The following is a 461,373-nucleotide window of genomic DNA, read 5'->3' as shown; positions in this document are numbered from 1 at the left end:
AAAAAGGGTCAATTGAGATACAGCAGCGCTTCGGAAATCAGTGAGCATCACGCCAGCACGTTGATAACGGTGCCCTGGGAGAAATATCGTATCAAATGCCTTTATAGCCGCGTTGATAATATCCCGTGAATCCTGAGCGGGTACAGCAAGCTCTGTTACCGCCTGGTTCTTATAAAACACCTCATTTTCTGAGAAAGGGCTGGTACTAATGAAAACTGCTACCCGTTTACAAAATTGATGCTCTGCACGGAGTTTTTCTGCTGCACGTTCAGCATGAGCGCAAATGGCCTGATGCAGGCTGACTTCGTCAGACGGTTTTTCTCCAAAAGATCGGGAGCATATGATTTGTTCTTTTGGGGCAGTAAATTCTTCTAAACCGAGGCAAGTAGTGCCGTTCAGCTCTCTGACCGTGCGCTCAACAACTACTGAGAACTGTTTACGAATGAATGAAGGTGACAGCTCAGCCAGCTGAAGTGCATTGGTAATGCCCATAAATTGTAATTTTTTACCCAGCTTCCGTCCGATACCCCAGACCTCCTCAACTGGTACTAAAGCCATTAACTTACGCTGACGCTGTCTGTCACTGAGATCTACCACACCTCGCGTTGCGGGCCAGCGCTTACTTGCATACTGAGCCAGTTTGGCGAGCGTTTTTGTAGGGCCTATTCCCACTCCCACAGTCAGATGTGTTCTTAGCTTAATCTGATCACGTATTTGATGGCCAAACACCTCAAGCGATAACAGATTACGCATACCCGTAAGATCACAAAAAGCTTCGTCGATACTGTAAATTTCCACACGCGGAGTCAGTAACTGCAAAATAGTCATCACTCTGTCTGACATATCAGCATTTATGTGGAATGCAATTTAAACAAAAAAAATGAGCAACTATTCCTCATGGACTGAAATCCAGAGCCCCACTTATTCAGCCTTAAATTGCTGCAGTTTACCTCCGCTCAGAGCATAAAGAAGTGAACTGGTAAGACATAGCCGGAAAATCGATTTCCCTGAGAGGGGGTTATCTGCCACGCTTCTTCTGAAGCCCTTAAGCGGGCAATGAGTCTTATCCCTTACCACCCCCTATGCAGGAAAAATGATGATAAAAAAATACAGGATCCCGGGACTGACCGCGGTGGCGCTTCTTCTCATCAGCACCCTCGCCGGTGCCGCAGAGGCGCGCTGGACGTTTGACGGCGATATCCACAACAATTCTCTTGCTGTCAGTCCCGATGAAAAAACGGCGGTGGCCTCCTACAGTGAGCGCCCTGACGTGGTGGTTTACGACCTGGTTAACGGCAAAGTCAGAAAGGTGCTGAAGGGATACGTCACGCCCCGCAATGCGCTTTTCTCCCCCGACGGGAAGGCTGTATATCTTTCAGACAGCAGCCTCGGCGTGGTCAGAAAAATCAGCACCGGGACGCTTGACGTGGAGACCACGCTGCCGCTGGGGGCCGGGGCATTCGGTACAGCCATCAGCCGTGACGGTCAGCGTCTGTATGTGAATAACGAAGCCGCCAGCACACTCTCGGTGTATGACCTGACCCACAACCGGCCCGTTTCGGTTGTGACGGGTTTTGCTCAGCCCCGTCAGGGCATCAAAATCAGCCCGGACGGCAAAACCGTCTACGTCACCAACTTTAAGGGCGATAAAATCACCCTCGTTGACGCCGTAACGGGTGAGATTCGCGGCGAGATAACCGGCTTCAGCAAGCTGCGCGCCATTTCTGTCAGCGCCGACGGCCGCACGCTTTACGCGGCTAACAGCGGGAGCAACACCATCGCAGTGGTTGACACGCAGAAGCGCGCCATTACGGCAACCATTCCCGTGGGGCAGGACCCTTACGGTGCCGCCCTGACACCGGATAACCGCTATGTTTACAGCGGCAACCTGGGTGACAACAGCCTCTCCGTTATTGATACCGCCGCCGGTAAGGTGGTCGCCACTGTTACCGGACTGGATGCGCCCCGTCAGGCCATCGTTTTCAGTAAAGACAGTGCCCGCGCGTGGGTGCTGAATAAAGACCTCAGTATTTCGGTGGTTGACCTGAAACAGAACCGCGTCACGGCCACGATTAAAAGCCCGCCGAAGGCCTGATTCAGTCCCTCCCTCACTCCGGTGCAGTAACAGTCTTTCGCAGGGTGAGGGAGGATAAACCACTTTTACAGATTTATTTTAGCTGAATAACCTGTTTTAAAGATTTACGTCTGCATGCCTATACTGTTTCTGTTTACACAGGAGATCCCGGCATGAACGATAAAATATTTACCCTGCATAACGGAGCACGCCCGCTGAGCGCGCTGAGCAGCCCGAAAGAGGCCATACGTCAGTTCACGCCAAACTGGTTCGCCGCCACCATGGGAACCGGTATCCTGTCGCTGTCTCTGGCGCAGTTCCCCTGGCCGGTTCCGGGATTGCGCCTCGTCGCGGAAGGGCTGTGGATGTTTAACATCCTGCTGTTCAGCGTTTTTGCCGTGATGTATCTGGCCCGCTGGGTCATGTACTTCGGTGAGGCAAAGCGCATCTTCGGCCATTCAACCGTGTCCATGTTCTTCGGCACCATCCCGATGGGCATGGCGACCATCATCAACGGCCTGCTGGCGTTCGGTCTTCCCCGGTGGGGCGCAGACGTCATTCCGGTGGCGCACGCCCTGTGGTGGCTGGACGTGGCGATGTCGCTGCTGTGCGGCGTGTGTATTCCTTACATGATGTTTACCCGGCAGCAGCACAGCATTGACCAGATGACGGCCGTCTGGTTACTGCCGGTTGTGGCTGCCGAGGTCGCGGCGGTCAGCGGCGGCCTGCTGGCGCCGCACATTGCCGACACCCACGCGCAGCTCGGCATCATTATTACCAGCTACGTGCTGTGGGCTTACTCCGTACCGGTGGCGCTGAGCATCCTTGCCATCCTGCTGCTGCGTATGGCCCTGCACAAGCTGCCGCACGAAAGCATGGCAGCCTCAAGCTGGCTGGCCCTGGGGCCGATTGGCACCGGTTCGCTCGGTATGCTGGTCATCGGCGGCGATGCGCCCGGGGTGTTTGCCGCGGCGGGCATGCCGGAAATCGCTCACATCGCGCAGGGCGTGGGGTTCGTTGCCGGCATTCTCTTCTGGGGCTGCGGCCTGTGGTGGATGCTGCTGGCCACGCTGATAACCGTGCGATACTTTCGTGAAGGCATTCCGTTCAACCTGGGATGGTGGGGCTTTACCTTCCCGCTGGGCGTGTACACCGTCGCCACGCTGAAGCTGTCCACCCTCGTTGACCTGGCGTTCTTTAAAGGCTTCGGCGCGCTTCTTGTCGTCATGCTGGCCGCCATGTGGCTGCTTGTCGCTGTGAAGACGGTGCGCGGGGCATGGAGCGGGAAACTCTTTGTTTCCCCCTGCCTGGCAGGCCTGGACCGGAAGTCGTGAGTGAAACCTGCACGTCGCTGCTGGACCCCTTTCTGCGCGAGGAGCGCCTCGCGGCGATTACCGCGCCGCACGTAGCCGCGCTGAATCGCTGGGTCAGCGGGCAGCGTCAGGCCGGCGTGGAACTGCCGTGGTTTGATCCGGCCGACGGCGGGACCGAGGCCGGACTGCTTGTCCTGCTGCAGTCGCCGGCGCGCAGCAGCCCGTCACCCCGGTTCGTTTCGCGAGATAACCCGGGGCCGGCCCAGCAGAATCTGGGGCGGTTTCTGGCGGAGGCCGGTATTGCGCGCCGGGACAGCGTGCTGTGGAATACGGTGCCCTGGGTCAGTGACGGGCCGCAGAAACGGCCCTCAGCGGCGGACATCCGCAGCGGCTGCGCCTGGCTTGAGGGCGTGCTGGCGTATCTGCCCGCGCTGCGCGTGGTGGTGCTGGCCGGTGCCGTAGCGGCGCAGGCCCGCGGGACGGTCAGCTGCCTTCGCCCCGGCGTCACGGTGCTGACTATGCCTCACCCCAGCCCGCTGTCGCTTTGCACAAGCCCGGCAGTGCCGGAAAACATCCGCCAGGTGCTCCGCGAGGCACGCACTGCGCTGGCGGGCTGAGAGCGCCGCCGGAATAATACTGACAGGTTTTGCAACCGGCTCTATACTCACAGTACAGGGTGATGGCGTTCCACCCTTCCCAACCGCTCCGTTCAGGAGCTGATGACGCCTGATGTGACTCTTGATTTTCAGGAGGTGCGTCAGGCCGTCCTTACTTTCCTCCCGGCCTGCGTACTTCCCTCTATGGGGAGAGACCTGTGATACACGTTTTTGGCCACATTAATCCTGACAGCGACGCCATCTGCACGACCGTCGTCACCGCACACTGGCTGACCGGGCGCGGAATGGATGCCCGCGCATGGCGTCTCGGCGAGGCTAACCGGGAAACCCGCTTTATCTTTGACGCCGCCGGCCTCACGCTGCCGCCGCTGCTCGCTTTTCCGCTAAAGGATGAACGGGTCTGGCTGGTCGATTTCACCGAACCGGCACAGGGGCCTGACGACCTGCTCCGGAGCAACGTCGTGGGCATCACTGACCACCACCGGCTGGGCGGGCTGATAACGCAACTGCCGCCGGAGGTACATATTCGCCCGGTTGGCAGCAGCGCCACGCTGCTCTGGCTGCTGATGGACGCAGAAGCGCGCCGCATGCTGCCCCCGACGCTCGCCGTGCTTCTGCTGGGCGCACTCCTGAGTGATACCGTGAATCTTCGCTCGCCGACCACCACCGAAGACGATATCCGTTCGGCGACCGAACTGGGCGCACTGTCTGGCGTAAACCGCAGAGCCTTCGCCCGTGACCTCCTCACCGCAAAAACAGACGTCAGCGGCCTCAGCGCACAGCAGCTGCTGGACAGGGACCTCAAGGCCTTCGTCATTGCCGGCACCGACGTGCGCATAGCCCAGATTGAGGTCAGCTCACCGTCACAGGTTGCCCCCGTGATGAACGACCTGCTCGCAGCACTGGCGTATCTGGCAGACCAGTCGGGAGCTGGCCTGGCGGTGCTGATGCTGACCGACATTCGTACCGGGTTCTCAACGCTTTACTTCGCCGGGCGGGAGAGCGTTAACGTCGCCTCCTGCTCCGTACCGGGCATGCTCAGCCGCAAAAAGCAGCTTCTGCCGTGGCTTGAGTCCCGCCTTAACCAGAACGGAGGTTCATTATGACCTGCTACACCCACGCACTGATACTTGTGAACGATAAAAACGACGGCACTCTTCTGCTGAAACGGGCGGTCGCGCTGGCGCAGCCGCTCGGCATGAAAATCACCCTGGCGCACATCAGCGACGACTACCGGGAGATGAACTACGTGTCTGACAGCCTGATGGACGACGTCGTGTCGGAGGAGGTGCTGAAAGGCAAAGCGTTTATGAGTGAGCTGGCGGCCTCCGTGCCTGAGACGGTAGACACTCGGGAGCTGGTGACCATGCGCCGCGTTGAGGACGTGGAGAAGTGCATCGCGGAGCTGGGCGTGGACCTCGTGCTTGCCGGGCACCGAAACCGCTTTATGGGAATGCTCACCTCCCGCTCGGCGGACTACATCAACCACCTTACGGTGGATGTGCTTATCACTCACCTGACTGACTGAACCGGGAGAAACACCATGCGCTTTACACTGGATAACGTAACCGCCCGTGAAATTCTTGACTCGCGCGGCAACCCCACCGTTGAAGTTGAAGCCCGGACTACGGACGGGATGATGGCGCGCGCCTCGGTGCCTTCCGGGGCCAGTACCGGCTCGCGCGAGGCCGCAGAGCGCCGCGACGGTGACGCACACCGTTTTGGCGGTAAAGGCGTGCTGGATGCCGTCAGGGCGGTTAATACGGAAATCTGCCAGGCCGTGCGCGGCAGCGACGTGCGCGAACAGCGTCAGCTGGACAACATCATGCTGGCGCTGGACGGCACGGAGAACAAGAGTCGCCTGGGTGCCAATGCCATTCTGGGCGTGTCGCTGGCGGTGGCCCGGCTGGCGGCACAGGCCTCCCACGAGCCGCTGTGGCGCTACCTGGGTGGCCTGCAGGCGAACCTGCTGCCCGTGCCGTGCATGAACATTATCAACGGCGGCGTGCACGCCCGCGGTCAGGGCGCGGACTTTCAGGAGTTCATGATAGCCCCGCACGGCGCACCCACGCTGCGCGAGGCCGTACGTCAGGGCAGCGAGGTCTACCAGGCGCTGCGCCAGATCCTGCTGGACAACAACCTGTCGGCGGCAGTGGGCGACGAAGGCGGTTTTGCGCCCGCCGTGTCGTCAAACCGCGACCCGCTGGCGTTTATCGTACAGGCCATTGAGAAAGCCGGATACCGGCCCGGAGAAGACATCAGCATCTGCATGGACCCTGCCTCAAGTGAGTTTTTCGCAGACGGCAAATATCATCTGCGCACCGAGGGCAGCGCGCTGAGCGCGGCGGAAATGACGGCATACTACGGCGAGCTGATGGACCAGTTTCCCGTCATCCTGCTGGAAGACGGCCTGGCCGAGGACGACTGGGCGGGCTGGAAGCATTTGCACCGGCAGCTTGCGGGCAGGGCCGAACTGGTTGGTGACGACCTGTTTGTCACCAACGTGAAGTATATCCAGCGCGGCATTGACGAAAACCTCGCCAGCGCCGCACTGATTAAACTCAATCAGATAGGCTCGCTCAGCGAAACGCTGGACGCCGTGGCGCTCTGCCAGCGGCACGGCTGGGGCGCGTTCATGTCCCACCGCAGCGGGGAAACCACGGACACGTTCCTTGCCGACCTGACGGTGGCCCTGCGCGCGGGACACCTGAAAACCGGCGCGCCGTGCCGCGGCGAACGCGTGGAAAAGTACAACCAGCTGATGCGCATTGAGCAGGCGCTGGGTGACGATGCGCACTACGCGGGGCTTCATGCGTTTGTGCGCCGCACGTAGCACATCCGCCGGACGGTCCCCGTCCGGCACAGAAGGAATGCCTGTGGCCTCTGCAACGCTGATCCTTTTGCGTCACGGCGAAAGCCAGTGGAACCGGGAAAACCGTTTTACCGGATGGACAGACGTGCCGCTGACGGTCAGGGGGCGGCAGGAGGCCGACCGGGCCGGTGACGCGTTGCGGGCAGCGGGCCTGATGCCCGACCGGGTCTTCACCTCGGTGATGACACGCTGCGTTCACACGGTCTGGCGGGTGCTGGACCGTCTTGACCGCAGCTGGACGCCCGTGGAAAAGAGCTGGCGACTGAATGAGCGCCACTACGGGGCGCTGCAGGGGCTGAACAAGGACGACGCTGCCCGGATAATGGGGGAAGAGACTGTCCGGCTCTGGCGCAAAAGCTTCAGCGGCATTCCGCCCGCGGACGCGGAGGCTCCGGCGCAGCTGCGTCGGGATCTGCGCTACCGCCGCGTTGCGCTGGCCGACCTGCCTGCAACGGAAAGCCTGGAAATGACGCTGCGCCGCGTCATGCCGTACTGGCAGCATGCTGTGGTACCGCAGTTACGCTGCGGAAGTTCCGTTCTGGTTGTGGCGCACGGCAACACGCTGCGCGCCCTGACCGCCTTCCTGGACGGCATGCCTTACGACAGCGTGGCACAGCTGCACATCCCGACCGGCGTGCCGGTCGTATATCAGATGGATGCGGCCGCCCAGGTCGTGTCCCGTGATGTTCTGAATATTAAAAAAAAGGAGTGAACGTGAATCAGCTTTTTGCCGTCATCACCGGCGGTGCTTTAGGGTGTGTTATCCGCTGGCAGCTGGGCGCGCGCCTGAATGCGCTTTTTCCGGACCTGCCGCCGGGGACGCTGCTGGTCAACCTGCTGGGTGGATTTATCATCGGGGCGGCCCTGGCGTATTTTCTGCGCCATCCCGGCCTCGATCCGGCCTGGCGGCTGCTCATTACCACCGGGCTGTGTGGAGGAATGACGACCTTCTCCACATTTTCAGCTGAGGTTTTTGCCCTGCTGCAGTCAGGCAGCTATGCCTGGGCAGCCGCCTCGGTGCTGATACACGTGCTGGGTTCGCTGGCCATGACGGCGGCCGGATTTTATATCATGACGCTGTGTGGTTAACCCGGACCGTACGGCCTTTAATCCAGGCGAGACCTCAGTGCAGCGACCGCTGCACTGAGGTCAGACAGTTCAGTATATTGTTCAGAAGCGCTCTCTGCGGGCCTGACCCGACAGGGTTTACGCCTGTAATGCTTCTCGTAAATCCGGGGCACTGTCGTGACAGAGTTTCAGGTCTGTCTGTTCTGGTAAAGGTCCCAGCGATTGCCATAGATGTCCTCAAACACGACAACCATTCCGTATTCTTCCTCCCGCGGCTCCTGACAGAAGTGGACGCCTTTTGCATTCATAGCATTGTAGTCGCGCCAGAAGTTGTCGGTCTGCAGGAACAGAAAAACCCGTCCGCCGCACTGATTGCCGATAAAGCCTTCCTGCCGATCGTTCGACGCGCGGGCAAGAAGAATAGCACAGTCGCTGTCAGGGTCCGGCGTCACCACGACCCAGCGCTTACCCGGCTGCGGCGTGTCCTCAATCAGGGTAAAGCCCAGCTTATCGGTGTAATACTCAATTGCACGATCGTAGTCATCGACCACAACAGCCACATACCCCATACATCGCTTCTGTTTTCTCATCTGCTGCTCCATCAGTTACGGCATCACGCCCGCTATAATCAGATTTATATCAGATACGACGTTCGGTCGTCTGTACTGACTCTGCGCTGACACCCTCAGGCCGGACATTGTAAGCATCTGATCCGTCAGGATTGTGGATCCAGTCTTGTAAGAACCCGCTCAACCTTTTCAGCATCCTGCTCCAGTATGGATCTCTCATCGGGAGTGAGCGGAACCTCTTCGAGGTAACGCCGGATGGATGCTTTACTCTCCATTATCAGCCCGCGCGCGCTGTCTTTAAGCAGGTTAAAATCGCAGCCGATGCAGGCCATCCGGTGCTGACAGCTGCTCCAGAAAGGGTTCGTGCAGTATGAGTCACCCAGATCATAGTACGTCGCGGGTCCGGTCAGACTGGCGGCTTCCGGATCGTGGTCAATCAGCACGCTTATCATATGAGAGACCCTGTCGGCTTTGACGAACGAAGCGGCCAGCTGAGTCGGACGTATACGAATATAATGCAGGGTTGACTGTGGGGATGAATGGCCGGACCACTGCATCAGCTCATGTAAAGACATCCCCCCGGCAACACTGGCCAGTGCTGTAACGGCAGAAGCACGGCCGCGGTGGCTGGTAATGGGACCGCGTGAATCTTCCACAGACATACCCGCTCTGGCGCAGAGAAGCGGAATGACAGTGAGATTTATTATGTTTCTTCCCACCGGTTTACCCCGGTTCTGAAACAGATAACGAACTTTTTCACCGGTGCGTTCATCCGTAAATGCTGCCTGCTCCTGAGGACGCTCACTGAGCCAGATATCGACATATTTTTTCACAACAGACGAGACTGGCTTAACAAAAGCTTTAGACGTTTTGCCGGCTGGTACGCTGAGATAGCACAGAGTACCGGCCGGGACAGGGCTGCTGTTTTCCTGCAGAATGTCATCCACCTGTGGGGTAACGCAGTTCATTGTCAGGCGCAACAGCTCGTTCTGTCGCAGCCCGGCATGCGTCCAGATAACCGCCATAGCCTGAAGCATAGACAGGGGATAATGAATTTCGCTCAGCAAATCTTCCTGACGCAGGTTCAGACTCGCCCAGACCAGTCTGAGCCAGACCGGATCATCAATAACGCGGGGGCTCACGCCCTGACGAAACAGCGGTGTATCAGGCGTGGACAGATGGCGGGCCGGACTGAACTTTAATCGCCCCCATCCCCAGCTTTCATAATCAAGCATAAAACGGCGAATGGCATAAACAAACCGGCTGCGGGAATGCGGCATCAGGGGTTCTCCTGAGCGTTTTGATTGTCTGCCCCCTTTCTTTGTATCCAGTGACAGCTCGTCTACTTTCAGTCTGCCGACCATTGCAATAAAGCTGGCGCAGGTTTCCATTGTCCAGTCAGAGGGCTCGCATATTTCCGGCTTTTCCCGGGCAAGCCACAGGCCACAGCGGAGAATAAAACTGTACTGAGTTTCTCTGGAGCGGGGGCGGAGTACCGACGTTTCCCGCCACATCCGGCACCACCGCGCCCAGTCAGGTGCGATACCTTGTGTTGGCTTTTCATGCCATTCCTGATAGTTACGCATTCTCAGGGGGCTCTCTATAATTCCCATAGCAGCAAGCGCACAGGATATTTTCCCCGTAGCTCTTGCGATTCCCCGGTCGTGGCAGTTCTGCCCCCGCCACAGGAGGTCTGTCGTAAAAGTTTCAAGACGCGGGTCGTTGTTCATCAGCATCAGTACACCCAGCATACCGGACATATTGTGCTTCTGATTCTGCCCGGCATATCCCATTGAGATCAGAACGTCTGTCAGCCGGTTAATTTCATGACTGACAATACTCCGGCCATATATAGCACTGGCGTACAACGACGGTGCGCCATGCACTGGCAGGCTGAGCGGAGAAGAAAACGGACCGAGATGAAAGGCAAAAGCAGCAAGCAGGGGCCTGCCGGAACAGTGTTGCTCACAGAGCGTTAACCATCTTTCCTGCGTCCACTGCCAGCAGGGCTGACCCGACCGGTGCGTTTCTGCAAGAACGGCAAGGAGGGTAATTCTGGCAAGTCTGACACTGATACTGCTTCGTGAGGCAATGTCCTGCAGAGGCAGCAGCAAATATGGCAGGGAATCTGGCCGATCGAGCGCAGCAGACCGCCGGTAGCCTGTACGTATCGCGTCTTTTTCCTCAGGACTCAGCGCATCGCTCAGCTGATAATCTGTGCGTTTGAAAGGTATATAAGTGACTGTGTTTTTTTTTCCACTCATCAGTAAGCCCCCGCCTGAAAAATAAGGCCAGCGATTTTCCTGTCGGTTTCAGCTACGGCTGCGGTTATCCGGCCAGACAGATCGGACCCTGACAGATGGATATAAATCTGTGTGGTGCGCGGATCTCTGTGTCCAGCATAAGTCGCCAGCTCATGCAGCTTCCAGCCGGCCCGAGCCAGATGGGTCAGGCGAAGATGGCGAAAGGTGTGGGTTGTAATCTGTGGAAGCCCCGTATCCAGAGCCCATCTGCGCACGGTTTTACTCCAGCTCCACACAGAAAGAGGAGTGCCGTAATTACGATCAGAAAATGAACGGAACAACGCCCCCTGTGTCCGGCCAGCCCGCTTCAGCTGCCGGAAAAGGTTTGCCAGTACCGGCGTAATGTCCGGACCATAGCACACAACCCTTTCACGCCGGCTTTTCGTTGTTTCCGGGCGGATACGGATCAGGCGATGAGCAGGGTCGATATCCTCAAGCGTCAGGGCTGTCACCTCTGCACGGCGGAGTGCACCAAAATAGGCCAGTGCGAGCATCAGCCGGTCCCGCAGGGAAGCAGCTGAAACATGTTTAAGAAATCTCAGCCATTGTTCATTGTCAGGTATTACAGGTAAGCGGGTGATACGCGGGACAAGCCCCCGCCCGGTATAAATGGCACCCGGTAAACCCGCGCGGGGTAGCGGATTGAGACTGCATATATCCTGATAAACAAGAAAGTCATACCAGAGACGGATAGCAGACAGGCGCAGCTGGAGCGTGGCACTGGCCGCAGGGTAAGGCATGCCAGGCAGCTGAGGGCGGATGTAGGCGGCGAGGTCTTCAAACCGGGCTTTTTCAGGTTCAATTTCGTTCTCGCTGCAGAACGAAAAGTAATGATGAAGGGCGCTACGGTAGGCGGTGAGTGTGCCCTGCGCCCGCCCGAGATCGGATAACAGTTTCAGCCAGCGCTCTGCCAGCAATAGGCTTTGTTCATTCGGTGGGATCAGCATCGTGTTCTCCTCTGACAGCAATATCGCTGCTCAAAGTTTACTCACTCAATGTTGCATTCCACTTAACTTACTATAAGCTGTAATTACTTGAAAATGCTAAAACTCCCTTTCTCTCAGCCTCACGACCAACCTTGAACCAGGGATCGCCCATTTTTAACCCAAGTGATTTTGCTGCTGAGGAGCGGGCTATTATGCAGCCATCGTTATTAGACAGCACCACCACAGGTTTGCCACGGAGATCGGGTCTGAAAACCGTCTCGCAGGAAGCGTAAAATGAGTTAACATCGACCAGGGCGAACACTATTAAGCGTCCCTGAACTTGAATGAATGCACAAGATGGCGTACCACACCGAAGACAACTGTTTCGATGTCATCAGTCAGGGGTATTGCTGAATATGCGGGATTAGCTGGCACCAGGGCAGGAGAGGGCAACAACTGCAGTCGTTTACAGGTAAATTCTCCATTTACAGCTGCAATGACAATATCACCGTGCTTGGCCTCACGAATACATTCAACTATAAGTAAATCTCCGTCTCTGATGCCGGCGTTACGCATTGAGTCACCTTCTGCCCGCACCAGGTAGGTGCTTTCCGGATAGCGAATACAAAGGTCATCAAGGGAAAGACGCTTTTCGACATAATCCTGAGCAGGAGAAGGGAACCCACATGAAACCCCATCACCAAACAACGGAACGCATGCCAATGATGAATTGCTGCCTGTAAGTCTGGCGATCGCTGCCATCATCAAAAGCGGGGTGCTTGCTGAATTTTTCTGCGAACTTTTATCCCAACACATCGTCTGTTCTAAAGGTATTGGCATAACTCGCCCCCCTCAACTTATACTGTTTATAAATACAGTATAATAATTCATTTTCAACGATGACAAGCTGTAACTATCTTGAAAACAGTAACCTGATGAGTATTAAAGAATTAATCAGCGTTCACAGTTAGGTATCATGGATGTTCGTAATTGCTCAAAAATTCCGCTATAGTCGGATGTACACTCCCTTAAATAGGAGATAAATATGTTTAAGACTCAAGATGAACGAGCTTGGCAGCGGGGTTATTCATTAGCCCAATTTTGGAAGAAAATCAAAAGGCAATTTTTCCGTCTTGACCGCCGATGTGTTAGCTGGGCCATGAGCCGTAATATGCCAAAATGGGTAGGACGCCTACCAACCGCAGGGTTGCTTATTTTGTCTGTGATCGCTCTAACTCTGGGCGGTTTTGTGATTGTATCCTCGGTGCTAGTTTTTTGCGGCCTCGCCATAGCGAGTTCTTTTGTGAAGGGTGGGGTATCCAGCACTGCGGATAAAACTGACAGCAGTGACTACGCTATGGAAAGCGCTCGTCATGGTCAATACGATGCGCCTTACCAACCACCAGGGGAGGATTGAAGTCACGGTGGCTCTCATCACCGCCGTGACGTTCTTTATTATCTCGTAGTTTTGCTGGTTATCGTATTAGCCGCTGCATCACCTAATTTTCCTCCGCTATTCTGAGCTGTCTCAGTACCTTTTTGGATTGCGTTGCTCAAGGCTACAGCGACGTTTACCCCTGCCCATGATAATGCCCCTAACCAAACAGCAGGTAGTACGAGAAACATAGTGCCCATAACCAGATTCATAATCAGGTCATCGGTACTGTTCTGCAGCCCTGCCATATTAAAGCGGCTGTGAGTGTCTGAACTGTACAATGCAGTTAACAGCCAGCTGTCCAGCCATCGGGCCAGTTCCCACCAGAACGTGAGGAAGTTCAGGGCGAACATCACAAAGGTCAGCGTAATAACGGTCTTGAACTCGTAAGCAGCAAACGCCAGGATCAGCGGTAACATGACATAGACTGCCATCAGCAGGATGGCCTGCACCATCGGCAGCGCCTGCCGCATCGCATCGAACGCCGGGAATGCGGCCAGACTGCCCAGAGAGGCCCCGGCAACAGAGGCCACACGCGCCGCGGCATTATCAAGGGTAAAATCAGCGTTGCCGCCATAGCCGGCATACACATGCCCCGTCTGTGAGACCGTCAGGCTTTCCGGGCTTACCAGGCGACGGATGACGGCTTCCTGGTAGTCACTCTCATTAAAGCCTGACATTTTCATGGCGGCCGAGATGCGCAGCCACATATCCGGGTCAGCTTGGTCCTTCACGCGGGCTTTCAGACCGGTATCCGCACTGCTCCACCACTCGCTGCAGGTGGGATACCCGCCTCTGCCGGTATTGGGCCGGCCGCTGTCCCGGCTGTCGGCCCACGGGAACGCTGCCCGGGGCAGTTTCGACTGCAGTGAGGGATAGTACCGGCTCAGGAAGGTACTGCTGCCGATCCATTCGATATCACGCAGTGTGCTTTTGTCCTTTGTCTGCCCCTGGTCCTGCTGCTTCCAGAGATAGAGCGCGACGGAGTAACAGTCGTTGGTGAAGTCCTGCAGCTCCTGCGCCAGCGCTTTGTTATCGATGCGCGTGTGCTGCACCTCAAAGCGGATTTGCCGCATGTCCGGCCGGCAGGGGATGGTCGCCACGGCCGCCTGGGTGACCCCTTTTGAGAGTTTATGAATCAGCACCCACCACACCGGTGCTGCGGCCGTCTGGTCGTTGAGACTGGAGACCACGCCGGCATAACCGCTTTCATCCGGCGCTTTCGGGGTCCAGACGCCACAGGTTTTAGCCCGGGTCGTGTCGTACTGCATTGTGCTGAGGCTGACGTTAATCAGCGGCACACAGCAGGCAATCATCACCAGGAACCCGGCATACAGCGCGTTTTCAATACGGGGCAGCGACAGCATCCCCTTGTTACCTTCATCCTCCCCTTCTTCACGAACCCGCATCCAGATACCCACCACCTTAAAGGCCAGTGGCAGAACAAAAAGGCCGGTACCCAGCAGGACGTTCCACAGGCCATTGTTGATGACCCAGCCGAGCAGCGTGAGAAAATACTCAAGATAGCTGTTTGTTGTCATCGTCAGACTCCCGGACCGGTAAACATCGCGTACTCACATAACGCGATAAAAAGCACACTGACCACGCTGATGCGTAGCAGCGGCCGCCGGAACTCCTCCCGAAAACCCGGCGCATGCCGGATTTTCCAGAGGCCCCAGGCAACCAGCGCATACAGCGCCAGTCGCCATAACAGCCAGCCGTAACGCGTCGACTGCATCCAGCGCCGGAATGCAGCAGCCTCCCCCGGATGTTTCATGGCGGTGTCAGCCACCATCAGCGAGACCACCATGAACAGCGCCATGCAGGCCAGAAAGATGCCGGTGCGGGTCAGGACTTTCCTGACAGTCATTTTATTGTGCATGCCTGTTCCCTCATTCGGCCTGTTTCGGCGTGGCCATCTGATTGAAGCGGCTGTCAGTATTGTCATCAGCCTGGGTCTGCGGGTTGGTTTCAACACGCTGGTTTTCGCGCTCGATAATGGTCAGTACAGAGTTGCGTGACAGCTCGCGCTTCATCTCCATCTCGGTTTTGAGCGCCGCGATTTCACGGTCCAGCGACTCAATGCGCTCACCGGCAGCACCGATTGCTTTTGGCTGGGCGGCGGCATTAGGCTCTGACATGCCGGTGACCATCATGCGGCGCATCAGCAGGGCCGTTTCCACCGTGTCAGACATGGCCAGCTCGCCGGCAAGGCGGGCGGTCAGGGCCGCATTATCCGGATCACGCTGCAGGGCTTTAATCACGCCGGCCGTCACCGGCAGCCCGCCGGTTTTCAGCTTAGCCAGATTCTCCGCCGTGGGCTTCTCCGTACCATTAACCAGTTTAACCAGCTGCTCCGCGTTGGCTTTCGTTGCGTCTTCCAGCAGGGGCGCAAAGCCGGTGCCGGCAACGGTCGTCCCGGGCTGGTTCTCGGCATTACCACTGGTGCATTCGCTGGCGTTGGCACAGGTGCGCATGGATTTGTCGCCCAGCACCTTCACGGTCATGGCAGCCGCCTCTTCCGCGCTACCGAATTTAGAGCATGCGCCGCCGTTACAGCTGCTTTCGCCCACCGTTGAATTCGCCGTGACCGGCAAACCGTTCATCATGTTGTAGCCGGCAGCGATCAGATCATGGGTGACCCGGATGGCGGGCTGGCCCGCGCCGCCACGTTTTTCTCCCCCGATCCAGTTGCTGCCCGACGCACCGGTGACTTTCCGCCCCGCCTCATCGGCCCGGACCGCGTCACTGTCTCCGCTGTTCACAACAGATTTGTATTCGTCCATCATGGCCTGCTGTGTCCAGTTACTGCTGTCGCTGAAGTCCATCATCTTTTTCGCCATGTTCTGGCAGTTGAGCTGCGCCTTGTCGAATGACACATTGGCCTGAAGCACACCGTTGGTGAGCATGTCATACAGACCGGGGTTGGCCCGCTGAATGACCATCGCCGGCAGACTGGCCACCGCACCCGTTGCCCCCTGAATCACGTCGCCCATCAGGTTCTTAAAGCCGGACGTGACGCCGTTGAGCTGGTTGCCGACGGTGGTTTTCAGGTCGAAGTTGCCGCACATCATGTCACTGCTCCAGCCGGTGTTCAGCCCCAGCTTCTGCATATTGCCGCGCGTGGCCGGCTGGGAAATGACCGACCCGCCGCCCAGGGTATAGAACAGTTTGTCAGACACGGCACCATCCACGGACTTGCCATAACCGATGGCGCTGTTGTTCACCTGCGGCAGGGACATGCCGAGGATGGTGTTGTCATCATCGGCTGCGTGTGCCGCCGGAAGAACCGTCAGCAGGGAGCCGGTCAGCAGCAGGCTAACGCGAACGGCTGAAAATGAAGGTGTTTTTTTCACGGTTTTCCTCATCAGATATCAGTGCTGCCCAGAAATGTCTGCCCGCGTCGTTTGCAGCAGCTGTAGGGCTGCCAGAGCGCAAAGGCTTCGTTGTTATCGCTCGCGGCGGTGTGGCTCCCGTCCGGGAAGACGGCACATGACTGTGTCATGTGGGGAGCAAGCCGCTGCCATTTGTGATTGCGCGTGCCGGTGTTTTCCGTGACCGCCCCCGGTGGCCAGTACCCGTCATGGCGGTTGCCCTTAAGCGCCTGATACACATGCGGCTGCCCGGCGCGGGTGATAATGTCTGCCACGCGCTGTGCCACCACGGCAGAGGCTTTGTCATCATCGGTCTGGCTGACAAACCCAGAACGGGGATAGACGTTGCCCCACATGTTCGCTGCGGCCTGACTGCCGATTTCCCGCTGGCCGGGCACAAGCGCTTCCGGATAGAGGGACTCCGGTACGCCCGTGCGCCAGGCCGCCGAATCCAGCGTACTCAGGAAGTAAGGCATTAACGGGGTGGCGGCAGTATCACAGGAATAGCCCGGAATACTGCCGCCAATCAGGGACGTGGCCGGGTGGCCAATCGCATCGGCATACTTGAAACGAACAGCGGACTTGCGCTGGCCGGGATTTTTCATGTCGGCCGGATTAGCTCCTCCGGCAGAAACACCGGAAAGCCCGCTGGTCACGGCACTCTCCAGCCCGCCGGCAGTCTGGCTGACAACCGCCATTTCCTGCCACGGATTACCGCCCGGCGCGACATAGGTCGAAACGACTGTCTGAGGAATAAAGTGGGTGACTTTGACCGACGTGCGCACCTTGCAGCCAAAGGGGGTGCAGAACAGCCAGTAACAGATGCCGCTCACACGCCAGCTGATACAGTTTTGCGACACGGCGCTGGCAATAATCTGCGCAGTGTTAAGTGCGGCTACAGCAGCTGGCGCGGTTGCCGTACCCAGTACGGTGGCTACCGCCAGCGAGCACACTGTGGTTTTAATGCGGGAGGGTTTTGTCATCACTGGCCACCTCCCCGGTTACGCAGGGAAGTGGCCGCGTCAACATCCGTGGTGCCGTACACCACATCGCGGTCATCGAATACCACGGCCGGCACTTTTTTAATGCCCAGCTCCCAGGCCCGGACCACCTGGCGATAAGAATCATTCAGCTGCTGCTGTTTTTGTTGCCAGGCGGGAGACGCCATAACCTGCCTGACCTGTGCCTCAGCCTGCTGCGGGTCTGCAGGCAGTTCTCCGAACATGTCGGTCTGCAGCCGGTCAGGGCCATCAAGAAGGACCACCGGCACGCCCGGGGGCAAATTTGCCGGCAGATGCTGGCTGTCAGTGAAGAGAACAGTGCCGGCCAGTACGGATGCCGGCAGCAGAGCCGGCAGGAAAACAAGGGAGGTCAGTTTCATGAATCGGGACTCCGTCAGACTGAATCGCCTGACAGCGTGCCCGTGGCCGTTCAGAAAAGCCGCATTAAATTCTATACCCGAACAAAAAAATTAATCAGCGAATCTGTAGCTTTTGCAATAGGAAATGATCACAACCATTTAGCTAATGATATAACTACAGACGTAAGCGTCACATATAGACCGTATTATCGCTCACTCAGAGGTGTATCAGCTCAGACTTAAACTAACAGTATTCCTTGAGCGAAAATTTGACGTAGATCTGTAGTCACAATCACCGTGAAGTCAAAGCAAAAAAACGCCATAGACGATTCATTAATCTGGCTTTGAATTTATTATCTAACTTAATAACATTAATCAACTGAATAATAAGCATAGTTTCTTTCTGTGAAATCAATAATCACGATACTTTGTGAGCCATTTCTGCTGATAACCACTCGGCAAGGTGCCCTGCAATTTGGTGGTGGTTTCCCTCGGGATTACTGACGAAATAATGGGCTGAACCGGATAAAACATTGTTTAAAGGGGTATATAACAACCCGTTTCTCAAAGCATGTTCTGCCATCAGATCACTGACAATAGCCACACCCTGTCCGGCAATCGCAGCCTGAATCACATGAGTCTCATCGGTGAACCGTGGCCCTGCGTTAATATCCAGCTCTGCTGGGCCAAATTCATCTCGCCAGCGCTGCCAGTCCGGAGCGGGTTGCGGCACACGGCGACCATCAGTATGGAGCAAGGTGGCTTGCAGTATATCCTCTGCCGTTTTCAAGGACAGCTTTGGGCTGGCGATCAGCACGAATCGATCCCGGTAAAGCAGGCGTGGTGACAACTGCTCATCCGGCTCAGTTCCGTAGCGCAGAGCCATGTCAATATTCCTGCTGCGCAAATCCACAATGCAGTCATCGGCATGCAGTCGCAGATCTATTGTGGGGAACTCGCGCAGCAGCGCTGGTAATCGCGGTACCAGCCAATGAGTGATCATAGCGGTGGTGGCGGTTAGTGTCAGAACTCTTGGGCGTTGTACTTCAACGATTTCTGAAACCGCATTCTGTAGCAACCGGAAGGCCTGACTGGACGCCCGTTGCAAAATCTTCCCGTCAGCAGTGAGCTCCACCTTACGTGGTGTTCGTTCAAGTACGCTAACCTCTAACAGGTTTTCCAGCAGTCGGATTTGATGGCTAACAGCTGTTGGTGAAACGCCAATTTCTTCAGCAGCCAGTCTGAAGCTTTTCAGTCTTGCTACAGCATCAAATACTTGTAGTGAACGTAGAGGCGGGAGTCTTCGTGTCATGGTGAGTTTTTTTCATCTTTAGCTGAAAAGTATGATTTTGATTAGCTATACAACATCAATATATCTTTTTAGATGCAGTACAGCAGATGAAAATTATTCATCGAATTACTCAGGAGATGACGATGTCTACATCAGTGGTAAAACAACTTCGCTTAGTAATCACCACAGAAGATTTTGATAATGCGCTTTCTTTCTATCGCGATAGCCTTGGATTGACGCAAATTAATGCTGTCCCACCTGATGAAGGTAGAGTAGCAATACTTGAGGCTGGCAAAGCTACGCTGGAATTGGTAGAGCCAGCGACAGCTGCTTACATAGATGATATTGAAGTCGGTAAGCGAGTTTCCGGCTGGGTACGGGTAGCGTTTGAGGTGGAAGACATTAGTTCAACAACCGCAACTCTGGTGGAGGGGGGGGCGCGTATGCTCTCGGAACCAAGGATGACACCTTTTAATTCTTTCAATAATCGACTGGAAGCGCCAGCCGGATTACAGTTAACACTTTTTCAACCACTGTGAAAACAGGTTTGCCGGGATGGCGGGTAATAGTTCTCTTACCTCGCTATTAGTATCCGGAACGTCTGCTCTTGGCACAGGCTATGTGAAAACTGTTTTGGTCGCTTAAACTGCCAAAAACAGGGCTAAAAACTGCACGCATACGTAAAATTTGGCTCAGCTAACCAGTACCAGTCGAGCAATTCCAGATTTTGCGTAGATGCGCGCACTTCAGTTTTAGGTCAGGGTTTTCACACAACCTGGGCACAAACGGCCTGTGAGATTAGATTTAACTCTGTGCCATACATAGCGGTGTCAGATTAAATCTGAGCTAATACAGAAGATGTGAGATCGGTTTTCCACGGCAGCAGATCGCGCAGCCGGTTAACAGGCCAGTCCTGGATATGACCGATGACGTAACGCAGCCACGCCTCCGGGTCCACGCCGTTAAGCCGGCAGGTGCCGATAAGGGAGTAAAGCACCGCGGCCCGCTCACCACCGCTGTCCGAACCGGCGAACAGCCAGTTTTTCCGTCCCACGGCAACACCACGCAGCGCGTTATCCGCGATGTTGTTGTCTATCTCTGCCCAGCCGTTGCTGCAGTACAGGTTCAGCGCGTCCCACTGCTTCAGCAGGTATGCGAATGCCTTCGCCGTATCTGAGTGCCGTGACAGCACCGTCATCTGCACCTGTATCCAGTCGTACAGTGACTGCATCAGCGGGATGGTTTTCTCTTTCCGGACCGCCAGCCGTTCATCTGCAGGGCTGCCGCGTATTTCCGCCTCAATGGCGTACAGCTCACCGATGCGATTCAGCGCTTCGGTGGTGATGTCAGTCGGGTTACGGACGTGAACATCGTGGATTTTTCGCCGGGCGTGCGCCATGCAGGCCGCTTCCATGATGCGACCGTCTTCGTACAGCGCATTATAGCCACCGTAAGCATCCGCCTGCAGGATGCCGCTGTACCCGGCAAGATGCTGTTGTGGATGAACGCTCTTACGGTCCGGTGAGTATGCGAACCACACCGCCGGCGGCAGCTGCGAACCGGCGTTGCGGTCATCCCGCACGTAGACCCACAGCCGGGCAGTGCGCGTTTTGCCGCTGCCCGGCTCCTGAACCGGTACCGGGATATCGTCGGTGTGCACTTTGCCCGGCATCAGCACGTACTGTTTCAGAAGGTCATACAGCGGCTCCAGCAGTTCACTCACCGCACCCGACCAGCGCCCCAGCGTGGCCCGCCTCAGCTCCACGCCCTGACGGCGGTAGATTTCTGACTGCCGGTAGTGCGGCGTGTGCTCTGCGAACTACGCCGTGACGATTCGGGCCAGCAGGCCGGGACCGGCGTAGCTACGCTCTATGGGTTTGGAGGGCATCGGGGCCTGAACGATGTGGTCACAGCTGCAGCAAGCCAGTTTGGGCCGCTGCGTTTCGATAACCTTAAAGGCGCTGCTGATGAGCTCCAGTTGCTCCGACACGTCGCAGCCCAGCGGGCCGAGGTCCCCACCGCACGCCGGACAGGCGGTTTCTGCCGGGGACAGTATGCGTGTTTCGCGGGGCAGTAAGGCAGGAAGTGGTTTGCGGGAGGAAGACTGGCGCAGCGGCTGCGGTAGTGCCGGGTCATTCTGTTCACCCAGCACTTCCGACATCTCCTCCTGCAGGGCGCTGATGCGCTCTTCAGCTTCGCGTACCTGACGCGCCGTTTTCTCACGCAGCTTTTCGGAGCTTTTGCCGAACTGCATGCGTTGCAGCTTAGCGACCAGCGCCTTCAGTCGGTTAATTTCGCTGGCGTACGCCGCCACCCGCTGTGAGAGCAGGCGGTTGTACTCCGCCATTTTGCGAATTGTGTGCTGCTGCGTATCCAGTAGCGCCCGAAGCCGGGCATTTTCGTCGGAGAGTGAGTTTTCCATGCAGCCACATTACTCCGGTTCAGATGCGCAGACCAGGGCATTCCGTCCGCTGCGGATGTTTCCAGTTAATGCCTTCCAGCAGCATGCCCAGCTGCGCGGGAGTCAGATGGACTTTCCCGTCGCGGGTCACCGGCCACACGAAGCGCCCCCGCTCCAGCCGTTTGGTGAACAGGCATAGACCGTCGCGGTCGGCCCACAGCACCTTTATCATGCCACCACGCCGCCCACGGAATATAAACAGATGCCCGCTGAACGGGTCCGTGCGCAGTGTGTTCTGCACTTTCGCCGCCAGCCCGTTGAAGCTGCAGCGCATATCTGTCACGCCAGCGACCAGCCAGATGCGTGAGCCCGCCGGAAAGTTAATCATACCTCACTCTCCCTGAGTTCGCTGACCAGTGCACGCAGCAGCTCCGGCGTCAGTGGCCCGGTCAGACTCAGGGTGCCGCCCGGCAGTGCCAGTTTGCAGCTGATGACCGGCGGCTGGTCTGGTGATACGGCCCCGTTGTGTCTGGATGGCGGCGACAGAGGCTCCACGGTGACAGGAATGAGAGTGGCTCTGCTGGCCGGGTCCAGCAGTCCCTGTCGATGCAGGTTACGCCAGTTGAAGAGCAGGTTATCGTTGATGCCATGCTCACGTGCAATTTGTGCCACACAGGCGCCCGGCTGCAGAGTTAAATCCGCCATGCGGATTTTGAACTCCAGTGGCCAGTCCGGACGGCGTTTTTTGACAGGCAGGTTTGTTTCCAGATTGAAGGCGTACAGCTCCTCCTCCAGACGCTCAGGCGTATATTCATCCGGCAACGGCCAGTTAATACCCGTGCGGCGAAAACGCTTGAACATTTTATGCGTGGCGGAAGTACTGATGTTCAGTTGCTCAGCGATTTCACGGTAAGTCAGGGCGTCGTTAAACCGCAGGCTGAGTGCAGTAATGATCCAGGGTCTACTGGTGTAAGGCGTGTTTCTGTCCACGGTAGTGTCCATGTTCGCGAAAGTGTCCATGGTAGGAAATACGGGGGAAAATGAAAGACGGTCTGAACGATACGCTTACCTACAGACGGTTAAACCCGGCATAAAGTACTAATCTGTAATTAATCAACTAAATTGCCAGAGGTGATGATGAATATCAGGTATCTGTATGGAAAGGAAAAGATTCTTGGCCCCGTTATCCGCGACGAGGCTCCGATACGGCTGTGTGACCTGACGCATTATTCACGCAGGTGAAACGAAAAGATGCGCGATAATGAAATGGAAAAAATTTTCACTCCGGATCGTTATCAAGTTGCTATAAAAATTAATGGGCACACCCTTAACCCTGACGATATGACTGCAGATCCCATGTTTACGCTATCGCCTCGTCATTGTTATTGTATATGTTTGAGTAATCGGCAAGATGAGCCAGAACTCTATGCTGCTTTTAAAGCTGATATCTGCATCGCATTCGACGTTGATCTCCTCCAAGAAAGACTTTCTCTTTTAGACCATAGATTCCCGGGTACTGAAATTAAAGGGAAAGATGTGATCTATTACCATCCAGAAACGGCACCAGACAGCTTCACTCCTGAAGAACTTGTTTTTTTTAAACCAAATATATTTTCTCATGAAGCAGAGTATAGGATTGCGCTATTTTATCCTCTAAACAAAACAGGGTTTGCATACGAGGGAGGAGTTTTACCTTTCAAAATGGAAGGTGAATCAATGTTCATGGATATTTCCCATCAGCAAAAAGGATTTATAAGTGAATGCGTTAAGAAGGTTATGCGAAGGAAATTTTCTTGACCTCGTAGTCAATTTTATGACGTTACTTAGCAAAAAAAACCGGCCCTGAGGGCCGGTATGCAATATTGTTATTTTCTTTTTATAATCATGCCCCTGGTGAAGGCAAGTCTGTAGTTATACGTCAAGTCCGTTGATCCACAGCATCAGATACACCAGGTCAGCCGAATCCGGCACCGTGATATACCAGCGCGGATGCGCATACTCCTCTTCCTGCGGCCAGCTTGTCTGCCCTGTCACGGTGATAAGGATGTTCACCGCCTGCTTCAGCTTTCCCTCAAGATAGATGGCCACGCTGCTGCTGAGTCCCACCCGGTGCGGGTGACAGGTCATTCTGACCGGGCCGGTCATTCGCTGTTTGATCATTGCCCGCAGCCTCATAAGGTGCTGATGGGTCGCCGGGAGCACGCCGGGCTCTCCCTGGGGCAAGAGGGTGAAAAGCGCGCCGCCACTGTGCTCATGAATGGCGGGTTCAGGGTACTTCAGTGTCATCATACCGTGGCAGGCTCCTGTTGATTCTCCGTCAGACCGCGCAGACGGTCCAGATTCAGTGCGAGGCGTTTTGCCGCCTCCAGTTCGCTGCAGTTAAACTGATTCATCAGCGCCCGGCGTTCGGCTTTCTCTTCTTTTTCCGTCATACCCAGAGCCAGGAAGAGACTGGGCGGCACGGCACGAAACAGCGCCTCGATCCGTTTCGCCAGTACCACGCCCTCGGTATAACAGCCCGACAGTTTACTGGCGGAAAGCAGCACCGATTCCTGCTCCGGCGTGAGCGCGCGGAAGCGGCTGATATCTTTCACCTCCTCCGGGGGCATGGTCAGACAAATCCACCATTCCGCCATGTTCAGCATTTTTTCGGCAATATCCGGGTAATCTTTAAGGTTCTGGGTGGCCAGCCACAGCCAGGCCCCGAGCTTACGCCACATCTTGACCACCTTGGTCATGTAGGGCGACAGCAGCGGGTTGACCGTGACGATATGTGCCTCATCCACCGTGAAGACAATATCCCGGCCCAGGAACTGGTCACGCTCCGCGATGTTGTTAATCATGTTGGTCATCGAGACCATGGTCAGGGCCATCTGCGCCTCATAACCCTCACGCGCCAGATGCCCCAGGTCAACCAGCGTCACGTCCGCTTCCGGCCACAGAGCCCCTTCGCGATTGAACAGCTCCGCTTCAAAGCTGCCGGCCTGGGTGAACATGCCCAGGGATTCCGCCATCTCCGCCGCTTTCGCCTTGCGCTGGGCATTACGGACATTAATGACGCCCTCATCGTTGTCAGAGGCAATGTCATACAGCGCCTGCTGCAGGTCAGACGGCAGCATCTGCCGTCCTTCTTTATACGTGGCATGCGCCGCCATCAGCAGCGCCTCACGTATCATCGCCCTGTCGGCACGCTTCAGGTCAGCCTCTTCTTTCGGGTCGCCGCCGGTGATCATCATGCGCGCGGAGATTTCCATTTCACCGAGAATGTCACGTTTGTCATCCTCGCCATCGTCGTCCGTCTCGATATCCGGCAGGTCGCTCTCATCCACGGCCTGGGCGGCCAGGCCTTCTTCCACCAGTTTATGTGCATCGGCAAACGGCGGCAGGCTGACGCCGCTCCCGGGTCTGACGCTGATTTTATTCACCGTCAGCCCGAGGCTGTCGAAGAAGTCGGCCAGCAGGCCGAACGAGTTCCCGGCCTCCGCAATAAACAGCCGCGGACGGTGGACGGCCATCAGCTGGGAGAGCGCGGCACACAGCGTGGCCGACTTGCCCGCCCCGGTCGGGCCGAACAGCAGCAGATGCGCATTCTGGGTACGGTCATGCTTGTTGAGCGGATCGAAGGTCAGGATATCCCCGCCGCGGTTGAAAAAGCTGAAGCCGGGATGCCCTGTACCCGTTTCCCGCCCGGTCACCGGCAGGAGACCGGCCAGGTGCTGAACCCAGGTCAGACGGGTATACCAGTGTTTTTTGTCACTGTCCGGGTTAAAGCACATCGGCAGCGCCCGCAGCCAGCTGTTCAGCGGCCCCTCTTCGAACTCCGGGCGGACCGGCTGCAGGCCCGCCCCGAGCAATACAGTCGACAGCGCCAGCCGCTTGCGCTTCAGGCTGGTCATGTCATCACCGCGCAGCAGGAAGGTGATCCCCGCCCGGTACAGCTTGTGCCGGTTGCCCAGGTACTCTTTGACCGTCTTCACATCCTGGCGGACGCGGCCCGACTCGGTATTCTCCCCGACCGCGTTTTTCGACAGCCTGTTAAACTGCTCTTCGAGCCGGTCCTGGGGCTGGACCACCACCGTCATGCACACCATGGTCCCTTCCGGAAACATATCCATCAGGGCATTGATTTTCTTTTCACCCCGGCTTTTCTCCCCGGTCAGCGTGCCAGGCTCCGGCGGTGTACGCAGTTTTTCCACCGACACCGCGCAGTGCGGCTTGTTGTCAATCCACCACACGCCGTTTTCCGGGTCGGAGACCGGCGGCGTGAACCACAGGGTTTCGGCAAAATCATTGCTGACCGGCACGGTGCCTTCAGGCGTCTCGCGCGGGTCTGCGTAAGCAGCCTGGCGATAAAGCGTGGTTTTATCCACCCAGTCCGGTGACGGATTGAACAGCCGCAGCAGCCAGCCATGCACCTGCAGGCCGTTCTGACGGCTGCAGCGGATCCCCGCCCCACCCAGGGCATTCACAACCCGGTCGCACACCTGGTTGAGCATCGCCACCGGCGGCATCGGATCCCGGTTTTTTCCCAGCCAGCGATAAATCACCATCCGGGTGCGGCGCTGCTGCCCGCGCCACGGCTGCCCGGTGATCAGTGAGTCGGTGAACAGGCCTTCAGGCCGGGAGATACTGCGGATATGACGCTCCATTTCCCCCAGCCAGGCGTCGGTAAACGCCGTGCGCTGCGCATGCGGTCGGACATACCCGCGCAGCCTGTCGAGGTACGCGTCAGTGTCGTCCTCGTCCTGGCAGAAGAACTGCACGACCCAGGGATTCACGTCATGTTCATCAAAGCTGTCCTGAAGCGCATCCTCCACCGAGTCACGGATCTGCTCCAGACGGTCTTCTGTCCGCCCTTCGGTGGCCACCGGCGTCACATCATAAACCGCCCCCACCGACACACCGTCATCGAGCAGGAGACACTGCTCTTCATCGAGAAACTCCGCCCAGGGCAGAAAGTCAATGATGGAGGGACTGACATGATAAATTTTTGCCTCATCCTGGCGGGACATTTTCCCGGGACGCGTCAGGGGCTGGCGGCCCTTCACGCCCGTGCTGAGGGTCTCATCGGCCTGAACGGACTGACCGCCATCAGCCGGCGTCTGACGGTCAGGGGAGGTGGTGCGGGTAAACAGTGAAAACATTACAGGGCCTCCGTGCGCTCGCCAGGCATGGCATACTGCGTCTGGCTGTAGAACGGAAACACGGTGCTGTATCCCGGCACCGGCGTGTTACCGTCGGCAAGGTGGGGATACAGATACATCACCATGTCAGGGTTAGGCAGCCGGGGAAACTGCTGCGAAATTTCACTCTCCTGAGTCCGGCTGTAGCTGCGGTCGGCCTGCGCGTTCGCCTGCGTTTCACTGCCCGTCAGCGGACGGCGCAGCGTGTCCCGGGCCTCTGCCGACTGGCGGGCGGTACTGCCGCCACCGTCCGCGCCGTTCCACAGCTCAAGCATGGTGTTATCGCCCGCCGGCAGCATTTCCTCCTTGGAGGTTGAGCAGCCGCTGAGCACTGAACAGGCCAGAGCCAGAATGAAAACTGTTCTGTACATTACCGGTATCTCCTTTGTGAGGCGGCCGGATCGTAGCCGCTACAGATAAAAATAAATGCACTGACATTCAGCAGATGCGCCAGCTACTGCAGGGACATATAAGGGCAGTGAAGCCGGCGCGAAAGTTTCGGGCTGTACCACGACACGGCACAGTCGCAGGCACTGAGCGGCAGGGAAAACCGGCCGGTATCCAGTAAAAGCCGGCCCCGCTGCCAGCGCAGTAAAGGCAGACGGGCAGGCAGCAGCGCCACCGGGCGCAGCTGCAGGACGGCCGTCGGCGAGGGCCGCACCTCAATGTGCCAGCCCGCGCCATCGCTGAACGTCCGGCACACGGATGACATCGGCAGAAGCGTCATGTGTCCCGTCATGGCAGTCACTCAGTCCAGTCCGCCGCTGTCGCTGACGCCACCGGGCAGGGTGAAGTCGTAGCGCACCCTACGGCCCTTGTCTTCATAATCAATGGCCAGCTGACGGGTGATATGCACCGCGAGGCGGGCCCCCGGCGGCACATAAATGGCATCAAACGTCATCCCGTACCGCTGCTTGATCCAGTCCGTGGTCTCCGACATGCCGCCGGAGATGGCTTTGCCCAGCGCTGCCTGTCCGGCGTCGCCGGTCATGGTGGAGGAAATCCCGTTGACGTTGTTCTGCGTGGTGTACTGCCCCTGACTCAGGGCATCTCCTGCCGCACCGGCTGCTGACAGGCCAAAGATAGTCGGCAGATACGTGGAAGCGTTGGATTTGCGTTCGCCCCCGATGCACGGAATGCCGTTTTCATCCGAAATCCAGCCGATACCCCCACCGGTGCCGGTATCCTGTTTGGCCTGAGCGTTATTATTCTGCCCGCCGCTGTTAACGGCCTCCGGTTTCGGGAGGGTGCGCACCGTACCGTCGGAAAAGACAAACGTGACGCTGGTCACCTGGCCGCGCACGCAGGACAGCGTCCAGTCACCGCTGGCCGTCCCGGAAACGATGGCCCCTTCAACGTCCGGCAGCTCGATGCCGTTTGCTGTCAGGTTATCCTTACCGATGAGTACTTTGAACGGGTAGGGATCGGTCACGGTGCCGTTGATGGGCACGCGGCCAAGCAGTGCCGTCATGGCGCGGCTGCCGACCAGCGTGGAGTTTTCCGGCAGGGTGTACACCGGCTCGGCACTCTCTTCCGCCCCTTTCTCATTGGTGTGCCCCTTCACTTTCTGCTCATAGGCCGCTTTCTGGCGGGTCAGCTCATTGTCCCCCAGAAACGAAGTCGGGAACTGAGATGACGCCTTGCCGCTGGCCGCATCACGCGGATCCGTCTCTTTCTGGTCCGTCGGCGTGACCCACATCATGCCGTCACTGCCCTGAGATGCCGCGCCCCCGGTGCTGCTGCCCATGCCATCCAGGCCCAGCCCCAGCGGGATATCGCTGTCTGCCGCCTTTTTCCCGGCGTCGGGCTGTTTCAGCTTGTCGGTCAGACTCTTGATCTTCGCCGTCAGGCTGAGCTGCTCATCCTGCAGCTGTGCCTGGCGTTTGTCGTACTGCTCACGCAGACCGTTGACGGCCTCATTCACCTGCCCTGACACGTCCTGATTGCGCTTACGCAGGCGCTCGTTCTCCTTCACTAAATCAGCGTTCTGTTTATCGAGCGTTTTCTGACGGTCACGCACATCGTTCAGCCGGCCGATGAGCGTGCGCAGCGTGTCCTCCGGGGTGTCGCCTTCCACGCCCAGCGCCTTCAGCTCATCCGGCGAGAGGTTTTGCAGGGCACCGCCGCTTTGTTTTGCCTGCGGCTGCTCTGCCGGTTCGTTTTTGCAGCTTTTGAGCCCCACGGCCAGCCCGGCAATCACCACGGCCGGCACGATGACTTTCACCAGGGCATTGGATTTAATCTGCATGGCGGGCCTCCTGTTTTACTGCACGGGCCGCTTTACGCAGCGCAGATGGTTCGGCGATGAAGGCGCTCTCCGGACGACCGGCGGTCACCACATACACGGTGGTGGTGTCTTCCGGCGTGCCGGCAGGACCGACCCAGCGGTGCTGGAAAGTGGCGGACACAAACTGCCCCTGCAGCGCACGCGGATCCAGAACGACCTTACGGCCGCCGGTGTTCGTGAGCCTGAGGGCCACCACGCTGCGGTTTGCCGCCCCCCAGGCCGCCAGCGGCGTGACCGTCACTGGCTCTGAAGGGTACAGCGTGCTGACGCGCCGGGGCAGATGCGGGTTGACCGGATGAATACCGGGCACCGCCTCAACCGTACGGGCCGGCGCATACAGGCTCTGGGCGGCATAGCGGGTCAGCAGCACCGGAATGGGGGCGCTGTAGCGGATTTTTTTCCGCCTGGCCTGCGTGCCGTCATCGCTGCCGGTGGGGGCTGACGGGCCTGATCCGGAAGCGCCCCGGTCTGCACCACCTGACTGACCAGCCGCATCAGATGCCTGGCTCAGCGTGCTGACATCACCGCTGTAGACCAGCCGGACCGGTTCGGCCGGCCCTTTTTCACCGGCGGCGAGATCAAACAGCAGGACCTCGCCGCTTTCCACATCCTGCAGCTGCACCCGCGTCTGCGGGAAGGCGCTGTCGGCTTTCAGGTAGACGGCCCCACCGGTGCTCTGCACCCGGAGTTTGCCGTTAAGCGCCGGCGGAAACCCAACGCGGACGTTTTTGTCCACAAAGACCACCCGCTCCTGCCCAACCTTCAGGGGGATCTGCAGCGGAATACGCTCCCATTTCATCAGCTCATCTGCGCCGGCAGGACGTGATACCAGTGTCGCCAGGGGCAGCAGGGCGAGGGACAGCGCCATCAGCCCGGCGCGGGCGTGGGGATTTTTACTCATCACTGAAACACTCCTGACTTCTCCGGTTTGGGTGCAGGCGGTGCCGCCTCCAGACGCTGGGGCACACCGGCATAACAGTCCAGCGCCAGACCGAACGGGTTGCGCTCCGCATCCCCTTCCCAGCGCACCACTTTCAGCGGGTAACGCACCAGGGCGCGTTTGACCGGCTCGGCGTGGAAATATTCATCGGCCACCACGTCCAGGCGGGCAATCCAGTGATCGCGATCCTGTACGGTCACACTCTGTGACTGGTAACCACGGCCGGGCAGTTCATACACCACGCGCACGCGGTCGGTGAGTTCGCCGGCGTCACCGCGCTTCTTCGCGTCCGCTTTCAGGAAATCCTGACAGGACGGCGTCAGATACGGCGACAGCGCATCGATTTTGGCGGAATAGTCCACCTCGCCATTTTTCGGCCAGGCATTGAGCTGCTGAAAAATGTAAAACGCAAAGGAATAGACCGTCGGGGGCGGCACTTCCCACCAGGGCCGCGTGCTGCCGGAGCGTAAATCCGGCGGGTTATGCACGGTCAGCTTGCTGGGTGCCAGCATCCAGCCGGCACAGGTGAATAAAAGGAAAAAGGCGAGCACGGCGCAGGCGATGCGCAGCGTCTGAATATGCTGGTCGCGGTCTTTTACCGCATGGCGATAACGGCTCATGAGGCTCTCCTGTTACGTTTCACTGACCAGCCCCGGGCATCCACTATCAGTTTCGGATTGCCCATTCCCAGCCGGCGTTTTTTGGTCTCCAGTCGCTGCCAGAGCCAGTTCTCGGGCTTACCGCGCTTGAGCCTGGCCATCCAGCGGCCGCCAAACCAGACGAGCAGCAGCGGCATGACCAGCAGGCCGGTGGGAACAACAACCCAGCCGGCCAGCGGGATAAACGGCAGTGACAGGAGCAGACCCACTCCCGCGCCGGCAAGGGCTGCCAGCCCCATCTCATGGGTGGTAAACCCGCGAAACACCACGGGCTCACTGTTGAGACGGTCAGGGAGAAAACGAATGGTCTGCATCGTCGTGGACTCCTACAGCAGAATGTCGGCAGACTTGCCGACCAGCCAGATAACGGTAACCAGCAGCACCACGCCCACCACGATAATGGAGCCAAATTTGGTCCAGGTGGCCCGCTCGTTACGGACTTCGGTAAACGTGTGCAGGGCAGCAATGGCGACGCTGATAAAGGCAACGGCGGCCACGACCAGCCCGCCGATGACAAGACCATCCTGGATGTACCCCTTGATTTGTCCGGACAGGCCGCTTCCGCCGCCTGATGTGGGGGGTTCAACCTGGGGTAAATCAGCGAAGGCCGGTTTGCAGGTGAGCCAGCCCAGAATAGCCAGCGTACCGGCGCGGGTCAGCGCACGGCTGCCAAGACGGCGCAGGCGGGCAACAACAGACTCAGATTGGTGCATGAAATGTATCTCCTGAAATGATTTGAATGCGTTAACTGGCGAACATCCAGATACACGCGAGCAACAGCAGCACGACGCGGATAACAAAGCGCCCCAGCGCCGCATCCCGCACTTTGGTATTACTCCACCCGGTCCAGACATCCGACAGCCCCCACGCGGCCCACAGAAAAAGAAACGCTATCAGTGCCCCGATGCTGAGCAGATTAAGAATGCTCAGGTCAAGGCTGCCGGAGCCGGCCTTAAACGCGTTGGTTTGCTCGGGTGTCATGGGCATCAGGGCCGCTCCCGCCGGTAATTACCGGCCACAAAAGACGGGTCACGCGGTTGCGCGCGGGAGGGTTCCAGATAGCGGTCAATGCCGCTGCGGATGGTGTTGAGATCGGATGTGGCCTGACGGTAATCAAAGAAAAAGCGGCCACGGTCGGCCGGGTCGGCCTGTGCAGCCGCCACGCGGGCCCGTTCAAGCGACGCCTGAACCTGGTCCAGCTGACGCTGAACAGACGCAAGCTCGTCTTTCTCGGATGCCTGTGCAGCAGCTGACGCCAGAAAGGTCAGCAGCACCAGGCCGGTGATGCCCGGGACACGACGGTTGCGCCGCATTGCCGGACGATTTGAGTTCATACGCACCTCCAGAAGGATTAAGGGGTGCGGACAGGATGCGGAAGAGGGAGCGCCAGGTCAGCGATAAACCCTAAACAGGAATTTCAAAATTAATTGCAGGTCAGTGCTGCGTGGGGGATGAGCTTACAGAATTGGCGGTTCACTGATACTGACGCGCCATGAACAGTCGTTTCGTGGCTTGTCTGCTGACGGCAGGCGCGCAAAACAGGTTTTGCACGCCTCCGTCCAGCGCCGGTTAAAGATAATGAAATGAGCGCCTCCTACCCTAACAAGGCGAGGCGGTAGCATGGAATTTACGGGATAAATTGCGTTACAAACGAAATTAAATTGCTTTCCAGCTTTCTGGATTATGTCGCACAAAAGGGCTGTATTCAGGAGCCTGGAGCTTCAATGTCTTGTCTTCGTTAAAATCATCTTCTCTGTTAAAAGGGATGACGGGCCATTCATGTATATTGGCTAGTCTGTTTTCAAAATCTTTAACTTTTTCATCGAGAAACTGCTGCTGGTTTATTTTTGCTTTTCCATCGAGGCCACCCCGCACACCATATATTAGGTAAGGTTCCAGCATGCTGTAACCTATGTAATGAAGCGCATGTATGGGTGGCCATAACATCAATCGCATGTCCCCATGACGTCCATTGTGACCACAGGCATTTTCAGGCGCACCGGCAGTAACGGAGAGTAAGGCACGCTTACCTTTCATTACGCCATTCTCATGTCGGTGTCTGCTGTCATAAATTCCACCATAAACAAACACCCGATCCATCCATCCTTTCAGGATGGCGGGCATACCAAACCACCAGAAAGGAAAATGCAGAATTAACAGGTCAGAGTTAAACAATAACTCAATATGCCTCGCAACCTCATCGGGTAACTTTTGCTTTCCCCAGTGATGGCGCTGCTCTAGCAAAGCATCAAACCTCACTGAATCCTGCCTGTCCGGGTAAAAGGTTTTATCCTCGCGAGGTTCAAAATTTTCACTATATAAATTGACTGACTTAACCACTGATCCTTGCTTTTCAAATACGCGGGCGGCTCTGGATGCCAGGAATGAGTTAAATGAAACCGCCTCAGGATGAGCAGTGATAATCAGTACATTCATAATGGACCTCCTTAGTGACTTTTCACTTTTATAATGTTTTCTTTTGGTTTTGCATTCAATTACGCACTTTGAGGTAACTACTCATGGCATATCCAGGAAACGTTTACTCCGCCAAGTGTTCAGCACGCGATGCCCTGGCACTTATATCAGGAAAATGGGTAATGCTTATCCTTCCTGCCTTAGCAGAGGGGCCTTTGCGCAACGGCGAACTGATGAGAAAAATTGAGGGCATCTCACAAAAGGTACTTACTCAGACTCTGCGACAGCTCGAACGACATGGTCTGGTGTCCAGAAATGATCACGGTGAAAAGCCCGCATGCGTGGAGTACAGCCTGACCAAAGTGGCAGACTCACTAGTAAGTACACTCGCCGCTCTTGACCGCTGGGCCGAGATTAATTTTCCTGAACTTGACGCGGCAAGAATACGATATGATGAACAACTTTCGCAGGACAAACCAGGGAGTTAAAATGTCGAGAGCATTAAAAACTGAATATCATGGCGTGCGATACAGAGATGCAGAGACCCAAAAGGTGGTCGAAAGCTTTTTCCCTGAAAAAGCAGACCTGAGAAGGAGTTGCCTGGCGGAGAAATACGGTATCCTGAAACAGGAAAATTTTTCAATTATGCCAGACCTTCTGGAGCCGATACGGACAACAGAGGACGCTTATCTCCGGTTGCACTTACTTTCACTAAAAATCTGTCTTCCAAACAGCTTTAATCTTGATGGGTTATTCGACTCACTTCCAAACGTGGCATGGACATCAGCAGGGCCTGTTTTACCGTACGCTGTTGATAAACTCAGGACATTAGTTGCCAGGGAATATCATCACCTGACCGTTTTTGCTGTTGATAAATTCCCCCGCATGCTTGACTACATTATACCTGAAGGAGTGAGAATCGCTGATGGTGACAGAGTGAGACTTGGTGCTTATCTTTCAAAAGGCTCCACGGTTATGCATGAGGGATTTGTAAACTTTAATGCAGGTACCCTCGGAAAATGTATGGTCGAGGGGCGCATCACGCCCGGGGTTACTGTCGGTGATGGAAGTGACATCGGTGCAGGAGCATCAATTATGGGGACACTTTCTGGAGGGGGGCGGGAAATTAACTCTATTGGCAATAACTCACTTCTTGGCGCGAATTCGGGTACCGGGATTTCACTGGGCAATAACTGCATAATAGAAGCGGGCCTATATGTCACTGCCGGCACTAAAGTATTATTACCTGATGGGAAATATGAATATGCCCGTAATCTCTCAGGAAAAGATAACCTTTTATTCCGCAGAAACAGTAAAACAGGTGTAGTGGAAGTACTACCTTCCGACGCATCTGCATGGGGTGGTATCAATAAAAGCCTGCATACCAACTAAGCACCAGACCAACAGGATAATTTAGCAGGATGCTCAACCTCACATTACTGTCCCAGGCAGGGGTAATGCGAGGTTGTTATAAGCAGTTTCGCAATTAAAAATTTCAAATAGTTTCGTTATTTCCGCGCCTCCCTTTTTATTGAGTAAAGTAAACTAGGTGTCGCATCTGGCACATCGTGAATTTCTCTTACGTACCTGAGACCCGATTTTTTAAGTACGTTTTGTGAAACCAGATGATGCGCTCTTACGGTGGCAGATATTTGCTGAAGGTTCAGTTCACTGAACCCATAAGCAACCAGAAATCGGGCAAACTCTGTTGCGTAGCCTTTTCCCCACGCCTCTGTTTCGAACCTGTAGCCCAGATTATTGACAGTTACGCACTCAAAGCTTCTGACGGTAAGTCCGCCAAAGCCTATTGTATGCCCGGGAGAGTCCTTTGCTATGATTGCCAGGTTTCCGAATCTGAATTTGAACCAGTGTTCGGTCCATTTGTTTAGAACATTTCTGGCGTAGCTTATGTCCGGATACCGGCAGTGCTCATAGACAGCCTGCGTGAACAGCTGAGTGAAGTTGAAAGAACGAACGGTCGGATTGCTGATATTGAACGGCGCATACGCGAGCTGAGCAGAGATGACCCCGGCGTAAAAGCCATCAGTGCCATTCCCGGCGTGGGCTTCCTGACTGCCACTGCTGCGGTCGCGTCAATGGGTAGCGCGGACGCATTCCGTTCAGGCCGGGAGTTTGCCGCCTGGGTGGGGCTTGTCCCGAGGCAGACCGGAACCGGCGGGAGGATACAGCTGCTGGGGATCAGCAAGCGGGGCGATAAATACCTGCGAAAACTACTGGTCAACGGTGCGCACAGCGTCATACAGAATGCCCGCGAGCCGGGGGCCTGGGTCACCGACCTGCTGAAGCGGAGACCGATAAACGTTGCCTCCGTGGCGCTGGCCAATAAAATGGCACGAATAATATGGGCTGTGCTGGCGCACGGCAGGCCCTACCAGAAGGAAGCGGCTCTAAACTGAGCACTTACTTGCGAAGTCACAGTGTATAAGCAGAACGTCAACAGGTTGCGCAGGCAGTGTATGTAATGACAGAGCAGGTCAGACCGTGATTCACCAGGCCTGAAAAAAGTATCGAACTCCGGGTTCGCAGAGATAATTGAGGCGTGAGTCAGCGGATTTCATTAGGGTCAGCAGCCGCTTTCGCAGCTGCGTGAAGACCGGATATATAGCCGCAATCGTCCTGTCCGTCATCAAGTACAAAGCCTGGCAAACGGGAGGCGCTCATATATACTTCTTGAACAAAGCCATGGTCACGGCCACAGCAATCCCCAGCAGGAAAGCCATCTGCAACAACAGCACGGCCACAGAAGACGGTTCACGCGGTTGCGCGCGGGAGGGTTCCAGATAGCGGTCAATGCCGCTGCGGATGGTGTTGAGATCGGATGTGGCCTGACGGTAATCAAAGAAAAAACGGCCACGGTCGGCCGGGTCGGCCTGTGCAGCCACCACGCGGGCCCGTTCAAGCGACGCCTGAACCTCGTCCAGCTGACGCTGAACAGACGCAAGCTCGTCTTTCTCGGATGCCTGTGCAGCAGCTGACGCCAGAAAGGTCAGCAGCACCAGGCCGGTGATGCCCGGGACACGACGGTTGTGCCGCATAGCCGGACGATTTGAGTTCATACGCACCTCCAGAAGGATTAAGGGGTGCGGACAGGATGCGGAAGGGAGAGCGCCAGGTCAGCGATAAACCCTAAGCAGGAATTTCAAAATTAGTTGCAGGTCAGTGCCGCGTGGGGGATGAGCTTACAGAATTGGCGGTTCACTGATACTGACGCGCCATGAACAGTCGTTTCGTGGCTTGTCTGCTGACGGCAGGCGCGCAAAACAGGTTTTGCACGCCTCCGTCCAGCGCCGGTTAAAGATACTTCTTGAACGAAGCCGTGGTTACGGTCACGGCGATCCCCAGCAGGACAGCCGCCGGCAGCAACAGCAGATTGGGATAAACCGCAGTGGGCCAGGAAAGATACAACATGGCGGGCACCACAGCGGCCGGTTTGACCAGCTTCTTGGCATGATGATAGACAAACGAACTTTCATACCCCGCGCCGTACCGCCGCAGATCACGCCGCCCCAGCCCCTCAACCAGCGCCACCACCACGACCAGCACAAACAACGGCACGGACAGCACCAGGATGGTGACGCGTACCAGGGTGATAATGCTGATCCATACCGTGGCCAGCAGATATTCACGCAGGTAGCCGGCGAGCCAGCCGCTCCAGCTGTTGATTTCCCGGGTGACGGCATTGTCACTGTGCATCTGGTGCGCATACTGCTGACGGACCCAGTCCAGGAAGCCACTGTCCACAAAGGCCCACTGATAGGCAGTGGTCACCCAGCGCACAACCGTCACCGATGGCTCAGACAGCAGCAGGCTGCGGGTGAACTCCGTGGACAGCCATCCCAGCTCGGTGTTCATGACCGCTTCACTGTGCGCCGCCCCGGCCTCCGGCCAGAAGAATGCAATGCCGATATATTCAATCAGCAGGCTCAGCAACAGCGAGGACAGTACCACACCCACCAGAGCCCATGGCCAGCCCCAGAGCAGGTTATACAGCATGCCGTGTTTGCGCTCCGGCAGGGTCTGCTGCTGTGGGGGACGTTTTACCTCAGCCATTCTCCCCTCCTGTGACCGGCACGTTCAGGGCCGGACCGTCCCGCCACCAGGATTCGCCGCTGTGATAGCTGCGCCGCATCTCCTCCGCGATTTTCTCAATACTTTCCGGCATCAGCACATCATCAGCATCGCCGGCAGGCAGCGGCATCCGGATTTTCCACAGCTGCCCGCCTTCCAGCAGGGCAAACGCCTGCCCTTTCGGCAGCGTCACGATATCGGCCGGCTCCAGCAGCGGGACTTTTACCGTTCCGACGCGGTCCTGGGTGCTTGAAGTGAAGTCCTGGTCTGCATTGACATCTGCCGTGTCCTGGTGCCCGGAGACCAGCGTTTTGGTGTAAATTTCCACCTGCGGCAGCTGCGTGGTCAGCAGTTCGGCGGTGCGGTTTTCCCTGACACGCAGCATAATCAGGTTGTTGAAGTTACCCTGAACCTGGGCCGTCTTGGCCGCATTCCCGATGCGTGCCTCAATATCAGAAGATGTCTGGGTATAGGCCGTCACCTGCATGCCGGCACCGCCCCCTTTGTTGATGAGCGGGATAAACTCATCTCCCATCAGCTCGTTAAACTCATCGCAGTGCAGGTTAATCAGGGACTTCCCTTCTTTCCCGCCCGGCAGGCCCGCGTTGATACCGTGTTTATAAATGTGACCGGCCACACTCACCAGATCGGCGAACATGGAATTGCCCACCGCGCTCGCTACCATACTGTCACTGAGCGCATCAAGTCCCACATAGACCACGGCCTTTTTACGGATGATTTGCTCCCAGTCAAATATGGGCCGTGAGTCATCCATATCGAGATAGTCAGGGGCCAGCAGTTCAGCGGTCTTGCCGGTGGTCAGTTTTTCCAGCAACGGCAGCAGGGATGCCACGATTTTGTCAAAGTAAGTGCGGTCATAACGCACTGCTGACCGCAGCCCGTCGAGGATGGGGTCGTAGAGCTTCTTACCTTCTTCTGAACTCAGGGCAACCTCAATGGCCCAGATGCGTAAGGCGTCCGGCTGCCCCTGCATGTTGCGGGGCACGTCGTCCTCTCCCAGCACCTGCTGATTATTCTCAATCTGCGTCTGCAGCGCCGGCAGTTGCTCGTGAATGATTTTCTCGGCGTAGCGGATATAGAGATCGGCGATATTGTTCACGTAGCGCATAATCAGCGTGTAGTCAGGGCGTTCCCCCAGGGCAACCAGCGCACGGGCAATAATGTTGACGAAACGCCAGGCAAATTCACGAAAGGCGGCATTATTGCCGTCCCCTGAAAGCTGACCGGCCACGCGGGACGCCACCTCTGACACGCGGCCAAAACGCCCGACGGCATTATAACGGGCTGACATTTCAGGCCAGCCGAGATGAAAGATATACAGCTCATCCCCGCGCCCGGCCCGGTGGGCCTCTGCCCAGACGCGTTTCATCAGGTCTGCGTCCCCTTTCGGATCAAACACGATGGTGACTTCACCCCGCCGGATATCCTGTGTGACCAGCAACTCTGCCAGCCGGGTCTTGCCGACGCGCGTGGTGCCGTACACCACCGTATGGCCAACGCGCTCCCCCAGGGCCAGGGTGACATCTTTTTCGTCGGGTTCGATGCCGTGCAGCGCCGGATTCCCGCCCACCGGCGGTAATGGCCGCACCGGGTTCAGCGGTGTATCAGCACTCAGCAGCTTGCCCAGCCAGGGCAGGCGATGCTCTGTCAGCATTTCGAGCTGACGCGCCGCCAGGTAAAAGCGGTTCGGCTGCAGATAGCGGGCCACTTCCGGGCGCAGCGTATCCTGCAGGCGCTGGGTGTGTTTCTGGGTCCAGCGGAAACCCCGCCCGAGAAACAGGCGACGATGGCTGACGGGGATCTGTTTAGTGCTCATGACATAGCGCGGCAGGCGGCGGAGATTCCGGCGGTAGCGAATAATCTTCATCCCCTGATGGGTGCGGGTGACGGCCAGCGCCGCAAACCCGGCAGCAGTGACATAGCTGACTGACGGGGCCAGGGCAACGGCCCACGGGGCCTGGACACAGACATACGCTGCCATGCCCGATACCACGGCGGTATTCAGCTCCACGGCCGGACGCAACAGGGCTTCAATCACGTAACGGTTACTCATCGCCTGCCTCCTTTATGATTTTACCGTTGGCCATACGGATATACGCCCCCTTTCCGGCACCGGCTTCCCTGCGGGGCAGACAGTGGTAATGCAGGGCATTCGCCAGTAAGCGCCAGAGCACATACAGAACATTCGACAGAAAGAGAAAAACGAACCATACGGCCCGCAATGACAGCAGGTAGTTATGCACAGCTGTTTCCGTGGTGACGGCTGTGACGGTGCAGGCTGCCGGCTTTGCCTGAGGCGGAGCCGCATTATCACGCACCGGGCAATCCTCCCACATGTAGTGTCCGGGCGGCGCATTGCGCCATGCCGTTGCTTCCTTCTGCAACTGGTCGTTCAGGTCACTGACCGGATGACCGAAGACGAGCCAGGCAAGCAGAATTACACCGCCGAAAGTGGCAGGCAGGACCACGGCATGACGGAATAAACAGAACACAAGCCACAACGCGTAGCGCAGGCTGTTCACGATGATATTCATAAGGGATTCCTCAGAGATACTGCCGGACGTCCTGACCGGCAAGAATGGCCAGCAGGCGTTGCCCGCTGATGATGCGCAGGCGCGGTGACGTCGTGCGAAGGGTGCGGCTCATCTTTCCGGTACGGCCCGTGTGGATAAACAGCCCCCGGCGGCCCGACTGCAGGAGAAGCCGGTCGAAGTCCTCAACATGTGCGGGGGAAACAGCACGGCTGTACCGTTTGGCCTGGATAAGCCAGTGCTCGCCGTCGATGATGACCTGGCCATCAAGGCCGCCGTCACCGCTGTAGGAGGCATTACGCACCACGGTCAGCCCCTGGCGTTCAAAGGCAGAGAGCAACAGCTCTTCAAAGACATAGGGGCTGATTTTGCGCAGATAAGTCAGGCGCTGGCCGTCTCCCGGCAGGCGGGTCAGTTTATCCAGTACCCGCCCCGCCGTTGCCCGGTATCGCCGGTGACGGCGGGCGCTGGCGTTTTCCCGCCGGCGCAGGTTCAGAAGGAGCATCACCACCAGGAAAAGAGCGATCAGTATGACCGCCCCGTAAGGATGAGCCATCAGCAGACCATTGAGCGGTGTCGCTACCATTACGGCCTGACCTGCTGCGTCAGGCCGGTATCGGTGATGAGTACCGGATAATGCGCAATCTGCAGCCGAAGGGCCAGCTCGCTGCCGGAAGCCGGGACCAGGCTGACACCGGGTGCCAGCTCGCGCAGCTCGCGCACGGCAGCCATGTCCGTGACGTTAACGATCATCCCGGCCGCATGCTGTTCAGCCAGCGCGCCGGCATTGGCCTTCAGCCATTCACGGGACAGAGCATCATCCCCGATCAGAAACAACGCCCCGATGCCGGGCAGCTGCAGCGGCCGGTCGGGAACGCTGCCCGGGCGCAACTCCGGCGTGAATACCGGCAGCATAGCGGCCTCGCCCTGCAGCACGGGTGTCGGGGGTGAAGATGTGGTGTCGTTTTCCGTGCTCATGCCGGGCTGTTTATTGACGGCCTCAAAATACGGCGCAGCATCTTCACCGCCCAGATCAGCAATCACGTTCAGTTCAGCATGGCCGGTCAGGGGAAGGAGGGTAAACAGCAGTAAGGACAGCGTTTTCATCAGGGTTATCTCCCGGGTTCAGTCCAGACGAAGCCTGGATCGGGGGTGAGCGCAGCAACCGAACGGGGCGCTTCAGCTGCCGGCGCAGAAATGCGGGGTGCAGGGCTGATTTTTGCCAGATGCCCTCTCACAATGGCGCGGTAACGTGCAGCAGGCTGACCACCTGCGGGATGGTGGTAGCAGCCGGCCGCATCCAGCCAGCTGCCTGGCTTACGCGCCCAGCACTCACGCAGAATGGTGGCGGCGGCGTTCAGGTTGGTGTAAGGGTCAAACGCATCCCACGTCGAGGCAAAATGGTGACCGTTCCAGCCCAGATTGACCTGGGCAATACCGACATCGATGCGCTTAAGCGGGTGACGCTTCATAAAGACCTGCAGCGCCTGCCAGGCCTGCAGGCGCGTCTCATAGCGATACCCTTTGCCTGCCACATTGATGGTCCAGGGCCATGGCCGTACGCCGCGGGGAAGTTTGCGCGAAGACTCGCTCAGTGAGACCGAGTAAAGCGCTTCCGGGGGCACGCCGTGCGCCGTGGCCACGCGGACGTAACCCTCCGGCACCGTCTGGTCAGCATGGCCGTCAGGGACGGCCGCCATCAGTACACCCAGCGCCAGCGCACCGGTCAGAATGCTGCGATTGCCCATTTACCGTCTCCCGCCTGCTGCAGTAATACCGGCATCAGGCCGTTACCAAAGCGCATCCACCGTCCGCCGTCGTGGTTAAGCGTGACCTGGCGCTTGCGGACCTTTTCCACGGGAATGTGATGGTCCCGTGCCCAGCTGCGCAGCACATCATCACTGCCCTGGCTGTCAACCAGATAGATGTCCACCGGCCGGTTGTCAGCCAGCACGGCAGACAGTTTCGCGTCGCAGGTGGCGCAGTCTTTTGATCTGACGAACAGTGCCAGCCGGCCGCCACTGTCGTGCGCCACGCCGGAGGCGTTCCCCATATTGACCGGCAGTGCGCCCGGATACAGGCGCTGCCAGGCCGCGTTCACTTCACGCTGGAAATCAAGCTCTTTCTGGGTACGGGCAAATTCTTCCTTCACCCACTTTTCCGCAAACTTACGGCGCTCTGCCGGCGTCTGCGCCTCAATACCCAGGGTGGAAAGCGGATCGAGACCCGGCGACTGGATACCCCGGGGACCCTTCATCAGCTGCTGATACCGCTGGTAATCGTCGGCACTGAGTCCCCACTGACCGGCCTGCTGCTGCTGGTTTTGCTGTGCGGAGTCGGCCCGTTGTGTTGATGCCTGCTGACTGACATCCGTCTGTCCTGAAGTGGTCGCAGCCTGGGTCAGGGGACTCAGCAGCATGGCGGCTAAAAAGGTATGTTTCAGTTTCATCATTCGCTCCGTTATTCTGCCCTGAGTACGGTCAGGCGGCCGTTAACACGAAACGTCGCCTCACCGTAACCGGCACTGACCAGCGTCCAGCCGGCAACGGTTTCGCCCGTCCCGACCAGTGTCACCTGCGACAGGCTGCTGTAACCCCGGGGAGCGATGGCCGCCCAGGAATCATTCCCCCGCGTCTCCACGCCCGTCAGCACAAAAGGCGCGTTGCGGGCCACGCGAAGGGACGGAGCAGCACGACGTGTGTCAGCGGGACGGGGCTTTTTTGCCGCAGGTTCAGTTTTTTTAACCGGTGCGGCGACAGGTGTGGCAAGTGCCGGCTGTGACTTCAGCGCTGTCAGCTGCTCAGTGAGCGCACTCAGGCGGGTTTCCAGCCCCTGCTGTGCTTCCTGAAGGGTTCGCAATGACTGACGCACGGCGTCATCGCTGCCGGTCTGTTTCGCAACAGCGCTGAGCCGCTGTTGCACTTCGCCGAGATTTTTCCTCGTATCCTGCAGACCGGTGCTGAGCGTGGTCACGTCAGACTGCAGAGCTGCGACCGTCTCAGCAGAGGTCGCTGTACTGCCCTGCGATTCAAGACGCGTCAGGCGCTCATCGAGATTCGAGATGCCCAGTGTGAAGGCGGTGTAGCCCAGCGCCAGAATGCCGGCCAGCGCCACACCACCGGCAGTGCCTAGGATGAAGCGGCGGCCGGGACGCCAGCTGAATTTTTTTCGGGCCGGCGCGGGGTCCGTATTGAAGGGTTGCTGTTCGCTCATTTTCTCAGAAACCCTCCGCTGACAGGTTTAACAGGGAAGGACTGCGGGGCGCTGATGGCCGGTTGTGACACGGCTGACGGCGCAGGCGTGGACCAGGTACTGACCGGCGGCGGAAGCTGTGAGACCGGCAGCTGATAGCCGTCGCGCAGGCTGTGGCAGACCACCCGCTGAACATCATCCACCTCAAGCTGCCAGGCCGGACCGGCCAGGACCTGCAGGGCAGTACGCAGGCGCATCGGGCCCAGCTGGTACTGGACCGCCGGCAATGCCTGGCGGTAAAGCACGCCGTTGGCAGAGCCCGTCGCGCACAGGGAATAACCCGACTGGCGCAGGGCATAACGCAGCGCATCCGCCACAGTAGGGTGCAGGGATGAGGGGATACGGATATCAATAATCTGGGAAAGAGGGTCACGCTGGGCCGCCTGCGGATCGGTACTGACCAGCAGATAACGATCGTAGCGCACCACTTCCGGCGTCCGCGCATACTCATCCGGCGTGACCGGCTGAACGTTGCGGGTGACGGTGGTGCCGGGTGCCGGGTCGGCAGGCGCACGCTGTTGCAGCTTTTGCGGCTGGGAAACACAGCCCGCAAGGAGCAGCAGGGAAAGAGCCGCAGCAAGCCTGCCTGGTGAAAATATGTTGTGAGAGGTATTACGTTTCATCCGGAATTTTCCTGTACAGTGATAAAACAGCCCTCACTGTGCGGAATCGGTCCGGTTTCACTCAATTAACAACTGATTTTCCGTGGATAAAAAAAAACGCCACCCGAAAGGATGGCGTTGCGGTGAACCAGACAGTAATCAGTCCGGGTAGAATTCGCTGCTGAGAATTGCATCTGTTGCCCAGATGCTGTCCTCAGGGAAGATATCGAGACCAATACCCGTTTCTTTAGAAGCATCGGCGCGGGCGTCAAACCAGACATCCGCAAGCCATTCAGGATCAGAAAGCGCGTTTTTGAGGCTCGGCGTCTTGTTAAGACGACGGACAATCAAATCACGCTGTCCTTTAATGGTTAACTCCCAGCTTTTACCACGATGGGTAGGCTGAAACTTCCATTTAAGTAGGTGGGCCAGTAAGACAGCCATACGGCTGGCCAGCTCACGCTTTTCACTTTTGCCCACGTCTTCAATCTCCTCGGCGATGTTCTCAATATCAATCTGACTGAGCTTTCCGGCACGCAGTAAAGCTGCCTGTTCACTGGCCCAGGCAACTACGTCTGAATCGTAACGTGCGCCCATACAAGCCTCCGTTAGTCAAAAAGTGAAGAAACCGCCGGAACAGATATGCTCCGGAGATAGCATAAGATGCAACAAAAAAAGTTGCTTCCTGAAGTTTGTCAGAGACAGTCATTACAGTCAAAGCTCCGTTAATTCAGAGTGCATGGATTGCCGATTTCGGTACACCATACCCGAAGCCAATGAACGGTATATCATCGTCAAAGTCCATCGGTGGCGCACCGGCACTGCTGCCTGAAGCCTGCCCGCTGTGAGTCGGTCCTGAAGGTTGCTGTGGCTGCCCCCAGTCATGCCGGGAAGACGTATTCTGTCCGCTGCCGGACTGGCGGCCGCCAAGCATCTGCATGGTGCCACCAATGTTAACCACCACCTCTGTGGTGTATTTCTCCTGGCCGGACTGATCGGTCCATTTGCGTGTGCGCAGCTGGCCCTCGATGTAAACCTGGGAGCCTTTGCGCAGATATTCACCCGCAATTTCTGCCAGCTTGCCGAAAATAACCACCCGGTGCCATTCGGTCATTTCTTTCTGTTCACCGGACTGCTTGTCGCGCCAGCTCTCAGACGTGGCCAGAGAAAGGGTGGCAACTGCACTGCCATTGGGGATATAACGCACTTCAGGATCCTGGCCGAGATTACCGACAAGAATCACCTTGTTAACGCCGCGTGAGGACATAATCATTTCTCCTGTAAAGAATAAAGAAACACCCCGCGAACGGGGTGTGTCAGGTGCGCATCAGAATGAGTTTTCTGCGTAGTTTTGTTGTGCGGCAGAGCCATTCTGCGGCGGCACGGAGTCAGATTTTTCAGCCTTGTAGACCATGTCCTGGCCTATTTTGATCCAGTCCACCTTTATCAGGCGGGCTTTCAGACTGACACGCTGTTCGCCGGCATGCTCGCCCTTGTTCAGCGTAAATATGTCCGTGGACGGATTACTCAGGTTAAAGCCCAGCAGGACTTTTTTGTCTTCATCGACGGCCTTCTGGCAGCGGGCAATAAGGCTTGTAGCCTCTTTACCTGCGACAGAAATGTCAAAACGGACGTAGGCCGGATTATCAGTCGGACCACTCAGTGCATTGATTACGCAGCTGAGGAACGAGCCATTCTGATGGTTAACCTGACGGATGTTGCTGAGATACCCGATGCCTTTGATAGTCAGGTTGAAGTACTCAGATTTTGCAGATGCAGAAGTATTGTTTGCAGACATGATGTTTTCTCCATGGAGGTAAAAAAAGGTACGACGGAGAAACCATCTGCCCTGACGGGAGTGGTTTCCCGTCGGGGGTCAGGATTAGCTGAATCCTGAGAGTCTGATATGTTGAAAGGACCTCAGTCACTGTGCAGTGACATTCGTTTCCAGAGGTTAAACGAATTTACCACCCGCAGGTATCCTCTCTCAGGCTGCGAGGATTTTCCGGCCACCCGAAGGTGTTTCTCTCAGACCGGTGAAACGTTAGATGGCAGTCACCCGAAGGCGTTTCTCTCAGACTGCTGAAACTTTGGCTGGCTGTAAAAAACAGCGGTAAGCACTGTTGATTTTTAAACCAAACAAGCCGTGTGTCAACCGGTATATAAGACAAGCAAATGAAAACGGCGCTGCATAAGCAACGCCGTGAGGGCTGTACCAGACCTTAAAGTATCTCACTACTCCGGGGATCCGTTCCCGACGCGGTTTTCACGGAGCGCATGCGTCTTACAGTTCCTGCCAGATGTGCGATGGCAAACTGTTGTGCCGGTTGCCAGATCAATCCCGTTAAAGTTAATCTGGCTGCCTCCGGCAAGGGAGTACATATCGAAGCGTAGTCACATTAGCAGAACCCGACCCGGTGTTGTACAGTGAAATAACTCTTCACGGAGTTGATGATTCGGTTTTTGTCCCTGTTGCTGCTTTTTTACGCTTTGTGGTCTTTTTCCCGTTGGTGTTAATAATACCCTTGCAGTCCGGGTAACGCGTACAACTCCAGAAATCCCCTTTTTTACCCTTTCGTTTACGCGTGGGCCCCTTGCACAGCGGGCAGGGAGGTGTGACGGGAGCAGTGATTTTCACATTGTCCTGGCGGCCTTTTTCGACAAGGTGACGCGTCCACTGCAGTTGCTTTTGCATAAAGGTGGCAAGCGACATTTTCCCCTGAGAAATATCATCCAGTGCCTGCTCCCACAAGGCAGTCATACCCGGACTCGTCAGCGTTTCCGGCAGCGCAGCAATCAGTTCACGGGCCATCTGCGTTGAGTGGATGTGCTTCCCTTTTTTCTCCAGATAGTGTCGTTTGAAGAGAGTTTCAAGCACGCCCGCACGCGTCGCCTCAGTGCCCAGACCGGCGTTATCACGCAGCACTTTCTTCAGCTTCGGGTCACTGACGAAACTGGCCGCGTTCTTCATGGCAGCAATCAGCGTCCCCTCCGTGAACGGTTTGGGCGGACTGGTTTTCATATCCTTAACCTCAGCACCGGTGACAGCGCAGATATCCCCTTTAGCCAGCGCCGGCAGCGCCATACTGTCCCCGTCTGCTTCCTCTTCATCGTCATCTTTTTCAGCCTGGAACAATGACTTCCAGCCTGTCACCACACCGACTTTCCCGCGTGTACGGAACAGCTGGCCACCGATATTGAAAGAGGCCTCCGTCACGTCAGATTCCTGCAGCGGAAGGAACTGGGCGAAATAATGCTGGCGAATCAGCTGGTAGACTTTCAGCTCATCGGCGCTGAGGCGCGACAAATCAAATGCCTGCCGGGTGGGAATGATGGCATGGTGCGCGGTGATTTTTTTGTCATTCCAGACACGCGAGACAAACTGCCTGTCCAGCTGATTCAGTACCGGGGCCACAGCCGGATCGGATTTTGCCACTGCTGCCAGCACGTCGGGAATTTCCTGCTGCATGGAGGTTGGCAGAAAACCGCAGTCTGTCCGGGGGTAGGTGGTCGCTTTGTGGGTTTCGTAGAGGGACTGGGCAATGGCGAGCACATCATTTGCGCCCATGCCAAATTTTCGGGAACAGACCTGCTGAAGGGTGCCAAGGTCAAAACAGAGGGGTGCCGCCGTTTTCTCCCGCTTCTGTGTTACTTCCAGTACTGCAGCCCTGCCCTGCTGCTGACACAGCTGCCCCACCGCCCTGGCAGCCTGGGGATTGATGCAACGTTTTTCCTCATCACAGTACTGCTCAACGGGCGCCCAGCCTGCCCGGAACCGGACGCCCTCTTTTTCAATAATTGCATGTACCTGCCACCAGGGCTTTGGCACGAAGGACGTGATTTCATTATCCCGGTTAACCACCATGGCAAGCGTCGGCGTCTGTACCCGCCCGACGGACAGCACTTCTGACACCCCTGAGTCACGGGCTTTGAGAGTATAAAGGCGGGTCAGGTTCATGCCGATGAGCCAGTCAGCCTGGCTCCGGCCCTTGCCGGCATCATACAGCAGGGCTGTTTTTTCTCCCGGAAGAATACTGCTCAGTGCTTCCTTCACACTGGCCTCATCCAGGGCTGATAACCAGAGCCGTCGCACCGCGCCACTGTAGCGGCAGTATTCCAGCAGCTCACGCGCGATAACTTCTCCCTCGCGGTCGGCATCGGTGGCGATGACCACCTCAGATGCCTTTTTAAGGAGCTTACTGATGACGGTGAACTGCGATTTTGTCTGCTCCTTGACGACCATTTTCCAGGCCTCAGGCAGTACAGGCAGAACATCGGCACGCCACGGCCTGCCATACTGCTCGCCATAGGCTTCAGGGCTGGCAGTTTCAAGCAGGTGCCCAATTGCCCAGGTCACCACGGTATCCCCCCCGCTGATGAAGCCCTGCTCACGCTTGCTGATGCCCAGCACGCGTGCAATATCTTTTGCCTGGGAGGGCTTTTCACACAAAAAGAGTTGCATATAGTGCCTCCCGCATCAGCGTTTTTCACCTGCCGCAACCGCGCGGACATCATTCATCAGCTTCGTGACCCCGGAACCGGCCAGACGCTGTGATGACGATGAGCGATAGACGACATACAGCCTGCTGCCGGACCCGTTTTTCTCGATCTCGATATCCAGGTGATCACGCCCGTTCCAGTCTGAGCCCATTTTGTAGTAGCTGCCCGGCATGGCGTCCCAGACCGGATGTGCATCATCTTCAGCCGCTGCTTTCCAGTCCCCGTCATTTGAAGCCTGCCGCAGTGCCTCAAGCTCCTGCGTGGAGATAAATTTGTAATGCCGCTTCAGGCGGGCCGCTGCGGTATCCACATCGACCGGTACGGAGAACGTTTTATCGACGGACTGCATGGCCTGTTGCCCCGCCGGGCTCATCAGCGGCATGCTGCCACTTTCAGCACTGCTGCTGCTACCCAGAGTCCTGGTCAGGTTTGCAGCTGTGTCACTGACCTGTTTATTAATCGCAGCCCAGTCCGTTGTTGCGCACCCGCTTAATAAAAAGAAGGCGGCAGGAAGAAACAATAAGCGGATCATATTATTTTTCCTCTGGCAGGGGTTTCCGTAAAGGAGGAGAAAAAGAAGAACGCTTCTTACCAGAGAAGATTTCAGGATCGGGTGATCCCAGCTTTTCTTTGGCCTGAAGTGAGGCAGGCGTTTGGGCTGCAATGTCAGAACGATTTACTTTGACGGTTCGGTACATTCGCAAAACGCCATATACTTTACGAATGAGGTGAGCACCATGACTCAGTAGTTCATCACGCTGGGTGCGGGAAATAAGACCATAATGGGCAGCCTGAAATGCTTTGAGCGCCATCTGATCATAGCCGACGAGTACCCAGACACATCTGTAACCCAGCGGGGAGCGGCTGAACACGCCTATATTAAGAGGTGATGTGGAAACAATATCGGAAAATGATACCGCGGGGGGAACAGACTTCAATATGACTTCAAGCTCTTCAACCCGTTGCTGGATATGCTCGCCAGCTGCATTCAAAAGCATCTCAACTTTATACATCGCCTCATCTGCCCACGGATTATCTTCAATAGAGTCCTGATAGATGACGCCTGAGCGCTTGATCGCCTGTGGCATACTCATAATGGCATACCGTCCTTTCTTTTCCCCCGCCTTTGACTGGGATTGCTGGCGACCTTCCCAGAGACGGATAGCATAATTTGAGTGGATCTCGATTTTCAGGGAGGAGGTGAGTCCTCCCGCTTTATCGCTTCGCGTTTCATTTTCTGTAGTCATACAGCCATCTCCTGTTAGATCCCGGTCAGGTTCGACCCGAGGCACTGATACTCTTCAGGTAAGATGTTCCGGACAACAAGAAACCAGATCCGTAAAGAAGTGAATTCTTGATTGAGAGAGGTGAAAACATTGGTCAAAAGTAACCAAAACATGACTTTGGTGACCAATTAGATACAGCCAACGGTAGCGATGTATATTTTTTACACAGTGCGGCTACTGGCGGTACTGTACGGTTTTTAGCCACTGCTGCCACTGGCAGCACTGTGCGTTTTTTAGTCACTGCTGCCACTAGCAGCACTGTACGGTTTTTAGCCACTGCTGCCACTGGCAGCACTGTACGGTTTTTAGCCACTGCTGCCACTGGCAGCACTGTACGGTTTTTAGTCACTGCTGCCACTGGCAGCACTGTACGTTTTTTAGTCACTGCTGCCACTGGCAGCACTGTGCGTTTTTTAGCCGCTTCTGCATAGGGTAGTTTTTTTTCCGCTCAGCTTTTTAGCTTACTGCGAATATCCTTGACCAGATTGCGGATATTTTCCTCTGATACCGGGCGGGCAGAGGTGTGTGGTTCTGGCTTCCACAGCTGCTGTTCAGGACGCCGGGCGGATTTCTGTCCGGCTGGCTCAGGCAGATCATCAGCCTGACGGGGCGCATACAATCTGCCCTCACGGGCCTTTTTCATCACGGCCAGCAACCAGCCAACCGGATTACTGAGCCGCTGGCGTGACATCACTTTCTGCAGACTGAGCAGTACCAGTTCCGCCTGCTCCTCAGGCAGTGCCTGCAGCTGGGCAGTCAGCATGGCAAGATCTTCTGCCGGAATAAGTTCCTTCAGGCTGTCAGGCAGCACAGATTTGCCCGGTACGTACGTATTTTTATTCACACTGTGTGTGATACTACGTACGTAATGGTTCGGTTTCCGAACCCGGTCATAACCACCTGATTTTACTGGCAGTACGGATTCCGAACTCAGTGAATTTCCATACAATTCAGTACTGAGTTCGGTTTCCGAACCCGGTTTTCTGGCGGCATTTTTTTGGCGGCTCTGACTGAGTCCGGATTCCGAACCCGGTGAAGGATGGGGTATCCGGCTGTGACGTTTTGCCATCTGGCTGGCTGTCTGTGGATGGCCAAGGCGCGATTCGATCAGCGCAAGATGGCTGCGGTAATGGCGCATGGTGGGGTCATTTTTTATATCGTCGAGCACTTCGCGGGCGGTCTGGCTGACGGTGCGGTTTTTACTCAGGCAGGCGTCTGCCACTGTGTCCAGAAAACGGGGATCGAGCGCTTCCGCATCGCTGAAGGACAGCGGCTCATCATGCTGGGCGTAAATATTACCCCGCACCCGTCCTTTATCATCCCGCACGCGTTTGCAGAGACTGAGCCAGCCGGTTATTCGCAGCATCAGCAGGACGCGGCTGACCGTCTCCCTTGAAGCCTTTCCTTTTCCGGGCGAGGCAAGCTGAAGCTGGAGTTCGTCATAGCTCGGGAAAACCGCCCCTTCATTATTCTGTGCATACAGGCGGATCATCATCCAGCCCATCTTGTCCAGTGGTGACAACCGCGTGTCGAGCAACAGCCGGCGGGGAATGGCATCATGCACATTGCCGGTAAACAGCAGGCCATTACGTATCCGTCCCTCGTCCCGCCGGGGGTTGGCCGCAAGACGGGCATTCATCTTGTCCAGCGTGTAAGCTATCAGGCTTTCTGCAGGCAGAGTCATTATTCTTCCTTTTCTGGCCACCCTCGCGGCCGTTCTGTTCTGTCAGTATGCTTAGTACTGCACCCGCGTACGGGTGCAGGGTAAACAGACTGGCATGCCGCTATTTCCGTATGGCGCTGTTATAGCGTTCGTGGCTGAGAAGAAGCCACGTCCGGCCTTCGTTGCGGCTCAGCAGCCGCCAGAACGGACCCAGATCGATTTTGTAGTAACCACACCCCTTTTCATCAAGCCGGGTGTAATTACGCGCCCCCTGACGGAAGCGGCGAACCTGGCGTAACGCCTTCTGACAGCACTGTGGCGGCGTACCGTGAGGGGCACGCAGACCCGGCGCAACCACCCTGTATTTCATGCCGTTTTCCTTACCGCCGCCCGGGCAGGGGGCGTCTGCATCTCCCGGGTACGGTGCCAGCCGCGAACGGCGTGCCAGACCGACGTCAGCGAGACGTTCATCTGTTCTGCAGCCAGCATCATCACGTCCAGCCCGTCAGCACTTTCCGCGTCGTCAACACCTGACTTCTGCCACTGTCGCCAGAGCGCAGCATTATCGTCATCACCGAGTGCATTACCGCGCCCCGGGCGGACATCGATACCGGCAATACGCCGGCGGGCCGCCACGTCTGTGCTCGACAGCCCGAAATAGTGCGCCATCAGCTCAATGGAGCCGCCCAGCGCCAGCGCCCGGTCGATTCGCTGAAGGCGTTTCTGTTCCGTCCGGGCCTGGTGCAACATGCGCACCAGATTGCCGTGATTGATGCCCACACTGATGATCGACACCTCACTGCCGGAAAGGTAGTGCAGCTCTTCGAGCGAGAGCCCCTGCAGCATCTGCATTTCTTCCCGGTTAAGCCCCAGTGATTCGCAGCGGCGCAGATAACCACTTCTGAGATCCATTACCAGCTGCATCAGAAGCCCGTTCGCAGCCTGAGATAAATTGTTCATCATTCCCCCTTAATCCTCACGGTAACCGATGGCTGCCGGATTCCGGCCGCTGACACCCTGATGAAGACGGGCATTCTGCCCGGCCTCGTACCCCTGATAACGTGCTGTATCTGCCCCGCGACACGCTTTCAGCTCACGGGTTGTGACTGTTTTCATACTGCGGCTTTCCAGCCAGTGGCTCATCACCTGCTGCTCTTCGCGGCTGAGGTCAGCCGCCGATATCACCTCACGCACCCCGCATACCCAGCCGTCGCGGAACTGTTCCGCTCTCGCCCGGCGCGTGGCCAGCTTAAGACGTTTGTTCTGGGTTCGGAGATAAGACGTTGTGGCATCCTTGAGCTGGCGCGTCAGCACATCAAAGGCATACGCCGCTATCTCCGGTTTTTCACTGAACCCGTAAAAGGTCACGGCGCGGCGAGACCCGGCAGATGTCTGACGCCATGAGTAATACGCGCGGCAGCCGAAGGCATGACAGACACCCCACACCATGCTCACCATCCATTCCGGGATCTTTTCAGCCTCTGACGGGGCCGTGCAGGAAGAGACTTCCCGGACGGATGACAGGCCGGCATCAAGTTCGGTGATGCCATACCGTGACATCAGCTTTTGTGCCCGCTGTAGTGCCAGCCCGGCCTCATGGGAATTGCTGTTGCTGCGGCCCAGCTCCAGCAGTTTTCTGACCAGGTTCAGCAGCCGCAGCTGTCGCTGTGGGTTATTCATCAGTCTTCTCCTCTTCAGGCGTCACGCCGCGCTGCAGCTCCCGCAGACGGCGCATCACACGCATCAGGCGCAGCAGCTTCATGGCATCATCATCGTTGAGTGCGGGGGTTTCACGCTCCCCCGGCCCGCCGGTGAAAAGCACCGCCAGGTCACAGACACCGGCTGCCGGATGCACCGCAGGCGCATCGGCGGTCAGGCCCAGCAGGAATGCGGCCGCTTCAGAACACACCTCACTTGCCGCGCCGTAACCGGCGGATATATCGCTGTCGCGTTGCGGCAAAATTTCATCTTCACAACCCAGGACTTCCCCCAGCTCCCATGCCAGACGAAAAGCGGTATTCTGCAGGTGTTCGATATCATCCTGATGGGCTGGCACATGCCAGAGGCTGTCATTAATGAGCGGCGCATCATCCCGGGTGACCACTTCAGGCTCAGGTGTCAGCAGGGAAAGCAGGCAGTCTTCACTGTTGTCCTCTTCTCCATGTTCTTCAGAGAAAGTAACCAGCCCGCTGACCTCCCGGCCCTCACCTGAAATGACCGGCGCGGCATCGTACATATCCGGCTGAACCTCATGCCGGGGGGTGTCATTAACTGGTGTTTCAGAAGGCGATGACACATTGCCCGGAACGGGCGTTGCAGCTGGGACCTCAGGACGTGAAGCGGTAACAGGCAGCGGGACGCCGTCATCCTCATCTGACACGGTGGCAGGCAGGGCGGGTTCAGGCTTGTCTGCGGCGGGCAGGGCAACCGGCTCCGGGTCACCAAAGTGATGCCGGCGGTTGCGTTCTTTAGGATCGAGTTCCATCATCCAACGGTCATAGTCCAGCTCCGGGTGCGGCAACGCCTGGAGTAAATCACCGATCAGCTCATCGCGGAACATCTCCTGAGACCACAGTTCCGGCGAGTTGAAACGGCCACAACACTGGCCAAAAACGTCGCTGAAGGATTTTTCGCTGACATCTGAAAGCAGGCAAAACGCATTCCACACGCGTTCAGCATCATGCCGGAGCGCCAGCAGGGCCGCCACCTGCGGCCTGCCGAGCCCGGACTCCAGCAGGTCAGGCATCCACGGATAAAGATATTTCAGCGCGTCTTCCATGCGGCTGATTGTTGAATTATGAACCGGCAGGCCTTCACGGGTCAGCAGCTCGGACAACTGACGCAATGAAACTGTTTTTCCCGCCTGCTCTTCATAGATAGCGCGGGCGCTGTGGATACCCTTTGCCTTTTCAATAAAGCTCAGGTCCCCGCGCACCTCATTCTCTGCCAGATGGCCAATAACGCACTGCAGCCGTCCCGGCCATGGTTTGAACAGCACGTGGACGCGGAAAAACCGGTCTTCGCCGGTCTCCTGCCACAGTTCGGACAGGATCTGATAACGGGTATTCCCGCCGTCGCTGAAAATGTAGATATCGGGTTCACCATCCGGGTCACGTGTCACCTTGGGCACGGTGTCCAGCCCGCGCGAGCGGATGGACGCCTTGATATCGTCATAGCGCGGGTTGCGTGACGTCCGCGGATTATCGGGATTGGGGCTTAACTGGTCGAGCGTCAGCACCATGGGCATTTCAGCTGCCGGCATGACGCTGATATTGCCGGCTGCCTGCGACTGGCGTCCCGGCTGCAGCATGGCCGCCCCCACATCAGAACGTTTACGGCTCATGCCTCTTTCCTCCCGCTGTGATAACCGAAGTCATAGCTGCCTTCCTGAAAGGCCGAAAACAGCGTATAACGCCCGTCAAACTTAATTTTCACTGTGCCGGTTGGCCCCTGCCGCTGCTTGCCGACAATGATTTCAGCCACCCCGGTATCAGGGGTCGTGGGGTTGTAAACCTCATCCCGGTAAATAAACATGATGAGGTCCGCATCCTGCTCCAGCGCCCCTGAATCACGCAGGTCGCCATTGTTGGGCCGTTTATCGGGCCGCTGCTCCACCTGGCGGTTAAGCTGGGAAAGCGCCAGTACCGGGCAGCCCAGCTCCTTGCCAAGGGCCTTGAGCGAGCGGGAAATTTCTGAGATTTCCTGGGTACGATTCTCCTGCTCAGGTGAACGGACAAGCTGCAGATAGTCCAGCATGATGAGAGAGGGACGGCCGTATTTACGGACATAACGCCGGGCGCGGGCGCGCAGTGTGGCCGGAGTCTGGTAACTGGTGTCATCGATAATGAGACGGTTTTGCCACTCAATGATGCGACCGGTGGCCTCAGACACCCGGGCCCAGTCCTCATCGTCCATATTGCCGCTGCGAAGCCGGCTCAGCTCCACCCGGCCTTCCATCGCCAGCAGGCGCATCATCAGCTGCTCTGCGGGCATTTCAAGGCTGAACACAAAGACGAAATCGTCAGGTTTTCCTCTTACGGCCGCGGTGCAGGACGCCATCGCCAGGGAGGTTTTACCCATTGACGGGCGTGCAGCCAGAAGCGCCAGATCGCCGGGCTGCAGACCACAGGTCATCGCATCCAGCTCACTGAATCCGGTCGGTGTCCCGGTGAGGCCGTCGCTGGCGGTCATGCTTTCCAGCTGCGTCAGCAGTTTATCCAGCGCCTCGTTAACACCGGTCTCACTGTTGAGCTGCATGGCGCCCTGTTCAGCAATGTTGAACAGCTTACCTTCGGCCGACTCAAGGATGCCCGCCGAGTTCGCTTTCGGGGCCTGTACATCGGAAAGAAGACTGTTACCCACCGTCATGAGCTGCCGCAGGCGGCTTTTCTCCGCCACCACCCCGGCGTAAGCCAGGATATTGGCGGCGGACGGCGTGTTTTTACTCATTTCAGCCAGATAGGCGAAACCACCACAATGAATCAGGTCACCCCGGGTTTCCAGGCGCTCAGTGATGGTAATGAGATCGAGCGGCAGCCCCTCGCCGGCCAGCTCAGCCATTACCCGGAAGACCATGCGGTGCGGCCGGGAAAACAAATCTTCCGGGGAGATTTGCAGTATCACCTCATCCCACCGGTCGTTATCAAGCATCAGTCCACCGAGCACGGCCTGCTCAGCCTCATAAGAGCAGGGCATTATCATCTCAGACATGGCGCACCTCCCGGGTCAGAACGTCACTGAAATGGCTCTGCCACTCCGGGAACAGTTCACAGGCGAGGTCGTGCATGGTGACTGCTGCGGCCGGACCTTTGCGCCGCGTTTTGTATTCCAGACGATGCACGGGCTGCTGCTTGACGTGCCCGAGCTTGAAAATATCCAGCGCCTCGATACGGGTGTCGAGCAGACGATAAACGTCCCGGTTGCCCAGCGCAGTGGCATCGTAATGTTTTCCATTAATGATGGCGGCAAGGCCGTCCATCGCTTCACGGTCCAGCAGGGTGTTTTCGATGCAGTTGACGAGAATGGAAATATCCGGGAGGCGGATACCGTAATTTTCATAGGTTTTCAGGCGGGTAAGCATATGGAGGGAACCGCGGATAAATTCGCGGACGTCCGGCAGAATGGGTTTTACCACCCCCATCACGTTCCCGGACGATGACAGGAGAGACAGCTCGGTCATGACGCCTGTTGCACCTTTTGAATCCACAATAATGGCGTCGTAACGGCTAAAGAAAGGATGCTGAAGTATATTACGCAGTCTCAGACGACCATCAGCAGCATGGAGCATCGCCGTCGGCAACAGCTCGTCCGGGTCATTGGAGTAGATGACATCAAGATTTTTTATGGCGGCCTGTGAAATGCACTGCATGTGGTCACTGACCATCTGCATCAGCAGCTCATAGAGGCCGAAAGGCGCTTCGTGCTCCAGCGCAAAGATACTGCTGGCAGTCGGCTGGGAGTAGTCCGCATCGACAAGTAGGGTGTTCAGGCCGGCATCAGCAATAAAGCCAGCAAGGTAAGCAGCAAACGTGGATTTGCCTTCTCCACCTTTGGGAGAGATAACGGGAAGTATTTTCATTTTGCACATCCAAATCAAGGTTTTGGATGTATGCCCAAATGAATAATCACATCTTTATAACAAAGAGGCTAAATCTTTAACATTTCGGCAATGGGATTGAAAATCCCCGTGTCCTTGGTTCGATTCCGAGTCCGGGCACCATCATTTAAAGAACCCGCCTTACGGCGGGTTTTTGCTTTTTACCCGAAAAGAAATGGGCTTCCAAAAAAGTCTGTCTCAACAAATTTTTAGCTGCATCGGTAGTATGTGGTTTAATTTTTATCAATATTCACTGTTATTGTTATAGTGATTTATTTGCTCAAAATCTTAAGAAGATTAGCCAAATTTCCCTCGGTCCAGAGCAAGCGTTCCCTCCTCCCTCATATCTTTCAATACCCGACTGATCGAACTTTTAGATAAATAAGAACTGTTTTCAATAAGGTACATCACAGAAAATCGTCTCTTCAAATGTTCTGGTATTGTCTGCCAGCGTTCAATGAGCGCCCGAACTTCACTCGCTGAGGTGTCCCGGTTGAGTGAAATATGCTGCATTAAATTCGTATACTCTAATGCCAGGATAGCCATCGCATCATCTAACATGCCATGCTCTTTCACGCACTGCCAAAACACATCGTAGCTGACGTGCTTTATTTTTCCATAGTCCACCCGTTCAAGATATAAGGGCATATCTTCCCTGTAAGGTGTGAATCCCGTCACAAGAGGAGCAGACACAATGCTCATTATCTTATTCCCCTCTCTCACTTTTATAAAAAAATCTCCGTCAGTAAGAAGGTATACGACACGCTGTCCTTTTTTTGAAAAAGTATATCTCCGCTTTCCTCTGGAGATTTCATCAGGCTCTGAGTTAACGGCAATGGGCATCAGTAACTCAATGAGTTTCTTATTACTTTCATAGGAATCAAACATATATAATCCAGATGTTATCTGTGTAATTACGAATAAAAATTTAATTTTTTATAATCATACGTGGCAATGGAAAATCTTACCGATCGCACTCTTCTCAATTATTCATTGATTATAAAACGAGCCTGAATCAGAAATTTCCCGCCTTGCCAGATATCAGTGACAAATGCCCAATAACGCGACAGGCATGCTATTGCTGTATGCATCCGGATAAAATAAAATCATTCCGTGATAAGTTGACTCCATAAACTTCTCCATCGTGATATCTGTATAACAGTCTAAAACGACCAGGATCTGAGCTAACTAAAGCAAGATATTTATTTTATGTTCTTTGTTGCAAGATAAGAACAAAAAATTAACAATCCTTTCTAAATCATCTTAAAAAAAGGTTAGAGATCCTCCCATGTAAGAAAAACTTCAATAGTATGCCATTTTCATGACGATTTTCCTCATCTTGAAGAAACATTCTTATAGTCAGTTTGCATTAAATGTTATACTCTTTCTTAAAATAATTATTCTTTTTATTACTACAATGTTTGACAGGTTAATAACTTCAATGAGAAAAAGGAAGTTGGAATTCTTGAATGGCGCTCACACATCACTTTAGATAAACATTTAGGAAATTTTTAGTAAACTTTTGGATAGCATTAATGTAAAACCAGACAAATACATTTGAGTACATAAGGTACTCCCTACCACCCTGCCTAACCAGAAATTTACACAGGAAAAAATAAATAAAAAGACTCTGTTTTATTACCTTATATGTTAACACTTAGTGGCGCTTACCCCTTACAGGAAAAAATTAAAACACATAAAAAACAATAACATAAGATTCAGATAATTTCTAAATGTACTCCACAACGTCTTTTAACCCTATGAATAAGAAAGAAACTCCAAAAATATCCTAAAACTTATACAAACAGCCAATAATGAAATTTTTATGGCGTAAATTTCTCGTAAGCAAATTTAAGTCTGCTATTGCCAATCCCGCTTATAGATGAAAGAATGATTTCTGATACAAAATGAGCTTATAATGAGGAGGTACTCGATTAAAAAAATTCATTACTTTCCATTTAAAAAAATATAAATTCATCTATAAGATGAACGGCCGCCTCATGCCTTTTGATAAAATTGGATGAGAATGTTGGGTTGTTCAACGCGTTAAAATTACCTTTTATTTTAATAGAGAGCCGCTACTTGCTAATGAACGAATGTGTATCGAAAAAAAACATAAGTAATATTTAATTTTAAACCTTAGAATATTCAAAAGGTAAGCTTTACTTATGTAGTATAAAGTACCAGGAGAAATAATACATATGGAAGATGTAAAAAAAATTGTAAACGTTGTTATTTACTATGACTTTGTCATTTTTGATAATGCAATTTGTGAGTATATAAAGAAAAAAGTTGAACCAGATGCTATATCTGTAACTTCTCATGCCCAGCACCAGGAGCTCATCAAAAAAATCAGCAATGGGGAAGTTGATATAATATTTACTGATTATAACTTCCTCTACAAAAACTGCACAACAAGTGAGCTATTGTTTTTTCAGAATTTATGCACTAATAACAATGTCAAGATATTGGTTTTTGTGCAAATAAAAAACAGAGCAGTTATTAAACAAATAATTAATAGAAAATTTAATGCGATTATCGGTACTCAAGATGATATGGGAGAATTTCAGAAAGCAATTCACCATTTAACATCAGAGAGTACACAACCATTTATTTCGAAGTCGATTCAGAAAATACTACGCGAATCAACCGATGATCAGGGGAAAAACTCACTCACGTCTAAAGAATGGGAAGTTTTTTTCCTGGTTACGCAAGGGTATTCTCTTTCCGACATTGCAGCAAAGAAAAACAGAGCGATTAGTACAATTGCTACGCAAAAACAGAATGTCATGAAAAAATTAGACATCAAGACTAATGCTGAACTGCTGAAGTATGCTTATATGAATGGAATGTTATAAATATGAAAATATGGAAATTTTCTTTACTCACTGTGCCAGCAATTTTTTTTGTTTCGAACGTTCATGCAATTACACTACAGCAATCTATTTTAGCTGCCAGTACTTATGACACCGAGTACCGGGCCGCAGCTAATTTGCATGATGCTGAAGGCCAAAAAAGATATCAAGGCTTTGCAGGGTTACTACCTGAAGTTACTTTAACAGGAACATATTATAAACAGGACCAGCCAGGTGCTTCATATGCTGCTGGTATAAAAAGGCATAACTACAGTGTAAATGTCGCTCAGCCAATATTCGATATTTCGCGTTTTGCCGCATGGAAAAGAGCCGATGCTACGGCTGACCTGGCTGATGCAAACTTTTTACTTTCTCAGCAAAAATTAATACAAGATGTCAGTAAATCCTGGTTTACTGTTATTTTTTCACGTAAGCAGTTGGCAACGCTGCAGCAAGAGGTAAAAGCGTACGAAATTCAGTTAGAGAAAGCAAAACGAGCCATGCAAATTGGTGATGGTACCCAGTTAGATGTTGATGAAGCTGCAGCTAGTTTTGATCGTTCCAGAGCAGAGATGATTTCTGCTGAAAATGAACTAAACCATGCCAACATTGATTTTAACCGGTTAACAGGGCTGGCTGCGGATGAGATAAAAGAAACAAATATGCAATGTCTCTTTCATCCTGTTAAAAGATCGCTAAAAGAGACCGTTGCCCGTTCTAAACAAAAAAACCTGAATATTGTTGCTGCGTTGCATCGGCTTGAAGAATCAAAATCGGATGTAATTAGCGCTACCGCGGCACATCTACCCGTGGTCACTCTGCAGGCTAACTATGGCGCTAACTGGAGTCGTGCCGAAAACGAGAATGGACTTGACGTTCTTTTTGGAAGTACATCCAAAACCAGAAATACTTATGTAGGTATCAATGTTTCGGTACCCATATTTGCAGGTGGAAGATATCTTTCTCAGAGCTTTGAAGCGGCAAGCCGGCGTAATCAGGCACAAGAATTAATGCATGATGCCCAGCGAAAAGTTGCACAGGATACACAGGTTGCCTGGTATGGGGTAAATAATAACCTTGAAAAAATTTATGCTTATCAGCGTTCAACGTTATCTGCAAAAAAGAAACTTGATTCAACAGTCTACGGGAAGGAAGTTGGCTTACGAACTCTGGTAGATGAATTTAATGCGGAGAAAGAACTGTTCAAGTCCTTGCAGGACTTAAATGAAGCAGAAAATAATTTTGTGCAGCAAAAAATCAGTCTTGCATCTTCAACAGGAGATTTAGATTATTCGACGTTGCATGATTACACCTGTAATTAAAAACTATCTAATGGAACTTATATGAGTAATAAGCTATTCAGGGATGAAGCATTAGAGGCTAATCGCTCCAAAGCAGTAGGAAAAGTTGCACTCTATTGCCCCCCTTACAGATGGATTCACATTTCTTTGGTCGTCATTGTTACGCTCATTGTCGTGCTGTTTTGCTTCTTTGGAAGCTATACCAAACGTGAAACGGCAACGGGAACGTTGTTACCTGTTAATGGCGTGATGAATATAATGTCGGTAAACAACGGTACAATCACTGATTTGAATATGGTAACAGGCCAGATCGTAAAAAAAGGTGAACCTCTCGCTACGATTTCGTCAGAAATTGCCACACAATATGGTCAGACTCGCGTCATGATTGCTGAGCAGCTTACGCGTCAATCTGCAGGTCTGGAAAATGAACTAAAAAATCTGCAAACCCTGGATGAAGAAACCATGCGGGGGCTCAGTGACAAGAAAAAAATGCTGGAACAGCAGCTAAATCAGCTTGCTCAAATGCGTTCACAACGCCTTTCGCAGGTTAATCTTGCCAGAAAACAGGTTGATAAATTTCAATTGATGCGTGAAAAGGGATTCGCATCGAATAGTCAGGTCGAGCAACAACAATCGGCTTTACTGGATGCAGAGTCTCGTCTTTTAGAAGTTAACAGACAGCGTATTGATATACAGCAACAGCTTACTCAAACGCAACAGCAAATAAGGGAACAGCCTGTTAACACGCGTAATAAAAAAAATGAAATAGAGCGACAGCTTTCCAGCGTGAAACAATCGTGGATGGAAAATGAATCACGCCGGGCCGTAAAACTTCTGGCTCCGGAAGATGCCATTATTGGTTCTGTTTTAGTTAAACCAGGACAAATTGTTAACGCCGGCCAATCTGTAGCTTCTTTATTGCCTCAGAATGGCGATCTTGTCGCCCGCATTATGGTATCCAGTAGAGCAATTGGATTTATTAAAACTGGTCAGCGTGTTGTACTTCGATTTCAGGCTTACCCTTACCAAAAATTTGGGCAGCAATTTGGGTCCGTCGCAGAAATATCTCGCGTATCACTTTCCCCTCAGGAAATCACCCAGCTGACTGGTGCAACTCAACAGGTCCAGGAGTCATTTTATCAAGTGCGGGTAAATCTGGATAAACAAGTTATCAGTGCCTATAGCAATGAGATCAAATTGCAGCCGGGCGGTGCAGTAGAGGCCGATTTTATTATAGACAAACGCCATTTGTATGAATGGGTACTTGAGCCTCTTTATGCTTTGGGTCGTCAGACGTCTATTTGATTAATTTTACGGGTTTCGCTAATAATGAAAAACTTTAAAGACTTACAATTTTCCTGGCGTAAAAAACTGCCTGTGTTGCACCAGACTCAGGCAGCTGAATGTGGCCTCACCTGCGTAGGTATGATTGCGGGTTATTATGGCTATAAAACCGATATCATCACGCTTCGTCGTTCACATGCTACGTCATTAAAAGGTGCGACGCTGGCAGATGTTATGCAAACAGCCAATAATATGGGCTTGTCCGGGCGTGCATTACGCCTTGAGCTGAACGAACTTAATAAGTTACAGCTTCCTTGCATACTGCACTGGGATATGAATCACTTCGTTGTGTTAAAAAGCGTATCGAAGAATAAGATAACCTTGCACGATCCGGCTCGTGGCAAATGTGAGATTCCTCTGGATGAGGTATCCTCTTCTTTCACGGGCGTAGCGTTAGAACTTTATCCCAACTGTAATTTTGAGCAGAAGCAGGAAAAAACGCAGCTATCCATGCTGAAATTGTTTTCCAATGTTTCCGGAATTGGTTCTGCTTTTGTGCAAATAATGGTGCTATCTGTCGCCCTGGAAGTGTTTGGACTTTTGTCACCTTTCTATATGCAGTGGGTTATGGATCAGGTACTGGTGTCAGCGGACCGCGATCTCTTAACGCTACTGGGCATTGCCTTTATCTGCGTCATCTTGCTGCAAACGGCTATATCGGCACTTCGTTCATGGGTAACGACATGGTTTTCGAGCCTGCTAAGTATACAGTGGTCAACTAATGTCTGTACCCATCTTCTGGGATTGCCGATGACCTGGTTTCAGGAAAGGCATATTGGTGACATTGTTTCCCGATTTGGTTCTATTTCAACAATACAGAATACGCTAACTACACGTTTCATCAGTACCATCCTTGATGGTGCAATGGCTGTGATCACGCTGTTTGTTCTGTTCAGCTATAACGTGACGTTAACCTATATCGTCTTAGCGACTGTTGCTGTGTACACCTTGTTAAGGGCAATCTCATTTCGTCCTTTCCGCCAGGCAAATGAAGATCAGCTTATCGCTTCAGCAAAAGCGCAGTCACAGTTGCTTGAATCGATCAGAGGCATGCAGGCTGTTAAACTGAATAATAAGGAAGAGATTCGTGTATCAAGCTATGCCAGTGAATTAGTTCAGGTAACGAATAAAGGCATTCAGATCCAGCGTTTGTCAATTTTTTTCACCGTTCTGCAGGGTCTGACTTCAGGGATTAGCCGCATTGCCTTGATATGGCTGGCGGCGATACAGGTGCTGGAAGGTAATTTCAGCGGTGGGATGTTAGTAGCCTTTATTAGCTTTTCGGATCAATTTATCTCGCGCATGACTGGCCTGGTCGACGCCGTCATTGACTTTACTATGTTACGCTTACACGGTGAACGTCTGGCGGATATCGTTCTGACTGAAACCGAAGAGAACACCGCAAACCAGGTTAAATTTCAAGAAGATGGGTCACCTTGCGGTGTTGAAATTAAAAATATTAAGTTCAGGTACTCTGAATCAGAACCTTATATTTTGAATGACACCAGTTTTACCATTCAACCTGGTGAATCCGTGGCTATTGTTGGTCCTTCAGGCCAGGGTAAAACGACACTAGCCAAACTTTTATTGGGCTTACTTCGCCCTGAGTCGGGTGAGCTTTGTATCAATGGCATTGATATTACCAAATTGGGAATGAAATATTATCGCGATCGCATAGGTAGCGTAATGCAGGACGATATACTTTTTGCTGGTTCTATTATGGATAACATTTGTTTCTTTGATACCGTTTACCATGAAGAAAGGGCCATGGAAGTCGCAAAACTAGCCCGAATCCATGAAGATATAGTTGCCATGCCAATGGGATATAACAGTCTGGTGGGTGATATGGGCTCGTCATTATCCGGCGGACAAATTCAGCGCGTATTACTGGCTCGAGCGCTTTATCGTCAGCCGCAATTACTGGTACTGGATGAAGCAACCAGCCATTTGGATGTCGCCAGAGAATCAGCAATCAACAGTGCAATTTCTCAAATGAACGTTACCCGAATTATTATTGCACACCGCCCAGAGACTATTATGAGTGCCGACAGGATTATTTATCTTGAAAAAGGTGAAATTAAACAGATAGAAAAAGAAACGCTTTTCCCGAAAAAATAGATTTTATACTATTGTTGTGCGTTTCAATTTCAAGCTATTATTACTTCCACGGAACAGGTTAGTTCTGAATCACAAACAAATTAAAAGGGAAATTTAATGCGTCAGTTAAACACATTTGAAATCAATGAAGTATCAGGTGCAGGTTTTTTTAGTTCTATCGGAGCTGCCGCGCTTGGGACAGTTATGGGTTTGGGGACCGGTGTTATTAAAGGTGGCATAGCTGGAGGTAACACGGGTGGTGTATTAGGCGCCGGGATTATTGCGGCCGGCGTTGGTGTAATCGTTGGTGGCATAGCCTATAGCCTTCAGGGTGCCCTTTATGGCTTGGTTAATGATTGGGATAAGACACTGGAATTGTTTAATACCAATACTGAATACTTCCTCGACTACTCTAATAATTTACCTAAATAAAATTCAGGTTAATAAATGCGTAATATTCATAAAAATGAAATGGAAGTGGTTGCAGGCGGAAGTTTAACCAGCGATATCCTGGATTATTTTAAGGGGAGTGATTCTTCTGAAAATAACAAGGACTGGACCAGCCCATCGACTGTTGTATCTCCGGCCATCGGCCAGGGTGATAAGTTCGGGAAAGTTGTTGTCGGCGCGCTGGTTATTGCCGCTACTATCTTCTCAGCTGGACTTAACGGAGTTTTCGGTTTAATGACCCGAAAGTGATGACTTATGACTGATTAATAACCAGTCAATGTCATCTGTAAAAAAGGACTAAGTTCTGGATTCCCTCCAGCTCTTATCAAGTAATATTGTAAAATATGAAATTATTAAGGATTTTAAAATGAAAAAGACACTTATTGCATCAGTACTGATTTCGGGTATGGGTTTCGCTGCATTTGCTACTTCAGCCGCACCAGCAGGCACCATTACCATTAATGGTAAACTGACTGCTTCTACCTGTTCTGTAAAAGTTGATGACAGTGCGAACGGTGATGCAACTATTACTCTGCCTACCCTTTCTACCGCTAATTTGGCTAAATCCGGTGAAGTAGCTGGCGCAACCAGCTTCGTCATTAAAATGACCGACTGTACGCCTGCCACAGGTAATGTACGTGCCTATTTCGAATCAGGTGCTAATGTGGATTCAGCTACTGGTCGTCTGAATAACGCTGCTACCGGTGATTCAGCAGCTCAAAATGTTCAGGTACAGCTGCTTAATGACAGCGATGTTGCTCTGAGTGCTGGTAGCGATTCCCAGCGTAGTAATGCAGCAACTGCACTGGCTTCAGGTGCAGCGAGCATGACTTATCAGGCACAGTACTATGCAACTGGCGCTTCTACCCCTGGCGATCTGACTACTGCGGTAACTTATTCTGTAGATTACGAATAAAAACCCCGTAAATGAAAATCGGGGGGGCACCCCCGATTTTATTAAGGATAATTCATGTCAACATCAAAAACAAAAAACACACTCCCTCTTTTTTCTCTGCTTTTACTTTCTTTTTTTGCTAACAGTGTTTACGCAAATGTTATAATTCATAGCACCCGGATTATATATCCTGAAAATGAGAAGGAAATAGTTGTTTCTCTTGAAAACAAAGGGACCAAACCCGCACTTGTCCAGTCATGGATCGATGATGGAAATACTAATGCCAAAATTAAGCAGATGGATGTGCCTTTTATCATTCTTCCGCCTGTTTCTCGCATCGAACCCTCTCAGGGTCAGAGCCTGAGGATTTCGTATACAGGAAAATCGTTACCAGCAGACAGGGAGAGTGTTTTTTGGTTTAATAACCTGGATATCCCGCCTGCATCGGAGAATAAAAGCGGCAATGAAATGCAGATGGCATTCCGCAGTCGGATTAAGCTTTTTTTCCGCCCGAACGCTATCAAAGGTACGACTTCAAATGAAGCTGTAGAAATGCTCCTTGTTACCTACCCAGATGAAAAACGGAAAAAAATAAATATTCAAAACAACTCACCTTTATATATTACGATATCATCCGTTGATATTTTACGTGGCGAAAAGACAGTAACCTCGTTAGAAGGAAAAATGATTCCACCTTTCTCCAGTGAATCATATGTTACGAAAGAAATTGCGTCAGGTGAAGGATACACTACTGTAATTAGTTACATTAACGATTATGGCGCAAAGGTAAAAAAGAAGTTTAATTAAAGAATTTAAATTATCTCATCAGGGATGAAGGATAAAGGCATGCTGTCCAGCGAAAAATTCACCTTATCGAAAATAAAAATACTAACTAGTGCCGCCTTTGCTTTTTTGTCATTACAACAATCTTACGCTCTGGCTGAAATTAAATTTAACCCTGACTTTATTAACAATACTACCGGACAGAGCGTTGATGTTTCTCGATTTTACGGTGAGTACAAAGTCCAGCCAGGTGAATACACCCCAGATATCTATCTTAACGGAAAATTAATTGGCCGTAATCGGATAGTTGTAAGTGATGTTGGAGGAAGGTCAGCTGTCTGCGGCAGCCTGTCACTTATTGAATTGAGCAGGATTAAGCTAACCACTTTCTCTGAAGAGGATATTGCTCGCCTGAAAAACTTGTCGCAATGCATTCCCTTTTCTCAGCTCGTATCAAACTCCAGCGCCGAATTAAACTTGTCGACTATGCGACTAAATTTATCTGTTCCTCAGGCCCACATCAATCAGCAGGCGAGAGGCTATGTGCCGCCTTCAATGTGGTCCTATGGTGAAAATGGCCTGTTTGCGAACTACAACACCAATTATTTTGAACAGCACAATGGTAAACAGACAACCCAATCTTTCTATGGTGATTTTCGCAGTGGCATTAATTTAGGGCCATGGCTGCTTCGCCACTCTGGCGCATTACGTTGGAACGACACTAACGGTAGCCATTATAATGTTTTCAGCACAAATATTCAGCGGGATATCGTGCCGTTAAGTTCTCGTCTTTTGCTGGGTGATGCAAACACTTCTGGTGAAATTTTCGACACGTTCTCCTTTAGGGGTTTACAGCTGGCTACAGCCGATCAAATGCTGCCTGATTCACTGCGTGGATATGCACCGGTTGTAAGGGGAATAGCTAAATCTAATGCCAGAGTCACTATACGGCAGCGTGACAAAATTATTCATGAAACTACGGTTCCGCCCGGCGAGTTTTCAATCAACGATCTTTATCCTACCGGCTACGGCGGAGACTTAGAGGTAACGGTTACAGAGTCTGATGGAACCCAATCTTCTTTCTCCGTACCCTATGCTTCTCTGGCTCAACTATTGCGCCCGGGACAACATAATTACAATCTGGTAATAGGGCAGCTACGTAATTTTACTATCGCCAGCCAACCTTATATTGCCCAGGCGACCTACAAACAGGGTATTAATAATCTCATTACTGCCTATACCGGTATAACCGGTACCGAGCATTGGAGTTCTGCTGTGGCAGGATCTGCCCTGGGCACAAGCATGGGTGCTTTTGCTTTAGATGTTACAGGTACACGTTTTAATTACAAAAATGAAACCCATAATGGTGCGAGCTTAAGAGCCAGCTATAGCAAATTTCTTGCTGCTACCGGCAGCAGTGTTTCACTGGCGACCTATCGTTTTTCATCATCTGGTTATCTGGATTTATATAATGCAGTTTACCTTCAAAATAAACTTGAAAGAAATGATAAATCCTGGTCATTCAATGATATGAACCGGCCTAAAAGCCGCGTCTCATTAACGCTGTCACAAAACCTCAGTGAAGATTGGGGACAACTTTATATCAGTGGCTATCGCGAAAATTATTGGAATAAAGATAAAACCAATACGCAATACCAGCTCGGCTATAATAACCATTATAATTCAATTAGCTATGGTTTATCGGTTAATAAAAACATTACTAATAGCGGGTCAGAAACCCAGTACTTGCTGAATTTTACCCTGCCATTAAGCTCAGGAAAACATGCTTCCAGTGTTAACAACTATACCACGTTCGATAAAAACGGCTTGAGCACCCAGCTTGGACTTAGCGGTCTTGCTGGCGAACGCGATCAATTTAATTACAACGCAACGGCAGGCAGAGACTATAACAATAATTATTCAGGTAACATCAGCGGCTCCACGCTTTTGCCTCAGACCACGCTGAATGGCAGCTACTCCAGCGGCAAGAACTATTATGCATTTTCTGGTGGTGCAAGTGGAAGTATTGTTGGTTACAGCGATGGCATTGTCCTGAGTCCTTATAGCAACCTCAACACCATAGCTATCGTGTCTGCGAAAGACGCGGGCGGGGCAAGCGTGAAAGGGTATACCGGTGTTGTACTTGATAGTCGCGGTCAGGCGATAGTGCCTTATCTGAATCCTTATCGAATCAACCGTGTCTCCCTTAACCCCAAGGGCTTGCCTTATGATGTCGAGCTACAGAGTACCAGCCAGCAAATAGCTCCGCATCAGGGCGCTATTGTCAAAATCACTTACCCGACACAGCGAGGCCGCATGGTGCTGATCCGTGCCAGCCTGCCAGATGGCGATACGCTGCCTTTTGGTGCCTCAGTGACCAATGAAAGCGGTGATGACATCGGGGTCGTCGCGCAAGGCGGGCAGATTTATGTACGCCTGGCAGAAGATAAACAACGTCTGACGGTACATTGGGGTGCCAAGGACATACCCGGCTGTAGTTTCGACGTCAGTCTGGAAGGCTCTGGCGCTCGCTCCCAACAGAGCTTTGACCGGCTGAGCCGGGTTTGCCAGCCGCTGTCACATGATACGATTCCCCAGACTTCAACAGCCATAACGGCAGTAGCAGGTCTTATCGGCAGTAAAAATACTGCAACACTGCTCAGGGATTGAGACAATGAATGTATACCAAACCTTAACGTTTATCCGCCGGTGTGCGTTGATCCTGCTGATGACAACCTGCTCCCAAGCCTGGGCAGAACTGAATTGTGATTTTGCCAGTGGCTATCAGGATACAACAGCGCTTGACTTTAATCTGATCCCAAATCAGATTCAGACCGACATGCCCATCGGCACCGTGCTTTACAGTAAAACCATGCATTTGTCCCTATGGTGCGCAAAAAAGGTGACGGGAAATTTCTGGGAAGAAGAAAATGTCTATATCAACACCAAAAACCTGTCTAATGCCCTGGGAAGTAACAGCGGCTTAACGATTTTTGTCACCGTTAATGGCGACAGAAATTATACCGCACGTCGCTTCGATCTGGGTATTAGCACAGCTATTCCCTATGTTGCAGGCCTTAGCACGGATACCTATCTTAATTTTGAACAAGATATTTTAATAGAACTGGTCAAAACAGGCGAGAATACGACTTTAAGCCCTAAAAGCTCACAGATACGCGTTTTTGATGTAGGTTCAGTCGGCGAGGGTAGTCTCCAGTTCAATATGAAGAATACCGCCAAACTCACCTTTACGACGCAAACCTGCGAAGTTACCGGCGATGGAAACTATACATTTTCCCTTCCTTCGCTGGATATCAGCCAGGTTTCCGCACAGGGTCAGATTGAAGGCTTCAATCACGATTTCAATGTTGATTTGACCTGCAACTCCAGCCTCTGGAGCACGTTAGGTATTTATATGAGCCTTACCGGACAAGGCATTACTGGTCTGGAAAAAGAAGGTATTTTCTCTTTCAAAGATCTGTCGACCGGTGAAGTTTCTGACGAAATCGCGGCACAGATTTTCCGTCAGGATGGTAGCAATTGGCTGCCGGTTACGCTTGGTGAAAAATTTAAGTTTGCAGAATTTGGGAGTGGTTTTTCTACCGTTTCTATCCCACTTCGAGCTGGCTATTACGCGCTAAAGAGCAGTCTTTCACCAGGGGATTTCCAATCCATTGTTATCTACACAATTAGTTATGAATAATAATAAAGGAACCAACTATGTCTAATTTGATGAATTTTTCCTGCCCAGAGGGCACGTTTACTCTGCCACAGGATGCGGCATTTCACACCGTGAATATTATTGCTTTCCCTGATGGGAGCAATATCACCATCAACCGCGATAAATATGCGCAGGGAAGTACTTTCGCTGACTATCTGGCGGGACAGATGCAGAAGCTTAACGGCGGGCTGCCGGGTTTCAAATTGCTCAATGAGGAGACACTCCCTGCTCATGCTGGTTTTACCGAAGCACATGCGCTGGGTTTTACCTTTATGAATCAAACCACGCCACTGTGGCAATTCACGGCGCTGGCACAAGTCCGTCCCGGCGAGCTGATGCTTTTCGCCGCAACCTGTCCAAGTGAGCAAAATTATAATCTGATGCGTGACAGAATCCTCACCAGCGTTAGCGACTTTACCCGGCAGTAAGGTACTTAAGTTTAGGCGCGGTCAATCCCCGCGCCTGCTTACCCTGTTGTAAAAACTTTTCATTACTCTTAAGTAGATGGAAAATCCAGCAGCGCCGCGATCAGAGATGCTCTGGTGAATATTCTCAATGACCCTGAATAAGACGACGAGCGGAAATGAATCGTTGTGACTCTACTCTCCCCTGGCAATTGTTACCGCTTCGTCAATTTTTTGCCGATTCACTGACAACGTTTTTTTCAGATAAATGCTGAAATCTATCGCTGGCTCGCTTCTGGCGCGTCTGTTTGTGTCATCGGTTAGCGTCACAACTTGCCTGGCAACGAAAAAAAACGCTATCGGGCTTGATTGCTGACTGCAAAAGATAATACTGTATTTATATACAGTCATCTTACGAGATAACCCCATGAATTTTCTTCGACCTCCTGAGGTTCAGGCACTGGTGCAGCTGCCCCTTTTTTTGGCACGTGTTCCCTGCGGCTCGCCCTTTTCAGCCCAGGACTATGTCGAGCAGCGGCTGGATTTAAACGAGCTGCTCATCCAGCGGCCTGAGAGCACCTATTACATTCGCGTCAGCGGCGATTCAATGAAAGATGCTGGTATTGATGACGGCGATTTGCTGGTGGTCGATAAGAGCCTGACAGCCGATCAGGGCGATATCGTAGTCGCCGCCATCAACGGTGAATTTACCGTCAAAAAACTCCAGCTGCGCCCGGATGTGCGACTGCTGCCGATGAACGATGCCTGGGTGCCGATTATTCTACAGGCGGAAGAGCAGCTGGAAATTTTTGGCGTCGTCACCTTTACCATCAAAGCGATGGAATAACCGGAGAGTGGATATGTTAAAGAATCGGGTTTACAAGCCCTGCCAGACTGGCGAGGTCGATCGCACTCTCTCTTCCTCCAGCCATCAGGTGAAGTTTCTGTTCAGCAGGCTACAGGATTTGGTGCCGACCAACCAGGACTGCTACCTCAGCGCCTGTAACGGCAGCCTGTGCATTATCGATCGTTACCGTCCGGCCGTGGCGGGTAGTCGTGTTCTGATTGATATCGCCGGTCGTTGTGAATGGGCGCGCGTTCGACGTAGCCCTGAACATATTGTCACCGAACAGGGAAGAGTCATTACCGGTGAAGAATTAAAAGAAGTTACTATTATTGGCGTTGCAATCCATGAAGTGGTACCGACTTTTCGGCCCGCCACGCAGCGTTGATCGTTCAAATCCCGAACCTGGATTGTTTGCTAACCCCATCGCTATCAGCATGTAATACCGGTTTTACTCGCTCCTGCGCGGTACACTCAAATTTCCATTCTGCGCGGCCAGGGGTTGGGATGGCCTGCGAACAGCAACGTTTAGCAGCGGTTTTTTTGATGGCGCAAAGTTCAGGAAGCCATCCTTTTCCGTCAGCTGGTTTAGCGGCAAAGACAGACAAGAACAACGCCCGACCACTGGCCGGGCGCTTCTGCCGAAATTATTTCGCGTAAGCTTCGGTAGAAATGGTCAGCTTCACGTCATCGCCAACGGAAGGGACATATTTATCCAGCTTGAAGTCAGAACGTTTGATGGTGCCTGTTGCATCAAAGCCAATCGCCTGCTTTTTCACCATCGGATGCATACCTTGCTTGTTCAGCACAGCATGCAACACCACCGGCCTGGTGATGCCCTTGATGGTCAGATCGCCGTGCACGTCCAGTTTGTTGCTGCCAGTGCTAACGACTTTGGTACTTTTAAAGGTCGCCGTAGGGTACTTGGTGGTATCGAAATATTCCGCGCCTTTAAATTCGCTGGTCAGTGCATCGACGTGTGTGTCAATCGTGCCAACCGGAATAGAAACGTCGACTTTGGATTTGCCCACGCTGCTGGCGTCGTAATCAATGTTGCCGGTGACGTTAGACAAGTCCGCCGTTGGATGAGAAAAACCAAAGTGGTTCCAGGAAACGACAACTGAAGTATGGCCCGGATCCATGGCATAGGTTTCTACCGCTGCCGCAGAAAACTGCGAATAGAGGGCGGAACTGATTAATAGCGGTAAGGTAATTTTTTTAATTAATGACATGCGATTTGCCCTTATTTTCACAAAGTGTGTCGATGATAGTGCAAGATAAGTCGCCGGGCCGATAGTGAAGATATTTGACCAGGTCTGTCAAAAAGATTAGACAAGTCTCATCAAATTGCCTGCTTAACCGCTTTACAGGGCGAATAAAGTCGCGCTACAGCGGTAAGACATAGCCAGGTCAAAGCGCGTCGTTCCTCTTCTGTTGTTTCGAATAAAATGCTTAATAATTTTTATGTTTTTTACCCGCTGGCTGATAAATCATCGGTGATGGAACAAAGCCCGCTAGCGTTGCGTGGTAAAAATCTGGCGTATTTATCGGGGACCATTTTTTCCGGGCAGTTTCTCTCTTCTTTTATGACCTGAATCCCAGGAAAGAGAGGCCGTGTCTTTGTGGCAGCGGCGATTATCGCCATGCTGATGGCGATGCTGCTTTGAGGATGGTTAAAAACGCCGGAAGGGAAACAGCGGGAGAGACAGTCTCTCCCGTAAAATATTTAAGCCTGAGCAACAAATGCCCTGACCACATCCTGCCATGGCGTAACCGGATGACCCGTTAGCTTGCTCAGAGTATGGCTGTCATCAAACAGCGCGCCCTTCGCCGCATTGGCATCAGAGTCAGCCAGCATCTCCGCCAGCGCATCCGGCAGGACTGCGCCTTTCAGCGCGGCGGCAAACTCTGCTTCCGGCAGATCAATGTACTGGATCGCTTTGCCGCTCGCTTTGGCAATTTCAGCGGTGAACTGCGCGAGCGTATAAGCCTCGTCGCCTGCCAGTTCAAACGTTTTGCCAGCCACATCGTGGCGGGTCAGTACGACGGCAGCCGCTTCGGCATAATCCTGACGGCTCGCCGACGCAATTTTTCCTTCGCCCGCTGCGCCAATAAAAGCGCCATGCGCCACAGCTGGCGCGATACTGGCCGCATAGTTTTCGGTATACCAGCCGTTACGCAGAATGGCATAAGGGACACCGGAAGCAATTAAAGCCTGTTCCGTTGCACGATGTTCGCCACCCAGCCCCATGCTGCTGCTGTCCGCATGCAGCAGGCTGGTGTAGGCCAGCAGCTTCACGCCCGCCTCTTTAGCCGCAGCAATGACCGCTTTGTGCTGCACTTCACGCGAGCCGATTTCGTTGGAGGAGATCAGCAGCACCTTTTCAACGCCAGTAAAAGCATTCAGTAAGGTATCAGGCCGGGTGTAATCCGCCTGACGAACCTGCACGCCCAGCGCAGTCAGGTCGGTGGCGTTTTCCGGGGTCCGGACGGCTGCAATAATTTCTCCCGCGGGGACTTTTTCCAGTAAAGCTTTAATCACTTGTTGACCCAGTTGGCCAGTCGCGCCAGTAACAGCAATCATGATGCTCTCCTTGTAGCTCAATAAAAAACGGTTCACCGGCAGCGCCGGAGAAATTGCTTTGACCCGACCAGCCTATGTCATACACTAACTAAAAGTAAGTACTTACAGGAATGTTAGTGTGGAAAAAATCTCATCAGCCTGTTCGCTGAGCGAAAAATTTCGCCGGGGTGAACTGCTTAATACCAACTGCCCTTCACGGGATATCCTGAAGCGTTTGACCAGCCGCTGGAGTGTGCTGGTGCTATTGGCCTTGCAGGACGATACGCTGCGCTTTGGCGAGCTGCGCCGCAAAATCGGCGGCGTCAGTGAAAGAATGCTGGCCCAGACGCTACGTTTTATGGAAGAAGATGGCTTCGTCGAGCGTATCGCTTATGAAGTCGTCCCACCGCACGTGGAATATCGTCTTTCGCCGCTGGGCCATGAAATCCGGGGACAGGTCGTGGGCCTGGCCGACTGGATTGAAATGAATCTGTTCCAGATAATGGAACATCGCCGCGATTTTTCCGCCCCCATTGGCGAATAAAGCGTCAGTTATTTGACGGGTCAATCACCACCAGCCGTCCTTCCTTTGCACTGAGCAACGCGGCATCCAGCACTTCCAGCGTGCGTATCGCCTGTTCGGTCGTTACGGGCGGTTCGCCATTTTCGCGAACCGCCGCGGCAAACGCCTCGTAATAGGCATGATAGCTCCCCTGCGCGGACGGGATCTTCTCGGCGCTGCCCGCCGTATATAGCGTTCCCCAGTGTTCCGGTTGTTCGTAGCCCCATCCGGCCGGATCGTCAGCCGGACGTTTACCGGCAAAAATCGCCTGTGCCTGCACGTCGGTGCCCTTTGCAACATAGCTGCCCTTGTCGCCATAAATCCGTAAATCTCGGGCGGAAAGGTGATTCAGCTTGCTTGACGAGATATGCGAATGTACGCCGCTGGTATGGACGAGCGTGATCACAAAGCTGGCATCGGTTGGGCCTTCCGGACGCGCGATCAGATCGGTTTGTGCAAAAACGGATTTTACCGGCCCCAGCAGCCAGACCGCCTGATCCACCAGATGGCTGCCCATATCGCGCAGCAGGCCCCCCATTTCACCGCTTTCGAGCGTGTCCGGATCGTCAAGATCCATCCGGTTGTGTAGCCGCCAGAGCTTGCCGACCCGCTGTTGCTCAAGAAGCTGACGTAGCGTTTGGATATCCGCATCAAAACGGCGATTGTGATAAACCCCTAAAATAACCCCTTTGGCTTTGGCCGCCGCCGCCAGCTCGCGCCCGGTTTTAGCATCTGGCGCAAACGGCTTGTCGGCTATTACGGCCACGCCGGCCTCAATCGCCTCCAGCACCAGCTCGCGGCGGGTTTGCGGCGGTGTGGAAATGGTAACGATATCCACACCGGCGGCCAGGAGTTCAGTGAGGCTGGCATAAATCGGAACATCCGGAAAGTCGGCTTTGACACGCTCAATCGTGGCGGGCGCACGCGCAACGATGCCTGCCAGCTCCAGACCTTTAGCGGCGTTGATAAAAGGTGCGTGAAAATTCTTTCCGCCGGTGCCGTAGCCTACTAATCCTATCTTCATTGTTTGCCTCACCTGATGATTGCTATTTTTCATTTGTTATAGGTATGGCACATAATTTTCATTACTGACATCGCATCACGCTTTTTCGCAGCAAACAAAAAAGGCCTTCATGATGAAGGCCTTCAGACTGCTAATAAACTTAAAGCGCGGGGAACACAAGCCTAGCGCTGAGGCGCGGCATCCGGATACATCGTAAGCAGGCGACGCGTAACGCCGTTCGTCCAGCCAAAGCCATCCTGTAGAGGATATTCCCCGCCTCCTGCCAGAACCGGTGCGCGTCCGGCAACGTTATACTTCTCCACCATCTTGTGGTGGCGGTGATAAGTTGCGCCCGTCACCTGTAGCCAGCGGGTGGCAATCTCTTTCGCCAGCAGCTCCTCGCCGTAGTTATTCAGGCCTTTGATCGCCATCCATTGCACCGGCGCCCAGCCGTTGGGTTTATCCCACTGCTCACCGGTTTCTTCAACCGTGGACAATACGCCGCCCGGCGCAAGCAGATGCGTACGAATCGCGTTTGCCGAGGAAGTGGCCTGTTCCAGACTTGCCATACCAACATACAGCGGCGTCACAGAAGCTGCTGAAAACGCCCCTTTCTCACGCTCCCGCCAGTTGTAATCACGGTAGAAGCCCGCCTGCGCATCCCACAGATATTTATTCACCGTTTCGCGGCGCCGCATCGCTTTCTGTTGAAACAGCTCGGCAGTTTCAGGGTCGTTTTTACTGGCCGACAGCCGTGCAATCGTCGTTTCAAGCTTATAAAGAAACGCGTTTAAATCGATTGGCACGATACTGGTCGTCTGAATACTTTCCAGCCGGCCCGCTTCGCTTAACCAGCGTGAGGAGAAATCCCAGCCCGATGCGGCACCTGCGCGCAAATCGCGGTAAACCTCGCTGGAAGGACGTGCCGAATTTTTCGCGGTTTCCACGTCTTCAAGCCAGGATTCGTCACGCGGCGTGTCCCGATCGTCCCAATAGCGATTTAACACCGAGCCATCCGATAACATGACGGCATGACGATAAGCTTCGCCAGGCAGCAGCGACTCAGCACCGTCCATCCAGAACGCATATTCCTTTTTCAGCTGCTTCAAATACCGGTGCGCCTGGCTAACGCCATCTTTTTCAAACAGCTCAACCATTAATGCAAACACCGGCGGCTGAGAGCGGCTGAGATAGTAAGTCCGGTTGCCGTTTGGAATATGGCCATAGGTGTCGATCATCCACGCAAAGTTGTCCGCCATGTGGCGCAGAAGATCGTTCTGCCCGCCTGCGGCGAAGCCCAACATGCTGAAATAAGAGTCCCAGTAGTAGGTTTCGCCAAAGCGACCGCCGGGCACAATGTAAGGTTCAGGCAGCGGCAGCAGAGACGAGAACTCAGCGCTTTTTTCTGGCTTACGCGTCAGAACCGGCCACAGCGAGTCGATATGCTCGCCCATACTTTTTTCCGGATCGGAGACGTAGCGGCTGTCGTTAACTTTCGGGAGATCAAAATGCTCCAGCACGAAAGCCAGCAGATCAAAATCCTCGCGTTCACGCTGAATAAAATAGCGGTAGAGGATCCTCTCCGGCTCGATTTTCGGCGCACAATCGGCGAACGTTTTACTGTCGGTGAAGATGCGTGAAGACTGTACGGCTTCGAACAGTTCCTGGTAACGGTCAGACGGTGTCAGAATGTCTGGTGCAGGCAAACCACGGATGGGTTCCGGTTGAGGCTCAACCGCGGCGTCCGGACCCGCCTCATAGTCGTGATAAAAGGCGTCATATTCCGTCTGATTATTGTCAACTTGCAGGTCATTATGATTAAAAGTGATAAAAACCTCCTGAGGCCGATGATTGACAATCTCGCTCGGTATATTTTCATAAACAAGTGATCAGTATAGTACTGTCGTCTCATCCTGCAAATTGTTCATTTTATTACCACTGATGAGATAATATTACGAGAAATAAACAGCATCGCTAACGAACCTATTTTCCTCTTATCGCTTCAGTCCGTTAATTTCGCCCTGAGCTGCTCAGCGGTCAGGGTAAAATTGATGCAAAAACACCGTAAACGAAGCAGGCTGCCGATGTGCAGCGCCCGCTTTCTCTACGCAAAATCAGCCACGATCCGCGTAAAGTGAGCCTTAGCCGTTCAAAATAGCGGCATTACCAAAATGAAAAGGGTTATGATGAAAAGTCATGTAAAAATATTCAGATTTCCCATTTACATTATATTTAAACAGTCGAATACTAATCGGGCCAAAACGTGGCTCAGCCCGCGTTACATCCGGCATATATAAGTTTATCTGATAGCAAACCAGACTCATAAATCTTAACTAAGGAATTATTGTGGCACCCGTAGTAAATAAATCCGCAGCGTTGCACTCGGAAAGTCTTTCTGAAGAAGATGACAGTTTACTTTCTCCCGTTGATAATACCGCACCGATAAATAAAACCTATATTACGCGTGGAACCCGCCGGTTCATCCACGCTACGCTGGCGTTGTTCTGCGCCGGATTGTCCACTTTTGCCGTACTTTACTGTGTGCAGCCAATCCTCCCCGTGTTCTCGCAAAGCTTTCATCTCACCCCGGCGCAAAGCAGCCTCTCTCTTTCCGTGACGACCGCGATGATGGCGCTGGGCCTGCTGGTTACCGGTCCGCTGTCGGATGCGATTGGTCGCAAATCGGTGATGTCAGTTTCGCTGTTGCTGGCGGCCTTCTTTACGCTGATTTGTGCGACCATGAGCAGTTGGGAAGGCGTGCTGGCAATGCGCGCACTGACCGGGCTGGCGCTGAGCGGCGTGGCGGCGGTGGCCATGACCTGGCTTAGTGAAGAGCTGCATCCCGGCTTTCTCTCTTTTTCGATGGGGCTGTATATCAGCGGTAACTCAATTGGCGGATTGATCGGACGGCTCTCTACCGGCATGCTGGCGGATCATTTTTCCTGGAATGTTTCGCTGTTTGTGGTTGGCCTGTTTGCGCTGGCCGCCGCCGCGCTGTTTTTCCGTTTGCTTCCGCCTTCGCAACATTTCCGCGCCAGCTCGCTTCGTCCTCATAAGCTATTAGTGAATTTTATGTTCCAGTGGCGCGATATGGGACTGCCAATGCTGTTCCTGGTCGGCTTTATTCTGATGGGCAGCTTCGTCACCCTTTTTAACTATGTCAGCTATCGCTTTTTATCTGCGCCTTTTTCGCTGAGCCAAACGGTAGTCGGGTTACTGTCTGTGGTTTATCTTACCGGGACTTACAGCTCACCCCGGGCGGGCGTTATGACGGCGCGCTATGGCCGTGGCGTCGTGCTAATGGGGTCACTGATCATGATGTTAACAGGCCTCGTTGCCACGCAGTTCACCTCACTGCTGCTGGTCCTGCCTGGTCTGATGCTGTTTGCCGCAGGGTTCTTTGCCGCGCATTCGGTCGCCAGCAGCTGGGTTGGGCATCGTGCCCGTCGCGCTCGCGGCCAGGCTTCGTCGCTCTATCTCTTCTTCTATTACCTTGGCTCCAGCGTCGCCGGTACGCTGGGTGGCGTATTCTGGCACGGCTACGGCTGGGCGGGCGTGTCGGCCTTCATTGCCGTGATGCTGCTTGCCGGGCTGGTGCTGGCGAATAAGCTACGCCAAATCCCCGTGCTGGTGAAAAAAGTTCGCTAGTTTTGCGGGCGGAGAGCGATCTCCGCCCGTAATAAGTCACTTCTTTTATCTCAACAGGATGAGGTAACCTGAAAGCCAATATTGCCAGAAAAAACCTGCCAATTTACAGCCGGATCGGGAAAAATAGCCTCTGACAGGAAGTTAAAAAAGGGGGTCACATGGAAGACGTCATTTATACGCCGCCGCTGGAATCCATTGATTATTATGGCTATCCATTAGTTGCGGGAACCTTTAGAGTCGGGGAACAGCTCTACGTCATGGTGTTTAAAGAAATAACCAGTCATGCCGATATGCGCAGTAAAAGTTACGATATCAATGTCCCGGAATTTTTCTTCCCGCCAAATGGCATGGTTGAAATCCAGTTTGATGCTATCAGCGATCTAACCGGTGACAACTTTGGCCGTTTTCAACACGTTGAAGTAAAGGATACCAATCCTGTAGCGCTTCTAAGGGTAGTAACCCTGCTGACGCAGCACTACACTCAACGAAAACCCGGTGGTTATTTATTCTATGCAGCAGTAAGCTATCTGGATGCCGGACGTCATACGGACCTTAAACTGGTTTATGACAGAATGCTGGGATTTGCCCAAAGAAAGAAAAACCGGCCAGCGAAGAGCATATTGCCAGATGGCTGGCGGGCATATAATAATTTGAGTACAGACGGGAGGGGTTATGCCATCATCTGCTAAAGGCACTGTTTACAATGAAGTTATGGCTCGTCAGCGTCTCGTCATGCAAGTAGCTTCTCAGGTTATCGTGAAGCAAAAAATAGCAACAGGCGAGATTGAAATTGTCGACGGTAGACTGGTTGCGGGTAAGAATTTTAAAGATGCTAAAACGCCCGTTCGTTCTGGACGTCGTGCTCTGCTTAAAGCCAGATAAATAATCCCGCCAAAGGCCCCGAGCGGGCCTTACCCCACCGCTGACGATTTACTTCCCTCTGTTCAGCCATTAAGCTAGCGCCACCTGAAATAACCTCTTTTTCCGCCCTGCATCCTCCCCCGGGCACGCGTAAGGAAAGTATCTATGGCGCTTCATCTGTGGCTGGCTTATACCGGGATTATTGCCGTACTGATTGCGGTCCCCGGCCCGACGGCACTGCTCAGCATGACTCACGGTTTACGCTATGGACGTCGCCGTGCGCTGGCGACAGTGGCGGGCGGCGTGCTGGCGGCAATGACGCTGATGACCGCTTCCGCATTAGGTTTAGGCGCTATCCTCGCCGCTTCAACAACGGCTTTTACCGTGCTGAAAGTGGTGGGCGCGGCCTACTTGATCTGGCTGGGTATCAGCGCATGGCGTGATAAAAGTGCGCCGGAAAGCGTGGTTCTTGCCGGTCAGCCCGCAGAGATGCCTGGCAGCCTGAAACTCTTTCGTAAAGGCTATATGGTAGGGATCAGCAATCCAAAAGATCTGCTGTTTTTCGCCGCTTTGTTTCCCAACTTTATTGACGCCAGCCAGCCTCACGCTATCCAGTTCGCTACGCTGGCTGTCACCTGGGCAGTATTGGATCTCAGCATGATGTTCGCCTATGCCTGTGCCGGTCGCCGTTTGTCGACGCTGTTTGCCAGCCAGAAGCGGCTGCGTTTGCTGAACCGGACGATTGGCAGCCTGTTCGTTTTCGCCGGCAGCGCGCTGGCGATCTCTGCTCGTTAACATGCGTGACGTAGCCAATTTACAGGCGATGGTCATCTTCGCCAGAGTGGTAGAAACGCTGAGCTATACCGAAGCGGCGAAGCTGCTGGGCATCTCTAAATCCTCCGTCAGCAAAGAAATTTCCGCGCTGGAAGTGCGGCTGGGTACCAGGCTGCTTTTGCGCACTACCCGCAAAATCGCCGTAACCGACGTCGGCATGACCTGGTATCACTACTGCGCGCGCATTCTGAGTGAAATCAAAAGCGCCGACCTGTTTATCCGTCAGCAGCATGAAGAGCCAACGGGTAGCCTGCGCGTCGTCGCGCCGGTGACGTTCGGCTGCCAGTGTATCGTGCCGGTACTGAATCAGTTTGTGGCAAACAACCTGCACGTCAGCGTCGATCTGGATCTAACCGACCGGCCGGTGATCGACGATAATGTCGATCTGGCAATCGTGATCCGCCGGGATCGCCCTGAATACGATCGCTGTCAGCCGCTGATGGATATCAGCTGGGGTTTATATGCCTCGCCGGACTATCTTCAGCGTTTTGCGCCTGTTACCACGCCTGATGATTTGCCTCGCCATGACTTTATTCTGTTCCGCGGCCCGGCTCATACGATCTCTCTGCCGTTTCGTCGCGATAAGCAGACGCGGAATATTGAAGTGCGTAGCCGTTTCCGCGCCAATAACAGTACTGCGCTGGTGAATTCGGCCATTGCAGAGACCGGGATCGCCTATCTGCCTGACTATGTGGCACAGGAAGCGGTTAAAGCGGGTAAGCTGAGCCAGGTGCTGCCGGAATGGGAAATGGATGTTTATCAGTCCTGGATACTGACGAAAAACGATGGCTTTACGTCACCTCGTGTCAGGCTGTTTATTGCAGAGTTACAGAAGGCATTGGGAACAGATAAAAAAAGGGCGGAACGCTAGTTCCGCCCTTCTCATTTAGTAATAGTTACCGTGGCGGTAATCCCAGGTGGTGAAGATGTCCGACATCATCGACATGATCTTGTCCACATCCAGCCCTTTGCGGATCAGCACCGGACACGGCGTGATGTTACGCTCGCCTTTCTGTTCCGGCACCAGTTTGCCATTCTCATCAACCATTGCCACCATTACGCCCTGCTCATAGCGGGTCTTTTCAGACTCGTTAGGCTGGATAGATTTCACATAGTCGTTAGCCGCGATAATCAGATCGGCCTGCGATTCGATGCGCTCGCCGATGCCTTCGACCAGGCCACGGTTGCCCTTGCCTGATGGATTAGCCGAGCTGGCAAAGGAGAATTTACCGTGGTTTTCCCACAGTTCTTTTGCCAGGTTTTCGCCAGGAATACCAAATTTAATCACGAAACAGCTGGTCTGACGGCGATCCATCATCAGCTCTTTCGAGCCATCTTCCGGAATACGCGCCACGGCTTCTTCTTTCCATGGCAGGATGCAGCCCAGCAGCACGTCTTTGTCCCAGTGCTGCTGATACAGCGCTTCGATTTCCGGGTTCAGCTGCGCCAGCTCTTTCAACTGATCCAGGGAACCACACAGCACCACGCCCGGCTTGTTGCGGTTGCGCTGCTTGGCGTCGAATTTACGCTCCAGCCCTTTTGCATCAGACGTCATGATGATGTAGCCCACTTTGGTTGGGCAAACGATCATACCGCCGTCGGCAGACAGGATTTCTACTGCTTCTGGCTGTAAGCCACCGTTCCACTGAATCGTTTTATTGCTCATGGTCGCACCTAATCTTAGAGGGTAATTTCGTTGGTCAGTGTTTCAGTCTGGCACAGCATTGAAACGCTTGCGGTGACGACGGCTGACCGGTTGAAACCATCCTAACCTCACCCTCTTTTAACGCAACAGTAAAAGCACTTATTCCCATATTGTTTCCATCAGGAAACAGTTGTTGCAGGAAAGCGTCAGTGAGTGAGTGCGACGGGCAGGGAAATAATGCAGAGCGATCTTGTTGGACACGGGCATGCTGCGCACGTATGCGCAGCATCCTGACTATCAGCCTGGAATTAACCGCTCCGCCTTCAGCTTATCGAACAGTTCGACAAAAGCATCGCGTGTACATTTATAGCCGGTGAAGCCTGCTTTACGGCTCTTACTGACGTCGGTAAACACTTCCATCGGGCGGCCCAGATCGGCGTCGGTATGCCACCAGGAAACCAGCTTGCTGATGTCGGCTTCCTTAAGATTGAACTGCTGCGCAACCGCTTTCCACTGCTCCGGCGCGGCATCCATGCGGCCTTCCAGCGGCTGCATTTCGTCCGGGAACGGCGCGGCTTCGATACCGAAATAGTCGGCAATCTGGCCCCACATCCATTTCCAGCGGAACACGTCACCGTTGACCACGTTGTAATCCTGGTCCTGCGCCGAAGGGGTTGTTGCCGCCCATTCCAGCTGCTGTGCCAATACGTGTGCATCGGTCATATCGGTCACGCCTTCCCACTGGGCTTTTGAGCCAGGGAAAACAAAGGGCTGTCCGGTCTGCTTGCACAGGCTTGCATAGACGGCCAGCGTCTGGCCCATGTTCATGGCGTTGCCCAGCGCAAAACCGATGATGGTATGCGGACGGTGCACGCTCCAGGTGAAGCCATATTTTTCGGCACCGGCAAAGACTTCATCTTCCTGCGCGTAGTAGAAGTTATCGACCGGCTGGCGGCCCTGCTCTTCACGGAACGGCGTTACGGGCACCGCGCCTTTGCCATAAGCATCAAACGGGCCGAGGTAATGTTTAAGGCCTGTAACCAGCGCCACATGCCCGCCCTTCAGGCCATCGCCCAACGCTTCAATGACGTTGCGCACCATCGCGCCGTTAACGCGGATATTCTCTTTTTCATTTGCCTGACGTGCCCAGACGCTGAAAAAGACTTTATCGACTTTCACGCCGTCTAACGCTTTACGGACGGATCCCTCATCAGTCAGATCGGCCGTCAGCGCCGTACAACCCGCAGGCACTGCGGTGCGTCCGCGTGAAAGGCCATAAACCTGCCAGCCGTCGCCGGTCAGTTTTTCCGCCAGTGCAGTACCAATTACGCCGCTTACGCCGACAATAAGTGCTCGCTGTTGCATCTTTTTTCTCCACTGATATTGAGTAACATTAAGCTTAATAGAGAAATTAAGTCTTATTTCAGGTATAAATTCATAACATTTCAGAATTCGAGTCATCAATCATGAGCAGCCAGGATCGGCTAAAAGGCATTACGCCTTTTGTTGCAAGCGTGGAACACGGTAGCTTTACGGCTGCCGCTGAACATCTGCATTTGACCAGTTCGGCGGTGAGTAAAAGCGTTGCCCGGCTGGAAGCGCGGCTTGGCTCAAGGCTGTTTGAGCGAACAACGCGTAGCCTGGCCCTGACCGATGCCGGACAGGCTTTCTATGAGACCTGTACGCGAGTGCTTAGTGAACTGGCGGAAGCGGAATCGGTACTGGCAGCGCAACGCACCATCCCGGTCGGTAGATTGCAAATCGCCGTGCCAAACACCTTCGGGCGTATGCACGTCGTACCGTTAATAACGCAATTCTGTCAGCAAAATCCAGAGATGCAGATCAACCTTACGTTTTCCGATCGCTTTGTCGATCTGTTTGAAGAAGGCGTGGATATCGCTATACGGATTGGTGGCCCGGCAGAATATCCGCCTTCGCTCGGCTATCGCTATCTGGGAAAAGAGCGTCTGCTGTTTTGCGCCGCTCCCGATTATCTTGCCCGCCACGGGACGCCAACGTCCCTGACGGATTTGGCCGATCATCGCGCCATTGTCTATTACCGCGTCGACGGTAGCATCAGTCCCTGGCATGTTACCTCGCCAGATGGTCGAACGGTGGCCAGAACCGTGCCGCACCGTATGGCGCTTGGCGATGGAGAAGCCCAGGTTGCTGCGGTCATCGCAGGCCTAGGCGTGGCGCAGATGGCCAGCTGGCTGATGGAAAAGCCGCTAGCCAGCGGTGAACTGGTGCCGATCCTGCCAGAACTGGCGGTAGAGGGTTTACCGCTGTACGTCGTCTGGCCGCGTAAGAAACAGCTGACGCCAAAAGTCAACGCGCTGCTGAGCGCGCTGGATCGGCTAAAAATGTAATCAGGCGTCAGGCTTATTGACGTTAACGCGCCATGGAATGCCGAATTTATCCGTCAGCGTACCAAAGCCGAGTGCCCAAAAGGTCTCTTCCCATTCCAGCGTCACCGTCCCGCCGTCCGAAAGGCGATCGAACCATTTTTTCCCTTCAGCGGCGTCGTGACTGGAAAGACTAACGGCAAAACCGGTGTAGTTTACTGCTTCGGCGCTATCGCTCAGCTGTAGCTCGCTGTCGCCGACTTGCAGCAGGGCATGCATGATTTTGTCGTCCGCCGGTTTTTCTCCACTGGCACGATTTTGCTTCTGCGGCTGCTGCTGTTTTTCAGGTGGGACATCGCCCCAGGTTATTTTAACCTTCAGATGAGCATCGATCGCCTGCTGATAAAACGCGATAGCTTCTTCACAGTTGCCCGCAAAGTACAGATAGGGTGAAATTTGCATAACCTCTCCTTGAGTGATCGTTGCTGCTGGAGAATAAGCAGTAAGGAAAGGGTAGCAACGCAGCCGATAACTGCCTCTTTTCAGCGCAATGTTTTCTTTTTTCAGTCTCTTCCTGGTCAGGAAGCGAAAAAGGATAAAGCGGAATGGCTCCGCTTTATCCGCCCGAAATCAGGCCGTTTTCATTCGCCTCGCAAAAAGTTTTTCCGCCAGTTTTTCCAGGATGATATAGCCGACGCAGGCGACTAAAAATGAGTTAAGGGTTGAGACGCCCCACGTCACATACAGGCCAACGTAGCCGCCGAGCAGGCTGGCAAAAATCGCGGGCCAGCCGCTAAAAATAGTCTCTTCCGGTAACGTGCCTGTCAGCCTTGTCACTCTGAGAGGAAGGCTGTATTTCTTCAGCAAAAAATATTCCGTCAGCATCACGCCCAGCACGGGTGGAACAATGACCCCGAGCAGGTTCAGGAAATCTACAAAATGATCCAGAATGCCAAGCACCGACAAGGTAGTTCCCAGAATGCCCAGCGCCAGCGTGACCGGCTTGTAGTGAAGCTTTAAACCACTGGTGCTTTCAACAGCGTTGATCACGCCAAGCGCAGATGAATAGAGGTTTAAATCATTTACCCTGAGGGTAGAGAAAATGACCGCAAACAGGCCAATCGTTCCTGAAGCAATGGTAATAATGGACATCACATCGCCGGTATTAAGCTTGCGGGCAATAAAAATAGCCAGGCCATTAATGATAAATTCACCCAGGCAGATGGTGGCCACTGTAATTCCCAACACATGGCTGCCGCGCTTTGAATAACGCGTCAGATCGGGCGTCATTAAGCTGGCCAGAATAGCGCCGCCAACCACCAGTGTGATACCGGCATTAACCGACAGCATCTCTTTGCCGGCGGTTGTTGCCGCAACGGCCGCAACATGATCGGTGGCCAGCGTTTGCCAGGAAATCCAGGCAATTAACGCAATAAACACCGGAACGGCTATCCGCGCCGTAAATCTTAGCGCTTTAAACCCAAAGGCCACCAGCACGGTTAAAAACAGGCCGGAAATTGTCGCCGCGCTCTGAAAACTCAGCGTGTCAGAAAATGCCGTGCTCAGCGATTTAGCAAAAATGGCGTTCTGAATACCAAACCAGCCCAGCAGGCTTATTGCAACGACGATGCCAATAAAAGCCGAACCGATTCGCCCAAAACCACACCAGCGCGCCAGCATACTGCCTGACAATCCCTCTTTCATGCCGATGTAACCAAAGCCAAAGGTAATTAAGCCAAAGAGCAGACTGCCTGCCAGAATAGCGGTTAGCGCGGCAGATAAACTCATGCTGTCACCGAGTACCGCCCCCAACATAAATTGATCGAGTGCGGTAAGCATGCCCATATGGACAATAGCCACGCTGAGAAACGACACGCGGCTGCTTTCCGGCACCCGACTCAAAGGAAAATCATTAATTTGCATTGTTATCAGGCCTGTATCAGATAAAGTTGATCCCTTTCTTAATAAGACGACCAGGGATATAGTTTTCAAGGTTATGGATGACGCAGTACTCTTCAAATTGCTTTAGTGAATGCACATTGGCTTTTTGATAAATGGTATATATTCGGTTCTCAATTGTTTTGGCGCTGGCGCCGAAAATATTGGCGATTTCTTTGGCCGTATACCGTTGCAGCATCAGAAAGATAATATCAAGCTCGGCGGGGGTAAACTCTTTATTATCGGTAACGGTGGTCAATACGCTGGGCTTTTTCTGATTAAGGAACTTAAGGGGCGTCAGATTATCAAGCGGCTTCGCGTTCCAGAGGGTTCCGATGCAGTTGCCATCATTATCAAAAACGGGTAGTTTTTCGCTGACATAAGGGGAAAGGCTCTCTAATCCGTACCAATAATGGGTTTCAATCACGGTGACACGATCCTGCGCCTCTTCTGTGCGGCGATCGTGCTCCTGTAAATCTTCCGAGCATTCTGCCCATTTGGCCGGGAAATCCTGATCCAGCGCGCCCTCAACAGAGAAGGTGACGGGCGTATGCGTATATAAGTATGCCGCCTTATTCATATAGAGATGTCTTGACTCAAGGTCCTTGATTCCCCATGGCTCGCTAAGATGCTCCATCATGGAAATAAAACCCCGGAAGTAACTATACTTATCGTCCTGCGACATACTTTTTCCGTTTTTATTAAAACGCTTTTTTCAGATAATAGCGTGTATGTTTTCCAAGGTAGCCATCCATGCTGCCATAAGCCTGATAGCCCAGTTTTTCATAAAAACCCTTTGCCTGGAAATCAAAGGTATCTACGTACGCCATCTGGCATCCTCGTGCTTTTGCAACCTCTTCTGCCTTAAGCATCAGCTGGTTTCCTCTGCCCTTCCCCCGCTCCTGTTCACCGATCCACAAATATTGTATTTCCAGTCCCTGCCACCAGGTTCTGGCCACCAACCCGCCATAAATCTGATTGTCATCATCTCGCAACGTGAGGAAAAGCGGCGTTATATCCACATCATCAAATTGACTGTTGTGCTGCCACAGGCTGTCAATAACAAATTGCTCATCCTGTTCAGCAGGCGTATCCGTTACAACGATTTTCATTACTGCTCCGTTATTAAATTACCATCCAAACGTAGTCGAATAACATTTTATCGTCGGGAATTCAAGGGGGTTTTCTACCGTATCATTCAGATTATATTGTTCGCTATTATAAACGGAGAAGCAAAAGCGGATATGCTGTTTTTTTTGTCTGTTTCCAGCACCAGGGACACTATAACTCTACGAAATAATATCACGCATTAATTATTATTATATTCCGATAAAAATAAAAGAAGTTAACAGAAAAACAACAATTACGCGCCATCTGGCGCGTTTCTTTTTTATATACAAAAAAATAAGACTGTTAGTTTATACAGCTTAATGGAATGAACCTGTCTGTCGGCAATTTCAGTGCGGGACATTAAAAAGAAAAAAACAGCGTCAGGCAGGGAAAATATCTCAGAATGGATGAGAAAATACGGCCAGTAAACTGGCCGTATTCAACATTATTTCACTTCAGTCAGTTTCTCAATATCGACATTGCCCTGTTCACCCGCCACGTTTTTACGCGCTTTCGCGACGTCGCTGGCGCTGACCTGAGCTTTCGCCGTATTGCCCCAGCTGGTACGGATAAAGTTAACCACATCCGCAACCTGCTGGTCGTTCAGCCGCCAGCCAAAGGCCGGCATGGTGACAGCAGAAGGCGCACCCTTCACGCCGGGCAGCGTCGCCCCGCTAAGCACGATATGGATCAGTGACGTTGGATCTTCGGCCAGCACGACCGGGTTGCCACGCAGTTCCGGGAAGAAACGCTTGTAGCCGCTGCCGTCAGTTTTATGGCAGGCACCGCAGCTGTCGACATACACCGACGCGCCCGGCTTGCTGTCGTCGCCTTTCCACAAGGCTTTGGCAACCGTATCGTCCTGGGTGAAACCAACCTGATTAGGATCGCGTGCACCCAGTGACTTCAGATAACGCGCAATTGCCGTCGCATCTTCTGCGCTCAGATGCTGCAAGCTGTGCTGGACGACTTCCGTCATGCCGCCAAACACGGCGGTATGATCGTTGCGGCCCATGCGCAGGAACTGCACCAAATCGTCTTCGCTCCAGCGGCCAAGTCCGTCACGGCTGTCGCCGCGCAGGTTGTTCGCCGTCCAGCCATCAATCGGCGCGTTGCTGCCGGAAAGATAATCGCTGCCTTCGCTGTCGTTCAGCGCTTTTTCCTGCATAGTCAGGCTACGCGGCGTATGGCAGGCACCGCAGTGGCCCAAACCTTCCACCAGATACTGACCGCGCGCCAGCACCGCATCCTGGCCTTTCACCGGCTGGAAAGCTTTCACGTCTGGCGCAAACATGCCACGCCAGATGGCCAGCGGCCAGCGCATCGACAGCGGCCACGGAATGTCGCTCTTCTGGTTAGCCTGCTCAACCGGCTGCACGCCATGCATAAACCAGGCATACAGCGCCTGCATATCTTCATCGCTCACCACGGCATAAGAAGGATAAGGCATGGCCGGATAAAGCGTGTCGCCATTCTTCGCGATGCCATGACGAACCGCTTTCTGGAAATCGTCGTAGCTGTAATCGCCAATCCCGGTTTTCTTGTCCGGCGTGATGTTGGTGGAGTAAATATTGCCAATCGGGGTTGCCATCGACAGGCCGCCAGCAAAGGGCTTGCCACCCATTTTAGTATGACAAGCCACGCAGTCACCGGCTCGCGCCAGGTATTCGCCGCGCTTGATCTGCTCAGCACCGCTCTCGTCCGCCACGGCGGCAAAGGTGGTCATGCCCAGTAACAGGGCAGGGATCATCATTTTCATCATGGATATCCTTATGCCTGCACCAACGGACCGGGGTTTTTCAGATACTGTTCACGAATCGCTTTGGCTGACCAGTAAGTCAACGCCGCCACCATGCCGGTTGGGTTATAGCCCAAACCTTGTGGGAAGGCGGATGCGCCCGGAACAAAGACGTTTGGCACATCCCAGCTTTGCAGATAGCGGTTCACCGCGCTGGTTTTCGGATCTTCACCCATGATTGCGCCGCCGTTCATATGCGTGGTTTGATAAACGGTGGTGTCAAAATGTGCGCCTGGCATCTTAGGTGCGCCGCTAATCAGCTTGGGATTCATCGCTTCAGCGATTTTGTGCATCCGGCCGTGCATAAACTGCGACATTTTGATGTCGTTTTCCTGCCAGTCGAACGTCATGCGCAGCAGCGGCTGGCCGAAAGCATCCTTGTAGTTCGGGTCGAGATCCAGATAGTTATTGCGATAGGACTGGTGTGCGCCGTGAGCATCCATTGAAACATGATGCGTATAGTGATCGGCCACTGCCGCTTTCCATTTGCTGCCCCAGTTTGGCGTGCCCGGAGGCGTTGGCAGACCGGAGATTGGCTTCACGCCGGCCTGGTTTACCCACATCGGCGAACCGCCAACGAAGCCATATTTGCCGTGATCGAAGTTGTCGGCGTTGAAGTCATCCACGCCCACGCCTGCGCCGCCCGCACCGATAAAGTTGTTGGTGAAGACGTCTTTATCAAAGAAGGCTTTAATGGTGGAGATGTTCTGATAGGCGAAGTTACGACCTACCGTGCCTTCGTTGGTAACCGGGTCATACGGCTTGCCAATACCGGAAAGCAGCATCAGGTGCACGTTATGGAACTGGAACGCCGAGAGGATAACCAGATCGGCAGGCTGCTCAATCTGACGTCCCAGCGCGTCGACGTAGGTCACGCCCGTTGCGCGTTTTTTATCAGCGGTCAGGTTAACGCGCAGCACGTTGGCGTTTTCACGCAGTTCAAACTTCGCTTCCTGACGCAGCGCTGGCAGCACGTTAACGTTCGGTGATGCTTTGGAATACATGTAGCAGGCGTAGCCGCTACAATAACCGCAGAAGTTGCACGGCCCCATCTGCGCGCCGTAGGTGTTGGTGTACGGGCCAGACGTGTTGGCGGAAGGCAGATCGTAAGGATGATAGCCAATCGATTCTGCTGCCTGGGCAAACAGCTGTGCGGAATAAGTGCGTTTTTGCGCGGGCAGCGGGAATTTATCGGAGCGGTCTGGCGCAAACGGATTGCCTTTGCCCTGCCCGATGACCTTGCCTTTCACGCTCCACTCGGAACCGGACGTCCCGAAAACTTTTTCGGCCTTATCGAAAAACGGTTCCAGCTCGTCGTAAGTCACGCCAAAGTCCTGAATCGTCATGCCTTCAGGAATAAATTTTTTGCCGTAGCGCTCTTCGTAATGGCTGCGCATCCGCAGTTCGATAGGATCGACACGGAAATGCACGCCCGACCAGTGCAGGCCTGCGCCACCGGTGCCGGTGCCCGGTAAGAACGCCGCCAGTTGACGATATGGCTGAGCGGTTTGCGCCGAGTTGTGGCGAATGGTGACGGTGCTTTTCGACAGATCCTGGAACAGCTTTTTACGGATGTTATAGGTGAGTTCGTCGATAACCTGCGGATAAGCGCCATCAGGATAGGTATCACGGTGCGGGCCGCGTTCCAGCGCAACCACGTTCAGGCCCGCTTCAGTCAGCTCTTTGGCCATGATCGATCCCGCCCAGCCGAAGCCGACGATCACCGCATCCACTTTTTTCATTTCGTTTGCCATGCTTATGCTCTTTCCCCACGAATCGATACCGGTGGGAACGGATAACGCTCGCCACGCTCAACCCAGTCCATAAAATCAGCGCGTGCGCCAGGGAAGTTAATCAGCGTCCAGCCGACCATGCCCTGATTACCGCCGTGGATAGGATCGCTGAAGAAACCTTCACGGGTGTTTTGCAGCAGGAAAGTGAAAAAGACTTTCGCCGGAACCTGTTTGAATTCCACGCTGCCCGCTTCAAAAGCCTGAAGCAGCGCATCCTGCTGCTCCTGAGTCAGCTGAGCAAACACCTTGCCGTGCTGCGCTTTTGCCACGGCATCGGCATCGGCAAGGCCAAGACGATAAATATCGCGCGGCACCAGCGGCAGCTGATAGCCCAACGCCTTATCCGCATCCGGGTGGAAAGGCCCCTGCATATACCAGTTAGAGCCGGTGGCATAAGGGGTGTTCATCTGGCGATCGATATATTCAGGCACGCCTGCTTCCAGCGCGCCCGGGCCACGATCGTCGGCAGGGATCAAACGCGCGACGGCAGCCTGAACAAAAGCGTATTCTTCTGGTGTAAACCAGGTGGGCTGATAGTCACGGGCTTTTTGCGGGCCGGCAGGCGGGGTCTCTTTTGCGCCAGCTGGCGCCGCTGCGGTGAGCGCGCCAATTCCGCTCGTCCCGATCGCCATTGCAGGTGCTATCGCGATCGTTTTCAGCAGAAAGTCCCGGCGGGAACTTCCAGTTTTTTCTTTCGACATTACATTGCCTTCTTAAACTTCGCCTGGTCAAAAAGCGGTTAAGGGTTCACGGTTGCGCTACTGTTTTTGTTATGAAAAGCGGGTATTTTGATCCGGATCAATGTTACCGGTAACAATATCCGGCATTTTAACAGGTCTTTTTGCAAAATTTGAGCACTAAGAAACAAAATGGCACAAATTCATTAACAATTAATGATTTTACAAAACGTTCTCTTCGCTAAAGCCAAATTACCGATTCAGGGCCAGTTGAAAATAAAAAATGGCAATTTTTTTAGTATAGTTATGCCTGACAAAAATGCTTATCAGAGATTAGCCAGCTCGATTGAACAGGCTGGATTTTTCTTTATCGATCGTACTTTCCAGTGCCGGAAAAGCTTCAGGGCCAAAATGCAGTAAATTATGGCCCTGAATACCCCTTTACTTCTATAGCACAACCCCGTTCTTTCCAGGCTGAGGAGTGACAGCAACCAAACTGGTAGAGATAGAAGCCTCCTCATTCATGCCCTGCGGGGAATCAAACAGCTTTAATCGTGTTTCTGATGGCTGCGGACGGCCAAAATAGTAGCCCTGGAACAGGGTACAGCCCTCAATTTTCAGCTGTTCGAACTGTTCACTGCTTTCTACACCTTCCGCCGTGATTTGAATATCCAGGCTGCGGCTCATCCCGGTAATCGCCCGGATGATCGCCAACGCTTCACGGCTGTCTTTCATATCGTTAATAAACGACTTGTCGATTTTGATTTTGTCGAACGGGAACGAACGCAGATAGCTTAATGACGAATAGCCGGTGCCGAAATCATCCAGCGCAATGCGCACGCCGAGCGTTTTCAGCTTTTGCAAGGTACGAATATTAACCCGGGTATTATCCAACAGCACCGACTCGGTGATCTCCACTTCCAGACGGTGCGGCGACAGGCCGGAATCCTTTAGTGCGGCTTCCACGACGGATACCAGTGAACTGTTCTTGAACTGCAACGGTGAAAGATTCACCGCCACGCTCTGGTCTTCTGGCCAGGTAGAGGCTTCCCGGCAGGCCTCATACAGTGCAAAAGCACCCAGCGTATGAATCAGACCGGTTTCCTCCGCCACGGGAATAAAATCCAGCGGCATAATCAGCCCCTGCTTGGGGTGATGCCAGCGCATCAGCGCCTCATAGCCGATGATGTCGTAGCCCTGTCCGTTCGTGATCGGCTGGTAATACAGTTTAAGATGGCGGTTGGTCATCGCTTCACGCAGGTCGGTCTCAATCATCCGACGCTTGCTGGCCGCCTCGCCCATTTCATGCGAGAAATGCTCGAAGCGATTGCGGCCGTTGCGTTTGGCTTCGTACAGCGCCATATCCGCGCAGCGCAGCAGTTCGTCAGGCGAGGTCAAACCGCCCGCAGCAAGGGAAATACCGATGCTCAACCCAACCGACAGGTTGTGACCATCCACATTGAACGACGGCCGGATAACTTCAATCAGGCGCTGCGCCACCGCTTCGGCTTCATCCTGATGCGTCAGGCCAGGCAGCACCACGGAGAATTCATCGCCACCGTTACGAGCCAGCGTATCCTGTTCACGTAGCGCGCTACGCAGACGGCCTGCAACCGCACGCAGCAGATCGTCACCCACCTGATGGCCCAGCGCATCATTGACGTTTTTAAAATTATCCAGATCCAGACAGAGGGCGGCGGTGATTTTACTGGTATCAAAATCAGTACGCAGCGCTTCATTCAGGCGCTGGCTAAACAGCACGCGGTTTGGCAGGCTGGTCAGGTTATCGTGATGCGCCATATGGTGAATACGGGCATCGGCCGCCCGCTGATCGGTAACGTCATCCGCAATCAGCAAAACGTAATTGGTGCGCGCATCGTTGCCGTGAATCAGCGAAGCAGAGGCATTAATGATTTTTTCACCACCGCGGGTGCGTAACAGCTGCTCATTGCGATGTACGCCTTCATTACGCTGGGCTGCCGTGGCGAGCTGCGCAAAATAGCTGCTGAGCTCTGAAGGCATGCAGTCGACCAGCATTTTGCCTTTTACCTCTTTTATTTTCAGGCCGAGCAGCTGTTCCGCTTTGTTATTCAGCAGCAATACTTCCCGCGAGACCACATCTTCCACAATCACGCAGGACGGAATATTAGCAATAATGGTATCAAGAAATGTCGACAGCGAAGCCATTTGCGCGCTGTTTTGCTCCGCTAAATCCTTCGCTCGCAGGATCTGCTGCTCGTACTCGCGCACTTCTGTACAGTCACGGGTAATTTTGGCATAGCCAATCAGCTTGCCCTCGTCGGTATAAATCGACTCAATCACGACATGCGCCCAGAAGGCACTGCCATCTTTTCGATACCGCCAGCCCTGATCTTCAAACCGCCCGGTCGTATGGGCGATGTGCAGATTGGTTTCCGGCGTGCGGGCCAGTCGATCCTGGGCGCTGTAGAAGCAGGAAAAATGTTTGCCGACGATCTCTTCTGCCGTATAGCCTTTGGCGCGATGAGCCCCGGCGTTCCAGTTTACGACCTTGCCTTTGGGATCGAGCATATAGATGGCGTAGTCGCTTACGCCTTCAACCAGCAGGCGGAACACCTGCTCTCTTTCACGCTGTTCGCGCAGCACGCGTTGTTGTTCGGTACAGTCGCGGGTGATTTTGGCGTAGCCAATCAGCTTGCCGTCGTCGTCATGCACGGCATCAATCACCACGTGCGCCCAGAACGAGGTGCCGTCTTTACGATATCGCCAGCCCTGTTCTTCGAAACGCCCCGTGCGGTAAGCCGTTTTCAGATTCGCCTGCGGCAGTTTTGCCTGCTGATCTTTCTCGCTGTAGAAACAGGAAAAATGTTTGCCGACGATTTCGTCGGCGTTATAACCTTTCGAGCGCCTTGCGCCTTCATTCCAGTTAACGACGTGGCCTTCAGGGTCAAGCATATAGATGGCGTAATCCGTCACGCCCTCCACTAACAGGCGAAATTTTTGCTCCTGCGCCCGCTGCTCGGCGAGCCTGGCCTGCTGCTCGGTGCAGTCACGGGTGATTTTGGCAAAGCCAATCAGCGTTCCTTCATCATCCTTTACCGCATCAATCACTACGTGTGCCCAAAAGGCGCTGCCGTCTTTCCGATAGCGCCAGCCTTCCACTTCATAACGCCCGGTTTCACGGGCAATAGCGAGGCCACGCTGCGGCAGATTTTTTGCCCGATCGGCGGCGCTGTAGAAACACTCAAAATTTTTGCCGATGATCTCTTCTGGCTGATAGCCTTTGGCCCGGATGGCGCCTGCATTCCAGTTCGCGACAATGCCATCAGGTGTCAGCATATAAAGTGCGTAATCAATTACGCTCTGCACCAACAACCGGTACATCACATCATTATTTTCGTTCATTCTCTTTTCGCCTGGTTGTTGAGTGCTGCCGCCCCAAAGGAAGCTCCGGATGGCAGACAGGCCACGGCTCGGGAAAATTCCCTTACTGCCCAAAGGTGTTTTACCGGTTATCGGCCTGATTAAAATAATATTCAGCAATAATTTCTGGCCGCTTTTGGCCGCTGATATGTCGCGTTCGATGGTTAAGTCAAAACGTGCCCGGGCAGAGAGGCCGGGCAAATTGTAACCCTCTGCCTGAAGACGGTAACGACCAGAAACAACCCCACTGAGACAGTTAACAAGGAATGACGTTATAAAAACAAAAAAAGCGGAGTTTTTATGTTCAAATCTTTTTTCCCCCGTCCCGGGCTATTTTTCAGCACCGCCATTTGCTGGAGTTTGCTCGCTATCCTGATATGGTTTGCTGGCGGCAGCCACTGGCTTTTTCAATTTTCCGCTTTCGCCCATTCGGCGACGATGCCATTGCCCAATAATGCGCTGAGATTTATCGCGCCGTCGGAAGTGGCGTTTTATGTCTATTATTTGCTGGCAGCCGGTCTGTTCGCGGGCTTTTGGTTTGTCTTCAGCCCACATCCCTGGCAGCGCTGGTCAGTGCTCGGCTCGGCGCTGATTATTTTTGCCACATGGCTGTCGGTACAGATGGGCGTCGCGATAAATGCCTGGTATGAACCCTTCTACGATACGCTTCAGCAGGCGTTAACTCATGCCAATACTGTAAAAATTACCTCTTTATATCAGCAGCTTGGTGGATTTCTCAGTATTGCACTTATTGCGGTAATCATTGATGTACTGAACCTGTTTTTTATCAGCCACTACGTGTTTCGCTGGCGCACGGCCATGAACAACTACTACATGGCGCACTGGTCAGAACTGCGAAAGATTGAAGGTGCGTCTCAGCGTGTGCAGGAAGATACCATGCGTTTTTCATCCACGCTGGAAGATATGGGCGTAAGCCTGATTAACGCCATCATGACGCTGATTGCTTTTCTGCCGGTGTTGGTGGCGCTGTCAAAACACGTCGCCACCGTGCCGCTGCTTGGCAGCATGCCTTATGCGTTGGTTATTGCCGCACTGGCCTGGGCAGTGTTGGGGACCGGTTTACTGGCGATAGTGGGCATCAAGCTGCCCGGCCTTTCTTTCCGCAATCAGCGAGTGGAAGCGGCTTATCGCAAGGAGCTGGTCTACGGCGAGGATGATGCTCGCCGCGCCAGCCCGGTGACGGTGCAAAACCTGTTTTTATCGATACGGAAAAACTATTTCCGCCTCTATTTTCACTATCTCTACTTCAACATCGCCCGCATTCTTTATCTTCAGATTGATGCGGTATTCGGCCTGGTCACGCTGTTTCCTTCTATCGTTGCTGGCGCGATTACCTTCGGGCTGATGACGCAAATCCTCAATGTCTTTGAGCAAGTGCGTGGTGCTTTTCAATATTTGATTAACTCCTGGACCACGCTGGTGGAGCTGCTCTCCATTTATAAACGTTTACGCGGTTTTGAGCGTGCGCTTGAGGGCAAACCGGTTCAGGAAGCCAGCGCGGAAAACACGCGTTCCACAGCGTAAGCGCCCGGCTCTTTTACCCCGTTCAGGCTCTCTTTATTCAGATAGGAAGAGCGGCCAGCCTGCGCCGACGTCATCTTCGCGGTTTCGTCGGCACCTTCTTTCGCGGCGCTTGCCGCCCCTGCCACGCCTTTTCCCGCCACCAGTGCGGCAAAGGCCGGATGCAGCGCATCAATCATCGTACGATGGCCCAGTTTGGCACCGCCGTAGTGCTGCATGCGATCCAGTCCCCAGCTCAGCGCCTGTGACAGTGACTCACCTTCTTCCAGCTTTTGCCCGGCAGCCGTAAACATAATCGACATCAGTACGCCGCTGGAGCCCCCCATCACCACCGCCAGCTCCTCGCCAATTAACGTCAGCAACAGTGAAGGTTCATTGAGCGGAAGCGTACCCGCCTCCAGCGCTTTCAAGACTTTCGCCGCGCCAGCAGCAAAGGTCGAACCGGTATCGCCATCGCCAACGCGCGCATCAAGCTGGTTTAACTCCTCTTCCAGCGCGACCAGCGTGCGGCAGACGGTTTTTACTACGCCTGCCGTCTGAGTATTGTCAGAAGGCGTAACCTGCTGCCTGCGGGCAACTTTTTCGCCTTTAATGGTGTTCAGCGGCTGGATTTCTACCGCAGGCTGCCAGCCACCCACTTTGACGGGTGCCAGCAGCGCTGTTTGCAGATAATCCGTTAAACGCATTGTTGAAAGCGAAAAGCCTTTCATGTCCAGCGCACTGACCAGCGTAGCCGGACCAATCAGCAGCTTAACGTTTTTTCCCAGCGGCGAATGCAGGGCTTCGCGGGTGAGTACGGCCATTTCCAGCGAAGAAAAGCCCCCAAGATTATTAACCAGCAGCGCGATCTTGCCGTCGTCCTGACCGGCAGCCAGTTTTTCCGCCAGCAGCGCCACGATTTCGCGGCTGTCCTGGGTTTTGAGCGTGGAAGCGCCGGGTTCGCCATGGATGCCCATGCCCAGCTCGCTCTCGCCAGCTTTCACCCGCTCATCCTGCTGCTCGCCAGGAACATGACAGCTGCTGAACGCCAGACCAATACTTGCCGTGGCCGCAATCGCTTCGTTCGCCGCTGCGGCTACCTCTTCCAACGATTTTCCTTCTGCTGCGGCATAGCCCGCTATCTTGTGGATTAGCGCGGTACCGGCAATGCCACGCGGCTGCGGATTATCGGGCAAGGCGATATCGTCTTTCACCATCACCAGCTCTACCTTAAAACCCAGTTTTTTTGCTTTTTCTGCGGCCAGGCCAAAATTGAGACGATCGCCGGTGTAATTTTTTACGATCAGCAGGCAGCCTTTTTCACCGGTCACGTTGATGATGGCGCTAAGCACAGCGTCCACGCTCGGCGAGGCAAAAATATCGCCGCAGACAGCAGCGGTCAGCATCCCCTCGCCAACAAAGCCCACGTGCGCCGGTTCGTGGCCAGAGCCGCCACCGGAAATCAGCGCCACCTTTGATTTATCCCAGTCATTACGTACGACCACGCGAATATCCGGGCCGACGTCCAGCAGGCTGAGCGTGTGATGAGGATGACTGAGCAAAGTGCCTTCAATGGCCTCGCTGACCAGCTCGCTTTTCTGATGCATAAAAAACTGACTCATAAGACTCGTTTCTCCGCCAGGTAGTAGGTGATATCGTCCGAGTGACTAACTGTAGCTGAATAATGAGCCGGGCAGCGCGCATAAAAGGCGCACCAGCGGAAAGCGAAAGGATTTGAAGCGGGGAGAATTAATTAAGAATTATCCTTAACGACATCGCTAACTAATATATCTCTACATCCCCTCATTACTGGAATAATATCCTCTCATTTTAACTTCTATCGCGCAGCAGTCCTGTAAAAGCGCTATTTAAGAGAATTCCTGGTCCAGAAAATCAGGGCCAAAATTAGTCAGGATTATAAAATTAAAGATTGCCGTATTAATCTTATTTACCAGAAACTGCGAAATTTAAAATTGCAGTCTCATACCTCCTTCATATAAAGTTGCTTCTATTAACCCTCAGGCCTGCAAAAAAGAATCTGCATTGTTTTAGACTAAGATAATAATTATTCTCATTAAGTAAGTTAGTCTGGCCGGTTCGTCTGTATAAAAACAATTTCTCATGCCAACACCAGGGCATTTCATGAAGCGGGCCGCAAGGCCCCTTTTTTTGTCATTTTTTCGACACAGGTTGTCAGTTTTGGCCAGCCATTGCGACCTTCCCGGCAGAATAATGATCGGTCTTCCGGGGAGAACCCGATGCTGTTGCAATGTTCCGGGGATTGCTGTTGCCGTGCGGATTTAAAGAGAGAGCGGGCCAGCTTCTGATTGCCGAACCCGCTTTAGTGGACAAAACCGGGGCTTAGCGAAAAACGCTAATCGCTTCTACCAAACGTGTGGCCTGATGCGTCATACGGCCAGAAGCCTGGGCGCCCTCTTCTACTCGAGCCGCATTCTGGTGAGTAATGTTATCCAGATCTTCTACCGCCAGGCTAACTTCGCTCAGCGCGGTAGCCTGCTCAGAGGTGGCCGCACTGATTTGCGCAATCAGCGAGGTCACGTTCTGCACCTGAGAAACAATATTTTCCATCGTCTTGCCCGCATCGTTAACGTGAATGCTGCCGGACTGCACTTTTGCCGCACTGCTCTCTACCAGGTTTTTGATTTCGCTGGCCGCTTTCGCGCTGCGCTGCGCCAGCGTGCGGACTTCGCCGGCGACCACGGCAAACCCCTTCCCCTGTTCGCCAGCACGGGCAGCTTCAACCGCCGCGTTTAGCGCCAGAATATTGGTCTGGAAGGCAATGCCATCGATCACGCTGGTAATATTGGCGATCTTCTTCGAGCTGTCGGCGATTTCCGCCATCATGCTGACCATATCTTTCATCGCCACGCCGCCCTGGGTCGCGGCATCGCTGGTGCTTTTCGACAGCGTATTTACCTGCTGTGCGGTTTCCGTATTGCTTTTTACCGTGGCGGTCATTTCATTCATGGTTGCCGCTGTCTGCTGGACATTGGCCGCCGCCTGCTCGGTACGCCGACTCAGGTCATTATTGCCCTGGGCGATAGAATCACTGGCGCTCAGGACGTTAATCGCCTGCCCGCTGACGTCGTCTACCAGCCAGCGGAACATCAGTCCTAGCTGACCAATTGCCCGCAGCGTGGTGCCCACTTCATCTACGCGATCCATCTGATCGACCTGGTGGCTGGCACCTGTCGCGACGCTCAAAGCCTGCTTACACAACCGTTCGAGCGGGCGTGAAATCTGCTGTTCCAGCCAGGCAGAGGCCAGAAGCAGCAATACGGCCATCACCACGCTGAAGATCGCCAAGGGCGAATGCGTCAGGCCCAGCGTCCAGACGCCTGCAACGGTCAGCGGCCACAGGGCCATCATCGTGCTGCGAATTCGCCAGCGCAGCGGCAGCGTTTTAAACAACGAAGCCCAGCGCATGGTGCCAGTACGAACCAGCAGACCCTTATGAAAACGCCAGCCTTTACGCTTGCCGTCACGGAATTCTTTGTAGAGTTTTTCCGTTTGCTGAATCTCCTGTGCGCTCGGTTTGGTGCGCACAGACATAAAGCCCTGAACCTGGCCATTCCGCACAACCGGAATGGCATTCGCCCGCACCCAGTAATGATCGCCATTTTTACGGCGGTTTTTCACCAGCGCCGTCCAGGGTTCACCCTGTTTCAGCGTGGCCCACATATCAGCAAAGGCTTCCGGCGGCATATCCGGGTGTCGCACCAGGTTGTGAGGTTGCCCGTTAATTTCGTCCGGCGTGAAGCCGCTAACTTTAATAAAAGCATCGTTGGCGTAAGTGATACGGCTGCTGGTGTCGGTTGTCGACATCAGGGTGGCCTCATCATCAAAGGCATATTCCTGCTGTGTTACAGGTAAATTGGTGCGCATGGGGTAAATCCTTGAAGCGGTGACCAGGATTGGGCTTTGGTTAAATGAGTTATCTTTTGTTATGTTTTCGGCGCGCTAACCGCGAACTTTAGCTTCATAAACTAAATTTTGTCACTCAGGTTACAAAACAGGCATTGCCCGATTACCGCACTCTGTCTGAAGATGAACCGGTTCCAGCTTCTTTTTTAACCATTCAAAAAGTAAGTGGTTATTCTGAAGGGAAATTTTAGGATCTTTTGGATAAGGATTGTAGATGACAGACAACAGTACAGATTTCGCTACCCACCATTACTGTAATAATTGAACCTTAGCTTTCCTCTTAACAATCATCACGGATAAGCGCATTCAAACGTAAAAATAGCCTCAGCATGGTTGATTTCGATAAGAATTTTGCACTGATCCTTTCCACGAAGCCTTGTATGATGCATAAATAATTGAGCCACCTATTAGACACTTGAAAAAATAAGAGGAAATGATGCCAGTTGAACTCCCTCCAGAACATTTATGTAGCCTCCTGAAAGAGTTATGTCTTCTGCCAAATGAAACAGAGTGGGTTGAATTTAAACATAATGCAGATGTTGATAAAATCGGTGAGTATATTTCAGCGCTAGCGAATTCAGCAGCGTTGTTAGGAAAACAAAATGCCTGGCTTGTATATGGTGTTGATGATAAGAGTCATAACATTGTCGGTACATCATTTAAACCTTCAGTACAAAAACATAAACAGCAGGAAGTCGAAAGCTGGCTCTTACAAAAAATTTCCCCAAAAATTCATTTCCGTTTTTATGAATTTTCATTTTCTGATAGTGAATTACCTGTTGTAATTCTGGAGATTCAGGCAGCCAGTCATACCCCTGTGCAATGCGAGGGTATTGAATATATCCGGATTGGTTCCTACAAGAAAAAATTAAAAGATTTCCCTGAGAAAGAAAGAGCATTGTGGCGGAAATTTGATAAAACCCCTTTTGAAAAACAAAGGGCCGCAGAAAATCAAACGTCTGAAAACGTATTACAACTATTAGATTACCCTTCCTATTTCGAATTAGTCGGTTTGCCATTACCTGAAGGCAGAACGGGAATTCTTGATGCATTAAAATTAGATAATTTGTTGGAAGCAGCGCCAGGCGGACACTGGCATATCACTAATCTGGGTGCAGTTCTGTTTGCCCGTAAATTATCAAGTTTTCAGCATTTGAGTCGGAAAACCGTACGACTGGTTTTATATAAAGGGGATGGCCGCATTGACACTATTCGTGAAATAGAAGAACCCAAAGGCTATGCTGTTGGTTTCTCAGGTTTAATTGATTATCTTGAAACTTTATTACCGCGTAATGAGCATATAGGTAAAGCTTTCCGTAAAGAAGAACCTGTGTACCCTGAACTGGCTATTCGCGAACTGGTTGTAAATGCGATAATTCACCAGGATTTTTCTCTGACAGGTACTGGCCCTATGATTGAAATTTTTCAGTCCAGAATGGAAATCACTAATCCTGGAATACCTTTGGTATCTACAGACCGTTTTCTGGATTCTCCTCCTCAAAGCCGTAATGAGGCATTGGCATCTTTTATGAGACGTATCAGTATTTGTGAAGAACGCGGGACGGGGGTGGATAAAGTGGTTTTTCAAACTGAACTTTACCAACTTCCTGCGCCTATTTTCGAAGTGACTGAAAATCATACCCGAGCCGTATTATTTTCATACAGATCTTTTTCTGATATGGATAAAGAAGATCGTATCAGGGCATGCTATTTACACTGCTGTCTGCGCTATGTGAGTAGAAAACATACTAACAATACGTCACTACGTGAGCGATTTGGGATTGAACAAAAAAACCAGGCACAGGTCAGCCGTATTATTAAAGATACGGTGAATGCAGGTTTTATCCGTCCTTATGATCCAGATGCAGGGACTAAAGCAATGCGCTATGTTCCATGCTGGGCATGAGTTGCTTGATCGTTGCATGATAACAATGCGCACTTTCAACTATATTATGATGTTAGCCTTTGATATATAGCATTTTTTATTTTTTGGTTTGTTTGATCCCCAGGATGGCTACAGAAAAAAATTTGCTTGACCGTTGCTTGATTGCACAAGCCATTCCCCATCTAAAAAAAACATAACTCACTGTATTAAATAACTTTTATTACAGTGAATTGCTTGATCTATAAGTGTGTTAAGTTGATATAGCGCCCTGCCAAACGGTTTAAAACTAACGGTCGCCACACAGACCGGGTTTCCCCGGCCTGCCTCACCGATCAGAAGGTCCACCGCACCCCCGCGGTGTAGCCCCAGCCTTTCGCGCCGTTGCTGTCGATCTCTTTGCGGTAGTCCGCCTGTGCGTAGAGCGAGACGTCGTTTCTGAAGGTGGTGGTGCCGCCCACGCCCACTTCCCACATCTGCCCGAACCTGCCGCTGTTAAAGGTATGGTCAAGGTTATCCACGCCTTCTGCTCCCACGGTAGTTTTCGCCTTTCCGCCCCAGCCTTTGAAGTAGTTAGCCTGTACGTAAGGCGTGTACTGCCGCCCGCCGTCGTCGCGCCAGCTGCGGTCCAGCTTCGCCCCCACCCGGCCCACCGTCTGGTTGTAGTCATCATATTTCACCGTCAGGTTCTCCTTATCGGTGAAGTTGTCCAGCCCCAGATGCAGGTACATCAGCTGCGCCTGCGGCTCCAGCCGCACGCCGCTGCCCAGCTCAAACGGATAGCCGCTTTGCAGCGAGGCCGTCCAGCCTTTGCCTTTGATTTTCGCCACCTCTTTCTGCCGCGCGATGTCCGTTTCGCCCCGGTGCCAGCTGTAAGAGAGCGTGCCGTCCAGATACAGGCCGCTGTCGCGCAGCCAGGTGCCGTAGAGCGCCAGGCTGTCGCTGTCGAAGGTGGTGCTGCTGTAGCCGTCCGCCGCGTCCGGGCGCAGCCGCGTGTTGCCGCGCGTGTAGGCCACGCCGCCGCGCAGGCTCTGCCCCTCGCCGTCGAGGCGCAGCACGTTGCCGCCCACCTGTAGCGCGCTGTAGTCCAGGTCAACGTTGTAGCCGAAGTCCTTAAAGTTCTGGCTGGTCTGGTAGCGCAGGTTCGAGCCGCTGTAGCGCAGGAACATCTCGCCGCCGTCGCCCGCCGGACCGCCCTGCTGATGGCGCAGCTCGCCCAGACGCTGCTGTAAGTCACCGAGAATGGCCGCCGTGTAATACGCCAGGCCGACCGGCGCGGAGATATAGGACGGCACCTGCGGCACCACCGCCGCGCGGCTTTCTGAACCCGTCTGGCAGGCCGCGCCGTTTTCACAGACCAGGTTGTTGGCCAGACGGTAGTCCCAGAACGCATTACCCGTGCCCGCCACCTGACGCTGCGCTGCGTCGCTGCTGCCCGGCGCGAAGCTGTACAGCCCGTAGCTCCACGGCCCGGCGGCCAGATAGCCGCCCTTCAGCGCAAAGCTGTCGGTGCCGGCGTTGCCCGCCACCTGCGCCAGCGAGATCCCCTCGTTCGCATTGGTGATGCTGTTCAGGTTGCTGTCGCTCAGCGTGCCGCTGCTGGTGGCGGCTGGCAGAACCTCAATAAAGGTGGTGCCGTTCGCATCGCCGGTGACGCGCAGCGTGTCGCTGCGCTGAGCAGCCAGCGCCCCGCCGCCGTTCAGATCGCCGTTGAGTCGTAACGATCCGCCGAAGGAGGCCAGCGAGCCCTCGATCGTCAGGGTGTCGCCCGGCAGCCCCGTGCCGTTGGTCAGATCCAGCGTGCCGTAGTTGTTCACCGTCAGCGAGTCATCCGTCGCGCCCGCCAGTACCGGGTTGATGCCGTTGCCGGCGTAGAGCGTTGAGGTGCCGTCGATGTTGATGGTGCTGTGCGCCAGCTTCAGGTTGTCGGTCAGCGTCCAGTCGGTGTTGAGGAAGTTGATGGTGCTCCAGCCCGCGCCCAGGTTGACGCCCCGGCTTAAATCGTCGCTGGCGAAGGAGCCGCCGCTTGCAGCGATCTTACTCAGATCGAGCGTGCTGCCCTCGCCGCCTGCGGTGGTGATGTGGCTGACGTTTGCCAGGCTGACGTTCTCCACATAAGCCTGATTATCGACGCCGCTGCCCATGGTCACGCTGCCGTCCAGGGTGCCGCCGGTCAGCGCCACCGTGTCGGTGCCTTCGCCGGTATTGACGTCGCCGGTCACGCTACCCGCAAGCAGCGCGATCTGGTCACTGGTTGCCCCACCGGCCACCAGCAAAATATCCGGCGACTCGGCACCCAGGGTGCCTTCGTTTATAAACACCGTGCTGCCGCCGCGCAGATCGATAACCGGCGAAATGGTACTGTAGGAATAGATATCACCGCGGTTAACCACCTGGCTGGCGGTGCTGGTGACGATGGCCGAGCCGCCGTCTTCGGTGCCTATATAGATATTGCCTTCCGAGATGACCCGACCGGTGGTATTGGCGCGGATCCCGGTGGATCCATACATCGCAAGAATGGCATAGCCGGATCCAACCACGAAATCTTTATCTGACGTTGAGCCATCGGCGTTGGCAAAGGTTACCCCCGTTCCGCCATCATGAACTTCAATAAAAGCGCCGCCGCCCGGCAGTGATGTGGAAGAGCGGATTGCGCTCCCGCTACCGCCGACATAGATCGACATCCCGGAGAGCGAGATATTACTGGCTCCAGTGCTGTTGTCGATACCATCCCCCCCGCCGTACACGTAGAGTGAGGTGTCGTTAATGGTAAGCGACGCATCTTTATCGAGCACAACGGCATCTGCGCCGTCATAGGCAAAAATACCATTACGGAAGATGCCCTCACCAAACAGAGTTAAGCCGCCGTTTTCACCGACGCGTATCGCCGTACTGTTGGCACCGGTAGCGCTCAGCTGACCGCCGTCAAAAAAGTATTGGTTGTTACCCGTTCCGGCATAGATACCGGTGCCTGAGGTTGTCGATATCGAACCACGGTTAAAAATCGTGCCGCCATCGTGCAGGGAAACAGCGGTGCTGTTCGCGCCGGTCAGCGCGATGTTTCCCCTGTTACTCAGGATATAACCCACCTCAAAACCGGTTGTGTTGTTACCTTCGCCTGAAACGGTCGAATTGTTGGAGATATAGCTGTAATTGGCATCGCCCCAGGCGCCCACCGTATTATCGCCGCTGAGGACAACCGGGCTGTTCACATCCACCTGCGCACCATTCAGCGCTTTGACGGCCGCTGCGCCTTCGCCGGTAACGGTAAAGCGATCGGCTAAGGTTGCATAACCCGAATTGGCAATAATCCCCGTGCTGTTCGCGCCGCTCAGCGTGACGTCGCCAGCAAATAACGTTGATAACGTGCCACCGTCCAGCTGATAGAGCGTCGATCCCGCCGTGCTGACATCAACATTTGCGCCGTTACTGACCAGCGTGGAGGAATATCCTTTCGCCTGATAACCGGTCTGATTGGCATTATTAAAAGTAAGCGAACTGGTGTTGCCGATGACGATCGTCCCGCCATCCTGAGCGATTGCACCCGTGGCATATTCACCGTTCAGATTGAGGATGCCATCCTGAGTGAATGTCGCTTCACCGCCAGAGACAACCGCCCCGCGTGACGGAGCCAGAGAAGTCCCGCCGTTGACGTTAATCGTGCCGTCCGACCAGGCGTTTGAGCTGGTGTTGCTGGAGATAACTTTTATCCCGGTGGCGTTGTCGCCATTGAGGTTAATGGTGCCGCTGTTACCGACCCGGCCGCCGCTGCCGGAATCAATCACCGCCATGGCGATATTTTCCTCCGGCTCCAGCAGCGCCCTGCCGTTGACGTCAATTACGCCATTGTTCAACACCTGAGCCAGTGCGCCGTCAGTTACCTGAATAGCGGTGCTGTTCTGCACCCGGGAACCGATGACGATCTGACCGTTATTTTTGACGCTGCCGTTCCCGTTGATCTTCACGCCATAGCTGCCGTCGGTCTGGTTCAGCACCACGTTGGAGGTGTCATCCGTCACGCTGTTCTGTGGCGTGCGGCCCAGATAAATAATCCCGTTGGTGCCGTTGATAAAGCTGGAATCGTCGGTCGTTAGCCTGACAGCAGAGCTTGAACGCCCGCCGGTGAGATCCGCTACGCCAAGGTTAATATTGCCGTTATTGATAAAGCCGCCGCTCTCCAGCCATACCGCTGCGGTTTCGCTGACAGGCTGGCTTTTTGCTGGCTGATAGTTAATTACGCCGTTATTGGTGAAACGGCTGGTTCCCTGCACCAACACCGTTTTGTCGCTGTAGTCCACAATGGCCGTATTGTTGTAGCCTCTTACTGAGGTATCAACGCCGGTGCCATCTGCGTTATTAAGAAAACCGCCGTTGATCACGCCGTTATTGATCCCGGTACTGGCATTCAGCAGCTGTAGCGCGTCGTTCAGGGTATAAGTGGCACCCGTGCTGGAAACTTTGCCGTTGATGATCGCCGTGGCACCGTTGTTAGCGCGTACCGCCGTGTCGTTGGCATTAATCACCTCCAGCGTTTTCCCTGCCTCCACCGTCACCCTGGCTTTAGGGCCATCGGCACTCAGAACAACCAGTTCACCCATCTGTTCAGACATTTTTTCATCGTAAGGCTGATCCTTCATCTGATAAACAATGTCGCCGCTGGTGATGGAAACGGCTTTGTTAAATTCTTCGTTGTAGCTGCTGGCATTGAGATTGCCGTTGCTCAACTGCTCAATCAGCCAGTCATTATAAGCTTTGAGCTGACTGACATTGGTGACCGTAAAGGAGGTGGTGGCGTCATCCCGTGTCGTTACCGTGAAGGTCCCTTTGTAGCTGACCACATTATTCACGGCATAATTAAGATAAGGCCCGCCATAAGGCACCGTGCCTGCGGTAAAATTAATACGGTTATTCGATCCCCAGTTGATCTGGCCGCTTCCGGTAGCGACAAACAGCTGGCTCTGCTTGGCCGCCATGCTCCAGCCGTTGGTAGCGGCGGTGGTTAACGCGTCCTCCTCGCCGATATCGACGTTGATGGTGCCGTTGCTGACCTGGGCCACACGGGTATTAATGTATTGTTGATTTCCCGAGGAATAGTAATCAGGTACAACGGTGTCGTTACCCACAGGCGTCAGCGCAGTGATATTTGCCGAATTAAAAACGGGGACGTAAATTATGCTGGAAGTGTCAAAATCGTACACGCTCACCGTAGAATTTTGCGGCCCAAGATCGAGACGAGCAGCGCCAAGCAGGGTGAAATCCAGGCCGCCGGACCAGCGTTTAGCGCCCAGCGTGGCGTTTTCAAAACCGCCGATGCCAGCATCGAATTGCTGAATGCCGCTGAGCGTTTGCGTTGAACCATTGCAGACGCAAAAAACCCCCACTCTGTTGTCGTTGGCTCCGGGAGAAAAAGGTTTCAGCGTGGCGGCCTGCACGGCGGGAAACATCAATCCCTGCGCGGCAATCAGGCTTATAAATAAGGGATGTAATTTAAACAAGGATAATTCCTCCACAAAGAAGAATAAAAACCGTAAAAAAGGCAGCAGAAAACAAGAACCAAAGGTTCTTTAAAAAAAGTATCTTCGACATAACGCCGAGGATTAAATGAGTAATGGCATAACATCACTTCAGGAGAAAAACGTCTATACAAACTTATGGAAACAACCGGCAATAAAATGAAATTAAGAATAATACTGCACACTTTCTTATAAAGACTGGATCTTTAATTTATTACCATACTGTTTACTATCATCAATTTGAGTTAAGTGTTTAGTGTACCCATAAATTAAAATAGCCCATTATGCCTAAGCTGATTATCATAATGCTTTACTTGCAGCAGAATAGATTGATGGTTAAGCCTGTCAGCGCATATGCCTGTGGCAAACTTATGCAGAGCAAGAATAGTTAAAAAGATAGCGCCGTTGTTGAAACTGGCTGAGCTATTAAGCTTCACCCTGAAGCTGAATAAAAATAACGTGATACAACGAAACGGTTTTCTGAAGGCAAAAAAAATGGCCCCGAAGGGCCACTCTTTACTCAGGCATCGCCTGACCATGAACGAAACAATCAGGAAGCGGAAGCCAGATGCTTCATCTTTGCTTCATAGGCCTGCGCCTGTTTAGCATCGAACTGGTTTTCCCACTTGGCAATCACCAGGACCGCCAGCGCATTACCGATTACGTTCAGCGCGGTACGAGCCATATCCATAATACGGTCTACGCCCGCAATAAACGCCAGGCCTTCCAGCGGAATACCGACGCTGCCCAGAGTTGCCAGCAGTACCACGAAGGAGACACCCGGCACGCCAGCGATCCCTTTCGAGGTCACCATCAGCGTCAGCACCAGCACGATTTCCTGACCAATCGAAAGGTCAATGCCGTACAGCTGAGCAATAAAGATTGCCGCGATGCTCTGATACAGCGTGGAGCCATCCAGATTGAAGGAGTAGCCGGTTGGCACCACAAAACTGGTGATGGACTTGGGCGCACCGTAAGCCTCCATCTTTTCCATGATCCGCGGCAGCACCGTTTCCGAGCTGGAGGTGGAATAAGCGAGGATCAGCTCATCTTTCAGAATACGCATCAGCGTAGTAATCCGCAGATTACAGAACCGCGCCACGGCACCCAACACCACAAAGGCGAAGAACAGAATGGCGGCGTAAACCAGGATAACCAGCTTGGCCAGCGGCCACAGCGACGCAAATCCGAAGTTAGCAATGGTCACGGAGATCAGGGCAAACACGCCGATTGGCGCATAGCGCATGATCATATGCGTCACTTTGAACATGGTTTCCGAGGTTGAACGGAACACGTTCAGCAGCGGTTCGCGATGTTCCGACGGCAGCGATGAAAGCCCCAAACCGAACAGTACCGAGAAGAAGATAATCGGCAGCATGTCGCCTTTTGCAATCGCCGCAAAGATATTCTGCGGGATCAGCGAAAGGAGCGTTGTCACCAGACTGTGCGCGCCACCCTGGACCTGCGCCGTTGTCGCTTCATACTTAGAGATGTCCACCGTTGCCAGCGTCGACATATCAATGCCGTAGCCAGGTTGAAACACATTCGCCAGGGTAATCCCTACCACAATGGCAATGGTGGTTATCACTTCAAAATAAACAATGGTTTTGACGCCAATGCGTCCCAGTTTTTTCGCATCGCCCACGCCGGCAATACCGACGATTAACGTGGAAATCACAATAGGCACGACGATCATTTTGATCAGGTGGATAAAGATATCCCCGGCCGGACTCAGAATGTTAGCGATTAACCATTCACGATCTGACGGTTGATTATGCAGTATCGCACCAACGATGATCCCCAGTACCAACGCCGTCAATATTTGCCAGGCAAGGCTGAATTTTGCAGCTTTCATAATAGTTTTTTCCTTAACAAAACCCGCTCTCCGCATGTGCTGTGCGGAGTGAATCACTCTCAAGGGAGGTCAGGCCTAAGCCGGCTAATTCGCGGATAATGGATGGTTGATACCTGATTTGCAGGCGCGTAATCAGTACCATTTTCACGGGTATAAATGCAACCCTAAGTGATATATGGCTACTATATCGTCAGCGTGCAGGATAAAGCTCTGGAATTAATCACAATAACTAACTTGTTGTTATAATTAGTAATATTTAGCTTATTTAACGCATAGCTATGCACTTTTTCGCAATACGCCGTAACCCTGGCAAGGTTTAATTGTGCTAAAAATAACCAGCTTGTTTTGGCTCAGGAAAGCAAATCTGGGTGTTGTTTACCTCCAGGTAAACAGTAATAAGACAAATTTTTAATCGTTTTGATCGTCTGTTGCACTGGCGTGATCTGTGGCGCAAAAAGCAAACAAAGCCCGGCGGCTCGCTCCATCCAACCTTTGATTGACATATTATTAACATCTTCAAGGAGAGTAGCCATGAGCCAACAACACCGACATCCTGTGCCCGCGAACATCGCGGAAACTACCCTAATCAATGCTCAGCAGTACCAGTCGATGTATCAGCAGTCTGTCCAGGACCCCGATGCCTTTTGGGGCGAACAGGGCAAAATCCTTGACTGGATTAAGCCTTATACCCAGGTAAAAAACACCTCGTTTGCACCGGGTGATATCAATATTCGCTGGTATGAAGACGGTACGCTGAATCTGGCCGCAAACTGCCTCGATCGCCATTTGCATAACCGTGGCGATCATCCGGCGATTATCTGGGAAGGTGACGACGCCAGCGAAAGCAGAACATTGACCTTTCGTGAACTGCATCGTGACGTTTGCCGTTTCGCTAATTCATTGAAAGAGTTGGGTATTAATAAAGGCGACGTGGTGGCTATTTATATGCCGATGGTGCCGGAAGCCGCCATTGCCATGCTCGCCTGCGCCCGTATCGGCGCTGTTCACTCGGTTATCTTTGGTGGATTTTCGCCAGAAGCCGTGTCTGGCCGTATTATCGACTCCAATGCCAAACTGGTTATCACTGCCGATGAAGGCATCCGCGCTGGCCGCACTATCCCGCTGAAAAAGAACGTAGATGACGCGCTGGCTAATCCTGCCGTCACCACTATCACCAACGTTGTGGTGTTACGGCGCACCGGCACGGATATCACGATGAGCAGCCGCGATATTTGGTGGCATGAGCTGATGAATAAAGCCAGCGCGCACCATCAGCCGGAAGAGATTGGCGCGGAAGATCCGCTGTTTATCCTTTATACCTCCGGATCGACCGGCAAGCCCAAAGGCGTACTGCACAGCACCGGCGGCTATCTGGTGTATGCCGCGACCACTTTTAAGTACGTTTTCGACTACCATCCTGACGACGTTTACTGGTGTACAGCTGACGTTGGCTGGATCACCGGCCACAGCTATTTGCTGTATGGGCCGCTGGCCTGTGGTGCCACCACGCTAATGTTTGAGGGCGTACCGAACTGGCCGAAACCGAGCCGGATGGCAGAGGTGGTGGATAAACATAAAGTAACGCTGCTCTACACCGCGCCAACGGCTATCCGTGCGTTGATGGCCGAAGGCGACAAGGCCATCGCCGGAACGGATCGTTCCAGCCTGCGCATCCTGGGCTCCGTTGGCGAGCCGATTAACCCGGAAGCCTGGGAATGGTATTACCAGAAAATTGGTGACTGCCGCTGCCCAATCGTCGATACCTGGTGGCAGACGGAAACCGGTGGTTTTATGATCACGCCGCTGCCGGGTGCCACCGAACTGAAAGCCGGTTCGGCGACCAAACCCTTCTTTGGTGTCCAGCCTGCGTTAGTGGATAACGAAGGCAATGCGCTGGAAGGCGCATGCGAAGGCAATCTGGTGATTATCGATTCCTGGCCGGGCCAGGCTCGCACGTTGTATGGCGATCACGATCGCTTTGAACAAACCTACTTCTCCACCTTTAAAAATATGTATTTCAGCGGCGACGGTGCACGCCGTGATGAGGATGGCTACTACTGGATAACCGGCCGTGTCGACGACGTCCTCAACGTTTCCGGCCATCGTTTAGGCACGGCGGAAATTGAATCGGCGCTGGTTTCGCATCCTAAAATAGCCGAAGCGGCGGTTGTCGGTATTACGCACAATATTAAAGGCCAGGCCATTTATGCCTACATCACGTTGAACAGCGGAGAGGAACCGTCAGCCGAACTCTATACGGAAGTTCGTAACTGGGTACGCAAAGAAATTGGCCCGATTGCCACACCGGACGTGTTGCACTGGACCGACTCTTTACCCAAAACCCGCTCCGGTAAAATTATGCGTCGTATTTTGCGTAAAATTGCTGCGGGCGACACCAGTAACCTGGGCGATACCTCTACGCTGGCCGATCCTGGCGTGGTGGAAAAATTACTGGAAGAGAAACAGTCAATTAAAATGCCCTGAGGCCGTTTAGAATAAAAATGATTCACAGCGTAATTTATCCGAAAAGATAATTACGCTGTTTTTTAATTTATCCAATATCCATACCGATTTTCAAAGCCGTTAATCAATCCGATTAATAATAATCCTGATTATATCTCTGGAGATACGATGATGAATGACATTATTTATCAACGGATAGAAAAAAGCGCGCGTTTTAAAGAGCTGGTAAGGAAACGCCAGGCATTTGCCACCCTGCTCTCGGCAATTATGCTTATCCTCTATGTCGGTTTCATTCTGTTAATTGCTTTTGCGCCCGGCTGGCTGGGTACGCCGCTTGATGCCAACACTAACGTTACGCGCGGCATTCCCATCGGCGTTGGCCTGATCGTGATCTCTTTTCTTCTCACCGGTGTTTACGTCTGGCGAGCCAATGGCGAGTTTGACCGCCTGACCCGGGAATTGTTGAATGAGGTGAAAGGATGAAAATACGCTCGCTTTATTATGCGCTGCCGGCACTGCTGCCCCTGTCCGCCTCCGCCGCAGATGCCATTACCGGCGCGGTGCAGAAACAGCCAACCAACGTTGAAGCCATCGTGATGTTTTTGCTGTTCGTGGCAGCAACGCTGGGCATTACTTACTGGGCTTCAAAGCGCACCCGCTCGCGTAGCGATTACTATACCGCTGGCGGTAATATCACCGGCTTTCAAAACGGGTTGGCGATGGCGGGCGATTTTATGTCCGCCGCCTCTTTTTTGGGGATCTCGGCGCTGGTTTATACCTCAGGGTATGACGGGCTGATTTACTCGCTGGGCTTTCTGGTCGGCTGGCCGATCATTCTGTTTCTGATCGCCGAGCGCCTGCGCAATCTGGGACGCTATACCTTTGCCGACGTCGCCTCTTATCGCCTGAAACAGATGCCGATCCGCACGTTGTCCGCCTGCGGTTCGCTGGTGGTCGTCGCGCTGTATCTGATTGCGCAGATGGTTGGCGCGGGAAAACTCATCCAGCTGTTATTCGGCCTGGATTATCACGTGGCCGTGGTGTTGGTCGGCATTTTGATGGTGCTCTATGTGCTGTTCGGCGGCATGCTCGCCACCACATGGGTGCAGATTATTAAAGCCGTGCTGCTGCTGTTTGGTGCGAGCTTTATGGCGATTATGGTGATGAAGACCGTAGGCTTCAGCTTTAATAATTTATTTACTCAGGCCATGGCGGTGCACCCAAAAGGTATTGCCATTATGCGGCCCGGTGGACTGGTTCACGACCCGATTTCAGCGCTGTCGCTGGGGCTCGGATTAATGTTCGGCACGGCTGGCCTGCCGCATATTCTGATGCGGTTCTTTACCGTCAGCGATGCCCGTGAGGCGCGTAAAAGCGTCTTTTACGCCACCGGTTTTATGGGCTACTTCTATTTCCTGACCTTTATCATTGGCTTCGGTGCCATTTTACTGGTCGGCGCGAATCCGGCCTTTAAAGATGCCAGCGGGCTGCTGATTGGCGGTAATAATATGGCGGCAGTGCATCTGGCGGATGCGGTAGGCGGCAGCCTGTTCCTCGGTTTTATTTCGGCAGTTGCCTTTGCGACCATTCTGGCGGTCGTGGCTGGCTTAACGTTGGCGGGCGCTTCGGCGGTTTCCCACGACCTTTATGCCAGCGTGGTGAAAAAAGGCCAGGCCACGGAAAAACAGGAACTGCGCGTCTCGAAGATTACCGTGCTGGTGCTGGGCGTAGTGGCCATTGCGCTGGGCATTCTGTTTGAAAAACAGAATATCGCTTTTATGGTCGGGCTGGCCTTCTCCATCGCCGCAAGCTGTAACTTCCCGATTATCCTGCTGTCGATGTATTGGTCAAAACTGACCACGCGCGGCGCGATGATCGGCGGCTGGCTGGGATTAATCACGGCGGTGGTGCTGATGATTCTCGGCCCGACGGTTTGGGTACAGGTGCTTGGCCATGCGAAGCCGATTTATCCCTATGAATATCCGGCGTTGTTCTCAATGCTGGCGGCGTTTATCGGCACCTGGCTGTTTTCGGTGACTGACCATTCGGCAGAAGGTCAACAGGAACGCCAGCGTTTTCAGGCGCAGTTTGTTCGTTCACAAACCGGGGTGGGAATAGAGAGCGGAAAGGCGCATTAGGAAAGGTGTCTTTAAAGGCGGATCCTGCGATCCGCCTTTTGCATCAGAAGTGCAGCGATGCGCCCACAAACGGGCCGTCGGCAATCACGTTGTCTTTACGACCGTCTTTACCGTTCATGGTCATGTACTGATAGCCAACATGAACATCTACCAGCGAAATCGGCTGGAAGCTGACGCCAGCAGACGCTTCCTGGTAGTTATCAATATGGCTGGAGAACGCGTCCGGCGAGTAGTAATACTGGCCATACACGTTAAACATGTGGGTAACAGGTACGTTAACGCCAAGGCCAACAGCAACCGCATAACCGTCTTTCGTATCCTGCGGATTGGTGGAGATGGCTTTCACGCCCGGCGACAGGAACACATCACCCAGCGCGACGTTGTAGCCCAGACCCAGGCTGCCCATGCTGCCGTCGTGGTCGCTGCGCAACCAGTTACCTGAAAGCGCAAAACCCGGTGACGTCGTCCCCAGTCCGGCATGCAAATTGGTGTAATCACGGCCCACATCAATACCGCCTTCGATAGCCTGCGCTGAACCTGCCAGCACCAGTAGCGCCAGAGCGCCTGCGGTCGTTGCCACTGCTTTCATTTTTTATTCTCCTGATAAATTTACTCACGCCGGATTCCGACGGCTTGTCAGCGTAGACCATCATCATGCTTTTTAACATGAGAATCTGATGAATTAAGCCCAGCGTTTAGTCAACGTTGATAACAGGTGAATAACAAAACAGAGCGTCAGACGGCTGCCCACATAATATGGCCAATGACGGGGGCGACGATCACCGTGACAATGCCGGACAGCATCATTACCAGGCTGGCAACCACGCCTTCCTCCTGACCCAGCTCATAGGCGCGTGCGGTGCCCGCACCATGCGAGGCGGCCCCGAAGCCCGCCCCTTTCGCCATGCCCTGCTTCACGGCCAGCCGGATAAACAGTACATCGCCTGTCGCCATGCCAAACACACCGGTGATCACCACAAACAGCGCCACCAGATCCGGCTGGCCACCAAGCTGCTTAGCCGCCGCCAGCGCAAAAGGCGTGGTGATGGAGCGTACCGCCAGACTGCGCTGGATCGCTTCCGGTAGCGTCAGCAAGCGTGCCAGCCAGACAGAGCTACATACGGCCACCAGCGTGGCGGTGATCACGCCCGCGGTGAGCGACATCCAGTGACGGCGAATAATCGTCAGATTCTCATACACCGGTACGGCAAAAGCCAGCGTCGCCGGGCCAAGCAGCCACAGCAGCCAGTGGCTTTCGCCAATATAGTTCTGCCAGGAGATATGCGTCAGCAACAGTAGCGCCACCAGTACCATCGGCGTCATCACCAGCGGCATCAATAGCAGTTTATGCCAGCGGCGGTAGAGCCGTTTGTTAAGGAAATAAACCAGTAGGGTCGCGATCGGGCACAGGAGGCTGATCAGGAGGTTATTCATCATCTTTCCTCTGTTTACGCGCTGCCCGGGCAATTTCAAAACGGTACACGCGATCGACCACCAGCGCAGTGGCTGAAAGCACTAACAGCGTGCTGATACCGATCACCAGCATGATGCGCCAGCCATCCACCCGCAGCAGCTGTGAGTAATTCACCACGGCCACCACTGCCGGAACAAAAAACAGCAGCATTTCGGCAAGCAGCCAACGCGATCCGGCTTTCACCCAGTTCAGCGGCAGCACACGCAGCATAATCAGCGCCAGTAACAGCAGCATGCCGACGATGTTGGCGGGTAAAGGCAGATGCAGCCAGTCGACCAGCGTCTGAGCCGCCAGGAAAAAAACAATATACAGAACAACCTGTAAGGGAACCTGAACGTGTCGTAACCAGCGTGTGCTTTGCGGACGTATTGCCAGTGCCATGATGGCCTCTCTCTGAATAATGCGTAAAGAGAGTATAAAGGCGTAACAAAGGGTGAAAAAAATGACTTAATATTATTCAAACTATGCCTTACAGGAATGATTATGGACGTCCGTGCCTTGCGTTATTTCGTTGAAGTGGTGCGCCAGCAAAGTTTTACCCGCGCGGCGGAACAGCTGTACGTGACCCAACCGACTATCAGTAAGATGCTGCGCCAGCTTGAGGACGAGCTGGGCTGTACGCTGCTGATCCGCGAGGGACGCAGGCTACATCTGACGGACACCGGTCAGGCGGTCTATCAGCGCGGTCTGACTATTCTGCAAGAGTTTAAACAGCTGGAAGCCGAAATCAGCGATATCAACGACTTAAAAACGGGCGAGCTGCGGCTGGGCATCCCACCGATGGTGGGCATGCAGATCGCGGGATCGATTTCGGCATTTCGCCAGCGCTATCCCGGCGTCGAGCTGAAAATTTCCGAATTTGGTGGCCTCACCGTACAGCAGGCGGTGCTGTCCGGCACGTTGGACATTGCGCTCACCGCGCTACCGGTTGCGGACGATCTGCCGTTAAACGCGCTGCCGCTGATGAGCCATCCGCTTTGCGTGCTGGTTCCGCGTACCCGTGAATGGCTGCGCCGGACTCACGTGCCGTTGACCGAACTGGCCAGCCATCCGATCCTGATTTACAACGAAGAATTTTCCCTTAACCGTCAGCTGATGCGCGCTTTTCAGGCCAGCGGCTTCGCGCCACAAATTGCCGTTCGCAGCGGCCAGTGGGATTTTCTGGCGGCGATGGTGCAGGCGGGCATGGGCGTGGCTATTCTGCCAGAGCCGATTTGTCAGCGGCTGGATAAAACCCATCTGCTGTGGCTACCGCTGGAGTCTGAACTGGTCTGGAAACTGGGGCTGATCTGGCGCGAGGGCAGCTATCTGTCGAAAAGCGCTCAGGCCTGGATCGCCTGCTGCCGTGAATTCTGGCCGGGCGAGGCGCCAAGGCTGTCGGTGTAGCAAAACTCTACCAGTTAAGGACGCACAGAAGCACTGCTAGCTGTAAGTGCTGCGAGAGGCCTCTCAGAAACAATTAAAAGCAGTAAAACGTCTGAAACCGCTCTACGTTAGTAAGGCCCTCATGGCTAAGCGCAACGGGAAAAGCGCTTGGCATTGCTCATTTGTTGGTCCAATATAGGTACGAATTAATTAAATCGTACCGGTTTAATCTGTAAGAGGAAAAACCCATGTATAGTTTTACGGCCAGCGAGGCAAAAATCCAGTTTGGTGAAGTACTCAACAAAGCGCAGCGTGAGCCCGTTTTTATTACCAAAAACGGCAAGGACTCCGTGGTGGTGATCTCAGCGGAGGATTATGCAGAGATTGAAGCCATTAAAATGGCTCACCTGCGTGCGATTGTAGACGAAGCAGACCGCGACATTGAAAGTGGAAATCTGGTAGACGGCCCAGATTATTTTGCTCAGCTAAGGGAAAAGCGCGCAGTCAATGACATATAAACTGACCAGACCTGCAATACGGCATATGAACGCTATCTCGGACTACACGCTCAACACGTGGGGAATCATCAAGGAAGAACAATACATGCGCCAGTTGCAGGCCTGCATGTCGCAATTGGGGACAAATTCTATGCTGGGAACACCCCGTGACGATGTTCGCCCGGGCCTTCGTTCCTTCCCCTGTGGTCGGCACAAAATTTACTTTCGCCAGGCGCCGCACGGCGTGAATATTTCTGGCGTGCTGCATCAAAGCCAGGATCCAAAGAAATATCTCTAAGCCAGTAAGAATGGTTAACTACTCTTCCAGCTTTTGTACTGAAGTATAGATAAAGCCGCGAGCCTCAACCCGCGGCTTACAACCTACTCTTCTTTCTCAATCAGCAGCGTTTCCAGCAGATCGAGATCGTGCAGCATCTTCTGCATGGTTTCATTACTGATTTTCTGCGTTGCGCGCAGGTGGTACAGCTCGCCACGTTCGGCACGCAGCGCGGTCAGACGGAAGCGACGTTCCAGATTCTCCGCATACTGCGCGCGCTCCAGATCGTCCTTGCCGTCCACGCGGCGACGCATATTACCGATCACGCGGGAACTGACCTCTTTTACCAGTTCCGAATCGATATTCTCTTCGGTATCGGCAATCAGCCGCTCTTCCATCTTGTAGAGGCTTTCGATGGCCGTTCCCGCCATCACGGCACGCGCCATCTGCATTTCATGACGGTGAGCGGTTTTATCCATGCCCGCCACGCCGCGCAGCAGCAGCGGCAGCAAAACGACGCCAACCAGCAGTGAGAACAGGATGACGCCGGTGGCCAAAAATACCAGTTCATAGCGCGCCGGGAACGCATCACCATTAGTCAGAAACAGCGGTATCGACAGTACACCCGCCAGCGTGATGGCTCCGCGTACGCCAGCAAACGAAGCGATCAGCAGCTCGCGCAGGCTGTAGCTGGAAAACTCCATCGGCTTCTTTTTCAGCCAGCGTTTGCTGATCAGACGCATCGTCCACAGCCAGGTGAAACGCACCACCATCAGCGCAGCGTAAATCAGCACTACCGACAGAACCAGCATCCACAGATCGACATTCGGATCGGCATCGGCCTGAGAAACGGAAATTTCCAGAATGTCCGGCAGTTGCAGGCCCAGCATCAGGAACACCATGCCGTTAAACACAAACTCCAGCATCTGCCAGACGCTGTTCGCACGCAGACGCATCGCCAGCGGCGCCTGACGGATAATCCCGGAGCGGGTAATGGTCATCCCGGCAGCAACAGCGGCAAGGATACCGGACACGCCAATATGTTCGGCAATCAGGTAAGACGCAAACGGCAGCAGCAGCAGCAGAACGGTTTGCGTAGCGGGATCGTCACCGCTCCAGCGGCTGAGCAAACGCAGCGATTTGCCGTACAGCCAGCAGATGGCGATACCCGCCAGCAGGCCGCCGACGGCCACTTTCACAAACTCCAGCGAGGCACCAGAAACGGTGAAAACCATGGTTCCCATCGCGACAGCGACGGCAAATTTCAACGAAACCAGACCAGACGCATCGTTCATCAGCGCCTCGCCTTGCAGAATCGACATGATCTTCTTGGGAATACGCCCTTCCCCCACGATGCCGGACAGCGCCACGGCATCGGTTGGCGACAGCACGGCAGCCAGCGCAAAAGCAGGCAGCAGCGGAATGCCCGGCACCAGCCAGTAGATCAGGTAGCCAATACCGACAACGGTAATCAGCACCAGCACCAGCGCAAGACCGATGATTTCCCGACCGTGGTTCAGGAATTCACTGGTCGGCGTTTTCCAGCCGTCGGCAAACAGCAGCGGCGGGATAAACAGCACCAGGAACAGCTCCGGGTCAAAATCGACATGCAGGCCAAACGTCGGCCAGGCGAGCAAGGCGCCCATGGCGATCTGTACCAGCGGCAGAGGGATTTGAAAAGGGATAATGCGGGCGGCAACGCCGGAGAGCGAAACCACCAGCGTCAGGATCAGAATAGTAAAAAAGATTTCCATGTTGTCCTTACATAGCTTCCAGATAGCAACAAAAGTTCCGGCTTAAGAGTGAACACTCTTCTCTGATAGTAAACAAAAACGGATAGGGTTGAAAAACCTGAAGTGCGTTATCGGCAATTAAAGAGGGAAATTTAGAACAAAGGCCGGCTGGCACCGGCCTTAACGTTAAATCAGATAGCCCAGCCGCCCGCGTAAAACGCCACCAGCGCAATGGCGATAACGACAGTCCCCACGTTGAGCTTGCGCCACTCACCGGCAAAAATACGGCCAATCACCAGCGAGCCGAAACCGAGCATGATGCCGGTAACGATGTTACAGGTTAGCACGATAAATACCGCAGCCAGCAGGCCCGACATCGCATCGACAAAGTCGCTGAAGTCGATTTTCGATACGTTACTCAGCATCAGCAGGCCGACGTACATCAGCGCAGGTGCGGTAGCGTAACCCGGTACCAGGTAAGCCAGCGGCGACAGGAACAGGATCAACAGGAACAGCACGCCAACCACAATCGCCGTCAGGCCGGTCTTACCGCCCGCCGCCGTTCCCGCCGCCGATTCGATATAGACCGCCGCCGGTGACGCGCCAACCAGACCCGAGAAGATGCTGCTTACCGAGTCGGTGGTCAGCGCCTTGCCGCCGTTAATAATCTGGTTGTCTTTATCCAGCAGGTCGGCCTGCCCGGCAACCGCACGGATTGTGCCGGTCGCATCAAACACCGCGGTCATGACCAGCGCCAGAACGCTTGGCAATACGGCCGGTTTCAACGCGCCCAAAATATCCAGACTAAACAGCAGTGAATTCCCCTGCGCATCTTTCAGTGAAGGCATGGCAAACAGGCCCTGGTATTTTACTGCCGGATCGAAAATCAGGCCCAGTGCGGAAATTGCGATAATCGTTAGCAGAATCCCGCCCGGCACGCGCAGCTTTTCCAGGCCAAAAATTACTGCCAGACCCAGCAGCGACATCATGACCGGAAACGACGCGAAGTCGCCCAGCGCCACCGGCAAACCTGGCGCCGGATTTTTAACCACCAGGCCAACACCATCAGCCGCAATCAGCAGCAGAAACAGCCCGATGCCGACGCCGGTACCGTGCGCCACGCCCATCGGCAGATTACGCAGGATCCACGCACGAATGCCGGTCGCGGAAATTACCGTAAACAGCACGCCCATTAAAAACACGGCGCCAAGCGCAACCGGGACGCTGATGTGCTGCCCCAGCACCAGGCTGAAGGCGGTAAACGCGGTCAGAGAGATGGCGCAGCCAATCGCCATCGGCAGATTAGCCCACAGGCCCATCACCAGCGATCCGAAACCGGCTACCAGACAGGTTGAAACAAAGACGGCGGTAGGAGGAAACCCGGCTTTACCCAGCATGGAGGGTACAACGATGACCGAATAGACCATGGCGAGGAACGTAGTGAGGCCCGCTAAAATCTCCTGGCGAACCGAACTGCCGCGCGCAGAGATTTTAAACCAGGCATCCAGCGATCCGCTGGCCTGAGAAGGCGTAGACATAGTGAAAATCCCCTGAATTTCTTATGATTTATCGATGCGTGACGCAGGAAGCTCAAATCGGGTTCAACGTTACCATCCTGGGTGGCACTGTTCACTGATCGAAAAATCCTCCATGCGAGGCGGCGATCGGAAAAAAGGCAAACGTTTAACTGCGACGCGCATAATGCCTTTTCAGAAAGGCAAACGATTATCCTGCCTTTAAGCCTGCATTTTCAACTGCCGATCGCCGCTATTTGCACAAGCCTGACACATCGCGCTGAAATATTAAGCAGCTCTGACTCTACCCAGCGGTTTCATACCGCTGTAATAGCACTTTCTTATGACCGCCGGTCCGATTACAGCGACATGAAACAAAGCGTGATGGCAAGGCAAAAAGCATTCAGTCGAGTTTTACTTCACCGCCTTTTTGCAAAGCACGCTGCCAGGCCGCGCGATTTTGCACCTTAGTCAGCCAGGCCTGGATGGCCGGGCTGTCGCCTGCGCCACCGCGTGCACTCAGTGCCTGTAGTGGGAAGCTCATTTGAACATCAGCAATGCTGAAGGTTTGCCCGGCAAACCAGGCATTGCTGGCCAGATGCTGCTCGATAAAATCGCGGTGGGTGGCGAGCTGTTTATCCAGCCACGCTTTTTGTACGCCTTTAGCAAACGCGTTGCCAACCGGCCTCAGCAGCCACGGCACCGGCGGTTTCCCCATGCGGCCGAAAATCAGCTTCATCACCAGCAGCGGCATCAGCGATCCTTCGGCATAGTGCAGCCAGTAACGAGACTGAAGGCGCGCATCTTCATCATTAAGTTTCAGCCGATTTTCTGCGTCATAATGTTCGGCAAGGTACTCAAGGATCGCGCCGGATTCGGCAATCACCCGATTTCCATCGGTGATCACCGGGGATTTCCCCAGAGGATGCACTTTTTTAAGCGAGTCGGGCGCCAGCATCGTGGCTTCGCGCTGGTACTGCTTAATTTGATAAGGCACTTCCAGCTCTTCCAGCATCCACAGCACGCGTTGAGATCGAGAGTTATTCAGATGGTGAACGGTAATCATGACCTGTCCTTGTGTAAGAGAAGTGCTATCAGTATAGACAGCTTTACTCCCGCTCTGGCTCAAGCAGGATGGCGCCGGTACCGCGCTCGCTAAGCTGGTCACCTGGGTTACGCAGCGGGCAGTCTTCCATTGATAAACAGCCACAACCAATGCAGCCATCCAGATCGTCCCGTAGCCGGGTGAGCGTGCGAATACGCCCGTCCAGCTCTTCCCGCCATTTTTGCGTCAGTACTGCCCACTCTTTTGGCGACATACGCTTGCCGGGCGGAAACTGCATCAGATGTTCGCCAATGGTCGCCAGCGGAATACCAATGCGCTGGGCAATTTTGATCACCGCGACGCGACGCAGAACGTCACGGTGATAGCGACGCTGGTTGCCTGAATTGCGAAAGCTGCTAATTAATCCTTTGCTTTCATAAAAATGCAGTGCAGAAACAGCAACGCCACAGCGCGCGGCCACGTCGCCGGGCGTCAGTTCGCGCTTATCTGCCGAATGGCGACTTTTTTTCATTTTGACCTTTACCTCAAGTTAACTTGAGGAATTATACTCAGCAGCCATTGAGAAGGCGAAATGTCATTTGCCACTGCGAACACCCTTAACCGCCCACCAGGCCCAGGGAGAAGAAAAGTATGCATGATGAGATCATCCAAACTCTGACCGACTGGATTGAAAGTAATCTGGATAAAACGCTTTCTGTTGATGAGGTTGCCGCTCGATCCGGCTATTCGAAATGGCATCTGCAACGCATGTTTCGTACCGTCACCCGGCAGACGCTGGGGAATTACATTCGTGAACGCCGTCTGACGCTGGCGGCCGAAGCGCTACGCCAGACGCAGCGGCCGGTTTTCGATATTGCTATGCAGTATGGTTACGATTCGCAGCAGACGTTTTCCCGCGTGTTTCGTCGGCAGTTTTCCCAAACGCCTACCGCATATCGTCACACTATGCGCCGCGCCTTAAAGCGTCAGGTCGGCTATAACTTTGACTGTAGCGAATTCCAGCCCGCCTTTGAAAACGCGGTGAAAAGCAGCGATTGCGCGCTCTGTAACTGACCGGGCAGGCATGGCGTGGTCTCAGGCGCCATCCCGACTGACCACGCCATGCTCGTGCTGGCCCCAAAAAGTCGGGGAAAAATACCAGCCGCCGCCCAGTTCTTTGATGTGGTACATCGCCGCATCGGCCTGCGCAATCATCGCCTCACCGGAACTGTGATTTTTTGCCAGCGCCACGCCAATACTGAGCGACTGCGTAACCAGCGTTCCATCTTCCAGCGCGATCGGCTCGCGCATGGCTTCAATCACGTTTTCCGCTACCCGGCCTGCCTGATCGCCGCTGTCGATGGACGACAGCAGGACGGCAAACTCATCACCGCCGAGTCTGGCAACCAGATCGTCCTTGCGTAATCGTCCCCGCAGACGTTGTGCGGTAGCGGCCAGAACCAAATCTCCCGCCGCATGGCCATAGCGGTCATTCACTTCTTTAAAGCGATCGCCATCAATAAACATCACGGCCACCTGTCCCGCCGCCAGCGGATTACTCAGCTGTTTATTCAGCTCCTGTTCAAACGCGGTACGGTTAGGTAAACCGGTCAGGGCATCATGGCGAACCTGATGAGAGAGCGTATCGTTCTCCCGCTGCAAATGACGCTGCCAGTCGGACATTTCATCAAGCAGGCTATTGAAATCCCCGCTCAGCTTGTTCAGCTCTGCAATAGAGGAAGAAGGCACGCGACGGGAAAACGCGCGCTGTTTACGCACTTCGTGGGCGACCGAGGTGATATTTTGCAGGCCAGACACAATGCCCGCATGCATGCGCTTCGATAAATAGAAGGAAAGCATGGCCGACAGCAGCATACTGCCGCTCAGCCATTTCAGCGCCTGAGTCAGGTAATGCCAGACCCGGCCTCCGTCACCGGTCAGCCAGACCTGCCCGACTTCTTTCCCACCGTGCATCACCGGCACCTGGATGGGCTGTGGAAACAGCCAGTGCGACAGCAGGCTGCAAGCGAAATGGTGCGTCCCTTCCGCATAAGACTGCCAGCTGGTCAGCAAGTGATGGCGGGCATCAAGGATCCTGGCCTGGCCAAATTCGGTCTGTCCACCGATATCCTGCAACAGCAGCTTTGCAGCTTCTGCGTCGCCCGCTACCACGGCCTGCTGCACGCTGTAACTGATGGTGGTGGCAATCAGCTGAAGATTGTTATCCGCATAGCTGCGCAAGGCCAGCAGCGCCAGCACCAGCAGCGAGATACCGCTGAACACCAGCGAAACCACAATAATCACCACATGAATGCGCCGCAGTGATTTGCGTAACGTTGGCAACGGTTTTGAAGATTTCGCGGTAATATTATCCGCAGGATAGCCCTGTTGCATGCTTCCTCCCACACCGACTGAACGGCAAATTAGCTACGTTCACGCAGCGTCTCAACATCGATAATATGACCGTATTCGTCATGATGAACCTTCAGAACATCGTGACGGTTTAGCCGTTGAACGTCTTCAGGAGTAATCGCAAAACTCTGTGCCACTTCCTGTAGCGCCAGTCCGGGACGGCGGTTGCGGCGCTCAACCCGCAAGCGTCTTTGGTTGTATTGGGCCCAGCTAATTAACACCGGCGCATTAAACAGGGCGATAACCTGCTTATCCTGAAAGGGCTGATAGCAAACACTCATGCTCCTGATGTTTGTTGCGCCATAAAATGCGGTCGGGAAACGAAACGCTGGGCAAATTTCAAGTAAAGAAAAGGCTCCTGCATTCCGCAAGAAGATGAATTTTAGAATTTTTTATCGTGAAAAATCCTACAACCCAACGACAGGTTGTACAACTTTTCAAGTGTCAGATTCATCCCAAAGAAGCCAGTAAACGGCTAAAAGCATCGGGAGAGAAGGAAACGATTAAGAGAGAAAAACGTTTTAACTGGCAAACAGAAAGAAATACGGCTAATTAACGAAAGCGATTATCATCAGAAGTCTCAAAAAAAGCGCATTATGAAAATGTGAAAGAGATTATTGATAATGTTTTTTGGCGTCCTTTTCAGCTGTTATTCCGCGCAAAATTTGCGTTAACGGAAATAACTATCGAGAAAAAAACGTCTCTACAGACAAATAAAAAAGATAACCCCCGGAAAATAAAAGTGTATTAACCACTAAGGAGAAATAACCATCATACCAGGGCTAAAATTTATTCAACGTTTAAAAATGGGGTGATATAATGTGACCATCATCACACTTATATGACCTTTTGTGTCAGTTCAGATGCAAAGCTTCCCTGACAGCTTTACGTCCGGACAGGTGATGCCATTTTTAATGTCAGGCAAGATTTTCGCGGAGTCAGAAAAAGATATGGGTACATTAACCGCTAGCCTGGTGCTGATGAGATGGGAACTGGTTAGTGCAGTAATGATGTTTTTCGCCAGCACCTTTAACGTGAAGTGCCGTCAACGCAGCCGCAACGGCATGGCCTTCATATTCACCGGTGTCGGCATTGGCATGTCATGTTGGTTTGTTACCGGCCTGCTGGGTATCACCCTGAGCATGGATAACCTGTCTAACTTCTGGCATATCACGAAAGATGTATTCGTTGATGTGATGAGCCACACGCCAGCAGATTATCCCCTGCCTTAAACACCAACGAGCCGCTATCTCTGAGAGTGCGGCTCGCCGTTATGGCCTTAAATCTTCTTCAGTACGCCAGGTAACGCCGCCTCTTCGCCGACCGCTTTAGCCAGTGCTTTCGTTTTACGTTCCTGCAACCACATATCGCCCATGATTTTATCCAGGCCTTGCTCCAGACCCGTTACCATGCCTGCGCCCGGCGTGAACGTCAGTTCACCGAAGTAAATCTGTCCTTCGCTGATATACCAGTCAACGCGGACATAGTCGAAATCCTTCGCCAGCTTTTTGCTCAGATCCAACGCTTTTTCCAGCGTTTCCATTTCCGGTGTGATATCCAGGCCGGTATCACGGATCTTATAAAAGCAGGATTTCAGCGTGTTTACGTAAAAATTCATCGACAGCGGCGAGTTACCACAGCGGTTGTAAATCACCTGTAATACATACTCAAAGCTGCCATCTTTCTTGTTGAACATGTGAAACTTGTAGTCAACCGCAGCAAAATTACCGTCACCGACATACTGCTCAACCAGAATACGCGGCTTGATATAGCGATAGTGAATTTCGCGAGCCTCGTGCGAAAAATCCTTTGCCAGCCACTCTTCACAGCGCTTGATCAGCAGCTGCTTCTGGATACATTCAGGTTCTTCCAGCAGGATTTCCACCATGCCGGAACCATGATTGGGCTTCACCACCGTATTCTTCAGGCTCTTTAAGCCCAACAGAGTGATCGGATCCGCCGTTTCATGCAGTAGCGGGATCAGATATTCATCACCAATGGTTTGCGCGATGTAGTCGCGAACCAGCAGTTTATCCGACAACAGACCATAACGGGCGTGGTCGCCGGTGACGAACTTACGATACAACACCTTCTCATTAAACAATTTTGGCTGGTGTAAGTTGGGCAATTTTTTAAATTTATGCAGATAATAAATTCTGTCCTGGTAAGACCAGGGCATTTTTTTGAAAAGGAACATAAACCCTTTTCTTAATTCTGCTTTGAGTTTTGACATTTTTTACCTCATTTGCAGGCTTTTTAGTTGTGTGAGGAATGCTGTGTCGGGCATGAAAGCCACGCCCTTAATAGTTACCTGGTGTCATACGTGTGGCTCTCGACCGCAACGCGACAAACTCCCCTGGCGCTTACGCTTTGCAACTAAGGAGAAAAAATTCCCATCAGTGCGACAACAAAACGTTAAAGCAATGGTGTAGCTCAAACACATTCAGATTTGTTGAGGTGATACCGACAAGCATCGCCGGTATCGTCCACGTCAATCCTTCAAACTTTTTTTTGCACTTTCTTGCTGCATACCTGGCGACAATGTGGCTGTCTGATCATGCTGTAACCACATATTACCCATGACCTGATCCAGACCATGTTGCAGAACCGGCATCAGACCTGCGCCTGGCGTGAAGGTGAGTTCACCAAACCAGACTTCGTCGCCGTTGATGTACCAGTCGACACGGACGTAGTCGAAATCGCTGGCCAGTTCTTTGCTCAGCGTCAGGGCTTTTTCGAGTGACGCTCTTTTGTCACTGATATCTAACCCGGTATCGAAACGTTTGTAGAAACAGGTATCCAGATTATTCACGTAGAACAGCATCGATAACGGCTCGTTGTCACAGCGGTTGTAGACCACTTGCAGAACGTATTCGAAATGCCCATTACCTTTGTTGAACATATGAAACTTGTAATCGATCGCGGTCGATTTATCGTCGCCGATACGCTTCTCAACCAGAATTTGTGGCTTGATATAGCGATAATGAATTTCACGCGCTTCAAACGAGTAATCACGGGTCAGCCACTCTTCGCAGCGCGCAATCAGCTTCTTTTTCTGCACAAAATCCGGTTCATCAACAAACACTTTCACCATGCCCGAGCCGTGGTTAGGCTTAATCACCGCATCCTTCAGTGATTCCATGCCCAGCAGAGTGGTGGGATCGTCGGTGGTGTGCAGAAGCGGGATCAGATATTGCTCGCCGATTTTTTTGGCGATGTGTTCCCGAACCAGGATTTTGTCTGACAGCATCGCGTAACGGTCGTAATCACCTTTCACGAATTTGCGGAACAAAACCTTCTCATTGAAAGATTTGGGATGTTGGATGTGCGGAAGACGCTTAAACCGGTGGAAATAGTAAAGGCTGTCCTGACAACGCCATGGCATTTTGTGAATGGCGTTTAAAGCAACTTTTCTCATCTGTTTTTTAACGTTCAACATTTTGATTCACTTATAAATTTTGTAGTTGAGTGAGGAAAGCTGCATTTTCAAAATGACGCCATTCTTAAAGAAATAATTCATCAGGGTCAGTGATAGCAGCTCGGTCACCAGTACGCTCCATGCGGCGCCTGTTAATCCCCAATAGCGAATGAAAAACCAGTTGGTCATCACGCTAATTGCTACCAGCAAAACAATTTTCACCAGCAGGTAATTAAAGCCGCCCTCTTTCACCATATAACGATAAGCTATTGTTCCTAAAGCGGAAAAACAGGTCGCTATTGATAACAACGTCACTAAATGACCGGATGCTGCATAGTCATGTCCATAAAGCGCGCTGACGATCTTTTCGCCAAACAGGGCGACGACCAGCAGCATGAATAATGAGACGGCAATGACGTAGCCATTGAGTCTTGAAGCCAGTTTTACTGCCATGTCACCACGTTCCCGGAATATTTCGGAAAAGCAGGAAGTAATGATCGCTACCGGAATAAAAATCCATGAAGCAGAAATAGTATTGGCGGCGGTAAACAGCCCCAACTCATGCGCGGAGCCCACGCCAACTAAAAAGAACTGCGCCAGCTTCACCTGAATCGAGATGAACACGCTGGAAATCGCCAGCGGCAATCCTGCATGAAGCAGGTAACGCAGATAGCTACGATGTTTGCGCTTTGACGGCGCAATAATATTGTTTTTCCGATAAAACGTTTTGCGCTTGATCAGATAAGGCACCAATGTGACTGCAATAATTGATAACGACAGCCAAACTGGATTGAGCTTAAACCAGGCCACGCTGAAACTGATGGCAAAACTGATAATCATTCCCGTTGCGTTAGCAATAGTGTTCATACGTGATTCAAGACGTACGTTGTTATAAACACTAAAAATATCTTGCGTAACAAAGATGGAAGACATGAACGATGCGATGGCGAAAATCAAAAAATTTTCACGCATCATCAGCCATACATATATCAATACCGGCCCGGAAAGTAATAATAACAGCACCATACGAAGCTGTTTTGCCACGGCCATCAGCCGCATTCCTTTGGCCGTGTTTTTACTGATGCTTTTAAAAAGTATGGTTTCCGTACCAAAAATGGCTACAGTTTGCACAATTGAAAAAAGCGAAGCTGAGAATGCAATTTGCCCAAAGATAGCTGGACCAAAAGCCTTTGCGACGTAAGACGTAACAAAAATCACACCAAAAACCGAGACAACCTTCTCTGACATCATCCAGGCAGCGTTAGAGATGACACTGTATTTCATTGAAGCTTCCTTTGTAGAACTAATAACTTATAACAACAGTCAATACATCCTTGTCTACAACAGTGAAAAGTGAAGAAGCCTGGACATACCTGGCGAAATATAAATCCGGGAAGTTATTTTACAGGCAGTAAAAGCCCGCTCTTATTTAAAAGATTTTTTATTTTAACTTATCGTCAATTGACGATTGTCTGATTATCCCTGGACTTGATTGTAAGTAACTAACTCACAGATGCCTGCAATCTGGTAAACATTCTGGCACAGATTTTTTTCTCTGCATCCGGGAGCATTCTGAATTACTCACTGGCCTTACTGCTGGCACGAATTGAATTTATAACAAAAACCGACATACCGAAAGCTAAGCAGGCCCTTTCGAAATAAAATAGGAGAAATCCCATGATGATATTTATTCATAATCCCTTAACTTAAAGCCTGCAATTCAAATCGCGCACTTAAAGCCGCTGACCTAATTCTGGGAACATTTAGATCCATTAATTAGTGCAGCCATTCTCATCACTTTATAGTTAAGAAAGGTAATAGCATTTATGAGAAAGTCACGATATACAGAAGAGCAAATCACCAGTGCCATTAAAGCATCTGAATGCGGCGTGAAGGTTAAGGAGATTTGTGAAGAACTGGGGATTTCCGAAGCGACCTTCTATAGCTGGAAAAAGAAATATGCTGGGTTATTCTCTGAAGAAGGCAGGAAAATCAAAGAATTAGAAGAGAAGGTGCACAATATGGAGCGCGAGCTGCATATGCTCTCTTCAGACAAGGAGATGCTGCAAAGCGTGCTAAAAAACTTCTTTACTACCAACGATAAACGTCAGGCAGTTAATTTTTTGCAGGATACTTTTGATATCGGAACCCGCCGTAGCTGCCGTTTGTTAGATATTAGCCGTAGCGTTTATCATTATCCTTACAACTGTGAAAATCAGTAATTGAGACGCATTAAGTCTTTTTTTTTCCACCTCCAGGACCAAGTTTAAATATTCTCATTGTTAATTAGAAAGTTGAGTCGGAATTAAAGGAGACGCTATTTTTTGATGAGTTAATTCTCAGCAACGTCCCTTATCTGGCTGAAGAAAACGCACCTTTTTTATAAAATATCAATATTTTCAACCTGTTATGAGCGCATTTATCTTTGCCAGCAAAGATAAATGCGCCAAAAATGACATTAAGACCGCTTACCGATAAGCCCAAAAAAGGGCAATCTGCTTTAGTACTGTTTATCGTTCCGCGTTTAAGAATGGTTTATAAAGCTGATCTGTCACTGTTAACACATTCGTAACCTCACCGAAACCAATCCTGTAAAACCGCCGCATCGCTGCAAACTTACCGTTTCCCCCGTGACTGGCAATACCAGAAATTATGCAATAAAGCTTAATAATACCCCCTATAACGACGATTAAATGTACAGCGCAGTAAACCTTTATTGTGGCTTTCTAATGTATTAGTCATTTCCCCGGCGCATTTCCAGGCACTTTGTTCTGTTAACATTTGAGTTAATACTGGTTTGATATTACAAAACGCGTCTCAAAAATGAAGAATTTTGTAAACAGTAGCGCTCATTGACTGTCCTGAAAAAAGCCTAAATGTCATTAGCGATTATTCTTATGGCGGAACAATTGTGAGTTATGCAAGGCATGTCATGTTGTTTCGGGGAGATTGCTTCACTGAGAATAGACTGAAAAGTGCGATATTAGTCACAAATCTATATGTCGCCTTGCGGGAATACGACCAGGCTGAATCTGAAACAGGGCAAGTTATCTGCCCTGTCAGAATGAGACATTTATCGGGGAATAATTGCCTTTTTTAAGACCGGCTGCGGCTTGATACGCGTGGCGACAATAACGCCGGTTATCAGACAAAAAATACCGCAAAGCGTGGGCAGCGTGGGCCAGCTCTGACGCAGCAGAAAGGTATAAGCCAGCCCGGCAAGGGTTTCAAAAACGATCAACGGCCCCACCAGCACCGTTGGCAGACGCTGGCTGGCCTCGTTCCAGCACAGCGCACCAAGCCAGGAGCAGACCAGGCCAATCACCGCCATCAGCGCAATAAAGGTGCCTGGCCGCGGCCCGAACGGCAAAGCAAATGCCGGCTGGCTGAAATGAAGCTGTATACTCACGAGGGCATAACCCACTACTGCCAGTGGTAGCGTTGCCAGCCCCTGTGCCGTTGCCCAGGTTGTGGCCTTTCTTTCCGGATGCTCCCGCAACCAACGTGCATTGCGTAAGGGATACCAGGTCCAGCAAATCACGGCCATTATTGCCAAACCAATACCGCTCAGATAACGCAACAATGCGATCTGCTGACCGCTTTGCTGCCATTCCGCCACGTTAACAAAACCCAGACCCAGCACGATCAGCACCAGGACCGGTACAAGCTTACGCCATGCCAGTCGTCCATTATGGTGGCCATATAGCAGATTGGCACTTATTGCTATCACCACCGGCAGCGTCCCGATAATCATTGTCGACACAGGCGCGCCGGTACGCTGGATCGCGTTAGCCAGGCAGGTGTAATAAATGAGGTTGCCGACCAGCGCCAGCTTGAGGGCTTCAATCCAGTCGCTGTAAGTGAGTTGACGGAGCCTTTTGCGATCGCGCCATGCCAGCGGCAACGCTATCAGGCCAAACGCCACATAGCGCCCTACCGACTGTAGCGCGCCCGGATAATCTGGTACCAGTAAGGGGCCAACGAAAATCAGTCCCCACATCAGCCCTGCGGCCAAAGCAAATAACACACCCGCTAACATGATAATCCCAATATAAAGAAGAAAAGGCGATTATCCGTGGTGTCCGGGCAGAAAGATTGTAGGAGATTGCGCTTTGCGGCTTTCAGCCACTTGCTTCTGATACCGCACCGGCGTGGTGCCATAACGGGCGGCAAAGCTGCGGGTAAGATGCGCCTGATCGGTCAGCCCCGCTTCTGCGGCAACGCTGGCGGCAGGCATGCCTGACGTTAACAGCTGTTTGGCGCGCCAGAGACGGAAAGCCATCAGCATTTGGTGGGGCGTCACATGATAATGCGCTTTGAACTGGCGCTGGAAATGATAAGGACTGAGTGAGACCAGCGCGGCCAGCTCGTCCAGGGTGATCGTTGCTGCAAGGTTGTCACGCAGATAGTGTTTAACCATATCAAAACGATGGCCGCCTTCAGCAGGTGCCTTCATCGCCATTCGCGCATGTGGCCGGAGCAAATCTGTCAACGACAGCATCAGGCTATCTCGCGCCAGCGGCGCCTGCATTTGCCAAAGTTGAGCCAGCAGGTTAGCAAGCTGCACGGCACGCGGCGGATCAAAACGAACCGCCTCGCTAAACCACCAGCCGCGCTCACCCGTTAGCGATTCAAGCAGCGTCGGGTCGAGATAAATCATGCGATATTGCCAGCCGTCCTCGCTGGCAGACTCTCCCGTATGCAGCTCATCAGGGTTCATCAATACCAACGACTGCGCAGGGGCTACGTGCTGTGCTCCCCGATAGCGAAAACGCTCGGCTCCCGTTTCAATCATGCCGATACCAAAGGCTTCATGCGTATGAGGCTCAAAAGCGTGGCGGGAAATATGGGCATGATAAAGTTCCACGCCAGGCAAGTCAGGCAGATGCCTGAACCGGGCGCGGTCTTTTTCATAGCTGAACTGAGCCGGAACTCCCTGCAAAACGCCTCCGAAAGGGACAATTAGATCTTAACACTACGATGTTAGTTCAACTCTTCCATTCCACAATGGAAAACTGTGATGTTAGATGCTGCAACAAATGTTCATCTTATGCAGTGAATTTGCTTTAAGTAGCGAAAAGGTTAAACATTTTCTCAACCAGTTTAAAATAGGCGTAACTTGAGAAACGGCATTTATCTGACGTTGAGATTGACAGTGTTTCACTGACATTTTTCAAACGGAAATGCCGAACATGTCTGATACTGCACTCACCCCTCGTCAGGAGACGGGCCTGACTTTATTTCTGTCGCTGGTGACCGGTAAACTCAAGCCAGGCAAACTCTGGTATGAACGCGAGTACCGGATTAAGTATCTGATGCGTTCTCTGCTCTGTCCGGTTCAGACCATGAAGCTGGCAGAGAGCATTACGGCTGAACCTGTCATGCGTGAAATTCTTAGCGTACAGCACACGTTGCCGAGTAAAATTCATCGTCCTTATCTCTATGGCAGCCTTCCCGTCGCTCAACGTGTGAAGGCGATAACCGATCACTATCAGTTCGCCAAAAACCTGCCTTTTCCCCGCTTTCGTCAGGCGCTTCTGACACAGCAGGGGGCGGTCTTACTCAGCTTTAGCGGTAAGCATGGCGAGCCGTTTTCTATTACCCTGGCCTGTACCGGACGCTGTGAACGAGAAGGTGAGGTGAATATTTACTTTAGCTGGGGCGAGACCAAACTGGCGATAGTGACTTTTTCCATTACCGAGCAAAACGGTAATCTGGTGGCGATAATCGGCGGCATCCAGGGCGCTCATCGCGATACGCCGCATGAGCTGATCCGCGACGCGACCAAAGCCTGTTACGGCCTGTTCCCAAAACGTCTGCTGATGGAAACGCTGGCTTTATTCTGCACTGCAACAGGCGTGAAACAGATCCTGGCGGTCAGCGACAGCGGCCATATTTTCCGCAGCCTGCGCTATCGCTATAAAAAGCAACGTCTCTTCCATGCTCATTATAATGAGTTTTGGGAAACGCTGAACGCCACGCCGTTATCCGATAAGCTGTATAACGTGCCGCTTTCGCTTGAGCGTAAACCGCTTGAGGAGATCGCCAGTAAAAAGCGTTCAGAATACAGGAAGCGCTATGAACTGCTGGATTCACTGCAACACCAGTTTGCGCAGCACAGCGTTTAAGACCATCCAGAGGGATTGTTAGCGTATGAGCTTGCCTGACTGAGTGCAGTCAGGCAGCGACTCAACGATCTTCTTTAGCCACGTCGTCAATCTTCCAGCCATTCCCGACCTTATGCATAGTGACTAACAACAGCTGCCGATCGTCAGGATCGTCACCCAGCATCACGTCGCCTGAGGCACTTTCACCATTAATGGTAAAGCGGCCAACGCTAACATGATCTACCCAGCTGTCGCTGTAGTCCTGGTCCTGTAAAAAGTAATCATCATCCATGCCGTCGGGGCTTTTGATCAATACGTTGATTTTTTGCAGCAGCTGCGACGTGACGTACTTGTTGAGCAGTGGATCGTGCTCGTCTATCGGACTTTCTTCCTTACTTAGCGCGTTCAGATACCAGCTGTAAAAGTTTTTGCCGATCGTCTGAGGATCGTTATCCTGTTCCGCCGCGCCAGCGTTCCAGGCCAATAGCGCCATGCCCAGCGCCAGTAACCATTTTTTCATTATGCTATCTCTGCCTGTTGAACTGTGGCCCTGCGGCCTGCCTGCTTCCGTGCAAAGCGTAAAATTACCCGGTTAATTTACCTTTTCATCGTACGGGAAGAACGCACTTTTTAGTAAATGTTTATACTGGGGTGGCACGCAGCCAGCGGAGCATCACTTCTGCCAGCGCCTGTGGTTGCTCCAGCGGTACCATATGTCCAGAATCGGCGATGATTTCCAGCTGCGCATGAGGAATATGTTCATATAACGTGCGCGATTCCTGCAACGTACGCATCCGATCGTCTTCTGCGGCAACCACCAGCGTGGGGCAGGCTATCTGGCTCAGCTGGTCGGTATCGCTGCTGCGCGTCATCAGCAACTGGCGGCACCAGGCCTCTTTCCCCATCCTCAGGCTCATCTGGTGGATCTGAGCTTGCAGCTGCGGATTGTCGGCATGCTTCTGGCTTAGCGACAGCGCAATAGCCTTCTGGCCCAGCCCGTGAAATTCGCCTTTAGAGGCCTGCAACGCTTTTGCGGTCGCCGTTTTGAAAGATTGCGTTTGCGCACTGTCCTGCTGGCTGGAAGTGGCGATCAGGATCAGCCGCTGCACGCGTTCAGGCGCCTGCCGAATCATTTCGCGCGCGACAAAACCGCCCATGGAAAAGCCTGCCAGCGTAAACTGCGGCGGACACTGTGTCAGCACCTGCGCGGCCATCTCCTCCAGCGTGCCCGCCTGCGAAAGATCGCCGTAAATTACCGGCCCCCATTCCGCCAGTTGCTCACTCATCTCAACCCACAGCCCGGCGTCACACATGACGCCCGGCAGTAAAACCAGCCCTGCCATAACCCTCTCCCGTTCGTTTACCCGGGGCGATAATAACATTTACGCAACAATATGGATGAGGAATTTGCGGGGGGGTCGCCTGTCATCATGCTGTGATGCCAGCGGAAAAATGCAGCGCTTCGGGTTCATGTGACCATAAAAAAAATTGCAATCGCATTTTCTGAGCTTGCTCTTAAGATATATCATAGCTATTTTCAGATGAGAATGATTCCAGTTTAGCTATCACCCTGAAGAGAAAATCCATGAGTCAAAAAGCACAAAATTCCGATCCCCGCCTGCCGCGCAGAGTCCGTAACGAGCTGCGTTTCCGTCAGATCTCCGTTGCCAGTAAAACCCGTGTCGCTAACTGCTTCTGGCGCATTGCTTTTACCGGCAGCGATCTGGACGGTTTCAATTCGCCCAGCTTCGACGATCACATCAAACTGTTTTTCCCTGATGAAGCCACCCACGAGCTGCCGCTGCCACAAATGACCGATGAAGGCGTTGTCTGGCCAGGCAATATTCGCCCGACAGCGCGTGACTACACGCCACTGGCGTTCGATGGTAAAGAAAACCTGACCATGGACTTTTATATCCATGAGGGCGGCGTGGCCAGCAGTTGGGCCGATCGGGCGCAGCCAGGCGATCGTTTAGTGATTGGCGGGCCACGCGGCTCACAGATTATCCCGGAGGATTACGCCTTTCAGATCTATTTGTGTGATGAAAGCGGGCTCCCCGCCCTGAAGCGCCGTCTGCCCGCAATTCAGGCAGAAGCGCTGCACGTGCTGGTCTATGCCGATGAAGCCACGGGGCGTGATTATTTAGGCGACACCCGGCAGCTCAATATCCACTGGCTGGGCAATGGCAAAATGGATCTTGCCACCTCAGGCGACATGATTGGCACACTGGATAAGATTTCTCTGCCTGACGAAGACTATTTTATCTGGCTGACCGGCGAAGGCGAAACGGTGAAAATGCTGGGCGACTATTTTATCCAGCGCCGCGGCTGCGATGCCCGTTTTGTTCATGCTAAAGCCTACTGGCATCGTAAGCCTGCTAAAGAGTGATGTCGCAGGGCGACCCGTATGTGCCTTTTAACAGAAGATGATCGCTGGTCGGGGCCGCCGCACCGATAAGGTCAACGCAGAAAATCTGCCGGCTCGACGGATCCGGCTTTTTTAAGATGTTCGCTGCCCCGACGGCAAAGGCCTGTCTTCCTCATGAAGAAGTGACGTCTTCATCCGCGGAGGGGATCAGCATAATCATCTTCAGCGCACGATTGCTGGTGAGCTGCCAGCTGACATGACGATAATGCAGCTTACCTGACTGAGCATGCTGGAAAAACCGCTCGCCGCCTTCACGGCTAATCACCTGCTGTAGTGACCACAGCGCCTGAAACTGCTCGCTCTGCTGGCTCATTTCATTGACGAAAGCATTCAGGTTTTGATCGTTGGGGAAATGCATCGTATCCGCCCGCAGCTCTGCGACAATCCGTCGGCATCGCGCTTCCCAGTCGATAACCAGCGTGCGCGCCAGAGGATGCAGAAACATAAACTTCATCATGTTTGGCTGCGCATCATTGTCCAGCCAGCCCTGAAACAGCGTCTCCGTGCGTGAGTTCCACGCCAGCATATTCCACGTTAAATCCAGCAAATAGCAAGGCTCAGCCAGCTGATTAACCGCTGCCAGCACGGCCGGATCCACCCGTGGAACCGGCGCTTCCTGCGGGTCATTTTGCCGGGCCAGTCGGAAAAGATAATCCCGCTCGACGGGCTTCATTTGCAGCGTAGCCGCGATGTTCGCCAGCGTATGTGCCGATACCACAATTTCTCTGCCCTGCTCTATCCAGGTGTACCAGGTGGTGCTGATCCCACTTAGCAACGCCACTTCTTCGCGACGCAACCCGCGCGTTCTTCTGCGGGCAGCGACCGGCAGACCAAGCTGGTCTGGTGAGGTGTTCTCCCGCTGGCTGCGTAAAAATGCGCCCAGCGCTTTAGGGCCGGAAAGCTGGGTCTGACTCATGGGTAGTGGCTCCTGATACCAGTATAACCACTCATATTGTACCTGTTTAACGGCAGTCGTATAGTCATCTTCAACGCACCGTTATCCTCAACTTCAGGAAAAAACCATGAAAAACAGCCATGAAGATTTGGTCGAAAAACAGTTTGGCGATCGGGCAGGCGCTTACCTGCAAAGCCACGTTCATGCACAGGGCGCTGATTTAGTCCGGCTGAGCGAATGGCTGTACGACAGCAAGGATGCGACGGTGCTGGACATCGGCTGCGGCGCGGGTCATGTAAGTTTTACCGTTGCCGGGCAGGTGGCTGAGGTTACCGCCTACGATCTCTCGGAAAAGATGCTGAAGGTTGTTGGTGAAACGGCGCAGGCCCGTGGGCTGCACAACGTGATGACTCGCCAGGGACCGGCTGAAAACCTGCCCTTTGAGGCAGGTCGTTTTGATGTGGCGATCAGCCGTTATTCCGCGCATCACTGGCATGATGTCGGCCTGGCTTTACGCGAAATCAAACGCGTACTGAAGCCCGGCGGCAAATTTATCCTGATGGATATCGCTGCTCCCGGCCATCCCGTACTGGACATCTGGTTGCAGACCGTGGAAATGCTGCGCGATCCTTCGCACGTGAAAAATTACTCTCAGGGCGAGTGGCTGAGGATGGTGAATGAGAGCGGCATGATGGTAAAAACCCTGGTCGCCGATCGCCTGGATCTCGACTTCACCGCCTGGGTTGAGCGGATGAAAACGCCAGACGCACTGGCCAGGGCAATTCGTCTGCTGCAACAACAGGTATCCGATAAGGTCAGAGCACACTATACGATGCAGGATGACGGCTCGTTTAGCACCGATACCATCATGTTTATGGCGCAATAGCATCAGTCAGCCTGCCACTGCTGGCTCCCTGCATTGCCACGGCCGGCGACAACCCGCAAGACGCTATGGTGGTTAGCGCGTCAGGTTTTGAACAATGGCTGGAAGATGCCCCTGCGCCATTTTGCCGGTGAAATAGCAACTCCCAGTAAGGTAAGCCATAGTTGTTATCTGCGAAGGATTATTCGCTTTTTGGCTTATCAGGAGTAGGAAAATGAAAATCGCCTGTCTTGGATGGGGTTCACTGATTTGGAAAACAGGCGCGCTACCGGTATGCGGTCGCTGGCAGGAAGATGGCCCAAAGGTACCCGTAGAATTTTGTCGGATAAGCGATGGTGGCGAACTGGCTACCGCTCTCTGTCTTAACGCCACGCCGGTCCCCGCGTTGTGGGCATGGCTTGCCGTTGAGGATTTGCCGCTGGCTTGCCAGGCGCTGAAGGAACGGGAAGCCATTCCGGAACAGCGTACCGACGGCGTTGGCTCGTTGATTGTGACGAAAAGGCCGGTTGGCATGCTGGCAGAATGGGCGTCTGCCAGAGGCATCGATGCCGTTATCTGGACCAACCTGCCTGCAAAAGACGCAGCAACAGAAGGACGTATCCCTTCGCTGGAGGAAGCCGTAGCCTATCTTGAGGGTCTGTCGGGTGAAACGCGGGCGCATGCGAGAAATTATATCGAAAGCGTTCCGGCACAGATCAATACTCCCTACCGCCGGGAGATCGCCTCTGCATTGGGCTGGGAAAGTTAGCGTCACCTGCGACAGCACAGATTGTCAGTTGTAGCCTGCTCTCTCTGCTGGTAGGGTTCGGTTCGCGGTTTTTCGAGGAGTGAGAAGCCGGTTAGCGGTCAGAGACGGTTAATTCTCCTCGATAAACGGCTTCGCTGAATAAATGATGCAGTAGTGGCGGCCCTTAAGGCGCGCTTCTGCCCCTGAAGAGACGTTTTTAATGACAGCTACAGTGAGTCAGCTTTCCCGCCACGATATTAAGACCATTATGCTTTCGCTGCTTGGCGGTGCGCTTGAGGTCTTTGATTTTATTATTTTTGTTTTTCTTTCTACCACCATTGCTACAGTCTTTTTCCCCGCCGACACGCCGGAATGGATCCGCCTGCTGGAAAGCATGACCATTTTCTCCGTTGGCTATCTTGCCCGCCCTGTAGGCGGCCTGTTAATCGCCCACTTTTCCGATCGCTATGGCCGCAAGCACATGTTTAATTTCACCGTGCTGTTTATGGCGGTGCCCTGCCTGGCGATGGGACTTTTGCCCGGCTATGCACAAATCGGTTACTGGGCGCCGCTGCTGCTGCTGCTGGCTCGTCTGGTGCAGGGTGCTGCGCTGGGGGGGGAAGTCCCTAACGCCTGGGTTTTTGTCTCGGAACATACGCCAGCCAGCCACCGCGGCCTGGCGCTGGGCATGTTGCAGGCGGGTCTGACGTTCGGCTATATGCTGGCGGCACTGACCATCATGTTAGTGACCCGTACCTTCAGCGCGGATGAATTAACACAATGGGCGTGGCGTATTCCGTTTATTGTCGGTGGGGTATTGGGTTTTATCTCGATTTGGCTGCGTCGTTGGCTGCGGGAAACGCCGGTATTTGTGGCGCTCCAGCAGGAAAAAGCCTTATCGCCACGTTTGCCACTGGCGGAAATTCTGCGCGAGCACCGCAAAGCCGCGATTCCGGCGATGCTGCTTACGGCCATTCTGACGTCGGCGGTGATTATTTCTGTGGTGGTATTGCCGATTGTGCTGCAAAAAACCTGGCATATGGACGCAGCAACCACCTTTGAAATCAGCTGTGCCGGTATTTTTGCGCTGAACGTGGGTTGCCTGATTGCCGGAAGACTTGCCGATCGCTTCGGTGCCTGGCGAACCGTGGCGCTCTATTCCTTACTGCTGGCTGCTGGCGTTACCCTGATGAATGCAGCGATGGGCAGCAGCACGCACATTATCCTGTTCTGCTACTGCCTGCTGGGCCTGTGCAGCGGCGTGATTGCCGCCGTCCCAGCGGTGATGGTGCAGCTGTTCCCCGCACAGGTGAAAGTGACCGGCATCTCGCTAATTTATAATCTTTCTTATTCGCTCTGTTCAAGCGTGCTACCGCTGCTGCTGCTGTCGCTTTACCAGTATGCGCACTGGACGTTGACCAGTTTTGCCTGGCTGGTGGCGCTGGTCGGCGTGATGACCTTTACGCTGTATCGCAAGATCGCGCTGTTCAACTAACGCGGAAAAACGGGAGGGCGGCGCACTGCTTCCAGGCTGTGGCGTCCGCCCGTTTCGACGCAGTTATTCATTAGTACTTTGAATATTTCTGACGGGCAGACAACCGCACCTGCTTTAAAAGAGGCTGAAAAGCGCCCATAAAAAAACCCGCACAAGGCGGGTTTCTTACTACTATCACTTTTCACTTAACTGCTCAGACTGTTGTCTTCATCGCTATCGTAAGCTCGGTGATACTAGTGGATCTTACAGCGCAACAACGTTAGCAGCTGATGGACCTTTAGCACCATTTTCGATGGTGAATTCAACGCGCTGACCTTCGTCGAGGGTTTTGTAGTCATTACCCTGGATTGCAGAGAAGTGTACGAATACATCTTTGCTGCCGTCCTGTGGAGAAATGAAACCGAAACCTTTACCCGCGTCAAACCATTTTACTAAACCAGTCATTTTACCAGACATAGATATTTCCTTAATTTTTTGAGCCACATAGTGCGGCGGAGATGGCCTGTATTTCAGAGAGTTACTTATTTGGCACTTAGGAGGAGGCTCAGAAGGAAGATATCTTTGGATAACGCTTGCGCTGAGGACTGCTTTACTAAAACTGCTTTCATAAGGTCTGTGTTCCAAACCGATGACGCTATTAAGACATGCCTGGATTTATTAAGCAACGTTTATTTTTATTAATATTTTAACGGACGGCATCGTACAAAAAACCGCCCGGCTTTACCTCCGTAATCGGCTTGTGTAACATAGCCCACAGACATCAGGGCACGCCCTCTTGCGTAAGCGTTAACGTTAACCAACGCACTATCAGCAGATTTTCTCTGCTCTTGTGCGAACGGTTTAATGATCAAATCTACCCCCACGCCCTGTTCCGCCTTTCTTTCCAGTTCTGGCTTTTTCCTGTTTGTTTTGCTAATCACCGCCGCCAATCTGCGTGCGCCGATAACGGCCACCGGCCCGATCCTCGAAGATATCCGGCTGACATTCAGTTTGTCGGCAACCGAGGCTGGCCTGCTGAATTTTATCCCTTTAATGATGTTTGCTCTGCTGGCACCGGTCGCTGCCTCGCTGGGTAACAAAGTGGGGCTTGAAAGAACACTTTGGGCAGCGGTTTGGCTGATCGGGCTGGGATCGTTGCTGCGGATCCTGGGCAGCGCGACGGATCTGTGGCTGGGTACCACGATCCTCAGCGCAGGCATAGCCACGGCAAATGTCTTGCTTCCCCCGCTGATTAAGCGGGATTTTAAAGAGCATACGGCAAAGTACTTTGGGCTTTATGCCTCAACCATGGCCATTACCGCCAGCCTTGCCAGCGGTATCGCGGCTCCGCTGGCAAGACGGACTGAGATGGGATGGTTTTTGTCGGCAGGTATCTGGTTGCTGCCCGTCATCATCGCACTGGTTGCCTGGCTGCCGCTGTTGAAAAGCGGCTCCACGTTATCTTCAACGATCGCTACGTCCGTTCCCCTAAAATCGCCGTGGCGTTCCGCGCTGGGCTGGCAGGTGTCGTTGTTTATGGCACTTCAGTCGATGGTGTTTTATACCCTGATCGCCTGGTTCACACCGTTTGCTGAGTCGAACGGGTTTAGCCAGGTATCGGCAGGGTGGCTGCTGTTTGTCTATCAGATTGTCGCGGTAGCCGCCAACCTCGCCTGCATGGTCGCGCTGAAGAAGCTGCCCGATCAGCGCCTGATTGGCTTTCTGGCTTCGCTTGCCATTCTGAGTGGGCTGGCCGGACTGCTGTTGTTGCCTCATCTTGCCGCGCTGTGGTTGATCATTGCTGGTCTGGGCGCAGGCGCTTCAATGGTAACCTGTCTGTCGCTGTTCAGCCTGCGGGCGGCCGACCATCGTCAGGCTTCGCATTTATCCGGGATGGCGCAATGCGTTGGCTATGGCTTAGCCGCACTGGGGCCGCTGGGGTTTGGCTTCGTGCATGAGCAGTCAGCTGGCTGGGCATTACCCTTGCAAATGCTGATTGTCGTGAGCCTGCTACAGCTGATGATTGCGCCACTGGCGGGCAGAAAAAAAGTGATTGGCTAACAGAACAAGGAAAGCCGTCCCGAAGGACGGCTACCGGGCTACTTGCCTGCTGTGTTGATTGTCACCGTGATGGAATTGCCAGATATATGCCAGCCTCCATTCCCGGTGGACAGCCACACACCAGATACAACGAGCACAATACAAATGTACCGTTTCATTGCGCGGTCCTTGTTCAGACCGCTTCACCATGCCACCACCGGAGATACCAAGATGAATGCAAGCACTTGGGTGTGCTTACGTTTACGGCCGTTGGAATTCCTTTTCCAGGTCCGGTGCCCGCTTGCTTAAGGCGGCGAAAAGGCCCGTTGGGATTGTACACTAAACCAGCAAAATACACTTGACACTTTCCAGAGTGCACTCCAATATACAAACACTTGGGTGTGCTTGCGTTACGTTGGTAACACAGCCCTGCCGGAAAGGCCGCTTAACCTTCCCGGCGCGAAAAAACCGTCATCACTGACGGTTTTTTTGTTTTTGTCATCATCATTTCCCACAAAAAACCTTTGTCCGACCGTCTTAAATCGCATTGCCCTAACAGCAGCCCCTTCGTTACCACACCGTTTTGCCAACATGCGATAAACTTCTTCCAGGCCTCAATCCGGAGAGAAAACATCATGACGGAACAACGCTACACCCGCTATGCCAGTCTGCGGCACAAGATCGTGGTGATTACCGGCGGCGCAAGCGGGATTGGCGCCGATCTGGTTGCGGCTTTTAGCGAACAGCAAAGCCACGTTCATTTTCTGGATATCGCTCGCGAAACCGGTGAGGCGCTGGCGCAGCAGCACGGCGCAAACTTTCACTGCTGTGATTTACGCGATGCCGAGGCGCTCCGCCTGACGATTAAAGAAATCGCGGCTAAAGAAGGCCGTCTGGATGTGTTAATTAACAATGCGGCTAACGACGATCGCCACGATTTTTTCTCGATTGAACCGGCGTACTGGCGCGATCGGCTGGCGGTCAATCTCGATCATCAGTTTTTTGCCAGCCAGACGGCGGCGGCCCTGATGCGTGAGCACGGTTCTGGCTGCATCCTTCTCACCAGTTCCACCTCTTTTATGAAAGGCCGCCCCGGTATGGTGGGTTACACAACGGCCAAAGCCGCGATTGTAGGTTTGAACCAGACGATGGCCCGCGAGCTGGGCCCGCTGGGTATTCGGGTAAACTGTATTGTGCCGGGCGCGATTTCGACACCGCGACAGCAAGCGCTCTGGCGTACGCCCGAAGCGAAGGCAGACATACGCGCCATGCAGCCATTGGATATTGAATTACTGGGCCGTGACGTTGCCGCAATGGCGCTGTTCGTTGCTTCAAACGATGCGCGAGGCTGTACCGGCGCACAGTTTGTCGTTGATGCAGGGATCAGGCTGAACTGACGTAACGGCGGGAAAGCGCTGCGCCGCCCCGCCCTGATTAACTTAATCAAAAGAAGGCGTTCGCGTCTCTTTTAATGAGATATCCCTGATTTTCTCAGGATCGATTTTGCAAGCCGCACGGCGAGTCAGGCCGCTAAGGGAATTATCAGGTATTGCATGCCACTGACCGATAGTATCGCGTCGGGCAATGACTTTTCCTTCAGCAAAAGGTTGCGAGAAAAGCACGACATCAAAAATAGCACTCTCCAGTCTGTCGCAATTTAACGCCACAATCCGCCGGGAACTGTTAATAGCCAGCTTTTTCTTCTGTGAAATTACGCCTGGCTGCTTGTAATTGGTGATCATATACAGCTGACGGAGATGAGGATTATGGTTATAGAGAGCCAGGCTGTTAAAAGAGAAATACGCGGTAGCGTCCTTGTCATCAAATATCTGAACCATCCCGGCAGGCTTTACCACTTTAGCGGCAGGATCAGGCTGAATATGCCGTGCGCAGCCAGTTAAAATGATAAGCGCGGCAACAATTAATAAAGGCCTCATCAGTTATTCCCCGCCGCAATATCCGGGCGCTCTTGCAGCAAAAGTGGCCGTTCAACGCTGCCCTGAATGGAACAGCTGAGCCAGGATTTCCCCTCTTTTTCATTTAACATAACCAGTTTTTCCACGCTGCCTTTCGCTGGGGCAATCCCATCCGTTGCAGAGGGATTTGGCTGCCAGGCACGATGAATATCAAGCTTAATCTGCGGATTCGCCGTCCAGAGCGCATCGCCTTTTAACCACTGAATATGCGGAAAGGCAGCCATAACTTTTTCTGGTGCTTCATCAATGACAAACCCCCAGTAATAATATTTACCCAGCTCGCCAAGATCCTCTGACTGCTCGTAATAGCCAGACAGATGTAGCTTGCCGTCGGGTACGGAATGCGTAAAAGTCCTCACCCGCGCTTCTTTATCTGTTACCGGCACCCAGGCAATGCGTTTGCCGTCACTTTCTACCTGAACGACCTTTTTCAAAACGGCACGGTGCTGATAAAGAGTATGAAAAAATGCGGGATTACATTGCAGCAGACTATCGGTAACGGTGGCAGCATTCGCTATCCCGACCGAGGCGCCCAATGCTGCGGTGATTAATAAAGCTTGTATCCTGGACATGACATTTCCTTTTTCCTTTGTCGTTTACCACTGAACTGGCTGAATAAGATGGGGAACAGCCATTGAAAACAGCGGCGCTTTAAAGGCTTTGTATCGGCAGAGGAAGGAGGGGCTTTAGATTTTTTACTGACTAAATACGGATACCAGGAAAAAGAACAAAGCGCTCAGATAGTGGGCGGAGTCCTTTCCTCCGGGCCGCCCGCACCCAATCTGAAGTTACTTTAAAGGGAGGTTAAAAACGGCAGCAGCGCCGCCAGCGTTTTTTCCGGCACCTCTTCCTGCGGTGAATGCCCGCAGGGCAAGGCTTCACCACTCACGTTAAGCGCTTTTTCCTTCCACGTTGCAATAACATCATACAGTTGCCCTACGGTGCCTTTTTCGCCCCACAGCAGCAGCAACGGGCAACCAATCCGTTTCGTGCTGTCTTCAGCGTCATCCTGTAAATCAACCGTCGCGGCAGCGCGATAATCTTCACAAGCGGCATGGATCATTGCAGGATCCTGATAGCACCGCAGATAGTCCGCAAAAATTTCCGGTTCCGTCGCGTCAGGCGTTTTGAGCTGGCCTTCAATATGTTTTTGCAGGAAAAAAGCCGGATCGTTACCGATCATCCTTTCCGGCAATGGCGCAGGTTGGATCAGGAAAAACCACCAGAAATAGCGGGTGGCGAATGCTTTATCTGTCAACGCATACATCGTAGCGGTAGGCGCAATATCAATAAAAACCGCGCGGCTGACGCGCTGCGGATAGTCGAGCGCCAGCCGATGCCCGACTCTTCCACCACGATCGTGTCCGACAAAAGCAAACCGGTTATAACCCAGCGCATCCATCAGCAATACCACATCTTCCGCCATCATTTTTTTAGAATAGTTTCGATGATCCTTGCCGCCTGGCGGTTTGCCACTGTCGCCGTAGCCCCGCAGATCCGGCATGATCACCGTAAAGTGCTTACTCAGAGCAGGGGCGATTTTTCGCCAGCTAAGATGATTTTGTGGATGACCGTGCAGCAACACCAGGGGTTCGCCCTGCCCGGTAATAGCAACCCGGAGCATCATGCCATTTGGCAGAGAAACATTCTTCAGTACACAATCGCTGATAAAAGGAGAATGACCGACGTCTGTCGAATCAGCCTTGTTTACATTCATATCCTGTTCCTTTTTTGCAATAATTTAGCCAGAAGTTTTACTGGAAAAATAAAAATCCGTACCAGCTATTAATCAAGTCAGATAAGCATAATCAAATATTTTAATTATAACATTCAGCTTGTTATCTCATAATACGGAAATAAATAATGCGATTATTTGTTTTTAGCATATTTCAAAACAAACATTTATAGCTTCAAATACCTTGTTATACTTTATAGTCAATCTATACTGCGTATACAGACATTTTCATAATTTTAATTATTACAGCTCGTTTAGTTAACCATTGTTATTCATAGTTTTATTACTCATTCGGTCCTCCCCTTTCATACCACAGTAATTAATTTCTGTGACGTACAAGTTCAGCAACGACCATTTTTGTTATGCACACAGGTTTCGCACTGCGCCTTATCTGTCTGCGTATATTTTCTTTAGCGTTTGATTATGCTGTAGATCTTCTATTGGCAGGAAGAATTTCCTCTTCATATCACGCAGGGATTTTAATGACACCATTTCGCAGCTTTTGGCAGGCTGGCTATGAAGGCGCCGATCATATCAATCCTCAGGGAATTCGCCTGTCGATGAATGATATTAACGATCACTTAAGCCAGGTCCGCAAAGATTATGCTTTGCTAAAACGTTTTAATATTCATACGGTACGTGAAAGCGTCGGCTGGCGGCTGGCCGAAACAGCCGGGGGTTATGATTTTTCTTCCGTCGCGCTGCGCATGCAGGCGGCGAAAGAGTGTGATATTCAAATTACCTGGACAATATGTCATTACGGCTGGCCCGAGTTTATTTCACTATTTTCAGAGGATTTTATCCCTGCCTTCGCGAGCTTTTGTGGTGCGCTGGCACGCTTTCTGACACCGCTGTATGACGAAGCCCCTGTTTATTCACCTATGAATGAGATCTCTTTTCTCAGTTGGGGCATCTCGGTAGGCCTTTTCGCTTGTGCTGGCGGCCCGGAAAACGAGCGTGCTGTTGCTGCCAAGCGTCTGTTGGTAAAGGCGACGCTGGCAGGCTGCGATGCGATACGACTTGCGGATCCACGGGCGCGCTTTCTGCACTGCGATCCCCTTATCCACGTCGTGGCCGATGAAGAGAACGATGCCTGCCATGAAGCAGCCCGGGGAATAATTGAATCACAGTATCAAGCCTGGGACATGCTTGCCGGCAAGTGCGAGCCAGAGCTTGGCGGCGCGCCGCACTACCTTGATCTACTCGGCGTTAATTATTACCACGATAACCAGTGGGAAGCCTTTTCCAACCGGCGCCTTTACTGGCACTTAGGGGATGCACGGCGCAAGCCCCTGCATGCCATGCTGATGACGCTGAATGAGCGCTATCAGCGTCCGCTCCTGCTGGCAGAAACCAGCCACGTAGGCAGTGGACGCGGTGCCTGGATTGCCCAGATTACAGCGGAAATAGCCCAGGCTCAGCTTGCAGGCATTGAGGTAACGGGGATTTGTCTCTATCCCGTTATCGATCGGCCACTGTGGGAAGAAACAACCTTCTGGACGCACAGCGGCCTTTGGGACCTTGATCGTCACGGTCTTTATCCTTACGCACGTCAATTACAACAGCCTTATGACCATGCACTGCTCCTGGCGCAACGCAAACTGCGCCACTTTCAATCCGTTATGCCCTCGGGCACGGAGGCTAAAATGACCCCTACCAGATTACCCGTTCTTATTGTTTTCAGCCATTTACGCTGGGCTTTTGTTTTTCAGCGGCCACAGCATCTGATGACGCTTCTCGCACAGTATTATCAAATTTTCTTTGTTGAAGAGCCCCTTTATCAGGCCGGTTCCCCAGGGATGCACAAGCATTCTCCTGCCCCCAATATTACCGTCATCCAGCCTTACACCGATATTGAGGCGCCAGGTTTCCATGACAGCCAGATTGCCCCACTTCAGCTGTTATTATCGACGCTGATTGATGAGCACCAACGGCCGCTAATCTGGTTTTATACGCCGATGGCATTGCCTCTGCTGACAGGGTTTAACCCCCTTGTCGTCATTTATGACTGTATGGATGAGTTATCGGCCTTTGACCAGGCACCGCGCCAGCTTCAGCAACGTGAATCAGCACTGATGAGCCGCGCAGACATTGTCTTTACCGGCGGCACCAGCCTCTATGAGGCGAAAAAAAGTCGTCATCCTCACGTTTACTGTTTTCCCAGCAGCGTTGATGCAGTGCATTTTGAGCAGGCATTGGATCGTACAAATGGACATCCGTTGCAGGAGTCTGTTCCGCTGCCACGGCTTGGCTATTACGGCGTTATTGATGAGCGCATGGATCTGCCACTGATTGCCGCGCTTGCCGACAGCCATCCCCAATGGCAAATCGTGATGGTTGGCCCGGTAGTTAAGATTGACCCTGCTTCACTGCCGCAGCGCAGCAATATCCACTGGTTTGGGCAGCAGCCCTACCAGGCCCTGCCGCAATTTTTAGCTGGCTGGGACGTCTGCCTGATGCCCTTCGCCCTCAACGCTTCTACCCGCTATATCAGTCCCACTAAGGTACTGGAATTTATGGCGGCACATTTGCCCGTTGTCAGTACGCCTGTCGCCGATGTGGTCAGACATTATGCACATTTGGTCAGCATTGCTGGCGATCCAGCAGCCTTTGCAGAAGCCTGCGAGGCAGCGCTGAACATGCCAACAGCAGCCAAAGAGGAACTGATCGAACAGATGAAGGCCAGAGTGGCAGCCACCTCGTGGGAACATACGGCAGACCAGATGCATAACCTCATGGCTCAGGCGGCGGTAAGAAATTCTGACGTGATTGCCGTTGCACCAGCGCCGATCGCGCCCGTGACGGACTGGTCTGTGACGCAAACAGAAAATGCCGAACGGGTAGAATGTTTAATCGTTGGTGCCGGACCGACCGGCTTAAGCGCGGGCTATCACTATGGCGAAGGCGCAGTGGTGCTGGAAAAAAATGCCACGCCGGGCGGCTGGTGTCGCTCAGTGGAGAACCAGGGATTCACCTTCGACTACGCTGGCCACATTATGTTTTCTCAGGACCCGTATGTGTTGGCGCTGTATCAAAAACTGCTGGGAGAAAACCTGCACTGGCAGGAACGCGAAGCCTGGATATATAACGAAGGCATTTATACTCGCTATCCTTTTCAGTCTGCGCTGTACGGCCTGCCAGCAGAGGTGATTAAAGAGTGTATTCTTGGCGCGATAGAAGCCCGCTATGGCGAAACCGAAGCGCAAACCGTCCCGCTCAATCATGCTTTGACGAAAGATCTTCGCCGTACCAGCCATCGTGACTGCTGTGCGGATGGATCGGTGCCCGATGACGCCTGTCACGTTACTGAAATGCAGAAAGAAACATCGGAAAGTTTTGAACATTTTATTCTGCGTACATGGGGCAAAGGAATCGCCCGTCACTTTGCACTTCCTTATAACAATAAACTCTGGAAACTCCCGCTCTCTGAAATGGAAACCTCCTGGCTGGGTGGGCGCGTGCCGCTACCGGATCTGGAACAAATTATTGCGGGTGCGCTTGAACCACTGGCGAAACCCATTGGGCCAAATGCACAGTTCGGTTATCCCTTACGCGGGGGATTTCAGGCTTTAATGTCCGGTTTTTTACCTCATCTGCAATGTCGGCTGGAAACAAATGCCCAGGTCGCGAAAATTGTGCCGCAAAAGCATCTCGCTATCCTTGCTGATGGCCGCCACTATCGCTATGAACAGCTAATTAATACGATGCCACTGCCCGAGTTAATTAAGCTGATGGGAGACGACGTACCGCGCAATGTGCAGGCCGCAGCAAAAGGTTTACGCCATGTGTCGGTATGCTGCGTGAATCTCGGTATCGGCCGTGCCAATATTAGTGATAAGCACTGGATTTATTATCCTGGCGATACGCTCTTCCACCGTATCTTTCTGCAAGGCAATGCCAGCCCGTTTAACAATCCCAAAAACGGCTTTGGCCTGACATGTGAAATAACCTACTCCGCTGACTATCCACTTCTGCTGGAGGGAGAGGCGTTAATCGCTCGCTGCGTGCAGGAGTGTATTAAGGTTGGCATCATTCGGGCAGACGACAGTATTCTCACGGCCAGTCAGGTTGATATGCCTTATGCCTATGTGGTTTACGATCATCAGCGTCAAACCAACGTTGCGCTTATTCGTCAGTGGCTGCTGACGCAGGATATTCATCTGTCGGGACGCTACAGCGAGTGGGAATATTATAATTCCGATCATGCTTTTCTTGCCGGTAAGCGTGCCGCTGAAAATGTCAGGAAGCCGCTTTTTCTCCAGAACACGCCTGAAAAAAACGTCGCCCCTTCATAAGCGCGGGCGGGTGAATAACCCGCCTCAATTTTCATCTCAAAACAGGTCGTTTTTCTCGGGCCAGGCAACAGCAGGAATGCCGCCCAGCTTCGGTCTGGCAAACAGGAAGCCCTGAAAGTTGCAGATCCCCGCCGCTTCAAGCCACATCCACTCTTCAGGCTTCTCGACGCCCTCGGCAATGACCGAGATTTCCAGCGAGGAGCAGCATTTGATAATCGCCTGCACGATAGCCTGTTTGGGCCCGCTTTTATGCACATCACTGAGGATGTTACGGTCTATTTTGATCTTGTCTGGCTGGAATCGCGCCAGCAGTAATAAGCCGGCAGAGCCTGCGCCAAAATCATCGATGGCGATACTGATGCCCGCAGCCCGCAGCTTCCCGATAGCTTTCTCAAATTCATCAATACGCGATATCACCTCGTCTTCGGTGACTTCAACCACGATTTGTTCAGGCACCAGGCCATTCGCATGAATTTCTTGTAGGAGCATTTCTACCGCGTTCGGCACTATCACCAGCGACATCGGCAGCAGATTCACGGCAAGCGTAAGTCCCTCGATGCCCAGCTTTTTTGCCATGGCAAAAGCAATTTTCTTCGAATTGAGATCGGCGGCATAGACTTCATCTCGCGACAGCTGGGAAAAATACTCCAGCGGCAGGCCACCGCCCGGACTACGCAGCAGCGCCTCAAGGGAGACGATCTCGCGCGCAAAGGGATCGACAATCGGTTGAAAAGCAAAGCTGATTTCAGAATCAGACAGCTCACACTCTTCTGTCGTCATCGCGTTTTCTTCGGTGACGAATTCCCAGTAATCGGCTGGCGGGATCTCAAAGTAGTTTTCTTTTTCTGTTGCGACCACGAAACTGCGCAGAAACTGGAGCGGTCGATCGTCATAAGTTAGCTGATACTTTGACGTTCCTTTGTCGAGCACTGCCTGAAGAACCGAGGATTTGTCATGTTCTCGCAGATCGAATAGCTCCATGCCAATGTTACCGAAGCGGCGAGATGGCGCATAATCGCGCATCAGCTCAACAATATTATGGTGACGATCGTCAGTACAGATGCGGTCATAAATTTTACGCACGGCTTCTTCCGGTCCTTCCAGTACCTGAAAGAAATGGGTGCCGTTGAACAGCAAAATTCCTGTCACATCAAATGATGCATTGATCTTGTTGGCTTTTAGAGCCAGGCCTTCCAGCGTTTTTATCGGAACGTCATCTGCAAGATGACTACGATAGATAATCGTCGACAACATAGCGTATTCCAGGTTTCTGCTCTTGTGTAACACACATTACCAGAAGTGCAGAGAGAGTTGTCCAGTGCCGGAGCTGCATCCAAAAAAAAAGCCCCGAAAAATTCGGGGCCAGGAGATGCTACCTTTCCTGAGCAATTCAGGCAGGATTAGAACGGGATATCGTCGTCAAAATCCATTGGTGGTTCATTGTTTGCTGGCGCGCTGCTCTGCTGCGGCTGCTGCGGACGAGACTGCTGCTGTCCACCGCTGAACTGGTTGCCGCCCTGCGGCTGCTGTGGCTGGCCCCAACCGTTGTTGTTACCCTGGCCACCCTGACCGCCACCTGCTGGCGCACCGCCGCCCTGACGTCCGCCCAGCATCTGCATGGTACCGCCAACGTTAACAACGACTTCGGTGGTGTACTTCTCTACGCCTGCCTGGTCAGTCCATTTACGCGTTTGCAGCGCACCTTCGATATAAACCTGGGAACCTTTACGCAGGTATTCACCTGCCACTTCCGCCAGCTTGCCGAACAGCACAACGCGGTGCCATTCCGTTTTCTCTTTAGTTTCGCCGGTCTGCTTGTCACGCCAGCTTTCAGACGTGGCCAGAGTAATGTTGGCAACGGCGCCGCCATTCGGCATGTAGCGGACTTCCGGATCCTGACCCAGATTTCCCACCAGGATAACTTTGTTTACGCCTCTGCTGGCCATGTTCGTCTCTCCGATAAATGTTCTTAGCTTAAGGATGAAATTCTAACACGCCCTCCCCACAGATTATACCTTCGGATCCGGGTTTCAGAGGCGGATCGCAAAGCCTTTTCCTGGTATGACTCCTTTCTGCGGGCGGTCAGAGAAGGATCGCAAAATCGGCAGCCGAAATCGGAAAATGCCAGGATCCTGCGGTGCATTATACAGCAAAGTACTGTATATCCATTCAGCTTTTTTTGTGCCATACTAACAGGCTTAATTCTGGCCGTGCCGGACAGGCATGGTGAGTCCGTGTTAATCCGGGAAATGTGAATGGATAAGATCGAAGTACGGGGTGCCCGCACCCATAATTTGAAGAATATCAACCTGATCATCCCTCGCGACAAACTGATCGTTGTCACCGGCCTGTCAGGATCGGGAAAGTCCTCGCTGGCGTTTGACACGCTGTATGCCGAGGGGCAACGCCGCTATGTAGAATCGCTTTCTGCCTATGCGCGCCAGTTTCTCTCCCTGATGGAGAAGCCGGATGTCGATCATATCGAGGGGCTGTCGCCCGCCATTTCGATCGAACAGAAATCAACCTCGCACAACCCGCGTTCCACCGTGGGCACCATCACTGAAATTCATGACTATCTGCGCCTGCTGTTTGCGCGCGTCGGCGAGCCTCGCTGCCCCGATCATGACGTCACGCTGGCGGCGCAGACCGTCAGCCAGATGGTGGATAATGTGCTGGCGGAGCCGGAAGGCCGCCGTCTGATGCTGCTGGCTCCTATCGTGAAAGAGCGTAAGGGCGAACACACTAAAACGCTGGAGAACCTGGCGTCTCAGGGTTACATCCGCGCGCGTATTGACGGAGAAGTCTGCGATCTTTCCGATCCGCCTAAGCTTGAACTGCAAAAGAAACACACTATCGAAGTTGTAGTGGATCGATTCAAAGTTCGGGAAGATCTGAAGCAGCGTCTGGCCGAGTCGTTTGAGACCGCACTGGAGCTTTCCGGCGGCACGGCTGTGGTTGCCGATATGGACGATGAGAACGCGGAAGAGATGATTTTCTCCGCCAACTTCGCCTGTCCAATCTGTGGCTACAGCATGACCGAGCTGGAGCCGCGCCTGTTCTCATTTAACAATCCGGCCGGTGCCTGTCCAACCTGTGATGGTCTGGGCGTGCAGCAATATTTCGATCCGGATCGGGTGGTACAAAACCCCGAGCTGTCGTTGGCTGGCGGGGCAATCCGCGGCTGGGATCGTCGTAACTTTTACTACTTCCAGATGCTGCGATCGCTGGCCGAACACCTGGATTTTGATGTTGAAGCGCCGTTCGACTCGCTCAGTGATAAAGCACGTAAAATTATTCTCTACGGCTCGGGTAAAGAGTCCATTGAGTTTAAATACGTGAACGATCGCGGTGATACCTCCATCCGCCGCCATCCGTTTGAAGGCGTGCTGCACAATATGGAACGTCGCTATAAAGAGACCGAATCCTCAGCAGTACGCGAAGATCTGGCTAAATTTATCAGCAATCGCGCCTGTGCAACCTGTGACGGTACCCGCTTACGTCGTGAAGCGCGCCACGTATTTGTAGAAAACACCACGCTGCCGACCATTTCCGATATGAGCATCGGCCATGCGATGGAATTCTTCCAGAACATGAAGCTGAGCGGTCAGCGGGCGCAAATTGCCGAGAAAGTGCTGAAAGAGATTGGCGATCGCCTGAAGTTCCTGGTTAACGTTGGGCTGAACTATCTTTCCATGTCTCGCTCGGCGGAAACGCTTTCCGGCGGCGAGGCGCAGCGTATTCGTCTGGCAAGCCAGATCGGCGCTGGTCTGGTCGGCGTGATGTACGTGCTGGATGAACCGTCAATCGGCCTGCATCAGCGCGATAACGAACGCCTGCTGGAAACGCTGGTGCACCTGCGCGATTTAGGCAATACGGTGATTGTGGTCGAGCATGATGAAGATGCGATTCGTGCCGCGGATCACGTGATTGATATTGGTCCTGGCGCGGGCGTTCATGGCGGTGAAATCGTTGCCGAAGGAACGGTCGATGACATTATGGCGGTGGAAGAATCTCTGACCGGCCAGTACCTTAGCGGCAAGCGCGGCATTGAGATACCGGCCGAGCGTGTCAAAGCGGACGCGAGTAAAGTGCTGAAGCTGAGCGGCGCGAAAGGCAACAACCTGAAAGACGTCACTCTGACGCTGCCGGTTGGGCTGTTTAGCTGCATTACCGGCGTGTCGGGCTCCGGTAAGTCCACGCTGATTAACGATACGCTGTTCCCGATAGCCCAGCGCCAGCTGAACGGCGCGACGATTGCAGAACCGGCGCCGTATCGCGAAATCACCGGTATGGAACACTTTGATAAAGTGATCGATATCGACCAGAGCCCGATTGGCCGTACGCCTCGTTCTAACCCGGCAACCTATACCGGCATCTTTACGCCCGTGCGTGAGCTGTTTGCGGGTGTGCCGGAGTCGCGTACTCGCGGCTACACGCCGGGGCGTTTCAGCTTTAACGTTCGCGGTGGACGCTGTGAAGCCTGCCAGGGCGACGGCGTGATCAAGGTTGAAATGCATTTTCTGCCGGACATTTACGTGCCGTGCGATCAGTGCAAAGGCAAGCGCTACAACCGTGAGACGCTGGAGATTAAGTACAAAGGCAAAAGCATTCACGAAGTGCTGGAGATGACGATCGAAGACGCACGCGAGTTCTTCGATGCGGTTCCGGCGCTGGCGCGTAAGCTGCAAACGCTGATGGATGTGGGTCTGTCTTATATCCGTCTCGGCCAGTCGGCAACCACGCTATCGGGCGGTGAAGCGCAGCGCGTGAAGCTGGCGCGTGAACTGTCTAAACGCGGTACGGGTCAGACGCTGTATATCCTTGATGAGCCGACTACCGGCCTGCATTTTGCTGATATTCAACAGCTGCTGGCGGTACTACACCAGCTGCGCGATCAGGGAAATACGATCGTAGTGATTGAGCACAACCTTGATGTGATCAAAACCGCCGACTGGATTGTCGATTTAGGACCGGAAGGCGGCAGCGGCGGTGGCCAGATCCTGGTTTCCGGCACGCCCGAAACGGTCGCGGAATGCAAAGAATCGCATACCGCACGCTTCCTGAAGCCGTTGTTACAAAAAGGCTAACTCCCGGAGTGCGGACGCCCTGTCCGCACTCTTCTTATTTCATCGCTTTCAGCGATAAAAAAGAGCTTAAAGTCCTTTTTTACAGGCTCCTTTAGCCAAAACTTTGCAGAATCAGGCAAGAATTAAACAGATTCCGACCTACCTCTTCGCGGATTAGCTCCCTATCCTTACTAAGCAAGAACCTTCACGCTATTTCATTCACCGGAGACACCATGAATATTACGCATGCTTATGCCGCTCAGGATGCTAAGTCGAAACTGGCACCCTTTGAATTCCAGCCGCGCGAACTGCGTGAGCACGATGTCCAGATTGAAATTCTTTACTGTGGCGTTTGCCACTCTGATCTTCATCAGGCCCGCAACGAGTGGAAAAACACCATTTTTCCGGTCGTCCCTGGCCATGAGATCGTAGGCCGCGTTACCGCGGTTGGCGACCACAGCCACAAATACAAAGTCGGCGATTTGGTCGGTGTGGGTTGTCTGGTCGATTCCTGTCGTACCTGCGACAGCTGTAAAGAAGACCTGGAACAGTACTGCGAAAACGGTTTTACCGGCACCTATAACGGTGAAGATCGTGAAACGGGTGATATTACCTTTGGCGGCTACTCTACGCAGATTGTCGTTAATGAAGACTTTGTGCTCCGCGTGCCGGAAAATCTTGATCCTGCTGGCGCCGCACCGCTGCTGTGCGCCGGTATCACCACTTTCTCCCCTCTGAATCACTGGGGCGTGGGCCCGGGCAAAAAAGTCGGCATCGTGGGCCTGGGCGGCCTTGGTCACATGGGCGTGAAGATTGCCCATGCGATGGGTGCGCATGTCGTGCTGTTCACTACCTCGCCTTCCAAAGTTGAAGACGGTAAACGTTTAGGCGCGGATGAGGTGGTGATCTCTAAAGATGCCGATCAGATGGCTGAACACGTCAACAGCTTCGATTTTATTCTGAATACCGTGGCGGCCCCGCACGATCTGAACCCGTTCATTAGCCTGCTGCGCCGCGATGGTACCCTGACGCTGGTCGGCGCGCCGGAACATGACCATCCGTCACCGCAGGTATTTAACCTGATCTTTAAGCGCCGCAGCATTGCGGGTTCGCTGATTGGCGGGATTAAAGAGACGCAGGAAATGCTGGATTTCTGCGGCAAGCACAACATTACGTCCGATATTGAAATGATCAAAATGGATGAGATTAACGAAGCCTATGAACGTATGCTGAAAAGTGACGTGAAGTACCGCTTTGTGATTGATATCGACAGCCTGCGCGGTTAACGATCTAATGGACTTACGCTGCGGATGCGGGTGAGAAGCCCTCAGTCGTTAGCATAAATCTCTGGCCCGGTGGTCGCTATAAGAAATTGTAGAGACCCCGGGCTGCTTCAACGGTCCAGCCAGCCCGCAGGGGACTGTCAGGCTTTTTTTCTTACGGCACATCCCTTACATCTCCCATGGTCTCTCTGGTTTTGCTAAGCCAGCCTGGTGTCCCGCGCCTGCTGCCAGGATGCATCCACCAGATAATAAATTTGCGAATCTTTCAGCGTGCCATCCAGCAAAAGCGTACTCCAGTGCGACTTATTCAGATGCTCGCTGGGCAACACGTCACTGTGTTTCTCACGCAGTAAATCAGCCAGCGCCGGCGTGGTTTTCAGCGCGACGGCGGGTCGCCCGTCCACGTCGTGCACCAGTGCAAATAATACGTCATCCACCTTAATCTGCGTGGCTTTCCAGTCGCTGTGGACGCTCTGCTCCGCGCCCGGCTTGTCCATGCAGTAAGACAGAAGATCCGATACGTTCATTCTTTATTCTCCATTTAGGTGAGTACCTAACTATAGTCGGCATCAGCACAACCTGACCGGGCACCCCACCATAAACATTTTGCATCGTGACTCATCTTCTACCGTATCAATACGCATTGCCCTGCCTGCTGCCTTATCGACTTTCCTGGCCGCCTACTCCCCCTGTAGCGTGGCGATGATACGCCGGGCACCGCCATGTACGCGGTGCTCGCCCAGCCAGATACCTTGCCAGGTCCCCAGCAGCAGCCGTCCGCGACTGACTGGCAGCGTTAACGACACGCCCAGCGAGGAGGATTTGATATGCGCAGGCATATCGTCCGCCCCTTCGTAATCATGTTCATACGGGGCGCTTTCCGGCACCTGCCGCATAAAGTGATTTTCCATATCGCTTCTGACCGTCGGATCGCAGTTTTCATTCAGCGTCAGCGAAGCAGAAGTGTGCTGCAACAGCAAATGAAGCAAACCTACCTGCACATCACCAAGGCGGCGGAGTTCTTCGGTGATTTCATCCGTCACCAGATGAAAGCCACGGGATTTGGGGCTAAGCGTAATAGTCTGTTGGTACCACATGGTCATGCTCCTTAACGTAATCGATAGAAATGCCTGAAGCTGTCAGACGCCACCGGCGAAACTGAGCCAGAACAGAACATCCCTTAAGTGTGCAGAAGGCAGCAGAAAGGTAAACCTTGCCGGGGAAAAAGAGTGAAGATTAGATGAAGATGGCAGAAAGGGGCATTTCACCCGCAGGCGATTCCCTGCGGGTAGAAATCCGGCAGCCGCGCAACAGGGCCGCTGCCGGAACAGATTACATCACGGCGGCAAAGGCTTCGGCCACCTGATGAACGTTTTTGCTGTTCAGACCGGCAACGCACATACGGCCGCTGGCGATCAGGTAAACGCCAAACTCATCACGCAGACGATCCACCTGTTGCGCATTCAGGCCGGTATAGCTGAACATGCCGCGCTGCTTCAGCAGGTAATCGAAGTTTTTACCCGGCATCGCCGTAGTGAGCACATCTACCAGCGCCTGACGCATCGCAAGAATGCGTACGCGCATCGCTTCCACTTCCGCCAGCCAGTTAGCTTTCAGCTGCGCATCATTCAGCACGCAGGAAACAACCTGTGCGCCGAAGTTTGGCGGGCTGGAGTAGTTACGGCGCACGGTAGCTTTCAGCTGTCCCAGCACGCGGGCGGATTCTGATGCATCTTCACATACTACAGACAGACCACCGACGCGTTCGCCATACAGCGAAAAGATTTTCGAGAAGGAGTTGCTGACCAGCGCAGGCAGACCGGCCGCCGCAATGGCGCGAATCGCCCAGGCATCTTCTTCCATGCCGCCGCCAAAGCCCTGGTAGGCGATGTCGAGGAAGGGGATCAGATCGCGCTCTTTCAGCACTTCCGTCACGATATCCCACTGATCGTTAGTCAGATCCGCACCGGTTGGGTTATGGCAGCATGGATGCAGCAGCACAATGCTTTGCGCCGGCAGCGTTTTCAGTTTTGCGATCAGCTCGTCGAACTTTACGCCTTTGGTTTCGCTGTCGTACCACGGATAGGTATTAACCTGGAAACCCGCGCCTGAGAAAATCGCTACATGGTTTTCCCAGGTGGGATCGCTGACCCAGACCTGGGAGCCAGGAAAATAGGTTTTCAGGAAATCTGCGCCCACTTTCAACGCGCCTGAACCGCCAACGGTCTGAATAGTGGCGATACGCCCCGCTTTCAGCACGGGATGATCCTGGCCGAACAGCAGTGGCGCGATCGCGTTACGGTAAGCAGGCAGACCTTCCATGGGAAGATAGAGCGACGCATCTTTCGCTTCGCTATTCAGGCGGGCTTCCGCTTCGGCAACGGCCTGCAACTGGGGGATCACACTCTGCTCGTCGTAGTACAGCCCGATGCTCAGGTTCACCTTATGCGGTCGCGTATCCTGCTTGAAGGTCTCCATCAGGGAGAGAATTGGATCGCCGGCGTAGGCATCAACGTTTTGAAACACGGTGCAGATCTCCATTAATTGATTTGGTCAGGCTTGCGCGGCCATGGCAGGCCAACACGTTACATCGTATTGAGCGGTCAGACAAAATAGCGGCCGGGACGGTGATTCATCGCAATAATCAGATTGAGGATCACCGCACCGGCAATGGATGCCGCCAGCATCGGCAGCGACACCACAAATAAAGAGGCCAGTACCACACAGGTATCCACGCCCATTTGCAGTTTCCCGGCACGAATACCGTACTTGTCCTGTAGCCACAGCGCCAAAATGTTAATGCCGCCCAGGCTGGCTTTATGCCGGAACAATACTATAAACCCAATCCCCATGATCACGTTACCGAACAGTGTGGCGTAAAAGGGATCCAGCGCGGAAAAATGGATGAAAAGCGGATGTAAATGGGTGAACAGCGAAACCAGTCCGACGGCGCAGAATGTTTTGATCGTGAACGCCCAGCCCATGCGACGCGCGGCCAGCCAGTAAAATGGCAGATTGATAACGAAGAACGCCGTGCCAAATGACAGATGCGTTAAATAACTGATAAGAAAGGCGATACCTGCGGTACTCCCTGTCAATGCACCGGCAGTTTTTAGCAGCGTTACCCCAAAAGAAACCAATAGCGTGCCGAAAAGGATCGCCAGGGCATCTTCAACCAGGGTGTGAGGAATTTTAGCGGGTTGTACGACGTTATCCATATTACCGATCTCAGAGAAATAATCTCTCAGGCAGCAAATTTCACACCACTTTTATCTCAAAGACGGCCGTCAAAAGGTGCGATAAATTAACCCGTTGAATCCTAACGTAATAAAATTACAACACCGTGCATAAAAAACGGCAATCACAGGCATTATGCGCATGAAAATCATCTTTTTTGCATGATTTACGCATCAATCCTGATTTTATGCACTATTTCGATACATCAACGATCCAATTTGGTGCATGGCACTCCGGGCTGCGTTTTAAGCGGGGATCGACATGCCGTTTTCTTTCAGGCGGCTCAGCACTACGGAGGTTTTGACATGCGAGACGCTTTTATGGCCAGCCACCAGCTGACTGATTAACGCACTCAGCGCGGGCAAATCCGCTACCGCCACCTTCAGCAGATAGTCGGCGTCGCCCGTCGTTTTCCAGGCATCAACGATCGCTGATTCTTCTGCCACCATCCGGTGAAAGCTGTCGACATAATCTGAAGTGTGGTTGATCAGGCGAACTTCAATCAGGCCGATTACGTTCAACCCAACGGCATCTGGCGAAAGCCGCGCGTGGTAGCCGAGGATTAAACCTGCCTGTTCAAGATTGATGCGACGCCGTGAGCATTGGGAAGCGGATAAGCCGATTAAATCGCTCAATTCCTGGTTGGTCAGGCGACCGTTGGTTTCAAGAAGGGTCAGTAGCTTAAGGTCATAATCATCAATCTGGGTCATGGTCGATCCGGGCAGCTGGGCAACTTAAGATCCTGACAGATAAGCGTATCTGCTGCCCTTTTGTCCAACACTATTTTCAGATAGATGAAGCATTGCGTTGCCCGCCTGCACCTTCCCAACGGGGGGCCGCACGGTTCTCACCCTGCGGCTCTCCATAGCTGAAAAGTTATTCGTCGTCGTACTGCGGTCCGGCATAGTTATCAAAGCGCGACCACTGGCCGTTAAAGGTCAGACGCACCGTACCGATAGGTCCGTTACGCTGCTTGCCGAGAATGATTTCCGCAATGCCTTTCATGTCGCTGTTTTCGTGATAAACCTCATCACGATAGATAAACATGATCAAATCGGCATCCTGCTCGATTGAGCCAGACTCACGCAGATCGGAGTTGACCGGGCGCTTGTCCGCACGCTGTTCCAGAGAGCGATTCAGCTGCGACAGCGCCACCACCGGCACCTGAAGTTCTTTTGCCAGCGCTTTTAACGAGCGGGAGATTTCGGCGATTTCCAGCGTACGGTTATCCGACAGTGCCGGGACGCGCATCAGCTGGAGGTAGTCGATCATAATCATGCTCAGGCCGCCATGCTCACGGAAAACGCGGCGCGCACGGGAACGCACTTCCGTGGGTGTCAGGCCAGAAGAATCATCGATAAACATGTTCTTCTTCTCTAGCAGGATCCCCATCGTACTGGAAATTCGCGCCCAATCCTCATCATCAAGCTGACCGGTACGAATACGCGTCTGATCCACGCGTGACAACGACGCAAGCATACGCATCATGATCTGTTCGCCGGGCATCTCCAGACTGAAGATTAAAACCGGCTTATCCTGCAACATCGCCGCATTTTCGCAGAGGTTCATCGCAAAAGTGGTTTTACCCATTGACGGACGTGCAGCCACGATAATCAAATCCGAGCGCTGAAGACCCGCGGTTTTCTTGTTCAGATCCTGATAGCCAGTATCCACACCGGTAACGCCATCGTGCGGCGTCTGATAAAGAGATTCGATCCTTGAGATCGTCGCCTCAAGAATTTGATCGACGCTTTTCGGACCTTCGTCTTTATTGGCACGGTTTTCGGCAATCTGGAAAACGCGCGATTCGGCCAGATCGAGCAGATCTTCACTGGTGCGCCCCTGCGGATCGTAACCCGCATCGGCAATTTCATTGGCCACGGCAATCATTTCGCGAACGACGGCACGTTCACGCACGATGTCTGCATAAGCGCCGATGTTAGCCGCACTTGGCGTGTTTTTGGACAGCTCGGCAAGATAAGCGAAACCGCCCACCATGCTCAGCTCACCTTTGGTTTCCATCGATTCGGAAAGGGTGATCAGGTCGATGGGCTTGCCCAGTTCCAGCAGGCGCTGCATTTCGCCGAAAATCATTCGGTGCGGACGGCTGAAGAAGTCCTGTGCCACCACGCGTTCAGAGACGTTATCCCAGCGCTCGTTATCCAGCATCAGGCCGCCCAACACGGATTGTTCCGCTTCCAGAGAATGGGGCGGCAGCTTCAGCCCTTCCATTTGCCGATCGCGCGGCTCACGGTTTTCATTGGATTTGTTGGTGGGTTTATTTCCTGCCATAGTGATGCAATACCGAAGATCTAAGTGGGGGACGCGCAAGTATACCCGTTTGGCGCGCTTTCGTCCTCCCTCAATGACGCTGATTCAACAGGAGTGACCATGGCAAAACGTATACAATTCAGCCAGCACGGCGGCCCGGAAGTGATGCAGTTCGTTGATGTTGAGGTAAAGGCACCGGCAGCAGGCGAAGTGCTGGTCGAGAACAAAGCGATCGGCATTAACTATATTGATACCTATATGCGCAGCGGTCTTTATCCCGCCTCTTTGCCTTCCGGTCTGGGAACAGAAGCCGCTGGCGTTGTGAAAAGCGTGGGTGAAGGCGTAACGGCAGTAAAAGTTGGCGACCGCGTGGTTTATGCTCAGTCAGCGCTGGGGGCCTATAGCGAATTTCATATCGTTCATGTCGATAAACTGGCTATCCTGCCCGATGCCATTTCTTACGAACAAGCCGCCGCGTCTTTCCTGAAAGGCCTGACCGTGCATTATCTGCTGCGTCAGACGTATGTGGTACAACCGGATGAGATTTTCCTGTTCCAGGCCGCCGCTGGCGGCGTTGGGCTGATTGCCTGTCAGTGGGCAAAAGCGCTGGGAGCACATCTGATTGGCACCGTAGGATCGGCTGAAAAAGCGATTAAAGCGAAAGAAGCAGGCGCGTGGGAAACGATCAACTATCGCGAAGAAAATATCGCCCAGCGCGTGTCTGAACTGACCCACGGCAAGAAAGTCCGCGTGGTTTACGACTCGGTAGGGAAAGATACATGGGAAGCGTCACTGGACTGTTTGCAGCGCCGCGGCCTGATGGTCAGCTTCGGCAACGCATCTGGCCCGGTAAGCGGTGTTAATCTGGGTATTCTGAATCAGAAAGGATCGCTGTACGTGACCCGCCCTTCGCTGAATGGCTATATCACTACGCGTGATGCCTTAACTCACGCCAGCAACGAGCTGTTTTCTTTAATTGCCAGCGGCGCAATTAACGTTGAAGTGCCAGAACAGCAAAAGTTTGCGTTGAAAGATGCGCAGCAGGCGCACAAGACGCTGGAGAGCCGCGCAACGCAGGGTTCCAGCCTGTTGATTCCCTGATCGGCAGAAACGAACGAGGCTTCCCGAAGGAAGCCTCTTTTTCTTTTTTATAGTTCGCACTGTTTGTAGGGTCAGTGGCGATGAATACGTTGCGATTCAGTAAAGCTATCCTGGCAAAATTCATAAGTAAAAAATATGTTTAATTGCAAAATTGTCTGTGCAATCTGCCATGTTGTGATCTACTCCGCATTCCCTGCGCTTACTGTCTCGCCAACTCGTTGATATTAACGGTATAACCCGCGACGAGTTTTAGCCTGCGGTTTTTTGTATGCGCGATAAATCCATACACCCACCACCGCCAGGGCCAGCCATGGCAACATTTTTATAACAAACGTCAGCAGGCCAGCAAACATCATTATTACCGTTGCGACAAACAGAGCCGCCAGAATGCCCAGCAGCGAAACGCCGGTCAGCAGCAGCATCACAAAAAAGCCAAGCACAAATAAGATTTCCATCAGGATGCTCCGGTTATCAGGGACTGATGGAGTATTACAAGATCCGTGCCAGAATATTTTGCAAATTAAGTATTTGATTTTTAGTGTTATAAATGGGAAGCGCTTTTAAAACCTGGCGTAAATCACTAAATAATGGTGAGGAATTAACCAGATAGCGGCAAGCGTTTCGCCCTACCCGCTATGCTTCCTTGTTGGCTTTCAGCCATGCCATAAAATCATCAATAAATACCCGTGTCTTCAGCGGCAGCAAACGATTAGGTAACGTAATGGCATACGTCGTCATCGGCAGCGGATTTTCAATGCGCCAGGCGGGTAAAACTCGTTTCAGCAGCCCTTTTTGCAAGTAACCATTGGCAATAAAAGTAGGGATCAGCGCAATGCCTACGCCCTGCAATATCGCATCAATCATCGCATCGCTGTTATTGATTGTCAGCCGCGGGGTAAGCAATACGCTTTCCACTTTATCCTGCAACCAAAAGCGCCACTCGCCGCGAAACTGAGGGTCATTGGGAAAGAAAATATTGTGTTGGATCAGATCGGCGGGCGTCTCCGGTAACGACAAATCATATTGCTGTGCACAGACCAGTATGTAATCAATCGGCATTAATGCACGTGCCACCATATTTACCGGCGGCGTGTCCGTGACGCGTAAAGCCAGATCGTAAGGGTCATGCATCAGATTCAGCATCCGATCGGTGAGGCTTAATTCGATATTGATTTCTGGATAGTGACGCAAAAAACCCGGCAGGAACGGCGTAAGCAAGATTTTCCCCAACGTAGTTGGCGCGGTGATACGCAATAACCCTTTGGGACGGTCACTAAAGCTATCCGCCTGAGAGAAAAGAGAATTAGTCGCGGCGATGACAGTTAATGCCTGTTGATATATTTCCTGTCCGGCTTCGGTTACCGATATTGACCGGGTAGTGCGGGTAAACAACACAAGATTAAGGCGTTTTTCTAATCGATCAATCATTCTGCTCGCAGAAGAAGGGGTCATAGAAAGCGCGCGACCAGCAGATGAAAAGCTCCCTTTCTCAACAACTTGCACAAAAAGCATTAAGCCAGGCAACACTTCTGTTAATTCATTTATGTTCTTCACGCATAGCTCTTTTGCTTCTCAACTATCTAGTCAAATTAGCACTGAAAAGTATGATGTTCAACAGGGAATTACTGAGCTAAAACCTCATTATTATTTATATTTCTTGGTAGGTTATCCATGATTGAGCATTCTGTAATCAAACGCATTGAGCAGCATGACGTATTAAACGTCGGCGTCAGTTTAGGCTTTAAAGGACTGTCGCAGCGAGATGCAGCCCGTAACAGTTGGCAAGGATTTGATATTGACCTGGCACGCGCAGTCGCCATTTCAGTGCTGGGCGACGGCGGCAAGATTCATTTTGTACCGTTGCAGTCAGCAGACCGTTTTCAGGCATTACGCGATGGTGTTATCGATCTGGGCACATTCAACGCCAGCGTAACTTTTCAGCGAGAAGCGGAATACGGCGTCAGCTTTGTTCATCCCATGCTGTTTGACGGCGAAGTACTGATGACCCCGTACAGTAATCTGACGCAGGACGCGCCAAAAGCGCAGTTTACCCGCCGTCGTCGCATTGCTGCAATGCGTGGCTCAACGACCGAAGAAAATCTGACACGCTATTTCGGCATGCTGAACCTGCCCTGTGAAATCATTCTTTTCGATGCACCACATCAGGCGCGCCAGGCTTATCAACAGGGCGAATGCGATATTTATTGTCTGGATGGTTACTTACTGGCTGGCGAACAGGCACAACTGACCGACGCAGATCAGCATCTGATATTAGAAGATCGCATTTCGCTTGAAGTTATGGCTCCTGCCGTCAATGCGCAGGATCCGCAGTGGCACGCTGCCGTCCGCTGGATAATGCGTGCCCTGATCGAAGCGGAAAATTTGGGCCTTAACAGTCAAAACATTATTGAAAAGAGCGATAACCCGACGGGCTATTTGCAGACATTCCTCTATCCGGATCCTGCTTTCTGCCACCGTTTGGGTCTGCAACCCGCTTTTATCCGCGATATTATTTTTCATGTTGGAAACTATGGTGAAATATTCGAGCGGAATCTGGGTAAAGACTCGCCGTTAAAACAATCGCGTCGGGATAATAAAACCTGGGCAGAAGGTGGAATGCTCTGGTCGCCATTATTTATCTAGTAACCAAAACAACCTCATTTAAACCACATTAAAAAGAATATTATGACTGAACTCGTAGCAGTAAAGCCGAAACAGGAAGCAGTAACAGGCTCATCCAAAAATAATTTTGGATACATAGAATCAACAGATGGAAATATTAATTTCTCAATCGTGAAGAATATTATCCTTAACGGTCACCATCATGGAAATGTTCTGTACGTTATCCGAAATTATGCACAGAGTCACGTTTGCAAAGCTGTCGCTGATAATTTCAATCACGTTGTAACGCAAGATGGTGGAAATCGTCCGGACGATGGTTTTGTCCTGACGAACCAGGTGGGTGCCACCCAATTCTCACGTAATGGCGAACAGTATATTCGTGAAGTTAATCGCGTAAATCAAAGCGTCGCTGATTTGATGGCGGTAGCCGATAGCGACAGCACAGAGTCTTTATTTCTTAACAGTACTCTGGAAGCAGGGTTCCTGGAACGAGGCATCCATTTTGGCCCGGCTCGCTTTAAAAATGGCTATGCCTGTTTCGCCACTTTCCGCCGCTGGCTGGACAATGGCGTCATGTCTTTAATGCCGCATGAAGATATGGCGCAGGTAGATTTTGCGCGTGAAGATGATTTTGAGATTGCACATACCCAGACAGTCACAGCTTATAACATTTGCCTCGAGGCCGCTAAAGGCGGTGGCCAGCTGAAGATATGGAATCTGATCCCGGATAACGAGTGCCGTGCACGACTGGGTGTAACCCGTACCGGCTATCCTTATCCGCCACATCTGCTGGAAAATACGGAATCTCTTGCCGTTCAGCTTAATGTGGGTGACCTCTACTTTATGAATGCCTGCCATTTACACGGGGTCAGTAGCGTCAGTGAAGGCAGCCGACTTACTGCGGGTCGTTTTATTGGCAAGCTTAATGATAAAAAAGTGGTTTACTGGACCTAGTCTGAATAATTTTAATCTGGCCTTTTTCTTTTAAAAACCCGTTTAAAATGGAATCATTAATTATGCAATATGCAGAACATCTTGCCAGGCAAGGCTACGCCTTTATTCCCGGCAAACATTATCAGTCTCTTGATAATATGCAGTTTGATAATAAAGAAAGCTTTGTGAATGAGCTGGAGACATTTAAAAAAGGTTTCGAAGAGCTAACGCTTGATCCCTATTCACCGGGCAATCGTTGGCGAGGTTATGCTCAGTGTCAGAAAAACGATAAGGGGGAAATGCTTTTCGGGAAATTCACCCCCTATAAACAAACTAAAGCGTATAACCCGGATACTGGCGGTATTGTTCGTGATTATCCGCTCTTGCCGGAAAATATTACGAATAACCGGTTATTACAGGCCTTGCTGGAAGACGATTTTCGTCTGGTAGAAGCTTATGAACGCTTCGCTCCGCTGGAAAGCCTGACCGTGGGTATTCATCTGTTCCGGTATGAAGCTGCTGTGGATGCTCCTGCCTACAGTTCGCCGGTATGGCTACATAAAGACGACGAAGACGTGGTTTTCGTTCATCTGGTTAATGCTTCACCCAACATGCTGGGTGGCGACAGCCTTATCGCCTCCCACCCACGCTGTATTGAACGCGTGCTGCGCCTTGAGCATCTCTTTGACACGCTGGTTGTTAATCACGACAAATTGCACGCGGTCACGCCCGTTGGCACCCGCGAAGACAGCGGTGTGGCGCAGCGCGACATCGTATTAATCACTTTCCAGCGTAATGAACAGGACGCCACATGCACAGCCTGACACACAAAGCTTTTATTACCGGCGCCTCAAGCGGTATTGGCCGTGCACTAGTGAGCGCATTTCTTGCCGAGGGTTATCAGGTTAGCGGTATCGATCGTTCACCTTCCGCCTTTGAAGGTGAAGCGGCTTATCAGCATCATCAGCTGGATATTACCGACTCCATCAGTCTTGCAGCGCTGTTTGAAGCGGCAGACTACGCCGAAACAAACAATGTGCTGCTCAACTGCGCCGGCACGCGTGAAATTTGCAGTATTGCCGACTTAACCCTGGCCCAGTGGGAAAACGTTTTTGCTCTGAACGTCACGGCCAGTTTCGTTGCCGGCCGGGCTTTTTGTCAGGAACTGGTCAAACGTCAATGCCCCGGCAACGTCGTCAATATGGCCTCAGTCTCCGGCCTGATGGGCGAACCCGATCGCACGGCCTACGTGGCATCAAAACATGCGGTTATCGGCCTGACCAAACAGCTGGCGCTGGAGTATGGCAAACATTTGATTCGGGTGAATGCTATTGCGCCGGGCGTTATTCGCACACCGCTTACTGAATCTTATTACCACGACGCGACACAGCTCGAAAAAATACAGCGCGGACAGTTTTTACCTGTCCTTGGTGAAACGTCAGATATCACAGGCGCTGCACTCTATCTCACCTCGTTACAGACACGCTTTGTTACCGGCTCCACGCTGGTGATTGATGGCGGCTGGACGCTGGGAAAAGACCTTTAATTTGCCGGGCCGCATTGATGGCCTCGCGACAACGTGTGAGAAAAGCTATGGAAAATAAATACATCTTAATTTTAGGCGGCGAGTTCGCCCTGCGTGAACGCGTTCTGGCTGGTGCACTGCGGGCTTCCGGAGGCATGCGCGTACTGACTATGGCCAAAAACCGTACTACGCCAACCATCAAGTTCTTTGATGGTTATCTGCCAGGCGACGTTGCCGATGAGCACGCGGTACTGGAAGCAGTAAAAGCCTGGGAGCGTAAGACAGGCGCTACGCCAGCCGCTGCGATCCCAATGAATGACTTTACCGTGCGCGCCGCCAGCCTGGTAACCGAGCATTATGGCCTGTCCGGCAACAGCCGTGAAACGATTCATAACTGCCGCGACAAATTTGTCATGAAGCAGCTGCTTCAGGATGCGGGATTGCCTGTGCCACGCTTTGCCGCCTTCAGTACGCTGGAAGAACTAAAAAGCCACATTAAAGAGATCGGTCTGCCCGTAGTGATTAAACCGCGCGAGATGGCGGGCAGCCTGGGTGTATTAAAGATCACCCGTGAAGAGGAAATTGAGCCAGGTTTTGCCCGCAGCGTTGCTGATGTCATCTCCCTTAACGGTGAATCTCATGCGCCTGAAGATCTGTTCCAGGTTGAGGAATATATTGCTGCAACACAGGAAGTGAGCGTCGAGGTAATTAATCAGGGTGATTATCATCGCGCTATCGCCGTGACTGACAAATACCTGGGTGAAGAGCCACATTTTGTGGAAATTGGGCATAGCGTACCCTCTGTACATTCCGACAATACGCAGCTACGTGACATTGCAGAACGCGCGTGTCATGCACTTGGCATTCATCATGGCGTGGCACATTTTGAAGCGCGTATCACCTTGACGGGCGAAATCAAAATTATTGAGGTAGGCGCTCGTACCGGCGGCGATACCATTATGGATCTGGTAGAACGTAGCTATGGTATAAATCCTTATGAACTGCATGTGCGCAGCCATCTGAACGCGCTTAAGCCGCTACCTGAAACACTGACCTCGAGAGGGTTGAGCGCCGTGGCCTTTATTAAATCCCCCGTCGGCGTCATTGAGAAAGTTACGCTCCCCGCTACTCTGCCAGAGCATATTGTCAATATGCAGGTTACGGCTAAACCGCTGGACGTTTCGAAGAAGCTGGAGTCATGGAAAACTCGCGAAGGTTCAGTTGAGTTTTTCTGGGCCGATCGCAAGCCGAAAGAAGGTTTCCGCGAACATTTGCACACTGCGGATGAATACGCTGCTTCTCTGTTTACACTGCGTAAAGCCTGATTATTCAGGAGCCAGCCTGCCGCTGGCTCCTGAAGCAGGGCCAAGGATTTTTTATGAACGCTGATACTTTTGGTTTAAAACGTTTCGTCTTCTCGCGTTTTGTCGGCGCGCTTTGCGATCAATTTCTACTGTTTGCCGTGCCGCTGGCCATTTTAAAGGCCACCGGTTCTCTGACGTTTTCGTCACTGGCTTTTGTCATTGAATGGCTGCCGCGCATCATCTTTTTCCCACTTTCTGGCTTTATGGCTGACCGTATCAAACCACGACTGATTTTCTTTAACGTAGATGCACTGCGTGCGGCATTAATGGTCGTATCATTTTTAACGCTCTGGTGGCACCCGGGCGCGACTTTCCCCGTGCTGGCCGCCATGATGGCCTTACTCTCTGTCGCTTACGTGCTCAATTTTGTGGCGACCGATGCACTGCTGCCGCGTCATCTCTCTGCCGAGGCTTTGCCTAAAGCCCACTCGATGTTGCAGGGTGTTGATCAGATCACCATGGTACTTGGCCCTGCCATCGCCGTTGCCATTTCCGCTTATGGCGGAATAGACAGCATTCTGGTTGTTGCAGCAGTGCTTTTTGCCTTGTCGGCCATCAACTATCTGTTTCTTGAGACGCACGATCTTGAGATCACCGAAAAGATGGGTTTTGGCACCCTGATTGAATCCAACCGCACCGCCTTAAAAGTATTAAAACAGAATAAAATTCTGCTGCATCTTTGTGCCCTGACCTGGGTGGTCAACCTGGTGTATGGCGCGGCGTTGGTGGTCAGTGCGGCCGTGATACTGAAAGAGTTTACTCTGCCGGATCGCTACTTCGGCGTATTGCAGACCACCGCGGCAATTACCACCCTTGTCACCTTCTTCTTTGTGCCAAGATTTGCTAACCGCTTCGGCCTGTCGTCACTGGGGACACTCTCTTTTTGCGCCATGATCCTAGCGGGCGCCGTGATGTCGATGTCCATTGACTATGCCATGTATCTGGTTGGATATGCGGTATTGATGGCTTTTGACGGCGCGTTCAGCGTTTATCTGCGTACGATGCGGAGCCAGGCGATTCCGAAAGAACATCTGGGGAAAACGATGGGACTGATTGGGTTGATGAATATGTGTTCAGTGCCCGCCAGCGGCGCACTGGTATCGCTGCTTTCCGGCCATTTTATGCCGTTGCAAATCATTGCCATTATTTTAGTGGCGGCGCTGGTCCTCGGGCTGGTGCTCATCGTGTCAGGGCGTCGAATTTTTGGTTATCGCAGCTGGCTGCCGCCGGTAATCACCAGTGATAACACCGCGAAGCAGTGAAAATGATCGTTGGATTTCCGGGCGCTGATTACCGCGCCCGGTTTTCAAGCGTTACACCGCTGCCGGGATCTTATCCGCAACCAGCGCCAGTGCCTGCTCGACGGTTTCGATATTCGCGCCAGGCTTGTGGGCATTTTCGCTTAAATGACGACGCCACTGACGCGCGCCGGGAATGCCCTGGAACAGGCCAAGCATATGGCGGGTAATATGGCCAAGGTAAGTGCCCTGGGCCAGTTCGCGCTCAATATAAGGATACATTGAGCGGACAACCGCCACCGGATCTACCGCGGGCAGCTCGCTCCCAAACAGTTCACGGTCAACCTGGGCCAGCATGCCCGGGTTTTGATAAGCTTCGCGTCCTACCATTACTCCGTCAACGTGCTCCAGATGCACCTTTGCTTCTGCCAACGATTTCACGCCGCCATTGATTGCCATCGTCAGATGCGGGAAATCACGCTTGAGCTGGTAGACACGCTCATAGTCCAGCGGAGGAATTTCACGGTTCTCTTTCGGACTGAGGCCAGAAAGCCAGGCTTTACGCGCATGGATGATAAACATCTCGCAGCCGCCCTGCTCTGAGACCTGGCGAATGAAGTCACAGAGAAACTCGTAGCTGTCCTGCTCATCAATACCAATACGGGTTTTCACCGTAACCGGAATCGACACGCGATCGCGCATGGCCTTGATGCCATCCGCTACCAGCCCCGCTTCGCCCATCAGGCAGGCCCCAAAACGGCCATTCTGAACGCGATCGGACGGACAACCCACATTCAGATTTATTTCGTTGTAGCCACGTTGTTCAGCGAGGACGGCACACTGCGCCAGCGCGGAGGGATCGAAGCCGCCGAGCTGAAGCGCAACGGGCTGCTCTTCCTGATTCCAGGCAAGATAGTCGCCTTTACCATGAATAATGGCACCGGTCGTGACCATTTCAGTATAAAGCAGCGCCTCACGGGTCAACTGACGATGGAAGTAACGGCAGTGGCGATCGGTCCAGTCCAGCATGGGGGCGACGGAAAAACGGTGGGCAGGGAAACGTTGGGTCATAAAACGCGCAAACTCTAAAAATGACGATAATGTGCGCAATGATAACACGGCTGACCGTAGCAATCATTACGCACAAAGAGGGCGGCGGACATATCGGTGATACGTCCGCCGCCAGTCATCAGAAGGTGAAGTTCAGCTGGGCAACCGCGCCCCAGGTGTTGTCATCACCTTTCATACCGGCCAGATCCAGATGCACTTTGTTATATGGCGAAATACCGAAACCCGCAGTCACAACGTTGGTGTCGTTAGATTTCAGATCGGCGCGATAACCTGCACGCAGTTGCAGCCAGCTGAGAAGACGATATTCCGCACCTACGCCCGCATACTGATTGTCACCTACCGACTTAAAGCGTTTGGTTGGCGTAGCATCCACATCCAGCGCCGCCGTTAGCTTCTCAGTGTGGTAAGAGACGCCTGGCGTAACCACTGGCGTAATCTGATAGGTATCTTTATAGCCGTTCACTTCGCGGGTATCGATATCACGTGAAATCAGGTTCTGTGCGCTTAAGCCCAGCGTCCAGTGGTCGCCAAAATCACTCGCCAGACCGGCATCAAGGTTAAAACCGGTGTTAGTGTTCTTGTAACGGCCGTTGGTGAAATCTGATTTATCGTAGTTGTAAACCGAAGCGCTGTAGTTATACAGGTAGGTTTTTTGCAGCTTTGGCGTCACGCCAACGGAAACCGGATGGCCCGCGATATTAAATTCATGCGCCACGGCGATGCCGTAATCATAAACAATCGCGCCACGTCCTAATGCAGCGGAGGTCAGACGCTCCAGGTTGCCTGGCAGAGGGCCATCAGCAATGCCCTGTAAATAATCGATATCGCCCTGACTGACATCAGCCGTTACGTGTGCTGTGCCATAAGCCTTAGTGACAAACGCGAAAGGCAGGACGCTGTTGGGGACGGTAACGGCCACGGCAGCACCCGCTGTTGCATAGGCTTTGCCACCTTTAATAGCACGTAGCTGGCTCGCAAGGTCGCCTGCCGCAGCCTGAACGCGTGGATAATCAGCGATCAGCGAAAAAATATCCTGATCGGCAATATCCTGATAACGATCTACGCTGTCGGTAAGAGCGTCGACTTTATCTATCAGCTTTTTTTTGTCCGACAGCTGTGCGCCCGCAGCAGGCAGAATAATACTGACGTCATCTTCTGGTTGGGCTTTGGTCATCAATGCCGGGTTAGCCAAAACTGCCGTACCGTAAGTTGAAGAAGCGACGCCCGTTCCGCCCATCGCATCGTTACGCGCATCGTAATAGTTACCGGCGGCAATGGCACTTAAGGGAGCCAGAAACAAAACGGGGAAAAACGCAGGCCGGGAGAACCTGTTCAGTTTGCTGATTTTTTTGACCATTTACCTTAAACCCTTCCAGAAAAAGGAGGCAGCGCTTGATATAAGCGTGCAGCGTGCGAATGTCTGCATCATGACGATAAAGACGACAAGTCATTGCCAGGAATTCAGTAACAATGCGGGGGTTTTTCTGCTCATTGAGGAATGATTTATCTGCTATCTGCCTAATTGATAAGCATATTGCTGAATGTTGATTCGCTGAACATTCAGAAACCCTTATATAAAAAGTAGACAGGAACATTTCAGCCTGCAATCGCAATTTTACAAATCCTTAAAAAACTACTGGTACGGAAAAATGTTCGCTGCTCTGAACGTTCCCGGATAACGATGGAAAAGGATTACAACCAGACATTGCTGGAGTGATATGGGCGTTTTTTGTGCGGCGAAAAGCGAGGGAACCCGGCGATGGGGAGATTCGGCGTTTTGCTGCCTCTGTGATAACATAACACTCTGATCCAGCCTGGGGGAAAGTTATGAACGTAAGCAGTCCTGAAAAAATCTTGTCGCAGGCAGAAGCTATCTGTCTACAGCGCAATGTCAGGTTGACGCCTCAGCGCCTGGAAGTGCTCCGCTTGATGAGCCAACACCATGGGGCAATCAGCGCCTATGACCTGTTGGATCTGTTGCGAAGCAGCGAGCCGCAGGCAAAACCGCCAACGGTCTATCGCGCGCTGGATTTCCTGCTGGAACAGGGGTTTGTGCATCGGGTTGAATCAACCAATAGCTATGTCGTCTGCCATCATTTCGAACAGCCCTCCCATACTTCGGCAATGCTTATCTGCGATCGCTGCGGCGCGGTAGCTGAACAACATGCAGAAGGCGTCGAAAATATTTTAAAATCACTGGCCCTGAGCACGGGCTTTGCGCTGGCCAATAGCGTGATTGAAGCGCATGGATTATGCAAAAAATGTGTGGAAGTTGAAGCCTGTCAACACCATGATGCCTGCCAGCACGATCATACCGTAACAGCAAAAAAACGCGGGCGTTGATTAGGGGATATATCAGAAAGGATTAAGTGGCACCTTCCTTGTGCCTTGCCAGGAACTTCTTCCTGCTACGCTTAAGTACTTTCAGCGCTGTACAGGTTCAGAACAGTGGTAGGAGCACCGTCCCGAACCCTGAGTTACCTGCTGAAAGCTGTCAGGACAGTACGGGGAGCACTGCCTGGCACTTGCCTGTAGGCTATTGAAGGCGGTCAGAAACGATGGTCGTTGGTGCTTTCCCAGTCGCTGACTTCTTTTTCCGCCTGGTCTTTAGCATAACCGTAGCGTTCCTGGATTTTGCCCACAAGCTGATCGCGTTTACCTTCTACGACAGTCATATCATCGTCGGTCAGCTTGCCCCATTTTTCTTTCACTTTACCTTTTAACTGCTTCCAGTTACCGCCGGCTTCGTCTTTATTCATTTTTTGCTCCTTACCTTAGGTTTTAACAGTTTCTTGGCTTTCGTTTCAGCAAAACGGCTTGCAGCAACATAAAACGCTGCTTAAGTGCTTAACGTACAGATAATTGTAGTAGAAGATGGCGACTTTGCCTGGCTGAACGCTATTTTTAGGTTAAAAAATTTTGCAACAGCGGCGCAAAAAACAGAAAATATTTGGTATATCAGTGACTAGCGAAGCGGCAGGCAAGAAGTTACAAATTCTGACAGGGCGTAAACCAGCTGTTATGTCGCCAGTGGTAGCGCCAAATTGCCCATAAGGAAAGCCCGCGTAAAGTCAGAAAAACGGTGACGGCCAGCCATAAAGCATGATTGCCCAGCGAAGGCACCAATAACAGCGTGGCGCCATAACCCAATGCGGCTATCACCATGCCGTTGCGCATTTCACTGGCTCGCGTAGCGCCAATAAACATGCCATCCAGCAGATAGCACCATACGCCGCAGATCGGCAACAGAATTTGCCAGAACAGATAGCGATCGGCTTGCTGTTGCAGTTCAGGAAGTGAAGTAAGTAGCGCAACAATATGCGTACCTGCCAGCGCATAGATGACCGAAAACATCAGCGCGACCAGGCCAGCCTGACGACAGGCTGCCTGCCAGACGACCAGAAGCTTTTGAGCATCCCGTGCGCCCCAGGCTTCGCCAGAGCAAGCTTCAACCGCATAGGCAAAACCATCGAGCGCATAGGCAGTAAAGGTCAGAAACATCAGTAAAACAGCGTTAACGGCTACTGTATCGCTACCCAGCCTCGCGCCAAAGAAGGTCAGCGAGACAAAGCAGAGTTGCAGGAGCAATGAGCGCAGCATAATGTCACGATTAAGCCGCAGCAAACGACCAACATTGCCTCGCCAGGCCTTTTTCAGCAGGGGAAAAGAGACGCCGCGCATTTTCAGAACGTGCCATACCATGACCAGCCCGACCATCAACGTGACGTATTCGGCAATCGCGGTTGCGGCTGCTGCGCCCTCAACGCCCCACTTCAATCCGATGACAAACCACAGGTCGAGCAGAACATTCACCAGGTTACCCACCACCAGCAGAACAACAGGCGCACGCGCATACTGAACGCCTAACAGCCAGCCGAGCAGCACAAGGTTAGCCAGCATTGCCGGCGCGCTCAGCCAGCGAATATGCATGAACAGTGCCGCCTGATGCAAAACGTCACTGTTCCCGCCAACCAGCGACAGAGCAAGATGAGTAAGGGGAGTTTTAAAGAGGATAAAAGCCAGCCCGGCAAACAGCGCGATCAGCAAAGGCTGCATCAGCGCCCGAGCTAATGCGGGTTTGTCATTAGCGCCAAATGCCTGAGCGGTCAGACCGGTGGTGCTCATCCGTAAAAACAGCAGCAGCATAAACAGAAAGCTGGTGGTCGTTGTTCCTACTGCGACGCCGCCCAGGTAAACGGGACTGTCCAGATGGCCAATAACGGCAGTATCAACCAGGCCCAGCAGCGGCACGGTAATATTGGAAAGGATCATCGGCAGCGCCAGCCGCCAGAGGTGTTTGTCTGAGGAGGTTATTAATCGCATCATCATCCACTGCGCGACAGGATTACATTAGCGGTCCACAGCCGAACGGGACATTACGGCCAGAGGAGACGCGCCGCGGGAGCAACGGCGCGTACAAAACAGGGAAGCTTAAAGCCAGTTGCCGTTGCGGATAACGCCGACGGCCAGCCCTTCAATTGAGAAAGTCTGCTGACGCAGATCGACAACAATTGGCTGAAATTCACTGTTTTCAGGCAGCAGTTGAACAATATTACCCTGCTTTTTCAGCCGCTTGACGGTGACTTCATCGTCAATGCGCGCAACCACGACCTGACCATTACGCACGTCCTGCGTTTTATGCACGGCCAGTAAATCACCATCCATAATACCAATATCTTTCATCGACATGCCGCTAACGCGCAGCAGGAAATCAGCGCCAGGCTTAAACAAATCGGGATCGACCTGATAATGCCCTTCAATATGTTGTTCAGCCAGCAGCGGTTCGCCCGCCGCAACGCGTCCAACCAGCGGCAAACCGCCTTCTTCTTCCATCATCAGGCGGATACCGCGTGATGCGCCAGAAACAATTTCGATGACGCCTTTACGCGCCAGCGCTTTCAGATGTTCTTCAGCCGCATTCGGGGAACGGAAACCGAGCTGCGTGGCGATCTCTGCCCGTGTCGGTGGCATACCGGTCTGGTTAATATGGTCGCGAATCAGGTCGTAAACCTGCTGCTGCCTTGCCGTTAGTGCTTTCATCCCGCCCCCTGGTTGTTTATACAGTCGACTGTGAGTATATACAGGTATTTGCCGGTTGAAAACTATAAAGTTGAGTAAAAAACGACTGTTACGTTAATTTTGGAAAACATGCCGCAAATGAGGAATCAACAGCATTACCCAAACAAAAAGAGCCAGTAGAGTAGCCAGTAACACCGCAGCGGAGCCCATGTCTTTTGCGCGGCCGGCAAGCGGATGAATATCGCTGCTGATGCGGTCGACTACTGCTTCAATGGCGCTGTTAAGAAGTTCGACGATGATGACCATAATGACGGACCCCACCAGCAGTACACGGGTTATCGCGTCTACGTCCAGCCAGCAGGCAATCAGAATGGCGGCAAGCGCCGCTAACGATTCCTGCCTGAAAGCGGCTTCGTGCTGCCAGGCCGCGCGCAGACCTTTCCATGAGTAGCCCGCAGCTTTAATGATGCGAGTCAAACCAGTGACGTTATTTGCCATAATCAGGGAACCCTTTGTAAAGTTTAGCGTCAATGTGTGGGTGCAGCACATTTTGCAACACCACAGATCTCACTGGCGCTTTCTGGTATGCTTGCGGCGCTTTGCTAACAAGAGGCTTCATGTTGTCTATGTCAGGTTGGCGTAACTTATATTATAACTTATTGAATTTACCCGTTAAATTTCTGGTAAAGAGTAAGGCGATCCCCGCCGAGCCGGTCGCTGAACTGGGACTCGATACGTCGCGTCCTATTATGTACGTGCTGCCGTACGATTCAAAGGCCGATCTGCTGGCGCTGCGTGAGCAATGCCGCAAAGAGGATCTGCCCGATCCGCTGGATCCGTTAGAAATCGACGGTACGGTGTTGCCACGTCATGTGTTTATCCATGATGGCCCACGCGTGTTCCCTTACTTTGTGCCAAATCTGGAATCGGTCAAGCTGTTCCATGAGTACCTGGATCTGCACCGCAGCAACCCGCTGCTCGATGTGCAGATGGTGCCCGTTTCCGTCATGTTTGGCCGTGCGCCAGGCCGCGAAGTACAAGGGGATGAGCAACCGCATCTGCGCGTGTTGAACGGCATCCAAAAGTTCTTTGCCGTCCTGTGGCTGGGACGCGACAGCTTTGTGCGTTTCTCACCCATGGTCTCTCTACGCCGTATGGCGACGGAACATGGCACTGACAAATCTATCGCGCAGAAGCTGGCTCGCGTAGCCCGTATGCACTTCGCTCGTCAGCGACTGGCTGCGGTTGGCCCGCGCCTGCCGGTACGTCAGGATCTGTTCAGCAAGCTGCTCCAGTCCAAAGCCATTGCCAAAGCGGTGGAAGATGAAGCGCGCAGCAAGAAAATTTCCCACGAAAAAGCCCAGCAGAATGCCGTTGAGCTGATGGAAGAGATCGCCGCCGACTTCTCTTATGAGGCGATCCGTCTTACGGACCGCATCATGGGCTGGACGTGGAGCAAGCTCTATCAGGGCATTAACGTTAATGGCGGTGAACGCGTGCGTCAGCTGGCACAGGACGGCCACGAAATCGTCTATGTTCCCTGCCATCGCAGCCACATGGACTATTTGCTGCTTTCGTACGTGCTTTATCACCAGGGTTTGGTGCCGCCGCACATCGCTGCCGGCATCAATCTTAATTTCTGGCCTGCCGGTCCGATCTTCCGCCGTCTGGGCGCCTTCTTTATCCGTCGTACCTTTAAAGGCAACAAGCTCTATTCCACCGTCTTCCGCGAATATCTGGGCGAGCTGTTCACCCGTGGCTATTCGGTCGAGTACTTTGTTGAAGGCGGGCGTTCCCGTACCGGTCGCCTGCTGGATCCGAAAACCGGCACGCTGTCGATGACGATTCAGGCGATGCTGCGCGGCGGTAATCGTCCTATCACGCTGGTGCCTATCTACATCGGCTATGAGCACGTGATGGAAGTGGGAACCTACGCGAAAGAGCTGCGCGGTGCGACTAAAGAGAAAGAAGGCTTTATGCAGATGCTGCGCGGCCTGCGTAAGCTGCGCAACCTGGGTCAGGGCTATGTGAACTTCGGTGAACCGCTGCCGCTGGTCAATTACCTCAACACCCATGTGCCCGAGTGGCGCGACTCTATCGATCCTATCGAGGCACAACGTCCGGCCTGGCTGACGCCAGCGGTGAATGACATTGCTCAAAGCGTGATGGTGCGAATTAACAACGCTGGTGCGGCAAACGCCATGAACCTGTGCGTTACCGCCCTGCTGGCTTCACGGCAGCGTTCACTGACCCGCGAGCAGCTGACGGAACAGCTGGACTGCTACGTACAGCTACTGCGTAACGTGCCTTACTCGCCAGACTCAACCGTGCCGGACATGACGCCAGAAGCGTTGCTGGACCATGCCCTGAGCATGAATAAGTTTGAGATTGAGCAGGACAACATTGGTGAAATCATCGTTCTGCCACGCGAGCAGGCGGTGCTGATGACCTATTACCGCAATAACATTCACCATATGCTGGTGATGCCGTCGATCATTGCAGTGATGCTGATGCAGCATCGCGAACTGAGCCGTGCAGAGCTATTGCGCCAGGTCAGCGTTATTTACCCAATGCTGAAAAGCGAGCTGTTCCTGCACTGGAACAAAGAAGATCTGCCAGGCGTACTGGATGCGTTGGTTAGCGAGATGGCCCGTCAGGGCTTGCTGACTGCCGACGAGCAAACGCAGACGCTGCGTCTCAGCCCGGCACATTTCCACACGCTTCAGCTGCTGGCAGCTGGCGTGCGTGAAACGCTACAGCGCTATGCCATCACCTTCTCAATCCTCAGCGCAAACCCGTCGATAAACCGCGGTACGCTGGAGAAAGAGAGCCGGACAATGGCTCAGCGTCTGTCAGTGCTGCACGGCATCAACGCGCCAGAGTTCTTCGATAAAGCAGTGTTCTCGACGTTAGTGCTGACGCTGCGCGATGAAGGCTATATCAGTGATACTGGCGATGCGTTGTACGAGCAAACGCATAAGGTTTACCAGATGCTGGCCGATCTGATTTCGCAGGAAGTGAGAATGACGATTGAAAGCGCGCTCGTGCACGAGTAGCTGAGCGTTTTGACTGCTGAGAAACGCGAGCCTGGAACAAAGCGCGCTGGGCCATGGACGGCTCAGGATGAGCTGCCACGGATGCCGCTTTTTGCGTCTTTGTGAAAGGCTCGTGTTTTTGTGCCAGCACTATGCCAGCACCTTCAGGGCCTTAGACGGCCCTTTTTTATTGCCTGAAATTTAAAGCCAGTTGGCGAGCGGTGCGCTGCTCAGTGCAATACCGATAAACAGTACCAGACCCACGTAGTTGTTATTCAGAAAAGCCTGGAAGCAGGCTTCACGTTCTCGTGCGGCAATCAGCCTCTGCTGATGGAGGAACAGCGCGCCGGCCAGCAGTAATGTCCAGTAAAAAGGCCCGCCCAACTGCATCATCCAGCCAATCAGCGCCATCAGCACCAGCGTGGCAAACTGCAACAGTCCGATAATCAGCTTATCGAAACGTCCAAACAGAATAGCCGTTGATTTAACGCCAATTTTCAAGTCGTCGTCCCGATCCACCATCGCATATTGCGTGTCGTACGCGACGGTCCAACAGATATTGGCAAGGAACAGCAGCCAGCATGCAAGCGGCACCGATTCGCTTACCGCAGCCCAGCCCATTGGAATCGCCCAACCAAATGCCGCGCCGAGCACCACCTGAGGCAGATGGGTATAACGCTTCATAAAAGGATAAACCCAGGCCAGCGCCAGCCCGCCAAACGACAGCAGAATAGTCATGGTATTCATGGTCAGCACCAGACAGAATGAGACCAGCACCAGTCCGGCAAACAGCAGTTTTGCCTCTTTCGAACTGACGGCACCGCTTGGCATTGGGCGCTGCTGCGTCCGCTTCACGTGTCCATCGATTTTACGGTCGGCAAAATCATTCACCACACAGCCTGCGGCACGCATAAAAAATACGCCCAGCACAAACACCACCAGCACGTTCAGCGGCGGAATTTTCAGGTCAGCCAGCCACAGCGCCCATAAGGTCGGCCATAGCAGCAGCAGCGATCCAATCGGCTTATCAATACGCATCAGACGGCTGTAGGCCTGGAATTTATTCACGGGTAAAGACTTCTCCATACTACGGGTTCCTTTCGGCCTGCGATGCCCGATAAAGCGGTGCTGGCGGTAAAAACAGTTCAGTCAGTAACAGCGGTTTGCCGGAGAGACGCAGCAGTGAGCGACGTCCCCACAGACCATCAATTCGTCCCGGCTCAATAAAGTCGCGGCTCAGGCTTGACGAGGTAAACAGGTAGCGGCCCAGGGGGCGGGTGCCCAACTGTTGTAGCATCTGTTCCGGCCCCTGCAACGTAGATTCAGGCAGAACCGTTCGCGCAGCCAGCCAGGGTTCACCATCGCCGCACAGCAGGATCTCTCGCAACCAGTAGCGCGACGCCAGTGGCAGTAAAAGCGCTTCGGGTGCCGCTTCCTCTGCACTGATAAAGCCTTCCCGCACGATTTCAACCGTCACTTTTTGACAGTGACGCTCAAAACGGCGGGTCATTGAATCCTCCTCAAGAAGCCAGTCCAGCACGGAAGCGGGCAATTCAGGTGAGGAGACAGGTAGCCATTCGATGGCGCGCAGTTGTGTTAGCGCGTGCTCGGCCATTGCGCTTCTCCGGGCAAAATTAGGGTGCCCTAGTGTAACGCAGAGCTGAAGAGAGAACACAGAATGCCGGTCTGAATTAGTTTGAAAGGCCTCTCAGAACGGCACCACGGCTACTCTCTTTTCAAGCGGTTGCTGTTCGCCAGCCACAGCGTGACGACCAGAATCAGGATGGCAATAGAATAAGCCAGCGTATCGAACGGGTTTTTATGGTCGACGATAATCAGGCGGATAATCGCCGTGATGCCGATATACACAAAGTAGCGCAGCGGAAAATGGTAGCCGGACTGGAAATATTTCACGATCAGCGCAATAAACTCGAAATAGAGAAAGTAAATTACGATCCCTTCAATCAGCAGATAGGAAGAGGTTTGCTCACCCGTATTCAACAGGACATTGGCGAGATGAAAGGTTTCCTTTCCTAAAAAAATAGCCAAAATGCAGGCCAGAAAAATCAGTCCTACATTCAGGACCATTTGTAATACCCAGGCAATACGCGTGGCGGTAATCATGCAAACATCCTCTGAAGTCACGTTGACATGCCAGAACAAGCCTTCTGACAGGCACAATATGCTTTAGTGTGAGCAAGTTCACAAGTTCTGCCGTATGGCGCGAGGCAAGACGAAGAATGGGCACAAGACGGCTGACACACTCAAAGGGCGAGGAACATGATTCTGAGACACAGCGTCCCGGGCCAGGGACGGCCCAGCCCGGACGCCGCTCTTTACATCTTTGTGGAACAGGTTTCGCGTCAGCGCTATGTTAACAATCTCAGGGCGAATCGCTTCGCCCCTCAAACGGCTGACAAACTAGCGGAAATCTTTATCCCGATCGGTCGTCATATCATACAGCTGGTATTTACGACCCAGCATCTGGCCACCGTCACGCGTTAGCGGCGTCCAGTTAACCTGTGCACGACCACGCGTTGGCGTCGCGGTAAACAGATCCATTGGAATCGAAATATAGAAGCCTTTGGTGAAGTCACCCTCGCCATATTCTTCTGCCGAAACGTTGGTTTTGGTCGCGTAAGCCCCCACAATCACGCCGCTGTCGAACTGACGTGAAATATCGACGGTTGCGCCTTTATCTTCTGCCAGATATTGCCCAACGCTCGCCTTCACCAGAACCTGGTGGTTGAAGAAGGAAGGACGCCAGTAGGCTGTCAGATTACCGACTTTCGCATTGTAGTCGGTGAACTGCATCATATTGTCCCAGTCACGCTGCTTCACGTAGTTGGCATCAACACCGAACGCCCAGTCAGAGTCAAGCGGACGATAAAGCACTTCGCCCCCAACGCCGCCGTACATGGTTTCCAGATAACCGCCGTATACCTGCCCATAGAAGCCGTTGCCAAGCGCATGCATATAGTTGGCTTGCAGGTTATTCACGTAAACGTTGTTTTCTACGTAGTCACGAATATGGGTACGAACACGCGGCAGCGAAGAGTCCGCAGGTGCGCCGTTATAAGTAAACTTATCGTAGTTGTTGGTCAGGTTGCCAAATACGCTGCCGTCGATCAGTAAGTGATCGGTCAGCCAGTAGCTGGCGCTGCCCATGACTCCCAGCTGGTACAGATAGAAGCTTTCCGGGCCGCCGACGGACTGGTTAAGCACCGGCGACAGGCTATAGCTGAAGCGGTCTGCATCAATGTAGTAACCCTGCTCGGTATGGCCTGGATCGACAGGTTCTACGCGCTTCTGATCGAGCATTTTTTCTTTGCCCAGCGGATACCCTTCCAGCTGCTGGCGAAGGCTGTCGACGTCAGTTTCGGTCGTCACCTGAGGCATGTGGCTACGGGTTTCAGTCACGCTGAGTTTAGTGACATTTGCCGGCAGGTTGTTCATCAGGATCAGGTTAGCGCGATCGACGCCTTCCTGAGTATTACGGTATTTCGACTGCTGACCGGTCACATACATCGTATCGCCGTTTACCTGCACGTCCGGGCCATTCAGACCCGCATTATATTTCAGGTCGGTCAGCTGATTAGCAACAACGGTCGGCTCCAGAAACTCGCCCTGAGGCTGAGGCTTATAAGCGGGCTTCGGCGAGTCGATGGAGGCGGTGTGCAAATCGTTAAAGTTGGTACGCAGCGTGAAGCCTGCCATCAGCGTATTACCGCGCTCATAGCTGACGTTGACGTCTGCCCAATCGGTAATGCGGTAGATCGCCCCTACGTTGACCTTGCTTTTCTGCTCCAGGCGACCGGCGAAATCATCCTGATAATCGTTGCCTTCATATTCCACTTTCAAACGCAGCGGCTGCCACGGCGTCTGATATTCGATACCGCCAAAAATAGCGGCTGGCCCCTTAAAGAGGTCTTTGTCGCTCACTGAGCCTGCGGTGCCGTTAGTATTAGAGCGGTAGCAATAGCTGCTGTCGGCCTGACAGAACGGGTTTTTCACCGTACCGCTGTTGCCGAGATAACCAAAGCCCAGTCCCATGGTGAAATCAAACGGTCCCCACGCTTTGGTGGCCACCAGATATTCACTGTCGAACAAGCCCGTACCGCCGAGGTCTTTTGCCCCAACGGAAACTTCCGGCAGCCAGTAGCCTTCCTGCCACAGACGCGCTTTCAGATCGAAGGCCTTATCTTTATAGCTCTGGGTACCGCTGAAGCTGTCCACGGCGCTGTAGCGACGGGTTTTCACATCGGTATAGCGGATGGTGGCTTCCAGCCAGGGAAACAGCTGCACTGAAGAAGAATAGAAACGATATTGATCGTTATAGCGATAGTTCAGGCTGAATTCGCCATCTTTTGCCATTCGCGCCGTCGGCACCTGTAACAGACCCACGCCGCCGAAATCGGACTGTGAAGGCCCCACGGGATCGGGATAGGTGGCAGCCTGAGCCTGACAGGCGCAGGCAACAGATATCGCCAGCAGGCTGAGAAGATAGGTTTTTTTCATCAGTCAGGGATCCGGTGCGTCAAGACAGAAACAATCTGCTGGTTAAGATCGGGTTGATCTGGCAGCGACCATGAAGATAAGCCGACGTAAATCGTGCTGCCTGCCTCAGGCTCAACGTGACGGCGGTTCCAGTAAGCAACCGGCACCTCCTGCACTTTGCCCTCGGGCGAAATCAGCACGATAAAATTACGCTCGGCACCGCTCAGATTTGGGTGCGCGTCGAGGTAATCCACCACGCTGTGTCCCGCTACCCATGGCGTTTTGCCACTGCCGCTGACCACACCGGCAATTCTGATCGTGCCCGGCTTTTGCAGGGTATAAACGCTGTAGTCACCTTCCAGCCGACGATTCTCTTCCGGGCGGATACGCACCCAGTCCGGATCCAGATTGGCGAGCTGCCGACCGGTGACTTTCACCTCGGCAATTTGCTGCCAGAGGTTATCGACCACGGCCGCTTTCTCAGCATCGTTATCGGCACGCAGCTCACTGCTCCAGCTTTTCAGCCGTGCCAGCAGCTGCTGCTGTTCCTGCACCGCTACCGCCGTCGCCAGCTTTTCGCTGATGACCGTACCGGGCCACCAGGTTTTGCCATTTAAGGCCGGGCTGGCGACCAGCTGTGACAGATTCTGCGCATGGCTGATGACGGCAGTTTGCGTTTGGCCCGGAGAGTAAACGGTGACCTGGCTGTCCGCATGGGCGCTCAGCGCCGTGCAGGCCGTAAGTCCTGCGAGGAGTAATGTTATTTTTTTCATGATTTCGCAGGCTTCAGAATGGTGGTTTCTATGAAGAACTTGTCGCCGCCCAGCGATTGCTGCGCCTGGCGAACCTGCCCGGTGGTCGTATCAATCCAGAAGGTGTTTGTCCAGGACTTGCCGCTAACAGGCAGCGTGACTTCTTCCTGCCAGACGCGACAGGCTACGCGATTCCCGGCCAGCGTCAGTACTTCATCCGGTTGACGATTAAAGCGTGAGACGGCAGTTCCCGCACGGAACTTACCGGCTTCAGACCAGCTGAGCGTACGCGTCCAGCTTGCGCCTTCCGTCAGATGCAAAGCATCCGCCAGCGGATCCTGCTCAAGATTGGTCACTTCAGACAGGTTGTCGCTCAGTCCCGCGGTTTTAACCAGGCGGCCATGCTGAGTAACTAACATCGAACGGTCACGAGTTACCCATTTTTGCTGGCCATTTTCGTCAAAGCCCAGCACAACAAAAATGCGCTGTCCCTGATTAAGACGCAGGTACATGCTGGCATAAGGCAGGCTCTGTACCTGTTCATCACTTACCTGGACATCATCAGGGCCCAGAAGCGCGAGTTTTACCGTCTCGGTCAGGCCTTTTTGTGTTTGAGTACAGCCCTGGAGAAACAGGCATAAGAACAGCAGTGGAATGTAGCGCACCGGTGAGTCCCTGAATAAAAGTCTGACAATCTCAAAAAATAACCACACGAGCGTGTGGTTATGATTAATTAACCGAACTTAGCGAGTTGTACTCGTTGTGGTTGTGGTGGTGGTTCCGGTATTAGAACCGTTGCCGCCGCTGCTTGCTGCCAGCGCAACGCCAACCAGTGCGCCAAGCGCACCCACACCCACTGCCGTGGTCGTCCCGGCGGAAAGCGTTCCCGCAGAGGCGCCCGCAGCGGCACCCGCTTCTTCAGTCGCGGCGAACGCGGCAGAAGCACTTGCTAAGTACACGATGGCTGCAGCAGCACATAAGACTTTTTTCATACACTTTCCCTTCATTAAATGAATGGATAACCCGCCTGAAGGGTTTCAGGCGGGGTCATTATAAGGCAATAAATTACCAGAATTCAGGGCAGTAACGAGGGGCGAAGCGAAGGATTTTTCCTGACAATAGCGGGACGTTTTTAAGCCAACGAAGCGACATTTGACCGGATATTGTGATATCGCGCTATTTATGACTGGATTAGCACCGCAATTTAGCGCCATTAACTAACAATTCTGATTAAAGAGCGGTTTCAGGCGGAAAAACACCCTTTTGGCCCTTATTAACCATAAAGACGCCATATTTCATGATGTTAACCTTTTCATTACTGCTTTCTCACCCGAAAACAGCCGTGACGGATTAAGAATTGTCCGTCCGTTTTTTTGCTTATTTGGCAGTATTTTAGGAATATCCTTAACCCCTGCCTTGCCATTTCAGCAATGAATGGTGGTAAAGGAAATGCGTTTTTGTGCTTTCTTCGGGCTGGCACCGCGCCTGATGCGCCTAAAAGCAGGAAGGGTATTTCTGTCAATCAGGACCAAAAATAGTTAAAGGTGGATCTGATTGTTGTTTTAAAACGCACGGCATAAAAAACAGCAAGGCCGGAGATGTTGCCTCCGGCCCCGTAAACTGAGAATTAGCCTATGCTAAATACCGCATTAACCGCGCCAGTTTTTATAGAGATTAATCAATCCGTTAGTTGAGCTGTCGTGGCTGCTGACCTGCTCGCTGCCGGATAGCTCAGGCAGAATACGGTTAGCCAGCTGTTTACCTAACTCTACGCCCCACTGATCGAAGGTGAAGATGTTAAGAATCACGCCCTGAGTAAAGATCTTGTGTTCATACAGCGCAATCAACGCGCCCAGACTGAACGGCGTGATGTCGCGCAGCAGAATAGAGTTGGTTGGACGGTTGCCTTCGAACACTTTAAACGGAACGATATGCTCAACGGCCTTCGCTTCCTGGCCCGCATCGGCAAACTCTTTTTCAACGGTTTCGCGAGACTTACCAAACGCCAGCGCTTCGGTCTGAGCAAAGAAGTTCGACAGCAGCTTGGCGTGATGATCGCCCAGCTTGTTATGGCTGTTCGCTGGCGCAATGAAATCACACGGAACCAGTTTGGTGCCCTGATGGATCAGCTGGTAGAAAGCATGCTGACCGTTGGTACCCGGCTCGCCCCAGATAATCGGGCCCGTTTCGTAGGAAACAGGATTGCCGTTGCGATCGACATATTTGCCGTTCGATTCCATGTTGCCCTGCTGGAAATAAGCGGCAAAGCGGTGCATGTACTGATCGTAAGGCAGGATCGCTTCGGTTTCCGCACCGAAGAAATTGTTATACCAGATTCCAATCAGCGCCAGAATCACCGGCAGGTTCTGCTCGGCAGGCGTGGTTGAGAAGTGGTTGTCCATGGCGTGCGCGCCGCTTAACAGCTTTTCGAAATTATCAAAGCCGATGGACAGAATGATCGACAGACCGATCGCTGACCAGAGCGAGTAACGCCCGCCAACCCAGTCCCAAAACTCGAACATATTCGCCGTATCAATACCAAATTCACCGACTGCTTTAGCATTGGTAGAGAGTGCGGCAAAGTGCTTCGCGACGTGTTGCTCATCGCCTGCCGCTTTCAGGAACCAGTCGCGCGCGCTGTGGGCGTTGGTCATGGTTTCCTGGGTGGTGAAGGTTTTTGACGCCACCAGGAACAGCGTGGTTTCCGGGTTAAGATCTTTTACCGTTTCCGCAATGTGCGTGCCGTCAACGTTGGAGACGAAATGCATATTAAGGTGGTTTTTATACGGACGCAGCGCCTCTGTGACCATGAACGGACCCAGATCCGAGCCGCCGATACCGATATTGACCACGTCGGTAATCGGCTTGCCGGTATAGCCTTTCCATTCACCGCTAATAATGCGCTCAGAGAAAGATTTCATCTTCTCCAGTACCGCATTCACTTCCGGCATAACGTCTTTGCCGTCCACCTTGATTGGCGTATTGCTACGGTTACGCAGCGCGACGTGCAGTACGGCGCGATCTTCGGTGCGGTTAATTTTCTCGCCAGAGAACATGGACTTGATGGCGCCCTGTAGATCGGTTTCTTTTGCCAGGTCCTGGAGCTTCGCCAGCGTTTCACTGGTAATGCGGTTTTTAGAGAAGTCCACCAGCATCAGATCGTCGAAGGTGGCAGAAAAATTCGCGAAACGGTTGCCATCTTTGGCGAACAGATCGGCGATTTGTACCTCTTTCATCTCTTCAAAATGCTGCTGCAACGCTTGCCAGGCAGCGGTTTGTGTCGGATTGATATTTTTCATAGCAACACACTCTTTTTTATTTAAGAACCGTAAATCAGACCGGACGCCATGTTACCTGTTACCTGCTTGCCGCTCGCCTTTTCCTGCAACAGGTGACAGCTATCGGGAGAGAAGTTTTCCTCCCTTTTGCCCGGGGCTATTTATAATTCAGGCGGCGGGACGATGCCCGATGCGTTTCAGTATGACTATTCTTGCCCTTTAAAGGAAAAATTTTTATGGTGCTTTCTGCCCCACTCCTGTTGGTTATCATTGGATTAAGTTCGCTGGTAGCCCAGTGGCTGGCCTGGTTGCTGCGTCTGCCCGCAATTTTGCCGCTGCTGGTTTTCGGCATTCTCCTGGGGCCGGTCGGACATGTTTTGCAGCCGGATGCGCTGTTCGGGGCGCTGTTGTTCCCTCTCGTTTCGCTGTCGGTGGCGATTATTCTGTTCGAGGGCGCGTTAACGCTGCGCTTCGATGAAATCCGTGGCCTGGGCAAGGTTGTACGTAATCTGGTGACGATCGGCATGCTGGTCACTTTTCTGGCGATTGGCATAACCTGCTGGCTGCTGCTCAACTTTCCGCCTGAACTGGCGGCGCTGGTCGGTGCCGTGACGGTCGTTACCGGGCCGACGGTGATTGCGCCGCTGATGCGCGTGGTGCGCCCCAATAAAGCCATTAACCAAATCCTGCGCTGGGAAGGTATCGTTATCGATCCGGTGGGCGCTATTTTTACGCTGCTGGTCTTTGAATTCATTGTGCTACAGCAAAAAGCGGAGTCGCTGGCGCATCTGTTCTGGACGTTTGGCCTGACCGTGGTGGTTGGCGCCATTGGCGGCGTGCTGTTTGGCTGGCTGATGGGCCTGGCTTTAAAACGCGTCTGGCTGCCCGGCTATCTGCAAAATTTCGCGGTACTGGCCGTGATGCTAACCGCTTTCGGCGTGTCCAACGCCATCGCAGACGAGTCGGGCCTGTTAACCGTTACGGTAATGGGCATCTGGCTGGCTAACATGCATGATGTCGATTTGAATGAGATTATTGCCTTTAAAGAAGAGCTATCGGCACTGTTGATCTCCGCGCTGTTTATCATTCTGGCTGCCAGACTGGACCTCAACGCACTGCTGGCGATGGGGTGGCCATTGGTCGGCCTGCTGCTGGTGGTGCAGTTTATCGCCCGCCCGCTTTGTATCCTGTTTTCCACCTGGGGATCGCAGCTGTCGTGGCGCGATAAACTGTTACTGAGCTGGATTTCTCCTCGCGGTATTGTCGCGGCGGCGGTTAGCTCGCTGTTTGCTCTGACGCTGGAAAAGACCGGATATGAGGGCGCCAGTAAGCTGGTAACGGTGGTATTTGCGGTGATTATCGGCACCGTGGTGTTGCAAAGCCTGACCAGCGCATTTTTAGCGCGTGTGCTGCGTGTGCAGCAACGTGAGCCTCGCGGCATTCTGATTATTGGTGCCAACAGCGTCGCTCGTGCCTTGGCCGCCGCACTGCAAAAATTGGATTTGCCGGTGCTGGTGACCGACAGCAGCTGGGAATATTACCGTCTGGCAAGAATGGAAGGCATTCCGGCCTATTATGGCAACGCCTGGTCAGATCATGCGGAGAACTTCCTCGATCTCAGCGAAACCGCACAGGTTCTTGCCCTCTCGCCGAATCGTCATCAGAATGCTTTGGCCGTTTATCACTTCAGCCATATTTTCGGTAACGACAACGTGGCGGCTGTTCGCTCAGGTGCCACGCTGCGAGGCCGCCGCGACAGCGAAAGCCCACGCTTCCGCCGTCATGAAGTGTTATTCAGTCAGGAATCAACCTATGCCCGCCTCAGTAGCCTGCTGGCAAAAGGCGGCGTCATTAAAGCCACCGGACTGAGCGAAAACTTCGGCTGGCAGGAATACCTGGAAAAGAACCAGACGGCGGTACTGCTTTTTGTACAGGATGCGCAGGGCAAGCTGAAAGTGCATGATGGTAAGCCGCCCAAACTGCCCTGCACGGTTATTGCGCTGGTGCAAAGTGAAGAATCCTCAAAGACCGGGGATTGACAGCGAAGCAATAACCCGGTATTTCTGGGCGGCTAGCTGCGCATCTGATGCGCAGGCCAGAAGAGGCGCGTCGCCCAGGCAGTGTGTTGGAGGAACCGAATCCCGAGAAAACACACCATGGGGTGCGACGCCGAGGTACAAACCATGCGGATGGTGCGTATCGGCTACAGGGGCTGAATCCTCTGGGTTGTCACCAGGCTCGTTCGCTAATCGAACGATCCCTACCAGATTAATTGACGCTGTACGCGGGCGGCACGTTAAGGCATTTCAATCGGCTTATTGTGAGCGATTCCAGTGCATTAACCTGGCCAACCCATGCGGCGTTAAGTAAGCAGGTATGCAAGGTGGGGCGCTTCTGGGTGACTCGTAGTAAGCCCCTTTCTACGTATGCCCCGTTTCCGCTCTTCCCTTGTGCCAAGGCTGATAGAATTTAACCTGACACGAGGTATGTCAAGTCTATGTCCCAATCATTGATCGTGGCGAAATTTGGCGGCACCAGCGTTGCCGATTTTACTGCCATGAACCGAAGCGCCGACGTGGTGCTGTCCGATCCGAACACGCGTCTGGTGGTGCTCTCCGCTTCTGCGGGCGTTACCAACCTGCTTGTTTCTCTGGCTGAAGGTCAGGAGCAGGAGCAGCGCGCTTACCTGCTGGATGAGATCCGCCGGATTCAGTACGCGATTGTCGATCGGCTCTCACAGCCGGACGTCATCCGTGAAGAAGTCGACCGCGTGATGGAGAACATTACGATGTTGTCCGAAGCCGCCGCACTCGCGACGTCAACCGCGCTGACGGATGAGCTGGTTAGCCACGGCGAGCTGATGTCCAGCCTGCTGTTCGTTGAAATCCTGCGCCAGCGTAGCGTCAATGCCCAGTGGTTTGACGTGCGTAAAGTTTTACGGACTAACGATCGCTTTGGCCGCGCCGAGCCGGATGTCAGTCTGCTCTCTGAGCTAACCCAGGCTCAGCTCGCCCCACGCCTTGCCGACGCGCTGATTGTCACTCAGGGCTTTATTGGTAGCGAAGCCAAAGGACGCACCACGACGTTGGGACGCGGTGGCAGCGACTATACCGCGGCGCTGCTGGGCGAAGCGCTGCATGCCAGCCGCATTGATATCTGGACCGATGTGCCGGGCATTTACACTACCGATCCTCGCGTGGTGCCAACCGCAAAACGCATCGACGAAATTACCTTTGAAGAAGCGGCTGAGATGGCGACTTTCGGTGCCAAAGTCCTGCATCCAGCAACCTTGTTGCCTGCGGTTCGTAGCGATATCCCGGTTTTTGTCGGTTCAAGTAAAGATCCTGCCGCCGGCGGTACGCGCGTCTGCAATGAAACACAGAATCCGCCGCTATTCCGCGCGCTGGCATTACGCCGCCGACAAACGCTGCTCACGCTGCACAGCCTCAACATGTTGCATGCACGTGGTTTCCTGGTGGAAGTGTTCACCATTTTGGCTCGCCATAACATTTCCGTTGACCTGATTACCACTTCAGAAGTGAGCATCGCGCTGACGCTGGATACCACAGGATCGACCTCGACCGGTGACAGTTTACTGACTCAGGCGTTGCTGACCGAACTTTCCTCGCTGTGCCGGGTGGAAGTGGAAGAAAACCTGGCGCTGGTGGCATTGATTGGCAACAAGCTGTCGCAGGCTTGTGGCGTCGGTAAAGAGGTCTTTGGCGTGCTTGAGCCTTTCAATCTGCGTCTGATTTGTTACGGTGCCAGCAGCTACAACCTGTGCTTCCTGGTGCCGGGCAACGATGCCGAGCAGGTCGTACGGGCATTGCACCGAAATCTGTTCGAGTAGCCGCTGCGGCCGACCTTTCCAGGTTTGTGAGTAACAACTAACCCCGCGCTTCGGCGTGGGGTTTTGTTTTTTCTGCACCACGATCGGCGCGGTGCTGACCTGCCACAACCTCATTTGACCGCCGTTACTTAATTGATCTAACGCAATTTACTCTGCATTAATCAGGCTTAAACCCGTGCTGTCCGCATATTCTCTCGCTCGTTGATTTTCCGGTTGGATTCACCAGGGATAATTGCGGCGTTAAATCAAATAAACGAGGATAGAGTAAATGCGTAAGTATATGGCAGAGGTACTGGGGACGTTTGTTCTGGTGCTCGGAGGATGTGGCAGCGCAGTATTAGCCGCAGCCTTTCCTGAATTGGGAATTGGCTTCGCCGGTGTGGCACTGGCGTTTGGCTTAACCGTATTGGTGATGGCTTTTGCCGTTGGCCATATTTCAGGTGGCCATTTTAATCCTGCCGTCACGTTTGGCCTGTGGGCGGGCGGACGTTTTCCCGGCTCGCGGGTGGCAGGTTATATCGTGGCTCAGGTTATTGGCGGTATTGTCGCGGCAGGCGTGCTTTATCTCATCGCCAGCGGTCAGGCTTCTTTCGACGCCGTAGCCAGCGGTTTCGCTTCAAATGGCTACGGTGAGCATTCACCAGGCGGCTTTTCACTGCTGTCCGGTATGATTACCGAAGGCGTGCTCACCGCGATCTTCCTGATTGTGATTATGGGTGCGACCGATAAACGTGCGCCCGCAGGTTTTGCGCCGATTGCCATTGGCCTGGCGCTAACGCTGATTCATTTGATCAGCATTCCGGTAACTAACACTTCAGTCAACCCGGCTCGCAGCACCGCCGTCGCCATTTTCCAGGGTGGATGGGCGTTGGATCAGCTGTGGATGTTCTGGTTGCTGCCCATCGTGGGGGGTATTGCAGGCGGTTTGATCTACCGGGGCCTGCTGGCAAGTAAAGCGTAATCGTTGTGCCGTGCGGGTTAAATGTTAACCCGCAATCTCCCTTCCACCCGCCTTATTCTTTTGCAATAGTGTTATGATTCAACGCCTGTTTTTCCCCCGTTCCGGGCAAAACATCCGGCCTCACGCATAAAATCGACACAACATCAAAAGGAAGTCTGGCTATGCTTGCCACTGTTACTCGTCTGTTCCCGCTGTGGGCAGTCCTGCTCTCTGTCGCCGCTTATTACACGCCTGAAACGTTTTTAGGCATTGGTCCCTGGGTAACCTATCTGCTCATGCTCATTATGTTTGGCATGGGCGTAACGCTGAATATCAACGATTTTAAACGGGTGCTGACGCGTCCGGCCCCGGTCATTGCCGGGACGTTTCTGCACTATCTGGTGATGCCGCTGGCGGCATGGCTGCTGGCTAAACTGTTCCATATGCCGCCCGATTTATCCGCGGGCATGATTCTGGTGGGCAGCGTTGCCAGCGGAACGGCATCGAACGTGATGATTTACCTCGCAAAAGGCGACGTGGCGCTTTCAGTTACCATCTCTTCCGTCTCCGCACTGGTGGGCGTTTTCGCCACGCCGTTGCTCACCAAACTCTATGTGGATACCCATATTCAGGTTGATGTGGTCGGCATGCTGTTAAGCATTGTGAAAATCGTCGTGGTGCCAATCAGCATCGGCCTGATTGTTCACCATACAATGAACAGCGTGGTCAGGCGCGTGGAGCCCTGGCTGCCTGCGTTTTCGATGGTCTGTATTCTGCTCATTATCAGCGCCGTCGTTGCGGGCAGCCAGGGCTTTATCGGCTCGGTAGGTCTGATGGTGATTGCGGCGGTTATTATGCATAACGCAATTGGGCTGCTCGGTGGCTACTGGGGCGGCAAGCTGTTTGGCTTTGATGAGTCAACCTGCCGTACGCTGGCACTGGAAGTGGGCATGCAGAATTCAGGCCTGGCAGCAACGTTAGGAAAACTCTATTTTTCACCGCTGGCCGCACTGCCGGGCGCGCTGTTCTCAGTCTGGCATAATTTGTCGGGTTCGCTGCTGGCAGGCTACTGGTCCGGCAAGCCAATCGACAAGAAATAGTTTCTCTCTGCTCCTTCTTCTCTCACTTAATGCCAGGGCGGCTCACTCCCTAAAGCAGGAGGAACACGGGCCATGGACGGCCCGTGTCGAGCTGGCTGGGCCGCCGCTTTTTGCCTCTTTCTGGATGGCCCATGTTCCTCCCACCAGCACTATAACACCAGCCGTCGCCCGTCTACTCCTCATCGCGCTCATCATCAGGCTGTTCCAGCACGCTGTAAGCAACGGCGCAAAACAGCGAGTTCAGACGCTTCATATCCCCCAGCAGGCCTAAGTGCAGAGAACTGGTTTCGATGCTCTGCACATTTTGCTGATGCAGGCGATCGACGTGTTTGTGTGAATAGCGACGATTAGTAATGCGGAAACGGTGCTTGGCGCGGCGAAGTCGCTTAGCGCTGGTGATATCGCGAGAGAGGAATACCGAGAGGCTCAGGCGCAGGTTAGCGGTGAGCTGCTCCAGTAACGCATTTAATTCATTCAGACCTTCAACAGAAAAGGCGCGGCGAGCAGTTAACGACTTGTCTGCAACGTCAGCGCTCATACGCTCAAGGATATCGCCCGCCATTTCCAGGTTAAGCGCCATCTCAATAATTTCCGCCCAGCGGCGGGAATCTTCTTCCGGCAAATCTTCCTTCGGCATTTGCGCCAGATAGAGTTTGAGCGCCGTATAAAGGACGTCGGCATCGTCATCCAGCTTACGGATTTCCCGTTCTTCGCGCAGTTCACCGCCCACGACTTTGCTGAACGTTGCCAACATCTGCTCCAGCACATCTCCCAGCCGCAAAGTTTCCCGCGAGGCATTCGCCAGCGCCAGTGCAGGCGTATCAAGCGCGCTGGTATCCAGATGCTTAGGCTTAAGACGAAGCTCCGTTTCCGCGTCTTCCCCAATCAGTCGCTGACACAGGCCGGCCATTGCTCCGGCAAAAGGCACCATAATCAGGCAGCGGATCAGGTTGTAGAAAACATGGAAGAAGATCACCAACTCTTCATCATTTACCGGCAGTTTTTGCAACCACTCCGCCAGCACATCAATAAAAGGCAGGACGATGAGTGAACCGATAAATTTAAACAGCAGGCTGCCCAGCGCCACTCGTTTACCGGCCGCGTTAGAAGTGCTGTTATTGAGCATCGCCAGCAGACCACTTCCCAGATTCGCGCCAATAACCAGACACAGCGCCACTTTGAACGAGATAACCGCAGTTGCGGTAAGCGTGGCGGTAATCAGCACTGCGGCAAGGCTGGAATAGCTGATGATGGCGAACACGGCACCGATTAAGGCGTCCAGCAAAACGTCGCCCGTCAGCGAGGAGAACAGAACTTTCACGCCTGCCGCGTGGGTAATTGGCGTGGCCGCTGCCACAATCAGCTGGAGCGCCAGCAGAATCAGCCCTAAACCGATACTCGTTCGGCCAAGCTGCCCCGCCCGCGTTTGTTTACGGCCGAGGAAGAACACCACGCCAAAGAAGATGAAAAGAGGAGAAAGCCAGGAAAGATCGAACGTCAGCAGGCGGGCCATCAGTGCCGTGCCGACATCGGCACCAAGAATAATCACCAGTGCGGGCGTAAGCCCTACCAGCTCCTGGGCGACAAAAGAAGTCACCAGCAAAGTAGTGGCATTGCTGCTTTGCACCAGTGCGGTAACACCAATGCCGGCAACAAATGCCATGGGTTTTTTTGCCACGCTGCGGCTGAGCACACGACGTAAATCGGCGCCGTACACACGCATAATCCCGGTCCGGACAATGTGCGTGCCCCAAACCAGTAGCGCGATGGCGGAAAGTAAATTAAGCAGGGTTAGCACCAGTATTGACCTCTTCGCTTCTTAACAACAGAGTGCCAAAGCAAGGATCCTGCCCTGGCACGGTTAAGTTTAGCCGCTTTATCGAAAAAGCTTTTTTATCAGCGTCATACTTTGCTGCTACCTGCGGAATTAGTCCGCGTCGTACCCTAAATTCGGTGCCAGCCAGCGTTCAACATCGGTGACCAGCATGCCTTTACGGCGGGCGTAATCCTCAATCTGATCGCGCTGTATTTGAGCGACGGCAAAATATTTGCTGTCAGGATGGCTGAAATACCAACCCGATACGGCTGCGCCTGGCCACATAGCGAAGGATTCCGTCAGCTTCATGCCGGTATGACGCTCCACATCCAGCAGCTGCCAGATAGTGGCTTTTTCGGTATGTTCAGGGCAGGCCGGATAGCCAGGTGCCGGGCGGATACCCTGGTAATTTTCGCGAATCAGCTCTTCATTACTGAGGTTCTCCGTCGCGGCGAAGCCCCAGATAACTTTACGCACCCGTTCATGAAGATATTCGGCAAAGCCTTCTGCCAGGCGATCGGCCAGCGCTTTGACCATGATTTTATTGTAATCATCATGTTGGGCATCCCAGGCCTCAGCCAGCGCATCTTCTTCCAGCCCGCCAGTGACGGCAAATGCCCCGATATAATCGGCTTTTCCGCTGCGCTTTGGCGCTACAAAATCAGCCAGACAATAATTGGCAAAGTCCTTCTTCTCTGTCTGCTGGCGTAAGTGATGACTCACTTGCAATACCTGGGTACGCGACTCGTCCTGATAGATTTCGATGTCATCACCTACGCGGTTAGCCGGGAAAATCCCTACCACGCCGCGCGGATTAAGAGATTGCTGGGCACTCAGCTGATCCAGCATCGCGTTGGCATCGGCGAATAAGCGCTTCGCTTCTTCCCCAACAACGTCATCTTCAAGAATGCGCGGATATTTCCCCGCCAGCGACCAGGTCATAAAGAATGGCGTCCAGTCTATGTAGTTACGCAGCGTTTCGATGTTAGCGCTTACTTCGCTTATGCCCAGCCTGTGCGGCACCGGCGGCGTATAGTTTTCCCAATCCAGCGACAGTTCATTTTCCCTGGCTACCTGCAAACTGACCGGCGGCGTACGCGGCTTTTTACGGGCGTGCTGAATGCGTACCGTGTCATATTCTTTGCGTGTTCGGGCGACAAAATCGTCATGCTGAGTAGCAGAAAGTAACGCAGAGACCACGCCTACCGTGCGCGAGGCGTTTTGCACATACACCGTCGGGCCGCTGTAGTTCTGCTCTATTTTGACCGCCGTATGCGCTTTCGAGGTTGTCGCGCCACCGATTAACAACGGTAGGGTAAAACCCTGGCGTTCCATCTCTTTCGCCACGTTGACCATTTCATCCAGCGACGGGGTGATCAGGCCGGAAAGGCCAATAATATCCGCGTTGTGCTCTTTGGCCGTTTTGAGGATTTTATCGCTGGGCACCATCACGCCCAAATCTATGATTTCGTAATTATTACATTGCAGCACCACGCCAACGATGTTTTTGCCGATGTCATGCACATCACCCTTAACCGTTGCCAGCACGATCTTGCCGTTGGTGCTGCCTTTTTCTTTACTCGCTTCGATGTAAGGTTCCAGATAAGCCACCGCCTGTTTCATCACCCGGGCCGATTTAACCACCTGCGGCAGAAACATTTTCCCTTCACCAAACAGGTCGCCGACCACGTTCATACCGGCCATCAGCGGCCCTTCTATCACTTCGATAGGACGGCTGGCCTTTTGACGAGCCGCTTCGGTATCGTCTTCGATAAATTCGGTAATGCCTTTGACCAGCGAATACTCCAGACGCTTCCCCACTTCCCAACTGCGCCATTCGGCCTGCGGTTTGGTGCTGTCATCATCGGCTTTGCTGCCACGATACTTTTCGGCCAGATCCAGCAGCCGTTCCGTGCCGTCAGTTCGCCGGTTGAGCACCACATCTTCCACCGCATCACGCAGCTCGGGTGCCAGATCGTCATAAATAGCCAGCTGGCCCGCGTTGACGATACCCATATCCATGCCGTTACGAATAGCGTAATAGAGAAAGACGGCATGAATCGCTTCGCGCACCGGATCGTTGCCGCGAAAGGAGAACGAGACGTTGGAGACGCCACCGGAAATCATCGCATACGGCAGCTCGCGTTTAATGTCTTCACAAGCACCGATAAAATCCATTGCATAGTTATTGTGTTCTTCGATACCGGTAGCGACGGCAAAAATATTTGGATCGAAGATGATGTCTTCCGGCGGGAAACCCACCTCTTCAGTCAGGATCTTATAAGCTCGACGACAGATTTCGATTTTACGTTCGCGAGTGTCTGCCTGGCCGAGTTCGTCAAAAGCCATCACTACCATTGCCGCACCATAACGGCGGACAAGACGGGCATGATTCCTGAATGCTTCCACGCCCTCTTTCATTGAAATGGAGTTAACGATGCCTTTACCCTGAATGCATTGCAGCCCTTTTTCGATCACCTCCCATTTTGAGGAGTCGATCATAATCGGCACGCGAGCAATATCAGGTTCGCCAGCAATCAGATTGAGAAAACGTACCATCGCCGCTTCAGCATCAAGCATTCCCTCATCCATATTGATGTCGATGATCTGCGCGCCGCTGGCCACCTGCTGTAAGGCAACATCAAGCGCCTCGTTATACTTTTCTTCTTTGATTAATCGCTTAAATTTTGCCGAACCGGTAACGTTAGTCCGTTCGCCGACGTTAACAAACAGCGATTCGGCGCTGATATTCAGCGGCTCCAGACCAGAAAGACGGCAGGCGACAGGCAGCGTCGGTAATTGACGCGGCGCAATGCCGTCGACTGCTTTTACCATCGCAGCAATATGCACCGGCGTGGTGCCGCAGCAGCCACCGACAATATTCAGAAAGCCCGACTGCGCCCATTCGCCGATCTGCTCAGCCATGATCTGCGCATCAAGATCGTATTCACCGAAGGCATTTGGCAAACCCGCGTTGGGATGCGCGGTGACGTAACTCTCGGCAATACGGGATAGCTCGGCGACATACTGACGTAGCTCATCAGGGCCCAGCGCGCAGTTAAGGCCAAACGATAACGGTTGCGCATGACGCAGCGAGTTGTAGAAGGCCTCGGTAGTTTGCCCGGAGAGTGTCCGCCCCGAGGCATCGGTGATGGTGCCGGAAATCATCAGCGGCAACGTGATGCCCAGCGCCTCGAACTCGCTTTGCACAGCAAAAATCGCCGCTTTTGCATTCAGCGTGTCGAAAACCGTTTCGATCATAATGAGATCGGATCCGCCCTCTATCAGCGCGCGCGTGGATTCGCGATAGGCTTCTACCAGCTGATTAAAGGTGATATTACGAAAAGCAGGATCGTTCACATCTGGTGAAATAGAACAGGTGCGGTTCGTTGGGCCTAATACCCCTGCGACATAGCGTGGTTTATCCGGCGTGCGGGCCGTCCATTCATCAGCACAGCTTCGCGCCAGCCTGGCAGCTGTGTAGTTAATCTCTGCCGACAGCGATGCCATATGGTAATCCGCCATCGCGACAGGAGTGGCGTTAAAGGTGTTGGTTTCCAGAATATCCGCGCCAGCGTCCAGATAGGCATTATGGATATCGCCAATCACATCCGGGCGAGTGAGTACCAGCAGGTCATTATTTCCTTGCAGATCGCTCTGCCAGTCGGCAAACCGTTCACCGCGAAAATCTTTTTCGGACAGACGATAGCGTTGAATCATCGTGCCCATGCCGCCATCCAGCACCATGATGCGTTTCGCCAGCTGCTGATGCAGCGCTTCTGTTCTGTTACTCACTCTCGCCCCTTCAACGTCACCCAGCGGCACAATGCCAGCAGACCATACTGGCACAACTTTTGAACAGGTAAAAGGCAGCAGGCCTGAGACATTTTCAGCTTGCCGATTAAGGTTACATAACACTGAATCCCTTCCCACTCCCGCCTTCATCATTTTCCTGCCACTGAATAAAACTTGCCTTAGATCATGCTTAGCGCTGTTTCCTGGCGGAAGCGGTTGCGCGCACGGGTTATTACTACAACACTGTAAGCAGACAATGTTACCGGTAACAACCCAGCAGCACATCGCTGATAACGGGAAACCTGACCATGACTACTGACAACCAAACCGTCACCCGCGTTACTCAACGCATCATCGAACGCTCTGCCTCCACGCGTACCGCCTATCTGGCCCGAATTGAGGCCGCTCGCTCCCGCACCGTTCATCGCGCACAGCTGGCCTGCGGTAATCTGGCTCACGGCTTCGCCGCCTGCCAGCCTGATGATAAAGCCGCCCTGAAAAATATGGTGCGCAGCGATATTGCCATTATTACCGCTTATAACGATCTGCTTTCTGCCCATCAGCCTTACGCCGATTATCCGGACAAACTGAAGCAGGCACTGCATCAGGTTGGCGCAGTGGGCCAGGTTGCCGCTGGCGTTCCGGCGATGTGTGACGGCGTGACGCAGGGACAGGATGGGATGGAACTGTCGCTGATGAGTCGGGATATTATCGCCATGTCCGCCGCCGTTGGGCTTTCACATAACATGTTCGACGGCGCATTGTTTTTAGGCATTTGCGACAAAATCGTTCCCGGACTGGTTATGGCCGCGCTCTCTTTTGGCCATCTTCCCGCGCTGTTTGTGCCTGCCGGGCCGATGAGCAGCGGTCTGCCCAACAAAGAAAAAGTCCGTATCCGCCAGCTTTACGCCGAAGGAAAGGTCGATCGTCAGGCGCTGCTGGAAGCCGAAGCCGGCTCCTATCATGGCAAAGGGACCTGCACGTTTTACGGCACCGCCAATTCTAATCAGATGGTGATGGAGGTGATGGGGTTGCACCTGCCCGGCTCTTCCTTTGTGCATCCTGATACGCCACTGCGCGACGCGCTAACCGATGCGGCCGCCCGCCAGATTACTCGTCTGACGGAAACAGCAGGTAACTACATGCCGGTCGGCCAACTGGTTGACGAAAAGGTCATTGTAAACGGCATCGTGGCGATTCTGGCGACGGGTGGCTCAACTAACCTGACGATGCATCTGGTGGCAATGGCACGGGCTGCGGGGATTCAAATTACCTGGGATGATTTCTCCGATCTGTCTCAAGCGATTCCGCAGCTGTGCCGCATCTATCCAAACGGCCCGGCGGATATTAATCAATTCCATGCCGCAGGCGGCGTCCCGCTAATTGTGCGTGAACTGCTGAATCATGGATTGCTTCATCAGGATGTTAATACCGTTGTGGGTTTTGGCCTGGAAAAATATACCCAGGAACCCTGGCTGGATAAAGGCCAGCTGGCCTGGCGTGAAGGTGCAGAAATCTCGCAGGATAGCAGCGTGATCGCCCGTGTTTCGCAACCGTTCTCCCCACATGGCGGCACAAAAGTGATGTCAGGTAACCTGGGCCGGGCGGTGATGAAAACCTCTGCCGTACCGGCCGAAAATCAGATCATTGAAGCACCTGCCGTAGTTTTTGACAGCCAGCACGACATTCTGCCCGCCTTTGAAGCGGGTGACCTGAATAAAGACTGCGTCGTTGTGGTGCGTTTTCAGGGCCCGCAGGCCAATGGGATGCCGGAGCTACATAAGCTGATGCCACCGCTTGGCGTTCTGATGGACCGTGGCTATAAGGTAGCGTTAGTTACCGATGGCCGCTTATCAGGCGCATCGGGAAAAGTACCTTCCGCTATTCATGTTACGCCAGAGGCACAAACAGGCGGTCTGCTGGCTAAGGTACAAAACGGCGATCTGATGCGGGTGAATGGCGTAACTGGTGAGCTGGCGCTTCTGGTAGATGAAGCGATCCTCAGCGCCCGTGAACAGGATCAACCCGATTTAAGCGCTGAACATATCGGCTGCGGACGCGAGCTATTTGGTGCGCTTCGCAGTCAGCTGTCGGGTGCCGAACAGGGTGCCTGCTGCATCCCTTTTTAAACGGAGATCTTCAGATGAACCACTGGAAAATGAGCGCGGAACAGATTCTGACTTCAGGTCCGGTTGTGCCGGTCATTGTCATTGAGCGATTGGAACAGGCTGTGCCGCTGGCCAGAGCATTAGTGGCCGGAGGGGTGCGCGTGCTGGAAGTCACTTTACGTACTGACTGCGCCGTTGAGGCCATCCGCGCTATCGCACAGGAAGTGCCTGGGGCTATCGTCGGTGCGGGAACGGTAATCAATCCAGAACAGCTTCAGCAGGTAACGGAAGCTGGCGCGCAATTCGCCATCAGTCCAGGCCTGACTGAAGCACTCCTCAAGGCAGCAACAGCAGGCTCGATCCCATTGATCCCCGGGATCAGCACCGTTTCGGAACTGATGCTCGGTATGGACTATGGCTTACGGGAATTTAAGTTTTTTCCAGCAGAAGCTAACGGCGGTGTAAAAGCGCTAAAAGCTATTGCGGGGCCTTTTCCACGGGTGCGCTTTTGCCCGACAGGAGGGATTTCTCCCGCTAATTATCGTGATTATCTGGCGCTGGATAGCGTGCTTTGTATCGGCGGTTCCTGGTTAATCCCCGCAGATGCATTACAAAGCGGTGATTATGATCGCATCACCGCAGCGGCACGTGAAGCCGTAGCGGGAGCTTCGGCCTGATCGTTTTGGATTGCGCCTATTCGAGCGTAGGGTTCATATGGCGCAAATCAAATGGCGTAATCTGGTAAACGTAATAGTTCAGCCAGTTTGAGAACAACAGGTTACCGTGGCTGCGCCAGCTTGCTCGCGGCGGCAGCGCGGGATTATCCTGTGGAAAATAGTTAAACGGGACATCAGGATTAAGTCCGGCTTCCAGATCACGATGGTATTCTCCTGACAGAGTCAGCGCGTCATACTCCGGATGGCCGGTGACAAACGCCAGCCGTTTATCTTTGCTCGCAAACAGGTAGGCACCGGTTTGCTCTGATTCAGCAAATATTTCCAGGTCGGTATAATCCCGTAGCAGCTGTGACGGAAAATCCGCATAGCGTGAATGTGGCGCCAGAAACGTATCGTCAAAACCGCGCGTCAGCAGCGCATGAGGATGCAGGATCTGATGATCGTAGACGCCTGATAGTTTGTTTTCACGCGTCTGTTTGGGAATACCGTAGAGAATATTCAATGCGGCCTGCACGGCCCAACAAACAAAAAGCGTGGAGGTGACATGCTCTTTCGCCCAGTGCAGAACACGCTGGATCTGCGGCCAGTAAGCCACGTCATTAAAATCAACCAGCCCCAGCGGCGCACCGGTAACGATCAGCCCATCATAGTTATCATCACGAATATCGTCGAAATTACAGTAAAAGTTATTCAGATGTTCCATTGGCGTGTTGCGTGACTCGCGGCTGTCGATGCGTAACAGCTGAATATCAATTTGCAACGGCGAGTTTGAAAGCAGGCGCAGAAACTGATTTTCCGTCTCAATTTTCTTTGGCATCAGATTTAATACCAGCACTTTCAACGGGCGGATTTCCTGAGTACTGGCACGAGTTGATGTCATCACAAAGACATTCTCGTTGCGCAGAAAATTCACTGCTGGTAACTCATCGGGTACCCTGATCGGCATAACCTGCTTCCTCAACTAACCATTTATACGTTTAGACATCCAGACAGCCAAAGATAACGTGGTGAGGGCTAAATGTCGAGGTTTCATCAGATAGGTGAAAATGTTTCATCATCGGGCGATGATTTTGTCGAATAGCCGGGTGCGCTGGCTACATCGGCGGCAAAACAGAGCGGATTTACCGGCGAAAGAAGATGAAAATAAGAAGATCCGGCTAGTGAAAGTGGACGGGTGAAAGTGCACTTGAGGAATTTTTCTTTCAGAGAGCCGGTTTTCTGGCCCCAAACGCAAAAAACCCTGACCATGAGGTCAGGGTTATCGCGATTTGATGCCTGGCAGTTCCCTACTCTCGCATGGGGAGACCCCACACTACCATCGGCGCTACGGCGTTTCACTTCTGAGTTCGGCATGGGGTCAGGTGGGACCACCGCGCTAAAGCCGCCAGGCAAATTCTGTTATTCACGCCGCCGTAAAGGCCGCGCAAATTTATCCGGTTAACAAGCTGAAAATCTTTGCGTCTCTCAGACGCGACCAGAACGCTTCTGGCGTTGTAAGGTTAAGCCTCACGGGTCATTAGTACCGGTTAGCTCAACGCATCGCTGCGCTTACACACCCGGCCTATCAACGTCGTAGTCTTCAACGTCCCTTCAGGTGGCTTAAAGCCACAGGGAGAACTCATCTCGAGGCAAGTTTCGCGCTTAGATGCTTTCAGCGCTTATCTTTTCCGCACTTAGCTACCGGGCAGTGCCATTGGCATGACAACCCGAACACCAGTGGTGCGTTCACTCCGGTCCTCTCGTACTAGGAGCAACCCCTCTCAATTCTCCAGCGCCCACGGCAGATAGGGACCGAACTGTCTCACGACGTTCTAAACCCAGCTCGCGTACCACTTTAAACGGCGAACAGCCGTACCCTTGGGACCTACTTCAGCCCCAGGATGTGATGAGCCGACATCGAGGTGCCAAACACCGCCGTCGATATGAACTCTTGGGCGGTATCAGCCTGTTATCCCCGGAGTACCTTTTATCCGTTGAGCGATGGCCCTTCCATTCAGAACCACCGGATCACTATGACCTGCTTTCGCACCTGCTCGAGCCGTCACTCTCGCAGTCAAGCCAGCTTATGCCATTGCACTAACCTCACGATGTCCGACCGTGATTAGCTGACCTTCGTGCTCCTCCGTTACTCTTTGGGAGGAGACCGCCCCAGTCAAACTACCCACCAGACACTGTCCCCACGCCGGATCACGGCGCCAGGTTAGAACATCAAACGTTAAAGGGTGGTATTTCAAGGTTGGCTCCACGCAGACTGGCGTCCACGCTTCAAAGCCTCCCACCTATCCTACACATCAAGGCTCAATGTTCAGTGTCAAGCTGTAGTAAAGGTTCACGGGGTCTTTCCGTCTTGCCGCGGGTACACTGCATCTTCACAGCGAGTTCAATTTCACTGAGTCTCGGGTGGAGACAGCCTGGCCATCATTACGCCATTCGTGCAGGTCGGAACTTACCCGACAAGGAATTTCGCTACCTTAGGACCGTTATAGTTACGGCCGCCGTTTACCGGGGCTTCGATCAAGAGCTTCTCCTTGCGGATAACCCCATCAATTAACCTTCCGGCACCGGGCAGGCGTCACACCGTATACGTCCACTTTCGTGTTTGCACAGTGCTGTGTTTTTAATAAACAGTTGCAGCCAGCTGGTATCTTCGACTGGCTTCAGCTCCGGGAGCAAGTCCCTTCACCTACGCGCCAGCGTGCCTTCTCCCGAAGTTACGGCACCATTTTGCCTAGTTCCTTCACCCGAGTTCTCTCAAGCGCCTTGGTATTCTCTACCTGACCACCTGTGTCGGTTTGGGGTACGATTCTGTGTTACCTGATGCTTAGAGGCTTTTCCTGGAAGCAGGGCATTTGTTACTTCAGCACCGTAGTGCCTCGTCATCACGCCTCAGCCTTAAAGAGTTCCGGATTTGCCTGGAACTCAAGCCTACACGCTTAAACCGGGACAACCGTCGCCCGGCCAACATAGCCTTCTCCGTCCCCCCTTCGCAGTAACACCGAGTACAGGAATATTAACCTGTTTCCCATCGACTACGCCTTTCGGCCTCGCCTTAGGGGTCGACTCACCCTGCCCCGATTAACGTTGGACAGGAACCCTTGGTCTTCCGGCGAGCGGGCTTTTCACCCGCTTTATCGTTACTTATGTCAGCATTCGCACTTCTGATACCTCCAGCAGACCTCACAGTCCACCTTCGACGGCTTACAGAACGCTCCCCTACCCAACAACGCATAAGCGTCGCTGCCGCAGCTTCGGTGCATGGTTTAGCCCCGTTACATCTTCCGCGCAGGCCGACTCGACCAGTGAGCTATTACGCTTTCTTTAAATGATGGCTGCTTCTAAGCCAACATCCTGGCTGTCTGTGCCTTCCCACATCGTTTCCCACTTAACCATGACTTTGGGACCTTAGCTGGCGGTCTGGGTTGTTTCCCTCTTCACGACGGACGTTAGCACCCGCCGTGTGTCTCCCGTGATAACATTCTTCGGTATTCGCAGTTTGCATCGGGTTGGTAAGCCGGGATGGCCCCCTAGCCGAAACAGTGCTCTACCCCCGAAGATGAATTCACGAGGCGCTACCTAAATAGCTTTCGGGGAGAACCAGCTATCTCCCGGTTTGATTGGCCTTTCACCCCCAGCCACAAGTCATCCGCTAATTTTTCAACATTAGTCGGTTCGGTCCTCCAGTTAGTGTTACCCAACCTTCAACCTGCCCATGGCTAGATCACCGGGTTTCGGGTCTATACCCTGCAACTTAACGCCCAGTTAAGACTCGGTTTCCCTGCGGCTCCCCTATACGGTTAACCTTGCTACAGAATATAAGTCGCTGACCCATTATACAAAAGGTACGCAGTCACCCTGATAAATCAAGGCTCCCACTGCTTGTACGTACACGGTTTCAGGTTCTGTTTCACTCCCCTCGCCGGGGTTCTTTTCGCCTTTCCCTCACGGTACTGGTTCACTATCGGTCAGTCAGGAGTATTTAGCCTTGGAGGATGGTCCCCCCATATTCAGACAGGATATCACGTGTCCCGCCCTACTCATCGAACTCACAGTAAGTGCATTTTTGTGTACGGGAGTATCACCCTGTACCCTGCGACTTTCCAGACGCTTCCACTAATGCACAAACTGATTCAGGTTCTGGGCTGTTCCCCGTTCGCTCGCCGCTACTGGGGGAATCTCGGTTGATTTCTTTTCCTCTGGGTACTTAGATGTTTCAGTTCCCCAGGTTCGCCTCGCAACACTATGTATTCATGTTGCGATGATGCACCGTAGTGCACCGGGTTTCCCCATTCGGGTATCGTCGGTTGTTGCGGTTCATATCACCTTACCGACGCTTATCGCAGATTAGCACGCCCTTCATCGCCTCTGACTGCCAGGGCATCCACCGTGTACGCTTAGTCACTTAACCTCACAACCCACAAGCGTCCCGAAAGACACTGCTGTTGTAAGCATTTGAGAGACTCGAACACATCGTTTTGTTTACCCTTATTACGGAGGTTAAACACGACGTGTCGTTTCAATTTTCAGCTTGTTCCGGATTGTTAAAGAGCAAATATCTCAAACGTAGCTCGTAAGCCAGTTTTGAGATACTTTGTGGAGACACCTTTCACCTGTCACCAAGCAAGTGGCGTCCCCTAGGGGATTCGAACCCCTGTTGCCGCCGTGAAAGGGCGGAGTCCTAACCGCTAGACGAAGGGGACACGGATAGTGTCACGACTTCGCAGCCGTCTTGCTCTAACGTTTCTATCAGACAATCTGTGTGAGCACTGCGCGGGAAGGTATCTTCAGGTAAGGAGGTGATCCAACCGCAGGTTCCCCTACGGTTACCTTGTTACGACTTCACCCCAGTCATGAATCACAAAGTGGTAAGCGCCCTCCCGAAGGTTAAGCTACCTACTTCTTTTGCAACCCACTCCCATGGTGTGACGGGCGGTGTGTACAAGGCCCGGGAACGTATTCACCGTGGCATTCTGATCCACGATTACTAGCGATTCCGACTTCACGGAGTCGAGTTGCAGACTCCGATCCGGACTACGACGCACTTTATGAGGTCCGCTTGCTCTCGCGAGGTCGCTTCTCTTTGTATGCGCCATTGTAGCACGTGTGTAGCCCTACTCGTAAGGGCCATGATGACTTGACGTCATCCCCACCTTCCTCCGGTTTATCACCGGCAGTCTCCTTTGAGTTCCCACCATTACGTGCTGGCAACAAAGGATAAGGGTTGCGCTCGTTGCGGGACTTAACCCAACATTTCACAACACGAGCTGACGACAGCCATGCAGCACCTGTCTCACGGTTCCCGAAGGCACTAAGGCATCTCTGCCAAATTCCGTGGATGTCAAGAGTAGGTAAGGTTCTTCGCGTTGCATCGAATTAAACCACATGCTCCACCGCTTGTGCGGGCCCCCGTCAATTCATTTGAGTTTTAACCTTGCGGCCGTACTCCCCAGGCGGTCGACTTAACGCGTTAGCTCCGGAAGCCACTCCTCAAGGGAACAACCTCCAAGTCGACATCGTTTACGGCGTGGACTACCAGGGTATCTAATCCTGTTTGCTCCCCACGCTTTCGCACCTGAGCGTCAGTCTTTGTCCAGGGGGCCGCCTTCGCCACCGGTATTCCTCCAGATCTCTACGCATTTCACCGCTACACCTGGAATTCTACCCCCCTCTACAAGACTCTAGCCTGCCAGTTTCAAATGCAGTTCCCAGGTTAAGCCCGGGGATTTCACATCTGACTTGACAGACCGCCTGCGTGCGCTTTACGCCCAGTAATTCCGATTAACGCTTGCACCCTCCGTATTACCGCGGCTGCTGGCACGGAGTTAGCCGGTGCTTCTTCTGCGGGTAACGTCAATTGCTGAGGTTATTAACCTCAACACCTTCCTCCCCGCTGAAAGTACTTTACAACCCGAAGGCCTTCTTCATACACGCGGCATGGCTGCATCAGGCTTGCGCCCATTGTGCAATATTCCCCACTGCTGCCTCCCGTAGGAGTCTGGACCGTGTCTCAGTTCCAGTGTGGCTGGTCATCCTCTCAGACCAGCTAGGGATCGTCGCCTAGGTGAGCCATTACCCCACCTACTAGCTAATCCCATCTGGGTTCATCTGACAGCGAGAGGCCCGAAGGTCCCCCTCTTTGCTCTTGCGAGGTTATGCGGTATTAGCTACCGTTTCCAGTAGTTATCCCCCTCTGTCAGGCAGATCCCCAGACATTACTCACCCGTCCGCCACTCGTCACCCAAGGAGCAAGCTCCTCTGTGCTACCGTTCGACTTGCATGTGTTAGGCCTGCCGCCAGCGTTCAATCTGAGCCATGATCAAACTCTTCAATTAAAAGTTCGATTTGCTGCAACAAGTGCAGCGATGCTCAAGTGTAAAACGTCATAATGAATTTTCATTATGTGTTCACTCTTAAGACTTGATATTTTTTGACACCCGAAGGTGTCTTGATATCAATCCTGCGAGTGCCCACACAGATTGTCTGATAAATTGTTAAAGAGCGTTGCGGGAAGTAGCTGAGCTACCCTGCCGCGAGGTGGCGTATATTACGCTTTCCTCCTTCAGAGTCAACTTCTTTTTGAGAAGTTTTTCTCCGGCGATTCAGCTTCCTGAACCTCCTGAACCGGCGGGCTGTAAGCCGTTGTGCCGTCTCAGTGGTTGCGCATTATAGGGAGTTCTCGCCGGCTGACAACCCCTAATTTGCATAAAATAACGCGTTCGCTGCATTCCACAGCAAAAGGGCTGTTTATACGCAGTTATTAACAAACTTATCCACATTGATTGCCGATCGGTAATTTAGGCGAGCATCACGCAAACGTTTTCGCTACAATGCCCCCGCAAAATCCCGGTCCCCCATTTGGGGGCGTTACCTGAATCTTTACCGTTTTCTTCTCTTCTATAGAGAAGGAAGCTGGCTAAGATTGATGTAACGCTCTTATTTATGCGAACCAAAGCCAAGGGATCTAACCACCATGCAACAAACTCGCCCTGTACGCCGCGCTCTACTCAGTGTGTCTGACAAAGCTGGTATCCTCGAATTTGCTCAGGCGCTGTCAAAGCGCGGCGTCGAGCTACTCTCCACCGGCGGCACTGCTCGCCTGCTCGCCGATGCTGGCCTCCCTGTTACTGAAGTGTCTGACTACACCGGTTTTCCGGAAATGATGGATGGACGCGTTAAAACACTGCATCCCAAAGTACACGGCGGGATTCTGGGACGCCGCGGTCAGGATGATGCGATTATGCAGGAACACAGCATCTCTCCTATCGACATGGTGGTCGTTAACCTTTATCCCTTTGCCCAGACCGTAGCCCGCGAAGGCTGCTCGTTGGAAGATGCCGTTGAGAATATCGATATCGGCGGTCCAACGATGGTGCGCTCCGCAGCGAAGAACCACAAAGATGTGGCTATCGTGGTTAAGAGCAGCGACTACCAGGCGATCATCAATGAGATGGATGCCAACAATAACGCCCTCCAGCTGGCAACCCGTTTTGACCTGGCAATTAAAGCCTTCGAGCACACCGCCGCCTATGACAGCATGATTGCCAACTACTTCGGTAGCCTGGTGCCGGCTTATCATGGTGAGACTTCTGAGCCAGCAGGTCGCTTCCCCCGCACGCTAAATCTGAACTTCATTAAAAAGCAGGATATGCGCTACGGGGAAAACAGCCATCAGGATGCTGCTTTCTATATAGAAGAGAATGTTTCTGAAGCCTCTGTCGCTACTGCGCAACAGGTTCAGGGCAAAGCGCTTTCCTATAACAACATTGCTGACACCGATGCAGCACTGGAATGCGTAAAAGAATTCAGTGAGCCCGCCTGCGTAATCGTGAAGCATGCCAATCCTTGTGGCGTCGCGGTTGGTGGCTCGATTTTGAATGCTTACGAGCTGGCTTACAAAACCGATCCGACTTCAGCCTTCGGCGGCATTATCGCGTTCAACCGCGAACTGGACGAAGCGACCGCTCAGGCAATCATCAGCCGTCAGTTTGTCGAAGTTATCATTGCCCCTTCCGCCACTGAAGCCGCGCTGCACGTTACCGCTGCCAAACAGAACGTTCGCGTGCTGACCTGTGGACAGTGGCAGCAACGCCAGGCCGGTCTGGATTTCAAACGCGTCAACGGCGGTCTGCTGGTACAGGATCGCGACCTGGGCATGGTCGGCGAAAGCCAGCTGCGCGTGGTCAGCAAACGCCAGCCGACCGAGCAGGAACTGCGTGATGCGCTGTTCTGCTGGAAGGTTGCCAAGTTTGTGAAGTCCAATGCCATTGTCTATGCCCGTGACAATATGACCGTGGGCATCGGCGCCGGCCAGATGAGCCGCGTGTACTCGGCAAAAATCGCCGGGATCAAAGCGAAAGACGAAGGCCTGATTGTGGAAGGCTGCGCGATGGCTTCCGACGCCTTCTTCCCGTTCCGTGACGGTATTGATGCGGCGGCGGCGGCTGGCGTGAGCTGTGTTATTCAGCCTGGTGGTTCAATCCGTGACGAAGAGGTTATCGCTGCGGCTGACGAACATGATATCGCGATGATCTTTACCGATATGCGCCACTTCCGCCATTAATTAAGGAACAGAACAATGAAAATTTTAGTTATTGGCAATGGCGGTCGCGAGCACGCGCTGGCATGGAAAGCGTCCCAGTCACCGCTGGCGGAAACGGTGTTTGTCGCGCCAGGCAATGCGGGTACGGCACTTGAGCCTGCTTTACAGAACGTTGCTATCAGCGCTACCGATATCCCTGCCCTGCTGAGCTTTGCACAAAATGAAAAAATCGATCTGACCATTGTCGGCCCGGAAGCACCGCTGGTTATCGGCGTGGTAGATGCTTTCCGTGCCGCTGGCCTGAAGATCTTTGGCCCTACGCAGGCTGCTGCGCAGCTTGAAGGCTCTAAAGCTTTTACCAAAGATTTCCTGGCTCGCCATCAGATCCCAACGGCCGAATACCAGAACTTTACTGATGTCGAAGCGGCTCTTGCCTATACGCGCAGTAAAGGCGCCCCCATTGTGATCAAAGCTGATGGTCTGGCTGCGGGCAAAGGCGTGATTGTGGCGATGACGCTACAGGAAGCAGAAGACGCGATTCAGGATATGCTGGCGGGCAACGCCTTTGGCGATGCGGGCCACCGTATTGTTGTCGAAGAGTTCCTCGACGGTGAAGAAGCCAGCTTTATTGTGATGGTTGACGGCGAGAACGTGCTGCCCATGGCAACCAGCCAGGATCACAAACGCGTTGGCGATGGCGATACCGGCCCGAACACTGGCGGCATGGGGGCTTACTCGCCAGCCCCGGTCGTTACCGACGAAATCCACCAGCGCGTGATGGATGAAGTGATTTGGCCAACCGTTCGCGGTATGGCAGCCGAAGGCAACGTCTATACCGGCTTCCTCTATGCTGGCCTGATGATCGATAAGAGCGGTCAACCCAAGGTCATTGAATTCAACTGTCGTTTTGGCGATCCGGAAACGCAGCCAATCATGCTGCGGTTGAAGTCGGATCTGGTCGATCTTTGCCTGGCAGCCGTAGATGGCAAGCTGGACAGCAAGGATTCCGTCTGGGATCCTCGCCCTTCTCTCGGCGTGGTACTGGCGGCAGGCGGTTATCCTGGCGATTACGGTACCGGCGATCAGATTCATGGTCTGCCGCTGGAAGAGACGCCGGACGGCAAGGTCTTCCATGCTGGCACAAAAATGCAGGATGATTTAGTCGTGACTAACGGTGGGCGCGTACTGTGCGTGACCGCGCTGGGTGAGGATGTTGCTGCCGCGCAGAAGCATGCTTACGAACTGGCTAAACATATTTCATGGAATAAAAGCTTCAGCCGTAGCGATATTGGCTATCGTGCGATTGGCCGTAAGTAGTCTGCATGAGGGCCGGAGCAATTCGGCCCTTTGCGCTTGCGCCTCAGAAATCTTCAGCTGTTGGCTGAGCAGGACATATATCATCTGCGGAAACCAGTAGCAGCTGCGTGCCGCCTGGTGCTTCCAGCCAGGCAATACTGAGCGGTTTACCCGATTCCTGCTGATGCTGCGTAATATAGCTCGCGGCATAGCGGTCAAAGCTGGGATGACGGGTTCCTTTCTGACAAAACGTCACCGTGCCTGATGGCTTCCAGTGTCCCTGCTGCAAAACCACGCGTCCTTTCAATAAATCATCGCTGACGGTTAGCATGCGTCCGGCATCATACTGATATAACGCGATCGCATCTGCTGACAGGGCTTCACGCCTGTCTTCCAGCTGCCGCTGCATAAAGCTCAGGCTGCCATCCTGATCAAAGCGCATCGTTACGCTTTCAGGATGCTCACCCGCAATATGCCGCTCAATAGAGATCAGTTTGTCCTGCTGCCACTGATAGTCGGTGGTTTCCACCGCCGGGCCATTGAAAGGGGTATAGACCGTCATCAGACGGGTAACGTGCGAATCACGCTCTTTACGCCAGATACGTACTGCACCGCGATCGGCAAGATAGCCGCTGGCGCTAAAGTCAGGATGCGCGGGACGGGAACTGCAACCGGCAAGCATTATCACTGTCAATGAGGAAAGCAGAAAGAACCGGGAGCGAATCATAGTGCGTCACACAATGAGAGCAGGGAAGCTGCCGTCAGTGGGAATGAGGCAGTCAGAAAAAAACGGGGAGAAACCAGTTTTAACAAAAGGGGCAGAGCGCCCCCCTGTTTAAAACCTTTCACTGTCAGCTTACTTAACAGCGTCTTTCAGTGCTTTACCAGAAACGAATGCCGGTACGTTTGCAGCTGCAATTTTGATTTCATTGCCAGTCTGCGGGTTGCGGCCAGTACGCTCAGCACGGTGGTTAACTTTAAAGGTACCAAAACCAACCAGTTGTACAGCATCACCTTCTTTCAGAGACTCAGTAATCGCAGCCAGGGTGGATTCCAGAGCAGCTTTAGCCTGGGTCTTAGACAGGTCCGCTTTGTCCGCAATTACATCAATCAGTTGAGTCTTGTTCATAAGTTATCCTTACAGTGTATTTATCGCTTGCTAAGCATCAAGTGCGAGGGAAAAACCAGTATTGGAACTCTCCTGCATACACGCACCGATAGCCACATTTTTCAGCCCCCCAAATGTAGACCAGACTGGGGGCGAATGTGAAGCCTTAAGGCGCTACAAATCAGGCCTGAAGTCACGTTTTATCGCCTTACTGCTGAAAATTTATACCGATGTTGCTAATCCCTGATTCTCGCAGGTCAGAACGCAGTCCTTTTATCAGTTCCAGGTCCCTTTCTTCACAGGCACTAAGCAGGCGGAAAATCTCCCACTGAATGTCCCACTCTTCTTCTACAGCCGGGTTCGCTTTTAGCTCTTCTTCGGTCATTTCGCGTTCAGCCTGGGTCATTTCCAGCATGGCAACGCTGGTGATTGACGCTTCGCTAACGGCAATCGCATGAGCCAGGGTCTCACCGCTTAAACGTGAATGCAGCAATTCGCTCAATGCCACACAGGCATCGATTGCTGGATACACGCCGTACAGATCGTAATCTTCTGCGGCCGGGATCGCTTCTTCCAGCTTTTCCAGCTGCGAATCGAAATTCACTTTGGCATCTTTAACCACCAGCGTTTCCCAGATCAGATCGAGGATGCGGCGATAAAGCTGCCCTTCGCCAAAACCAGTTTGCTGGCAAAATGCCCAGTAGTTGGGATACATGCGTTCACACAAGCAGGCCATAAAAGTCACGTGCTGCCAGCTTTCCAGCTTTTCCAACCGCAGGTGAATCGGATTACGTATCATGTTGGGATCTCTTAAACGAAAAATGCGCGGCCTGCAGTGTAACTGAAAAGCGTGCGCCTCACACCGTTAACCCTGCTGTTGAAAGCGGACAAAGGCAGGCCGTTGTGACGCCACCGCATCGGCCCAGCGAGTCGGTTCCGGCAGACGATAGCCTTGCAAACAGGTTTCCACCCAGTGCAGCGCGGTATCGGCACTGACGCGGTGGCCGGAGGAAATAAAGAGCGGATTACAGCGTCGTTTGCTGCGCAGCACCCAGCCAATCTGCTCGCCCTTGTCGAACAGCGGCTGACGCGCGCCCGGTTCTTCTTCCAGCGCTTCAAACTTACCGCACAGGCGCCGTTTGGCGACACCGATGGTCGGCACGTCCACCAGCAGGCCAAAATGGCTGGCAACGCCCAGGCGGCGAGGATGTGCGATGCCGTGCCCATCGACAAACAGCAGATCGGGCTTTTGCTCCAGCAGCGCCCAGGCAGCCAGCAACGCGGGGTATTCGCGGAAAGAGAGGAATCCGGGGATATAGGGCATCGTGGTGGCGATACGCGCCACCCGATGCTCAACCAGCTTCAATGAGGGGTATTCAAGGATGACCAGCGCGGCACGAGTCACTTCTCCGCCCTGTTCGAATCCCACATCCGCACCACCGATGTAGCGCGGCGGCATTACTTCAAAATCATCTTCACGCACGATCTCAGCCGCGCGAGTCATCTGCTCCTGCTTTAATGCCTGAATATCCATAATTATCCCTGGTGATATTGACGTGACAGTTTGTGTACGGCCTCCACGAAAACACCGGCGTGTTCTGGCGGAACATCCTGATGAATGCCGTGACCGAGGTTAAATACGTGACCGTTCCCCTGGCCGAAGCCCTGAAGAATTGTCGCCACTTCCTGTTCGATACGGGCAGGCTCTGCGTACAGCATGGACGGATCCATATTACCCTGTAGCGCCACTTTATCGCCTACGCGACGGCGCGCGTCGGCAATATCGGTGGTCCAGTCCAGACCCAGCGCATCACAACCGGTCGCCGCCATCGCTTCCAGCCATTGCCCACCGCCCTTGGTAAAGAGCGTTACGGGTACGCGACGGCCATCGTTTTCACGGATCAGGCCATCGACGATTTTATGCATGTAATGCAGCGAGAATTCGAGATAATCACGCCCCGTCAGCACGCCGCCCCAGGTATCAAAAATCATCAGCGACTGCGCGCCCGCCCGGATCTGCGCATTCAGATAAAGCGTAACGCTGTCTGCTAACTTATCCAGCATCAGATGCAGCGTCTGCGGATCCGCATACATCATCTTTTTCAGTTTGGTAAACGCTTTGCTGCTGCCGCCTTCAACCATGTAGGTCGCCAGCGTCCACGGACTGCCGGAGAAACCGATCAGCGGCACTTCGCCGTTAAGATTTTTGCGAATGGTACGCACCGCGTTCATCACATAACCCAGTTCCTGCTCAGGATCGGGGACAGGCAGTTTTTCCACATCGGCGCGGCAGGTGACTGGCGAGGAGAATCGCGGCCCTTCACCGGCTTCAAAGTAGAGCCCTAATCCCATGGCGTCCGGGATGGTCAGAATATCGGAGAACAGGATCGCCGCGTCCAGCGCATAGCGCCGCAGCGGTTGTAGCGTCACTTCACAAGCCAGCTCGGCGTTTTTGCACAGCGACATAAAGTCACCGGCCACGGCGCGCGTTGCTTTATATTCTGGCAAATAACGCCCCGCCTGGCGCATCATCCATACTGGCGTTACGTCTACTGGCTGGCGCAGCAGGGCGCGCAAATAACGATCGTTCTTCAGTTCACTCATTCTTCAGGGCTCTTTTTCATTCAGGGGCACAGTATATCAGTTATTCCGCTTCGGCGCGGCAGAGGGCAACCGTGTCCTCAATCAGTCGACGGGCAACCGTGCCCGCTGGCGGCAGCTGCGGCAGTGCATCAAAGCGATACCAGCCCGCATCGAGCAGCTCTTTCGGATCGATGACGATCTCGCCACTGTCGTAGTCAGCCATAAACGCCATCATTAACGATTGAGGGAAAGGCCACGGCTGCGAGGAAACATAGCGCAGATTTTTAACTTTGATGCCGCTTTCTTCCATCACTTCACGCGCAACGGTTTGCTCCAGCGTTTCGCCGACTTCAACGAAGCCCGCCAGCACGGTATAGACGTTGTTACGATGTTTTGTGTGTTGGGCCAGCAGGATTTCGTCGCCACGGCGGATTGCCACAATGATGCAGGGCGCTATCTGCGGATAATAACGCTGACGGCAGTGTCCGCAAAGGCAAGCCCGCTCGGTTTTACTGAGGTGCATGGGGTGCCCGCAATAGCCGCAAAATTTGTGTGAGCGATAGAACTCCGCGAGCTGAATACCGCGCCCGGCCAGCTGGAACAGGCCAACATCCTGATCGAGGATTTGTCGCAGGGAACCCATTTCATCAGACCGGCTTTCACAAATCAGGTAAACGGGCTCGCCCTGCCACTCACCAATTACCGACGCTTTTTTGCCTGTAAGTTCCAGGTTTTGCGCAGAACCGTACGGTAATTGACCTTTTGGCAACCATAGTTTATGGTCGTGGCTGACAACCCACCAGCCAGCGTCTACGCTTGAAATCTCAACTTCCATAAATTGCTCATCCTCAGCTTCACAAACTTACTGGATTGGGATTAGACATTGTTAAATATCACTCACGGAGTCACTCATGCTTAACCAGTTAGAAGTTCTGGCCTCGCGCGTAGGCGGATGTAGCGACCTGGTAGACTTTTGTCTGCACTCACGTAAGCAATTACTCATCGCTTATTATCAAATGGTTGGCATCAAGCCTAACAAGGATTCGCTGAGTACGCTCGACGAAAACGCGCTGGATACCTTTTGTCAAAGCCTGGTCGATTATCTTTCTACCGGCCACTTTACCGCTTATGAACGCTTTATCGAAGAGATGGAAGGTACGGAACAGCTGGCCAAAGCCGCGCTAATCTATCCCTCTTTGCAGGCCAATACTGAACTGATTATGCGTATTTATGATACTCATCTGGAAAACGCTATCGATCACAACAACTGCATGGAGTTTCAGCAGGCGCTGTCAGAAGTTGGCGAAGCGCTGGAAGCGCGTTTTACCCTGGAAGATAAATTCATCCAGCTGGCCTTAGAGAAAGGTACGGTAAAGCAAGACGCAGCTAATGATGAGGCCATTGTTCGTCCGGCGTAAGTCGTTATGAAAATGTAAAATCCTTGTAGTTTTAAAAAAGCCCCTTTATGCTGAATGGGCAATACAGGTGGTTCGCCCTGTGCCAGCCACTGTCGTTCTGTTTGCTTACGGGCAGCAGAATTCTTCTTGTCGGAGTGCCCTTAGGGGCTGAGACCGTTCATTCGGGATCCGCGGAACCTGATCAGGTTAGTACCTGCGAAGGGAACAAGAGTAAATATTCAGTGTGGGTGTAACGCCACTTGTTCACACCCTGCGCTTACTCCTCCGAACTCCGGACAAGCAACATTCCCTTTATTCAGGAACTTGCTATGTCTACCCCCAGTAAAAAACCCAATCGTCGTGAACAACGTGCCGAAGCGCAGCAGTTTATTGATTCCCTGCAAGGTTCTGCCTTTCCCAATTCAAAACGCATCTGGCTGACCGGATCACGCCCGGATATCTGTGTACCGATGCGCGAAATACAGCTCAGTCCGACCGTCGTTGGCGGCAGCAAAGATAATCCGCTGCTGGAAGAAAATGAGCCGGTTCCGGTTTATGATACAGCCGGCCCTTATGGCGATCCCGAGGCAAAAATTGATGTGCATGCCGGTCTGAATAAGCTGCGTGACGGCTGGATAAGCGAGCGTGGTGATACGCAATATATCAAACAACTCAGCTCGGTTTATACGCAGCAGCGTCTGGCGGATGAAGGCTTAGATCATCTGCGCTTCGATAATTTGCCGCGTCCTCGTCGTGCGCTGGCTGGCCGATGCGTGACTCAACTGCACTACGCCCGGCGGGGTGTTATTACACCCGAGATGGAATTTATCGCAATCAGAGAGAATATGGGCCGCGAGCGGATCCGTGGTGAAGTGCTGCTCCAGCAGCATCCGGGTAATAGCTTTGGTGCCAGTCTGCCTGAAAACATAACGCCGGAGTTTGTTCGTCAGGAAGTGGCCGCCGGACGCGCCATCATCCCGGCGAATATTAACCATCCCGAATCTGAGCCGATGATTATCGGCCGTAACTTTCTGGTTAAAATAAACGCTAACATCGGTAATTCCGCTGTCAGTTCCTCCATCGAAGAAGAAGTAGAAAAACTGGTGTGGTCCGCACGCTGGGGCGCCGATACGATCATGGATCTTTCTACCGGCCGTAATATTCACGAAACGCGCGAGTGGATCCTGCGTAACAGCCCGATTCCTGTCGGCACCGTTCCTATCTATCAGGCGTTGGAGAAAGTGAACGGCGTGGCGGAAGATCTGAACTGGGAAGTGTTCCGCGATACGCTGCTGGAGCAGGCTGAACAGGGCGTTGATTACTTTACTATTCATGCGGGCGTGCTGTTGCGCTATGTGCCGATGACGGCAAAACGCCTGACCGGCATTGTGTCACGCGGTGGCTCGATCATGGCTAAATGGTGTTTGTCGCACCATAAAGAGAGCTTCCTGTATGAACACTTCCGCGAAATCTGTGAGCTTTGCGCTGCTTATGACGTTTCGCTGTCGCTGGGTGATGGCCTGCGTCCCGGATCTGTTCAGGATGCCAACGACGAGGCGCAGTTTGCCGAGCTGCGCACGCTGGGCGAGCTGACCAAAATTGCCTGGGAATATGACGTGCAGGTGATGATAGAAGGGCCGGGACATGTGCCGATGCAGATGATCAGACGCAATATGACTGAACAGCTGGAGCACTGTCATGAAGCGCCCTTCTATACGCTTGGCCCACTGACCACCGATATCGCCCCGGGTTATGACCATTTTACCTCCGGCATCGGTGCCGCGATGATCGGCTGGTTCGGTTGCGCCATGCTCTGCTACGTGACGCCGAAGGAACATCTGGGCCTGCCCAACAAAGAAGATGTGAAACAGGGGCTGATTACCTACAAGATCGCCGCGCATGCTGCCGATCTTGCCAAAGGCCACCCCGGCGCGCAGATCCGCGATAACGCCATGTCTAAAGCACGCTTCGAATTCCGCTGGGAAGATCAATTTAACCTTGCGCTCGATCCCCACACCGCACGCGCTTACCACGATGAGACGCTGCCGCAGGAATCCGGCAAGGTTGCCCATTTCTGTTCGATGTGCGGGCCCAAATTCTGCTCGATGAAGATCACTCAGGAAGTCCGTGAATATGCGGCTAAGCAGGAAGCGGAAGCAAAACCTATCGAGATTGGCATGGCGGAAATGTCACAGGCGTTCCGTAGCCGTGGCAGCGAGCTTTATCATCCTGCCGATGCGCTGACGCCGGAGGAGAAAGTATGAACCGGGGCCCCTTTCCCCTGACGGAAGCTCGCCTCGGTCTTTACCCGGTAGTGGACAGCGTGGAATGGATAGCGCGTCTGCTGGAAGCTGGGGTGCGCACCCTCCAGTTACGGATAAAAGATCGGCCTGAAGAGGCAGTAGAACAGGATATTGCTACTGCAATTGCGTTGGGAAAACGCTACCGGGCACGGCTGTTTATCAACGATTACTGGCGCCTGGCTATTCGTTATCAGGCTTATGGCGTCCATTTGGGTCAGGAAGATCTGGACGTTGCCGATCTGGATGCGATTCACCGCGCCGGGCTTCGTCTGGGTCTGTCCACCCATGATGATGCCGAACTGGATCGCGCGCTGGCCGAACAGCCTTCCTATATTGCCTTAGGTCATGTTTTTCCTACGCAAACCAAAGAGATGCCCTCTTCTCCTCAGGGACTTGAGGCGTTAAGACGGTACGTCTCGCGCTTGCAGGGCGTTTCTACCGTAGCGATTGGCGGCATCAGTCTTGCGCGTGCGCCTGCGGTACTGGAAACCGGCGTGGGCAGCATCGCCGTGGTCAGTGCGATAACCCAGGCGGCCGACTGGCAATCTGCCACGGCAAAACTCCTCGCGCTGGCCGGTACGGGAGGCATTGCTCATGCTCAGTAATAACGACTTCATGCGCTACAGCCGCCAGCTGCTGCTGGAGGAGTTTGGCCTTGACGGACAGCAAAAATTGCAGCGCTCCAGCGTGCTGATTGTAGGCCTGGGTGGACTGGGATCGCCTGCTGCGCTCTATCTTGCCGCCGCAGGCGTCGGCAAGTTACTGCTGGCCGACAACGACAACGTGCATATCAGCAACCTCCAGCGTCAGATCCTGTTCCGCAGTAATGAAACCGGCCAGAGCAAAGCGCTGCTGGCTAAAAAGCATTTGCAGGATTTGAACCCGCAGGTGGAGTTTATCGCCATGGAGCAACGCATGGATGCCGCGCTCCTGACACAAACGGTGCAATGGGTCGACCTGGTCCTGGACTGTAGCGACAACATGGAGACGCGGCATGCAATCAATGCCGCCTGCGTAGTAAACGCAACCCCGCTGATCAGCGCCAGCGCCGTAGGCTTTGGCGGCCAGCTGCTGGTGCTGGCCCCGCCTTTTCGCCATGGCTGCTATCGCTGCCTGTGGCCTGACGAAGCTGAACCACAGCGGAATTGCCGTAATGCAGGGGTGCTCGGCCCGGTGGTCGGCGTAATGGGCACCTTACAGGCGCTCGAAGCGTTAAAAATGCTGGCGGGACAGCCTTCCGTTTTAGAGGGGCGGCTGCGGTTATTCGACGGCAGGCAGCAAACCTGGCGCACGCTCACGCTTGAACGCAGCGAAAACTGCCCGGTTTGTGGAGAACGCAATGCGCATTGTCATTAACGACGAACCGCAAACCATCAGTGCGCCACTGACATTGCACGATCTGCTGAACGCGCTGTCACGCAGCCAGCCCGGCACGGCGCTGGCCGTAAATCAGCGTATTGTGCCACGCGAGCGCTGGGAAGCTTATCTTTTACAGGAAGGCGATGAACTGGTGATTTTCCAGGCCATTGCCGGAGGTTAAAATGCTACAGATTGCTGATAAAACGTTTTCTTCCCGGCTGTTTACCGGCACGGGGAAGTTCGCCAGCCCGGCTATCATGCTGGAAGCGTTAAAAGAATCCGGTACGCAGCTGGTGACGATGGCAATGAAGCGGATAGATCTGCGCGGCAGCGACGATGGCATCCTTCTCCCTTTACAGCAGCTTGGCGTGCAGCTCCTGCCAAACACCTCCGGCGCGAAAACGGCGGAAGAAGCGATTTTTGCCGCCCGTCTGGCGCGTGAGGCGCTCGGTACCCACTGGGTCAAACTGGAAATTCATCCTGATGTGCGCTATCTGCTGCCTGATGCTATTGAAACGCTGAAAGCGGCTGAAGTGCTGGTCAGAGAAGGATTTACGGTACTGCCCTATTGCCATGCCGATCCGGTATTGTGCAAACGGCTGGAAGAAGCGGGCTGCGCCGCAGTGATGCCGCTTGGTGCGCCAATCGGCACCAATCAGGGACTCAAGACCCGCGATCTGCTGGCGATCATTATCGAGCAGTCGGGCGTTCCGGTAGTGATTGACGCAGGGATTGGCGCCCCCAGTCATGCCAGCGAGGCGCTGGAGATGGGTGCCGATGCGGTGTTGGTGAATACCGCAATGGCATCAGCCAGCCAACCCGTCCAGATGGCGCGCGCTTTCAGGCTGGCCGTTGAGGCTGGCGAACTGGCTTACCGCGCCGGTCTGGGAAGTCGTCATCAGCAGGCCGTTGCCTCCAGTCCGCTTACGCGCTTTTTGCAAAGCGGAGAGGCGATATGAAAACATTTGTCTCACAGTGGGAAAAGCTGGAATGGGATGATATCCGCCTGCGGATCCACAGCAAAACATCGGCTGATGTGGAACGGGCGTTAAATGCGCCCAGAGTCGGCCGGGAGGAACTGATGGCGTTATTATCTCCAGCTGCTCAGGCGTGGCTGGAACCGATGGCGCAAAAAGCGCAGATGCTGACTCGCCAGCGCTTCGGCCATGCCGTCAATCTTTTCGTGCCGCTCTATCTTTCCAATCTTTGCGCCAACGACTGCACCTATTGCGGTTTTTCCATGAGTAACCGCATTAAGCGCAAAACGCTGGATGCGGCTGAAATTGAGCGTGAGTGTCAGGCGATCCGCGCGATGGGTTTTGATCAGCTGCTGCTGGTAACGGGTGAGCATCAGACCAAAGTCGGCATGAACTATTTCCGCCAGCATCTGCCGGCAATCCGTCAGCATTTCAGTTCGCTGATGATGGAAGTCCAGCCAATGAGTGAACCTGAATATGCCGAGCTGAAAACGCTGGGGCTGGATGGCGTGCTGGTTTATCAGGAAACGTATCATTCGGCGGTTTACAGCCAGCATCACCTCAAAGGCAACAAGCAGGATTTCTTCTTCCGGCTGGAAACACCTGACCGGCTCGGGCGGGCTGGCGTGGATAAAATTGGCCTGGGTGCGCTAATTGGCCTGTCTGACAGCTGGCGAACCGACTGCTATATGATGGCAGAGCACCTGCTATGGCTACAGAAAACCTACTGGCAGAGCCGCTATTCCGTCGCTTTCCCTCGCCTGCGTCCCTGCGCGGGCGGTATTCAGCCTGCTTCAATAATGGATGAAGCACAGCTGGTACAGGTGATTTGCGCTTTTCGACTTTTTGCACCAGAAGTGGAACAGTCGTTGTCGACAAGAGAATCGCCTGAGTTTCGCGACAAAGTTGTGCCGCTGGCTATCAACACGGTGAGCGCCTTCTCAAAGACGCAGCCCGGAGGGTATGCTAACGGCCAGAGCGAGCTGGAGCAATTCTCTCCGCACGATAACCGTCGCCCCCAACAGGTTGCAGAGGCGTTAATCCAGGCGGGTATGCAGCCAGTATGGAAAGACTGGGACAGCTATTTGGGAAGAGCGCCCATTTAAGCGATACGCTTTACGCCGGGCTGCCAGGCATGTCGCTAAACGGCATTTTTGGCAGCGTTTCTTTGCTTTCGGCAAACAATACCTGACCGATCAGGCTGTCTTTATTAATTGCGCCATAACGCAAATTTGTCGCCAGATATTTGCGATCCAGCCCGGTCAGCTTTACCAACGGCGGTAAAACATCGGGAACCCGGTCAATCATAAACATCCGACTTAATTTTACCGCATCCCAGCTCACCAGGCGCTGATAAAATATGGCGTTGGCTTCACATTTCCTTAAATAGAAATTGTACTGACTAAATTCGCGTAAAGCCTGCTGCTGGGTGATATTCAGAATCAAATACTCTGGATCGGTAATTCGCTGTAGAATTTCGGTGTAATTAGGTAAATTTTTCAACTGAATGAAATGATTGCGTGCGCCCAACTCAACAATAGGACGGAAATAATGCAGCCAGCGTTTAATAAAGTCGCTATTTTTGGGTACTGCCATAAACCAGGTTTCAATGATGGGATAATGCTTATCAATCGTTGAGACATCACGATAGAAGGCAACCATGTCATAACGGTTATCGAGGTTGACCGCCAGCAGCTCATCAAGGCTACGGTTCAGGATAGTCGACGCATCCATCCAGATACCGCCATATTTATAGAGCAACTCCAGGCGAATGACATCACTCTTGTGGGCGACTTTTATATCCTGATGCTTAAATACCAGACCCGGCAGGTACTGCTGTAAATTGGCGTTGTTAACCACCGTTAGCGTATAGCCCGGATTTTCACGAGAAACTTTATTAACGAAACACTGTATCTCATGAGGAAGGGTTTCACCGGCCCAGAACATCCAGATTTGCTTTGGTATCGCTTCTGATCCTCTCTGGTGCCTGATGATATCTAAATCTTGTTCAAGAGCAGGATTGTATTCCGCCATTTTGCCACGCTTCAACAGAACCTTTTCGGCACGCAAGCGTATTGAAACTGCATTTTTTAATAGCGGCAGCGCAAGTGCCTTGAGCTTAGTCTTGTTCATAACCCCTCCATCAACCGGGCGGTCAAATTAACCGGCTGGTTCAGACGCAACGAAAGAAACCCGAAACAGGGTTTAATGTGGACATTAATATGTTTAAAAGGAAATTAACAAACAGACTCAAATCTAACAACTTTTTAATTATTTAACAGGGGGATTTAAGACAAAGCTCAGCATGGAAATGCAATTACAACCTCCATAAGGGAATAAGAACCTGTCAGACAATAAATTATTACTGATGAATGCTGATGGTTTAACTGCCTGCTTTTTATGGCATTCCTCGTAATTTTAATAAACGCTATTTTGTTTCTCTAATAAAGCCTGGATCGCTATTCCATAAAAAATGTTTGCCGCTGGCCGCTTTTCGCTTTCCGGGTAAAGTGTATTCCGTTGAGGTCATGTCGGCATCAACCGGGCCCGATGTTTCTTCCACGCTGTCGGGCTCGCCTCCCTACCCTTTTCCTGGCTGAAAGCCAATCGGCTTACCAACGCTTGTGGCTCCGCCAGCCTGAATTTCCGGCATAAAAAAACCGCTCCGAAGAGCGGTTTTTTAACGTGGCTTTAGCAACGATTAATCGTCGTTACCGCCCAGACCTGCGTTCAGCAGCTCTGCCAGGCTGGCGGAAGCTTCGTCTGCGGTCACCTGAGGTGCCACAGTCACTTCGCCTGCCGCTTTACGGCGCATACGATCCTGGTGATAAGCGTAACCGGTACCGGCTGGGATCAGACGACCCACGATTACGTTCTCTTTCAGGCCGCGCAGTTCGTCGCGTTTGCCCGCAACGGCTGCTTCGGTCAGTACGCGCGTCGTTTCCTGGAACGATGCCGCAGAGATGAAGGATTCGGTCGCCAGTGACGCTTTGGTAATACCCAGCAGATCGCGCATATAGGTCGCTGCGATTTTGCCGTTGGCTTCCAGTTCACGGTTAGAAATCTTAACGCGTGACACTTCAACTTGCTCGCCGTCCAGGAAGTCGGTGCTTCCTGCGCTTGCGATGGTTGCTTTACGCAGCATCTGACGAACGATGACTTCGATGTGCTTATCGTTAATCTTAACGCCTTGCAGACGGTAAACTTCCTGCACTTCGTTAGTGATGTAACGCGTCACCGCATGCACGCCACGCAGACGCAGAATGTCGTGTGGTGATTCTGGGCCATCGGAAACCACGTCACCGCGCTCCACGCGTTCACCTTCGAACACGTTCAGCTGACGCCATTTCGGAATCATCTCTTCGTAATGATCGCTACCGTCAATCGGGGTGATAACCAGACGACGCTTCCCTTTGGTTTCTTTACCGAAGGAAATGATACCGCTGATTTCAGCCAGGATTGCCGGCTCTTTCGGACGACGGGCTTCGAACAGGTCAGCAACGCGTGGCAGACCACCGGTGATGTCCTTGGTACCGCCAGATTCCTGAGGTACACGAGCCAGGGTATCACCCGAGCTGATCTTCACGCCATCTTCCAGCTGCACAATCGCTTTACCCGGCAGGAAGTACTGAGCAGGCATATCGGAGCCTGGGATCATGACATCGTTGCCGTTGGCATCAACAATTTTCAGCGCTGGACGCAGATCTTTACCACCGGCAGTACGTTCTGCACTGTCCAGGATCACCAGAGATGACAGACCGGTCAGGTCATCAGTCTGGCGGGTAATGGTCTGGCCGTCGATCATGTCAGTGAAGCGAATGAAACCGCTCACTTCGGTGATGACCGGCATGGTGTGCGGATCCCAGTTTGCTACGGTCTCGCCCGCTGCAACCTGCTCACCATCACCTTTCGCCATGGTCGAACCGTAAGGAACCTTATAGCTCTCTTTAGTACGACCAAATTCGTCGATCATTTTCAGCTCGGTGTTACGTGAAGTAACAACCAGCTTGCCAGCGGAGTTGGTAACCGACTTGGCGTTGATCAGTTTCAGCGTACCTTTGTTCTTCACCTGGATGCTGGATTCAGCAGCCGCACGAGATGCCGCACCACCGATGTGGAACGTACGCATCGTCAGCTGTGTACCCGGCTCACCGATGGACTGTGCTGCAATAACGCCGATGGCCTCACCTTTGTTGATGATGTGACCACGCGCCAGATCGCGTCCATAACAGTGTGCACACACACCGAAGTCAGTTTCGCAGCTTACAACAGAACGCACTTTCAGGCTGTCGACAGAATGCTCTTCCAGCAGGTCACACTGTTGCTCGTGCAGCAGGGTGTTGCGTGGCAGCAGGATGTCTGCAGTGCCTGGCTTGAGAACGTCTTCTGCGGTCACACGACCCAGAACGCGCTCGCGCAGTGGTTCTTTCACGTCGCCACCTTCGATGACCGGAGTCATCATGATGCCTTCGTGCGTGCCACAGTCGTCTTCGGTAACCACCAGATCCTGTGCCACGTCAACCAGACGACGGGTCAGGTAACCGGAGTTAGCGGTTTTCAGTGCGGTATCCGCAAGACCTTTACGCGCACCGTGCGTGGAGATGAAGTACTGGAGTACGTTCAGACCTTCACGGAAGTTCGCGGTAATTGGCGTTTCGATGATGGAACCATCTGGCTTAGCCATCAGACCACGCATACCGGCCAGCTGACGAATCTGCGCAGCAGAACCACGCGCACCGGAGTCGGCCATCATAAAGATGCTGTTGAAGGAGACCTGACGCTCTTCCACGCCGTCACGGTTAATGACAGTTTCGGTAGACAGGTTTTCCATCATGGCTTTCGCAACGCGTTCGTTGGCCGCAGCCCAGATATCGATCACTTTGTTGTAGCGTTCGCCAGCGGTTACCAGACCAGACTGGAACTGCTCCTGGATCTCAGCCACTTCCGCTTCCGCTTCGGTGATGATTTCCACTTTCTTCTCTGGGATAACCATGTCGTCGATACCAACAGACGCGCCGGAGCGTGCTGCATAGGCAAAGCCGGTGTACATGGTCTGGTCAGCAAAGATAACGGTCGGCTTCAGGCCCAGGATGCGGTAACAGGTGTTCAGCATCTTGGAGATCGCTTTCTTACCCAGCGCCTGGTTGACGATGGAGTAAGGCAGACCTTTTGGCACGATCATCCACAGGATGGCACGGCCAACGGTAGTATCGATGATGCTGGTTTTAGCAACCCACTCACCCTGCTCGTTTTTCTCGTGTTCGGTAATACGTACCTTAACGCGAGCGTGCAGCGACGCCAGGCCAGCGCGATAAATGCGCTCAGCTTCTTTCGGACCGGTCAGCACCATGCCTTCGCCTTTGGCGTTAACACAGTCACGGGTCATGTAGTACAGACCCAGTACAACGTCCTGTGAAGGAACGATGATTGGCTCACCGTTCGCTGGCGACAGGATGTTGTTGGTAGACATCATCAGCGCACGCGCTTCCAGCTGGGCTTCCAGCGTCAGCGGTACGTGAACAGCCATCTGGTCACCATCGAAGTCGGCGTTATAAGCCGCACAAACCAGCGGGTGCAGCTGGATCGCTTTACCTTCGATCAGAACTGGCTCAAATGCCTGGATACCCAAACGGTGCAGCGTTGGTGCACGGTTCAGCAGTACCGGGTGTTCGCGGATCACTTCGTCCAGGATATCCCAAACGACAGCTTCTTCACGCTCAACCATTTTCTTGGCGGCTTTGATGGTGGTAGCGAGACCACGCAGTTCCAGCTTGCCGTAGATGAACGGTTTGAACAGTTCCAGTGCCATTTTCTTCGGCAGACCACACTGGTGCAGACGCAGGTATGGACCAACGGTGATAACGGAACGACCAGAGTAGTCAACACGTTTACCCAACAGGTTCTGACGGAAACGACCCTGCTTACCTTTGATCATGTCGGCCAAAGATTTCAGAGGACGCTTGTTCGAACCGGTGATCGCACGACCGCGACGGCCGTTATCCAGCAGCGCATCAACCGCTTCCTGCAGCATACGTTTTTCGTTACGTACGATGATATCTGGCGCAGCCAGATCCAGCAGGCGCTTCAGACGGTTGTTACGGTTGATCACGCGACGATACAGATCGTTCAGATCTGACGTGGCGAAACGACCGCCGTCCAGCGGCACCAGCGGACGCAGATCCGGTGGCAGTACCGGCAGCACGGTCAGGATCATCCACTCTGGCTTGTTGCCAGACTGTACGAACGCTTCCAGCAGCTTGATACGCTTGGTCAGCTTCTTACGCTTGGTTTCGGAGTTGGTTTCGTTCAGCTCTTCACGCAGCTGCTCGCATTCCTGCTCCAGATCCATGTTTTTCAACAGCGCCTGGACTGCTTCCGCACCCATCTTCGCGTCGAACTCGTCACCAAACTCTTCCAGCGCGTCCAGATACTGCTCTTCAGTCAGGATCTGACGGCGCTCAAGGTTGGTCATGCCGCCTTCAACAACCACATAAGATTCGAAGTACAGCACGCGCTCGATATCACGCAGTGGCATGTCCAGCAGTAAACCGATGCGCGATGGCAGCGATTTCAGGAACCAGATGTGCGCAGTTGGGGAAGCCAGCTCAATGTGGCCCATGCGCTCACGGCGAACTTTGGTCTGTGTAACTTCAACGCCACACTTCTCACAGATCACGCCGCGATGTTTCAAACGCTTGTACTTACCGCACAGGCATTCGTAATCTTTTACCGGCCCGAAAATACGCGCACAGAAAAGCCCGTCACGTTCTGGTTTGAACGTACGGTAGTTGATGGTTTCTGGCTTTTTAACTTCACCAAAAGACCAGGAACGGATCATGTCTGGCGAGGCCAGAGCAATTTTGATCGCATCAAACTCTTCGGTCTTAGTTTGCGCTTTCAGAAACTTAAGTAAGTCTTTCACGGATTAGCTCCCGTCGGAGTGAGACTTCTCAAAACAACCCGGTACTCACCAGGCTGTCCTGTAACCAGTACGAACTTGAGGTATTACACCTCTGTCTTTCGGGCCGCAGCGGTATTAACCGCGGCCCGAAATGGGACAGAGGGTTACTCGTCTTCCAGCTCGATGTTAATACCCAGCGAGCGGATCTCTTTCAACAGTACGTTGAAGGATTCCGGCATGCCCGGTTCCATCTGATGGTTGCCGTCAACGATGTTTTTATACATCTTGGTACGGCCGTTGACGTCATCAGACTTAACGGTCAGCATTTCCTGCAGGGTATAAGCGGCACCGTATGCTTCCAGTGCCCACACTTCCATCTCACCGAAGCGCTGTCCACCGAACTGCGCTTTACCACCCAGCGGCTGCTGAGTAACCAGGCTGTAAGAACCGGTAGAACGTGCATGCATCTTGTCATCCACTAAGTGGTTCAGTTTCAGCATGTACATGTAGCCAACGGTTACCTGACGCTCAAACTGCTCGCCGGTACGGCCATCAAACAGGGTGATCTGACCGGAAGAAGGCAGGCCGCCGAGCTGCAGCAGCTCTTTGATCTCGCTCTCTTTCGCGCCGTCGAACACTGGCGTGGCAATTGGCATACCTTTTTTCAGGTTCTCAGCCAGACGCAGAACTTCATCGTCGGTGAAGGTATTCAGGTCAACTTTCTGACGCACATCCGTGCCCAGATCGTACGCGCGCTGAATGAACTCACGCAGTTTGGACACTTCTTCCTGCTTCTTAAGCATAGCGTTGATCTTCTCGCCAATGCCCTTCGCAGCCATACCCAGGTGGGTTTCAAGAATCTGTCCAATGTTCATACGTGATGGTACGCCCAGCGGGTTCAGTACGATATCGACCGGCGTACCGTTCTCATCGTATGGCATATCTTCGATCGGGTTGATCTTGGAGATAACACCTTTGTTCCCGTGACGACCTGCCATTTTGTCACCAGGCTGGATCTGACGTTTAACGGCCAGATACACTTTAACGATTTTCAGCACGCCAGGTGCCAGGTCATCGCCCTGAGTGATTTTGCGGCGCTTCGCTTCGAGTTTCTTCTCAAACTCGTGCTTCAGCTCATCGTACTGTCCAGCCAGCTGTTCCAGCTGGTTCTGCTTGTCTTCGTCGGTCAGGCCGAGTTCTAACCAGCGCTCGCGTGGCAGCTTGTCCAGTTTTTCCGCTTCAACGCCGCCGGAAACCAGCAGGTAGTTGATACGGCTGAACAGGCCAGCTTCGAGGATCTGCAATTCTTCAGACAGGTCTTTTTTCGCCTGCTTCAGCTGCATCTCTTCGATTTCCAGCGCGCGCTTGTCTTTTTCCACGCCATCGCGGGTGAAGACCTGCACGTCAATAACGGTACCAGACACGCCGTTTGGTACGCGCAGAGAAGAGTCTTTAACGTCAGACGCTTTCTCACCGAAGATCGCACGCAGCAGCTTCTCTTCTGGCGTCAGCTGGGTTTCACCTTTCGGCGTTACCTTACCAACCAGAATGTCGCCACCGGTCACTTCCGCACCGATATACACGATACCGGACTCATCCAGTTTGGAGAGCGCAGCTTCACCCACGTTAGGGATGTCAGCGGTGATCTCTTCTGGCCCCAGCTTGGTGTCACGAGACACACATGCCAGTTCCTGAATGTGGATGGTGGTGAAGCGATCTTCCTGTACCACGCGCTCGGAGACTAAGATGGAGTCTTCGAAGTTGTAGCCGTTCCACGGCATGAACGCGACGCGCATGTTCTGACCCAGTGCCAGTTCGCCCAGATCCGTTGAAGGACCGTCGGCCAGCACGTCACCACGTTCAATTGGTTCGCCCAGGTTGACACACGGCATCTGGTTGATACAGGTGTTCTGGTTAGAACGGGTGTACTTGGTCAGGTTGTAAATGTCGATACCGGCTTCGCCCGGATACATTTCGTCTTCGTTAACTTTGATAACGATACGGGATGCATCAACGTACTGTACGGTACCACCACGTTTCGCTACGGCTGTTACACCGGAGTCAACCGCTACCGCGCGTTCCATACCGGTACCAACCAGCGGCTTATCAGCACGCAGAGTAGGAACCGCCTGACGTTGCATGTTTGCACCCATCAATGCGCGGTTGGCGTCATCGTGCTCCAGGAACGGGATCAGTGACGCACCGACGGAAACCACCTGTTGGGTGGAAACGTCCATGTAGTCAACCTGATCGCGGCTGAACAGGCTCGATTCGCCTTTGCTACGGCAGGTCACCAGGTCGTCTACGAAGTGACCTTCGTCGTCGAGGTTGGTGTTCGCCTGAGCGATAACGTAGTTACCCTCTTCAATTGCAGAGAGGTAATGAATTTCGTCGGTCACCACGCCTTCGCGAACGCGACGGTATGGGGTTTCCAGGAAACCGTACTCATTGGTCTGTGCATACACAGACAAGGAGTTGATCAGACCGATGTTTGGACCTTCCGGCGTTTCGATTGGACACACGCGACCGTAGTGAGTCGGGTGAACGTCTCGAACTTCAAAGCCTGCACGCTCACGCGTCAGACCGCCTGGACCCAGTGCAGAGATACGACGTTTGTGCGTAATCTCAGACAACGGGTTGTTCTGGTCCATAAACTGTGACAGCTGGCTGGAGCCGAAGAACTCTTTCACCGCCGCCGAAATTGGCTTGGCGTTGATCATGTCCTGTGGCATCAGGGTGTCGAGATCGCCCAGAGACAGACGCTCTTTCACCGCACGCTCTACGCGCACCAGGCCGACACGGAACTGGTTTTCAGCCATTTCGCCGACGGAACGGATACGACGGTTGCCGAGGTGGTCGATATCATCCACTTCGCCAATACCGTTACGGATACCGATGAGCTTCTTCATCACTTCAATGATGTCGTCTTTGCTCAGGATACCGGAACCTTCGATCTCGTCACGCAGCAGAGAACGGTTGAACTTCATACGACCTACCGCTGACAGATCGTAGCGGTCTTCGGAGAAGAACAGGTTCTCGAACAGGTTTTCAGCCGCTTCACGCGTTGGTGGCTCACCAGGACGCATCATGCGATAGATCTCAACCAGCGCGCTCAGGCGATCGGTTGTTGGATCGACACGTACGGTCTCAGAGATGTACGGGCCGTGGTCCAGATCGTTGGTAAACAGCGTTTCGATGCGCTTATGGCCAGACTGGCTCAGCTTCGCCAGCAGATCCAGCGACAGCTCCATGTTAGCGGCAACGATCAGCTCGCCGGTGCTTTCATCGATGTAATCTTTACCGACGACTTTACCTGCGATGTATTCAACCGGAACTTCGATGTGCTCAACGCCATCTTTTTCCAGCTGACGAATGTGGCGTGCAGTAATGCGACGGCCTTTCTCAACGTAGGTCGTACCGTTGGCTTCGATATCGAAAGAGGCTGTCTCGCCGCGCAGACGCTCTGGCACCAGTTCCATCTGCAACTTGTTGTTGCGGATTTCGTAAACCACTTTCTCAAAGAACAGGTCAAGGATCTGCTCAGTGGTGTAGTTCAGGGCGCGCAGAATGATGGTCGCAGGCAGTTTACGGCGACGGTCAATACGAACGAACAGGTTGTCTTTCGGGTCAAACTCAAAGTCCAACCATGAACCACGGTAAGGGATGATACGTGCGTTATACAGCACTTTACCCGATGAGTGGGTTTTACCCTTATCGCTGTCGAAGAAGACGCCAGGACTACGATGCAGCTGAGAAACGATAACCCTTTCCGTACCGTTGATGACAAAGGTACCGTTATCGGTCATGAGCGGAATTTCGCCCATGTAAACTTCTTGCTCTTTGATGTCCTTAACGGTGCCTTCCGGCGCTTCGCGCTCGTAGATCACCAGGCGCAGCTTCACGCGTAAAGGTGCAGAATACGTGACGCCACGGATCTGACACTCTTTCACATCAAAGACAGGTTCGCCTAAACGGTAGCTGACATATTGCAGCTCGGAATTACCGCTGTAGCTTTGGATAGGGAATACGGAACGGAATGCAGCTTCCAGACCATACTGACCTTCCGGATCTTGCTCGATGAACTTCTGGAACGAGTCAAGCTGGATAGAAAGGAGATAAGGAATGTCCAGAACTTGTGGACGCTTTCCAAAATCCTTACGAATACGTTTTTTCTCGGTATAGGAGTAAACCATAGGGTTCCTCAGCTCGCTGAAAAGTAGAACCTCTCTGTCCGTCCAGGGGGGACAGTTCATGCGACACTATTTTGTTGGTCCGGAATGAAGAGCTTCTTTCCGTAATATCTCTTTCTGCCACTCTCAAATCATTTCATTGCCGTTGGCACAGCAGGGAACCGTGCGGAAAAGCAGTATATTGAGGCGTCGATAGAGAAAGATATTAAGCAAATCAATGGCTAAACAGTGTGAAACGCCATTGGTGCTGTAGAGCGCAAAAAGGCTGGTGACTATAAAGTCACCAGCCATCAGCCTAAAATACTAGGCTGCAACCTGAAAGGTTGGCTTATTTAACTTCAACTTCTGCGCCAGCTTCTTCCAGTGCTTTCTTCAGAGCTTCTGCGTCGTCTTTGCTGATGCCTTCTTTCAGGGCAGCAGGTGCAGACTCAACCAGGTCTTTAGCTTCTTTCAGGCCCAGACCAGTTGCGCCACGTACTGCTTTGATCACGGCAACTTTGTTAGCGCCGATAGCTTTCAGTACAACGTCGAACTCAGTTTTTTCTTCAGCAGCTTCAGCAGGGCCTGCAGCAACAGCTACAGCGGCAGCAGCAGAAACACCGAATTTTTCTTCCATAGCGGAAACCAGCTCAACAACGTCCATTACAGACATAGCTGCTACTGCTTCCAGAATTTGATCTTTAGTGATAGACATGACAATTGTTCCTGTAAATCAGAAATAGTTTATACGTTAAAGTGCAACAGACCAAAAAGTGCTTATGCAGCTTCTTTGGCGTCGCGTACGGCTGCCAGAGTGCGGACCAGTTTGCCTGCAGCGGCTTCTTTCATGGTCGACATCAGACGTGCCAGCGCTTCTTCGTAAGTTGGCAGAGTTGCCAGACGGTCAATATTTTCCGCCGTGATCAGCTCACCTTCAAAGGCCGCAGCTTTGACCTCAAATTTTGCATTCGCTTTCGCGAACTCTTTGAACAGACGAGCAGCAGCGCCCGGGTGTTCCATAGAGTATGCAATCAGGGTCGGACCAACAAACGTGTCTTTCAGGACCTCAAACTGAGTTCCTTCAACGACGCGGCGCAGCAGGGTGTTACGAACAACACGCATGTAAACGCCAGCTTCACGACCTGCTTTACGCAGTTCAGTCATTTTGTCTACGGTCACGCCGCGGGAATCCGCAACTACCGCAGACAGCGCGCCTTTGGCTACTTCGGTGACTTCAGCAACAATCGCTTGTTTGTCTTGAAGATTTAATGCCATTAGCTTGTGCTCCTGGATTTTTGACCGGAGAAGGATTCCTCCGGAACTCACATCACCTGCCAACGTTTCCGAAGACAGGCGCTCAAACACGGTGAGCAGAATCCAGCAAAGACTATAAATATATTCTTCAGGTTCTGTCACCGTCTACGCAGGAGATTAAGTTTCTTTCGAAACACCTGCGGTCTTGGACGGAGGCCTGGATAAGGCCAGGCTCCAACCGAAAATTCTGTCTATCCTGCCCCATTCGAACTGATACTGCGTTGGCTGCTCTCGCTCACCTCAGTCACATAGCGAGCTATGCTCCTGACGATTCACTTTTTTGCCGCCTTGTCTCAGTCCGACTGGCTTGAATAGGGGTTCTGTATATTAACAGAACAACGGGCGTAAGATTCTAGTCGAAAATTTCGCCCGCGTAAAGCAGATTAGTTAGCAGCAGCGTTCAGGCCAGCCTGATCAACTGCAACGCCTGCACCCATAGTGGTGGAGAGGCTAACTTTCTTGATGAAAACGCCTTTCGCCTGAGATGGTTTTGCTTTTTTCAGCGCAACCAGCAGGGATTCCAGGTTTTCTTTCAGTTTATCTGCATCGAAATCAACCTTACCGATAGTGGTATGGATGATGCCGTTTTTGTCGTTACGGTAACGAACCTGACCTGCTTTAGCGTTCTTAACCGCTTCTGCAACGTTAGGGGTTACGGTGCCAACTTTCGGGTTTGGCATCAGACCACGTGGGCCCAGAACCTGACCCAGCTGGCCAACAACGCGCATTGCATCTGGAGATGCGATAACAACGTCAAAGTTCATTTCGCCTTTTTTGATCTGGTCAGCCAGATCTTCCATACCTACCAGTTCAGCGCCTGCAGCTTTAGCAGCTTCAGCGTTTGCACCCTGGGTAAATACGGCAACGCGAACGGAACGGCCAGTACCGTGTGGCAGTACAGTTGCACCGCGAACGTTCTGATCGGATTTACGAGCATCAATGCCCAGATTTACAGCTACGTCAACGCTTTCTACGAACTTAGCAGTCGCCAGTTCCTTCAGCAGAGCAACAGCTTCGTTGATGTCATACTGTTTAGTTGCATCAACTTTGTCACGGATCACGCGCATGCGCTTGGTCAGCTTAGCCATTTCTTAGTCCTCTACTACCAGGCCCATGGAACGAGCAGTACCTTCGATGGAGCGAGTCATCGCTTCAACGTCAGAACCAGTCATGTCCGCAGCTTTGGTTTCTGCGATTTCACGTACCTGAGCACGTGATACTTTACCTACTTTGTCTTTGTTCGGCTTGCCGGAACCAGACTTGATACCCGCCGCTTTCTTCAGCAGAACTGCTGCTGGAGGCGTTTTGGTAACGAAGGTGAAAGAACGGTCAGAATAAACGGTAATAACAACCGGAGTTGGCAGACCTTTTTCCAGGGATTCTGTTTTTGCGTTAAACGCTTTACAGAATTCCATGATGTTAACGCCTTGCTGACCCAGCGCTGGACCCACTGGTGGGCTTGGGTTTGCCATACCGGCTGCAACCTGCAGCTTGACGTAGGCTTGTACTTTCTTAGCCATGATAATTCCTCTATTGGGTGCGATCGCTCCAGAAGGAGCTCCCCGTAATTAATATTCACGCGCTAAAGCGCATAAAAACAAAAGGCGCGAAATTGTAGGGCAATTTCGCGCCTCTCGCAACTGATATTGCATCGCCAGGCTTACTTTTTAATCAGGTAAGTTGGCTATGCCTGCTTATCAGCTTTTCTCAACCTGTCCAAAGTCCAGCTCAACCGGCGTTGCACGGCCAAAGATGGAAACGGAAACTTTCAGGCGGCTTTTTTCATAATCCACTTCTTCAACCACGCCGTTGAAGTCAGCAAACGGACCGTCATTAACACGGACCATTTCACCCGGCTCAAACAGGGTTTTCGGACGTGGCTTATCGCCAGCAGACTGCAGGCGGTTCATGATCGCGTCGACTTCTTTATCGCTAATAGGTGCCGGACGATCGGAGGTACCACCAATGAATCCCATGACGCGCGGCACGCTGCGCACTAAGTGCCAGCTTGCATCGTTCATGACCATTTGTACCAGTACATAGCCTGGGAAGAACTTGCGCTCGCTCTTGCGACGCTGGCCACCACGGATCTCAACCACTTCTTCGGTTGGAACCATGACTTCGCCAAAGAGTTCTTCCATGTTATGTAATTTGATATGCTCGCGCAGCGACTGGGCTACACGGCCTTCAAAGCCGGAAAACGCCTGAACGACGTACCAGCGCTTTTTTGGAGCTTCAGACATCTCAGAACCTCAGGCCAGTGATAAACGAGACGAGACGGACCAGAATACCATCCAGTCCCCACAAAATCAGTGACATCACGGCAGTGACCGCGGCAACGATTAACGTGGTGTGCAACGTTTCCTGACGAGTAGGCCAAATAACCTTGCGAACTTCAGTGCGCGCTTCGCGGGCAAAAGCCAGCGTTGCTTTGCCTTTCGTCGTCAGCAGCGCAATGCCACCTGCTGCTGCGATCAGGATTACTACGGCCAGCGCGCGCAGTGGGAGGGTAACTTCACGATAATAGTAGTTGCCTACGACAGCTACGATCAGCAGCAATGCCACACCTGTCCACTTTATCGCTTCCAGGCCGCGCCCGCTCCCTTGAGCTTCGGTATTAGCACTCATAAACCAACCTGCCACAATAAATCAGAAACTATTTTGCCGCGTTTTACGCGGCAACCGAACCGAATAATGCTGTCAGGCGAAACTCGGCATATAACGCCGTGCTACAGAGCCTGCCTCAGCAATGATTATGGCTGAAAATCACTGATGAGCCAGGTTCTATGTTACAGCGTGCAAAAAGGGCATCAAATGATGCCCTCTTCTTGTACGTTGCGTCAAATATTATCAGCGATTAAGCGATAACTTTAGCGACAACGCCGGCACCAACAGTACGGCCGCCTTCACGGATTGCGAAACGCAGACCGTCGTCCATCGCGATTGGATGGATCAGGGTAACAACCATCTGAATGTTGTCGCCAGGCATTACCATCTCAACGCCTTCTGGCAGTTCGATGGTACCGGTCACGTCAGTTGTACGGAAGTAGAACTGTGGACGGTAGCCTTTGAAGAACGGAGTATGACGGCCGCCTTCGTCTTTGGACAGGATGTACACTTCAGATTCGAACTTGGTGTGTGGCTTGATTGAGCCTGGCTTAGCCAGAACCTGACCACGCTGGATATCTTCGCGCTTGATACCACGCAGCAGGATACCACAGTTCTCACCCGCACGGCCTTCGTCCAGCAGCTTACGGAACATTTCAACGCCGGTACAGGTTGATTTCACGGTATCTTTGATACCAACGATTTCAACTTCTTCACCCACTTTAACGATACCGCGCTCTACACGACCGGTAACAACGGTACCACGGCCAGAGATAGAGAATACGTCTTCGATTGGCAGCAGGAACGGCTTGTCAATTGCGCGCTCTGGTTCTGGGATGTAGGTATCCAGGTGACCAGCCAGCTCGATGATCTTAGCTTCCCACTCAGCTTCGCCCTGCAGTGCTTTCAGTGCAGAACCGCGAACGATTGGCAGGTCATCACCAGGGAAATCATAAGCAGACAGCAGCTCACGCACTTCCATCTCAACCAGTTCCAGCAGCTCTTCGTCATCAACCATGTCACATTTGTTCATGAACACGATGATGAATGGAACGCCAACCTGACGACCCAGCAGGATGTGCTCACGGGTCTGAGGCATTGGGCCATCAGTCGCAGCAACAACCAGGATCGCGCCGTCCATCTGAGCAGCACCGGTGATCATGTTTTTCACATAGTCGGCGTGGCCTGGGCAGTCAACGTGCGCGTAGTGGCGAGTTGGGGTGTCATATTCAACGTGAGAAGTGTTGATGGTGATACCACGAGCTTTTTCTTCTGGCGCGTTATCGATCTGGTCGAATGCACGAGCAGAACCGCCGTAGGTTTTAGCCAGAACGGTGGTGATAGCAGCAGTCAGGGTAGTTTTACCGTGGTCAACGTGGCCGATAGTACCAACGTTGACGTGCGGTTTGGAACGTTCAAATTTTTCTTTAGACATCGCTTGTCCCTCTAAGACACGGATAAATCGGTGATATCACCACATCAACCAGGCAGCGCCTGAACTGTTGAATTTTAACGTACAGAGAAGAATCAGGGAGGGAGATTTAGAAGTGGTGCTGATACCCAGAGTCGAACTGGGGACCTCACCCTTACCAAGGGTGCGCTCTACCAACTGAGCCATATCAGCACGGCTTGGAGCGGGCAGCGGGAATCGAACCCGCATCATCAGCTTGGAAGGCTGAGGTAATAGCCATTATACGATGCCCGCATCCTGGAACTCGGCTACCTGTTCTGTCTGTAGCTTGTGAACAGCTGAAAAAGTTTCCCAGCTATTCGAGTCAACCCGCATTTGCTTGATGACTCTGACTGTGCTTGAGCTCAGTCTGAAATCTGCATTTGCAACCTCAAACTGCGAGGCCGAAATGGTGGTGGGGGAAGGATTCGAACCTTCGAAGTCGATGACGGCAGATTTACAGTCTGCTCCCTTTGGCCGCTCGGGAACCCCACCAGGGGTACTTCGTTACTTGATGGTGCCGGCTACCGGAATCGAACTGGTGACCTACTGATTACAAGTCAGTTGCTCTACCAACTGAGCTAAGCCGGCATCAAGTGGAGCGCATTCTAGGAAGACTGGCGGCGGGATGCAACAAAAAAATTGCGATAAAAGTCCTTATGGCTACTATTTGTGCGATTCTTCGCAAATTAGCGCTTCCGACCTGCAATATCGTTCAAATATGCAGCATTACGGCGCTTTTTTCATGCAGGCTTTTTCACGCCGAAGTACGCATCCTTCCTCTTTTCTCTTATGAGGATTCCTTCCATCAGGCGTTTTATTGCTTTAACTCCTCAATATGAAAGGTTCAACTGCCTGTTTTTTAGACGCCCGATTTTCTTTTATCCCATGAAGGGTGGCTAAAAACGGATTGCAGTCAGAGAAGGCATGACTGACTTTGCGGTTAATCAGGTTAGCGAGATGATTGCCAGCGAATTATTCAATAAATGCGGGAGCCGTTACGTTTGCGTCCGCAGGTTATATTTTTACTTCTGATTACTTGCCGTGTGGTGTTAACCTCCTGCCTATTGTTTTCTGAAATTTACCTTAGTGCGTACGTAAAATGGGATTTTCCCTTCTTTACCGGCAGTTCTGACGTTACGACGGGCTAATTCTTGCTGGCAGAAGCATGCATATGAGTAAAAAAGACTCCTTGTTGACTACACCCTATCTGCAATTTAACCGTTCGCAATGGGCCGCGTTGCGTGATTCCGTGCCGATGACGCTGAGTGAAGATGAAATTGCGCAGCTTGAAGGGATTAACGAAGATCTCTCTATAGATGAAGTGGCGGAGATTTATCTGCCGCTCTCACGTCTGCTGAACTTCTATATCAGTTCAAATCTACGCCGTCAGGCGGTGCTGGAACAGTTCCTGGGTACAAACGGACAGAAGATCCCCTATATCATCAGTATCGCCGGTAGCGTAGCCGTAGGAAAAAGCACCACGGCGCGTGTGTTACAGGCGTTACTGAGCCGCTGGCCGGAGCATCGTCGCGTTGAGCTCATCACCACCGATGGCTTTTTGCACCCTAACGAGGTGTTAAAAGAGCGCGGGCTGATGAAAAAGAAGGGGTTCCCACAATCTTACGACATGCACCGGCTGGTCAATTTTGTCTCTGAGTTGAAATCAGGCGCTTCGCAGGTCACTGCACCTGTTTATTCACACCTGATTTACGACGTCATTCCTGAAGGGGACAAAACGGTACAGCAGCCCGATATTTTGATTCTGGAAGGGCTGAACGTTTTGCAGAGCGGAATGGATTATCCCCACGATCCGCATCACGTCTTTGTCTCAGACTTTGTCGACTTCTCTATCTATGTTGATGCGCCTGAGGATTTGCTGCGCCACTGGTATATCAATCGTTTTCTGAAATTCCGTCAGGGTGCGTTTACCGATCCGGATTCCTATTTCCATCACTACGCGAAATTACCCGCCGACGAAGCGGTAGGTGTTGCCACACAGCTGTGGGAAGAGATCAATCTGATGAACCTGAAAGAGAATATTCTGCCAACGCGTGAGCGGGCGAGCCTGATTATGACCAAAAGCGTCAATCATGCGGTTGACCTGGTCAGATTGCGAAAATAGCGGCTGGCCACCTCTGCCGGAGGTGGCATTCTCTCGTTTAGCGACGTGCCGCAAGCCAAATCGAATAGGCTTCATCCCAGATCGCCGCAGGCGATCCTGCCCTGCCTAAACCAAAACCATGCCCACCGCGAGTAATTTTAATCTGCTCAACCGGTACGCCCATCCGCCGACAGGTATCGTGCATAATTTGTGTATTATGCGGATTCGACACATGATCGTCCTCGGCCTGTGCTAAAAACGTCGGCGGAAACTGGCGCGTTACGTAGTTTTCTACTGACCAGCTCGCTTCATCAGCCGGCGACGCATTTTTACCCAGCATTTCCAGGTAGGTATTAGTATGCGTGTAAGGCGGTTCGAGCGTAATAACCGGATAGATTAGCGCTGCGGTGTCGACCACAGGACGAATCAGATCCAGAGAGTCTTCCGGCTTATAGGTGGCAAAATCTGGCCGCGCTGCCGCCATCCCCATCAGATGGCCGCCAGCGGAAAAGCCTAACAGATGGACTTTCCGCTCCATTGAACGTACCAGCCTGATCGCCCGCTGCGCATCCTGCAACGGGGCCAGTCGCCCGGCTCGCCATTTTTCGTGAGGTAAGCGGTAACTCAGCACGTAAGCTGTATAGCCGCGAGCGTTTAGCCAGCGAGCGACAGGCCAGGCTTCACCACCCATCCCTATCCAGCGATAGCCGCCGCCGGCAGCAATTAATACCGCAGAGCCGTTCGGGTTTTCCGGCTGGAAGCGCTGAATAGCCGGACTAACGATATTCGACCATGAACCGTTTGTGGAAACGCGCAGCTCTCCGCTGGGCCCACCGCCGCCAGGTGGCTCATCCTGCCAAAGCGGAATAATATCCTCTCTGGCGAAAAGTTTTCCGGTGGTCATCGCCAACAGCGTTGCGCCAGTACCCAGCATTAACCGACGACGACTAATCATCTGACATCGCTGTCCTCAATAAGAAATTAGCTACAGGCCGCGCAGCAGATGGCCGCGAGGTCATTAACGGGTATAACAGAAGTGCCGGGGGCTTTTACGCAAAAGGTTTCTGTCACAGAAACAGGCGCGTTACCGGTTTTTTATGCGATCTGCCCTGTATCAGGCAAGTAAAATTAGCGGAAGGCGTTAAAAAGCAGGAAAACTGCCCGCGGATGCGGGCAGTTTGATATTAATGACTGCTGTTTTTCTCTCTGCGCGACATGCCATCAAGATAGCCCATGACAAAGGCAGACAGAACAAAAGCCAGATGGATAATGACGTACCACATCAGCTTATTATCAGGGATATTTCTGGCATCCATAAACACCCGCAGCAGGTGTATAGAAGAGATAGCCACAATCGACGCGGCAACTTTATTTTTCAGCGAGCCGGAATCCATTTTCCCCAACCAGCTCAGTTTTTCCTTGTGCTCGGAGATATCCAGCTTGGAGACAAAGTTTTCATAGCCGGAAAGCATCACCATCACCAGCAGGCCGCCGACCAGCGTCAGGTCAATCATCGACAGCAGCACCAGCACTAAATCGTTCTCGGCCATAGCCAGCACGTTGGGCAACAGGTGAAAAACTTCCTGGAAAAACTTGATCGCTAACGCCAGCAGTCCAAGGGACAACCCAAGGTAAATAGGCGCCAGCAGCCAGCGCGCAGCGTATATCAGATTCTCAGTAAAACGTTCCATAGCAACCCGTAAGCAATTCAACACCGGCACAGTATACCTGATGAAATGTTAAATTTTTCATGGTTGCCACGTCGAACTTGCTGGATTTTACCTGGCGCTACTTCGCTGAGCGCTCTTCATCGCTGGCTCCAGCCCGCGCTGTACCTGCCGCTCATAGCCAGTAATACCCTCCCCCATCTCATTACCGGCACTAACGGGCGCAGTGCAGTGTTCACATTCAGCAAACACTACGCGCATTGGCCCGCCGCCAGCGCCAAGACAGGAACTGCTCATCAACACAGTGATAAGGAGAGAAAGGATTTTTTTCATTTTGATTGCAGCTCAGAAAAGGGGGGTGCCCGGCTGCCGCTAACCTAGTGCAGCTCGCGATGCAAGTTACGGTAGTCTCTTGGCGTAACGTTAAAATGTTTTTTAAAGACGCGCTGAAAACACTGTTGCGATGAGAAGCCCAGATCCATGGAAATCGTCATAATGGTTTTGTGCGAGCTGACCAGGCTTTTCGCGGCTTCATCCAGCCGGCGACAGCGGATAAAACTGCCCAGCGTCATGCCTTTTTTTTCTTTAAAAGCGCGCTGAAGATGCCATTTTGAATAGCCCGATCGTGCGGCTACGGCTTCAATATTTAAACCATCATCCAGATGTGCTTCGATCCAGTCGATGATGACTTCTACGATTTCACCTTTCACTTGCTCTCTCCTGCTCCGGCGACACTGCATAGTGTGCGACCGGCATGCCACGATGGAATAATGTATCTTTTTGTTTTTTATAGTAAATTTTGAATATGCAAAAAATTACGTAACATATCAAAATTTGATGGCTGGAATGGTATAAAGAAGCTTAAAATAGTTCAAATAGATAATTTGAATCTCCGTTTATAGATAGTATCTATAGAGGCTATTATGTTAGATCTGAATCTGGTCCGCGTGTTCACCGCCATCTACGAAACGCGTAGCGTCAGTGGGGCCGCAGATCGTCTTTATATTACCCAGCCTTCAGCAAGTTACGCGCTTGCCCGCTTACGCAACGAGACCAACGACGAACTGTTTAAGCGCAGTCGAAAAGGCATGGAACCTACGCCAACAGCCGTTCAGCTCTATAAGGTGTTTAAAAAATCGCTGACGGGCATCGAAAAAGCCGTGGCGGAAACCCGCACGTTTTCCCCAGCGACATCACGTCACAAATTTCGCCTGGCTTTATCGGATCTGGGTGAACTGCTGTTGCTGCCGAAACTGGTCACACATTTACGCCGTGTGGCGCCTCATATTGAACTGGAAGTTATTCCGGTTGATATGAACAGGCTGGATGAATGGCTGCTGACAGGCAGAATTGACGCGGCTTTGTGCAGTCGTAGTGAATCGATCTCTTCTGCTCAGCGCGAGCTGATGGTTTATGAGCGCTATGTCTGCCTGCTCAACGTCGATCATCCGCGCATTGGCGAGCAGCTCTCTCTGGAAGAATATATGCAGGAACAGCACGTTATTGTTTCCGCCACCAGCGGTCACCATATCGTCGAGGACCGGTTGAAAGAGTACGGCATTGAACGCCACGTCGCTGTCGAAGTGCCGCATTTTGCCGCGTTGGGTGAGCTGATCGCGTCCAGTGAGCTGCTGGTCACGCTGCCTTCCAGCGCCGCTAAAATCTACGCCCGCCGCGGCAATGGTCGTATGCTGGAGCTGCCGTTTCACGTGCCAAATCAGGAAGTTTTCCTGTATGCCCATACGGAGATAGGCGATATCACCGCCAAAACCTGGTTCTACAACGTGTTGCGTATCGCTGGCCCGATGATGATAGAGCCATAATCCTTTGGCCGCTCATAGAAGAGTCTGCACGCTTAAAACCGGACGCAGACCACATTCCCATAAATGATTTTTTTTGCCAAACCCCCTGAGGTCAGGAATGTGAGGCGCTTCAACTGGCTTTGTGCCGCCTGCCGAAATTGCTGTTAAATCTGCCGAAAAATTCCAACAACAGCACAATGACCCGTCACGAAACGGCCTCCTATAGTTGAGGAAACGACTGTTAGCAGCTGCTTTCCTCTCTCACCTGCCGCTGATTTAGCTGAGATCGGTTCTTGCTAATGACTGCCATCTTCTTTCATCCCGGCGATGAAGAAAAAAAGGGTAATCACTATGACTGCCAAACACGGATCGCACGTACGCGTGTGGATATTGATGCTGATATTATTTTTGTCCGTTATTGCTTATGCCGATCGCTCCATTCTTTCCATCGCTGGCGGTGCCATTAAGGATGAATTTGGCCTGTCGCCGGTGCAGTTAGGGTTTATCCTCTCGGCTTTCAGCTGGGCTTATGTAATTGGTCAAATCCCGGGTGGCCTGTTTCTCGATCGCTTCGGGACGAAAAAAGTGTATGGCATTACGCTGGTGCTGTGGTCGATCTCCACGCTGGCGATGGGCTTTGTCGGTGAGTTTGCCAACGGCCTGACCAGCGCATTGATCATTATGTTTACGTTACGTTTTGCGCTGGGACTGATTGAAGCGCCAAGTTTTCCAGCCAATGCGCGCGTAGCGATTATGTGGTTCCCGAAAGCCGAACGCGGGCGGGCCTCTTCGCTTTTTGCCTCATCACAGTATTTTGCCGTCGGCATTTTTTCGCCACTCTCCGGCTGGCTGGTCTCGGAGTTTGGCTGGCCATGGCCTTTCTTTGTATTAGGAATGATGGGTATCGGCGCCTTTTTTGCCTGGATGTGGTACATGAAGGAACCCGGCACACATCCCAGCGTTTCACAACAGGAGCTTGACCATATTGTGGCGGGCGGTGGGCTGATTGATATTGATGCTGCCGAACAGCGTAAAGATAAATCACGGCTCTCACGCGAGACGTTTCGTAAGCTACTGACCAACCGAATGTTGTGGTGCGCCTATATTGGCCAGTATTGCACCATTGCGCTGAGCTACTTCTTTATTACCTGGTTCCCTATTTATTTGGTACAGGATCGCGGCATGGATATCCTGCATGCCGGTTTTGCCACCATCGCGCCAGCGCTGTTTGGTTTTGCCGGCGGCATCTCTGGCGGCATCATTTCTGACTATTTGATTCGGATTGGCTGGTCCGTTTCCTGGGCGCGGAAGACGCCTTATATTGTTGGCATGTTAATGGCGGCGACGCTGATTGCTGCCGCTGTCGCCAACAGCAACTTCTGGGTGATTGCCATTATGTCTTTCGCTTTTTATGGCAAAGGCGTGGCGGCCGGTGCTGGCACCTGGGCCGTGATCAGCGATACCGCGCCGAAAGAAGCGGTAGGCCTGGCGGGTGCTATCTTCAACTGTGTCGGTAATATTGCCGGTATCATCACGCCAATTATGTTTGGCTATCTGGTCGCGCTGACCGGCAACTACAGTATGGGACTGGTGTTTGTCGGTGCACACTGCGTGGTTGCGGCGCTGTGCTTCCTGTTTGTGATGGGGCCGATCGTACGCGTTGGCGGCGATATACCTGAAGATCGGGGCGACGGACAGCGGCTTAGCGAGGTTACGCCGCCGCACCAACTGTGATCCTTCATGCTGCCGCCTCGCGCGGCAGCACCAGAAGACGTTGATCTTCTCGCGCAAAACCTTCACTTTAGCCTTTCGTGGTTAATCGGGTAGCCCTTACCCGTCGTGAAGATGGAGTGCGCCTGTGTCGCTAGTCCTCTTGCCCAACCTGGCAGACCTTTCCGCCAGTCAGTGGGATGCTCTTACGCCTGACGACCAACCTTTTCTCCGCCACGCGTTTCTCAGCACGCTGGAAGAGAGCGGCTGTGTCGGCAAAGGCACTGGCTGGCAGCCAGAACATCTACTGTGGATGGACAACGGCGAGCCGCGTGCGGCTCTGCCCGGCTACCGTAAAAGCCATTCGCGAGGCGAGTACGTTTTTGATCATGCCTGGGCCGATGCCTGTCAGCGGGCCGGACTACCTTATTATCCCAAATGGCTGGCTGCCGTCCCGTTCAGTCCGGTGACTGGTGCACGCCTGCTGGGCGAGGCAGATGCCGCAAAAAAACTGCTGCACAGCCTTCCAGACTTTCTGCATCAGCGCCAGCTCCACAGCGCCCATATCAATTTCGCTAATGCGCAGACCCACGATTTGTTGGCAAACGCGCCTCGCTGGCTGCCGCGCTTCGGCTGCCAGTATCACTGGCACAATCCGGGCTATCGTGATTTCCAGGACTTCCTGGACACGCTGATGTCACGCAAGCGCAAACAAATTCGTAAAGAGCGCGAGCTGGTCGCCAGCCAGGGGTTTGAGTTCACTTTTTTAGTGGGGCATCAGCTTAGCGAAGCGCACTGGGACTTTGTTTACGCCTGCTACAGCAACACCTATGCCGTACGCGGTCAACGCCCCTATCTGACGCGGCAATTTTTCAGCCTGCTCGCGGAAAGAATGCCCAATGCCATTCGCGTGGTGTTGGCAACGCAAAACGGCCTGCCGGTGGCGATGGCGTTCAGCCTGGTGGACAACCAGACGTTTTATGGTCGCTACTGGGGTTGCCTGGCAGAGTTCGACCGGCTGCATTTTGAAACCTGTTTTTACCAGGGTATGGATTATGCCATCGCTAACGGCTTACGGCGTTTTGATGCGGGTGCGCAGGGAGAACACAAGCTGGTGCGGGGATTTGAGCCTGTCATTACTGAATCCTGGCACTATTTACGGCACGACGGCCTGCATGACGCCGTGGCGGATTATCTCCAGCAGGAACGTCAGGGCGTCGAAGCATGGGCTGAGGAAGCCCGCGAATCGCTGCCGTATCGTCGCAACGAATAACAACTGGAACGACCATCAGAGGCATAACGTCACCTCTGATGGCTCAGCGATCAGGACTCGCCAACAAAGCCACCGGTCTGGTGATGCCACAGGCGGGCATATAATCCCCCCTTCGCCAGCAGCTCGCTATGGCTACCCGTTTCAGCAATACGACCGTTTTCCAGCACCACCAACCGATCCATTTTGGCGATGGTAGAAAGGCGGTGGGCAATCGCGATAACCGTCTTGCCGCCCATCAGCGTTTCCAGGCTTTCCTGAATGGCCGCTTCCACTTCCGAATCCAGCGCGGATGTGGCCTCGTCCATAATCAGGATTGGCGCGTCTTTCAGCAGCACGCGGGCTATCGCAATACGCTGACGCTGCCCGCCGGAAAGCTTCACGCCACGCTCGCCTACGTGTGCATCCAGTCCGTAACGCCCCTGCGAATCAGACAGCAGTGGAATAAACTCATCGGCTTTAGCGCGATGAATAGCCTGCTGGAGTTCCGCTTCTGTTGCATTGGGACGGCCATACAGCAGATTGTCGCGAATAGAGCGATGCAGCAGCGAGGTATCCTGGGTGATCATACCAATTTGAGCACGCAGGCTTTCCTGGCTGACCTGCGAAATATCCTGTCCGTCGATGATAATCCGTCCCCCGTCCAGGTCGTAGAGCCGAAGCAGCAGGTTGACCAGGGTGGATTTCCCTGCGCCGGACGGCCCGATCAGGCCGATTTTTTCGCCGGGACGAATGGTCAACTGCATGTTCTCAATGACCCGACGCTCTTTGCCGTAATTAAAATTCACCCCATCAAAGCGAATCTCACCGCGGTGTACCTTTAATGCAGGCGCCCGCGGCTTATCCGCAACGCTGACCGGCTGAGCGATGGTCTGCAAACCGTCCTGCACCATCCCGATATTTTCAAAAATACCGTTCACCACCCACATGATCCAGCCAGACATATTCACAATGCGGATCACCAGGCCGGTTGCCAGCGCGATTGCCCCGACGCTGATCAACGATTGCGTCCACAGCCACAGCGACAGGCCGGTTGTGCCCACAATGAGCAAACCGTTAAGCGTCGTCACCACTACATCCATATTTGTGACCATTCGCCCCTGCTGGCGGGTTTTTTCAGTCTGGTCGCCTATCGCCTCACGCGCATAGGAGCGCTCAAGGTCGCTGTGCGCAAAAAGTTTCAGCGTAGTGATATTGGTATAGCCATCAACAATAGTGCCCATCAGGCGAGAGCGGGCATCTGATGAGGCAACCGAGCGTGATTTAACGCGCGGCACGAAGTATTTCAGGCTGACAACATAGCCGATAATCCACAGCAGCAGCGGGATCATCAGCCGCCAGTCGGCCTCGGCGAACAGCACCAGTGAGGTGATGGCATAAATCAGCACGTGCCACAGCGCATCGACGGCCTGCACTGCCGAGTCCCGCAGAGCATTGCCGGTTTGCATAATGCGCTGGGCGATACGCCCGGAAAAGTCACTCTGAAAGAAGTTCAGGCTCTGACGCAGCACGTAGTTATGGTTTTGCCAGCGGATCATGCTGGTCATGCCGGGGTTAATCGTCTGGTGTACCAGCAGATCGTGCAGGCCAATAAACAGTGGCCGCAGCACCAGCGCCACCACGCCCATCCAGATCAGTTCGTTAGCATGGACGCTGAAAAAATTGTCGGCCGGGGTCGTATTCACCATATCGATGATGGTACTGAGGAAGCGGAACAGCGCCACCTCAATCAGCGACGCGACCAGACCAACCACCAGCAGCAGGGCAAAGCTCTGCCAGACCTGACGCAAATAGTAGTAATAGAACGGCCAGACGCTGTTGGGCGGCGTGGCGCTGGGGGCTTCCTGAAAAATGTCGATCAGTCGTTCAAAGCGGCGATACAGCATTTTGAGGCTCACTTTACAGCTAAAAGAACTGATTTTAGTGCATTTTTGCGGAAGCTGAGGCAAGGGATGAAGACGCGTGCGGTTAAGTGCTCATTGATTCGCGATAGCGTGCAGAATGAGAAGGCTTCCGTTGGCGCAGTAGCAATGGCAATCTGCGCTGAGGATAAACGGCAAACACGAATATGCCATTTTCCACCTGCTGGAAATAGATATTATGGCTGACGCAGGGGAAACGAAACGCGCCTTTCCAGAAATCTTTTTCGGCGTCTTCACCTATGTCCAGCATCACTCTATAGCCCGTCATTCGCCCCCTATTCCACTTCCACCGCCACCAGCCGCGAGCCATATTTTGCACGTTGCTTCAGGGCTGGCGCGTTTTCGGTGACAATCAGGCTGATATCCACCAGCGGACAGACATGAGCCAGCGCCCGATAGCCCATTTTGGAACTGTCGGCCAGCACCACGGTTTTATCTGCCGCTTTGATCATCGCCTGCTTTACCGGTATCTCGACCGTATTGATATTGGTGATACCGCTCTCAAAGTGCACGCCTTCTGCGCCCAAAAATGCCCAGTCAACGTGAATGCTGTTGATTTTATCCACGGTCTCCTGCCCCACCAGCGTATAAACCTGGGAAAGCATCAGCCCGCCTGCCACATGCACCGTAAAACCAGGCTGGTTGCCAAGCGCCATCGCGATATAAATATCATTCGTCACTATGGTCAGGTTCTTTTTCTCTTTCAGTGCCAGCGCCAGGGCATAGACGCTGGAGCCGTTATCGAGGATGAGCGACTGTCCATCTCTTACCAGGCTGGCAGCATGACGGGCAATGGCCGTTTTGGCAGCCGCATTCATTTGCAGCCGGACGCTGTAAGGCGTATCGAAATTATTATCTGCCGCAACGGGAAGAAGGCCGCCGTGGGTACGCATCACCCGCCCCGTTTTTTCTAACAGGGAAAGATCGCGTCGGATCGTCGAGGAATCCACACCGAAGATCGCTGAAAGCTCCGCGGCATTCAGATAACCTTTTTCTGTGATCATCTCTACAATTTGCGCTCTGCGCTGGCTTGCCGTCATCCTGAATTTTCCCTGCTCTATATTTGCACGTTTTCATGCATATAGTGGCGCATAGTTGCGCAATTGTCACGATTAACGGTCAATTTATGGCGCTAAAATAAACAGATGTAGCCTGATAGCGTATTGACTGCACGAATTCGTGCATATATTGTGACGCTTATCGGGACAACGATCTTCAGGAGCAGGCACCGATGACGACCATTCACCGTAGCGCCTATGAACAAGAGCTGGATCAACAGGTTAGTGCACTGGGCGACCAGCTGGACTCTACCCTGCCGAAAATGCTGAATGGCCTGGCACTCGACCAATACGATCGTATTGTGCTGGCCGGAATGGGATCGTCCGATTACGCGCTAATCCCTATCGAACGTGAGCTGATTGAGCGTGGTTTTCCGGTCTGGCGTCTTGATGCCGGGCGGCTGCTGGATATGCCTCAGCTCATTACGAACCGCACATTACTGTGGATGACGTCGCAATCAGGTATGAGCGGTGAGATCGTCGCCGTATTGGAAAGCGTGCCAATGCCGCAAACGCTGATTGGCGTGACTAACGATGTTGACAGCCTGCTGGCAAAAAAGGCGGATATCGTCGTCGAATTGAAAAGTGGAGAAGAATCGACCGTCAGCGCAAAGAGCTATCTGAATACGCTGGTTGCCAGCTATCGCACGCTTTATGCACTGAGCGGACGTGATGAAGCGCCGCTGATTGCTGAGGTACGGGCATTATTACCGCAGGTGGCGCATATCATTACGCAACGTGAACCTGTACAGGCCGTTACCGAACGCCTGTTTAAGTATGCCAGACCCCGGGTGGCGATGATTGGAACCGGCGCGGATGCAGCTACTGCGTTGACCGGTGCGCTGATCACTAAAGAAGCGTCCAAAGTATTTGCTGAAGGTTTTATCGGCGGTGAGTTCCGTCACGGTCCGATGGAGACATCGGGAGAGGGCATGCTGGCGCTACTGTTTGGCGAAGAGAACGATATCACGTTGCAAACGCTGGCCGCCGATCTGGCCGCCAACGGCAGTGAAGTTGTCGCTGTCGGCCCGCAGGCCTGGGCTGGCTGTCAGCAGTGGCCTACGCCAGCAGGTCAGCCGCTCGCCCGCTTGCTCTGCGCTATGCTTTGGGTACAGCACCTGACGGTGACGCTGGCTCGTGCAAACGGCATGGTGCCCGGCCAGTTTCTTTACGGCAACAAAATCACGGTAAAAATATGATGACACACGCACTTCCATTACGCGCCGGCATTGATATGGGGGGCACCGGCACCCGCATTATTTTACTGGCTGGCGAGCAGGAAGTTGCGTCTGAAACGATCCCTACCGCCTGGTTCGACACTTTGCCTCAGGATCAGCGAGCCAGAGCGCTGGTTGATATTATCTGTCGCCTGCGGCCTGTCGGCCAGCGCCTGGGGAGCCTGGGCATCGGCGCCAGCGGGCCGGTTAATAACGTGACTGAAATTATTGAAAACAACGACACGCTGGCCTGTTTTTCTGATTATCCGCTGGTTGCCGAGCTGCGCGAACTGCTGGCGGTGCCGGTGGCGATAGATAATGACGCGGTTGTTGCCGCACTCGGAGAATATCATCTGGGGGCCGGACGCGGCAGCGAGCGAATGCTGATGGTCACGCTCGGCACCGGCATCGGCGTCGCGCTACTCGATAAAGGTAAACCGCTACGCGGCAGCGACGGACAGCACCCGGAAGCGGGACATATTACTGTCTCAAGCGAGCCGGTTCACTGCTACTGCGGCTTACAGGGCTGTTGGGAAATGCTGGCTTCGCGTTCCCAGCTACAAAAACAGCTCAGGCGAGAAATTCCTAATCTGAAGTGGGATGCCAGCACGCCAGCGGTGCTGAGTGAAATGATGGCGGCAAGACCGGCGGTAGCCGGGATCCTGCACCACTATGGCCAGGTTGTCGGCTGCGGTTTGAACACGCTACTGACGCTATATGGCCCGGATGCCACCGTGCTAAGCGGCAGCGCAGCGGCTCTGCTTCCACTGTTTCAGTCAGGGATGGATGCTGTGATGACGCGTGCAGAAGGTTACGCGGTCAACAGAAAAATAACGCATTCATCTCTTGGCGATGCGGCGGGCGCGCTGGGGGCGGCAATACTGCCAACGCTAAGGGGAACCCGCTAACCGGTAGTTATAAATAAGAAAGTGCTGTTAATTCATGCCTGGCCTATTTACTTTACGGTAGGTCCAGGCATTTTTCTGGCTTCAATATCACTTATCACTCGCTTCTCATGTATCACAACGGAGAGTCTGTATGATTAGTCGATTTCCCCCCCGCTTTAGCTGTTTACTGACGCTGTTTGCCCTGAGTTCCTCAGGAATGGCGTTTGCAAAAACCCAAATCAACGCCTTATTTATGTCTCAAGCCGCCTACAGTGAAAGCGATGTGCGTGCCATGACCAGTGATTTTGAAAAAGCCAACCCCGATATCAGCGTTAACCTGGAATTTGTGCCTTACGAAGCGTTGCACGACAAGATCGTGGCGGCAAAAGGCGCAGGCAGTAACGGTTACGATGTGGTGCTGTTTGACGATATGTGGCCCGCAGAATTCGGTAAGTTCAACCTGCTGAAAGATGTCACCAGCCAGATCTCCGTTACCGAAAAAACCCGGATATTTGACGGTGCATGGAGTACCGTTAGCTGGGATGGCAAACAGTGGGGAATGCCGTGGATCCTCGATACCAAATATCTCTATTACAACAAAGCAATGCTGGCAAAAGCGGGAATAGCTAATCCGCCAAAAACCTGGCAAGAAGTGATGGAACAGGCGCAGATCCTGAAAGAAAAAGGCATCGTAAAATATCCACTGGTGTGGAGCTGGTCGCAGGCCGAAGCGCTGGTGTGTGATTACACTACGCTGGTCTCCGCGTTTGGCGGACAGTTCAGTAAAGACGGCAAGCTTAATTTCAGCGATGCTGGCTCGGTCAACGCCGTTCAGTATATGAAAACCTCGCTGGATAAAGGCGTGACTAATCCAAATTCTCGTGAATACCTTGAAGAAGACGTCCGCAAAGTTTTCTCCAACGGCGATGCCGCTTTCGCACTGAACTGGACTTACATGTACAACATGGCTAACGATGCGAAACAAAGTAAGGTGGCGGGTGACGTCGGTATCGTTCCGGCACCCTCGGAAACACCCGGTGCCGTAGCCGCCATGAACGGCTCAATGGGACTGGGCGTGACGCAGACCAGCAGCAATCCCGTGCAATCCTGGCAATATATTCGCTATCTCACTTCTCAGCCGGTACAGAACAAATATGCGCGCCTGAGCCTGCCGATCTGGAAATCGTCCTACGATATTGCGGCGGTGCAAAAAGGACAGGAAGCGCTGATTGCCGTTGCCAAACCGGCGCTGAACGTAATGCTGATGCGCCCCATTACCAGCGACTATTCACGCCTTTCCAACACGCTCCAGCAGCAGATCCAGCAGGTGCTGCAAGGCCAGAAAACCCCGGAAGCCGCGATGGCTGCCGTGACCAAAAGCGCCCAACGTCTACGTTAAGGGGTCTTGATGCTCAGTCTGCAACAGCGTGAGCAGCGTCAGGCATGGGTGTTGCTGGCACCCATGCTGGTAATGATGGGCCTGCTTACAGCCTGGCCTCTGCTGCGTACTATCTGGCTCAGCTTTACCGATGCTGCGCTTATCGGCACTGGCGGCCCGGTAAATTATGTTGGCATGGAAAATTATCGCTATGCGCTGACCGACCCGGACTTCCTTGCCTCGCTTTGGCGCACGCTCTATTTCACCGTTGCGTCGGTGGCGCTGGAAGGCATTGTCGGCGTGCTGGTGGCTTTACTGCTCAATCAAAAGTTCTATGGCCGCAGCGTCTTGCGGGTGCTGGTTATCCTCCCGTGGGCACTGCCAACGATCGTTAACGCGATGATGTGGCGGCTGAATTTTAACCCTGACTACGGCAGTATCAACGCGCTACTGACACAGCTGGGGATCATTGATAGCTACCGCAGCTGGCTGGGTTCGCCCGATTCGGCGCTGAATGCCGTGATGCTCGCTGACGTCTGGAAAAACTATCCGCTGGTGACGCTGCTGGTGCTGGCTGCCCTACAGTCGGTGCCGGAAGATTTGTTCGAGGCTGCTCGTCTGGATGGTGCTTCTGCCTTCAGGCGTTTTAGGGCCATTACTTTTCCTGCAATTGTTGGCCCACTCAGCGTTGCGCTGATCCTGCGTACTATCGACGCCTTTAAAATTTTCGACATTATCTATGTGATGACGCGTGGCGGGCCGGTGGACAGTACCAAAACCCTGAGCTTCTTCGTCTATCAGGAATCTTTCAGCTACCTTCGCGCGGGCAGCGGCGCGGCCTATGCCATTCTGATGACGTTGATGTGCAGCGTGCTGATTGCAATTTACCTGTTGATGGTCTGGCGTCAACGTCGTCGGAGTACCGCCAATGAAACGTAAACTGCGCGTTCTCTTTCGTTATCTGGCGGCCCTGCTGGTAGCAATTAGCATTCTGGCGCCCATGCTGTGGCTGTTTCTGATGAGCGTCAGTTCCGGCAGCGATCTGACCCGTATTCCACTGCAATGGCTACCGCGCCAGTGGGATTTCAGCCGCTATGCCAGCCTGCTTTCTCTGACACCCGGCCAGCCTGGCCAGCTTTTTCTCCATGCGCTGGGCAACAGTATCCTGGTAGCCTGTGGCGCAACGCTGGTTTCGCTGCTGCTGGCGATCCCCGCCGCGTTCAGTTTTTCACGCTATCCTGGCCGCGAAGGCTGGCTGCTCGCCAGTCTGGCGATCTATATGGTACCGCCCGTCGCCTTTGTGTTGCCGCTGTACTTTGTTTTGCAGCAGCTTGATCTGCTTAACACGCATCTGGGGCTGGTGCTGGTTTACTGCTCGCTAATCCTGCCGTTTCTCACCTGGATGTTAAAAAACCAGTTCGATGCGCTACCGGTAGATATTGAACAGGCCGCCAGGCTGGATGGGTTACGCTTCTGGCAGGTGCTGCTGCGCATCACGTTACCGCTGGCGAAACCGCTGCTGGGTGCTTCCGCGCTGTTCGGCTGGCTGCTGGCGTGGGATGAGTTCTTTTATGCACTGTTGTTTACCAGCAATCTTAATGCCCAGACATTACCGGTGACGATCGCGGGCTTTACGGCAGGCCGCGCCACCGATGACGGGCTGATAGCCGCCGTCGGCATACTCGCTGCGCTGCCGCCGCTGCTGATCGCTGTCTGGTTACAAAAAAGTCTGGTCAGCGGGTTGACCAGCGGTGGAAGCAAAGGCTGATGACGCGACTTTCGAGGATTTTATGGCGCATGTTGAACTGGTTAAGGTAGAAAAGCGTTACGGCAAGCAGACGGTTCTCTCTCCGCTGGACCTGACCATTCCTGACGGCAGTTTCACCGTACTGGTTGGCCCTTCCGGCTGTGGAAAATCCACGCTGCTGCGTTTACTGGCCGGGCTGGATACGCTCTCAGCCGGTGCGATCCTGCTGGATAATCAGCAGATTAACGATCTGGATCCGGCCGATCGTGATATCGCGATGGTGTTTCAGAGTTATGCGCTTTATCCGCATTTGACGGTGGCAGAAAACCTCGCCTTTCATATGCAGGTTAAACGGGTAAAGCACGCTGAGCAGCAAAGCAAAATTTCACGTGTGGCGGAGATTCTGGGCATCAGTAAGTTGTTGAACCGCTATCCACGAGCGCTGTCTGGCGGACAACGCCAGCGCGTGGCGATGGGCCGGGCGATGGTACGCAATCCTCGCGTGTTTCTCTTCGATGAGCCGCTGTCGAATCTGGACGCGCAGCTACGTATGGAGCTGCGGGCAGAGATCAAGGCGCTGCATCAGCGATTCAAAACCACCACGGTTTACGTCACCCACGATCAGGTTGAAGCCATGACGCTGGCCGATCAAATCGTGGTGATGCGCGATGGCGTTATCGTGCAGCAGGGCAAGCCACTGGAAATTTATGATTCGCCTGCCAACACTTTTGTCGCACGTTTTATTGGCTCACCGCCGATGAATCTGCTGCCAGGCCGGCTGGAAACGCGCGCCGACAGGCCAGGCGTTCGGTGTCACGAGCTGTGGTTTCCGCTGCCAACCCGCTGGCATGAGCCCGCAGCACGTCAGGGAGATAAACCGGTTCTCGTCGGTTTGCGCGCGCAGGATTTCCGCGCCGTCACCCTCGAAAACCAGCCTGCGGCCGTAGTGAAACTCATTGAAGTGACGGGGGAATCCAGCCTGCTGCATGTTGAATGGCAGGGCATCCCGCTGCACGTTCAGTTTATTGGCCGTGTTGAAGCCCTGCCCGATCAGGCTATCGGGCTTGGCATCGACAATGAGAAGATGCACCTGTTCGACGCCGGAAGCGGCGAGCGGCTCATCTGAGTAACCGCATATTGACTCAGGTCGTTAACAATGTATGCAGAGTGTGTAAATCGCGCTTCACCCACTCGACGTCCTGAGCAAACTTTTCGTCAGACATCAGCGGCTGACGGAACACGGTGATCGCCACTTCTGCGCCCTCTTCGTTAGCGATCACCCGCATCGGCACATACACTTCCTTGCCGAAACCGGTATCGATAAAGTGATCCATCACGCCAAACGCATTGTGATCGGTAAAACGAATTTTGATCGCACCGTTCGGGCCGTTAGCTTTCCAGGCGTTACCTTCCTGCTCAAGTTCGGACTGGCTGAGGCCGGAAGCCCATTTGGGGAAATAGTCGGGTTTCCAGATGGTTTCGTACAGGTCAACCCAGTTACGGGGGATCGTCAGACTGATGGTTTGCGATGGCAGCATAGGTCCTCCTGAATTTTTATCGTCAGGGGATTTAAACACTCGCCGGGGAAGATGAAAAGGGGCGATAAATCGCCCTTATCAAGATTTCAGATCGACTTTTGCCGTTTCGGTATCGTAAGCCCCGCTGATACAGAGGTCGATCGGATGAGGCTGCCAGTAAATTAACCCGCGGATTTCAAACAGCACCATACCGTTGTTTCCGGGATGCGCTTTCGTTATCAGGGGACGCACCAGCAGCGATTCCGGAATGATTCTTGGTTCGAAACGTAATAACGCGTTCCGGATATTCTTTTCAATTAATGCCCAGTTATGATGGTTAGCATACTTTCCCACCAGCGGAGAAACGCCATAATTAATGACCGATTCGATAACCTGCGGGTAACGATTTTCATCCAGCTGCTCTTCAATATTGGTGTTATTTAGCAGGCAGCCAATCTCTGTTTGCACCACGGCACGCAGGTTGTCGGCGGTAAAAAAGAAGGCGTCATAACTTTCCTGCTGCTTTTTAGGCTCTTCATCCAGTAACCTTTGCAGCAAAGTGGGCGACCAGGGCCGTTTTTTTTCCATCAGCAGATTCGCTATGCAAAGGTGATGTTGGAGACTTCCAGCAGAGAAAATTCGCCACCATCGGTAATCAACATTTTTCGGCCCACGCCTGTCGATAACACGCCAAAAACATCCACCCACTCCGTTCGCAGTCCCAGCTTCACGTCCTGCGAGGCGCCGGCGGTTAAAGGATAACGAGCGGGAACATAGCCGTAGTGCAGATCGCCGTTAATGTTGAGGTGCGCAGGCGTCCAGATCAGATCTAACAGATCCTTCGGTGGCATAACGCTTAACGATCGCAGTAAAGAAAAAGGCACCTGCCGATAGCCACCCGCGCTGATAAATTCACAGGCGGGTCCAATACGTCCATCGCTGTCGGCTATCCAGGAGAACTGACCGGTTGTTTCGCTGTAGCCTGCGCTTTCCGTCGCCAAATCGAAAGCCTGTAAGCGCAGCGTCTCCGCACGCTCCTCTTCCTGTTGCCGGTTCAGCTTGTTGGCCTGATGTAACAGCGCCATCCATTCCGGCCCGGGTTCTTCCAGCAGCGCGGCCTGACGCTCGCCAGCCAGCACGCTTTCTCTGATCAGCTCGCTGAAAATAAGATTTTTGTGCAGTTCAGTTAGCTGTGGCGCTACCTCTTCCATCAGCTGAAGCGTTTGTAGCTGCATGAGTGCTTTTTCCCACAGCCCTTCTATGCAACAGAGCTTAAATAAGGTCTGACGCAGCAAAACATCGTCGGGTTTCGCTCTGACTTGTGCTGAGACATCAGCCAGCAGCTCGCTAAGCTGCGCTGTTTTCAGTAATTCGGTTAACGAGGTCGCATCACGCATAGTTACCTGTCCATAGGTTAATAAAGACTGTCCAGTCCAATTTTATACAGATCCTGAAACACCAGCTCCGGCACAGGCTGCTTCTCGCGAGAGGCAATATTATCCGGTGCCAGCGCTTTTAAAATGTCCGTTTTTTCTTCTTCACCTAAAAGTGAATTGTCGCTTTCTTCAATTTTTAATTCTTCCCAGACCTTATCAATTAATGAAGGTGCTTCGATAATACATTCGGTCAGCGTTCTGGCCTTCATCTCTTCCCGAACCGCCTCAAAACAGGCATCACTTCCGGGAAGTTTATTATTTAGCCCGGCGCCCTTATCAAAGAAGTTACGATTTTGTTCCCCCCAAATAAGGAATTTCTTGTACTCAACTTCGAGTTTTTTTAATACGTCGGGCTCAGCCTCATCGGCCTCCGGAACGTCATTAAAATAGCGAAGATCGCCAGTATAATGGCCGCCGTTTGGCAAAATAGCGTCAATTTCCGGCACGGTATAACCGGGGTTTTCTTCATCATTTTGCAAATCGAGAAGGCTGTGCAGCAGGGCCTCCTGCGCAGCCCGCTCAGTGCTGGCGAGGATTTCAAAGGTAAAGTGCCCCAGTTGAATGACGCTGCCAGGCTTTAAGAGCTGTCTTTGCCCTTCTGCGATTTCAACACCATCAACCAGGCAAACCACGGTCTGGCAGGTATTAAAAATGACCGGCCCGTCTGCCGTGAGATAAAACCAGGCCGCATCAACGGGCTGAGCCTCGTCAAACCGGCCGCTCAGGACGTTAAAACAGGCAGGACGATCGACCGAATACGCTTCGTTCAACGTAAAAGCGGATCCTGTAGTGGGCCAGGTCATGAGTAACTGCATGCGTTAACCTCCAACAATGACGTTGCCGGATCCACTTGCGATCGGTGCTCCGCAGCCGGTTACATCGCCTATCCTCGCTGCATTGCATTTGTTGACAAAAACGCTACCTGAACCACTTGCTATGGCGGCTCCGCCATGAAACGCACAAACTGTGGCACTTGCGCCAAGGCCGGCTGCCGGGCAGCCGTTAATCGTTACATTAGCGGAGCCGCTGACAATGGATCCGCCATGTCCGGTTGCGTCACCGACTCTGGCTGCACAACATGTCATATCTCACCTCGATTTATTACAGTGTAAGGTTTTAGCCTGCCGATTAAGCGCTGCCAGAAACGGATTAGTCTTTCTCATCATCCATGCTTGCGCGCTTGAAAATAGCCTCTTCCGGTGACGCCTGACTTTCCTTATTTCCTGTATATTCAGGAGATTGCGTCACTCCAGGAGAACGTGTACCAGTGAAAATAGCACGGGGTTCCGGAGTGGTTATGACCGGCGTTGGCGTTACTGTTGGTGTTGGCGTCGGCGTCACTGTCGGTGTTGGCGTCACTGTTGGCGTCGGCGTCGGTGTCACTGTCGGCGTTACTGTTGGCGTCTCGGTTACAGTCACTTCCGGATTGGGGACAACGATTGGCAACGAAGGTAACGGTAGAGACAATCCGACAAAGGCAAATGGCGACAGGCTGGGTATGCCGGCAACGGCACCGCCGCCCCCGCCACTGCCGCTGCCACAACAGCAGCAGCTGTCGCCTGGATTGATATCAACCTGGCCGCCCTGAATAACGATATGACTGGCGACGAGTTTAATTTTACTCGCAGAAATACAGAGTTCGCCGCCAACAACGATCGCCGCGGCACCGCCAGCAGCCAGCGAATAGTAGCCGCCTACATTGGTCATCGCCGCACCACCTACGTTAAGGCCGCAGGCGCCGCCAACGGATACTGACTGGGCACCACCAATCGCCACTGTCTGCGTCGCCGCCACATTGATGCTTGCCGCGCCTCCCACGGTCAATCCGCTATTACCGCCAATCGTCGTCGTTTCATTAATACCGATTTGCCGGGTGTTGGAAGCCCCGACGGTCAACGCCCGTGCTGCGCCAACCGTAATATCGGAATTCACACCGATTAGCTGCGACTCATTACGCTTGGTAAGGCGTGACATATCACGCTCGGCCTGCTCCCAGTACTGTTCGAGTCCATTTTTATCTTCAAACTGGATCCCGTTAAAGTTGGTACGCCCCCCGCCAACCGTGCGGCTAACCAGCCCGCTTTGTGTCGCATTTTGCGGTAAATCCCAGGGCGGCATCGTCACGTTGTTATATAAACTGCCAATCACCAACGGACGATCGGGATCGCCATTGATAAAATCAACGATCACCTCGTGTCCAACCCGGGGAATGTAGATGCCGCCAAAATTATTGCCTGCCCAGGCCTGACTGACACGGATCCAGCAGGAGTCAGTTTCCCGATTGACGCCATAACGGTCCCATAAAAAGCGAACCTTGATGCGGCCATAGGTATCAGTCCAGATATCTTCACCCGGTGGGCCCACGACGATAGCGGTCTGCGGACCGGTGGTTTTTGGCCGGGTAGCCTGTTGAGGATGACGGTAAATTTTCGTGGTGGGCTGAACGATAAAATCGCAGGCGTAGCTGAATTCACCACTTCCGGTAACCTGGCTGACTTCGGTAATCACCAGATTGCTGGAAATGACCATGTATTCACGGTTCGCTTTCTCTAACGGGCAGTCTTGCAGTTCGAAATTGCTGCCGCAGACAATGCCTCGCAGTTCGCCAGAGCCGTAAGCACGGGAACCCACCGCCCCCTGCTCTTCCATCCGCACTTTTGCCAGCTGTTCGCCAATATCAGGTTGATCGTAATCGCCAGGCCAGTGATAAACTTCCATTTCATTAAAGCTGGTCTGCCGGGGTTTGCTGTCAGCTGCCGAAATGTCCGCGCGGGATTTGGTAAAGTCGTAATCGTTGGTATACCACTTACCGGAAGTAATGGTTTCCTGGAAAGCAAAGCGGGTAATGTATTCCTGGTCAGCTTTGGGTTCATCCGGGACATAGTGAATAACATGGTAGGCTTCACTGATAAAACGTTTGTGCGCACCGACATGATCCACCAGCACCAGCTTGTGTTTCTGATCCTGGTGCTCAAAAAACCAGTAAATACCCCACTCTTCCATCAACCGCTCAATGAAGTTGAAATCGGTTTCCCCATATTGCACCTGAAAATCCAACGAGGGATAGCTGCCGGTTAACCGTTTTTCAACCGGAAAATTATAATCAGCCAGTACCTCATCAATAATCTCCTCTACCGTTTTCTGCTGGAAGATTTTAAAGTCAGAGGTGAGTTCAGTGAGATAAAGCCAGGGCCTGATGATAATTTCAAATAGTGCCTGGTTGGCATCGCGTCCTAAAAATCTTGCTTGCTGTACCAGGCCCGAAATTTCACGCGTCCCGCCGCCAATGTTTAGCAGTTCATCAAGGCCATTACCGTCAAGCTCAATGGAGATGGTCATCTCTTTACCGATCAACGCCTTGATATCGACATTCGATGCCGACTGCCAGGGAATTAACGAATTGGCAGGCGTCTTCACCGTCAGCGTATAGGAGTAGAGAGTGGAGAAGGCTTCCTCTCCTTCGAGTTTAGTTAATACTAAAGCCGGCTCGCCCAGCAAAACAGGCATAGCCGAACTGCTTAAAGTAATCGTTCTCGCCATATCAATACCTAATCCGTGGTTAATATTCCATGCGACAGCCAGACGGGGTTTGTCGCTTCGCTCATCCTGATTACAAAATCGGTAAGACTCCTTAATTCGCCGGCACTAAAATGCGCCAGGGCAACGGAAATTTTTTAATAAATCGATAATAAGTTCATCGTCATGCGTTAAACCGGTCACTTCAACGTTGATTCGTCGTCGGCTTAAATTGAAAATCAGCACCGGCTGGCCGGAATCGGATGTGGCGATATCTTTTACCGTATCCAGCCAGCGCATAAGCGCCCAGGGGCCGGTCATGGTCATGCCGTTATCTTCCAGCGTGACACGCGGTTTAGTGCTCATGTTAACCACCGACTCGGCGCGCTTTCCGGGCCACTGAAAACGCTTTGGCGTCACCGGACCGTGGGCGTATGTCATCACGCTGCCGTCAAAATTCAGATTCAGCTGGGTAATGCTGGGATCCATATAAGGAATAGTTACGGAGAAATTAATGCCCAGCTTGCTGCCGCCATTCTGGAAAAAGGCGCTGCGAATCTCTTCTGCCCGTTCAAAAATATCCAGCGCCTCTGAATCCTGGGTGTCGATATCACCGCTGTAGCGCCACGGCTTACTGCTGGTATCCACTTTGTCAGCCAGATTTTTTTTAAAATAGTCGTCGGCCAGGCCACCAGCGGCAAAAAAGCGTTCAAAATCCAGCAGGCTGACTTCTTCGCGGTTGTCCGCAAAGGGATAACGCCCCTGTAGCGTTGTACGACAGATTTCACCCAATCCCGCTGCAATAGTCTTATTGCTGCTGAATACAATTTGATGATTGACCCGCCGGTAAGCTCCGTTTAACAAAGGCGCAATAATATATTTGAACGGATCCGGCCAGACGGCAGATTCAGCACTCAGCCGCTGACCGGTGTCGGATACCACCGGCAAATTGCCGCTTTTAATCGCGCTGTCCGAAATGACCAGCAACGTGTACTGATCGTTCAACACGCTCATAATTTGCGCAAGCTTTGTTCCTGAGGATGGCGTTGCACCTTTCTCGCTGATCCCACCGACAAATTCCCGCAGTGGAATAAAATAGTTATCCACGCCTTCACGCAGCCGCTTTTTTTCGTGCGCAGCTAAGGCCAGACCGATCTTAGATGCCGCATCCACGAGCTGGCTGCTGACCATCGGCCTGTTCTGGCCTGCCAACAAACTGTCAGGCAACTCTGCGGACAGCGTGGTCTCTTTTACTGCCCGAGCCGCCAGGCTAATCAGCGGCGATTGAGTAGAAACCAGCGTACGCATCATGTAAATATCAAATGAAAGACCCATGTCCCGCTGATCAAACCCTTCGCTTTTCAGGCGGATATTGCGTAAAAAATCCTGCCATTGGCGAGTATATTCTTTCAGATAAAGTCCGGTAATCGCATCCTGCACAGGGTCGATTACGCCCGCAGTACGGCTGATCTTCAGCGATGCACCGGCGGCCGACTTTGGCGAATCGTCCATTATCCAGCGGTCTTCATCCTGCAACCCCCGCAGTATTCCGGCGAGTTTTTTTTTAAAAACCTGGTGGTAGCCTTCCCAGGTAAAAAGCCCCGGAATGCCGTTTTTCGCGAGGTCGGCATCAATAACGGTAAAAATTTGCCCGGCCTCTTCATCGGTCATTTTGCCGAGCGTCAGGTTTTCTGGCGCTTGAGCCTGTAGCAACGTTTTAACCCGTTCGTACAGACGCTCGTTCCGGGGGGTTTGGTTGAGAAACTCACGGGCTTCCGCGATCAGGTTTTTATCGACCGTCTGGCCATACTGCCGCCAGTCGGGATCGCTGAACAGCTGGTTAAGATGGGCAACAAACAGGCTTCTTTCTTCATAAGGCTGGATCAGGCCAGAAACCTCCCAGGCTCGGGTCGTCTGGCTAACCAGATAATCTGCACTGAACTCTCCCTGTCCCGTCAGCATCAGATAGCGTTTCAGCGCGTGAAAAATTTCTGTGCTGTCCCGATTGAGAATCGCCGACTGCAACGATTCATGCGCCTGAGTCACAATCGGTGGCAGCAGTAATCGCCGCAGAAAATAGTGATAAAGGCCGTCGGCCTGTTTCGCCAGTTCAGTACCCGTGTACAAACCATAGCGGAACGCTATATCAGGATGGCGTATCTCCAGTCCGGCAAATTCAGGCAGGTACTGCGCCCCGTTGAGCAGAATCGGTAACCGATCCCGATCGGGATTTTTCTGGAAGGTTTTCACCTCATTTTCCAGGCTGGCGACTTTAACCATCGTCGCGGCCTGGTACTCGCCGTTATTTTTATAGCTGTGGTATAAACCGCTGAGCAGCAGTAAGGCCGTAATAAGACACAGAGCATGGCCGAACAAGTTCTGGAAGCGGTATTTTGATTCCACTCGCAGATTATGCTGCACCAGATCGGCATCTTTGATAATGATGTCTGAGAACAGCTGCCGGAGAAAATATTGCCGCCCCCAGGCGACATCCGTCACCAAAGAATCACTCCCTTCCTGCAAGGTCGCGGAATAAGCCAGCGAGGGAGAATGCTGATTACTGACAAAATTGCGCCATTTCTGCATCAGCGTAATGTTGTTAACCATCACCCGATTTTCCGGCTGATGATTGCTAACAAAATAGACGCCGCGCAGTGAGGTATAGCGTTGCGTTTCGTCATAGCGGGAAGAAAAGAAAATGTTTTGCAGCACCTCCGCCACACCCTGTGCCAGCATTCTGAAGTCCTGCGGCAGCGCATACATTTTTTTCCTGTCCGCGTTGTCGTACTCTTCCTGCTGGCGCAGCGTCATGTTTCTTTCAAGGCGGTTTTCCAGCAGCGTAAGTTCGGACTCAACGCGCTCGCGCAGTTCATTGATTGAGGTCGTCATTTCTTCGCCGTAGGGAAAGGTGACGCCCCACAGCTGCCCGCGTTCCTGTTCGGTAAGGCTGCGAAAATATTCGGTAAATCCAGCGAGTTGGTCAACTTTGGTAATCAAAACATAAACCGGAAAGCGGACGTCCAGCGCTTTACGGGCATCGTCCAGGCGAGCGCGGATCTTTGCTGACAGATCGTACAGCTCGGTTTTATTCCATCCCATAATTTCAGCAACGGAAAGGGTGACGATAATACCGTTCAGCGCTTTCACCGGCCGGTATTTTTTAATTGCTTTTAATATGCCGTGCCATTCCGGCAGGCAACTTTGCGGCTGCTCGACATATTTTCCTGCGGTATCGATAAATAGCGCATCATTAGCAAACCAGCAGTCGCAGCTCCTTGTAGGCTGGCTCTCTTTACAAACACGGTTGAGTTGCTCCGGCAGTGGGAAATGTTGCCCGGAAGATAAAATCGCAGAGGTTTTACCCGCCTCCAGTGTACCAACAACCATATACCATGGCAGAGAGTCCGCGCTCCGCTCAGGAAAAAAAAGCCGGCGAAACCACGGCAGAGTTTGACGGATTTTTTTGATGTAGTCAGCGGCTTCGCGGATGGCTGAATTCACCTCCGAAACATTGGCATCCGCTCTGGTTTCGTCTGTGTGGCTGAAAAATCCCTCCAGCAGTTTGGGGTTGTTTTTCAACGCCAGCAGTAATTTCCAGACGCCATACAGCAGTGTTATGGTCACAATGACGCTAATAACCATCAGCCTGCCGTTAACGCTTTTCAGCGGATAGCCATCACCAATAAAAAGATAAGGGCCAATCACCCAAACAATCACCCCGAGCGTAGTGGCGACAATCAGGAAGAAGGGAACGCTGAACCCTAAGCCAATCAGGCAGCATACGGCGAGCACGATGAAGAGAGCCCGGGCCTCAACGCTTTCCAGAGGCCGGGTTTCGCCAAACCCAAGAAACGGACCAAGGAACCAAATTGCGGCCACGATGAGCAAAAAAATAATGATGACCATCGTGGTCTTAATGATGCGATGTGAGAATATCCTGTTCAAAAAACGCATTATTTAACTCATCAATAAGTGACAAAAAATTCCACACGCCGGTTCTGCGCACGCCCTTGCGGATCTTTATTGCTGCTAACGGGTTGACTGTCGCCTGCCCCGCGGACGGTGATTTTGCTGGGATCCATGCCTTCAGCAATAAAATAGCGGGCAACGTCCGCAGCACGCTTCTCCGACAGCACCTGATTATTGGAAAAGGTTTTGGTTTTAACCGGCGTGGAATCGGTGTGACCCACAATCACCACGTCGCCATTTACCCGATGCACCTCTTTGACCACCCGTAAAAGAACAGGCTCCATCGCGGAAATAACTTTGTCTGAACCGGAAAGGAAGACTGAATCACCGCGAAAGACGACCTTACTCTGGCTCTGCGTTTCATCCACGCTGACCATTTTTTTCGCGATCTCCTCTTTCAGCAATGTAGCCAACCGTAAACGTAGCCGTACCGGTGGCCTGCTAACGTTCAACTGCTGCATGGCGTAAATACGCTGCTGGATCAGCATGCCCTGGCTTGATAACCAATATTTGCACCAGATAAACAGGGCACCGACCAGCAGAAAGGCCAGTAAAAACGAGGCACGAACCGGCACAATAAACCGTTCGCGTTTTCGCTTCTTATCGCGGACCACCATCCCATGAGGTGATAGCGCCGCAGGCATCGAATCGCGAGTGCTTTGAACCAGCGTTAACAGACGCTGGCGGATTTTAGTTAGCTGACGATCGCCATCTTCCAGAATGCTGTAGCGTCCCTCAAAGCCCAGCCCCAGGATGCGTAATAACACCTCCAGCACGTCCACATACTCATGCGGGTTCATCGACAAACGGCCCACTAACAGGAAGAATTTATTGCCGCCGTCGTTATCGCCTTCAAAATAGTTAAGGATGTTGCTCTGCGACCACCCTGTTTCTATACCCCAGGCGGTCGTCAGCGCTGCCTCATCTAACGCGGTACAGATGCAGTAGCGCACGATGGCCATCTTCTTCCAGGAGATATTGACCTCATCACAGACAACGCTGAAGAGATTGATTTCCTGTTTCAGGCTGCGCTTAAGCAGATCCACATGTTCAGCCGCCAGCATGCTGTCGGGCATATCACTCAGCGCACGTAAAAGCGGCTGCACCGCTTCAAGTAAGGGATTGACCGCTTTTTTCACCGTCATTACCCGCTGTTGAACCCCCTCGCTTTTCAGCGAAGCTTCACTCTTCATGCTCCGATCCGTGGAGGCAAATCCGGCCAGCGTTTCTGTATCAGTGTCGTCAGGCATACCGGAAGCGGGCTGCTCATCCAGCAAAAATTTGCCTAATGCCTGAGGCGTTGGCGTAACCTGCGGCGCGTCCGGTTCCGGTTTCATCAGGTTCTGACTCCCCAAAGTTCCATCTTCAGCTGAGGGAAATCACCGGCAACATGCAGGGCAAGCGCGCCCGTTGCGGCGATTTTCTCCCAAAAGGGGCCACTTTTTGCCAGGTCAAAGTAGACGTAACCTGAGTGATAAGGAATTTGGCGCGGTGGAACAGGCAGCCCCTGTAAGACCAGTCCTGGCAGGTGAGATCGCACCAGTTCATGAAGCTGCTGCGGGGCACTGATTTTAGCCTGTGCCGAAAATTGCTGTTGCAGGACATCCATAGGCAGCTGGGCATGCACCGCCAGCACCAGATTAGAGAAGGTCAGCAGCTCGCCGGGTAGCACTGCCGCCGTCCAGACGCCGTTGCCTTTGGCATGTAAAACAATCATCTGCCCGGCACGGATCAGGATCTGATTGAGCAGATCGTGAAGATCCTCAACCAGAGGGCGTATCGACTGGTAAAGGCGTGCATGATCGTAACCCGGTGCACTTTTGGGCCGCCGGGTTGAAGTACGAATAAAGGTCGACAGCTCGCCAGCGAATTTAGCCAGTTCCTGATACAGCTGAATCGGCGGCAGTTCCGGCACATGCCGCAGGTGGTCCAGGATCGGTTCATATTTATTAAAAATTTGCAGCAACAGATAATCGACCACTTCCGCACTCGCGCTGGCCTTGCCATCGCTGCTTGATAAGCGATTAGCCAGCATTTCGGCACGCATTTTCACCAGCCCATTAAGATGCGTCAGCCATTCGGTGAGTAGCGGGTTAGCCGCATAGCCGGTTACCGGCGGAATATGATCGTCAACATGCAGCAGCACGCTGCCGTCAGGCTGAATCGCTTTGACCCTGGTCAGCGGCAGACCAATCCAGGATTCCGTCATTTCGCTTTCACAAACCAGTTTCAGGCGCAGCTTCGCCAGTTGCACCGGTTTCGGCCCCTGACGGATAGCATTGGTATCGCTCAGCTCTGTTTCAAACGCCGAGAAGCGAGCCAGAGAGCCATAATCTTTACGTTCAAAAATCGTTTCATCGCTGTTATGCAGCCGTAGCGGAACGGCCAGATAAATCATCTTTCCCAGATGATCGGACGTAACGGTCAGCGGTTCAGGCAGCGCGGCGTGGTCAGGAATATCAAATGGCGTACCGTCCGGTAGCACACCACGACCCGTGCGCAGTACCAGCTTTCCATATGAAAGAGCTTCCATATCAATATCATAACTGGAAAATCCCCAGAAAAATGGCGAGAGGGTTGCCGCACGCTTGTGCGCATAATATTCAAAATAGCGTTCCTGCTGCTGAAATAGCTGTGGACGAAGAAACAGCCCTTCGCTCCAGACGACTTTATTTGTTCTCACCGTTTAATCCATTTTATCGATTGAGATAGCCAGACTTTCAAAATTCACGGTCAGAACAATTGCCTCACCGGGCAATACCTTCCGCCACCATGATTTTTTATTGTGTTTTTTATACAGCTCCCAGACCTCGCTCCAGCCAGCCCGGTCGATCTCCCGATAGGCCGCTACCATTCCCAGAGCAAGGGTTTCTTTGTCGGGCGACAACGTCAGCGTTCTGCTTTCACCAGGAATGATAATGCCTTCGTACACTTTTTTAGTTTCTGCTTTAAGTACGTCGCTGGAACCGTCAGTGATAGTGAAAAAATCGCTATTTTCGAAATTATCCAGCGATTTCAGCTCAAAAATATAAATACTCAGAGGCGCCGCTTTGCCCTCTTCATTGAGATTAATATCGTTGGCAGCAACAAGTTTAATTTTAAAGCTGTCGGGCGTCTTTTTGGAAAAGGGCGAGCTGCAACCAGCGAGTAAAAATGACATTAATATTGCCAATAAAAAGGCGCTAACCGGGTTCGCTAAAACGGATATTTTTAAATATTGCATAGGACATGAACCTTTACTACGTCGTTATGAGGGCTACATTTTTGGTTTTATTGTTTTGCCGCCATTGCCAATAACTTGCCACCCGGCGGGTGGCAAGTTATTTTCTCACCCATTAAAATTAATTACTTACATTAGCTTTAATGTCATAACTTGCTGAAATTACGCCAGATTTACTTCCCTCTGAGTTCTGCATGACATAATCCTGTGTCACTTTGGTGAAGGCCAGGCTGATATTTTCACGAGGACGTATTTCGTCGTCGGCGGATCCGGCCATATCCACACGGGTAACGATGACGTCAGTAAAGGTAATCGTCAGGTATTCCAGAGGATTGCCACCTGCTTTACGCACCACAAAAACAACCGATTTAATATGCTTACCGGTCAGGCAGTAACTCAGCAAGTTTGGACTGGCTTTATCGGTATAATGAGAAAAGCAAAAATCATTTACCGTGGCCTTACCTGAGCCACCGCCAGAACCGCTGTGCATATTAGAATGTTGAAGAACATCCCAATGCCAGCTCAGCACTTCAATTTCATTGGTATGTGAGGAATCCAGCGATTCACCTTCGATTCCATCAATCTTGATAAACATATCTTGTGCCATGATATTTCCCTTATTAGCACTTGTTAAAAAGTCACATAAATATGTAACTCACCCTTTTATTCAGACAGATTATTCTCTTAATGCCGGGCATTGATGAATAACCTGCCGTTCAACAGCTAAAGATTCTGGGCAAGGCATTCGCCATCACTGGCGTAATTATTTATCAGGCTACGCCTTTCAACGAAGGCAGTCTGGCGACCATGCGCAGCGACACGGTCAGGCCTTCCAGCTGGAAGTGAGGCCGCAGGAAAAATTTTGCCTGGTAGTAGCCGGGATTACCTTCCACCTCTTCAACGACCACTTCAGCGGCGGCCAGCGGGCGGCGAGCTTTAGTTTCGAAAGATGAGTTTGCCGGATCGCCGTCAACATAGTTCATTACCCAATCATTCAGCCACCTCTGCATTTCGTCGCGCTCTTTGAAGGAGCCGATTTTGTCACGCACGATACATTTCAAATAGTGCGCAAAGCGTGAGCAGGCAAACATGTAAGGCAGACGGGCGGAGAGATTGGCGTTAGCCGTTGCGTCAGGATCATAATATTCCGCCGGCTTTTGGAGAGATTGTGCGCCAATAAAAGCTGCATAATCAGTATTTTTGCGGTGGATCAGCGGGATAAATCCGTTTTTCGCCAACTCGGCTTCACGACGATCGGAAATAGCGATTTCTGTCGGGCACTTCATGTCAATGCCGCCATCGTCGGTCGGGAACGTGTGGCAGGGTAATCCTTCTACCACCCCACCGCTTTCGACGCCGCGGATCAGCGTACACCAGCCATAACGCTTGAAGGAGCGATTAATATTGACCGCCATTGCATAGGCTGCATTCGACCAGACATATTTACTGTGATCGGCCCCATCCGTTGTCTCTTCAAAATTGAAATTATCGACTGGATTGGTCTGGATCCCATACGGCAGGCGCGCCAGGAAGCGTGGCATCGCCAGGCCAATGTAGCGGGAATCTTCCGACTGACGCAGCGAATTCCAGGCGGTGTATTCCAGATTTTGCGTAAAGATTTTGGTCAAATCGCGCGGATTCGCCAGCTCCTGCCAGGAGTCCATTTGTAGCACCGAAGGCGCAGCGCCAGTGATGAACGGCACGTGAGCAGAGGCCGCTATTTTGCCAATGGATGACAACAGATCAACATCAGGCGCGTTATGATCGAAGAAATAGTCAGCGACCAGGCAACCATAAGGCTCGCCGCCCAGCTGACCATATTCCTCTTCATATATCTGTTTAAATAGCGGGCTTTGATCCCAGGCGATGCCTTTATATCGACGCAGATTACGACGCAGGTCATCCTTAGAGATATCCATAAAGCGCAGCTTCAACTTCTCGTCAGTTTCGGTGTTATTAACCAGATAGTGCAGGCCGCGCCAGGCACTTTCCAGCGCCTGAAACTCGGGATGATGCAGGATAATATTGATTTGCTCTGAGAGCTTTCGGTCAATTTCTGCAATAAATGCCGCAATATTTTTATAAGCATCATCGGCCATCGTCACAGAGCTGCTGAGTGCCTGTTCTGCCAGCGTTTTAACCGCGTTTTCAACCGCTGACTTCGCCTGCGCCGATTTAGGCTTAAATTCTTTATTCAGCAGCGAATTAAAATCATTGTGGATGGTGCTGGCCGCCGCCGGTGGGTTCTTTTCAAGTTGCATCGACATGCTATCCCTCATCTGAATCAATTTTTCGGTGATGCGTCATTAGGCGCAGCGATCGGCTTCGGTGCTGAAGCCAGCGTGGAAAGCAACGTTTTGTCCTTCAACACTTTCATCACCAGGCTTTCTGCTCCCGCTTTCCCATCCATATAGGTTTGCAGATTAGCCAGCTGGGTTCGTGCCTCCAACAATTGCGAAAGCGAATCAACTTTTCTGGCGATTTCATCCGGCGAAAAATCATTGATACTTTCAAATGTCATATCAATCATTAACTGTCCTTCGCCGGTCAGGGTATTCGCTACAGCGAAAGCGACTCGGGGTTTCATCGCCTTCATTCGTTCGTCAAAATTGTCGATATCAATGTTGAGGAATTTCCTGTCTGCCACCGGAGCTAACGGCTCCAGCGCTTTACCGGAAAGATCGGCCAGAACACCCATAACAAAAGGCAGCTCTATTTTTTTCTCACTACCGTAAATTTCCACATCATATTCAATCTGTACGCGAGGTGCCCGATTTCTGGCAATAAATTTTTGCGAACTACCGTTATTTCTATTCATGATGTCCCTTTCCTGGATTTCTATTCCTTTTAAACATTTGGCCATAGCATTATCAGGCTACATGGCGTCCCAATCAGCGCTATTTATTTCTGAAAACAATGTTTATCCGTTCTTCTTCATCACACTCTAAATAAACTGTGCGGCCTGCGGTTTCAAGTTCACCAGCAAGAATGCGACGCCCCATTTCTGGCGAAATATTTTGTTCAATAAAACGAATTAACATTCTCGCGCCTGTTTCGGCTACAGGGCATTGATCGACAATATGTTTTACCAGCGCGTCGCTGTAACACAGCGACGCAGCATGCTGTTGTTGCAGGCGTTCACCGATTTTATTGAGATGGAGTCGGACAATATATTGTAATGACGCCTGCTGTAACGGCAAATAAGGCACCACAGCAGTTCTACCCAGAAATGCTGCCGGAAATGTTTTCAACAACTCGGACTGAAGCATCTTTTTCAGCCCGTCCGCTTCAGGTGCAGTATCCGCATCAGCACAGAGCGTGGCAATCAGCTCGCTACCCGCATTGCTGGTCAGGAGCAATATGGTATTTTTAAAATCAATCTGTCGTCCTTCGCCATCTTCCATGCGCCCCTTATCGAAAACCTGGAAAAAAAGCTCATGCACATCCGGATGCGCTTTCTCAATCTCGTCCAGCAATACCACGCTGTAAGGCTTACGGCGCACGGCTTCGGTTAATACGCCACCTTCACCATAACCGACGTAGCCCGGCGGTGAACCTTTTAGTGAAGAGACAGTATGCGCCTCCTGATATTCACTCATATTAAGGGTGATGAGATTGTGCTCACCACCGTAAAGCTGTTCAGCTATGGCCAACGCGGTTTCGGTTTTGCCGACGCCAGAAGGGCCCGCCAGCATAAATACGCCGATGGGTTTACACGGATCGGCCAGTCCTGCTCGGGCGGTCTGAATACTTTCGCTGACCTGACGGAGCGCATGATCCTGACCAATTACCCGTTCCGCCAACCGCTGCGGAAGCTCAAGAACGGCCCGAATATCATCTTTCAGCATCTGTCCCACAGGAATGCCGGTCCAGTCTGCGACAATGCTGCCGATCACCTCAGCATTAACTTCCGCGTGAACCAGCGGCTGCTCGCCACGAAGCGTTTGCAGATCGGCTTCAAGCCCGGCCAGCTTATTTTGCAACTGCAAGACGCTCTTTTCTTCTGGCGATCCCTGTTGAGCCAGCGACTGTAATTCTTCACGCACTGCCATAATGGCCGCGACCTGCGTTTTTTCACTTTGCCAGCGTCCGTCGAGCTGCTGAAATTTTGCTGTTTGCTGAGCAATTCGCTCAATCAGAGAATCCGCATCGCCTTTCTTACCTTTACCCAGATGCAGCGCCTTTTCCGTTAAGGCTAATTCTGTTTGTGCCGTTTCCATCTGAAATTTGAGGATTTGTAACTCCGCAGGCGGCGTGTGTTGCGCAACTGCGACACGAGCGCAGGCGGTATCCAGCAAGCTAATGGCTTTATCCGGCAGCTGACGGGCTGGAATGTAACGATGTGAAAGGCGAACCGCAGCCTGTAACGCCTCATCCGTAATCCAGACCTGATGATGTTTTTCGAGAACCGGCAGCAGGCTACGCAGCATACAGGCTGCGGTTTCCTCATCCGGCTCCGTTACCTGCAACACCTGAAATCGCCGGGTTAGCGCCGGATCTTTCTCGATATGACGTTTGAATTCACGCCATGTAGTCGCGCCAATTGTCCGCAGCTGGCCTCTCGCCAGCGCCGGTTTTAACAGGTTGGCAGCATCACCGGTTCCGGCAGTACCACCCGCGCCCACCAGCGTATGGACTTCATCAATAAAAAGGATCACCGGCTGTGGCGAAGCGATAGCCTCTTCTAATACCGATTTCAGTCGCGCCTCGAATTCGCCTTTCATGCTTGCCCCGGCGGAAAGCGCAACGACATCCAGCGCAAGCAAACGAACTTTGGCAAGTGCCGGCGGCACATTACCCGCCACGATTTCCAGCGCCAGTCCTTCAACCACTGCCGTTTTACCAACGCCCGCTTCGCCGGTTAACAGGGGATTGTTTTGACGGCGGCGCAGCAGAATATCCGTCATGGTACTAATTTCACGATCGCGTCCCGTGACCGGATCGATTTTACCTTCACGGGCAAGTGCGGTGAGATCGGTGGCGTATTGATTTAGCCCACCCTCGCGTTTTTCCACGCTGAGGGCATTGCTGGCTTCGCCCGGGACGGCACCGTCCTGGGCTGATTCGCTAACTTCCGGTGAGTTTTGCGTGATGTAGCCAAAATCATGGGTTAAATGTTCCAGCGAAATACGTTCAAAAGCGGGAGAAATAGCGAATAAAGCGCGGCGCAACTCCATAGTCGTCAGCATGGCGATCAATAAATGCCCGCTACGAATACGGCTGTCGTAGCATTCCAGACTGGCATAAATCCATGCGCGTTCAATGGCCAGCTCAATATGATAAGAGAAATCAGATAAGGTACTGGCACCCGCAGGCAAACGAGCCAGTGACTGAGTAAATCCGCTTTCCATAACCTCAGCATCTACTTCAAAATGCCGGGCAATCAGGCGGAAGTCATTTTCGCCCTGGCCCCAAAGCTGATTTAACCAGTGAACCAGTTCGACATAAGGGTTGCCACGCAGCTTACAAAGCGTGGTTGCACTCTCGATACTTTTGAACAGAGTCTCATCCAGCTTGCCAAATAAATTCGATCTGGTAATCGCCACGTTATCATTCCTTAATAGCGCTTTATAATGTGGTTCACAGTGAATTTATCCTAATCAAGAAAATCGCAAACAAAAAGCCCTTAATTTAGGAATATAAAAATTTAAGAATTCAGCCCGAAACTTATTCCTGATTATCCCCACTGTAAAACCATAAACCATTATTAACAAAAGGATTTTTTATAAAATACTTATTAGCCTCTCGAACTTAATATTGAGCATATATGATTCACCATGCTATAACCCTTGCGGGTTAAACAATGGAATGAACGGAACAGGGCATGGATCATAAATTTCTTGATTATTACAATCAGGAACTCACCTTCATGAAAGAAATGGCGGGAGAGTTTGCCGAAAAACACCCTAAAATAGCCTCTCGCTTAGGTATGCATGGCGTAGAAGTAGCCGATCCTTTCGTCGAACGTCTAATAGAAGCTTTTTGTTTTTTATCTGCGCGTACGCAACTAAAACTGGATGCAGAATTTCCTAAATTTACTCAACGCCTGCTGGATATTGTTTACCCCAATTATAATGCGCCCACGCCATCAATGGGCGTGGTACAACTGGTGCCCAATTCAAAAGAAGGTGATTTAACTCAGGGCTATCTGGTTCCTAAAAACAGTACTTTTCATACTAAAATATTGCCAGGAGAAAATAGTCGTTGCGAGTTTCGTAACGGACAGGAGGTAATGCTCTGGCCCATTGAGATCACCGAAGTCCGCCTGACATCCATTCCCCCCGACATGCCCAATCTGGAAAAGCACCGTATTCAGTCCAGCAGGCTGAAAGGCGCGCTGCGTATCCGGCTTAAGCTGCATGACGATAAAGTTTTTTCCCAGTTAACGTCTCTCGATCGGCTGCCGCTGTATATTGATGGCGATGAAAGAATTGTTTCCCATCTTTTTGAGCTTTTGCACACCAGCCATGTCGCCATGATCATCCGCTCGGGCGATGAAAAAGACCGGGATGTGGTTATCAGTCAGCATCCTCTCGCTTTCGAAGGCCTGAGTCCCGACCAGACGCTGTTGCCGCTGTCGTGGAACATGTTTCACGGCCACAATCTCATTCATGAGTATTTTACCTGCCGTCAGCGGTTTTACTTTTTTACACTGACGCAGTTATCTGCTGGCCTGAAAAATAATCATACCAGCGAAGCGGAATTAATCGTTCTGCTGGACCGGCTCCCGCAGGAGCTGATTGGTCATGTTGATCCGTCAAAATTTTTATTGTTCTGTACGCCGGTGATCAATCTTTTTCCCAAAATCGTGGACAGAATTGAAGTTAACCGGGCGCTTAACGCTTTTCACGTGGTGCCCGATCGCAGCCGCCCGCTGGACTTTGAAGTATTTTCCGTCAACAAAGTATTGGGTCAGCAAGCGGAAAAGAATGAAGAAGTTGTTTTTAATCCGCTTTATCAAACCCGTCATTGTGATTCCGGCAATTTTGGCCGCTATTTTTCCATTCAGCGTGAAGCCAGGATCAGGGAGGATGGCAGGCGTAAATATGACACCAGAACGCCTTATCTGGGTACGGAGGTTTTCGTTTCGCTGGTCGACCAACAGGAAGCGCCTTATGCCGATCGGATACGCTATCTGACGGTAGAAGCTATGGTGACCAACAGGGATTTACCCAGACTCATTGCCAAAAGCGACGGCTACGATCTTTCCATGCCAGATGCAGTCCCTATTCTTGGCGCATCGTTTATCTGCCAGCCCAGTGCGCCACGTGCGCCTTTTGCGCTGGGTGAGTCGGCGTGGCGTTTGATCCGCCAGCTCAGTTTTAACTATCTGCCACTGTCTGATATGGAACACAATTCTGGCGGCGAATCCCTACGTAATATGCTGCGCCTGTTTCTTAACGGTTCGGATCATCAATCAAATGCGCAAGTCGACAGCCTGATTGGTTGTAAAACAGAACCGGTTACGCGTCGCTTGCCGGGTGAGGGTCTGTTGGTGTACGGCAGAGGTATTCGCTGCATGCTGACGGTGGATGAGCAAGGATTTTCCGGCATCAGTCCTTATCTGTTTGGCCTGATCATGGAGAACTATCTCTCCCGACACGCGTCCATAAATGTTTTTACCGAAACAGAACTGCATTCGATGCAGCGAGGGAAAGTGGCCGGCTGGCCGGGGCGTCCCGGTAAGCGAGGAGCGTTGTAATGGAAAATCAACGCCCTGCACTGGACGCATGGTTTGATGAGGATCGGCCCTGGCAAGCGGGTTTTATCAGTCTTATGCGTGCGATTAGCGCCAAAAACCCTGAGATGTCCCTGCCCGGTACGGCGGCAAGGCCTTCGCAGGAGATGTTCCGCCTTGGGCAGGCAGCCTCCATGGCATTTTCTCCCCGTGAAATTTCGCACATGGACATGCAGGATGGCCGACTGCAGCTACGGCTGTTTGGTCTTGGCTCCTGGGGGCCGCAGGGTGCTTTACCGCTGCATCTTTCTGAACTGGCCTGGTCCCGTTCAGCGCAGCGCGATGCCACTTTGACGGACTTTGTGGATATTTTTCATCATCGCGCGCTGTCGCTTTTTTATCGTGCCTGGTTCGTGGCTCAGGATACGGCATCACTGGACAGATCCAGCGACGAACGGTTCTCCTTTTATATCGCCAGCCTGATCGGCATGGATCCGCAGGATTTATCCACCAAATGCTTACCCGCGCATGCCCGCCTGGCTTCCTCTGCGCATCTCATCCGTGAGGCGCGTAACCCCGATGGTTTGCTGGGTGCCATTCGCTATTACTTTCAGGTCGATGCGCAGATGGAAGAGTATGTCACGCAGTGGATTTCTCTTGATGCTCAGGATTGTTCGATTCTTGGCGAGAGAGACGCCGCTCTACAGCTGGGTGATGGCGCCATCCTCGGCGATACCGTTCGCGACAGACAGCATAAATTCAAGCTTATCCTTGGCCCACTTACGCTGGAGCAATATATGCGCTTCAATCCGTGGGGATCGGATTTGCCAGTATTAAAAGAATGGGTTCGCAATTTTATCGGCTTTGAATATGCCTGGGATGCGCAGTTAGTACTGGCCGCTCACGAGGTTCCGCAGGCGTCGCTTAGCGGCAATCATCAACTGGGCTATGCCGTCTGGCTGGAAAGAGAAGAACGCACAAAACCGGTGTACGGCATGAGTTTTGAACCAGAACGCTATCAGGCTCAAGGCGCCAAACCTCCTCACCCGTTAAGGACAACACTATGACAGTAAGGATGCTGACTCACGTCTACTATCAACAGCTGCTACAGCCGCTGCCCGGCCCCTGTTTCTGCGGGGAAAATCTGGAATACGATGCTGGCTTTCTTATGCTCCAGGCAAGGCTACAGCCGCGATTGAACGCGGAATATGGCAGCTTTATTGAAGCTGCCGAACCGGTGAACTGGACAGAGACAGAGCGTGACTGCCTGATGCTGCTGCAACGAAGTAAAGACATCCGCCTGGTTGTCATCTTAATACGTTGTCGCATCAGGCAAATTGGCGTGGCTGCACTTGAGGAGGGCCTTCAGGCGCTGCACTCCCTTCTTATGGCCTATCCGGCCGAAATCTATCCACAGCTCGTTGAAGATGGCGAATACGACCCGTTGATGCGCGCTAATGCTTTATTGGAGCTGGAAGATAGCGGTGGCCTGCTGAAGGATCTGCGAAACCAAACGTTACCTAAAGCAGCCGGTTTACAGCTGATGATTAAGGATTTTGAAAAGGCGTATGCCTCACCTCGTGAAGAAGGCGCCCTACCCGAGGCTACGGCGGCGGCATTGCGGCAGGAGTGGGAAATGCGTCAGGACGAGGCCATTCTCTCTCTGCAAAATGCCGGGCAACATCTGAACGGATTACAACACCTGTTACAGGCATCATTGGGCGATGATGCGCCTGATTTTTCGCGACTGAGCGCTGTCCTTAACTTATTTACCCGCAAGCCCGATCCCTCTTTTTCTCTGCCGGTTTTGCCCGGTCAGGCGGCATCTCCCCCTGCACAACAGGATGAAGATATGGACAGGTCATTTATAGCACCAGGCGCCGGCGAAAATTTACCGGCCACCGCAGCCTCATCCTCCATACAGAAAGGCATCAGCAGTCGCCAGGAAGCGCTGGTAAAAATGCGGGAAATCCGTCAATGGTTTATGCGCATGGAGCCCAGCAGCCCGGTGAGTGTATTACTTGAATTCGCCGAGTTGGCCACAGGAAAAAGCTTTCCGGAATTGCTGAAAATCTTACCACCAGACGTTATCGCCAGGCTGGACCCGGGTAAGGAATAAGCAATGAATGCTCAACCTGGAATCTTCGTCAGTATTGCCAGCTATCGCGACGCAGAGTTGCTACCCACGCTGCACAACATGTTGGAAAAAGCATCGGGCCTGTCGGCGCTGAACATCACGGTCTGCTGGCAGGATGACGGGGATATTTCATTGTTTCAGCAGGCAGGTTTTACGCTTTGTGAAAAGACAAAATCTGGCGAACACGATCTTTTTATCTTTGCGCATCAGGGCAATCGGCTGCAAATACTCTGCATTGATTATTTTCTTAGCGAAGGTGCCTGTTGGGCAAGAAGCCTGTGTGAAAAGCTTTACCAGCAGGAAGATTACTGCCTGCAAATCGATTCTCACTGCCGTTTTATCGATGGCTGGGACATTGAAATGATTTCCCTGCTGCAGCAGATGAAGCAGCACAGCGCAAAGCCGATCATTTCTTCTTATCCACCGGGCTATCAACCCGGAAAAGAAGACGAGAAAGCAGAATACGTCAGCAGGCTGGTATTACGCGGTTTTTCTTCAGAAAAAATCCTGCAACTCACCTCGGTAGATTTTCAAAGTAACGCACCCGTGCGCGGCAGCTATCTGGCGGGCGGCTTTATTTTTGCCGAAGCCCGGTTTTTGCGTGAGGTACCTAACGATCCGCTGATTTTCTTTGAGGGTGAGGAGATTGCAATGGCCGTGCGTGCATTTACTCACGGCTACGACATCTGGCATCCCCATAAGATTCTGCTCTGGCATTTTTATGGTCGGGAAAACCATGCGCGGATTTGGAGCGATCATAACGATGAGGCGGAAAAAGCCGGTTCGATCTCCTGCGTATGGTGGGAAAGAGATCGCCTGTCGAAAAAACGAGTGAAGGTATTACTCGGCATAGAAAAGGAAGCGTGTGATCCAGGCCACTGGGGCCTGGGGAATGAGCGAAGCCTCGGCGAATTTGAGTACGCGGCCGGTATCAGTTTCCAGCACTGCATCGCGCTGCCGGAAGTGATGGGTAAGGATCGCATAGCCTGGTTTCCCGGGCCGCCGAAAGAAGGCTGGCAGAGCAGGCTCACGGCAACCAGTAACAAAACGGTGACGATTGCGAGACAGGAACTGGGCTGCGATTTTGATGAGCTGGCCTGGTTGCATGTCGGCATTTACAGCAGTAATAACGATCTTTTGCAGAAAAAGACGCTGTTTCAGGCGGAAATCGATCGCGCTCTGGCACTTGAGGGTGGTGAAGAAATGAGTGTCACCCTCAGCTTTACGACTTCATTCACTTTGCAACCTTGGGTGATCCGTATCAGTCCTTATCTGCATAGCGCAGGATGGGGCAACGTGGTGGAGAGAAGCTGGTGAAAAGCGAAACGCTGTTTAATCGCATAGTTTGCGTCGACACTTTACTCACTTTTGATGGGGTGATCCCTTCCCTCGCGGGGTTGCAACTCAGGCTGGTGCAGCTTATTGAAACGTTCAGTAAAGCCCTGCTCGCTGAGGAAGGTGAAGAGGCGCAGATTGACGAATTATGTCAAATTCTCTGCTGTTATCTTGACCAGCATATCAGTCACTGCCTTGCCGTTCACGAAACTGACTGGCAGCGCTATCTTCTTGATCGCCATTTTTACGGTTACGATCGGGCGACAGCACCGCTAAGCGAACAATTTGAAAACCTGCTCACCAGCAGCAAGGGCAAGATTTTCAATTATGCTCATCGCTTACTTATTCTCATTCCTCACGGCCTGATCGATGACATAAAAATAGAAAAGCTACGCATACGCTATGCCGTCGCACCGGCTGCGAAGCAGATGCTGCCGGCCGTCACTAATGTCATTATTATTGGCCCCTGGGCGAAAAAATGGTTTCCGAATCCACAAACAGCGGAGAAGATCTGCTGGAAAGTAGCAGCGGAAAAAGACGAACTGGCGAAATGTCTGGAGCAGTTGCGCAGTAGTGATAATGCCGCAGAAATCGTTACCTTTTTCCCCATCTTGCCGGATGGCGAAGAAAACGAGGCGCTGATCCTGTCGCAGATAGCCAGGTGGCGCTTCATTGCGCAAAAAGGTGAGAAACTGCCCTGTATCCTCGGCTTATATGCTCGTCTGAGCCAGGATCGTGCTGATGGCCACACCGAACAAAGCAGATGGACGCAGGCCCGTGGAGCCGATCCGGAAAAAGCTTTTAGCCGTTTAACGTCCATACTTGGGCAGCAATGCCATCAAAATGTTCACGCGCTGCATCGCTATGTTATGACAGATATGTTGCTCTGCTGGCTTTGGGAGTCGGGGATCGTGCGCTCGCTGGAATCGCTTTTTTCCACCTCCTCATTAACGCTGGATATAGTATTGCTTGCCGATTACAGCGATGGGTTTACGCGTCACGGTGCCTGGGCAAACTGGATAGGCGATAAATTTCACCTCTATCCGGGCCTTTCACGTACGTTAACAATGCCTCCGTTACCTGCTTTTCAGGCGCAGCCCTCTCCTGCGGTGCCAGTACCCCTGCCAACGCCGCTCCCCGCACTGACACGTTTGCCTGCACCTCCCTTCATTCCTGTATCCAGCCCCCAGGCGGCAGAAAAAAAGAGGCCACGAGGTTGCCTGGCCCTGGTCTGGTTGTTAACTGTCGCAATAGTCGTAGCGGGCTGGTTTTTAAGCCAGCACAGGGAGTTCAGGTACAGACTGGAGATGACGGCCGGGCAGGTGCCCCCACATCAGGCTCGTGGCACCGTAACCGTATTTACTCAGGGTAGCGCAGTGCTCTTGCCAGAAAATGATAAAGCGTTAAGCGAACTATTGCCGGTGGTGATGAAGGGACAAAGTCGCTTTTTGATCGTGGGCCATTCCGATAACACTGGCAGCTACCGATTAAATCAGACAATTTCAGAGAAAAGAGCAGAGGCGGTACGCGACTGGCTGGTAAATCATACGCACCTTCCCGCCAGCCGATTTATTATTAAAGGTGAAGGCGACACCAATCCTGTTGCCAGCAATGACACCGCCGAAGGACAACGGCAAAACAGGCGAGTGGAACTGATTCCGCTGGCTGACCATCATTTCATCGAAACGAGTAAGGGACTATGAGCAACGATAAAAAAACCTATCTTATTTACGAAGGGAGTTTTTTGACTCCCGATCCCGCTTACGATCAAAGCATCAATATCCTGCGTTTCCGCGATCCGGATGAAAAAGAATACTCTATTTTGGTTAACCGCGCGTTTATGACCGCAGGACAAACGCTGGAAGAGTTTGGTAAAGCCCAGATGAATTTCCTGGAAAATACGCTACCGGGCTACCATAACGAAGGAGAAATGTTAAAAAACACCTTGGGACCGGCCAAATTGCCTGTGATACAAATAGCAAATCGTTTCTACCAGGGTGGGCATCTTGTTAAGCAGGTGCAATCTTTTGTTGCGCTCCCTTATCATCCTGTTATCAATCCCGCAAGAGTAAACCTCATTATATTCACGCTTGCGGTGCAGGACGAATTTAATGAGTTTCAACGCAAGCATTATGTACAGGTAATCAATAGTTTTAACCCGGAAACGCTTCCAGCCGACGAAAAAATGTAGCATCGGTTATTTTTACAGATAAGGCCCGCGCATCGGCTACATTTACGGGCCTTTTGCCGCTACAGGCAAATAATACTCCAGTTTTTACTTCCGCTGTTGGCAATGAAAGAGGCGCAGCGATAGAATTCGATGCGGTTGACCATACCCAGTTTCCTGCTGGCATTACGGTAATGCGTGTTAATTGTTTTTTCCGAACGATTAAGCATTTTTGAGATAAGTTCTGTATTGTGGCCTTCCCCGATTAACAGCATAACTTTACTTTCAGTTGTTGAAAGCTGCATAAAATCCTTCAGCCCAATACTCTTATATTTCTCTCGCGCGGCACTGCCTGAGTGGTCCATGCTGGCGATAAGCAGGAGCTTTTTTATTTTACCCATAATCCCCTGTAAATTATCATCATGGCAGGAAAAAGGAATATGCAATGTCATATTATTGCTGGCGGACATTTCAGATGGCCACAGGCATTCTTTTTTCTTCATCCGGACACTAGCCAGACAGCCTCTGAAAATAATATTCGCATCATTTGACGCAACATATTTTCTCGACATAACAAAATTAATGCGTTTTTTTATTAAACCGCCATTGACTTCAAAAATGAGCGATTCAAGCCCCTTCATAAAATAAACATCATCGCTAACAATAAGAATTTTAAGCATACACGTCATCCTTGACATAAAAGACTGGTGAAGTAGAGTTTTTTAAGAAACACCTATTTCAATAATCTTTTTTAATTAACCAAAAAAATTAGATTAAGCATAAATAAAACCATCCATTGAATCACTCCGCTGGCAATACAGACTTATGCTTACGGAAAGCTTTCTCCGGCAGTCATTGGAAGAGTCATAAAGTAATTAATAAGAAAAAAGTTGGTGTTAATAATGTAACATCCCCCCTGTATAAAACCCTTCAACTATGACAAAGAGTATACCTGCTTTGTCAGAAATTAAAATTGCCTCAAAATATTTCATTTCGCCTGAGGAAAGGCGAAAAAACGCGAGTCATTTATTCATCAACTTCAGTTTTGCGCTATATACCAAAATTTATAACGATGTGCTAACCTTTGCGCGCGCTGTACGGCAATCATCATCGCGGTGGCGCTTTCATTCCCCGTTTCTGCAAGGCATAACAAAAAATGACAGTGGCATATAAAACCTTTTTGCCTGGCGTAGTGCTGGTCATGGCACAGCAAGTTTCAGCAGGCCAGGAAAAAACATTAACCGTGGAGGCTCCCTCTGCGAATGCCGAGGCAGCCGCGGTGGATAAACAGGCGACGCTCGGCAATCTGGGCAAGCAGGAAATCCGCAACACGCCCTGGTCCGTACAGGTGGTTTCACCCAGCCTGATGAAGCGTCAACAGCTTAAAAGCATCAGCGACATTTACCGCTATATGCCCTCGGTACAGGGTGATGGCGCCCGACCTCAGACGCGGGGTATGCAAGGCAGCGTTGTCCAAAACTCAATGATCGATGGGCTTAACGTCGTTTCCACCACCGATTATGCCGCCGAACAGTTCGACCATATCGAAGTCCTCAATGGCCTGGGCGGCTCGCTGTACGGCCCGGCCAATCCGGCAGGCCTGTTTAACTTTGTCGCCAAACGGCCAACGGATATTGCTCAACACAGCCTGACGTTTGGCGCAGGTACCGGCCTTAGCCATCTGGTTGCCGGGGACTTCAGTGGCCCGTTAGATGATAACGATCGCCTGCGTTATCGCGCCAATTTCCTTGATGATGAAGGTAGCGGCTATGTCAGCGGCAGTAAAAAGCGTCGTCAGCTGGCAAGCCTGGCGCTGGATATCACCCTCACGGATAAAACCGTGCTGGAAACCAATTTTAGCTATTACCATTTTTATGATAAAGGCCTGCCCGGAAAATTTGCGTTGGGCAGTGGACTCTCTTTCCCGGCAGCGCCAAATCCAAAAACCGCGCACCTCGGTCAGGCCTATGCCGGTGATGATAACCATACGCTGACCGCAGGCTTACATCTGAAACATGATTTTGACGGCAACTGGCAGGGCGAAATAGGTGTACTACGCCAGATTGCAGATCGGGAATCGACCGCGGTCACCAACACCTTCACCGACCGTGACGGACAGTATAAAACGACCACCTCTTCCGCAACTGCCAGCCGTTTTACCATTAACAGCTATATGGCGAATCTGAACGGAGAAGTCGATACCGGCTGGCTGCATCATCAGGTTTCTACCGGGATCCGCGGCTTCGTCTGGAAAAATTACAATCCGTTAAATGGCGCAACGTCGACGCTGGGCAGCGCTTCGCTCGACAATCCTCAATCTTATGCCGAGCCGGATTATCCGGATTTCACCCATCGCTATCATTCGGCAAGCGCCACCCAACAGGCCCTGTTGCTCAGCGATACGCTCACCTTTTCGCCGCAATGGAGCCTGCTGCTGGCTGGAAGTGAAAGCTTTCTGACGTCCGCTAATTATGCAAAAACAGGCAGCCGTACCAGTGACTCCAGCGACCAGGGCTTTAGCGGTTCTGCCAGCCTGATGTATAAGCCCGTTGACCCGCTCACGCTGTATGTCACTTATGCCGACAGCCTGCAACAGGGTGATACCGCACCCACCGGCGCCAACAACGCAGGTGCGATTCTGTCGCCTTATCGCAGCAAGCAGGTGGAAGTGGGCAGCAAGCTGGCGGTAGATAAAGTCCTGCTGACCGCTGCGCTATTTCAAATTGACCGGCCTTTCGCCTACACCACAGCCAGCGGCGACTATGCCGTCGACGGCAACCAGCGCAACCGCGGGCTGGAGCTGATGGCGGATGGCGACGTCACGGCTAATTTGCATCTGTATGGCGGCATGACCTGGCTCGATCCCCGTCTGCGCGATACCGCCAGCGCCAGCACTCAGGACAAGCAAATCGTTGGCCTGGCCCGCTATACCGCCAGTCTGTTTGCCGCTTACGATCTGCCGTTTATGAGTGGGACAGACGTGCATGGCGGTATGCACTATGTTGGCCGTCGCAGTACGGATAACGCCAACGACAGCTGGACAGGCAGCTATGCTACTTTTGATCTCGGCAGCAGTTATCAGACCCGGCTGTTTAATACTGACACCACCTTCCGCGTGGATATGACCAACCTGACCAATCGCCATTACTGGACCAATATTGTGCCTGGCGGCCTGAATGGTTACAGCGGCGCCGGCTATGCCAGCGCACAGCTGGGCGAACCTCGCATGGTGCAAGTCTCTATGCAGCTGAATTTTTGATGAGGTTAACCATGAAGACATGTCTGATGCTGCCGTTACTGGCAGCATTGAGTTTCGGTATCAGCCTGACTGCCTCCGCCCGCGTCGTCACTGACGATGCGGGCAATCAGGTCAAGGTGCCGCAGGAAGCCAAACGTATCGCCGACGGCTGGTACGCCCATCATTCCTTGTTAATGACGCTTGGCGCAGGCGACCGCATTGTTGCAACCGTGAACCATGCCAGCGATCGGCCCTGGATGTTTAAGATCCAGCCTTCGCTCAATCAGGCGCTGAGCGTCCATGGTCGCAGCTTCAACAGCGAAGCGCTGCTGGCACAGAAGGTGGATACGGTTTTTGTCGCGGCAGAAGATGGCGACGCAGCCGCCTACCGTCGCGCCGGATTACCTACGCTCGTCATGCGCTTTGATGATTTTCCTTCCATGAAACGTTCATTGTTGACCACCGCTGAAGTCGTCGGAACCGATCGGGCTCGTCAGCGGGCAAGTGACTATAATGCTTACCTTGACCAAAAAATTGCGGCCATAGCAGCAAAAACGGCCACGCTGAGTGACAGTCAACGCCCACGCGTACTGCATATTGAGTCGCTGCATCCGCTCAAAGTTGACGGCCGCAATACGTTGATCGATACCTGGATTAAGCTGGCAGGTGGCCGGAATGCTGCCGCAGAAGTTGACGGAAATATGAAGGAAACGTCGCCAGAAAACGTGTTGTACTGGCAGCCGGATATTATCATTATTGGCGCCGGTGCCGGAACGCTTGCCAGCTCCGACTACGCTACGCTGTTCAGCAGCCTGAAAGCCGTTAAAACCCATCAGGTATGGCAGAACCCAGCCGGGGTGTTTCCCTGGGATCGTTATGGCACAGAGGCTGCGCTGCAAATTCAGTGGGCGGCAAAAAAACTGCATCCTGAACTTTTTCCAACGCTGAACATGGTGCAAACCACGCAGGATTTTTATCAGCGCTTTTTTAATTATTCATTAACCAGGGATGACGCGGAGCGAATATTACAGGCAAAAGGCCCGCAATAACTGTTGCTATACTTCATTAATAACCTGTGTCTCACAGAAACTCTTGTTCTCAGGAAAGTGAGAAAAAAATGAAACTTCTTGTCTTGTTCTTCCTGTCCTTACTGAGCTTTCCCGGCGCATTATTTGCCCAGTCGTGGGAGCCCACCGCGAAACCGGCGCTGGGTTTGGTCACGCCTGTTGTTGCACAGTGCAATAGCAGTCAGTGTCAGCAAAACTGCTATGTGCAAAAAAGCCAGTGTGACCGCAACGATAACAGTGGCTGTAGTGCGAAGACGCAGGCCTGTCTCCAGGCCTGCACGGCACAGTGCCAGTAGTTTCAGTGCTGACTTAGCGCATCAACCAGCGCCTGGTTGAACCTTACCGGATCTTCCATTTGTGGGGCATGGCCCATCCCTGCGAACTCAATGAGCGTTGAGTGAGGGATCATTTTGGCGACCTGTTTACCTAACGCGTTGTAATGACCAATTTGGGCTTTAACCTCGGGCGGAGCAATATCGCTACCGATAGCCGTGGTATCCGCCGAGCCGATCATCAGCGTTGTCGGCATGGTCAGATCTTTAAACTCGTACCAGACCGGCTGGGTAAAAATCATGTCGTAAAGCAGCGCCGAGTTCCACGCCACCACCTTTTTGCCCGGGCCGTTGTTCAGCCCGGCCAGCATATTTACCCAGCGATCGTATTCTGGCTTCCACTGTCCGGCATAGTAAGTTTTTTGCTCATACTTTTTGATGCTCTCTGCGGAGGTTTTTAGCTCCCGCTGATACCAGTCATCCACGCTGCGCCATGGAACACCTTTTGCTTTCCAGTCTTCGAGACCTATCGGGTTCACTAACACCAGTTGTTCCACCTGCTGCGGATACATCAGCGCATAACGCGTTGCCAGCATACCGCCCGTCGAGTGGCCCACCAGCGTAATCTTATCAAGATGCAGGCTGTTCAACAGCTGGTGCGTATTCAACGCCAACTGCTGGAAACTATACTGATAGTGCGTGGGCTTGGTTGACGTGCAAAAGCCGATTTGGTCCGGCGCAATAACCCGATATCCCTGATGACTTAAAACCTCGATCGAATCCTGCCAGGTGACGCCGCAGAAATTTTTACCGTGCATCATCACCACGGTGCGGCCATTGGCTTTCCCCTGCGGTTTTACATCAATATACCCCATCGACAACGCTTCACTTTGCGACTTGAAACTATATTTTTCAACAGGATAGGGAAAGCTGAAACCTTGCAACTCCGGGCCATATTGCGGCGTAGCGCCAACTGCAACCGCACTGCACAAAGCCAGCGCGCCTGTTGATAACAGCAAACGAAAAGTCTTTAACACACGATTAATCCTCATCAGGATTCTGAACCGTTCAGAAAAAAGAAAGTGAGCTTAAACAGCCTTTAACCTTAGCGGAAAAAACGCTAAATGACCGTTTCTGGCGGCGTCAAAAATAACAGGCCCTGTCTTTTGTTAACAAAAAGAGCTTTGCCGTGTGGCGAACTGCCGCTTTCAGAGTAAAGTTAATTTGTTACTGCGTGTTAAAAGGAAATGATCATGCGAGGAAATACAGGTTGGTTGGTTTCGTTGTTGTGGTTAAGCCTTTGTTGCCTTCTGGAGCCTGAGGCACCGGCACGATCCAGCTTTTTTATGCAGGCCTGAAGCTTGCCTGTAGGATGCAAAAGACTGTTGCAGCTACAGGCAAGCACTCACCGGTTCCCCAGGGTGACAAAAGAGCGGCGATTAACGCTTAATTCTTCGTAAAATCAATCACCATACGGCCTTTGATTTTCCCTTCAATCATCTCGGTAAAAATCGTATTGATATCTTCAAGAGGGCGTTTCGTCACTTTAGGAACGACTTTTCCCTCTGCGGCGAACTGGAACGCTTCGGCCAGATCTTCACGTGTCCCCACCAGCGATCCCACAACCTGAATACCGTCCAGCACCAGACGAGGAATATTCAGACTCATAGATTCAGGCGGTAAACCTACAGCAACAATACGACCGCCAGCACGCATCGCGTCAACCGCAGAGTTAAAGGCTGCTTTGGCTACCGCCGTGACAACCGCGGCATGCGCCCCACCGGTTTTTTCCTGAATAACCTTTGCGGCGTCTTCTTTCGCAGAATTCACCACTAAATCGGCACCCATTTCTTTCGCAAACTGTAGCTGAGCGTCGTTAACATCGATGGCGATCACCTTGGCGTTAAACACGTTTTTAGCATACTGCAACGCCAGATTACCTAAGCCGCCCAGCCCATAAATCGCAATCCATTTTCCAGGCTGTATACCCGACACCTTGACCGCTTTATAAGTGGTGACGCCGGCGCAGGTTACGCTACTGGCGGCGGCGGAATCCAGCCCATCCGGCACCTTCACCGCATAATCAGCCACCACAATGCATTCTTCAGCCATGCCGCCATCGGCGGTAAACCCGGCATTGAGCACGTCACGGCACAGCGTCTCATTCCCTGTAGTGCAATATTCGCAGTGCCCACAGCCTTTATAAAACCACGCCACGCTGGCACGATCGCCCACTTTAAGCGACGTCACACCAGGTCCCACTTGTTTTACAACACCGACACCTTCATGGCCCAGTATCACACCGGTTCGATCGCCAAAATCACCGTTTTTAACATGCAGGTCGGTATGACACACCCCACAGCAATCCATTTTTAGCAATGCTTCGCCGTGTTCCAACGCACGCAGGTTCTTTTCTACTACATCTACGGAATGATCTTTATTAACCACTGCAGCTTTCATAGTCCTTTCCTTCTGGAGGTTGATGGCTTACTTACTATAGAAGCATTCTCATTTGTAGTTTTGATTTAGCTCGCGGTTACCCACTTTTGTGCGCTACCTCACTCGCAGAAAAGCGAGCCAGAACTGATTCAATAAAAATGAAACAGCATTTTATTAAATTGGTGAACTCAGCACTCTTTATCTTCTACTTATCGCCATTTCTCAGATCCGGTTGGCAAAATCGCAAAGGTTTTCTGGTCGCCATGAATCTAACGTACACCCATCTCCCGACATACAGCCGGGCTTTGCATATTGGCTTATCAGGAATGGACACTATGACGATACGTAAACCAGGAACGCTTAATTATCTCGCCTATGGATCAGGGGATTTTCTTGGTGCGGGCACAATGGCCCTGACTTCGGCCTGGCTTCTCTATTTTTATACGACTTTTTGCGGCCTTAGCCCGATAGAAGCCACATCAATTTTTGCTCTGGCCCGCGTGGTCGACGGCGTCGCCAGCCCGCTGATGGGCTATCTGACCGACCATTTTGGCTCCACCTGGCTGGGTAAACGCTTTGGCCGACGTAAATTCTTTATCCTTACCGGTATTCCGTTGGTCTTTACTTACAGCCTGATGTGGCTGGGCGATATGACCTACATCTACTACCTGCTGACATATCTGGTGTTTGAGGTGGTCTATACCTCCATTCTGGTACCTTACGAAACGCTGGTGCCGGAAATGACCGATGACTTCAAAGAGAAAACCAAATTCTCCGGTGCTCGCATCGCGCTGGCCCAGCTTTCTGCCATCCTTGCGGCCTTCTTACCCGGCATTTTATTAAGTTACTTTGGCAAAAATAATCCGCTCTCTTTCTTTTATTCCAGCCTCGTCTTCTCGGTCCTGTGCGCAATAGTCCTGACGTTGGTCTATTTCTTTACCTGGGAACGTCCTGCCGAGAAAAAATCTGCCGCTGCACTGGAAGCCGAGCAGCAGAAGCTGACGTTGGGACAAAGTCTGAGACGACTGGGAGTTGAGCTCACTTCAACACTGCGTATCCGTATTTTCCGTCAGCATATCGGTATGTATCTGGGTGGATATATCGCACAGGATGTCTTTAACGCGGTCTTCACTTATTACGTGGTGTTTGTGCTGATGCAGGAGGCGACCGTAGCCTCAAACCTGATGGGCACGATGGCCATTCTGCAATTTGTTGCCGTTATTGGCATGATCCCGCTCTGTATTCGTATCGGGCCTGCCCCTTCTTATCGCATCGTCGTCGTGTTGTTTGGCCTGAGCACACTGTCTTACGGCGTACTTTATTACAGCGGGATGAGCGATGTTTTCTCACTGCTGCTGCTGATTTCAGCCGTTGCAGGTCTGGGCCGTGGCGGTATTAATTATGTCCCATGGAATATCTATACCTACATCGCTGACGTTGATGAAGTTATTACCGGCCAGCGCCGTGAAGGTATTTTTGCCGGGATCATGACGCTGACACGTAAAGCCTCACAGGCGGGAGCGGTCATGCTGGTTGGGATTCTGATGCAGCTCTCCGGCTTTGTCGCAGGTAAAACCGAGCAGGCTCCAGGCGTCAGCCACGCCATTCTGCTGATTCTCTGCGGCGGTACGCTGGTCATGCTGCTGATGGGCTTTTTAATCTCCCTTCGCTTCCGGCTGAACCTCAAAACGCATCAGATTCTGCGAGAAGAAACGGAAAAAATGCGTGCGGCAGGTAATGTCGTGCCGGACAACATCACTCCTCAGGCAAGAGCCACCGTCGAAATGCTATCGGGCATGCCTTATGAATCGCTGTGGGGAAATAACAATATTGGTTATCTGAACCGTAATAAGCCCGCGGTAAGTCCGCTTTCCAGCCGGGCCGTCGAAGCGGGAATGGATAACCCAGACGATCGCTTAACACATTTATAGTCAACTTCAGATCCACGAGGACAGGTAATTATGGTCGTATACCCAGTAAAACATAGCCCGCTTCTGTGCCAGCCAGAACGGTTTATCTCCAGCAATGAGCTCCATCAGCTGATTAACAAGCTGGTGGATAATCTGGTGAATATAACCGACGAAACCGGCGAGTTTTTGCTGCGGCTGGATGATGGCAGAGTCATTGATACGAAAGGTTGGGCAGGATGGGAATGGACGCACGGTATTGGCCTGTACGGCATTCACCACTACTACCAACAAACGGGTGACGACAGACTGCGCGCCATTATTGATAACTGGTTCCGCGACCGTTTTGCTGAAGGGTCAACGACCCGCAACGTCAACACGGTTTGCCCTTTTTTGACGCTGGCCTACCGTTATGAAGAAACCCGCGATCCGCGCTGGCTGCCCTATCTGGAAAGCTGGGCAGACTGGATCATGCATGCCATGCCGCGTACCGATATGGCGGGTTTGCAGCACATCACGCTGGCGGAAGAGAATCATCAGCAGCTGTGGGACGACACGCTAATGATGACCGTACTGCCGTTAGCGAAGATCGGCAAGCTGTTAAACCGCCAGGATTATATAGAAGAGGCCAAGTATCAGTTCCTGCTGCATATTCAGCATCTGATGGATAAGGAAACCGGGCTGTGGTTCCACGGTTGGACGTTCGATGGCCACCATAATTTTGCCAATGCTCGCTGGGCGCGAGGCAACAGCTGGCTGACCATTGTTATTCCGGAATTCGTCGAGCTGCTTGAACTGCCTGAAAAGGATGCAACCCGACGCTTTTTACAACAGGTACTGTCTCGCCAGCTGGCCGCACTGGAAAAATGCCAGGATGAAAGCGGTCTGTGGCACACGCTGCTTGATGACCCGAACTCCTATCTTGAAGCCTCTGCGACGGCTGGCTTTGCCTTCGGCATGTTAAAAGCCGCACGACGTCACTGCGCCGATCCCCGCTATATCGCCGTAGCGGAAAAGGCGATTAAAGGACTGATTTCCAAGATTAATTCTGAAGGTGAACTGACCCAGGTTTCCTTTGGGACAGGCATGGGTAAAGACCTCGATTTCTACCGCCAGATTCCACTCACCTCAATGCCTTATGGCCAGGCGATGGCGATCCTGTGTCTGGTGGAATACCTGCACGTCTATCTGTAAATGAGGAAACCGCATGATCCTGAATGATTTTTCTCTACATGGAAAGGTGGCGATCGTCACCGGATGTAATACCGGCTTAGGGAAAAGCATGGCAACCGGCCTGGCACAGGCTGGCTGCGACATTGTGGCGATTAATCGCAGCGAGCCGCACGATACTGCTGCTCAAGTCACCGCGATGGGGCGACGCTTTCTCAGTCTGAAAGCCGACCTCACGCGGCAGGACGAATTGCCATCGCTAGTGGAACGTGCGGTTGAGGAGATGGGAAGCATTGATATCCTGGTCAACAATGCCGGCCTTATCAGACGTGATGAGGCGTTAAGCTTCAGCGAGCAGGATTGGGATGACGTAATGAACGTTAACGTCAAAACGCTGTTCTTTTTATCGCAGCTGGCGGCGCGCCAGTTTATTAAACAGGGGCGCGGCGGCAAAATTATCAATATTGCCTCAATGCTCTCTTTCCAGGGCGGTGTCCGCGTACCCTCTTATACCGCCTCCAAAAGTGCGGTAATGGGGCTGACTCGCCAGCTGGCAAACGAATGGGCCAAACACCGTATTAACGTCAATGCATTGGCTCCTGGCTATATGACCACTAACAACACCGAGCAGCTGCGTCAGGATGAAGACCGCAGTGCGGAGATCCTGGCGCGTATCCCTGCCGGGCGCTGGGGACGCCCTGAAGATTTAATGGGGCCGGTCGTTTTTCTTGCTTCACCGGCTTCCGATTATATCAACGGTTATACCCTCGCCGTAGACGGCGGCTGGCTCGCGCGTTAATAGCGCGCTTCTCATTAACAAAACAGGCTGAATGCAGGAGAAAACATGAATATTGCACTGATGATGGAAAATAGCCAGGCGGGCAAAAATGCGCTGGTATTACAGCAGCTACAGGCAGTAGCGAGCGAAAACAAAGATGCCGTATACAACGTTGGCATGAGCGATGAACAGGATCATCACCTGACCTACATTCATCTTGGGATCATGGCCAGCATTCTATTAAATGCAAAAGCCGTTGATTTTGTTGTTACTGGCTGCGGAACCGGTCAGGGAGCGTTAATGTCACTGAATATTCACCCTGGCGTAGTTTGCGGCTATTGCATCGATCCGGCAGACGCTTTTCTGTTCGCACAGATCAATAACGGCAACGCGCTTTCACTGCCCTTCGCCAAAGGCTTTGGCTGGGGTGCCGAACTGAACGTCCGCTATATATTTGAGAAGGCGTTTACCGGGCGCAAAGGCGAAGGTTATCCCGTCGAGCGCAAAGAGCCTCAGGTTCGCAACGCTGGCATCCTGAACCAGGTGAAAAGCGCGGTAATAAAAGATAATTATTTGGATACGCTGCGCGCTATCGATCCGGAACTGGTCAAAACGGCCGTTGGTGGTAAACGCTTCCAGCAGTGTTTGTTTGAACAGGGTAAAGATGCCGAAATCATTGCCTGGGTAAAACAGCTCCTTCAGCACTGATAAATCCTGTGCCGTTTTCGGTCGCATAACCGATTACGGCATTTTTTCAGAAAAAACCCTTGTAGAAAACCTCCTAAAAAAACCAACAACTCATATTTATTTTTAATATAAATAAAACATCCAGTCTAAATTTAAATTACGGCCCTCCCCAAAAAAACAAATCAATAACGCCAATAATATTTATTAATGTAAAAACAGGCTGGCTAAGCCCAATATTTAATGCCCATTTAATTATATTTGTTATCTTAATCACCATTACGGATATGAATAAACGGAGAAAAAAATGAAAGCAGGGCTAATTGGTTTGATGATTGCGGGCGTGCTTAGCAGCACCGTTGCTTTTGCTCAGGACAGCACATCATGCGTTAAAATGAACGAATCAGAAGTTGCCGCAATGTTTGATCGCTGGAACGACTCCTTGCAAACTGGCGATGCCAAAACCGTTTCTGAAAATTATTTAAGTGATGCTGTTTTATTACCCACACTGTCAGATAAAGCTCGCCTGACGGACGCAGAACGTATTGATTACTTTGAAAAGTTTCTGGCAAAAAAACCTGTTGGTAAAATCGACAGCCGCACTATTCGTCTTGGATGCAATAAGGCGATTGATACGGGTCATTATACCTTCACCTTTGGTGATGGCAGCCAGGCAGCCGCCCGCTATACCTTCACTTATAGCTGGAACGGTGAAAAATGGCTGATTTCTACCCACCACTCTTCGGCGCTGCCGCAGTAAGTCACCATTTAATACCGTTACGATTTACGCTTTGAAAGCGCTGATTATTCGCTATCCCAGTAATCGCTATCTGCCTCATTTTGAGGAAATTCGGGCCGGCAAGGATTAGGTTATTCGGCCCGAATAATTTTTGGACAGCGCCCCGCTATAAGTCACTATCCCTGTTGTTAAAGTCCGTAAAATGTTGTCCTGCAATCCATTCAGCCATGCCCGGCGGGTTTCCTGCACGACGTTAATCATTGTTGCTGGTGCCGACAGATCGTTATCCGCTATCCTTACGCAGTACCCAATGAAATTTTTCAATAAGGAGCAAACATGAAGAAAGTTATGCTGCTGCTCGCTGCACTGACGGTAACTGGCGCGACTCATGCCGCGGAGTCTGATGCGGACGATCCGGCACAGGGCTATATTGCCAATCTCTGCACGCTCGTCACTCAGGAAAAATCCGCCGAGTCGGCTGACAGCTATATCGCTAAACTGAAAGCGCTTGCCGCTCGAGGGCAGTCACCTTCTGCTCAAGAAAAATCAGAATTCGATGAAGATGAAGCCAGAACCGTCGTTGCGGCATGGATGAATCTTGGGGCGGAACAGAAACAGCAGGCACGGCAAAACCCGGAAGCGTGCCAGAGCGCTACGCTGGATGAGTATCAAAGCCAGGATTAATTTTTGCGTGGCCGGGCGTCAGGCAGGCAGTTCCGGCCACCCACTTTATTCGTTTTAGCGCAGATTTTTCGACAGTGAGAGAAAAGGCTGCCCCCCGTTGATACGGCGGCGGTTTTTCGGAAGTTTATAAAAATAATCAGGAAATAAGGGCGGGAAAAGTGATAACCATCGGTCTGTCCCTGACCGCGGCTATCGAGGGTTTCTGGCCAGCGCCATTAATACATAGCGCCTGGCGGTACATGTTTAAACGTTTCGACGTAACAACTAAACACGTAGTTAAAAAATCTTTTCATTGTGGATCCCAGTTCAAATTCTGTTAATAAATAGCAAAAAAATTATACAACACGACCGTTTTTCAGGCAACAAAATTTGAAGTGGATCACAAAATCAGCATAAGTATGCAAAGAAAAACCTAAACGAATGTTAAACAGAAATGCAAATTTGCGCGATTTGTAAAAGAAAATGAAGGAATAAGGCTGAGAGGTGAAATAGCAAAAAAAATGCCAGTCTGCTGATTTGCAGCAGAAAATCAGCGGTGATGTTCTGCTGGATCCGTCAGGAGAGCAGGCCCAGATGATCGACGAGGATGCTGGTGCCAATGCCAATCAGCACCACGCCACCGAAAATTTCCGCCCACTTGCCCATCACCGGCCCAAGGAAGCGACCGAGCAAAATACCCACCGACGCCATTACCATAGTGGACGCGCCGATAGCCAATGCTGTCGTGATGATATTGACCTGCAGGAATGCCAGACCAACACCCACCGCCATCGCGTCCAGGCTGGTTGCTACCGCCGTTGTCGCTAACAGCCAAAAGCCGTGGCGATTTGGCGCCTCTTCAATAGCCTCTTTTTTTCGAAAACCTTCCACAATCATCCGTGCGCCAAGCACAAACAGCAGTGTAAAAGCGACCCAATGATCCCATGCCATCACATACCGACTGGCAGCAATCCCTACAGCCCAACCAATCAGTGGCGTCAGCGCTTCGATTACGCCGAAAATTAATCCGGTGCGAAGTGCTTCTTTGACGCTGGGACGATGCAGGCAGGCACCTTTGCCAATCGCTGCTGCGAACGCGTCCATCGACATGCCAAAAGCCAGAATAAGGGTTGCGTATAGGTTCATTGTAGTTATACCGGTTTGACGGTGAACACACCGCTCAAACGTTAAAAGAACAGTTCTCGCACAAAAAATAAGCGCAAGAGGCTTAATAAGGAACGCATCCTAGCATGGGATCATTGATAAAAAAAGACAGTAAAATCAGGGATTTGAGTATAGCCTTGGCTATACTTTTTAACGAATGCTAAATTCCAGCATAAAAAAAGATCAAAAAGGCTAAAAGAATTACTACGTTAGACGGCTCATCCCTGAAGGGAGTGGGGGTTTATAACAGGTAAAGAAGGCTGCGCTGTGCCTGACATTGCCACTGTAACAAGTCAGGCAGCTTCGCTGTAACTCAAATGTTATGCCGGTATCTGTTGTGTAATACAGTGAATGTTCCCTCCGCCGAGAAGAATTTCCCGTGCAGGCACGCCAGTGACAAGATGATCCGGATAGATCTCCCTGAACAGCGCCTCAACTTTCTGATCTGTCTGTGGGTCCAGTAACGGAAAGATGATTTGCCCGTTGCTGATCAGATAATTGACATAAGAACCGGCCAGCCGGTCACCCGCCTGACGTTTTGCTGCCGTTCCTTGCACCAACCCGCGGGTTTCCTCATCGGTAGCTTAAAGCGGATCTGGTGCGGGTATTTTCCATATTTTCAGCGAACGTCCCCGGGCATCCGTTGCCGCTTCCAGCACCTTTAAAGCCGCAACTGAGCGGGTATATTGTGGGTCATGCCGATCCTCAGTCCAGTGCAAAGCCACTTCTCCCGGTCGAATAAAACAGCATATATTATCAATATGGCCATTCGTCTCGTCGTTGAACACCCCTTCCGGCAGCCAGATAATCGCTTCTACTCCCAAATAATCCCGCAGTGCCTGCTCAATCTCAGACTGCGTCAGCTGCGGATTACGATTCCGATGAAGCAGACACTCAGCCGTGGTAAGTAACGTTCCCTCTCCATCGGTATGGACCGATCCCCCTTCAAGCACCAGATCGGCGTTATAGCAGGGGAGCATGTGATAACCCGCAACCTGCCCGGCAATGGCCTGATCGCGCTCCCAGCTGGCGTATAATCCCCCCTGCTTCCCACCCCAGGCATTAAACGTCCAGCTCACCGCTCGGCGTTCACCCTGCTGGTTCACGACAATTGTTGGGCCGGTATCCCGCATCCAGGCATCATCACTTTCCATTTCAACAAGCGTTACCAAAGGAGAGACAGCCTGGCGCGCACGAACCATTTCAGAAGCCGGAACGGCCATAAAAACCGATGTTGTTCGGGCAATAGCAGCGGCGACAGAGGCAAATGCCTGCTGTGCGGGCCGTGCAGATGACCGCCAGTTATCCTGACGATAAGGCCAGATCATCCAAACCGCCTGCTGTGGAGCCCATTCCGCAGGCATGGCAAATCCATCACGATAAGGGCGAGTAAAAGAGGACATCGGTTATCTCCTTACCCGACCGTCAGAGGTGGCTATTGCGCTATACATCTCCGGCCGCCGATCGCGGAACACTCCCCAGGCAGCACGCTGTGCGGCGATCGCGTCCAGATCGAAAGTCTGTACCAGAACGCACTCTTCTGTTTTACCTGCCTGCTTAACCAGTTCTCCTGTCTGATTGGCGATAAATGAGGAGCCGTAAAAAGTCATTTCAAGGCCGGGAATAGAGCGACTCCGTTCCGTTCCGATGCGGTTAGACGCAATAACCGGCAGGATGTTAGCAGCCGCATGTCCCTGCTGAACTCTGGTCCAGTGCGGCTGGCTGTCGATATCGGGATAAGCCGGCTCTGACCCTATTGCCGTAGGGTAAAAGAGCAGCTCGGCCCCCTGAAGCGCCAGGCAGCGTGCGGTTTCCGGGAACCATTGGTCCCAGCAGATCCCCACACCAATTTTTGCATAATGCGTTTCCCACACTTTGAAACCGGTGTCGCCAGGAATAAAAAATTGTTTTTCCTGATAAGCCGGACCATTTGGAATATGGGTTTTACGGTAGGTATCCAGCACGGCACCGTCCGCATCAATCATCACCAGGGAGTTATAATAAGCGTTATGACATTTTTCAAAGAAGCTTATCGGCAGCACTACCTGCAATTCTTTGGCAAGCGCTGAAAAATGTTTAATAAGCGGACTACGCTCCCTTTCCTGTGCCAGAGAATAATGTTCCGGGCTTTGGTCAATACAAAAATAGGGCGTCGCAAAAAGCTCCTGAATCAAAATTATTTGCGCGCCCTGAGCGTGAGCTTCACGCACCAGTTTTTCCGCATTGAAGATATTATTCTCCAGATCCCAGCAGCAGCGCATCTGTGTTGCAGATACCGTTACGTTTCTCATAGACAGTCCTCAAAAATAAATACGGAAGTCAGTTTTCTCAGGTGAAAATTTTTTAAATATTACTCTGTGATCTTCGATCGTATTGCAACATAATGACTTCTCCAGCGACCAGCGTAGCGATTACCCCGGCAATGATTGGGGTGCTGTAGCCACCATCAATTTCCCCTTTAAACAAATCGGGGAAAATAAAAAGAACGATGCCCTGAACAATAAATAACAAACAAACCCCCGCAACCAACCATTGCCCCACCACGCCGCCGGGAACACGGTAAGGACGGTGAACATGCGGGGATTTATAGCGTAACCAAAACCATCCACTGAACAGAAACAAATAAGGAAGAAGAAAAATACAGCTGGAGAATGAAAAAATTATCCAGAATAAGTCACTGTTATCGCTGGCGAGCTGGCTGTAGCAAACAATTATCAGCGTGGCGATAATTCCTGTCGCCATATTCGCGCCTACGGGTGTTTGATATCGATAACTGATTATCCCCAGACAGGCAGGAAGTTCGCCACTTAGCGCGGCTTCAGCGGCAGTCCGACTGGATCCCGAAGTCCATGTCACCATATTGCTAATAAAACTGAATAACGTTAGTGCACATAAAACATGCAAAATACCCCGCGAGAATTCGCTTTCGGAGAAGATGATTTTCATTGCATCGATAATGCCGGAAACTAAATTGATTTCCTTGATCGGCAGCGCAGCAAGCAACCCAAATGTTCCAAACAGATAAAGCAGTGAAATACATAACGCAGACGTTAACATTGCCAGCGGCAGGGTTCTCTCCGGTTTTTTTATCATTTTCCCCATGCTGGCTACCAGCTCCAAACCCAGAAGGCTATAGATAATAGCGGGCAGGAAGCGGCTGCTTTCATCGAGGTGTGGAATCAGAGACGCAGGTTGAAAATGATTTGCCAGCCCATTTTTTGCAAGATAGTGAAGACCTGCCAAACCGAGGACAATAATGACGGCTATTTTTGCCCAGGCTCCCCAGCGGGCTATTTTCAGGCAAACCGTCGCCGAGACATTACAAAAACCTACCGTTAACCATGTCAGCGCCAGGCATAACGTGATTTGCCAGAAAAGGCTCATTTTTGGCCAGTATAATGAAGCGAATGTTCCGGCAAAAAGAATATAAACCGAAGGCATCCATAAGCCGACATTTATCCAGTATAAAAAGGAGGTTCTGGCCGCCATTCGTTGACCAAACGCTCTCTTTATCCAGTCATATATTCCCCCTTCTGCGGGCCAGGTCGTTCCTAATTCCGTTACCACCAGTGAATAAGGCAGGACGAAACCAATCAGCATAATTCCCCACCATGCAAAAGCCGAAGGCCCAATAGCGGCGGACGCAGCAAGCGTATCCAGAATGACGACGGCACACAGCGTAAACATTGTCAGACTGCCGGCACCCATTCGCTGGTTATTATTTCCCTTCATCCCTGACCTCTGCATTTTTGTGGGTTCAGCGGAAATATATCAGTGACAAAAGTCATGAATAAAATGTATTGTTAACATTGGCTAATGAAGGGAATGCATAGTCATGTTAGATCTAAACCTGTTGCGTCTTATGCTGATCCTGGCAAAGGAAAAGAACGTCACCCGGGCAGCCCACAAAGCAAATATTACCCAGTCCGCCTTCAGCCACGCCCTGAATCGTTTGCGGGCACAGTTAAACGATGAGGTTTTTATCCGCACCCGAAATGGTATGGAGCCAACACCGTACGCGGCGTCCATTATTCCGGTTATTAGCAATACGCTGGACAGGTTGGATGCCGCTACACGGGGCGCGCATCCCTTTAATCCTGCACTGGATGCACATACTTTTTACTTGGGGGCGGTGGATTATTTTGAATTTATGTTTATGCCGGTGTTGACCGCCCGATTTAAAACGACGGCACCCAATGTCCGGCTTTCAGTGGATATATTATCGGAAACGATAAAACTTGAGCGTATGGAAAGAGGCCAGCTGGATGCATTTATTGGCGTCGATACTTTGCAGCATATTCCTCATTACTTTCATAAACATCCACTTATTACCGATCGTTTTGTGGCGATTGCGGCAAAAACGCGTTCAGATTTACCCGCTCAGCTGAACATCAGTCACCTCGTGACGGAAGCACAGATTCATTTGCCCGCAGTGAGCTCGGGGGCTGACCATATCGATCGCTGGCTGGCAGAGCAGCACCTTTACCGACCGCTAGCAACCGTAGTACAGAGCTATGCCGTCGGAGGAAGGATCGCTGTGGCTTCCGGTTATTTAATGTGCGTGCCCTTCCGCATTGCGCGCGAGCTGGCAGGCATGCTTCCCCTGAAAATAGTTGAACTTCCTCAGGGCCTTCCCGCTTATGAACTGGTATTGCTCACCCACAGCTTGTTTGATCATCAACCCGCTTTGCGCTGGCTTATGGACGAGCTGACAAAGGTGAATATTGATATGGCGCGTTATGGCCCGCTTTCTGCTGAGTCAACCGGGCATTGAACCCACAGAGTGATTATCGCAAAATGGCCGCCACCGATCGAAATGGAATGCTAATGAAAAACCCTTTTCTGACTTTTTTAATGCCAATGAGCACGCTTATGCTGGGCTTTCTTTCCGCGCTGCTGCTGCCCGCGCCCTGGTTTGGCCTGAGCCTGACGCACAGACTGGTGGACATATTTCATCTGAGCGATGTGGGTCAACTTTATACGCTGGTTTTTTGTTTGTGGTTTTTACTGCTGGGCGCGCTGGAATATTTTGTAATTCGTTTTCTCTGGCTGCGCTTCGTCAAAGTGTGAAAAAAGGCGAACCGGCGGTTCGCCCTGTTTTTGCTCCTCAGAACCACTGGCCAAAACGACGTATATAGAAGTGTTTCATGCCCTGAGCCACCAGGCAGTAGCCACACAAGATCGCCGCCAGCCACGGGAAATAAGCCCAGGGTAACGGCACCAGCCCGACCGCATGGCCCAGCGGTGAAAACGGAATGCAGATCCCCCCTATCATCACCAGTGCGGTCATCAACATGACCGGCAGCGCTGCGCGGCTTTGAATAAAGGGAACTTTCTTTGTACGCAGCATATGTACTACCAGCGTTTGCGACAGCAGTCCTTCAATGAACCAGCCGGACTGAAACAACGCTTGATGTTCAACGCTGTTGGCAGCAAATACATGCCACATAACGTAAAAAGTGGTGATATCAAAAAGCGACGACGTTGGCCCAACCCACAACATAAAGCGGCCAATATTTTTTGCGTCCCATTTGCGTGGCTTACGCAAAAACTCTTTATCCATTTTGTCCCAGGGCAACGCCAGCTGAGACAGGTCATACATCAGGTTCTGGATTAATAAATGGATTGCCAGCATGGGCAAGAACGGAATAAAAGCGCTGGCCACCAGCACGGAAAAGACATTGCCGAAGTTAGCGCTGGCGGTCATGTTCAGGTACTTGATGATATTGCCAAAGGTTTCCCGTCCTTTAATGACACCCGCTTCCAGCACCAGCAGATTTTTTTCCAGCAGAATGATGTCAGCGGACTCTTTTGCGATATCGGTAGCGGTATCGACAGAGATGCCAATATCGGCAGCGCGCAATGCAGGCGCATCGTTAATGCCGTCGCCAAGAAAGCCCACGGTATGGCCGTTTTTCTGCAACGCTTTCAGCACGCGTGATTTTTGTTGCGGCGCCAGCCGACAGAACAAGGTTCTGGCTTCTGCCTCACGGCACAACTCGTCATCATCCAGCCGCTCAATGTCACTGCCGCACAAGGGTTTACCAGGCTCCAACCCAACATCACGACAGATTTTACGGGTGATAATCGGATTATCCCCCGTCAGCACTTTCACCGTGACGCCGTGTTCATGCAACGCAGCAATCGCTGCAACGGCGCTCTCTTTTGGCGGATCGAGGAAGGTCAGCAGCCCACAAAGCGTCAGCGCTCTTTCATCGCCTTTGTGTAAAGGCCGGTTCAGTGGCATCTCGCCCAGCTCCCGAACCCCTACAAGCAACACGCGGAAGCCCTGCTGGTTTAACTTCTCCACCCGGTCTCGCCATTGCTGACGAGCATCGTCATCAAGTAACTGCCGCTCCCCCGCATCCAGCCAGTGACTGGCCACGGCCAGCATTTCTTCGACTGCGCCTTTGCAAATCAGCTTCTGCTGGTTTTGCTCATCGGCTATCACCACCGACAGCCGACGACGTTCAAAATCAAATGGCAGCTCGTCAATTTTGCGGTAGCGGGCCAAACCGCTCGCTATCTTTTCCTGCCCGAAGCTGAGAATAGCGTTATCCATCAGATTCTTAACACTACTTTGGTGATAACTGTTCAGCCAGGCAAGCTGCAACACGGTTTCGCTGCTCAGCCCATGAGCATCCAGATGGTGAGCGAGAATTATCCGGTCCTGCGTCAGCGTGCCGGTCTTGTCAGTGCACAATACGTCCATCGCGCCAAAATTCTGAATGGCGTTCAGACGTTTCACCACAACCTTACGGCGAGACATTGCAATCGCGCCCTTCGCCAGGTTCGAGCTGACAATCATCGGCAGCATTTCCGGCGTCAGCCCAACCGCTACAGCCAGCGAAAACATCAGGGCTTCCGTCCAGTCACCTTTAGTAAAGCCGTTGATAAATAAAACAATGGGTACCATGACCAGCATAAAACGGATCAGCAGCCAGCTGACGCTGTTTACGCCGCGGTCAAACGCGGTTTGTGGACGTTTGCCCGTCACGGATTTAGCCAGCGAGCCAAACCAGGTACGGTTGCCGGTAGCAACCACCACCGCCGTGGCGGTTCCGCTGGCGACGTTGGTACCAAGCAGGCAAATTCCCGGCATTGCCAGCAAATCCGCTTCATCCGTATCCAGCCCCGCTTCCGCCGTTATGCCAGACAGTGCATCGTACTTCTCAATTGGGATAGCTTCGCCACTTAGCGCAGACTGACTGACAAACAGATCGCGGGAAGAAATTAGCCGCACATCAGCCGGGATCATATCGCCTGCGGAGAGAAAAATAATGTCGCCGGGTACGACGTCCTGCAAGGCGATTTCCATTTTTACCGGCTTCGCCGTATTGCTGTCGCGACGCATTACCGTAGCGGTAGTGCGAACTAACGATTTCAGTGCTTCCGCTGCTTTATTGGTGCGATATTCCTGCCAGAAACGCAGCATACCGCTGAGTGAGATCATCACCAGCATGATTGTCACACCGGTCAGATCGGTTTCCTCGCCCTGACGAAGCGGCAGCAGGTAATCAGTGAAAAAGGTGACAACGGCAAGCGCCATCAGTACCCAGATAAAAGGGTTATTAAACGCCTGCGCCAGTTGGACCAGCGCGCCAGGCGCTTTTTCACTGGCGACCTGATTTTTGCCATATTCCAGCAGCCGTTCTGCGGCATCTTCCATGGTGAGGCCGTCTTGTTGGGTGTTTAGCCGGGCCAGCGTACTGTCCAGGTTTTGCGTCATTTCGCTGGCGATAGCCAGCTCGCGAGCATGGCTTAAACTGGCATTATTCATTTTCATTTGCCGGATCCTTAATTTTTTTCAGGCGCACGAAAGCGCTCCTGCGCGTGAGGATTATTTAGCGTTTTTTGGGATCGGGAGGGACGAAGCAAGAAGGAAGAAACAGGGGGGCGTTTACAGTAAGGGTCTACGCCTTATTCTGCCTGTCTGCCATCGCCCGCCGCTGGTCGGAGGTTCTTTCATTGGTAATCCTTGTCCGGCATATCGCGGGAAAAAAATGAATGAAATACGGGGATGTGACACGCAGAGAAAGAGTGAAACATTGCCCACCGGTTTTCGGCAAGCAAACGGTGACGTGAGCTTACCTCAGAGCGTAAAACGTAAGGGGTGACTGTCCAATGCTGGCTCCTCTGAGGAAAATATCGCCACTATAATCTGCTTTTCACCCTCAACCGTATTACAACAATGTGCAATTAATCAGATTCAGGGATCTCAACAATATCCAAACGTGTGGGCTGTTCAGCCAGTCGTTCGCGATAGTGCACAGCAAGCCCGCTGTCGGTGACGATTTGGTTGAACGTATTTCCTGGCGCAAGCGAATAAGGATGAAGCTGACCAAACTTGGAAGAATCGGTCAGGGCAATGGTGTGGGTATTTTTAGCTATTACGGCATCAACAACGTCGCAGCGCAACATATCACGCCCGGTAAATCCGGCATCAGGATGCCAGCCGTCAACCCCAATAAACGCTTTATGGAAGTTAAGGTGCTGAATGCAGTAGCGCGTGAGTGGCCCCACCACGGACTCACTGCTTTTTTGATACAGGCCGCCGAGGATAATGACTTCACAATCGGTATCGCGCAGCAGGTGAGCGATATAGTGGCTGACGGTGATAATGGTGATGTTGTTGCGTCCAGCCAGTTCACGCGCCAGCAGGGCGTTGGTGCTGCCGCCTTCGATAAAGACCGCCTCGCCTTCGTTGACCAGCGTAGCGGCAAACTCTGCCAGCTTTTTTTTGACCGGATAACGGGTACGCATCCTGGCACTGACGTCATCGCTCTCCAGCGCAACGGCAGAACCATGCACACGACGCAGAAAATGTTCACGCTCCAAAACGTTAAGATCCTGGCGTACCGTCACTTCTGAAACGCCTGTCACCTGTGCCAGCTCGCTTACGCTTACGTGGCCGCGCTCATTAACTAACTGAATGATATGCTGATGTCTTGAATTCATAGGTCCGGACTGAAGCCTGTTTTCTGGCCAGCTTATCAGAAACAACGCGGCGAGGCATTGTCCTGTCAGAATGACGTCGATCAACGCCAGCTTGCTGATTCACACTATACTTCCTGCGAATTATTCGCCGGTAAGGATGACATAATGCTACAACGCACACGCCTCTGGTTGCGACGGTTAACCGTGCTGCTGGTGACAATGCTGATAGTCCTGCTGGCGCTGCGTATCGCCATGACCGAACGTGGGCCGGATTTGCAACTGTGGCACACTTGGCTACCGGACGAACTGAGCGACAGCCAGATGGATCAGGATAGCTGGAGTGATTATCTGGCTAATGAGCAGAAAATCTTTGCTGACATGAAGCTCAACGTTACCGATAAACTTCCGGACGATAATCCCGAGACGTTTAATCGCTACGCTGAAAAAAGCCCTGTTTATCCCGCCCATTTTGCCACCAACTGGAACCGTTCTTACAAGCTACTGCCAGCGGGTAAGCCTCGCGGTGCGGTCGTGTTGTTACACGGACTGACGGATTCGCCTTACAGCCTGCGTCACTTCGCAGCTAACTATCAGCAAAAAGGGTATGTGGTGGTCGCGATTCGCCTGCCGGGACACGGGACTGTACCCGCCGCGCTAACGCAGGTTGAATGGGAAGACTGGATGGCAGCGACCAGGCTGGCGATGCGCGAGGCTCACCGCAGTATTCCTGCGGGTGCGCCGCTGCAAATTATGGGCTTTTCCAACGGCGGTGCGCTGGCGATGAAATATGCGCTGGATGCGCTCGACGATGCGTCATTACCTGCACCGAACAGGCTCATCCTGATCTCACCGATGATTGGCGTTAGCAGCTATGCTCGTTATGCCGGACTGGCTGGCCTGCCTTCCCTGCTGCCCGCGTTTGCGCGTTCGGCGTGGCTCAGCATCCTGCCGGAGTTCAATCCCTTTAAATACAATTCATTTCCGGTTAAGGCGGCCCGACAATCCTGGCTACTGACCAGCGCGCTGCAAAGCCAGCTGCATCGCGACAGTACCAACAATACGTTGAGTAAACTGCCGCCAATACTGACCTTTCAGTCAGTCGCAGACGCAACGGTCAGCACGCCCGCCGTCGTGCGCGGGCTGTACAACCTGTTGCCTGCCAACGGCAGTGAACTGGTGCTGTTTGATATCAACCGATCGGTAAAACTGTCCCCACTGATGCGCAGCACCGCCCTTCATGCGGTAGAGCATCTGCTGCCGCCCGCTCCCCGCACTTACACGACGACTATAGTCACTAACGTTTCACCCCATAACAGCGCCGCCGTCGCTCAGATTACCGCAGCGGGCAGCACGGAGATAACCCAGCTACCGCTTGGACTCAGTTTTCCTGCCGATGTCTATTCGCTCTCTCATGTCGCACTGCCTTTTCCGCTCAGCGATTCGCTGTATGGCCGCACGCCTGCGCCGCCGAATGAATTTGGCGTCAGCTTTGGCTCTCTGACGCCGCGTGGCGAACGCTCGGTACTGATGGTCAGTCTGGACATGCTGATGCGCCAGACGTCAAATCCGTTCTGGCCGTGGATGGTGCAGCGCGTTAATCAGACGCTGAATTAACCAGCGTACTGCTGTCGCCAAGGAGTAGCGCAAGGGGCCGACCGCCCTGCGTCTGCTCCAGCGCGATTTTCACAACGATGGTGAGCGGTACGGAAAGCAGCATGCCTACGATGCCCAGCAGCCATCCCCAGAAAATCAGTGACAGGAATACCACCAGCGTCGAAAGCCCCAGCCCACGCCCCATTAGCCGCGGCTCCAGCATGTTGCCAATCAGCAGGTTGATCAGCAAATAACCGCAGATAACGACGGCCCCCTCCCCGCTGCCGTTAAAAATCAGCACCTGCAAGATGGGCGGAACGGCGGCGATGACCGATCCGATATTGGGAATATAGTTAAGCGCGAAAGCCAGTACGCCCCACAGCAGCGCAAAACGCACGTCCAGCAGCCACAGCATCAGCCAGACGATGCCGCCGGTCAGCAGGCTGATTGCTGTTTTCAGGATCAGGTAGCGGCTTACGCTGTCGAGCGCCCGCTGAATCGCAGCGTTGCTGGCTAAAGGTGAACTCAGGATCTGCGGCAGCTTTTTCGCCAGTAAAGGCACTTCAAGCAGCATGAATACCACGGTCATCAACAGCAGGAACAGATTAGATACCGTGCCGGAAAGCTGCGTCAGCAAGCGGCTCACCAGGTTGATCACCGCATTCGGATCGGCCAACGCCATTCCCTGTTCTGAGGAGAAAGGTATCCCTGTTTGTCGCGCCAGATGCTGAAAATCCCGCAGCCTTTCGGTCAGTATCAGCCGATACTGAGGCAGCGTACGGGCAAAATCATTCAGCATACCGACCAGCGATGTCAGCAGCAGCACGCCGGTCAGCACGATAACGCTGGTGAGCAGCAAAACGGCCAGTACCTGCGGTATGCCTCTGCGCTGCAAAAATTTTACCAGCGGATGCAGGATCACGGCTAAAAACAGGGCGAGGATAAACGGCACCACGATATCCGCGCTCGCCCGAATACCGGCGAAAATGATCACCAGCATGCCGAGCGTTACCACCAACGTCTGCGCTTTTTCCCGGGTCGTTATCATCTTCGAGCCTGGCGAGGACGCTTGATCCTTTCACGCAGACGTTGAATATGCAGATAAAGCGCCGGGATAAACAGCACGCCGACTAGCGTCGCGGACAACATGCCGCTGAAAACAGTCACACCAATAATTTGTCGGCTGGCCGCGCCAGCGCCGGTGGCCATTACCAGCGGTAATACCCCAAGGATAAAGGAAATCGCCGTCATCATTACCGCGCGGAAACGCTGCTTAGCCGCCTGTTCAGCCGCTTCGGCAATGTCCATGCCCTGATCCCGGCGATCGCGGGCAAATTCCACCATCAAAATGGCGTTTTTCGCCACCAGCCCCATCAACAGCACCAGGCCAATCTGCACATAGACATCGTTAGTAAAGCCCATCAGATGCAGGCCAGTAACCGCACCCGCCGCCGCGAAGATCACTGAAAGCAGCACCGCCAGCGGGATGCTCCAGCTCTCATACTGCGCCACCAAAAAAAGCCAGGCGAAAACGATAGCCGCCAGGAAAATCCACAGGGCCTGATTGCCCGTTTGCTGCTCCTGAAGCGACATGCCGGTCCAGCTATAGCCATATCCTTCAGGCAAATGCTGCGCCAGCAGCGTTTCCATAGCAGACATCGCCTGACCTGAACTGACGCCCGCCGCACCAGAACCACTCACCGCTACCGCGGGAAACTGGTTGTACTGCATGATGTAGGGCGCGCCCAACGACGGTGTCATGGTCACCAATTGATTCAGCCGAATTTGCGCGCCTGTCTCGCTGCGCACCGTCAGATGTGAGAGTTGATCGCTGCGCTGACGAAACTGCATGTCATTCTGCACTTGCACCCGAAACTGGCGTGACTGATGCGTGAAGTCCCCAACGTTGCTCCCGCCAAGCGAGGCTTGCAGTACGGCAAAAATGCGGCTGACCGGGACCTGGAGCAGCGCTGCCCGATCGCGATCAATCGTCAGGCTTATTTCAGGCACGGCGGCGCTGAACGTCGTGAACACCCGGCTGAGATGCGGTTGCTGGTTAGCGGCCATGATGATGCGCTGAACAGTGTGTGAAAGTTCCTGCGGTGACTGGCCTGCCAGCGCCTGAATCCTCAGATCAAAGCCTGCTGCATTGCCCAGCCCGCTGATGGCCGGAGGAACAAAAACCATCATCGTGGCCGAAGGAATCGACGCCAGCTTATGCTGAATTTTTGGCAAAATTTTCGCCACGCTCTCACGCTCGTGCCAGTCTTTCAGCAGTACGATAGCAAAACCGCTGGCCGCTGAGTTACCGCCACCAAGCAGGCTGAAGCCCGTAATTTTAATCACATCCCTGACCGCCGGATCCTGGCTGACCTGCTGATACATTTGCTCCATGACTGCCTGAGTTCGCTGTAGCGAAGCGCCTTCGGGCAGCTGGACGTTTACAAAGAGATAGCCTTCATCTTCTTCCGGCAAAAAGCCGCCAGGCAACTGCTGATAAGCCAGCCACGTGACGCCACCCGCCGCCAGCATCACGACAACGGTGGTGATTGCGTAACGGTTTATCTTGCGGCACAGACTCACGTAAGCATCGCGCGTACGGTCAACGCCACGATTAAACAGCGCAAAAAATCCGTTTACAGGCGTGGTGAGTCTTTTCAGCAGACAGGCACAAAGCGCGGGCGTCAGCGTTAACGCGTTGATGCTGGAAAGCACCATTGCGGCCGACAGCGTGACGGCAAACTGCCGATACAGCTCGCCGACAATACCCGGCACCACCGCGATGGGCACAAACACAGCCAGCAGCACCAGCGTAGTGGCAATGACCGGACCTGCGATCTGTTTTAACGCTTTACGGGTCGCCCCGGCAGGCGTTAAGTCCGCTTCTTCCGCCAGCAACCGCTCTACGTTTTCAACCACGACAATCGCATCATCAACCACAATAGTCAGCGCCAGGATGATGGCAAACAGGCTAAGCGTGTTCGCCGAATATCCCGCCATCAGCAGCAGGGCAAAGGTGCCCAGCAACGATACGGGGATGGTCAACGCGACGATAAAGGTGGCACGCAGGCTCTGCAAAAACAGCCAGACCACCGCCAGCACGACCAGCAGGGTTAGCACCAGAGATATGACAATCTCCTTCAGCGTGGCGGTAATCGGATCTGTTGCATCAAATTTGATCTGATAAACCATATCGTCAGGAAACGCCCGCGCCTGGCTGGCCATTTCGGCTCGTACCGCTTTCGCTACGCTAAGGGCATTGGCGTCCGGGGAGGGATAGATCATCAGAAATGCCCCTTCGCTGTTATTCAGCGCAGCATTGACCTGATAATTTTGAGCGCCAAGCTCGGTATTGGCTATATCGTTAATGCGCACCATGCCGCCGTGCGGATTGCTACGCAGCACAACTTTTGCGAACGCCTCTGGCGTCATCAGGCGGCCATGACCATTAATCGTCAGGGTATTTTGCTGCAATGCGGGCGAAGGCGTTGCGCCAATCTGGCCGGCCGCCGCCTGCACATTCTGCTGACGAAGCGCCTGAATCACTTCATCGGTAGTGATGTGCAACGCTTCCATTCGCTGCGGATCGAGCCAGATACGCATGCTGTAATCACGTGCACCGAATACCTGTACATCACCGACCCCGTGTATTCGCGCCAAAGCATCGCGCAGGCGGACAGAAGTGTAGTGACTCAGATAGAGAAGATCGTGCGTTTTCCCGGGTGATAATACGCTGATCCCCATCAACGTATTGCTGGCGCGTTTACGTACCGACAGACCATTATTGTTAACATCCGCGGGCAGCTGGGCGCTAATCTGGGACAATCGATTCTGTACTTCCACCGCCGCCATATCCGGTTGGGTGCCATTGGCAAAGGTAATACTCAGCTGGTAGCTACCGTTATTGCTGCTGGTCGATTCCATATACAGCATATTGCTGACGCCGTTGATTTGCGCTTCGATCGGCGCACCCACAGCTTCGGCGACGTCGCGTGCGCTGGCACCGGGATAGAGTGCCGTCACGCTGACCACTGGTGGAGTGATGTCTGGAAATTGCTCAACGGGGATAATTTTTAGCGCTGCCGCACCAATAAGCGCCGTCATCAGTGCGACAACGATGGCGAATTTAGGTCGTCTGACGAAGAAATTCAGCATACATCCGGCTCCTTATGGCGCTTCGCCGATAACGACTTGCATACCTGGCCTGACACGCTGCATGCCAGCAACGATTACCTGGTCGCCTGCCTCAGCACCGGAAGTCGCCACATAGTGTTGCCCAATCTGGCCGCCAAGCGTAATGCGACTGCTTTCCACCCGCCGATCTTTGTTAACTTTCAGGATAAAGTAGCCGTCAGCATCCTGCTGTAGCGCGCTTGCCGGTAGCATCAGCCGATTCTTTTGCTGGGGCATAAGCTGCACGCTGACTACCCCGCCGGGCAGCAGCCGTTGTTGAGGATTCGCAAACTCCAGCTTCATCGCCACCGTTCCGGTATTGCTGTCGATAAAATTATCAAGCGAAACAAAATGACCGCTATAAGGATAGATTTCGCCGTTAGCCAGCAGTAACGTTGGCGTCAGCGCGTCGTTAGCCTTATGCAGATTGTTCTCCAGCGACTTTTGCGCCGTCAGGTAATCACGTTCGTTGACGGCAATCACTACGCGGATAGGATCGAGCTTTTTCAACGTGACCAGCTTGCCGTATGCCGGATTAATTAACGTGCCTTTATGCACGGTGCTGTGCCCAATTCGCCCGCTGATGGGCGCGACGATTTGCGTAAAATCGAGGTTAAGCCGTTCAGCCTGTAAACGAGCCTCCGCTTCTTTTAGCGTCGCCTGCGCCATATCGCGATTTGCCACCGCGTTGTCCAAATCGGCCTGGCTAACGGCAGTGCCGACCCCAAGCTGTCGCAGGCGATTGAGGTGTTGCCGGGCATTTTTTAACTGTGCGCTCGCGCTGTTAAGCAGAGCCTGGCAGCGCGCCAATTCCGCACGCTGCTGCGCCGCTTCAATTTCAAACAGCCGCTGCCCGGCACGAACATTTTCCCCATCCCGAAAAAAACGCTGAGAGACATAGCCTTCCGTCCTTGCCATCACCTCTATCGCTTCTGAGGCTTCAATTCTCCCCAGATAAACAGCGGGCTGTGCGACATTCTCCCGCGTCAGCCTGACGACGTTAACCACGGGGATATTTGCCGCTGGTAGCGACGTGCTGAACGCCAGGAGTAACGTGAAAAGAGGAAAAAGAGGGGAGAAATTTTTGCATGGCATCTCGGCAGAACCTTTTGGGAATCTCTGGGGAAAGTTGCCTGAGAGTCTATTTACTGCCGGAGAACGCGACCTGTTTTCGATCAGAGAAATCCCGAATGAAGAGACTAAACTCGCGTTGATTGAGGATTGATTTAGGCGGACGCAAGATTTTCTACTGACATGCTTTGTAACAGGGCGCAGGCATAACGGATATTGCTCTACGCATGGCGTAATCAGCTTAAAATCCGGTAGCGCGCACAAATATGACGCAAAAAAGCATTATTCCTCTTGTCAGTTCACTTTTTATTGGCCCTTTTTTAGTGATTCTCACTACGAATCAGATCATTCGTGCGGGTATCAGCCAGTGATTACCCCCTCTCACGAACGATCCTCTTTTATGCGCGATAGCCCGGGCTTTTCACCATTGAATGAGAAAGATCCTGTGCGTAAGATTCCTTTTCACGTATTACAAATAAGAAACAATTATGCCTGCCTCCATTGCTCCATCTCTCGACGCCGAAAAGGACACCACGCCCGTTAATTCACGCGGAAAAGTGTTGGTCGCTTCGCTGGTCGGTACCGCTATCGAATTTTTCGATTTCTATATTTATGCTACCGCTGCGGTCATTGTTTTCCCGCATATTTTCTTTCCCCAGGGCGATGCTACCGTTGCCACGCTACAGTCACTGGCAACCTTTGCTATTGCCTTTATCGCGCGCCCTATCGGCTCGGCGCTGTTTGGCCACTTTGGCGACCGGGTAGGCCGTAAAGCGACGCTGGTGGCGTCATTGCTTACCATGGGCATTTCCACGGTCCTAATCGGCTTGCTACCGGGCTATGAAACCATTGGCGTATTCGCACCGCTGCTGCTGGCACTGGCGCGTTTTGGTCAGGGGCTGGGGCTTGGGGGTGAGTGGGGCGGCGCGGCGCTGCTGGCTACTGAGAACGCCCCTGCGAAAAAGCGTGCGCTGTACGGTTCTTTCCCGCAGCTCGGCGCGCCAATCGGCTTCTTCTTTGCCAACGGGACTTTCCTGCTGCTCTCCTGGTTACTCACTGACGAGCAGTTTATGCAGTGGGGCTGGCGCGTTCCCTTTATTCTCTCTGCGGTCCTGGTACTGATCGGCCTGTATGTTCGCGTTTCGCTGAATGAATCGCCGGTGTTCGCCAAAGCGAAAAAGGAGAAGAAACAGGTAAAAGTGCCGATTGGCACGCTGCTGTCGAAGCATATGAAAGCGACCATTCTCGGCACCTTTATTATGCTGGCAACCTACACGCTGTTTTATATTATGACCGTTTACTCCATGACTTATGGCACAACGCCTGCACCAAATGGCCTTGGCTTCCCACGTAATACCATGCTGTGGATGCTGATGATGGCGGTCATTGGTTTTGGCGTAATGGTGCCGATCGCCGGCCTGCTGGCCGACCGCTTTGGTCGTCGCAAAACGATGATTGCGATCACGCTGATGATTATCGCTTTTGCTCTGGTGTTTCCGTTTATGCTGGGTTCCGGCAATCCGCTGCTGGTGATGGCGTTTCTGGTCTGCGGTTTGAGCGTGATGGGTTTGACGTTTGGCCCGATGGGTGCGCTGTTGCCGGAGCTATTCCCAACGGAAGTGCGTTATACCGGCGCATCGTTCTCTTACAACCTGTCGTCGATTCTGGGCGCTTCCGTCGCGCCTTATATCGCTACCTGGCTGGCCCATACGTATGGCCTGTTCTACGTCGGTATTTATCTGGCAGCCATGGCCTGTCTGACGCTGTTCGCGCTGCTGGCCAGCAAAGAAACACGCCACGAGTCGCTTTTCGATTAAGCCGGCTTTAGCAGTAAAAAAACCGGCTGAAAAGCCGGTTTTCTATTTTGCTTTTGCCTCAAACGCCGCATAAAACGTCCGATAGCGACGCCTTACGATCACTTTTTCTTCATATCCTGAAGCACGTTTACGCACTGATTCTGCTCGTTATCGCTTGGCGAAATCAGCGCCAGTAGCGCAGCAGCAGGCGCAACGACGGCCCCCAGCGCCACCGCTGCTGCACCACGTGCAAGTAACGGCCCGGCTTTGACACCCGCGTCTGGATTTTTGAAGGTGCCGCGCACGTACAGCGGCGAGCGCAGCGTAATAATGCGCACGCCCTTGCTTTCGGGATTGATCGAGAGGTCCATCCGTTCGTTGGCAAAATTCGTCGTGCCGCTGATGTTGATTACCGCGTTTTCAGTATCAAAAACAAACAGCTTGCTGGAGGCGACGCCGTTAGCCACATTCAGATCCGCAGCCGCACAGTTGATACGCACTTCATCATCACCAAACAATTTCCCAACTACGTAATTACCCACGTTCAACCCGACGATTTCCATCAGGCTGCGGCTGATCACGCCATCGTTCATCAGCATTTTTACCTGACCATCGCTGGTTGCCAGAATATCCGCCACCGAGTTACCGGTTCCCTTTAGCGTGGCATCGCCGTTGATTTGTCCCATGCTGTTTTGCATTGCACTTACGCCGCTAAACAGCTGTTTCAGTTTTAGATTTCTGGCATGGAGATCGGCGCGAGCGCGCATCGGCGTCCGGTCGCCTTCCATATGAATCGTTGAGTTAAGATTACCGCCTGCCACGCCAAAGCGCAGCGGATCGAGTAGCAAGTCGCCATTTTTCAGGATCAGATGCGTGTAGAGATCGCTAAGCGGCAGAGAATTACTGTGCTCAATGCGTTTGCCGCTGAATTTAACGTCGGCATCCATCACGTCCCAGTTTTTAGTATCAAACTTGTCATGAGGCAGTACGCGATCGGAAGGCTGGCTGGCCGCATCGCCGCGTTTGGCTTTGGCCTGCTCGGTTTTTTCACTGCCTTTACCTGACTTCACCCCAATCAGCGGGCCTAAATCCGCCATGCGCAGCTGACGCGATTCCAGCGAGCCGGTTAATTTAGGACGTGGTTTGCTTTGGGTATAGGTCATTGAGCCATGGATATCGCTATCGCCGATGTGCCCGTTAAAGTTGTTATAGCGGAATTCCGGGCCGCCTTTCTGCTGGAAGCGAGCAATCAGATGCCCATCGGTTTCGTAAGGTGGCGTATCCGGCAGCAGAATACCGGTCAAACCGTACAGGTTAGCGAGCGTATCACCGGAAAAGCGCAGGCGAATATCCAGCCCGCCCAGATTCATCGGATCCTGAAGACTGCCCGCAACCTGCACGCGTGTTGTGCCGTTGCGCACATCTGCTTGTATTGGAAAAGGATTGGTTTTGCTGCGTAATGAGAGCATGCCGCCAATTTTACCGTCGCCGGTCAGCTTCTCATCGTTATAGGTCCCGCTCGCCTTCCAGCCAAAAACAAAGTCCGAAGCGCCCTTCTGGCTCGCGTCATCTTTACTGCCCGCCACCTGCGCATAAGGGACAGGCTTGCCCAGCGGATCGACGGTAACCTTAACATCCGCTTTGTTAATTGCATCGCGGTACGCTATTAGCCCACGGTCGAACAGGATGTTATCCAGACGGAAAGACCAGGCTGATGGCGCCTGTTCAGGCTGAGCCGCGTCGCTGGCCGCCAGATCAAAGGTCCAGTTGTTTTTAGCATCCGCGGTTTGAATAAGCCTGGCATCTGGCTGCTGTAGTTTGATCCAGGGAATAAAGACTTCTTTATGCAGCAGTGCCAGCGGCGCCAGTGTGGCATCCACGCGCTGCAAATGAACCATCGTGATATCATCAATTGCAGGCGGATTGCCCAGCATAATATCTTGAGCATGGACGTGCGGCCATGGCACCCAGCTGCGCCAGCCGGGTTCATCACGATTGCGCTCCCAGGCGACGCCTAAATCGCCACGAATGGCGAATGGACGATTCAGCTCAGTTGAGACTTTCTGGTTGATGGTTGGCTTAAGGCGGTTCCAGTCAAACGTGGCGATCACAATGACCACTATCACAACCAACAACAAAAAAATCCCGACAATCCAGCTAATTACTTTTCCCGTACGCGACATTCCTCATCTCCTTGCTCGCTTCGGCTTTCTGTTAAAGATAGTCGAGAGAACAGGAAACGGCATCACGCCAGAGTGAGCGGCAGCGACTCTAACTGATCAAAAGGCATGGGCCGGGCGAAATAGTATCCCTGAGCGGCACAAGCGTAAGAGTTCTGCACCTGATTCCACTCTTCGAGGGTTTCAACGCCTTCGACAATAACGCCTTTACAATAACGATTGATCAGCGCCAGCAGCATGTTAAACAGGTTGCGGCCTTCTTCTGATTTTCTCAGCAGAATAAACAGTTCGCGCGCCAGCTTAATGTAGTCGTACTTTAATTCCGACAGCGCTGAAAAATTGGCCATGCCTGAGCCAAAGTCATCCAGCCACAGCGGGCCCAGTTCCGGAACCCTCGCAATTAGCGCTTCCTGCGGCAGGCTTTGATGCTCCACAAGTTCAAAGCGAACCCACGGGCAACGGGCGATTAACTGGCGAATAGTCGGATCGTGCTCCACTGCCTGTAGCGTTGGACCATCAATATTGACGGAGGCCACCACGTTCGCCGCGGTCAATTTTGGCTGCCACGTCTCTAACAGTTCAAGCTGTTCGTAAATGATTTTTAGCCGTTCTACCGGCTCCAGCGCAGCAAAATAGGCTTCCGGCGATAACCTCTGACTCGGTGCGGACGGGTGATGAACCGCGGTGAGCAACTCAATTGCCATCAGGCTGCCGGTTACCCGGTAGATAGGCTGGAACGTATAAATGCGCTGACATTGCTGCCAGTACAGGCGTTCTTCTTGCTGTTCATGAACAACAATTGAGGGAGGAAGCCGGTGACTGACATTCTTCAGCACCATGGTGTGTTCCTTTGTTAGATGTTCCAATCGGGGCTCCCGTGCACTCAGTATCGGCATTCTGTTGCATAACTTTATGGCGAAAATTCATCACAATAGCGGTGGCATCATTAAGCTTTATTTCAGCTGAAAACGTTTTTTGCAGCTAAAAAAGCTGCGCTTTATAAAAATAAAACAGCGTTTTAAAATATTGACTCAAACCCTCTGCACAGCGAGACTAGAGCAAAAATGTAACGGGTTGATGACCATGACAACGAAAAATATCGCCGTTATTGGCGAATGTATGATCGAACTTTCCCAGAGAGAAACCGGCCTGAGCCGCGGCTTTGGTGGTGATACGTTGAATACCGCCGTTTATATTGCCCGACAGGTCGCTGACCAGCTTAGCGTCCATTATGTCACCGCGTTAGGGACAGACAGTTTCAGCAGTGAAATGCTTGCCGCCTGGCAGCAGGAAAAGGTGCAAACCGCGCTCATTCAACGCATGGAGGATAAGCTGCCAGGTTTATACGTCATCGAAACCGATGCACGCGGTGAGCGGACGTTTTACTACTGGCGAAACGATGCCGCTGCGCGTTTCTGGCTGGAAAGCGAAGGTGCTAAAGAAATCTGTCAGCAGCTGGCCAGCTTTGATTATCTCTACCTGAGCGGTATCAGCCTTGCCATTCTTAGTCCGCAAAGCAGAGAAAAACTGCTGGCGTTGCTGGCTGACTGTCGACAGCGTGGCGGGAAAATCATTTTCGACAATAATTACCGTCCACGGCTGTGGGCTTCGGTAAAAGAGAGTCAGGACGCTTACCAACGGATGCTGGCGCATACGGATATCGCTTTTTTGACGCTGGATGATGAAACCTTGCTCTGGGGCGAAGCGAAGTTGAGTCAGGTTATCGGCCGCACGCATGCCGCTGGCGTTAGTGAGGTGGTGATTAAACGGGGCGCTGAATCTTGTCTGATATCTTTAGTCGGGGAAGCGGTCGTCGAGGTGCCTGCCATAACATTACCCGCCGCCAGCGTGGTCGATACAACCGCCGCCGGGGATTCGTTTAGCGCGGGCTATCTGGCAGTACGCCTCAGCGGCGGCAGCGCTTCAGAGGCGGCGCAGCGCGGTCATCTGACGGCCAGTACGGTTATTCAGCATCGCGGCGCTATCATTCCGCTGACGGCAATGCCGCAGTAGCTGCCATGAAGCGATCCACAGCGCTGCAAAGGTGTGGCGCTGTCATGGTTTTCCACGCCCGCAGCTAAATCAGTGCTGAAATTGTGCTAATTCTTTTTCAGATAAGCCGGTAACTTCTTTAACCATATTACGATCGAGACCTTTTTTTAACATCGTAAAGGCTATTTTGAGCGCTTCTTCCTTACGGCCTTTTTCCATGCCCTTTTCAATGCCCTTTTCAATGCCCTTCTGTTCCAGCTGTTGTGCAATGGTCATCAGTTCATCTCCATGTGGTGGCACCCGATGTGCCAGTTCGCGAACAAAGGTACCCGCATCCGCCGTTTCGCCTGCCTGCGCGATATAGTTTACCAGCGATATTACCTGCTGGCGGGTAAGTTGACCAGCCATCAGAAGCGTGACCAGCCGGTCCATAAGCTTCGCCAGATCGCGTTGATGAATATGTTTTTGCAACAACGTCAGCGCAGCCATACGACGGTGCTGCATGATCTCATCATCAGGGATCACGGTAATATCAACCAGAGAAAAACCACTACAATAGAGCCGTTTCGCCATCTGAGGATTGTCAAACGCCTGTAGCCAGTTCATGGGATAGGGGTATGGACTGCGCTTACCGGTGTAGAAAAGCATTGGAATGACCAGCGGCAGCTGTTTATGTCCTGCATCAAGATGGCGCTGCATGGCCGCAATCGCATAACGCATCAGCCTGAATGCCATATGCCTGTCGGGACTGCTCTGATGTTCAATAAGCACGTGAATGTAGCTTTCGCCGCTCAGCGTTTGCAGACTGTAGAGCACGTCGCTGTAATAAGGCCGTAAATCATCCTCAACAAAGCTACCCGACTCCAGGTGAAGCGTGTTCAGATCGCACAGCGTCCGTAGTTCCTGCGGCAAATGCAGTTCCATAAAATCTCTGGCCGTCTCCAGATTACTCAGAAACAGCCTGAAGGTAGCGTCGTGGGGTGTTGGTAACGTTTTTTCTTTCTTCATCATCCCTGCCTCAGAATAATAATCCAGCCTGATTGGGCTTATGCTCTGGATTTCTCCCTTATCCCTGGGAGAACAGAAGCCGGACTGTACAGTGGAAAAACGTATTATGAAACAAAGTAAATAATGCTTTGCGAGCCAGCTCGCTGCAATTAATGCATTATTCCTCTTGAGTTGCATTAAACTCTGATATGTGCAGAAAATTCTCCATCTTCCTTCCTTATTATCGTTACAGAGCGAGCCAATACAGGCACGGCTAATAGCATGGACAGCTGAACCCGGGTTGTTATGACAAATTTGAGAAAAGTCAGAATATTTGACTTATTAAATTAAAACCGGCGGGCCATTAACCTTAGCCCCTCACGCAGCCTTCATCGCACACAGAAAAGCAACCTGTTGATTAAATTAATAAAATTTCAATCACTCTTATTTTTAAACGCGTTTCTGATAATGAAAGCTACGCTGACTAATGATGTTAAAATTGGACCCTGGACAAAGTCTGAAACTGCGCTGGATTGACGTTAAATACTGGACGCCATCTTTATAAATCGGCAATGCTGCGGTTATTACAGCGGGAAGAATAATAGTACCGGTTATTTTTCGGGCTCGCCTATACTTTAAAATAATGATAAGCAGGAATGCCTATGAAAACTGAAATTGTTAATATCTGGCCACAAGGCGAGGCGCCTGGCGCCAGTGATTCGCGGGCGCGTCCGCAAATTATCGACCTGGCGAAAGAATATGAGCCTTTTGACCGTGCTGCTTCCGGCGTTCGCTGTCCCGAGCTGGCTTTCTGGTATCCCGAGACGTCTAACGGCGTGACGCTGCTGGTGGCACCAGGCGGCGGCTTTGAACGCATTATGATCGATAAAGAAGGGAGCGCGCTGGCGATGTTTTTTACCGCCATGGGCTACACGCTGGCGGTCATGACCTACCGTTTCCCGCAGGATGGACACCATGAAGCGGCCGATGCGCCGCTGGCGGATGCGCAACGGGCAGTACGCGTATTACGTCATCGGGCGGCACGTGGGTTGAATGGCAAACGTATTGTCATGATGGGTTTTTCGGCTGGTGGACATGTCGCGGCCAGCGTCGGCACCCGCTTCGCGGAGAAACTCTATCCGGTGCAGGACATTGCCGATTCACTGGCTGCCCGGCCTGATGCGCTGGTGCTGCTCTATCCGGTAATCAGCATGCGTGAAGGGCTGGCTCATGCAGGCTCGCGGCTGCGTTTATTAGGCGAGCATCCCACCCAACGAGAAATTGATGGGTATTCAATGGAAACCCGCGTCACGGATCAAACGCCACAAACGTTATTGATCCATGCAGTTAATGATGAATCTGTACCGATTAACAACAGTATGGTGATGTTTAGCGCGCTCAGAGAACATGGTGTTCCCAGTGAACTGCACTTCTATGAGAAAGGCGGGCACGGCTTTGGCATTCGCAACGTTGCCGATCTGCCCCTGGCAAGCTGGCCAATGTTGGTCAATGAGTGGCTGCGCGCCCGTGTGTGGTGAAGGCACGAAATAAACGGCCCCGGTATCCTGCTGAATACCGGGGCGCGCGGTCAGTTCTGTGATGCGGGAATATCAGAGACTTCCGGCTTGATTTCATCCACCGTCGGGACAGTTTCTGCGGCAGGAGCCATGATCTTTTGCCAGCTGTCATGCAGGGTCTGCACATTGGTTTCTGCTTCGCCCTGCGGCTGCATCAGTACCATGGTGAGATCCTGCGACAGCTGCTGCTTCAGTTCCTGATTCATCATTTGCAGCGTCAGCGCCGACAGAAAACCCTGACGCAGTTTCTGATACTGTTCAGGCGCAATATCCACTACGGCATTTTGTTGCGAACGCAAACGCTGGTTCATCAGCACATCGGTATTGGTGCGCGCATAAGTTGCAAACAGCTTGTTTAATTCAGCGGTTTTTTGCGCCATCAGCGCATCAAACTCTTCCTGCGGCAGACCGTTATCACGGATATTGGCCATCTCATGCGCCACCAGGCTAAGGTTGCTGGCTAACGACGAGTTGTCCGCATCCAGATTAATCGTACACTGCGCACGCTGATAAAGTACCCGGCAGTCAAAACCGACCTGCACTTTCTGCGCTTTGTTATCGCTCAACACACGCTGAACATGCCAGAACAGCGCCTCACGGGCCAGGTCACTCTGCCAGTAGCGCAGCAGGTTTTGCGAGTCACGAATGGGTTGCCATGGGTTATCCCACACCAGCGACAGGCGATCCTGGCTGAGATTGTCGCTCGCCAGGTTAATCGGCTGTTGTGGTAGAGGAGAAAGCGTAGGTACCGGTGACGGCACGTCTCGTTTCCCCTGTAGCGGCGAGAAAGTTTTATTGATTTGCTCGACCAGGCCCCGCCCTTCAACGTTGCCGACCACAAACAGCGTCATGGCATCAGGCGTATACCACTGTTTATAAAACGCATTAAGCTTTTCAAGATCGACCGGCACGCTGACTGGCGCAAGAGGATCATGCCCCAACAGCGTTGAACCTTTCAGGCGATAGCGCCACCACAGATCGTGCGGGTTACCTGGCCAGGTCGCGATAGGATCGTCCGCGTTCAGCGCCGTATTTACCGTCTGTTCGTTGATTGCCATGTCGCCAACGGTGGCCGCCAGCCAGTTCATGGCTTCTTTCAGCACTTCAGGGCGGTTATTGGGCAGGCTAAGCGTATAGAGCGTGTAATCGTAAGACGTGACGGCCGGCGGCTGCGGGCGATCCGGATTGATGCTTTGCTGCCACAGCGCGCGCTGCTGGGCGGTATCAAGCTTCGCGTTATGCACCAAAGCTAAACGCGGTAATAAATGGCTGTATCCCGTCTGCTGGGTATTTTCCTCCAGCGAACCGGCATCAACCAGCAGGCGGACTTCAACGCGGTCGCTGGGACGCTGTGGCGTTGTCAACACCTGCCAGCGAAAGCCATTATCCAGCTTTCCCTGCTGCCAGGCGGGATCGGGTTGGAGTGTTTCAGCCTGCACAGTACTGCTGACAATCGCCAGCAAAATTCCACCAACTAAATAACCCATTCTGGTGCCCTGCATGTGAACCCCTACTCAATCACAAACCAAAAAAAATCACTGGTGATCTACGGCCTGCTGCACACGCAGGGAAGCCGCTATTTTAGGACGGACAGCTTCTTAGACCACACGACGGCGGGGATGTCCCACCGGAAAGTGAAAAATGACGAAAAACGTTGGGGGTTATTATGCAAATGCCCGCCGTGAGGGCAAGTCACGGCGGGCATTTGAAGGGATATTTACTGATTTAACGGCTTAAAGCTGATTTTCAGACAGCTTTTTTGGCTTTTTACCCGCGTTCAGCGTCTGTTTTAGCTGTTTCTCATCCAGCTGATCGACCCATTTTGCTACCACGATGGTCGCGACGCCGTTGCCAACCAGGTTGGTGAGCGCACGCGCCTCGGACATAAAACGGTCGATGCCGAGAATCAACGCCAGGCCCGCCACCGGTAAATGACCGACGGCGGAGAGCGTCGCGGCCAGCACGATAAACCCGCTCCCGGTGACGCCCGCTGCGCCTTTTGACGACAGCAACAGCACAACCAACAGCGTAATCTGATGCAGGATATCCATATGCGCATTGGTGGCCTGAGCGATAAACACCGCCGCCATCGTCAGATAAATTGAGGTGCCGTCCAGGTTGAACGAATAACCGGTTGGGATAACCAGACCCACAACGGATTTTTTGCAGCCCAGCTTCTCCATCTTATCCAGCATGCGTGGCAGCGCGGATTCAGAGGAGGACGTTCCCAGCACGATTAGCAGTTCTTCTTTGATATAGGCAATAAATTTAAAGATATTAAAGCCGGTGACGCGGGCGATCAGCCCGAGCACCACCACCACGAACAGCAGGCAGGTGATGTAGAAGCAAATAATCAACTGACCCAGCTGGACCAGCGAGCCGACGCCATATTTACCAATGGTAAAGGCCATGGCACCAAAGGCACCGATCGGCGCCAGGCGCATGATCATATTGATAATACCGAAGATGACTCTGGAGAAGCTGTCGATAAAGTTAAAGACCAGCGTGCCCTTGTCGCCCATGCGGTGCAGCGCAAAGCCAAACAGAATGGCAAACAGCAGCACCTGAAGAATATTGCCGCTGGCGAAGGCGCCGATCACGCTGCCAGGAATAATATCCAGCAGAAAAGCGACAATACCCTGCTGCTCAGCCTGCTGTGCATATACCGCCACGGCTTTCGCATCCAGGGTGGCAGGATCGACGTTCATCCCTGCGCCAGGCTGAAGAACGTTGACCACCACCAGCCCAATAATCAGGGCGATCGTACTGACAACTTCAAAATAGAGCAGCGCCACTGCGCCCGTCCGGCCAACGGCCTTCATGCTTTCCATGCCCGCAATGCCGGTCACGACGGTGCAAAAGATAACCGGCGCGATAATCATTTTAATTAGCTTAACGAAAGCGTCGCCCAGCGGTTTCATCTGAGCACCCAGCTCGGGATAAAAGTGACCCAGCAGGACGCCGACAGCGATAGCGGTTAATACCTGAAAATAGAGGCTTTTAAACAGGGAAGTTTTCATAAAATATCCGTTACGGCCTGGATGGCGGGTGACATTGCTGTTGTTATAGTCAACATGAGGGCAAAAAATAACACCCCATTAACGGGATTGATATAACCTCATATCTATTACCAACAGGCAGCATGCGATTTTATGAGCTGAATCACTTCAGCCGCTGCACTGACGGCAACGAACTGAAGGAGAGGAGGATAAAGCAGGCGAGTTTTATGCCTGAGCGCTTTCCGTAAAGTACCGATCGTTGAAGGCGTCAACCGACAGCGCTTCAGAATAAAGATAGCCCTGACCGATGCGGATGCCGCGCGCCAGCAGCCAGTCGCGCTGTTCGCTGGTTTCCACGCCTTCAGCAATCACTTCCAGTTTGATAATGCCGGCAATCGCCGCCACGATGCGTACCATCGTATCGTCGTCAGGCAATTCGCACACAAAGCTGCGATCCATCTTCAGCTTGCTAACCGGCAACGATTTAAACTGGCTGAGCCAGTTCAGGTTCGCGTAGCCCATGCCAAAATCGTCAAGGGCGATCGAAACGCCAACCTGCTGCAACTCTTTTAACAAACGCAGCGCCAGCTCCGGCTCGCCTATCTGCGCCGTTTCCGTAATTTCCAACATCAGGCTACCCGGACAAATTTGATGGCGCTGAATCAACGCCTGGACATGCGCCACCATGTCCGGCTCACGTAATTGGGTTGCCGAGATATTAACGCTCAGCGGCAGTTTAATTCCCCGCTTCTGCCAGGCTGCCAGCACGCGGCAGGATTCTTCCAGCACCCAGCGTCCCAGTGAACCCATTACGCCAATCTCTTCTGCATTGACAATGAGCTCTTCAGGCAGACTCCAGCTGCCGTCGGGCATGCGCATGCGCAGCAACGCTTCTGCGCCCGCCAGCTCACCGGTTTGCATATCGACCTGCGGCTGAAGGAACAGTGAGAACTGCTCGTCAGCCAGCCCCTGTAAAATATCGTGTTCCTGCGTCAGGCGTTTATGCGCCCGCTCCATCATGGCCGGGTCGAAGAACAGGATCTGATTTTTTCCCTGATGCCGTGCCGACATCATTGCCGACGCAGCGCGGCTCAGAAAATCCTGCGCAGACAGATGTTCATCATTACGCTGCGCCAGCCCGATGCTGATATTCGGTCGCAGCTGCATCTGTTGCAGCGCTACCGGCTGGTTCAGTCGCAGCATCAGCAAGCGCGCCAGCCGCATCGCGCGAAACGGATTGTTAGCCCGCTTCACTAACAGTACCAGGTCGCTGCCGGACAGTTGGCCGACCAGCGTATGGGTATCAATGCAATTACGAATTTTATCCAGCAGCGTCAACAACAGCGCGTCGCGCTGCTCATCAGTCACCACGCCGTTGGCTTCCTGCAAGGTTTCAATGCGCAGCACCATCACCGTGAAAGAATCGTCGTGCCCCACCGTTTGCAGGTGCTGTTCTAACAGCGCCAGGAACAGAGCTTTGTTAGGCAAATTGGTCAGCGCAACACGCGTGGTTAACCGGCTCATTTCATCATGCACCGTTTCCACAATCTGCTGCTGGTAGTTATAGCTGCGAATGAGCATGCCCAGTTCGTCATCGCGATGCCGGTCGGGTAGCGCCAGCTGATGACCGATCGCTTCCTGCGGCGGCAGATCGTGCAGCTCTTTAGCAATGCGGCGCAGCGGACGCACGATCAGTTTATTAATACACCAGCTAATGGCGACCGAGAGGATCAGCGCCAGCAGCAAATAGGTGGTCACCATGGTGGAAAGCGCACTCAGGATAAACTGGTACACCCGCCACGAATCAGCCTGTAACACAAGCCAGGCCAGCGGTTTAGGATTCGCAGGTTCAACAGAGTAAAGCGGCACGGAGATTTGTACCGGCAGTTCAAAAATCCGGGCGATCAGTTTTGGCACCGGCCTTTCCGGCTCAAAATCGCTGTGTAATGCCTGTAATCCGTTAGGCAGAACGACTTCCGCCCGGGCAAGAATACCCGCTGGCTTCAGCGAGTCGAGAATGCGCCCGGCCTGGCGAATATCGGCTTTCAGCACCGACTGCGACAGCGGCTGGCGCACGGTATGCGCGATATTTTCCATCTGCTGGGCATAGTCTATCCTGCGCTGCTGCACAAAATGGAAAAGCTGAATCACGATAAAAATACAGATGGTGACCACCGCAACGCCTGATACCGTCGCCATCTGCTTTATCGTTAACGAACGACTAACGCGCAAGCCTGTTCTCCGCAAAACTGAATGCTGCCACGGACGGGCAGCAAAAACAGCCCTGAGTATATCGTATGAGGGCCGCTTGTTAAGCTATGACGTATTGCATGCTGCGGATTAAGGCTTTTCCGAGGGTCATTATCCATTTTTCGCGACGAAACGGCGCAATTTACACTATTTCCAGTCAGCGTATGGCGTTAAAGGCTGGAGTGGCAGATCCAAATCACCCTCCCAGCCCGCCATCGAATAGCGCACATAGAGCATCCCGTGGCTCGGGGTGTAATCTTTCGCTTGCTGAATATCCACGCCTAAACCCAGCGTCCAGTGCGCACTGAGCCGTCGTTCGATCGCCGCCTGTAGCGTATAGCCGAAACCGCTGCTGCTGCTGTCACTGCCCGCAGGGTTATCGCTGGTTAACGCGCCAAAATTCAGGGGATAACGTGACTGGCCGCGCGTTTTCGTATGGGACCAGGAAACCGAACCGCCGACATCCCACGACCAGTTTTCCGTGCGCTGGCGGTAAGTTAACGGCACCGACAGTGACTTATAGCTCTGGGGGCTGTAATAACCGCCCTGGCCAAGCGAATAGTCACTCAGATCCCGCTCGTAGTGCCAAAGCATACCGTTCAGGCCGATAGTGGCACGCCGATTGCCTTCATTAATCAGCTTATAGTAATAGCCCGCCATCAAACGCTCACGGGAGTTATCTTTGACGTTTTCGCCGGTGATCTGATGGGCGCTGATATCCGCCCAGACGCCGTTGGCATTGCCTTTATCGTAGCTAAGACCCACGCTGCCGCCGGTCGCAATGACGCCGCCGAAGGTTTTGCCGCTGGCCGTATTCGGATCGCGCGTGCCGGCATAGGCCAGCAGCGAACTGGAGATTGGGCGGCGGGAAGCGGTCAGGGATACGCCAATGTCTTTCATTGCCGTATTCCAGGTGAATCCCCCGACCCAGTTGGTGACGGTAAAGCCCAGCGGCGTGGTGCCTATATCAGCAGACCATTTCTCGCTGTTATAACCGACGCCGATACTGGTGCCGTTCTGGTGCTGACGGAAATCCCGGTTACATACGGCATCGTCGTTGGCGCAGGTGCCAAAGTTCTCTTCGCTGTTGCCGCTGCTGTTGCGGGCGAAAGTCCCTGCGGAAAGATCAACGTTATCCAGTCGGAAAATACCGGTGCCCGCCGCGATCGGGGTTTTAGCCTCCAGCATGGTGGTATGCGCAGTAAAATCAGAAATACCGCCAGTACCTTTATTTCTGCCGTAGTTTTCTTCCATCGTGAGCGTGGTGTCCTGCTGACGGGCCAGATCGGCGGCATCACTGCGGATCCCACGCTTCAGCCAGTCATCAAAGCTGTTATTGCGGGTCAGGCGTGTGTAATCAATGTAACCTTTTGGCGGCGTGGTGGTTATCCCGCTGGCAAGCATCGCCTGTTGATAATCGAGCTGGGCGGCGGCGGACTGGCCCTGGCTGGCTTCAAGCCGGGCAGCGTCGCGAAAAACCAGCGCGCTACTTTGCGAGGGGCTTTCTTTGACGGCTTTCGGCTTCAGGAGAGCGAAAATGGCAGCAGCGCGGCCCGGCTCATCAACGCCCTGTTCGGCATTGGCCACGCGCCGTCCGCTATTCACGCTCTCATCTGCCACAGCCGCAGGCAACGCTTTCAGCCGCTCTTTGGCTTCGGGTAGCGCCTTTAACGCAATCAGCGCTTCGATTTCGCCCAGCCGGGCGTCGTTATTCTGCGGGTCTTTGGCACCCACGTCGCGATAACGTTGCAGCGCCTGTTCCGTGTCGCCGCGCTCCATTGCCCAGTCGGCTTCCGTCAACGCAATACGCGATGAAGGGGGAAGCTGGTTGAGCAACGCTACGGCCTGATCTTCCTGGCCGCTGGCACGCAGCGTATTTGCCTTAGCGATAGCGGCATCCGTCTCCAGACGAGCATTAAGATCTTTTATATTGCTGTCCCACTTTTCAGCAGGTAAGGCATGAAGCTGCTGGAGGGCAGCCTCTGCACGGTCGCTGCTGGAGAGATAAAGCGCCTGGGCATAAACCTGCGTTACCACCCCAGGCTGCTGTCGGGCCATGGCCGCCATCTGTTGATCGGCGGCCTGAAGCTGGCCCGCCTGACGCAGGGCACCGGCCAGGCGATAATTCAGCCAGACATCATCCGGGGCGCCCTGCTGTGCCTCGCGATACCGATCCGCAGCCTGCTGCCAGCGGCCCGCCGCAGCCAGCTTATCCCCTTCGCTACTTAGCGTGCTGCTGCGCAGGCTGGACAACGTAGTGCCCAGCGCGCGTTTCTGCGAAGCGGGCAAACCGTTAATAAACGCCATCGCTTTTTCCGGCGACTGCTGTTGATAAATGCCCACCAGCCGCTGGATTGCCGTGGTATTGTCCGGATCGATGCGTAGCGCCTGGCGGAACATCATCTCTGCGGCGGCGGCATTTTGTTGTGCCAGCGCCACATCACCTAACCCAATCAGGGCATAGCCGTCGCTGCTATCCAGCTCACGGGCCTGTTGGTAGCTGCGGGTCGCCCCTTTGCTGTCGCCTGCCGCCAGCGCTTTATCGCCTGCCGCAATAGCCAGCCAGTACTGATTCGACTTTTGCAGGCTCCGCCACTTATCGATATCGGTGCCTTGTGCATCTGCCTCGATCGCGCGCTGGAAATAGCCCGCTGCCGCTTCGCGGTTATTTGCTCGCGCCAGCGCCTGCCCCATCGCCCCCAACAGATCGGCATCGTTCGGACTGGCCTGTAAAGCCGCCCGAAGTGCAGGAATCGCTGCGGAACTTTCCCCTTTGTCGATCAGCGCTAAACCACGCAGACGCTGCTGGTAAGCCGGATCCGCCAGCATTTTTTCCTGCCGTTCCAGCTCAGCCTGACCATCCGTCTGCGGTTTATCACTGGAGAAGGTCACCAGATAATTTTTTAACTGCGCCACGGTTTCTGGCGTGACCGGTTGTGATTTGATGTCGCTAAGCCATAGCTCGGCAGCCTGATTACGGCCAGCCGGATCGGCCGCCACCGCCTGCAACTGTTTAAGTGCGGCGGCCCGATTGTTCTGGCTGAGCTGCATTTGCGCAATGGCCATTTTGACGTTGATGCTACCTGGCGCATCGCGATCCAGTGCTTCAAGTTGTGTCAGTGCCGGGCCTTCCTGTCCAGGCAGGCGAGCCACCAGCCGCCAGTATTCCAGCGCGATGTCGTTGGAAGGAAAAACGCCATGAAACAGCGTGTCCCATGCCGCGCGAGCTTCGACCAGATGACCGGCCGTTGCCAGCAGTCTTGCCTGTTGCAACTGCTGCCGCCCGCTGTCGGAAACCAGCATCAGACTGGCCTCAGCCTGATGCGTCGCTGCGGCATCCGGCGCGATTTTTTTTAGCGCATTCAGCTGCTCCTGCGCTTTCGCCTGCTGTCCCTGACGCAGAGACAGCCGAATTTGTGCCGCCAGGACCTGAGGATTGTTGGGCGCAATTTTTTCCAGCCGGTAGAGCGACTGGCTGACCAGATCGGTTTTATTGGTCGCTTCACCGACCCGCACCTGCTGGAGCAACCAGTCAACCGGTGCCACTTCGGCCGGCGCCGCCAGCGCCGCACTGCTTAACGGCAGCAACAGCGCGGGCAGGATCAGGTTATGCAGCGGCTTCACTATAAATCATCCTCATCACCCAGACGGCGACGGCTTATGCTGCGCATCAAGCGCCAGACCAGCAGAGCAAACAGGATCACCACTATCGCCGCAAACAGAGCCAGCATCACCGGATGGGTGGCTAATGCATTCCACACCCGCTCCCACCATGGCAAATGGCCTACCCACCAGGTATCGCCAACGCGCAGGCTGTTCACACCCGATTCACGAATAATCGAGGCCGATCCAAAGATGGCGGCCCGTTTGTCGCTGTCAATCAGCGCACTATTGAGCAGCTTCCACGCTCCTGGACTATCTGCCAACAGCGCCACCACGCTACGCTGGTCGTGGAAAGGCGACTGGAAACTGATGATAGCGGCCATCGGGCCTGTCGAGCTGATCGTTGTATTGCTCTCTGCACGCAGATCGTCAGATGAAGTAGGGTTGCTGGCGAAATCATTCTGCCGGTTCGGTTTGTTTACCCAGCTTTTCGCCTTATCTACCAGCAAATTAATCTTGCTGTCGTCCTTCAGCTCCTGTGGGAGAGCACCGATCATTAACAGATCGGTATCCTGATCCTTCGCTTTGCTCCAGTCATCGCTCATCTGCACTTTCAGCGCCGGGAAGCCCGTTTGCGCCGAAATATTGCCCAACGTGTTCAGCAAGGCACTGACCTTATCCGCTTCAGGACGGTCATTAACCAGCACCAGCGTTTGGGCTAAATCCGCATTGCGGCTGAATGGGAAGCCCGCGTTGGCGAAGGCGCGCAGCGATGGCATTTCGATAAAATGCCGATAGCCGGAGAAATCGATGGTCGAATTATCCTCAATCACCACATGATTTGGCACGGTGGTGACCGTCTCACAGCGCCCTTCATTGGTAGCGTTGTTGTAGGTGCCGCCGATAAACAGGCTGGCGTAATCGAAATCAAAACGCAGCTGGTTGACCACACCCAGGCGCAAGGCCGGGATAGTAAGCTGAGTGCTGCCGTCCAGCAGTCCCTGTACCAGCGGAAGACGCAGCAGCTGTTTGCTGTTGTCCTGTTTGCGCGGTAGCGGGTAATCCTGCACAAACTGGTTATTCAGATTAACGGCCATTCTTGACCCATCATCCTGCACCGGCGAGGTGTAGCGATAATTGAGGTTCATATCGATGCCGCGAGCACGCACAAGGAAAAGATCCGGCGGCAGCTTCAGCGTCAGTGCAATTGGGTTCGGCTGCATACCATCGCTTTGCAGCTGCCCCTGGAACTGCTTTAGCTCACCAAAGGTCGTTGGACGGTCGGTTCGCACCCAGTTTGGCGCATCGTAAAGTTTACGCGGTTCAAGCTCTTTCACCGCATCGACGGTAGCGCTTTGCCCACGCAGCAGCCTCTCACCCTGAGCAATACCCTGTACCGCTTGCAGCAGATCGTTATCATCACGGCCCAGAATCAGCAGCATCTTTTCATAAGGATTCTGCGGCTGGTTAACGATGGCGACGGTAGGTTTGTCGACCGGCGGCAGGCCTTGCAGGAAATCGGGCCGCTTATCATTGGTCGCGAAAACCACCGCATGTTGCTGGTTGGGCAACTGATTATAAAGTACCGGGAAAGACTGACCGCGCCAGTCTGCTTTCGTCCCAAACCAGGAAGCCAGCACCGCAGCAGCGCGCTGTTGACCTAAATCAGGCGCATCGGCAAATACCATCGGTAAATTCAGTGGGCGGCCGTCACGCGAGTCGAAAAATGGCTCGGGGAAATGGGACAGATCGTCCTGCACCGGCAGTTTTTGCAACGTCAGCGCCAGCGAGCTCTCTTTGCCAATATCCAGCCAGATAGCGCTGTTAGCCGGGTTTTCGCAAAGATTAGAATAGTGGCCAACCAGCTCCATACGGACGCGGTTAAAATCACCAATAAAGCGCGGATCGAGCGGCAGCTGGATCTGGTTGGTTTTACCCAGCTGATCCTGGCTTAGCGGCACCAGTCCAACCATTTCATCGTTGAGATACACCTTCAAATGTGACATGGCGGGCAGCAGAGAAGGCGAAGGGCGATAGCTTAGCGTGAGGAGCGCTTTGGTCACCACTTCATCACTGCGCACGCCAAATTCAATCTGTCCCTGTGGGCGCGTCCCCTGCAAATTAAACGTCCCGGGCGGCGGCGCAATTTGGGCAAAAGTTTGCGTCACATCGCGCACCGGAGCGGCAGAATCGAGACTGGCCGGCTCAGAACCGGTACCGGCGGACGAGTCAGCGTTGACCATTGGACTCACGGGCGTTTCCGTTGCCGCGTGGGTCAGCGGCATAACGCCCATCAGGAAAGCAGTGAACCAGCTTAATTTTCTTGTCATCGTATCATCATCAACGTTACGTCAGAGGGAAGCCGGCTCAGGACGGCCGACACCCTTAGGGAAAAATGAAACTAACCAGCCTGTCAGGCTCGTTAATGCACTAAATAATTTGCGCAGCGGCTTCGGCCCGTATTCGGCCAGCCGCAGATAACCCTTAAAGCCCAGCACCATGATGTCTGCAAAACTTTGCATCGGTTTATCTTCCGGAAAACTGTCCTGCCACAGCGCCCAGGTATCGGCGCGGGCAAAAGTGCACTGGATAAATTCAACGTGCTGTTCCGTGGTCAACTTGTGCAGACGGATCCCCGCCCGGCGTCCGAAGGTGCGCTGCACATAGCAAGGGAAACTGAACTCCTGCTGGCCCCGACGCAGCAGCAGCCAGACCTTTTCGTTTTCGTTCAGCAGGTTTTCTTCACGCAGCTCAAGCCCAACCCCGCCGTCGGAATAGTCACGCAGCGTGCAGGGCAACATATGCCCATCTTCACGAGCCAGCGCCGCAGGCATCGCAATTTCTACCCTGTGTGATTCACGTAGCTGGCGCGCTTCCACGGAAACCGCTACCGCACCGCCAAGAATAATCATGTTGTAGATAACCCAAACCGCACTGACGATAACCGTCAGTACTTCGTTCGGCGGGCCGTAATGCAGACGCCAGAAGGCGGCGAGGATACCCGCGACGTTGATCAGCACCAGAAACATGTAGGGCCGGGTGATAACCCAGTCGAGATGCTGTTGCTCAACCAAACCGCCTTTCGCAGTCACGTTAAATTTCCCTTTATGTGGATTGAATAACGCGACGGTCGTGGGTCTGGCGATATACCAGGCCAGCACGGTTTCGTACACCTCGCTCCAGAAGGAGTGTCGCCAGCGTCCCTGAATACGGGAGTTAGTCAAACTGGTATGCATCATATGCGGCAGTACAAAAATAGCGATCGCCAACGCCGGAGCAAAAATGATGTAGGCATGAAACAGCAGGTAAGCCAGCGGTGCGAGCAAAAATATCAGCCGTGGAATACCGGATAAAAAGTGCAGCATGGCGTTGGCATAACAGAGTCGCTGCACCAGCTTCAGTCCTTTTCCCATCAGCGGATTATCAAGGCGGAAGATCTGCACCATGCCTCGCGCCCAGCGAATACGCTGGCCGATATGCGCCGACAAACTTTCCGTTGCCAGCCCGGCTGCCTGCGGAATACGGATATAGGCTGAGGTGTAACCCTTGCGGTGCAGACGCAGCGAAGTGTGCGCATCTTCAGTAACGGTATCAACGGCAATGCCGCCGATCTCATCCAGCGCCGTACGGCGGATAACCGCACAGGAACCACAGAAAAAGGCAGCATCCCAGACATCGTTCCCGTCCTGCACCAGACCATAAAACAGCGTGCCTTCATTGGGAGTACGGCGGAAACGCCCCAGGTTACGTTCAAAAGGATCGGGCGAAAAGAAGTGGTGCGGCGTCTGTAACATTGCCAGTTTCGGATCTTTGACAAACCAGCCCAAAGCCATCTGTAAGAACGAGCGCGTTGGCACGTGGTCACAGTCAAAAATAGAGACGAATTCGCTGCGGCAGGCCGTACGCAAGGCATGATTAATATTGCCCGCTTTAGCGTGCTCATGCGTCGGTCGGGCAATATAATGCACGCCAATTTCGGCGGCGAACTCGCGAAATTCCGCACGATTGCCATCATCCAGCACATAGATATTGATTTTGTCTCTCGGCCAGTCAATACCCAGCGCGGCATAGAGCGACGGCTTTACTACGCTCAACGGCTCGTTATAAGTAGGCACCAGCAGATCGACCGTTGGCCAGCTACTGACATCTTCAGGCATGGAGACAGGCGGACGATTAAGCGGCCACAGCGTCTGAAAGTAACCCAGAATCAATACGACCCACGAATAGGTCTCCGCCGCGATCAGCAGCACGCCGAACGTCAGGCTCACCGGATCGTCCCAGTTCAGCGTTGAGGTATAGCGCCACCACAAATAGCGACAGGAAATTGTCAGTGACAGCACGATGAGCATCATGGTGGACAAGCGTCCTGGAATACGACGCACTACCATTGCCACGCCCCACAGCAGCAGCACAAAGATAAACTGCGTGAACAGATCGAACGGTTGCGAAATACAGAGGATCGCCAGCGCCGTGGCTATCACCACGGCAAGGCCAAACAGGCATTTGCGAAGGAGCGGATTGATACGTCGAATCCGCCCTTCGACGCTTTTTTCCAGGCCACGAGCTTCGGCCCGTTCCGGCAGTTTTCCCAGCCAGTTATATATGCGCTGACGCAGGTTTCTTAACGTCAGTTGTCCGGCACGCTCGTTAAAGGTCATACCGCCAACGGGCATCACCAGCAGCAGCCAGAGGCTTTGCAGCAAAAAGCGCAGAATATCTGCCGGGCGTGGGCGCTCCGGGGAAATGTGTGGATAAAGCCGCCGACGCTGATGCAATACCCGTTGCCAGGCGGGCGTTTCAAAACGCAGCACAGTCCAGCCCAGTATGACCCAGAAGCACTGGATGACCGCCGTGAACGCCGGAGCGCCGTGGCTACGATAACCCGCATAGCGCTGTTGTAGCGCGGTCATTGCGGGCGCGGTCAAAAGCCAACGTAACGGCGCCATTACGCTTTCTCTCGCAGGTTAATCAGCGCCCAGTTGGCGAAGGTCACCATCCCTTCAGCCGCCAGACTCTGCGGACGATATTCCCCCAAAGGCTGCTTGTTTAGCAGCGCTTCGGCTACGGCTTCATCACGATGAATAGTCAATGGAATCAAATTGTGCAGGCTGTTAAACCATAACTGATGAAGATCCTGCTGCGCTTTGCTCACTGAGGAGAATTGATTCAGTAAAAACAGCGTATTCGCAGGAAAAGTCTGCTGATGCAGTCGGATATGACAGTTCGCATCCGGCACCACGACATTAATAACCCGATCGGCCAGCGCCAGCATGGCGCGCGTCCAGGGTGTATCTTCAGCGGGCAAATCCAGCAGGATCCAGGCATAGCTTGCTTTGAGTTCGGCAAGCTGTTCAGCCCAGGCCTCGCTATGCCGCGCAGACTGGCTGGCAAAGGCCAGACGTTCGGACTCGTTTAACTGACCCGCCGGGATAAAATCTAAATCGGGCGTATAGCGCAGCGCGCTTTGCTGCCATGGACCGTTGTCAAACGCGGCACGTAACCAGCCGCGAGGCTGCTCAAAAGGCATATTAAAATGCATTCGTAGCAAATTATGAGGTGATAAATCCACCGCTATCACGCTTTCACCCAGCTGGCTTAACGCCCATGCAAACGCTGCGGTTAACGAGCTGGTACCTGTTCCGCCCCGTACGCCCTGAAGTGCAATAACCGTCATTGCTGACTCTTGATCTGTACAGCAGTAGCAAATTCCGCCAGCAGCGGCCAACGGGTTAAAATACCGGCAAGCCTCTCCTGGCGCGCAATATCAATGTAGTGCCAGTTCTGTAAAGAAAAAGCCTTTTCGAGCGCACGAATATCATCCTGCGCTTCACGCGCAACAGGAAGTTTCGGGTTGGGTTGTTCTGTCATCGTTGATAGCCCCAGACGGAAGAAAAAATATGAGTCCGAAAAAATAAATTTTTAGGCCTGGTTTAAATCGGTTTGCTATAAGTTGTAATGTATATTAGCCAGAATACAATGCTGTTACACCATTTTTTAACGGGTCTACACTCAGTCCATGGAATAATCCGGGTTGCGAAATAACTTATGACACCTTCATTTACATTAGGATTCGACCAGGTCAGAGAAGAATTAATGCTGATGCAGCCATCAGGATGCTACTGGCTGACGGCTACGCGCCAGGAGGACGCACGTCTTTTGCTACGGCAATGCATTGCGGCCCAGCGTTCGGTAGCCTTAATCAGCGCTGGAAATTCTCCGGCAGAGCTGCTAACGCCTGCCCCGCAAGGCGGACCCGCATCTATTCCTTTGTTTTCATTGCCTGAAACCCGTAAAGCTCTGCTGGCTTTTTCTGACGATCTGCTGAAAGTGCTGCCCGAAAAACCGCGTCTGACGATATTTTTTGCCCCTTCTTTATTATGGGAAAAATTAAATCAGGAAGAATTAAGACTCTGGGTGAAAAAAACACAACGAAGCCTGACTGGAAAACAAATAACTTTGTTGATTATTACATTCGGTTCAGGGATTAATAATTTACGCAGTCAACTTCAACGTTTTTATCGCCACGTTGAGGGGCTGGCTCAACTCGACTGGCAGCAGGATAGCTGGAATTACCGTATTAACTGGTGGGCGAATGGCGAAGGAATGCTCGCCGATCGTGCATTACGTTTCACATTAAATGAAAGCCGCTTCGCTTTAATTGAGCAGACTGAACAAAACACGCCACTGACATTAAATGATGAACAGTTTTATCTGGCCCATAAATCCGTGCTGGAAGGCGCACCGCCGCTGTCTAATCAGTGGGCACTTTTTGATGATAATACCAGCACTTATCATCGAGCCGAGCAGGCGAATGCCGCCACCGTCATCTTCAGTTTGCAACACAGCGAGCAGATTCCCCAGCTGGCTGGACAGATTCACAATCTGCGCCGCACGCGAGGCAGCGGCCTGAAAATAGTCGTCCGCGAGATGCAAACGGCGCTGCGCTACAGCGACGAACGCCTGCTGCTGGCCTGCGGCGTCAATGCTATCGTGCCCTACAATGCCGCTATGTCACGCTTTCTCACGCTGCTGGAAGGCATTCAGGGACAGACGTACAATCGCCATGTCCCGGCTGACCTTACCGCGCTGATGCAATCTATGCAGCCGTTACAGGAACGGGGCTATCTGCCGCTCAACGCCTTCTGCCATTCGGTGAATTTGCTGGTGAATAACACCCTGCTACCGGAAAACGGCAAAGGGTTGCTGGTTGCGCTACGACCTGTCCCTCAGCTAAAGCCTGAGCAAGCGCTGACGCTCTGCAAGCCGCGCCGCTACGGTGATTTAGTGACGCTGGTTAACGACAGGCTCTATCTTTTCCTCTCTTCCTGTCGCTTCAGCGATCTGAACACGGCGCTGAAATTTATCTTCCAGCTGCCCCATGATGAAATCTTCACTAACCGGCTGGTCTGGTATGAAGATCTCCAGATCCTGTCTGAAGTCAGGCAGATGGCGGAAAAAGTCCCTACGGCCTGGCAGGATGCATCGGCACCTCAGATGCAGAAACAGGCGCCCACTGCCGCGCCCGTTATTGAGCGTCGTCAGCCGCAAAACCTGACCCTTGGCGAGCCACAACCGGATAATCCAACATGACCTTAATGGATGGCGTGCAAATCCTGATCCTGGTGATTTTGCTGCTAATGTTACTAAAACCTTTTTATGCCCGCTGGCTACCCAGCCAATGGCGGAGGCTGGTGCTGCGGGTTACACCGCCCCGTGCACTGAAATACGAAGGCACCTGGCGGCGTAATTCTTCAGAATCGGATAAGACATGAGTCAACGAAACACCCAAAAGCCTTCTGCTCTGCTCAACTGGCGCGGCCTGGGCGGCTGGAATTTTTATTTCCTGATCAAATTTGCGCTGTTGTGGTTTGGTTACCTCAATTTTCATGCTCTGACTAACCTGGTTTTTCTTGCGGCACTGCTGCTGCCCTTACCCGGTGAGCGGCTGAATCGTCTGCGCCACTGGATCGCCATTCCCGTGGGCATTGCGCTGTTTTGGCATGATACCTGGCTGCCAGGCCCGGAGAGTATTCTCAGCCAGGGCGGTCAGCTGGCAGGCTTCTCCGGCGCCTATTTACTCGATCTGGTCAATCGCTTTATTAACTGGCAGATGATCGGCACCGGCTTTGTGATGCTGGTGATCTACTTGTTTATTTCACAATGGCTGCGCATTACCGTGCTGGTTTCGCTGATGCTGCTGTGGGTGAATATTGTTAATATCGCTGGCCCCTCTTTTGCCCTGCTTCCGGGCAAAGAGGCCGCACCGCCCGTGGCGCTGAATACCGCCGCCCAGCCCAATAATGCCGCCGCGACAGCGAACGCCATGGATCAGTCAGCCCCGCCGACCAGCGCTAATCTGACGGCCTATCTCAACAAGTTTTATGAGAATGAAAAACAGCGCGTAACCCATTTCCCGGACTCGCTGCCTGCTGATTCAGCGCCTTTTGATATCCTGGTGATCAATATCTGCTCGCTGGCCTGGTCCGATTTGGACACCGCTCAGCTGCGCGATCATCCCCTGTGGAAACACTTTGATATCTTGCTGAGTAACTATAACTCGGCAACAGGTTACAGCGGTCCGGCAGGGATCCGCCTGTTACGCGCCAGCTGCGGCCAGGCGTCACACAGCGATCTGTATAAACAGGCCGACCAGCAATGCTACCTGTTTGATAACCTGGCAAAACTGGGCTTCAAAGAGCAGCTGATGATGGATCATACCGGTGTGTTTGGTAACTATTTGCAGGAGCTGCGTGATGATGGCGATTTGCAGGCGCCGTTAATGTCACAGACGGGCATCAAACCTTCGTGGTCTTCGTTCGACAGCTCGCCGGTATTTAATGATGGCGAACTGATGCAGCGCTGGCTGGACGACAGGCAGAAAAGCCAGGATGCGCGCAGTGCTACCTTCTATAACCTGATCCCACTGCATGATGGGACACGTGAGCTGGGAAGTACAAAAACCGCCCCCTGGCAACCACGAGCCAAACAGCTTTTCGATCAGTTGGATACTTTCCTTACCAATCTGGATAAATCGGGCCGTCGCGTGATGGTGATTGTGGTGCCTGAGCACGGTGCCGCGTTGCAGGGCGACAAAATGCAGATGTCTGGTCTGCGTGATATCCCCAGCCCGAGCATCACTCATGTGCCGGTGGGCATTAAGTTCGCGGGCATGAAAGCGCCTCACCAACCGACGCTAAGCGTGGAATCGCCCACCAGCCTGCAGGCGATTTCCGAGCTGGTTTCCCGCGTGGTAGATGGCCAGGTATTTAATGCTGCCAACGTGAATATGTCAGTACTGACGGAAAACCTGCCGCAAACGCAGGTCGTGTCAGAAAACGATAACGCGGTAGTGATGATGTATCAGGGCAAACCCTGGATCCGGCTGAACGGCGGTGACTGGGTCGCCTATCCACAGTAAATAAACGGGGCCGTAGGGCCCCGTTTTTGTAAAAGGGAGGATGTTTTCAATATGCAAAAACCCTGACCGACAGAAAGCGATGCTCTTTTGATTGCAGCCTTCCGTTACCACTAATGAACGCTGTCTTTCACCGATCTTTAAACGCCAGCCAGGCCAGCAATTTCAGGCTTGAAGAGTAGTAATCCTCTTTCTCATCCAGCCGATCCTCAAGATAACCCGTTTGATTTAGCGTTAAATCCCGCACGGCCAGCAGGCCACCTGCCATGTTATAAGGCGCTTTGTTGTTGTTCAGCACGTCAATCCACGCGGGCGTTTTCTCCCGGGAAAAATTCATCCAGAAATGCTGAAAAGGCACCAGTTGCAGACTTTGTGGGTCATACCAGTAAACATACAGAGGAACGCGAATAGCGTCATAGCTGAAGCGTGACGGCCAGGCGGTGGCAGGCGCTACCGTTCCGTCAGCGTTCAGTGCAACCCAGTCGGTCGGCAAGCCAGCCTGACCAAAACGCATCTTCGACAGCAAATCCATGCCGCTGTCGATCAGGTTGCTCCAGACTTTCAGATGACTGCGTGCAGCAAAATCCCGCCAGGCCGGAAAGAGGAAATAGGAGGGATTCAGCACCACGTAGCTGGTTTTATTAAAACCCTGGCTGCCTGGCAGCATCACCGTATGGCCGCCAAACGTCGTGACATCGCGGGCGATAATCGCTTTCTGGATGCGATCGGAAGCCTGTAAATATCCGTTATTCTGCCATTTCTGTCCCGCTTTCAGCAGCGCCCAGGCGATCAGCACATCGCCATCGGACGCGTTGTTTTTATCCGCGATAGGATCGGCAGCAGCCGGATTGTATTTCCAGTAAAAAAGACCATTTTGCGGGTTTTTCAAATTCTGCTGGGTCCAGCGCCACAGGCTGTCGAAGCCGCTGCGATCGTTGTACCAGACTGCCATCAGCATGGCATAACCCTGCCCTTCGGTATGGCTGACGTTGTTATTGCCGGTATCCTGAATGCGACCGTCGCTGGTCATAAAGCGCGTCTTGAAGCCGTTCCAGCTATCGGCCGCCACAGCCACCTGCATGCAGCCCAGCAGCATTGCCATCATCATTACGCTCGCCCTGAGCAAAGCCATGTTAACCTTCCTTAACGTTGATAGCGGAAATTCAGCGTTGCTTCGCTGTCGGTTTCTTCACACACCAGCGAGACCGCAGCACTGCCGCCCTGTTCGCCCAGCCAGCGTGAGTAAAGCCCAAGCAGCACCGCACCCAGCGCCAGACGCCACTGCCGTTGATCCATCAGGCCATCGCCTGGCGGCAACGCCATATGCGAAATCAGCAGAAAAGTGTCATGCGGCTGCACGTCAACAAAGCCCCAGTTGAAGCGTGCCAGCACGGTATTAATCTGCCGCTCCAGATCGGCCACGGTATTGGCGGCATCCAGCGGATAACGACTGGCAAGATTGTCGCCCATCTGTTGCAGAAAAGCATGGCTTTCACGCTCTCCGCCATTACGCAGCATACCGTTCATCATCACGCTCAGCAGATCGAACCAGCCGGGCTGATATTGCTGCTGACGATAGTAGTGCAGGGTGCGTTGTGTCAGATCACTCATGCTTATTTGTCCCCGAGCATATAGCGGAAGTAAAGTTGAGCGGTGCTCTCGTTGTAATCGCCGAACGTGTCGTAGCCAAGCTGGCCGCCAATCGTCACGTCTTTATTCACTTTATAATCCGCGCCCGCATGCAGATTATAGCCAATACCGTTTTTGCTGCCGCCAGCGTAATAAGCCTCGGTAGCGTAGCCAGCGTCATAATAGCTTTGTAACTGCGCCTGCTTCCCGGGATCGGTTGGGAAGTATGCACTGCGATCCTGCGACCAGGATTGATAGCCGACTGAGCCGCCCACTTTCACCTTCAGGTCGTCATAGTTTTTGCTCCAGTCTACCGGGAACGAAACGGCGACAAAATCCTGCGGGCTGAAGTAGCCGCCCTGACCGTAGCTGTAGTAACTGAGGTTCTTCGAGTAATCCATCCAGCTCATACTGACGCCGGTTTTTAATTCGCTATCCGCGTCATGATAAGGGCGAACATACGCGCCTGCCATCCCGTTCAGGCTCTGGTTGCTGGCTACGTTCTCACCGAGATAGCTGTAGCCGCCTGCACCAACGTAGAATCCGGCATCGCCGTTGTCGTAACTTAACAGCGCGTTACCGCCGTTTTTCGTCACGCGGCCCCAGCGCTTGCCGCTCAGTTTGTCTTCCATACCAACGTAAGAGAGCAGGCTGTCGGTCACAGCACGACGTTCGCCGGTCAGGATCAGCGTCAGGTAATCGGTTAGCTTAGGCGACCACTGAACGCCGCCCACCAGCGTGCTGAGATCCTGCCCGAGCGGCGTTGAGCCCAGGTCGATTTTGACGTTATCGTTAGTCAAACCGAGGTTGACCTCGACGCCGGAAGCCGTTTGCGAGCCGGGTGAGTTCAGCAGCACGCCTGACGGCGCAATAGCATTCGCCTGAGCGATACGGCCCTGTTCCAGCGCCTGCGTGCCTACCCGAGAAAGCGAGGTGCCGGAAGCGCTGCCTGCGCTAAGCGTGACGGGCGTCAGCGTAAAGTTGAAGCGCGTATTGCCATACGGCACGGTTGACCAGGTCAGTGGTGCTTTCGCTTCGGTCAGCTTACTCAGCCCTGATTCGCCATCACGCCCTCTTACCTGCACAGCGCCCTGCGCCCAGGTGCCGGTTCGCTCCTGCAAATCGTCCATCATCGTATCAATCTGATGCAGCGTCTGGTTCTGCTGAGTCGGCACATCGGTACCGGCTGTCTGTACCGCGTTATCCGCTGCCGCACCGTGCTGCCAGGGCATAACGGAACCATAGGTTGACGGCGTCCGGCGCTGAGGCAGCGTCGTCCGGTTAACAAACGGGTTATCCGCCAGCGCCATCCCAGCAATCACTGGCGATGCGCCGCTTTCCGTCCCTTGCAGGCCAATCATTTTACTGCGAGCAGTGCGCAGGTAAGTCAGCGCCTGCTGCTGATCGCCTTCTGCTTCCGCCACGCGCGCCATCAACAACAGGCGTTCTGGCGTTTGTTCGCCGCGTAAACCTGCCGTCAGCGTTTTCGCTTTCGGCAAATCATGGCTGGCCAGCGCCACGTCAATCGCGCCCATGCGGGCATCCTGAGTTGGCGTGTCGCGGGTTATCAGGTAGTCATAGACCACGCCCGCTTCTTTGTTCATTTTGCCCGACTGATACAGGCGGCCCATCGCAAACATCAAATCCGTGTTCTGCGGATCGTGCTGCAATGCGCCAATCAGCTTGTCATACGCGGCGGCATATTGTCCCTGAGTACGCAGGCGATCGGCTTCGTTGATCAGGTAGCCGTTCTGAATACCGGCCAGCTGCGTCGGCGTACTGCGTGACTGCAATTCGGGATTCGCCAGGAAGTTTTGTGCCTCATTGCTCAGTCCTGCCTGGTTTAATACCGCAACCTGAGCGGCATAGTCGCCCGCGTTGCCCTGCACCCCGCGCTGCATGCTGTTATGCACTACCGACACGGCAGTATTGAGGTCGCCTGCCGCGGCCAGCCCTTTCGCCAGATTCCCGGCATCCGCCGGGTTTTTCGGTGGATTAACTGCCAGTGCCTTCAGCGTATTTGCCGCCGCCGTATTGGAACCCTGGGCCAGATACTGCTGCGCTACGGCCATTTGCAGGTTGAAGTTCACCCGCTGCGCCAGCTCACGCATCTCGTGGTTCTGACTGCTGGCAGGCACTCGCGCCAGCAGCGTTTGCGCCTGCTGCCAGGCACCGCTTTCGCTGGCGAAGAGCGCCGCGGCGTAAATTTCGTTGCTGCTCGCTCCCGTACGGAAAGCGGGCTGCATCACGCCTGCCGCCTGCGAGGTATCACCCTGCTGCTGATATAAACGAGCCAGATCGAGCCGTAACCAGCCATCGGTCGGAAAACGCTGGATACCCGCTGACAACAGAGCAATGGCGCGCTGAGGATCTCCCGCCGCCGCAGCCTGCTTCGCTTCACGACGTAGCGGATCGCTGGTGCCGCCAGGACGAGGCGCGACGCTTTGACGCACGCTATCGGGCAGCGAAGAGAGCAGAGAATTCGCTTCAGCGCCGCGATTTTGCTGACGCAGGACGTAGAATAATCCCTCTTTGGCCAGCTGGTTATCCGCATTGCCTTGCAGAATGGCACGGTAGGTTTGCTCTGCCGCTTCAGGCTGATTGCTGCGGCGCTGCACGTCAGCGCGGAACAGCTTCGCCGCCACACCTTTTTCGCCTTCGGCCTGCGCCAGGGGTTCGCTCAGGCTTAACGCCTCAGCAGCGTTGCCGCTTTTCAGCGCCTGTTGCGCGGCGGCCAGTTGACCATAAAAACGCGCATCGGCAGCCTGTTGCTGGCGCTGCTGGCTGTTGTCGCCACCCAGCTTCGCCGCGCGATCGAGATAATCGGCCGCCGCCGCATAATTGCCGTTACGCTGCGCCACGTAACCCAGACCTGCCAGCGCGTCGGCATCCTGCGGGTTAGCCTGCAAAACGTGGTCGAAGGCCGTTTGCGCGCTGGAAACATCGCCGCTGTTCAGTGCAGTAAAGCCCTGGCCTTTTTCAGCGCCGCCGACATTTTTACGGTAGTAATCCAGCACGGCGCGATCATGCGGATGACGCTGCTGATAATGTTGATACAGCGGCGCATCGTCCGGCTGTGGGCCAAGCCATAACAGCGCCTGACGCAGTGAACGATCGGCATCATCATTACCGTCGGCCATACCTTCCAGCATCTGTAGCCCTTCGCGGCGCGTCGATTCCTGCCAGGTCAGTGCCTTGCCCAGCGCCAGCCGGGCACCGGTATCCTGCGGATGCACGCTGGCGAACTGGCGAAGATTGTCCACGGCCTGCGGCAGTAGCGTTCGGTCGCCCGCCATGGTCAGATAGTACTCGGCAGCCACGCTGGCTGGCGGTTCGTTGCCGCTAAAGGTATTGCGCCAGGTTTGCAGCGACGCCGCAATGTTACCGCTGCGAGCCTGCTGGCGCGCCAGCGAAAGCTGGGCGGTCGGGATCGATTGCAGCTGGCGGGCATTATCCAGCTGATCCAGACGTCCATCCTGTGGTGACGCCTTGCTGAGACGATCGCGCCATTTTGTCGCGGTCGCGTTGTCGCCGCTCTGCTGCGCCCAAAGCGCCATCAGGTACAACGCCTGCGTATTGTTACCGTCAACCATCAGCACTTTATTCAGTGCTTCCCGCGCCAAATCGTCATGCGCCTTCTGGTGCCAGTAGCTGGCCTGGTCGAACAGCGCCTGCACGGCAGGATTACCGTCGGCGGCAAGCACCGGAAACGCCAGCGTCGTCGTCGCAAGCGTGAAAACAGGCATCCACAGAGTCAGCCCGCAGGTAAGCGTTTTTCGTTTCTTCATGGTCTTCACTTCTTCTCGCCTTTGCGAATTTCATTCTGCGGATTCAGACGCTTCCAGGCGTGACGCTTCAGCAATACGAAGGTGCTCAGACCCACGACGACAGAGAACAACAGCGCCAGCAATGCCAGCACGACAGCGTGCTGGTTGGCATACCAGATAACCATGCGATACCACTGCATCTGACCGCTCGGGAACTGCGCGCCCACGCGGAAGCTGCGAATACCGTTTTCATCAGTGATGATGGCGGTATCGCCACGAATGCCGGCATTAATACGTTGCGATGTCAGATCGCTGTGCAGACGCAGCAGCTGCGTATCGTCAGTGGCCACTGTCATCACCACCAGTCGGGCGCTGTTCCACGGCGAGCGATAGCTGACAAACCCACGCCAGTCTTCATTGGATGAGAAGTAACGATCGGCATCGATGGCCTGACGGTTCCAGTCTCCGGCCAGCCAGCCGCGCAGGTTATCCAGCATGTTGGGTTCTTTTACGCCCAGCGTATGGCCGTTAACTTCATAAGGAGACTGTTGCAGCATCGCCCGGTTAAAGGCGGTTTGCGGCAGGGTGGAAACCGCCAGCACGTCACTGTCTTTAATGTGCTTCAGCAGGCTACCGCCGTTCGGTACGCCGAATATTACGCTGTTGTGATTCAGCGCCACGCCGGTGGCATTACCGGAACGCCCGGCCATATCCAGCAGCGTACCGATTTCCGCATCGCTTGGTTTTTCCGGCAGCATCAGCACGGTTTGCGAATAGTCCGCAAAACGGGTGAACGGGAAAGAGGCCCCGACGAAATAGGAGAGATTCGGCAGCAGCGTAAAGTGGCGCGTATGGCTCAAATCGATGTAAGAGTCATCCTCAATACGGCTTTTGATGTTGTTGTTAGTCAGCACGCTACAGGGCGCGGTGGCTTTCGGTTTGATGTTGAAATAGAGCTGTAGCTGGTTGTCGCCGTAAATCAGATAGGGATCGAGCTTCAGGGTATAGCTTTCCTGACGGGCATCGCCGCCCAGCCGGTGCCAGATATTCTCCAGCAGGCCAACCTTATTGACCGTCAGGTTGCGCAGGAAGGTGTCGTTCAACCCGACGTTCAGGAAGGAACTCTCTTCATCAATCCAGCTTTCTGACGGGAAGCGGTAATTCAGCTGTACCGGTAGCGTATCGCCATCCCACAGGAATAAATCGGGCGCGGCGCGGAAGTTAACCCGCAGCGCATCATGCCAGATACCGGTGGTGGTCAGGCTTTGATCCTTCCGCAGCAGATCGCCAAGACGTACCGGGCGATCGGTGTTGATCCAGCGCGGTGCGTCATAGGCTTTGCTCAGCGGAATGGTCTGCTCGGCCACGGACAGCGAGGGGCCGTCAACGCTCAGCGGCTGCGTCAGTCGCCAGGCCGCCTGTCGCAGCGCGTCGTCGTCGTTGCCGATCACCAGCATCAACTTATAAACCGGATTAACCGGGTTATCGACCATCAACAGCGTTGGGCCCTTCACCTGCGGCACGGTCAGGCCCGCAATGTTTTCGCCGGGTTTGGCAAAGACAATACCGTTTTTTTCCGGCATGGCGTTGCGCAGCACCGGGAAGCTGATGCCGCGATAGTCAGTTTGAATGCCCATCCAGGAAGAGAGGATAGCCGCCGCGCTGACTTTACCCGGCGTTACCGCCTGGCCAAATACCATTGCGACGCTTGAAGGCGTCATGCGCAGCGGATCGATAAACGGACGCGGGAAGTTGCGCAGCGTGTTGCCCGTGTTCAGCTGCTGCCCTTCCAGCGACAGCGTTGTGGCTGGCAGAATAGTGACCTGATACTGGCTGGCGCTGTTGCGTTCACACAGCAGCTGATCCGCATCGTTAATTTTGAAGCTCAGGTTATTGCTGGAGACCACCATGGCAGCCGGGATATCCAGCTGATATTCCTCGCTTGCCGCGTCGGAAGCGCTCAGCGGTAACGTGCCCAGCGGCTGGCCGTTTAGCATCAGCTGCATCGACGTGTTGCGGGCTGCCAGCGCAGGCGACACCTTCAACGCGAGGTTAAGCCGCGCGTTGGTAATAACCTGATCGGAAGGCAGCGTGAAGACGATGCCCGACTGAAGCTGACCGCCGGTTAACAGAATGCCGTTGGTCTGGCCCATCTGCGCCACGGAAACGGTACTCGACAGCGGCTGGTTAAGCGGCACGTTGCTGGTCTGAACCGGCACATCGGTGATGGGCGCAGGCAGCGGCGGCAAGCCCGCAGGCAGACCGCTGGCGCTGTTTGGCTGCCCGACACCCGCTGGCGGCGGGATCTCAGAAAGTGCGCTGCTATCCTGCGTCACGCTTTCCGGTGCCGCCCAGGCCAGGCTACCCGCCGTCAGCAGGCTGGTCATGCAGAGCGCTGAAAATATCAGTTTTTTCATGCTACGCCATCCTCTTCAACCTTCACGGTTTGACGTTTCGCACGACGATCTTTCCAGGTCAGCCAGAACAGTTCAAATACGGTACGAATAATGGTTAACAGCGAGCGCAGCGGTTTATCTTTTGGCCCTTCTGGCTTAATCCATGCATCCGCACGGGAAAGCACCACGCGCACCAGCTCGCGCCGACGAGACAGCGGGATCTCATCGAACTTCAGGCGGATAACGCCGTTTTCCGCGCCGATAATGCCAACGGGAATGGAAATCACCCCCGATTGCAGCATCAGATCGATCGCTTCGATGACATCATTTTCATGTCGGTTATCAGGCGCATTGACCTGCACGCCGCCCATCGACAGGTTCACCGTGGTCGTGCGCGAGGAAATACCGCTGACATAGTGCAGCACCACCGGAATGCTCACGTCGATACGGATCGTTTTGCGCGTTTGCTTGGTTTCCCGCGCGACAGCAATCGCCGCCATCAGGATAATCAGGCTGAATATGGCCCAGCCGACGTTCAGCGCAATCACAAAAGGGTCTACGCCAAAATAGTCGTGCGCCACGGCACGCACCAGCCCATACACCACGCCAGCGGCTAACAGGAAGGCGCAAATAACGTGTGGACGGACGATATTGAAGTCAAAGAAGCCCACATTCAGCAGCCCGCCTTTATCCGTGACGTTAAACTTGCCGTGTTTTGGCGAGAGCAGGGTTAATAGCGTGGGAATAACCAGATGGAAGGCCATTACCGTTTCATAAATCTCGCCCCAGAAGGTCGCGCGGAAGCGGCCATTCATCCGGGAGTTGACGTACAGCGACATCACCAGGTGCGGCAACACGTAAGCGAAAATCAAGCCAGCCGACGAGTGAATAATGTTCAGGTTAAACAGCAGGTAAGCCAGCGGCGCGGTCAGGAAGATCACCCGCGGCAGGCCAAACTGGAAGTGCAGCATCGCGTTGAGATAGCACAGCCGCTGCTGCCATTTCAGGCCACGGCCAAGCAGCGGATTATCCACCCGGAAAATCTGCGTCATGCCACGCGCCCAGCGGGTACGCTGAATAATGTGCAAACCTAAACGTTCCGTCGCCAGCCCTGCCGCCAGCGGCAGCGCCAGAAACGCGGACTTCCAGCCCAGACGCTGCATTTTCAGCGCGGTGTGCGCATCTTCCGTGACGGTTTCTGTCGCAAAGCCACCAATCTCTTCCAGCGCGGAACGGCGGATAACCGCACAGGAACCGCAGAAGAAGGTGGCGTTCCAGTTGTCGTTACCCTGCTGTACCGGACCGTAGAATAAAGCCCCTTCGTTGGGGATGGTACGCGCCGCTTTCAGGTTACGTTCAAACGGATCGGGCGAATAGAAATAGTGCGGCGTTTGCAGCAGCGCCAGTTTCGGATCTTTGAGGAACGGGGCTACCGTCGCTTGCAGAAAGGTGCGGGTCGCCACGTGATCGCAGTCGAAAATGGTAATCAGCTCGCCTTTGGTAATACGCATGGCGTGGTTCAGGTTGCCCGCTTTGGCGTGGCGGTTGTCATCGCGGGTGATATAGCCGACGCCAGCATCCGCGGCAAACACCGCAAACTCGCTGCGCTTCCCGTCATCCAGCAGGTAGATTTTGATTTTATCGCGCGGATAATCAATACACTGCGCGGCCAATACCGTATCGCGTACCACATCCAGACTTTCGTTATAGCTGGGTACGTAAATATCGACAGTCGGCCATAAGCTGATGTCATCCGGCATCGGTTCGATGGTGCGTTTAAGCGGCCAGGAGGTTTGCAGATAGCCAAGGATTAAAATAACCCAAACATACAGCTCGGCAAGAAATAAGCCGATACCCAGGATCGCTTCCACTTCGGAATTAAAAGCCAGCGTTTCAGTGGCACGCCAGTAAATATAACGCGTTGACATTAATGCCGAAAGAAAGACCATCACCAGGGAAATCTTATGGCTTTTACTTACACCCAGCACAAACAGAATGGCAATACTAATCAGGCCAAAGATATATTGTTTCTGGCTGTCCATGGGGGTGATAACAATCACTGCGGCAAGCGGGAATAATACCAGCAGCAGCAGGTAGTACAGGACTTTATTCATAGGTCATCCTGAAAACAAACACTATTATTAGCGGAGCGCAAACGCGCCCCATGATTTCAGGAATGTATCCTGTACTCAGCCGTTAGCTAGCGCGAGCGCAACGGGGCCTGCATTTCACCATCACCTACCTTGATATCCAGCAGCGCCGCAACGCGCTTGCCCACTATTTCGATATCAAAGGCCGCTGCGGAAACCGGGCTGAAGTCATAAATGGATTGCTGAGAGGCGTTAGCCTCTGCCACGCTTTCATCACGGTTTACCACGCCAAGCAAACGGTCGCCCAGACGCTGCTGCATAAAGGTCGTGACGTCACGACTGATGTTACGGCGGCTGTCGCTTTGGTTAAGCACGAAGAAGTGACCAGCCCGCTGATTCAGCGCGCCGCCAATCATTTTTTCGTTCTCAATTTGCGGCAACAGCGATAGCGAGGCGGTATCCGCCAGCATGACCACAAGGTGTAAATCGGCAAGATCGGTCATTGCCTTTAGGGCGGGCCCGGGGCCTGGAGGAAAATCAGCCACGATAATCAGGCCAGGATAGTTCAGAACGGTTTGCAGACCACGCTTAAGAAAGTTAGGGTCTTGCGATAAATTCCCTTCAAATTCAACGCGCTGATCCTCAGTAACGTCGCCGTACGGCATCACAAAAATATTACCGCCGGTGGTGAGGATAGACTGACTCCAGTCTGGTGATCCGGCCGATTTCGCCACAAAACCACGCCCGTCAGACAACGGCACGCCAAAATGCAGGCGTAAAGCGTTCTGCACATCGAAGTCGATGGCTAACACTTTGCTTCCGCCGCGAGCCAGCGTGTAGGCCAGGTTAGCTGCAAGCGTGGTTTTACCTACGCCACCTTTGGGAGAACAAACACAAACTAACGGCATAAGGCAATTCTCTCCAACAGGGGTTGCAGCAGGGTATCTTTGGATAAGGTCCTGGCTTCAGATGTGGCGCTAAACAGCTGTTTGAAACGCGGGGTTTCCGTCTCGACTGCGCTACGCGCGACAGGCCGGGCCGGTTGCGCGACCGGAAGCGGCGCAGATTTTTGAAGCTGGGTGAAAATATCTGTCGATGCCTCTTCGGCAGCGGGACGAACGTCAGTTTCCGCAAAACCAGCATGCGCCTGTGCAATGTCAACGGGCACCGATCCGGCAGCATAGTGTGCGTCAGCTGCGGCTGGCGAAATGGCGGTTAACGCAGGTTTCAACGAAGCCGATACGCTCTCCAGCAGTGAGCGACTACCCACATCCGCGGGCTGAGCCGCAACAAAAGCAGCCACGCTGCCTGCACGCGGTACGGCAGCAGGTGGCGTGCGGCGTGCGGGCAGATCAGGGCGGGCCTGTAACGGCGTAGCAGCCAGGCTGAATGTATCTTCTGCAATAGGCTGCGGCACCGCGACGTTAATACTTTGACCATTCCCTAAGGTCGGCGTGGTGCTGTGGTTCATCAGCTGTTTGATGATCGCCCAGTTCGCACTGTCTGAATTCTTTGTCTGTTCAGACATATCCTTGAATTCGATATGGTTTGTATGCGTTTTCTCTTTAAAACGCTGCAGATCGTCATAACTTTTCATGGGAAGGGTCACGAGGTGTGGAAAATTTCGCGGCAATATATCATATAATATCCGCTTACATGAGATTATTCTTAATAGAAAGGCGAATAGTTTTATTACTTAATAGACATTAAGGTATTTAGCGTGTAAATGATTTCACAGCCTGGTAATCAATAATGCAATCATTTGACTTAAATAGCCTGCATACGCAGTCTGAAAAGACGAAAATTAATATTCATCCTTTTTTATAAGAAAGTAAGCGCAACGATTTTGAAAAAATCCGACTTTCTCAGGCAATACCGAGCCTGTCGGCTCAGGTAAAAATTGAAATAAATTTATGTTAAGTGACCTTTTAACCCTCTTTTATAAATTTAAAAGCCGGTAACGATTTTTCCTGTCGTACCGGCTTTTCATTAACGCGGAACCGACTGCCCTTCATCCTGATCCACAGCAAAACAGGCAATCTGCTGTTCACCATACTGTTTCAGCTGCGGCTGAAACTGCGTACAGGGACCGAAACGACGTCGACAACGCGCGTTGAACGCACAGCCCGGCGGCGGATTAAGTGGGCTTGGCAGCTCGCCGGTAAGCTTGATGCGTTCGCGCCGATCGTCCGGGTTAAGACGAGGCGTGGCGGACAGCAGCGCCTGAGTATAGGGATGACGCGGATTCGCAAAAATCGCTTCTTTCGTGCCCCGCTCCACGCAACGTCCCAGATACATTACCATCACCTCATCCGCGATATGCTCTACCACCGACAGGTCGTGCGAGATAAACACGTAGGAGAGACCCAGCTCCTGTTGCAGATCCATCATCAGGTTCAGCACCTGAGCACGGACGGAAACATCCAGCGCGGAGACCGGCTCATCGGCAATCAGCACGTCCGGATCGAGCATCAACCCGCGAGCGATAGCGATGCGCTGGCGCTGGCCGCCAGAAAACATATGCGGATAGCGGTCGTAATGTTCCGTTTTAAGCCCGACCTTCGCCATCATCGCCAGCGTTTTTTCACGCCGTTCCGCTTTACTCAGGCGAGTATTGATCAGCAGCGGTTCTTCCAGTATTTGGCTGACTTTTTTCCGCGGGTTGAGAGAGCCATACGGGTTCTGGAAGACAATCTGAATCTTTTGACGCCGTAGCTGCTGCGCGGAAGGATCGGGCTTCAGCAAATCCTGTCCCTGATAAAACAGCTGTCCTTCGGTGGGCGTTTCAATCATCGTCAACAGGCGGCCCAGCGTGGATTTTCCGCAACCCGATTCGCCAACGACCGCCAGCGTTTTGCCGCGCTCGAGGTTGAAAGAGACGCCGTCCAGCGCTTTCACCAATCGCTCCTGACCGAACAGCCCTTTCTTCACCGGGTAATGCTTTTTCAGATCGATTGCCTGCATCAGCAGGGCAGAGTCAGTAGCTTGCTTCATAAGTTGGTCTCCCGGCATCATCCAGTGGGAAATGACATTTGGACTGGCGTCCCGGAATATCACGTAATTCAGGTTCTTCGACACGACAACGGTCCTGCGCATACGGGCAGCGCGGATTTAGCAGGCAGCCGTTTGGCCGGTCATATTTCCCCGGCACCACGCCGGGTAGTGAAGCCAGTCGCGCCTTATCAACGGCAAACTCAGGCAGCGCGCGCAGCAGCGCCTGAGTGTAGGGATGGCGCGGCGCTTTGAAGATATCCACCGCCCTGCCGGTTTCCACGACCTGCCCGGCGTACATGACGATAATGTGTTGCGCTGCTTCCGCCACCAGCGCCAGATCGTGCGTGATCAGGATCAGCGCCATGTTTTCCTGACGCTGAAGATCAAGCAGTAGCTCAATGATCTGCGCCTGAATGGTGACATCGAGCGCCGTGGTTGGCTCATCGGCAATCAGCAATTTTGGCCGACAGGCAATCGCCATCGCGATCATCACGCGCTGGCTCATGCCGCCGGAAAGCTGGTGCGGATAAACATCCAGTCGGGAGGCCGGATCGGGTATGCCAACCTGATTCAGTAAATCTATCGCACGCTGGCGGCGCGTGCGTTTATTACCGCCCTGGTGCACCTTGATCGCTTCCATAATCTGAAAGCCTACGGTGTAGCAGGGATTCAGGCTGGTCATCGGATCCTGAAAAATCATCGCCACTTCGGAGCCAACCAGCTGGCGGCGTTCTTTTTCAGAAATGCGCTTCAAATCGCGCTGATTAAACTCCAGCCGGTCAGCCATCACTCTGCCGGGATAATCAATCAGTCCCATGATTGCCAGAGAACTGACCGATTTTCCGGAACCGGATTCGCCCACGATGCCCACTACCTGGCCCTGTTCAACCTGATAGCTGATGCGATCTACCGCGCGGAACGGTGCTTTCTCGTCGCCGAAATGCACCGACAGTTGGTCTATATTTAATAATGCCATCGGATGCCTCTACTGCTTGAGTTTCGGGTCGAGGGCGTCGCGTAAACCATCGCCCATCAGGTTAAATGCCAGAACCGTCAGCAGAATCGCCAAACCGGGGAAGGTGACGACCCACCAGGCACTTTGCGCATACTGCAACACGTCGGAGAGCATCGTGCCCCACTCCGGCGTTGGCGGTTGCGCCCCCATACCCAGGAAACCCAGCGCGGCCATATCAAGGATGGCGTTGGAGAAACCCAGCGAAGCCTGCACGATCAACGGCGCCAGGCAGTTGGGCAGAATGTTGATAAACATCTGCCGCATTGCACCCGCGCCCGCGACGTTCGAGGCGGTAACGTAATCACGATGCACTTCCACCAGCACCGCCGCACGCGTCAGACGGATGTAGTGCGGCAAAGCCACGAAGGTTAGCGCAATAGACGCGTTAATAATCGACGGCCCGAAGATGGCGACCAGCACCAGCGCCAGCAGCAGGCTCGGCAGCGCCAGCATGATATCGACGAGGCGCATAATGATGGCATCCGTCGCGCCGCCCACATAGCCCGCAATCAGGCCGAAAATCACGCCAAGGATCAGCGACAGCACCACAACCAGACATCCAACCAGCAGTGAGAGACGCGCACCATACATCAGGCGCGAGAGCACATCACGGCCCACATCGTCGGTGCCAAGAATGTACTGCCAGCTGCCACCCTCCTGCCAAACCGGCGGATGCAGCAGCGCATCGCGGAACTGATCCGCCGGTGCATGCGGTGCGATAAAGTTGGCGAATATGGCGATAAAAAAGACCAGAACCACGTAAGCCAGGCCGATAACCGCGCCTTTATTACGTTTGAAGTAGTGCCAGAACTCCTGTAGCGGGGTCATGGGCTTAGGTGCAGCGGGCACGCTGCCCGGATCGACTAAAGACATGCTGGCCCCCTTATTTCTTGTGGCGAATGCGTGGATTGACCACGCCGTAAAGCACGTCAACCAGCAGGTTGACCAGGATAATCAGCGTCGCCACCATCAGCACGCCGCCCTGCACAACCGGATAGTCACGGCGTTGTAGCGCATCGATCAGCCAACGACCCAAACCGGGCCACGAGAAAATCGTCTCGGTCAGGATGGCACCCGCCAGCAGCGTTCCCACCTGTAAACCAATCACCGTGACGACCGGCAGCATTGCATTACGCAATGCATGCACCACGATCACTCGCATCCGTGTCAGTCCCTTGGCACGGGCCGTGCGGATGTAATCTTCTCCCAGCACTTCCAGCATGGCCGAGCGGGTCATACGCACGATAACCGCCAGAGGAATGGTGCCCAGCACGATAGCGGGCAGGATCATATGCATGACCGCATCTTTAAAGTCGCCCTCTTCTCCCCACAACAGCGTATCGATCAGCATAAAGCCAGTTAGCGGTTTGCTGTCATCCAGAAATACCGTGTCGCCAATACGTCCGGCAACCGGCGTCAAATTCAGCTGAACCGAAACCAGCATGATCAGCATCATTCCCCACCAGAAAATCGGCATGGAATAGCCGGTCAGTGAAATGCCGACGGCGGTGTGATCGAAGATGGAACCGCGTTTTACGGCGGCCAGCACGCCGACCGGGATCCCTACAGCGACCGCAAAAATCATCGCGCAGATCCCCAGTTCCAGCGTCGCTTTAAAGCGAGGAACGAACTCTTCCCAAACCGGTATCCGGCTTTTAAGTGAAATGCCCAGGTCGCCATGAAACACGCCCCAGACGTAGGAAACGTATTGTTGCCACAGCGGTTTATCCAGCCCCATTTGGGCCAGCAGCTGAGCATGACGTTCAGGAGACATACCGCGTTCACCCGCCATAATCAGCACCGGGTCGCCCGGGATCATATGCACAAAAGCGAACGTTAACAGGGTGATACCAATAAACGTTGGGATGACAAGTCCCAGACGTCGGAATATGAACTGCAGCATAATCCGGATTCTCTTTAGTTTCCCGCCGGATCGTTGCCGACAGGATTATCATTGCTCACATCTTGCGGTCGGGTAATCCAACCGCGACGCCCGAAAAGCGCCCTGGCCTGACATCTATTAAAAATATTCAATAAATGGTGATTTTCTATCAGGAACGGGGGGACAACCAGCGGCGGACAGCGCAACCTGCTGCGCCGTCCGCGTCAGAATTACTCCTGAATATCGACGTTCTCGAAGTGATGTTTACCCAGAGGATCGACCACGTAACCGGTCACTTTTTTGTTAACCGGCTCATACACCGTAGAGTGAGCGATAATCAACGCTGGTGCCTGATCGTGCATCACGACCTGCGCCTGTTTGTAATACTCGATACGCTTGTTGTGATCCGCTTCGGCACGGGCTGGCTGGATTTGATCTTCGAATGGCTTATAGCACCAGCGCGAGTAGTTCGAACCATCTTTGGCGGCCGCGCAGCTGAACAGCGTGGCGAAGAAGTTATCCGGATCGCCGTTATCGCCGGTCCAGCCCATCATCACGCTCTGATGTTCACCCGCCTTGGCACGCTTCAGGTATTCGCCCCATTCGTAGGTCACAATTTTGGCTTTCACGCCAATCTTCGCCCAGTCGTTCTGGATCATCTCAGCCATACGGCGGGCATTAGGGTTGTATGGACGCTGCACCGGCATCGCCCACAGGTCGATGGAGAAGCCGTCCGGCATGCCTGCTTCTTTCAGCAGCTCTTTCGCTTTAGCAGGATCGTAAGCGTAATCCTGAATCGCGTCGTTATAGCTCCACATCGTTGGCGGGATCAGGTTTTTCGCTGCCTGCCCTGCCCCCTGATAAACCGCATCAATAATGGCCTGTTTGTTCACCGCCATCGTCAGTGCCTGACGCACCTTTTGGTTATCGAGCGGTTTTTTCTCGGTATTGAAAGAGAGATAGCCGACGTTAAGGCCTGGCATCTGCATCAGGTTGATATTTTTATCTTCTTTCATCCGTGCGATATCCGCCGGATTAGGGAAAGGCATCACCTGGCACTCGCCTTTTTGCAGCTTGGCGTAACGTACGGAGGCATCAGGCGTGATGGAGAACACCAGGCGATCGATTTTTGGCTTGGTGCCCCAGAACTGATCGAAACGCTTGTACAGAATGCGGGAATCTTTCTGGTATTGCAGCAGCTGGAAAGGCCCGGTGCCGACAGGGTTCAGATCGATTTTTTCCGGTGTGCCGGCTTTCAGCATGTTGTCGGCGTATTCCGCAGACATGATAGAGGCGAAGTCCATCCCCAAATCAGCCAGGAACGGCGCTTCAGAACGGTTCAGCACGAAGCGCACGGTGTAATCATCCACCTTTTCGATTTTGCTGATAAGTGCGGGCATACCCATGCCTTCAAAGTATTCATAGCTGCCGCCAGACACGCCGTGATACTTATTGTTTTTATCCAGCTGACGTTCAAAAGAGAAAACCACATCATCCGCGTTGAAGTCGCGGCTGGGTTTGAAGTCTTTGGTATTCTGCCACTTCACGCCTTTACGCAGATGGAAAGTGTAGGTTTTGCCATCTTCACTGACATCCCACTTCTCCGCCAGGCCTGGCTGGATTTCCGTGGTGCCGATTTTAAATTCAACCAGACGGTTATAGATGGGAACAGAGCTGGCGTCATAGGTAGTGCCGGAGGTAAACAGCTGCGGGTTAAAGCCTTCAGGCGACCCTTCAGAACAATAGACCAGGGTTTTAGCCTGGACGCCGGCGGCAACGGTCAGCGCGATCAGGCTCAGACCTACCTTTAGCATCCTTGTTTTAACCAGGGAATTACTCATGCTTCAGCTCCAGTTATGATGTGGTGTTAAGTGCTTACGCCGGACCTGTTTTTTTTGAGTGTGGTCCGTGCGGTGTGCCTTGCGGCGATAGTGAGAGGGAGAGAGAGAGGAAAACGCGTTACGGCGACTGCCATAAGACAAATCCGCTTCTTTTCGCCACTGAACGATCAATTTGTCAACAGTTGCATAAAACGTCAATACGACGGCGCGGTATTTACACAGAGTGTGAGAACCCGCAAGCAAATACAAAAAAGCGTAAAAATCGCGCATTTATGGTGTATAGAAATGCCACAATGCGAAATACCCGCTTAAAATATCGCCTTTGCTTTTCTGACCAGCGATTCGCTTCGTAAAAAATCCTGTAAAAATATCCACATTGCAGCCTTTTTTTAACGATACGCTTTGCTTATGGCTGGCATGGCAGATAAATATGCTGCAACGCGGCCAGGATATTTTGGGAATGACCGCATTGCGCGTTTAAGCGAAACGCGGCACAAATTAAGTTATTGATCGTAGTTGGGATAAGGTTTTTTATCGCTTTAGCGTTTAAAGACGGAGAGCGAAACGGGAAAGGTTTTTTGGTCGGTCAGGATATTATCCTGTGCATGTCGAGAGTCCAGTGAGCACGCTTTTTAGTGGCTAAAAGCGGCGAGAAGCGTATTGCTCCTGAACAACGCTTAGACGCTTTAGACAGAAGCCAATAAAAAACCCCCACTCCGGCAGGAAATGGGGGCTGTTCAGACTGGTCGGGCGCTACCCTCAGGTTTTGTCAGCCACCGCTTTCTTCGGGTCGGCACACCAGTTGTTTGCCTGTTTGATACCGCCGTCCGGCGAGGTGTATCCCAGACAACCCAGAATCGTATCGAACAGCTCAACGTGGCGATGTGTCGTGCCCACACGCTGCTGCGCTTTCAGACGATCGAAGGCGCTCTGATTTTGCGGGTCGGCCAGATATTTATCGGAAGCCCAGATAATCATCGGTACGCGGAACTGCTCTGGCGGTGCCATATGACGAGGCGTACCGTGCAGATGCATATTTTCGCTGATTGATTCACCATGGTCGGCCGCGTAAAACACAATCGCCTTCTTATCGCGCAGTTGATCATAGACGCTGTCGAGCACCGTATCGGTATACAAAACGGAGTTATCGAAGGCGTTAATCAACATCGCCTTGCTACAGGTTTCGTCAACGCCCATGCATTCCGGCTGGTAGCGGGCAAAGTCACGCGGATAGCGCTGTGAGTAAAGATAGTGAGAACCTTTGGTATGCAGCACCACCAGGTGTTTGCCTGCGGGATGCCTGTCGAGCGACTTTTTCAGCTCAGGCACCAGCAGCATATCGTCAACCGACTTGCCCTGATTCTGCTTTTCCGAGCCAATCTGCTCACGAAACGCATAGTTATCCGCATTGGTGTTGTTATAGAACCAGACTTCACTCTGCATCGCGAACAGCTCTGAACTGAAGCCCAGCTCTTTCAGCACGGAAAAGACGTTTTGCTCTTTCAACGTGCGGCCAGGGCCTTCATCCGTCCCGCCTTCACGCACAAACATACAGCGTAAAGAGAGCTTGGTTGCGGTATCGCAGGATTCTCCACGGAAGGCCACCAGGTTTTTCTCTTTGGACAGTTTTGGCGTGGTATCACGATCGTAGCCCAGCAAACCCATATGATCCCAGCGTGTGGTTTCACCAATGACGAAAACGACATAGGTGTCATCCAGCCCGGCGGGTGCGTTATAGGTAAACTTTTTGGCCGGGTCGAACAGGTCTTTGCTGTCCATTCTTTCATCGTAGCTGGTATAGGCAAACAGCCCCAGCGCGGACAACCAGTTAGACGGCAGATAAGAGTGCGCCACCACGCCGCCATAACTCGGCAGGTCAACGTTAGTCAGCTTCTCGTTAATGTTCTGCTGCTTATCGAAATAGCGAATAGGCAACCATACCAGCGCCACGGTCAGTAATAACAGACCAAGCGGTTTTAAGCGCTGGCCGGGCGTTTTGAGTTGCTCAAGCAGCGTCATGCGCAGGGCGTTACGCCAGATCAGCAGCATCGGCAGCGCACTGACCAGCACCATCCACAGTACAAAATGGTAGCCAATAACTTCTTTCGACAGATCGGTATCGGTTGTCATCACCGAGGCAACAATGCCGTAGCCAATCACAACGTTAAAGAAGCTCATATAGTAACTGGCAGCGACGGAAATCAGCACCAGCGCCGTGGTAGTGATACGCCAGAATAGCTTGCCGCCGAGCGACAGCAGGCGCATCAGGAAAAATGTTAGCAGGACAATGGCAACCACTTCAGCCAGAGCGGAAAACCACTGTGAGGCTTTAAAATGCGCTAAAAATGGATCGAAGCGACGATAAAAAACGGGGATATTCAGGAATATACCGACGTAAAATGCCAGCAAAAGTGACAATTTTTGCTGAGTTAATGATTTTAAATAGTTCATCCAACCTTTTTCCCGGTGTAACTTAAACGAATTCTAAACGGTAATCAGACCGTGCCGTTGCGCCAGAGTTCGGAAAACAGGTCGATTATCATTTGAAGCTGACATTCCCGTCTCCTTCTGGAGGGGCAGGAATCTCTCAGCGTGAGCGCGGCGTAGTTAACCACATTACCGGGGAATAATCAGATCAATTGCGTGAATAAAGGCTGAAATGAGAGAAGTTACGCAACTTCAAAGGTTGTTAAAGCCGCAATGACAGGGGACAGGATGGGATCGCCAATCCGCAAAATACCAGGGCAGAATGCACCGCCCTGGCCATGGATCATCAGTTAACGATATTCAGCGTCACGTCGATGTTGTCGCGAGTGGCGTTAGAATACGGGCAGACGATATGCGCCGCATCAACCAGTTTCTTCGCTTCTGCCGCGTCCATACCTTCCAGATGGATAGTCAGCGTTGCTTCGATACCGAAACCATTTGGGATAGGGCCGATACCGACTTCACCTTCAATAAACGCCTCTTTCGGCATGGCGATTTTATCGCGACCCGCCACGAACTTCATCGCGCCCAGGAAGCAGGCTGAATAACCGGCAGCAAAAAGTTGCTCAGGGTTAGTCACTTCACCACCTGCGCCGCCCATCTCTTTTGGCACGCCCAGTTTAACATCCAGTACGCCATCAGAAGAGGTAGCACGACCGTCACGACCACCGGTAGCTTTCGCTTTTGCACGATAAACAACTTTTTCTAAAGACATCAGAGACTCCTTGCTATGCAGGTTCAGTTATTTTGCGCTATTAAATCGCGAGCGATTTATCAGCGCGAGCTTGTTAAGTATAGTTCTGCTTTTCCGGACGCGATGGCCCGGCAAACTCCCACGCCTAACCGTTGAGGTTATCGCGCAGGTTTTCCAGTTCTTGTTTCAGTGACTTCAGCGTGTCAGCCTGACAAGACGACGCCGAGAAAACCGCATCCGGTATCGCCACCGCTTTTTCACGCAGCGATCGCCCCTGTTCAGTGAGCGTGACGACAACCTGTCGCTCATCTTTACGGGAGCGTTGGCGATTCAGTAAGCCTGCCGCTTCGAGTCTTTTCAGCAGTGGCGTCAGGGTGGCGGAATCCAGAAACAGCCGCTCACCGATATCCGATACGGTGACATCATCGCGCTCCCACAGCACCAGCATCACCAGATATTGCGGATAGGTGATCTCCAGCCCGGTCAGCAGCTGGCGGTAAAGCTTGTTAAGCGCGAGATTGGCAGAGTAAAGCGCAAAACAGAGCTGCTGATCAAGCAACAGTGGCGGCGCTTCCGCTTTTTTGTCATCTTTATCTGTAGTCATAAGCAAAAATATAAATAGCACACTACATAATTGCAAGCGAATATTAGTCCACGGGGAGAATGACGATGAATTCACTGGAAGAACAGGCGCGGCGTTATGCGACCAAAGCGCATGCCGAAACGGGCCAGCGACGCAAATATACCGATGAACCTTATATTGTTCATCCGGCAGCCGTCGTCGAACTGGTAAGAAGCGTGACCGATAACGAAGCCATGCTGGCTGCCGCCTGGCTGCACGATACGGTGGAAGATACGCCGAGCACCTTGCAGGATATCGCCAGCTATTTTGGCGAGGAAGTGGCTGAACTGGTAGAAATGCTGACCGACAGCAAGTCGCTAAAGGCAAAAAATCGCGCTGCACGTAAGGTGGCGCACTTCCGCCATACGGCTCAGGCTTCCGCAGATGCACAGACCATCAAGCTTGCCGATATCATCGATAATACCCGTTCGATTATTCATTTTGACCCGCATTTCGCACGCGTATATTTGATAGAAAAGCGCGTGCAGATCGCTTTGCTTAAAGAAGGTCATCCCGATCTCTGGCAACAGGCTTCAACCATTATTGAGCGTGGAATTGAACAGCTGACGCAGGCACCGCACCATGTGCCGCTCGCCTGGTTTATTCGTCAACAGGAGAAGTACCTGCTAACGGAATAATGTTGCCGCGATCGAGCGTCTTATAAGCAAACATAGTGCAGAAAAGCGGTGAAAAACGCACTTAATGCAAATCTTACCCGGCACGGATTAACCGTCTGTGCCTTATCATCTTCATCGGCATTAATTGGTAAGCCATTACCAGAACGATACTTATAATCGCCCCGACAAAAATAAGGGGCTGTATGCAATCTGATTTACTTTTTATTCGAAACCGGGCGTTCGCTTTTATTGGCTGTGCACTTTTTATCAGCGCCATGATGGGGCTGGTGTTTATTGATGTTCGCTGGATGAACGATGCCGTTCACGAAACGTCCTTTACGGAAATCGCCCAGGAAATGATGCTGCTGGTGACGTCGCTACTCTATTTTCAGCGCGTCTTCAAAGAATCGGCCCCTGGCCTGGTGCTGATCGGCGGCTTTTTTGCCTGCATGCTGATCCGTGAACTGGATTTTCTGTTCGACGAGCTTTCTCATGGCTGCTGGGTTTGGTTCGCGCTGGCTACAGCGGCGGTTTGCCTGGCAATCGCCCTGCTGAATCCGCGGCGTGCCGTCAGTGAACTGGCCGATTTTTTGCGTCAGCCAAGCTGGGGGATGATGTGTGCCGGTTTACTGACCGTGCTGGTGTTTTCACGCCTGTTTGGCATGCGCGATCTCTGGCAGCATCTGATGCTTGACGGTTATAACCACACGGTTAAAAACATGGCGGAAGAAGGCTGTGAGCTGCTAGGCTACAGCCTGTGCCTGCTGGCTTCCTGCCGCTATCTGTATGGCTCCCGTGCGCCGCAGGCATAACGCGTTTTTCTTAGCGGCCACTGCAAAACACCCTGTCAACGCAACGCTGGCAGGGTGTTTTGCTTTAAGGGCACTTTTGCGCCGCAGAGATTAATTCTGCTTGTAGAAAATATCGCCCGATTCCGCTTTCAGGATTTTGCCATCCGCTTTGGAAATCAGCACGTAGTTGCCGCCCATATAGGTCCAGTTAGTGCCGGCATCAGGCGCTGGCAGGTTACGGGTTTTCCAGTCAACGATTTCATATTTTTTGGTGCGATAGCGATCGGGAACCACGCTGCCAGTGGTAAAACGCTGGAAGTCAGCGAAGAAATATTTGATCTCGTACGGATGAGCCGGATCGCGCTGCTCCGGGGCCTCAGTATCCGGGTTTTGCATAGACTGAGCCTGTGAGGCAGAAGTCTGGGAAGTCGAGGATGGCGCGGTAGAATTATCTGGCTCTGAGGTCGCGGATTCCTGCGCATCAGGTGCCTGTGCAGCCGGATCCTGCCCTTCCGGGGTCTGGGTCTGCGGAGCCTGTTCGCCTTCTGCATAAGCCGTCGTTACTAACGGCATCGCCCCAAACAACATTGCTGAAAACAAAACGTACTTCGACTTACTCATAGTTTCTCCAATGAGAAAAGTTATTGTCATGAACCGGGAGCAACAGGTTTTCTGACATCCCTCTCTCCCATAACGCGCACATTATCTCTTCTGCCCTGGCAAGGGAAGCAGGAAAGCCCAGGATTATGGCAGCAAAAAGGGAAGCCTGCTGGCCTCCCCTGAACGCTCTATCTTTCGCGAAGGGCTTCCCGTGCGCGGTTCAGCGGCTTGAGCAAATATTCCATTATCGTTTTGCTGCCGGTATGAATTTCCGCCATGGCGATCATCCCCGGATAGACAGGAAAGTGCTTACCGTTTTTGTTGACCAGAGAATCCTTTTCAGTGCGTACATACACACGGTAGAAATATTGATCCCGGTGCACTTCATCCTGAATAGTGTCCGGCGAGATAGAAGCCACCTTGCCTTCAAGTCCGCCATAGATGTTGTAGTCATAGGCCGTCAGCTTCACCACCGCACGCTGACCAGGCGTAATAAAGGCGACGTCGCGTGGTGCAATCTGCGCTTCAACCACCAGCTGCTCGTCCAGCGGGACGATTTCCATTAAATTGCCGCGCTGCGGGATAACGCCACCCACGGTATTCACCTCAATGTCTTTCACGATCCCTCTGACCGGCGCCACAATCATCGTTCTCTTCAGTGAATCCGCCCGTCCGATAATAATGGAGCGTTGAGAGGCGACTTCCGTATTGGCCTTTGCCAGATCTTCCCGGGCGCGAACCATATACTGGTTTTCGGCATCATTGAGTTTGCTTTGCAGATCGTTGGCCTGCCTTTTCAGCCGTAGCACTTCTACATCACTGGCCGCCCCTTTCGCTACCAGTGAGGAAGTCAGTCTCAGCTCGCGGTTGATCAGATCCAGCGCTTCTCGCAGGCCACTCTGCGTTTTTTCAAGATTTTCCCTGCGCGATTTATAGAGCGCCGTTTCAGCCGCGACCAGATGCTTATCCTCCTTCACTTCAGGCGGAAAGGTCAGTTCGCGGCCTTCGGTTTCTGCCTGAAGACGCGCAGAGGTCGCCAGCGCAGCGCGCATACGCACGGTACTCTCCTGCACGCCAGAATCGATCTGGGTGGGGTCCAGCAGCGCCAGAACCTGACCCGCTTCGACCACATCGCCTTCGTGCACTTTCAGCTCTTTAAGGATCCCGCCTTCCAGCGACTGAATAATCTGCTCGTGCATACTGGGAACGACTTTACCAACCCCAATGGTCACTTCATCCAGCTGAAAACGCGTGGCCCAGACAAAGAACATCAGCAGCATGGCCATCACCGACCAGATGATGACGGCGCCGGAGGAGAACAATCGCCGTGGACGCGAAGATTTTCCTTTTTTAAAACAGCTAATGAGTTGCTGAATCATGATGCCGCTCCCTGCGATGAAAGATTTACCTTCCCCTGATGAGGTGCGGCCTTCGCTTTAGGCGCGGTGACCAACATCTCTTCTTTACTGCCATCCCGAACAATTTGGCCATTTTCAATCAATAAAATACGATCAACGAGCTGCATTACCGCTGGACGATGCGTGGCAATGATCAACGTGCGATTGCCCATCCATTCCTTCAGCTTGCCGATCAGATGTTTTTCCACGCCGTCGTCCAGCCAGGCCGTTGGCTCATCAAGCAGCAGTACGCTCGGTTTACGAAGCACGGCGCGTGCCAGCAGCAGCTGCTGTCTCTGACCGCCGGACAATCCTTTTCCGCCCTCCTGCAACTGATAATCCATACCTTCCGGCAGCTGGCGAATAAACTCAATGGCGCCGCTGATATCCAGTGCCTCAAACATCTCTTCTTCTGTTGCCAGCGGCATCCCTAACCGCAAATTCTCACGGATAGTGCCGAAAAACAGTGACGAGTTCTGTCCCACCAGGCCCACATCACGACGCACGTCCAGCGGATCGATGGAGGAAAGTCGAACATCATCCAGTAACAACATCCCTTCACCGGGTTGCAGCAAGCCAGCCATTATTTGTAATAGCGTGGACTTTCCGGAACCGTTCCGGCCGAGCAGGGCTACCTTTTCACCCTGCTTAATGGTCAGTTTGTTCACCGCCAACACTGGCTTTGAGGAGTTAGGGTCATAGCGGTAGCTGATCCCGGACATTTTGTACTCGCCGTAAATTCTTGGGCGGTGAACCTGTACGCTGCGTTCAGGCTGATCAACCTCGCTGTTTAGCAGGCTTTCCAGTCCTTCCCGGGCAACTTTTGCCTGCTGCCAGCGACCGAAAATCATCGCCATCTGGCCCAGCGGGGCCATCATCCGTGAAGCCAACATGGAGCAGCCGATGAGGACGCCGGTCGACAGGTCACCGCTCATGGCAAAAAATGCCCCAACCAGCACTACGCCGATATAAGCAATCGTCTGCACTTCACTGGTCCAGCTCATCAGAAGACCGCTAATAAAGCGTTGTTTTTTAGAAGATTTACTGATGGCTTCATTGAGATGATTCCACTGGTTCTGGAAATAAGGTTCCGCACGCAGTAGTTTGATGTCATCAATGCCCTGTACTGCTTCAACCAGCATGGCATTCCGCACCGCAGACTCACGCATCGTTGCTCTGGAGAGCTTCGCCAGAGAGCGCTGGGCAAGAATGCCTGGAATAATAATCAGCGGTATAGCGACCAACGGAACCAGCACCAGCCAGCCTCCCAGCAGCCAGAGAATAAACAGAAAAATAATCACGAACGGCAGATCGGCAATTGCAGAGATGGTGGTAGAGGTGATCAGTTCACGGATCTGTTCCAGCTCGCGAATTTGCGCAATAAACGAACCGGTGGATCTGGGCCTCAGGTCGTTACGAATGCGCAACGCATGTCCAAAAACCCGATCGGAAATGCGCAAATCCGCGCCTTTACCTGCTATATCGGAGATATGTGTACGAGTAATGCGCATGATGAAAACAAACGTCAGGGCGATCATCACGCCGATAAACAATACCCACAGCGATGGAATTGATTGTGACGGGATAACCCGGTCATAGACCTGCATCGTGAAGAGCATAGCTGACAGGCCAAGCACGTTAGCGATCAGCGAGGCGAACATGACATTCACATAGGAGGGCCACTCCTTAAGAATGGTTTGCCACAGCCAGTCCGGACGATGCGGCTTGATATAGTCATCTACCCGCGCATCCGGCACTGACGTTTCAGGCTTCACTAACAGAACGCGGCAGGCATGTTCCGCCAGATCTTCCACGCTGAGCACGGTTTCAAGCTGCTTTTCGCCGCTGAGCAAAACGCTGACTTTACTCTCTTCACCCACTTTGGTGAGAACACCCACACCACGATCGCCGAAATCGACGATCAGCGGCAGGCGCCAGGGATCCAGCAAATCCTGATGGAAGCGATCGAATATCACTACCAGGCCTAGCTGGCGAGCCATAGTCTCAATCAGCGAATCCGGCGAAAGCTGTTGCAAATGCCATTCAGCTTCCCCTTTTACCCGCTCCGGCGACCCATCCAGACGATAATGTTTTGCAACCAGCAATAATGCTTCCAGCCAGGGGGTATAAACGCTTTTCGTTTGTGATGAAACGTCAGCCTTTTCCTGTTGCTCTCTATTTTCCATTCTCATAGCCTTTTATTAAACCCGGGAGCCCTTACTCAGTAATGCGCAGTCCCTGGACAACCTGGTTATTGAAATTGAAAGCCTCTCTGGCTATTCCTGCAAGCACAATGTAATTAACAGATGATGCCCATAAATCGCGATGGGCATTAATAAGATCTTGCTCCGCCCGGCTAATTTCTTGTTCTGTATTTAACAGATCGAGTGCATTCCTGTTGCCTAATGACAAATATTGCTCACGATACAAAACTCGCGTTTCCGTAATGGTTTTCATTCTTTTTGTGAGCAGGCTAATATTGCGCTGCAAACCCATCATGCTTTGAAAATAATTTCTTTGCCGATCGGTAAGCTCCAGTTTTTTACTGTCGATCATCGCTCTTGCGGCCTCCAGCGCTCTCGCACTGGCACGCTCCTGTGCCACCAGCGCCCCCCCTTGATAAAGCGTGCTGCTCAGTGACAGATAAACGTTTTGATACTGGCTGTGGGTCTGATAGCGGGCAATGTCACCGATATATTTATTGGTATTGGCTTCCAGAGAAAGCGTCGGATAACGCTGTGCCTTATAGCTTCTTAACTCAGCCTGAGCCACAGCGATATCGGCCTGGGCAACCAGAATGGTCGGGTTTTTATTCAGATCGACACGCTCACTCTGACGCTTAATCAGCGGGAGCAAATCCAGCGGTGCAGAAAGACGATTCTCTGCGACAGGCTGCCCAAGCAGTGACTGAAGATGATATTTCTCCTGCTGTAGCTTGATCTCCATATCCTGCTGCTGTGCTTCCGCGGCTTCGACACGGGCCTGGGCCTGTACCGGGTCAACACGGGTGCTGGCCCCAGCTTCTGCACGCAGCTGCGTCAGATTTAAAATCCCACGCAGTGACTTTACTTGTTTTTTAGCGTTATCAACGAGTTGTGTATATCGATAGACCTCATTCATCGCCAGTGCGGTTTGCTGAATAACGGCATCAATTTGCTCAAGCACGGTGGCCTGCTGGCGCAGATATTTCGCGCTGGCCTGATCGACCGCACTGCCGGTTTTGCCAAAGTCATACAGCATTTGTGAGAGGCCTACGGTGGCAATGTGCCCGCTGCCTTCAGCCTGCTGGCGGCCCGAGGTGATGCCTGCCTTCACCGCAGGAAGATAGCCTGCGCTGGCGGCCTCAATCCCAAATCCTGTCGATTCAAGCGTGGCGATACTGCTACTGATGGACGGATGGTGACTAACGGCAAGATGGATTGCACTCTGCCAGTCGGCGGGAACGTGTTTTTCCAGGCGTGCCAGGTCCTTCACTGCTGGCTGCATTTCAATTTCTGCGGGTTTGATTTGCATTTTATCAGCCAGTACGGTCCCACCCGTCTGCCGGTTTCCTGGTTCAGGTGTTTTTGAAATAGCGCCCCAGAATCCTCCGGGTGCTTCATGAGTGCCAGATTGCGGTGCAGAGAAAAATTTTTTTTCCGCAGCACCTGCGTAAGGCAGGCTAATAATACAACACAGTGCAATAAATAGTTTTTTCATACTTATTTAAAACGTCCTGATATCATTACGTCTTAAATTAAAGTGAAAATAATAAATAAAAAAAAGACTGGCACCGAAATGCCAGTCTGGTTCTGTTGGTAATTACTATTTATTAACCAATAGTAACATCATCCTCAACATATAGTTGAACAACGGCACCATTCTCTGTGGTACTGGTGTAATGCTGATAACTGACACCATTAACCAGCAACGATCCTGAGTCTTCCCAACTGCCATTTAGCGTCACGGTATCGCCGTTAGCCCCTCTGATATATAACGTATTATTGTCATCAGTAACTTTCAGCAAACTTTCTGAGCTGATGACCAGGTTGTCATTCTGGTTGTCATCCAGCAAATCAATCTGCTCGATATTATTAACCTTCGAGGAGATATCGCTGAGGTTCAGCGAGTCGGTACCATGCCAAGCCAGAATATCGTTACTGTCCGCACCGTTAATAGAGGTGAAGCTGGTATCGTAAACCTGGAACAGGTCTTCACCGCTGGTGCCGGTGAAGGTTAGCGCGCCACCGGCACTGCCATCAACATCAATACCCAGATTGAAACTCAGTGAGGCACTGCTGCCATCAGAGAGGGTGTAGGTAAAGGTGTCAGTGTTACCGCTGTGCTCAAACGCTGTATCTGCAACGTAGTTGTAATGTCCGTCACCATTGATCAGCAGCGTACCATAAGCACCTTTGTAGCTGACTGCCTCCCCGGTGATATCAACGTCTTCGCCATTCTGGCTAACCGAGACCACAGAAACGTCCTGGGAATCAGCAGAAATTGAACCGTTGATCGTTTCAGACACTTCGTTGAAGCTCAGTCCTTCCTGTACGTAGAGCTTAATGGCGGAGCCATCCAGTGCAGTGCTGGTGTACAGCGTATAGGCGATATTGTTTAGCATTTCCACGCCGCTAACTTTCCACACACCCTGTAGTGAAAGTGAATCTTCACTGCCACCCCGGACGTACAGCACATTGTTTGCGTCGGTGACTTTCTCAATATCTTCTGCCGTTAACGTCAACACAGCAGCCAGGCTGTTGTCCTGAAGATCAATGACTTCGATATTGTGCACCTTGTCAGCAATATCACTGAGTTGCAGATCGCCTGTACCGCTCCACACCAGCGTATCGTGGCCAGACTTGCCATCCACCGTGGTGAAGTGGGTGTCATGGATACGGAAGCTGTCATCTCCAACTGTCCCCTCAAGGGTCAGCGCGCCACCTTCCGATCCGTCAACCGATACGCCCAGCGTCATCACCAGATTTTTGATCGTGCCGTCTGCCAGGATATAGGTAAATGAATCCTCGCTACCAGATAGCTTGATCACCGAATCGCTGTTCAGCGTATAGGTGTAGCTACCGTCCTGATGGATGGTCAGGCTACCGTAAGCCCCGGCAATGGTTGTCCCTGCCGTTGCAATAAGCGTGTAGCTCGCTGCACCGGTAATGATACCCGCCGCAATTGACTTCACCAGAATACTGCTGCCGCTGGTGATATCGTTGGTAAAGACCGAGCCCATGACGCTTGCGTTTGAGGTCACCACATAGTCGGTGGTGCTGACAATGTTGGCATCAACGCCGATGGTGAACGTATCGTATACCCACTGCCACCAACCCGCATCAAACCCCGCCTGAGTAGTTTCCACCACAATACGGTAAACACCGCTATTCTGACCGGACAGATCCACATTCAGCGACTGGCTGCTGGAAATAGCCTGCGTCTCACTGCTAACCGTATCCCAGCTAAAGGTCTGCTCATTATAAACCTGCAGTATCCATGTCGCCGAGGCGGTATTAGTGGCGTTCATTCCCGTACTGGAAACGGTGAGATTAATCTCCTGCAGATCGCTGCTGCTGTTTATCGTGAAGCTGTCACTGGTAAAGCTGCCAGTCGCCGTGTTCAACGTGGCTGTCTGCTCAACGCTGTTGTTCACCAGCGTCACCAGACCCGTTATATCAGCAGCGTTATGCTCAGACGCTGTCTCAGTCGTGCTTGAGGTGATATCACCGTCAACATACAGATCCACAACCTGACCATCATCAGTCGTGCTGGTGTAGTGAACGTACTCAACATTGTTAATGACTTTACTGCCCTGCTGTTCCCAGCTGCCACTCAGCGTAAGGGTATCGCTGGTTGATCCTTTCACGTACAGGGTATTATTGCCATCGGTGATATCTGCCACGTTTTGCGCAGAGATCAGCAGATTGTCTACGTCCGTATCTTCAACCAGATCAATCTCTTCGATATTGCTGATTTTACCGGCAATATCGCTGACGGTCAGGGTACCCGAACCATTCCAGACCAGCGTATCGACGCCATCCCCTCCCTCAATGCTGGTGAAGCTGGTATCAGCCACGTTGAACGTGTCATCATTTTCTGTCCCCGTTACCTCAGCAGCTGAAACGACAGTATATTCAGCACCCGTTGTACTGTCCGAAATCGCTGTGGAAGAGAGACCGATACTGCTCTGTACGTAAATATTTGCCGTCGTACCATCGGCATTCACGCTGGTGTAATGTAGGTAGCTGATACTATCGACAATGACAGTACCTGCCTGGCTCCAGGTCCCAGTCAGGGTGACAAAATCACTGCTGTCGCCTTTGATATACAGGGCATTGTTCTCACTGGTCACATCGATCACGCTTTGTGCGTCAAGGACGACAGTAGCCGGGTTACTTCCCAACAGCAGATCGATAGCTTCGATATCGCTAACTTTTGCAGCGACAGTGCTGAGAACCAGCTCTCCTTCACCATGCCACGCCAGCGTATCGCTACCCGCTTTACCTTCAACAGCACTAAAGTCAGTGTCATAAACATCGAACACGTCATCAGCCTCAGTACCTGCAAAGACCAGTGCGCCGCCATTGGTGCCGTCCACTTCCACACCCAGATGGATGGTTACCGTCGCGGTCACCACTTCACCATTAGCGCCCTTCAAGGCATAGGTAAAGATATCCTGGGAACCCGTCGGTAACGCGGTAGTGCTCGGGGTATAGGTATAAGCACCGTTACTGAAGATCTTCAGTGTGCCGTATTCACCCGCGATGGTTACACCACTTTCGGTCACATAGGTGTAGCTACTGTCAACCGTAGCCTCTCCCTCGCTATCACCAGCTTTAACATACATTTTGGTGTAGACGGAGCTCAGTTTATCAACGCTTCCGTCAGTTCCTTCATCCGTCAGAACATTACCGGTGGCGTTTACGCTGTTCGTAATATCATAATCCGTGGAACTGACAATGTTCACGTCCATGGCAAGCCACACTATGTTCTCTGCGCCGGTACTGGAAAGCGCAATCCGGTAGGTACCCGCCTCTAACTCCAGCGTTGACATATCAACATTCAGAACGACTTCTTCGTTGTGCTGCCCAGCCGCGATGACTTTGGTGTAGGCTTGCACCGTTGTCCATGTTCCGTCACTTTCCTGCTGCTGCACGGAATACGTGACGGTTTTGTCTGTTGAGAATTTATTGCCAAACAAGCCGTACTCGGTCTTTAACGTCAATGACCCTGTGACCAGATCGTTTGCGTCGGCAAGCGTGAACGCGGAGGTATAGTTTTCTGCCCCGCCTTCAACCAGCTTAACTTCGCTGGTGCTGACTTTGGAGGAGTGATACGTCACCGTTACGCTGGCATCCGCTTCATTGCTGGAAGCAATATCCGTGACCGCGGTTGCACTTGCATCGGTCGGATCCCAGCTCAGCGTCAGTGCATCATTGTTGCTGCCAATCTGTACATAAAGGTGCGCAGAAGAGCTTTCACCCGTTGCCGAATCAGAAATGGTGTAGGTAAACGTATCCACCTTACCGATACTGTCCATCGATGTCGTTGGCACATACTCATAGCTGCCATCAGCATTAATAGTCAGGGTACCGTATTGCCCCACCAGGGTTGCTTTGTTTGTAGTGGCATCCAGAGTAACCGTCGAGACGGTACCATCATCAAGCATGATGCTCACTGACGTAACTGACGTAAAGGCACTGTGCGGAATGCCATCCGAGCCATACACACTGTCAGTATCCGACATGACATTGCCGATCGCCGTAGTGTAATCCGTAGGCGTTCCGTGGTCGGCGAGGGTATAAACCGTCTTCGATGCATCCAGATTAAAGCTGGCCCCTACGTTGATACCGGCCGTGGTATAAACCAGCTGGTAAGAACCGGCGGTCAGCCCCGAGAGCGTAATGGTAGAGGTAGAGGCCCCCAGACCAAACATCCCGAAAAGGTTGCCGCTTTTTTCTTGAGAAATCGTCGCCCACTCTCCTGTTGAGGAGTCATATTTCTGCAGCACGAGAGTTGAGTTACTGGCAACGTTGATGAATGAGGATGACTTTGCTGTTACCGCAAGGTCGATAATCGTACCATCTGCCACCACGATCGGATCGCTGGTGATTTTGTTATTAAAGGCGACCAAACCACCGTCGCTGAGAACCGTACCCAGATCCTCTGCAACATCTACCGGATAGGTAAAGCCGACGGCTGCACCGGCGCTGATGTTGTCCGTCGCCGTCAGATTGATTGCCTCTACGGTCAGGCCCAACACATCAGAAGGCTCGCTGCTGTTACCCGCTTCATCCGTTACCGTGAAGGTGATCTCATGGACACCGTCATACAGTCCGTCTTCATCGGTGTAGCGCCAGCTGCCATCATCTGCAACCGTTGCCTGGCCGATCGCTTCACCTTTGTCGTAAATCGTTACGGTCGCACCGGCTTCCAGATCGCTGCCGCTGAAAGTCAGTTTGTTGTCGCTCATGATGTCTTCAGCGCTGACTACAGCACCCGTTTCATCAGTAATGACCACGGAACTGATATCCACGCCATCAGGCGCAACGGAGTCCAGGATATAGCTCACCGCTTCAGATTCACCGCTGCTGTTACCTGCAGCATCAACCGTTTCGAAGGTAAAACTGTGTTCCGCGTCAGTCAGCGCTTCGTCCGGCGTGAAAATCCAGCTGCCATCTTCCGCTACTGTTGCTTCACCCAAGACGGTGCCGTTATCACGCACGATAACCGTTGTACCTGCTTCCAGTCCGTCAGCACTGAACGTAGGCGTCGTATCGGAAATGACGCCGCCAGCAGCCAGCACGTTGCCCTTATCATCAGTTATGGAAACCGCAGAAACATCCAGCATATCCGGAGCAATCGTATCGATAACAACACCGATGCTATCGCTGGCCGTATTGCCATCCGCGTCAGTCACGGTCACAGTAAAGGCATGGTCGCCCTCCGCCAGTGAGGTATCCGGCGTGTAGCTCCAGCTGCCATCGACACTCACCGTCACATTAGCCAGTTCAGTCTCACCATCGGTGATAACTACAGTCGTGCCAGGGGACTGATCCTTGCCGCTAAAGGTCGGGGTGCTGTCGTTGGTGTTGTCACCATTAATAATCACGTTACCTGCGTCATCGGTAATGATAACGCCGGTATTGATCCCCTTACTCACAGAAATGGTCAGATCTAAAGCTTCAGATGCACCGCTGCTGTTACCCGCAGCATCAGTCACTTCAAAGGTAAAGCTGTACTCGCCATCCTCCAGCTTTTCCGATGGGGTAAAGGACCAGTTACCGTTTTCATCAACGGTGGTTTCGCCCAGCACAGTGTCACCATCACGAATAGTGACAGTGGCTCCCGGCTCCAGGCCTTCACCAGAGAAGGTTGGCGTGTTATCCGCCGTAATGCCTTCAGCAGCAATGGCGTCACCCTGGTCATCAACCATAATGACCGTTGTAATATCAACGAGTTCTGGTGGTGTAGTGTCTATCACCACGCTTACTGCACCGCTGCTTATGTTGCCATTTACGTCAGTAACCGAAACAACAAAGCTATGTTCACCGTCCGTCAACGGAGTTTCAGGCGTAATACTCCAGTTGCCTTCACTATCCGACGTTGCTGTGCCAATCTCGGTACCATCCATGCTGATTACAATTTGGGTATCAGCCGTAAAGTTGCTGCCTTCAAAAGTTGGCGTACTGTCGTTAGTGGTATCCCCATTGCCGATGGTATTACCTTCATCATCGACGATAACCATCGTTGGTGCTTTAACGACAATGTTGACGGTTTCGCTGGCCTTATTGCCATCCGCGTTCGTCCCATCAATGGTGATCTCATGATCGCCATTCACCAGCGGCACTGCCGGCGTGAAGCTCCAGCTGCCGTCTTCGTCCACGATCGCCTCGCCGATAACTTCCTCGCCGTCGCTGACGGTCACGGTGGAGCCCGGCGCCATGCCGTCGCCGCCGATGGTGGGGGTGCTGTCGCTGGTGCTGCCGCCGTCCGCGACGGGATTACCGGCGTCATCGGTTATTGATGGCGTGGTGCTTTCAGTGTCGACCACGATATTCACCGTGTCGCTCACCGCGTTGCCGTTCGCGTCGGTGCCCTCGGTCACCAGCGCGTGCTCGCCGTCCTCCAGCGGCACTGCCGGCGTGAAGCTCCAGCTGCCGTCTTCGTCCACGATCGCCTCGCCGATAACTTCCCCGCCGTCGCTGACGGTCACGGTGGAGCCCGGTGCCATGCCGTCGCCGCCGATGGTGGGGGTGCTGTCGCTGGTGCTGCCGCCGTCCGCGACGGGATTACCGGCGTCGTCGGTTATTGATGGCGCGGTAGCGCCGGTGTCGACCACGATATTCACCGTGTCGCTCACCGCGTTGCCGTTCGCGTCGGTGCCCTCGGTCACCAGCGCGTGCTCGCCGTCCTCCAGCGGCACTGCCGGCGTGAAGCTCCAGCTGCCGTCTTCGTCCACGATCGCCTCGCCGATAACTTCCCCGCCGTCGCTGACGGTCACGGTGGAGCCCGGTGCCATGCCGTCGCCGCCGATGGTGGGGGTGCTGTCGCTGGTGCTGCCGCCGTCCGCGACGGGATTACCGGCGTCGTCGGTTATTGATGGCGCGGTAGCGCCGGTGTCGACCACGATATTCACCGTGTCGCTCACCGCGTTGCCGTTCGCGTCGGTGCCCTCGGTCACCAGCGCGTGCTCGCCGTCCTCCAGCGGCACTGCCGGCGTGAAGCTCCAGCTGCCGTCTTCGTCCACGATCGCCTCGCCGATAACTTCCCCGCCGTCGCTGACGGTCACGGTGGAGCCCGGTGCCATACCGTCGCCGCCGATGGTGGGGGTGCTGTCGCTGGTGCTGGTGCCGTCCGCGACGGGATTACCGGCGTCGTCGGTTATTGATGGCGTGGTGCTTTCGGTGTCGACCACGATATTCACCGTGTCGCTTACCGCGTTGCCGTTCGCGTCGGTGCCCTCGGTCACCAGCGCGTGCTCGCCGTCGTCCAGCGGTGCTGCCGGCGTGAAGCTCCAGCTGCCGTCTTCGTCCACGATCGCCTCGCCGATAACTTCCTCGCCGTCGCTGACGGTCACGGTGGAGCCCGGTGCCATGCCGTCGCCGCCGATGGTGGGGGTGCTGTCGCTGGTGGTGCCGCCGTCCGCGACCGCGTTGCCCGCGTCGTCGGTCAGGCCAGGCGTGGTGCTTTCAGTGTCGACCACGATATTCACCGTGTCGCTCACCGCGTTGCCGTTCGCGTCGGTGCCCTCGGTCACCAGCGCGTGCTCGCCGTCCTCCAGCGGCGCTGCCGGCGTGAAGCTCCAGCTGCCGTCTTCGTCCACGATCGCCTCGCCGATAACTTCCCCGCCGTCGCTGACGGTCACGGTGGAGCCCGGTGCCATACCGTCGCCGCCGATGGTGGGGGTGCTGTCGCTGGTGCTGCCGCCGTCCGCGACCGCGTTGCCCGCGTCGTCGGTCAGGCCAGGCGTGGTGCTTTCAGTGTCGACCACGATATTCACCGTGTCGCTTACCGCGTTGCCGTTCGCGTCGGTGCCCTCGGTCACCAGCGCGTGCTCGCCGTCCTCCAGCGGCGCTGCCGGCGTGAAGCTCCAGCTGCCGTCTTCGTCCACGATCGCCTCACCAATAACTTCATCGCCGTCGCTGACGGTCACGGTGGAGCCCGGCGCCATGCCGTCGCCGCCGATGGTGGGGGTACTGTCACTGGTGGTGGTGCCGTCCGCGATCGGGTTGCCCGCGTCATCGGTCAGGCCAGGCGTGGAAGGATTATCAGTATCCACATTGGCACCCGCATCTGCATCTGTATCTGTATCTGTATCTGTGCCTGCACCCGCATCTGTATCTGTATCTGTACCTGCATCTGCATCTGCATCTGCATCTGCATCTGCATCTGTACCAGCATCTGTATCTGTTCCAGCATTGGCGTCTTTACCAGCCTCTATGCCGTCTGCATCTACGATGATGTCGACTATGCTACTGGATTCATTGCCGTTAATATCCGTTCCATCAATAACAATTGGGTGCTCGCCATCCGCCAGAGGTTCATCCGGCGTAAAGCTCCATTTGCCATCCTCATCCACGGTTGCTTCACCGATCACAACGCCACCGTCAGTAATGGTTACCGTTGAACTTGGCTTCATGCCATCGCCGCTTAATGTTGGCGTGTTATCAGCGCTCGTGCTGCCATGGCTAATGATATTCCCTGCGGAATCAGTTATGGCAGTTGATGTGTCGGCAGGGACAGTATCGTTATCAGAAGAGGAGCCTGAAGAAGAGTGGTGGCCTCCAGAATTGGCCGCAACAGCAGCGCCAACCAGTGCTGCAACCGCAGCAAAAGCGCCACCAAGCTCCAGCATGTTATCTGCAACCGATGATTCTATCTGCGTATTGGTCAGCTCGTAGAATCCATTTGCGGGATCATATTCGTAGAGATAAATGACGCCATCAGGGCCAGAAGCAGTGATAGCCGGCGGCTGATTCGATGTATAATTCTCCAGAACGACATCATATTGTTCGCCCGTAATATCGTCGACGACTTCCAAATTAAGCGTGTCGTTTACTTTCTTCGCGATAATTTTTTTAGGAGGGTGGCCGTCATTGCTGTGCACTTCAAATGATACAGCGTGTAGCGGCGTCTTAAGGGAAAGAGATTGATTGGCATTTAAGGTATGCTTTGCGACAATATTACCTTTAACGTCCTTAATTATTAATTGAAAATTCATTTTTTCCCCAATAAATTCTGTTGTGGCCATGTGTTATTCACAAAAAGATAATGATTTTTTAAAATGAGACAGAAAGAATAAATTTACAGTTAAATCAACCAGCCCCCCCGATGAATGAAGGTATACCATCACCTCCTAAATCAGAGAGGCATAATGATAGTGATAAAATTATGATATTTAATCGGATGAAAAATCTGAATAAATACCACCGTTACTATCAATAGCGGTCAAAATTGATAAAAATTAAGTAAGATGAAAAAATAAAATGATGCACTGCCGATATGAAAATGACGGGGTTTAACTTCTCGCCGTTTAGCCGCTCTGATTGCTACAGTAGCGGCTGTCTTATCCCAGCGTTTTTTTAATCGGATAAGCGATCAACGGCTTAATTTCTTTTAGCACAAACATACTTTGCATTTCTTTGATCCCAGGCAGGCGGCGAACCACCGACATGGCAAAGTCGGCATAAGAATCCAGATCCTGGGCCACTACCTGCAACAGGAAATCGGCATCGCCGCCAATACTGTAGCAGGCCACCACGTCTTCCAGCGCGGTGACTTCCTCTTCAAATTTCCTCGCTTCGGCCTCGCTGTGACTGTCGATGGCTACGCGAATGAACACCATCACGCCAAGCCCGATTTTTTTACGATTCAGCACGGCCCGGTAGCCCTGAATCACTTCATCCTCTTCAAGCTTGCGCACTTTTCGCCAGCAGGGAGAGGCAGACATGCCGATTTTTTCAGCCAGAACCTGATTAGTGATGCGTGCATCGTCCTGCAAAAGCTTCAGGATTTTCATTTCTGTCGTGACTAACACCATCGTGGTCCAGTCCTTTCTTTTCTTGGCTTTAAAGCGGTAATTTTTACCGAAGCGGGCGGCAGCAGCAAGCGATACAGGTCACAAATACCCGCGGTGCTGAGGCATAATTGTTTTCACAAAATTAATGCTTTACCCGCTCTTTCTGCAATCGTTCATAGCGTACAACCCCAGGGGAAACCGATGAAATTCGACGCCAGTCAGCATCGCTGTACCATTATTATTGATAAAGATCTTCCCGCCGGACTCGCCATCAATGCGGCGAGCGTTATCGGCATCAGCTTTGGCCGCACCATGGAAAATCTGGTCGGTCCGGATATGCAATCCCTTGATGCGGTTAACTATCCCGGCGTTATTTACAGCCCGTTGCCGGTGCTGCTGGCAGCGGGCGACACTATTCAGGCGTTGCAGTACATTGCTGAGGAGGATGCGGATATTTATGCCATGCCTTTTAGCGCGCTGGCGCAGTCCTGTAAAACTTATAAGGAGTATGGCGAAAGGATTTCTTCGGTTAGCAGCGATAATATTGAACTGGTGGCGATTGGCCTGATCGGCCCAAAGAAAAAGATTGCTAAGTTAACCGGCAATCTGCCGCTTTATAAATAGTTTATTGCCCAGTCAGGCTTTCGGGCCTGACGCTTACCCAGCACGACTTTAAAGCCATTGCTCTTTATCCGCTCATTTTCCCCTGCCAGATCACTGGTCCTTCCCTGTCCCGATCGTGTCCGTTTCTGGCCTGTTTATCCCCCCTGTTTCCCGCCATTATTGCCTTCCAGCCCTTTTCCTGCGGAGTCCGTAAATGACCCATACCGTGCTATTAGTGATTGACGCTCAGTGCTCTTTCTATCATCGTGGCTATCAGGAAACGTTGGACACGCCCGCCTTCGAACAAAAGCTCAGCCAGCTGATTGCAGGCTGTCAGCAAAGCGAAATTCCGATCGTTGATGTGTTCCATGTTGAGCCAGAAGGCCCGTTCTCGCTGGCGTCAGGACGGGTTGAACGCCTGCCGTTTCTCAATCATCAGGCGGCATATAGCGTGCAGAAAAAGGTCCATAACGCGTTAACTGAATCGGGGCTGGAAAGCTGGCTGCGAGAACACGCTGTGAAACACCTTATTATCAGCGGATTGCGCACCGAGCAGTGCTGCGAAACCACGGCGCGCGTGGCGTCCGATTTGGGTTATCAGGTGACTTTTGTCACTGAGGCCACGCTGACTTTCCCCATTACCCATAACGGGACAACGTTGAGCATCGCCGATTTACGCCATCACACTGAAAGCGTGCTGATAAACCGCTTCGCTAAGATTGCCAGCGTGGAAGAATGTCTGAATGACCTGAAATTGCCTTAAGGCACGGAGCTGATATTGGCTATCCCGGTATGGTTTTTAACGCTACCTGGCGTGATGATGCTGGATATTAGCGGTCCGGCAGAGACGCTACAGCTGGCAAAGGGCGCATTCAGCCTGCACTACATCGGCCCAGACGAATGTGTCTCAACCTCTACCGGGATGATGATCGGTCATCTTGCGCCGTTGCCGGACAGTTTACCGGCAGGCAGCCTGCTGGTTGTGCCGGGAATGGCGGATTCCAGCGTTTCGTTTGATACGCCGCAGGCTATGGCCGCGCGCCATTGGCTGATGCGGATGCAGCCCGCGATCCACGCGCGGGAAATCACCCTGGTTTGCATCTGTTCGGGTTCAATCCTGGCTGCACGTAGCGGCCTGCTGCACGGCGTACAGTGCACCACGCACCATGATGTAGTTTCACGGCTGAAAAGCGCCGAACCGGCGGCTATCGTCAAAGAAAATCGCATATTTATGGAGGATCGCGGCATCTGGACCAGCGCAGGCATTACGGCGGGCATCGATCTGGCGCTGCATCTGATTCATCGGCTGTGTGGCTCGCAGATGGCACTGGATGTCGCCCGTGAAATGGTGGTCTGGTTCCGTCGTTCAGGCGACGATCCCCAGCTGTCGCCGTGGCTACGCTATCGCAACCATATCAACCCGGCGATTCATCGCACCCAGGATTTACTGATTGCCCAACCGGAGCAGGCGTGGCCGCTGGAGAAAATTGCCGGTCGCGTTCACGTCAGCGCCCGGCATCTGACGCGACTGTTCAGACAGCATTTAGGGATTAGCGTAAAGGATTATCATGAGCAGCTAAGGCTGGCGATTGCCCAGCAGCAGCTCCAGCAAGGCGAAGGCGTGGAAAAAGCGGCGCTGTCGGCAGGATTTTCGTCCTCGCGACAGCTGAGGCGGGCGCTCCAGCGCTGGCAGGAGTAATGTCCGGGCAAAAAACCCGGACGTTATGTTAATGCTTAACGCTGTCAATAAAGGTTTTACGCGCCGTTTTTGAACCCAGCCGCTCGGCTTCGTTCAGCAGCTTCAACGCTTTATCCACGTCTCCGGCCTTGATGGCGTTTTTAATCGCCTCGTTAAAATAAGCGTCCGATTCTGCCAGCATTGGTTCCGCCGGTTTAGCCGGAGGAGCCGATTCTGGCCGGACGCTATTGCCAACGACAGCCGGCGCTGCGGGTGCCGGATCGGATGAAGGGAACAGCTGGCCGATCATCACGTTACCGGCTTTTTGCTCAGCCGTAACCTTCAGGCTGAGCGTGCCGCCAGGCGTATGTCGCGCAACGGGATCCGGGATATCCGGCACCGCATTGCTCACGCCCGCCGCATAGGCTTTGGCAGGGTTAACCATCTGCGTGGTAGCCTGCAAATCCTGCTGCGTGGTGTAGACCAGCAGATAGATCTGTTTCTGTCCCAGCGCAGGCGTCAGCTTCAGCGTTCCTTCCAGCCGATCGCTGGACACCAGGCCAGGCGGCTGATAGGGGAAATAGCTGGCAGGATAAAACGCCGCCGGACGCATCTGCTCGTCAAGTACCAGCACGTTAGGCGCATACACCGTTTTACCCGTTACCAGGCTGGTTAACACAATTTCCAGCGACCCGCGATCGGCAGGCAAAGAGAAGGCCGCCGCCGCGCCCTGAATTTCACCCTGGCCGATCCGCGTTGTAGACGTATTGAGCACGACGTCCTGCGTGATTGGCGGTACCAGCGGCGTCCACGTGAGGCTATGTAGCGTCTGGGCAGAAATTTTCGGTGCCGCAGCCGCATCCTGTTGAGCAGCTTGCGCGCCAGCGATCAGACTTAGCGACAGACACAGAGACAGCAGCGTTTTTTTCATTTGGGATCCCTCGATTACCACCAGACTTCCATCTGCGCGCCAAAGGCTATTTCATCATCGTTGCCACGGCTGTAGGTACGGGCAGTCGTATCGTTCATCGCCAGACCATTGTTGACGCCGCTGTCGGTGTCATAGCCCCATTTCTCATCCCAGTTTGCGTAGGTAGCAAACACGCGGATTGCCGGCCGTGACCAGATGCTGTCACCCGCCTGCCACTGCTGCGCCAGCGTCACTTTATACTGGCCGTTGCGGTCGCCGGTACGCTGCGATTTGACGTTGTCGTAGCCCACTTCCAGCAGGGTGCTCATGATCGGCGTCCATTTGTACATCGGCCGTACCCCAACGGTGTACCAGGTCGTCCCGTTATTGTTGTCGCGGTCCGTATCCTGATACATCGCCACGTACATCAGTCCCCATTTATCGTTGAAATCCAGCGCGCCGTGGTCGAGGAGACGCAGCATACTGCCGTTATTATTGATGGCCGCACCGGAAGAGTGTCCGTTAGCCGTGCCCGTGCTTTCAGCAGTCATCGAATCTGCGGCATATTGCACAACCAGCTTGTTATAGCCGTTATAGATGCTTTGCGTGTGCTCAGCCGTCAGCAGCCAGCCGTCTTTGGTTGCATCGTCGGCCAGCGAGTAGCCATCGCGAGCATTGGCGCGGCCGTAATCCACACCCAGCTCCAGCACGCCGCCGGGATTGGTTTGCAGTCCGGCCAGACGCACGTCGAACACGTCGTTGGACGTTGGCAGTTCGTCACGCTGATCGGCGATATAGCCAAAAGAGCCGCCGCTTTCGGTGTTGCGCGTTGCGGCAAAAGAGAGCTTACCGAAGCCAACGTCAATATCTTCCAGACCTGCGCCAGGACCGGAGATATCCCAATAGTAAAAGTCGATCATGTGCACGTCATGACGCTGATAGAAGCGCTTACCGGCCCACATCGTCGCGCCCGGCAGCCATTCAATCAGGTTCTTGCCTTTTACGTTGGCTTCGCGGAAAGCCGGATCGGTCGCTTCCCAGTCGTTCTGCTGCGACACCGAGTAGGCGACGTTGGTATCAAAATAGAAGCTTTTATCCCCTTCTTTCCACACTTCCTGCCCAAGCTTTAATTCCGCATAGGTTTCACATTCATTACCCAGACGATACTTGCTCTCCGCGCCGGTCGCTTTAAAACACTGCTGCTCGCCGCCGCTGCCGGACCAGCCGATACCGGAACGGGCGTAACCGGTAAAATCTACCGCCATCGCCTGTGTGGAAAGCGCGGCTGCCACGGCCAGCGCCAGAGAGGAATTACGTATTATTATCATCATCTTCTCCTGTAGGGGGACTTGTGCATTTAAACGCCAGGCTCGGGATGTAACCGACGGCAGGCCGTCCCGTCTTCACGGAACAGATGACAGCGGTGCGGCGGCAAGCCGATGGCGAAAGTTGCACCTTCTTCTACCAGCACCACGTCGTTCTGGCGGTAGACCAGGTTCTGACGGATTGCCGGGATTTGGATGTGGATCTGCGTTTCATTGCCCAGCTGTTCGACCACCTGCACGTCGCCCGTGAGCTGTATTTCAGCGCCCTCGCCCGGCAACAAATGCTCGGGTCGCACGCCCAGCGACAGATTGCTGCCCGGCATCACGTCGTCGCCTCTCACTTTCAGCCAGACCCACTGCCCGTCGGGCAGCTCAATCTGTACGCGTTCAGGCTCGACGGCGATCGTCTTCACCGGCAGGAAGTTCATTCTGGGAGAGCCGATAAAACCGGCGACGAAGCGGTTAGCGGGATAGTGGTAAAGCGCCAGCGGACGACCGACCTGCACAATGCGTCCGGCGTTGAGCACCACGATTTTGTCGGCCAGCGTCATCGCTTCAACCTGATCGTGGGTGACGTAAATCATCGTGCGTTTCAGCCGCTTGTGCAGGCGTGAAATCTCAATGCGCATCTGCACACGCAGCGCGGCATCCAGATTGGAAAGCGGTTCATCGAGCAGAAATACCGTCGGTTCTGCCACCAGCGTACGGCCAATCGCCACGCGCTGGCGCTGACCGCCTGAAAGCGCTTTCGGGCGACGATCCAGTAAATGAGCAAGCTGTAAGATTTCAGATACCTGATTGACCCGCCGCTCGGTTTCCTCTTTTTTGGTTCGGGCCAGCTTGAGGCCAAAAGACATGTTTTCGGCGACCGTCAGATGCGGATAGAGCGCGTAAGACTGGAACACCATGCCGATGCCTCGTTCGGCGGGGGGCACCTCATTCATCCGCTTGTTGCCAATTTTCAGCTCGCCGGAACTGATCTCTTCCAGCCCGGCAATCATTCGTAGCAGGGTGGATTTACCGCAGCCGGACGGCCCGACGAATACCACAAACTCGCCCTGCTCAATCTCCAGATTGATGTCGCTGGAGATGGTTGTTTCGCCAAAGACTTTACTTACGCCGCTAAGGGAAACGTTCGCCATCCTGTACTCCTTGCCGTCCGCCAGAAAACTGATTGCTCCGAAGCATGCCGCGGTGTGTGTCAGGCGTAATCCTCCATGGGCCGGTTTTTACTGGCGGAGAGGCGGGGAGGAGGAGAAACGCGACTCGCGGGCCCATCCCGTCGCTGAAAGCACAATTTCGTGATCCCTGTTGCAAAAAACGCGGACTGATTTTGTGAAGCAGCAGTCATTGGTCCGCGCCCGTGCAGGCGAAGTCACAGTTTGAAGACCGGGGGCGTAGGCTGGAGGAGGATGAAGCCGAAGCCAGCGGAACGCACACTGGCCCGACCCTCTTTTCCGTCTGCGACGTGAAGAAACCTACGGCTTACAGGTATAAGGATTCGCTCATGCTCAGTATCAAAAACATCGCAAAAAACACCATGGCGCTATCGGCGCTGGCTACACTGGCGCTCTCGCCTGCCGCCTTCGCCAAAATCGAGGAAGGAAAGCTGGTGATCTGGATCAACGGCGACAAGGGCTATAACGGCCTGGCGGAAGTAGGGAAAAAGTTTGAACGGGATACGGGTATCAAGGTCACGGTTGAGCATCCTGACAAGCTGGAAGAGAAGTATCCCCAGGTGGCCGCGACCGGCGATGGCCCCGATATCATTTTTTGGGCGCATGACCGTTTTGGCGGCTATGCCCAGTCTGGCCTGGTGGCTGAAGTGAGCCCTGACCCGGCATTTAAGGACAAACTGTTCCCGTTCACCTGGGATGCGGTGACCTTTAACGGCAAGCCGATTGGTTATCCGGTGGCGGTGGAATCCCTCTCGCTGATTTACAACAAAGATTTGATTAAAGAAGCGCCTGAGACCTGGGAAGAAATTCCGGCGCTGGATAAAACGCTGCGTGCCAAAGGTAAAAGCGCCATCATGTGGAATCTTCAGGAGCCCTATTTTACCTGGCCGGTGATTGCGGCTGATGGCGGCTACGCCTTTAAATATGTCGACGGCAAATACGATATCAAAAATACCGGCGTCAATAATGCCGGTTCGCTGGCTGGCCTACAGTTCATCGTTGATTTAGTGAAAAACAAACATATCAACGCCGATACCGATTATTCGATTGCCGAAGCGGCCTTTAATAAAGGCCAGACGGCGCTGACTATCGACGGCCCCTGGGCCTGGGCCAACCTTGATAAAAGCAAAATCAACTATGGCGTGGCGGTTCTGCCCACCTTCCACGGTAAGCCATCCAAACCCTTTGTCGGCGTGCTGACCGCAGGCATCAACGCCGCCAGCCCAAACAAAGAGCTGGCGAAAGAGTTTCTGGAAAATTATCTGATTACCGATGAGGGGCTGGCGATGGTAAATAAAGACAAGCCGCTCGGTGCCGTGGCGCTGAAATCTTATCAGGCGAAGCTGGAGCAGGATCCACGTATTGCTGCCACCATGACTAACTCGAAAAACGGCGAAATCATGCCGAACATCCCGCAAATGAGTGCATTCTGGTATGCCGAGCGCAGCGCGATCGTCAACGCCGTTAACGGTCGTCAGACCGTGCCGCAGGCGCTGAAAGATGTCGAAACACGCCTTACCCGATAACCTTCGCCTCTGCTGAATAAGGGGCAGCCTTTAACGGCTGCTCCCTCTCGAAAAGGATAGCGCCATGCCTCTGGCTCACCCTCGCCGTTCTGACAGAAGATCGCTGCTACGCCGCGCGCCCGGCGGCGCTGTCATCACTCTTTTTGCCCTGCTGGCCGGCTACTTAATCGTGCTGATGTACGCGCGGGGAGAATACCTTTTCGCCATGCTCACGCTGGTACTTTCCGGCCTGGGTCTGTTTATCTATGGCAATCGCCGCGCCTATACCTGGCGCTATATCTATCCGGGCCTGGCCGGTATGGCGCTGTTTGTGCTGTTCCCGCTGGTTTGCACTATTGTCATCGCGTTTACCAACTACAGCAGTCTGCATCAAATGACCTTCGAACGGGCACAAAGCGTCCTGCTGGAAAGGCAGTTTCGTGCGGATAAAGCCTGGAATTTTGCGCTCTGGCCGACAGGTGAAAAATGGCGGCTGACGCTAATCTCGCCTGAAAACGGCGACGTACTGGTCTCGCCACCTTTCGCCTTTACGCCTGATGCGCCGCAAACGCTGACCATGACAAAACAGGCCGCGCCGACGGGTGAAAAAGCGGGACTGCGGATCGTGACGCAAAATCGTCAGGCGCTGGGCCAGCTGGCTGCACAGCTGCCTGATGGCACGCTGCTGCGAATGAGCTCGCTGCGGCAGTTTTCCGGCACCCAGCCGCTTTATCAGCTGGGAAAGGATGGCAAACAGCTGACCAATATCCAGAACGGGAAAGTTTATCAGCCTGATATGCGCACCGGCTTTTATCAGTCGGCGGATGCGGAAGTGCTCAGTCCCGGCTTTACCGTCGGCATTGGCTGGAAAAACTTTCTGCGCGTCTTTCAGGATGAGGGGATCCAGAAACCGTTCCTGTCGATTTTTGTCTGGACGGTGATTTTTTCTCTACTGACGGTGGTACTTACGACTGCGGTCGGGATGGTACTGGCGTGCGTAGTGCAGTGGGATGCGCTGAAAGGCAAAGCGGTTTACCGCATGCTGCTGATCCTGCCCTACGCCGTCCCTGCTTTTATCTCAATACTGATTTTCAAAGGCTTATTTAACCAGAGCTTTGGCGAAATCAACCTTCTCCTCGGCAGCCTGTTCGGCATCAAGCCCGCCTGGTTTAGCGATCCGCTGACCGCGAAAACCATGCTGATTATCGTCAACACCTGGCTGGGCTACCCCTATATGATGATTTTGTGTATGGGGCTGTTAAAAGCCATTCCCGACGATCTTTATGAGGCGTCGGCAATGGACGGCGCAACGCCCATACAAAACTTTTTCCTGATCACGCTGCCGCTGCTGATCAAGCCGCTTACGCCGCTGATGATTGCCAGCTTTGCCTTTAACTTTAATAACTTTGTGCTGATCCAGCTGCTCACCAACGGCGGCCCCGATCGAATCGGCACCACGACGCCTGCGGGCCATACCGATTTACTGGTCAGCTACACCTGGCGCATCGCCTTTGAAGGCGGCGGCGGACAGGATTTTGGTCTGGCTGCCGCTATCGCCACGCTGATTTTCCTGCTGGTCGGCGCGCTGGCGATAATCAACCTGAAAGTATCCCGCATGAAATTTGATTGAGGAGGCAATATGGCGATGGTAAAACCGAAGTCACAGCGCATCAGACTGTTGATAACGCACCTTTTTCTGCTGGGCTTTATCGCCCTGATCCTGTTTCCGCTGCTGATGGTTTTTGCCATTTCGCTGCGGCCCGGTAATTTTGCCACCGGCAGCCTGATCCCGGAAACCCTCTCATGGGATCACTGGAAACTGGCGCTGGGTATCGCTATTACCAATGATGACGGCAGCATTACCCCGCCGCCGTTTCCGGTGATGCTCTGGCTGTGGAATTCGGTGAAGATTGCGGTGATAACCGCCGTCGGTATCGTGGCGCTTTCCACCACCTGCGCCTACGCCTTTGCACGCATAAAGTTTCGCGGTAAAAGTACGCTGCTGAAAGGCATGCTGATTTTTCAGATGTTCCCTGCCGTGCTGTCGCTGGTGGCGCTTTATGCCCTGTTTGACCGCCTTGGCCTCTATCTGCCTTTCCTTGGACTGAATACCCACGGCGGCGTGATTTTTGCCTATATGGGCGGTATTGCCCTGCATGTCTGGACCATTAAAGGCTATTTTGAATCCATTGATAATTCGCTGGAAGAGGCGGCGGCGCTGGATGGCGCAACGCCGTGGCAGGCGTTCCGGCTGGTGCTGCTACCGCTCTCGGTGCCGATTCTGGCAGTGGTGTTTATTTTGTCGTTTATCGCTGCCATTACTGAAGTGCCGGTGGCTTCGCTGCTGCTGCGCGATGTTAACAGCTATACGCTGGCGGTCGGCATGCAGCAGTACCTCAACCCGCAAAACTATTTATGGGGCGATTTCGCCGCTGCCGCTATTCTCTCCGCCATTCCTGTGACGGCCGTGTTTTTGCTTGCACAACGCTGGCTGGTGGGAGGGTTAACCGCCGGGGGCGTGAAGGGGTAATACCGTGCTGGCTCATGTCGCTTGCGCTTTGAGTTGGTCAGTAATCTAAAGGGTGGCCTTTCGGCCACCCTTTTCTAATTCACCGATACCTTACGGCGTCGGTGGTTCACATCGCTGATTAACGCGTTCACTTCAGGGTCGGCAAACATCGCTTCCAGCGTCGAAGTCAGTTTACGCCGCCAGTTTGGGTACTCGCTGCTGGTGCCGGGAACGTTAACCGGCGTTGGCATATCCAGCCAGTCCTCGGGCTGCAAGCCGAGCAGCGCGCTGGCGCTGTCGGCGACATAGCGTTGCAGACCAAGACGGATCGCGGGCGTCAGCGAGGTGAGTTCCGCCTTCCTTTCACTTGTTGCAGGAATGCAGCCGTACTGATGCAAACTGTCGAGCAGGCTTTGACGCGCGCTGGCCCGATCGGCATAAAGCGCCTGTAAAACCCCTTTATCAGGATACAAACCCAGCTTCTCTCCCAGCGCCAGATCGTCGCTTTGCCAGTAGCCGCGCAGCGTCGGCAAATCATGCGTGGTCAGCGTGGCCATCGCCTGAAGCGGCCAGGATTGTGGAGCACGAAAGCTGTTCTGCGCATCGCGCTCAAACCAGAGCACTTTCCAGGAGTAGATGCCGGCTTCGCGCAGCTTGCTGACAATTTCCAGCGGCACGGTCCCCAAATCTTCGCCGATGACCATGCAGCGATGCCGCTGGCTTTCCAGCGCCAGAATCGCCAATAAATCGTCAACCGGATAGTGGACGTAAGCGCCTTTATCCGCCGTCTCTCCCTCCGGGATCCACCACAGGCGCAGCAGCGCCATCACATGATCGATCCGCAAAGCGCCACAGTGGATCATGTTCGATCGCAACAGCTCAATAAAAGGCTGACAGGCACGGTCAACCAGGGTGCGGGGGTCCATTGGCCGCAAATCCCAGTCCTGCCCGTTTGGCCCGAGGATATCCGGCGGGGCGCCCACCGACGCCTTCAGGCAGTAAAGCTCGCCGTCGCTCCAGGTTTCAGCGCCCGAGGCCACCACGCCGACGGCCAAATCGCGATACAAACCTATCGGCATCTGACGGCTCAGCTGATAACAGCGTGCAAGCTGCGCTTCGGCCAGCCATTGCAGCCAGAGATAAAACTCCACCTCCAGCGCGTGCTGTTCACAAAAGGCTTTGACCGCCGGACCACGCGCGTCGCGATACGCTTCCGGCCACTGGCTCCATCCCTGCGCCTGGCCGCTTTCCTGAAGAAAATGCGCGTACAGCGCGTCACAGGCGGCCTGTAACCAGAGGCTTTCGCCTCCCTGTGCAATAAAGTGGGAAAATGCCTGTCGTTCCGCATCCTGCGGGTGACGGCCAAGAAATTGCGGCCACGCCAGCCTTAGCGCTGCCAGCTTCAACGCCATCACCTGGGTATAATCGACCTCGTCAGTTTCCCGCGCCGCCCGAACGGCCTGCTGCGTCTCAGCAGAAAGCCACCAACGCTGTGCGGCTGCGCTTAAGCGAAAGTCTGTCACCGCGCTGACATCAATATAAATGATGTTCAGCCAGCGGCGGGATGAAGGACTGTACGGGCTGGCTGCTTCAGGGTCACCCGGACAGAGCGCATGGATAGGGTTAAGGCCGACAAAGGCACCGCCCCGGGCGGCAATATTCTCCACCAGCAAGGACAGGTCACCGAAGTCGCCGATGCCCCAGTTATGCGCCGAGCGCAGCGTATAAAGCTGAACACAGACGCCCCAGAGTTTTTTACCCGCCAGCAAAGCGTCCGGTTCGTAACAGCGTTTTGGTGCCACAACGATCCGGCATTCCCAGCTTTGCCCGGCGCGGGTCAGCGTCAGAAGGTGATAGCCCATCGGCAGGTTTTCCGGCAGTGCCAGCGTCATGTTGCCGTTGACTCTGCCGTGTCGCGTTGCACCCTGCTCCTGGCAAAAATGCCAGTGATACTCGCCTTCTCCCTCGACCGGCAACGCAAAGCGTCCGCCGCTGATAAACACTTTTACCGTCGGCACTGGCCTTGCCGTCTGTCGGCGTTCAACGCTCCAGCCCATCGCTTTTAACAGCTCGCGCCGGGTTTCTGCGGAGATCGGCTGCGGCTTGCCGTGAGCGTTAATAAAACCGGAAGCGATGCCCGCCTCGGTGGCGGCCTGCTCCAGTACGTTCTCTTCCATATGCACCCCTTAGCGCTTCGCCTGCCAGATCCGCTGTTGATAGTCACGGATCGCCCGGTCCGAGCTGAACATCCCTACTCTGGCCGTATTCAGAATGGTGCTGCGAGTCCACTGCTGCGGATCGCCATACAGCGCATCCACCTGCCGCTGTGCAGCGCAATAACCGGCAAAGTCCGCCAGCACTAAATAAGGGTCGCCGCCGTCAAGCAGGCTATCCAGCATCGGTTTGAACGCCTCTTTGTCACCGTCGCTGAAAAAGCCGTTTTCCAACTCGGTCAGCAGGCTATTGAGATGCTTATCTTTTTTACGCACGCTCAGCGGCTTGTAGCCTTTGTGGAGCAGCGCTTTTACTTCATCCACGCTATGGCCGAAGATAAAAATATGTTCACTGCCTACCTGTTCAGCAATCTCCACGTTCGCACCGTCGAGCGTGCCAACCGTGATCGCGCCGTTTAGCGCCAGCTTCATATTGCCGGTGCCGGAAGCTTCCTTACCTGCGGTAGAAATTTGTTCTGATACGTCGGCTGCCGGGATCATCAGTTCAGCCACCGAGACTTTGTAATCAGGAATAAAGACCACCTTCAGACGGTCGCCAATCCGCGGGTCCTGGTTAATTTTTTCCGCCACTTTGTTGATGGCATAGATAATGTTTTTTGCCAGGTAATAACCGGGGGCGGCCTTTGCCCCGAACAGGAAAACGCGCGGAACGGTTTCGAGCTGCGGATTGTCGCGAAGCTGACGATAAAGCGAGAGAATATGCAGCAAATTCAGGTGCTGACGTTTGTACTCATGCAGGCGTTTGATCTGCACATCAAATATCGCCTCCGTATTCAGCGTGATCCCCATCGTTCGCTGTACATACGCTGCCAGCCTTTGCTTGTTTTCACGCTTGATTTGCCGATAGCGCTGCTGAAAATGCTTATCGTCGGCAAAAGCCTCCAGCCCTTTCAACGCGTCGAGATCCGTTACCCATTCAGCATTTAGTTTGCTGTCGACAAGCGCAGCGAGCGCAGGATTACACTGTTTCAGCCAGCGACGCGGCGTGATGCCGTTGGTGACGTTATGGAATTTTTCCGGCCACAGCTGGTGATAATGGGGAAACAGATCTTTCACCACCAGATCGGAATGCAGCGCGGCAACGCCATTGACGGCGAACCCACTGACCACGCACAGATTAGCCATTCGCACCTGCTGGTTATGATGGATGGCGACGTTATCCCAGACGCTGGCATCATTTGGCCAGCGCTTCTCCACCTGCTTTTTGAAACGTGCGTTAATCTGTTTAATCAGCGAGAAATGACGCGGCAGCAGGCTGCGCATCAGTTTTTCATCCCAGCACTCCAGCGCTTCCGGCATCAGCGTGTGGTTGGTATAGGCGAAAGTGCGGCTGACAATCGACCAGGCCCGATCCCAGTCGAGCTGATGTTCATCCAGTAAAATGCGCAGCAGTTCCGGGATGGCGATAGTCGGATGGGTATCGTTTAGCTGAATGACCTCAAACTGCGGCAAATCTTCAATTTTTCGCCCGAGTGCGTGATGGCGACGCAGAATGTCCGCTACTGAGCAGGCACACTGAAAATATTGCTGCATCAGGCGCAGGCGCTTGCCCGGCTGGTGATTATCGTTCGGATAAAGCACTTTAGTCAGCTTCTCCGCTTCAATTCCGTGCCGCTCAGCCTTCAGGAATTCACCGTCGTTAAAGAGAGCGAGATCGAAAGGGTACATGGCGCTCGCCTGCCACAGGCGCAGCGGCTGAGTAATGCCATTTTGATAACCGACTACCGGCAGGTCGCTTGCCTCGCCTTTTAATGAGAACGCAGGTTGCCAGCGCTCGCCGCCTTTTGCCTCTTTAATCAGCTTGCCGCCGAAACCGACATTGACGGTCAGCGAACGATGCTGTCGGAACCAGGGATACGCCTCGCGATGCCAGCGGTCTGGCGCTTCCTGCTGCGTACCTTCGCTGAAAGACTGGCGGAACAGGCCATACTGGTAATTCAGCCCATAGCCAATAGCAGGCTGGCCGACGGTCGCCATCGAATCCAAAAAACAGGCGGCTAATCGTCCCAGCCCGCCATTTCCCAGCGCGGGATCGACCTCCTGCTCAAGCAGATCGCTCAGTTCAACCCCCTGCTGTTTCAGGAGCGCACTGACCTGCTCAAACCAGCCAAGATTGCTCAGGTTATTGGCCGTCAGTCGACCAATCAGGAACTCCATTGAAAGGTAATTAACATGCCGCTGCGGCGTGGCCGGAGCAACCGCAGGCAGGGCGTTTAACTGTTCGGCCAGCGCAGCGCTGACCGCCTGCCACCATTGATGCTGCGTCATTTCCTGCGCCTGACGCAGACCAAATCCTTGCCACTGGCGATCCAGCGCGGACAGGAACGTTGTTTGATTGAATTGAGCCTGCATGACTACCCCTCATGGTCCATAAATAGCCATCATGCTGCCGATTCATGCAGCGCTGAGCATCCTCCCGGCAGGGATTAGCCAGGGAGGAGAAACGGGGCGTAGGGGAAGGATGCTGCCGTTCGATTTTGGATAAGGCATGCGTATTTTGAAAAATGTGACGAAGTACGACTAAATGCAACATAAAAGCGTATCTTGCTTGCAATCAATACGTTGGAGGCGGACTTTAGAAAAATTGATTAATTACGGGCTTTGAAATAATTAGCCGACCCGCTGACAACCCTCATAAGAACCGAAAACTATGCTTATCCCTTCGAAACTGAGCCGTCCGATGCGGCTGCAAGATACGGTGGTACGCGAACGTTTACTGACCCGGCTTGCCGCCGTGCCGGAACATCGACTGACGCTGGTGACCAGCCCGGCAGGCTATGGCAAAACGACGCTGGTAGCGCACTGGGCAGCGGGGAAAAACGCGCTGGGCTGGTATTCGCTGGATGAGAGCGACAACCAGCCGGAGCGTTTCGCCAGCTATCTGATCGCGGCCATTCAGCAGGCTACCGGCGGCCACTGTGTGAAAAGCGAAGCCTTAAGCCAGAAGCATCAATATGCCAATCTGAACGCGCTGTTTGCCCAGCTGTTTGTCGAACTTGCCGAGTGGCATCAGCCGTTAACGCTGGTGATTGATGACTATCATCTGATTTCGAATGGGGATATTCATGAAGGAATGCGCTTTTTTTTACGCCATCAGCCTGAAAATTTTTCCCTGCTGCTGCTCTCACGTACCCTGCCTCCGCTGGGCATCGCCAATTTACGCGTGCGAGGCCAGCTGCTTGAATTAATCGTCTCCGAGCTGGCTTTTACCCACAGCGAAACCCAACAGTTTTTCGACTGTCGGCTGAAAGAGTCGATAGACAAAAGCGACAGCAACCGGCTCTGTGATGATGTTGCTGGCTGGGCAACCGCACTCCAGCTGATCGCGCTTTCCGCCAGCCAGTCCTCCACGCCCGCACTCCAGTCTACCCAGCAGTCTGCCCGCAAGCTGGCCGGTCTGAATGCCAGCCATTTATCACAATATCTGGTGGAAGAGGTGCTGGATCGAGTCGATGCGCCCACACGTGATTTTCTGCTGCGCTGCTCTCTGCTGCGCTCGATGAACGATGCGTTAATTGTCCACCTGACCGGCAGCGATAACGGGCAGCAGCGTCTGGAGGCGCTCGAAAGCCAGGGGCTGTTTATTCATCGTATGGACGATACCGGCGAGTGGTTTAATTTCCATCCTCTCTTCGCCTCTTTTTTGCGTCAGCGCTGCCAGTGGGAGCTGGCCTCCGCGCTGCCTGAAATTCACCGGGCTGCCGCAGAAGGCTGGCTGGCTCAGGGCTTTCCGGCCGAGGCCATTCATCACGCTTTAGGCGCGGAAGATACCGCCCTGCTGCGTAATATCCTGCTACAGCACGCCTGGTCGCTGTTCAACCAAAGCGAGCTGGCCCTGCTGGAAGAGTGTCTGAACGCGTTGCGTTACGACCAGCTTATCGTCAATCCCAAACTGGTGCTGTTGCAGGCCTGGCTGGTGCAAAGCCAGCATCGCTATGCCGAAGTCGATGCGTTGCTCTGCCGGGCGGAAAGCGAAATGCAGCGCAGAGATATGTCAATGACGCAGGATCTTGCTGCCGAATTTAATGCCCTTCGCGCACAGGTTGCCATTAATGATGGCCGTCAGGAAGAAGCCGGACGGCTGGCTACGGAAGCGCTGCGTTTTTTACCGCATGACAGCTACTACAGCCGCATTGTTGCCACGTCGGTAACGGGAGAAATTCAGCACTGCAAAGGCGATTTTGCTCGCGCTCTGCCGCTGATGCAGCAGACCGAGCAGATTGCCAGACGCTATCAGGTTTATCATTACGCGCTCTGGGCGCTGTTGCAGCAGAGTGAAATTCTGATTGCACAGGGATTTTTACAGGCCGCCTTCGAGATGCAGGATCGCGCATTCGAACTGGTGCATGAGCAGCACCTTGAACAGCTGCCGATGCACGAGTTTCTTCTGCGCCTGCGTTCTCAGGTACTTTGGTCATGGTCAAGGCTGGACGACGCAGAGAATGCCGCTCGCCAGGGACTGGAAGTGTTAAGCAACTTTCAGCCTCAGCAGCAGCTACAGTGCCTGGCCATGCTGGCTAAGTGCGCGCTCGCTCGCGGCCAGCTTGATAACGCGCAACACTATTTGCAACGTTGCGAAGAGCTGATGAAAACCGGCCAATACCACATCGACTGGATCACCAACACCGATAAAATTCGGGTGATTTACTGGCAGCTTACCGACAATAAAATCGCCGCGCGGCGCTGGTTGCAGCAGGCGCGCAAGCCCGGCATGGCGGACAATCATTTTCAGCAGGGCCAGTGGCGGACGATTGCGCGGGTACAAATTCTGCTGGAGCAGTTCAGCGAGGCGGAAGTTGTGCTGGACGAGCTAAACAGCGATGCGCGCCAGCTGCACCTGATCAGCGATCTGAACCGTAATCTGCTGCTGAGCAACCTGCTGTACTGGCAAACGGGAAGAAAAAGCGACGCGCAACGCGTATTGATTGAAGCGCTGGGCCTGGCCAACCGCACCGGTTTTATCAGCCATTTCGTGCTTGAAGGCGAGATGATGGCGCAGCAGCTGAGGCAGTTGCTACAGCTGAACCTGCTGCCGGAGCTGGAACAACGACGAGCGCAGCAGATCCTGCGCGAATTAAATCAGCATCATCGCCATAAGTTCGCCCATTTTGACGAGGGGTTTGTCTCGAAACTGCTGACCCATCCGCAGGTGCCGGAGCTGATCCGCACCAGCCCGCTAACCCAGCGGGAATGGCAGGTGCTGGGGCTAATCTACTCGGGATACAGCAACGAGCAGATAGCCGGGGAACTGGACGTAGCGGCCACCACCATCAAAACGCACATCCGTAATCTTTATCAGAAAATGGGCATCGCGCACCGGCAGGATGCGGTACAGCAGGCCCGTCATCTGCTTGAGGTGATGGGCTATGGCGCGCTGGCATAGTGGCCAGCACCCGGGCTGATAACTAGCTGATAAAATGGTGCCTGTCGGCTTTGCGCAGCGCCAGCGACAGCAGCAGGCTGCCCAGCAGCGTAATCGTGAAAACCAGCGGAATATCCAGCAGCGGCCGGGCGGTGTGATCAAGATGGTGAGTACGCATGAAGTGGATAAACAACGCGTGAAAACCGTAAATGGGCAGGGAATTACGCGAAATAAGGCCAAAGAACGGTAAAATTCGCTGATTAAGCGCATTTTTGAAAACAATCACCAGACTGACCGCAGCAACAAAAACCACCGGCCCGCAGTAGAGATACCAGGTATCGGCAAACGCACCGTTAATGGCCATCTGCTTTTTAGTGCCCATCGCAATACCCGCGACACAGGCGATAAATACCGCTCCCGCCAGCCAGCTAACGCCTCGTTTATCGGTATCCATCATGCCAATCGCTCGCCCGAACAGCGCGTACAGTACGTAATAGAAGCTGTCGCCGTTGATATAGAGATTCAGCGGCAACCACTGAAAATGGCCGACAGACCGCTCGACCGTGTTGGGATTCGCCAGCACCGCCAGCACCAGCGTGACCACCGCAAGATAGCCTGCCCGGACGTTTTTTACCTGGATGAGCGGCGAAAGCAGGTAAATAGCGATTACGGCGAAGAAGAACCACAAATGATAGAACACAGGTTTCTGTAACAGCAGCCGGATGGAGATGCTCTGACTGATTGGCGTTAGCCAGGTGATATAAAGCAGCGCCACCGTACTGTAAAACAGCAGGCACAGCACAATGCGCAGAAAATGACGTCCCTGCGCGCTGCGTTCACCGAAGAACAGGTAGCCGGAGATCATAAAAAAGATCGGCACGCAGACGCGTGAGGCGGAATTCAGCAGGTTGGATAAATCCCAGGTATGCTCGCCAATGGCGGGAGCGTTCGTCACGTACCAGGTGGTGGTATGGATCATAATCACCATCAGGCAGGCCACCGCACGTAAATTATCTATCCAGACAATCTTTTCCTTCATTTCATCCTCTGCTCGCATTAACGCGTATCAGAGGGTAGCCGGGCGCGGAATGTTCAACAACCTCGCCTTGAAATTATAACGAATTCATTATAACTTAGGTTATAACTAAAACGTTATAATCTACGATCAGGGACGATCATGTGGGAAATCATCACGACCGCGCGATTTGACAGGTGGTTCCATGAACAATCAGAGGATTTGCAAGACGAGATTTTATCTGCATTTATCGTATTGCGAAAAGAAGGTCCGATGACTGGACGGCCACTGGTAGACACTTTAAACGACTCTAAATATGCAAATATGAAGGAGTTACGCCTTTCATTTGAGGCCAGACCGATCAGAGCGCTGTTCGCATTTGACCCGGTCCGCCAGGCTATTTTCCTTTGTGCTGGCGACAAGACAGGCGACCGAAAATTTTATAAAAAATACATCAAAATAGCCGATGCTGAATACAAAGCTCATCTGGCAAGACTGGAGTTTGATAATGGCAACTTTAGATGAACTACTGAAAGAGGTAAGTCCAGAACGCCGGGCCAAAATCGAGGTTCGCGCCGAAGAAATGATCCGCGAAATCACTCTCGCGCAAATGCGTGAAGAGCTGCAAATTTCACAAACTGCACTCGCCATAGCGCTGGGCGTTAAACAACCTGCCGTAGCCCGTATGGAACGTGTTGATAATGACCCGCGCCTGTCCACTCTCAAACGCTATGTAGCCGCGCTGGGCGGGGAACTTTCTATCGACATAAAACTTCCATCCGGTAAACGAGTGGCTTACCCACTGTAAAACGCAAGGCGCTGACTATTTCAGGCAAGAACACGGGCAAGATGGAAACAGCCTGTGGCATTTTGCTGTGGGTACAGTGCCTTCAGCCAACATCGGGCTGACTAACCGACGGTCAAAGGGTATACTGACGCCCACTTTTAAAACCGTATCGCGTGCGAAAACAACATGCAAAAGTTTGATACCAAGACATTTCAGGGGCTGATCCTGACCTTACAGGATTACTGGGCACGCCAGGGCTGCACCATTGTGCAGCCTCTGGACATGGAAGTGGGTGCGGGAACGTCTCACCCAATGACCTGCCTGCGCGCTATCGGCCCGGAGCCAATGGCGGCGGCCTATGTGCAGCCTTCCCGTCGTCCTACCGACGGTCGCTATGGCGAGAACCCGAACCGCCTGCAGCATTACTATCAGTTCCAGGTGATGATTAAGCCTTCACCTGACAATATTCAGGAGCTTTACCTCGACTCGCTCAAAGAGCTGGGTATGGATCCGACCATCCACGATATCCGTTTTGTGGAAGATAACTGGGAAAACCCAACGCTGGGCGCATGGGGCCTGGGCTGGGAAGTCTGGCTGAACGGCATGGAAGTGACGCAGTTTACCTATTTCCAGCAGGTTGGCGGCATGGAATGTAAACCGGTTACCGGCGAAATCACTTACGGCCTGGAGCGTCTGGCAATGTACATCCAGGGCGTGGACAGCGTCTACGATCTGGTCTGGAGCGACGGCCCGCTGGGGAAAACCACCTACGGCGACGTGTTCCATCAGAACGAAGTGGAGCAGTCCACCTATAACTTCGAACACGCCGACGTCGATTTCCTGTTTAGCTGCTTCGAGCAGTACGAGAAAGAAGCGAAAAGCCTGCTGGAGCTGGAAACGCCGCTGCCGCTGCCAGCCTACGAGCGTATTCTGAAAGCGGGTCATACGTTTAACCTGCTGGACGCGCGTAAAGCGATTTCCGTGACCGAGCGTCAACGCTATATCCTGCGTATTCGTACCCTGACTAAAGCCGTGGCTGAAGCCTACTATGCGTCGCGTGAGTCGCTGGGCTTCCCGATGTGCAAAACAAAATAAGAGGCAGCCATGACTGAAAAAACTTTCCTGGTGGAGATCGGCACCGAAGAGCTGCCGCCAAAGGCGCTGCGTAATCTGGCCGAATCTTTTGCCGCTAACTTTACCGCCGAACTGGATGCTGCGGGCCTGACCCATGGCGACGTCACCTGGTACGCTGCCCCGCGCCGTCTGGCGTTGAAAGTCGCCAGTCTGAGCGCTGCGCAGCCAGATCGCGAAGTCGAAAAACGCGGCCCGGCGATTGCCGCTGCGTTTGATGCCAACGGCGTGGCAACCAAAGCTGCCGAAGGCTGGGCGCGCGGCTGCGGCATTACCGTTGAGCAGGCCGAGCGTCTGAGCACCGACAAAGGCGAATGGCTGCTGTATCGCGCTCATATGAAGGGTGAAAGCGCGCAGTCGCTGCTGCCAGCCATGATCGCGACGTCACTGGCGAAGCTGCCCATCCCGAAACTGATGCGCTGGGGCGATTCCGACGTGCAGTTTGTGCGTCCGGTCCATACCGTTACGCTGCTGCTGGGCGACGAAAGCATCCCGGCTAAGATTTTAGGTATCGACTCTGCCCGCACAATCCGCGGTCACCGCTTTATGGGCGAGCCGGAACTCACTATCGACAACGCTGACCAGTATCCGCAAATCCTGCTGGAGCGCGGTAAAGTGCAGCCAGACTTTGAAGCACGTAAAGCGCAGATCAAAGCCGATGCCGAAGCGGCCGCACGCCAGATTGGCGGACACGCTGACCTGAGCGACAGCCTGCTGGAAGAAGTCGCCTCGCTGGTTGAATGGCCGGTGGTATTAACGGCGAAGTTTGAGGAGAAATTCCTGGCGGTACCGGCCGAAGCGCTGGTTTACACCATGAAGGGCGATCAGAAATACTTCCCGGTCTATGACGACGCCGGCAAGCTGCTGCCAAACTTCATCTTTGTGACCAACATTGAGTCGAAAGATCCTCAGCAGATTATTTCCGGTAACGAGAAAGTGGTTCGTCCACGGCTGGCCGATGCCGAGTTTTTCTTCAACTCAGACCGTAAACAACGTCTGGAAGATAATCTGCCGCGTCTTGAAACCGTGCTGTTCCAGAAAGAGCTGGGTACGCTACGCGACAAAACCGACCGTATCCAGGCGCTGGCGGGGTGGATTGCCGGACAGATTGGTGCGGACGTCAATCATGCAACCCGTGCTGGCCTGCTGTCCAAATGCGACCTGATGACCAATATGGTGTTCGAATTTACCGACACCCAGGGCGTGATGGGCATGCACTATGCGCGTCACGATGGCGAAGCAGAAGACGTGGCCGTGGCGCTGAACGAGCAGTATCAGCCGCGTTTTTCCGGTGACGATCTGCCTTCTAACCCGGTAGCCTGCGCGCTGGCGATTGCCGACAAAATGGATACCCTTGCCGGCATCTTCGGTATCGGCCAGCATCCGAAAGGCGATAAAGACCCGTTTGCTCTGCGCCGCGCCGCGCTGGGCGTGCTGCGTATTATCGTCGAGAAGAACCTGCAACTCGATCTGCAAACGCTGACCGAAGAAGCGGTTCGCCTGTACGGCAGCAAGCTGAGTAACGCCAACGTGGTCGATGAAGTGATCGATTTCATGCTGGGTCGTTTCCGCACCTGGTATCAGGAAGAAGGTCACAGCGTGGATACTATCCAGGCCGTACTGGCTCGTCGCCCTACTCGTCCGGCGGATTTCAACGCGCGTATGAAGGCGGTTTCTCACTTCCGTACGCTGGAGGAAGCCGCAACGCTGGCCGCCGCCAACAAGCGTGTTTCCAATATCCTGGCGAAATCCAGCGAGACGCTAAACGACAGCGTGCAGGCGTCTCTGCTGAAGGAAAATGAAGAGATCCAGCTGGCAACGTATGTCTCAGCACTCAGCAGCAAGCTGGCACCTTACTTTGCGGAAGGTCGTTATCAGGATGCGCTGATCGAGCTGGCGCAGCTGCGTACTGCCGTTGATAACTTCTTTGAGAAGGTGATGGTAAACGCAGACGACAATGCGGTGCGGATCAACCGTCTGACGCTGCTGGCGAAACTGCGCGAGCTGTTCCTGCAGGTAGCGGATATTTCGTTGTTGCAGTAAGGCTTTTCCGACGGCTGATAAACCTGAAGCCGAGAGAAGTATACGCCTGAAGCAAAGCATCACGGGCCATGGACGGCCCGTGTTGAGCTGCCACAGATGGCGCTTTTTGCTTCTTTACGGAGGGTGCATGCTCCCTGAGCATGCACTTTTTTGGTTTTTAGCCGCGCTGATCCGCTTTCATATCGATCACGAAGCGATACTTCACGTCGCCTTTCAGCATGCGCTCAAACGCAGTTTCCACCTCATCCATGCGGATCACTTCCACATCCGACACAATGTTGTGTTCGCCACAGAAATCCAGCATCTGCTGCGTTTCCTGAATGCTGCCGATTGATGTGCCGGAAATGCTCAGGCGCTTAAACACGATTGGCGTGACGTTTGGCGACTGATGCGGCGCGTCAGGAATACCCACCAGCACCAGATGGCCATTGGTTTTCAGCGTGTTGAGGTACGGATCCAGATCGTGCGGCGCAGCTACGCAGTCAAGGATAAAATCGAGGCTGTTGGCTTCGGCGGCCATTTGCTCATTATCCTTTGAAACCACAACTTTGCTGGCTCCCAGACGCAGCGCATCGGCACCTTTAGCCGGAGAAGTCGTGAACAGCACCACTTCAGCACCCAGCGCGCTTGCCAGTTTTACCGCCATATGGCCCAGACCGCCCAGACCAATTACGCCTACGCGCTGGCCTGGCTGGATGTTCCAGTGCTTCAGCGGCGACCAGGTGGTGACGCCTGCGCACAGCAGAGGCGCGACGGCGCTCAGTTCCAGATTTTCCGGCACGTTAACGACAAACTTGCTGTCAACGACAATGCTCTCGGAATAGCCGCCAAAGGTTTTGCCGCCGATGACTTTTTCTTCACCGTTATAGGTCGCGGTAAAGCCAGCTTCGCAGTACTGCTCTTCGCCCTGGTTGCACTGTGAACAGTGGCCGCAGGCGTCCACCATCACGCCTACACCGACCAGATCGCCCGCTTTAAAAGCGGTGACGTTGCTGCCGGTGCTCAGGACACGGCCTACGATTTCATGGCCGGGAACCAGCGGAAACTCGCTGACGCCCCACTCATTGCGCGCCATATGCAGATCGGAATGGCAGACGCCACAGTAATGAATATCGATGTGCACATCGCCAGCCTGAAGCTCACGGCGTTGGAATTCAAAAGATTCGAGAGAAGTAGTGGCAGATTTTGCTGCCAGGCCTTTAACCTGCATGTGGCTGTCCCCTGTTGGGCAAAGCGGCGTAGGGTAAAGAATTGCATCGGTCGGGGCAAGGCGGAATTGTAAACATTAAAACATAAAACCCGCCAGATGGCGGGTTTTTCTTTACTATCACAGCAGCTCTCTGCTGAGACAAGGATTAGATTGGATCAGTAACATTAACTTCTGAGCACTGCGCGAAGGTTTGCTGCGCTTCGCTTCCCAACTCTTAACCGACGAAACACTCACGCCCATTGCCAGGGCAAACTCATCAACTTCCATACCGGTAATTTCCCGTATGCGTTTTGGTTCGGGCATCAACACTTCACCCTTTAATGCGGGAGCGGCCTGGATGACTTCACGCGTTAACACAATATGCTCAAGACTGGACAACAACTCACCCATTGGATCTTTAATTTCCATAGAGCACTCCTCATAAAATCACTAGTGTGAAGGACCAGAGAGGAGAACCTGAAGCTCAGGTTCCTAATGCTGGCGGACAGCAACCTGGGAGCTTAGTAAGGCAGCGCAGGGAAACGCCAGGACCCTTAGTATGGACGCAAATCGTGTGACTTGTGTTCTATTTTTTGACTATTTTTCAGGCTTGCTTTTAAGTCAACTTGTGGAAAGGTTATGCGTACGCAGGCCGCGTCAAGCCTGGCCTGAGTTGGTAACGGTTACAGCAAGTGACCGACTTCGATCATGAAATATTTTCACTCGTTAAGCGCGCGGTGCATCGTCAGAGCGCGAAGCGCACCATAAGCAGGCACCCACGTCTTTCACTATCGGTACGACATAGAGAGGCGATGAAATTAATTACCTCTGGATTCAATTAATTAAAAGATAACGCGCCGCTTTTTCCTGAACCAATCAAATATTGGTTCGCTTCTTGCTCCTCCTTGTTAATCAAAATCCGCCTGCCGCGCCGTTTGCTGGCGGCCTGTTTTTAGCACTCAGATAAGCGAACACGATATGGAAATGCCAGAAATCGCTAACTCCAGCTCGGCGCTGGAAAAGCTTCGTCAGCTGATTCAGCAGCGGGATACGCAGCCCGGCAAACCGCTGCCAACCGAGCGTGAACTGGCCGAACGCTTTAACGTAGGCCGCCGTGAAATCCGCAGAGCGCTGGACGTGCTGGAAGAAGAAGGCCGGATCTGGCGTAAACAGGGTAAAGGCACCTTCGTTGGCCCTGCCGCACCGGTTCAGCCGCTGGTGCTACAGGATTTGCCACAGCAGTCGAATCTGCTGGAAGTGATGGAGGCGCGTCTCCAGCTTGAACCCGGTCTGGCCCGACTGGCAGCGCAGCGGGCCAGCCGTGAGCAAATTGCGCTGATGCAGCGTCTGCTGGAACGGATGCAAAACATCTCGTTAGGCGATGGCGACCAGCATGAGCTGTGGGATAGCGCTTTCCATCGCGCCATCGCCGAAGCGGCCGGTAATCGTCTGATGTTGGGGCTGTTTGATGCCATCGATGCGGTTCGCCGGGAACCCAGCTGGCAGCACCTGCGCGTACTGGCGCGTACTGCCGACCGGCTGGACAGCTATGACAATCATCACCAGCTTCTGGTGCAGTACATCACCGATCGCCAGCCAAATGATGCCGCCGCCGCCATGCATGAACATTTACTGGCGCTACAACAGGCATTGATCGAAGCCATCAGCAACGGCAAAGAGGAGTCGTTATGACCGCAACAGGTTCCGTGTTGGCACTCAGCCAGCTTCACGTGCAGTTTAAGGGCTCGCCGGTCAGCGTACTCGACGGCATTTCTCTTCAGGTGCATGCCGGAGAAACGCTGGCGCTGGTCGGCGAATCCGGCTGCGGCAAAAGCATTACCTCGCTGGCACTGATGGGCCTGCTGCCGGACAGCGCAGAGATCAAACAGGGTGACATCACCTTTCTCGGCAACGACGTGCAAAAGCTGAGCGCGCGGGAGTATGCCGATATTCGTGGTAATCAGCTGGCGATGATTTTTCAGGAGCCGATGACCTCCCTAAACCCTGCGTTTACGTTAGGCGATCAGCTTAGCGAGGCCGTAATGCGCCATCGTGGTATCAGTCGTCGTGAAGCAATGGAAGTGGCGCTGGCAATCCTCGAAAAAGTGCAGATCCCGGCCGCAGAAATGCGTCTGAAGGCATATCCCCACCAGCTTTCCGGCGGGATGCGTCAGCGGGTGATGATCGCGATGGCGCTGATCAACCGGCCAAAGCTGCTGATTGCCGACGAACCCACTACCGCGCTGGATGTGACCATTCAGGCACAGATTCTGGCGCTGCTTAACACGCTCAAAGAAGAAACCGGCACGGCGGTGCTGATGATTACCCACGATCTGGGGGTGGTAGCGGAAGTCGCGCAGCGCGTCGCGGTGATGTATGCCGGGCAGGTTGTGGAGATGGGTGACGTGGCGGAAATTTTTAACGATCCGCAGCACCCTTACACCATCGGTCTGATGGGTTCCATTCCCAGCGCAGAAGCGCGCACCGCCACGCTGGCCACGATCCCCGGTGCCGTACCGCTGCCGGAAAAGATGCCGAAAGGCTGCCGCTTTGCCACGCGCTGTCCGTTTGCCGAAAAGCGCTGCCATCAGCAGAAACCTGCCCTGGAGGCCTTCGGTCCCCGTCATCAGGTGGCCTGCTTCCGCGCACCGTTAGAGCAGCATGTCACTTTGGGAGAGATTGCATGACCCTGCCAATCCTTGAATGCACCGATTTAAGCAAAACCTTTGCCGGCCCCACCCGCCTGTTCAGGCGCAATCCGCAGGTCACGGCCGTTGACCGCATCTCGCTCCAGGTCATGCCCGGTGAAACGCTGGCCATTGTCGGCGAGTCCGGTTCCGGGAAATCAACGCTGGGTCGCCTGCTGCTCCGCCTGCTTGCGCCTTCTCAGGGAGAGGTATTTTATCAGGGTGAAGAGATTACCAAAGCCAGCGGCGAGCGCCTGAACCAGCTGCGTCGCGAGCTACAGATTATTTTTCAGGACCCGTTCGCTTCCCTTAATCCCCGCATGACCGTTGAGCGCATCGTTGGCGAGCCGCTGTGGCTGCATGAGTCGCTATCAGGGCGCCAACGTCAGGAAAAAGTCATCGATCTGCTGCAAACGGTAGGCTTGCCGGCAGCGTGGGCGCGCCGCTATCCGCATGAGTTTTCCGGCGGCCAGCGTCAGCGTATTGGCATTGCCCGTGCGCTGGCTTCAGGCCCGAAACTGCTGCTGGGTGACGAGCCGGTTTCGGCGCTGGATGTTTCGGTGCAGGCTCAGGTGGTCAACCTGCTGGAAAGCCTGAAACAGCAGTTTGGCCTGACGATGATCGTTGTCGCGCACGGTCTGGGGGTAATCCGCCATATGAGCGATCGCGTCGCCGTGATGTATCTCGGCCAGATTATTGAGCTGGCAACCGTCGACGAAATCTTTGATACGCCACTGCATCCTTATACCCAGGCCCTGATCGCATCAGCCCCCAGACTACAGCCTGGTGCAGCGCGAACCCTCCCCGTATTACAGGGTGACTTGCCGAATCCCGCGAACCCGCCCAGCGGCTGTCGTTTTCATACCCGTTGTCCGCACGTTCGCGACGAATGCCGCCAGTTCGAACCCGTTCAACAGATTATTGCCGGCGGTCGTCGCATCGCCTGCCATCGCTGGCAGGAGATCAATCGGGATCGCAGCGTCATTATTGTGACGCCGCCATCAGCCGCTTTTTTGCAGCGCCGCGCGCTGTTTGAACAGGCAGTAAAACAACAATCATTAACCCCCTCTGGAGAAGTGACGCCATGAAAGTACGCCACACTTTATTCGCCGCCCTTGGCGGCATGATGCTGATGGGAAGTTTGCAGGCGCAGGCGGAAAGCACGCTGCGTATCGGGCTGGGCGCCGATCCGGATATGCTCGATCCACACCTGGCACGAACCTATTATGGTCGCTTTGTGTTTGCCGCTCTGTGTGACCGCCTGGTGGACGTGGATGAAAAATTACAGATCGTGCCGGGCCTGGCAACCGACTGGAAGTGGAGCGATGACGGCAAAACGCTGACCATGAACCTGCGTCAGGGCGTTACCTTTCAGGATGGCGAAAAATTTGATGCTGATGCGGTGAAATTCAATATTGAGCGCGCGCTAACGCTGCCGGGTTCGCTGCGTAAAAGCGAAATCTCTTCTGTCGCCTCGGTCGAGGTGGCCTCGCCGTCACAGGTCATTTTCCATCTGAAAACGCCCGATGCCGCGCTGCTCAGCCAGCTAACCGATCGTGCGGGTGCGATGCTGGCACCGAAAGCCGCCGCAAAACCCGACTTCGCGACTCATCCGGTCTGTTCCGGCCCTTATCAGTTTGAAAGCCGCGTGCAGCAGGACCGTATCGTGCTAAAACGCTTTGATCATTACTGGAACAAAACCGCCTACCACTTCGATAAAGTGGTGTTTTTACCCATTCCGGATGCGTCGGTACGCCTCGCCAATCTGCGATCCGGCGATCTTGATCTCACCGAAGGCATCGCCGCCAGCGATGTGAAAACCGTGGAGGCGGACAGCCGCCTGAGCCTCGCGAAAGTTACCGGCCTGGGCTATCAGGGCATCACTTTTAATATCGCCAACGGGAAAGTGGATCCCAATAATCCGTTCGCGAAAGATGCGCGGGTGCGTGAGGCGTTCTCTCTGGCGATTGACCGCGAGGCGCTGAACCAGGTGGCATTCGAAGGTCAGTACACGCCCGCTAATCAGCCGTTCTCTCCGGTCAGTCCTTACCATGTCAATCTGCCCATTCCGCCACGCGATGTGGAAAAAGCCAAAGCGTTGCTGGCCGCAGCCGGGGTTAAAACGCCGCTCAACGTGACGCTGCTGGTGACCAATAATCCCACTTCACAGCAGGTGGGTCAGGTGATTCAGGCAATGGTGAGCGAAGCCGGTTTTAATGTGAATCTGCAAATGAGCGAGTTTGCTTCTCTGCTCGACCGCCAGCAGCGTGGCGACTATCAGCTCAGTCTTTCGGGCTGGTCTGGCCGCCCCGATCCTGACGGCAGCATCTTCTCGTTTATCAACAGCAAAGGCACGCTGAACGATGGACGTTACAGCAATCCGCAGGTCGATCGGTGGCTGACCGAAGCGCGTCAGACCAATGACAAGGCTGCCCGCCAGGCACTGTACGACAAAGTGGTGAAGCAGCTGCAAAACGACATGCCGATTGCCTGGCTCTATTTCGAACCGCGCATCTTTGGTATGAGCAAAAAACTGACCGGCTTTAAAGCCTGGCCGGATGGTCTGGTGCGCCTGGCCGACCTGAAGATGGCCCCCTGAGGCACTGGAGCGACCATGCTGGAACTGATAGTTAAACGCCTGCTGCTGGCGATCCCCACGCTGTTTCTGGTGAGCATTATGGTGTTCTCACTACAGAAGCTGCTGCCGGGCGATCCGGTACTGGCGATGGCGGGCGAAGAACGCGATCCCGCCGTGATTGCGCACCTCAGAGAGCAGTATCATCTTAATGATTCGCTGTCCTCGCAGTACTTTTACTGGCTGGGTAGCGCGATGCGCGGCGATTTAGGCACTTCTCTGCGCACGCAGGAACCTGTCACTACGCTGATAGCCAGCAAGCTGCCGGTGACGCTGGAGCTGTCGCTGCTGGCGATGATCGTGGCGCTACTGGTCGGCGTCAGCATGGGCATTGTCGCGGCGGTACGCAAAAACAGCTGGATCGATCACACCACCAATTTTGTGGCGCTCTCCGGGATTTCCGTTCCGCATTTCTGGCTGGGGATCTTGCTGATTCTGCTGTTTTCCGTGCATCTGCAATGGCTTCCCGCGTCTGGTTACGTTTCGCTAAGTGAAAGCCTGTCGCAAAACATCAAAACGCTGTTGCTACCGGCGCTGGTGCTGGGGACTGGCCTGGCGGCCACGCTGATGCGCCATACGCGTGCTTCAATGATCGCGGTGCTGAAAGCCGATTATATCCGTACGGCAAAAGCCAAAGGCCTGCTGCCGATGCGGGTGATCCTGAAGCACGCTTTCCGTAATGCGCTGGTACCCATTATTACGCTAACCACCTTGCTGTTTGGCGAACTGCTTGGCGGCGCGGTATTGACCGAACAGGTTTTCACCCTTCCCGGCTTTGGCAAGATGATTGTCGATGCCGTTTTTAACCGTGACTACGCCGTGGTGCAGGGCGTGGTGCTGGTGGTGGCAATAGGCTTTTTGCTGCTGAACCTGCTGGCCGATGTGCTCTACGTGCTGATTAACCCCAAAATGCGAGGCTGACGATGAGTGAAGTCCTGACGATGCCTGCAACCCGTAAACCCGCTAACCGGGTGCTGATGAAATTTACCGGCAACAAAAGCGCGATGATCGGCGCGGTCATCGTGACGCTGTTTGTGCTGATTGCCATACTGGCTCCCTGGCTGGCCCCTTTCGATCCGATCAAAGCGAATTTCCTGGCGGTACGCAAAGCGCCTTCGGCCCTTTACTGGCTGGGAACCGATGAGCTGGGGCGCGATATTTTGTCGCGGATGATTTGGGGCGCGCGCACGTCGCTGCTGGCTGGCTGCATTTCCGTGATGATTGCTATTCTGATCGGCGTGCCGCTTGGGTTAATTGCCGGTTACTGGCAGGGCATTTGGGATGGCGTGATTTCCCGCGTTATCGAAGCGCTGCTGGCCTGCCCGTTTTTGATCCTGGCGATTGCGCTGGGCGCGTTTCTTGGCCCCAGCCTGGGCAACGCGATGATTGCCATCGGCCTGTCGGCGATGCCGGTTTTTGCCCGCCTGACGCGCGGCCAGGTGATGGCTATCCGTAACGAGGAGTATATCGACGGTGCAAAGGCGATCGGGCTGCCCGACCGCTGGATTGTATTGCGTTATGTGCTGCCCAACGTGATGTCACCGATCCTGGTGCAGGCCACGCTGGCTATCGCTTCTGCCATTATTACCGAAGCCAGCCTGTCGTTTCTGGGCCTCGGCCAGCAGCCGCCTAATCCGTCGTGGGGCGCCATGCTGAATACCGCTAAGGGCTTTCTGGAACAGGCGCCCTGGATGTCAGTTTTCCCTGGCCTTGCCATTTTCCTGATCGTGCAGGGCTTTAACTTGCTGGGCGACGGATTGCGCGACGCGCTCGATCCGCGCAACGATTAACTTAAGGAACTGCTATGAGTGGAATCAGTGATTTTAACGTGGGCTACCCTTCTTATCGCGTCCCGATGATGGGCCGCAATGCCGTAGCAGCCTCGCAACCGCTGGCGGCACAGGCTGGGATCAAAATGCTTCAGCTGGGCGGCAATGCAGTTGATGCGGCGATCGCAACGGCTATTGCGCTGACCGTGGTCGAGCCTACCGGCAACGGCATTGGCAGCGATGCTTTCGCCATTGTCTGGGATGGCAGGGAACTTCATGCGCTTAACGCGTCGGGTCGCGCGCCTGCTGCCTGGTCCCGTGAAACCTTCGCCCATCTGCAAGCTATGCCGGAAATTGGCTGGGATTCCGTTACCGTACCCGGTGCGGTTTCAGCATGGGTCGAGCTGGCGGAACGCTTTGGCACGCTGCCGTTGACCACGCTGGCGCAGCCTGCAATTGACTATGCACGCCATGGTTTTCCGGTGTCGCCGCTGATCGGTCATCTCTGGGAACGTGGCTATCACAAGCTGCGCGATCAGCCCGGTTTTAGCGCCTGCTTTGCGCCTGAAGGCCGCCCGCCGCGCGTGGGTGAGCTGTTCCGCAATCCTGCTCAGGCCGACACGCTGGAAAAGATTGCCGCCACTAACGGCGAAGCCTTTTATCAGGGCGAACTGGCCGAAAAGATAGCTGCCTTTGCCGAACAGCACGGCGCCGCGCTGACGCTGGAAGATCTGAAGAACCATCGCGCCGACTGGGTACAGCTGCTTTCCCGCCCCTTTGCGGGCGGATCGGTGCAGGAACTGCCGCCTAACGGCCAGGGGATTGCCACGCTGATGGCGTTGGGGATTTTAGAGCACTGGGATATTGGCCGCTATGAGCCGGACTCCACCCAGTGGCTACATCTCTCCATCGAAGCGATGAAGCTGGCGCTGGTCGATCTGGAGCGCTATATCGCCGATGAAGATCATATGGCGTTTCCGGCAGAGCTGCTGTTGAGCGATGACTATCTGAAAGCGCGTGCCGCGCTGATTGATCCGCAGCAGGCGGGAGACTTTACCTTTGGCGCGCCGACGCAAAGCGGTACGGTTTACCTTTCCACCGCTGATGCTAACGGAATGGTGGTGTCGTTTATTCAGTCCAATTATATGGGGTTTGGCTCGGGCGTCGTGGTGCCCGATACCGGTATCAGCCTGCAAAATCGCGGTGCGGGTTTTGTGCTGGAAGAGAACCATCCTAACGTAGTGGCCGCGAACAAACGCGCATTCCATACCATCATTCCGGCTTTCGCGCTCGACGGTGACGGCCAGCCGCTGATGTCCTTTGGCGTGATGGGCGGCCCGATGCAGGCCCAGGGCCATTTACAAATGGCGTTGCGGATCATGTTGCATAAGCAGAACCCTCAGGCAGCGATTGATGCGCCGCGCTGGCGAGTTGTGGCAGGACGTGAAGTGATTGTCGAACCCGCGCTCGACCGCAACACCATTGCCGCACTGCGGGCGATGGGTCATCAGATTGTGGTGGAAGATCCGCTGCAAACCTACAGCTTCGGCGGCGCGCAGGCAATCGTTCGCGATCCGCAGGGTTTTTGGATTGCGGCGACCGAAAGCCGGAAGGATGGACAGGCGCTGGTGTTTTAAGTTTTTAAAATGAACTATTGTTTGTTTTTTAACCTTCGCAGGCGAGAGGTTCTTCGCCAGCGCATTAATATTGCGGCAGAACGTATTAAAGCAGGTCAGGCTTAGCGGATTCACGTATCTTCCCCGCGCGAGTTAGACTATTCTTTAGGCGCGGCGTCCGCCGCCCTTATTGCTTGTAAGCCCTTCTATTACAGGAGTTACTTCCCATGACGACAGGAACGATTCGCGTCTGGACGCGTCTGCTGGCGCCTTTTATGGCCCTGCTGCTGGTATTTCAGCTAACGGGTTGTGGTGACAAAGAAGCCGACCAGCGCAAAGCTTTTATCGATTTCTTGCAAAACACCGTGATGCGCAGCGGCGAACATCTGCCCGCTCTCAGTGAAGACCAGAAACAGAAGTTCGGCAACTATGTTAGCGATTACGCGATTATTTACGGATTTTCTCAGCAGGTTAATCGGGCTGTCGATTCCGGCATGAAGCCGGTTGTTGATGAACTCTCGGCAATCCGCACACCTCAGGACTATCTGACCCATCGCGATTCTCTGCGTCAGGCCAGTGGCTCTTTAGGCGTACTGACTCAGCAAATCCAGGCTGCAAAAACGCAGGCCGATAACAGCAAGGCCGCACTTAAGCAGCCGGAAGAGTTGAAAACGGTCTATGACAATGTCTACAACAAAGTTGTGACACAGCCAGCGGGCTCGTTGCTGCCGCTGCTGCCAACCTTGCAGACGCTAAGCCAGGACGCAGTACGAACCGGTGACTTCCTGCAACAACAGGGCGCACAGGTGACGTTTAACGGTCAGACGATCCAGTTCCCCAGCCAGCAGCAGGCGACGCAGTACAATACGCTGATGAGCAATATCTCCTCCAATGCTCAGGCGCTCGGCCAGGCGCAAAGCGCATTACAGGGCGGTTTTCAGTAATTTTTGATGACGGGCCGGAGAGTTTCGGCCCGCTGTTTTTAAATACCAAAACAGAAAGAAAATATTTTGTGATAGCAGTCACGTAACAGGTAAAAAACCGGAGTCGCTTTATGTGATTCACATCACGTAAATAATGACTTTGCCGCTGCGCATTCACGCTAATTTTTCCTTCTTTGCCATTAATTGTGATCGAAGTCACCAAATACCCCCCCTCTCTCGCCCTAACTCAGTGATATGCATCACACTTTATCTGACAACTACGCAGCTAACTATTCGCGTGGTAGAGTCCGCCTGCATACAGTGATACTGAACGAAATGTCCTGAACAAAAATCAACGCGCTTCTCTCAATCAGCGCGTACTTATAAGGGGTGTATTTTTATGTCCTCATCAGATATCAAGATCAAAGTACAGAACTTTGGTCGCTTTCTGAGCAACATGGTCATGCCTAACATTGGCGCGTTTATCGCCTGGGGTATTATCACCGCGCTGTTTATTCCTACTGGCTGGCTGCCAAACGAAACCATGGCGAAGCTGGTCGGCCCAATGATCACTTATCTGCTGCCGCTGCTGATTGGCTATACCGGTGGACGTCTGGTGGGTGGCGATCGCGGCGGCGTGGTCGGTGCCATCACGACCATGGGCGTGATTGTCGGTGCAGATATGCCGATGTTTCTGGGTGCAATGATTGTTGGCCCGTTGGGCGGCTGGGCAATCAAGAAATTCGACAAAGTCGTTGATGGTAAAATCAAAAGCGGCTTTGAAATGCTGGTTAACAACTTCTCGGCCGGTATCATCGGCATGCTGTTGGCCATCTTCGCTTTCCTGGGCATAGGACCGCTGGTGGAAGTGCTGTCGCACATTCTTGCGGCAGGCGTAAACCTGATGGTGCAGCATAACCTGCTGCCGCTGACCTCAATCTTTGTTGAACCCGCGAAAATCCTGTTCCTGAATAATGCTATCAACCACGGCATCTTCTCGCCGCTGGGTATCCAGCAGGCCAGCGAAGCCGGTAAATCGATCTTCTTCCTGATTGAAGCCAACCCGGGTCCAGGCATGGGCGTATTAATGGCCTATATGTTCTTTGGACGTGGCAATGCTAAGCAATCCGCTGGCGGCGCGGCTATCATCCATTTCCTCGGCGGGATCCATGAAATTTATTTCCCGTACGTGTTGATGAATCCGCGTCTGATTATCGCTGTCATCCTGGGCGGTATGACCGGCGTGTTCACCCTGACACTCCTGAACGGTGGTCTGGTTTCCCCTGCTTCGCCGGGCTCCATTCTTGCCGTGCTGGCTATGACGCCAAAAGGCGCTTACTTCGCCAATATTGCAGCGATTGTCGCCGCTTTCGCGGTATCTTTCGTCGTTTCTGCCATCCTGCTGAAAACCAGCAAGGTGAAAGAAGACGAGGATATTGAAGCCGCTGCACGCCGCGTTAACGAGATGAAAGCACAGTCCAAAGGCCAGAGCAGCGCGCCTGCAAATTTAGCCGGCGGCGATCGCGGCGATTTGAGTCACGTACGTAAAATTATTGTGGCGTGTGATGCCGGAATGGGCTCCAGCGCAATGGGTGCTGGCGTACTGCGCAAAAAAGTGAACGATGCCGGCCTGACAAATATCTCCGTCTCCAATACGGCGATCAATAATCTGCCAGGGGATGTAGATCTGGTCATTACCCATCGCGATCTCACGGAACGAGCGATGCGCCAGGCGCCTCACGCGCAGCATATCTCGCTGACTAACTTCCTCGACAGCGGCCTCTATACCGACCTTACCTCGCGACTGGTTGAAGCAAACCGTAGCGCGGGCAATCGTGAAAAAGTGACGGCGGCCCTGAGCGACAGTTACGATGACAGTCAGGAACATCTGTTCAAACTGAGTGCTGCCAACATCTTCCTCGGCAACCATGCAACCCACAAAGAGCAGGCCATTCGTTTCGCTGGCGAGCAGTTGGTGAAAGGCGGTTATGTCGAGCCAGAATACGTTCAGGCAATGCTTGATCGGGAAAAACTGACGCCGACTTACCTGGGCGAATCCATTGCCGTGCCGCATGGCACCATTGAAGCGAAAGATCGCGTACTGAAGACCGGTATTGTGTTCTGTCAGTATCCGGAAGGCGTTCGCTTTGGTGAAGACGAAGACGATGTTGCCCGCCTGGTCATTGGTATCGCCGCTCGTAATAATGAGCACATTCAAGTAATTACCAGCCTGACCAACGCGCTCGACGATGACAGCGTGATTGCCAGACTGACCACCACCACTGACGTGCAGGAAGTGTTGGATCTGCTGTCGGGTAAACAACCCGCGTAAACCAGGCGGCAGACAGATTACCCCAGGGCCGGGCATGCCCGGCTCTTTTTTCGGGCCGGGTGTGTCCGGCTCTTCATTGATACGGGAAAAATTATGAAAGCTCTCCATTTTGGTGCCGGTAATATTGGCCGCGGTTTTATTGGTAAATTACTGGCGGACGCCGGCATCCAGCTGACGTTTGCTGATGTTAATCAGGTAGTTTTGGATGCGCTAAACAGCCGCCATGAATATCCGGTACACGTGGTTGGCGAGCAGGCTCAGGTGGATATTGTCAGAGGGGTCAACGCCGTCAACAGCACCAGCGACGACATCATTCCGCTGATTGCAGAAGTGGATCTGGTGACTACAGCAGTGGGTCCGCAGATCCTTGAACGTATTGCCGGTAGCATTGCAAAAGGTCTGATCCAGCGCCACGACAGCGGCAACACGCGTCCGCTTAATATTATCGCCTGTGAAAATATGGTACGCGGCACCACACAGTTGAAAGGCCACGTGCTGAAAGCGCTGCCGCAGCAGTATCACGCCTGGACCGAAGCCAATGTCGGCTTTGTTGATTCCGCTGTCGATCGCATTGTGCCGCCATCCGAAGCCGGAACAACCGATCCGCTGGAAGTGACGGTAGAAACCTTCAGTGAGTGGATCGTTGATCAAACCCAGTTTAAAGGTGAGTTACCTGCTATTCCGGGAATGGAACTGACCGACAATCTGATGGCCTTTGTTGAACGTAAGCTGTTTACGCTGAATACCGGCCACGCCATTACCGCTTACCTGGGTCAGCGTGCCGGACACCAAACGATTCGGGATGCGATTCTGGATGAAAAAGTCCGTGCAGTTGTGCAAGGCGCAATGGAAGAGAGCGGTGCGGTGCTGATCAAACGCTACGGTTTTGAGGCGGACAAACACGCTGCTTATATCCAGAAAATTCTCGGTCGTTTCGAAAATCCTTACCTGAAAGATGATGTTGAGCGGGTTGGCCGTCAGCCGCTGCGTAAGCTAAGCGCGGGCGACCGTTTGATTAAGCCAACCCTGGGCACGCTGGAATATAATTTGCCGAATAGCCATCTGGTGACGGGTATTGCCGCAGCGATGCATTATCATAGCGAGCAGGATCCTCAGGCGCAGGAGCTGGCTGAAATGCTGTTCCGCCTGGGGCCGCAGGCTACGCTGGCGCAGATTTCCGGTCTTGATGCCAACAGCGATTTGGTTGCCGCAGTCGTGAAAGCCTGGAATGCGGCCTGATGCCAACAATGTAATTTCAATGGATGAACAGCGAGGACGCGGCGTTGCCGTGTCCTTCAAGGCGGAGCCCGACAGGGCATATTAATATGCAGGCAACAATGGAAAAACCCCAGGCTTTTGAAAATCGGGTGCTGGAGCGCCTGAACGCCGGACACACGGTCAGAAGCTTTTTAATGGCGGCCGTCGATCTCCTGAGCGAAGCGGTCAACAGCCTGGTGCTTCAGGTCTTTCGCAAAGATGATTACGCAGTGAAGTATGCCGTTGAGCCTTTGCTGCTGGGTAATGGCCCGCTGGGTGAACTGTCGGTCAGGCTGAAGCTGATCTATGGCCTTGGGGTGATCAGTCGAAATGAATATGAAGATGCTGAATTATTGATGGCGCTGCGTGAGGCGCTAAATGATGACGGCAGCGAATACCGCTTTACGGATGATGAACTGCTGGGACCGTTCGCCGAGCTGCACTGCGTGGCTGCCCTTCCGCCACCGCCGGATTTGACGGATATGGATACTGAGCTGCGCGTCATGCTGCAACAGCGTTATCAACAGGTGGTTCGTTCTACCCTGGTGCTCTCCTTAACCGACCTGATCTCCCGCATCCGCATCCGGCAGGCATTCAAAAAATAGCCTGCGTACCGCTTTTCATCGCTTTCGTGTATCCTTGCGACAATGTATCACTCCACGGTTAATGACAATGAAAGAACAAGTTCAGGCAGAAATTAGATCACTCAGCGACAAGCTGGATGCCCTGACGCGCAAAGAGCCGCTGCTGCTGGAATCCGGCGAAGCCGAAAAACTGGGCGAGCTGTTAAAAGAAAAAGAAAAGCTGGTGATTGAGCTGGAGCGTCTGCGCAATGTTCGCGAAGAGAAGCTGAGCAAAGAAGCGCAAAAGCTGAAGCAGTTGCCGTTCAGCCGCCCTATCACCAAAAAAGAACAGGCTAACCTCGGCGCACTGAAGAAAAGCGTGCGCGGTATTGTGGTTGTTCACCCCATGACCGCGCTGGGCCGGGAAATGGGTTTGAAAGAGATGACCGGCTTCGCGAAAAACGCGTTCTGATACCCGACGGTAACAAGCATAAGTGTTGCGCTTATGCTTGTTATTTCCCCGCTATTCCGATCAGAACTGCCAGCTTACGCCCACTTCTCCACTCCACGGCGATTCGATATGGCTCCCCTGCATATAGCCCGCGTTGACATGCATCGCCAGCGTTGACGATAGCTGCGAACGTACGCCTGCATGATAAACGCCTCGCGTCCCGCTCAGATCGTTAGTAAAACGATCGCCATTCACCCATACCCGATTGTTTTTTAGCGTTTCCCGTTCAATCCTTGCTCCGGCGTAAGGATGCACGATTGCCTCGCCGATCTGCACCGGATAAGCCGTGGTGATGCCGGCCGCCGCAATCAGCGATTTTTGCGAGCCAATACGCGCTTTCATACCGTTAGTTAACGCAAGACTGGCGCTGCTTACTGTGATGCCCGTAAGCGAGAGATAAGGCGTCACGATGGCGTTACCCGGATGGAAATCGTGCCCGCTTTTCAGCGCGGCACCAACGCCGGTTGTGCTGAAATGCCCTTTTGCCGCGGAACCGCTGGTCATGCGGGCATCAATATCATGCCTGAAGCGATCGAGTTTCAGTATGCCGTCCAGCCAGTAGCCGGAATCATGTTGATATGCCACATAGATTCCGCCAGCGTAAGCATCAATGTCGGCATCCCCAATCCCCTTACCGCGAAAATGCATGTCGCTGTGACTGTGACTGACAAACACCCCCTGCGTCAGTAAACCTTCGCCGCTCTGCTCGGTACGATCGGCACCGAGCGTAATCGCATTGGTGCTCATCCAGTAGTCCGCACCCGCTTTATCACTGACGCTCAGTCTGTTGTTACGCACTGTACCCCAGACGCCAGAATCATGCGCCAGCGGAGATTTTTCGGCCAGGCGGCCATGGATTGTCTCCAGCTCCTGCTGGAAAATCAGCGGATCGGCCGTTGCCACGGCTAACACAGCCGCTGTTGATGGCGTAATCGAACGCGGTGGATTGTCGGAGGAGGTATCGCCAGCCGGGACATCAACTGCGTCTTCAGCCGGCGTATCCGAATCAGCCGCCGTGTCATCAGCAGTATCCGTCTCTTCTGCTGAACCTTCTGCGTTATCCGCTTCGGGTTCCGGGGTCTCTTGCGAAGCCTCATCGGTGTCAGGAAGAGGAGCAACTTCTTCCTCTGTGGGTGGGCTTAGTGGCGTTAGCGACCAGCTGTCGTCACCGTTTGCCACCAGATAATACTGATAAGTTCCCAGATCTACCACGTGGCCGGTATTGGCAAGCGTGAAGGTCGCATCGCCGCCGCCCGTTTGGATCAGTTTCAGGCTATCGTCCTTATCAGGACTGACCCCGGTGTCCGATATATAAACTTTGAAGCTACCGCTGGCATTTCCAGTAACGTCCAGGTAATCACCCACGTTGCTGGCGAGGCTGGTAGACATGTACAACGACCCCGTACCCGACAGGCTGCTGAGCGTTGCGATGGAATACCCCATCCTGTCATATGTCACGGAACCGCCGTCCAGAACAACGTTGCCTAAAGAAAAGAAATATGTGCTTAAAACATTAGAATTAGTTGAAAGCCTAATGTCTCCGGTTCCAGAAACGATATAATCAGCCAGCCCTGTATCTGAACCGGTTATTATCATCAGCTTACCGCCATTATTAACAGCGATATTTCCCCGCAGCGAGGACAAGATACTGGGCTCAACAAAATTTGGCGCGACGATAAGTGAACCGTTAATAATGGCATCGGTTACGGTGCCGGAATTAAGATTACCGTAAGCGTCGCTGTTGATTGTCAAATTGTAGGATGACGCAACGCTGGCGCCGCCAAGAAAGTATACCCCGCCGTTAACAACCGTGTTGTAATCCGTACCCGCAACATTAACAAACCGACCCCCATTAACCGTCGTATTTGTTAACGTCCCTTTTTCAATCCACAACTTGCCACCGTTGATAACGCTGTCATTCATTAGGGAGGTCTCTGCCCGCAGATAAACATAGTCATCATTAATTTTATTAATAGTCCAGTGATTAGCCTCAGCATACGCATTAATGTCAACTGACGTTCCGCTTTCAATAACCGCATAATGAGAAACGGCAATGGAACTGCCATCTGCGCTGCCTTGTAGCACCATGGTGCTGCCTGAACTGAGAAGCGTATTGTTATCCTCTCCGCCATTATTGGTTAATGTGCCACCGCTGTTAACCTGCGTGCCGTTCGTGGTTCCACCCGGATTGATAACCTGCTGCCCATTGGTATTGATTATGGTGTTTGTTGCAGTACCATAAACCTGCTGCGTACTGACAGCGTTATCATCACTTTCAATCGTTTCGTCATTCACCGTCGTACCCGCAGCAACGGTTTCCGTAAAGGCCTGGGACACGTCTGGATTTAGCAAAAGGAGAAGTAAAACGACGACAACAGAAAGGCTCGACCTTGTCGTTTTCATGAGTATTTTTCCATTATAGAATAAAAAATAAAGCGAAAAAGACGATATGAATTTATTCCATATCGCTCCCACCAGAATTTCTCACTGGGTAAAATCCGTACCCGTCTCTCATTACAACAGCCTGGTTAAAACCGAAACCCTCCCTTTCCCTCTTAACGTTCCTGTTTATTACAGTTTAAATTAATGGGTAACTATTACACTACTAACTCAATTAAAATTTCTTAAAAATAATTTTAAAATTACCTGAAAAATTAAAAATGTTAAATTTAAACAACCCCTGTCATTTTGGGCGAAAAAAAATACCATTGAAAGATAGCGCCAGATTGGCGTAATTGCAAAAAACAATGCATGTAAAATAAAAAATTAATAAAGGGGGTGACATGAGGAGCAAGGAGGGAAATTAATGATAAAAAAAAGCCCGTGTTAACGGGCTTGTTAATTTTGGCGAATTTATTTTTTCGCGTATTTTGCTTCCAAAGTAGCAAACCAGGGCGCGACAAAATCCGTCGACTCGCCCCAACCCGGGATAATTTTATTCAGCGTCGCGACGTTCACAGCCGATGTTTGGGTGTTTAGCTGCGCCTGAGAGATAGCGGCAGCTTTGAACTGGTAAGTCGCTGGCGTGGTGACCCCGGCGATTTTATTCGCCACCAAACGCATGTTGATGGCGCCAATCAGCTTACTGTCTACCGCCACCGTCTGCTTCCATGGGCTGTTTTGCTGATGCATCAGTTGCAGATCCTGATTGGAAACATCAATGCTGTAAAGCTTGATCTCGGTACGGCCATTCTCCTGTAACGCTTTATACGCTCCCTGCGCGAAAGCATCCCACGATCCCCAAATCGCATCGATTTTGCCTTTTGGGTATTTGGCAAGAATGGCGCCGATTTTATTGGCTGTATCACCCTGAACATCGGAAGATACCGCGCCAATAGATTCCAGCTGATGGATCCCTGGATTCGCTTTCAACACTTTTTCGTAAACAACCTGACGACGTTCCATCGCCGGGAAGCCAGCAACCCACAGCTTAACGATATTCGCTTTACCGTTGCTGTCCTTGATTAACTGATCCAGAGAAAGCTGAGCCAGAGACGCGTCATCCTGCGCGGTGACGGTGACACCCTCAACCGGCTGATTTACCGGCGTATCGAATACCGACACTTTGATACCCGCATCGGCAATACGCTTCACCAGCGCGGTGGAGTAAGGATCTTTACCGTGTGACAGCACGATGCCGTCATATTTTTGGCTGATGGCCTGGTTAACGAAGTCCTGAAAACGGGCATCATCGCCGTTGCTCAGGAAAGTGCTGACCTTAAAGCCCAGCTTGCGGCCTTGTTGAATAGCCCCGGCGACAAACTGCGTCGTGTTGTCATCTGAGCCCAGGTTACGAATAACCGCGATGCGTATTGGGCCGTCGTGTTTGGCAATAGCAGCAGGCACGTCAGCTGTCGTCTCTGCGAAAGCCGGCACGCCAGTCAGCAGGCTGATAGCCAGCAGCGATGTTGTTAGTTTTTTCATTTTTATTTTCCTGTCAGTCCCGTTTCAGCGCTTATCGGCGCTGGATGTAAGTAATTGCCAGCGCCACAGCCAGCACCAGACCTTTAATAATATCCATCGCATAGTAAGGCACTGAAATCATGACCAGCCCGTTCTGCAACACGCCCAAAATCACCGCGCCCAATAACGTGCCCAGTGCGTTAGGTTTTCCGGATCCGCCGAGCGAAAGGCCAATCCATGCCGCCGCTACGGCATCCATCAGATAGCCACTCCCCGCGTTGACCTGTGACGAGCCAATACGTGAAGCCAGCAAAATACCGCCGAGACCCGCCAGCAGCGACGCCAGCACGTAAGCCAGCACGCGATAGCGATTGGTACGAATACCGGAAAGGCGAGCCGCCTCGGGATTGCCGCCAATGGCATACATCCGGCGACCATGTTTGGTCAGCGACAGCCCCAGTTGGGCAACAACGGTGACCACCAGCATGATGATGACGATAGTCGGTACCTGACCCAGCAGCGAAAAACCGGCGGGGATCGTTCCTTCTGCCATATCACCACTCGGCATCACCATGTTTTCTGTGATGGAGCCGCCAAAGCTGTAGGTCATCGCCACACCCTGCACGATAAACAGGCTGGCTAGCGTCGCCAGCATATCGGGAATTCTGAGGATGACGATCAGGAAGGCGTTAAATAAGCCAACCAGCGTACATAACAGTAAAGTCAGCGCGATTGCCTGCGTTGGGCCAAAGCCGTACCAGACGAACAGCGAAATCACCAGCGAATTGGCCAGCGATGCCGTGGAACCAACGGAGAGGTCAAAACCGCCAATGGTCAGCGATATTGAGACGCCAACCGCAATCACCGTCACGATGGCGATAGCACGTAAGATATTGATGATATTGGTTGGTTCAAGGAAACTGTCAGAAGCCAGACCGAATGCGGCGATCAGTACCACTACGGTCAGCAGCATCCCCCATTTATAGAGAAAGTCGTACAGATGGTGGCGTGGTGTCGCCTTCAGGGAAATTTCTTTGCTGCTCAAACAGGTGCTCCTCCGGTGGAATAAAGTAAAAGCGTTTCTTCATCTACGCTATCTGCGGCCATTTCAGCCACGATGCGACCATCCCAGAGCACGCAAATGCGATCGCACAGCCCCACCAGTTCGGCAAACTCGCCGGAGGCGTAAATCACCCCTTTCCCCTGCCGGGCTAAGCCGTCAATCAGAGCAAAAAGGTCGGTTTTAGCTTTCACATCCACGCCTTTGGTAGGCTCGTCAAAAATCAGCACGTCTGCGTCATTGCGCAGCCATTTACCGATTGCCACTTTTTGCTGATTGCCACCCGACAGGCGACGCAACGTTTGCTGTGGCCCTGTCGTACGGATCCCCAACTTTTGAATAATCTCTTCGGCCCAGCGCCAGGCTTCGCGATGGCCAAACAAGCCCCAGCGAGAAAAGCTGTTGTCGGCACTGACGCTGAGGTTCATCGCCACCGGTTCGTCGATAAAGATACCTTCTTTGCGGCGCTCTTCCGGGATAAGTGCCATACGTTGAGTTACTGCGGCATGAGGTGAAGAAGGTTTCCACGGTTTACCGTGCAGCTCGCCCGCAGTAATGCGGCTGTTACTGGCACCAAACAGCGCCTTGCAGAGTTCGCTTTTTCCCGCACCAGCCAGCCCGGCAATGCCGAGGATTTCGCCTTTGCGCAGCCTCAGCGAGATGTTGTGTAAAAGTGCATCATCATGCAGCCCTTCAATACTGAGCAGTGTTTCATGGCTAAACGGTGGGCGACGTGGCGGATAGATGTCCTGCAACGGGTGACCCAGCATTTTTTCAACAATCTGTTCGCCACTGAGCTCTGCCATCGGGCAGCTTTCAACCAGGTTGCCGTCGCGCAGCACCGTCAGCCAATCGCAAATTGCGCGGAGTTCATGAATACGGTGGGAAATAAATACCACGCCGATACCGCTGCTTTGCAAACGGCGCACTACGGCAAATAAGCGCTCGCTTTCGTGCTGATCCAGCGGCGCGGTTGGCTCATCCAGAATCAAAAAGCGGCAGTGATGGGAGAGCGCACGGGCCAGCAAAATTTGCTGTTTTTCCGCTAACGTGCAGCGATCGATGCGGCGATTAACATCCATATCGACATCCAGCTGCGCCAGCAGTGTGCGAGCCTGACGACGAATTTCACCCCAGTGATAAATTTGCCCGCCCTCAGCCAGCCGATCCAGCATGATATTTTCCGCCACGCTTAGCGTCGGAACCAATGCCGCATCCACTTCTTGCTGGACAAGATGAATCCCTAACTGCTTTGCATCCCGGGGAGAGCGAATCGACACGGGCTGGCCATCAAGCAGGATCTCGCCGCTGTAGTGGCTGTGGGCACCTGACAATACTGCCATCAACGTCGATTTTCCCGCGCCGTTGGCGCCGGTCAGCGCGTGAACGGAATGACCAGTAAGGCTGAAATCAACCTTATTAAGCGCGGTGAAGCCGCCAAAGGCGATAGAGATTTGCCGCATCTCAAGGCGATTAACCGCTGTCATAGACATTTTTCTCTGGCTAAAAGAAGGAAATGAACGCCGTATTCTTTATTGCATTATCACGGCAGGCAACGAACGAAAGGGCATAAGCTAACACAAAAACTAATTAGCCATCCAGACACCCAGACACTTAAGCATCTAAAGCCAGCCAAATCCTTTTACACAGCATAAACAAGGGGTACAAAGATTATTAACAGAATTTCACGCGGTAAGACGGTGCTTCTGGCGTAGTGTAAAAGGGGAGAATTTCAGCGAGAAAAAAAGAATGGTCATGCCGGGGAAACAAAAAAACCGCCTGAGATGGCGGTTTTTTTGTGCTGCTCCGGTTAGCGGCCTTTGCAGCAGAACTCTGTGTCAATACAACACAAGCGCGTCCCCGCGGCGAAATATTCAGCTTAATTTGATTTAAAGTCAAGATTAGAGCAGTTTATTTTGCCTATTATTTCGCCGGGCCCTTCCGCCATCTTAGCAAATGGGCACCGGTTTCCAGGGAGGGATGTCCAGTGGCCGTAAATGCAAGCGCATCCCCGTGCTTGTTTTCACGGTAGCATCACCGGTGGTATTACCGTGAAGCGGTCTGTGCAAGGACCGCACAATGAAACGGTACTTTTGTATTGTGCTCGTTGTATCTGGCACGCTGTGGTCAACCGGGAGCGGGAAATGGGAAATATCCCACAACACGTTCGCGATCACCATTAACGTGGCAGGCAAGTAGCCAGGTAACCGCCCTTCTGGGCGGTTCCTTCAGCGCTAAGCTAAAAATGCCCTCTGCTGAAGTAAACCCGGATGATGTACCCGCGAAAAAAAACCGACGAACAAAGTTCGTCGGTTTAGCATCACAAAAGTGACAGGAATTATTTTGCAGCAGAGAAACGGGCTGCTGCTTCGTCCCAGTTAACCACTTCCCAGAACGCTTTGATGTAGTCAGGGCGTTTGTTCTGATATTTCAGGTAGTAAGCATGTTCCCACACGTCCAGACCCACGATTGGGGTGCCGGATGCGCCAGAAATTGCTTCACCCATCAGCGGGCTGTCCTGGTTTGCAGTAGAGACTACCGCCAGCTTGTCGCCTTTTTTAACCAGCCACGCCCAGCCTGAACCGAAACGGGTTGCGGCTGCTTTTTCGAATTCAGCTTTGAAAGCATCAACGCTACCAAAATCTTTCTCGATAGCCGCTTTCAGATCGCCGCTCAGCGTGGTGCCGGTTTTCAGGCCTTTCCAGAAGAAGCTGTGGTTAGCGTGGCCGCCCGCGTTGTTACGCAGCACGGTTTTTTTATCAGCAGGAACCTGATCCAGTTTGGTGATCAGCTCTTCAACTGGCAGGCTTGCAAATTCGGTACCTTCCAGCGCGGCGTTAGCGTTGTTAACGTAGGTCTGGTGGTGTTTGGTGTGATGGATTTCCATCGTCTGCTTGTCGAAATGCGGTTCCAGTGCGTCGTATGCGTAAGGCAAGGATGGCAGTGAATAACTCATGTTCATCATCTCCATTAAGGGTGGGCGGGGGCTATGCAGCCCCGCGTAAGCAGTCGGATCATTATAGTTAAATAAATGATCTGGAAAAGGGTTATCAATGCCCCGTTGTTTATAAGGCTATTACAGGCAGCAGGCATGCAGCCCGCGTTAGAACCATCTTCTCTCAGCACAGACCGAAACGGTATAAGCTCGTTCAGCGCGGGAACGCCTTCGCCGCTGAACGCCGTTACCTGCCTGTGGTTCCCTTTTGGCATAAGGGTGGCGGCTGCCGTTACCGGCGGCGAGCAAGCCGCCGGGAGACGTTCGCGAGCACTCCTGGCGCAGCCATCTCCAACAGGATACTTAACGAACCAATGCGCTCAATGATTTATCCAGCGCGCCCACCAGCCAGTCAATATCGCTTTCCTGGAACGCTAGCGGCGGGCGCAGTTTCAGCACGTTGCCGTACGGCCCGGCCACCGAAGTCAGCACACGATTTTCCCGCAGCTTTTCAGTGACATCCAGCGCCAGCTGTTTGTTAGGGGTTTTACTGGCTTTATCCGTCACCAGCTCAAAGCCAATAAACAGGCCCGCGCCACGCACATCGCCCACGCATTCGTATTTCTCTTTCAGCGTCAGTAATTCTTTCAGCAATTTTTCGCCGACCACGCGGCTGTGTTCCTGTAACCCTTCTTCTTTAATGACCTTCAGCACTGCCTGAGCGGCAGCCATGGCTACCGGGTTGCCACCAAAGGTATTGAAGTAAGGAATATCGTCGCTGAACGCCGCCAGCACGTCGCTTTTCGCCAACAGTGCGGAAACCGGAATGCCGTTACCCATTGGTTTACCGGTGGTGACGATATCCGGCACGACGTCATGGCGGGCAAAGCCCCAGAATGCTTCACCGGTGCGGGCAAAGCCTGGCTGCACCTCATCGGCAATAAAGATGCCGCCGTTTTTATGCACCACATCGACAGCCTGTTGCAAAAAGCCTTTTGGCCCCGGCAGCACGCCGTCGGAAGAGAAAATTGAATCCGCCAGGAAACCGGCAAACTTAATGCCTTTCGCCGCCATATCATCGATCTGCTTCTGGATTTCATTGGCAAACCACGCCCCCAGATCCGGCGCAGTAACGCGATAGCGATCGGGCGGAGAAACCAGGCGCGTCGTCGCGGCCAGCGGCTGTCCAGAACCCAGCGCGGGCGAAACGCCCGAGGTCAGATCGCTGGTGCCGTGATAGGCTTCCTGGCTGACAATAATGCCGGTGCCACCGCTGTACGCCCTGGCCACGCGAATGGCCAGATCGTTAGCTTCTGAACCGGTGCACATATACATCGCGCGGTCGATTTCACCGGGCATCGTTGCCAGCAGCTCTTCTGAATAATCGAGAATACGCTCGTGCAGATAACGGGTGTGAGTATTCAGCTGCTGCATCTGCTGGTAAACCGCGTCTGTCACTGCCGGATGGCAATGGCCAATGCTGGCAACGTTATTGTAGGCATCGAGATATTTATCGCCCGCCGCATCCCACAAATACTGGGCCTCGCCCCGAACCAGATGGACCGGCTTGCGATAGAACAGACGATAGGATTCACCCAGCACTTTGCTGCGTTTGTCGGTCAGTTTGCGCACATCGGCGTCGAGCCCTGAAGCGTGCTCGGCGCGAAAGCTGTTGGTGTCCATGATGGTCGAACGTGTAGCCATGATAACTCCCGTTACGATAAAGAAAATGGAGGCCGCGATGGCCCTCTGATTTTTATCATGGCAACTTTTGGCAAAAATGCAACTAAATACACAAACGCAATAAAATACACATGCACAACGAAACGTTCTCGGTTAGGCTAGTGCCCATCTTGTCTGGTTAAGGAAAGAAAAATGCTTCAGGAAACGCGACTTCATCGTATTCGTGCGCTGCTGACCACGCTCAGCCATGTCAGTACGGAACGGATTATCAGAGAGTTAGGTATTTCGCGTGAAACGGCCAGAAGAGACATTATCGAGCTGGAAGCGCTGGGCGTCGCGCGTCGCGTCCATGGCGGTTTGATTGCTATCGATGCTGAGCCAGAACCGCCGCTGACCGTCCGTAGCGAGGTGCGCGCTCGTGAAAAACTCGCTATCGCTCGTGCGGCGGCGCAGTTGCTGAAGCCCGGTCAGACGCTGTTTATGGATGCGGGCAGCACAACGACGATGCTGGCCGGGGAGCTCTGCACTATGTCCGGTCTGACAATTATCACCAACAGCCTGCATGCCGCGCTGAAGCTTTCCGCGGCGGAAGAAAATGTGCCGCTGAATAATTCCATTATCCTGCTTGGTGGCAATATGCAGGCCGGCGCGCAGGAAACGCGGGGCGAGTTAACCGTTGGGGAAATTCACCGTTTCCGTGCCGATGTCGCGATGATGTCGCCAGTGGGTATCGACAGTAAAAATGGTGCCAGCAGTTTCCATCCGCACGAAGCCGCTATTGCCCGTGCCATGGCGGCACAGGCTACCCAGCTGGTTCTGCTGGCCGATCACAGCAAGCTTGGCCTGACCAGCCGGATGAACTATGCCGCTATTGAACAGGTGACCACGCTGGTGACCGACAGCGGCGCGACGGCGCTTCCCGCTTTCAGCGCGCTGGAAAAGATGCTGCCGCATATCGTCGTGGCCTAAACCAATCTCTGCGGATGCGTATATACCGTGGCGCGTCCCGGCTTACTGAAGCCGACCAGCGTCAAGTTGGTGCGTTGAGCCACCTCCACGGCGAGTCGGGTTGCGGCGGAGACAGCGAACAGGATCTCCACGCCGCACATGGCGGATTTCTGTACCATCTCATAGCTGGCCCGGCTGGAAACCAGCACTGCGCCCTGCTGCCAGCCGGTTTGCTGACTGCGCTGTCCAAGCAGCTTATCCAGCGCCACGTGCCGCCCTACGTCCTCGCAGCCGCCCGCCAGATTGCCATCGGGCATCATCCATGCCGCTGCATGCGTACAGCCCGTCAGTTGGCCAACGGGTTGGTAATTTTTCAGCTGGGCTAGCGCCTCATCCAATCGGTCTACTGCAAACGTCTGGGTAAACGGCAACGGCTGAACGGGCTTACCGATTTCGGCCAGCTGTTCCACGCCACACACGCCACAGCCGGTGCGGCCAGCCATCGCACGGCGCTGCTCTTTTAGCCCCATAAACCGCCGGCTGGAAAGCTCCACCTGCACTTCAATGCCGCCGCAGGAAGGCTGGATATCAATGCCGTAGATGTCATCAGGCGAAGCAATAATGCCTTCTGATAAAGAAAAACCCAGCGCGAATGCCTCCAGATCTTTTGGCGTGGCCATCATCACCACGTGGGAGATGCCGTTGTAAACCAGCGCAACAGGCACTTCATCTGCCAGCCAGTCATCTTTTGCCACGTCCAGCGTATTACGCTGCCAGACCTGCGCCCGACTCAGCCCGCTTAACGTCGGGTTTTTATCAAATTCACTCATTTTGCTCACCTGGCACGTTGATCTTCAAACGGGATGATCATGCTGCGCCATGTTGGCACTGAAAACACCCAATCCCCCTCTGCAGGAGAATACCCGTTCCTGGCCAAAAGAAGTATTTTGCGCCGCAAAAAAGGTTAAAAAGCGCCCTTTATGATCCATATCAATTTCATCACTTTTCAGCCTGCTACTTTGCGCGCTCATGGAATGAAAGGTGGGCCATAAATGCAAATGAACAGACGCAGTTTTTTTAAGATCTGTGCAGGCGGAATGGCGGGAACGTCTCTCGCTTTGCTCGGTTTTTCGCCGGTAACGGCAACAGCCGCTATTCGTGAAAACAAACTTCTTCGCAGTAAAGAAACCCGAAATAACTGCACTTACTGCTCTGTAGGCTGCGGCATGCTGATTTACAGTCTCGGCGACGGTGCTAAAAATGCTATTTCCACGATCTACCATATTGAAGGCGATCCCGATCATCCGGTCAGTCGCGGCTCGCTGTGTCCGAAGGGCGCAGGCGTACTAGATTACATCCACAGCGACCAGCGGCTGAAATACCCGGAATACCGTGCGCCCGGCTCCGACCGCTGGCAGCGCATTAGCTGGGAAGACGCGTTCAATCGTATCGCCCGGCTGATGAAGGATGACCGCGACGCTAATTTCCAGATCAAAAACGCGGCGGGCACCACGGTAAACCGCTGGCTGACTACCGGCATGCTCTGCTCTTCTGCCGCCAGTAATGAAACCGGCCTGCTGGACCAGAAGTTTGCCCGCGCGCTGGGCATGCTGGCGATTGATAATCAGGCGCGACTTTGTCACGGCTCTACCGTTGCGGCGCTGGCACCCAGTTTTGGCCGTGGCGCCATGACCAATAACTGGAACGATATCAAAAACGCCAACGTCATTCTGATTATGGGTGGCAACCCTGCTGAAGCCCATCCGGTTGGCTTCAAGTGGGTGATCGAAGCCAAAATTCATAATGGCGCGCAGGTGATTGTTGTCGATCCTCGCTTCAATCGCTCAGCTGCCGTTGCCGATATGTATGCTCCCATCCGCGCCGGAAGCGATGCCGCTTTTTTGATGGGCGTGGTCAATTATCTGCTTGAATACCAGCAGGTACAGCTTGAATACGTGAAGGCTTTTACCAACGCGGCTCTCATTGTCAGCGAAGGATATGGATTTCAGGATGGGCTTTTCAGTGGCTATGACGAGGCCACCCGCCAGTATGATAAAACCGGCTGGCACTACGAGATGGATGCAGACGGTTACGCAAAACGCGATGATACGCTGGCCCATCCACGCTGCGTCTGGAATTTGCTGAAAACCCATGCCAGTCGCTACACGCCCGCGCTGGTAAATCGTATTTGCGGCACCCCGGAAGACGATTTCCTGCGGATTTGTCAGCAGCTGGCCGCCACCAGCGTGCCCAACCGTACTGCCAGCATTCTCTATGCGCTTGGCTGGACCCATCATTCCAACGGCTCGCAAATTATCCGGGCGGCGGCAATGGTCCAGCTACTGCTCGGCAACATTGGCATGATCGGCGGCGGTATTAACGCGCTTCGCGGGCATTCCAACGTGCAGGGTTTTACCGATTTAGGGCTGCTGTCGCAAAGCCTGCCAGGCTATCTGATGTTGCCATCAGAGCATCAAACCTCTCTGGAAAGCTATTTACAGCAGGCTACGCCTGTTGAGGCATTACCGGGCCAGGTCAACTACTGGCAACACACGCCGAAGTTCTTCATCAGCCTGATGAAAAGCTTTTATGGCGACAATGCGCAGAAAGAAAACGGTTGGGGGTTTGACTGGCTGCCAAAGTGGGATAAAAACTACGACTGCCTGACGCAGGCCGAAATGATGACCGAAGGAAAATTCAACGGCTACATCGTCCAGGGCTTTAACCCGCTGGCTGCCTTCCCGGATAAAAACAAAGCCTCCCGCGCTTTTTCCCAACTGAAATATATGGTGGTTATCGATCCGCTCAGTACCGAAACGGCCAGCTTCTGGCAGCCTCACGGTGAGTTTAACGACGTCGACCCGGCGCAAATCCAGACCGAAGTGTTCCGTCTGCCCTCCTCCTGTTTTGCGGAAGAAGACGGATCGGTCGCCAATTCGTCCCGCTGTTTACAGTGGCACCAGGCGGCGGCCAGTCCGCCAGGCGAGGCGCTGCACGACGGTAAGATCTTGGGGAATATTTTCCTGCGCCTGCGCGAGCTTTATCGTCAGGAAGGGGGGACCGCGCCAGAGCCGCTGTTAGCCATGAGCTGGGACTACACCAACCTGTGGTCGCCTGCTTCTGAAGAGGTCGCCATGGAAAACAACGGCAAAGCGCTGGCCGATATCGTTGATGAACATGGCAGGCTGGTGCTGAAAAAGGGTCAGCAGCTCAGCTCCTTTGCCGAACTGCGGGACGATGGCACAACCGCCAGTGCCTGCTGGATTTATGCCGGAAGCTGGACCGCCGCAGGCAACCAGATGGCAAGACGCGATAACGCCGATCCGTCAGGACTGGGCGCAGCAAACGGCTGGGCATGGGCATGGCCGCTCAACCGACGTATTCTCTACAACCGCGCCTCCGCCGATCCGCAGGGTAAAGCCTGGGATCCGCAGCGCACGCTGATTGAGTGGAACGGGCAACGCTGGGAAGGCATTGACGTGCCCGATTATCCGTTAACTACGCCGCCAGAGCAGAAAGTGGGGCCGTTTATCATGCTGCCGGACGGCATGGGGCATTTGTTTGCGCTGGATAAACTCATTGATGGGCCGTTCCCCGAGCATTACGAACCTTCAGAAAGCCCGACCGGGAACAACGCCCTGCATCCTGAGGTGGTTTACAGTCCGGTAGCACGGCTGTTCCATGCCGATGCGCTGGCGCTGGGACGCGCCGACCAGTTCCCCTATGTAGCCACAACCTATTCCATTACCGAGCTTTTCCGTCACTGGACTAAACATGCCTTACTGAACGCCATTGCTCAGCCCGAGCAGTTTATTGAGATCGGCACGGAGCTGGCAGAAGAAAAAGGCATCAGGGTGGGAGATTCAGTAAAAGTCAGTTCGCAGCGTGGCTACATCAAAGCCAAAGCGGTAGTGACAAAACGCCTGCGCAGGTTACTTATCGATGGCAAAACGGTCGATACCATTGGTATTCCGTGCCACTGGGGCTTTGAAGGCGCGGCAAAGCAAGGATTTCTGGCCAACACCCTGACGCCTTCGGTCGGCGACGCTAACTCGCAAACACCCGAATATAAAGCGTTTTTGGTTAACGTCGAAAGGATTTGAGGAAACTTATGTCACTGCAAACGCAAAATATTCTTCGGCGATCGGCCACCAACAGCGCAACGCCCGCGCCACGCGCCAGAGACCACCAGCAGGAAGTGGCGAAACTGATTGATGTCACTACCTGTATCGGCTGCAAAGCCTGTCAGGTCGCCTGCTCCGAGTGGAACGACATTCGTGATGAGGTCGGACACAACGTCGGCATTTATGATAACCCTACCGATCTGACGGCCAAATCCTGGACGGTCATGCGCTTTTCGGAAGTGGAAGAACAGGGCAGACTTGAGTGGCTTATCCGCAAAGATGGCTGCATGCACTGTGCCGATCCGGGCTGTCTGAAGGCCTGTCCGGCAGAAGGCGCAATCATTCAGTACGCCAACGGCATTGTCGATTTTCAGTCGGAACACTGCATTGGCTGCGGCTACTGTATTGCAGGCTGTCCGTTTAACGTGCCACGCCTGAATAAAGAGGATAACCGCGCCTATAAATGCACGCTGTGCGTCGATCGTGTCACCGTTGGGCAAGAGCCTGCCTGTGTGAAGACCTGCCCGACAGGCGCTATTCATTTCGGCAGCAAGGCCGATATGCACCAGCTTGCGGCTGGCCGGGTGAGCGAACTGCAAAGCCGGGGCTACGATCGTGCCGGGCTGTACGATCCCGCAGGCGTTGGCGGCACGCACGTGATGTATGTACTGCATCATGCTGATAAGCCAGAGCTTTATCATGGCCTGCCCGCGAATCCCTGCATCAGTCCGGCCGTTACTTTCTGGAAAGGCATCTGGAAACCGCTTGCCGCCATCGGTTTTGCCGCGACTTTTGCCGCCAGCGTATTTCATTACGTCGGCATTGGGCCAAACCGGGTGGAAGAAGAGGAAGAACCCCATGACAAGGAGACGCATTAATGAAGATCCAGCGCTACAATGCAACAGAAAGGCTCAACCACTGGCTGATGGCCATTTGCTTTGTCTTCGCCGCCCTGAGCGGGCTGGGGTTTTTCTTTCCTTCGTTTAACTGGCTGCTGAATATACTCGGGACGCCTCAGCTGGCGCGCATTCTTCACCCTTTTGTCGGGGTAACGATGTTCATCGCTTTTCTGCCGATGTTCTTTCGCTACTGGCGGCACAATTTGCCCGACCGTGAGGATCTGGTCTGGGCAAAAAATATTCATAAAATTGCGCAAAACGAGGAAGTGGGCGATACCGGACGCTATAATTTCGGACAGAAGTGCGTATTCTGGGCAGCTATCGGTACTTTACTGTTGCTGCTGGCAAGCGGTATCGTTATCTGGCGGCCCTGGTTTGCCGACGCGTTTGCCATCCCGGTTATTCGCGTTGCGCTGCTGGTGCATTCTGTCGCTGCCGCAGCGCTGATCATCGTCATTATGGTTCATATCTATGCCGCTCTGTGGGTGAAAGGAACCTTGACCGCGATGGTAGAAGGCTGGGTTACAACCACATGGGCGAAAAAGCACCACCCACGCTGGTATCGCGCCGTTCGCGAACAGCAGAAGCGACCGAAATAACAGGATCCCCATGAGCATTCGCATAATCCCGCAGGCCGGGCTGGCAACAAGCGAAGAAACCGCGGCGGAGATGATCCCGCCGTTACTTTTTCCCAGGCTGAAAAATCTGTATTCCCGGCGCGCTGCCCGGCTTCGTCAGCTGGCGGAGAAAAATCCGCTGGGTGACTACCTGCGTTTTGCCGCCGTCGTCGCCAGTGCTCAGGAAATTGTGCTGTACGATCATCCGCTACAGATGGATCTGCACGCCCGCCTGGTGGAAACCGCCGCGAGCGGGAAACCGCCGCTGGATATTCATCTGCTCCCGCGCGATCCGCACTGGCAGCGGCTACTGCACTCGCTGATTGCCGAAATGAAGCCGGAAATGACCGGCCAGGCGCTGGCCGTGCTGGAGAATTTGGAAAAGGCTTCCGCCACGGAGTTGGAAGCAATGGCTTCCGCGCTGTTTGCCGATGACTTTGCTCAGGTCAGCAGCGACAAATCACCGTTTATCTGGGCAGCGCTCTCCCTTTACTGGGCACAGATGGCAGCGCTGATCCCCGGTAAAGCGCGGGCTGAGCCAGGCGAACAGCGCCAGTTCTGTCCGGTTTGCGGCAGCGTCCCGGTCGCCAGCGTCATTCATATGGCCACGCAACAAGGCGGCTTACGCTATCTGCACTGCAACCTTTGCGAAAGCGAATGGCACGTGGTGCGGGCCAAATGCAGCAACTGCGAACAAACGCGGGATCTGCATTACTGGTCGCTGGACAGCGAAACCGCCGCCGTTAAAGCAGAAAGCTGCGGTGACTGCGGCACCTACCTGAAAATGCTCTATCAGGAAAAAGATCCCGCGGTCGAGCCGGTTGCTGACGACCTCGCCTCGCTGGTACTGGATGCCCGCATGGAGCAGGAAGGCTTTTCACGTAGCAGCCTGAATCCTTTCCTGTTTCCTGGAGAATGACTCACTGAATACTATTCCGCCGGCCAGATCCGGCGAAAAGAGGGAAATCGCGCAATGAAATTAATCGGCAGTTACACCAGCCCTTTTGTCCGGAAAATTTCCGTTATTCTGTTGGAAAAAGGCATTACGTTTGAATTTATTAACGAATCGCCATGGACCGATGAAAGCCAGGTACCGCAGTTTAATCCACTGGGCAAAATTCCGGCGCTGATTACCGCACCGGATGAAATCTGGTATGACTCTCATATCATTGCTGCTTATCTGGAACAGCTGGATATCGCCCCTGCACTGCTGCCGCGAGAAAAACTGGCCGCGCTGAAAGTCCAGCAGCTGGAAGCGCTGGCCGATGGTATTGGCGATGCGGCAGTGATCCTGCTGCGCGAACAGATGCGTCCGCCGGAGCTGCAAATGGAAAGTCAGCTGCTGCGCCAGCGCGAGAAAATTTTACGTGGTCTGGATGCGCTGGAGAAAGAAGCGGCCAAAGGCATTACGCTGAACAGTGAAAAGCTGAACGTCGCGGATATTGCCACTGCCTGCCTGATAGGCTTTTTGAATTTCCGCCGCGTTATTCCTAACTGGTGTGTGGATCGTCCGGCGCTGATCAGGCTGGCGGAAAAAATGTTTGAACGCGAAAGCTTTGCCCGCACCGTGCCTCCAACTACGTGATTAAAAGCGGGCGCTGACGCCAAGGTTATACATAAACTGTTCGCCAGTACTCAGTCCGCCCGTTTGAGAGACAGAAGCGAATGCCGCCACGCTATCTCCCAACGGCATGTGCGCGCCAACGGTGACATCGACCCAGTTGCTGTCCTGATTGGCAGAGTCGCGGGTAAAGGCGGTCTGGGTCGATTTCAGCCCGCCTCCGGCCCGCCAGACGTTATCACCAAACTGATGGTTGTAACTCACTTCCGCCCAGGGATTAAACCAGCCCAGGCTGGAATCAACACGCCAGCCCAGCGCACCGATTTGCGAATGATAATTCTGATCGTCAAAGCGCATCGCGGTGCTGCTGGCTCCCTGTTCCCGATAGCCGTCAACCGAGCTGTAATCCAGCGCATATTGCGCTATGGGGCCGGTAGTTAACAGCGATCCAACAGGAAAATCCCAGCCAGTTGTGATGCGCGCGCCCAGCTGCGTGCCATCCGTTTCGCCTTTTTCTGTTCGCGTTGCCGGGCCAATTTTGACGGTACGTTTGATGTCATCGAAGTTTGCCGACGCGTAGTGCGCATCCGCGTTAACCCAGCCGTTATCAAAAAAAGCGAGTTCGCTGTAGGCCGACAGCAGCCAGCCCCGCATCTTATAGTCATAGCGTGGCGTGGGATGCTGACTGTCATTCGATGCGGAAACCAGCCCGCCTACAAGCCAGTTATCTGTCAGTTTGTAATCCACGCCCAGCGTCAGATTATGGCTGGTTGCATTGCCCTCTCCCGCGGCAAGATTACCGGCATAGTCATCATGCTGGCCCGCGTAGCCGCCAAAAACATTCAGCGAGCCCTGCGGATTAGCGCTGTGTCGCTGCTGCTGTAAATGACCGTCGAGCGTGGCCCGGGCATCTCGTGACATGGCCAGCGTGGCCTGATTCAGCGCCACAACCTGGGCAGGGGCGTCGAGCACTGACTGAATATAATCGGCAATCAGCTGATGCGTGGAGGGGCCGGGATGCAACCCGTCGGCAAAAAGGTAAGCCTGTTCGCTGGCAAAACCGGGCGTGCTGGCACCGCAGACCGCTGCCGAGACGCCAGGCGGACAAGCCATCCCGGCGGTATTCGTTAACCCGTAACCCGCAGGATCGCTGAGAATTTCGTTGAACAACCCGTTAATGTCTACGCGCACGATATTTCCGCTCAGCTGTGCCAGCTGGCTCTCCTCCTGCTGGTTATAGCTGTCTGTTAACGCGCTCGCCTGGCTGCTCAGCGTTTGCCAGGCTTCATAGAGCTGGCTGGCTATCGCCTGCTGTACCAGCGACACAGAACTTGCCTGTCCGGCGGCGGCATAAAGCGCCTGATAGATGGCCTGATTACGGCTAGCCTGGCTCAGGGTGGTCTGGCTGTTAAGCGAGGTAAAGGCGGCAGCAAGCGCCGCGTCGGCCACGGGTGCCAGCCCAACCTGAATCACCGCCTCAAGCAAGGCGGGCGACGCGCCAATATTGGGCACCGTAGGCACAATGACCGCTCCCGCTCCCGCCGCCAGCAGCGTTTGTACCTGGCCGGCAGCGGCAAAAGCGCTGGTGCTAACTATCCCTTCTGCGGCCAGCGGATTCAGCACAGCGGCAGCCAAATCGTTACCGCCAATCCAGTGAATATAGAGCCCGTCCGCATCGGCCCGTCCATTGCTGGCGGCAAGGTAAGCGCTAACCTGGTCTGCGGTATTATCGACAGGATTGATTTGGGCAGTCGCGGTCGAATTGCCCGCGGCATAGTTAGTTCCGCCGGAATCGGAAGCGCGTAAAGAGAGATTGATTTTTTCAGCCAGTATCTCATCATACAAAGGATGAATATTGCTATCCCAGGTATAACGGCCATTATTACCGCTGTCGCTTAAGCTGTCGCCAAAGACATAAAGCTGGTCCCAACTTAAAGCAGGATGAATCGAACCCAGATAGCAGATAATCCACGCCGCTGTGAAAGCGCGTGTAGCCAGACGTTTCTTTGACATACAACGACTCCAGAAAAGAGCCCAAAAGCGACAGAACGGCAAGGGTTATAGGTTATTTTTGCGTCAACCTGTTAAATAACTATTGCCTGGTAACGGATTACGTCAAGCTGTCATCCTGACTTTTTCAGTCTGTTTTGATAAGGAAATACATGATGCAACGTTGCGGCTGGGTATCTCAGGATCCGCTCTATCTGGCTTACCATGATGAAGAGTGGGGAATTCCGCTGACTGACAGTCGCGAACTCTTTGAAATGCTTTGTCTGGAAGGGCAAATGGCCGGGCTTTCCTGGCTTACCGTATTGAAAAAGCGCGATAATTATCGCCAGGCTTTCCACCATTTTGATCCTCAGGCGGTGGCACTGATGGGTGAAGCCGATGTCGCGCGGCTGGTTAACGACAGCGGCATCATTCGTCATGCTGGCAAAATTGCGGCGATTATTGCTAACGCCCGTGCGCTGCTTGCCATGGAAGCCAGAGGAGAAGCGTTCAATACGTTTATCTGGCAATTTGTCGATCATCAGCCGCAGATCCATCACTACAGCGATTATCGCACGGCGCCCACGACCAGTTCCGTTTCCGATGCGCTTTCTAAAGCCCTTAAGCAGCGCGGTTTTAAATTCGTTGGTAGCACCACCTGTTACTCCTTTATGCAGGCCTGCGGATTAATTAACGATCACGTCACCAGCTGTTTTTGTCATCCCGATAATCTGGCGTAGCGTCTCTTTACAATTTAGGAACATAACACCGTTTTTTTTCTGTCAGCCAGCGTCATAATCACTTTTTTCAGGCAATTTTGCCTCGCGCTGTTCAGGAATCTATCTCAATGAAAAAACGTTTTATCACGCTCGCTCTGGTTTTGAGCGGCACTGTTGCGCTTTCGGGCTGTACCACTAATCCCTATACGGGCGAACGTGAAGCGGGCAAATCCGGCATTGGCGCGGGTATTGGTGCGGCATTAGGCGCAGGCGTCGGCGTACTCTCTTCGTCGAAGAAAGATCGCGGCAAAGGCGCACTGATTGGCGCGGCCGCAGGTGCCGCTCTGGGTGGCAGCGCTGGCTACTATATGGATGTGCAGGAAGCCAAGCTGCGTGAGAAAATGCGCGGTACCGGCGTCAGCGTCACCCGTAACGGTAACAACATTGTGCTGAATATGCCGAATAACGTGACCTTCGACAGCAGCAGCAGCTCACTGAAGCCTGCGGGTGCCAATACGCTGACCGGCGTAGCGATGGTGCTAAAAGAGTATGCAAAAACTGCGGTTAACATTGTCGGTTATACCGACAGCACCGGTAGCCGTCAGCTAAATATGAAACTGTCACAGCAGCGTGCCGACAGCGTTGCCAGCTCGCTGATTACTCAGGGCGTGGCGGCTAACCGCATCCGCACCGGCGGAATGGGCCCGGATAATCCAATCGCGTCCAACAGCACCTCAGAAGGGAAAGCGCAGAACCGTCGCGTGGAAATCACCCTCAGCCCGCTGCAATAAGCCTGTTTTGGCCGGGCGGCACCGCGCCCGGCCTCGCCTTTCTTGTCCCGATACCTGTGCTCAGCTATGGGCGAGGGTAGCCTTATGCTTTATTATGGCCCGATCCGCATTCCGTCATTTCGGACTATCTTAAGGAAATAAGGCCAGTTATAGCTGGTTTTATCCCTCTGTTAACTGTTCAAGGACCGCCATGAATCGCAAGGCTTCACGCGCCACTATCAGCGATGTTGCTAAAGCAGCGAAAACCGGAAAAACCAGCGTCTCTCGCTATCTTAACGGCGAGCAGAACGTGCTTTCTACCGATTTAAAGCAGCGTATTGAAACCGCTATTGCTGAACTGAATTATCGCCCGAGCCAGATGGCTCGTGGGCTAAAGCGCGGGCGTACACGGCTTATCGGGCTGATCATTGCGGATATCACTAACCCCTATTCGGTTGATGTGATGGGCGGGATCGAAGCGGCCTGTCGCGCGCAGGGTTTTACCCTGCTGATGTGTAATACCAACAACCAGGTCGATCAGGAGCAGCATTACCTCAATCTGCTGAGCAGTTATCAGGTTGAAGGCATTGTGGTAAACGCGGTGGGAATGCGTGAAGAGGTGCTCAACCATCTTCAGCAGTCTTTTTTACCCATGGTGCTGATAGACCGTAAGATCCCTGATTTTGACTGCGATGTTGTCGGTCTGGACAATATGGAAGCGGCGACGCAGGTCACCGAGCACTTAATCGAACAGAGGTTTGAAACTCTCTTATTCGTTACCGAGCCGCTGGGCATGGTAAATACCCGTTTAGAGCGCCTGAAAGGATTTAATCAGGTGGCGGCACAGTATCCGCACTGCCATACCGAACAGGCTGAAGTCGCGCTGCATGATGCGGCCAAACTCGATCGCGTACTTCTTGAGTTCTACCAGCGAAATCATGCAAAGCGCTGCGCGGTGCTGGCGGTTAATGGCGCACTCACGCTACAGGTTGCACGATCGCTAAAACGCCTCGAGCTGAACTGGGGCAAAGAGCTGGGTCTGCTGGGCTTTGATGAGCTGGTCTGGTCCGAGCTGGCCGGCGTGGGGATTACCACGCTGAAGCAGCCTACCTGGCAAATCGGTTATGCCGCGCTGGAGCAGGTGATACGCCGCATCGAAGGCGATAATTCTCCGCCCCGTGAACAGGTCTGGTCTGGCGAACTGATTGTCCGCGGATCGACCCGGCTGGAAGGACAAAACTAAAGCAATAAGGTAAGCGGTACAACCGTGGCGCTTACCACTTTGCTTTAACAATATCGCCGTTTTTCTCTTCCCGATATTTTCCGTCGGATCTGATTAAGATATTACCTGCCATAGTATTAAAAATAACCATCTCCATATCTTTATCAATACAGTTTTTTTTCACCTTCATTTCTTCAAAGCAGAGCAGATCCGTGGTTTCAGAACTCCACCGCGATACATGTTCAGGCATCTCTTTAAAGCCATCGCCAAAATTCCAAAAGCTGATATAAACTCTTCCCTGACTGCTATCAATGGGAACTCCATATTTTTCATTGAGCATTGTTTTGTTTCTCTTCCACCAGGCGAGCCTGCCTGGGTCGCTGAAAGGCAGGTCTTCAACTACAACCCGCACCCTCCCTTCCGCCGGAAAGACACCAACAACGGTAGCAGGATGAAAAAATTTATAAGCATAATAAATAGAAATGAAAACAATCAGGAATAGGATGCTTTTTTTCACATTGATTCTTTTTAAATTATGCATTTCGAGACCTTTCTCCCTTGATTTCAATCATTGCTTCCATATTTACCATAAAGGGTTTGAAGCCCAGCTTATCCCATCTTTGAAGCAGAAACCATATACGGAATAATGGAACATTGTGAAATATTTTTTTCATAATATCCTGATTATCTAATCCAAAGTGATCCTGACCCTGATAATGAATTTTAATAGTGTATTTGTTTCTTTTTAGTTCCAAAGAAAATAATGTGATTTTTGTTGCATATACATCATGAACTGAAATACCTAATCCATTTATTCCATCTTTCCACCTGTCAAATTTTGGCAACCGGGTATCTTTTAAAGAGTTACTAATTAAACCCACACCTTCTTTATTAAAACACTCACCTTCCCAGTCAATATTATTTATAATTTCATCCTTAATTATTTTTAACGTACTATCCTTACTTGTATCATTAATTATCTGCTGCTTATAAGCAAAGTCTAACGTAGGATCTCTGAAAACCGCACCATTCCCCGTTTGAAAATGATTAACCATTCGGAGAAACAGCTCCCGGTATCCGAAGAAAGAGACCGCTCTCGATAAGGTGCGCATTTCATCAAAAAGCATGGCGGTCATTTTTTGTCGATCGATTTTCTCTTTAATAATCGCTGGCGCGGCAAACGCATAATTGCCCACAGGATAACGCAGCCGGGTGTCTGTCCAGGGATCCAGCGTTTCAGAAATGTTTTTTAAGCCATAGCGCTCTTTCAACTCTCTTTCACTTAAATCACCGCACTGCATATCGTTGGCATTAGGTTTGTCAAATCGTTTTTGACTGGTAAACAGGTTATGAGGAAGGGAAAGCGCAGTAGAAGAAGCCTGCTGAGTATCAGACATGAAAAATTCCTTTTTGGTTATCGGGCTTCATTGCCCTGCTGTCGCCGCCAGTGTACTTTTTCGCCGATAAAAATCCGTGTTTTTCAGAGCATCCCGACACGATAATTGTTCACATCGTGAGCGCGATCATAAAACCGCATGCTGCCCCTTTCTATTGGAACCGGTTCCAATTAACGTTTTTGTAACGTCAGACCGGGGTTTTCGGAGGAACGATGAAACCTGAAGTGATAGTAGTGACGGCCGCCTACGGCCACGATCGGATTAATGCGCTGGGTGGCCAACGGGCCGTCCTGCCGATTATTGCCGCTGCCGGCGCTGATGGCGTGGAGATCCGCCGTGAGCTGTTTAACGACGCCGAGCTAAATGCCCTTTCCGGGCTGGGTCAGGCTATCGCTGATGCACAGCTTGCTGCCTCCTACTCTGTTCCGGAAGCGCTGTTTACCGCAGAAGGCGAGCTGAATCCCCATCTTGAGCGCCATTTTGCCGAGGCCGGACAGCTCAATGCGCAGCGACTAAAATATTCTTTGGGCAACTATCCACGCGGCTTCGACTGTTCACAATTGCAGGCTATGCTGGCCGGCCAAAAGGTTCGTCTGATGGTGGAAAACGATCAGACCGAATGCGGCAAGCTGGCGGCGCTGGATAGCTACTTCCATGACTGCGGTGAAGCGCGCATCGGCGACGGCATGACCTTTGATATGGGTAACTGGCTATGGGTTGGTGATAACCCGCTTGAAGCCGCGAAACGTCTGGCCCCTTTCGTCAGTTATATCCATGTTAAAGCGGCCAGGCCAACGCAAACGGGCTGGCGCGCCGTAGCGCTTGATGATGCCGATAATCTGTGGCGAGAAACGCTGGCGCTACTGCCTGATGACGTACCACGAGGTATTGAATTTCCACTGGAAGGCGAGGATTTGGTTGCCGTCACCCGCCACTATATTGAGCTGCTGCGAGGGGAATAAATCATGTCTGTCCATGATAATGGTACGCTGGATGCGGTAACGATCGGTGAGGCGATGGCAATGTTCATCGCTACCGAAGCGGGCGATCTGGCAGCGGCAGAACGCTTTGTTAAGCGTATTGCCGGTGCAGAACTGAACGTCGCGATTGGTTTGGCCAGGCTGGGATTGAAAGTCGGCTGGGTCAGCCGGATCGGCAATGATTCTTTTGGCCGCTATACCCTGCAACAGCTGGAAAAAGAGGGCGTAGACAGCCGTCAGGTTAGCGTTGATTCTCGCTATCCCACCGGTTTTCAGTTGAAATCTAAAGTGGAAGATGGCTCCGATCCCCTGGTGGAATATTTTCGCAAGGGGTCCGCAGCCAGCCACCTGTCGGTTGACGATTTTAATCGTGACTACTTTGGCGCCGCTCGCCATCTACATCTTAGCGGCGTGGCGGCGGCGATCTCTGACAGTTCACTGGCGCTGTCCAAACATGCCGCGCAGGAAATGAAGCAGATGGGCAAAACCATTTCTTTCGATCCTAACCTGCGCCCGGTTCTGTGGCCGAGCGAGCGTGAAATGGCAAAACAGCTGAATACGCTGGCAGGCTTTGCTGACTGGGTTTTGCCCGGTATCAGTGAAGGCAAGATCCTTACCGGCTACGACCAACCGGAAGCGATAGCCGACTTCTATCTCGATATGGGCGTGAAGGCGGTCATCATTAAAACCGGTTGCGAAGGGGCCTGGTATAAAACGGCGGAAGGCGAGAAAGGCCAGGTTGAAGCCATCAGAACAGAGAACGTGGTGGACACGGTCGGCGCAGGCGATGGCTTTGCCGTTGGCGTAATCAGCGCGTTGCTGGAAGGAAAAACCTTGCCGCAGGCCATCAGGCGCGGCAACAAAATCGGTTCACTTGCTATCCAGGCGATCGGCGACAGTGAAGGGCTGCCAATGCGCGACGCGCTCGGCGATTTTTAATCTGACCTGTACCCTATGAGCGGCACCGTTTGCCTGAAAAACAGAGTGCGGCCACCTCAACAACAGAGGAAAAAAAGATGAATAAGCAGACAATCGCGCCTAAACGCTGGTGGTATATCATGCCCATCGTGTTTATCACTTACAGCCTGGCGTATCTGGATCGGGCAAATTTCAGCTTCGCTTCAGCCGCCGGTATTAACGAAGATTTGGGGATCACCCACGGCATGTCATCCCTGCTGGGTGCCCTGTTCTTTCTCGGCTACTTCTTTTTCCAGATCCCTGGCGCAGTGTATGCCGAACGCCGCAGCGTTAAAAAACTGGTCTTTGTCTGCCTGATTTTATGGGGCGTTTGTGCCTCGTTAACCGGCGTGGTCAGTAATATACCCGCGCTCGCCCTGATCCGCTTTGTGCTGGGCGTGGTCGAGGCGGCAGTAATGCCCGCCATGCTGATTTACATCAGCAACTGGTTTACCAAATCAGAGCGCTCCCGTGCCAATACCTTCCTGATCCTGGGCAACCCGGTCACGGTCCTGTGGATGTCAGTGGTTTCCGGCTACCTGATTAATGCCTTTGGCTGGCGCGAAATGTTTATTTTCGAAGGGATCCCGGCGGTTATCTGGGCGGTCGCCTGGTGGTTTATGGTGCAGGATAAGCCTGCTCAGGCCAAATGGCTGAGCGAGGAAGAAAAAGCCGCTTTGCAGGCCCAGCTACAGAAAGAGCAGGAAAATATCAAAGCCGTTCGCAACTATGCTGAAGCCTTTAAATCCCGTAACGTCATTATCCTTTGTATCCAGTACTTTACCTGGAGCATCGGCGTCTACGGCTTTGTGCTCTGGCTGCCTTCTATTCTGCGTAATGGTACGCAGATGGGCATGGTGGAAGCGGGCTGGTTATCTGCCGTACCTTATCTGGCTGCCACCGTCGCGATGATTTTGGCCTCGTGGGCATCGGACAAGTTACAAAACCGTAAATTGTTTGTCTGGCCGTTACTGCTGATTGGCGCGCTGGCCTTTTTAGGTTCATACCTTGTTGGGGCTAATAATTTCTGGCTGTCGTTTTCCCTGTTGGTGATTGCAGGTGCCGCGATGTATGCCCCTTACGGCCCGTTCTTCGCCATCATTCCTGAAATGCTGCCGCGTAATGTCGCAGGCGGCGCGATGGCGCTGATTAATGCCATGGGTGCGCTGGGCTCGTTCCTCGGCTCCTGGGTCGTCGGTTATCTCAACGGCGCTACGGGTAATCCTTCAGCTTCGTATATCTTTATGGGTGTATCGCTGCTTGTGTCTGTAGGGCTGACGCTCATCGTAAAGCCCACGGACAACAAACAGCCCCCCATGCCGCACGGCGCTAAACACGCTTGAACGATAACGGGCCAGCTGGCCCGTTCCTCACTTTTAAACAGGGAGAAGAGAATGAAACCTTCTGTGGTGCTGTATAAAAAGTTACCGGAAGATTTACGCTCAAAACTGGATGAACATTTTGACGTTACCGACATCAACGGCCTGACGCCGGAAACCTTAAGCCAGCATGCTGATGCCTTTCAGAAGGCAGAAGGCATTTTGGGATCGGGCGGCAAAATCGACGCGGAATTTCTGAAAAAAACCCCTAAGCTGCGTGCCGCTTCTTCCGTCTCTGTGGGCGTGGATAATTTCGATATCGATGCACTGAGCCAGCGTGGCGTGGTGCTGATGCATACGCCAACCGTCCTGACGGAAACCGTGGCCGATACCATGATGGCGCTGGTGCTTTCCTCTGCCCGCCGCGTGGTAGACGTTGCGGAGCGCGTCAAAAAGGGTGAATGGCAAGGCAGCATCGGCGCGGACTGGTTCGGTATTGACGTTCACCATAAAAAACTCGGCATTTTAGGGATGGGCCGTATCGGCCTGGCGCTGGCACAACGCGCGCATCTTGGCTTCAGCATGCCCATTCTGTACAACGCGCGTAAGCATCATGAAGAGGCGGAACAACGCTTCGACGCGCAGTATTGCGATCTGGATACGCTGCTGAAAGAGTCAGATTTCCTCTGCATCAGCCTGCCGTTAACCGACCAGACGCACCACCTGATTGGTCGTGAACAGCTGGCAAAAATGAAGCCGACGGCGGTGTTGATTAATGCAGGCCGGGGGCCGGTAATAGATGAAGAGGCATTAATTGCGGCGCTGCAAGAGGGAACGATTCATGCGGCCGGACTTGATGTATTTGAAAAAGAACCGCTGCCTGCTGATTCACCGCTGCTTAAGCTGCCCAACGTCGTGGCGCTGCCGCACATCGGTTCTGCCACCCATGAAACCCGGTACGGCATGGCAAGGGATGCAGTGGAAAACCTGATTGCCGCGTTATCGGGCAACGTTGAAAAGAACTGCGTTAACCCTGACGTACTGAAATAAGCTTGCTGGCCTGAATCCCGCTTGATGCGGATTCAGGCGCTCTTTTTTTTGCCTTATCTGACGACGGCCAGACCTATTTTGCGAGCGCTTCGACACCCTTTCCACTCATTAGTGCCGCAGAAAAATCCTTATTGTTATCGTTTTAATAAACCCGCATTAAACAAATCCGCAATCACCTTCACGCCTCCAGGAAATAATCCAATACTGAAAACACCGTCAAAGATCACACGAATTTAACCTGTTAATACCAAAAAAAACCGTTAGCTAACCGTGCGGCATAATCTTTTACCAAATCATTTTCTCTCATTGTTGTTACGTTTACGTTATCAGTTTAAATAATTAAGAACGGCCATCAAAGATGTTAATTAAATTAACAGACTTAATTTTAAGCCGCATTGTCACTATTTAAGAATATGATATAACTAAAAGCACCATAAATACCCTAAAGAGTTTCTTCTAATAAAATATCACGCACCAAACCAATTAAAGCGGAGGTGGGGTTTCTTTTTATTAAATTTAACCGCGTTTTTCTGTGCCAGAAAATAGAGTGAAAATGGATGGCTCATGATTATTCCATGATCCCTGACAGCACTCTCACGCTGGCTATATCCTGGATCAAGAGTCAGTTAATTAATCATGAAAAAAAAATCATCATTCACGCCTTCTTATAAGGCAACGGCATCAGGATGCCGCTCCCGGCTAGTCTGGTTAACAATTGCCATTCAAAGTGCTTTTCCTGTCGCTGCCGCTTTTACGCCCGCTCTGGCTGCGGCCCAACAGCATTTTTTAACCCCTGATGCCGAGACGACCAGCCGCGCCGGGCAGACCTCCAGCGATGCTGTGGACGCCGACAATGCACAGCAGATGCAGGTTGCCAGCTTTGCAGATCGGGCCGGCTCTTTACTGGCTAATAACACGGACGGCGGGAGTACAGCGTCCGCCGCACGAGGTCTGGCAACCAGCCAGGCCAACGCTGAAATCCAGCAATGGCTCAGCCGCTTTGGCACGGCCAGGGTGCAGCTTAATACCGATAAGCATTTTTCACTGAAAAACTCACAGTTCGATCTGCTGTTGCCGTTAAGCGATCAACCCGACTGGCTCATTTTTACTCAGGGCAGTTTTCATCGTACTGAGGATCGTAATCAGGCTAACCTGGGGCTGGGCGCACGGCACTTCACTGACAATTTTATGGCCGGTGCCAATACTTTCTTCGACTACGATCTCTCCCGGCAACACGCACGTTCCGGCGCGGGTGTCGAATACTGGCGCAACTTTATGAAAGTGGCAGCCAATGGCTATTTGCGTCTGACCAACTGGAAAGATTCGAGAGACGTTCAGGATTACAAAGAGCGTCCGGCTAACGGCTGGGATATTCGTACCGAGGCTTATCTCCCCGCCTGGCCTCAGCTGGGCATGAAGTTAAACTACGAACAGTATTACGGTAAAGAAGTGGCCCTGTTCGGCAGAGATCACCGTCAAAAGAATCCGCATGCCATCACTGCCGGCGTAACTTACACGCCTTTCCCGCTACTGACGCTGAATGCTGAACAGCACGAAGGAAAATCTGGCGAGAACGATACCCGTCTCGGTCTGGAAATTAACTATCAGTTAGGCGCGACGTGGCAGCAGCAGACCAGTCCTGAAGCGGTGGCTGCACTGCGCAGCCTGAACGGTAGCCGTTATGATTTGGTTAATCGCAACAATAATATCGTGCTGGAATACCGCAAAAACGAGGTCATCACGCTGAAAGATGCCGCGCTGATTACCGGTTATAGCGGACAGCAAAAAACGCTGGGCGTCACGGTAAACAGTAAACATGGCCTTGACCATATTGAATGGTCAGCAGGCACGCTGGCGGCTAACGGCGGTAAAATTATTGCTAACGGTTCTGCCGATTACAGCGTGGTATTACCGGCATATCATGCCGATGCTACCGGTGTGAACAGCTATACGATTAGCGGCGTGGCGATTGATAAAAAAGGCAATATTTCTAATAAAGCTGAAACCCAGGTAACGGTCACCGAATCAGCGATTAATATCAATACCAGCTCATTATTACCGGCAAGCAGTTCGTTATCAGCCGATGGCAAATCTCAGCAGACACTGACCTTAACGGTGAAAGACAGCCAGGGATATCCTGTCGATATTAATGAACGGGAAATCAGCATAGCAAAAGCGGGCCAGGTAGCGAACAGCGATGCTCAGGTAACGGCGTTTAAACGTCTGAGTACCGGGCAATATAGCGCCGTGGTTACAGCAGGCACGCATCCTGAAACGCTGATCGTTAAACCTTCGGCACGCAACGTTTCTTTCCCGGCCGCCACGGTTATCATTGCTGCTGACAATGCGACCGCACGGTTAGCCAGCCTTTCGGTCATTAATGACGATTCCATTGCAAACGGGACCGCTCAGGATCGGCTGAAAGCCGTGGTGACGGATGCCGAAGGCAACCCGCTGTCAGGTCAGGCCATCAGCTTTACTGCCGATAACAGCGCTTCCACACCACAAGCGGCGATCACCAATGCACAGGGTGAAGCAACAGCCACCGTGACCAGCCTTAAAGCAGGACAAAGTAAAATCACTGCGCATGTGGGTGCGACAAGCAAAGAAGCTGAGGTAAATTTTGTTGCGGGTGAAGCGGCTTCCATAGCTTTCCAAAGAGGAGGGCGTACGCTGGCAGACGGTGTGGATATCAATCTCGGCAGAGTCACTGTAACGGACGCTAACGGCAATCCTGTTGCTAATCAAAAAGTGGCGATTACGGCTGCTGACAGCCGGGTCACTATTCCCTCTGAGGTCATCACCAATGAAAACGGTATTGCCTATGTCCGGACAACCAGCTCTCATGATGGCGGCTGGCAGGTAACTGCAACCGTTAATGGCCATTCAGCTTCAGAAATAGCCTATTTCTATGCGGGTTATCCGACTGCCAACAATTCATCTTTTACTGTGAGTTCAGCCAGCGCCCCAGCTGATGGCGTTACGGCTATTACGCTGACCATCGTCGCAAGGGACATGCGTAACAATGCAGTGAAAAGTATTTCAAGGCTCATCAATTTTGATATTAGCGCTCTGCCAGGAAGCCAGATTAGTGAGGTGAAGGTGAAGGGTAACGTTTATACCGCTCAGTTGACATCCACTCATCCTGTTAGCGGAACGGTAACAGCCAACCTGATGCTTCAGCGTGGCGTTCTGCCAGTGAAAGTATCGTTTACGGCCCCGGCTCTGCAACGGTAACTTTTTCAGCAGGCTAAAACGATCGGGCCCGCCAGTAACAGGCGGGCCTTTATTATTGCAGCAATTAACGCGCCAGCCAGCCCCCATCAACCGCAATGGTGTAGCCGTTGATATAGTCGGAGGCTTCTGATGCCAGGAATACAGCCGGTCCCATCAAGTCGGCCGGAAGACCCCAGCGCCCTGCCGGAATACGCTCCAGAATATCGGCATTGCGTTTTTCATCGGCGCGCAGCTGAGCAGTGTTGTTGGTCGCCATATAGCCCGGTGCGATAGCATTAACGTTAATGCCGTGCTTTGCCCATTCGTTAGCCAGCAGACGAGTGACGCCCATCACCGCGCTTTTTGATGCGGTATAAGAGGGAACGCGGATCCCGCCCTGATATGAGAGCATCGACGCAATATTAATGATTTTCCCGCCATTTCCCTGCTTAATAAACTGTTTAGCCACCGCTTGCGAGAGGAAAAAAACGGATTTGATATTTAAATCCATCACCGCATCCCAATCTTTCTCGCTAAAGTTGATCGCATCTTCACGGCGAATAATACCGGCATTGTTAACCAAAACATCGATTTTACCGAACTCCGCCAAACCTTTCGTTAGCAGGCCGTCGATGCCATCGATATGACTCAGATCGGCCGTCAGGCTGAGGAAACGGCGTCCAAGCGCGGTCACACGTTCAATAGTTTCCCGCGGTTCGACAATATTAATACCAATGATATCGCATCCTGCTTCGGCCAGGCCCACCGCCATTCCCTGTCCCAAACCGGTGTCACACCCTGTGACTAGCGCTACCTTACCCTGCAATTTGAATGCATCTAAGATCATACTCGTTCTCCTTAAGTCAGAAGGCGGGCCATCAGGACGCTGTATCAGCAAGATACGCATTGTCCTCATGCAACCTCACCTGGTTTCCAGGCGGACAATATAACGGAGAGGCGAGAGGTGAGACTGTGATCGACATCAGGAAAAAACACTTAATGAAACATTATTACAGTTAAAATAAAACAATGTTTCATTTTTATAGATCTAAATAATGCGCCTCTGAATATCGGGTAGGGAAAAGCCGATGTGGCGATTGGGCGGATCGACAATCCGCCCTGTCAGAGGTTATTCGGTCGCGATGGGCGTTTCATTTACTGCCGTTTTCGTTTCGCCCTGGATGTCTTTAACGCGTTGTTCAACTTTCTCTACCGCGCTGGCATCTTTGAGTAACGAGTAGGTCAGCGTAAATTCTGTACTCTGTCCCGGCTGAAGCTGCTTAACTCTGCCCTGCTCTTTTTCGACGGTCACCGGATAAGCATAATTGGTGCCCGGCTCAATACCGGTGACATAGCCCTGCTTCAGCGTGTCGGTATTTTTCCACATGGTCAGAAGCGGCAGCTGATGCGTATCGAACTCAATGGCGGCGCCCTTATCGCCTTTGCTGTTTACCACGGCAGCGACCGTTTTGCCGTTGCTGTCTGCCAGCGGCACCAGGTTAAAGACCATTTCATCGAAATCTTTGGTTGGCGCACCGTAGGTCTGCCAGTTTTGCAGCCCTTTTTTCGCGTAGTCATTAAACGGCGACACGGATTTTAGCGGTGCAATAAAGCGCGCGTTTTCTTCCAGAATCGGCGTACCAAAATTACTGTGATAAAGGATCTGGTAGTCGTGAGGATAATCGGCTTTGTTAGTCAGAACATCGTGAACGGTAAAGGAGTCCGCACCCGGCACATAACGTAGCTCGGTCCAGGTCTCCAGACGGGCCTTTTTGAAGGTGTTTTCTTTCAGCAGCCCACGAATGCGGATCTCATGCGGAGCCTGGTCATCAACGATCACTTCCACTTTTGAAGCGGGGGTGTTGCCCGCTTTACCATGCAGCGTATAAAGGCGACCGTCCTGCGTGACCGGATGGCCGGTCCACTCAAAGCCGCAGCGCACCATCATTTCGTTAAAACCTTCCAGCCAGCCCAGCCCGTTACGGCTTTCAAGGTTAATCATGGCCGGATTGACCACTTCATCAACAGGTGAGCCCCAGCCGAGCCGGACGCCATGCCCGTTGACGTGCAGCAGATCCATACCGCGGGTAGGACTGAGCGCAATGGTCAGGCCATTTTTACTGGTTAGCGTCAGAACTTTCGAGCCTTCCTGCTTGCCGCCGTGCAGCACCTGCTGTTGCAGGCTGAATGCTTCACCGCTTAACTTCAGCTGTTCGCTGGTTATCTGCCAGTTACCTTTTTCCGTGCCGCTTTCCGTATCCGTCAGCACCCAGCTTTGCGCGCTCGCCTGCGCACTAAAAACGGCCAGAATCGCCCCTGCTAAAAGCGTTATTTTCATCGTTTCTTTCCTGTGGCTGAAATGATTTAGCTTAAGAGCAGCCAGCCTACAAACAGCAGCGTTAAAGGACTGTGACTCACCTCACCACACGGATTTTTAAGCTTTTTTTATCAAAAAGTCGTGCGACTCATCACAAAATATTAACGATTAAAAGCAAGCCTGGCGGCATAAGTGCGATTCAACGCATAAAATGCCCCCTCGAGATTGAAACGATTCACCTGTAAAGATGCCGGGCCGGGCGAGGCTGCCTGTTGGTTTTTTTCGGCGCTTATGCTTTTGCAGGCTGTCCCGAACGTTGCATCACGCCTGGGCTGGCGTTAAGGTAAATCTTCACTTGCCAATAATAAGCAGTAAATACGCTATGAGCTTTTCCGCCTTCGGTGACAAATTTACACGCCATTCCGGCATTACCCGCCTGATGGAAGATATGGGAGAAGGGCTGCGCACGCCTGGCGCTGTTATGTTAGGTGGCGGGAATCCTGCCCAGATCCCTGCCATGAATGACTATTTTCAGCAGCTGCTGCAAACGATGCATGACGAGGGCAAGCTGGCTGAAGCGCTGTGCAATTACGATGGCCCCAGAGGAAAAAGTACGCTGCTGGAATCGCTCTCCGCACTGCTGCGCGATGAGCTTGGCTGGCAGATTGGGCCGCAAAATATTGCGCTGACAAACGGCAGCCAGAGCGCCTTCTTTTATCTGTTCAACCTGTATGCCGGTCGCCGCAGCGATGGCAGTAAAAAGCGCGTGCTGTTCCCTCTGGCGCCGGAATATCTCGGTTATGCCGATGCCGGGCTGGACGAAGATTTATTCGTTTCCACCCGACCTAATATTGAAATGCTGCCCCATGGCCAGTTCAAATATCATGTCGATTTTGAACACCTGCATATCAATGAAGATACCGGTTTGATTTGCGTTTCACGTCCTACCAACCCAACCGGTAACGTGATTACCGATGAGGAGCTGCTAAAGCTGGATGCGCTGGCGCAACAGCATGATGTCCCGCTGCTGATTGATAACGCTTACGGCGTACCTTTCCCGGGAATTATTTTCAGTGAGGTTCGCCCACTGTGGAATCCTAATATTATTCTGTGCATGAGCTTGTCCAAACTGGGTCTGCCGGGTTCACGCTGCGGCATTATCATTGCCGATGAAAAAGTGATTTCCGCTATCAGCAATATGAACGGCATCATTAGCCTGGCGCCGGGCGGTATTGGGCCGGCCATTGCCAATGAGATGATCCAGCGAGGCGATCTGCTGCGACTCTCCGAAGAGGTGATCAAACCTTTTTATCTTGAGCGCGTTAATCAGACAATCGCTGTGATCCGTCGCTATTTGTCCGAAGATCGTTGTTTAATCCATAAACCTGAAGGCGCAATTTTCCTCTGGCTGTGGTTCAAAGATCTGCCCATCTCGACGGAAATTCTTTATCAACGCCTGAAAAAACGCGGTGTACTGATGGTTCCGGGACATTTCTTCTTCCCTGGACTGGAACACGAATGGCCCCATACGCACCAGTGCATGCGCATGAATTACGTACCGGACAGCGACAAAATTGAGCGGGGAATTAGCATTCTGGCAGAGGAAGTGGAACGCGCGCATCGCGAAGGATAAAAACAATAAGGCCGCACTGTGTGCGGCTTCAGAATGCTGACGAACCTGAAGCGAAGGAAGCATAAGCCCGGAGCAAAGCATCACGGGCCACGGACGGCCCGTGTTGAGCTGCCATGGATGGCGCTTTTTGCGTCTTTGCGGAGGGCATGTGCTTCCTGAGCCTGCACTGTGTCAACAATAAGGCCGCACTGTGTGCGGCCTTATGATGATTACTTGATGATTTCGATACGACGTGGCTTGTTAGCTTCGGGAACGACACGTTCCAAATCGATATACAGCAAACCGTTTTCCAGACGGGCATCATGGACGTTAACGTGCTCCGCCAGCTGGAATTTACGTTCGAAATTGCGTTCGGCAATGCCCTGATACAGATAGGTTTTTTCCTGCTGTTCTTCCGGGTGTGCACCGCGAACGGTCAGCATATTGTCATGGGAGGTGATCTCCAGTTCGCTCTGCGCGAACCCTGCCACGGCAATAGTAATTCGGTAATGGTTTTCTGCCACCAGCTCAACATTATAAGGAGGGTAGCCGCCGTTACTCTGACCCTGGTTAGATTCCAGTAAATTGATCAGACGGTCAAAACCAATGGATGAACGGTACAGTGGAGCGAGATCGAAATTACGCATAGTTTTATTACTCCTGAATATCAGCGAATAGTTGATTCAGACCTTCCATAATGGACAGGTCTTCAGGCCAGAAACAGGACCCTGTCGGCGTCCGTATTTGTGACCTTAGCTATAAAATGGTGCTCGCTGTCTGACTTTCAAGGGCGATTTTAGTAAATTTTTTAATCCACTTTACTGTGAATGACATACACTCAGGTAAGAATTTGTCAGCGTAGTGCATGAGCCACCACAGAGTGGCCGGAAATCTCCGCATAGCGACGATATTAATCAGCCCGGCTCTGCTGTGACTGAAGGGATAGAAATATGATGGTATTTAAGCGTCACTTCGCTGGGCTACTGGCCTGCCTGTCACTGTCAGGAACCAGCGGATGCTCCAGCTTTATGTCTCACTCCGGGCCCGATCAGGGCTACTATTCTGGCACCCGCGCCAGCGCCAAAATTGTCGCCGACAGCAACAGCGGTTGGGTTATGCGTCCGCTGGCCGCTATCGATTTACCTTTTTCTGCGGTTATGGATACCCTGCTGCTGCCCTGGGACTACTACCGTGCGGGCAGCGATAAGGCGCTCGACTCTCCGCGCGAACGCATTTTGCGTAGCGAGCAGGAAAATCATACTAATGAAAGCCTTTCGCAGGCCGCACCGCTGGTTATTCATACCTCCAACGGTACGGCTTCATCTCCTGTTATCCATTCACCTCAGCAATAAAAATTTGCTGAAAGCCCGCGACATTACGCAGATAGGCGACATGTAGTCCATCCGGGGAACAGACCACGGCATCAGCCAGCGGCGCTTCGGCCGTTCGCACCGTTAAACGGCGCATTTTGCCGTTGCCTGTATCACACAGCATAATGCTGTTATCGTTGATAAACGCGACTGACTGACCGTCAGGATGCCAGCTGAAAGCGGACTGAATATCGCTTGCGGCGTGCGTTACCTGCCGAAGCCTGCCGCCCGCAGGTGAGACTGTCCAGAGCTGAACCACACCCTCATCATCCTTCATCAGAAACGCGATCGCCCGGCCGTCAGGCGAGCTTCTCAGCCAATGGCGAGGCGAGGTCGCCAGGCCAGGATAAGCACGTTCATGGGTAAAGGTTAAGCGACGCTGGATCACGCCTCGCGGCGGTGCCGGAAGCGTTGTCGCCGTTCCGGCAAGCGGTTCATTGCCTGCCAGCGCGTAATCAGCCAGCGTATCGGGCAGGTCAACAATAAACACCTCAGGCACTTTTTCGCCACTCAGGCTGACCGTATCGCCAATAAAAGCCAGCGCCCAGCGTTGACGATGGCCGTCAGTGCGCAGGTAGCCCTCTTCGCCAACCCAACCCTCTTCGTAAGCGCGATTGATCTCATCGCTGCCCGGCTGTGGCGCAGAGGTGGTTTTGCTCACCAACACGCAAAAATGGCTGCCGTCATATTCTCTGGGATGCATTTTCGGCGGGCAAACGGGATGTAGAGGCACGGCCACGCCCACGTTGCGCAAATCCTCTTTGCTGTCCAGCTCGTGCATAACATGGTCGTTATAGGTAAAACTCAGCCGGGTGCCATCGGGGCTAAAAACGTGCACATGCGAGCCGCCACGCAGCGCACCCGGAGTAAAAGGCGGCGTGATATCGCAGGCATCCAGATTCTCCACCAGCCCGTTTTGTATGATGACGCCGCGTCGGTGATGAAAGTCATATTGCCACAGGCTGTCCGGGTGCTCAGGCCCATGAATGCAGACATAACGCGGCGGCAAGTCCGAACTGGTGGTAATGACGCCAACATGCGCACCGTCGCCTGCCTGATACAGCACCTCGGTCTGCCCGCTAAGATTGACGCGTTCAACCGTCAGGCCGCTGAATGTCGCGCCATTTGGGCGTACGTCATACACCAGCCAGTGGCTGTCGGCAGTCCAGATATTGATGTTGGTGAGTTGGTGATTACGTTGATGAAAAGTGAGCTGTTGTTCCGGCATCGTGCTTACCCTTAGCAGTGTCTGCTACTAAGGGTAATGCATTCAATAAGATTGCGGTACATTCATAAGCAGGAATTGCCCTGTGACGCGCATCGCGCCATAAACCCAATTACAGCGCGAACTTATTAATTGCCCAGGCCACGCCGTCTTCGCTATTCGCTTTAGTGACGAACTGCGCGATAGCCTTCACCGCATCAATGCCGTTCTCCATTGCCACGCCGGTGCCAGCAAACTCCAGCATCGCCAGATCGTTTTCCTGGTCACCAATCGCCATCACTTCTTCACGGGCCAGCCCTAAGCGATCGGCCAGCGCCTTCACGCCCGCGCCTTTGTTCACTGTCTTACTGAGAATTTCCAGATAATAAGGGGAACTTTTCATGATCGTGTAGCGATCGTAAGCTTCCTGAGGAATACGGGTGATCGCTTCATCCAGCGCCGCAGGCGGATCGATCATCATAACTTTCGGGAAAGTCAGCGTCCGATCCATCTCCTCCACCGCACGATAATGTAACGGTATGCCGGTCAGGAAAGATTCGTGAACGGTATATTCACTGATATCTTTGTTAGGGGTAAACAGCTGCGATTTGGTCAGCGCCTGGAAATGAACGCCCAAATCACGCGCCAGCTTTTCCACGTAGAGATAGTCATCAAAATTGAGCGTGACTTCCGCTACGCAGTCGCCTGATTCCGCTTTTTGCACCAGCGCACCGTTATTGGTAATGCAATACTGGCCTTCCTGCTGTAAATCCAGCTCCATCAGGTAACGCTGCACGCCAATAAACGGGCGACCCGTGGCCAGCACGATCGCTATGCCCTTGTCGCGTGCAGCCTGAATCGCCTGCTTCACGCCTGGCGTTACCACGTGCTGTGGATTAAGCAGGGTGCCGTCCATATCAATCGCAATCAGTTTTATCGCCATATCATCCTCGGAAGCCTAACGGTTTCTTTTATGCTAGCGCGATTCAGCTCACAATGCCCAGTCTGATTTTTGTAAGCCCGCTATGAACAATCGCAAATCAGGGTATCGCACACATAAAAAAACACCCTGTGAGCGCTATGCTCACAGGGTGTTGCGTAGTGTATTCCAGCTTCAGCCCGGCTTAGATATCGATGTTTGCCGCTTTCAGCGCGTTCTCTTCGATAAAGGCACGACGAGGCTCAACCGCATCGCCCATCAGCGTGGTGAACAGCTGATCGGCTGCGATAGCATCCTTGACCGTTACGCGAAGCATACGACGGCTGTCCGGATCCATGGTGGTTTCCCACAGCTGTTCCGGGTTCATCTCGCCCAGACCTTTATAGCGCTGAACCGACAGACCGCGACGTGATTCTTTCACCAGCCAGTCCATCGCCTGCTCAAAGCTGGCAACCGGCTGCCGACGTTCACCACGTTCAATGAAGGCATCTTCTTCGATCAGGCCACGCAGTTTCTCACCCAGCGTACAAATTTTGCGGTATTCACCGCCGGTCAGGAACTCGTTATCCAGCGGATAATCGGTGTCCACACCGTGGGTACGAATACGCACAATCGGTTCGAAAATATTCAGCTCGCGATTTTCACGCACCAGTCCGCTGTAAGAACTTCCGTGCTGCTCGTTCTCGTTCAGACGGGTAACCAGCTCATCAATCCACTTCTGCACGGGTACTTCAGCCGTGATATCACTCAGCGTTGGGTGATAAATCAGTGAATTAAGCAGAGCCAGCGGGTAACGACGCTCCATGCGCTTGATGGTTTTACGGGTGCTGTTAAATTCAGCCACCAGATTTTCCAGCGGCTCACCGCCTAACGCAGGTGCATCAGCATTGGTGTGCAGCGTTGCACCGTCAAGAGCGATAGAGATCTGATACTGATCCATCGCCTCATCATCCTTGATGTACTGCTCCTGCTTGCCTTTCTTCACTTTATACAGCGGCGGCTGAGCGATATAAACGTGGCCACGTTCAATGATCTCAGGCATCTGACGATAGAAGAAGGTCAGCAGCAGCGTACGGATGTGCGAGCCATCAACGTCCGCATCGGTCATGATGATGATGCTGTGATAGCGCAGCTTGTCCGGGTTGTACTCATCACGTCCAATACCGCAGCCAAGCGCGGTAATGAGCGTAGCAACTTCCTGCGAAGCAAGCATTTTATCGAAGCGCGCTTTTTCTACGTTAAGGATCTTACCCTTAAGCGGCAGAATCGCCTGGTTTTTACGGTTACGTCCCTGCTTGGCGGAACCGCCCGCAGAGTCTCCTTCCACCAGGTAGATTTCAGACAGGGCCGGGTCGCGTTCCTGACAATCCGCCAGTTTGCCTGGCAGGCCAGCCAGATCCAGAGCGCCTTTACGACGGGTCATTTCACGCGCGCGACGAGCGGCTTCACGCGCACGCGCTGCATCGATAATTTTACCCACGACGATTTTCGCGTCGCCCGGGTTTTCCAGCAGGTATTCCGCCAGCAGTTCGTTCATCTGCTGCTCAACCGCGGATTTCACTTCGGATGAAACCAGCTTGTCTTTGGTCTGAGAAGAGAACTTTGGATCCGGTACTTTCACCGACACTACCGCAATCAGGCCTTCACGCGCATCGTCGCCGGTAGCGCTGACTTTCGCTTTTTTGCTGTAGCCTTCTTTATCCATATAGGCGTTCAGCGTACGGGTCATCGCCGCACGGAAACCGGCCAGGTGAGTACCGCCGTCACGCTGTGGAATGTTGTTGGTGAAGCAATAGATGTTTTCCTGGAAACCATCGTTCCACTGCAACGCCACTTCCACGCCGATGCCGTCTTTCTCGGTAGAGAAGTAGAATGCATTAGGGTGAATAGGCGTTTTATTGCGGTTCAGGTATTCAACGAATGCCTTGATACCACCTTCATAGTGGTAGTGATCGGCCTTGCCATCACGTTTGTCTTCCAGCTTGATCGACACGCCGGAGTTCAGGAACGACAGCTCGCGCAGGCGCTTTGCCAGGATTTCATATTCGAAATCGGTGACGTTGGTAAAGGTTTCATGGCTTGGCCAGAAGCGCACGCGGGTGCCGGTCAGATCGGTTTCACCCGATACTTTCAGCGGTGCCTGTGGCACACCATGGACGTAAGTCTGTTGATGAACTTTACCTTCGCGACGGATGGTCAGTTCCAGCTTTTCCGACAGGGCGTTAACTACCGAAACACCCACGCCATGCAGACCGCCGGACACTTTATAGGAGTTGTCATCAAACTTACCGCCAGCATGCAGGACGGTCATGATCACTTCCGCCGCAGAAACGCCTTCTTCTTCATGGATACCGGTAGGGATACCACGGCCATCATCCTGCACGGAAACCGAGTTGTCCGCATGGATGGTGACAAGAATGTCTTTACAGTGACCGGCGAGTGCTTCGTCAATGGCGTTGTCCACGACCTCGAATACCATGTGATGCAGACCGGTGCCGTCATCCGTATCGCCGATATACATACCCGGGCGCTTGCGTACTGCATCAAGCCCTTTTAGAACTTTGATACTTGAGGAGTCATAAGAATTCGACATCAACGTTTCTCGCTCGTTTAATCTTCAGGTTGAACCGTTATTTTACCCTGTTCCACGTGGAACATCTTGCCCTTTTCGTCGGTCATATCGAACACATGATCGGCACTGATTGCGCTAACGAAAACCTGGGCCTGAGTTGCTTTCAGTCGCGAAGCCAGTAAGTGGCGACGCGTCTCATCCAGCTCGGAGGCAAAATCATCTATCAGATACAGGCAGCGTCGCCCATTCTGTCGGGTGAGAAACTCACCCTGCGCCAGTCTGAGGGCGCACATCAGCAGCTTTAACTGGCCGCGTGACAGTAAATCTTCTACCGGCGTACCCTCAGCGCGGATCCGGAAATCCGCTTTGTGAGGGCCGCTGGCGGTATAGGTTAACGCCCTGTCGCGCTCAAACTGACGTTCGAGCAGTTCGCTGTAGGGCGTTTCTTTGTCCCAGCCGCGTTGAAATGAAAAATTCAGTTCAAATTCGGGCAGGAACTGGGCGCAGGTGGCAGTGATATCCGCCGCAATCGCTTCGCTATAGGCGGCACGCCACAGGCTTATCTGCTCAGCCAGTGGCGCCAGCTCCTGATCCCACGCACGAATTTGCTGGTAGCGCGAAACCTGTCGGAGAGCGGCGTTGCGCTGCTTCAGCAGACGGCGGAGATTGCTCCATGCGGTGAAAAAACCCGGCTCGTTATGAAAACAGCCCCAGTCAATATAGGCGCGTCGGTACTTCGGGCCACCGTTAAGCAGCGTAAAGCCTTCTGGCGTAATCAGCTGCATTGGCAGCATTTGCGCCAGCTCCGCGACTTTATGACCATCGGTGCCATCGATGCGAACCTTGCTGTCGCCGGCCCGATTTTTCGTCAGGCCAACGCTGGTTTCCCGCTCTGCGCCGTCGATTCGACCATGCAGCACAAACGCATCCTGATCATGGCGGATCACTCTGCCAGCCTGCAAGCTGCGAAACGCCCGGCCATGGCCCAGCGTATAGATGGCTTCCAGCACGCTGGTTTTACCGCTGCCGTTCGCGCCCACCAGAAAGTTGAAACCGGGTGCCAGCGCCAGGTCCGCGTTTTCGATATTGCGGAAATCTTTGATAAGCAGGCGGGTTAAAGCCATAAGTAAAGTCGTTCCGCGGACAGTGGATCAGATAACGCGTTTTTACACAAAGCCAGAGCGTTAACGGCGCAGGCAGTTTGTAGACGGCCAGCGCACAGCCGCCGCAGCGTACCCAGGTACGTGAGGACGGCGAGCACTGCCCGGACGCAAAATGACAAGTAAGTTAGCTCGACAATTTACTACAAACGCATAGGCATGACGACATAGGCCGCGCTCTGACTCGCTGCATCTTCAATTTGCACGCTGGAGACAGAATCGGTCAGCAGCAAACGAACGTTTTCACATTTCAGCGCGTTAAGCACGTCCAGCACGTAACTGACGTTAAAGCCGATTTCTAAATCGGTCCCGCCGTAGGTCACGTCCAGCATCTCTTCCGCTTCTTCCTGTTCAGGGTTGTTCGCGGTAATTTTCAGCTGATTTTCGCTGATATAGAGGCGAACACCACGGAATTTCTCGTTAGAGAGGATCGCCGCACGGGAGAAAGCCTGCTTGAGCAGATCGCAACCCGCATCCAGCGTTTTGTCCGGGTTCTTCGGCAATACGCGGCGATAATCCGGGAAACGGCCGTCAACCAGCTTGGAGGTAAAGATAAAATCGCCCACGTGAGCACGAATATTGTTGCTGCCGATCTGTACCTGAAGTGGCGTATCACCGCCGTCCAGCAGCCGTACCAGCTCAATCACGCCTTTACGCGGTACGATCACCGAATGGCTCGGCAGTGATTGCCCAACCGGCATGGAGCAAACCGCCAGACGGTGGCCGTCGGTCGCAACCGTGCGCAGCTCTTCGCCTTCCGTTTCGAACAGCATGCCGTTCAGATAGTAACGAACGTCCTGATGCGCCATTGAAAACTGCGTGGCTTCAATCAGGCGTTTCATCGTGGCCTGTGGCAAAGTGAATTCGACTTCGCTCTGCCAGTCGTCCAGGTTCGGGAAGTCGCTGGCGGGCAGCGTGGAAAGTGAAAAACGGCTGCGGCCGGAGCGCACCAGCATTCTTTCCCCTTCCAGGATGACCGTAATCTCCGCGCCTTCGGGCAGGCCGCGGCAAATATCGAAAAATTTACGCGCTGGCACCGTGGTGGCGCCTGGCTCATGGTCCTGCGTCAGCGCAACGCGGGCAACCATTTCCATTTCTAAATCGGTCCCGGTCAGCAGCAGGCTGCCTTCGTTGACCTGTAAAAGCAGATTGCCAAGGATCGGCAATGTTGGACGGCCGCCCAGTGGGCTACTGACCTGCTGTAAGGGTTTGAGTAAATGCTCGCGTTCTACAATAAATTTCATAGCGTCAGGAAGATAATGTTCTGATTAAATTTGAGAAATCTTCTTTGATATCGTGGCTTTCTTCACGAAGCTGCTCGATCTTACGACAGGCGTGCAGCACCGTGGTATGGTCACGACCCCCGAAAGCATCACCGATTTCCGGCAAACTGTGGTTGGTCAGCTCTTTTGCCATCGCCATCGCCATCTGACGAGGACGGGCAACCGAGCGCGAACGGCGCTTGGAGAGTAAATCAGCCACTTTGATCTTGTAATACTCGGCTACCGTCTTCTGAATGTTGTCGATAGTCACCAGCTTTTCCTGAAGCGCCAGCAGATCGCGTAGCGCTTCACGAACGAAATCAATCGTGATGGCACGGCCGGTAAAATTGGCATTGGCGATCACGCGGTTCAGTGCGCCTTCAAGCTCACGGACGTTAGAGCGCAGGCGCTTGGCAATAAAGAAGGCCACTTCACCCGGCAGGCGAATATCGTTTTCGTCGGCCTTCTTCATCAGGATCGCCACGCGGGTTTCCAGCTCCGGCGGTTCGATCGCAACGGTCAGTCCCCAACCGAAGCGGGACTTCAAGCGATCTTCCACGCCGTTGATCTCTTTTGGATAGCGATCCGAAGTCAAAATGATCTGCTGATTGCCCTCAAGCAGCGCATTAAAGGTGTGGAAAAATTCTTCCTGCGAACGCTCTTTATTAGCAAAGAACTGAATATCATCGATCAGCAGCGCATCAACGGAACGGTAGTAGCGCTTAAATTCTTCAATGGCATTGTTTTGCAGCGCTTTTACCATGTCCTGTACGAACCGCTCAGAGTGCATATAGACGACTTTTGCGTTCGGCTTGCGCGCCATGATGCCGTTGCCGACAGCGTGCAACAGGTGCGTTTTACCCAGGCCCGTACCGCCATACAGGAATAAAGGGTTATAAGCACCGCCAGGATTGTCCGCGACCTGACGAGCCGCCGCGCGAGCCAGCTGGTTCGATTTACCTTCAACAAAGTTGTCGAAATTATGCTTGGTATTGACGTTCGAACGGTAAGAAAGCTCCGCCGGTGCCGGCATGCTGTCCCAGCTTGGGCGAGTCGGTGCCGGTCGGTTGCCCGCAGGCGGTATCGTGGCGTTCGCACTGCTCATTACCGGCTGGCTAATCTGCCGTGTTACCGGCTTGCTGCCGACTTCAAAACGCAGTAACGGCGCGTCTGCCCCGCAGAAATCATTCAGCAGGCCATTAATATTGTTGAGGTATTTATCACGGACCCAATCGAGCACAAAGCGATTTGGTGCATACAAGGCCAGCGTATTGTCGTTTAATTCAGCCTGCAATGGACGTATCCACATGCTGAATTCTGTGGCAGGTAGTTCATCCTGCAAACGGGCAAGACACTGTTGCCAAAGCGTAAGTGACAC

378 protein-coding genes, 5 tRNA genes, 3 rRNA genes, 4 pseudogenes and 3 riboswitches (1 of these 393 only partly in view) are annotated in these 461,373 nt (G+C 53.2%); of the genes and pseudogenes, 155 read left to right on the top strand and 235 right to left on the bottom strand.

The annotated features are described in order from the left end of the window. Positions 1–828, bottom strand: partial view of a translesion error-prone DNA polymerase V subunit UmuC gene (gene umuC / locus EHV07_RS01950; protein ID WP_254446297.1) — the 5' portion only. The gene continues 192 nt to the left of window position 1, outside the view; only the first 828 of its 1,020 coding nucleotides appear in the window; its start codon is at positions 826–828; its stop codon lies off the left edge, out of view. 268 nt (positions 829–1,096) lie between these two features. Between umuC and EHV07_RS01945 the strand changes: the two genes are divergently transcribed. The 8 genes from EHV07_RS01945 to crcB all read left to right on the top strand — a co-directional run bounded on the left by EHV07_RS01945 (position 1,097) and on the right by crcB (position 7,965). Next, entirely contained in the window at positions 1,097–2,095 is a 999-nt protein-coding gene (locus EHV07_RS01945; RefSeq protein ID WP_085016771.1) for a YncE family protein, read from the top strand. 152 nt (positions 2,096–2,247) lie between these two features. Beyond that, positions 2,248–3,408 carry a TDT family transporter gene (locus EHV07_RS01940; RefSeq protein ID WP_085016770.1) on the top strand — a complete coding sequence of 387 codons (1,161 nt, stop codon included), beginning with the start codon at positions 2,248–2,250 and terminating at the stop codon, positions 3,406–3,408. Beyond that, the gene (locus EHV07_RS01935; protein ID WP_147194364.1) at positions 3,405–4,004 is read left to right on the top strand and encodes a uracil-DNA glycosylase family protein; all 600 of its coding nucleotides are present in this window, start codon (positions 3,405–3,407) and stop codon (positions 4,002–4,004) included. Before EHV07_RS01940 ends, EHV07_RS01935 begins: the two co-directional genes overlap by 4 nt. Positions 4,005–4,053: 49 nt before the next feature. Beyond that, positions 4,054–4,123: riboswitch (Fluoride riboswitch) on the top strand. A 78-nt stretch (positions 4,124–4,201) separates the two neighbouring features. Further along, a complete protein-coding gene (locus EHV07_RS01930) occupies positions 4,202–5,110 on the top strand; it encodes a DHHA2 domain-containing protein (protein WP_085016768.1) in 909 nt (302 codons plus the stop codon). Then, the gene (locus EHV07_RS01925; protein ID WP_085016767.1) at positions 5,107–5,532 is read left to right on the top strand and encodes a universal stress protein; all 426 of its coding nucleotides are present in this window, start codon (positions 5,107–5,109) and stop codon (positions 5,530–5,532) included. The genes EHV07_RS01930 and EHV07_RS01925 overlap by 4 nt, the downstream gene beginning before the upstream one ends. Positions 5,533–5,547: 15 nt before the next feature. Beyond that, entirely contained in the window at positions 5,548–6,837 is a 1,290-nt protein-coding gene (gene eno, locus EHV07_RS01920; protein ID WP_085016766.1) for a phosphopyruvate hydratase, read from the top strand. A gap of 43 nt (positions 6,838–6,880) precedes the next feature. Further along, positions 6,881–7,588, top strand: coding sequence for a 2,3-diphosphoglycerate-dependent phosphoglycerate mutase (locus tag EHV07_RS01915; RefSeq protein ID WP_085016765.1), 708 nt, complete (start codon positions 6,881–6,883; stop codon positions 7,586–7,588). Between the two features lie 2 nt (positions 7,589–7,590). Beyond that, a complete protein-coding gene (crcB, locus tag EHV07_RS01910) occupies positions 7,591–7,965 on the top strand; it encodes a fluoride efflux transporter CrcB (protein ID WP_010260804.1) in 375 nt (124 codons plus the stop codon). A gap of 167 nt (positions 7,966–8,132) precedes the next feature. Here crcB and EHV07_RS01905 read toward each other — a convergent pair whose 3' ends face one another. The 5 genes and pseudogenes from EHV07_RS01905 to umuD (EHV07_RS01885) form a co-directional block, all read right to left on the bottom strand. After that, on the bottom strand, positions 8,133–8,534 hold the full coding sequence (locus EHV07_RS01905) for a VOC family protein (protein WP_147194361.1): 402 nt from the start codon (positions 8,532–8,534) through the stop codon (positions 8,133–8,135). A 125-nt stretch (positions 8,535–8,659) separates the two neighbouring features. Continuing rightward, positions 8,660–10,777 (bottom strand): tyrosine-type recombinase/integrase, encoded by a 2,118-nt coding sequence (locus EHV07_RS01900; protein ID WP_110412210.1) that lies wholly within the window; start codon positions 10,775–10,777, stop codon positions 8,660–8,662. Next, a complete protein-coding gene (locus EHV07_RS01895) occupies positions 10,777–11,763 on the bottom strand; it encodes a site-specific integrase (protein WP_147194358.1) in 987 nt (328 codons plus the stop codon). The genes EHV07_RS01900 and EHV07_RS01895 overlap by 1 nt, the downstream gene beginning before the upstream one ends. Positions 11,764–11,836: 73 nt before the next feature. After that, positions 11,837–12,064 (bottom strand): annotated as a pseudogene (locus EHV07_RS01890) (DNA polymerase V subunit UmuC); the annotation flags it as partial. 2 nt (positions 12,065–12,066) lie between these two features. Then, complete coding sequence (gene umuD, locus EHV07_RS01885; RefSeq protein ID WP_228744752.1) at positions 12,067–12,504, bottom strand: translesion error-prone DNA polymerase V autoproteolytic subunit; 438 nt, start codon at positions 12,502–12,504, stop codon at positions 12,067–12,069. 283 nt (positions 12,505–12,787) lie between these two features. Here umuD (EHV07_RS01885) and EHV07_RS01880 point away from each other — a divergent pair, with 283 nt between their 5' ends. Next, the gene (locus EHV07_RS01880; RefSeq protein WP_147194353.1) at positions 12,788–13,159 is read left to right on the top strand and encodes a hypothetical protein; all 372 of its coding nucleotides are present in this window, start codon (positions 12,788–12,790) and stop codon (positions 13,157–13,159) included. 38 nt (positions 13,160–13,197) lie between these two features. Here EHV07_RS01880 and EHV07_RS01875 read toward each other — a convergent pair whose 3' ends face one another. The 6 genes from EHV07_RS01875 to EHV07_RS01850 form a co-directional block, all read right to left on the bottom strand. Further along, positions 13,198–14,718 carry a conjugal transfer protein TraG N-terminal domain-containing protein gene (locus EHV07_RS01875; protein ID WP_147194350.1) on the bottom strand — a complete coding sequence of 507 codons (1,521 nt, stop codon included), beginning with the start codon at positions 14,716–14,718 and terminating at the stop codon, positions 13,198–13,200. A 2-nt stretch (positions 14,719–14,720) separates the two neighbouring features. Further along, positions 14,721–15,059, bottom strand: a complete 339-nt coding sequence (locus tag EHV07_RS01870) for a hypothetical protein (RefSeq protein WP_048330691.1) — start codon at positions 15,057–15,059, stop codon at positions 14,721–14,723. Positions 15,060–15,069: 10 nt separating this feature from the next. Next, positions 15,070–16,545 (bottom strand): integrating conjugative element protein, encoded by a 1,476-nt coding sequence (locus EHV07_RS01865; RefSeq protein WP_147194347.1) that lies wholly within the window; start codon positions 16,543–16,545, stop codon positions 15,070–15,072. Then, a complete protein-coding gene (locus tag EHV07_RS01860; protein ID WP_174822347.1) occupies positions 16,545–17,534 on the bottom strand; it encodes a TIGR03756 family integrating conjugative element protein in 990 nt (329 codons plus the stop codon). The genes EHV07_RS01865 and EHV07_RS01860 overlap by 1 nt, the downstream gene beginning before the upstream one ends. Next, positions 17,534–17,932, bottom strand: a complete 399-nt coding sequence (locus EHV07_RS01855) for a TIGR03757 family integrating conjugative element protein (RefSeq protein WP_147194341.1) — start codon at positions 17,930–17,932, stop codon at positions 17,534–17,536. Before EHV07_RS01855 ends, EHV07_RS01860 begins: the two co-directional genes overlap by 1 nt. Positions 17,933–18,329: 397 nt before the next feature. After that, the gene (locus tag EHV07_RS01850; protein WP_147194338.1) at positions 18,330–19,223 is read right to left on the bottom strand and encodes a LysR substrate-binding domain-containing protein; all 894 of its coding nucleotides are present in this window, start codon (positions 19,221–19,223) and stop codon (positions 18,330–18,332) included. A 122-nt stretch (positions 19,224–19,345) separates the two neighbouring features. Here EHV07_RS01850 and EHV07_RS01845 point away from each other — a divergent pair, with 122 nt between their 5' ends. After that, positions 19,346–19,741 carry a VOC family protein gene (locus tag EHV07_RS01845; RefSeq protein WP_147194335.1) on the top strand — a complete coding sequence of 132 codons (396 nt, stop codon included), beginning with the start codon at positions 19,346–19,348 and terminating at the stop codon, positions 19,739–19,741. Between the two features lie 296 nt (positions 19,742–20,037). Here the strand turns inward: EHV07_RS01845 and EHV07_RS01840 are convergent. The 3 genes and pseudogenes from EHV07_RS01840 to tnpA form a co-directional block, all read right to left on the bottom strand. Then, positions 20,038–21,624: pseudogene (locus EHV07_RS01840) on the bottom strand (IS66 family transposase). Positions 21,625–21,643: 19 nt separating this feature from the next. Continuing rightward, positions 21,644–21,991, bottom strand: coding sequence for an IS66 family insertion sequence element accessory protein TnpB (gene tnpB / locus EHV07_RS01835; RefSeq protein ID WP_147194332.1), 348 nt, complete (start codon positions 21,989–21,991; stop codon positions 21,644–21,646). After that, complete coding sequence (gene tnpA / locus EHV07_RS01830) at positions 21,988–22,605, bottom strand: IS66-like element accessory protein TnpA (RefSeq protein WP_254446296.1); 618 nt, start codon at positions 22,603–22,605, stop codon at positions 21,988–21,990. The genes tnpB and tnpA overlap by 4 nt, the downstream gene beginning before the upstream one ends. Before the next feature lie 249 nt (positions 22,606–22,854). Between tnpA and EHV07_RS01825 the strand changes: the two genes are divergently transcribed. Then, positions 22,855–23,400, top strand: a complete 546-nt coding sequence (locus tag EHV07_RS01825) for a hypothetical protein (RefSeq protein WP_147194326.1) — start codon at positions 22,855–22,857, stop codon at positions 23,398–23,400. A 114-nt stretch (positions 23,401–23,514) separates the two neighbouring features. On the opposite strand, the gene EHV07_RS01820 is transcribed toward EHV07_RS01825, so the two are convergent. The 12 genes from EHV07_RS01820 to EHV07_RS01765 form a co-directional block, all read right to left on the bottom strand. Continuing rightward, positions 23,515–23,892, bottom strand: coding sequence for an acetyltransferase (locus EHV07_RS01820; protein ID WP_147194324.1), 378 nt, complete (start codon positions 23,890–23,892; stop codon positions 23,515–23,517). Further along, positions 23,889–26,747, bottom strand: coding sequence for a conjugative transfer ATPase (locus EHV07_RS01815; protein ID WP_147194321.1), 2,859 nt, complete (start codon positions 26,745–26,747; stop codon positions 23,889–23,891). Before EHV07_RS01815 ends, EHV07_RS01820 begins: the two co-directional genes overlap by 4 nt. After that, positions 26,747–27,157: a TIGR03751 family conjugal transfer lipoprotein gene (locus EHV07_RS01810; protein WP_147194318.1), complete on the bottom strand. Its 411-nt coding sequence runs from the start codon at positions 27,155–27,157 to the stop codon at positions 26,747–26,749. The genes EHV07_RS01815 and EHV07_RS01810 overlap by 1 nt, the downstream gene beginning before the upstream one ends. Before the next feature lie 83 nt (positions 27,158–27,240). Then, positions 27,241–27,525, bottom strand: coding sequence for a hypothetical protein (locus EHV07_RS01805; protein WP_228744746.1), 285 nt, complete (start codon positions 27,523–27,525; stop codon positions 27,241–27,243). Positions 27,526–27,534: 9 nt separating this feature from the next. Next, the gene (locus EHV07_RS01800; RefSeq protein ID WP_147194316.1) at positions 27,535–29,034 is read right to left on the bottom strand and encodes a TIGR03752 family integrating conjugative element protein; all 1,500 of its coding nucleotides are present in this window, start codon (positions 29,032–29,034) and stop codon (positions 27,535–27,537) included. Next, complete coding sequence (locus EHV07_RS01795) at positions 29,024–29,974, bottom strand: TIGR03749 family integrating conjugative element protein (RefSeq protein WP_147194313.1); 951 nt, start codon at positions 29,972–29,974, stop codon at positions 29,024–29,026. Before EHV07_RS01795 ends, EHV07_RS01800 begins: the two co-directional genes overlap by 11 nt. Continuing rightward, a complete protein-coding gene (locus tag EHV07_RS01790; RefSeq protein WP_147194310.1) occupies positions 29,974–30,633 on the bottom strand; it encodes a PFL_4703 family integrating conjugative element protein in 660 nt (219 codons plus the stop codon). The genes EHV07_RS01795 and EHV07_RS01790 overlap by 1 nt, the downstream gene beginning before the upstream one ends. After that, positions 30,630–30,986 (bottom strand): TIGR03750 family conjugal transfer protein, encoded by a 357-nt coding sequence (locus EHV07_RS01785; RefSeq protein ID WP_031592993.1) that lies wholly within the window; start codon positions 30,984–30,986, stop codon positions 30,630–30,632. The genes EHV07_RS01790 and EHV07_RS01785 overlap by 4 nt, the downstream gene beginning before the upstream one ends. A gap of 12 nt (positions 30,987–30,998) precedes the next feature. After that, a complete protein-coding gene (locus tag EHV07_RS01780; RefSeq protein WP_147194307.1) occupies positions 30,999–31,385 on the bottom strand; it encodes a TIGR03745 family integrating conjugative element membrane protein in 387 nt (128 codons plus the stop codon). Between the two features lie 31 nt (positions 31,386–31,416). Continuing rightward, complete coding sequence (locus EHV07_RS01775) at positions 31,417–31,659, bottom strand: TIGR03758 family integrating conjugative element protein (RefSeq protein ID WP_031592991.1); 243 nt, start codon at positions 31,657–31,659, stop codon at positions 31,417–31,419. Then, positions 31,659–32,006 (bottom strand): RAQPRD family integrative conjugative element protein, encoded by a 348-nt coding sequence (locus EHV07_RS01770; RefSeq protein WP_137467528.1) that lies wholly within the window; start codon positions 32,004–32,006, stop codon positions 31,659–31,661. The genes EHV07_RS01775 and EHV07_RS01770 overlap by 1 nt, the downstream gene beginning before the upstream one ends. Positions 32,007–32,328: 322 nt before the next feature. Next, positions 32,329–33,108, bottom strand: a complete 780-nt coding sequence (locus EHV07_RS01765) for an NAD(P)H-dependent oxidoreductase (protein WP_147194304.1) — start codon at positions 33,106–33,108, stop codon at positions 32,329–32,331. A 161-nt stretch (positions 33,109–33,269) separates the two neighbouring features. Here EHV07_RS01765 and EHV07_RS01760 point away from each other — a divergent pair, with 161 nt between their 5' ends. Both EHV07_RS01760 and EHV07_RS01755 read left to right on the top strand, forming a co-directional pair. Beyond that, a complete protein-coding gene (locus EHV07_RS01760) occupies positions 33,270–33,575 on the top strand; it encodes a helix-turn-helix domain-containing protein (RefSeq protein WP_254446295.1) in 306 nt (101 codons plus the stop codon). A gap of 1 nt (position 33,576) precedes the next feature. Continuing rightward, positions 33,577–34,479, top strand: a complete 903-nt coding sequence (locus EHV07_RS01755) for a DapH/DapD/GlmU-related protein (RefSeq protein WP_147194298.1) — start codon at positions 33,577–33,579, stop codon at positions 34,477–34,479. Positions 34,480–34,595: 116 nt separating this feature from the next. On the opposite strand, the gene EHV07_RS01750 is transcribed toward EHV07_RS01755, so the two are convergent. Further along, on the bottom strand, positions 34,596–34,997 hold the full coding sequence (locus tag EHV07_RS01750; protein ID WP_228744751.1) for a GNAT family N-acetyltransferase: 402 nt from the start codon (positions 34,995–34,997) through the stop codon (positions 34,596–34,598). Between the two features lie 3 nt (positions 34,998–35,000). On the opposite strand from EHV07_RS01750, the pseudogene EHV07_RS01745 reads away from it, so the two are divergent. Then, positions 35,001–35,504: pseudogene (locus tag EHV07_RS01745) on the top strand (IS110 family transposase); the annotation flags it as partial. Positions 35,505–35,765: 261 nt separating this feature from the next. Here the strand turns inward: EHV07_RS01745 and EHV07_RS01740 are convergent. The 24 genes from EHV07_RS01740 to EHV07_RS01625 all read right to left on the bottom strand — a co-directional run bounded on the left by EHV07_RS01740 (position 35,766) and on the right by EHV07_RS01625 (position 57,515). Then, a complete protein-coding gene (locus EHV07_RS01740; protein ID WP_228744745.1) occupies positions 35,766–36,164 on the bottom strand; it encodes an RAQPRD family integrative conjugative element protein in 399 nt (132 codons plus the stop codon). Positions 36,165–36,399: 235 nt separating this feature from the next. Then, positions 36,400–37,158 carry a TIGR03747 family integrating conjugative element membrane protein gene (locus tag EHV07_RS01735; RefSeq protein ID WP_147194295.1) on the bottom strand — a complete coding sequence of 253 codons (759 nt, stop codon included), beginning with the start codon at positions 37,156–37,158 and terminating at the stop codon, positions 36,400–36,402. After that, the gene (traD, locus tag EHV07_RS01730) at positions 37,151–39,250 is read right to left on the bottom strand and encodes a type IV conjugative transfer system coupling protein TraD (RefSeq protein WP_147194292.1); all 2,100 of its coding nucleotides are present in this window, start codon (positions 39,248–39,250) and stop codon (positions 37,151–37,153) included. Before traD ends, EHV07_RS01735 begins: the two co-directional genes overlap by 8 nt. Then, positions 39,243–39,731 (bottom strand): hypothetical protein, encoded by a 489-nt coding sequence (locus EHV07_RS01725; protein ID WP_147194289.1) that lies wholly within the window; start codon positions 39,729–39,731, stop codon positions 39,243–39,245. Before EHV07_RS01725 ends, traD begins: the two co-directional genes overlap by 8 nt. 10 nt (positions 39,732–39,741) lie before the next feature. Next, positions 39,742–40,314 (bottom strand): restriction endonuclease, encoded by a 573-nt coding sequence (locus EHV07_RS01720; RefSeq protein ID WP_147194286.1) that lies wholly within the window; start codon positions 40,312–40,314, stop codon positions 39,742–39,744. Then, the gene (locus EHV07_RS01715) at positions 40,314–40,835 is read right to left on the bottom strand and encodes an integrating conjugative element protein (protein ID WP_147194283.1); all 522 of its coding nucleotides are present in this window, start codon (positions 40,833–40,835) and stop codon (positions 40,314–40,316) included. Before EHV07_RS01715 ends, EHV07_RS01720 begins: the two co-directional genes overlap by 1 nt. A 5-nt stretch (positions 40,836–40,840) precedes the next feature. After that, entirely contained in the window at positions 40,841–41,476 is a 636-nt protein-coding gene (locus EHV07_RS01710) for a transglycosylase SLT domain-containing protein (RefSeq protein WP_050148973.1), read from the bottom strand. Further along, on the bottom strand, positions 41,455–42,177 hold the full coding sequence (locus EHV07_RS01705) for a TIGR03759 family integrating conjugative element protein (protein ID WP_147200494.1): 723 nt from the start codon (positions 42,175–42,177) through the stop codon (positions 41,455–41,457). Before EHV07_RS01705 ends, EHV07_RS01710 begins: the two co-directional genes overlap by 22 nt. An 11-nt stretch (positions 42,178–42,188) precedes the next feature. Further along, positions 42,189–42,941, bottom strand: coding sequence for a hypothetical protein (locus EHV07_RS01700; protein WP_147194280.1), 753 nt, complete (start codon positions 42,939–42,941; stop codon positions 42,189–42,191). Continuing rightward, a complete protein-coding gene (locus EHV07_RS01695) occupies positions 42,938–43,603 on the bottom strand; it encodes a PilL N-terminal domain-containing protein (protein ID WP_147194277.1) in 666 nt (221 codons plus the stop codon). The genes EHV07_RS01700 and EHV07_RS01695 overlap by 4 nt, the downstream gene beginning before the upstream one ends. A gap of 138 nt (positions 43,604–43,741) precedes the next feature. Next, positions 43,742–44,179 (bottom strand): DUF29 domain-containing protein, encoded by a 438-nt coding sequence (locus tag EHV07_RS01690; RefSeq protein WP_034951130.1) that lies wholly within the window; start codon positions 44,177–44,179, stop codon positions 43,742–43,744. A 133-nt stretch (positions 44,180–44,312) separates the two neighbouring features. Further along, entirely contained in the window at positions 44,313–44,849 is a 537-nt protein-coding gene (locus tag EHV07_RS01685) for a single-stranded DNA-binding protein (protein ID WP_147194274.1), read from the bottom strand. Between the two features lie 60 nt (positions 44,850–44,909). Next, positions 44,910–45,380: an STY4534 family ICE replication protein gene (locus EHV07_RS01680; RefSeq protein WP_147194272.1), complete on the bottom strand. Its 471-nt coding sequence runs from the start codon at positions 45,378–45,380 to the stop codon at positions 44,910–44,912. Between the two features lie 642 nt (positions 45,381–46,022). Continuing rightward, the gene (locus tag EHV07_RS01675) at positions 46,023–48,044 is read right to left on the bottom strand and encodes a DNA topoisomerase III (RefSeq protein WP_147194270.1); all 2,022 of its coding nucleotides are present in this window, start codon (positions 48,042–48,044) and stop codon (positions 46,023–46,025) included. Between the two features lie 15 nt (positions 48,045–48,059). After that, positions 48,060–48,614 (bottom strand): hypothetical protein, encoded by a 555-nt coding sequence (locus tag EHV07_RS01670; protein ID WP_147194268.1) that lies wholly within the window; start codon positions 48,612–48,614, stop codon positions 48,060–48,062. Between the two features lies 1 nt (position 48,615). Beyond that, the gene (locus EHV07_RS01665) at positions 48,616–49,329 is read right to left on the bottom strand and encodes a PFL_4669 family integrating conjugative element protein (protein ID WP_147194266.1); all 714 of its coding nucleotides are present in this window, start codon (positions 49,327–49,329) and stop codon (positions 48,616–48,618) included. Positions 49,330–49,816: 487 nt separating this feature from the next. Beyond that, the gene (locus EHV07_RS01660; RefSeq protein WP_147194264.1) at positions 49,817–51,052 is read right to left on the bottom strand and encodes an STY4528 family pathogenicity island replication protein; all 1,236 of its coding nucleotides are present in this window, start codon (positions 51,050–51,052) and stop codon (positions 49,817–49,819) included. A gap of 100 nt (positions 51,053–51,152) precedes the next feature. Further along, the gene (locus tag EHV07_RS01655) at positions 51,153–51,401 is read right to left on the bottom strand and encodes a hypothetical protein (RefSeq protein WP_102891651.1); all 249 of its coding nucleotides are present in this window, start codon (positions 51,399–51,401) and stop codon (positions 51,153–51,155) included. Further along, the gene (locus EHV07_RS01650; protein ID WP_147194262.1) at positions 51,398–51,994 is read right to left on the bottom strand and encodes a DUF2857 domain-containing protein; all 597 of its coding nucleotides are present in this window, start codon (positions 51,992–51,994) and stop codon (positions 51,398–51,400) included. The genes EHV07_RS01655 and EHV07_RS01650 overlap by 4 nt, the downstream gene beginning before the upstream one ends. 6 nt (positions 51,995–52,000) lie before the next feature. Continuing rightward, complete coding sequence (locus EHV07_RS01645) at positions 52,001–52,711, bottom strand: DUF2786 domain-containing protein (protein WP_147194260.1); 711 nt, start codon at positions 52,709–52,711, stop codon at positions 52,001–52,003. Further along, positions 52,704–54,374, bottom strand: a complete 1,671-nt coding sequence (locus EHV07_RS01640; RefSeq protein WP_147194258.1) for a ParB family protein — start codon at positions 54,372–54,374, stop codon at positions 52,704–52,706. Before EHV07_RS01640 ends, EHV07_RS01645 begins: the two co-directional genes overlap by 8 nt. Further along, positions 54,371–55,741 carry an SPI-7-type island replicative DNA helicase gene (gene dnaB-PI, locus EHV07_RS01635; RefSeq protein ID WP_147194256.1) on the bottom strand — a complete coding sequence of 457 codons (1,371 nt, stop codon included), beginning with the start codon at positions 55,739–55,741 and terminating at the stop codon, positions 54,371–54,373. The genes EHV07_RS01640 and dnaB-PI overlap by 4 nt, the downstream gene beginning before the upstream one ends. Beyond that, positions 55,734–56,609 carry a ParA family protein gene (locus tag EHV07_RS01630; protein WP_147194254.1) on the bottom strand — a complete coding sequence of 292 codons (876 nt, stop codon included), beginning with the start codon at positions 56,607–56,609 and terminating at the stop codon, positions 55,734–55,736. The genes dnaB-PI and EHV07_RS01630 overlap by 8 nt, the downstream gene beginning before the upstream one ends. Before the next feature lie 315 nt (positions 56,610–56,924). Beyond that, positions 56,925–57,515: a helix-turn-helix domain-containing protein gene (locus tag EHV07_RS01625; protein ID WP_147194252.1), complete on the bottom strand. Its 591-nt coding sequence runs from the start codon at positions 57,513–57,515 to the stop codon at positions 56,925–56,927. Between the two features lie 1,313 nt (positions 57,516–58,828). On the opposite strand from EHV07_RS01625, the gene EHV07_RS01620 reads away from it, so the two are divergent. The 14 genes from EHV07_RS01620 (at position 58,829) to EHV07_RS24415 (ending at position 71,981) form a co-directional block, all read left to right on the top strand. Further along, a complete protein-coding gene (locus EHV07_RS01620; protein ID WP_147194250.1) occupies positions 58,829–59,485 on the top strand; it encodes a response regulator transcription factor in 657 nt (218 codons plus the stop codon). 2 nt (positions 59,486–59,487) lie between these two features. Next, on the top strand, positions 59,488–60,804 hold the full coding sequence (locus EHV07_RS01615) for a TolC family outer membrane protein (RefSeq protein ID WP_147194247.1): 1,317 nt from the start codon (positions 59,488–59,490) through the stop codon (positions 60,802–60,804). 21 nt (positions 60,805–60,825) lie between these two features. Beyond that, positions 60,826–62,088 carry an HlyD family secretion protein gene (locus EHV07_RS01610; RefSeq protein WP_147194245.1) on the top strand — a complete coding sequence of 421 codons (1,263 nt, stop codon included), beginning with the start codon at positions 60,826–60,828 and terminating at the stop codon, positions 62,086–62,088. A 24-nt stretch (positions 62,089–62,112) separates the two neighbouring features. Continuing rightward, positions 62,113–64,245 (top strand): peptidase domain-containing ABC transporter, encoded by a 2,133-nt coding sequence (locus tag EHV07_RS01605; protein ID WP_147194243.1) that lies wholly within the window; start codon positions 62,113–62,115, stop codon positions 64,243–64,245. Positions 64,246–64,341: 96 nt separating this feature from the next. Continuing rightward, the gene (locus tag EHV07_RS01600; protein ID WP_147194241.1) at positions 64,342–64,656 is read left to right on the top strand and encodes a hypothetical protein; all 315 of its coding nucleotides are present in this window, start codon (positions 64,342–64,344) and stop codon (positions 64,654–64,656) included. A gap of 15 nt (positions 64,657–64,671) precedes the next feature. Further along, positions 64,672–64,923: a hypothetical protein gene (locus EHV07_RS01595; protein WP_147194239.1), complete on the top strand. Its 252-nt coding sequence runs from the start codon at positions 64,672–64,674 to the stop codon at positions 64,921–64,923. A 118-nt stretch (positions 64,924–65,041) separates the two neighbouring features. Next, entirely contained in the window at positions 65,042–65,590 is a 549-nt protein-coding gene (locus tag EHV07_RS01590; protein WP_147194236.1) for a fimbrial protein, read from the top strand. A gap of 54 nt (positions 65,591–65,644) precedes the next feature. Continuing rightward, the gene (locus tag EHV07_RS01585; RefSeq protein WP_147194234.1) at positions 65,645–66,376 is read left to right on the top strand and encodes a fimbria/pilus periplasmic chaperone; all 732 of its coding nucleotides are present in this window, start codon (positions 65,645–65,647) and stop codon (positions 66,374–66,376) included. A 39-nt stretch (positions 66,377–66,415) separates the two neighbouring features. Then, positions 66,416–69,022, top strand: coding sequence for a fimbria/pilus outer membrane usher protein (locus EHV07_RS01580; RefSeq protein WP_168199580.1), 2,607 nt, complete (start codon positions 66,416–66,418; stop codon positions 69,020–69,022). A 4-nt stretch (positions 69,023–69,026) separates the two neighbouring features. Further along, positions 69,027–70,055, top strand: coding sequence for a fimbrial protein (locus EHV07_RS01575; RefSeq protein WP_147194231.1), 1,029 nt, complete (start codon positions 69,027–69,029; stop codon positions 70,053–70,055). Positions 70,056–70,072: 17 nt separating this feature from the next. Next, positions 70,073–70,501 (top strand): DcrB-related protein, encoded by a 429-nt coding sequence (locus tag EHV07_RS01570; RefSeq protein ID WP_147194229.1) that lies wholly within the window; start codon positions 70,073–70,075, stop codon positions 70,499–70,501. 403 nt (positions 70,502–70,904) lie between these two features. Next, positions 70,905–71,324 (top strand): translesion error-prone DNA polymerase V autoproteolytic subunit, encoded by a 420-nt coding sequence (gene umuD, locus EHV07_RS01565; RefSeq protein WP_147194227.1) that lies wholly within the window; start codon positions 70,905–70,907, stop codon positions 71,322–71,324. A 13-nt stretch (positions 71,325–71,337) separates the two neighbouring features. Next, complete coding sequence (locus EHV07_RS01560) at positions 71,338–71,709, top strand: hypothetical protein (RefSeq protein WP_147194225.1); 372 nt, start codon at positions 71,338–71,340, stop codon at positions 71,707–71,709. Between the two features lie 119 nt (positions 71,710–71,828). Further along, positions 71,829–71,981 carry a hypothetical protein gene (locus EHV07_RS24415; protein WP_168199579.1) on the top strand — a complete coding sequence of 51 codons (153 nt, stop codon included), beginning with the start codon at positions 71,829–71,831 and terminating at the stop codon, positions 71,979–71,981. Here the strand turns inward: EHV07_RS24415 and EHV07_RS01555 are convergent. Beyond that, on the bottom strand, positions 71,969–72,553 hold the full coding sequence (locus EHV07_RS01555) for a YceI family protein (protein WP_147194223.1): 585 nt from the start codon (positions 72,551–72,553) through the stop codon (positions 71,969–71,971). The genes EHV07_RS24415 and EHV07_RS01555 overlap by 13 nt on opposite strands. 494 nt (positions 72,554–73,047) lie before the next feature. Further along, on the bottom strand, positions 73,048–73,905 hold the full coding sequence (locus EHV07_RS01550) for an SDR family oxidoreductase (RefSeq protein WP_147194221.1): 858 nt from the start codon (positions 73,903–73,905) through the stop codon (positions 73,048–73,050). A gap of 118 nt (positions 73,906–74,023) precedes the next feature. Between EHV07_RS01550 and EHV07_RS01545 the strand changes: the two genes are divergently transcribed. Further along, the gene (locus tag EHV07_RS01545) at positions 74,024–74,428 is read left to right on the top strand and encodes a helix-turn-helix domain-containing protein (protein WP_254446294.1); all 405 of its coding nucleotides are present in this window, start codon (positions 74,024–74,026) and stop codon (positions 74,426–74,428) included. 4 nt (positions 74,429–74,432) lie between these two features. On the opposite strand, the gene EHV07_RS01540 is transcribed toward EHV07_RS01545, so the two are convergent. After that, positions 74,433–75,470 (bottom strand): Gfo/Idh/MocA family protein, encoded by a 1,038-nt coding sequence (locus EHV07_RS01540; protein WP_147194219.1) that lies wholly within the window; start codon positions 75,468–75,470, stop codon positions 74,433–74,435. Between the two features lie 161 nt (positions 75,471–75,631). Continuing rightward, on the bottom strand, positions 75,632–77,278 hold the full coding sequence (gene treF, locus EHV07_RS01535; protein WP_147194217.1) for an alpha,alpha-trehalase TreF: 1,647 nt from the start codon (positions 77,276–77,278) through the stop codon (positions 75,632–75,634). A 514-nt stretch (positions 77,279–77,792) separates the two neighbouring features. Here treF and EHV07_RS01530 point away from each other — a divergent pair. From EHV07_RS01530 to EHV07_RS01510, 5 genes are all read left to right on the top strand, one after another. Beyond that, a complete protein-coding gene (locus EHV07_RS01530) occupies positions 77,793–79,097 on the top strand; it encodes an MFS transporter (RefSeq protein ID WP_168199664.1) in 1,305 nt (434 codons plus the stop codon). A gap of 158 nt (positions 79,098–79,255) precedes the next feature. After that, complete coding sequence (locus EHV07_RS01525; RefSeq protein WP_147194213.1) at positions 79,256–79,786, top strand: hypothetical protein; 531 nt, start codon at positions 79,256–79,258, stop codon at positions 79,784–79,786. After that, positions 79,770–79,979 carry a hypothetical protein gene (locus EHV07_RS01520; RefSeq protein WP_147194211.1) on the top strand — a complete coding sequence of 70 codons (210 nt, stop codon included), beginning with the start codon at positions 79,770–79,772 and terminating at the stop codon, positions 79,977–79,979. Before EHV07_RS01525 ends, EHV07_RS01520 begins: the two co-directional genes overlap by 17 nt. A 144-nt stretch (positions 79,980–80,123) precedes the next feature. After that, on the top strand, positions 80,124–80,753 hold the full coding sequence (locus tag EHV07_RS01515; protein ID WP_147194210.1) for a LysE family transporter: 630 nt from the start codon (positions 80,124–80,126) through the stop codon (positions 80,751–80,753). A gap of 1 nt (position 80,754) precedes the next feature. Continuing rightward, complete coding sequence (locus EHV07_RS01510; RefSeq protein WP_147194208.1) at positions 80,755–81,663, top strand: LysR family transcriptional regulator; 909 nt, start codon at positions 80,755–80,757, stop codon at positions 81,661–81,663. A 15-nt stretch (positions 81,664–81,678) separates the two neighbouring features. Here the strand turns inward: EHV07_RS01510 and EHV07_RS01505 are convergent, their stop codons facing one another. Then, positions 81,679–82,458, bottom strand: a complete 780-nt coding sequence (locus tag EHV07_RS01505; RefSeq protein ID WP_147194206.1) for an L-threonylcarbamoyladenylate synthase — start codon at positions 82,456–82,458, stop codon at positions 81,679–81,681. Between the two features lie 276 nt (positions 82,459–82,734). Further along, positions 82,735–83,802, bottom strand: a complete 1,068-nt coding sequence (locus tag EHV07_RS01500) for an SDR family oxidoreductase (protein WP_147194204.1) — start codon at positions 83,800–83,802, stop codon at positions 82,735–82,737. Positions 83,803–83,900: 98 nt separating this feature from the next. Between EHV07_RS01500 and EHV07_RS01495 the strand changes: the two genes are divergently transcribed. Next, positions 83,901–84,806, top strand: a complete 906-nt coding sequence (locus EHV07_RS01495) for a LysR family transcriptional regulator (protein ID WP_147194202.1) — start codon at positions 83,901–83,903, stop codon at positions 84,804–84,806. Here EHV07_RS01495 and yjdN read toward each other — a convergent pair whose 3' ends face one another. The 8 genes from yjdN to EHV07_RS01455 form a co-directional block, all read right to left on the bottom strand. Next, positions 84,807–85,244: a VOC family metalloprotein YjdN gene (gene yjdN, locus EHV07_RS01490; RefSeq protein WP_147194200.1), complete on the bottom strand. Its 438-nt coding sequence runs from the start codon at positions 85,242–85,244 to the stop codon at positions 84,807–84,809. 168 nt (positions 85,245–85,412) lie between these two features. Next, the gene (locus tag EHV07_RS01485; RefSeq protein WP_147194198.1) at positions 85,413–86,705 is read right to left on the bottom strand and encodes a cytosine permease; all 1,293 of its coding nucleotides are present in this window, start codon (positions 86,703–86,705) and stop codon (positions 85,413–85,415) included. 16 nt (positions 86,706–86,721) lie between these two features. After that, positions 86,722–87,405: a LuxR C-terminal-related transcriptional regulator gene (locus EHV07_RS01480; RefSeq protein WP_147194196.1), complete on the bottom strand. Its 684-nt coding sequence runs from the start codon at positions 87,403–87,405 to the stop codon at positions 86,722–86,724. A 16-nt stretch (positions 87,406–87,421) separates the two neighbouring features. After that, positions 87,422–87,832, bottom strand: coding sequence for a GNAT family N-acetyltransferase (locus EHV07_RS01475; RefSeq protein WP_147194194.1), 411 nt, complete (start codon positions 87,830–87,832; stop codon positions 87,422–87,424). Positions 87,833–88,275: 443 nt separating this feature from the next. Next, the gene (locus EHV07_RS01470; protein WP_371419676.1) at positions 88,276–89,589 is read right to left on the bottom strand and encodes a cytochrome c; all 1,314 of its coding nucleotides are present in this window, start codon (positions 89,587–89,589) and stop codon (positions 88,276–88,278) included. An 11-nt stretch (positions 89,590–89,600) separates the two neighbouring features. Then, positions 89,601–91,382 carry a GMC family oxidoreductase gene (locus EHV07_RS01465; protein WP_147194190.1) on the bottom strand — a complete coding sequence of 594 codons (1,782 nt, stop codon included), beginning with the start codon at positions 91,380–91,382 and terminating at the stop codon, positions 89,601–89,603. 2 nt (positions 91,383–91,384) lie between these two features. Beyond that, the gene (locus EHV07_RS01460; RefSeq protein ID WP_147194188.1) at positions 91,385–92,122 is read right to left on the bottom strand and encodes a gluconate 2-dehydrogenase subunit 3 family protein; all 738 of its coding nucleotides are present in this window, start codon (positions 92,120–92,122) and stop codon (positions 91,385–91,387) included. A 423-nt stretch (positions 92,123–92,545) separates the two neighbouring features. Further along, the gene (locus EHV07_RS01455) at positions 92,546–95,482 is read right to left on the bottom strand and encodes a bifunctional diguanylate cyclase/phosphodiesterase (RefSeq protein WP_147194186.1); all 2,937 of its coding nucleotides are present in this window, start codon (positions 95,480–95,482) and stop codon (positions 92,546–92,548) included. Positions 95,483–95,800: 318 nt separating this feature from the next. On the opposite strand from EHV07_RS01455, the gene sbmA reads away from it, so the two are divergent. Continuing rightward, positions 95,801–97,045, top strand: a complete 1,245-nt coding sequence (gene sbmA / locus EHV07_RS01450) for a peptide antibiotic transporter SbmA (protein ID WP_147194184.1) — start codon at positions 95,801–95,803, stop codon at positions 97,043–97,045. Here the strand turns inward: sbmA and EHV07_RS01445 are convergent. After that, the gene (locus EHV07_RS01445) at positions 97,006–98,643 is read right to left on the bottom strand and encodes a dihydroxyacetone kinase subunit DhaK (protein ID WP_147194183.1); all 1,638 of its coding nucleotides are present in this window, start codon (positions 98,641–98,643) and stop codon (positions 97,006–97,008) included. The genes sbmA and EHV07_RS01445 overlap by 40 nt on opposite strands. Before the next feature lie 739 nt (positions 98,644–99,382). Continuing rightward, complete coding sequence (locus tag EHV07_RS01440; protein ID WP_147194181.1) at positions 99,383–100,927, bottom strand: methyl-accepting chemotaxis protein; 1,545 nt, start codon at positions 100,925–100,927, stop codon at positions 99,383–99,385. A 472-nt stretch (positions 100,928–101,399) separates the two neighbouring features. On the opposite strand from EHV07_RS01440, the gene EHV07_RS01435 reads away from it, so the two are divergent. Then, positions 101,400–102,872, top strand: coding sequence for an ATP-binding protein (locus tag EHV07_RS01435; RefSeq protein WP_254446293.1), 1,473 nt, complete (start codon positions 101,400–101,402; stop codon positions 102,870–102,872). A 311-nt stretch (positions 102,873–103,183) separates the two neighbouring features. On the opposite strand, the gene EHV07_RS01430 is transcribed toward EHV07_RS01435, so the two are convergent. Together EHV07_RS01430 and gltP are read right to left on the bottom strand one after the other, a co-directional pair. Then, positions 103,184–108,343: an autotransporter outer membrane beta-barrel domain-containing protein gene (locus EHV07_RS01430; protein ID WP_147194179.1), complete on the bottom strand. Its 5,160-nt coding sequence runs from the start codon at positions 108,341–108,343 to the stop codon at positions 103,184–103,186. Positions 108,344–108,911: 568 nt separating this feature from the next. Then, a complete protein-coding gene (gene gltP / locus EHV07_RS01425) occupies positions 108,912–110,216 on the bottom strand; it encodes a glutamate/aspartate:proton symporter GltP (RefSeq protein WP_147194177.1) in 1,305 nt (434 codons plus the stop codon). 531 nt (positions 110,217–110,747) lie between these two features. On the opposite strand from gltP, the gene acs reads away from it, so the two are divergent. The 3 genes from acs to actP all read left to right on the top strand — a co-directional run bounded on the left by acs (position 110,748) and on the right by actP (position 114,817). Further along, positions 110,748–112,700: an acetate--CoA ligase gene (gene acs, locus EHV07_RS01420; protein ID WP_147194175.1), complete on the top strand. Its 1,953-nt coding sequence runs from the start codon at positions 110,748–110,750 to the stop codon at positions 112,698–112,700. Positions 112,701–112,850: 150 nt separating this feature from the next. Further along, positions 112,851–113,162, top strand: a complete 312-nt coding sequence (locus tag EHV07_RS01415) for a DUF485 domain-containing protein (protein WP_147200491.1) — start codon at positions 112,851–112,853, stop codon at positions 113,160–113,162. Beyond that, entirely contained in the window at positions 113,159–114,817 is a 1,659-nt protein-coding gene (gene actP / locus EHV07_RS01410) for a cation/acetate symporter ActP (protein WP_147194172.1), read from the top strand. The genes EHV07_RS01415 and actP overlap by 4 nt, the downstream gene beginning before the upstream one ends. Before the next feature lie 43 nt (positions 114,818–114,860). Here the strand turns inward: actP and EHV07_RS01405 are convergent, their stop codons facing one another. From EHV07_RS01405 to EHV07_RS01395, 3 genes are all read right to left on the bottom strand, one after another. Continuing rightward, entirely contained in the window at positions 114,861–115,406 is a 546-nt protein-coding gene (locus EHV07_RS01405) for a YfaZ family outer membrane protein (protein ID WP_147194170.1), read from the bottom strand. A 146-nt stretch (positions 115,407–115,552) separates the two neighbouring features. Then, positions 115,553–116,251: an LrgB family protein gene (locus EHV07_RS01400; RefSeq protein WP_147200490.1), complete on the bottom strand. Its 699-nt coding sequence runs from the start codon at positions 116,249–116,251 to the stop codon at positions 115,553–115,555. Beyond that, on the bottom strand, positions 116,244–116,672 hold the full coding sequence (locus tag EHV07_RS01395; RefSeq protein WP_147194168.1) for a CidA/LrgA family protein: 429 nt from the start codon (positions 116,670–116,672) through the stop codon (positions 116,244–116,246). Before EHV07_RS01395 ends, EHV07_RS01400 begins: the two co-directional genes overlap by 8 nt. Before the next feature lie 102 nt (positions 116,673–116,774). Here EHV07_RS01395 and EHV07_RS01390 point away from each other — a divergent pair, with 102 nt between their 5' ends. The 3 genes from EHV07_RS01390 (at position 116,775) to EHV07_RS01380 (ending at position 118,451) form a co-directional block, all read left to right on the top strand. Then, positions 116,775–117,677 (top strand): LysR family transcriptional regulator, encoded by a 903-nt coding sequence (locus EHV07_RS01390; RefSeq protein WP_147194166.1) that lies wholly within the window; start codon positions 116,775–116,777, stop codon positions 117,675–117,677. A gap of 227 nt (positions 117,678–117,904) precedes the next feature. Further along, on the top strand, positions 117,905–118,174 hold the full coding sequence (locus EHV07_RS01385; protein WP_147194165.1) for a type II toxin-antitoxin system Phd/YefM family antitoxin: 270 nt from the start codon (positions 117,905–117,907) through the stop codon (positions 118,172–118,174). 25 nt (positions 118,175–118,199) lie between these two features. Continuing rightward, positions 118,200–118,451 carry a type II toxin-antitoxin system RelE/ParE family toxin gene (locus EHV07_RS01380; RefSeq protein WP_168199578.1) on the top strand — a complete coding sequence of 84 codons (252 nt, stop codon included), beginning with the start codon at positions 118,200–118,202 and terminating at the stop codon, positions 118,449–118,451. Positions 118,452–118,534: 83 nt separating this feature from the next. Here EHV07_RS01380 and EHV07_RS01375 read toward each other — a convergent pair whose 3' ends face one another. The 4 genes from EHV07_RS01375 to soxR form a co-directional block, all read right to left on the bottom strand. Next, positions 118,535–120,184, bottom strand: coding sequence for a Na+/H+ antiporter (locus EHV07_RS01375; protein ID WP_147194161.1), 1,650 nt, complete (start codon positions 120,182–120,184; stop codon positions 118,535–118,537). Positions 120,185–120,354: 170 nt separating this feature from the next. Next, on the bottom strand, positions 120,355–121,701 hold the full coding sequence (locus EHV07_RS01370; protein ID WP_147194159.1) for an NCS2 family permease: 1,347 nt from the start codon (positions 121,699–121,701) through the stop codon (positions 120,355–120,357). A gap of 379 nt (positions 121,702–122,080) precedes the next feature. Beyond that, positions 122,081–122,743: a glutathione S-transferase family protein gene (locus EHV07_RS01365; protein ID WP_147194157.1), complete on the bottom strand. Its 663-nt coding sequence runs from the start codon at positions 122,741–122,743 to the stop codon at positions 122,081–122,083. Between the two features lie 43 nt (positions 122,744–122,786). Then, entirely contained in the window at positions 122,787–123,254 is a 468-nt protein-coding gene (gene soxR, locus EHV07_RS01360; protein WP_147194155.1) for a redox-sensitive transcriptional activator SoxR, read from the bottom strand. A 119-nt stretch (positions 123,255–123,373) separates the two neighbouring features. On the opposite strand from soxR, the gene soxS reads away from it, so the two are divergent. Beyond that, positions 123,374–123,796, top strand: coding sequence for a superoxide response transcriptional regulator SoxS (soxS, locus tag EHV07_RS01355; RefSeq protein WP_147194153.1), 423 nt, complete (start codon positions 123,374–123,376; stop codon positions 123,794–123,796). Positions 123,797–123,817: 21 nt separating this feature from the next. On the opposite strand, the gene EHV07_RS01350 is transcribed toward soxS, so the two are convergent. Both EHV07_RS01350 and pgaD read right to left on the bottom strand, forming a co-directional pair. Beyond that, a complete protein-coding gene (locus EHV07_RS01350; RefSeq protein ID WP_147194151.1) occupies positions 123,818–125,116 on the bottom strand; it encodes a diguanylate cyclase domain-containing protein in 1,299 nt (432 codons plus the stop codon). A gap of 29 nt (positions 125,117–125,145) precedes the next feature. Continuing rightward, positions 125,146–125,415 (bottom strand): poly-beta-1,6-N-acetyl-D-glucosamine biosynthesis protein PgaD, encoded by a 270-nt coding sequence (pgaD, locus tag EHV07_RS01345; RefSeq protein WP_147194149.1) that lies wholly within the window; start codon positions 125,413–125,415, stop codon positions 125,146–125,148. A 669-nt stretch (positions 125,416–126,084) separates the two neighbouring features. On the opposite strand from pgaD, the gene EHV07_RS01340 reads away from it, so the two are divergent. Next, positions 126,085–126,366 (top strand): YjcB family protein, encoded by a 282-nt coding sequence (locus EHV07_RS01340; RefSeq protein ID WP_147194147.1) that lies wholly within the window; start codon positions 126,085–126,087, stop codon positions 126,364–126,366. Positions 126,367–126,413: 47 nt separating this feature from the next. Here the strand turns inward: EHV07_RS01340 and EHV07_RS01335 are convergent, their stop codons facing one another. The 3 genes from EHV07_RS01335 to EHV07_RS01325 all read right to left on the bottom strand — a co-directional run bounded on the left by EHV07_RS01335 (position 126,414) and on the right by EHV07_RS01325 (position 129,836). After that, positions 126,414–127,367 carry an ATP-grasp fold amidoligase family protein gene (locus EHV07_RS01335; protein ID WP_147194145.1) on the bottom strand — a complete coding sequence of 318 codons (954 nt, stop codon included), beginning with the start codon at positions 127,365–127,367 and terminating at the stop codon, positions 126,414–126,416. Positions 127,368–127,625: 258 nt separating this feature from the next. Then, on the bottom strand, positions 127,626–128,573 hold the full coding sequence (locus tag EHV07_RS01330) for an ATP-grasp fold amidoligase family protein (RefSeq protein WP_147194143.1): 948 nt from the start codon (positions 128,571–128,573) through the stop codon (positions 127,626–127,628). 6 nt (positions 128,574–128,579) lie between these two features. Next, positions 128,580–129,836, bottom strand: coding sequence for a polysaccharide biosynthesis protein (locus tag EHV07_RS01325; RefSeq protein ID WP_147194140.1), 1,257 nt, complete (start codon positions 129,834–129,836; stop codon positions 128,580–128,582). 542 nt (positions 129,837–130,378) lie between these two features. On the opposite strand from EHV07_RS01325, the gene EHV07_RS01320 reads away from it, so the two are divergent. Further along, a complete protein-coding gene (locus EHV07_RS01320) occupies positions 130,379–130,774 on the top strand; it encodes a transposase (protein ID WP_147194138.1) in 396 nt (131 codons plus the stop codon). An 851-nt stretch (positions 130,775–131,625) separates the two neighbouring features. Here the strand turns inward: EHV07_RS01320 and EHV07_RS01315 are convergent. Together EHV07_RS01315 and EHV07_RS01310 are read right to left on the bottom strand one after the other, a co-directional pair. Continuing rightward, positions 131,626–132,591 (bottom strand): DMT family transporter, encoded by a 966-nt coding sequence (locus tag EHV07_RS01315; protein ID WP_147194136.1) that lies wholly within the window; start codon positions 132,589–132,591, stop codon positions 131,626–131,628. Positions 132,592–132,621: 30 nt separating this feature from the next. Continuing rightward, on the bottom strand, positions 132,622–133,494 hold the full coding sequence (locus EHV07_RS01310; RefSeq protein ID WP_147194134.1) for an AraC family transcriptional regulator: 873 nt from the start codon (positions 133,492–133,494) through the stop codon (positions 132,622–132,624). Positions 133,495–133,744: 250 nt separating this feature from the next. On the opposite strand from EHV07_RS01310, the gene EHV07_RS01305 reads away from it, so the two are divergent. Next, positions 133,745–134,680, top strand: coding sequence for a VirK/YbjX family protein (locus EHV07_RS01305; protein WP_147194131.1), 936 nt, complete (start codon positions 133,745–133,747; stop codon positions 134,678–134,680). 61 nt (positions 134,681–134,741) lie between these two features. Here EHV07_RS01305 and EHV07_RS01300 read toward each other — a convergent pair whose 3' ends face one another. Together EHV07_RS01300 and EHV07_RS01295 are read right to left on the bottom strand one after the other, a co-directional pair. Beyond that, positions 134,742–135,179, bottom strand: coding sequence for a DUF3828 domain-containing protein (locus EHV07_RS01300; protein ID WP_147194127.1), 438 nt, complete (start codon positions 135,177–135,179; stop codon positions 134,742–134,744). Between the two features lie 121 nt (positions 135,180–135,300). Then, positions 135,301–136,002, bottom strand: a complete 702-nt coding sequence (locus tag EHV07_RS01295; protein WP_168199577.1) for an alpha/beta fold hydrolase — start codon at positions 136,000–136,002, stop codon at positions 135,301–135,303. A 242-nt stretch (positions 136,003–136,244) separates the two neighbouring features. On the opposite strand from EHV07_RS01295, the gene EHV07_RS01290 reads away from it, so the two are divergent. Beyond that, positions 136,245–137,048 (top strand): siderophore-interacting protein, encoded by an 804-nt coding sequence (locus EHV07_RS01290; RefSeq protein ID WP_147194122.1) that lies wholly within the window; start codon positions 136,245–136,247, stop codon positions 137,046–137,048. Between the two features lie 151 nt (positions 137,049–137,199). Here EHV07_RS01290 and EHV07_RS01285 read toward each other — a convergent pair whose 3' ends face one another. Next, positions 137,200–138,003 carry a helix-turn-helix transcriptional regulator gene (locus EHV07_RS01285; protein ID WP_147194118.1) on the bottom strand — a complete coding sequence of 268 codons (804 nt, stop codon included), beginning with the start codon at positions 138,001–138,003 and terminating at the stop codon, positions 137,200–137,202. A 106-nt stretch (positions 138,004–138,109) separates the two neighbouring features. Here EHV07_RS01285 and EHV07_RS01280 point away from each other — a divergent pair, with 106 nt between their 5' ends. The 3 genes from EHV07_RS01280 (at position 138,110) to EHV07_RS01270 (ending at position 141,087) form a co-directional block, all read left to right on the top strand. Next, on the top strand, positions 138,110–138,868 hold the full coding sequence (locus EHV07_RS01280; RefSeq protein WP_147194116.1) for a class I SAM-dependent methyltransferase: 759 nt from the start codon (positions 138,110–138,112) through the stop codon (positions 138,866–138,868). Between the two features lie 211 nt (positions 138,869–139,079). Next, positions 139,080–139,613: a hypothetical protein gene (locus EHV07_RS01275; protein WP_147194114.1), complete on the top strand. Its 534-nt coding sequence runs from the start codon at positions 139,080–139,082 to the stop codon at positions 139,611–139,613. Between the two features lie 199 nt (positions 139,614–139,812). After that, positions 139,813–141,087: an MFS transporter gene (locus EHV07_RS01270; RefSeq protein ID WP_147194112.1), complete on the top strand. Its 1,275-nt coding sequence runs from the start codon at positions 139,813–139,815 to the stop codon at positions 141,085–141,087. A gap of 243 nt (positions 141,088–141,330) precedes the next feature. Here the strand turns inward: EHV07_RS01270 and cspA are convergent, their stop codons facing one another. Beyond that, positions 141,331–141,543, bottom strand: coding sequence for an RNA chaperone/antiterminator CspA (gene cspA / locus EHV07_RS01265; RefSeq protein WP_147194110.1), 213 nt, complete (start codon positions 141,541–141,543; stop codon positions 141,331–141,333). Positions 141,544–141,930: 387 nt separating this feature from the next. Between cspA and EHV07_RS01260 the strand changes: the two genes are divergently transcribed. Further along, a complete protein-coding gene (locus EHV07_RS01260) occupies positions 141,931–143,127 on the top strand; it encodes an MFS transporter (protein ID WP_147194108.1) in 1,197 nt (398 codons plus the stop codon). Between the two features lie 614 nt (positions 143,128–143,741). After that, a complete protein-coding gene (locus tag EHV07_RS01255; protein WP_147194106.1) occupies positions 143,742–144,503 on the top strand; it encodes an SDR family NAD(P)-dependent oxidoreductase in 762 nt (253 codons plus the stop codon). Positions 144,504–144,545: 42 nt separating this feature from the next. Here the strand turns inward: EHV07_RS01255 and EHV07_RS01250 are convergent, their stop codons facing one another. The 3 genes from EHV07_RS01250 to EHV07_RS01240 all read right to left on the bottom strand — a co-directional run bounded on the left by EHV07_RS01250 (position 144,546) and on the right by EHV07_RS01240 (position 146,799). Further along, positions 144,546–145,043, bottom strand: a complete 498-nt coding sequence (locus EHV07_RS01250; RefSeq protein WP_147194104.1) for a surface-adhesin E family protein — start codon at positions 145,041–145,043, stop codon at positions 144,546–144,548. Then, on the bottom strand, positions 145,043–145,654 hold the full coding sequence (locus EHV07_RS01245) for a hypothetical protein (protein ID WP_147194103.1): 612 nt from the start codon (positions 145,652–145,654) through the stop codon (positions 145,043–145,045). The genes EHV07_RS01250 and EHV07_RS01245 overlap by 1 nt, the downstream gene beginning before the upstream one ends. Before the next feature lie 221 nt (positions 145,655–145,875). Beyond that, the gene (locus tag EHV07_RS01240) at positions 145,876–146,799 is read right to left on the bottom strand and encodes an alpha/beta fold hydrolase (protein ID WP_147194101.1); all 924 of its coding nucleotides are present in this window, start codon (positions 146,797–146,799) and stop codon (positions 145,876–145,878) included. 500 nt (positions 146,800–147,299) lie between these two features. Here EHV07_RS01240 and EHV07_RS01235 point away from each other — a divergent pair, with 500 nt between their 5' ends. Further along, positions 147,300–151,112 carry a glycosyltransferase gene (locus tag EHV07_RS01235; RefSeq protein ID WP_147194099.1) on the top strand — a complete coding sequence of 1,271 codons (3,813 nt, stop codon included), beginning with the start codon at positions 147,300–147,302 and terminating at the stop codon, positions 151,110–151,112. Positions 151,113–151,148: 36 nt separating this feature from the next. Here EHV07_RS01235 and EHV07_RS01230 read toward each other — a convergent pair whose 3' ends face one another. Continuing rightward, the gene (locus EHV07_RS01230) at positions 151,149–152,366 is read right to left on the bottom strand and encodes a diguanylate phosphodiesterase (RefSeq protein ID WP_147194097.1); all 1,218 of its coding nucleotides are present in this window, start codon (positions 152,364–152,366) and stop codon (positions 151,149–151,151) included. A gap of 146 nt (positions 152,367–152,512) precedes the next feature. Continuing rightward, positions 152,513–153,058, bottom strand: a complete 546-nt coding sequence (gene ssb1 / locus EHV07_RS01225) for a single-stranded DNA-binding protein SSB1 (protein WP_147194095.1) — start codon at positions 153,056–153,058, stop codon at positions 152,513–152,515. Between the two features lie 309 nt (positions 153,059–153,367). Between ssb1 and uvrA the strand changes: the two genes are divergently transcribed. Both uvrA and EHV07_RS01215 read left to right on the top strand, forming a co-directional pair. Then, entirely contained in the window at positions 153,368–156,199 is a 2,832-nt protein-coding gene (uvrA, locus tag EHV07_RS01220; RefSeq protein ID WP_147194093.1) for an excinuclease ABC subunit UvrA, read from the top strand. A 212-nt stretch (positions 156,200–156,411) separates the two neighbouring features. Further along, positions 156,412–157,464, top strand: a complete 1,053-nt coding sequence (locus EHV07_RS01215; protein WP_147194091.1) for an NAD(P)-dependent alcohol dehydrogenase — start codon at positions 156,412–156,414, stop codon at positions 157,462–157,464. Between the two features lie 194 nt (positions 157,465–157,658). On the opposite strand, the gene EHV07_RS01210 is transcribed toward EHV07_RS01215, so the two are convergent. From EHV07_RS01210 to dnaB, 6 genes are all read right to left on the bottom strand, one after another. Continuing rightward, the gene (locus EHV07_RS01210) at positions 157,659–157,988 is read right to left on the bottom strand and encodes an MmcQ/YjbR family DNA-binding protein (RefSeq protein WP_147194088.1); all 330 of its coding nucleotides are present in this window, start codon (positions 157,986–157,988) and stop codon (positions 157,659–157,661) included. Between the two features lie 153 nt (positions 157,989–158,141). Beyond that, positions 158,142–158,558 (bottom strand): secondary thiamine-phosphate synthase enzyme YjbQ, encoded by a 417-nt coding sequence (locus EHV07_RS01205; RefSeq protein ID WP_147194086.1) that lies wholly within the window; start codon positions 158,556–158,558, stop codon positions 158,142–158,144. Between the two features lie 235 nt (positions 158,559–158,793). Further along, positions 158,794–159,987: an amino acid aminotransferase gene (locus tag EHV07_RS01200; RefSeq protein WP_174822346.1), complete on the bottom strand. Its 1,194-nt coding sequence runs from the start codon at positions 159,985–159,987 to the stop codon at positions 158,794–158,796. 77 nt (positions 159,988–160,064) lie between these two features. Then, complete coding sequence (locus tag EHV07_RS01195; RefSeq protein WP_147194082.1) at positions 160,065–160,679, bottom strand: YitT family protein; 615 nt, start codon at positions 160,677–160,679, stop codon at positions 160,065–160,067. A 264-nt stretch (positions 160,680–160,943) separates the two neighbouring features. Further along, a complete protein-coding gene (locus tag EHV07_RS01190) occupies positions 160,944–161,408 on the bottom strand; it encodes an Lrp/AsnC family transcriptional regulator (RefSeq protein WP_147194080.1) in 465 nt (154 codons plus the stop codon). Positions 161,409–161,574: 166 nt separating this feature from the next. Continuing rightward, positions 161,575–162,990, bottom strand: a complete 1,416-nt coding sequence (gene dnaB, locus EHV07_RS01185; RefSeq protein ID WP_147194078.1) for a replicative DNA helicase — start codon at positions 162,988–162,990, stop codon at positions 161,575–161,577. A gap of 99 nt (positions 162,991–163,089) precedes the next feature. Between dnaB and EHV07_RS01180 the strand changes: the two genes are divergently transcribed. Further along, complete coding sequence (locus tag EHV07_RS01180; RefSeq protein ID WP_147194076.1) at positions 163,090–164,070, top strand: quinone oxidoreductase; 981 nt, start codon at positions 163,090–163,092, stop codon at positions 164,068–164,070. Positions 164,071–164,294: 224 nt separating this feature from the next. Here the strand turns inward: EHV07_RS01180 and pspG are convergent, their stop codons facing one another. Both pspG and EHV07_RS01170 read right to left on the bottom strand, forming a co-directional pair. Next, entirely contained in the window at positions 164,295–164,525 is a 231-nt protein-coding gene (gene pspG / locus EHV07_RS01175) for an envelope stress response protein PspG (RefSeq protein ID WP_147194074.1), read from the bottom strand. A 178-nt stretch (positions 164,526–164,703) separates the two neighbouring features. Further along, positions 164,704–165,582, bottom strand: a complete 879-nt coding sequence (locus EHV07_RS01170) for a LysR family transcriptional regulator (RefSeq protein ID WP_254446336.1) — start codon at positions 165,580–165,582, stop codon at positions 164,704–164,706. 159 nt (positions 165,583–165,741) lie between these two features. On the opposite strand from EHV07_RS01170, the gene EHV07_RS01165 reads away from it, so the two are divergent. The 6 genes from EHV07_RS01165 to EHV07_RS01140 all read left to right on the top strand — a co-directional run bounded on the left by EHV07_RS01165 (position 165,742) and on the right by EHV07_RS01140 (position 171,776). Next, the gene (locus tag EHV07_RS01165; RefSeq protein WP_147194069.1) at positions 165,742–166,713 is read left to right on the top strand and encodes an amino acid ABC transporter substrate-binding protein; all 972 of its coding nucleotides are present in this window, start codon (positions 165,742–165,744) and stop codon (positions 166,711–166,713) included. 42 nt (positions 166,714–166,755) lie between these two features. Beyond that, positions 166,756–167,646: an L-isoleucine 3(1)-dioxygenase gene (hilA, locus tag EHV07_RS01160; RefSeq protein WP_147194067.1), complete on the top strand. Its 891-nt coding sequence runs from the start codon at positions 166,756–166,758 to the stop codon at positions 167,644–167,646. Positions 167,647–167,708: 62 nt separating this feature from the next. Beyond that, entirely contained in the window at positions 167,709–168,449 is a 741-nt protein-coding gene (hilB, locus tag EHV07_RS01155) for a 3(1)-hydroxy-L-isoleucine 4-dioxygenase HilB (protein WP_254446291.1), read from the top strand. After that, entirely contained in the window at positions 168,437–169,171 is a 735-nt protein-coding gene (locus EHV07_RS01150; protein WP_147194065.1) for an SDR family NAD(P)-dependent oxidoreductase, read from the top strand. The genes hilB and EHV07_RS01150 overlap by 13 nt, the downstream gene beginning before the upstream one ends. A gap of 47 nt (positions 169,172–169,218) precedes the next feature. Next, positions 169,219–170,475 (top strand): acetyl-CoA carboxylase biotin carboxylase subunit family protein, encoded by a 1,257-nt coding sequence (locus EHV07_RS01145; RefSeq protein ID WP_147194062.1) that lies wholly within the window; start codon positions 169,219–169,221, stop codon positions 170,473–170,475. Between the two features lie 53 nt (positions 170,476–170,528). Next, entirely contained in the window at positions 170,529–171,776 is a 1,248-nt protein-coding gene (locus EHV07_RS01140; RefSeq protein ID WP_147194060.1) for an MFS transporter, read from the top strand. A gap of 51 nt (positions 171,777–171,827) precedes the next feature. On the opposite strand, the gene dusA is transcribed toward EHV07_RS01140, so the two are convergent. Together dusA and EHV07_RS01130 are read right to left on the bottom strand one after the other, a co-directional pair. Beyond that, a complete protein-coding gene (gene dusA, locus EHV07_RS01135) occupies positions 171,828–172,823 on the bottom strand; it encodes a tRNA dihydrouridine(20/20a) synthase DusA (protein ID WP_147194058.1) in 996 nt (331 codons plus the stop codon). Positions 172,824–172,941: 118 nt separating this feature from the next. Further along, the gene (locus tag EHV07_RS01130) at positions 172,942–174,180 is read right to left on the bottom strand and encodes a conjugal transfer protein TraF (protein WP_147194055.1); all 1,239 of its coding nucleotides are present in this window, start codon (positions 174,178–174,180) and stop codon (positions 172,942–172,944) included. A 470-nt stretch (positions 174,181–174,650) separates the two neighbouring features. Between EHV07_RS01130 and zur the strand changes: the two genes are divergently transcribed. Further along, the gene (gene zur / locus EHV07_RS01125; RefSeq protein WP_147194052.1) at positions 174,651–175,166 is read left to right on the top strand and encodes a zinc uptake transcriptional repressor Zur; all 516 of its coding nucleotides are present in this window, start codon (positions 174,651–174,653) and stop codon (positions 175,164–175,166) included. A gap of 206 nt (positions 175,167–175,372) precedes the next feature. On the opposite strand, the gene EHV07_RS01120 is transcribed toward zur, so the two are convergent. The 4 genes from EHV07_RS01120 to EHV07_RS01105 form a co-directional block, all read right to left on the bottom strand. After that, complete coding sequence (locus EHV07_RS01120) at positions 175,373–175,582, bottom strand: CsbD family protein (protein ID WP_147194049.1); 210 nt, start codon at positions 175,580–175,582, stop codon at positions 175,373–175,375. A gap of 229 nt (positions 175,583–175,811) precedes the next feature. Continuing rightward, positions 175,812–177,146: an MATE family efflux transporter DinF gene (gene dinF, locus EHV07_RS01115; RefSeq protein ID WP_147194047.1), complete on the bottom strand. Its 1,335-nt coding sequence runs from the start codon at positions 177,144–177,146 to the stop codon at positions 175,812–175,814. Between the two features lie 108 nt (positions 177,147–177,254). Then, complete coding sequence (lexA, locus tag EHV07_RS01110; RefSeq protein ID WP_147194045.1) at positions 177,255–177,863, bottom strand: transcriptional repressor LexA; 609 nt, start codon at positions 177,861–177,863, stop codon at positions 177,255–177,257. Positions 177,864–177,956: 93 nt separating this feature from the next. Further along, positions 177,957–178,340, bottom strand: a complete 384-nt coding sequence (locus EHV07_RS01105) for a diacylglycerol kinase (protein ID WP_147194042.1) — start codon at positions 178,338–178,340, stop codon at positions 177,957–177,959. A 128-nt stretch (positions 178,341–178,468) separates the two neighbouring features. Between EHV07_RS01105 and plsB the strand changes: the two genes are divergently transcribed. Beyond that, positions 178,469–180,898, top strand: a complete 2,430-nt coding sequence (plsB, locus tag EHV07_RS01100) for a glycerol-3-phosphate 1-O-acyltransferase PlsB (RefSeq protein WP_147200488.1) — start codon at positions 178,469–178,471, stop codon at positions 180,896–180,898. Between the two features lie 180 nt (positions 180,899–181,078). Here plsB and ubiA read toward each other — a convergent pair whose 3' ends face one another. From ubiA to pgi, 8 genes are all read right to left on the bottom strand, one after another. Continuing rightward, on the bottom strand, positions 181,079–181,963 hold the full coding sequence (gene ubiA / locus EHV07_RS01095) for a 4-hydroxybenzoate octaprenyltransferase (protein ID WP_147194040.1): 885 nt from the start codon (positions 181,961–181,963) through the stop codon (positions 181,079–181,081). Between the two features lies 1 nt (position 181,964). Further along, the gene (gene ubiC, locus EHV07_RS01090) at positions 181,965–182,492 is read right to left on the bottom strand and encodes a chorismate lyase (RefSeq protein ID WP_147194038.1); all 528 of its coding nucleotides are present in this window, start codon (positions 182,490–182,492) and stop codon (positions 181,965–181,967) included. A 110-nt stretch (positions 182,493–182,602) separates the two neighbouring features. Continuing rightward, the gene (gene psiE / locus EHV07_RS01085) at positions 182,603–183,001 is read right to left on the bottom strand and encodes a phosphate-starvation-inducible protein PsiE (RefSeq protein ID WP_147194036.1); all 399 of its coding nucleotides are present in this window, start codon (positions 182,999–183,001) and stop codon (positions 182,603–182,605) included. 297 nt (positions 183,002–183,298) lie between these two features. Next, complete coding sequence (locus EHV07_RS01080) at positions 183,299–185,395, bottom strand: YjbH domain-containing protein (protein WP_147194034.1); 2,097 nt, start codon at positions 185,393–185,395, stop codon at positions 183,299–183,301. After that, on the bottom strand, positions 185,395–186,147 hold the full coding sequence (locus EHV07_RS01075) for a capsule biosynthesis GfcC D2 domain-containing protein (RefSeq protein WP_147194032.1): 753 nt from the start codon (positions 186,145–186,147) through the stop codon (positions 185,395–185,397). Before EHV07_RS01075 ends, EHV07_RS01080 begins: the two co-directional genes overlap by 1 nt. Then, positions 186,144–186,791 carry a YjbF family lipoprotein gene (locus tag EHV07_RS01070; protein WP_147194030.1) on the bottom strand — a complete coding sequence of 216 codons (648 nt, stop codon included), beginning with the start codon at positions 186,789–186,791 and terminating at the stop codon, positions 186,144–186,146. Before EHV07_RS01070 ends, EHV07_RS01075 begins: the two co-directional genes overlap by 4 nt. Positions 186,792–186,869: 78 nt before the next feature. Further along, positions 186,870–187,118, bottom strand: coding sequence for an exopolysaccharide production protein YjbE (yjbE, locus tag EHV07_RS01065; RefSeq protein WP_147194028.1), 249 nt, complete (start codon positions 187,116–187,118; stop codon positions 186,870–186,872). Positions 187,119–187,775: 657 nt separating this feature from the next. After that, positions 187,776–189,425, bottom strand: coding sequence for a glucose-6-phosphate isomerase (gene pgi / locus EHV07_RS01060; protein WP_147194026.1), 1,650 nt, complete (start codon positions 189,423–189,425; stop codon positions 187,776–187,778). Between the two features lie 215 nt (positions 189,426–189,640). Between pgi and EHV07_RS01055 the strand changes: the two genes are divergently transcribed. From EHV07_RS01055 to panS, 4 genes are all read left to right on the top strand, one after another. Further along, positions 189,641–191,443, top strand: coding sequence for a sodium:proton antiporter (locus EHV07_RS01055; protein ID WP_147194024.1), 1,803 nt, complete (start codon positions 189,641–189,643; stop codon positions 191,441–191,443). Between the two features lie 52 nt (positions 191,444–191,495). Further along, positions 191,496–191,806: riboswitch (Lysine riboswitch) on the top strand. Between the two features lie 95 nt (positions 191,807–191,901). Further along, positions 191,902–193,254 (top strand): lysine-sensitive aspartokinase 3, encoded by a 1,353-nt coding sequence (lysC, locus tag EHV07_RS01050; RefSeq protein ID WP_147194022.1) that lies wholly within the window; start codon positions 191,902–191,904, stop codon positions 193,252–193,254. Positions 193,255–193,522: 268 nt separating this feature from the next. Beyond that, on the top strand, positions 193,523–194,215 hold the full coding sequence (aqpZ, locus tag EHV07_RS01045; RefSeq protein ID WP_147194021.1) for an aquaporin Z: 693 nt from the start codon (positions 193,523–193,525) through the stop codon (positions 194,213–194,215). Between the two features lie 161 nt (positions 194,216–194,376). After that, positions 194,377–195,294 (top strand): ketopantoate/pantoate/pantothenate transporter PanS, encoded by a 918-nt coding sequence (gene panS, locus EHV07_RS01040; protein WP_147194019.1) that lies wholly within the window; start codon positions 194,377–194,379, stop codon positions 195,292–195,294. Between the two features lie 172 nt (positions 195,295–195,466). Here the strand turns inward: panS and EHV07_RS01035 are convergent, their stop codons facing one another. Together EHV07_RS01035 and metH are read right to left on the bottom strand one after the other, a co-directional pair. After that, positions 195,467–197,092 carry a Na/Pi cotransporter family protein gene (locus EHV07_RS01035; protein ID WP_147194017.1) on the bottom strand — a complete coding sequence of 542 codons (1,626 nt, stop codon included), beginning with the start codon at positions 197,090–197,092 and terminating at the stop codon, positions 195,467–195,469. Between the two features lie 129 nt (positions 197,093–197,221). Then, entirely contained in the window at positions 197,222–200,857 is a 3,636-nt protein-coding gene (gene metH / locus EHV07_RS01030) for a methionine synthase (protein ID WP_371419675.1), read from the bottom strand. Positions 200,858–201,213: 356 nt separating this feature from the next. On the opposite strand from metH, the gene edd reads away from it, so the two are divergent. Further along, a complete protein-coding gene (gene edd, locus EHV07_RS01025) occupies positions 201,214–203,034 on the top strand; it encodes a phosphogluconate dehydratase (RefSeq protein ID WP_147194013.1) in 1,821 nt (606 codons plus the stop codon). 14 nt (positions 203,035–203,048) lie between these two features. Further along, entirely contained in the window at positions 203,049–203,690 is a 642-nt protein-coding gene (locus tag EHV07_RS01020) for a bifunctional 4-hydroxy-2-oxoglutarate aldolase/2-dehydro-3-deoxy-phosphogluconate aldolase (RefSeq protein ID WP_147194011.1), read from the top strand. Positions 203,691–203,706: 16 nt separating this feature from the next. Here EHV07_RS01020 and metA read toward each other — a convergent pair whose 3' ends face one another. The 5 genes from metA to EHV07_RS00995 all read right to left on the bottom strand — a co-directional run bounded on the left by metA (position 203,707) and on the right by EHV07_RS00995 (position 210,019). Beyond that, complete coding sequence (gene metA / locus EHV07_RS01015; protein ID WP_147194009.1) at positions 203,707–204,636, bottom strand: homoserine O-succinyltransferase; 930 nt, start codon at positions 204,634–204,636, stop codon at positions 203,707–203,709. A gap of 327 nt (positions 204,637–204,963) precedes the next feature. After that, positions 204,964–205,079 (bottom strand): 5S ribosomal RNA (gene rrf, locus EHV07_RS01010). A 106-nt stretch (positions 205,080–205,185) separates the two neighbouring features. Then, positions 205,186–208,095: ribosomal RNA gene (locus tag EHV07_RS01005) — 23S ribosomal RNA — on the bottom strand. A 217-nt stretch (positions 208,096–208,312) separates the two neighbouring features. Next, positions 208,313–208,387, bottom strand: a tRNA-Glu gene (locus EHV07_RS01000). A gap of 89 nt (positions 208,388–208,476) precedes the next feature. Beyond that, positions 208,477–210,019, bottom strand: a 16S ribosomal RNA gene (locus tag EHV07_RS00995). The 16S, 23S and 5S rRNA genes sit together here with 1 tRNA gene alongside, the layout of an rRNA operon. Positions 210,020–210,657: 638 nt before the next feature. On the opposite strand from EHV07_RS00995, the gene purH reads away from it, so the two are divergent. Next, entirely contained in the window at positions 210,658–212,247 is a 1,590-nt protein-coding gene (gene purH / locus EHV07_RS00990) for a bifunctional phosphoribosylaminoimidazolecarboxamide formyltransferase/IMP cyclohydrolase (RefSeq protein WP_147194007.1), read from the top strand. A 15-nt stretch (positions 212,248–212,262) separates the two neighbouring features. Then, a complete protein-coding gene (purD, locus tag EHV07_RS00985; protein WP_147194005.1) occupies positions 212,263–213,543 on the top strand; it encodes a phosphoribosylamine--glycine ligase in 1,281 nt (426 codons plus the stop codon). 43 nt (positions 213,544–213,586) lie between these two features. Here purD and EHV07_RS00980 read toward each other — a convergent pair whose 3' ends face one another. The 6 genes from EHV07_RS00980 to nudC all read right to left on the bottom strand — a co-directional run bounded on the left by EHV07_RS00980 (position 213,587) and on the right by nudC (position 218,048). Continuing rightward, complete coding sequence (locus EHV07_RS00980) at positions 213,587–214,204, bottom strand: DUF1481 domain-containing protein (protein WP_254446290.1); 618 nt, start codon at positions 214,202–214,204, stop codon at positions 213,587–213,589. 174 nt (positions 214,205–214,378) lie between these two features. Beyond that, positions 214,379–214,651: a nucleoid-associated protein HU-alpha gene (hupA, locus tag EHV07_RS00975; protein WP_017803060.1), complete on the bottom strand. Its 273-nt coding sequence runs from the start codon at positions 214,649–214,651 to the stop codon at positions 214,379–214,381. Positions 214,652–214,838: 187 nt separating this feature from the next. Beyond that, positions 214,839–215,429: a YjaG family protein gene (locus EHV07_RS00970; protein ID WP_147194001.1), complete on the bottom strand. Its 591-nt coding sequence runs from the start codon at positions 215,427–215,429 to the stop codon at positions 214,839–214,841. A gap of 66 nt (positions 215,430–215,495) precedes the next feature. Continuing rightward, positions 215,496–216,164: a deoxyribonuclease V gene (gene nfi, locus EHV07_RS00965; protein WP_147193999.1), complete on the bottom strand. Its 669-nt coding sequence runs from the start codon at positions 216,162–216,164 to the stop codon at positions 215,496–215,498. 2 nt (positions 216,165–216,166) lie between these two features. Continuing rightward, complete coding sequence (gene hemE, locus EHV07_RS00960; protein ID WP_147193997.1) at positions 216,167–217,234, bottom strand: uroporphyrinogen decarboxylase; 1,068 nt, start codon at positions 217,232–217,234, stop codon at positions 216,167–216,169. A 40-nt stretch (positions 217,235–217,274) separates the two neighbouring features. After that, a complete protein-coding gene (gene nudC, locus EHV07_RS00955) occupies positions 217,275–218,048 on the bottom strand; it encodes an NAD(+) diphosphatase (RefSeq protein ID WP_147193995.1) in 774 nt (257 codons plus the stop codon). 76 nt (positions 218,049–218,124) lie between these two features. Here nudC and rsd point away from each other — a divergent pair, with 76 nt between their 5' ends. From rsd to thiH, 7 genes are all read left to right on the top strand, one after another. Next, positions 218,125–218,631, top strand: a complete 507-nt coding sequence (gene rsd / locus EHV07_RS00950) for a sigma D regulator (RefSeq protein WP_147193993.1) — start codon at positions 218,125–218,127, stop codon at positions 218,629–218,631. A 120-nt stretch (positions 218,632–218,751) separates the two neighbouring features. After that, positions 218,752–218,852, top strand: a riboswitch (TPP riboswitch). 87 nt (positions 218,853–218,939) lie between these two features. Beyond that, positions 218,940–220,874, top strand: coding sequence for a phosphomethylpyrimidine synthase ThiC (gene thiC, locus EHV07_RS00945; RefSeq protein ID WP_147193991.1), 1,935 nt, complete (start codon positions 218,940–218,942; stop codon positions 220,872–220,874). Continuing rightward, on the top strand, positions 220,871–221,518 hold the full coding sequence (gene thiE / locus EHV07_RS00940) for a thiamine phosphate synthase (protein WP_147193989.1): 648 nt from the start codon (positions 220,871–220,873) through the stop codon (positions 221,516–221,518). The genes thiC and thiE overlap by 4 nt, the downstream gene beginning before the upstream one ends. Continuing rightward, positions 221,508–222,269 carry a HesA/MoeB/ThiF family protein gene (locus EHV07_RS00935; protein WP_147193987.1) on the top strand — a complete coding sequence of 254 codons (762 nt, stop codon included), beginning with the start codon at positions 221,508–221,510 and terminating at the stop codon, positions 222,267–222,269. Before thiE ends, EHV07_RS00935 begins: the two co-directional genes overlap by 11 nt. After that, positions 222,253–222,453, top strand: coding sequence for a sulfur carrier protein ThiS (thiS, locus tag EHV07_RS00930; protein WP_147193985.1), 201 nt, complete (start codon positions 222,253–222,255; stop codon positions 222,451–222,453). Before EHV07_RS00935 ends, thiS begins: the two co-directional genes overlap by 17 nt. Before the next feature lies 1 nt (position 222,454). Beyond that, a complete protein-coding gene (locus EHV07_RS00925) occupies positions 222,455–223,231 on the top strand; it encodes a thiazole synthase (protein WP_147193983.1) in 777 nt (258 codons plus the stop codon). Next, a complete protein-coding gene (thiH, locus tag EHV07_RS00920) occupies positions 223,228–224,355 on the top strand; it encodes a 2-iminoacetate synthase ThiH (protein WP_147193981.1) in 1,128 nt (375 codons plus the stop codon). Before EHV07_RS00925 ends, thiH begins: the two co-directional genes overlap by 4 nt. A 10-nt stretch (positions 224,356–224,365) precedes the next feature. Here the strand turns inward: thiH and EHV07_RS00915 are convergent, their stop codons facing one another. The 14 genes from EHV07_RS00915 to EHV07_RS00850 all read right to left on the bottom strand — a co-directional run bounded on the left by EHV07_RS00915 (position 224,366) and on the right by EHV07_RS00850 (position 240,281). Further along, entirely contained in the window at positions 224,366–225,382 is a 1,017-nt protein-coding gene (locus EHV07_RS00915) for a glycosyltransferase family 32 protein (protein WP_147193979.1), read from the bottom strand. Between the two features lie 568 nt (positions 225,383–225,950). Further along, positions 225,951–230,171, bottom strand: coding sequence for a DNA-directed RNA polymerase subunit beta' (gene rpoC / locus EHV07_RS00910; protein ID WP_147193977.1), 4,221 nt, complete (start codon positions 230,169–230,171; stop codon positions 225,951–225,953). A gap of 143 nt (positions 230,172–230,314) precedes the next feature. After that, the gene (gene rpoB, locus EHV07_RS00905) at positions 230,315–234,343 is read right to left on the bottom strand and encodes a DNA-directed RNA polymerase subunit beta (RefSeq protein WP_147193975.1); all 4,029 of its coding nucleotides are present in this window, start codon (positions 234,341–234,343) and stop codon (positions 230,315–230,317) included. Between the two features lie 325 nt (positions 234,344–234,668). Then, positions 234,669–235,034, bottom strand: a complete 366-nt coding sequence (gene rplL, locus EHV07_RS00900; protein ID WP_034898574.1) for a 50S ribosomal protein L7/L12 — start codon at positions 235,032–235,034, stop codon at positions 234,669–234,671. Positions 235,035–235,096: 62 nt separating this feature from the next. After that, complete coding sequence (gene rplJ / locus EHV07_RS00895) at positions 235,097–235,594, bottom strand: 50S ribosomal protein L10 (RefSeq protein ID WP_147200487.1); 498 nt, start codon at positions 235,592–235,594, stop codon at positions 235,097–235,099. 422 nt (positions 235,595–236,016) lie between these two features. Further along, on the bottom strand, positions 236,017–236,721 hold the full coding sequence (gene rplA / locus EHV07_RS00890; RefSeq protein ID WP_147193972.1) for a 50S ribosomal protein L1: 705 nt from the start codon (positions 236,719–236,721) through the stop codon (positions 236,017–236,019). 3 nt (positions 236,722–236,724) lie between these two features. After that, positions 236,725–237,153: a 50S ribosomal protein L11 gene (gene rplK / locus EHV07_RS00885; protein WP_007886298.1), complete on the bottom strand. Its 429-nt coding sequence runs from the start codon at positions 237,151–237,153 to the stop codon at positions 236,725–236,727. Between the two features lie 177 nt (positions 237,154–237,330). Continuing rightward, the gene (gene nusG, locus EHV07_RS00880) at positions 237,331–237,876 is read right to left on the bottom strand and encodes a transcription termination/antitermination protein NusG (RefSeq protein WP_147193969.1); all 546 of its coding nucleotides are present in this window, start codon (positions 237,874–237,876) and stop codon (positions 237,331–237,333) included. Position 237,877: 1 nt separating this feature from the next. Next, a complete protein-coding gene (gene secE / locus EHV07_RS00875; protein ID WP_147193967.1) occupies positions 237,878–238,261 on the bottom strand; it encodes a preprotein translocase subunit SecE in 384 nt (127 codons plus the stop codon). A 229-nt stretch (positions 238,262–238,490) separates the two neighbouring features. Further along, positions 238,491–239,675: an elongation factor Tu gene (gene tuf, locus EHV07_RS00870; protein WP_147193965.1), complete on the bottom strand. Its 1,185-nt coding sequence runs from the start codon at positions 239,673–239,675 to the stop codon at positions 238,491–238,493. Between the two features lie 113 nt (positions 239,676–239,788). After that, positions 239,789–239,864 (bottom strand) — tRNA-Thr (locus EHV07_RS00865). A gap of 6 nt (positions 239,865–239,870) precedes the next feature. Further along, positions 239,871–239,945 (bottom strand) — tRNA-Gly (locus EHV07_RS00860). A 155-nt stretch (positions 239,946–240,100) separates the two neighbouring features. Beyond that, positions 240,101–240,185 (bottom strand) — tRNA-Tyr (locus tag EHV07_RS00855). 20 nt (positions 240,186–240,205) lie between these two features. Continuing rightward, positions 240,206–240,281 (bottom strand) — tRNA-Thr (locus EHV07_RS00850). Between the two features lie 583 nt (positions 240,282–240,864). Here EHV07_RS00850 and coaA point away from each other — a divergent pair. Continuing rightward, the gene (coaA, locus tag EHV07_RS00845; protein WP_147193962.1) at positions 240,865–241,815 is read left to right on the top strand and encodes a type I pantothenate kinase; all 951 of its coding nucleotides are present in this window, start codon (positions 240,865–240,867) and stop codon (positions 241,813–241,815) included. 37 nt (positions 241,816–241,852) lie between these two features. Here the strand turns inward: coaA and EHV07_RS00840 are convergent, their stop codons facing one another. The 4 genes from EHV07_RS00840 to EHV07_RS00825 all read right to left on the bottom strand — a co-directional run bounded on the left by EHV07_RS00840 (position 241,853) and on the right by EHV07_RS00825 (position 244,171). Next, the gene (locus EHV07_RS00840) at positions 241,853–242,749 is read right to left on the bottom strand and encodes an alpha/beta hydrolase (RefSeq protein WP_147193960.1); all 897 of its coding nucleotides are present in this window, start codon (positions 242,747–242,749) and stop codon (positions 241,853–241,855) included. 229 nt (positions 242,750–242,978) lie between these two features. Then, positions 242,979–243,485 (bottom strand): TIGR00645 family protein, encoded by a 507-nt coding sequence (locus EHV07_RS00835; RefSeq protein ID WP_147193958.1) that lies wholly within the window; start codon positions 243,483–243,485, stop codon positions 242,979–242,981. 87 nt (positions 243,486–243,572) lie between these two features. After that, positions 243,573–243,794: a hypothetical protein gene (locus tag EHV07_RS00830; RefSeq protein WP_147193955.1), complete on the bottom strand. Its 222-nt coding sequence runs from the start codon at positions 243,792–243,794 to the stop codon at positions 243,573–243,575. 44 nt (positions 243,795–243,838) lie between these two features. Beyond that, positions 243,839–244,171, bottom strand: a complete 333-nt coding sequence (locus EHV07_RS00825) for a helix-turn-helix domain-containing protein (protein WP_147193953.1) — start codon at positions 244,169–244,171, stop codon at positions 243,839–243,841. Positions 244,172–244,384: 213 nt separating this feature from the next. On the opposite strand from EHV07_RS00825, the gene EHV07_RS00820 reads away from it, so the two are divergent. The 3 genes from EHV07_RS00820 (at position 244,385) to EHV07_RS00810 (ending at position 248,246) form a co-directional block, all read left to right on the top strand. Then, positions 244,385–245,284, top strand: a complete 900-nt coding sequence (locus tag EHV07_RS00820) for a LysR family transcriptional regulator (RefSeq protein ID WP_147193950.1) — start codon at positions 244,385–244,387, stop codon at positions 245,282–245,284. Between the two features lie 330 nt (positions 245,285–245,614). Then, positions 245,615–246,997, top strand: coding sequence for an MFS transporter (locus tag EHV07_RS00815; protein WP_147193947.1), 1,383 nt, complete (start codon positions 245,615–245,617; stop codon positions 246,995–246,997). A 124-nt stretch (positions 246,998–247,121) separates the two neighbouring features. After that, a complete protein-coding gene (locus tag EHV07_RS00810) occupies positions 247,122–248,246 on the top strand; it encodes a GNAT family N-acetyltransferase (protein WP_147193945.1) in 1,125 nt (374 codons plus the stop codon). A gap of 50 nt (positions 248,247–248,296) precedes the next feature. On the opposite strand, the gene EHV07_RS00805 is transcribed toward EHV07_RS00810, so the two are convergent. The 3 genes from EHV07_RS00805 to EHV07_RS00795 all read right to left on the bottom strand — a co-directional run bounded on the left by EHV07_RS00805 (position 248,297) and on the right by EHV07_RS00795 (position 251,205). Next, complete coding sequence (locus EHV07_RS00805; protein ID WP_147193943.1) at positions 248,297–250,129, bottom strand: ABC transporter ATP-binding protein; 1,833 nt, start codon at positions 250,127–250,129, stop codon at positions 248,297–248,299. Between the two features lie 82 nt (positions 250,130–250,211). After that, on the bottom strand, positions 250,212–250,433 hold the full coding sequence (locus tag EHV07_RS00800) for a hypothetical protein (protein WP_147193941.1): 222 nt from the start codon (positions 250,431–250,433) through the stop codon (positions 250,212–250,214). Between the two features lie 7 nt (positions 250,434–250,440). Beyond that, positions 250,441–251,205 carry a DeoR/GlpR family DNA-binding transcription regulator gene (locus tag EHV07_RS00795; protein WP_147193939.1) on the bottom strand — a complete coding sequence of 255 codons (765 nt, stop codon included), beginning with the start codon at positions 251,203–251,205 and terminating at the stop codon, positions 250,441–250,443. 191 nt (positions 251,206–251,396) lie between these two features. Between EHV07_RS00795 and EHV07_RS00790 the strand changes: the two genes are divergently transcribed. The 6 genes from EHV07_RS00790 (at position 251,397) to EHV07_RS00765 (ending at position 257,578) form a co-directional block, all read left to right on the top strand. Beyond that, the gene (locus EHV07_RS00790) at positions 251,397–252,422 is read left to right on the top strand and encodes an SIS domain-containing protein (protein WP_147193937.1); all 1,026 of its coding nucleotides are present in this window, start codon (positions 251,397–251,399) and stop codon (positions 252,420–252,422) included. Continuing rightward, positions 252,419–253,348, top strand: a complete 930-nt coding sequence (locus EHV07_RS00785; RefSeq protein WP_147193935.1) for an ROK family protein — start codon at positions 252,419–252,421, stop codon at positions 253,346–253,348. The genes EHV07_RS00790 and EHV07_RS00785 overlap by 4 nt, the downstream gene beginning before the upstream one ends. 130 nt (positions 253,349–253,478) lie before the next feature. After that, on the top strand, positions 253,479–254,726 hold the full coding sequence (locus tag EHV07_RS00780) for an extracellular solute-binding protein (protein WP_147193933.1): 1,248 nt from the start codon (positions 253,479–253,481) through the stop codon (positions 254,724–254,726). Between the two features lie 9 nt (positions 254,727–254,735). Next, positions 254,736–255,644, top strand: coding sequence for a carbohydrate ABC transporter permease (locus EHV07_RS00775; RefSeq protein WP_147193932.1), 909 nt, complete (start codon positions 254,736–254,738; stop codon positions 255,642–255,644). Beyond that, complete coding sequence (locus EHV07_RS00770) at positions 255,634–256,473, top strand: carbohydrate ABC transporter permease (protein ID WP_147193930.1); 840 nt, start codon at positions 255,634–255,636, stop codon at positions 256,471–256,473. Before EHV07_RS00775 ends, EHV07_RS00770 begins: the two co-directional genes overlap by 11 nt. 22 nt (positions 256,474–256,495) lie before the next feature. Continuing rightward, positions 256,496–257,578: an ABC transporter ATP-binding protein gene (locus tag EHV07_RS00765; RefSeq protein ID WP_147193928.1), complete on the top strand. Its 1,083-nt coding sequence runs from the start codon at positions 256,496–256,498 to the stop codon at positions 257,576–257,578. A 16-nt stretch (positions 257,579–257,594) separates the two neighbouring features. Here EHV07_RS00765 and EHV07_RS00760 read toward each other — a convergent pair whose 3' ends face one another. The 14 genes from EHV07_RS00760 to tssH all read right to left on the bottom strand — a co-directional run bounded on the left by EHV07_RS00760 (position 257,595) and on the right by tssH (position 275,656). Beyond that, a complete protein-coding gene (locus EHV07_RS00760; protein WP_147193926.1) occupies positions 257,595–257,990 on the bottom strand; it encodes a polyketide cyclase in 396 nt (131 codons plus the stop codon). 78 nt (positions 257,991–258,068) lie between these two features. Continuing rightward, a complete protein-coding gene (locus EHV07_RS00755) occupies positions 258,069–258,557 on the bottom strand; it encodes a type VI secretion system baseplate subunit TssE (protein ID WP_147193924.1) in 489 nt (162 codons plus the stop codon). Positions 258,558–258,568: 11 nt separating this feature from the next. Further along, the gene (locus EHV07_RS00750; protein WP_147193922.1) at positions 258,569–259,366 is read right to left on the bottom strand and encodes a type VI secretion system accessory protein TagJ; all 798 of its coding nucleotides are present in this window, start codon (positions 259,364–259,366) and stop codon (positions 258,569–258,571) included. Between the two features lie 17 nt (positions 259,367–259,383). Beyond that, positions 259,384–260,037, bottom strand: coding sequence for a TagK domain-containing protein (locus EHV07_RS00745; protein ID WP_168199576.1), 654 nt, complete (start codon positions 260,035–260,037; stop codon positions 259,384–259,386). Positions 260,038–260,223: 186 nt separating this feature from the next. Further along, positions 260,224–260,490: a PAAR domain-containing protein gene (locus EHV07_RS00740; protein WP_147193918.1), complete on the bottom strand. Its 267-nt coding sequence runs from the start codon at positions 260,488–260,490 to the stop codon at positions 260,224–260,226. Positions 260,491–260,554: 64 nt separating this feature from the next. Beyond that, on the bottom strand, positions 260,555–262,912 hold the full coding sequence (locus EHV07_RS00735; RefSeq protein ID WP_147200486.1) for a type VI secretion system Vgr family protein: 2,358 nt from the start codon (positions 262,910–262,912) through the stop codon (positions 260,555–260,557). A gap of 138 nt (positions 262,913–263,050) precedes the next feature. Then, on the bottom strand, positions 263,051–266,875 hold the full coding sequence (gene tssM, locus EHV07_RS00730; protein WP_147193916.1) for a type VI secretion system membrane subunit TssM: 3,825 nt from the start codon (positions 266,873–266,875) through the stop codon (positions 263,051–263,053). An 11-nt stretch (positions 266,876–266,886) separates the two neighbouring features. Further along, a complete protein-coding gene (gene tssL / locus EHV07_RS00725; protein WP_147193914.1) occupies positions 266,887–268,227 on the bottom strand; it encodes a type VI secretion system protein TssL, long form in 1,341 nt (446 codons plus the stop codon). Next, positions 268,227–269,573, bottom strand: a complete 1,347-nt coding sequence (gene tssK, locus EHV07_RS00720) for a type VI secretion system baseplate subunit TssK (RefSeq protein WP_147193912.1) — start codon at positions 269,571–269,573, stop codon at positions 268,227–268,229. The genes tssL and tssK overlap by 1 nt, the downstream gene beginning before the upstream one ends. Positions 269,574–269,576: 3 nt before the next feature. Then, positions 269,577–270,113 carry a type VI secretion system lipoprotein TssJ gene (gene tssJ, locus EHV07_RS00715; protein WP_147193910.1) on the bottom strand — a complete coding sequence of 179 codons (537 nt, stop codon included), beginning with the start codon at positions 270,111–270,113 and terminating at the stop codon, positions 269,577–269,579. A gap of 118 nt (positions 270,114–270,231) precedes the next feature. Continuing rightward, positions 270,232–270,717: an Hcp family type VI secretion system effector gene (locus EHV07_RS00710; RefSeq protein ID WP_147193907.1), complete on the bottom strand. Its 486-nt coding sequence runs from the start codon at positions 270,715–270,717 to the stop codon at positions 270,232–270,234. 163 nt (positions 270,718–270,880) lie between these two features. Further along, complete coding sequence (tssC, locus tag EHV07_RS00705) at positions 270,881–272,377, bottom strand: type VI secretion system contractile sheath large subunit (RefSeq protein ID WP_147193905.1); 1,497 nt, start codon at positions 272,375–272,377, stop codon at positions 270,881–270,883. A gap of 17 nt (positions 272,378–272,394) precedes the next feature. Next, a complete protein-coding gene (gene tssB, locus EHV07_RS00700; protein WP_371419660.1) occupies positions 272,395–272,928 on the bottom strand; it encodes a type VI secretion system contractile sheath small subunit in 534 nt (177 codons plus the stop codon). Between the two features lie 79 nt (positions 272,929–273,007). Beyond that, entirely contained in the window at positions 273,008–275,656 is a 2,649-nt protein-coding gene (gene tssH, locus EHV07_RS00695; RefSeq protein WP_147193902.1) for a type VI secretion system ATPase TssH, read from the bottom strand. A 278-nt stretch (positions 275,657–275,934) separates the two neighbouring features. Here tssH and tssF point away from each other — a divergent pair, with 278 nt between their 5' ends. Genes tssF through EHV07_RS00665 form a run of 6 tightly spaced genes read left to right on the top strand, consistent with a single transcriptional unit; the run spans position 275,935 to position 283,451 of the window. Then, a complete protein-coding gene (gene tssF / locus EHV07_RS00690; protein WP_147193900.1) occupies positions 275,935–277,812 on the top strand; it encodes a type VI secretion system baseplate subunit TssF in 1,878 nt (625 codons plus the stop codon). After that, on the top strand, positions 277,812–278,855 hold the full coding sequence (gene tssG, locus EHV07_RS00685; RefSeq protein WP_147193897.1) for a type VI secretion system baseplate subunit TssG: 1,044 nt from the start codon (positions 277,812–277,814) through the stop codon (positions 278,853–278,855). The genes tssF and tssG overlap by 1 nt, the downstream gene beginning before the upstream one ends. After that, complete coding sequence (locus EHV07_RS00680; protein ID WP_147193894.1) at positions 278,852–279,907, top strand: ImpA family type VI secretion system protein; 1,056 nt, start codon at positions 278,852–278,854, stop codon at positions 279,905–279,907. Before tssG ends, EHV07_RS00680 begins: the two co-directional genes overlap by 4 nt. A gap of 3 nt (positions 279,908–279,910) precedes the next feature. Continuing rightward, positions 279,911–281,242 carry a GlcNAc-transferase family protein gene (locus EHV07_RS00675; protein ID WP_147193891.1) on the top strand — a complete coding sequence of 444 codons (1,332 nt, stop codon included), beginning with the start codon at positions 279,911–279,913 and terminating at the stop codon, positions 281,240–281,242. After that, on the top strand, positions 281,239–282,963 hold the full coding sequence (locus EHV07_RS00670) for an OmpA family protein (protein WP_168199575.1): 1,725 nt from the start codon (positions 281,239–281,241) through the stop codon (positions 282,961–282,963). Before EHV07_RS00675 ends, EHV07_RS00670 begins: the two co-directional genes overlap by 4 nt. Further along, a complete protein-coding gene (locus EHV07_RS00665) occupies positions 282,960–283,451 on the top strand; it encodes a DcrB-related protein (RefSeq protein WP_147193885.1) in 492 nt (163 codons plus the stop codon). The genes EHV07_RS00670 and EHV07_RS00665 overlap by 4 nt, the downstream gene beginning before the upstream one ends. A gap of 59 nt (positions 283,452–283,510) precedes the next feature. On the opposite strand, the gene EHV07_RS00660 is transcribed toward EHV07_RS00665, so the two are convergent. Then, positions 283,511–284,107, bottom strand: coding sequence for a helix-turn-helix transcriptional regulator (locus EHV07_RS00660; RefSeq protein WP_254446288.1), 597 nt, complete (start codon positions 284,105–284,107; stop codon positions 283,511–283,513). A 476-nt stretch (positions 284,108–284,583) separates the two neighbouring features. On the opposite strand from EHV07_RS00660, the gene EHV07_RS00655 reads away from it, so the two are divergent. The 3 genes from EHV07_RS00655 (at position 284,584) to EHV07_RS00645 (ending at position 288,028) form a co-directional block, all read left to right on the top strand. Continuing rightward, on the top strand, positions 284,584–286,686 hold the full coding sequence (locus EHV07_RS00655) for a TonB-dependent siderophore receptor (protein ID WP_147193883.1): 2,103 nt from the start codon (positions 284,584–284,586) through the stop codon (positions 286,684–286,686). Positions 286,687–286,697: 11 nt separating this feature from the next. Further along, on the top strand, positions 286,698–287,714 hold the full coding sequence (locus EHV07_RS00650) for an ABC transporter substrate-binding protein (protein ID WP_147193880.1): 1,017 nt from the start codon (positions 286,698–286,700) through the stop codon (positions 287,712–287,714). A gap of 68 nt (positions 287,715–287,782) precedes the next feature. Continuing rightward, positions 287,783–288,028, top strand: a complete 246-nt coding sequence (locus EHV07_RS00645; protein WP_147193878.1) for a hypothetical protein — start codon at positions 287,783–287,785, stop codon at positions 288,026–288,028. Positions 288,029–288,030: 2 nt separating this feature from the next. Here the strand turns inward: EHV07_RS00645 and EHV07_RS00640 are convergent, their stop codons facing one another. Continuing rightward, a complete protein-coding gene (locus EHV07_RS00640; RefSeq protein ID WP_147193877.1) occupies positions 288,031–289,056 on the bottom strand; it encodes an alpha/beta fold hydrolase in 1,026 nt (341 codons plus the stop codon). 394 nt (positions 289,057–289,450) lie between these two features. Next, entirely contained in the window at positions 289,451–290,464 is a 1,014-nt protein-coding gene (gene adhP / locus EHV07_RS00635) for an alcohol dehydrogenase AdhP (protein WP_147193875.1), read from the bottom strand. Between the two features lie 305 nt (positions 290,465–290,769). Here adhP and EHV07_RS00630 point away from each other — a divergent pair, with 305 nt between their 5' ends. From EHV07_RS00630 to EHV07_RS00605, 6 genes are all read left to right on the top strand, one after another. Beyond that, positions 290,770–292,374, top strand: a complete 1,605-nt coding sequence (locus EHV07_RS00630) for an MFS transporter (RefSeq protein WP_371419707.1) — start codon at positions 290,770–290,772, stop codon at positions 292,372–292,374. A gap of 30 nt (positions 292,375–292,404) precedes the next feature. After that, positions 292,405–293,544, top strand: a complete 1,140-nt coding sequence (locus EHV07_RS00625; RefSeq protein WP_147193870.1) for a glycoside hydrolase family 105 protein — start codon at positions 292,405–292,407, stop codon at positions 293,542–293,544. 13 nt (positions 293,545–293,557) lie between these two features. Further along, a complete protein-coding gene (gene kduD / locus EHV07_RS00620; protein ID WP_147193868.1) occupies positions 293,558–294,319 on the top strand; it encodes a 2-dehydro-3-deoxy-D-gluconate 5-dehydrogenase KduD in 762 nt (253 codons plus the stop codon). A 45-nt stretch (positions 294,320–294,364) separates the two neighbouring features. Then, a complete protein-coding gene (locus EHV07_RS00615) occupies positions 294,365–295,006 on the top strand; it encodes an RpiB/LacA/LacB family sugar-phosphate isomerase (RefSeq protein ID WP_147193866.1) in 642 nt (213 codons plus the stop codon). A gap of 283 nt (positions 295,007–295,289) precedes the next feature. Then, on the top strand, positions 295,290–295,742 hold the full coding sequence (locus EHV07_RS00610) for an SgcJ/EcaC family oxidoreductase (RefSeq protein ID WP_147193865.1): 453 nt from the start codon (positions 295,290–295,292) through the stop codon (positions 295,740–295,742). A gap of 315 nt (positions 295,743–296,057) precedes the next feature. Beyond that, on the top strand, positions 296,058–296,405 hold the full coding sequence (locus tag EHV07_RS00605) for a hypothetical protein (RefSeq protein ID WP_147193863.1): 348 nt from the start codon (positions 296,058–296,060) through the stop codon (positions 296,403–296,405). Between the two features lie 215 nt (positions 296,406–296,620). Here the strand turns inward: EHV07_RS00605 and azuC are convergent, their stop codons facing one another. The 5 genes and pseudogenes from azuC to EHV07_RS00580 all read right to left on the bottom strand — a co-directional run bounded on the left by azuC (position 296,621) and on the right by EHV07_RS00580 (position 301,235). Beyond that, positions 296,621–296,698: a stress response protein AzuC gene (gene azuC / locus EHV07_RS25100; protein WP_147200483.1), complete on the bottom strand. Its 78-nt coding sequence runs from the start codon at positions 296,696–296,698 to the stop codon at positions 296,621–296,623. 262 nt (positions 296,699–296,960) lie between these two features. Then, the gene (mntP, locus tag EHV07_RS00595; protein WP_147193861.1) at positions 296,961–297,530 is read right to left on the bottom strand and encodes a manganese efflux pump MntP; all 570 of its coding nucleotides are present in this window, start codon (positions 297,528–297,530) and stop codon (positions 296,961–296,963) included. A 338-nt stretch (positions 297,531–297,868) separates the two neighbouring features. Continuing rightward, positions 297,869–298,951: pseudogene (gene aguA, locus EHV07_RS00590) on the bottom strand (agmatine deiminase). Between the two features lie 3 nt (positions 298,952–298,954). Beyond that, positions 298,955–299,839, bottom strand: a complete 885-nt coding sequence (gene aguB, locus EHV07_RS00585) for an N-carbamoylputrescine amidase (protein WP_147193859.1) — start codon at positions 299,837–299,839, stop codon at positions 298,955–298,957. Positions 299,840–299,891: 52 nt separating this feature from the next. Further along, positions 299,892–301,235, bottom strand: a complete 1,344-nt coding sequence (locus EHV07_RS00580; protein WP_217363419.1) for an APC family permease — start codon at positions 301,233–301,235, stop codon at positions 299,892–299,894. A 148-nt stretch (positions 301,236–301,383) separates the two neighbouring features. On the opposite strand from EHV07_RS00580, the gene EHV07_RS00575 reads away from it, so the two are divergent. Together EHV07_RS00575 and EHV07_RS00570 are read left to right on the top strand one after the other, a co-directional pair. Next, positions 301,384–302,322: a LysR family transcriptional regulator gene (locus EHV07_RS00575; RefSeq protein ID WP_147193854.1), complete on the top strand. Its 939-nt coding sequence runs from the start codon at positions 301,384–301,386 to the stop codon at positions 302,320–302,322. Positions 302,323–302,375: 53 nt separating this feature from the next. Beyond that, the gene (locus EHV07_RS00570; RefSeq protein WP_147193852.1) at positions 302,376–302,618 is read left to right on the top strand and encodes a DUF1158 family protein; all 243 of its coding nucleotides are present in this window, start codon (positions 302,376–302,378) and stop codon (positions 302,616–302,618) included. Positions 302,619–302,655: 37 nt separating this feature from the next. On the opposite strand, the gene mgtA is transcribed toward EHV07_RS00570, so the two are convergent. Continuing rightward, the gene (gene mgtA, locus EHV07_RS00565) at positions 302,656–305,334 is read right to left on the bottom strand and encodes a magnesium-translocating P-type ATPase (RefSeq protein ID WP_147193850.1); all 2,679 of its coding nucleotides are present in this window, start codon (positions 305,332–305,334) and stop codon (positions 302,656–302,658) included. Between the two features lie 413 nt (positions 305,335–305,747). Beyond that, positions 305,748–306,506, bottom strand: a complete 759-nt coding sequence (locus EHV07_RS00560) for a DNA-binding transcriptional regulator YciT (protein ID WP_147193848.1) — start codon at positions 306,504–306,506, stop codon at positions 305,748–305,750. Positions 306,507–306,650: 144 nt separating this feature from the next. Between EHV07_RS00560 and EHV07_RS00555 the strand changes: the two genes are divergently transcribed. Then, positions 306,651–308,099, top strand: a complete 1,449-nt coding sequence (locus EHV07_RS00555; protein WP_147193846.1) for a carboxylesterase — start codon at positions 306,651–306,653, stop codon at positions 308,097–308,099. On the opposite strand, the gene EHV07_RS00550 is transcribed toward EHV07_RS00555, so the two are convergent. Genes EHV07_RS00550 through EHV07_RS00540 form a run of 3 tightly spaced genes read right to left on the bottom strand, consistent with a single transcriptional unit; the run spans position 308,080 to position 313,346 of the window. Then, positions 308,080–309,126: an AI-2E family transporter gene (locus EHV07_RS00550; protein WP_147193843.1), complete on the bottom strand. Its 1,047-nt coding sequence runs from the start codon at positions 309,124–309,126 to the stop codon at positions 308,080–308,082. The genes EHV07_RS00555 and EHV07_RS00550 overlap by 20 nt on opposite strands. Then, complete coding sequence (locus tag EHV07_RS00545; RefSeq protein WP_147193840.1) at positions 309,123–312,233, bottom strand: efflux RND transporter permease subunit; 3,111 nt, start codon at positions 312,231–312,233, stop codon at positions 309,123–309,125. The genes EHV07_RS00550 and EHV07_RS00545 overlap by 4 nt, the downstream gene beginning before the upstream one ends. Before the next feature lie 12 nt (positions 312,234–312,245). Next, on the bottom strand, positions 312,246–313,346 hold the full coding sequence (locus EHV07_RS00540) for an efflux RND transporter periplasmic adaptor subunit (protein WP_147193837.1): 1,101 nt from the start codon (positions 313,344–313,346) through the stop codon (positions 312,246–312,248). Between the two features lie 464 nt (positions 313,347–313,810). Between EHV07_RS00540 and EHV07_RS00535 the strand changes: the two genes are divergently transcribed. Beyond that, on the top strand, positions 313,811–315,139 hold the full coding sequence (locus EHV07_RS00535) for an MFS transporter (protein WP_147193834.1): 1,329 nt from the start codon (positions 313,811–313,813) through the stop codon (positions 315,137–315,139). Positions 315,140–315,237: 98 nt separating this feature from the next. Here EHV07_RS00535 and EHV07_RS00530 read toward each other — a convergent pair whose 3' ends face one another. Continuing rightward, entirely contained in the window at positions 315,238–317,301 is a 2,064-nt protein-coding gene (locus EHV07_RS00530; RefSeq protein WP_147193832.1) for an AsmA family protein, read from the bottom strand. 62 nt (positions 317,302–317,363) lie between these two features. Then, positions 317,364–318,137, bottom strand: coding sequence for a cyclic-guanylate-specific phosphodiesterase (gene pdeH, locus EHV07_RS00525; protein ID WP_147193829.1), 774 nt, complete (start codon positions 318,135–318,137; stop codon positions 317,364–317,366). 244 nt (positions 318,138–318,381) lie between these two features. On the opposite strand from pdeH, the gene EHV07_RS00520 reads away from it, so the two are divergent. Beyond that, positions 318,382–319,311, top strand: a complete 930-nt coding sequence (locus EHV07_RS00520; protein WP_147193825.1) for a sugar kinase — start codon at positions 318,382–318,384, stop codon at positions 319,309–319,311. Between the two features lie 69 nt (positions 319,312–319,380). On the opposite strand, the gene EHV07_RS00515 is transcribed toward EHV07_RS00520, so the two are convergent. Continuing rightward, positions 319,381–320,301, bottom strand: coding sequence for an Rpn family recombination-promoting nuclease/putative transposase (locus tag EHV07_RS00515; RefSeq protein ID WP_254446287.1), 921 nt, complete (start codon positions 320,299–320,301; stop codon positions 319,381–319,383). A gap of 638 nt (positions 320,302–320,939) precedes the next feature. Here EHV07_RS00515 and EHV07_RS00510 point away from each other — a divergent pair. Beyond that, on the top strand, positions 320,940–321,815 hold the full coding sequence (locus tag EHV07_RS00510) for an alpha/beta hydrolase (protein WP_147193823.1): 876 nt from the start codon (positions 320,940–320,942) through the stop codon (positions 321,813–321,815). A gap of 50 nt (positions 321,816–321,865) precedes the next feature. On the opposite strand, the gene EHV07_RS00505 is transcribed toward EHV07_RS00510, so the two are convergent. The 8 genes from EHV07_RS00505 to bcsR form a co-directional block, all read right to left on the bottom strand. Further along, entirely contained in the window at positions 321,866–323,356 is a 1,491-nt protein-coding gene (locus tag EHV07_RS00505) for a pitrilysin family protein (RefSeq protein ID WP_147193821.1), read from the bottom strand. 231 nt (positions 323,357–323,587) lie between these two features. Then, a complete protein-coding gene (locus EHV07_RS00495; RefSeq protein ID WP_147193816.1) occupies positions 323,588–324,874 on the bottom strand; it encodes a dicarboxylate/amino acid:cation symporter in 1,287 nt (428 codons plus the stop codon). A 204-nt stretch (positions 324,875–325,078) separates the two neighbouring features. Then, positions 325,079–327,085, bottom strand: a complete 2,007-nt coding sequence (hmsP, locus tag EHV07_RS00490; RefSeq protein ID WP_147193814.1) for a biofilm formation regulator HmsP — start codon at positions 327,083–327,085, stop codon at positions 325,079–325,081. Between the two features lie 165 nt (positions 327,086–327,250). Next, on the bottom strand, positions 327,251–330,718 hold the full coding sequence (gene bcsC, locus EHV07_RS00485) for a cellulose synthase complex outer membrane protein BcsC (RefSeq protein ID WP_147200481.1): 3,468 nt from the start codon (positions 330,716–330,718) through the stop codon (positions 327,251–327,253). 8 nt (positions 330,719–330,726) lie between these two features. Next, the gene (bcsB, locus tag EHV07_RS00480; protein WP_147193812.1) at positions 330,727–333,036 is read right to left on the bottom strand and encodes a cellulose biosynthesis cyclic di-GMP-binding regulatory protein BcsB; all 2,310 of its coding nucleotides are present in this window, start codon (positions 333,034–333,036) and stop codon (positions 330,727–330,729) included. Between the two features lie 21 nt (positions 333,037–333,057). Beyond that, the gene (gene bcsA, locus EHV07_RS00475) at positions 333,058–335,652 is read right to left on the bottom strand and encodes a UDP-forming cellulose synthase catalytic subunit (protein WP_147193810.1); all 2,595 of its coding nucleotides are present in this window, start codon (positions 335,650–335,652) and stop codon (positions 333,058–333,060) included. Further along, positions 335,652–336,380, bottom strand: a complete 729-nt coding sequence (gene bcsQ / locus EHV07_RS00470; protein WP_147193808.1) for a cellulose biosynthesis protein BcsQ — start codon at positions 336,378–336,380, stop codon at positions 335,652–335,654. Before bcsQ (EHV07_RS00470) ends, bcsA (EHV07_RS00475) begins: the two co-directional genes overlap by 1 nt. Continuing rightward, entirely contained in the window at positions 336,377–336,574 is a 198-nt protein-coding gene (bcsR, locus tag EHV07_RS00465; RefSeq protein ID WP_147193806.1) for a cellulose biosynthesis protein BcsR, read from the bottom strand. Before bcsR ends, bcsQ (EHV07_RS00470) begins: the two co-directional genes overlap by 4 nt. Positions 336,575–336,751: 177 nt before the next feature. On the opposite strand from bcsR, the gene bcsE reads away from it, so the two are divergent. The 3 genes from bcsE to bcsG are packed head-to-tail and all read left to right on the top strand — an operon-like array spanning position 336,752 to position 340,124. After that, positions 336,752–338,296: a cellulose biosynthesis protein BcsE gene (gene bcsE, locus EHV07_RS00460; RefSeq protein WP_147193803.1), complete on the top strand. Its 1,545-nt coding sequence runs from the start codon at positions 336,752–336,754 to the stop codon at positions 338,294–338,296. Then, on the top strand, positions 338,293–338,478 hold the full coding sequence (gene bcsF, locus EHV07_RS00455) for a cellulose biosynthesis protein BcsF (protein WP_147193801.1): 186 nt from the start codon (positions 338,293–338,295) through the stop codon (positions 338,476–338,478). Before bcsE ends, bcsF begins: the two co-directional genes overlap by 4 nt. Then, complete coding sequence (gene bcsG, locus EHV07_RS00450) at positions 338,475–340,124, top strand: cellulose biosynthesis protein BcsG (RefSeq protein WP_147193799.1); 1,650 nt, start codon at positions 338,475–338,477, stop codon at positions 340,122–340,124. The genes bcsF and bcsG overlap by 4 nt, the downstream gene beginning before the upstream one ends. Positions 340,125–340,251: 127 nt before the next feature. On the opposite strand, the gene EHV07_RS00445 is transcribed toward bcsG, so the two are convergent. From EHV07_RS00445 to EHV07_RS00375, 15 genes are all read right to left on the bottom strand, one after another. Further along, positions 340,252–341,253 (bottom strand): glycosyl hydrolase family 8, encoded by a 1,002-nt coding sequence (locus EHV07_RS00445; protein WP_371419659.1) that lies wholly within the window; start codon positions 341,251–341,253, stop codon positions 340,252–340,254. 11 nt (positions 341,254–341,264) lie between these two features. Beyond that, positions 341,265–341,732 carry a cellulose biosynthesis protein BcsD gene (gene bcsD / locus EHV07_RS00440; protein WP_147193797.1) on the bottom strand — a complete coding sequence of 156 codons (468 nt, stop codon included), beginning with the start codon at positions 341,730–341,732 and terminating at the stop codon, positions 341,265–341,267. A 2-nt stretch (positions 341,733–341,734) separates the two neighbouring features. Further along, the gene (locus tag EHV07_RS00435) at positions 341,735–345,496 is read right to left on the bottom strand and encodes a cellulose biosynthesis protein BcsC (protein WP_168199663.1); all 3,762 of its coding nucleotides are present in this window, start codon (positions 345,494–345,496) and stop codon (positions 341,735–341,737) included. Positions 345,497–345,543: 47 nt separating this feature from the next. Next, positions 345,544–347,934 carry a cellulose biosynthesis cyclic di-GMP-binding regulatory protein BcsB gene (gene bcsB, locus EHV07_RS00430; RefSeq protein WP_147193793.1) on the bottom strand — a complete coding sequence of 797 codons (2,391 nt, stop codon included), beginning with the start codon at positions 347,932–347,934 and terminating at the stop codon, positions 345,544–345,546. Continuing rightward, positions 347,931–350,027 (bottom strand): UDP-forming cellulose synthase catalytic subunit, encoded by a 2,097-nt coding sequence (gene bcsA / locus EHV07_RS00425; RefSeq protein ID WP_147193791.1) that lies wholly within the window; start codon positions 350,025–350,027, stop codon positions 347,931–347,933. The genes bcsB (EHV07_RS00430) and bcsA (EHV07_RS00425) overlap by 4 nt, the downstream gene beginning before the upstream one ends. A gap of 86 nt (positions 350,028–350,113) precedes the next feature. After that, positions 350,114–350,911: a cellulose biosynthesis protein BcsQ gene (bcsQ, locus tag EHV07_RS00420; protein WP_147193789.1), complete on the bottom strand. Its 798-nt coding sequence runs from the start codon at positions 350,909–350,911 to the stop codon at positions 350,114–350,116. Further along, complete coding sequence (gene bcsO, locus EHV07_RS00415) at positions 350,902–351,600, bottom strand: cellulose biosynthesis protein BcsO (protein WP_147193787.1); 699 nt, start codon at positions 351,598–351,600, stop codon at positions 350,902–350,904. The genes bcsQ (EHV07_RS00420) and bcsO overlap by 10 nt, the downstream gene beginning before the upstream one ends. A 392-nt stretch (positions 351,601–351,992) precedes the next feature. Beyond that, entirely contained in the window at positions 351,993–352,997 is a 1,005-nt protein-coding gene (gene dppF / locus EHV07_RS00410) for a dipeptide ABC transporter ATP-binding subunit DppF (protein WP_147193785.1), read from the bottom strand. Next, on the bottom strand, positions 352,981–353,973 hold the full coding sequence (gene dppD, locus EHV07_RS00405) for a dipeptide ABC transporter ATP-binding protein (protein WP_147193783.1): 993 nt from the start codon (positions 353,971–353,973) through the stop codon (positions 352,981–352,983). The genes dppF and dppD overlap by 17 nt, the downstream gene beginning before the upstream one ends. A gap of 9 nt (positions 353,974–353,982) precedes the next feature. Beyond that, positions 353,983–354,885, bottom strand: a complete 903-nt coding sequence (gene dppC / locus EHV07_RS00400; protein ID WP_147193781.1) for a dipeptide ABC transporter permease DppC — start codon at positions 354,883–354,885, stop codon at positions 353,983–353,985. Between the two features lie 10 nt (positions 354,886–354,895). Then, on the bottom strand, positions 354,896–355,915 hold the full coding sequence (gene dppB, locus EHV07_RS00395; protein ID WP_147193779.1) for a dipeptide ABC transporter permease DppB: 1,020 nt from the start codon (positions 355,913–355,915) through the stop codon (positions 354,896–354,898). 209 nt (positions 355,916–356,124) lie between these two features. After that, the gene (gene dppA / locus EHV07_RS00390) at positions 356,125–357,735 is read right to left on the bottom strand and encodes a dipeptide ABC transporter periplasmic-binding protein DppA (protein ID WP_147193777.1); all 1,611 of its coding nucleotides are present in this window, start codon (positions 357,733–357,735) and stop codon (positions 356,125–356,127) included. Positions 357,736–358,494: 759 nt separating this feature from the next. Then, the gene (gene eptB, locus EHV07_RS00385; RefSeq protein ID WP_147193773.1) at positions 358,495–360,186 is read right to left on the bottom strand and encodes a kdo(2)-lipid A phosphoethanolamine 7''-transferase; all 1,692 of its coding nucleotides are present in this window, start codon (positions 360,184–360,186) and stop codon (positions 358,495–358,497) included. A gap of 322 nt (positions 360,187–360,508) precedes the next feature. Further along, positions 360,509–360,937: an organic hydroperoxide resistance protein gene (locus EHV07_RS00380; RefSeq protein ID WP_147193771.1), complete on the bottom strand. Its 429-nt coding sequence runs from the start codon at positions 360,935–360,937 to the stop codon at positions 360,509–360,511. 124 nt (positions 360,938–361,061) lie between these two features. Beyond that, positions 361,062–361,520 (bottom strand): MarR family winged helix-turn-helix transcriptional regulator, encoded by a 459-nt coding sequence (locus EHV07_RS00375; RefSeq protein WP_147193768.1) that lies wholly within the window; start codon positions 361,518–361,520, stop codon positions 361,062–361,064. Positions 361,521–361,585: 65 nt separating this feature from the next. Here EHV07_RS00375 and EHV07_RS00370 point away from each other — a divergent pair, with 65 nt between their 5' ends. Both EHV07_RS00370 and EHV07_RS00365 read left to right on the top strand, forming a co-directional pair. Next, a complete protein-coding gene (locus EHV07_RS00370; RefSeq protein ID WP_147193766.1) occupies positions 361,586–362,176 on the top strand; it encodes an HD domain-containing protein in 591 nt (196 codons plus the stop codon). 182 nt (positions 362,177–362,358) lie between these two features. After that, on the top strand, positions 362,359–362,967 hold the full coding sequence (locus EHV07_RS00365) for a hypothetical protein (protein WP_147193764.1): 609 nt from the start codon (positions 362,359–362,361) through the stop codon (positions 362,965–362,967). A 90-nt stretch (positions 362,968–363,057) separates the two neighbouring features. Here the strand turns inward: EHV07_RS00365 and EHV07_RS25075 are convergent, their stop codons facing one another. The 6 genes from EHV07_RS25075 to EHV07_RS00335 all read right to left on the bottom strand — a co-directional run bounded on the left by EHV07_RS25075 (position 363,058) and on the right by EHV07_RS00335 (position 378,468). Next, entirely contained in the window at positions 363,058–363,567 is a 510-nt protein-coding gene (locus EHV07_RS25075; RefSeq protein WP_147193762.1) for an RcnB family protein, read from the bottom strand. Positions 363,568–363,734: 167 nt separating this feature from the next. Beyond that, positions 363,735–364,925, bottom strand: coding sequence for an HlyD family efflux transporter periplasmic adaptor subunit (locus EHV07_RS00355; protein ID WP_147193758.1), 1,191 nt, complete (start codon positions 364,923–364,925; stop codon positions 363,735–363,737). Next, the gene (locus EHV07_RS00350; protein WP_147193756.1) at positions 364,922–367,129 is read right to left on the bottom strand and encodes a type I secretion system permease/ATPase; all 2,208 of its coding nucleotides are present in this window, start codon (positions 367,127–367,129) and stop codon (positions 364,922–364,924) included. The genes EHV07_RS00355 and EHV07_RS00350 overlap by 4 nt, the downstream gene beginning before the upstream one ends. Positions 367,130–367,160: 31 nt before the next feature. After that, entirely contained in the window at positions 367,161–368,456 is a 1,296-nt protein-coding gene (locus tag EHV07_RS00345; protein WP_254446286.1) for a TolC family outer membrane protein, read from the bottom strand. A 298-nt stretch (positions 368,457–368,754) separates the two neighbouring features. Next, positions 368,755–377,649 carry a BapA/Bap/LapF family large adhesin gene (locus EHV07_RS00340; protein WP_168199574.1) on the bottom strand — a complete coding sequence of 2,965 codons (8,895 nt, stop codon included), beginning with the start codon at positions 377,647–377,649 and terminating at the stop codon, positions 368,755–368,757. A 345-nt stretch (positions 377,650–377,994) separates the two neighbouring features. Further along, positions 377,995–378,468: an Lrp/AsnC family transcriptional regulator gene (locus EHV07_RS00335; RefSeq protein WP_147193750.1), complete on the bottom strand. Its 474-nt coding sequence runs from the start codon at positions 378,466–378,468 to the stop codon at positions 377,995–377,997. Positions 378,469–378,648: 180 nt separating this feature from the next. On the opposite strand from EHV07_RS00335, the gene EHV07_RS00330 reads away from it, so the two are divergent. From EHV07_RS00330 to EHV07_RS00320, 3 genes are all read left to right on the top strand, one after another. After that, the gene (locus EHV07_RS00330; RefSeq protein WP_147193748.1) at positions 378,649–379,071 is read left to right on the top strand and encodes a DUF2000 domain-containing protein; all 423 of its coding nucleotides are present in this window, start codon (positions 378,649–378,651) and stop codon (positions 379,069–379,071) included. 193 nt (positions 379,072–379,264) lie between these two features. Beyond that, complete coding sequence (locus EHV07_RS00325; RefSeq protein WP_147193747.1) at positions 379,265–379,813, top strand: isochorismatase family protein; 549 nt, start codon at positions 379,265–379,267, stop codon at positions 379,811–379,813. Between the two features lie 15 nt (positions 379,814–379,828). Next, entirely contained in the window at positions 379,829–380,749 is a 921-nt protein-coding gene (locus tag EHV07_RS00320; protein WP_147193745.1) for a GlxA family transcriptional regulator, read from the top strand. A gap of 28 nt (positions 380,750–380,777) precedes the next feature. On the opposite strand, the gene malM is transcribed toward EHV07_RS00320, so the two are convergent. The 3 genes from malM to malK are packed head-to-tail and all read right to left on the bottom strand — an operon-like array spanning position 380,778 to position 384,105. After that, positions 380,778–381,659: a maltose operon protein MalM gene (gene malM, locus EHV07_RS00315; RefSeq protein WP_147193743.1), complete on the bottom strand. Its 882-nt coding sequence runs from the start codon at positions 381,657–381,659 to the stop codon at positions 380,778–380,780. A gap of 14 nt (positions 381,660–381,673) precedes the next feature. After that, the gene (locus EHV07_RS00310; protein WP_147200479.1) at positions 381,674–382,966 is read right to left on the bottom strand and encodes a maltoporin; all 1,293 of its coding nucleotides are present in this window, start codon (positions 382,964–382,966) and stop codon (positions 381,674–381,676) included. A gap of 29 nt (positions 382,967–382,995) precedes the next feature. Next, positions 382,996–384,105, bottom strand: a complete 1,110-nt coding sequence (gene malK / locus EHV07_RS00305; RefSeq protein WP_147193741.1) for a maltose/maltodextrin ABC transporter ATP-binding protein MalK — start codon at positions 384,103–384,105, stop codon at positions 382,996–382,998. 365 nt (positions 384,106–384,470) lie between these two features. On the opposite strand from malK, the gene malE reads away from it, so the two are divergent. From malE to malG, 3 genes are all read left to right on the top strand, one after another. Beyond that, the gene (gene malE / locus EHV07_RS00300; protein WP_147193739.1) at positions 384,471–385,667 is read left to right on the top strand and encodes a maltose/maltodextrin ABC transporter substrate-binding protein MalE; all 1,197 of its coding nucleotides are present in this window, start codon (positions 384,471–384,473) and stop codon (positions 385,665–385,667) included. Positions 385,668–385,731: 64 nt separating this feature from the next. Next, complete coding sequence (gene malF, locus EHV07_RS00295; protein ID WP_147193737.1) at positions 385,732–387,276, top strand: maltose ABC transporter permease MalF; 1,545 nt, start codon at positions 385,732–385,734, stop codon at positions 387,274–387,276. 9 nt (positions 387,277–387,285) lie between these two features. After that, positions 387,286–388,176: a maltose ABC transporter permease MalG gene (gene malG, locus EHV07_RS00290; protein WP_147193735.1), complete on the top strand. Its 891-nt coding sequence runs from the start codon at positions 387,286–387,288 to the stop codon at positions 388,174–388,176. Positions 388,177–388,250: 74 nt separating this feature from the next. Here the strand turns inward: malG and malQ are convergent, their stop codons facing one another. Next, complete coding sequence (malQ, locus tag EHV07_RS00285; protein ID WP_147193733.1) at positions 388,251–390,332, bottom strand: 4-alpha-glucanotransferase; 2,082 nt, start codon at positions 390,330–390,332, stop codon at positions 388,251–388,253. A gap of 9 nt (positions 390,333–390,341) precedes the next feature. After that, the gene (gene malP, locus EHV07_RS00280) at positions 390,342–392,741 is read right to left on the bottom strand and encodes a maltodextrin phosphorylase (RefSeq protein WP_147193731.1); all 2,400 of its coding nucleotides are present in this window, start codon (positions 392,739–392,741) and stop codon (positions 390,342–390,344) included. Between the two features lie 298 nt (positions 392,742–393,039). Here malP and malT point away from each other — a divergent pair, with 298 nt between their 5' ends. Further along, positions 393,040–395,772 (top strand): HTH-type transcriptional regulator MalT, encoded by a 2,733-nt coding sequence (gene malT, locus EHV07_RS00275; RefSeq protein ID WP_147193729.1) that lies wholly within the window; start codon positions 393,040–393,042, stop codon positions 395,770–395,772. Positions 395,773–395,794: 22 nt separating this feature from the next. On the opposite strand, the gene EHV07_RS00270 is transcribed toward malT, so the two are convergent. Next, positions 395,795–396,790, bottom strand: coding sequence for an acyltransferase (locus EHV07_RS00270; RefSeq protein ID WP_147193727.1), 996 nt, complete (start codon positions 396,788–396,790; stop codon positions 395,795–395,797). Positions 396,791–396,928: 138 nt separating this feature from the next. Here EHV07_RS00270 and EHV07_RS00265 point away from each other — a divergent pair, with 138 nt between their 5' ends. From EHV07_RS00265 to glyS, 4 genes are all read left to right on the top strand, one after another. Next, complete coding sequence (locus EHV07_RS00265; RefSeq protein ID WP_147193725.1) at positions 396,929–397,291, top strand: type II toxin-antitoxin system RelE/ParE family toxin; 363 nt, start codon at positions 396,929–396,931, stop codon at positions 397,289–397,291. Further along, positions 397,275–397,574, top strand: a complete 300-nt coding sequence (locus tag EHV07_RS00260) for a helix-turn-helix domain-containing protein (protein ID WP_147193723.1) — start codon at positions 397,275–397,277, stop codon at positions 397,572–397,574. The genes EHV07_RS00265 and EHV07_RS00260 overlap by 17 nt, the downstream gene beginning before the upstream one ends. A gap of 165 nt (positions 397,575–397,739) precedes the next feature. After that, positions 397,740–398,648: a glycine--tRNA ligase subunit alpha gene (gene glyQ / locus EHV07_RS00255; RefSeq protein WP_147193721.1), complete on the top strand. Its 909-nt coding sequence runs from the start codon at positions 397,740–397,742 to the stop codon at positions 398,646–398,648. Between the two features lie 9 nt (positions 398,649–398,657). Beyond that, entirely contained in the window at positions 398,658–400,727 is a 2,070-nt protein-coding gene (glyS, locus tag EHV07_RS00250; RefSeq protein WP_147193719.1) for a glycine--tRNA ligase subunit beta, read from the top strand. A 157-nt stretch (positions 400,728–400,884) separates the two neighbouring features. Here the strand turns inward: glyS and EHV07_RS00245 are convergent, their stop codons facing one another. Beyond that, the gene (locus tag EHV07_RS00245) at positions 400,885–401,937 is read right to left on the bottom strand and encodes an NAD(P)-dependent alcohol dehydrogenase (RefSeq protein ID WP_147193717.1); all 1,053 of its coding nucleotides are present in this window, start codon (positions 401,935–401,937) and stop codon (positions 400,885–400,887) included. 117 nt (positions 401,938–402,054) lie between these two features. Further along, on the bottom strand, positions 402,055–402,345 hold the full coding sequence (locus EHV07_RS00240) for an HTH-type transcriptional regulator (RefSeq protein WP_147193715.1): 291 nt from the start codon (positions 402,343–402,345) through the stop codon (positions 402,055–402,057). Positions 402,346–402,894: 549 nt separating this feature from the next. Here EHV07_RS00240 and EHV07_RS00235 point away from each other — a divergent pair. The 12 genes from EHV07_RS00235 to EHV07_RS00180 all read left to right on the top strand — a co-directional run bounded on the left by EHV07_RS00235 (position 402,895) and on the right by EHV07_RS00180 (position 416,170). Beyond that, positions 402,895–403,608 (top strand): FadR/GntR family transcriptional regulator, encoded by a 714-nt coding sequence (locus tag EHV07_RS00235; RefSeq protein WP_147193713.1) that lies wholly within the window; start codon positions 402,895–402,897, stop codon positions 403,606–403,608. Beyond that, on the top strand, positions 403,605–404,603 hold the full coding sequence (locus tag EHV07_RS00230) for an ABC transporter ATP-binding protein (RefSeq protein ID WP_147193711.1): 999 nt from the start codon (positions 403,605–403,607) through the stop codon (positions 404,601–404,603). Before EHV07_RS00235 ends, EHV07_RS00230 begins: the two co-directional genes overlap by 4 nt. Further along, positions 404,600–405,691, top strand: a complete 1,092-nt coding sequence (locus tag EHV07_RS00225) for an ABC transporter ATP-binding protein (protein ID WP_147193709.1) — start codon at positions 404,600–404,602, stop codon at positions 405,689–405,691. The genes EHV07_RS00230 and EHV07_RS00225 overlap by 4 nt, the downstream gene beginning before the upstream one ends. Beyond that, entirely contained in the window at positions 405,688–407,202 is a 1,515-nt protein-coding gene (locus tag EHV07_RS00220) for an ABC transporter substrate-binding protein (protein WP_174822344.1), read from the top strand. The genes EHV07_RS00225 and EHV07_RS00220 overlap by 4 nt, the downstream gene beginning before the upstream one ends. A gap of 15 nt (positions 407,203–407,217) precedes the next feature. Continuing rightward, entirely contained in the window at positions 407,218–408,159 is a 942-nt protein-coding gene (locus EHV07_RS00215) for an ABC transporter permease (RefSeq protein WP_147193708.1), read from the top strand. Positions 408,160–408,161: 2 nt separating this feature from the next. Continuing rightward, positions 408,162–409,028 (top strand): ABC transporter permease, encoded by an 867-nt coding sequence (locus tag EHV07_RS00210; RefSeq protein ID WP_147193706.1) that lies wholly within the window; start codon positions 408,162–408,164, stop codon positions 409,026–409,028. 14 nt (positions 409,029–409,042) lie between these two features. Continuing rightward, positions 409,043–410,644, top strand: coding sequence for a gamma-glutamyltransferase family protein (locus EHV07_RS00205; RefSeq protein WP_147193704.1), 1,602 nt, complete (start codon positions 409,043–409,045; stop codon positions 410,642–410,644). A 206-nt stretch (positions 410,645–410,850) separates the two neighbouring features. Next, positions 410,851–411,567 (top strand): DUF3053 domain-containing protein, encoded by a 717-nt coding sequence (locus tag EHV07_RS00200; protein ID WP_147193702.1) that lies wholly within the window; start codon positions 410,851–410,853, stop codon positions 411,565–411,567. A gap of 379 nt (positions 411,568–411,946) precedes the next feature. Further along, on the top strand, positions 411,947–413,878 hold the full coding sequence (locus tag EHV07_RS00195) for a PTS mannitol transporter subunit IICBA (RefSeq protein ID WP_147193700.1): 1,932 nt from the start codon (positions 411,947–411,949) through the stop codon (positions 413,876–413,878). 93 nt (positions 413,879–413,971) lie between these two features. Next, a complete protein-coding gene (gene mtlD, locus EHV07_RS00190) occupies positions 413,972–415,117 on the top strand; it encodes a mannitol-1-phosphate 5-dehydrogenase (RefSeq protein WP_147193698.1) in 1,146 nt (381 codons plus the stop codon). 23 nt (positions 415,118–415,140) lie between these two features. Then, on the top strand, positions 415,141–415,740 hold the full coding sequence (locus EHV07_RS00185; RefSeq protein WP_147193696.1) for an MltR family transcriptional regulator: 600 nt from the start codon (positions 415,141–415,143) through the stop codon (positions 415,738–415,740). A gap of 67 nt (positions 415,741–415,807) precedes the next feature. Beyond that, entirely contained in the window at positions 415,808–416,170 is a 363-nt protein-coding gene (locus EHV07_RS00180; protein ID WP_147193693.1) for a YibL family ribosome-associated protein, read from the top strand. A 60-nt stretch (positions 416,171–416,230) separates the two neighbouring features. Here EHV07_RS00180 and EHV07_RS00175 read toward each other — a convergent pair whose 3' ends face one another. The 6 genes from EHV07_RS00175 to EHV07_RS00150 all read right to left on the bottom strand — a co-directional run bounded on the left by EHV07_RS00175 (position 416,231) and on the right by EHV07_RS00150 (position 425,811). Next, positions 416,231–418,612, bottom strand: coding sequence for an autotransporter outer membrane beta-barrel domain-containing protein (locus tag EHV07_RS00175; RefSeq protein WP_147193691.1), 2,382 nt, complete (start codon positions 418,610–418,612; stop codon positions 416,231–416,233). A 450-nt stretch (positions 418,613–419,062) separates the two neighbouring features. Continuing rightward, a complete protein-coding gene (locus tag EHV07_RS00170; RefSeq protein WP_147193689.1) occupies positions 419,063–420,133 on the bottom strand; it encodes a sugar ABC transporter substrate-binding protein in 1,071 nt (356 codons plus the stop codon). 31 nt (positions 420,134–420,164) lie between these two features. Then, positions 420,165–421,157 carry an ABC transporter permease gene (locus EHV07_RS00165; RefSeq protein WP_147193687.1) on the bottom strand — a complete coding sequence of 331 codons (993 nt, stop codon included), beginning with the start codon at positions 421,155–421,157 and terminating at the stop codon, positions 420,165–420,167. Next, a complete protein-coding gene (locus EHV07_RS00160; protein WP_147193685.1) occupies positions 421,154–422,659 on the bottom strand; it encodes a sugar ABC transporter ATP-binding protein in 1,506 nt (501 codons plus the stop codon). The genes EHV07_RS00165 and EHV07_RS00160 overlap by 4 nt, the downstream gene beginning before the upstream one ends. A gap of 851 nt (positions 422,660–423,510) precedes the next feature. Then, positions 423,511–424,128 carry a superoxide dismutase [Mn] gene (sodA, locus tag EHV07_RS00155; protein WP_147193683.1) on the bottom strand — a complete coding sequence of 206 codons (618 nt, stop codon included), beginning with the start codon at positions 424,126–424,128 and terminating at the stop codon, positions 423,511–423,513. A 342-nt stretch (positions 424,129–424,470) separates the two neighbouring features. Then, complete coding sequence (locus EHV07_RS00150; protein ID WP_147193681.1) at positions 424,471–425,811, bottom strand: aspartate aminotransferase family protein; 1,341 nt, start codon at positions 425,809–425,811, stop codon at positions 424,471–424,473. A 171-nt stretch (positions 425,812–425,982) separates the two neighbouring features. Here EHV07_RS00150 and EHV07_RS00145 point away from each other — a divergent pair, with 171 nt between their 5' ends. Further along, the gene (locus tag EHV07_RS00145) at positions 425,983–426,759 is read left to right on the top strand and encodes a DeoR/GlpR family DNA-binding transcription regulator (RefSeq protein ID WP_147193679.1); all 777 of its coding nucleotides are present in this window, start codon (positions 425,983–425,985) and stop codon (positions 426,757–426,759) included. Here EHV07_RS00145 and fdhD read toward each other — a convergent pair. Then, the gene (fdhD, locus tag EHV07_RS00140) at positions 426,756–427,568 is read right to left on the bottom strand and encodes a formate dehydrogenase accessory sulfurtransferase FdhD (protein WP_147193677.1); all 813 of its coding nucleotides are present in this window, start codon (positions 427,566–427,568) and stop codon (positions 426,756–426,758) included. The two genes, EHV07_RS00145 and fdhD, sit on opposite strands and share 4 nt — an antisense overlap. Positions 427,569–427,790: 222 nt before the next feature. Between fdhD and fdnG the strand changes: the two genes are divergently transcribed. The 5 genes from fdnG to EHV07_RS00115 are packed head-to-tail and all read left to right on the top strand — an operon-like array spanning position 427,791 to position 433,963. Further along, positions 427,791–430,841, top strand: coding sequence for a formate dehydrogenase-N subunit alpha (fdnG, locus tag EHV07_RS00135; protein WP_147193675.1), 3,051 nt, complete (start codon positions 427,791–427,793; stop codon positions 430,839–430,841). 8 nt (positions 430,842–430,849) lie between these two features. Then, positions 430,850–431,740 carry a formate dehydrogenase subunit beta gene (gene fdxH, locus EHV07_RS00130; RefSeq protein WP_147193673.1) on the top strand — a complete coding sequence of 297 codons (891 nt, stop codon included), beginning with the start codon at positions 430,850–430,852 and terminating at the stop codon, positions 431,738–431,740. Then, positions 431,740–432,360 (top strand): formate dehydrogenase cytochrome b556 subunit, encoded by a 621-nt coding sequence (gene fdoI, locus EHV07_RS00125; protein ID WP_147193671.1) that lies wholly within the window; start codon positions 431,740–431,742, stop codon positions 432,358–432,360. The genes fdxH and fdoI overlap by 1 nt, the downstream gene beginning before the upstream one ends. A gap of 10 nt (positions 432,361–432,370) precedes the next feature. Further along, a complete protein-coding gene (gene fdhE / locus EHV07_RS00120) occupies positions 432,371–433,297 on the top strand; it encodes a formate dehydrogenase accessory protein FdhE (RefSeq protein ID WP_147193669.1) in 927 nt (308 codons plus the stop codon). Positions 433,298–433,351: 54 nt separating this feature from the next. Then, positions 433,352–433,963 (top strand): glutathione S-transferase, encoded by a 612-nt coding sequence (locus tag EHV07_RS00115; RefSeq protein WP_147193667.1) that lies wholly within the window; start codon positions 433,352–433,354, stop codon positions 433,961–433,963. Here the strand turns inward: EHV07_RS00115 and EHV07_RS00110 are convergent, their stop codons facing one another. Then, positions 433,964–435,952: an autotransporter outer membrane beta-barrel domain-containing protein gene (locus EHV07_RS00110; protein WP_147193665.1), complete on the bottom strand. Its 1,989-nt coding sequence runs from the start codon at positions 435,950–435,952 to the stop codon at positions 433,964–433,966. Positions 435,953–436,104: 152 nt separating this feature from the next. Here EHV07_RS00110 and EHV07_RS00105 point away from each other — a divergent pair, with 152 nt between their 5' ends. From EHV07_RS00105 to EHV07_RS00095, 3 genes are all read left to right on the top strand, one after another. Continuing rightward, a complete protein-coding gene (locus EHV07_RS00105) occupies positions 436,105–436,668 on the top strand; it encodes a DNA-3-methyladenine glycosylase I (protein ID WP_147200477.1) in 564 nt (187 codons plus the stop codon). Positions 436,669–436,775: 107 nt separating this feature from the next. Continuing rightward, the gene (locus EHV07_RS00100) at positions 436,776–437,438 is read left to right on the top strand and encodes an OmpA family lipoprotein (RefSeq protein WP_147193663.1); all 663 of its coding nucleotides are present in this window, start codon (positions 436,776–436,778) and stop codon (positions 437,436–437,438) included. 190 nt (positions 437,439–437,628) lie between these two features. Beyond that, entirely contained in the window at positions 437,629–438,660 is a 1,032-nt protein-coding gene (locus tag EHV07_RS00095) for a LacI family DNA-binding transcriptional regulator (RefSeq protein WP_147193661.1), read from the top strand. A gap of 31 nt (positions 438,661–438,691) precedes the next feature. Here EHV07_RS00095 and EHV07_RS00090 read toward each other — a convergent pair whose 3' ends face one another. Together EHV07_RS00090 and EHV07_RS00085 are read right to left on the bottom strand one after the other, a co-directional pair. After that, entirely contained in the window at positions 438,692–439,156 is a 465-nt protein-coding gene (locus tag EHV07_RS00090; protein WP_168199573.1) for a DUF943 family protein, read from the bottom strand. A gap of 16 nt (positions 439,157–439,172) precedes the next feature. Further along, the gene (locus EHV07_RS00085) at positions 439,173–440,036 is read right to left on the bottom strand and encodes a DUF3289 family protein (protein WP_147193656.1); all 864 of its coding nucleotides are present in this window, start codon (positions 440,034–440,036) and stop codon (positions 439,173–439,175) included. A gap of 212 nt (positions 440,037–440,248) precedes the next feature. Here EHV07_RS00085 and EHV07_RS00080 point away from each other — a divergent pair, with 212 nt between their 5' ends. The 5 genes from EHV07_RS00080 (at position 440,249) to EHV07_RS00060 (ending at position 447,579) form a co-directional block, all read left to right on the top strand. Further along, the gene (locus EHV07_RS00080) at positions 440,249–440,998 is read left to right on the top strand and encodes a sugar phosphate isomerase/epimerase (protein ID WP_147193654.1); all 750 of its coding nucleotides are present in this window, start codon (positions 440,249–440,251) and stop codon (positions 440,996–440,998) included. Positions 440,999–441,001: 3 nt separating this feature from the next. Next, a complete protein-coding gene (locus tag EHV07_RS00075) occupies positions 441,002–441,955 on the top strand; it encodes a sugar kinase (RefSeq protein WP_147193652.1) in 954 nt (317 codons plus the stop codon). 77 nt (positions 441,956–442,032) lie between these two features. Next, on the top strand, positions 442,033–443,316 hold the full coding sequence (locus EHV07_RS00070) for an MFS transporter (RefSeq protein ID WP_147193650.1): 1,284 nt from the start codon (positions 442,033–442,035) through the stop codon (positions 443,314–443,316). Between the two features lie 51 nt (positions 443,317–443,367). Further along, entirely contained in the window at positions 443,368–444,342 is a 975-nt protein-coding gene (gene ghrB, locus EHV07_RS00065; protein WP_147193648.1) for a glyoxylate/hydroxypyruvate reductase GhrB, read from the top strand. A gap of 636 nt (positions 444,343–444,978) precedes the next feature. Next, entirely contained in the window at positions 444,979–447,579 is a 2,601-nt protein-coding gene (locus tag EHV07_RS00060) for an inverse autotransporter beta domain-containing protein (RefSeq protein ID WP_147193646.1), read from the top strand. Between the two features lie 64 nt (positions 447,580–447,643). On the opposite strand, the gene kduD (EHV07_RS00055) is transcribed toward EHV07_RS00060, so the two are convergent. Together kduD (EHV07_RS00055) and EHV07_RS00050 are read right to left on the bottom strand one after the other, a co-directional pair. Next, positions 447,644–448,405 (bottom strand): 2-dehydro-3-deoxy-D-gluconate 5-dehydrogenase KduD, encoded by a 762-nt coding sequence (kduD, locus tag EHV07_RS00055; RefSeq protein WP_147193644.1) that lies wholly within the window; start codon positions 448,403–448,405, stop codon positions 447,644–447,646. 282 nt (positions 448,406–448,687) lie between these two features. Beyond that, positions 448,688–449,896, bottom strand: a complete 1,209-nt coding sequence (locus EHV07_RS00050; RefSeq protein ID WP_147193642.1) for an aldose 1-epimerase family protein — start codon at positions 449,894–449,896, stop codon at positions 448,688–448,690. A gap of 361 nt (positions 449,897–450,257) precedes the next feature. Between EHV07_RS00050 and EHV07_RS00045 the strand changes: the two genes are divergently transcribed. Beyond that, positions 450,258–451,508 (top strand): valine--pyruvate transaminase, encoded by a 1,251-nt coding sequence (locus tag EHV07_RS00045; RefSeq protein ID WP_147193640.1) that lies wholly within the window; start codon positions 450,258–450,260, stop codon positions 451,506–451,508. Positions 451,509–451,717: 209 nt separating this feature from the next. Here EHV07_RS00045 and ibpA read toward each other — a convergent pair whose 3' ends face one another. Then, positions 451,718–452,134, bottom strand: a complete 417-nt coding sequence (gene ibpA, locus EHV07_RS00040) for a small heat shock chaperone IbpA (RefSeq protein WP_147193638.1) — start codon at positions 452,132–452,134, stop codon at positions 451,718–451,720. Between the two features lie 303 nt (positions 452,135–452,437). Between ibpA and EHV07_RS00035 the strand changes: the two genes are divergently transcribed. Next, complete coding sequence (locus EHV07_RS00035) at positions 452,438–452,839, top strand: YceK/YidQ family lipoprotein (protein WP_147193636.1); 402 nt, start codon at positions 452,438–452,440, stop codon at positions 452,837–452,839. Here the strand turns inward: EHV07_RS00035 and EHV07_RS00030 are convergent. The 6 genes from EHV07_RS00030 to dnaA all read right to left on the bottom strand — a co-directional run bounded on the left by EHV07_RS00030 (position 452,817) and on the right by dnaA (position 461,373). Further along, on the bottom strand, positions 452,817–454,085 hold the full coding sequence (locus EHV07_RS00030; RefSeq protein WP_147193634.1) for a DUF3748 domain-containing protein: 1,269 nt from the start codon (positions 454,083–454,085) through the stop codon (positions 452,817–452,819). The two genes, EHV07_RS00035 and EHV07_RS00030, sit on opposite strands and share 23 nt — an antisense overlap. 109 nt (positions 454,086–454,194) lie before the next feature. Continuing rightward, positions 454,195–455,004: a sugar-phosphatase gene (yidA, locus tag EHV07_RS00025; RefSeq protein ID WP_147193632.1), complete on the bottom strand. Its 810-nt coding sequence runs from the start codon at positions 455,002–455,004 to the stop codon at positions 454,195–454,197. A gap of 181 nt (positions 455,005–455,185) precedes the next feature. Continuing rightward, the gene (gene gyrB / locus EHV07_RS00020) at positions 455,186–457,594 is read right to left on the bottom strand and encodes a DNA topoisomerase (ATP-hydrolyzing) subunit B (protein WP_147193630.1); all 2,409 of its coding nucleotides are present in this window, start codon (positions 457,592–457,594) and stop codon (positions 455,186–455,188) included. Positions 457,595–457,611: 17 nt separating this feature from the next. Next, positions 457,612–458,697, bottom strand: coding sequence for a DNA replication/repair protein RecF (gene recF / locus EHV07_RS00015; RefSeq protein WP_147193628.1), 1,086 nt, complete (start codon positions 458,695–458,697; stop codon positions 457,612–457,614). Between the two features lie 179 nt (positions 458,698–458,876). Beyond that, positions 458,877–459,977, bottom strand: coding sequence for a DNA polymerase III subunit beta (dnaN, locus tag EHV07_RS00010; RefSeq protein WP_147193626.1), 1,101 nt, complete (start codon positions 459,975–459,977; stop codon positions 458,877–458,879). Between the two features lie 4 nt (positions 459,978–459,981). Next, positions 459,982–461,373: a chromosomal replication initiator protein DnaA gene (gene dnaA / locus EHV07_RS00005; protein WP_147193624.1), complete on the bottom strand. Its 1,392-nt coding sequence runs from the start codon at positions 461,371–461,373 to the stop codon at positions 459,982–459,984.

Origin of the sequence: Pantoea sp. CCBC3-3-1 (assembly GCF_007981265.1) — a bacterium.
In the GTDB taxonomy this organism is placed as follows: Bacteria; Pseudomonadota; Gammaproteobacteria; order Enterobacterales; family Enterobacteriaceae; genus Erwinia.
The sequence above is the reverse complement of the archived record's forward strand: the minus strand, read 5'-3'. Positions and strand labels throughout refer to the sequence as shown.

Bases quoted from the DNA above. Each gene is read 5' to 3' on its own strand.
- EHV07_RS01945 (WP_085016771.1), top strand. From the start codon at position 1,097: ATGATAAAAAAATACAGGATCCCGGGACTGACCGCGGTGGCGCTTCTT.
- EHV07_RS01940 (WP_085016770.1), top strand. From the start codon at position 2,248: ATGAACGATAAAATATTTACCCTGCATAACGGAGCACGCCCGCTGAGC.
- EHV07_RS01925 (WP_085016767.1), top strand. From the start codon at position 5,107: ATGACCTGCTACACCCACGCACTGATACTTGTGAACGATAAAAACGAC.
- eno (WP_085016766.1), top strand. From the start codon at position 5,548: ATGCGCTTTACACTGGATAACGTAACCGCCCGTGAAATTCTTGACTCG.
- EHV07_RS01905 (WP_147194361.1), bottom strand. From the start codon at position 8,534: ATGAGAAAACAGAAGCGATGTATGGGGTATGTGGCTGTTGTGGTCGAT.
- EHV07_RS01900 (WP_110412210.1), bottom strand. From the start codon at position 10,777: ATGAGTGGAAAAAAAAACACAGTCACTTATATACCTTTCAAACGCACA.
- EHV07_RS01895 (WP_147194358.1), bottom strand. From the start codon at position 11,763: ATGCTGATCCCACCGAATGAACAAAGCCTATTGCTGGCAGAGCGCTGG.
- umuD (WP_228744752.1), bottom strand. From the start codon at position 12,504: ATGGCAGCGATCGCCAGACTTACAGGCAGCAATTCATCATTGGCATGC.
- EHV07_RS01880 (WP_147194353.1), top strand. From the start codon at position 12,788: ATGTTTAAGACTCAAGATGAACGAGCTTGGCAGCGGGGTTATTCATTA.
- EHV07_RS01875 (WP_147194350.1), bottom strand. From the start codon at position 14,718: ATGACAACAAACAGCTATCTTGAGTATTTTCTCACGCTGCTCGGCTGG.
- EHV07_RS01870 (WP_048330691.1), bottom strand. From the start codon at position 15,059: ATGCACAATAAAATGACTGTCAGGAAAGTCCTGACCCGCACCGGCATC.
- EHV07_RS01865 (WP_147194347.1), bottom strand. From the start codon at position 16,545: ATGAGGAAAACCGTGAAAAAAACACCTTCATTTTCAGCCGTTCGCGTT.
- EHV07_RS01860 (WP_174822347.1), bottom strand. From the start codon at position 17,534: ATGACAAAACCCTCCCGCATTAAAACCACAGTGTGCTCGCTGGCGGTA.
- EHV07_RS01855 (WP_147194341.1), bottom strand. From the start codon at position 17,932: ATGAAACTGACCTCCCTTGTTTTCCTGCCGGCTCTGCTGCCGGCATCC.
- EHV07_RS01850 (WP_147194338.1), bottom strand. From the start codon at position 19,223: ATGACACGAAGACTCCCGCCTCTACGTTCACTACAAGTATTTGATGCT.
- EHV07_RS01845 (WP_147194335.1), top strand. From the start codon at position 19,346: ATGTCTACATCAGTGGTAAAACAACTTCGCTTAGTAATCACCACAGAA.
- tnpB (WP_147194332.1), bottom strand. From the start codon at position 21,991: ATGATTAACTTTCCGGCGGGCTCACGCATCTGGCTGGTCGCTGGCGTG.
- tnpA (WP_254446296.1), bottom strand. From the start codon at position 22,605: ATGGACACTACCGTGGACAGAAACACGCCTTACACCAGTAGACCCTGG.
- EHV07_RS01825 (WP_147194326.1), top strand. From the start codon at position 22,855: ATGCGCGATAATGAAATGGAAAAAATTTTCACTCCGGATCGTTATCAA.
- EHV07_RS01820 (WP_147194324.1), bottom strand. From the start codon at position 23,892: ATGATGACACTGAAGTACCCTGAACCCGCCATTCATGAGCACAGTGGC.
- EHV07_RS01815 (WP_147194321.1), bottom strand. From the start codon at position 26,747: ATGTTTTCACTGTTTACCCGCACCACCTCCCCTGACCGTCAGACGCCG.
- EHV07_RS01810 (WP_147194318.1), bottom strand. From the start codon at position 27,157: ATGTACAGAACAGTTTTCATTCTGGCTCTGGCCTGTTCAGTGCTCAGC.
- EHV07_RS01805 (WP_228744746.1), bottom strand. From the start codon at position 27,525: ATGACGGGACACATGACGCTTCTGCCGATGTCATCCGTGTGCCGGACG.
- EHV07_RS01800 (WP_147194316.1), bottom strand. From the start codon at position 29,034: ATGCAGATTAAATCCAATGCCCTGGTGAAAGTCATCGTGCCGGCCGTG.
- EHV07_RS01795 (WP_147194313.1), bottom strand. From the start codon at position 29,974: ATGAGTAAAAATCCCCACGCCCGCGCCGGGCTGATGGCGCTGTCCCTC.
- EHV07_RS01790 (WP_147194310.1), bottom strand. From the start codon at position 30,633: ATGAGCCGTTATCGCCATGCGGTAAAAGACCGCGACCAGCATATTCAG.
- EHV07_RS01785 (WP_031592993.1), bottom strand. From the start codon at position 30,986: ATGCAGACCATTCGTTTTCTCCCTGACCGTCTCAACAGTGAGCCCGTG.
- EHV07_RS01780 (WP_147194307.1), bottom strand. From the start codon at position 31,385: ATGCACCAATCTGAGTCTGTTGTTGCCCGCCTGCGCCGTCTTGGCAGC.
- EHV07_RS01775 (WP_031592991.1), bottom strand. From the start codon at position 31,659: ATGCCCATGACACCCGAGCAAACCAACGCGTTTAAGGCCGGCTCCGGC.
- EHV07_RS01770 (WP_137467528.1), bottom strand. From the start codon at position 32,006: ATGAACTCAAATCGTCCGGCAATGCGGCGCAACCGTCGTGTCCCGGGC.
- EHV07_RS01765 (WP_147194304.1), bottom strand. From the start codon at position 33,108: ATGAATGTACTGATTATCACTGCTCATCCTGAGGCGGTTTCATTTAAC.
- EHV07_RS01760 (WP_254446295.1), top strand. From the start codon at position 33,270: ATGCTTATCCTTCCTGCCTTAGCAGAGGGGCCTTTGCGCAACGGCGAA.
- EHV07_RS01755 (WP_147194298.1), top strand. From the start codon at position 33,577: ATGTCGAGAGCATTAAAAACTGAATATCATGGCGTGCGATACAGAGAT.
- EHV07_RS01740 (WP_228744745.1), bottom strand. From the start codon at position 36,164: ATGAACTCAAATCGTCCGGCTATGCGGCACAACCGTCGTGTCCCGGGC.
- EHV07_RS01735 (WP_147194295.1), bottom strand. From the start codon at position 37,158: ATGGCTGAGGTAAAACGTCCCCCACAGCAGCAGACCCTGCCGGAGCGC.
- traD (WP_147194292.1), bottom strand. From the start codon at position 39,250: ATGAGTAACCGTTACGTGATTGAAGCCCTGTTGCGTCCGGCCGTGGAG.
- EHV07_RS01725 (WP_147194289.1), bottom strand. From the start codon at position 39,731: ATGAATATCATCGTGAACAGCCTGCGCTACGCGTTGTGGCTTGTGTTC.
- EHV07_RS01720 (WP_147194286.1), bottom strand. From the start codon at position 40,314: ATGGTAGCGACACCGCTCAATGGTCTGCTGATGGCTCATCCTTACGGG.
- EHV07_RS01715 (WP_147194283.1), bottom strand. From the start codon at position 40,835: ATGAAAACGCTGTCCTTACTGCTGTTTACCCTCCTTCCCCTGACCGGC.
- EHV07_RS01710 (WP_050148973.1), bottom strand. From the start codon at position 41,476: ATGGGCAATCGCAGCATTCTGACCGGTGCGCTGGCGCTGGGTGTACTG.
- EHV07_RS01705 (WP_147200494.1), bottom strand. From the start codon at position 42,177: ATGAAACTGAAACATACCTTTTTAGCCGCCATGCTGCTGAGTCCCCTG.
- EHV07_RS01700 (WP_147194280.1), bottom strand. From the start codon at position 42,941: ATGAGCGAACAGCAACCCTTCAATACGGACCCCGCGCCGGCCCGAAAA.
- EHV07_RS01695 (WP_147194277.1), bottom strand. From the start codon at position 43,603: ATGAAACGTAATACCTCTCACAACATATTTTCACCAGGCAGGCTTGCT.
- EHV07_RS01690 (WP_034951130.1), bottom strand. From the start codon at position 44,179: ATGGGCGCACGTTACGATTCAGACGTAGTTGCCTGGGCCAGTGAACAG.
- EHV07_RS01685 (WP_147194274.1), bottom strand. From the start codon at position 44,849: ATGTCCTCACGCGGCGTTAACAAGGTGATTCTTGTCGGTAATCTCGGC.
- EHV07_RS01680 (WP_147194272.1), bottom strand. From the start codon at position 45,380: ATGTCTGCAAACAATACTTCTGCATCTGCAAAATCTGAGTACTTCAAC.
- EHV07_RS01675 (WP_147194270.1), bottom strand. From the start codon at position 48,044: ATGCAACTCTTTTTGTGTGAAAAGCCCTCCCAGGCAAAAGATATTGCA.
- EHV07_RS01670 (WP_147194268.1), bottom strand. From the start codon at position 48,614: ATGATCCGCTTATTGTTTCTTCCTGCCGCCTTCTTTTTATTAAGCGGG.
- EHV07_RS01665 (WP_147194266.1), bottom strand. From the start codon at position 49,329: ATGACTACAGAAAATGAAACGCGAAGCGATAAAGCGGGAGGACTCACC.
- EHV07_RS01660 (WP_147194264.1), bottom strand. From the start codon at position 51,052: ATGACTCTGCCTGCAGAAAGCCTGATAGCTTACACGCTGGACAAGATG.
- EHV07_RS01655 (WP_102891651.1), bottom strand. From the start codon at position 51,401: ATGAAATACAGGGTGGTTGCGCCGGGTCTGCGTGCCCCTCACGGTACG.
- EHV07_RS01650 (WP_147194262.1), bottom strand. From the start codon at position 51,994: ATGATGAACAATTTATCTCAGGCTGCGAACGGGCTTCTGATGCAGCTG.
- EHV07_RS01645 (WP_147194260.1), bottom strand. From the start codon at position 52,711: ATGAATAACCCACAGCGACAGCTGCGGCTGCTGAACCTGGTCAGAAAA.
- EHV07_RS01640 (WP_147194258.1), bottom strand. From the start codon at position 54,374: ATGAGCCGTAAACGTTCTGATGTGGGGGCGGCCATGCTGCAGCCGGGA.
- dnaB-PI (WP_147194256.1), bottom strand. From the start codon at position 55,741: ATGTCTGAGATGATAATGCCCTGCTCTTATGAGGCTGAGCAGGCCGTG.
- EHV07_RS01630 (WP_147194254.1), bottom strand. From the start codon at position 56,609: ATGAAAATACTTCCCGTTATCTCTCCCAAAGGTGGAGAAGGCAAATCC.
- EHV07_RS01625 (WP_147194252.1), bottom strand. From the start codon at position 57,515: ATGTTTGATTCCTATGAAAGTAATAAGAAACTCATTGAGTTACTGATG.
- EHV07_RS01620 (WP_147194250.1), top strand. From the start codon at position 58,829: ATGGAAGATGTAAAAAAAATTGTAAACGTTGTTATTTACTATGACTTT.
- EHV07_RS01615 (WP_147194247.1), top strand. From the start codon at position 59,488: ATGAAAATATGGAAATTTTCTTTACTCACTGTGCCAGCAATTTTTTTT.
- EHV07_RS01610 (WP_147194245.1), top strand. From the start codon at position 60,826: ATGAGTAATAAGCTATTCAGGGATGAAGCATTAGAGGCTAATCGCTCC.
- EHV07_RS01605 (WP_147194243.1), top strand. From the start codon at position 62,113: ATGAAAAACTTTAAAGACTTACAATTTTCCTGGCGTAAAAAACTGCCT.
- EHV07_RS01600 (WP_147194241.1), top strand. From the start codon at position 64,342: ATGCGTCAGTTAAACACATTTGAAATCAATGAAGTATCAGGTGCAGGT.
- EHV07_RS01595 (WP_147194239.1), top strand. From the start codon at position 64,672: ATGCGTAATATTCATAAAAATGAAATGGAAGTGGTTGCAGGCGGAAGT.
- EHV07_RS01590 (WP_147194236.1), top strand. From the start codon at position 65,042: ATGAAAAAGACACTTATTGCATCAGTACTGATTTCGGGTATGGGTTTC.
- EHV07_RS01585 (WP_147194234.1), top strand. From the start codon at position 65,645: ATGTCAACATCAAAAACAAAAAACACACTCCCTCTTTTTTCTCTGCTT.
- EHV07_RS01580 (WP_168199580.1), top strand. From the start codon at position 66,416: ATGCTGTCCAGCGAAAAATTCACCTTATCGAAAATAAAAATACTAACT.
- EHV07_RS01575 (WP_147194231.1), top strand. From the start codon at position 69,027: ATGAATGTATACCAAACCTTAACGTTTATCCGCCGGTGTGCGTTGATC.
- EHV07_RS01570 (WP_147194229.1), top strand. From the start codon at position 70,073: ATGTCTAATTTGATGAATTTTTCCTGCCCAGAGGGCACGTTTACTCTG.
- umuD (WP_147194227.1), top strand. From the start codon at position 70,905: ATGAATTTTCTTCGACCTCCTGAGGTTCAGGCACTGGTGCAGCTGCCC.
- EHV07_RS01560 (WP_147194225.1), top strand. From the start codon at position 71,338: ATGTTAAAGAATCGGGTTTACAAGCCCTGCCAGACTGGCGAGGTCGAT.
- EHV07_RS24415 (WP_168199579.1), top strand. From the start codon at position 71,829: ATGGCCTGCGAACAGCAACGTTTAGCAGCGGTTTTTTTGATGGCGCAA.
- EHV07_RS01555 (WP_147194223.1), bottom strand. From the start codon at position 72,553: ATGTCATTAATTAAAAAAATTACCTTACCGCTATTAATCAGTTCCGCC.
- EHV07_RS01550 (WP_147194221.1), bottom strand. From the start codon at position 73,905: ATGATTGCTGTTACTGGCGCGACTGGCCAACTGGGTCAACAAGTGATT.
- EHV07_RS01540 (WP_147194219.1), bottom strand. From the start codon at position 75,470: ATGAAGATAGGATTAGTAGGCTACGGCACCGGCGGAAAGAATTTTCAC.
- EHV07_RS01525 (WP_147194213.1), top strand. From the start codon at position 79,256: ATGGAAGACGTCATTTATACGCCGCCGCTGGAATCCATTGATTATTAT.
- EHV07_RS01520 (WP_147194211.1), top strand. From the start codon at position 79,770: ATGCCATCATCTGCTAAAGGCACTGTTTACAATGAAGTTATGGCTCGT.
- EHV07_RS01515 (WP_147194210.1), top strand. From the start codon at position 80,124: ATGGCGCTTCATCTGTGGCTGGCTTATACCGGGATTATTGCCGTACTG.
- EHV07_RS01510 (WP_147194208.1), top strand. From the start codon at position 80,755: ATGCGTGACGTAGCCAATTTACAGGCGATGGTCATCTTCGCCAGAGTG.
- EHV07_RS01505 (WP_147194206.1), bottom strand. From the start codon at position 82,458: ATGAGCAATAAAACGATTCAGTGGAACGGTGGCTTACAGCCAGAAGCA.
- EHV07_RS01500 (WP_147194204.1), bottom strand. From the start codon at position 83,802: ATGCAACAGCGAGCACTTATTGTCGGCGTAAGCGGCGTAATTGGTACT.
- yjdN (WP_147194200.1), bottom strand. From the start codon at position 85,244: ATGCAAATTTCACCCTATCTGTACTTTGCGGGCAACTGTGAAGAAGCT.
- EHV07_RS01485 (WP_147194198.1), bottom strand. From the start codon at position 86,705: ATGCAAATTAATGATTTTCCTTTGAGTCGGGTGCCGGAAAGCAGCCGC.
- EHV07_RS01480 (WP_147194196.1), bottom strand. From the start codon at position 87,405: ATGTCGCAGGACGATAAGTATAGTTACTTCCGGGGTTTTATTTCCATG.
- EHV07_RS01475 (WP_147194194.1), bottom strand. From the start codon at position 87,832: ATGAAAATCGTTGTAACGGATACGCCTGCTGAACAGGATGAGCAATTT.
- EHV07_RS01470 (WP_371419676.1), bottom strand. From the start codon at position 89,589: ATGAAAATGATGATCCCTGCCCTGTTACTGGGCATGACCACCTTTGCC.
- EHV07_RS01465 (WP_147194190.1), bottom strand. From the start codon at position 91,382: ATGGCAAACGAAATGAAAAAAGTGGATGCGGTGATCGTCGGCTTCGGC.
- EHV07_RS01460 (WP_147194188.1), bottom strand. From the start codon at position 92,122: ATGTCGAAAGAAAAAACTGGAAGTTCCCGCCGGGACTTTCTGCTGAAA.
- EHV07_RS01455 (WP_147194186.1), bottom strand. From the start codon at position 95,482: ATGAACGAAAATAATGATGTGATGTACCGGTTGTTGGTGCAGAGCGTA.
- sbmA (WP_147194184.1), top strand. From the start codon at position 95,801: ATGTTCAAATCTTTTTTCCCCCGTCCCGGGCTATTTTTCAGCACCGCC.
- EHV07_RS01445 (WP_147194183.1), bottom strand. From the start codon at position 98,643: ATGAGTCAGTTTTTTATGCATCAGAAAAGCGAGCTGGTCAGCGAGGCC.
- EHV07_RS01440 (WP_147194181.1), bottom strand. From the start codon at position 100,927: ATGCGCACCAATTTACCTGTAACACAGCAGGAATATGCCTTTGATGAT.
- EHV07_RS01435 (WP_254446293.1), top strand. From the start codon at position 101,400: ATGATGCCAGTTGAACTCCCTCCAGAACATTTATGTAGCCTCCTGAAA.
- gltP (WP_147194177.1), bottom strand. From the start codon at position 110,216: ATGAAAGCTGCAAAATTCAGCCTTGCCTGGCAAATATTGACGGCGTTG.
- acs (WP_147194175.1), top strand. From the start codon at position 110,748: ATGAGCCAACAACACCGACATCCTGTGCCCGCGAACATCGCGGAAACT.
- EHV07_RS01415 (WP_147200491.1), top strand. From the start codon at position 112,851: ATGAATGACATTATTTATCAACGGATAGAAAAAAGCGCGCGTTTTAAA.
- actP (WP_147194172.1), top strand. From the start codon at position 113,159: ATGAAAATACGCTCGCTTTATTATGCGCTGCCGGCACTGCTGCCCCTG.
- EHV07_RS01405 (WP_147194170.1), bottom strand. From the start codon at position 115,406: ATGAAAGCAGTGGCAACGACCGCAGGCGCTCTGGCGCTACTGGTGCTG.
- EHV07_RS01400 (WP_147200490.1), bottom strand. From the start codon at position 116,251: ATGAATAACCTCCTGATCAGCCTCCTGTGCCCGATCGCGACCCTACTG.
- EHV07_RS01395 (WP_147194168.1), bottom strand. From the start codon at position 116,672: ATGGCACTGGCAATACGTCCGCAAAGCACACGCTGGTTACGACACGTT.
- EHV07_RS01390 (WP_147194166.1), top strand. From the start codon at position 116,775: ATGGACGTCCGTGCCTTGCGTTATTTCGTTGAAGTGGTGCGCCAGCAA.
- EHV07_RS01385 (WP_147194165.1), top strand. From the start codon at position 117,905: ATGTATAGTTTTACGGCCAGCGAGGCAAAAATCCAGTTTGGTGAAGTA.
- EHV07_RS01380 (WP_168199578.1), top strand. From the start codon at position 118,200: ATGAACGCTATCTCGGACTACACGCTCAACACGTGGGGAATCATCAAG.
- EHV07_RS01375 (WP_147194161.1), bottom strand. From the start codon at position 120,184: ATGGAAATCTTTTTTACTATTCTGATCCTGACGCTGGTGGTTTCGCTC.
- EHV07_RS01370 (WP_147194159.1), bottom strand. From the start codon at position 121,701: ATGTCTACGCCTTCTCAGGCCAGCGGATCGCTGGATGCCTGGTTTAAA.
- EHV07_RS01365 (WP_147194157.1), bottom strand. From the start codon at position 122,743: ATGATTACCGTTCACCATCTGAATAACTCTCGATCTCAACGCGTGCTG.
- soxR (WP_147194155.1), bottom strand. From the start codon at position 123,254: ATGAAAAAAAGTCGCCATTCGGCAGATAAGCGCGAACTGACGCCCGGC.
- soxS (WP_147194153.1), top strand. From the start codon at position 123,374: ATGCATGATGAGATCATCCAAACTCTGACCGACTGGATTGAAAGTAAT.
- EHV07_RS01350 (WP_147194151.1), bottom strand. From the start codon at position 125,116: ATGCAACAGGGCTATCCTGCGGATAATATTACCGCGAAATCTTCAAAA.
- pgaD (WP_147194149.1), bottom strand. From the start codon at position 125,415: ATGAGTGTTTGCTATCAGCCCTTTCAGGATAAGCAGGTTATCGCCCTG.
- EHV07_RS01340 (WP_147194147.1), top strand. From the start codon at position 126,085: ATGGGTACATTAACCGCTAGCCTGGTGCTGATGAGATGGGAACTGGTT.
- EHV07_RS01335 (WP_147194145.1), bottom strand. From the start codon at position 127,367: ATGTCAAAACTCAAAGCAGAATTAAGAAAAGGGTTTATGTTCCTTTTC.
- EHV07_RS01330 (WP_147194143.1), bottom strand. From the start codon at position 128,573: ATGTTGAACGTTAAAAAACAGATGAGAAAAGTTGCTTTAAACGCCATT.
- EHV07_RS01325 (WP_147194140.1), bottom strand. From the start codon at position 129,836: ATGAAATACAGTGTCATCTCTAACGCTGCCTGGATGATGTCAGAGAAG.
- EHV07_RS01320 (WP_147194138.1), top strand. From the start codon at position 130,379: ATGAGAAAGTCACGATATACAGAAGAGCAAATCACCAGTGCCATTAAA.
- EHV07_RS01315 (WP_147194136.1), bottom strand. From the start codon at position 132,591: ATGTTAGCGGGTGTGTTATTTGCTTTGGCCGCAGGGCTGATGTGGGGA.
- EHV07_RS01305 (WP_147194131.1), top strand. From the start codon at position 133,745: ATGTCTGATACTGCACTCACCCCTCGTCAGGAGACGGGCCTGACTTTA.
- EHV07_RS01300 (WP_147194127.1), bottom strand. From the start codon at position 135,179: ATGAAAAAATGGTTACTGGCGCTGGGCATGGCGCTATTGGCCTGGAAC.
- EHV07_RS01295 (WP_168199577.1), bottom strand. From the start codon at position 136,002: ATGGCAGGGCTGGTTTTACTGCCGGGCGTCATGTGTGACGCCGGGCTG.
- EHV07_RS01290 (WP_147194122.1), top strand. From the start codon at position 136,245: ATGAGTCAAAAAGCACAAAATTCCGATCCCCGCCTGCCGCGCAGAGTC.
- EHV07_RS01285 (WP_147194118.1), bottom strand. From the start codon at position 138,003: ATGAGTCAGACCCAGCTTTCCGGCCCTAAAGCGCTGGGCGCATTTTTA.
- EHV07_RS01280 (WP_147194116.1), top strand. From the start codon at position 138,110: ATGAAAAACAGCCATGAAGATTTGGTCGAAAAACAGTTTGGCGATCGG.
- EHV07_RS01275 (WP_147194114.1), top strand. From the start codon at position 139,080: ATGAAAATCGCCTGTCTTGGATGGGGTTCACTGATTTGGAAAACAGGC.
- EHV07_RS01270 (WP_147194112.1), top strand. From the start codon at position 139,813: ATGACAGCTACAGTGAGTCAGCTTTCCCGCCACGATATTAAGACCATT.
- cspA (WP_147194110.1), bottom strand. From the start codon at position 141,543: ATGTCTGGTAAAATGACTGGTTTAGTAAAATGGTTTGACGCGGGTAAA.
- EHV07_RS01260 (WP_147194108.1), top strand. From the start codon at position 141,931: ATGATCAAATCTACCCCCACGCCCTGTTCCGCCTTTCTTTCCAGTTCT.
- EHV07_RS01255 (WP_147194106.1), top strand. From the start codon at position 143,742: ATGACGGAACAACGCTACACCCGCTATGCCAGTCTGCGGCACAAGATC.
- EHV07_RS01250 (WP_147194104.1), bottom strand. From the start codon at position 145,043: ATGAGGCCTTTATTAATTGTTGCCGCGCTTATCATTTTAACTGGCTGC.
- EHV07_RS01245 (WP_147194103.1), bottom strand. From the start codon at position 145,654: ATGTCCAGGATACAAGCTTTATTAATCACCGCAGCATTGGGCGCCTCG.
- EHV07_RS01240 (WP_147194101.1), bottom strand. From the start codon at position 146,799: ATGAATGTAAACAAGGCTGATTCGACAGACGTCGGTCATTCTCCTTTT.
- EHV07_RS01235 (WP_147194099.1), top strand. From the start codon at position 147,300: ATGACACCATTTCGCAGCTTTTGGCAGGCTGGCTATGAAGGCGCCGAT.
- EHV07_RS01230 (WP_147194097.1), bottom strand. From the start codon at position 152,366: ATGTTGTCGACGATTATCTATCGTAGTCATCTTGCAGATGACGTTCCG.
- ssb1 (WP_147194095.1), bottom strand. From the start codon at position 153,058: ATGGCCAGCAGAGGCGTAAACAAAGTTATCCTGGTGGGAAATCTGGGT.
- uvrA (WP_147194093.1), top strand. From the start codon at position 153,368: ATGGATAAGATCGAAGTACGGGGTGCCCGCACCCATAATTTGAAGAAT.
- EHV07_RS01215 (WP_147194091.1), top strand. From the start codon at position 156,412: ATGAATATTACGCATGCTTATGCCGCTCAGGATGCTAAGTCGAAACTG.
- EHV07_RS01210 (WP_147194088.1), bottom strand. From the start codon at position 157,988: ATGAACGTATCGGATCTTCTGTCTTACTGCATGGACAAGCCGGGCGCG.
- EHV07_RS01205 (WP_147194086.1), bottom strand. From the start codon at position 158,558: ATGTGGTACCAACAGACTATTACGCTTAGCCCCAAATCCCGTGGCTTT.
- EHV07_RS01195 (WP_147194082.1), bottom strand. From the start codon at position 160,679: ATGGATAACGTCGTACAACCCGCTAAAATTCCTCACACCCTGGTTGAA.
- EHV07_RS01190 (WP_147194080.1), bottom strand. From the start codon at position 161,408: ATGACCCAGATTGATGATTATGACCTTAAGCTACTGACCCTTCTTGAA.
- dnaB (WP_147194078.1), bottom strand. From the start codon at position 162,990: ATGGCAGGAAATAAACCCACCAACAAATCCAATGAAAACCGTGAGCCG.
- EHV07_RS01180 (WP_147194076.1), top strand. From the start codon at position 163,090: ATGGCAAAACGTATACAATTCAGCCAGCACGGCGGCCCGGAAGTGATG.
- pspG (WP_147194074.1), bottom strand. From the start codon at position 164,525: ATGGAAATCTTATTTGTGCTTGGCTTTTTTGTGATGCTGCTGCTGACC.
- EHV07_RS01170 (WP_254446336.1), bottom strand. From the start codon at position 165,582: ATGCTTTTTGTGCAAGTTGTTGAGAAAGGGAGCTTTTCATCTGCTGGT.
- EHV07_RS01165 (WP_147194069.1), top strand. From the start codon at position 165,742: ATGATTGAGCATTCTGTAATCAAACGCATTGAGCAGCATGACGTATTA.
- hilA (WP_147194067.1), top strand. From the start codon at position 166,756: ATGACTGAACTCGTAGCAGTAAAGCCGAAACAGGAAGCAGTAACAGGC.
- hilB (WP_254446291.1), top strand. From the start codon at position 167,709: ATGCAATATGCAGAACATCTTGCCAGGCAAGGCTACGCCTTTATTCCC.
- EHV07_RS01150 (WP_147194065.1), top strand. From the start codon at position 168,437: ATGCACAGCCTGACACACAAAGCTTTTATTACCGGCGCCTCAAGCGGT.
- EHV07_RS01145 (WP_147194062.1), top strand. From the start codon at position 169,219: ATGGAAAATAAATACATCTTAATTTTAGGCGGCGAGTTCGCCCTGCGT.
- EHV07_RS01140 (WP_147194060.1), top strand. From the start codon at position 170,529: ATGAACGCTGATACTTTTGGTTTAAAACGTTTCGTCTTCTCGCGTTTT.
- dusA (WP_147194058.1), bottom strand. From the start codon at position 172,823: ATGACCCAACGTTTCCCTGCCCACCGTTTTTCCGTCGCCCCCATGCTG.
- EHV07_RS01130 (WP_147194055.1), bottom strand. From the start codon at position 174,180: ATGGTCAAAAAAATCAGCAAACTGAACAGGTTCTCCCGGCCTGCGTTT.
- zur (WP_147194052.1), top strand. From the start codon at position 174,651: ATGAACGTAAGCAGTCCTGAAAAAATCTTGTCGCAGGCAGAAGCTATC.
- EHV07_RS01120 (WP_147194049.1), bottom strand. From the start codon at position 175,582: ATGAATAAAGACGAAGCCGGCGGTAACTGGAAGCAGTTAAAAGGTAAA.
- dinF (WP_147194047.1), bottom strand. From the start codon at position 177,146: ATGCGATTAATAACCTCCTCAGACAAACACCTCTGGCGGCTGGCGCTG.
- lexA (WP_147194045.1), bottom strand. From the start codon at position 177,863: ATGAAAGCACTAACGGCAAGGCAGCAGCAGGTTTACGACCTGATTCGC.
- EHV07_RS01105 (WP_147194042.1), bottom strand. From the start codon at position 178,340: ATGGCAAATAACGTCACTGGTTTGACTCGCATCATTAAAGCTGCGGGC.
- plsB (WP_147200488.1), top strand. From the start codon at position 178,469: ATGTCAGGTTGGCGTAACTTATATTATAACTTATTGAATTTACCCGTT.
- ubiA (WP_147194040.1), bottom strand. From the start codon at position 181,963: ATGGAGAAGTCTTTACCCGTGAATAAATTCCAGGCCTACAGCCGTCTG.
- ubiC (WP_147194038.1), bottom strand. From the start codon at position 182,492: ATGGCCGAGCACGCGCTAACACAACTGCGCGCCATCGAATGGCTACCT.
- psiE (WP_147194036.1), bottom strand. From the start codon at position 183,001: ATGATTACCGCCACGCGTATTGCCTGGGTATTACAAATGGTCCTGAAT.
- EHV07_RS01080 (WP_147194034.1), bottom strand. From the start codon at position 185,395: ATGAAAAAAACCTATCTTCTCAGCCTGCTGGCGATATCTGTTGCCTGC.
- EHV07_RS01075 (WP_147194032.1), bottom strand. From the start codon at position 186,147: ATGAAAAAAATAACATTACTCCTCGCAGGACTTACGGCCTGCACGGCG.
- yjbE (WP_147194028.1), bottom strand. From the start codon at position 187,118: ATGAAAAAAGTCTTATGTGCTGCTGCAGCCATCGTGTACTTAGCAAGT.
- pgi (WP_147194026.1), bottom strand. From the start codon at position 189,425: ATGAAAAATATCAATCCGACACAAACCGCTGCCTGGCAAGCGTTGCAG.
- EHV07_RS01055 (WP_147194024.1), top strand. From the start codon at position 189,641: ATGGTGCTTTCTGCCCCACTCCTGTTGGTTATCATTGGATTAAGTTCG.
- lysC (WP_147194022.1), top strand. From the start codon at position 191,902: ATGTCCCAATCATTGATCGTGGCGAAATTTGGCGGCACCAGCGTTGCC.
- aqpZ (WP_147194021.1), top strand. From the start codon at position 193,523: ATGCGTAAGTATATGGCAGAGGTACTGGGGACGTTTGTTCTGGTGCTC.
- panS (WP_147194019.1), top strand. From the start codon at position 194,377: ATGCTTGCCACTGTTACTCGTCTGTTCCCGCTGTGGGCAGTCCTGCTC.
- metH (WP_371419675.1), bottom strand. From the start codon at position 200,857: ATGGTGCTGGATGGCGGCATGGGCACGATGATTCAACGCTATCGTCTG.
- edd (WP_147194013.1), top strand. From the start codon at position 201,214: ATGACTACTGACAACCAAACCGTCACCCGCGTTACTCAACGCATCATC.
- EHV07_RS01020 (WP_147194011.1), top strand. From the start codon at position 203,049: ATGAACCACTGGAAAATGAGCGCGGAACAGATTCTGACTTCAGGTCCG.
- metA (WP_147194009.1), bottom strand. From the start codon at position 204,636: ATGCCGATCAGGGTACCCGATGAGTTACCAGCAGTGAATTTTCTGCGC.
- purH (WP_147194007.1), top strand. From the start codon at position 210,658: ATGCAACAAACTCGCCCTGTACGCCGCGCTCTACTCAGTGTGTCTGAC.
- purD (WP_147194005.1), top strand. From the start codon at position 212,263: ATGAAAATTTTAGTTATTGGCAATGGCGGTCGCGAGCACGCGCTGGCA.
- EHV07_RS00980 (WP_254446290.1), bottom strand. From the start codon at position 214,204: ATGCTTGCCGGTTGCAGTTCCCGTCCCGCGCATCCTGACTTTAGCGCC.
- hupA (WP_017803060.1), bottom strand. From the start codon at position 214,651: ATGAACAAGACTCAACTGATTGATGTAATTGCGGACAAAGCGGACCTG.
- EHV07_RS00970 (WP_147194001.1), bottom strand. From the start codon at position 215,429: ATGATACGTAATCCGATTCACCTGCGGTTGGAAAAGCTGGAAAGCTGG.
- nfi (WP_147193999.1), bottom strand. From the start codon at position 216,164: ATGGATATTCAGGCATTAAAGCAGGAGCAGATGACTCGCGCGGCTGAG.
- hemE (WP_147193997.1), bottom strand. From the start codon at position 217,234: ATGAGTGAACTGAAGAACGATCGTTATTTGCGCGCCCTGCTGCGCCAG.
- nudC (WP_147193995.1), bottom strand. From the start codon at position 218,048: ATGGAAGTTGAGATTTCAAGCGTAGACGCTGGCTGGTGGGTTGTCAGC.
- rsd (WP_147193993.1), top strand. From the start codon at position 218,125: ATGCTTAACCAGTTAGAAGTTCTGGCCTCGCGCGTAGGCGGATGTAGC.
- thiC (WP_147193991.1), top strand. From the start codon at position 218,940: ATGTCTACCCCCAGTAAAAAACCCAATCGTCGTGAACAACGTGCCGAA.
- thiE (WP_147193989.1), top strand. From the start codon at position 220,871: ATGAACCGGGGCCCCTTTCCCCTGACGGAAGCTCGCCTCGGTCTTTAC.
- EHV07_RS00935 (WP_147193987.1), top strand. From the start codon at position 221,508: ATGCTCAGTAATAACGACTTCATGCGCTACAGCCGCCAGCTGCTGCTG.
- thiS (WP_147193985.1), top strand. From the start codon at position 222,253: ATGCGCATTGTCATTAACGACGAACCGCAAACCATCAGTGCGCCACTG.
- EHV07_RS00925 (WP_147193983.1), top strand. From the start codon at position 222,455: ATGCTACAGATTGCTGATAAAACGTTTTCTTCCCGGCTGTTTACCGGC.
- thiH (WP_147193981.1), top strand. From the start codon at position 223,228: ATGAAAACATTTGTCTCACAGTGGGAAAAGCTGGAATGGGATGATATC.
- EHV07_RS00915 (WP_147193979.1), bottom strand. From the start codon at position 225,382: ATGAACAAGACTAAGCTCAAGGCACTTGCGCTGCCGCTATTAAAAAAT.
- rpoB (WP_147193975.1), bottom strand. From the start codon at position 234,343: ATGGTTTACTCCTATACCGAGAAAAAACGTATTCGTAAGGATTTTGGA.
- rplL (WP_034898574.1), bottom strand. From the start codon at position 235,034: ATGTCTATCACTAAAGATCAAATTCTGGAAGCAGTAGCAGCTATGTCT.
- rplJ (WP_147200487.1), bottom strand. From the start codon at position 235,594: ATGGCATTAAATCTTCAAGACAAACAAGCGATTGTTGCTGAAGTCACC.
- rplA (WP_147193972.1), bottom strand. From the start codon at position 236,721: ATGGCTAAGCTGACCAAGCGCATGCGCGTGATCCGTGACAAAGTTGAT.
- rplK (WP_007886298.1), bottom strand. From the start codon at position 237,153: ATGGCTAAGAAAGTACAAGCCTACGTCAAGCTGCAGGTTGCAGCCGGT.
- nusG (WP_147193969.1), bottom strand. From the start codon at position 237,876: ATGTCTGAAGCTCCAAAAAAGCGCTGGTACGTCGTTCAGGCGTTTTCC.
- secE (WP_147193967.1), bottom strand. From the start codon at position 238,261: ATGAGTGCTAATACCGAAGCTCAAGGGAGCGGGCGCGGCCTGGAAGCG.
- tuf (WP_147193965.1), bottom strand. From the start codon at position 239,675: ATGTCTAAAGAAAAATTTGAACGTTCCAAACCGCACGTCAACGTTGGT.
- coaA (WP_147193962.1), top strand. From the start codon at position 240,865: ATGAGTAAAAAAGACTCCTTGTTGACTACACCCTATCTGCAATTTAAC.
- EHV07_RS00840 (WP_147193960.1), bottom strand. From the start codon at position 242,749: ATGATTAGTCGTCGTCGGTTAATGCTGGGTACTGGCGCAACGCTGTTG.
- EHV07_RS00835 (WP_147193958.1), bottom strand. From the start codon at position 243,485: ATGGAACGTTTTACTGAGAATCTGATATACGCTGCGCGCTGGCTGCTG.
- EHV07_RS00830 (WP_147193955.1), bottom strand. From the start codon at position 243,794: ATGAAAAAAATCCTTTCTCTCCTTATCACTGTGTTGATGAGCAGTTCC.
- EHV07_RS00820 (WP_147193950.1), top strand. From the start codon at position 244,385: ATGTTAGATCTGAATCTGGTCCGCGTGTTCACCGCCATCTACGAAACG.
- EHV07_RS00815 (WP_147193947.1), top strand. From the start codon at position 245,615: ATGACTGCCAAACACGGATCGCACGTACGCGTGTGGATATTGATGCTG.
- EHV07_RS00805 (WP_147193943.1), bottom strand. From the start codon at position 250,129: ATGCTGTATCGCCGCTTTGAACGACTGATCGACATTTTTCAGGAAGCC.
- EHV07_RS00800 (WP_147193941.1), bottom strand. From the start codon at position 250,433: ATGACGGGCTATAGAGTGATGCTGGACATAGGTGAAGACGCCGAAAAA.
- EHV07_RS00795 (WP_147193939.1), bottom strand. From the start codon at position 251,205: ATGACGGCAAGCCAGCGCAGAGCGCAAATTGTAGAGATGATCACAGAA.
- EHV07_RS00790 (WP_147193937.1), top strand. From the start codon at position 251,397: ATGACGACCATTCACCGTAGCGCCTATGAACAAGAGCTGGATCAACAG.
- EHV07_RS00785 (WP_147193935.1), top strand. From the start codon at position 252,419: ATGATGACACACGCACTTCCATTACGCGCCGGCATTGATATGGGGGGC.
- EHV07_RS00780 (WP_147193933.1), top strand. From the start codon at position 253,479: ATGATTAGTCGATTTCCCCCCCGCTTTAGCTGTTTACTGACGCTGTTT.
- EHV07_RS00775 (WP_147193932.1), top strand. From the start codon at position 254,736: ATGCTCAGTCTGCAACAGCGTGAGCAGCGTCAGGCATGGGTGTTGCTG.
- EHV07_RS00770 (WP_147193930.1), top strand. From the start codon at position 255,634: ATGAAACGTAAACTGCGCGTTCTCTTTCGTTATCTGGCGGCCCTGCTG.
- EHV07_RS00765 (WP_147193928.1), top strand. From the start codon at position 256,496: ATGGCGCATGTTGAACTGGTTAAGGTAGAAAAGCGTTACGGCAAGCAG.
- EHV07_RS00760 (WP_147193926.1), bottom strand. From the start codon at position 257,990: ATGCTGCCATCGCAAACCATCAGTCTGACGATCCCCCGTAACTGGGTT.
- EHV07_RS00755 (WP_147193924.1), bottom strand. From the start codon at position 258,557: ATGGAAAAAAAACGGCCCTGGTCGCCCACTTTGCTGCAAAGGTTACTG.
- EHV07_RS00750 (WP_147193922.1), bottom strand. From the start codon at position 259,366: ATGCGTGATGCGACCTCGTTAACCGAATTACTGAAAACAGCGCAGCTT.
- EHV07_RS00740 (WP_147193918.1), bottom strand. From the start codon at position 260,490: ATGACATGTTGTGCAGCCAGAGTCGGTGACGCAACCGGACATGGCGGA.
- EHV07_RS00735 (WP_147200486.1), bottom strand. From the start codon at position 262,912: ATGCCTGTTTTGCTGGGCGAGCCGGCTTTAGTATTAACTAAACTCGAA.
- tssM (WP_147193916.1), bottom strand. From the start codon at position 266,875: ATGCGTTTTTTGAACAGGATATTCTCACATCGCATCATTAAGACCACG.
- tssL (WP_147193914.1), bottom strand. From the start codon at position 268,227: ATGAAACCGGAACCGGACGCGCCGCAGGTTACGCCAACGCCTCAGGCA.
- tssJ (WP_147193910.1), bottom strand. From the start codon at position 270,113: ATGCAATATTTAAAAATATCCGTTTTAGCGAACCCGGTTAGCGCCTTT.
- EHV07_RS00710 (WP_147193907.1), bottom strand. From the start codon at position 270,717: ATGGCACAAGATATGTTTATCAAGATTGATGGAATCGAAGGTGAATCG.
- tssC (WP_147193905.1), bottom strand. From the start codon at position 272,377: ATGTCGATGCAACTTGAAAAGAACCCACCGGCGGCGGCCAGCACCATC.
- tssB (WP_371419660.1), bottom strand. From the start codon at position 272,928: ATGAATAGAAATAACGGTAGTTCGCAAAAATTTATTGCCAGAAATCGG.
- tssF (WP_147193900.1), top strand. From the start codon at position 275,935: ATGGATCATAAATTTCTTGATTATTACAATCAGGAACTCACCTTCATG.
- tssG (WP_147193897.1), top strand. From the start codon at position 277,812: ATGGAAAATCAACGCCCTGCACTGGACGCATGGTTTGATGAGGATCGG.
- EHV07_RS00680 (WP_147193894.1), top strand. From the start codon at position 278,852: ATGACAGTAAGGATGCTGACTCACGTCTACTATCAACAGCTGCTACAG.
- EHV07_RS00675 (WP_147193891.1), top strand. From the start codon at position 279,911: ATGAATGCTCAACCTGGAATCTTCGTCAGTATTGCCAGCTATCGCGAC.
- EHV07_RS00665 (WP_147193885.1), top strand. From the start codon at position 282,960: ATGAGCAACGATAAAAAAACCTATCTTATTTACGAAGGGAGTTTTTTG.
- EHV07_RS00660 (WP_254446288.1), bottom strand. From the start codon at position 284,107: ATGCTTAAAATTCTTATTGTTAGCGATGATGTTTATTTTATGAAGGGG.
- EHV07_RS00655 (WP_147193883.1), top strand. From the start codon at position 284,584: ATGACAGTGGCATATAAAACCTTTTTGCCTGGCGTAGTGCTGGTCATG.
- EHV07_RS00650 (WP_147193880.1), top strand. From the start codon at position 286,698: ATGAAGACATGTCTGATGCTGCCGTTACTGGCAGCATTGAGTTTCGGT.
- EHV07_RS00645 (WP_147193878.1), top strand. From the start codon at position 287,783: ATGAAACTTCTTGTCTTGTTCTTCCTGTCCTTACTGAGCTTTCCCGGC.
- EHV07_RS00640 (WP_147193877.1), bottom strand. From the start codon at position 289,056: ATGAGGATTAATCGTGTGTTAAAGACTTTTCGTTTGCTGTTATCAACA.
- adhP (WP_147193875.1), bottom strand. From the start codon at position 290,464: ATGAAAGCTGCAGTGGTTAATAAAGATCATTCCGTAGATGTAGTAGAA.
- EHV07_RS00630 (WP_371419707.1), top strand. From the start codon at position 290,770: ATGGACACTATGACGATACGTAAACCAGGAACGCTTAATTATCTCGCC.
- EHV07_RS00625 (WP_147193870.1), top strand. From the start codon at position 292,405: ATGGTCGTATACCCAGTAAAACATAGCCCGCTTCTGTGCCAGCCAGAA.
- kduD (WP_147193868.1), top strand. From the start codon at position 293,558: ATGATCCTGAATGATTTTTCTCTACATGGAAAGGTGGCGATCGTCACC.
- EHV07_RS00615 (WP_147193866.1), top strand. From the start codon at position 294,365: ATGAATATTGCACTGATGATGGAAAATAGCCAGGCGGGCAAAAATGCG.
- EHV07_RS00610 (WP_147193865.1), top strand. From the start codon at position 295,290: ATGAAAGCAGGGCTAATTGGTTTGATGATTGCGGGCGTGCTTAGCAGC.
- EHV07_RS00605 (WP_147193863.1), top strand. From the start codon at position 296,058: ATGAAGAAAGTTATGCTGCTGCTCGCTGCACTGACGGTAACTGGCGCG.
- azuC (WP_147200483.1), bottom strand. From the start codon at position 296,698: ATGAAAAGATTTTTTAACTACGTGTTTAGTTGTTACGTCGAAACGTTT.
- mntP (WP_147193861.1), bottom strand. From the start codon at position 297,530: ATGAACCTATACGCAACCCTTATTCTGGCTTTTGGCATGTCGATGGAC.
- aguB (WP_147193859.1), bottom strand. From the start codon at position 299,839: ATGAGAAACGTAACGGTATCTGCAACACAGATGCGCTGCTGCTGGGAT.
- EHV07_RS00580 (WP_217363419.1), bottom strand. From the start codon at position 301,235: ATGTTTACGCTGTGTGCCGTCGTCATTCTGGATACGCTTGCTGCGTCC.
- EHV07_RS00575 (WP_147193854.1), top strand. From the start codon at position 301,384: ATGTTAGATCTAAACCTGTTGCGTCTTATGCTGATCCTGGCAAAGGAA.
- EHV07_RS00570 (WP_147193852.1), top strand. From the start codon at position 302,376: ATGAAAAACCCTTTTCTGACTTTTTTAATGCCAATGAGCACGCTTATG.
- mgtA (WP_147193850.1), bottom strand. From the start codon at position 305,334: ATGAAAATGAATAATGCCAGTTTAAGCCATGCTCGCGAGCTGGCTATC.
- EHV07_RS00560 (WP_147193848.1), bottom strand. From the start codon at position 306,506: ATGAATTCAAGACATCAGCATATCATTCAGTTAGTTAATGAGCGCGGC.
- EHV07_RS00555 (WP_147193846.1), top strand. From the start codon at position 306,651: ATGCTACAACGCACACGCCTCTGGTTGCGACGGTTAACCGTGCTGCTG.
- EHV07_RS00550 (WP_147193843.1), bottom strand. From the start codon at position 309,126: ATGATAACGACCCGGGAAAAAGCGCAGACGTTGGTGGTAACGCTCGGC.
- EHV07_RS00545 (WP_147193840.1), bottom strand. From the start codon at position 312,233: ATGCTGAATTTCTTCGTCAGACGACCTAAATTCGCCATCGTTGTCGCA.
- EHV07_RS00540 (WP_147193837.1), bottom strand. From the start codon at position 313,346: ATGCCATGCAAAAATTTCTCCCCTCTTTTTCCTCTTTTCACGTTACTC.
- EHV07_RS00535 (WP_147193834.1), top strand. From the start codon at position 313,811: ATGCCTGCCTCCATTGCTCCATCTCTCGACGCCGAAAAGGACACCACG.
- EHV07_RS00530 (WP_147193832.1), bottom strand. From the start codon at position 317,301: ATGTCGCGTACGGGAAAAGTAATTAGCTGGATTGTCGGGATTTTTTTG.
- pdeH (WP_147193829.1), bottom strand. From the start codon at position 318,137: ATGGTGCTGAAGAATGTCAGTCACCGGCTTCCTCCCTCAATTGTTGTT.
- EHV07_RS00520 (WP_147193825.1), top strand. From the start codon at position 318,382: ATGACAACGAAAAATATCGCCGTTATTGGCGAATGTATGATCGAACTT.
- EHV07_RS00515 (WP_254446287.1), bottom strand. From the start codon at position 320,301: ATGATGAAGAAAGAAAAAACGTTACCAACACCCCACGACGCTACCTTC.
- EHV07_RS00510 (WP_147193823.1), top strand. From the start codon at position 320,940: ATGAAAACTGAAATTGTTAATATCTGGCCACAAGGCGAGGCGCCTGGC.
- EHV07_RS00505 (WP_147193821.1), bottom strand. From the start codon at position 323,356: ATGCAGGGCACCAGAATGGGTTATTTAGTTGGTGGAATTTTGCTGGCG.
- EHV07_RS00495 (WP_147193816.1), bottom strand. From the start codon at position 324,874: ATGAAAACTTCCCTGTTTAAAAGCCTCTATTTTCAGGTATTAACCGCT.
- bcsB (WP_147193812.1), bottom strand. From the start codon at position 333,036: ATGACAAGAAAATTAAGCTGGTTCACTGCTTTCCTGATGGGCGTTATG.
- bcsA (WP_147193810.1), bottom strand. From the start codon at position 335,652: ATGGCGCCGTTACGTTGGCTTTTGACCGCGCCCGCAATGACCGCGCTA.
- bcsQ (WP_147193808.1), bottom strand. From the start codon at position 336,380: ATGACGGTTATTGCACTTCAGGGCGTACGGGGCGGAACAGGTACCAGC.
- bcsR (WP_147193806.1), bottom strand. From the start codon at position 336,574: ATGACAGAACAACCCAACCCGAAACTTCCTGTTGCGCGTGAAGCGCAG.
- bcsE (WP_147193803.1), top strand. From the start codon at position 336,752: ATGACACCTTCATTTACATTAGGATTCGACCAGGTCAGAGAAGAATTA.
- bcsF (WP_147193801.1), top strand. From the start codon at position 338,293: ATGACCTTAATGGATGGCGTGCAAATCCTGATCCTGGTGATTTTGCTG.
- bcsG (WP_147193799.1), top strand. From the start codon at position 338,475: ATGAGTCAACGAAACACCCAAAAGCCTTCTGCTCTGCTCAACTGGCGC.
- EHV07_RS00445 (WP_371419659.1), bottom strand. From the start codon at position 341,253: ATGGCTTTGCTCAGGGCGAGCGTAATGATGATGGCAATGCTGCTGGGC.
- bcsD (WP_147193797.1), bottom strand. From the start codon at position 341,732: ATGAGTGATCTGACACAACGCACCCTGCACTACTATCGTCAGCAGCAA.
- EHV07_RS00435 (WP_168199663.1), bottom strand. From the start codon at position 345,496: ATGCCTGTTTTCACGCTTGCGACGACGACGCTGGCGTTTCCGGTGCTT.
- bcsB (WP_147193793.1), bottom strand. From the start codon at position 347,934: ATGAAAAAACTGATATTTTCAGCGCTCTGCATGACCAGCCTGCTGACG.
- bcsA (WP_147193791.1), bottom strand. From the start codon at position 350,027: ATGAATAAAGTCCTGTACTACCTGCTGCTGCTGGTATTATTCCCGCTT.
- bcsQ (WP_147193789.1), bottom strand. From the start codon at position 350,911: ATGCCGTTAGTTTGTGTTTGTTCTCCCAAAGGTGGCGTAGGTAAAACC.
- bcsO (WP_147193787.1), bottom strand. From the start codon at position 351,600: ATGAAAAGTTATGACGATCTGCAGCGTTTTAAAGAGAAAACGCATACA.
- dppF (WP_147193785.1), bottom strand. From the start codon at position 352,997: ATGAAGCAAGCTACTGACTCTGCCCTGCTGATGCAGGCAATCGATCTG.
- dppD (WP_147193783.1), bottom strand. From the start codon at position 353,973: ATGGCATTATTAAATATAGACCAACTGTCGGTGCATTTCGGCGACGAG.
- dppC (WP_147193781.1), bottom strand. From the start codon at position 354,885: ATGTCTTTAGTCGATCCGGGCAGCGTGCCCGCTGCACCTAAGCCCATG.
- dppB (WP_147193779.1), bottom strand. From the start codon at position 355,915: ATGCTGCAGTTCATATTCCGACGTCTGGGACTTGTCATCCCAACGTTT.
- dppA (WP_147193777.1), bottom strand. From the start codon at position 357,735: ATGAGTAATTCCCTGGTTAAAACAAGGATGCTAAAGGTAGGTCTGAGC.
- eptB (WP_147193773.1), bottom strand. From the start codon at position 360,186: ATGAACTATTTAAAATCATTAACTCAGCAAAAATTGTCACTTTTGCTG.
- EHV07_RS00380 (WP_147193771.1), bottom strand. From the start codon at position 360,937: ATGTCTTTAGAAAAAGTTGTTTATCGTGCAAAAGCGAAAGCTACCGGT.
- EHV07_RS00375 (WP_147193768.1), bottom strand. From the start codon at position 361,520: ATGACTACAGATAAAGATGACAAAAAAGCGGAAGCGCCGCCACTGTTG.
- EHV07_RS00370 (WP_147193766.1), top strand. From the start codon at position 361,586: ATGAATTCACTGGAAGAACAGGCGCGGCGTTATGCGACCAAAGCGCAT.
- EHV07_RS00365 (WP_147193764.1), top strand. From the start codon at position 362,359: ATGCAATCTGATTTACTTTTTATTCGAAACCGGGCGTTCGCTTTTATT.
- EHV07_RS25075 (WP_147193762.1), bottom strand. From the start codon at position 363,567: ATGAGTAAGTCGAAGTACGTTTTGTTTTCAGCAATGTTGTTTGGGGCG.
- EHV07_RS00355 (WP_147193758.1), bottom strand. From the start codon at position 364,925: ATGATTCAGCAACTCATTAGCTGTTTTAAAAAAGGAAAATCTTCGCGT.
- EHV07_RS00350 (WP_147193756.1), bottom strand. From the start codon at position 367,129: ATGGAAAATAGAGAGCAACAGGAAAAGGCTGACGTTTCATCACAAACG.
- EHV07_RS00345 (WP_254446286.1), bottom strand. From the start codon at position 368,456: ATGCAAATCAAACCCGCAGAAATTGAAATGCAGCCAGCAGTGAAGGAC.
- EHV07_RS00340 (WP_168199574.1), bottom strand. From the start codon at position 377,649: ATGAATTTTCAATTAATAATTAAGGACGTTAAAGGTAATATTGTCGCA.
- EHV07_RS00335 (WP_147193750.1), bottom strand. From the start codon at position 378,468: ATGGTGTTAGTCACGACAGAAATGAAAATCCTGAAGCTTTTGCAGGAC.
- EHV07_RS00330 (WP_147193748.1), top strand. From the start codon at position 378,649: ATGAAATTCGACGCCAGTCAGCATCGCTGTACCATTATTATTGATAAA.
- EHV07_RS00325 (WP_147193747.1), top strand. From the start codon at position 379,265: ATGACCCATACCGTGCTATTAGTGATTGACGCTCAGTGCTCTTTCTAT.
- malM (WP_147193743.1), bottom strand. From the start codon at position 381,659: ATGAAAAAAACGCTGCTGTCTCTGTGTCTGTCGCTAAGTCTGATCGCT.
- EHV07_RS00310 (WP_147200479.1), bottom strand. From the start codon at position 382,966: ATGATAATAATACGTAATTCCTCTCTGGCGCTGGCCGTGGCAGCCGCG.
- malK (WP_147193741.1), bottom strand. From the start codon at position 384,105: ATGGCGAACGTTTCCCTTAGCGGCGTAAGTAAAGTCTTTGGCGAAACA.
- malE (WP_147193739.1), top strand. From the start codon at position 384,471: ATGCTCAGTATCAAAAACATCGCAAAAAACACCATGGCGCTATCGGCG.
- malF (WP_147193737.1), top strand. From the start codon at position 385,732: ATGCCTCTGGCTCACCCTCGCCGTTCTGACAGAAGATCGCTGCTACGC.
- malG (WP_147193735.1), top strand. From the start codon at position 387,286: ATGGCGATGGTAAAACCGAAGTCACAGCGCATCAGACTGTTGATAACG.
- malQ (WP_147193733.1), bottom strand. From the start codon at position 390,332: ATGGAAGAGAACGTACTGGAGCAGGCCGCCACCGAGGCGGGCATCGCT.
- malP (WP_147193731.1), bottom strand. From the start codon at position 392,741: ATGCAGGCTCAATTCAATCAAACAACGTTCCTGTCCGCGCTGGATCGC.
- malT (WP_147193729.1), top strand. From the start codon at position 393,040: ATGCTTATCCCTTCGAAACTGAGCCGTCCGATGCGGCTGCAAGATACG.
- EHV07_RS00270 (WP_147193727.1), bottom strand. From the start codon at position 396,790: ATGAAGGAAAAGATTGTCTGGATAGATAATTTACGTGCGGTGGCCTGC.
- EHV07_RS00265 (WP_147193725.1), top strand. From the start codon at position 396,929: ATGTGGGAAATCATCACGACCGCGCGATTTGACAGGTGGTTCCATGAA.
- EHV07_RS00260 (WP_147193723.1), top strand. From the start codon at position 397,275: ATGGCAACTTTAGATGAACTACTGAAAGAGGTAAGTCCAGAACGCCGG.
- glyQ (WP_147193721.1), top strand. From the start codon at position 397,740: ATGCAAAAGTTTGATACCAAGACATTTCAGGGGCTGATCCTGACCTTA.
- glyS (WP_147193719.1), top strand. From the start codon at position 398,658: ATGACTGAAAAAACTTTCCTGGTGGAGATCGGCACCGAAGAGCTGCCG.
- EHV07_RS00245 (WP_147193717.1), bottom strand. From the start codon at position 401,937: ATGCAGGTTAAAGGCCTGGCAGCAAAATCTGCCACTACTTCTCTCGAA.
- EHV07_RS00240 (WP_147193715.1), bottom strand. From the start codon at position 402,345: ATGGAAATTAAAGATCCAATGGGTGAGTTGTTGTCCAGTCTTGAGCAT.
- EHV07_RS00235 (WP_147193713.1), top strand. From the start codon at position 402,895: ATGGAAATGCCAGAAATCGCTAACTCCAGCTCGGCGCTGGAAAAGCTT.
- EHV07_RS00230 (WP_147193711.1), top strand. From the start codon at position 403,605: ATGACCGCAACAGGTTCCGTGTTGGCACTCAGCCAGCTTCACGTGCAG.
- EHV07_RS00225 (WP_147193709.1), top strand. From the start codon at position 404,600: ATGACCCTGCCAATCCTTGAATGCACCGATTTAAGCAAAACCTTTGCC.
- EHV07_RS00220 (WP_174822344.1), top strand. From the start codon at position 405,688: ATGAAAGTACGCCACACTTTATTCGCCGCCCTTGGCGGCATGATGCTG.
- EHV07_RS00215 (WP_147193708.1), top strand. From the start codon at position 407,218: ATGCTGGAACTGATAGTTAAACGCCTGCTGCTGGCGATCCCCACGCTG.
- EHV07_RS00210 (WP_147193706.1), top strand. From the start codon at position 408,162: ATGAGTGAAGTCCTGACGATGCCTGCAACCCGTAAACCCGCTAACCGG.
- EHV07_RS00205 (WP_147193704.1), top strand. From the start codon at position 409,043: ATGAGTGGAATCAGTGATTTTAACGTGGGCTACCCTTCTTATCGCGTC.
- EHV07_RS00200 (WP_147193702.1), top strand. From the start codon at position 410,851: ATGACGACAGGAACGATTCGCGTCTGGACGCGTCTGCTGGCGCCTTTT.
- EHV07_RS00195 (WP_147193700.1), top strand. From the start codon at position 411,947: ATGTCCTCATCAGATATCAAGATCAAAGTACAGAACTTTGGTCGCTTT.
- mtlD (WP_147193698.1), top strand. From the start codon at position 413,972: ATGAAAGCTCTCCATTTTGGTGCCGGTAATATTGGCCGCGGTTTTATT.
- EHV07_RS00185 (WP_147193696.1), top strand. From the start codon at position 415,141: ATGAACAGCGAGGACGCGGCGTTGCCGTGTCCTTCAAGGCGGAGCCCG.
- EHV07_RS00180 (WP_147193693.1), top strand. From the start codon at position 415,808: ATGAAAGAACAAGTTCAGGCAGAAATTAGATCACTCAGCGACAAGCTG.
- EHV07_RS00175 (WP_147193691.1), bottom strand. From the start codon at position 418,612: ATGAAAACGACAAGGTCGAGCCTTTCTGTTGTCGTCGTTTTACTTCTC.
- EHV07_RS00170 (WP_147193689.1), bottom strand. From the start codon at position 420,133: ATGAAAAAACTAACAACATCGCTGCTGGCTATCAGCCTGCTGACTGGC.
- EHV07_RS00160 (WP_147193685.1), bottom strand. From the start codon at position 422,659: ATGACAGCGGTTAATCGCCTTGAGATGCGGCAAATCTCTATCGCCTTT.
- sodA (WP_147193683.1), bottom strand. From the start codon at position 424,128: ATGAGTTATTCACTGCCATCCTTGCCTTACGCATACGACGCACTGGAA.
- EHV07_RS00150 (WP_147193681.1), bottom strand. From the start codon at position 425,811: ATGGCTACACGTTCGACCATCATGGACACCAACAGCTTTCGCGCCGAG.
- EHV07_RS00145 (WP_147193679.1), top strand. From the start codon at position 425,983: ATGCTTCAGGAAACGCGACTTCATCGTATTCGTGCGCTGCTGACCACG.
- fdhD (WP_147193677.1), bottom strand. From the start codon at position 427,568: ATGAGTGAATTTGATAAAAACCCGACGTTAAGCGGGCTGAGTCGGGCG.
- fdnG (WP_147193675.1), top strand. From the start codon at position 427,791: ATGCAAATGAACAGACGCAGTTTTTTTAAGATCTGTGCAGGCGGAATG.
- fdxH (WP_147193673.1), top strand. From the start codon at position 430,850: ATGTCACTGCAAACGCAAAATATTCTTCGGCGATCGGCCACCAACAGC.
- fdoI (WP_147193671.1), top strand. From the start codon at position 431,740: ATGAAGATCCAGCGCTACAATGCAACAGAAAGGCTCAACCACTGGCTG.
- fdhE (WP_147193669.1), top strand. From the start codon at position 432,371: ATGAGCATTCGCATAATCCCGCAGGCCGGGCTGGCAACAAGCGAAGAA.
- EHV07_RS00115 (WP_147193667.1), top strand. From the start codon at position 433,352: ATGAAATTAATCGGCAGTTACACCAGCCCTTTTGTCCGGAAAATTTCC.
- EHV07_RS00110 (WP_147193665.1), bottom strand. From the start codon at position 435,952: ATGTCAAAGAAACGTCTGGCTACACGCGCTTTCACAGCGGCGTGGATT.
- EHV07_RS00105 (WP_147200477.1), top strand. From the start codon at position 436,105: ATGCAACGTTGCGGCTGGGTATCTCAGGATCCGCTCTATCTGGCTTAC.
- EHV07_RS00100 (WP_147193663.1), top strand. From the start codon at position 436,776: ATGAAAAAACGTTTTATCACGCTCGCTCTGGTTTTGAGCGGCACTGTT.
- EHV07_RS00095 (WP_147193661.1), top strand. From the start codon at position 437,629: ATGAATCGCAAGGCTTCACGCGCCACTATCAGCGATGTTGCTAAAGCA.
- EHV07_RS00085 (WP_147193656.1), bottom strand. From the start codon at position 440,036: ATGTCTGATACTCAGCAGGCTTCTTCTACTGCGCTTTCCCTTCCTCAT.
- EHV07_RS00080 (WP_147193654.1), top strand. From the start codon at position 440,249: ATGAAACCTGAAGTGATAGTAGTGACGGCCGCCTACGGCCACGATCGG.
- EHV07_RS00075 (WP_147193652.1), top strand. From the start codon at position 441,002: ATGTCTGTCCATGATAATGGTACGCTGGATGCGGTAACGATCGGTGAG.
- EHV07_RS00070 (WP_147193650.1), top strand. From the start codon at position 442,033: ATGAATAAGCAGACAATCGCGCCTAAACGCTGGTGGTATATCATGCCC.
- ghrB (WP_147193648.1), top strand. From the start codon at position 443,368: ATGAAACCTTCTGTGGTGCTGTATAAAAAGTTACCGGAAGATTTACGC.
- EHV07_RS00060 (WP_147193646.1), top strand. From the start codon at position 444,979: ATGAAAAAAAAATCATCATTCACGCCTTCTTATAAGGCAACGGCATCA.
- kduD (WP_147193644.1), bottom strand. From the start codon at position 448,405: ATGATCTTAGATGCATTCAAATTGCAGGGTAAGGTAGCGCTAGTCACA.
- EHV07_RS00050 (WP_147193642.1), bottom strand. From the start codon at position 449,896: ATGAAAATAACGCTTTTAGCAGGGGCGATTCTGGCCGTTTTTAGTGCG.
- EHV07_RS00045 (WP_147193640.1), top strand. From the start codon at position 450,258: ATGAGCTTTTCCGCCTTCGGTGACAAATTTACACGCCATTCCGGCATT.
- ibpA (WP_147193638.1), bottom strand. From the start codon at position 452,134: ATGCGTAATTTCGATCTCGCTCCACTGTACCGTTCATCCATTGGTTTT.
- EHV07_RS00035 (WP_147193636.1), top strand. From the start codon at position 452,438: ATGATGGTATTTAAGCGTCACTTCGCTGGGCTACTGGCCTGCCTGTCA.
- EHV07_RS00030 (WP_147193634.1), bottom strand. From the start codon at position 454,085: ATGCCGGAACAACAGCTCACTTTTCATCAACGTAATCACCAACTCACC.
- yidA (WP_147193632.1), bottom strand. From the start codon at position 455,004: ATGGCGATAAAACTGATTGCGATTGATATGGACGGCACCCTGCTTAAT.
- gyrB (WP_147193630.1), bottom strand. From the start codon at position 457,594: ATGTCGAATTCTTATGACTCCTCAAGTATCAAAGTTCTAAAAGGGCTT.
- recF (WP_147193628.1), bottom strand. From the start codon at position 458,697: ATGGCTTTAACCCGCCTGCTTATCAAAGATTTCCGCAATATCGAAAAC.
- dnaN (WP_147193626.1), bottom strand. From the start codon at position 459,977: ATGAAATTTATTGTAGAACGCGAGCATTTACTCAAACCCTTACAGCAG.